Genomic DNA, 457,274 nt, shown 5'->3' on the forward strand with positions numbered 1-457,274 from the left:
TACCGAGACGAGATGGCCCTTGCGCACGTACCCAAGCCGATGGAGCAGATTTGCCATCCTGAGCGCCACCGTCGTCTTGCCGGTGCCTGGATTGCCCGTAAAGCTCATATGCAACGTCGGCGTGTGGGTCGACAGGCCCAGGCGGCTGCGCGCGCGCCCGACCAGCAAGAGCGCCGCCGTCTCGCGGATACGCTGCTTGACCGGCTTGAGACCGGTCAGATCGCGATCAAGCTCCTGCCCTGCCGGGGGAGCCGGCCTCGGAGCTGATGGCTGGGGACTTCAACCCTGTTCGGACTTGCGAGCAGCGGCTGCCAGCATCGCCTGACCGACGCCCGTGTCGCCCCGTGCGACGAGCACTTCGCCAGCATTGCGAATATCGCGCGGCTCTTTGGTCTGGCTCAACTTGGCCTTGCCAACCAGATGCGTAATCTCGATCTCCAGTCCCACGATCTCCTTGACCAGCGTGTCAATAAAGTCTCTCGGCGCATCCCCCATCTTCCATGGGACGGGCTGGATTGACTCATGCCGATGGGTCAGTTTGGCCACGTTCCGACGCACAAAGCGCTCATCGTCGTGAACGGTGATCCGTCCGTGCGCATGTGCGACCAGGTAGTTCCAGGTCGGGACCTGTTTATGGAACTCGTGCTTGCTGGGATACCACTGGGGAGAAATGTAGGCGTCGGCGGCCCGGAACACGACGAGGACCTCATCGCCGCTCGATACGTCCTGCCAGACCGGATTGCTGCGCGCGACGTGACATCGCAGCGTGGCGAATTTTCCTGCCGAGTTGTCGAGCTCGAAGGGGATGTGATTGGCGTCGAGTCCACCTGGTCCATGGGTGATCAGCACACCAAGTGCGGTGTTCTGGATCAGATCAAAAAGAACCTCTCGGCTGGGCTCTTCGTTGTGCAGCGGGACATACATGGTCGGTTCTTTCAATGATCTCGAAGTTCGCGGCTCACGACACGGCAGCTGTTCGCAGACGTGCCAGTGCGTCGGCGACCTGGTGCTTCGCCGCGATGGGAAGCGGCATGATCGGAAGCGGGGGTGCGGCACGGCAGATGTCGAGGACTTCAGCGAGCGTATAGACCACACGAAGGCTCGAATACGTCTTGAAGAGTTCCCATAGCGGGACCAGCGTGGCGTCGATGCGACGCGCTTGCGCGTGGTCGCCCTGTTGGGCGGCCCTGACGATCCCCATGCAAGGTTCGGGCAAGATGCCGCCCAGCACACTGTACCAGGTGTCGGCGCCGGCAATCATGGCTTGTGTGGCGTTCCAGTCGCCGCTGTAACCGATCGAGAATCCTTTTGGCACGATTTGCCTCTGATCCTGCAGATGGCCCAGGATCGCATCGCCCCCGTCGGTCGGGTTCTTGATGGCCACGATCCCAGGCACCTGCGCCAGACGTGCGACGAGCGCGGGTGTAAAGCGAAAATGCGTCGTTCCAGGATTGTCGTAGATGACGATCGGCAGTCCGCTTCTGCGCGCGACCGACGAGAAATGCTCGAACACCTCGTCATCGGTGAGCGGGGCATAAGAGACGGCTGCGAGCAAGCCTGCGGCCGCGCCGAGGGCCTTTGCGTCTCTTGCGTGTTTTATCGCCTCGTCGGTGCGCAATGCGCCGACCCCTACGATGACCGGGATACCTCCGCCAGTCTCGTCCAGCGCCTCGGAAAGGGTCCGGCGTCGCTGCTGTCGCGACAGATACATGTAAGTGCCGGTGCTGCCAAGAAGCCCGATGGAATCCACCTTTGCTGTGCAAAGCCGTGCAATCAGCTGGCGCAGCGCTGCGGTATCGACCCGCCCGTCACTGTCGGTAGGCGTGATCGGGAAGGCGCAAAGGCCGCTCAAGAAGGCCATGTTCAAGCTCCCATCGTCTGATTGGTTGCGGCGCTCGGCATCAGACCGCGTCCAGCCCCTGCCGCAGATCCGCAATCAGGTCGGCGGCGTCTTCGAGCCCCACCGACAGGCGCATCAGGTCTTCGCCGACACCATCGGCCAGATGCGCATCCTTGCGGATTGCCTTGCGCGCGCGGGCCAGGCTCGCAGGATGATAGATGAGGCTGTCGGCGTCGCCGAGGCTGACTGCACGAGTGATCAGCTTGAGCCGGTTCATCATCTGGCGAGCGCCCTCATAGCCTGCGCGCAGGCCGAAAGCCATTATGCCCGAGCCCTGCGACATCTGTCTGCGCGCGATCACCTGATCGGGATGAGAGTCGAGAAATGGATAGCTTACCCAGGCCACGGCCGGATGCGCTTCGAGTGCCTGCGCGACCGCAAGGGCGGAGGCGCTGTGACGGTCCATACGCAGGGTGAGCGTTTTCAGCCCGCGCAAGATCAGGAACGCTGACATCGGCGAGAGCGCTGCACCGGTAATATAGCGCAAGCCCGTTTCGTGCAGGGTGTGAAGTGTTTTCGCATCACCGAGGATCGCCCCGCCCAGAGCATCGCCGTGGCCATTGATATACTTGGTCAGCGAGTGGATCACGATGTCGGCCCCGTGTTCCAAAGGACGCTGTAGCGCGGGCGAGGCAAAGGTGCTGTCGACCGCGACCTTCACGCCGCGCGCATGGGCGTGTTCGGCAATGGCCGCAATGTCGAGGATGCGGCTCAGCGGGTTGACCGGCGTCTCGAAGAAGACAAGCCTGGTCCTGTCAGTTATGGCGCCTTTGAGATTGCTTGGTACGGATAGATCGACCGCAACGACCTTGATGCCAAACCGCGGCACCGCCTGTTCGACCATGGCGAGCGTGTTGGCATAAAGCGTCTTGTGGACGATGAGTTCGTCGCCTTGCGACAGCAGCGACAGGATCAGCGTGCCGAAAGCCGCCATCCCCGAAGCAACGACCAGCCCGGCTTCGGCTCCTTCGAGATTGGCGAGCCGTTTTTCGAGGATTTCGGTCGTCGGGTTGTATTCGCGTGCGTAAAGCCTTCCGCCAAGCGCTGCCGCGGCCTCGTTTGCTTCCACACTTTCGAACCCATAGGTCGAGGTCAGAAACACCGGCGGCTGAACGGCATTGGAAAAGCCCGCCGGATCATAGCCATGGTGGATGGCCCGGGTGGCGAATGCGAAATCGGCATCGTGAGGGGACGGCGTCGGTGCCCCGGTTTCGGATTGGTCTGTGGTGCGGGGCATCGATGTTTTGAAATCCTTTTGGTTCTTAAGAAGATTGCCGGCAAACTGGCTTGGATGTAACGTCCAGTTGGCGATGAAACAAATGGTCCAGTCTTCCAGTGCCGTGTCGACGGGTCACGCGCCGGGTCTGGGCGCGCGCCAGATCTACGAAGCGCTTCGCGAGCAGATCTTGAGCGGTGTCTATGAAACCGGCAGTCAGCTGCCGTCGTCTCGCGGCCTCGCAAATGACCTCGGCGTTTCGCGAACGACCGTCACCGTCGCCTACGAGCAGCTGGCCGCGGAAGGCTTCATTGAGGTCAACCAAGGCGCACGGCCTCGCGTTGCTGCTTCCCTGGTTCCTCGCGAGGCCAGCAGCGCGGCCCCAAAACGGACTGGCCCGGTCCATCTTTCCAGCTACGGCGAGCGACTGCGTGGCAGCCCGCCATGGCCCGATTATCTGCCCAACCGGTTGAAGGTCGATTTCCGTTATGGCGACCTTGCGCCATCTGATTTCCCGGCGCTGACTTGGAAGCGCGCAATGAACGCGGCAATGTCACAACGGCCAGGAAGGCTGGCCTATGACGATCCACGCGGGTCGCCTCGCTTGCGCCAGGCTCTGCAGGGATATTTGTGGCGGGCTCGAACGCTAAGCTGCGAGGTCGAGCAGATCCTCGTCGTAAGCGGATCGCAGCAGGGTCTCGATATGTGCGCCCGCTTGCTGCTTGATCCTTCAGACAACTTCGTCATCGAGGACCCGTGCTACAGAATGGCGCGCCAGGTGTTTGCCAGCACAGGGGCGACACCTGTCTCTGTCGCCGTCGATAGCGACGGCATGAAGACGGAGCTTCTTGAAGGGATCACGGCGCGGCTGGCCTATGTGACACCGTCGCATCAGTTCCCACTGGGCGGTGTGTTGCCGATCTCGCGGCGGTATCAGCTCCTCGAATGGTCCCGGCGCAGCGACGCCTACGTGATCGAAGACGACTACGATGGCGAGTACCGCTACGACATTCGTCCGGTTCCCCCTCTGCACAAGCTGGAAGACCGGAGTTCCGTCATCTATCTCGGCACGATCTCCAAGACGCTGTCGCCGATGCTTCGCATCGGCTACCTCGTGGTTCCGCCGGAATTGCAAGGCGTCTTTGCGACGGCCAAGCAGCTTCTTGACAGGCATTGCCCGGTTGCGGAGCAGGAGGCGCTGGCCTCGCTCATTGAGAGCGGCGGATATGAAAGCCACGTGCGCCGTGTCCGCCGTCTCAACGGCGAGCGAAGAGGAACCTTGCTTGCCGCCCTTCGGCGCGCCTTCGCCGACCGCATCGTGATCGAGGGTGCCGACGCCGGGCTGCATGTCGTCGTCTGGTTCAAGGATCTCACTCGGTCATTGGAAGACGTTTTTGTTGACGAGGCGCGACGGGCCGGCGTGGGCGTCCATCCGATATCGCCGCTCTATGCTCACGAAACCGACGAACGCCGCTGCGACCGTATCGGACTGGTGATGGGCTATTCCGCCTTGACCATCCGGCAGATCGAGAACGGTGTCCGGCTGCTCGCCGGCGTTGTCCAACGGGTAAGCAAGGGCTTGCCCGCTCAGTTGAGCAACAAGCTCGGCAGGGATGACAGCGACAGCGCCTGACCGGCGCTGCCGCCGAACCCAACACGGTATCGTCCACTGGATTAGCAAGACTCGGCAAAACTGGCTCTGTCTGTCGGGCCAGTGTCCGGGCACAGCGTGATGCCGGCAACGCTATCCCTGGAGCGTGGAAGCAAACATGGCAAACGCACATCTCGATCAGATCCTCGCATCCGGCCGGAAGCTGGGCGCCGCGATGGCGGTCTTGGAGGGCGAAGCATGACGTGGAATGGAACGCTGCTCCACATCCACGTCGCGCCGGCGGCCTCCTACGAGATGGAGGAATTGACCCAGGCACAGCTTGTTCCTGGTCGCGGCATCGTGGGAGATCGATATTTTCTGGGAACGGGAACTTACTCCCCGAAATTGGACGTTCGCGAGGTGACGCTGATCGAGGTCGAAGTCCTGGACGCGATCGCCGCAGGTGAGCCAAAGATCCCGGGCTTCAAAGCGAGGCTCGAGCCGGAAGACCATCGACGAAACTTGACCACCCGGGGCGTGCCGCTCGGCCACCTCGTAGGCAAGCGTTTCCGCGTTGGCGAGACCGTGCTGCGGGCCGCGCGGATGAACTTCCCCTGCAAGTACATCGAAGAGCTGCTTGGCATTCCCGGCCTCTACGAGGGTCTGTTGAACCGTTCCGGTCTGAATTGTGCAATCGAGATCGGCGGCGTGATCCGCCCCGGCGATCCGATCCTTCCAATGTATGAGTGAACCTGCATGGCCGCGCCCCGTATCATCATGAAGTTGACCGTAACCGCCATCCGCAAGGAGCCCGGCGACGTCCTCGTCATCGATTTGAAGCACCCGCGCAAACCGTTGCTGCCGCCGTTCGAACCTGGTTCCCATGTGGATGTCCATTTGGCCGACGGGAAGGTGCGCCAGTATTCGCTTTGCGGCGACCCGGGCGATTTGAGCCGCTACACGATTGCGGTGAAGTTCGAGCAGACAGGCCGCGGCGGATCGAGCTGGATCCACCAGACTGTTTGCCCTGGATTCACACTGCCGGTCTCCGCTCCGCGCAATCATTTCCCCCTCGGCAAAAGTGGTGGGCCGGCCCTGCTTTTGGCGGGAGGTATCGGGATCACGCCGATCCTGGCAATGGCGCGGGCGCTGGAGAGGCGGGGCAGACGGTACGAACTGCACTACTTCACGCGTGCCAGAGCGCTTACGCCGCTCTTGTCGGAAATTCAAAGCGCCCTCGACCCAGCCAATGTGCGGCTGCATTTCGACGATGAGCCCGAAACCCGGCAGGATCTTCAAACCTTGCTGTCGACGCGTTCGTCCGACCCACAGCTCTACTATTGCGGGCCACCTGGTTTCAGGGCTGCCGTCGACCGGGCAAGCGCCCACTGGCCGGCAGGCACGGTGCATTTCGAGGCTTTTCAGCCGCCCGAGCACGATGCTGCACCACCCGAACCTTTCACGATCACACTGCGCGATGGGACATCGGTCCCCGTCGCAGCCGATACGACCGCGCTCGCAGCACTGCGAGGGGCGGGCGTGCTGCTCATGGCTTCGTGCGAGAACGGCGTTTGCGGAACCTGTGAATGCGGAATGCTGGAAGGCCAGCCGATCCACCGCGATGCTGTCCTGACTAGGCAGGCCCGGGACAGCCGGTTTATCCCGTGCGTGTCTCGCGCGAAAGGTGTGCTCAGGCTCGATCTTTGAGTGAGCGGCCACATCGATCGGCAGTGCGAACGTTTTGGGATCTCCGTCCGACCTCTTCATAAAATACGCCCAGACGATCTCAAGCAGGCCGGCGCCGAACAGAATTATCCAGTGCATGGTATCCTCCTGGCGGACTGCTGATCCGCCGCGCGGGGCGCGTTGAAGAGAAGCGATGTGAATTGCCCGCGAGGGGCAATTCACCTGAGACGATCCAGAGCTTCGATGACTCTCAGGATGCGCCGAACGTCTCATCAAGCGCGTGTCTGATGTCGGCGATCAGATCCTCGGTGTCCTCGAGGCCGATCGAAAGACGCAGATGCCCATACTTCTGGAAGCTCGCCGGGTAACGATCGGATCCGCCACGGCCGCTGCCGCCGACATGCACGATCAGGGTTTCGTCGTGACCAAGCGAAACGGCGGAAGTGATTACCTTCAGATTGGCAACGAACCGGTTCTGCGTGTCGGGATCGCCTTCGACCGCGAAAGCCATGACCGCGCCGTAGCCCTTGCCGGCGAACTGGCTTTTCCCCAGCGCGTGCTGGTCATGGTTCTCGAGCCCGGGATAGGTGACGTAGGCGACGCGCTTGTCTGTCGACAGATAGTGGGCGACGGCCTCGGCCGATGCGTACTGCTGCTTCAGGCGCAGGGGTAGCGTGACCGAGCCGCGCACGATCAGCCAGGCGTTGAATGGCGATATCGTCCCGCCAAGGTCGACAAGCGCGTCTGCCTTGATGTGATGGACGAGCTCCTTGGAGCCGATCACCACGCCGCCCATCGCGTCGCCATGGCCGTTGATGTACTTGGTCAGCGAATGGATAACGAGGTCTGCGCCCAAGGTTAGCGGCCGGAAGAAGGGGGGAGGGGTGAAGGTCGAGTCGACCGACAACAGCGTGCCAGCTTGCTTGGCGACCGACACCAGCGTTGCGATATCGGCAACCTTTGTAGTCGGGTTTGCAATCGTTTCGGTGTGGATCAGTTTGGTGTTCGGCCGCACGGCGGCTCTGACGGCCTCCATGTCGTCCATGTCGACGAAGGTGGCTTCAATCTTGTAGCGCTGCGGCAGGAGTTCGGAAAAGAGCCGCCAAACCGCCTCGTAGGTGACGTCGCCGACGATCACATGGTCTCCGCTTTTCAGGAAAGTGAAGAATACGGCATGTAGGGCGGCAACGCCGGTCGCGAAGACGGCGGCATCCTGGCCGCCTTCCAGCGCGGCAAGCTTGCGCTGCAGGCAGATCTGATTGTGGCCCGAATTGCGCGTGTAGGACGGTGTCTCGGTATCGGACCAGTCCATCGTGGAAGGGTCTTCAGGAAGGAGATAGGAATTGGCCATGACGATCGGCGTGCGGATCGCTCCGGACGTCTTGTCGATCTCATTGCCGCCATGCACCGACAGCGTATTGAAGGAGAGCGTGGACAGTTCGTGTTTGTCTGGTCTCGACATTGTTGGCCTCTGCTTTTTGGGTTGATTGCTCAAGTGCGGCTAACGTCGAACCGGCACCGCGTTTTCCAGCTTCTGGAAGACCTGCGTGATGACAAAGGTCAGGCCGATGTAAAACACCGTTACCAGGAGGAGGGGCTCGTAGACCGGGAGCATATCCTAGGGCGCCCGCTCCTGCGCAGGCGGCGGAATCATTTCGCGGCTGGTCAGTGGAAGGAGCCGTTCGCACAAACCGCCGCTTGTGCGACATCGAGACATCGCAAGTCACGTCCACTGGCTGATTTTCTGTTTATAGACCTCACACCCTGGCGCCAGCTCGATTAGACCGCTCACGAGCATCTTGCCCGCCTCCTCGAGCGCTTCCTCCGGCATCGTTGCCAAGCTTTCCAAAATGAACCACATCCGGCCGCCCACGGTTTCCAAGCGGGTGCGCGTGCCCTGCCGCCAATTCCAGCGCCGACATGTAGCGCCCACGTCGTCGCGCCAGATGACTTCCCCCTTGGATGGGCTTTCGACGATCGCATCGCCATTCGCAAAAGTGTCGAAAGGCTCCGTTCCGTCGGCAACCGTCAGCCGCGGACTTCCAACATACGCATCGAAGTTTTCACCCCCTACCGGTACTGCGAAACGCAGGCTCACTGCGTTGTAAAGGTCGACGACGGGGTTGATCGATGGAATGCAGCCATCCTTCTCCACACGTCTCTTCAATGCCTGCGCGGAGCACGGCGTCCGGTTTGGCTTTGCTCCGAACCGGCTGTATACGTCACCCCAGCTGGCCAGGTGCGCATCCCTCCACTCCGGACCACCAGAGCACACGTAATCGCAAGCGCTCAACAAGATGTTGGGATCAACTCGTCCCTTCTTTGTGCCGTTGGCATCAACAAGAATGCTGATCGCCCGGAAGTCCGGTGCGATGCCCGCAATTTCTTTGTCGACCACTGGAAAATCCAACACGGCCTCTAGCTCCCATTGACCAATTTAGTCTATGCTAACGACTATGAGTAAGAAAGTCAATATATCGACCGAAGCGGTCGCTGACGTTGAGCGTGTCAGCGCCACTGTGTCTCAAAACCTCAAATCGTTCAGGCGGCAAAACGGTCTGACACTCGATCAGCTGTCCCAAAAATCCGGTGTTAGCAAAGGCATGCTTGTCGAGATTGAAAAAGGGACCGCTAATCCCAGCATCGCGACGCTTTGCCGTGCAGCAACTGCGCTAGGTGTGTCGGTGGCCGACTTCGTCGGAGTGGCCGTCAGCGTGCCGGTACGTATCGTTCCACCGCAGGACGCTTCCACCCTTTGGCGCGGTCCCAAGGGAGGCAGCGCCACGCTCCTGGTTGGAACGCAAGGACCCGACGAGATCGAACTCTGGCGCTGGACACTGTTTCCCGGCGAGACATTCGAATCCCCTGGGCATTCGCCGGGAACACTCGAACTGCTGAATGTGGAGGCTGGCGAACTGACCCTGAAATTGGGCGACAGCGATCATCTCGTTCCAGCGGGTTCATCCGTGCTGGCTCGTACAGAAGACAAACACGCCTACGTGAACAGTGGCAAGCAGGAACTCCGGTTTGTCATGACCGTGGCGGAGTTGCAGCGGCCACGGGTGAGAACGGGTCTCTAGTATTAACATCCTTGGCGCCGTGTCAGGTTCCGCGCAGGTAGAGGTCATTGAACTCGTCGCACAATGTGCCGAGCGACTGTTCCGTGCTCTCTATCCAGGAGGCAAAGCCAAAATCGGCGCGCGTGGCAAAGCCGTAATATGGACTGTTCTATATGACCGCCGGCAGATCGAGGGCGGTGGCCGATGTTTTGCCTGTCGGCAGCAGGGGTTTAGCTCGAATTTGCCACCTGGCGTACCAGCCACGCCGTGAAATTTTGCCCTAGCGGATTTGTACTCTTCGCTTCCGGCATGACGACATAGTAGCTGTTCTCGGTCTGCATCGCCAAATCGAGGACAATACGAAGCTCGCCTGATCTTAGCTCTTGCTCAATGAGGTAGCGCGGAAGAAGTGCAAACCCCATGCCCGCAACCGTCGCCTCGATGATCATTGAAAATTGATCGAAGCGGTGTCCGCGGTAGGCCATTTCGGCCGACACGCCCACCTGCTCGAACCACAGAGCCCAAAGTTTGGGACGCGTTGCGAGATGGAGCAACGGCTTGGTAAGCAGATCTGCGGCGGCGATCTCCTTGCAAGTTGTCAACAGCGCACCGCCTACCACCGGCAGGATCGATTCGCTGCAAAGATAGGTGCATACGCCGCGCGCCCAAACAGGCCGGCCGTAGTGGATGGCTAGGTCGAAATTCTCTTCGTCGAAATCGAACGGCGCCGACCGGGAACCGACGTCGAGGATCGTACCGGGGTAGAGGCGCAGGAAATCAGGCAAGCGCGGACTGAGCCAGCGGCTGCCGAATGTCGGCAAGGTTGCGATGCTCAGGCTCGATTTGGCATCGGCGGACGACATTGCGCGCAGCATCGTCTCTTCGGCTTGCTGCAGCAGCTTCCGCGCCTCCGGCAGGAAGCGCCGCCCGTCTTCGGAAAGCACCACGCGCTGCCGGATACGCTCGAACAGCAGCGCGCCGAGATAGGCTTCCAGATCCTTGACCTGACGGCTGACGGCGCTCTGGGTCAGGTTGAGTTCCCGGCCGGCGCGCGTGAAGCTCGCGTGTCTTGCCGCACATTCGAAGGCCTGGATTGCAACCAGGTCTGGCATCAACTTTCTGCTCAATATCATGCGTATCTCGCATCAACCTAGTTAAAATCGTCGCGATCCGTGCCGGATGAAATCCGATATCACTCTTTTCCGGAATGATCTCATGTTTTCTCAAAAGCGAGACCGCGCCGTGCAAAATGCTGCTTTCGTTGCATCCGATGACGTTCGTTCTGCTTTTTCTGCGGCGATGTCAGCCATGTACCGGACCGAGGTTCCCGCCTACGGCACGCTGATGGAACTGGTCGCCGAGGTGAATACCGAAGTGCTGGATGCCACGCCAGTGCTGCGCCAACGGCTCGAGGCGACGGATTCGCTTGACCGCATCTCGCAAGAGCGGCACGGGGCGATCCGCCTAGGAACGCCGGCCGAACTCTCGATGATGCGGCGCGTGTTCGCGGTGATGGGCATGCATCCGGTCGGCTACTACGACCTCAGCACGGCCGGCGTGCCGGTCCATGCGACTGCGTTTCGTCCGGTTGGTGCCGAAGCGCTCAGCCGCAATCCTTTTCGCGTCTTCACCTCGTTGCTCAGAATCGACCTGATCGGCGACGAGGTTCTGCGGACGGAAGCGGAGGCCATTCTTGCCGGTCGACGGATTTTCACGGACAGCGCCATCCAACTCACCGAAAAGGCCGAGACGCAGGGCGGGCTGGATCAAGCCGATGCGGATCGGTTTGTCGCCGAAATCATCGAGACATTCCGCTGGCACGATCAGGCCTGCGTCAGCATGGAGATGTACCACAGGCTGCACCAGCAGCATCGGCTGGTCGCCGACGTGGTTTCCTTCAAAGGCCCGCATATCAACCACCTGACGCCGCGCACGCTCGATATCGACGCGGTGCAGACGGGCATGCCGTCGCGTGGCATCGAGCCCAAGGCGATCGTCGAGGGTCCGCCCACTCGCCGGTGCCCGATCCTGCTCAGGCAGACATCGTTCAAGGCGCTGGACGAACCGGTCTCGTTCAAGTCAGGCAGCGGCGGTTGGACGGCTGGCTCGCACACGGCGCGTTTCGGCGAGATCGAGCAGCGCGGCGTGGCGCTCACTCCCAAGGGCAGGGCGCTCTACGACAGCCTCCTGGATGCCACGCGCAAAATCATCAGGCCGGCGGCCGACGGGTCAAATGCTACTGATTACGTCGAGGCGTTGTCGCGGACATTCCAGTCGTTTCCCGACACATGGGACAGCATCCGCACTGCTGGCCTTGGCTATTTCACCTATTCGCTGACCGAGCGAGGGCGTCAGGCCGGCAGCGTCCATTTGGAAGGTGTCGATCGGCTGGTGGCGGATGGCTTCGTCCGTTTCGACCCGATCGTCTACGAGGATTTCCTGCCCGTCAGCGCGGCCGGTATCTTCCAGTCCAATCTGGGCGATGAAGCGGGCCAGGATTTCGTCGCCAGTCCCAACCAGAAGCACTTCGAAGCCGCTCTCGGCGCCGGCGTCCTCGATGAATTCGAGCACTATGCGGCGATCGAGCAGGCGTCGATCGACGAGTGCCGACGCGCTCTGCGCGGCGTTCAGGCAGCGGAGAGACAGTCGGCATGATCGGCGAGCGCCACAAGACAGCTTTGGCCGAAATCCTCGGCGCGGACGGGGTTGTTCAGGATTGCGCCAGCCTGGCCGCCTATGAGAATGGCGCGCGCTATGACCGGGGTAGCGCCGCATTGGTGCTGCGCCCTCGCGGCACGGCTGAGGTATCTGCTTGCGTCGCCTACTGCGTTCGTGAGCATATCGAGCTCATCCCGCAGTCGGGCAACACCGGCCTAGTCTCCGGCTCGACGCCGGATACCAGTGGAGCGCAGGTCGTGCTCAGTCTCGACCGGATGACACCGATTTTCGATCTCGATATCGACAACCGCTCGATCCACGTCGACGCTGGAACCAGACTGTCGGACATCAACGGACGGCTCGAGCCCGGCGGCCTTTTCTTCCCGATCGACCTCAGCGCCGATCCGCGGGTGGGTGGCATGCTGGCAACCAACACCGGCGGCTCGCGGTTTCTGAAATATGGCGACGTGCGCAGCAATACACTGGGCTTGAAGGTCGTCCTGGCAGACGAGGCTGGTACCGTGGTCGACCTGCTGTCGGGGCTGCGCAAGAACAATACGGGCGTCGACTGGAAGCAGCTTTTCATCGGGACATCCGGCGCGTTCGGCATTGTCACCGAATGCGTGCTCAATCTGGAGCGTCTGCCGAGGCAGGTCTCGACGGCCTATCTGGTGCCGCGAACCGGCACTGCCGTCATGCCCCTGCTGCGGGCGATGGAAGAGCGTCTCGGATCATATCTGTCGGCTTTCGAAGGCATGTCGGGGAATGCGATTACCGCAACGCTTGCCCATGTTCCGTCGCTGCGCAATCCATTCCAGAATGGCGACGTTCCCAACTATGTCATTCTGGCTGAAGTTTCCCGCAGTTGGCTTCCGCGTGATGACGAGCAGCCGCTCGATGCAGTCCTGGAAACGGTGCTGGCCGAAGTCTGGGGAGCGGAGGACGCGCCGCTCGCCAACGCCTTTGTCGGTCCCGCCCGCGAGATGTGGGCGCTGCGTCACGCCCTGTCGGAAGGCGTCAAACATGCCGGCCGACTGGTCGCTTTCGATCTGTCGTTCCGCAGGGCCGACGTACTGGCGTTCTGCGACTGGATGAAGCTCGAACTGCCCAGCCATTTTCCCGATGTCGCAATCTTCGACTTCGGCCATATCGGCGACGGCGGCGTGCATTTCAATCTGGTCGTCGACGAGGCGCGGGCTGGTCCAGTCGATATCGCCTTCGAACGGCGATTGCGTGATTGGGTCTATTCGATCGCGGTCGATCGTTTCGGCGGCAGCTTCAGCGCCGAGCACGGCGTCGGCCGCAAGAACCAAGCCTATTACGATCTCTATACGCAGAAAAAGCACAAGGACCTTGCCGCTGGCCTGAAGCAACTGACGTCGCCAGGGCGCCTTGGTTCGGTGTGTTTCGGATAAGTCAAAAACAGGAGTTTGCCGGATGAACATTGCAGTCAAATCGATCGATATAGCCAAGGAAACGACCGAACTTCTGGCGAAACTGGGTGTCGCCAAGGAGGCGCTTGTCGGGGGCGACCTCATCGTGCGCAGCCCGGTGACGGGCGAGCAGATCGCGGCGCTGAAGACGATCTCGCCGGCCGACGCGGCAAAGACCATCGATACCGCGCACACGGCGTTCCAGGCCTGGCGGATGGTGCCGGGTCCCCGGCGCGGCGAGCTGGTTCGCCTGCTCGGCGAGGAATTGCGGGCGCACAAGGCCGAGCTTGGCCGGCTGGTATCGATCGAGGTCGGCAAGATCCCGTCAGAGGGATTGGGCGAAGTGCAGGAGATGATCGACATCTGCGATTTCGCCGTCGGTCTGTCCCGGCAATTGTATGGTCTTACCATCGCCACCGAGCGCCCCGGACACCGCATGATGGAGACCTGGCATCCGCTCGGCGTGGTCGGCGTTATTTCCGCCTTCAACTTCCCGGTCGCGGTGTGGTCGTGGAACGCCGCACTGGCGCTGGTCTGCGGTGACGCTTTGGTGTGGAAGCCGTCGGAGAAGACGCCGCTGACTGCACTTGCCTGCGAGGCGATCTTCAAGCGCGCGGTGAAGCGTTTCGGCAATGATGCGCCGCAAGGCCTGGCGCCGGTGCTGATCGGCGACCGCGTCGCCGGCGAGGTGCTGGTCGACCATCCCAAGGTGGCGCTGGTCTCGGCGACCGGCTCGACGCGCATGGGCCGCGAGGTCGGCCCGAGGCTCGCCAAGCGCTTTGCCCGCGCGGTGCTGGAACTCGGCGGCAACAATGCCGGCATCGTGTGCCCCACCGCCGATCTCGACATGGCGCTGCGCGCCATCGCCTTCGGCGCCATGGGCACGGCCGGCCAGCGCTGCACGACGCTGCGGCGCCTGTTCGTGCATGACAGCGTCTATGACGCGCTGTTGCCGCGGCTGAAGAAGGCCTACGAAAGCGTCTCGGTTGGCAATCCGCTGGAGACGTCCTCGCTGGTCGGTCCGCTGATCGACAAGGCGGCGTTCGACGCCATGCAGAAGGCACTGAAGGAAGCCAGCGCCCATGGCGGCAAGGTGACCGGCGGCACGCGGGTCGAGAACGGCCATCCCGACGCTTATTACGTGCACCCGGCGCTGGTCGAAATGCCGAAGCAGGTTGCGCCGGTGACGGAAGAGACCTTCGCGCCGATCCTGTATGTGATGAAATATTCTGACTTCGACGCCGTGCTCGACGAGCACAATGCGGTTGGCGCCGGCCTGTCGTCGTCGATCTTCACCCGCGACCTGCAGGAATCCGAGCGTTTCCTCGGCGTCGACGGTTCGGATTGCGGCATCGCCAACGTCAACATCGGCACGTCGGGCGCCGAGATCGGTGGTGCGTTCGGTGGCGAAAAGGAAACCGGCGGCGGCCGCGAGAGCGGCTCCGATGCGTGGAAGGCCTACATGCGCCGCGCCACCAACACGGTGAACTATTCTAAGGCGCTGCCGCTCGCCCAGGGCGTCTCCTTCGACATCGACTGAGGATCGGGCCATGACCGTCACCACAAGTATCGAAGAGGCCGGCTTCGTGCCGGCGTCGCGCATATCGGCGATCGGGGTTTCGCAGATCCTGAAGATCGGCGCCCGCGCGCAGGCGATGAAGCGCGACGGGGCGCCGGTCATCATCCTGGGGGCGGGCGAGCCGGATTTCGACACGCCCGACACCGTGAAACAGGCAGCCTGGAAAGCCATCCAACGCGGCGACACCAAATACACCGCGCTGGACGGCACGCCAGATCTCAAGCAGGCGATCCGCGAAAAGTTCCGCCGGGAGAACGGCCTCGACTACGCCGCCGACGAGATCACCGTCGCGACCGGCGCCAAACAGGTCCTGTTCAATGCCATGATGGCGACGCTGAATGCCGGCGACGAGGTTATCATTCCAACGCCGGCATGGACGTCCTATTCGGATATCGTCACCATTGCCGAAGGCAAGCCGCTCTGTATCCCGTGCAGCGCGCAAGCCGGTTTCAAGCTGACGGCGAGCCAGCTCGAGGCAGCGATCACGCCGAAGACGAAATGGCTGATCCTCAACTCCCCCTCAAACCCGTCCGGTGCTGCCTATAGCACGACCGATTATCAGCCGCTGATCGAAGTCCTCCTGAGGCATCCGCATGTCCGCTTGCTGGTCGACGACATGTACGAGCACATTGTCTATGACGATTTCCGTTTCGTCACGCCGGCTGCGTTGGAGCCACGCCTGAAGGGACGGACGCTCACCGTCAACGGCGTTTCGAAGGCCTACGCCATGACCGGCTGGCGGATCGGCTACGCTGGCGGATCGCGCGAATTGATCAAGGCAATGGCGGTGGCGCAGAGCCAGTCGACGTCTTGCCCGTCATCGGTCAGCCAGGCCGCAGCGGTCGAGGCGCTGTCCGGTCCTCAGCACTTCCTGAAGGAACGGACCGAGAGCTTTCGGCGCCGTCGCGATCTCGTCGTTGCCGGGTTGAACGCCATCGATGGTATCGACTGTCGCGTGCCGGAAGGGGCCTTCTACACCTTCGCAGGTTGCGCTGGTCTGGTCGGCAAGACAACGCCCGCCGGCAAGCCGATCGAAACCGACACCGACTTCTCCGATTATCTGCTTCAGGAAGCCCACGTCGCGGTTGTCCCGGGCGCGGCTTTCGGCCTTTCGCCCTTCTTTCGTATTTCCTATGCGACATCCGAAACAGAGTTGACGGAAGCGATCCTGCGCATCGCCGCGGCCTGTTCACGGCTTGGGAGCGACAGCGACCGATGCTGAATGATCCCCGCTCACACGGTCTATGGCAAGCGACCGCGCCCGAACCGCCGGCTACGGCCTCATTGGACGCAGTAGTATCGGCCGATGTGGTTGTCGTCGGCTGCGGTTATACGGGCATGTCCTGCGCCCTTCATCTGGCCGAGGCTGGCCGGAGGGTGGTCTTGCTGGAGAGCCGTGAGATCGGCTTTGGCGGCGCGGGCCGCAATGTCGGGCTGATCAACGCCGGCTTGTGGCTGATGCCCGACGACATGATCGCCGCGCTCGGCTCTGTCCATGGCGAGCGCTTGCTGGGGTTGCTCGGCGACGGCCCGGTACTGGTGATGGATATCATCGACAGGCATCGCATCAACTGCGAACTGGAAAGAAACGGCACCCTTCACTGCGCCGTCGGCCCGGCAGGGCTGAAGGAGATCAAAGAGCGCGCGGCGCAATGGCAAAGGCGCGGCGCGCCGGTGCGTGTCCTCGATGCCGAGCAAACGAAAGCAAGGCTGGGTACGCCGGCCTATTGCGGCGCCTTGCTCGACGAGCGCGCCGGCACGCTGCAGCCGCTTGCCTATGCTCGTGGTCTCGCGCAGGCTTGCCTGGCTGCCGGGGTGACTATTTATACGTCCAGCCCGGTTGTTGCGGCCGATAAGAAGGGCGATCGCTGGGTGGTCAGCACAACGGGCGGCACGGTCGACGCCGAGTGGGTCGTGGTTGCCACCGATGCGTACAGCACGGGACCGTGGCAGAGCGTCCGGTCCGAACAGGTGCATCTGCCATACTTCAATCTGGCAACGCAGCCGCTCGGCGTCGATCTGTTGCAAACCATCTTGCCCGGGCGCGAGGGCGCTTGGGACACCAGGACAATCCTGTCTTCCTTCAGACTGGACAGGTCGGGACGGCTGGTCTTCGGCAGTGTCGGTGCGTTGCGCAACACCGGCACGGCGATCCACAAAGCCTGGGCCCGGCGGGCACTGGCGAAGCTCTATCCGCAGCTGGGCGCAGTCGAGTTCGAGCATGAGTGGTATGGGCAGATCGGCATGACTGCGGATGCGTTGCCGCGGCTCCACAAGTTCGGGAGGAATGTCGTCGGCTTCTCCGGCTACAACGGCCGCGGCATCTCGCCCGGCACGGTATTCGGCCGCGAATTGGCGTACCTCATCCTCGGCGAAAAGGCCGAAGCCGATATGTTGCTGCCGCTCACCGAGCTTCAGGAACCTTGGTTTCGTCGTTCCAGGGAAATCTACTACGAAATTGGTGCGCAGGTCGCCCATCTGGCGTCGGAAAGATTCTGAACCGTCGTACACTATGCCGTTGTTTTCATTGCAACAAATCAAAGTTCCATAAGATAGATTACGCGACTTTCAGCAGTAGATGTTAGTATTTCTTGATTATATGACTGCAATAATGGCTCATTTTGCAAATCTTTTTTGGTCATTATAGAATAACACTCTCATTGTTCCAACAGCATGGCTTACCGGCGTCTCAGGTGAGACGGGCCTTCGCTCGCCTCCCCTCCCGGCGCACTCACTTGTGCGGCATGCAATAGACGCCCTCGGATTCCATAAGTACCGCGGCACCCCTTCAACTCGCTCAATGCGCGACCCACGCTTGCGAATAAGTGCTGCAGGCACCCACGGCCGTCAGCCACAGAAGAGGAAGAGCGTAGCACGCCGTCTGATTGCCAGGTTCTGGCTTCACTGTGCCGGTAGCGGCCGGCCCAATGCGGCTTGCTGGTGCCACCGAGTTCGCGGCGCGGCATGGAAGACGAGCTTGCGCGAGGACCGCGACTACCATTCCGTCAAGCTCGATGATTCCAGCTGTCCCGTTCCGACTTATGCGAGTCTGGTCGAGACCGACACCGAGGGCGACTTCTCGCTCATCTGGTCACGCCGCACCGCAGAGTAATCCAACAAGCACGAAGCCCGACCGCAAACACGGGGCTTCGTTATATTCAGCTCCCGGCGCCCACCTCTCGTCAGATGTCCCAGGTCAAGCCTTGGCAGTCGTCTTGCGCACCTTCTTCACCGGCGACTTGATTGCAGCCGCAGTTGTTCTCGCTGCCGCCGAACGCGCGACCGGTTTCCGTTTTTCTGCCGCGGCGGATGTGGGCGCTGGCGCTTTGCGCCCGAGCCCAATTGATTTCGCCAGGGCCGACCGGGTGGCCGCGTAGTTCGGCGCGACCATCGGATAGTCGGACGGCAGGTTCCACTTCTGCCGATATTGGTCGGGGGTCAGACCAAAATGCTGGAGATGCCGCTTGAGCGATTTGAATTTCTTTCCGTCTTCCAGACAGATGATGAAGTCGGGCGTCACCGATTTCTTGATCGAAACTGCCGGCTCCTGTTTTACGACAGGTTCTACCGCCGGCGTGCCGATGCCATTCAGGGCGGCATGGATGTCGCCGATCAGTTTCGGCAACTCGCCAACCGGTACTGGATTGTTCGATACATAGGCCGCGACAATGTCAGCCGTTATCGACACGGTATCTAGTTTGTTGCCTTGCTCGAGAGCAGTGGTCATATGATTTCCCTTTTTTGTATCGGATGAATTGAGCGACGTTTGATTTTTCTGCCCTGCCCACGACGCAAATAGTACGTTTCTTCGTAGAATCCACCTCTCTTGCGCAACATGACAAGAGTAAGTTTCGCGTCTGTCGTACCATCGGCTGGATTGCCCTTGCCGATCTCATTTAAAGCGAGGAGCGTTCCGTCGCTTTTTCGCCAGTTCCGGCTGTGCAGAGCAATGCCGCTGGCCTGGCTATAGAGTATCAACACGCAGTGCGCATGATCGCATGCGCGGGCGTGGGAGGTTTCGAGGGGAACACGATCTGGCATTTGAAATTTGCTCATCGGGTAACGCCTGCTTTGACGGCTTTGCCTATTCAAGCCTTGCGCCTTCATCATCTGAATCAAGGCTCGCGCGACATAAGATTGTCGCTGGTAGCGACGAAGATCGCGAAAGCTTCCTGCGCATGCGCTTGACTGCGGAGTCGGCGCTGGCGCACCGGCGGAAGTCTGCTGTTCGGGCTCGCGCCAGCCGCTGTTCGCGCCAACTGTGGCTAGGTTCGCCGGCCCATCCGCTCTTCACGCCGTTCAGCATCGAACGCATGCCTGCCCTTCGAGGCCCATAGGTCTCGCGGACGTTCGGCTTCATCGCTCTGCAGCTTGGCGGCGATCCAAAGGAGCGCGCCGTAGATGGTAGCGCGATCGTCATTGGTGAGCTCGACAATGCCTGCCTTGAGGACGAGACCGCCAAGTTCGATGAGCTGCCGTGTGCGCTTGCGACGCTCGACCTGCCAGGTCCTCATGTCATTGCGAGCCATTGCCGCTTGCCGGCGATTGTGGGCCGCCCGGTTGCGCCGAAGCGCCGCGTGGGTTGCGCTGAGATGCCGAAGCAGTTCGCCGGGACCTGCTTTCGAAAAACGTCACCCCACGCTTGGCCCAAGCCTCGCGCTTTGCAGTGTCGACCGTTTCGGCGATTGCCACCAATGCACCGGCCAGTTCGTCACTGCTGAGCTGATCGGCGCCGGTGGCGATCACCAGCTCGCCAAGTTGCTGCACCTTTCGCGTTTTGAGTTCTCGCGCTTTGTCTTCCAGGGCGTGAAGTTCTGCGTCGAAGTCCCGTGGTTTGCGCATGGCTATCTCCTTCGGTTGTCGATCTCTGGATGATAGGCGAGCACCTGCCGGAAGGCTTCAGGGTTGCCGAGACAGCCCGGGACGGGCTGGTCCATCCCGAGAATTTTTCGAGGGAGGGCGCGCTTATACGTCGTGCCGACGTACGCTTTGACGTGCAAATGATCCCGTCGCGATGGCGATCTTTCATCTTCACGTCAAGGTCATTGGCCGCAAGGCTGGCAGCAGCGCGTTGGCTTCTGCGGCCTACCGTTCGGCTTCGCGACTACGCGACGAACGGATCGAACGCACTCATGACTTCTCCGCCAAGCGCGGCGTCGTCCATTCCGAGGTGATGTTGCCGGAGCATGCGCCGGAGGCCTGGCGGGACCGCGAGAGGCTGTGGAACGATATCGAGGCGTTCGAGGTACGCAAGGATGCCCAGCTTGCCCGCGAAGTCGAGTTTGCGCTCCCGAGTGAATTGTCCCAGGCGCAAGGCATCGAACTGGCGCGGGACTTTGTACAAGTCGAGTTTGTCGGCAAGGGTATGGTCGCCGATCTCAATGTGCATTGGGACAGGGCCGAGGATGGCAGCCCCAAGCCGCATGCTCATGTCATGCTCACCATGCGGTCCGTGGGCGAGAGTGGCTTTGGCGCCAAGGTTCGAGACTGGAATGCTACCCAGATGGTTGAGCGCTGGCGCGAGCGATGGGCGGAGCTGGCCAATGAGCGTCTGGCCGAACTCGACATCGACGCGCGCATCGATCATCGCAGTCTGGAAGCGCAGGGCATCGCCCTGGAGGCGCAAACCCAGATTGGTGCACCGGCTCAACGCATTGAGGGCAGTGGCCTTGCTGCTGGCGACAGTGAAGCCGATCGCGCCGAACTGCATCGCGAGATATCACGCAACAATGGCGCGCGCATCATTGCCGATCCATCTCTGGCGCTGGATGCCATCACCCATCAGCAATCGACCTTCACCCGAAAGGACATTGCGAAGTTCTCGCATCGCCACAGCGACGGAATGGAGCAGTTCAACGAGGTGGTGGCCGCCATCAGCAACGCGCCTGATCTGGTCGAACTCGGCAAGGACGGACGCGGCGAAGATCGCTTCACCACCCGGCAGATGATCGACACTGAACAGCGCCTTCACCGCGCTGCGCAGCGTATCGATTTGGACGAGCGTCATGCGGTGAGCAACGCACATCGCGAGGCAGCACTGGCGCGGGCTGCGCAACGCGGGCTTATCCTGTCAGGCGAGCAGACCGATGCGCTTGCGCACATCACCGACGGTCGTGGTCTTGGTGTCGTGGTCGGCTTTGCCGGAACGGGTAAGAGCGCCATGCTGGGCGTTGCGCGCCAGGCGTGGGCAGCGGCGGGCTACGAGGTTCGAGGTGCAGCACTCTCGGGCATTGCCGCCGAGAATCTGGAAGGCGGATCAGGCATCCCGTCACGCACCATCGCCAGTATGGAGCATAGCTGGGGACAGGGCAGGGATCTGCTCACCGCGCGCGATGTCCTGGTGATCGATGAGGCCGGCATGGTCGGCACGCGCCAGTTGGAGCGCGTGCTCTCCCATGCGGCGGACGCTGGCGCAAAAGTCGTGCTGGTTGGCGATCCGCAGCAGTTGCAGGCAATCGAGGCCGGCGCTGCATTCCGCTCCATTCACGAGCGTCATGGCGGCGTCGAAATCGGCCAGGTGCGTCGGCAGCGCCAGAACTGGCAACGCGATGCCACGCGCGATCTGGCAACCGGCAGGATCGCCGCTGCGATCAGCGCCTACGAGGCCGAAGGCATGGTGCATCACGCCGCAACGCGCGACGAAGCGCGAGGTGAACTCGTCGAGCGCTGGGATCGCGACAGGCAGGCGCATCCAGAGGCAAGCCGGATCATCCTCACCCACACAAACGACGAAGTGAGCGTACTCAACCAGGCGGCGCGCGAGCGCATGCGCATTGCCGGCGATCTCGGCGACGAGGTTCATGTGAACGTCGAACGCGGTGCAAGGGCCTTCGCCAGCGGCGACCGGGTCATGTTCCTGCGCAACGAGCGCGGGCTTGGCGTCAAGAACGGCACGCTCGGCATCGTGGAGGAAGTCAGCACACAAAGCATGATGGTTCGCGTCGACGATGGGAGGTCGGTTCGCTTCGACCTGAAAGACTTCGCGCACATCGACCACGGCTATGCCGCGACCATCCACAAGGCGCAGGGCATGACCGTCGACCGGGCCCATGTGCTCGCCACGCCGGGCATGGATGCGCATGGCAGTTACGTCGCACTGTCGCGGCATCGAGACGGGATGGATCTGCATTATGGCGGCGACGACTTCAGTACGCGGGAGCGGCTGGTCCGTACGCTGTCACGGGAGCGCGCCAAGGACATGGCGTCGGATTACGAGCGGATCGACCCGGCGCGGAGCTATGCCGAGCGGCGCGGCATCACCTTCCGCGAGCGTGTCGCAGAGATCGTGCGCAAGGTCGTGCCTGAAAGGCTACGCAACATGTTCGACGGCCGGCGCCCTTCGGCAGATGGCGCGCCCGACTTCGACGCCATGCGCAGGCCGGAAAGAGAGGAAGTGCGCCTCGAACCCGCAGCGCCCGCCAGAGAGATCGCCGAGGACGGGCAAGCGGCGTTGCGGAAAGCCCGAACCGATGCGCTCGTGCGTCATGCCCGCGCCATGGACGCGATATTCAGCGACGAGGGCGCAGGAAACAAGGCCAGCCCGATGCGGTTGCGCGAATTGGCTGACGCCCGAAAAGCCTTCGACGAGGTGCGGCCCCATGGCTGGCGCGATGCCGAGGCGGCTTATGTCAAAAGCCCGGAACTTGTCGCCGAGGCCGCCGGCGGACGGATCAACCGCGCCATCCGCGCCCTCCAGCTTGAAACTGAAATCCGCACCGGACTGGACAACGATCCGGGCCGCCGCGCAGACCATTTCGTGGAGCGTTGGCACAAACTCGACCGGACCAGCCAGCACCAGTATCAGGCGGGTGACATGTCCGGCTACAAGGCCACGCGATCGGCGATGGGTGACATGGCCAAAAGCCTCGAGCGCGATCCGCAGCTTGAATCCATCCTCGCGAACCGCAAGCACGACCTTGGCATCAGCGTCGACTCTGGTCGGCGCCTTGGTGCGGAACTCGCATTCACCCACGGCATCGACCTCGGGCGGGGCCGGGGCATTGGACTCTAGACAGTCCTATCTGCCGCCGTCTCTATGCCGGGGTACGATGACGCGGAAAACCCTCTTGCGCGCTCGCAAATGTCTGCCCTCTCTTGATTAGGAGCAGTCAAAAACAACCAGCAGGAGGCAGTGCGTCCATGCGCGAACCAGACCGTATCATCCGCTTGAAAACCGTCGTCTCCCGGACAGGTCTGTCCCGGTCCACCATCTATCGCAAGATCGCCGACGGCACGTTCCCACGCCAGATCCAGATCAGTATCCACGGTGCAGGCTGGCATGAATCCGACATCAGTCGCTGGATCACCAATCCTGTTTCGTGGCGTCCGCAAGACGAGGATGACAAGTTTGGATGAGGGTGATGCACACTGCGCGGAAACCTGGCCCTCATCGAGACGCAGCGGTCACGGCGGCAGGGTTACTGCCATGTCCGTCAGGAGCGCCGCCGAGGCGAGCGAAAACGGCAAACCAGAAACGATGGTCGGCCTCGCGCTCATCAAGATGGCTTGCTCAAGCAGGGCAACTTTGGAGCGAAGCGGCCGTGACGGGCTGCCTCCGATCCGGCTTTCTTCGAAGCAGGCTGCATCCTCACCGCCTATAAGGTCCGTCGGCTAACGATTGCCCGATCGATCGAGATCATCGCCGGATCGATATTTATGGTGGCGGGCGAGGTCATCCAGCACAGATCGGATATGCGGCCAGGGGAAATCGTCTGGATGTTCCCAGTGCTCACCGTCACGCAGGATGACCTTGAGCTTGGCCAAAATGCCTTCTATGGACGTGGCCGCTGTCTGCGGTAGATCATCCAGAAGCGCGCTCTCGGCTGTTTCCGATTGCCGGATAAGTTCGTCTGCTCTCGTATAGCCGATCTCAGCATCAGCAGCGTCCCAGCGCGCCTGGTGTGCCGCGAAATCCGCAAGCGCCCTGCCCCATTCGACTTCGTTCCCAGGAGAGTAGGCAACGTTCAGGCTCTCGATGGAATGGAGCGTCACGTCCCTACCATCGGCAAGCCGCACCTTGGCGCAGGGAAAGCCGATCGTCCTGGCGAGGTGTGTCTCCAACCGCTGCTGTTCGCGGCACAACGACAGTGTCTCATCGTGGATCTTTTGCCAGTTCCCACACAGACGAAGAGCAGGATCGGCCGCGCTGCTACCGTCCGTCAGTTCGGCGGCCCGAGACTTTCCATGGAAGGGCCATGCCGCCGCGGCCGTGGCCGTGCCCGCCAGCAAGCGCCGCCGGGTGACGAAAAACGCACTCATGCTATTGTCGGAATCAGCCATGATCCGAGCTCCTAACAGCTGGGTTGTGGTGAGGCCGCGTCGAGTGTTCGCGCATTCGGTGCGGCCGCTTTCTAAAAACGAAAGGATTATTGGTTTTTAGAAAGAAGATGTCAACGTTTTCCGAAAAGGCTTGCGATTTTCGGGAGTTATCACCAGTTTGCGGAATGGATTCTTCTCAATGTCGCGCCGCACGAGCGCTGTTGAAATGGACGCAAGAGGATCTCGCCGCCCGCTCCGGCGCGAGTGCTGTTACCATTCGCAATTTCGAGAACGACCGTTCTGTTCCTCAAACTGGAACGCGATACCTCCTCCAAAAAACGCTTGAGAATGCCGGCATCGAGTTCATCCCTGAAAATGGCGGTGGTGTCGGTGTGCGCTTGTCACGGCGTTCCGAAAGTACGTAGGAGTACGTTCTTGACCTGTGGACGTGACGCGAGTTCTTCAACTAGATCGCCTAACAGCGCACGTTTGCTATCCGAATGCAGCAAATCAACCAATTCGGCTGCGTCGCCGATTACGGCTTTGCGAACCGCGTTGCCAAAGCTCACGTCATAGAGCTTGGCGTTTTCCCGCCCTGCAAAAATGCGGTCCAATCGCTCATCATGGCGCGGCGCTTCTCAATCATGGTTTCACGCCGATATGCGGCCTCAACGTCGCTGTTGATGGCATGGGCGAGCGCAAATTCCCGCATGTCTCTTGGATAATCTGACAACTCCCCTGCCCAATCCGAAAACGTTGACCGCAGCCCATGGGGCACGGCTGGACGCTTCGAGTTCTTGTCGAGCCAGCCCGTGCGGCCCGCCTCGATCTCGTTTTCGTGCATCCGTCTCATGGTCGCACTCAACGTCATGTCGGAGAGCATGCCGCCGCGGATCGCCGGAAACACATATTTTGTGTCGGCGGTCGCGGCCTCTTTCATGGCAGTTAGGATTGTCATTGCCGCATCGGATAGCGCCACAACGTGCGGGCGCTTCATTTTCATTCGCGACGCCGGCACTGTCCACAATTTGTCGTTCCAATCGATTTCCGACCATTCCAAACCGCGCACTTCACCTGATCGCGCAGCGGTCAGTGTCGCGAATTCCAATGCCCGTGCACCCGTGCCTTCGCGTTGGCGCAATGCTGCGAACCACGTGGGCGCGTCTTTCAACTGAACGGCGGGCTGATTATCGACTGTCGCAACCTTGCTTGGCTTGGACAACATGGCATTGAGATTGCCCTTCCACTGTGCCGGATTGTCGCCCTCGCGGTGTCCGTGTGCCTTTGCCCAATCAAGCACGCGTTCGCAACGTTGCCGCAAACGCGTGGCCGTCTCCGTCTTGGTCGTCCAGATCGGCTTAAGGATTTCGACCATGTGATGTTTGGTGACTTCGGAAACGGCAAGATTGCCGATGACGGGCATTGCATACTTGTCCAGCGTGGATTGCCATTGCTTCCGATGCTTTTCGTTCCTGAATTCCGCCAGCGTGTCGACAAGGAATTTGTCAACGGCATCGCGGAATGTGAGATGGCGCTTTGCGGCTTCGATCGCGGCTTTGCGACGCTCGCGCTTCTCTTGAAGCGGATTGATGCCGTTGCGGATTTTGTCTTTGGTCGCCCTCGCCCGCTCGCGGGCTTCGCCCAATGATACGTCATGCCCGCCAAGACCCATTTCGCAACGCCGGCCATTGACGTTTGTTGTGCGCAATAGCCATGACCGGCCGCTGCCCGGCGTGATTTGGAGCATGAGCCCGGCAACACCGCCGACAGCAAACACAGCGTTGCCCGGTGTGGTCGATCCGGGGTGTTTCAAGTTCTTGACGGCTAGTGCTGAAAGTTCCTTCGCGATCTTCGGCATTTCTCTATCCCATCATCTTACCCGCCAAAAATAATGGCATTGGATGATGCGGAGTGCAACGGCGCGAGACAGCCATTTTAGATTAAAGCATTGATATTGCCTTATGATTTTCATTGATTGAGACGACATGAGACAGCAATATGGCTGTCGCTCTCTCCGCCATTTCCATAGTAAAATCAATAAGTTACTCTTATTTTAGGACTGTCATGCCTTGGCGGAACATGAAAACCCGCACGAGGCGGATTCTATCGTTACCATGTGACGACTGTCAGACTGGTAGCAGCACATCGTCTGGGCCCATCCTGTCTGGCTAGGTCCTTCGGTCGATCGCGCAGGCCGTATACTCGCGGCGTTGTTATGCGAACAAGCCCATAAAGTTTTATTCGCATTTTAACTAATGAAGCTCATCCTACTAGATGGTGTGGTATCGACTCGCGGGGGCAGAGTGGAATGACTGACCTGGATGACGAGGATGACGTCCTAAAACCCAGCCCATCCAAACGCTGGCGAACAATGGCTCTGAAGACAGCACAGTTTGTCCCCCCTGTTATTTCGATAGGGTGTGCTATCACAGTTGGCTACTTTGCCTATATGGCCGCCAACCAAAAACCGCCGGCCGATATAGCAGCACTGGCAGTGTCGATCCTCAAGTCCAGCGATGCGTCCCCGGAAATGCGGGAATGGGCCGCGGACGCCATAGGAATACAGAACGATATTGGAATGCCGGCCAAATCCATTCAGCAATGAAACTGGGGCAAGCGCAGATCGCCAGGCGCATATGCCGCCCGATATCGGCGCTAGACCGGGTATCTGACGCAAGGCCACAGACACTTTCCCGAAGCCGCTCAGCAAAGCCAGCTCCGCGCAAAAGCGCCTTCGAAACAGCCGCTTTGACAGCAGTCGGGCACGCTCAAAAAAACGTACAGGTCCAGCTCGGAACCTCCCGATCCTTCGTGCGTTTCTTGGCGTCCCGTTCGCGGACCCGCCCGGATTTCTCCAAGCGCGCGATAAAATCAGGAGCCCGCTTCATGCACGACAAGCTGTTTCATTCACCGGTCGCACTGTCCGTCGGCCTCGGTTTCAAGCGCGAGATTGCCTCGCTGGCCGAAATGCACGATTTTCTGACCGACTGGACGACCTCCCGCCGCGGCCCGCTTTACCGCAATGCGGTCAAGGCGTGTGACCTCGCCATTCCGGGCTATGTGACCATCGAGCAGGCACGCCGGGCGCTGCTCGAATTCGCGCAGGCTACCGGCATCCTGTGGCCTGACCTCGAGCCGGTCGCGGGCGTGCACGCCGTTGCGCGTGGTTATGGTGGTTATGCCGCCTGAAGATCGATGCCACCCTTCCATCGTGGTGGCCAAAGCCACATAAGCCACAACAGAAAGCCCGGCTTGGCCCTCCCAGCCGGGCTTTCTCTTTTCCTGCGACCCTGCAGCTGAGCCTGACGACGTTGCGCCTTCCGTGACAATTAACTTGTCGAACCTGTGCGTCGCACCGGCTGCAGGAAATCGCCGAGTTCGATCAACCTATATCGGCATGATGCGGGAGCCGCGCTAGATCGTTTAGGCGCGGCCCACCGATCATTCTTTTACGGATCTACGCGGCTTCCGCGGCGACGTTCACGGCCGACTCCGCGAGCTGCGTCAGCGCTTCGTCGGTGGCCTTTTCTTCCTTCAGCGTCGCTTCAAGCAACGTCGCGGCCTCGTTCAGGCCGAGTTCTCCGGCCCAGGTCCTCAGCGTGCCATAGCGTGAGATCTCGTAGTGTTCGACCGCTTGCGCGGCAGCCAGCAGGCCGGCGTCGAGCGCGGGAGATCCCTTGTACTCCTCCATGATCTCGGCGCCTTCCTCGGTGATGCCCATGATGGCCGCACAGGTCTTGCCGGCCGGCTTCTTGCCGATGACGCCAAAGACCTTCTCCAATCTTGCGACATGTCCTTCGGTCTCGGTCCGGTGCTTTTCGAAGGCGGCTTTCAGGTCGGCACTTTGCGCGGCCTTGGCCATTTTCGGCAACGTCGCCAGTATCTTCTTTTCGGCGAAATAGATGTCTTTCAGCGTGTCGTGAAACAGGTCTTCGAGCATCTTCTGCTTTGCCATTGTCATGTCCTTTGGTGCGTGAGCCCTCAGGTCGACAATCTCGCATGGGAGGATTTGTTCCGTCCGCTTCGAACGGAAATCTTTATAAAATTCCTATTTCTTTCCACTCCGCCCCGTCTCGAACCTTTATGGCGATCGGGTCCATATTCCACCTTGAGAAAACACATCCGGTACCGCCGCCTCAATGCGACGGGCCGTTTCAGGGTATTGCGAACCTTTCCATCAAGGGCACAAAGTACAAAAGCAGACACAAGGAACAAACACGATGGATATCGTCGTTCTCGGGATCGGGATTTTGTTTTTCACCCTTTCCTTCGCCTACATCAAAGCCTGTGACATTCTTTAACGCGAGGACCGCAAAATGCTCGTCGACTATATTCTCGGTGGCGGCGTGACGCTGTTCCTGCTCGTCTACCTGACATACGCCCTCGTTCGCCCAGAACGCTTCTGACCGCAACTGGCGCAAGGCACGGAAAGCTACAACCATGACTCTCAACGGATGGCTACAGATCCTCGTCTACTGCGGGATCGTCGTTTTGCTGGTGAAGCCGCTTGGCGGCTATATGTATCGCGTCTTCAACGGCGACCGGACATTTCTTTCGCCGGTTCTAGGCCCGATTGAACGCGGGCTCTATCGCATCGCGGGAACCAGCGAGCGCGAGGAACAACACTGGACCGCCTATGCGGCAGGCATCATGTTCTTCAGCGTTGCCAGCTTCCTGGTGCTTTATTTCCTGCAGCGGCTGCAAGGCGTCTTGCCTTACAATCCGGCCGGCATGACTGCAGTCGAACAGAATCTTGCCTTCAACACCGCTGCCAGCTTCGTGACCAACACCAACTGGCAGAACTATGGCGGCGAAAGCACGATGTCCTACCTCGTACAGATGGCCGGCCTCACCGTGCAGAACTTCATGTCGGCGGCGGTTGGTATCGCTATCGCGGTCGCGCTGATCCGTGGCTTTGCCCGCGCGTCGGTCAAGTCCATCGGCAATTTCTGGGTCGATATGACCCGGTGCACGCTCTACGTGCTGCTGCCGCTCTGCATCATCCTGACCCTTGTCTATGTCTGGCTCGGCATGCCGCAGACGCTCGGTCCGTATGTCAACGCCACGACACTGGAAGGTGCCCAGCAGACGATAGCGGTCGGCCCCGTCGCGTCGCAGATCGCCATCAAGATGCTTGGCACCAATGGCGGCGGCTTCTTCAACGCCAACGCCGCGCATCCGTTCGAGAACCCCGACGCGATCTCCAACCTGATCCAGATGGTGTCGATCTTCGCGCTCGGCGCGGCGCTGACCAATGTCTTCGGCCGCATGGTCGGCAACCAGCGCCAGGGCTGGGCGATCCTGGCCACCATGAGTGTTCTGTTCATCGCCGGTGTCGCCGTCTGTTACTGGGCGGAAGCCGCCGGCAATCCGCTGGTGCACGCGCTTGGCATCGACGGCGGCAATATGGAAGGCAAGGAGAGCCGCTTCGGGGTCGCCATGTCGGCACTGTTCGCGGTCGTCACCACCGCCGCGTCCTGCGGCGCGGTCAACGCCATGCATGACAGCTTCACGGCACTCGGCGGCTTCATCCCGATGATCAACATGCAACTCGGCGAAGTCATCGTCGGCGGCGTCGGCGCCGGTTTCTATGGCATCCTGATGTTCATCGTGGTCGCGGTCTTCGTTGCCGGCCTGATGGTTGGCCGCACACCCGAATATCTTGGCAAGAAGATCGAGGCCAAGGAGGTCAAGATGGCAATGCTGGCAATCCTGTGCCTGCCGCTGGCGATGCTGACATTCACGGCCATTGCGGTGGTTCTGCCAAGCGCTGTGGCGTCGATCGCCAATGGCGGGCCGCATGGCTTCTCCGAGGTACTCTACGCCTACACCTCGGCGGCGGCGAACAACGGCTCGGCCTTTGGCGGCCTCAGCGGCAACACGCCCTGGTACAACATAACGCTCGGCATCACCATGCTGATGGGTCGCTTCCTGGTCATCATTCCGGCGCTGGCCATCGCCGGCTCGCTGGTGGCGAAGAAGACGATTCCGGCCTCCGCCGGCACCTTCCCGACCGATGGCCCGCTGTTCGTCGGTCTGCTGGTTGGTGTCATCCTCATCGTCGTCGGCCTGACCTTCTTCCCGGCATTGGCGATCGGACCGATCGTCGAACATCTGGCGATGATCCATGGGCAGACCTTCTGATACCGCCATGTCCTGGTTCAACACCATGCGTCGCAAGGCTAGGCCCAAGGCCGACAATGAGGGGGAGGCGGATCCCCCTCCCTTCCCGAGCGTATCCACATTCCTGGGCATCGCGGCAGTCATGATCGTGATCTGGCTGCTGGCCTACGGCCCGCCCTTTTCGGCATCCGATCGATCGGTGCCATCCACCAACACCGATACTGGAGCCATCAAATGAGCCAGTCCAAATCCGCCAGCATCATGGATGCTAGCATCTTGTGGCCCGCCATCGGCGGCGCCTTCAAGAAATTGAACCCGCGTACCCTGATCAAGAATCCGGTGATGTTCGTCGTCGCCGTCGTCTCGGCGCTGACGACCGTCCTGTTCGTCAGGGATCTGATCACCGGCGGCGGCGATTTCAAATTCACGCTGCAGATCATCATCTGGCTGTGGTTCACCGTGCTGTTCGCCAACTTCGCCGAAGCCGTCGCCGAAGGGCGCGGCAAGGCGCAGGCCGACTCGCTGCGCAAGGCACGCACCGAGACCCAGGCCAAGCTTTTGACGGGTGAAGACCGCACCAAATACAAACTCGTGCCCGGCACCAGCCTCAAGGTCGGCGACGCCGTGCTGGTCGAAGCCGGCGACATCATTCCGTCCGACGGCGAAGTGATCGAAGGCGTTGCCTCGGTCAACGAAGCGGCTATCACAGGCGAATCCGCGCCGGTCATCCGCGAATCCGGCGGCGACCGTTCGGCGGTCACCGGCGGCACCCAAGTGCTGTCCGACTGGATCCGCGTGCGCATCACCGCGGCTTCCGGCCACACCTTCCTCGACCGCATGATTTCGCTGGTCGAAGGCGCCGAACGCCAGAAGACGCCGAACGAGATCGCGCTCAACATCCTGCTCGTCGGCATGACGCTGATCTTCGTGCTGGCCACCGCAACGATCCCGAGCTTCGCCTCCTATTCGGGTGGCTATATCTCGGTGACTGTGCTGGTCGCCCTGTTCGTGACCCTGATTCCGACGACGATCGGTGCGCTGCTGTCGGCCATCGGCATCGCCGGCATGGACCGCCTGGTGCGCTTCAACGTGCTGGCGATGTCGGGCCGAGCCGTCGAGGCGGCCGGCGACGTCGATACGCTGCTGCTCGACAAGACCGGCACGATCACGCTCGGCAATCGCCAGGCGACGCAGTTTCGCCCGGTCAAGGGTGTCACCGAGCAGGAACTGGCCGACGCCGCCCAGCTAGCCTCGCTGGCCGACGAAACGCCGGAAGGCCGTTCGATCGTCGTTCTGGCCAAGGAGAAATACGCCATCCGCGCCCGCGACATGGCAACGCTGCACGCCACTTTCGTGCCCTTCACCGCGCAAACCCGCATGAGCGGCGTCGATATCGATGGTTCATCGGTGCGCAAGGGCGCCGTCGATTCGGTGCTCGCCCATGTCAACCAGTCAACAACCGCCTCTCATGGCACGCGCCCAAGCAGTGAAGCCGTCCGCGACCTCCAGGCCATCGCCGACGAGATCGCCAAGTCCGGCGGCACGCCGCTGGCGGTCGAACGCGACGGGCGCCTGCTCGGCGTCATCCACCTCAAGGACATCGTCAAGGGCGGCATCAGCGAACGCTTCACCGAACTGCGCCGCATGGGCATCCGCACGGTGATGATCACCGGCGATAACCCGATGACGGCGGCAGCCATTGCCGCGGAGGCCGGCGTTGACGACTTCCTCGCCCAGGCGACGCCGGAGGACAAGCTGAAGCTGATCCGCGACGAGCAGGCCAAGGGTAAGCTGGTCGCCATGTGCGGCGACGGCACCAACGATGCGCCGGCTCTTGCCCAGGCCGATGTCGGTGTCGCCATGAACACCGGCACGGTGGCAGCCCGCGAGGCCGGCAACATGATCGACCTCGACAGCGATCCAACCAAGTTGATCGAGATCGTCGAAATCGGCAAGGCGCTGCTGATGACCCGAGGCTCGCTGACCACTTTCTCCATCGCCAACGACGTGGCCAAGTATTTCGCCATCATCCCGGCGATGTTCGCCGTCTTCTACGTCGCGCCGGGACAGACCACCGGCCCGTTGCAGGCGCTCAACATCATGCATCTGGCGACGCCGCAGAGCGCTATACTGTCAGCCATCATCTTCAACGCACTGATCATCATCGCGCTGATCCCGCTGTCGCTGAAGGGTGTCAAATATCGTGCCATCGGCGCCGGCGCGCTGCTCCGTCGCAACCTGCTCGTCTACGGCCTCGGCGGCATCATCGTCCCCTTCGTCGGCATCAAGGCGATCGACATGATCGTCACCGCCCTCGGCCTCGCTTAACTCTTTGTTTTAACGCAATTCCGGACGGAAAACCGCTTCACACTTTTCCTGGAATTGCTTTGAGGAACACGTCCATGCTCACCCAGATAAGACCCGCGATCATCATGATCGTCTTCTTCACGGTGCTGACCGGCCTGATCTATCCGATCGGCATGACCGGCATCGCCCAGGCCCTGTTCCCGCGTCAGGCCAATGGCAGCTTGATCGAGAAGGACGGCAAGGTCATCGGCTCCGAACTGATCGGCCAGGGCTTTGCCAGCGACCGTTATTTCCATGGTCGCCCCTCGGCTGCCGGCGACGGCTACAACGCCGCCGCCTCGAGCGGCAGCAACCTCGGCCCAACCAATCCCAAGCTGATCGATCGCATCAAGGGCGACGCCGAGAAGTTGAAAGCGGAAAACCCGAACCAGCCTGTTCCGATGGACCTGGTGACGACCTCCGGCAGCGGCCTCGATCCTGATATCAGCCCGGAAGCCGCCTATTTCCAGGTCGCCCGGGTGGCCAAAGCCAGGGGTATCGACGAGGCCAAGATCAAGGCGCTTGTCGATAGCCAGGTCGAGGGCAGGGAGCTCGGCTTCATGGGCGAGCCGGTGGTCAATGTGCTCGGTCTCAACCTTGCGCTGGACGCCGCGAAATAGTGAATGGTACGGGCCGGGGATCGACAGTATCCCCGGCGCCATCCATGATCGATCCCGATGCCGGACGACAGAAGCAACGACACCAGACCTTCTCCCGACGCACTGCTTGATCATGCCGAGCGGGAGGCGCGAGGCCGCCTGCGCATATTCCTGGGCGCAGCACCGGGCGTCGGCAAGACCTACGAGATGCTGATGTCGGGCCGCGCCAGGTTGGCCGACGGCGTGGATGTGGTGATCGGTGTCGTCGAGACGCATGGCCGCAAGGAAACACTGGCTCTGGTCGAGGGATATGAGGTCATTCCCCGCCGCAAGGTCGACTACAAGGGGCGTATCCTCGACGAGATGGATATCGACGCCATCATTGCCCGGCGCCCGGCGCTGGTTCTCGTCGACGAGCTCGCCCATACCAATGCCCCTGGCAGCCGCCACCCCAAGCGCTATCTCGACGTCCAGGAAATCCTGACGCAAGGCATCGACGTCTACACGACGCTCAACATCCAGCATGTCGAAAGCCTGAACGATGTCGTCGCCCAGATCACCAAGGTCAGGGTCCGCGAGACGGTTCCCGATTCCATCATCGACCAGGCCGACGATGTCGAGATCATCGATCTCACCCCCGACGACCTGATCAAGCGGCTCGAGGAAGGCAAGGTCTATTTTCCCAACACCGCCCAGCGCGCGATCGAGAACTATTTCTCGCCGGGCAATCTGACGGCGCTCAGGGAGCTGGCGCTGCGCCGCACCGCGCAGCGCGTCGATGACCAACTGCTGATCCACATGCAGGCGCACGCCATTCCCGGACCGTGGGCAGCGGGGGAAAGGGTTCTGGTCTGCCTGGACGCGCGCCCGGGCGGAGCGGCCCGCGTGCGCTATGCACGCAGGCTGGCCGACCGGCTGCGTGCGCCGTGGATGGCGCTGCACGTCGATAGCACTCGTTCGGCCAGCATGCCCGAGGACGACAAGGACCGGCTGGCGACGAACCTGCGCCTTGCCCAACAGCTTGGTGCCGAGGTGACCACCATTCCGGGTCAGAATGTGGCGCAGGACATCGTGCGTTATGCGACGGCGAACAATTTCACCCATATCGTGGTCGGCAGGCCGACCCGGTCGCGCTGGCGCGAATTGATCGAAGGCTCGCTCACCTATGATCTCATCCGCAATGCCGGCGACATCAGCGTCCATGTCATTTCGGGAACCGAACGCAACACAGAGACGGCGTCGAGGAGCGTCAGGACGGCGGACGAGCAGTGGCAGTTCCAAATCTGGCCTTATCTTCAGGCCACGGCCTATCTCATGGGCTCGCTCGCCTTTGCCGTCCTTCTCGATCAGTTTCTCGACGTTCGCAATCTGGCGATCATCTTTCTCATCGCGGTGCTGGCATCGGCGGTGACTGGCGGGCTCTGGCCGGCTCTTTATGCCTGTTTCGTCAGCGCGCTTGCGTTCAACTATTTCTTCCTGGAGCCGCGCTACACGCTGACCATTCGGGATCCGGAAAGCATTGTTGCGCTTGGCGTGTTCCTCGTCGTTGCGGTGATTGCCAGCAATCTGACGGCGCGCGTGCAGCGGCAGGCTGTCGCTGCCCGCTCACGGGCGCGGGCGACCGAGGACATCTACCTTTTTTCAAAGAAGCTAGCCGGTGCCGGCACGCTCGACGACGTCCTCTGGGCCACCGCCTTCCAGATCGCCTCGATGCTGAAGCTGCGGGTAGTGCTGCTCCTGCCGGAAGACGGAACGATCACCGTCAAGGCCGGCTATCCGCCCGACGACACGCTAGCCGAGGCCGACATCGCCGCCGCCCGCTGGGCCTGGGAACACAACCGTGCCGCGGGTCGCGGCGCCGACACGCTTCCCGGCGCCAAGCGGCTCTATTTGCCCTTGCGGACGGGGCGTACGGCAATCGGTGTCGTCGGCCTCGACAATGACAAGCAGGGGCCGCTGCTGACGCCCGAGCAGCAGCGCCTGCTCGATGCGCTGGCCGACCAGGCAGCGGTCGCCATCGAGCGTATTCAACTGGTCGCCGACGTCGACCGCGCCAAGCTCGCAGCCGAGGCGGACCGGCTGCGCTCGGCGCTGCTTACCTCCATCTCGCATGATTTGAAGACGCCGCTCGCCGCCATCATGGGCGCGGCCGGCACGCTGAGGGAATTCGCACCGGCACTTCCCGAACATGACCGGGCAGAACTGCTGACGACCGTGCTCGATGAATCCGAGCGATTGAACCGCTTCATCGCCAATCTGCTCGACATGACCAAGATAGAGTCCGGCGCAATGGAGCCGAACTACGCCTTCCACTATGTCGGTGACATCGTCGGTTCTGCCTTGCAGAGAGCCAGGAAAATCATTGCCGAGCACAAGACCGAGACCGACATCCCATCAGATTTGCCGATGCTGAAGGTCGACCCCGTCCTGTTCGAGCAGGCGCTGTTCAATCTCCTCGACAATGCGGCGAAATATGCGCCGGCCGGTTCGACGATCCGCGTGCAGGGCTGGACCGACAACGGCTCCGTCCTCCTGCAGATCATGGATGAAGGGCCGGGCATTCCCCCTGGAGATCTGGAGCGGATTTTCGACACCTTTTACCGGGTGCGCAAGCGCGATCAGGTCCGTGCCGGCACCGGGCTCGGGCTGTCGATCTGCCGTGGCTTCATCGAGGCGATGGGTGGCACGATCACGGCGGCAAACCGAACCGATCGTTCGGGCGCGGTCTTCACTATCAAGATGCCGAAGCCGGCGAACCCGCCCAATTTCGACGCCTCGAATACGGACGATCTGGGTGACTTGGCATGACAAACTCGAACGTCAGGATATTGGTCGTCGATGACGAGCCGCCGATCCGCAAGCTGCTTCGCGTCGGGCTCGGCAGCCAGGGCTACGCGATCAGCGAGGCGCCGAACGCCAAGGTGGCGATCGAACTGATGGAGGCGGAGAAGCCGGCCCTCGTCCTGCTCGACCTCGGCCTGCCCGGCATGAGCGGCCATGAGCTGCTGCGCAAATGGCGCGACGACGGTCTCGACATTCCGGTGGTCATCCTGTCCAGCCGCACCGACGAGGCCGGCATCGTCCAGGCTCTGGAACTTGGCGCCGACGACTATGTCACCAAACCCTTCGGTATGAACGAGTTGGTCGCACGCATCCGCGTGGCGTTGCGGCACAAGTTCCAGCAGCAGGGTGAAAAACCGGTGTTCCACACCGGTGACCTTAGCGTCGATCTGGTCAAGCGCATCGTCAAGGTCGAGGGCAAGGACGTAAAACTCTCGCCGAAGGAATATGATATCCTGCGCATCCTGGTGCAGCACGCCGGCAAGGTGCTGACCCACCATTTCCTGTTGAAGCAGGTCTGGGGCGATTCAACCGACGTGCAGTATCTCAGGGTCTATGTCCGGCAGCTCAGGCAAAAGATCGAGAAGAGCCCCGACCAGCCGCGTTACATCACCACCGAGACCGGCGTCGGCTATCGCCTGCGCGAGGTCGAGTGAGCAGGTCAGGTTTTAGCCGATAGCTTCCCGCGGCTGACCAAGGGGCATGGATACTCGCAAGGCCGCCAGGCAGCCGACAATGCCGAGCGGCACAAAGGCAAGAAACAGCCAGGACGCGACATTCGCCGCTGCGTCGTGGTTCAGACCTTGCGAAAAACCGCTGGCATTGGCGACGATGCCGGCAAGTGCGGCACCCACGGCATAGCCGATGCGCTGCATGGTCGGCACCGCCGCCGAGGCGATGGTCTGCTCGCCCTCCGGGGCGGAGGCGACGATGACGCGCGTCAGGAACGGCCAGGCGATGCCGAAGCCGCCGCCTTGCAACAAGGCACAGATCAGGATCAGCGGGATGGAGCCCAGGGGTATCGTATAGGCGAAGCCGGCGATGCCAGCCGCGATCATCACCGCGCCGCCGATGATGATCAGCCGCTCGCGCTGCGGCGGCGCGTTGGCGACCAGGATCGACAGGATCGACCAGGCGATCGATTCGGCGGCAATGATGTAGCCGGTGGTCAGCAGCGGAATGTCGTGCAGGCTGGTCAGCAGCAGCGGCCCGTAGACACCGAAGGAACAGGTCGCCACAGAAAAGGCGGCAACCATGGTCATGCCGGCGCCGACAGGCGTGCGCCATGAGAACAGCCGCGCCGGGAACAGCCGCGAGCGCGGCTTCAGCGCGTCGATGTAAAAGAACAGCACCAGGCCAATGAGGCCGAGGGCCATCAGCAGCGAGGAGCGCAGCAAGGCGATGTCGACGCCGGCCGAGGCGATCAGCACCACGGCGACGGCAAGACAGCCAAGGGCCGCGAACGGGAAGGGCGGCGCCTTGCCGGTGCTCGTCCTGGGTTTCGTCGCTTCCGGCGTGTCGAGCACGATGAAGCTTGCCAGCGCCATGGCGGTGCCGCCGAGGGTGAAGATGCCGAAGGCCCAGCGCCATGACAACAACTCGGTCATGATCGCGCCGAGCAACGGTCCGCTGAAGGCGGCGACGCCCCAGATCGCCGACATGATGCCGAAAAGCTGCGGCCAGATGGCGCGCGAGAACAGCCGCTCGACCGAGACGAAGGCCAGCGACACCAGCGCACCGCCGCCAAGCCCTTCGATCAGGCGGCCGGTAAGGAACAATTGCATCGAAGGCGAGGTGGCGCAGATCAGCGCCCCAGCCGCGTAAAGCAGCGCGGCGACCACCATGTTGGTGCGCAGGGCAACATAGCTCACCAGTCGTCCGGCCGCTGCGCCGGCAACAATGGCACCGAGTTCATAGATGGCCAGCGACCAGCCGACGAGCTGCACGCCCGCCAATTCGCCGACCATGGCCGGCATCACCGTCGCCACCATCGTTTCGTTGGTGGCGTGCAACAGGATGCCGAGGCTGATGAAGCAGAAGCGCGCCAGGTCGCCGCTTGCCCACAATGCGCGCCAGTCGACCCTGTTTGTGCTGATTTTGGTCATTTCCACCCCTGCCTTCCATATCTCGACGCCAGCGCAGGACGCCAGAAGCCAGTGCGGGTTTCCGGCAGGACCATGCACATCGACAGCGCCGGATTGCGCGCCGCATCGAGGCGTTGTTGCGTTCGGGGCAGGCTTGTAAAACCTCAACCGCGATTGAGCTCAAGCGGTTTCTCGAGGATGGTTCGCGCGGCCGTCTTTTCGATCGGCGGCCTTTGTTGCAGCATCAGTTCGCGGTGCTGCGCAACTGGAACTGGCTGACGCCGATCGCGAGGTTCATGCCGGTCTGCGTCTGCAGGCTGAGTGGCTGCAAGGTGAAGGCCTGCGAGGAGCCGCCGACCAGAAGATTGGCGCCGGCGCCGACGGCCGCCGTCACCTCCGCGCTGGCGCCGATATAGTCGCCGGCCAACGCGCCCGGCGCATAGATGTTCTTCAGCGGCGTCAGCACGATCCACTGCATGACCGTCTGCTTCGTCGTGCCGATGTCGAGGCCGTATTTGTTGACGGCGCCGAAATAGGCTTCCGGCGCGAAACTCTTGTCGGCGGGGTTGAAGGTGCAGCTCAAATCCTTGCTCGAGCCGAAAATGAAGCCGGTGCCGCCGCCTATGGCGCAATCGAGCGTGCCGAGCTCTATGCCCTGGTCCTGGGCTTGCGCCGCCCCGGCAAACACGGTGGCGATCACGGCAGCGGCAATGGCTGTCTTCGGCATGGCGGTCCCCTCAAAATCAAACAAACGGCGCGGAACCATCCTATCTGGTTCCGCGCCGCAGGGTGAGGGGTCATGGAGCGCATGGCTCCATGCATTCACTTGAACGAGTGGATCAGCTGGAGCGAGGTCACAGCCACGGCAAGGTTGACGCCGGTCTGCGCCTGGACGCTGAGCGGCTCCAGCATGAAGGCGCTGTCCAGGCCACCAACCAGCAGGTTGGCGCCGCCGCCGGTCACGACGCTCGCCTCGGCGTTGACGCCGTAGTAGCTGCCGGCGAGATCGCCACCGTCGCGATCGCGGGTCGCAGCCAGCACGGCCCAGACCAGCTGGCCCTGATGCGTCTGGCCGACATCGACGCCGATCTTGGAGATGACGCCCGTGTAAATCTCCGACGGTCCGTGATGGTGGGGGCGGAAGACGCAGGAGACGCCCTTGTTGGACGCGACGATGTAGCCGGTGCCGCCATCAATGGTGCAGTCGAGCGTGCCGAGTTGCAGCTTGCCGGCGCTGGCAGGGGCAACGGCGAAGACCGTCGTGGCGAGGGCAGCGGCGCAGGCGAGTTTCTTGATCATGGGAGGTCCTTTCGCAAATCACTTCTTAACAACGGATTGGGTGGGTAGACCGTTCCGCTGAAAACTTGGCGCGATCAAGGCAGGAGCCAACAGCTTGCTGCCGGGGTTAATGCGCGGTTGCCGGATTGACGGGTCAGCGCCACGCCTCCTTTCGGACGCGAAGGACAAGCACCTTGATTGGCGCGAAGCCTGCTGAAATCGATATCAGCTGACGCGGGCGAGGCCATCCTTGGCCGGCTGGTAGGTCGGATCAAGGTGAACGGCTTCGCGATAGGATTTCGCCGCCTTGGCCTTGTCGCCGCGCCGCTCGTAGATCAGCGCCTGGTTGGCCCAGGCCTCGGCATTCTTGCCGTCGAGCTTGATCGCCATGTTGAAGTCCGAAAAGGCATTGTCTTCGTCGTTGGTCGCCAGATAGGAGAGACCGCGACCGTTATAGGGTTCGGCGGCGTCGGGCGCCAGCGAGATGGCCGTCGAGAAGTCCTCGATGGCGAATTTGTGCTGGCCCTGGCTCTGATAGATCAGGCCACGATTATGGTAGGCGCGCGCGTCGGTCGTGTCGAGCTGGATCGCCTTCTGGAAGTCGTTGAAGGCGTCCTGGGTGCGACCCGCCTTGCGATAGAGATTGCCACGGCCGATATAGGCGGCGTCATAATTGCCGTTGATCTGGATCGAACGGTTGTAGTCCTCGAGCGCGGCGGTCTGATTGCCGAGGAAGCGCTGGATGAGCGCGCGGTTCGAATAGGCCTGGAAGAAATTCGGGTTGAGCTGGATGGCCTGGTTGAAATCCTTGAGCGCCGCCTGGTACTGGCCGCCACGGCCATAGGCCGAGCCGCGCACATTGTAGCCTTCGGGATCCTGGGGATTGCGCTGGATGACCGCCGACAGCGAGGAGATGTTCTCGCTCGACCCTTGCGCCTTGTCGATATTGTTGAATTCACCGGTCGGGCCGGCCGTTTGGCAACCGGCAAGCGCCAGTCCGGAGAGCAGGGCCGCTGTCAGGGCGAAACCACGCAATGCGGTCCCGCGCTCCACGCTTGTTGCGTTCATGTCTGCCCTGTCCTCACTTCAAGCCGCGTCGCTTAGGTCCGGTTCCCCCCTCCGGGCCGGGTCGCAATCAAAACAAAAAGGTGGCGGCGATTCCGCATCGCGCCACCTCTGATATCCTTCGAAAAGGACGAAAAATTGGCGTTAGAACCGCGGCGGACGCGGAGCACCACCTGGACCACCGGCGGCGCCAGCAGCAACCGGGCGCGGCGTCATAGGCAGCAGGCCTTCGCGCTGGGCGCGCTTACGGGCCAGCTTGCGGGCGCGGCGGACGGCTTCAGCCTTTTCACGGGCGCGCTTCTCGGACGGCTTCTCGTAGTGACCGCGCATCTTCATTTCGCGGAAAATGCCTTCGCGCTGCATCTTCTTCTTGAGAGCGCGAAGCGCCTGATCAACGTTATTGTCGCGGACGAGTACCTGCACGGGCAATCCTGTCTTTCGGGTTTGATATCAACAGGCAAGCGGCCATAGCCACTAGCCTCCGCGGCGGTTTACACCACGAATTGGGGCGGCTGATAGCAGAATCATGCCGCGCTGTCCACAGCCGAAATGCACTTGGAGGCCAACCGTAGCCGGTTTGCCCCAGGATCAAGGGACCGACTAGGCCGTGGCAAGGTGAAGCCGCTCGAAATCCTCGAAGAACTCGCCGTAGTCGCAGGTGATCTCCTCGCCCGCGGCGATATCGCGGGTCGCGGTGGCTCCGCCATACTGTGAAAAATCCGTGTTTGGATTGCCGGCATGGTTCATGAAGCGCCCATTGTCGACTTCATAGACCATGAAACCCGGCCGGTCCGGGCTCGGATAGGCATAGCGGTCGAGCAATTCCCTGAGATGCGAGGGCGCTGCCTCGTATTTGTCCATCGGAATCAGCCGGTCGAAATCGGGATCGAGCCGCCAGATCGAAGCGCCTTTCCTGATGGGCTCGGCAGCGAAGACGCCGACGCCCTCGATTGCGCTCGCAGCCACATAGGTTCTGATCAGCATCATGTTTGCAGGACCGGTTTTGGCAAGAAGACCCGTTTCGACAGGAAACGGCATCGCCAAATCGCGGCGAAAAAGCAAGACCGCCGTCTGCCTGGCGGCTATGAACATGCCTATTCGCCGCGAAAAACCCATCACGTCCGGTTGATCGACACGCCGCCATCGGCCAGTAACGCCGTTCCTGTGGTGAAGCTCGAGGCGTCGGACGCCAGATAGAGCGCCGAGCGGGCGATCTCCTCCGGCACCGCGACACGCTTCAGTGCATGCAAACCCTCGACGAAGGCCCGCGATTCCGGAGTCTTGAAGGTTGCCGCCGGCGTGTCGGTGCCGCCGGGCAGCAGTGCGTTGACCCGCACGCCTTTCCGCCCGTATTCGGCGGCAAGCACCTGCGTCAGCCCGATCAGGCCGGCCTTGCTGGCGGCATAGCTGGTCATGCCAGGCATGCCGATGGTGTGGCCAACGAAGGTGGAGGTGAAGATCAGCGAACCGCCACCACGCTCGACCATCGCCGGCACCTGGTATTTGGCGCCGAGAAACGCGCTGGTGAGATTGGTGTCGAGCGTCTCGCGCCAGCCTTCCAGCGACAGTTCGGCTATCGGTCCCATCAGACCGACGGCGCCGGCATTGTTGAACGCGATGTCGAGCCCACCGAACTTTTCGACCGCCGCATCGACAAGGGCTTTTGCATAGGCTTCGTCGCGGACATCGCCGGCAAGCGCGACAGCCACGCCATCGGCGTCCGCGATCTCGGCGACAAGTGCATCGAGCTCGGCCGGGCGGCGGGCGGCGACGATGATCTTGGCGCCTTCCTCGGCAAAGAGTTTTGCAGTGGCGCGGCCGATGCCGGAACTGGCGCCGGTGACGATGGCGACCTTGTTGGCGAGTGCGAACATTTTCTGCATCCTTGTCGTCGCGCCGGTCTAGCCGGCAATTGGATGCTTGGTCGCAAATGGGGCGAGTCGGAGCCACCCGATACCTGCAAACGCCGCGTCGCCCTAGCTACTGCCTCAGCAGCCAACCGAGCCGATCGAGCGAGAATGCGTAGCTGATGACGATGAGCAGGGCGACGATGATGCCCGTGATCGTGTAACCGGCGACATAGAATCCGGCAGCACCGCCAAACAGGATGACCAGTTCGAGCACCAGCCGCACCGCGCCGGGCACAGGTACCGGTGCGCGGCCCGACCGGCTTGGGTCGTTGAGTACCGCGAAGGTCCCCCACAGCACAGCCGCAATGAGCGGCAAGGCCAAGGCGAGGACCCAGCGCCACCATCCGTCGGAGAGGCTCCAGCCGGCGATGCCGAGGCCGAGCAAGGCGGCAAGCTCCAGCAGAAAGCGCAACGTCATATTCCACCAGGCGTTGCCCATATTCGTCCTCCCAAGTCTCGCGGCAGGCAGTGTGACTGAACGCAGCGATGGCAGCCAGATCGCATGCGTCTTTTTCGTCGTGGCGCAAAACGGCAAGCGCCGTCGCAAACAGCGCAAGGGTGGAAGCGCTGTTTCGCTAGTGATACACCTCGCGCGCCGGGACCGAATGAATGCCCGGCCGCTATTTGCGAGGCCAGGACGTTGAAGAAATATTCGGTATTCGCCATCGCCCGCGAGGCCATGCGCGGCCACAAGGGCTGGGAGGAACAATGGTCCTCGCCTGAGCCGAAGAAGGAATACGACGTCATCATCGTCGGCGCCGGCGGCCATGGCCTGGCCACCGCCTACTACCTTGCCACGGTGCACGGCATCACCAATGTCGCGGTGCTGGAAAAAGGCTGGCTCGGCGGCGGCAACACCGGCCGCAACACCACCATCATCCGCTCCAACTATCTCTATGACGAGAGCGCCGGCATCTACGACCACGCGCTGAAGCTGTGGGATGGGCTCAGCCAGGAGCTCAATTACAACGTCATGTATTCGGCACGCGGCGTCATGATGCTCGCCCACAATGTGCACGACATCCAGGTGCTGAAGCGCCACGTCCACGCCAACCGCCTGAACGGCATCGACAATGAATGGTTGTCGCCGGAGCAGGCAAAGGAATTCTGCCCGCCGCTCAACACCTCCAAAGACGCGCGCTATCCGGTGGTCGGGGCTGCGCTGCAGCGCCGCGGCGGCACGGCGCGCCACGATGCGGTTGCCTGGGGCTATGCGCGCGGCGCCTCGGCGCGCGGCGTCCACATCATCCAGAATTGCGAGGTCACAGGCGTCAAGCGGGCCGCCAACGGCGCGGTCATGGGCGTCGATACGACGCGCGGCTTCATCGGCGCCAAGAAGGTCGGCGTCGTTGCCGCCGGCCATTCCTCGGTCATCATGAACATGGCCGGCGTGCGCATGCCGCTGGAAAGCTATCCGCTGCAGGCGCTGGTGTCGGAGCCGGTCAAGCCGGTGGTGCCCTGCGTGGTGATGTCGAACACGGTGCACGCCTATATCTCGCAGTCCGACAAGGGCGAGCTGGTGATCGGCGCCGGCACCGACCAGTATGTCTCCTATTCGCAGACCGGCGGCCTGCACATATTGCAGCATACGCTGGACGCCATCTGCGAGATGTTCCCGATCTTCACGCGCATGAAGATGCTGCGCTCGTGGGGGGGCATCGTCGACGTCACGCCGGATCGATCGCCGATCTTGGCCAAGACGCCGGTGCCCGGCCTCTATGTCAATTGCGGCTGGGGCACGGGCGGCTTCAAGGCGACGCCGGGCTCCGGCCATGTCTTTGCCCATACGATTGCCAAAGACGATCCGCACCCGATCAACGCGCCTTTCACCATCGAGCGCTTCCGCACCGGCCGCCTCATCGACGAGGCGGCGGCGGCGGCGGTGGCGCACTGATGATGGCGCAGATGGCTGTGGCGATGCCGCTGATGCTGGCGGGGGAACAAGTGCTGGCGGGGGAACGGGGCATGTTCCATTTTCCGTCGGCGGACGAAGTCCGTACGCAGCCGATCAGCCGTGCCGGGAACGAAGCCAACTGGCCGTTTTCGGTCGACGAGGGCATGCTGGCCTGCGTCTGGAGCGGCGGCCAGCGGGTGGTTGTCTTCTTCGAGAACAGACCTTCCGATTTAGGCGTGGACGAGACATTCCAGCCACGTCAGGTGATCGTCACCACCGATCCGATTCAGCTTACCCTCGGCAATATGGCGTATCGCGACCTTTTTCGCCCAGCCGCAAGCGTGGAGGAGCGCATCCGACTCGTCGCGCCGTTCGCGACGCTGGGACAGAAGCTTTGCGATCAACCGGCGGGCGCCCGCGTCGGCCACGGCGAATTGTAGGAACGAACCAAAATGCTTCTCATCCGCTGCCCCTATTGCGAGGAAGAGCGCCCGGAACTCGAGTTCCGCAACGCCGGCGAGGCGCATATCGCACGCTCGGCCAACATTGCTGGCGAGACCGACGACGATTTCGAAAAATTCTTCTTCATCCGCTCGAATCCCAAGGGCATCATCTATGAGCGCTGGCGGCACATGCACGGCTGCGCGCGCTTCTTCAATGCCGTGCGCGACACCGTCACCGACAAGTTCGTCATGACCTACAAGGCCGGCGAGCCGAAACCGTCGAAGCTCCCGGGAGTTGCCAAATGAGCGGCGCGTTCCGCATTCCCGGCGCCGGCCGCTTCAGCCAAGCCAAGACCGCGCGCTTCAGCTTCGACGGCCAGTCCTATGCCGGTATCGAGGGCGACACGCTAGCCTCGGCGCTGCTTGCCAATGGCGTCCATCTCGTCGGCCGCTCGTTCAAGTATCACCGTCCGCGCGGCATCTTGTCGGCGGGCGCCGAGGAGCCCAACGCGCTGGTCGAGATCAAGCGCGATGCGGCGCGCAAGACGCCAAATGTGCGGGCGACCGTGCAGGAGCTTTATGACGGGCTCGATGCGCAGTCGCAGAACCGCTGGCCGTCGCTGTCCTTCGACGTCGGTGCGGTCAACGACATCGCCTCGCCGCTGTTTTCGGCCGGCTTCTACTACAAGACCTTCATGTGGCCGAAGGCGGCGTGGAAGAGCCTCTACGAACCCAAGATCCGCGCCGCGGCCGGCCTTGGCGTTTCCCCGGACCAGCCGGATTCCGACCATTATTCATCGCGCTATGCGCATTGCGACGTGCTGGTGCTGGGTGGCGGTGCCGCCGGCATTGCGGCAGCATTGGCAGCGGCTGAAACGGGCGTGCGGGTCATCCTCGCCGACGAGCAGGCCGAGTTCGGCGGCAGCCTGCGTTTCGAGACCGGTGCGAAGATCGACGGCCAGGACGGTTTTGCCTGGGCACAGGCGGCAATCGCCCGACTGAGCGCGATGGACAATGTCCGCGTGCTCTCGCGCACGACGGCGTTCGGCTACTACGCGCAGAATTTCGTCGGGCTGGTCGAGCGTGTCAGCGATCATCTCTCGGCTCCCGGCCACGATCTGGCGCGCGAGCGGCTGTGGCAAGTTCGCGCCAAGCGCGTGGTGCTGGCCTCCGGGGCGATCGAGCGCCACATGGTGTTCGCCGACAACGACCGGCCGGGCATCATGCTGGCGGGTGCCGCGCGCACCTATCTGAACCACTATGGCGTCGCGGTCGGCAAAAATGTCGGCATCTACACCGCCAATGATTCCGCTTACGCGGCGGCGATCGACCTGAAGAAGGCCGGCGTCAACGTGGCGGCGATCGTCGATTTGCGTGACAATCCGACCGGTCCGGTGATCGACGAGGCGAGGGCGCTCGGCATCGAGGTCAATTTCGGCCGCGCGGTGATCCGCGCCGGCGGCAAGTTGCGCGTTTCCTCGATGACGGTGCAGCCGAAGAATGGTGGTGGCGAGCGCACCATCCCGGTCGACGCGATCCTGATGTCGGCCGGCTGGACGCCGTCAGTGCATCTGTTCTCGCAGTCGCGCGGCAAGGTTGCCTTCAACGACGAGACCAAGCGCTTCGTGCCGGGCACTTATGCGCAGGACTGCGTCTCGGTTGGCGCCTGCAATGGCACAGACGGGCTGTCTGCGACGGTGGACGAGGCCTATGCGGCTGGCGCCAAGGCGGCCAAGGATGCGGGCGCGAAAACCGCCAAGGGTACCAAGCCGAAGGTCGATGCCTCGGAGAGCTGGTCGCGCGGCATGCTGGGTGCGGCTCCCGGCGCCGGGCCGGACACGACGGTGAAAGCTTTCGTCGATTTCCAGAACGACGTCACTGCCAAGGATATCCGCCAGGCAGTGCACGAGGGCATGCGCTCGATCGAACACGTCAAGCGCTTCACCACCAACGGCATGGCGACCGACCAGGGCAAGACCTCCAACATGCATGGCCTGGCGATCGCCGCCGAGACGCTGGGCAAGCCGATCCCGGAAGTCGGCCTGACCACGTTCCGGGCGCCCTATACGCCGGTGACCTTTGGCGCGATCGTCAGCCATGCGCGCGGTCCATTGTTCGACCCGACACGCAAGACGGCGATCCATCCCTGGGCCGAGGCGCAAGGGGCGGTGTTTGAGGATGTCGGCCAGTGGAAGCGCGCCTGGTATTTCCCCAATGCGGGGGAAGACATGCACGCTGCCGTTGACCGCGAATGCGTCGCGGTGCGCAAGACGGCCGGCCTGTTCGACGCCTCGACGCTGGGCAAGATCGAAGTGGTCGGTCCTGACGCGGCGAAATTCATGGAACTGCTCTACACCAATCCGTGGGAGAAGCTGGAGCCGGGCCGCTGCCGCTATGGCATCATGCTGCGCGAGGACGGTTTCATCTATGATGACGGTGTCGTCGGCAGGCTGGCGCCGGACCGTTTCCATGTGACGACGACGACCGGCGGGGCGCCGCGCGTCATGAACCACATGGAGGACTATCTCCAGACCGAGTTCCCGCATCTCAATGTCTGGCTGACCTCGATCACCGAGCAATGGGCCGTCATTGCCGTGCAAGGCCCCAAGTCGCGTGACATCATCGCGCCGCTGGTTGAAGGCATCGACATGTCGGACGAGGCGCTGCCGCATATGTCGGTGCGCGAAGGCAAGATCTGCGGCGTGCCGACCAGGCTGTTCCGCATGTCGTTCACCGGTGAGCGCGGCTTCGAGGTCAACGTGCCTGCCGACTATGGCCAAGCCGTATGGGAAGCGCTGTGGGCTGAAGGGCAGAAGCACGGTGCGGCCGCCTATGGCACCGAGGCCATGCATGTGCTGCGCGCCGAAAAGGGCTACATCATCGTCGGGCAGGACACCGACGGCACGGTGACGCCGAACGATGCCGGCCTCGACTGGGCGGTCGGCAAGAAGAAGGCCGATTTCGTCGGCATCCGCGGCATGGCGCGGCCGGATCTGGTCGCCAAGGGCCGCAAGCAGCTGGTCGGCCTCAAGACCAAGGACCCCAAGGTGGTGCTGGAAGAAGGCGCGCAGATCGTCGAGGATCCGAAGCAGCCGATCCCGATGAAGATGATCGGCCATGTCACTTCGAGCTACTGGTCTGAAAATTGCGGCCGTTCGATCGCGTTGGCGCTGGTCGCCGGCGGCCGCGACCGCATGGGCGACACGCTCTATGTGCCGATGCCGAACGGGGTGATCGAAGTGGAGGTTGCCGGCATGGTGTTCTTCGACGAGACGGGAGGGCGCCTCAATGGCTAAGGCCGCTGCAAGAAAGACGGCTCCGGCTGCATCGCCTTCGGTAGAACGCCGTCCGGCGCTGGCTGGACGCAGCACTTCGGCGACCAGCGTCAAGGTCGAGGTGCTGCCGCCGGCTGAGCGCATGTCATTGCGTGCGCCGGAGGCTTCGGTTGCAGCGCTTTCGAAAGCGCTCGGCGTGACCTTGCCGAACAAGCCGAAGACGTCTGCCTCGAAGGGTGGGCGAACTGCCTTGTGGCTCGGCCCCGACGAATGGCTTGTTATCGACGAGGCCGGTAGCGATCCGCTCGCCGATTGCGCCAAGGTTTCCGTGCTGCACTCGGCGGTCGGCATCTCGCATCGCAACATTGCTATCGCCGTGACGGGCGCCGGGGCAGCAGCGACGATCAATGCGGGTTGTCCGCAGGATCTATCGCTCGACGTCTTCCCGGTGGGAGCAGCGTCGCGCACCATCCTGGGCAAGACGGAGATCGTGCTGCTGCGCACAGCCGCCGACACCTTCCGGGTTGAATGCTGGCGTTCCTTCTCGGACTATGTTTTTACTTTCCTGTCCGAGGGATCGCGCGACGCAGCGGTCTGAACTCGGAACGTTTTGCAGGGCACGCTCGTTTCTGCATCCGCACGCCGAGGGAGAATGCCGATGCCGTCGAATTCCGCGCCGAAGTCGCCGGTCAAGAAGACATCGGCCGTCCGCTCGCTCGAACATGAGCGGCACGAAGCGCCGAGCGCCGAAGAGGAACTCGAGGAAGGTCTCGAAGACACGTTCCCGGCCAGCGATCCGATATCGATCACCAGCACGTCCATTCCCGGCGCGCCCGCGAAACCCGGCAAGGCCAAGACCGTGCCCGGGCGCAAGAAGCGCAAGACGTAGAGCGGTTCATCGTTTCGCGGAAACGCCGAACCGCTCTATCTCGTCTGTTTTGGCGCAATTCCCAAGGGGAAGCGCAATGGCGCTTTTCCCGGGAAAACCGCTTCACACTTTTCCTGGAATTGCTCAATTTTTCCATCGGGCCAGGCTGCATCGGACCTTCTCAATCCCATTGGACATGCTATTTAAAGCGCTTTGGGAGATGAAAATGCCGACAAAAGCGATCGTTTGGGGCGAGAATGTCCACGAGCAGACCAATGCCGCGGTGCGCGACCTCTATCCCTTGGGGATGCATGGCACCATTGCCGCGGCACTCAACCAGGACAAGGGCATCGAGGCGACCACCGCCACCTTGCAGGAGCCCGAACATGGCCTGAGCGAGAAGCGCCTGGCGGCCACCGACGTGCTTTTGTGGTGGGGCCATGCGGCGCATGGCGACGTCAAGGACGAGATCGTCGAGCGGGTGCAGAAGCGGGTGTGGGAAGGCATGGGCCTGATCGTGCTCCATTCCGGCCACTACTCGAAGATTTTCAAGCGGCTGATGGGCACGCCCTGTTCGCTGAAATGGCGCGAGGCGGGCGAGCGCGAGCGCGTCTGGGCGATCAACCGCGGCCACCCGATCGCGCAAGGCATCGGCGAGTGCCTGGAGATCGGCGAGACCGAAATGTATGGCGAACCCTTCGCCGTGCCGGAGCCGCTCGAGACGGTGTTCGTCTCCTGGTACGAGGGCGGCGAGGTGTTCCGGTCAGGGCTGACCTACCAGCGCGGCGCAGGCAGGATCTTCTACTTCTCGCCCGGCCACGAGACCTATCCGATCTATCACAATGAGGGCGTGCAGCAGGTGCTGCGCAACGCGGTGCACTGGGCGCACAACCCGGCGCCGGCATGGTCCGGCATCACCAATGCGCCGAACGTGCCGACGGATGCGGCCAAGGAGAAGATCGTCCAGAAGGGGCTGCGCCTGCATGCCGATGGCGACAAGGGCCTGAGTTGATTAGGGGCTTGAGTTGATTTGGGCTTGAGTTAAGCGGGGGCTTGGGTTGATGCATCGAATTCTTCTGCTCGGCACCGGCGGCATCGCCGGGCATCATGTCGAGGAGTTTGCCGGAATTCCGGGCTGCAGCATCGGCGCGCTCGCCACGATCGTGGCGAGCCGCTACATGACCGGCCACGCCAACGATCTGTCTCTCGCCCTGCACGGTACCAGGGGCGCCATCAAGGTCGAGACCGACGGCAAGGTATCGAACCTGTCTGCCTGCCTGGGTGGGGATGTCGATCTTCAGCGCTGGCAGACCCTGGCGCTGCCCAGTGTCAAGCGCAATGCCCGGCGCTTTGCCGACGCGCTGGATTCAGGCCGGAACGGCGATCCATCGTTCCGGCGCGCCGCAGACATGCAGAAGCTGATCGACGCGGCCTTCGAGAGTTCAGCGGCGAAGCTGCCGATCTCGATTGCCTGATATCCTGTCGTGGCCTTAACCCGGGCGGTCTGCTGTGAAGCGGTCAGCTGGCATTGCCATCGCGCCAGGCGGTCTGGCCCATCAGCCGGTTCATGGTGGAAAGGTACTCGTCTTCCGAGGTCGACCAGCGCAGCCTTGCCATTTCCTCGGTATCCGGACCGGCGAGATAGCGCAGTCGGTGCGACGGATCGGTCGCTGCCGCAAAGATCGTCGCAACCACCCGCTGTTCGTCCGCATCCGGGAACGGGTAGTTCATCATCGACTGCATCATGTGGTCGAAGTAGGGCTTGTACGTTGCCGGGACCGAAACGGCCTCTGACGCCGTCATGGTGTTGGAGGTGAAGCTGGTGGTGCGCATGGCTCCGGGTTCGACGAGCTTGACGAGGATGTTCTGCGATTCAAGCTCGTAGGACAGCGATTCCGACAGGCCTTCCACGGCATGCTTGGTCGCGGTGTACAGCGCCAGCAGCGGTACGGCGGCCAACCCGACGCCCGAGGTGATGTTGATGATGGTGCCGCCGCCCTGGTCACGCAAATGCGGGATCGCCGCCTGCATGACATTCATCATTCCAAAGACGTTGGTCTCGAAGATGCCGCGGATCGTCTCCTTCGCGGTGGCCTCGAAGATCGAGACGACACTGATGCCGGCATTGTTGACGACGGCGTTGATATGTCCGAAGCGCTCGATGCCAGCGGCAATCGCGGCCTCGATGCTTGCGGGATCGGTGACATCGAGCGGCAGCACAAGCATTTGATCGGCATGGCCGGCGGCGAGACTCTGGTCCGGCTTTCGCATTGTCGCGATAACGTTCCAGCCTTGGGTGGCGAAGTGCCTCGCCGTGGTCTTGCCGAGCCCGGACGAACAGCCGGTGATGAGGACGGTATTGGTCATTCACATAACTCCTTGAGGTTATGCGGCTGATCTATGTAAAGCGCTCTGGCTGATCTATAACGAGGAGTGCCAATTACATTACGGATCGTCTCATTTGGACCCTTTGACCGATATTATCGCCCTGTTGCGCCCAAAGACGCTGCTGCTCGGCAATCTTGCGGCAACCGGTGAGTGGGGCATCCGCTCGCCCTACCAGACCGATCCCACCTTCTATCTGGTGACCGAAGGTGAATGCTGGTTCCAGGCCGAGAATGCCGATGCCGTGCGGCTGTGCGCGGGGGATTACCTGCTGGCGGCGCAGCCGTGTTCCGCGTGTTTCGTCAGCCATATCGGCGCGAAGCTCGTTCTCTCCGACGCCGAGTTCAAGGAACGCAACACGATCGACAACGAAGTCCGGGTCGGCAGCAGGACAGAGGGCCCGACGACGCGCATACTTGGCGGCCTGATCATCTGCGATCCGGTCAATGCCGACCTGCTGTTCGGCCTGCTGCCGCGCTTCACTCATATCCGTGCGGCGGAAGATGTCGGTGAACGGCTCGCAGGCCTGATGCGTATCATCGTCGATGAAACGCATGCTGCCAGGCCGGCCAGGGACATGGTGCTGTCACGGTTGATCGAGGTGATGCTGATCGAAACGCTGCGTCGCGATGGCGCGCAACGCGCATCACAGCCGCAGGGCCTGCTTGGCGGCCTCGCCGATCCGCAATTGGCCAAGGCGCTGACCCACATCCATTCGAATGTCGGCAGGGCGTGGACGATTGCCGAGTTGGCGAAAACCGCCGGAATGTCGCGCTCGCGATTTGCCCGACGCTTCGTCGATGCCGTCGGGGCGGCACCGGTCGAATATCTGCTGGCATGGCGCATGGCGCTGGCCAAAGACGCACTGCTGCACAGTCAGAAGCCGCTCAGCCAGATCGCTGCCGATGTCGGCTATCAATCGCCAAGTGCTTTCAGCACCGCCTTCAGCGGCAAGGTCGGTTGCGCACCAACCCAGTATGCCGCTCGAAGCCGGGGCGAGACCATGCCCGGGGAAACCCGGGCGGGTATGCAATCAAACCTCAGAATGCGCTCGGCACAATCCACGGGTTGATGCTGATGCCGAGGCGCGGGCCCTTGCCTTCGGCGGTGTTTTCCGTGACGCCCTTCTTCTCGACCGAGCCGGTCGAAGCGCAATCGAGCTTCACGTTGGTCTTGGTGTCGATGCAGGTTGCAGTCGGCGCATGCTTGACAGGGTGGGTGGTGTTGGCGGCAAAGGCCGAACCGGACAGTGCCAGCACGGCGGCGAGGGTGAGAAGGGTCTTTTTCATTGTCAGTCTCCGTTTTCGACGGGTGAATTTTTCTCGTACATGTACGATGCACTGTACAGATACGTCCGTCGATCGCGAAGTTCAAGCCAAAACCGTACGCGTACGGTAAATTTTTTGTTAACCAAGAAATTCGCCCTGATGCTGGGAAGGGCGGAGAGGAAATATGGAAACGAACGGAACTGGCGTTCAGCAGTTGACCGGTGTCTCGGTCAGCGGTGGCACGTCTTGCGTGCTGAGCGTGGCAAGCGTGAAATCGCACATCCGCTTCACGAAAGCCTGCGGATCTCCGAAGGGGTAGAACGGAAAGGTGATGAGCAGCGAGATCGTGCCGTGGCCGACCGCCCAAAGCATGGTGGCGATGGCGCGCGGATCGCCTTGCAACTTGCCGGCGGCGACGCAGGCCTCGACCCGGCTGATCAGCGCTTTCATCGCCGGGTTGCCCTCTTCCATGTCCTGGTAGCTTCTGCCTTCCGGCAGCTTGGTCTTTTCGGTCATGAAGACAGTCCGGTATTCGTTGGGATTGCCAAGCCCGAACGCGGCATATTCCGTCATCACTGCCTGCAAGGCCTCGATCGGATCGTCGGACGAATGCTCCTCGATGCGTCGGGCAAGCGTCTCGAACGCATCCTCGGCGAGCGCGAACAGGATGTCCTGCTTGTCGGCGAAATAGGAATAGACCGACATCGGGGCATAGCCGACCCGCTTGGCCAGTTTGCGGATGGTCAGCCCTTCATAGCCTTCTTCCTGGACGAGCTTATGGGCGGCCGCGACCAGCTCGGAGCGCTGTTCTGCCTTTTGTTTCTCGCGGCGTGTCTGGACGCTCGGCGGCAAAATCTCGTGCCTTCGTTGGGATGGTGCGTGGCTAATTATATACGCTGTACGAAAACGAACAAGGGCGCGGGAAGTTCCCAAACGGAAGGTGTCAGATCGCGCCGACGCCGCCGTCGACGGCCAGCGCATGACCGGTCATGAAGGAGTTGGCGGGGTCGGCGGCGAACAGGATCGCCGTAATCACTTCCTCCACTTCGGCCACCCGCTTCATCGGCACGCCGCGCGTCAGCTCGGCCAACGCCTCTTCTTCCGGCACGCCGGAGACGCGCACGAAGCCGTCCACCATCGCCGTCCTGGTGTGGGCGGGGCAGATCGCGTTGATCCGCACACCCTTGGTTGCGTATTCGGCCGCTGCCGATTTTGTCAGCCCGACGACGCCATGCTTGGCCGCCGCATAGACCGAAAGTTTTGGCGCGCCGACCAGCCCGGCGACCGAGGCGATGTTGACGATGGCGCCGCCCTTGCCGTTCGCCTTGAACTGCCGTTCCATCTGCGGAATCTGGTGCTTCATGGCATAGAACACGCCGAGCAGGTCGATCTCCAGGACGCGGCGGGCCTCGTCCGATTCGACCTGCGGCAGACGCACGAAGCTCTGGACGATGCCGGCATTGTTGACGGCGATGTCCAGCCGGCCGAATTTTTCGACCGCCAGCCTGACCAGATCCTCCGACAAGGCTTCGTCCGCTATGTTGCCGGCGAGGATCGCCGTCTCGACCTGCAGCGTGCCTGCAAGATCGGCGAGTGCCTTTTCGTCGATGTCCGATAGCACCAGCTTTGCGCCTTCAGCGGCAAAGCCTTTCGCCGCACCTCGGCCGAGCCCGCCGGCAGCACCCGTGATCAGCACCGTTGCTCCGTCGAAGCGGCCCATCACGCCTCCTTGTCGATCAGTTTGGCGGCAAGATGCGAAAGCAGCTTTACTGCCTCGCCATAGGTCCTGGCTTTTTCCGGATTGGAGGCGTTGCCGTCCAGCGCCCGCTTGAAGACGCCCTGGCAGATCGCAGCCAGCCGGAAGAAGGAAAAGGCGAGGAAGAACGTCCAGTTGCCGATCCCGGTGAGCCCGCGCCGCCGGCAGTAGCTGGCGACGTAGTCCTCCTCGGAAGGCAGGCCGAGTGCGGAACGGTCGACACCACCCAGGCCGCGAAAACCCGACGCGTGCGGCAGCCGCCATTGCATGCACTGATAGGCGATATCTGCGAAGGGGTGGCCAAGCGTCGACAGTTCCCAGTCGAGCACCGCCAGAACCTGGGGCCGATCGGAAGCGAAGATCAGATTGTCCAGCCGGTAGTCGCCATGCACCAACGAGACACGGCCGTCATCTGCGGGCATATGCGTTTCCAGCCAGGCGATCAGCCGGTCCATGTCGGCGACAGTGCCGGTTTCCGAGGCGCGGTACTGGCTGGTCCAGCGCGCCAGCTGGCGCTCGAAATAATTGCCCGGCCGGCCGAAATCGCCGAGCCCGACGGCCTCGACGTCGACATCGTGCAGCGCGGCGAGGGTGTCGTTCATGGCATCGTAGATGGCGGCGCGTTCTTCGTTGCCGTCTGCCTCCGGCAGTGCCGGATCCCAGAAGATGCGGCCGTCGAGGAAATCCATCACGTAGAACATGCGGCCGATCGGCGAGGCTTCGTCGGAAAGATGCAGCATCCGCGGCACAGGTACGGCGGTGCCGGCAAGTGCGCCCATCACTCTGAATTCGCGGTCGACCTGATGCGCCGATTTCAACAACTGCCCCGGCGGCTTGGCGCGCAGCACGTAGCGGCCGCTTGCCGCCGTCATGAGATAGGTCGGGTTCGATTGGCCGGATTTGAATTTTTCGATTGCAGCAAGCCCGGAAAAGCCCGGTATGTTCGCCTCGAGGTAAGGCGCAAGCGCTGCCTGGTCGAGAACGTTCGGATCGCTCATGCCGTCTCGGGCTGGCGTTCGATCAGGGTCAGCGTCAGCCAGCGCGCGGTCAGCGCCGGTTTCTTCGAACCCTCGATCTCGATCGTCACATCATGCGCCGTCTGCACCCAGCCCGACGGCCTGACCTTGACGTCGGCCAGCACGAAACGGGTGCGGATGCGCGCGCCGGTCTTCACCGGCGCCAGGAAGCGCAGCGAATCGAAGCCGTGATTGACGCCCATCTTGCTGTTTTCCAGCGGCGGCATGGTCTCGAACGTCATCGCCGACAACAGCGACAGCGACAGGAAGCCGTGCGCGATGGTGCCGCCGAACGGCGTCTCGCGCATGGCCCGCTCCGGGTCGCAGTGGATGAACTGGTGGTCGTCGGTGGCATCGGCGAACTGGTCGATCATGCGTTGCGTGACCACCCGCCACGGCGACACGCCAACCTCCTTGCCAACATTGGCCAGAAGCACATCGAGACTGATCGGTTCCACGCTCATGTCCTCCAGTTCACCTCCAGCTTCTGTGGCCGGAAAATGTCATTCCTTGAACAGCGTCAGCCCATGCTGCACCGACTGTCCGCCGTCGATCGGCAGGATGGCTCCGGTGACATAGCTGCCTGCACGGCTGCACAAATAGAGCGTTGCGCCGGCAATGTCATCCGGTGCGCCGATACGGCCGATCGGAACATGGCCGCCGACATGTGTGGCCTGTTCTTGCGTGCCGGTGGCAAACGCCGTCATGCGGCTCTGGAAGGGGCCGGGGGCGAAAGCGTTGACGGTGATGCGGCGGGCGGCGAACTCGAGCGCCAGTGTGCGCGTCAGATGATGAACCGCGGCCTTCGAGGCGGTGTAGGAATAGGCGTCGTCGGCCAGCGGCTGCGTGCCCATCACCGAACCCAGGTTGATCACCCTGGCCGGATCGGCGTCACTGGCGGCGGCATCGAGCAGCGGCAGCAATTCGCGCGTCAGATGGAAGACCGCGGTGACGTTGACACCGAGCACCTTGGCCCATGCTGAATAGGGAAAGCTCTCCAATGGCGCGCCCCAGGAGACGCCGGCGTTGTTGATGAGAATATTGAGTTTCCCGGTCCGCGCCTTGACCTCGGCGACGAGTGCGGCAATGCCGGCTTCGCTGGAGACATCGCCGGCAAAGCCTTCCGCCCGGCCCGGTGCACCAAGTTCGTTCAACTCGGCAGCGACCTTGATGCAGTCATCGCCCTTGCGCGACGCGATCATCACACTGGCGCCGGCCTGCACCAACGCGGTCGCCGCCATGCGGCCGATACCGGTCGCGGCACCCGTCACCAGCGCGGTTTTGCCGGCCACCGAAAACAGCTCGTCCAGATAGCTCACCACAATCCTCAGTGCTCGGCATGCGGGCAAAACAGTTCGCGTTGACAAGGCTATCCGAAGTACGGTCATCCTTGCCACTGACAAAATGCCTGGCGTGTATGAAGGGTTAGCGACCGATGACGGAGATGAATCTCGGCATGACCGAGCGGCTGAAGCCGATCCACGCGCGCGTCGCCGCCATGGTGCGCGACGAAATCATGCCGCTCGACAAGGAGTTTCTGGGCGAAGTGGGCAAGGAAGGCGACCGCTGGGTCTATAGTGCGCGCCAGAGCGAGATCCTCGAAGGGCTGAAGAAGACCGCACGAGAGCGCGGCCTGTGGAATTTCTGGCTGACCGGTTCGGAACACGGCTACGGCCTTTCCACCGTCGAATACGCCTATCTGGCCGAGGAGATGGGCAAGGCGCATCTTGGCGCCGAGACCTTCAACTGCTCGGCGCCCGACACCGGCAACATGGAGGTGCTGGAACGCTACGGCTCGGCCGACCACAAGAAAGCATGGCTGGAACCGCTGCTCGACGGCAAGATCCGCTCGGCCTATCTGATGACCGAGCCGGATGTCGCCTCGTCCGACGCCACCAACATTGCCATGCGCTGCGAACGTCAGGGCGACAACTATGTGCTCAACGGCGAGAAATGGTGGGCGTCCGGCGCCGGTGATCCGCGCTGTGCCATCTACATCGTCATGGTCAGGACCGGCGGCGATGAGGAGCCGCAGCACCGCCGCCATTCGATGATCCTGGTGCCATCAGGCACAAAAGGCGTGACCAAGGTGCGAGCGATGCAGGTCTATGGCGACGACGACGCGCCGCACGGCCACATGCATCTTCGCTTCGACAATGTGCGGGTACCGGCATCGAACCTGATTCTGGGCGAGGGCAGGGGTTTCGAGATCGCGCAAGGGCGGCTTGGTCCCGGCCGCATCCATCACTGCATGCGCGCCATCGGCCAGGCCGAGATGGCGCTGGAGATGCTGTGCCAGCGTTCCGTGCGCCGCGAGGCCTTCGGTCAGCCCCTGGCAAAGCTCGGCGCCAATTTCGACATCATCGCCGAATGCCGCATGGAGATCGAGATGGCCCGCCTGCTCTGCCTCAAGGCGGCGTGGATGATCGACCAGGGCGATGCGCGCGCCGCGGCTCCCTGGATCAGCCAGATCAAGGTGATCGCACCGCGTGTTGCGCTCAAGGTCACCGACGAGGCGGTGCAGATGTTCGGCGCGCAAGGCATCAGCCAGGATACGCCGCTGGCGCGGTCATGGACGCACCTGCGGACTTTGCGGCTTGCCGACGGGCCTGACGCCGTGCATCGCCGTCAGGTGGCGCGCACCGAGCTGAAAAAATACACGCAGGAAAAGGTCTGAGCACCGGCATCGTCATCCGGCGACGCCGGCAGGTCCAGGCAAGGAGTGTTCCGATGACCGTCCCCTCCGAAATGAAGGCGCTGTTGCTAGTCGGCGATGGCTACACCAGGACGCCGAGCGGCAGTGTGCTGGAGGCGATGGAGCCCTATCTCGAGCCGGGCAGCATCGCGGTGCCGACACCCGGGCCGACGCAGGTGCTGATCAAGGTCAGCCTCGCCTCGATCAACCCGTCCGATATCGCCTTCATCAAGGGCCAGTACGGCCAGCCGCGCGCCAAGGGCCAGCCGGCCGGCTTCGAGGGTGTCGGCACCGTCGTCGCCAGCGGTGACGAGCCCTATCCCAAAAGCCTGATCGGCAAGCGCGTTGCTTTTGCCACCGGCGTCAGCAACTGGGGCTCATGGGCCGACTATGCCGTCGCCGAAGCTGCTGCCTGCATCCCGTTGCTCGACACGGTCCGCGACGAGGATGGCGCGGCGATGATCGTCAACCCGCTCACCGCGCTCGCCATGTTCGACATCGTCAAACAGGAAGGCGAAAAGGCTTTCGTCATGACCGCCGGCGCCAGCCAGCTCTGCAAGCTGATCATCGGCCTGGCCAGGGAAGAGGGGTTCGGGCCAATCGTCACCGTGCGCCGCGACGATCAGATCGCTCTGCTGAAAGCGCTTGGCGCGGCGCACGTCCTCAACGAAAAGGCGCCGGATTTCAAGACGGCTTTGCGCGAGGTGATGAAGACCGAACAGCCGCGCATCTTCCTTGACGCGGTGACCGGGCCGTTGGCCTCCGCCATCTTCGACGCCATGCCCAAGCGTTCGCGCTGGATCATCTACGGACGGCTCGATCCCGAAGCCACTGTTATCCGCGAGCCCGGCCAACTGATCTTCCAGCACAAGCATATCGAAGGTTTTTGGCTGAGCGAGTGGATGCGCCAGTTCCGCGATCGCCGTGGCCCGGCGATCCTGGAAGCGCAAAAGCGGTTCTCCGACGGGCGCTGGTCGACCGACGTGACAGCGGTGGTGCCGCTTGCCGAAGCCATGGCGCGGCTGCCGGCCGAACTGGCCAAGCCCAACGGCAAGGTGTTCATCCGGCCTTGAACGAGAATGGCTGGGCGAGAGGAAGTCCGGTATCTGCAAAAAAGGGGCTGCTTGTGAGAAAATGGTGGTTTGTCCCGATCGTGCTGATGTCGATGGCCTGTACCATTGGTGCACAAGCCGCCGAAAAGTTCCCGCCGTTTTGGCGCAAGGCGATGACGAACGATCCGAATACGAATTACTTTCTCAAGAAATATTCCACCCCTCTGGATGATCCTGCCGGGACCGCGGTCAGGAACATCATGCTGGCGCGGGTCATCGGCGCCGCATGTCAGTCCTCCAGACTCAACAAGGCCAAGATCAAAGCCTATCGCGACAGGATGATCGGCCCGCTGACGCCTGAGCAACTCAAAGCGGCCGCATTCGAGGGTGGTAGTGCGCTGCGCAGTTTCAACTATCAGGATCTCGCCTACCTTTGTGCCGGCATCGACTATCAATTTGGTCCGAAAGGGGTGCTGATCGCCGGCGCTGTTTCAGTGGGCAAAGGCGAGCCAAAATATCCCTATGATCCACGCAACCCCTATTTTCGTCTGCCTGAATTCACCGGCGATTGATCGGGTCGTCTGCCTCGCGGCGGCGATCGCGAAGGTGGAATCTGGCGTTCGCGGCGAATGAGGTGTGGCCTTTTGCGTTCATCAAGCCCCCTATGCCACGCCGCTTTGTCCGTGATATGCCGCCGCCATCGATTGCCGGGACAGGGTTGGACTGAACTTGTTCCGGGGTGGTGTGGGGTGCCTTGATGACGATTTCCAAGCCGGTTTTCGACCGTTTGGGTTTTGGCCTGTGGATCGGAGCGTTTCTAGTCGTTCTTGTCTTGGTTCTGTGGTCGCCCCACACACGGACGGTATGGAAGGCCTATATAGGCGGCAGCGAGGCGCTTCTGGCCGGTCTGCCCCTCTACGACACCCAATCCGAGATGGGGTATCTGTACGCGCCGGCCTTTGCGGCGCTCTATATTCCAATCGTCAAACTCGGTCCGCATCTGGGCGGCGTGGTGTGGCACACCCTTGGCTTCGCGGTGCTGACCTACGCCGCGATGCGGCAGGTGCGCAAGCTTGGCGGCGGCGAATTGATGTGGCTGCTTTCTTTCGGCCTTTTCCTCGCTTTGCCGATGGCGGCGGGGGCGATCCGCAACGGGCAGGCAACGATCCTTTTGACCGGCGCCTGTTGGCTTCTCACATTGTCGGCGCTGGAAGGGCGGCGAGCGGAGACGTTCTTCTGGGCCTCGCTTGCCATCATCGCCAAGCCGACCGCGATCATAATGGTGTTGTTGGTAGGCGCCCTTCGGCTCCGGTTGATATCGGTGCTGGTGCTGGCGGTGCTGTTCGTGCTCGCGCTGCCTTACGCTTTCGCTCCCGCCGGCTATCTCAACGATCAGTATCGTGTCTTCGCCCAGATGCTGACCTCCATGGCCGTCGACAACACCAGCCATTTCGTGCCCACCGATTTCACGGCGCCGTTCACCAGAGTGGGGCTACCCATTCCGGAATTCGGGGCAACCATCGTGCGCATGGTCATGGCCCTGTTTACGCTTTCGGCGGTGCTCTGGTTCGACCGCAAGCTCGAACGCGGACCGGCAGGGCTGGCGATCTTCGTGACGGCCACTTTCTACATGTGCGTCTTCAACCCGCGCGTCGAGCCCAACACCTATGCGATGATCGCCGTACCCGCCGGTCTCGCCATCGCGCTGTTGTGGCGCGAAGAACGAGGGGGCGCTCTCGCCTCAGTGCTGTCCACGGTGTTGTTCCTGACCGGGCTGAGCGGCGTCGAGCGCCATGTGCACGATTTCCTCTTCCCCTGGTTCCGGCCTATCGCGGTCACTCTCATTGCCGGTTCGCTGATCTGGTGGTTCTGGGCCAAGGCAAGGGACAAGGTGGTGAATGCGGGGATCGCTAATGGCTGATTTGCGGCCGACACTCGACATCGTCGCGCCGTTCTTCAACGAGGCGCCATCGGCATCGGCCTTCGCGCGCCTGCTCGGCGAGCTCGAAGCGGCCGTGGCACAGCGCTTCGGCATGACGGTGCACAAGATCCTGGTCGACGACGGCAGCCGTGACGACGGCGCCGGACGGTTCTCGCAGGCACTGACTGGGTCGTGGGAGATCGTGCGCCTCAGCCGTAATTTCGGCAAGGAAGTCGCTGTACTCGCCGGCCTCGACCAGTCGCGCGGCGACATGGTGCTGATCATGGACGCCGACCTCCAGCATTCCCTGGACATCAGCCTGAAGCTTATCGCCGAGCTGGTGGGCCATCCGGACATCGACGTCGTCTACGCGCAGAACGACCGTCGCGAGGCGAGCTGGCGGCGCAGCCAACTGGCCCGGCTTTTCTACAGCCTCATCAACAGCAGCCAGCGTTTCGACATTCCCGAAAATGCCGGCGACTTTCGCGTCATGCGCGGCGCTGTCGCGCGCGCGCTGACCAGCTTGCGTGACAAGCGGCGCTTCAACAAGGGCCTGTTCGCCTGGGCGGGCTTTCGCCAGAAGGCGTTGCCCTATTCACCGGAAGGCCGTGCCAGCGGCACGTCGAAGTGGAGCCGGCTTAACCTGATCGCCTTCTCGCTGGAGGGTTTCACCTCGTTTTCCGTCATTCCGCTGCGCCTGATCAGCCTTAGCGGGCTGCTCGCGGCGTTGGCCGGCGGGATCTACGGCGCCAAGGTGTTCTTCGAGGTGATCTTCTACGGAATTGCCGTTCCGGGCTACCCCAGCCTGCTGGTCGCCGTCGTCCTGCTCGGCGGCCTCAACCTAACCCTGCTTGGCCTGATCGGCGAATATGTCTGGGTCACGCTTAGCGAGAGCAAGGATCGACCGGTCTATCTCGTGCGCGATGTCGTGCGCAGCGAGGTCTCCGCCGACAGGCCGGAGCCGGGCGCTTCCGACAGATGACGCGGCGTATCCGCCTGATCGCCGACGACTATGGCCTGGCGCCCGGCGTTTCCGCCGGGATTCTCGACCTGCTCGATCGCGGCCGCCTGACCGGCACCAGCTGCATGACCGGCTTTCCGGAGTGGGCGGGAGAGGCGGCGCGCATCAAACCTCTGTGCGGCCGTGTCGCGGTCGGGCTGCATCTCACGTTGACCGACCAGCCGGCGGTCACCGGCCGGTCGAGCCTGGCGCCGGAAGGTCGGCTGCCGCCGCTCCGCGCGCTGGCCTTGCCTGTTCTGCGCGGCCGCATCGACGATCGCGATGTCCATGCCGAGCTCGAAGCCCAGTACAGCCGCTTCGTCGAGGCGCTCGGGCGCCGCCCCGATTTCGTCGACGGGCATCAGCATGTGCATTTCCTTCCCGTCGTGCGCACATGGCTGCGCGCGCGCCTTGGCGAAGGAAGCGACAGGCCGGCGCTGCGCGGCGCCCCGGCACTGGCGGGCCAATTCGCCTCGGTGCCGAAAGTAGCTGCTATTGCTGCGCTCGCCGCCGGCTTCAACCGGTCGATGCGGCGCGCCGGCTTCACCCTTTTCGAGCCGCTCACCGGCATCTATGACTGGCGGCAACCCGAAAATTTCGCTTCCGTGCTGCAGGCCGCAGTCGAGGCATTGCCGGAACGCGGGCTGTTCATGTGCCACCCCGGCCATGTCGACGAGACGCTGCGTGCGCGCGACACGATGAAAAGCGTGCGCGAGGTCGAATTCGCGGTTCTGGCATCGGACGCGTTCGGCGCCAGCCTGGCCCGCGCCGATGTCACAATCATGGATGGCAAGGGATGAGCGACGCCGAGCGGCCCCCGCGTTCGACCGGCAACAAGATCGTCCGCTTTGCCATTGTCGGGCTTGCCAACACAGCCATCGACCTTGCCAGCTTCTTCCTACTGCTCAAGCTCGGGGTTTCGCCGCTGCCCGCCAACATCGCTGCCTGGTTCATCGCCGTCACCTTCTCGTTCGCGGCGAACGGGTTCTGGTCGTTCGAGCGCAATCGAGCCATCCGGCTGCATGACGCGTTCCTTCGCTTCGCCTCGCTTGGGGGGCTGATTTCGCTCGGCGTTTCCAGCCTTTCGATCGCGCTGTTCGCCGGCATCGCCGGGGTGTGGCCGGCAAAGATCGGCGGTGTCGTGGTGGCGGCGGTGCTGAATTTCCTCGCCGCGCGCTGGTCGATCGAAGGCCGATTGCTGAAGTAGCGGCGGAAAACCGCCACACACTTTCCTGGAATGTCTCTATTCCGCGGGCTCTACATTGGTGTAGGCGGCTTCCTCGAGCTCGCGCTTCAGCCGCGCTTCCTCATGGGTTTTCGGCGTGACGAAGCGGCCAAGCAGGAGATAGGCGACCGGCGTCAGGAACAGCGTCGAGACGGTGGCCAGCCCCAATCCGCCAACGATGACCCAGCCAAGTGCGACGCGCGCCTCGGCACCGGCGCCGCTCGCCAGAACCAGTGGCAAGCCGCCGAGCACGGTGCAGATCATCGTCATCATTACCGGCCGCACGCGGATGATCGAGGCCTGCTCGATCGCTTCGCGCACGCCAAGCCCGCGATCGCGCAGCTGGTTGGCGAATTCGACGATGAGGATGCCGTTCTTGGCCATGACGCCGACCAGCAGCACCAGGCCGATCTGGCTGTAGGCGTTGAGACTGGTGCCGCTGAGGAGCAGCGCAAAGATCGCGCAGGCGAGGCCAAGCGGCACCGTCGCCATGATGATGACTGCGCTGACGAAGCTTTCGAACTGGGCGGCCAGCACCAATAGAATGATGACCAGCGCGAAGCCGAAGATGGTGATCATGGCGCTGTTGGTCTCGCCCAGCGTCGCTGCCTCGGCCAATGGCAGGATGCGGCTGCCCGCAGGCAGCAGCGGTGTGGCGATTTCTTCGGCACGGGTCAGCGCATCGCCGAGCGCGAAGTCGCCGTTGAGGTTGGATGTGATGGCCACCGACGGTTGTTGCTGTTCGCGCGACAGCGATGGCGGCACGGCACGTTCGGTCAGCGTGGCGATGGTCGACATCGGCACGAAGCGGCCATCGGCCGTTTTCAAGAAGATGTTTTCCAGATCGGTCGGGTCGTTGATCGGATTGGTGGTCGAGACAAGCTTCACGCCATAGCTGCGGTCGGCGATGTAGACGTCGACGACGTCGTTGCCGTCGAGCATGGCCTGCAAGGTGTTGGCCAGCCCGGTGATGTCGATGCCGAGGTCGGAGGCGCGCTCGCGGTCGATGGCCACCGCCAGCTGCGGCTGCGTCGGGTCGATGGACAGGCGCGGGGTCTGGAAGCGCGGGTCCTTCTGCATCTCGGCGATGATCTTCACCGCCGCGTCGCCGAGCGCCTTGCGGTCGTTGCCGACCAGCGCGAACTGCAGGCCGTTGCCGGCACCGCGGATACCGAGGCTGTTGGGCTGCACCGGGAAGATGCGCACGCTCGGCACCTGCCTGGTCAGCCGGCTGATCTCGGCCATGATCTCCTGCTGGCTGCGGCTGCGCTCGTTCCACGGCGCCAGCGTCATCACCATGAAGCCGGAGTTGTAGGAACCGTTCTGGCCGGCGTTCTCGAAGGTGCTGCGGATTTCGCCGGAATCGCGCATCGGCTGGATCAGCTTCTCGATCTTCTGCATCTGCTGGGTGGTGTAGTCGAGGCTGACGCCTTGCGGGGCGCTGATGCGCAACAGCACGGCGGCGCGGTCCTCGGTCGGCGTCAGTTCCTGGCGGATGGTGCCGAACAGCGTGAAGGCGGTGCCGGCAAACAGCACCGCGACTAGGAGCACGATCCATGGTGCATCGAGGCAGGCGTGCAGGCCGCGCTTGTAGGCCGTATTGAGCACGCCGCCGATGCGGGCGCCGATGCCGTGACCGCCTTCGTGGTGGAGCGACGCGCTGGTCAGCATGCGCGAAGCGAGCATCGGGCAAAGTGTGAGCGCTACCACGCAGGACAAAAGCACCGACATGGCAAGCACGAAGCCGAACTCGCGGAACAGGCCACCGGTCTGGCCGGGCAGGAAGGAGATCGGCACGAAGACGGCGACGAGCGTCAAGGTGGTGGCAATGACGGCGAAAAACACTTCCTGCGCGCCAAGCACGGCGGCGGCGCGAGGCCCCATGCCTTGGTTGCGTCGTCGCACGATGTTTTCGAGCACGACGATGGCGTCGTCGACGACCAGTCCTGTCGCTAGCACCAGAGCAAGCAGCGTCAGGATGTTGACCGAGAAGCCGGCCAGATAGATGGCGGCGATGGTGCCGATCATGGCGACCGGCATCGACAGGCCGGGGATCAGCGTTGCGCGCCAGTCGAGCAGAAACACATAGATGACGATCAGCACCATGGTCACGGACAGGCCAAGCGCGATCTCGACCTCGTGCACCGCGCCCTTGACGAAGACCGCGTCGTCGCTGGTGATCTTGATCGACATACCCTTGGGCAGGTTCTCCTGCAACTTGGCGACGGCCGCCTGGACGCCAGTGGAGATGTCCAGCGTGTTCGATTCCGCCTGGCGGATGATGCCGATGCCAATACCGGTCTTGCCGTCCGAACGCAGCGTGGTCTGGCCGACATCGGGGCCGAGCGTAACAGTGGCGACGTCGCGGATGCGCGTCGTGCCGCCGACGATGATGTTTTCGAATTCTTCCGGTGTGGTCACGTCGGCGGTCGTGCGAACGATCAGATCCTGATTGGTCGTGGTGATCGAACCGGCCGGTGAATCGAAGGCAACAGAGGCAAGCGCCGCCCTGAGATCGGCAACCGTAAAACCAAGGCTGGCCAGCTTGTTCTGGTCGACATCGATGCGGAAGATCTTGTCGCGGTCGCCGTAGACCTGGACGTCGGCAACGCCAGGCACGGCGGCCAGCTCGTCCTCGATCTGGTCCTGTACCACCACGGTCATGTCCTGGATCGACATGTTGTCGGCGGTCACTGCCAATCGCATCACTGCGTCGGAATTGGCATCGGCCTTGACGATGCGCGGCGGATCGGCGGTGTCCGGCATCTGGTTGGCGACGCGGCCGACGGCATCACGCACGTCCGAGGCGGCGACATTGAGGTCGACACCATCGTTGAACTCGATGGTGACTCGGCTCGAGCCGAATGAAGAAGAAGACGAAATCGACTTGACGCCGGAGACCCGGGCGACGGCGCCCTCGATCGTGTCGGTCAGTTCGCGGTCGACGGTTTCGGCAGCCGCTCCTTCGAAGGCGGTGGAAACAGTGACGACCGCACGATCGACGTCAGGCAGTTCGCGGATTTCGACGCCGTAGAAGGCGGCGAGGCCGGCAACGGCAATGAGGGTGTTCAGCACGAAGGCCATCACCGGCCTGCGGATGAACAGCGCGGTGAAGCCGGTATCGCTGGCGGCGTTGATGGTTCCGGTCATGAGCCTTTGGCCGCGCCCGCGGCGCTCTGCTCTTCGCCTGCGAGGCGGACCGCGCCGCCCTCGCTGACGCTCTGGGTGCCTTCGGTGACCACCATGTCGCCGCTGTCGATCTCGGCGTCGATCAGCACCGTCTCGGTGTTGCGCTGGATGATGCGCACCGGGACTCGCCTCGCCTTGCCATTCTCGATCTGCCAGACATAAGCGCCGTCCGAACCCCACAGGATCGCCAGCGGGCTGACGGCCGGATAGGTTTGTCCCGGGAATTTCATCGTGATGCCGAACGACATGCCGGCACGCAGCGAATCGGCCGGATTGGCGATCTTGGCCTTGACCAGAAGGGTGCGGCTCTTTTCATCGATGTGGTTGTCGATGGCCGAAACCGTGCCGGTATAGGCATTGCTGGGGTTGGCGATCGGCGTCGCCGTCAATTGCGCGCCGACCTTGACGGCGGCGGCGAAACGCTCCGGCACCAGGAAATCGACCAGAATGCTAGAGCGATCGTCAAGCGTGGCGATCGCCGACTGGTTGGTGACATAGTTGCCGGCGGAGATCGGCAGGATGCCGACGGTGCCGGCGATCGGCGCCAGAATTGACCGGCGCTGCAGTGCAAGTTCGGCATCCTGAAGCGCCAGCTTGGCGCCCGCCAACACCACTTCGGCGTCGGCAACCGCGACCGGTGTCGCGGCGTTGGAGGCACGCAGCGACTTGACGCGGTCGAGCTTGGATTGCGCATCCTGCAAGGCGAGCTTGGCCCGATCCTGAGAGATCACTTCGGTCTCGGAATCAAGCGTCGCGAGGATCTGTCCCTCGTCGACATGGCTGCCGGATTCGACCAGCAGTTCGGCGAGGCGGCCGGAACTGTAGGGATTGACGGTCACCGAGGCATTGGCACGGCCGGTGCCGATCGCCTGCAGGCGGTCGTTGATAACAGCCGAAGTGGCCGCCAGGGCGACCACGTTCACCCGCTGGTTGCCGCCATTGCGGCCGTTTGCCTGCTTGGCATTGGCGGCGCCGGTCTCAGCCGGGGGCGCTGCCGCATAAACCCAGTCTATTCCCCAGTGTACCAGCACATCCGGCGCGCCTGGATAAAAGCGCAGCCAGGCGGCTGCCGCCACAACCAGCACCACCAGCGCGACAAGTATCTGTTTCCAGGCGGCCATCGGCACTCCGGTTGGTAAAACAATCCTTCCGTCTACCGGTTTCCCGAAAAGAAGCAGACGCAGCGAGGCTATTATAAGGCAAGAAGCCACCCCGATATCGCGTCCTTATGACAACTCTCCAGTAACTGCGCACATTAAATATACGTAACGTTTGAAGCCTAACGCAGACTTTCCATCTCGCGGATGCGTTTGGCGCCCTCTGCTTCCAGCTGGCGAGTAACGGCGCCGATCAGCGTTTCCGCAACGACGAACAGGGCGGCCGAAGAGTCCCATGCCGACGGCACCGCGGTTCGTCCGGCGATGACATGGCGAGCGAAACGCGCGATCGGCGACAGCCACTGGTCGGTGAACAGCACGATCTGAACGCCGCGCTGATGCGCCTTCTCGGCGAAGCGGACGAGGCTGTCCTGGTAGCGCCTGATGTCGAAGATCACCAGCACATCGCGCTTGCCCATGTCGATCAGCCGGTCGCGCCACATGCTTTCCTGGCCGGCGAGGTGAAAGACATCAGGCTGAATGATGGCGAGGTGGGCGGCCATGTAACGCGCCAGCGGATCGGTGAAGCGGCCGCCGATCAGGAAGGTCTTGCCGCGCCGGTCGGCGAGCCGGGCGGCGATGTCGGCAAGCTGCTTGTCGGACAGGTGCCTGAATGTCTCGCGCATATTGTCGAGCGTTGCTTCCAGCATCGGCGACACCGTGCCGCCGCCGGGCGAGGGCGGATTGAGCGTCCTTGTCGCCGGCGATTGCAGTTGCGCCGCCAGTTCGTCCTGCAGGCTCGACTGGAATTCCGGATAGTTCTGGAAGCCCAGCCGGGCAACGAAACGCAGGATCGTCGGCGAGGAAACGCCGGACGCGGCCGAGAATTCGGCCACCGTCTTCAGGCCGATCATTGGATAGGAAGCGATCAGCGTCTGGGCCGCGCGCCGTTCGCTGGCCGGCATCGTGCCGATGCGGTCGGCGATCAGTTCGGCAATGTTGGAAATCATCTTTTCCCCACCCCTGGCTCGGTCGATGGTCTTTTCCGAAATCGCATTTGACAAAGCCGGACAAACTGTATGAAATCATCCACAGGGACGCAATGAGGCAAAATACGTAACATAAGATACAGCGCTCCCCGGGGACGGCAGACTATGGAGAAAGCACGGCCCGCCAGCCTTGCATCGTCTGATACCGTGAGGGTGACGAACCCCGGCGGGTCAAGCCCTTTCATGCTGACCTGCGATCACGCCTCGAACTTCCTGCCCGCCGAATTCGGTACGCTCGGCCTTGCCGCCGAGGATCTGTCCCGTCACATCGCCTGGGATCCAGGCGCGCTGCCGGTTGCCCGCCGCATGGCGCAGGCGCTCGACGCGACGCTGGTCGAGACCTGCGTTTCGCGGCTGGTGATCGACTGCAACCGTCCGCTCGATGCGCCTGACCTCATATTGAGTGTCAGCGTCAGTGAGAGAACCGTTGTCCCGGCGAACCAGGGCCTCTCTGTCGACGAGCGGGAGGCGCGTATCGCGCTTGCATGGCGCCCGTTCCATGACACGATCGAGAAGACCATCGAGGATCGGTTGGCGGCGGGGCTGGAGACACGACTGGTCTCGATTCACTCCTTCACCCCGGTCTTCAAGGGGAAGAACCGGCCCTGGCATATCGGCATCATCCATGACGAGGATCGCCGGTTGGCGGCACCGCTGATATCGGCGCTGAAGCGGCTTGCCGGTGTCACCGTAGGCGTCAACGAGCCCTATTCGCCGGCCGACCGCGTCTATTTCACGCTGGAACGCCATGCGCGCTCGCGCGGGCTGCCCTGCGCGATGATCGAAATCCGCAACGACGAAATCGCCGGCGAGACCGGGCAGCGGAAATGGGCGGATCTGCTCACGGGCGTTTTTTCGAATCTGGAGCCAGAGGAGGCCAAGGGCTCTCGATCAAGCGCAGTCGGAAAGTCAGTTCAATCGGCCAGCTAAGAACCAACAGGGGAATTCTGACATGACAACACCTGATCACTCTGACAAGTCGGAGGACACAAAAATCCTTCACAGTATGGGCTACGCCCAGGAATTGGCTCGCCGCATGAGCGGCTTCTCGAACTTTGCCATTTCCTTCTCGATCATCTGCATTCTGGCGGGCGGCATTACGTCTTTCCCGCTGGCCATGGCCACCGGCAGCGGTTTCGAGGCGACTGTCGGCTGGGTCATCGGGGGCGTCTTCGCCCTTGTCGTCGCCGCTTCGCTCGGCCAGATCGGCTCGGCCTATCCGACCGCCGGCGGCCTCTACCACTGGTCGTCGATTCTGGGCGGACGCGGCTGGGGCTGGGCCACGGCCTGGATCAACTTGCTCGGCCTGATCTTCGTCGTTGCCTCGGTGAATGTAGGCGTCTACCTGCTGTTTCAAGGGCTCGTCGCGGGTCCGATCTTCGGCTGGGACACATCGGCTTGGGGCTTCTGGCAGCAGACGGCGGCAGTCGTCTTGATTACCATCACCCAAGGCCTCTTTAATCATCTCGGCATCAAGACGACGACGATGTTGACCGACTTTTCCGGCTACCTCATCCTCGTTGTTGCGGTCGTCCTGACGCTGACCTTCCTGATCTGGGGGGCGCATGGCTTCGATCTTGCGCGGTTGACGACTTTCGTCAACACGACCGGCGATCTCGGTGGTGGCTATGTTCCGACGGCTCGCACCGCACTCGTGGCCTTCCTGATCGGCCTTCTCTATCCGCTTTACACGATCACCGGCTTCGACGCCTCGGCGCATACCGCCGAGGAAACGCATAATGCCCGCGTTGCGGTGCCCAGAGGCATGATCCACGCGGTCCTGTGGTCTCTCGTCTTCGGTTTCATCATGGCGGTCTCCTTCGTCCTCGCCAGCCCCGATCTCGTGGCGACCGCCAAGGACGGCGGCAATGCCTGGTTCAACCTGTTCAACAATCTGCCAGCGCCAACCTGGCTCAAGGCTCTGCTCGGCATCGCCATCGTGCTGTCGAACTATCTTTGCGCGCTGGCCGGCCTCACTTCGACCTCGCGCATGATCTTTGCCTTTTCGCGTGACGGAGGTCTGCCGGGGTCGTCTTTGTGGAAGCAGGTTTCGCCGACCTGGCGCACGCCCGTCCCGGCTATCTGGCTCGGTGTTGTGCTGTCGATCGCCGCCACGCTCTATTCGCCGGCTTTTGCGGCGCTCGCTGCTGGTTGCGCTCTCTTCCTCTATGTCTCCTACGCCATGCCGATCGCAGCCGGACTTCTGGCGGAAGGAAAGAGCTGGACCGAATTCGGACCGTTCCGGCTCGGCATCTGGTCAAAGCCGTTCGCCGTCATCACCGTGCTTGGTGTTCTGGTGTTGATGTATGCCGGCATCCAACCGCCCTTCGACATCCTGATCAACTATGCGATCGGATTGATCGTTCTGCTCGTCGTTTTGTGGTTCGCCGTTGAAAACCGCCGCTTCCAGGGGCCGCCTATTGGCGATGCGGCAATCGCCAAGCGCAGGGCGACCATCGCAGCGGCCGAAAAGGCCGTTGGCGAATCCGCCTAAACAGCCGATCAAACCGTGGCGGGTCCGCTCGCCACGGTTTTTTATTTCCGTTCAATATGACAAGCCCCAAACGACAAGCGCTGGAGTGCCAAAGGAATGGCCGGAAATTTCTCGTTCGATCAATTGAAGAAAGCGGTCTCCAGCGGCGAGATCGACACGGTGCTCGCTTGCATCGTCGACCTGCAGGGTCGGCTCGCCGGAAAGCGTTTCCTGGCGCAGTATTTCGTCGATTCCGCGCATGACGAGACGCATGGCTGCAACTATCTGCTGGCCGCCGACATCGATATGGAACCGGTGCCCGGCTACAAGGCGGCGAGCTGGTCGAAAGGTTATGGCGACTTCGTCATGAAGCCTGATCTCGCCACGCTGCGGCGCATTCCCTGGCTGGAAAAGACCGCACTCGTGATCTGCGACGTGCTCGACCACCACACCCATGACGACCTGCCGCATTCACCGCGAGCCATCCTCAAGAAGCAGGTCAAGCGGCTGACGGAGCGCGGCTATATCGGCTATTTCGCTTCCGAGCTTGAATTCTATCTGTTCAACGAGACCTACGATTCCGCCCGCAAGAAGCACTGGCAGGGTCTCGATACCGCATCGCCCTATATCGGCGACTACCAGATCGGCATCACCACCAAGGAAGAGGGCGTCATGCGCCGGCTTCGCAACGAGATGGAAGCGGCCGGCATTCCGATCGAGAACTCCAAGGGCGAGTGGGGTCCGGGCCAGGAAGAGATCAATGTGCGCTATGCCGAGGCGCTCGACATGGCCGACCGCCACGTCATCTTGAAGAACGGCGCCAAGGAAATCGCCGAGTCCGAGGGCAAGGCGATTTCCTTCATGTCCAAGTACAATTACGGGCTCGCCGGCAATTCCAGCCACATCCACAATTCGCTGTGGAGCGCCGATGGTAAGACGCCGCTTTTCTTTGACAAAAAAGCCGACTGGACGCTGTCGGCGCTCGGCCAGCAATGGGCCGCCGGCCAGCTCAAATACGCCAAGGAATTCACCTGGTTCCTGGCGCCCTACATCAACTCCTACAAGCGCTTCCAGGCCGGCACCTTCGCGCCGACCAAGATCATGTGGAGCGAGGACAACCGCACCGCCGGCTTCCGCCTGTGCGGCGAGGGCACCAAGGGCATCCGCATGGAATGCCGCATCGGCGGCGCCGACTTGAACCCGTATCTCGCCTTCGCGGCGCTGATCGCCGCCGGCCTTGCCGGCATCGACGAGAAGCTGGAATTGCAGAAGCCGTTTGTCGGCGATGCCTATCAGGCATCTCGTTTGCCGGAGATCCCGAAGACGCTGCGCGATGCCACCGAGACGCTGGCGAAGTCCAAGATGCTCAAGCAGGCGCTCGGCGAGGATGTGCTCGAACACTATGTCCACACCGCAAAATGGGAGCAGTTCGAATACGACCGCCGCATTACGGATTGGGAACTGCATAGAGGGTTCGAGCGGTACTAGGTATCGACCGTTCGTCGGCGCCGCTCCCTCACCCTTACCCTCTCCCCGTGAAGAATGGGGAGAGGGTGTCGGCAGGCGGATGAGGGCAGCGCCAGGCCATACGATTTTTGTTGTAGAATACGAGGACTTACAAAATGACCGAGACGGTCAAACTCATTACCCCCATCGATGGCTCGATCTATGCCGAGCGGCCGATCGCAACAGATCAGGCGGTCAATGCCGCGGTCGAGCGTGCCAAGGCGGCGCAAGAGAAATGGGCGCTGACGCCGATCGTCGAGCGCGGCAAGTACATGCTCGCGATGCTGGAAGCGCTGGTCGCGATGACCGACGAGATCGTGCCGGAAATCGCCTGGCAGATGGGGCGGCCCGTGCGTTATGGCGGCGAATTCGGCGGCGTCAAGGAACGCACCAACTACATGGTCGAGATCGCCGAGCAGGCGCTCAAGTCGGTGCCGGCCTCCAACCCGAAGGACGGGTTCCGCCGCTATGTGAAGAAGGATCCGCTTGGCGTGGTCATGGTGATCGCACCGTGGAATTATCCTTACCTCACCGCCGTCAACACCATCGTGCCGGCGCTGATGGCCGGCAACACTGTCATCCTCAAGCATGCGGCGCAGACGCTGCTGGTCGGCGAGCGCTTCCAGCAGGCTTTCGACGAGGTCGGCCTGCCCAAGGGCGTGTTCCAGAATGTCGTGCTCAACCATGCGCAGACCGAAAGGCTGCTCGGCTCGGGCAAGATCGACCATGTCAATTTTACCGGCTCGGTCGGCGGCGGCCGCGCAATCGAAAAGGCGGCGGCCGGCACCTTCATGACGCTCGGGCTCGAGCTTGGCGGCAAGGATCCGGCATATGTGCTGCCTGACGCCAAGATGGACCATGCCGTCGCCAATCTGGTCGACGGCGCCTTCTACAATTCCGGCCAGTGCTGCTGCGGCATCGAACGCGTCTATGTGCACGAAAAGGTCTATGACGAATTCGTCGAGGGCTTTATCGCCGAGACGAAAAACTATGTCGTCGGCAATCCGCTCGATCAGGCGACGACGATGGGACCGATGGCGCAGGCTCGTTTCGCCGACCTGATCCGCGAACAGAAGGCCGAGGCACTGCGCAAGGGTGCCAAGGCGCACATCAACATGAAGGTGGCTAACGACAAGGCCGGTTCGCCCTATCTGGCACCGGAAGTGCTGACGGATGTCGATCATCAGATGAGCGTCATGCGCGAGGAAAGCTTTGGCCCGATCGTCGGCATCATGAAGGTGCGCAACGACGAAGAGGCGATCGCGCTGATGAACGACAGCCCCTACGGCCTGACCGCCTCGATCTGGACGCGCGATACCGAGCATGCGGTGGCGATCGGCAACCGCGTCGAGACCGGCACGGTGTTCATGAACCGCTGCGACTATCTCGATCCGGCCCTGGTCTGGACCGGCGTCAAGGACACCGGCAAGGGCGCGGGCTTGTCGGCCATCGGCTATGACAATCTGACCAGGCCGAAATCATTCCATCTGCGCGAAGCCATCTGATTTATTGAAAGACAAAAATGTCCAAGCTGATCTCCAAATGGAACTACCCCACCACCGTCCGCTTCGGCGCCGGGCGCATCAAGGAATTGCCTGAGGTGTTGGCGGCCACCGGTATCAAGCGGCCGCTGTTCGTCACCGATCCGGGCTTGGCGAAACTGCCGGTCGTCGCCTCGACACTGAAGATCCTCGACGATGCCAAGGTCCCCTACGGCGTCTTCTCCGAGGTCAGGCCGAACCCGGTCGAGTCCAACCTGACCGCCGGCATCGCCGTGTTCAAGAAGGGCAAGCATGACGGCGTCATCGCCTTCGGCGGCGGCTCGGCGCTCGATCTCGGCAAGCTGATCGCCTTCCAGGCCGGGCAGACGCGGCCGGTGTGGGACTTCGAGGATGTCGACGACTGGTGGACGCGCGCCAATTCCGATGCCATCGCGCCGATCATCGCCGTGCCGACCACTGCCGGCACCGGATCGGAGGTTGGCCGCGCCGGCGTCATCACCAATGAGGCGACGCACACCAAGAAGGTCATCTTCCATCCCAAATTGTTGCCGGCCATCGTCATCGCCGATCCGGAACTGTCGGTCGGCATGCCCGGCTTCATCACCGCCGGCACCGGCATGGATGCGCTCGCCCACTGTCTCGAAGCCTATTGCGCGCTGGGCTACCATCCGATGGCCGACGGCATCGCCGTCGAAGGTGTGAGGCTGGTCTTCGAGAACCTGCCGAAGGCCTATGCCAACGGCAAGGATCTCGTCGCGCGCGCCCATATGATGAGTGCCGCCGCGATGGGCGCCGCCGCCTTCCAGAAGGGGCTCGGCGCGATCCACTCGCTGTCGCATCCGGTCGGTGCGCTCTACGACACCCATCACGGCATGACCAATGCGGTGTTCATGCCTTATGTGCTGGCCTTCAACCGGGACTCCATCGAGGAGCGTATTGGCCGGCTCGCAGCCTATTGCGGCATCAAGGGCGGCTTCGACGGCTTCGCCAAGGCGATCATCAAGCTGCGCAAGGAATTGAAGGTGCCGCATGCGCTGCCGGGCCTGATCAAGGGGCTCGACATGGACAAGAAGCGCAAGGCGCTGATCGCCGACATGGCGGTGGTCGATCCGACCGCCGGCGGCAACCCGGTCAAGCTGACCAAGAAGGCGGCGCTGACCATGCTCGAAAACGCCATCGCCGGCACTGTTTGAGACGGCTTCTTACGGCTTCTTACGGCTTCTTATCGCTGAAAATTGATCTGGAAAATCAAGGCAAACCAAGGGGGGAAGGATGAAAGATATGGCAGAAACTAATTAGCCGGAAAATTAAGTGATGGCTAATTGCTACAGTCGGTTAAAAAGAGTTAACTTTTCATGCTGCCGGCGACTGGTTTCACAAAGCTTTCATCTGGCTGTCACATGAAAACGATACCGCATCGCAGGCGTCCAACGGCGTCAGTTCAACGGAGAGAACACATGTTCAAATTCACGGGGAAAGTGCTTTCCCTTTCGGCCGCGACCCTGATGGTGTCGTCGGTGATTTCGTCCGCGGCTTCGCTGGACGATCTCGTCAAGGCCGCCAAGGCGGAAGGCCAGCTCACCACCATCGCGCTGCCGCATGACTGGTGCGGCTACGGCGACGTTATCGCCGGCTTCAAGGCGAAATATCCGGAAATCACCATCAACGAGCTCAACCCCGATGCCGGCTCCGGCGACGAGGTCGAGGCGATCAAGGCCAACAAGGACAACAAGGGCCCGCAGGCGCCTGACGTCATCGACGTCGGCCTGTCCTTCGGCCCGACCGCCAAGGCCGATGGCCTGTTGATGCCTTACAAGGTTTCTACCTGGGACTCGATCCCGGACAGCGCCAAGGATGCCGATGGCGCCTGGTACGGCGACTATTACGGCGTTCTGTCGTTCATGGTGAACAAGGACCTGATCAAGGAATCGCCGAAGGACTGGGCTGACCTCTTGAAGCCGGAATTCGCCAACACGGTAGCCGTCGCCGGTGACCCGCGCGCTTCGAACCAGGCCATCCAGGCGGTGTATGCCGCCGGTCTGTCGTCGGGCGCCGCCGCTGGCGAAGCCGCCGGCACCGCTGGCCTCGACTTCTTCAAGAAGCTCAACGCCGCCGGCAACTTCGTTCCGGTCGTCGGCAAGCCCGCAACGCTCGCCCAGGGCCAGACCCCGATCCTGATCAACTGGGACTACAATGCGCTTGCTGGCCGCGACACGCTGAAGGGCAACCCGCCCGTCGATGTCGTCGTGCCGAAGACCGGCGTTGTCGCCGGTGTCTATGTGCAGGCGATCAGCGCCTTTGCGCCGCACCCGAATGCAGCCAAGCTCTGGATGGAATACCTCTATTCCGACGAAGGCCAGATCGGCTGGCTGAAGGGCTATTGCCACCCGATCCGCTTCAACGATCTCGCCAAGAACGGCAAGATTCCGGCGGACGTGCTGGCCAAGCTGCCGCCGGCGGAATCCTATGCCTCGGCCGCGTTCCCGACGCTCGACGAGCAGGGCAAGGCCAAGGAAGCCATCTCCAAGAACTGGGATGCCGTTGTCGGCGCCAACGTCAAGTAGATTTGAAATCCACCGGGCGGTCGCGAGGCCGCCCGGCCTTCCCTCGAAGACGGTAGCCGGCGCATGACCGATCTCTCGCTTTCAAATCAGACATTTGCCACCAAGCCCGCGCCGCCCAATGCGGCGACCACTTTTCGCCTGCCGACGCAATGGATCGGCGTGGCGCCCTTCTTCATCTTCGCCCTGATGTTCCTGATCCTGCCCACGATCTATCTCGTGTTCGGAGCTTTTCAGCGCAGTGACGGTCAGTTTACTCTGGACAACATCCTGCAGCTGGTCAGCGATCCGTCGATCAGCAGTTCCTACTGGGTTTCGATCAAGATCAGTTTCTGGTCGGCCATCATCGGCGCCTTTGCCGGGCTTGCCATAGCCATCGCCATTGTGCGCGGCGGGCTTCCAAGCTGGACGCGCTCCGCGACCCTGACTTTTTCGGGCGTCGCTTCGAATTTCGCCGGCTTGCCGCTCGCCTTCGCGTTCCTGGCAACGCTTGGCCGTGTCGGTATCGTCACAACGCTCCTGCGTGACGTTCTCAACATCAACATCTACGCGATGGGCTTCAATTTCCTCACCACATCGGGGCTGATCGCGGTCTATCTGTTCTTCCAGATCCCGCTGATGGTGGTGATCATCGTGCCGGCAATCGACGGCATCAAGAAGGAATGGGGCGAGGCTGCCTCCACGCTCGGAGCCACTCAATGGCAATATTGGCGCATGGTGGTCATACCGGTCCTTTGGCCAAGCTTCCTCGGCACCGTCATCCTTCTGTTTGCCAATGCCTTCGGCGCCATCGCCACCGCCTATGCGTTTGCCGGCCCGGCGCTTAATATCGTTCCGATCAAGCTCTACTCGCAGATCAATGGCGACGTGCTGCACAACCCGCAACTCGGCTATGCCATCGCCTTCGGCATGATCGTCATCACCGGGCTTGCCAATGTCTTCTACATCTGGTTCCGGACTCGCTCGGAGAGGTGGCTGAAATGAAGTCGGGAAAATTCTGGGCCTGGGTCGTCTTCATCGTCGGTGCGGCTTATTTCTTCATTCCGTTGCTCGCAACGGTCGAGTTCTCGCTGCGCATGCGGCGTGGCGTCCATTCCTTCGACGCCTATCAGATCGTGCTGGGCGACGCGCGCTTCCAGTCGACCTTCCTGTATTCGGTGGTGGCGGCCGTCTTCACCATCATCCTCGGTGTGCTGATCGTGGTGCCGGCGGCGTACTGGATCCGGCTGCGTCTGCCGCAGCTCAGGCCAATCGTCGAATTCATCACGCTTTTGCCGCTGGTCATTCCGGCTATCGTCATCGTCTTCGGCTATATCAGAATGTATGGCTCGAATTCGCCGCTGCCGTTCCTGGGCAGCAATCTGGGTGCGAATGCCTTGTTGGTGATCGGCTATGCGACGCTGGCTTTGCCTTACATGTATCGTGCCGTTGATACCGGGCTGCGCACCATCGACGTGCGGACGTTGACGGAAGCGGCGCAGATCCTGGGCGCCGGCTGGGGTACTATCATTGGCCGCGTCATCCTGCCCAATGTGCTGATTGCCGTCCTGTCTGGCGCATTCCTTACCTTTGCCATCGTCATCGGTGAGTTCACCATGGCGAGCCTGCTCAATCGCCCGGCCTTTGGTCCATACCTGCAGAACATCGGTGCCAACCGCGCCTATGAACCGGCAGCCCTTGCCATCATCGCCTTCGCCATTACCTGGGGCTGCATGTCGCTCATCCAGATCTTGTCTCGCTTCGCGCCGAAATCGGCGAACCGTCCAAATTGATCGAAAAGCACTGACCTGAGAGAAAAAGCCATGGCCGAGCCATTCCTGTCCATCCAGCATGTGCGAAAATCCTACGGTTCCAACACCGTGGTCCAGGATTTCAGTCTAGACGTCGAGCCGGGCGAGTTCGTCTCGTTCCTTGGGCCGTCCGGTTGCGGCAAGACAACGGTGCTGCGCATGGTCGCCGGCTTCGAGGAGCCGTCGGCCGGCAAGATCGTCGTCGCCGGCAAGGACATTACGAGGTTGAAGCCCAACCAGCGCAATGTCGGTATGGTGTTCCAGGCCTATGCGCTGTTCCCAAACCTGACCGTGGCACAGAACATTGCCTTCGGGCTGAAGGTGGCCGGCATGTCGAAAGCCGACGCCGACAAGCGCGTCGCCGAGATGCTCGACATGATCAAGCTGCCGCAGATGGCTGATCGTTATCCCTACCAGCTTTCGGGTGGCCAGCAGCAGCGCATCGCGCTGGCGCGCGCCATCGCGCCGAAGCCGAAGCTGCTGCTGCTCGACGAACCGCTGTCGGCGCTCGACGCCAAGGTGCGCGTGTCGCTGCGCGAGGAAATCCGCTCGATCCAGAAGAAGCTCGGCATCACCACCATCTTTGTCACGCACGACCAGGAGGAGGCGCTGTCGATCTCCGACCGCATCGCCGTCATGTATGGCGGCAAGGCCGAGCAGGTCGGCACGCCGTTCGAGATATACAACCGCCCGGCAACCAAGTTCGTCGCCAATTTCGTCGGCACGCTGAACGTGCTCGAAGGCACTGTCACCGACGCTGCGGCAGGCACGGTGCGGGTCAATTCCGAACAGGTTTCGCTCAAGGGCAAGCTCAATGGCTCCAAGTCGGGCGACACGCTGTCGCTGGCGTTGCGTCCGGAAGCGATTTCGCTCGGCCGCCAGCCCGGTCGCGACTCCAGCCTGTCGGGAGAAATCTCCGAAGTGCATTTCCTCGGCTCGGTGATCCGGGTTCGTGTCGGTATCGGTGGCAACACGGTCTCGCTCGACACCTTCAACAGCCCGGCAACGCCGCCGCCTGCGGTCGGTGAGAAGGCCGAGATCTCGTTCTCGTCGAGCGATATGCTGGTGCTGCACTAGGCTGCGCCAGCGCTTGCCTAGGCGGGCGCGATGAACGGTTGTGAGACCGTTTGAAAGACAGGCAGTGCTTCCATTCGCTCGGCATGTGCGCCGAGCGCTGGGAAGTCAGCCGGCGAAACCAGCCCTGGATGCGCCTCGCCGATGAAGCGAAACACCGCGGCAACTGCGATATCGGCGTGACCGATGCGGTCGCCGAACCAGTAGAGCGTCGACCTTTCCTTGAGATCGGCTTCCAGCACGGCAAGGACAGTCTCTATCTGTGTGCGGCAGCGCCCAGCCCAGAGGTCGGAGACCTTCTCGTGCAATCGCATCTCGTAGAACAGGCTGACCGCCTTGTCGCCGAGCCCGGTGGCCAGGGCCGAGACCTTCAACGCCTGATGGCGGGCCGGTTCGGTCGTCGGAAACATCCGTCGGTCGACTGGGACGAGGCTGTCGAGATAGTCGAGCATCAAATGGCTTTCGATCAGCACTTCGCCATTGTCGAGCACCAGCGTCGGCACCCGCGTCAATGGATTGTAAGACCGGATCTTGTCGGCATCGCCGAAGGCCGACCAGGGATGATGCTCGTAGGATATCCCGTAGAGCGTCAGCGCGATGCCGACGCGGCGAACGAAGGGGGAGTCATATTGGCCGATGAGGATCATATCGGTCTTTTACGGCAGGAGGCGGTTAGAGGCCTACAGCCAGAGGGCTTGAGTTTGATGGCCAATCGACCGCATCCTGCTGGTATATCTGCGCCGGCAGTCCCGTCTCACTGAAGTAACAGCCCATGGCTCTTTTCGAACTCACCCTTGTCCTGCTTTTGACTGCCGTTGCATTGACGGCGTTATCGCGACGGTTGGAGATTCCCTATCCGTCCCTACTGGCTTTGGCCGGGGTCGGGATTGCCTTCGTGCCGGGTGCGCCAATGATCGAGATCGATCCGGAACTGGCGCTTGCCCTGTTCATCGCTCCGGTGCTTCTCGACGCCGCCTATGACACCTCATTGCGCGACCTGAAGCGCTACCGGCTATCGCTGGCTCTGCTGGCGCTTGGCGCTGTCGTCTTCACCACCGCGGTCGTTGCCTTCGTCGGCTGGAAGATGGCCGGGCTGCCGATCGCCGCGGCGATCGCGCTCGGCGCCATCGTAGCACCTCCGGATGCGGTGGCGGCATCTGCCGTGCTCGGACAATTCAAGGTGCCGCACCGCATCACCGCAATCCTGCAGGGCGAGAGCCTGCTCAACGATGCCACGGCACTGCTGATCTACCGGCTGGCGGTTTCGGCAGCGCTCGGCTCGATTATGCTGAGCAACGCCATTCCGACGATCTTGCTATCAACGATAGGCAGCCTCGTCGCGGGTTATCTGCTTGGCCGCTTCTCGCTCATGACGCTCACCCGGATCGAGGATGCGGCGAGCAGCACGGTGGTGCAATTCGCCGGAACTTTCGGGGTCTGGATCCTCGCTGACAGGCTCGGTCTTTCGGCCATCATCACCATCGTCGTCTACGCGATGACCATCGCGCGCAGGGCGCCGCGCCGCATGTCGGCGAGACGCCGCGTCAGCACCTATTCTGTCTGGGAGTCGGCGGTGTTTGTGCTCAATGTTCTGGCTTTCGTGCTGATGGGCCTGCAGGCGCGGTCGATCGTCGGCCGGCTCTCCGGCGACGGACAGGGCGAAGCATTTCTCTTCGCCGCAACGGTGCTGGCCGTCGTCATCGTGGCGCGCCTCGTCTGGGTGGCGAGTTATGTTGCGATCATACGATGGTTTGCCCGCTTCCGCAGCGAAGAAACAAGGCGAGATGTGCCGACGTTTGGCGGCGCGGTGCTCGTTGGTTGGTGCGGCATGCGGGGGCTGGTGACGCTGGTGGTGGCGATTGCCCTGCCGGCCAATTTTCCCGGCCGTGATCCGATTGTGCTTGCCGCCTTCGCAGTGGTTCTGGGCACCCTGGTGCTGCAAGGCATGAGCCTGAAGCCTTTGCTGCGGATACTCAACTTCGACCCGGACAGAACCGTCGACAACGAAGTGGCGCAGGCGCGCGTTGCCATCATGCAGGCCGCACTCGACGTGTTGAGCCGCAAGACATCGGCCGCGGCCGCCGTTGTGCGCGAGCAATACGAGGCTCAGCGCCTGATTGCGGAAAACCCGGAGGACGCACAGGCCGCGACCGAATACGATCGGCTGCGCCTTTATGCCATCAACCGCCAGCGCGACACGCTGGAGGAATTGCGCCGTAACGGTACGATCGGTGACGAGGCCTACCATCGGCTTGAAGAGGAAATCGACTGGTCGGAACTGGCGGCATCGCCGGCTGGAAGTTTCCAGCCACTGACGACGACCTGACCGCTGGCCCAGCCCCGTCGCTCGCTCGGCACATTGCAACGCTAGCGCCGAACGGCTACTGCCATCACAAAATTGAGCCGGATAAGCAATGAAGCTGGTCAGCTACAACATCCAGTACGGGTTCGGCAGCGACGGCCGCTATGATCTTTCGCGCGCCGCGCGCATCGTTGCCGGCGCCGATATCATCGCCTTGCAGGAGGTCGAGCGGCACTGGCAGCGCAGCGATCACGACGACCAGCCGGAACTGCTTTCTCGCCTGCTGCCGGACTATCACTGGGTCTATGGCCCGGCCTTCGACATGGATGCCAGCGAGCAGCGCGACGGTCGCCTTGTCAACCGGCGCCGGCAATTCGGCACCATGATGCTGTCTAAGTTGCCGATCGTCTGGTCGCGGCTGCATGCGCTGCCGATGCGCCGCACCTTGCTGCCGCTCAACACGCGCAATGCGGCGCTCGAATGCATGATCCGCACGCCGGCCGGCCCGGTGCGCCTGTTGTCGCTGCATCTCGCTCATATCGCGGTCGAGGAGCGGTTGGAGCAGATCGACTATCTCATGGCCGAGCATCGCCGGGCACCGTCCGATGGCGGGCCGTGGAGCGGCGTCGACGATGAGCCCACGCGCAATTGGACCAGTGGTGAAGCGGAGCCGGAAAACCCGCTGGCGGCGATCTGGATGGGCGATTTCAACATGGAGCCGGGCAGCGCCGAATATAGCCGTATCGTCGGCAGCACACCCTACCATCGCGGGGCTGCTTATCTCGACGGCTTTGTCGACGCCGCCGCTGTCGCCAGCGAGCCGGCTCAGGACTTCCACACCCATGTGAAGACCATCGACGGCAAAGTGGCAAAGCGCCGGCTCGATCATTGCTTCGTCGGCGGCATGTTCGCCGGGCGCGTGCGCTCGGTCAGCGCCGACATCGGCGAGGTTGCATCGGATCATTTCCCGCTGCGGGTCGACATCGACCTGGAAACGCCCGGCATCGCCCCATGAGCCGCGCATGACACTTTTCGTCTTCTTCGCAGTGCTTGCCGCCGCCGCCATGCACGCGATCTGGAACGCGCTGGTCAAGGTCCATCTCGACCGCTTCCTGTCGATCACGCTGATGACGCTCGGCATGGGCGCCGCAGCACTCGTCGTGCTGCCCTTCGTCGAAGTGCCGAAGGCGGAAGTGTGGCCCTACATCATCGCCTCCGTCGTTTTCCACATGGGCTACCGGACCTTCCTGATCGGCGCCTACAAGGCCGGCGATTTCGCCCAGACCTATCCGCTGGCGCGCGGCACCGCACCACTGCTGGCGGCCTTTGGCGGCATGTTCGTCGTTGCCGAGATTCCCGGCCCGTTCGCCATTCTCGGCATCTTTTTGTTGTCGGCCGGTACGCTGGTGATGTCGTTTCGCGGCGGCGCGCATCTGGAGAAACTCAACCTGCGCGCGGTAGGCTTTGCGCTCGGCACCTCGATCTTCATCGCCAGCTACACGCTGTCCGACGGCAGCGGCGCGCGGCTGGCCGCCACGGCGCAGAGCTATGCCGCCTGGCTGTTCATCTGCGATGCTTTTGGCGCCTTGGTGCTTTGCCTCATCTTCCGTGGGCCGAAGGCGCTGCCGGTGCTGGCGCGCGACTGGAAGACGGGGCTGTTCACCGGCGTGCTCAGTGGTGCGGCCTACTGGATCGTGATGTGGGCGATGACCAAGGCGCCGATCGCCTCGGTGGCATCGCTGCGCGAAACTTCGATCCTGTTTGCCATGATGATCTCGGTGTTCGCGCTCGGCGAGAAGATGACGGGCTGGCGCGGTGCCGCCGCGCTCAGCATCGTCGCCGGTGTCGTCGCACTTAGGCTTGGTTGACTGCTGTCAACTCAGCACGGTCATCACCTGGCCACGTCGTTCCGGACTGAAACGGATGACGACGATGATGCAAACGGCGACCACGCCTGCGAACAGCGCCAGCGCATAGCCATAGCTGCCCCCGGCGCTTTCAGCGATTCCAGCCTGATAGGGGCCGCCATAGGATGCCGCGAGATTACCCGCCTGATAGATGAAGCCCGGCAGGGTCGCCCGCACCGCGCCGGGCGAAAGCTCATTGAGGTGCACCGGGATGACGCCCCAGGCGCCCTGCACCGCGACCTGCATGATGAAGGCGCCGATGGCGAGCATGAAGGGCGTGGTCGAGTAGGCCCACAGCGGGATCGACGGCAAGGCGATCAGGCAGGCCAGCGTGATGGCGTTGACGCGGCCGATCTTCTCCGACAGCGCGCCGAATGCCAGGCCACCGACGATGGCGCCGATGTTGGCGACGATGGTGATCCAACTCACCGTATGCGGATCGAAGCCGTGCTGCTTCTTCAGGAAGGTCGGGTAGAGATCCTGCGTGCCATGGCTGAAGAAATTGAAGAACATCATCAGCACGACGGCATAGAGCGCGACGCCCCAGTGTTTCTGTAGCGTTTCCAGAAGGCCTGGTCTCGCGGTCTTCTGCGCTTCGACGAAGGCCGGCGATTCCGGCACATGCGAGCGGATGAACAGGACAATCAGGGCAGGCACGAAGCTGAGCAGGAACATGGCACGCCAGCCGATCGTGTAGCCGCCGATTGTCTGCTGATAGAGCAGGCCATAGACCACCGCCGCCAGGAGATAACCGGCCGGATAGCCGCACTGCAGGATGCCCGAAACCATGCCGCGGGCACTGGGCGGGATGGATTCCATGGCCAGCGAACTGCCAAGCCCCCATTCGCCACCCATGGCGATGCCGAACAGAGCGCGCAGCGCCAGGAAGATACCGAGATTGGGCGAGAAGGCGGCCAGCGCGCCAATCACCGAGTAGCTGACGATGTTGAGCATGAGGATGGGCTTGCGCCCGTATTTGTCGGCAAGCATGCCGAAGAAGAACGCGCCGATGAAGCGCGTTGCCAGCGTCAGGAACAGCGCCTTGGAGACTGCAGGTACGTCGGTCTGGAATTCAGACGCAATATCGGTGAGCAGGAATGTCAGAAGGAAGAAATCAAATGCGTCCAGCGTCCAGCCCAGGAATGAGGCCAGAACAGTCTTTTTCTGCTGCGAATTGAGGGTCAAGACCTTCCTCCTTTGCCATCCCCGTGAGCAACGATATGTCGCCCGATTGGCAAAAGAGAACAGCGATCAGCTGGCTTTCGAAAAGCCGGCGGTCACTTTTTCGTAAGATCGAGATCGAAGACCATCAGTCCGTCCGTGCCGCCTTCGAGAGCCGCGACCAGCCGCGCGCCGGCGCGCTGATGCGCCTCATGCACCAGATAGGCGTCGCGCGCGGCGGCATCGCGGAAATCGATGGTGAAGCCGTGGGTGAAGCCGCGGGCGAACGGCTCGGGGCTGACATTGGCGCTGAACTGGACCGTGTCCATGCCATCGATCACCTGTCGTAGCGCCTCGAGGTCGGCATGGATCGCCTTGCGCTCGCCGTCGCCAACATCATTGCGGAATCTAGCGAAAACACAGTGCCTGATCATTTCTTGCTCCTAAATGGCTAAGCTGCCCGGTTTCCGGAAAACACCGCCGGCGGCAATGGCTCGCGGCCGAGGACAAGGTCGGCGCCTTTTTCACCGACCATGATTGTCGGTGCATTGGTGTTGGAGGACGGCACGCGCGGCATCACCGAGGCGTCGCAGACCCGCAGGCCCTCAATGCCGCGCAGCCGCAGATCCGGCGTCACGACGGCCATATCGTCATGGCCCATGCGGCAGGTGCCGACCGGGTGGTGGTCGGTTTTGGAACTGCGGCAGGCATAGTCGAACAGCTCGTCGTCGCTGACGAGTGACGGGCCGGGCAGCACTTCGCGCATCACATAAGGGGCAAGCGCCTTCTGCCGCATGATCTCGCGCGCCAGTCTCAGCCCCTTGATCGACATGGCGCGGTCATAGGGATCGGACCAGTAGTTCGGATCGATCAGCGGGTGGTCGGCGGGATTGGCACTCTTCAGCCTCACCGTGCCGCGCGAGCGCGGCCGCAGGAAGGCCGAGTTCAAGGTGACGCCGGGGTTTTTCAGCTTCTCGACGCCGGCCTCGATACCGGAGCCTAGGCCGAGATGGAACTGGATGTCGGGCGAGGCGGCGGTCGGGTCGGCGTACCAGAAGCCGCCGGTCTCGAACAGGCTGGAGGCCACTGGCCCCTTCTTTAAAAGCAGATATTGCAGACCGGCCCAGGCCGTGCGGTGCAGCTTGGCGTAGTTGTCGTAGGTGTGGTCGCCGGTGCATTCGGCGATGACGAACAGGTCTAGATGGTCCTGCATGTTGGAGCCGACGCCGGGCAGGTCGTGCACCGGTGTGACGCCGACCGCTTTCAGATGGTCGGCCGGACCGATGCCCGACTGCATCAAGAGTTTCGGCGAGCCGATGGCGCCGGACGAGACGATCACCTCGCGCTCGGCGCGCAGGATCTTCTTCTCGCCGCCTGGCCTGTCGACCACCTCGACGCCGATGGCACGGCCCTTCTCGACGACGATGCGCGTCACCAGCACATCGGTCCTGACGGTCAGGTTCTTGCGGGCGCGGATCGGTCTGAGGTAGGCGACCGAAGCGGAGGAGCGCCGGGCGTCTTTCTGAGTCAGCTGGTAATAGCCGACGCCTTCCTGGCTGGCGCCGTTGAAATCCGGATTGAAGGGGATACCCATCTCCTGGCCGGCGCGGAAATAGGCCTCGCAGATCGGCAGCGGCGAAATCGGGTTGGACACGCCGAGCGGGCCCTGGTCGCCGTGAAAGTCGTTGGCGTAGCGCTGGTTGTTTTCGGCGCGTTTGAAGTAAGGCAGCACGTCGCGATAGCCCCAGCCGGTGAGACCCTCTTCCTTCTCCCAGGCATCATAGTCGCGGGCATTGCCGCGCGTGTAGATCTGGGCGTTGATGGACGAGCCGCCGCCGACCACCTTGGCCTGTGTGTACCAGAAAACGCGATCCTTCATGTGCTTCTGCGGCACGGTCGACCAGCCCCAGGAGGCGATCCCTTTGGTCATCTTGGCGAAGCCCGCGGGCATGTGGATATAGGGATGCCAGTCCTTGCCGCCGGCCTCCAGCAGCAGGACCGAATTGTCCGGATCCTCGCTCAACCGGTTGGCCAGAACGCAGCCGGCCGGACCGGCGCCCACGATGATGTAGTCGGTCATGACATTGTCCACTTACAGTCGCGGCACGGAGAGCGCGCCGTCGACATTGATGATCGAGCCGGTCGAAAAGCCAAGCTTGCCGCCGGCGAGCGTCGCCACCACCGCACCAATGTCTGATGCTTCGCCCCAGCGCTTTGCCGGCACCAGGCCACCGTCGATGAGGGCGTCGTATTTGGCGGTGACGCCTGCCGTCATGTCGGTGCGGATGATGCCGGGCCGCACCTCGAACACGCCGATATTTTCGGGCGCAAGCCGCAGCGCCAGGTTCTTCACCCACATCGAAAGCCCGGCCTTCGAGATGCAGTAGTCCGGCCGCTCCGGTGACGCCATTTCGGCGCTGACCGAGGTGATGGTGATGATTGATCTCTGATCGCCCGATGTGGCCAGCATCGCCTTGGCGACGGCCTGGCTGAGGAAGACGGTGCCGCGCAGGTTGATGTTCAGCGCACGGTCGAAATTTTCCGGCTGAAGGTCCAGTAAGTCACCCCGCACGACGGCGCCGACGCCGGCATTGTTGACCAGGCAGTCGATACGGCCGAAGGCCTGCATCGCCGCATCGACAAGTGCGGTGTGGCTGGCGAGGTCGGCAATGTCGCAACGGACATAAGCGAGTTTCGCGCCGCGCCGGGCGATATCGGTGGCAAGTCCGTCAGCTGCTCTTTGAGCAAGGTCGGCGACCAGAATATCGAAGCCGGCATCGGCCAGCGCCTCGGCGCAGGCAAGGCCAATGCCGCGCGCGCCGCCGGTGACGATGGCCGCCGGACGGGTCATGCCAGTTCGCCCTTGCGGATATGGTCGGCAACGCGCAGCGCCTGTGCGGCGATCGACAGCGCCGGGTTCACGGCGGCCGAGTTGGGTAGGAAGCCGCCGTCGACGACGAACAGGTTCCGGTGGTCGAACGAGCGGCAGAACGGGTCGAGCGGCGCGGTGGCCGGATCGTCGCCCATCTTGACCGTGCCGCACTGGTGCGACGGCGTGCGCTTGTCGAAGGGGCGCGACAGCACTAGGGGATAACCGCAGGCGCGGAAGTTTTCGCGCATCACTTTGGTCAGCCCGTCGAGCGACTGCATGTTGGAGCGCCGCCACTGCATGACGATGTCCTTGCCGTCGACCATGATGCGGCTTTCCGGATCGGGCAGGTCCTCGCACATCAGGTACCAGTCGACAGCGTGGCCGGCCATGAAATCGAGCGCGAATTTCGGCGTGTATTTGACATTGGCCTTGAGCATGTTGCCGTCGATCTTACCGAGCAACTGGACATTGCCGAGCGGTTTGCCGCCCTTGCCGTCGGACAGATAATAGTCGTTCAGCATCAGCGTCTTCTGGTAGACGGAATCGTTGCGGCGACGCGGATCGATCGCCAGCATGGCGCTCGAATTGTGGTTCATGAAATTACGGCCGACCTGGTCGGAGCGGTTGGCGAGGCCTTTGCCATCCGATGTGGGCGAGCGCAGCAGGATAACGGCGGAATTGACCGCGCCGGCCGAGAGGATGACCAGCTTCGGCGATACCTTCTTCAGCGCGCCATTCTGCCGGTAGTGAATGGCTGATATGGTTTTGCCGTCGGGCGATACTTCGAGATATTCGACATAGGCTCCAGTCTCAAGCTTGATGTTCTGGTCGGTCAGGGCAGCCGTCAGCGGTCCCGTCTGCGCGTCGACCTTGCCTTGGCCGGTGTTCGGGAAGGCATCCCAGCCGGTCTTGCCCTCTTTCAGCCAGGTGTCGATATCGACGCCGAGCGGCAGCGAGGCCGGATGCAGGCCGAGGTTTTTCAGCTCGGCGCGGGCGCGGGCGATGGGGGCTTCGTCGGGCACCGGCTTGAAGGCATAGGGGACCGAATGGAACGGCTCGGTCGGGTCCTCGCCCAGTGCACCGCGCACGCGAAACAGCTGTTCGGCTCTGGAATACCAGGGCTCGAATTCCTCATAGGAAAACGGCCAGGCCGGCGAGACGCCGCCGAAATGCTCCATGGCCGCAAAGTCCTCTTTGCGGTAGCGGATCAGCACCGCGCCGTAGAATTTCGAATTCCCGCCGACATAGTAGTAATTGCCGGGATTGAAGGCGGCACCGCCGGCCTCGCGCCACATCTCCTTCGGCCGATAATGGCCGTCGACGAAGATCGAGCGCGTGTCGCGTGCGTGCGGCGTCGCCGGCAGCGGCTCGCCTCGTTCCAGCATCAGGATCGAGGCGCCGCTGCCGGCAAGGCCGGAGGCGATCGTGGCGCCGCCAATGCCGGAGCCGATGATGACGATGTCCGGATTTGTCATAGCCGTCAGCGAATGCGGTTTTCGGTCGCCGGATCGAAGAACACCGCCTTGGTCAGATTGAAGGCGAGTGGCGTGCTGGTGCCCGGCTGGATGTTGGCGTCGGCGCGCAGCCGCGCCACCACGCCCTTGCCGCCGAGATTGGTGACGGCGAAGGTGTCCGAGCCTGCCGGTTCGACGACCTCGATGTGGCAGTCGGCGGTGGCGATGTTCGACGCGTTGCGCTCGGCACCTTCCGGATCGGTCAGCGCTTCAGGGCGGACGCCGAAGATGATCGGCTTGCCCTGGAATGCCGACAGGCCCGCCGGGGCATTGGCCATCGGCAGATTGATCGGCTCGCGCGCCTCGCGCTGCAGCACGACGGACAGCGCGTTGCCGTTGGTGCCGATCGTCGCCGGGATCAGGTTCATCGCCGGCGAGCCCATGAAGTCGGCGACGAAGAGATTGGTCGGGTTGTTGTAGATTTCGGCCGGGGTGCCGAACTGCTGCACCTCGCCGTCGCGCATGACGGCGATCTTGGTCGCCAGCGTCATCGCCTCGATCTGGTCGTGGGTGACATAGACGATGGTGGTGCCGGTGGTGGCGTGCAGGCGCTTGATCTCGATGCGCATGTCGACGCGCAGCTTGGCATCGAGGTTGGAGAGCGGCTCGTCGAACAGGAACAGTTTGGGGTCGCGCACCAGCGCCCGACCCATGGCGACGCGCTGGCGCTGGCCGCCGGAAAGCTGGCTCGGCTTGCGCTGCAGCAGGTGACCGATCTGCAGCACCTTGGCCACCTTGTCGATTGCCTTCTGGCGCTCCGCCGCCGGCACGCCGCGCATCTCCATGCCAAAGGAGATGTTTCCGGCCACCGTCATGTTCGGGTAGAGCGCATAGCTCTGGAACACCATGGCGATGTCTCGCTTGGAGGGATGCAGATCGTTGATGGCGCGGCCGTCGACGCGGATTTCACCCGAGGTGATCGTCTCCAGCCCGGCAATCGTGTTGAGCAAGGTCGACTTACCGCAGCCGGACGGGCCGACCAGCACCAGGAAGCCGCCTTTCTCGAGTTCGACATCGATCCCTTTCAGGATCTCGACCTGGCCGAAGCGCTTTCTCAGACCATCAATTTCCAGAAAAGCCATCAGATTATCCTTTGACGGCGCCAGCCATGAGACCGCGCACGAAGTAGCGGCCGGCGAGCACATAGACGAGAAGGGTGGGCAGTGCCGCGATCATCGCGGCGGCCATGTTGACGTTGTATTCGACGACGCCGGTCGAGGTGTTGACGACGTTATTGAGCGCCACCGTCATCGGCATCGCGTCGCCGGTGCCGGCGTAAGCCGAGGCGAACAGGAAGTCGTTCCAGATGTTGGTGAACTGGTAGATGACGGTGACGACGAAGATCGGCATCGAATTCGGCAGCATGATGCGGCGGAAGATCTGGAAGAAGGAGGCGCCATCGACCTGCGCCGCCTTGACCAGTTCGGTCGGGAACGCCTCGTAGTAATTGCGGAAGAACAAAGTGGTGAAGCCGATGCCGTAGACGACGTGGACGAAGACGAGGTTGACCGTCGGGTTGCCGAGGCCAAAGCTCGTTCCAACCGAGTTCTGCAGCGTGACGCCGAAGCGGCCCAAGCTGCCGAGGATGGTCGCCATCGGCAGCAGCACCGACTGGAACGGGATGAAGCAGGCGAACAGCATCAGCCCGAACACCAGCGTTGCGCCGCGGAAGCGCCATTTGGTCAACACGTAGCCGTTCAGCGCCCCGAGCATCGTCGAGATCAGCACGGCTGGAACCACCATCTTGATGGAGTTCCAGAAATAACCCTTGATGCCGGCGCAGGTGAGACCGACGCAGGTCTCGCCCCAGGCCTTCAGCCATGGGTCGAAGGTCGGCGCCTTGGGCAATGCCAGCATGTTGCCGTTCTGGATCTCGTCCATGGTCTTGAACGAGGTCACCAGCATGACGAACAGCGGCATCAGGTAGAACAGCGCAAACAGCGCCAGCAGCCCATAGATAACGATGCGGTTGATGATCTTGACGTTGACGCCGCCAGAGGCCTGGCGGGCGGGAGTGGTGACAGCGCTCATCGCGGCTTCTCCCGCAGTTCCGAATAGAGATAGGGCACGATGATGGCGACGATGGTCATCAGCATGATCACCGCACTTGCCGAGCCGACGGCCATCTCGTTGCGCTTGAACGTGTATTCATACATGAAGTTGGACGGTAGCCAGGCCGAGCCGCCCGGCCCGCCGCTGGTCAGCGCCACGACCAGATCGTAGGATTTGATGGCGAGGTGCGCGAGCACGATGAAGGCCGACAGGAAGATCGGCCGCAGCAGCGGGATGACGATGCGGCGATAGAGCTGGAAGGTGGTGGCGCCATCGATCTGCGCCGCCTTCATGATCTCGCCGTCGATGCCGCGCAGGCCGGCCAGGAACATCGCCATGATGAAGCCGGAAGCCTGCCAGACGCCGGCGATGACCACCGTGTAGATGACGAAATCCTTGTTCTTGATCCAGTCGAAATGGAAGCTCGTCCAGCCCCATTGATGCAAGGTCTGCTCGAGGCCGAGGCCGGGATCGAGGAACCATTTCCAGGCGACGCCGGTGACGATGAAGGACAGCGCCATCGGGTAGAGGTAGATCGGCCTCAGCACGCCTTCGCCGCGGATCTTCTGGTCGAGCAGGATGGCCAGGAACAGGCCGAGCGCCAGGCAGATGAAGATGTAGAGGAAACCGAAAATGCCCATATTGGTGATCGACGTGTACCAGCTTGACGGCGGGTCGGTGTCGAAGGTCCAGCCCCACAGCCGCTGATAGGCGCGCGAGCCGGTGATGACATAGGACGGGAAGGTCTTGGAATTGGTGAAGGATAGATAGATCGTCCATAGGATGAAGCCGTAGACGAAGACGATGGTGATGGCGAAGCTCGGCGCCAGAACGATCTTCGGCAGGGCGTCCTGCAAGCGCGAGCGCACCGAGGCGCGGTGCCGCTCCGGCGTCAGCTTGATCTGGCTTGTCGCTACCGTGCTCATGGGGCTCCTCCCGTCGACGCGAGGCCAACCAGGTTCGCGGATATTAGTTCGCGGATTTGGGCCTTCCCCGCCGGAGCGGGGAAGGCGTTTTGGGTGTGTGGCGCTTACTTGGCGTCGTCGATCGCCTTGACCAGCTCGGTCACGGCCTCGTCCGAGGTCTTGATCTGACCATGGACGAACTTGGAGACGACATCCTTGTAGGCATTGGCGACCGCCGGAGGCGCGCCATAACCCTGGGCCAGCGAGCCGAACAGCGTGCCGCCGTCATTGGCTGCCTTCAGGTCGGCGATGCCCTTCTTGCCGCAAGCGTCGAAGTCGGTGTCCGGAACGTCGGTACGAGCCGGAACCGAACCCTTGACGACGTTGAAGGCCGACTGGAAGCTCTTCGACAGGGTGGCGGTGGCCAACGCGACCTGGGCGGCCTTGCGGTCGTCCGGAACGTTGAACATGCCGAACATGTCGGAGTTGTAGATCACCGAGCCGTCGGTGCCCGGGAAGCGATAGCACAGGAAGTCCGTGCCCGGGGTTTTCTTGGCGGCGTGGAACTCACCCTTGGCCCAGTCGCCCATGACCTGCACCAGGGCATCGCCCTTGATGACCATGGCGGTGGCAAGGTTCCAGTCGCGGCCCGAGAAGTTCGGGTCGACATAGGTGACGAGCTTGGCCAGGTTGTCGAACGACTTCTTCATCGTGTCGGATTTGAGCGAAGCGTCGTCGAGGTCGTTGAAGGCCTTCTTGTAGAACTCAGGTCCGCCAGTCGACAGCACGACCGAGTCGAACATGGTGGCTTCCTGCCAGTTCTGGCCACCGAGAGCGAGCGGGATCACGCCTGCCGCCTTGGCCTTGTCGAGCAGGGCAACGAAGTCGTCGAAGGTCTTCGGCTCGGTGCCGCCGATCTTGTCCATGACGGCCTTGTTGATCCACAGCCAGTTGACCGAGTGGACGTTGACCGGAGCCGCGACCCACTTGCCTTCATAGACAGAGAACTTCTGCAGGGCTGCCGGAACGGACTTGTCCCAGCCTTCCTTCTTCGCCGTCTCGGTCAGGTCGCCCATGACGCCGGCGGCGGCATAGTCGAGCACGGTGTAGCCGAGCATCTGCGAGGCGGTCGGATAGTTGCCAGCGGCAACCATCGCCTTCAGCGCGGTCATGGCAGCGTCGCCGCCACCGCCGGCGACCGGCACGTCTTTCCAGGCGTAGCCTTCCTTGGCCAGATCACCCTTGAGGACGTTGAGAGCAGCCGCTTCGCCGCCTGACGTCCACCAATGCAGCATCTGGACTTCCTTGACGTCCTCGGCATGGGCCGCGAAAGCCAGACCCGATGCGAGCGCCGTTCCGATAAGCAGTTTGCGCAACATGTACTTCCTCCCTTGTTGCATCTACACGACCGGCGGATGCCCGCCGGGTTCTTCTCAACTCAGCCGACCCACCATCCGGTGCGCTGGCCGCGATGAAACTGGATTGTCTTTTCCTCGGTATAATCCTCGACGGCACGCTTGCCGAGTTCGCGTCCGAGACCGGACTGCTTGTAGCCTCCGAAAGGCAGCTCGGGATAACCTTCCATGAATGTGTTCACCCAGACGGTCCCCGAACGCACCCCACGCGCCACCGACATGCAAGTGTCGATGCTGGCGCCCCACACGCCCGCCGACAAACCATAGGGCGTGTTGTTGGCGATGTGCAACGCCTTTTCAATCGATTCAAAAGTCAACACCGAGAGCACCGGGCCGAATACTTCCTCGCGCGCTATGGCCATATCCTCGGTGACGCCGCGGATGATGGTGGGATCGAGGTATTGGCCGGCATTGGAGGCCAGCTGCTTGCCGCCGCTGTAGACGCTGCTGCCGTCGGTCTCGGCTGACGCCACGTAACCTGCCACCTTGGCCAGGTGGTCTGACGAGATCATCGCCCCAACCTTGGTACGGTCATCGAGCGGATCGCCGACCGTCACCTTGGCTGTGAGCGCCTTGACGGCGCTGAGAAACTCGTCGGCGATCGCCTCATGCACGATCAGCCGGCTGCCGGCGTTGCAGCACTCGCCGGCATTGAAGAAGCCGCCGAACACCGCCGCGTCGGCGGCCGCTTCGAGGTCGGCGTCGGGGAAGACGATCTGGCCGTTCTTGCCGCCGAGCTCCATCGAGACTTTCTTCAGCGATTGCGCAGCCGAGGCCATCGTCATCTTGCCGACCCGGGTGGAGCCGGTGAATGACACCATCTCGACCAGGGGATGGCCGACCATCGGCGCACCGACATCGGCGCCAAGGCCGGCGAGGATGTTGACGACGCCGGCGGGCAGGCCGGCCTGCATCAGGATATCGCCGAGCACGAAGGTCGAGGCTGAGGTCATTTCGCTCGGCTTGACGACGGCCGTGCAGCCGGCGGCAAGCGCGAAGGGCAGTTTCTGGCTGACGATGAGGAACGGGAAATTCCACGGCGTGATGATCGAGACGACGCCGATCGGTTCGCGCAGCACGACGCCCAGCATGGCGTCGCCGAGATTGGCGTAGGATTCTCCATGCAGTGTGCGGGCAAGCGAGGCGGCATAGCGCCAGATGTCGACGGCGCCACCGATCTCGCCGCGTGCCTGGGCGATCGGCTTGCCGGATTCCAGCGCGTCGAGCCGGGCGATGTCTTCCAGCCGAGCCTCGATCAGGTCGGCCGCCTTGAGCAGGATCGCGGCGCGCTCGGCAGCCTTCATGCGCGGCCATGGGCCGGTCTCGAAAGCCCTGTGCGCGGCCTGCATTGCGGCTTCCACTTCGGCCTCGCCGGCCTGCGCATAGTGCGAAACGGTGAAGCCGTGGCCGGGGCTCTGGCGCGCAATCGTACGGCCGTCGCGGGCATCGACATGCTTGCCGTCGATCAGCAGCTTGTACCCCTTCGGCGCCTGGGACGCCTCGGCCGGCATGGAAATCTTGAGGGGTGCGTTCATGTGTTTCCTCTAGGATCTCGAAAAGGCCGGCTTCTGCTTGGCCTTGAAGGCACCGACACCGGCCTTGAGGTCGCCGGTCATGGCGATGAAGCCGCTGGCCAGCGCTTCCGTGGCGGCGGCGCTTTCCTCACCTTCGGCGACCGCGATCATCAGCTTGGCGGCTTCCGTCGCCAGCGGTCCGCGCTCGGCGATCTTTTCGGCCCAGGCCTTGGCTTCGTCATGTGCCTTGCCGGTCTCGACCACCCGATCGACCACGCCCAGGGCCAGCGCTTCAGCCGCGAGAAGGATCTCGCCGCCCAGCGCCATGCGCCGCACCGTCTGCGCGCCGAAACGGCGCACGGCGCGCTGCGTTCCGGACCAGCCCGGCACGACACCGATCGAGGTTTCGGGGAAGCCCAATTTCACCTGTGTCTCCGCCACGCGGAAATCACAAGCCACAGCCAGTTCCAGGCCGCCGCCCAGCGCATGGCCGGACAAAACGGCGATGGTCGGCTGCCGCAACCGCGCCAGCCGGTCGAAGACGCGGTGGCCGTAGCGCACCCATTGCACCTGGAAATCGGCGGCACTCATCTGCGCCCACGCCTCGACATCACCGCCGGCGCAAAAGCCCTTGCCTTCGCCGCGCAGCAGCACGACGCGCACGCCGTCCGCGCCCTCGGCCGCGTCGAGCGCTGTCTCCAGCGCGCGCAGCATCGGGATGTCGAGCGCGTTGAATTTCTCCGGCCGGCGCAACGTGACGATGCCGATGGCGCCATCCTGTTCGAAGGTGACTAGAGACTCAGCCATGCGCCCCTCCGAGCGAGGCGCCGCCATTCAGCGATAGGCCGATCGGCTGGTCCAGGTAGAGAGCTCCCGGTGTCGTCTTGAGGTCCTTGGCAACGCCCAACGGAATTTCCGACTGCGCTAGCACATCGCGCTGCAGATCGATGCCCGGGGCGAGTTCGGTGACGACCAGACCTTCCGGCGTCAGCTTCATCACGCAGCGCTCGGTGACATAGGTGATGTCCTGTCCCTGCGCGACCGCCCGCTTGCCCGAAAACGAGATGTGCTCGACCTCCGCGACGACCTTCTTGACCTTGCCCTCCTGGTCGATGCGGATGCCGCCATCGGCCAATGAGAGTTTTGCCCCGGCGTTGAAGAAGCCGGAGAAGACGATCTTCTTCGCCCGTGCGGTGATGTCAACAAAGCCGCCGGCGCCGGCCGTCACATGCGGCCGTGCCGAAAGTTTCGAGACGTTGACCGAGCCATGGCGGTCGATCTGCAGGAAGGACAACAGCGAGGCGTCGAAACCGCCGGCCTGGAAGTAGATGAACTGGTGTGGCGAGGGCATGAAGGCGTCGGCGTTCGACGAACAGCCGAATTTGAAGTCGAGCAGCGGCACGCCGCCGACCGCGCCCTGTTCGATCACCCAGGTGACCTTGCCGTGCTGGCCTTCCTCGAGAAGGATGCGCGGCACATTGGCCGAGATGCCGAAGCCGATGTTGACGGCCATGCCGTCGCGCAACTCCATGGCGACGCGGCGCGCGATCACCTTCTGGACGTTCATCTCGGCGTTGCGGAAGCTCGACAGCGGCCGGAAGATTTCACCGGAGATCGCCGGGTCGTAGGATGTCAGCGTCGTCTGCAATTGGTCGGGCGCGACGACGATGTGGTCGACCAGGACGCCGGGCACGCGCACGTCATGCGGTTTCAGCGTGCCGTTCTCGACGACGCGCTTGACCTGCGCGATGACGACACCGCCATTGTTGCGGGCGGCGAGCGCCTGTTCGAGGCCGCCGAGATAGGCGCCCTCATGCTCATAGGTGAGGTTGCCGCGCTCGTCAGCCGACGTGGCGCGGATGATCGAGACCTGCGGGACGATGGAACGGAAATAGAGCCATTCCTCGCCGTCGAACTGCTGCACCGAGACGATCGGTTCGCTGGCGGCGGCGTTCATGGCGCAGCCCTGGTGGCGCGGGTCGGCGAAGGTGTCGAGGCCGACCTTGGTCAGCACGCCCGGCCGCTTGGCGGCGGCCTCGCGGTGCATGTCGAACAGGATGCCGGACGGCACGTTGTAGGCGGCGACCGAATTGTCGCCGATCATCTTCCAGATCTGCGGCGGTTCGGAAGAGGAGGGGCCGGACGGGTAGGAGCCGCACAAAGTGCGCTTCAGCAGGCCGGGCTTGGCCAAATGGTCGATACCCCTAATGCCATACATGTCGCCGGCGGCGATCGGGTGCAGCGTGGTGATGTTCTTTGGATGGCCTTCGGCGTCGAAGCGTTCGCCGATCGCGGCCAGCACGGCGTCGGGGCAGCCGAGGCCGCTCGACGACGACACGGATACGACCATGCCGTCCTTGATCAGGCCCGCTGCCTGCGCTGCCGAAACGATCTTGCTCAATTCATGCTCCCGAGTTTCGGGTCGATCTTGACGGCCCTGCCGGAACTGGCCGATTGAAGTGCCGCCTCGGCTGATGCCAGCGACCAGATGCCGTCCTCTCCGGTGGCGGCAGGGTGGCCCTGGCCGCTGATCGCGGCATGGAACTGGTGCACAGATCTTGTGTAGAGATCATCGCGGTCGAAGCTCAGTTGTTCCTCGCCCTTGGCAGTGCGCAACAGCACCAAACCGTCGGGCTTCTGGGTCATCACATTGCTGGCGATCAGCGAGCCTTCCGAACCGTGCACCTCGAAGCCGGTGCCGGCGAATTTGGTGGTGAAGCCCTCATGCGACTGGGCGATGACGCCCGATTTGAAGCGCCAGATGCACACGGCGCCATCCTCCAGGCCGCTGCCGGCCATGCCGGCCGACTGCGTGAAGCAGGACACCTCGACCGGGTCGTCGCCGAGCACGAAGCGCAGCGTGTCGGCGTCATGCACGGTGATGTCGAGCACCACGCCGCCGCCCGCCTCGGGCCTAGTGATGCGCCAGCCCTGCAGATTTTCAGGCAGATAGACGGAATGGAAGACGCGCGCGGCGATCGGCTTGCCGATGCGGCCGGCGGCGATGGCGTCCCGCATGGCGCGGTGCGCGCCGGCGTTGCGCAGATGATGATTGGTGCCGAGCACGATGCCGGCAGCCTTGGCGGCGGTTACCATCTTTCGGGCATCGGCACTGGTCAGCGCCAGCGGCTTTTCGCACAGCACGTGCTTTCCAGCCTTGATGGCAGCGAGCGCCTGCTCGAGGTGCAATTCATTGGTGGTCGAGATGTACACAGCGTCGATGTCGGCGCCGAGCAGGGCATCGAGCGTCGAGACGGCAAGCGGAATGTGGTTTTCCCCGGCATAGGCGGTGGCGCGCTCCGGGCTGGAACTCATCACCGCCGCGATCTCGCCGTCGCCTTGCGCGCGGATGGCGTCGATCATGAACTGTCTGGCGATCGTGCTGGCGCCGATCAACCCCCATCTGACGCTCATGCCGCGCCCCCCGAACCTGCAGGCCTGTTTCGGGTGCGGCGATCCGGGCCACAGCTTTCCCTGACCACGAGATTGACCGCGCCGATATGATCCTCGGCCCGAGTGGTGCGCGACTGGATCATTTTCAGCATGACATGCGCGGCGCGTTCGCCAAGGCCCGCCGAGTCCACCGCGACGCTGGTCAGAGCCGGCATGTAATGCTCGGCCTCGACCACATCGTCGAAGCCGACGACGGCGAAATCGGCTCCCGGCTCAAGCCCGCGCTTGCGCAGGGCCAGCATGGCGCCAAAGGCAACCGCGTCGTTGAAGCACAGGGCCGCGGTCGGCGGTTCAGCCATCGCGAGAGCGGTTTCCAGGCACGCAATGCCGCCTTTGCGGCTGGTCTCGCCCTCGACGATCAGTATGTCGCGGGCGGCGATGCCAAGCGTCTCGCAGGCCTCACGAAAGCCGCCGAGCCGCTCGTGATAGACCACGAGGTCGGACGAGCCGCCGAAGAAGGCCAGCCGGCGATGCCCCTTGCCGACGAGATGGGCGGCGGCAAGATAGGCGCCGCGATGATTGTCGGGCGCGATCACCGGGATGCGGCTTTCCGGCAGTCGGCGCATGGCGAAGACGACCGGCACGCCCGCCGTCTCGATCCGCCGGAAGGCGCCCGGCGTCGTGCCGCGCGCCGGCGACACGATGAGGCCGGCGACGCCTTGCTCCATCAGCGATTTCAGCACCTCTTCCTGGCGTACCGGATTTTCCGCCGTGTTGGCGATGAACGGCACGATGCCAGCCGACTGGAAGACGCGTTCCATGCCGACCGCCAGTTCTGCGAAAAAAGGATTGGTGAGATCGTTGATGACCATGCCGATGACGTTGGAGTGGGCCTTGCGCAGATTGGCGGCGCCGCGGTTGTAGACGTAGCCGACATCCTCGATCGCCTTGCGAACCTTGCTTGTCGTCTCAGGCCGGATCAGCCCGCTGCCCTGGAGCACGAGCGATACCGTCGATTTGGACACGCCTGCTTCGCGGGCGATGTCGAATATCGTTGCCTTGGCCCGGCTGGCCATCCCGATGCATCCTCCCGACTTCATGATCAAAATCTATTGGAACGTTCTAATCACCGGTTCGGTGCCGAGTCAATCAGGATTTTTTCGTCGGCCTGAAAGATCGATTGTCCGTACTCAAATGGCATAGCCCGCAAGGCTTTCCGTGCTGCGCTGCAGCATTTGCCCGTGAATGGGCTCTGAATCCTAAAGGTTCTTGATTTATTGGAACGTTCCATTTATAGGCGCGGCAAAGGGAGAGATCGATGGACATTTCCTTGCCTGGTGAGGGTGGCGGCAGCGACCGCTACACGCTGGTCGGCAAACCCGTGCAGCCGGTGATCGGGGCGCGGTTTTCGCGCATCGCCTATGCCGCCGCACACGTCGTTGCCGATCCGCTTGCGATGACCGATCCGTGGTCAAGACCGGTGGTCGACTGGGACAGGACGATGGCGTTCCGGCACCATCTGTGGCGGCTCGGCTTCCGCATCGCCGAGGCGATGGACACGTCGCAGCGCGGCATGGGTTTCGACTGGGCAAATGCACAGGAGCTGATCCGCCGCTCGATCGCCGAGGCGCGCACCGTTGCCGGCGCCGATCTCGCTTCGGGCGCCGGGACCGACCATCTGGCGCCGAGCGCCGCCAAAACAATCGACGACGTCATCAAGGCCTATGAAGAGCAGTTTGCCTTCATCGAAGGGCTCGGTGGCAAGGCGATCATGATGGCCAGCCGGGCGTTGGCAGCGGTGGCCAAGGGCCCGGATGACTATGTCAGCGTCTACGACCGCATCCTGTCCCAGGCCTCCGGCAAGGTCATCCTGCATTGGCTGGGCGACATGTTCGATCCGGCGCTCAGGGGCTATTGGGGCAGCAGCGATTTCGAGACCGCGCTCGACACAGTGGTTGCCATTATCGAACGCCACGCCGGCAAGGTTGAGGGGATAAAAATCTCGCTGCTCGATGCCGGCAAGGAGGTTGCGCTCAGGAACCGCCTGCCGGACGGCGTCGTCATGTTCACCGGCGACGACTTCAACTATCCCGAACTGATCGCCGGCGACGAGAAAAGACATTCGCATGCGCTGCTCGGCATTTTCGACGCCATCGCGCCAGTCGCCAACGCAGCACTGGCGAAGCTGGCGGAGAGGGACCGAGCCGGCTATGACGCATTGATGGCGCCGACCGTGCCGCTATCGCGAAAAATCTTCGAGGCGCCGACCGAGTACTACAAGGCCGGCATCGTCTTCATGGCCTGGCTGAATGGCCATCAGGACCATTTTGCGATGGTCGGCGGCATGCAGTCGGCGCGCGGCATTGTTCATTATACCGATGTTTTCCGCCTTGCTGACCAGGCAGGATTGCTGGCCGATCCGGAGCTGGCGGTTGCCAGAATGAAGAGTCTTTGCGCCGTGGCGGGCGTTTGAGCCGGGAGGATTCCCTCGCGGATATGACGTCCTGGCTTCTAACGCCGTCGCCACAGCCAAAAAGGCGCGATCGCCTCATCTGGATGAAAAATGGGCTTGGTCGACCTTCCCAGGTCGGCAGGTGGCATCCCCACAGGATCATGGTTCGCCAGGTCGAGAAGCAGCGGCCCAAGCCGATCCGGATCGACAGTTTCGGCCGACATGGTGTGTGGCTTGTTCTCGTGGGCAACAAGCCAGCGCAGCGCCTGAACCAGCCCCAGCCCCTCGGCGGTCTGGTGCTGCCAGAGATTGTCGCCGACCGAAGACAGGATACGGGCCAATGACGTCCAGCCTTGCAGGGTAAACATGGCGTAGTGCCTGGGGCGCGTTCGGGACAGTTCCCTGGGCAATGAACCGTCGGCCGCGACCTGGGCCGCGAGTCTCTCCCGAGCATAAAGGCCGATCTTGGCCAGCATGGCGCTGTCGCCAAGAAATGTGGCGATCGATGCCCGCTGCAAATCGTAGAACGTCCCTTGATTGCTGCTGCTGTAGAAGGCGGTTGCGGCTGTCGGCGCGATGTCCAGCCATTCGCAGTAGGAACCGAGCCAGGCTCTGAACGCCCTGCGATCCTCGTCGCCCAGCACTCCTGTTCGCTCGATCAGGCGCACGGCATCCAGGAAGAAATAGAAATCCTTCAGTTCGATGATGCCGTAGCCGGACCCTTCATTGTTGTCGTGGCCCGACCGCACCTGCGCATAGCGCAAATGCGGGTTCATTCTTGTCCTGGGATCGACAAACCATGCGCGGATCAGCCCCGCGGCATGGGCGGCATAATGATGTCCACCAAGCACGGTTGCGGCCAGCGCAAGCACGGTCGTGTCGTCGAAGACGCGCTGCAAGCGCGTGCGATCGTAGGTTTCGCTTCCTGCTTCATACAATGCCGTGCCAGGCACGCGTTCGCCATCGCGCTGAACATAGGGCAGGCCACCGGGTCTGTCGGGGTCGGGCCACCAATAGGGCGCTGGATGAAAATAGTCCTGGGAATCCCCGCTGGGGGCCAGGCCAGTCTTGTCGAGCACGCTGAACGGACCCCGGGTGAGCGCCTGTCCAGCCGCGGCTTCGAGATGGCGCAGGATGGGCGCGTCCTTCACCGCGTGGGCCAGGGCGTCTTCGTCATAAAAAGTCAGGCGGGAAGCATCAAGCCGAGCGGCGATCGCCCTGGCGTCGCATTGATCGACCATGTCGACGATCGCCCGATCGCGGCTGACCAGGCGCGCGACGAAGCCGGCCTTGCCGATCTCCAGATGCGAGCGTCCTGAATCCAGACGCGCCACCCAGCCCGCTTTCTGGAACAGCCCGGCATCCGCTGCCCGGGCCGGGCGCGGAAAATCCCAGGCGTCGTCGCGGTAGCGATCCCAGGAGCCGGGAACTCCCAACCTCCACAGCATCTCGATTTTTGGCCGCCTTCCGTAGCCATAGTTTTCGTCGAACAGCTGCGTGGTGTCGGCTCGAAATATGATCTGCGGCTCTTCCTCGGCCGGCGGCTGGAAATCCTGGTCCAGCAGAAGCGCGTTGTCGACAATGCGCGCCATGGGCACCACGGCGTAGGGAAGGTGCGGGTTTTTCTCGATCGCGGACCGTATCCGCTGGAACGCAGACCCTGTCAGGTAGCAGTTCCCGTCCCAGGGCATCAGCCATTTTGCCCTATCGCGGGCAATCGCGAGCGCGGCGTTGCGAGCTCCATTGTTGTTCATCACATAGAGGTTCTTGCTGCGGCGAATGTACGTTTCGTAACGCCCGGACTGTGCTCCGCTCGCCCGGCCTTTCTCCGAGAATCTGAGGTCGCCGGCAGCAAGCCGATCGACGTCCCAGGATATCTTCCGGTACGCATCGAGCTCGAAGGGGATTGTGTGAAAATTCTGGAGGCGGCTTTCGAGCAGGCCGATGATCCGGGCTTCCTCGTCGGTGTCGACTATCCGGTTGACGATCCAGAATTTTTCGCATCCCTCGAAGGCCGGTTCGTTTTCCAGGATGAACAGCACGTTGTCGTATGACTGGCCTTTGCGGTGTCGCGGTTCCAGATCGTTGCCGATGATCCGGATGAGCATGAAGGTGTCGGCAATCCGCGAGATCGCCGACGCCGCGTAAGTTTCGCGGGCCGCCTCGATCCGCTTGCCGAGGCCGCGTCGGTATTCAACGTTCTGCCTTGCCGAAATGAGCGCGCTGCTCAATGTCGACCACGGTGATTGCAATTGGGTGCGCACGCGTTTCAGTTCGCGATAGATCTTCGGCCAGGGCGACAGCTTTGCCTTTCCAGGCTGTGAAGTCATGGCAGCATGTCGGGAGCCCAGGTCCCGATCGCCGCCTTGGGGACGCGCGCAATTTCGCCAACCATTCCGATTTCGGTGCTGGACCATTTCTGATGGTGAGGTGACCGAGCCCTGCATAGTCCAACGCGATCAATCATGGAAAATTCTCTCGCATGCAACGTTGCGAATGTCCTGCTTACGGTTTCACGGCATCGATGACGGCAGGTTTGCCAGGCAACGCCGACAAGACAATGCGATAAATCAAATCCGAAAACCACATAGCATGGCAAATGCCGCAGCATCGGCGATGTGCCTTATGGCGAAGGCAAGCTCGCAAAGATTTTCACGGGTGATCGCAATTTTCTTTTGAACCAATTTCTCCCGAGGCGCGACCAAGCGGTGTGTCCAAACATGGTCCATCCAGGAGAACGTCTCATGTTTACTGTTTCAAGAAACGTCCTTTTGGCCGCCATCGCCGTTTCGGTGCTGGCCGGCTGCAAGACAACCGCTCCCAGGGAATGCGACAAGCTGAAGCCTGGAGTGACCTACAACGGCAAATGCTGCGGTATCGGCGAGCCTTGTCGCGAAGGCAAGGGCGGCACGCCGGACAGGCCGGGAAATACACCCGATCCAGAGCCGCAATGATCTGATCGACTGTGGCCTATTCCGGTCAACGCCGGGACGGGCGCGTTGCGCTCGAAAAGCTCGCCAATATCCAGCTTCCCTTGGGGCGAACGAAATCGTCCAACTCTGGCGAGCCGGCCAGGATGTCGATCTAAGTCTAATTGTCTGGATTGGATGGTGGGCGTGACAGGGATTGAACCTGTGACCCCTGCAATGTCAATGCAGTGCTCTCCCGCTGAGCTACACGCCCATCCGAAGCCGCGCATACACCATTTTTGATCCAGCGCGTCAATAGCAGGAAAAAGGAAAGAAGGCGTCGTCTCGCCGCAGCGGCGGACGGGCGCCGATCCTAAAGCGCGCCGCGCTTCAGGTCTTTGTTTCATGCATGTCGTTTTCCCAGAACCGGGACCACTTTTGGGCGACATGTATTGGCTTGGAAAGCGGCTCAGGCCGCCTGCAGCATCTTCTCGACCTCGTTGACGAGGTCGCGCAGATGGAACGGCTTCGACAGCACCTTGGCGTCTTTCGGCGCCTTGGAATCCGGGTTCAGCGCAACGGCGGCGAAGCCGGTGATGAACATGACTTTCAAATCAGGATCGATCTCGGTGGCGCGCCGCGCCAGTTCGATGCCGTCCATCTCCGGCATGACGATGTCGGTCAACAGCAGCGAGAACGGCTCCTCGCGCAGCCGCTCATAGGCGCTGGCGCCATTGTCGAAATCGCTGACCTGGTAACCGGCGCGCTCCAGCGCCTTGACGAGGAACCGACGCATATCGTCGTCGTCTTCCGCCAGAAGAATGCGTGCCATGATATCCCGTCCGAATCACCCGCCCGAGATTGCCGTTGGGCAAGCCCGTTAACCATCCTGTATATGAGGAGGTGAGGGTAAACATCAAGTGAACGAGGACGGCAATGATCCATATTTGCCCGGCGGCGTGGCCGCTGAAATGCTGGACAGGCGGCCAGCAAGGTGGCACTTTCACATCATGATGCACTGGTGTTTTCGGGTTCGCTCAAATTGAAGACGGCAGCCGAGGATTTTTCGGTCTTTCCACCCTTCGAAATCCGGTCGGGCGCCGAGCAACGCGTCCCCTTCCTCTTCAACTCACCGCATAGCGGCCGCTACTATCCCGAACGCTTCCTTGCCATGGCAAGGCTGGACCGCAACGCCATCCGCCGGTCTGAGGACTGTTATGTGGATGAACTGTTCGGCGGCGCCGTGGCGCTCGGCGCGCCGCTGCTGGCGGCGAATTTCCCGAGGGCCTATCTCGACGTCAACCGCGAGCCGTGGGAACTCGATCCGCGCATGTTCGCCGAGCCGGTGCCGTCCTTCTGCAACATTCGCTCGGCGCGGGTGGCGGGCGGGCTTGGCACGGTGCCGAAGCTGGTCGGCGAGGGACTCGACATCTATTCCGGCCGCCTGCCGCTGGCCGAAGCGGTCGCCCGCATCGAGGCCGTCTACAAACCCTATCACGAGACGCTGAAACGGCTTTTGACCAGAACCCATGCGCGTTTCGGCTTTGCCGTGCTGATCGACTGTCATTCGATGCCGGCGAGCATTCGTGTCGGCGACAGCGGCCTGCGGCCCGACTTCATCATCGGCGACCGTTTCGGCATCTCGGCCACCGCCGCCCTGACCGACACCGCGATCGGCCTGCTCACCGCCATGGGCTATACGGTTGCCCACAACAAACCCTATGCCGGCGGCTTCATCACCGAACACTATGGTCGCCCGGCGCGCCATCTGCATGCGCTGCAGATCGAGGTCAATCGAGGGCTCTACATGAACGAGCGGACATTCGAGAAGGCCGCCGGCTTCGACGCGCTGGCCGACGATCTGACGCGATTTTCAGCCGACCTGATGTCGATGCCCGACCACCATTTCATCGATCTGCCGCTGGCGGCGGAGTGAGTTGGGAATCGCGGCGTAAAAAAAGACCGCATCGTTTGCACGATACGGTCGAAGTCTAGGGAGGAAACGCCCAAGGAGGGCATGGACAGGAGAACCTGTCCGAGGTCGAGGGTATTGTGCGCTGCACAAATGTCAAGCGACCTTCAGGCTTTTTTAATTCACTCTGATGTGGAAATTGCGTTTCGATGATGCTGTCGTGTCATTTTGGCAACATCTAACGCAGCGGATAAATCGATAAACACCCTTGTTTTGGGACGGAAGTGGCGGCAAAGCCCGGCTCGGGCATGCTGCAATGCAGGAGAATCAGTTGGACGTCAGCATCGATTTCATGCGCCGCATCGCGCAGGCGGCAGCGGCGGAGACCTTGCCGCGCTTTCGCAGCCAGGGCGCGGTTGCCAACAAGGAGAAGGGCAGTTTCGACCCGGTCACCGAGGCCGATCGCGAGGCCGAGCGCGCTATCCGCGCGCTGATATCGGCCGAGTATCCCGACCATGGCATTCTGGGCGAGGAGCACGGCAGCGAGAACATTTCGAGCCGGCATGTCTGGGTGATCGACCCGATCGACGGCACGCGCGCCTTCATCTCCGGACTGCCGGTGTGGGGAACTCTGGTCGGGCTGACGGTCGATGGCGACGCTGTTGCCGGCATGATGGCGCAGCCCTTCACCGGTGAGCTGTTCTACGCCAACGCCTCGGGTTCCCACTATGAAGGGCCGGGCGGGCCACGCAAGCTTTCGACGCGCAAGACGACCAATCTCGCTGAAGCCACGCTGTTTACCACCACGCCGGCGCTGTTCAAGGGGGCGGCGCGCGAGCGTTACGACCAGTTTGAGAAGCAGGTCCAGCTCGCCCGTTACGGCGCCGATTGTTATGCCTTCGCCATGATCGCCTCAGGAAGTGTCGACATCGTCGCCGATCCCGGATTGAAGCCCTACGACATCGTGGCGCTGATCCCGATCATCGAGAAGGCCGGTGGTATCGTCACCACATTCGATGGCGGGCCGGCGGAGAAGGGCGGCGACGTACTCGCCGCAGCAACGCCGGAGCTTCACGCAGCAGCCATGGCTGCCTTGCGGGGCTGAGATCATCATATTTCAGCGCGGCTTGATCGAACGCTGGAATTCCGCTGGCGTGCGGCCGTAAACCTGTCTGAAGGCGGAACTGAAATGGCTGTGGCTGGAGAAGCCCAGGTCCATGCCAAGCGTGGTCAGATTGTCGTAGCTGCCCAGCAGGTCGAGCGCGCGCGCCAGCCGCAGCCGCAGATGGTAGCGATAGAGCGGCATGGCCTCGACCTGCTGGAACACCTGCGTGAGATAGACCGGCGAGACGCCAACCTCGGTGGCGATTTCGGCCAGCGTCCAGCGTCGTGACAGATCCGAAGACAGCACAAGCTTGGCGCGGTCGACCAGCTTCTGCCGTCCCGGGCTGGCGCCGGCGACATGCGAGGTCCGCTCGCCAAGAGAGCGCCGCACCAGCGTCAGCGCCAGGGTTTCGGCCTCAAGCGTTTCGGCGATTTTGCGGCTCAGGCTGTGGCGCAGCAAAGCCACCAAAGCCTGTGCCCGCGGGTCGATGCGCCGGCGCTGGCGGCGAAAGGCTGGAGCGGCACCGCCGGTGCGCAACTGTTCCTTCGGCGTCAGTTCAAGCAGCTGAGCCTCCTCGACGACGAGATCGAGACAGGAATCGCCGCCTTCGACGGGATGGCTGATTTGATAGGCTTCCGCCTCGTTGAAAAACAGCAACTGGTTGGCCTCGGCAACGGCATCCTGGCGGCCGACGTGGCGCACGAAAACGCCGCGGTAGGGAAACACCAGGTGCGTGGCCGACGTGTACTCTTCTTCGCTCCGGTGCCGGCATTCGCCGCTGCAGACGACGTCCCGCACCCTGACGGTGCCGGTGTCGAGAAGCGGTTGTACAATGAATTGCGACATGGCCGTTGCGATCTTCCCTTTGCGCCGGAACATTGTTCCGGCATTGCAGGGCATTCTACGCAATCGGTCTGCCCATTCCTGTCAGGAGACTTCCCGACAGGCCGTTCCTCAATCCCACAACCGGCGGATGGATTCAGAGTAGGCTTCGCTTCGCGACAGGCCGATGTCCTTGAGCTGGTCGTCGGTCATTTCGAGCAGAGCGCGGCGGCTTCGGCGCCTTTCCATCTGGCGGCTGATCCAGCCAGCGGCCACAATGAAGTGTGCACCCAGGGACTGCTGCATGGTCGCGGTGCGGATTGTCGGCGCCCGTGCCGGGACAGGGCCGGCCAGGCATTGCGCCGCTGCTGTATGGACGGGGCGCATCGCTCAGTCCTCCCTAGTGCCGGCTGCGGAGGCGCCGGCTTCGTTCAGCGCTTGCGCGCATTCCTCGCAGCAGACTTCGACGGTCTTGCCGCCGACCTTGACGCGGATCGGGTTGGCGTCCAGCTGGCAATCGCAGGCGGCGCAGGTGTTCTCGGTCATGATCTCATCTCCATGGCGTTCAGTTCGACGCGGGCAGATGAGCATTCCGCAGCGATGCGGGCTGTCAGAATCTTTAGCACTTTGCGTGCCGCGGGCGCTGGTTGGCTCACGCAACTGACAACAGGGTGTCAGTAGGCACCGGCTATGGAAGGGTCATTGCCAGAGGGAGAACCAGACATGCCGACGCACTCAACAACCAGCCGCGCCCATGACATTCCGGCGGACGGCCGCAGCGATTTCAACTTCTTCTTCGGCAATTGGGATGTCAGCCATCGAAGGCTGCAAAGACGCCTGGCGGGCGACACCAACTGGGACGTATTCGGCGGCACATGCGAGGTGCGCCCGCTGCTCGGCGGCCTCGGCAATGTCGACGACAATGTGATCGAACTGCCGGATGGCGCCTATCGTGCCGCAACGGTGCGGACCTTCGATCCGGCGACACGGCAATGGTCGATCTGGTGGATCGATGGCCGCATCCCCCTGACCATCGACGTGCCGGTGCGCGGCGCGTTCGTCGACGGCGTCGGCACGTTCCTGTGTGAGGACGTCTTCGACGGCCGGCCGATCCAGGTTGGTTTCCTCTGGTCGGAGATCGCGCAAAACACGGCGCGCTGGGAGCAGGCCTTTTCGCAGGATGGCGGCGCGACCTGGGAGACCAACTGGATCATGGAGTTTGCCCGCCGGCCATGAACCGGCGACCGGCGCCTATCAGGCAGTCGGGTCGTCGCTGCCGGGAATGAAGGCGTCGAAGGCGGCGAGCAACTGCTCGCGGTAGATGTCGGCTTCCTGCAGGATTTCATGACGTGCGCCGTCGATCATCAGCAGCGAGCCCAGCCGCAGACGCCTGGCGTAGGCTTCCACGGCCTTGGTCGAGACGACCTGATCGGCGCCGGCGGCGATGATCAGCATGGGAACCTGAATTCTTGCCATGAAGTCGGGATCGCTGACGGCTTCGGAGGCTTTCGCGGCTTCCCGCAGCCAGCGGATCGTCGGACCGCCAAGCGCTAGTTGCGGATGTTCTTCGTAGAGCCGCGTGTTGCGCCGATAGCGTACCGGGTCAGACGTCAGCTTGTTGGTCTCGAAGGGGGCCGTCACCTTCGGCCGCGGACCCCAGGCGGCATAGAGCCGGCCGAGGCCGAGAGCGCAGAACAACGAGCAGACGCGGCGAACCGTCGATATCGAGACCGGCAGATCGGGCAGTGTCAGGAAGGGCGCGATCAGCACCATGCGCCGCACGCGGTTCACCATGGACGGCGCGGCAAGCAGCGTGATCGTGGCGCCGGCAGAGTGGGCGAGGATGTAGTACGGGCCGCGGCAATCGGGCAGCACGATCTCCTCGAAAAATTGTTCGAGGTCTGCCGTATAGTCGCGGAAGCTCCTGACATAGCCGCGCTGGCGATCGCGGATCAGCCGGTCGGAATCGCCCTGGCCGCGCCAGTCGAGGGTGGCGACGCCGAAGCCGCGATCGGCAAGGTTGCGGATGGTTTCGAAATATTTCTCGATGCACTCGTTGCGGCCCGACAGGAGCACCACGGTGCCCTTCATCGGGCGAGCGACCGCGCCGAACAGGCCGTAGCGGATATTCTTGCGGTCACGCGTCGTGAAGAAGCCGCCGGTGGCGTTTTCCGGCCGCGGATTGCCCTCAATTTCGTGAAAAAGGGAGTTCTCGGTGAAAAGATCCGTCATTCGGCGCTTCGTGCTCGGCGTCTCGCATGCCCGCCTGCGCTGGCCGGCTCCGCTAAGGTGATAGACGCCCATGCGCCAAAAGCCAAGGAATTCCCGGTGAATTCCCGGTGACGGGAGGCTGCAACGGGGAAGGCCGGAAGCCGCTTGAAAGCGTGCTTCCGGCCTCTGTCGATCCGGGAGGAAGGGACGTTACACCCGGTTCGGCCTCGTTGCGGCGCTTGTTGTGCAATCGGCGCCGCCAATCCTTGATCCTGGAATGCACTCTAGCGCCGGCTGTCTGAACGCGCGCCGAAGCACCGGTTCATCTGCCGTTCATCAAGGGACCGGCCCCACGCCTTTTACCGCAAGGTGAAATCTTGAAATGCTTTCGAGCGCTCCCCAAATGTCTCATGCGGTCGCCAATGTCGGGGCCGCTGGTCCAGCCGAAACGCCGCTCAAGGGTTTCGCACCGGCCATACGCAAACCATGTTGCTCAACAGGAGAACACCTCATGCGTCACGTTGATTTTTCCCCGCTTTATCGCTCGACCGTCGGCTTCGACCGTCTCTTCACGATGCTGGATTCGCTTGCGCAGCCGGATGGCGCGCAGACCTATCCGCCCTACAACATCGAGCGCACCGGCGAGGATTCCTACCGCATCTCGATGGCGGTTGCCGGCTTCTCGGACGAGGAGATCTCGATCGAAGCCCATCGCAACGTGCTGACCGTGAAAGGTGAGCGCAAGGACGAGGGTACCGGCGAAGGGTCCGAACTGCTCTATCGCGGCATTGCCTCGAGGGCTTTTGAACGTCGCTTCCAGCTTGCCGACCACGTCGAAGTCGTCGGTGCTTCGCTGAAGAACGGCCTGCTCTTCGTCGATCTCAAGCGCAACATCCCTGAGGAACTGAAGCCGCGCAAGATCGCCATTACGGCGTCTTCGGCCAAAGCCAAGCAGATCGAGGCCAAGACCGCCAACTAAACCAATAGCCTCCCAACGCAAGGCGGCGCCGAAAGGCGCCGCCTGACTGGTTCCACCCCTCGATTTTGGCTGCGGTCGAAAACGAGGGGTTTTTGATTCCGGTTTGCCATCCGAACCCGCCGTTGCGTGAATGCCGTCGATACGCAAGGTCCGCTCTGCCTCTGCTGCCCATCAGCGGCTCCTCTATCTTTCTTTAGCTTGTTCTAAATAATCAATTACTTATTAACCATGCTCGAACATATTCCAGTTCGGCTCATTCACGGCTTCGCAGCGTCCAACCCGGCTCGCCTTCTCACTGAAACACTGGAAAAGGACCCTCTTCGAATGTGGCGCAAAACAGCAGCGTGCCTGGCCATCTCAGCGCTTTTCAGCGGTGAGGCAAGCGCTACGACGACGACAACAAACATGACCGTGCAGATGACCATCACCGCATCCTGCACGATCAGCAGCGCTTCGACGCTGAACTTCGGTTCATCGGGCGTCATTGCGGCCAATGTCGACCAGACGTCGACGGTCCAGGTTCAGTGCACGAACACCACCCCGTACAACATTGGTCTGGACGCCGGCACTGGTTCGGGCGCGACGGTTGCGGCGCGCAAGATGACCAATGGCGCCTCGACGATTACCTATTCACTCTACAGCGACAGCGGCAGAACGACCGTTTGGGGCAGCACAATCGGAACCAACACGGTTTCGGCGACGGGCACCGGTTCTGCCCAGAGCTTTACCGTATATGGACGCGTGCCGACGCAGTCCACGCCTGCGCCAGCAGCCTATACGGACACGGTAACGGTCACGGTGACCTATTAGGATTAGGCTGTCACTTGGCGGTCGGCATTTGGGGGAGCGGGAAATGAGCTGGACAAAGCTGGCTTGGATTTTGGCGGGAGCACTGCTTTTCAGCGGTGCGCCGGTATGGGCGGAGTCCCTCCAGGTGCAACCCGCCCTCGTCGACGTCGTGGCTCCCGGTGCATCGTCGACCATCACGCTTCGCAACGAAGGACCGACGCCGACCAATGTGCAGATTCGTGTTTTTCGCTGGACGCAAGTGAATGGCAACGAATCCCTGACGCCGACGGAGGATGTCGTTGCCTCGCCTCCCGCCGTCACGCTCGTGCCTGGCGCCGGCTATGTCGTACGCATCGTGCGCGTGACGAAGCGGCCCATAGCGGCCGAGGAAGCCTATCGTCTTCTGGTGGACGAACTTCCTGATGCCAACCGCACAAGGACCGGCACCGTGAGACTGCTGATTCGCCACTCTATTCCGGTCTTTTTCAGCTCTCCACAAAAAACGCCGCCGGCCGTCGACTGGACTGTCTCGAGGCAGGCCGGGCGGCTGATCGTTTCGGCCCGAAACAAGGGCGGTATGCGCCTGCGCATCTCCGCACTTTCGCTGCGTGACGCAGGTGGACACAAGATCTCATTCGGGGGCGGGCTCGTCGGATATGCGCTCGGCCGGTCGGCAATGCATTGGACGGCACCAGCCGGCGGGCGCAAATTTGCCGCCAAGGGATCGGTCTCGATCTCCGGTCAAGGCAATGATGGCACGATCAACGCCGTTGCGCCGGTTGTCGCTGCACCGTGAATGCGGCTTGCCTGCTGGCAATGTCGACACTGGCCGCCGCGCTGACACTATCCAATCAGGCTTCGGGGGCGGTCCAGCAGCTTCAACTCGAAGTCTTCATCAACGGCGCTCCAACCAATCAGATCGCGGCATTCGTATCTACCGACGGGCGGCATCTGGGCGCAAAGCCGGATGAGTTGCGGGACTTGGGACTGGATCCGGGCAAGGGCCGATCCAACGCCGCAACCATCATGCTCGACAATATCAAGGGGTTGGCTTACCGCTACGAGGTGGCGGAGCAGCGCATTTTCCTGACCATCGGCAATGGCTTGCGCGGGACAATGTCATATGACGCGGCGCCGGATCACGAGGCATCGCCGGATATTCAGGCAGGGTTCGGCGGTGTCCTCAACTACAATCTGTTCGCGGCGTCGCGGCAGGAGCCCGGCGCAAGCGGCTTCTCCTTCAGCGGTGTTTCCACAACCCTCGACGCGAGGGCCTTTTCGCCGGTTGGCACGTTCGGCCAGTCGGCGATCCTGCGGCTGGCGGACAATGGACGCACCGATGCATTGAGGCTCGACACCGCCTATACCTATTCGGACCCGGCGACGCTGACGACATATCAGGCTGGCGATGCGATTTCCGGCGGCTTTGCCTGGACCCGGCCGATACGCATTGGCGGGCTTCAGGCGCGCCGCAATTTCGGGCTTCGAGCGGACCTCATCACGCAGCCGCTTGCCTCGGTGAGCGGCAGCGCGGCAGTGCCGTCGACGGTCGACGTCTATGTCAACGACCTGAAGACCTATTCGCACACGGTTGACACGGGTCCGTTCCAGATCACCGACATTCCAGTCACCACGGGTGGCGGCGAGGCACTTGTCGTGCTGCGCGATGCGGCCGGCCATGAGACGCGCACGAGCGTACCGTTCTACGCCTCGCCCAGCCTGCTAAAGCCAGGCCTCTTCGACTTCTCGCTGGAGGCCGGCCTGCCCAGGCACGGCTATGCGACGACGTCGGATGCCTATGCCGCCAATCAGCCTGTCATATCGGCAAGCCTGAGAAAGGGTATCTACGACTGGCTGACGCTGGAAAGCCACGCGGAGGCCGGCAAGGATCTGGTCAATGGCGGGCTCGGCATGGCGGTGCGCACCGGCTCGCTAGGCATCGCCTCGTTCGCGCTGGCTGGCAGCCGCAGCGAAGCGGGCAATGGCCTGCAGTCCTATGCCTCATTCGAGATCAGGGTCCGGACCCTCAGCATCAATGCCAGTTCGCAGATGACCTTCGGTTCTTATGACGATCTCGCCTCGGTGACCGATCGGCTTCAGGACGGCGGAACGGCCGGTCACGCCTTCCTCAATCTGCTGTCATTCGATCCAGGCGCCGCTGATGCTTCGTCCCGATCCAGGCCGCCGAAGATGGTCAACAGCATTTCCGTCGGAACCCCGTTGTCTTTCGACAGCGGCAGCATCAGCGCAAGCTACATCGATCTGACACCGGCCTGCGGCGAAAGCTCCAGGATACTCACCGCCTCCTATTCGCGAACGCTGCCTTTCGGCTATCTCAATGCCACCGCGTTCGCCGAACTTGGCGGGCGACGCAACGCCGGCCTCTTCGCCGGGCTGTCGATCCCGATCGGCGGCGATACAATGGCATCGACGGCCATTTCCGCCGCCAGGGGCAGGTTCGACGTGATCGCCGACGTGAGCAAGCCGCTCGGCGAGGAACCGGGAAGCCTTGGCTGGCGGGCCAGCGTCACCCAAGGCCGATCCGCGGAGGGCTCCGCGGCGGTCTCTTATCGTTCTTCCCACGGGCGTGCCGACGCCGACGTCGCCCGTTCGAACTCCGGCACCACGGCGACAGCCCAGTTCGACGGGGCGATCGCAACGATGGGATCCGGCATCTTCCTGACAGACCGGATCGACGACAGTTTCGCCGTCATCGAAACAGGCTTGCCGAATGTCGGCGTGCTCTACGAAAACCGACCGTCGGGCGTCACCGATGCAAAGGGCCGGCTGCTGCTGCCGCGCCTGCGCTCCTATCAGAGAAACAAGATCGCCATCGACACGACCAACCTGCCCGTCGACGCCGACGTCGCGACAACGCAGGACGTCATCGCGCCAGCCGACCGGGCTGGAGTTCGGGTCGATTTCCGGGTTCGCACGAATGTGGACGCGGCCGTCCTCATCCTGTCGGGGCCTGATGGACAGCCGCTCGAGGCCGGGTCGCATGGCACGATCAATGGTAATCAGGACTTCGTCATCGGCTATGACGGGCGCGCCTATGTGAAGGGACTGGCACGCGAGAACATCGTCGCCGCCGAAACCGCCAAGGGGTCGTGCCAGGCAGCGTTCGGCTACACGCCGAAAGCAAACGGGCAAGTGGTCATTCCGGTCGCCTGCCGCTGACATAGGGGCCGCCGCCTGTGGCCTGTCAGTAGGTGACCGTGACGACGATTGTATCGGTGTAAGTTCCAGGCGCAGGCGTGGTCTGCGCAGGGGCGCGGGCGTATACGGTGTATGCTTGGTCCAGCCCGGTGCCGGTGCCGCTAGCGGTGTTGGTGCCGATCGTGTTTCCCCAGACGGTGGTCCTACCGGTGTCGCTGTAGAGCGAATAGGTCACAGTCCTGATGCCGCTCGTCATCTTCCTGCTGGCGACCGTGGCGCCGGATCCGGTTCCGGCGCCGAGCCCGATGTTGTAGGGGGTCGCGTCCGTGCATTGAACCGTGACCGAACCCGTCGAATCGGCATTCGATGCCAGCACGCCGACCGAGCCAAAATTCACGTTGGTGGCCGAAACGTTGCAGTTCGCGTTGATTGTCGCGGTCCAGGTGGAGCCGCTGGAGGTGGCTTGCCGGCTGCCTGTCGGGCACGCCGCGGCAGTCCTGTAGTCATAGGCGGCGGCGGGCGCGGTGGTCATGGTCCAGGTATATGATCCAGGTCCCGAGGTGGTCTGGTTGGAGAATACCCTGCCGTAAACCGTCAGCGTAGCATTGGCGCTGCCGGAGGAACCGAGGCCGAGATCGTAGGTCGTCCCGATGGGATAGAGGCCGTAGGCTGTCGTCGCCAGGCCCCACGATCCCCATATCGTCGTTCGCGTCGCATTGCTGTAGAGTTCATGCACCAGCCGCTCCGAGCCGGACGCCAGCCGGCGATTGCCGGCGGCGTTCGTCTGACCGGGTGACAGTTCGACGCACAGGCGCACCGTCTGGTTGGCCGTCCCGGTGCAATTGATCGAGAAGGTTGTCGTCGTATCGTCAGCCGCACCGCTCAGGATGTCCACCACGCCATACGATCCGTTGGCGGCCGTCATCGAACAGGTCTGGGACCAAGCGCCTTGCAGGCTGGAAGCGAGCAGTATCGTGACCAGCACCGCCCGCAACTGAGCCGTCCAGTGAAGCGAACGGCAAAACCGCCGATGTGTCCTCAAACCTGATCCGCTGTGTTCCATTGTCCCGGTCTATCAGGCAATCAGCTGGCCAAAGCGGTCGACATCTTCGGCCGTCGTCGCAAAGCTGGTGACGAAGCGATAGAGCAACTCGTCCTCGCCGATATGACCGTCAAAGCCATGCGGCTTGTGCCAGTCGTAGAAGGCGGCACCGGCTGCCTGCAGCTTTTCGGCTTCGGCCTTCTTGATCACCGCGAACACCTCGTTTGCCTGCGGCAGCCAGGCCAGCTTTGCCGTGGCCGAATCCTCGATCGCCGCGGCAAGGCGCGCGGCCATGGCGTTGGCGTGGCGGGCGGTATCCAGCCACAATCCGTCCTTGAAATAGGCCTCGAACTGCGCCGCGACGAAACGCGATTTCGAAAACAGCTGGGCGGCGCGCTTGCGCAGAAAGGCCAGCTCCTTGGCGCGGTCGAGATCGAACAGCACGATCGCTTCGGCGCACCAGCAGCCGTTCTTGGTGCCGCCGAAGGAGAGGATGTCGACGCCGCGTTTCCAGGTCATTTCGGCCGGTGTGGTCTCAAGCGCGACCAGCGCGTTGGCAAAGCGGGCGCCGTCCATGTGCAGGGGCACCGAATACTTCTTGGCGATCGCCGAAATCGTCTCGATCTCATTCAGCCCGTAGATGGTGCCGACCTCGGTCGACTGGGTTATCGAAACAGCCATCGGCCGTCCCCAATGGACGATTTCGGGCGCGAAACGGCCAATGGTCCTTTTCAGATTGTGCGGGTCGATCTTGCCCAGCGGGCCATCGATGTCATGCAGGCGCGAGCCGCCGGAAAAGTACACCGGCGCGCCGCATTCATCCTCGATGACATGCGATTCGCGGTGGGCGAAGGAAATGCCGCCCGGCTTGTTGTAAGTGGTCAGCGCCAGCGAGTTGGCGGCCGTGCCGGTGGCGACGAAGAACACCGCGACCTCGCGTTCGAAAATCTCGCTGAAGCGCTGATAGACGGCCTGGTCGAGCGCACCGTCGCCATAGGCAGTGGAAAAGCCGCCGGCCGCGGCCGACAGGCCGGCAACGATATCGGGATGGGCGCCTGCCCAGTTGTCGGAAGCGAAGAACATGCATTCTGCCTATGTCTTGGGAAATCGGGGTTCTGGGGAAATCAGCCGGAAGTTGACCGGTTTCACGTGCTGATCGCAAGGGCAGGCGCAGGAAAATCGGTAAAGCCAGCCAGCCGGCAAGGAAGAGGCCTGCGACTGAAGCTTACGTTCTTCCTCAACTTCACGACATTTTCTGTCGCGAAAGGCCCAAGTTTTTTGTGAATCGGTCTTGTGTGCGTCCGGGATTTCTGTCATAAAAATTTAGGACAGTAGTGCTGTCTTATTTTGTCGCACAAAACAAGCCGGATTGGCGTATCATTTGGGCCTCTCCGGCTGTTGCCGCGAGCGACAGGTGGACGGCCAGACTGTTGCCAGTAGGAATACCTCTGGCCTGTACGAATACGAACCATGCGGAAAGTCGCCTGGTTCGGCAAGGATTTCGCAAGACGTGCCGCAAGGATCAGGGTGAGCCAAGTGCTTGCCGAGGCAAACCAGCGCCCGAAGGGCTGGAATGGAGGACAGGAGATGACGGACATGACGCACTCTGCGACGAACGGCCAGGCCGCGCAGACGAAAGCGGCAACCGTCAAAAACACCTTGCGATCCAATATCGGCCGAACCGCCAACGGCTTTTCCGCCCAGGGCCTTTACGATCCGCGCAACGAGCATGACGCCTGCGGCGTCGGCTTCATCGTCAACATGAAGGGCGTGAAGTCGCATCAGATCGTCAAGGACGGGCTGGCCGTGCTCGAAAACCTGACGCATCGCGGCGCCGTCGGCGCCGATCCGCTGGTCGGCGATGGCGCCGGCGTGCTGGTGCAGCTTCCCGACCGTTTCTTCCGCGAAGAGATGGCAGCCCAGGGCATCGACCTGCCGCCGGTGGGTCAGTACGGCGTCGGACACTGGTTCATGCCGCAGGACGCGGCGCTCCGCGCCCATATCGAGGACATCATTGCCGAATCGGCGCAATCCGAGGGGCTTCCGCTCATCGGTTTCCGTGACGTGCCCGTCGACAATTCGTCGCTGTCGAAGGCGCCTGACATCGTGGCATCCGAGCCGTCCCATCGGCAGATATTCATCGGCCGCACGCCAGACATTACCGATGACGAGGAGTATGAGGCCAGGCTCTATCTGCTGCGCAAGGTCATATCGGGTCGCATCTATGCCGAGAACGACAACAAGGACATCGGCGCCTATTGCGTGTCGCTGTCGGCGCGCACCATCGTCTACAAGGGCATGTTCCTGGCCTATCAGGTCGGTGCCTACTACAAGGACCTGATCGATCCGCGCTTCGAAACCGCGCTGATTCTCGTCCACCAGCGCTTCTCGACCAACACGTTTCCGTCGTGGAAGCTGGCGCATCCCTACCGCATGGTCGCCCACAATGGCGAGATCAACACCGTGCGCGGCAACAACAACTGGATGGCGGCGCGGCAGGCTTCGGTCGATTCCGAATTGTTCGGCAACAACATCTCGAAGCTTTGGCCAATTTCCTACGACGGTCAGTCCGACACCGCCTGCTTCGACAATGCGCTCGAGTTCCTGTTCCAGGGCGGGTACAGCCTCAGCCACGCCATGATGATGCTGATCCCGGAAGCCTGGGCCGGCAACAAGCTCATGGATGCCGATCGCAAGGCCTTCTACGAATACCATGCAGCACTTATGGAGCCGTGGGATGGACCGGCGGCGGTGGTCTTCACTGATGGCCGCCAGATCGGCGCCACGCTCGACCGCAACGGACTGCGCCCGGCGCGCTATATCGTCACCGACGACGACCGCGTCATCATGGCCTCGGAGGCCGGCGTGCTGCCGGTGCCGGAGGAGAAGATCGTCAAGAAGTGGCGGCTGCAGCCCGGCCGGATGCTTCTGATCGACCTGGAGAAGGGGCGCATCGTCTCCGACGAGGAGCTCAAGTCGGAGATCGCGACCAAGCATCCCTACAAGACCTGGCTCGCCAACACGCAGCTCATCCTAGAAGATCTGAAGCCGGTCGAACCACGCGCGCTGCGCAAGGATGTCAGCCTGCTCGATCGCCAGCAGGCGTTCGGCTACAGCCAGGAAGACACCAAGCTCTTGATGTCGCCGATGGCGACGACGGGCCAGGAAGCGGTGGGCTCGATGGGCACCGACACGCCGATCTCGGCGATGTCGGACAAGTCGAAGCTGCTCTACACATATTTCAAGCAGAACTTCGCCCAGGTCACCAACCCGCCGATCGATCCGATCCGCGAGGAGCTGGTGATGAGCCTGGTGTCCTTCATCGGGCCGCGGCCAAACATCTTCGACCTGGTCGGCAATTCGCGCCGCAAGCGGCTTGAGGTGCGCCAGCCTATCCTGACCAATGGCGATCTCGAAAAGATCCGTTCCATCGGCCACACCGAGGACCGCTTCGACACCAAGACGATCGACATCACCTATGGCTCCGCCGAAGGGGCCGCAGGCATGCAGGGCGCCATCGACCGCCTGTGCGAGCGGGCGGAGGCGGCGGTCGCCGGCGGTTACAACATCATCATCCTGTCCGACCGCCAGGTTGGGCCGGACCGCATTGCCATCCCGGCGCTGCTCGCGACGGCGGCAGTGCATCATCACCTGATCCGCAAGGGGCTGCGCACCTCGGTCGGCCTCGTCGTCGAATCCGGCGAGCCGCGCGAAGTGCATCATTTCTGCTGTCTTGCCGGCTATGGCGCCGAGGCGATCAACCCTTACCTCGCCTTCGACACGCTGCTCGACATGCACAAGCGCGGCGAACTGCCGAAAGAGGTGGACGCTTACGAAGTCGTCTCGCGCTACATCAAGTCGATCGGCAAGGGCATTCTCAAGGTGATGTCCAAGATGGGCATCTCGACCTACCAGTCCTATTGCGGCGCGCAGATTTTCGATGCGATCGGGCTGAAGACCGATTTCGTGCAGCAATATTTCACCGGCACCGCGACGCTCATCGAAGGCGTCGGGCTGGACGAGATCGCGACGGAGACGCTCAGCCGCCACAATGACGGTTTCGGCAACGACCCCGTGCTGCGCAACAGCCTGGAGGTCGGCGGCGAATACATGTTCCGCATGCGCGGCGAGGCGCATATCTGGTCGCCCGATGCGGTCGCCACCTTGCAGCATGCCGTGCGCCAGGGATCGTGGGAAACGTTCAAGGACTATTCCGCCCAGATCGACAGCGAGACGGCGCGCGCCCAGACCATTCGTGGCCTGTTCAGGCTCAAGCTGGCTGAGGAAACCGGCCGCGAGAAGGTCGCGCTCGACGACGTCATGTCGGCGGCCGACATAGTCAAGCGGTTCTCGACCGGGGCGATGTCGTTCGGCTCGATCTCACGCGAAGCGCACACCACACTGGCGCGCGCGATGAACCAGATTGGCGGCAAGTCGAACACCGGCGAGGGCGGCGAAGAGGCCGACCGCTATCTGCCTCTGCCCGGCGGCGGCAAGAACCCGGAACGCTCGGCGATCAAGCAGATCGCCTCTGGGCGCTTCGGCGTCACGGCCGAATACCTGGTCAATTCCGACATGATGCAGATCAAGGTGGCGCAGGGTGCCAAGCCCGGCGAGGGCGGCCAGCTGCCCGGCCACAAGGTCGACGCGACCATCGCCAAGGTCCGGCATTCGACGCCGGGCGTCGGCCTGATCTCGCCGCCGCCGCACCACGACATCTATTCGATCGAGGATCTGGCGCAGCTGATCTACGATCTGAAGAACGTCAATCCGGCGGCCGACGTGTCGGTCAAGCTGGTGTCGGAAGTCGGTGTCGGCACGGTTGCGGCGGGCGTCGCCAAGGCACGCGCCGACCACATCACCATCTCGGGCTATGATGGCGGCACCGGTGCTTCGCCGCTGACCTCGCTCAAGCATGCCGGCAGCCCGTGGGAAATGGGCCTTGCGGAGACGCACCAGACGCTGGTGCTGAACGGCTTGCGGTCGCGCGTTGCGCTGCAGGTCGATGGCGGCTTGCGCACCGGCCGCGACGTCATCATAGGTGCGCTGCTCGGCGCCGACGAGTTCGGCTTCTCGACCGCGCCGCTGATCGCGGCCGGCTGCATCATGATGCGCAAGTGCCATCTCAACACCTGCCCGGTCGGCGTTGCGACGCAGGATCCGGTGCTGCGCAAGCGCTTCAAGGGTACGCCCGAGCATGTCATCAACTTCTTCTTCTACGTGGCGGAAGAGGTTCGCGGTCTGCTTGCCGAGATGGGTTACACCCATATCGACCAGATCATCGGCGACACTGATCTCTTGGAAAAGCGCGACCTGATCGTGCACTGGAAGGCGCGCGGGCTCGATTTCTCCAAGATGTTCTTCAAGCCGGATGCGCCGCATGAAGCGGTGCACTGGACCGAGCGGCAGAAGCACCCGATCGACGACGTGCTCGACCGCAAGCTGATCGAACTGGCAAAGCCGGCGCTCGAAAGCAAGCAACCGGTCAAGATCGAGGTCGACATCCGCAATGTCGACCGCTCCACCGGCGCCATGCTGTCGGGCGAAGTGGCCAAGCGCTTCAAGCACAAGGGCCTGCGCGAGGATACGATCTCGGTGAAGTTGACCGGCACCGCCGGCCAGTCCTTTGGTGCGTTCCTGGCGCGCGGCATCTCGTTCGAGCTTGTCGGCGCTGGCAACGACTATGTAGGCAAGGGCCTGTCGGGCGGGCGCATCGTCATCCGGCCGCCGGAAGAGGCCAAGATCGTCGCGGCGGAGTCCATCATCGTCGGCAATACGGTGCTCTATGGCGCGACCGAGGGTGAGGCCTACTTCGCCGGCGTCGCCGGCGAACGTTTCGCCGTGCGCAACTCGGGCGTGGCCGCCGTCGTCGAAGGCGTTGGCGATCATGGCTGCGAGTACATGACCGGCGGCATCGTCGTCGTCATCGGCAAGACCGGCCGCAACTTCGCCGCCGGCATGTCGGGCGGCGTGGCCTATGTACTCGACGAGGCGGGCGATTTCGCCGAGCGCTGCAACATGGCGATGGTCGAGCTGGAACCGGTTCCGGAAGAAGACGATTTGATGGAGAGATTGTTGCACCATGGCGGCGACCTCGACCACAAGGGCCGCGTCGACGTCTCCGGCGACATGACCAGCCATGACGAGGAGCGGCTCTACCAGCTGATCTCGAACCATGTGCATTACACCGGATCGGTACGTGGTCGCGAGATTCTCGACGACTGGACGACGTTCCGGCCGAAGTTCCGCAAGATCATGCCGGTCGAATACCGCCGCGCTTTGATCGAGATGGAACGCATGCGCATGGGCGTCGCGGCGGAATAGGCTTTTGCAATTGCCGGGGTGCCCAGGCTTCCCGGCCTATCTTCATCGACAGTTTGACCTCGGGCGCAAGGTTGCCATGGCTGCCTCAAGAGGTTAACGGGTGCGGCGAAAACCGCACCATCTGGACAGCAGGAACTGGACTATGGGCAAGGTAACAGGCTTTCTCGAAATCGACCGGCAGGTGCATAAGTACCAGCCGGCCTCCGATCGCATCCGGCATTTCCGTGAATTCACGCTGCCGATGTCGGACAAGGAGGTTGAGAAACAGGCCGCGCGCTGCATGGATTGCGGCATTCCGTTCTGCCACGGGCCGACGGGATGCCCGATCCACAACCAGATTCCGGACTGGAACGACCTCGTCTACAATGGCGACTGGGACAACGCGATCCGGAACTTGCATTCGACCAACAATTTCCCGGAGTTCACCGGCCGCATCTGCCCCGCACCCTGCGAGGAAGCCTGCACGCTGAACCTCGAGGACATTCCCGTCGCCATCAAGACGGTCGAGCAGGCGATTGCCGACAAGGCCTATGAAACCGGCCACATCAGGCCCTATCCGCCGGAGAAGAAGACCGGCAAGCGGGTCGCCATCATCGGCTCCGGCCCTGCCGGCATGGCGGCTGCCCAGCAGCTTGGCCGCGCTGGCCACGACGTCCATGTCTACGAGCGCGAGAGCCGGCCTGGCGGGCTGATGCGTTACGGCATTCCCGACTTCAAGATCGAGAAGCACTATATCGACCGGCGCATCGAGCAGATGCAGGGCGAGGGCGTGACCTTCCATTGCGGCGTCAATGTCGGCGTCGACAAGCCGGTTGCCGAGCTGCTCGCCGAACATGATGCCGTGCTTTATTGTGGCGGTTCGGAAACACCGCGCGCGGCCGGTATCCCCGGCGATGATCTCGGCGGCGTGCATGACGCGATGCCCTATCTGGTGCAGCAGAACCGCCGGGTCGGCGGCGAACCTATCCAGTCGGTGGCGTGGCCGTCGCATCCAATTATCGCCGGCGGCCAGCATGTCGTCGTCGTCGGTGGCGGCGATACCGCGTCCGATTGTGTCGGCACCGCCTTCCGCCAAGGTGCGGTGCGCGTCACCCAGCTCGACATCCGCCCACAGCCGCCGGAGAAGGAAGACAAGCTTTCGGTCTGGCCCTACTGGGCGACCAAGATGCGCACTTCGTCCTCGCAGGCCGAAGGCGCGGAGCGCGAATTCCAGGTGGCGACACTCGAATTCATCGGCGAGGAAGGCCAGTTGACCGGCGTCAAATGCTGCGAGGTCGACGACAAGCGCAAGCCGATCGCCGGCACCGAATTCGTCATCCGCGCCGATCTCGCCTTCATCGCCATCGGCTTTGCCGGGCCGGCTGCGGCCGGAGTGGCTGGGGAATTGGAGGGTGAGATGAAGATCGCCACCGACAGCCGCCGCTCCAGGAATGTCGAGGCCAATGACCGCGACTACAGGACCAGCGTCGACAGGCTCTATGCGGCCGGCGACGTGCGTCGTGGCCAGTCGCTGGTCGTCTGGGCAATCCGCGAGGGCCGCCAGGCGGCACGCTCGATCGACGAGGCGTTGATGGGGGCGAGCGTTCTCCCGCGCTGAGCGTTTTTAGCGATTGATTGCCGTCGTGGTGTCGGTCGCGGCTGCAGCCTTGGGTGGCCAGGAGAAATCGTCGGCGCGGCCGGGCGAAGCCACGGGTGCCTTGCCCTCCACCACCAGCCTTTCGCCGGGCAGGTCCGGATCGGCCTTCGCCAGTGGTGCCGCGCCAAGCAACTCGGAGCCGCCGTCGAGCGCCGGATCGCTGAGCAGCATTGGCGCGGTGCGGTCGATGACGATGGGGGCTGCGGCCGGCGCCGGCGTCTCCACGGGAGCGCCCGCTGGCGCGGAAGCCGTAACCACGCTTCCCGGCGCGGACAGGCCGAGGATCTTCAACAGTGGTTTTTCGGTATAGAAGGCGAGCTTGCGCTTGCCTGCCTTCGAGACATTGATGCCGTCATCGGCGCGCAGCCGCACCGGTTGGCCGTTCATGTCGGGGCCGCTGGTGATGAAGGCGCCGTTCTCGTCGACGAACCCGTCCCAGACGTCGACGAATTCGCCGCCATGGCTTTCGGCCGCCTTATGGTAGATGTCGTTGAAGGCCAGCATGTCGGAGGTCATCTTCGGCACCCGGAACGCTGGCATGCCGACCCACAGGAAAGGCACTTTCGCAGTGGCGATGACCTTGCCGAGTGCATCGGTGCGACGCTCATATTCCTTGGTCCAATTCTCGGACCAAGGCTGCTCGCGCACATCCCCCACCTTCATCTGCTGACGGTCGTTGGAACCCAGCATGACGACCACGGCGGTCGGGTTTTCGGTCTCGATCAGCGATTTGATCTGTTCGGGCCAGTTGTAGAAATCATCACGCACGAAGCCGGACGAACCATTGGAGCGAGCAACGATCCTGACGCCGGGATTCTCGGCAAAGGCGGTGTCCAGGCCTTCGGCGAGGCCTGCCGCCATGAAGTCGCCGACCACCAGGACGACGCGGGCGTCCGGCGCCTTGTCTACCACCGGGGTTTCCGGCTCGGCTGGCGGGCGAGGGGCGCGGGGTTTCTTGGCCTTGGGTCTCGGTTTCGCCTGCTGGATGTCAAGCGGTGGCTCGATCCGCTCGCTGCGGCGCGGAAACAGAAGGTCGCGCAACGACCAGCCACGATTTTGCTGCTGCTCCTGCGCCATGGCCGGCGCGTGGAAGGCGCCAGCCACACAGACGGCGAGCACGACGATGGCCAGGACAAGCACCGGCACGCGACGAACAAGCCTTGCGATGCGCGCAGCCGAAGCCAACCGTTTCCTCCATCCCTTGGCGCGCTCCCGCGAAAAATCGCAGCGATTTTTTCGCGAAGAACCTTGCGCCAAACCTGATTACTACAGTGTCCTTTGCGCGCCCGGAAGGCTGCGTGACACCGCAGGTGGCTCTATTTCTGCCGGAGCCACTTCAGCACTTCCATGCTCGGATAGCCATCCTGGGTCAAGCCGGCCTTGGCCTGGAAGGCCATGATGGCAGTCTTCGAGCCGTCGCCGATCTTGCCGTCGAACTTGCCGTCATAAAGGCCATGCTGGGAAAGCCGCTTCTGCAGTTCCTGCCTTTCCTCGAAAGTGAGCTTGGTGAAAGGCCGCTTCCAGTCCTGCACGAGACCGCTGGAGCCTGCGATTTCGTCGGCAAGAAGACCGACGGCAAGCGCATATTTGTCGGCGTTGTTGTAGGCTTTGATGACCGTGAAGTTCTTGATCATCAGGAAGGCCGGCCCGCCGCGGCCGTCCGGCACCTTCAACGTCGCCTTGTCGGAGCCGTTCTTGAACGGCTTGCCGTTGGCCCTGACGACGCCGAGCGCCTGCCATTGCGACAGCGTCTTGGAACCGCCGGGAAGTTTGCCGGCAGGCAAGGCGACCTCATAGCCCCAGGTCTTGCCGGCCTGCCAGCCATTCTTCTTCAACAGGTTGGCGGAGGTCGCCAACGCATCGGGGATCGAATTCCAGATGTCGCGCTTGCCGTTGCCGTCCATGTCGACGGCATAATGCAGATAGCTGGTCGGGATGAACTGGGTGTGGCCCATGGCGCCGGCCCAGGATCCGCTCAGATGGCTTTCGTCGATATCGCCGGTCTGCAGGATCTTCAGCGCGGCGATCAGCTGGGTGCGGGCGAATTTCGCGCGCTTCGGATCGGCATAGGCCAAGGTCGCCAGCGAGCGCACGACATTGCGCATGATGTCGTCGCGCTTGAGGATCTCGCCATAGTTCGATTCCATCGACCAGATGGCCAGCAGGATGTAGCGGTCGACGCCGAACCTGGCCTCGATCCGGTCCAGCCACGGCTTCCATTTCCTGGCCATCTGCTGGCCGACGGAGACCGACTGGTCATGGACGCGGTTGTCGAAATAGTCCCAGGCAGGGGCCGTGAATTCAGGCTGCGTGCGCGCCTTTTCCAGCACCACCGGGTCAATATCCCTGATGTCCTTGAAGGCCTGGTCGTAGAGGGCGCCGGAAACACCGCTCTGCACGGCGGTGGCGCGGAAGCCGGCGACCCATTGCCGGAAACCGGCATCGGCGAAAGCGGGGCCAGGCATCAGCAGAGCGAGCGAGAGGCTGGCTGCCGCTACAATGCTGGTAAAACGTTTTGCGGCATTGCGAACGGACATCTTTTCCTCCTTCTCTGTCTCAGGAAAGACCATTCATCGCCGAACCAGGTTAGGAATTAGTTTACCATAGGTGCCACCGGGAACGAAAAGACGCCTCGAAGCTTTACCGGTGAACGTTCCCCTCAGTCGCCCAATAGTCCTCAATTCCGGCGTGAAAATGTCTTGACGGGGATTGCGGAGCTGGCCATCAAACGGATAATTGACAGCATGAAGAGAGTTCGCAAGGCAGTCTTCCCGGTCGCCGGTCTCGGCACACGGTTTCTCCCGGCCACCAAGGCCGTCCCCAAGGAAATGCTGACCGTCGTCGACCGGCCAGTGATCCAGTATGTCGTGGATGAAGCGCGCGAGGCCGGCATCGAGCATTTCATCTTCGTCACCGGCCGCAACAAGGCCGTCATCGAGGATCATTTCGACATCCAGTTCGAGCTCTACGACACGCTGGCCCAGCGCGGCAAGGACGACCAGCTCGCTCGCCTGCAACGGCTGCAGCCGGCGCCGGGGCAGACCAGCTTCACACGCCAGCAGGTGCCGATGGGGCTCGGCCATGCCGTCTGGTGCGCCCGCGAGCTCGTCGGCGACGAGCCCTTCGCGCTTTTGCTGCCCGACATGATCATGCAGTCGGAGAAGAGCTGCATGAAGGCAATGGTCGAGCTCTACGAAGAGACCGGCAACAACATCATCGCCGTGCAGGAATGCGATCCCGCCGAAGCCCACAAATATGGCATCGTCGGCCGCGGCGAGGACACGCATCACGGCTTCCGCATCACCGAGATGGTGGAAAAGCCGAAGACCGGCACCGCGCCATCCAATCTCTACATCAACGGCCGCTACATCCTGCAGCCCGAGATATTCAAGATCCTCGAAGGCCAGGAGAAGGGCGCCGGCAACGAGATCCAGCTCACCGACGCCATGCTGAAGCTGGAGAAGCAGCAGCCCTTCTATGGCTACCATTATCAGGGCCGCACCTTCGATTGCGGATCGCCGGAAGGCTTTGTCGAGGCCAATGTCGCCTTCGCGCTGTGGCGCAGTGACATGAACGAGAACATGGCCAGCGTGATCCGCACGCTTCTCGATGAGATAAAACCATCGGCGCGGCGCGGCGCGGCCTAAGGCAGGCACGCTGGAGACACGGCCTGACATGTCTGCTTGGCTAGATTCCTACCTCTGGACTTTCACGCCCAGGAAGATGCTGTTGGCGGTGTAGTCGCGACCCGGCAAATTGCTGGTCAGCTTTTCGGTCCTCACCCTTGTGGTCAGGCCGGCATAGCGGTTCAGCCACCATGTCAGTCCGGCCTCGGCGCTCAAGGTCATGTCGTGGCCGTCGATGCCAATATAGTCACGCCAGTCGAGGCCCAACGCAGCATTGCCGGTGAGGTTGGCACGAATCAGGCGTTCGCCCGTCAGGCGGCCGGAATAGAGGATGTCGCCGCTTTCGTTAGCGGTGGTCGTGGGCTCGACTGTGGTCTTGCCGGTCAGGCCGATCGTCGTGCCGCGCTCCGGCGACCATTTGAGGTCGGCATTGACGGTCGCACCCGAAATCGCCTCCAGGTTTTTGTCGTCGATCGCTTCCCTGAGCCAGCCAGCCGAGAATTCACCCGACAGCTTCTCACCCATGTCGAGCGCAAGACCGGCGCGGGCGCCGAGCCGCGTCGACGAGCGCTCGAAGCCTTCGTTGTCGATGCGTTGGTCATAGGCCCGGCGGCCGACCTCGATTTCGGTGAAGGGGGTTATGGCGGGGGAGATCTCGTAGCCGGTCCGCAAGGTCGCGGTGTAGAGCGTGGAGTCTTGATCCTTCTGCGACAGCGAGGTGCCGTTTGAAAGCTTGGCGTCGCCATAGAAGTCGTGCGAGACCGCGCCGGTCAACGTGTACTGCATCTTGCCGACGTGTTTTTCGACGGCCAGGCTGCCGTCGACGGTCTGCCGCAGCGGCTGCTTGCTGACACCTGCGATGGCGTCCGGCGCCGACGCCGATTCCGGCACCGCCTCGTAGCCGAGCTTGGCGATGGCGCGCAATTCATTATCGAGGTCGACATTGAGCTGGCCTTCGATGCGCCCTTGCTCGTTGTGAACCGGGTAACCGGAGACGGTCTCGCGAAACAGGCCATAGCCGTCGATCGTGGCGGAGTTCTCGCGCCAGTCGGAGGCGGCGGAAAAACGCAGCGCCGTCTCGGACAACAGTGCCGACTTGCCGGCACTGCTCGAATCGCCGTTCGACGTGGCGGTCAGGCCCTGTTCGATCGTCGGCCGGATGACGAAGGAGCCCCATTTGACGCCGGTGGCGGCGAACGGATCATCCTCCGGCTTCTTTTTCTGGCCTTCGATGGCGTCCGTGCGCTCTGCGCCTGGGTCGAGCTTCTGCTTGTCGGCGCTGTCGATGGTGAGGGCGCGGCGGTTGGCCGTCTCCTGATCGGTATCTGCACCATCGGTGGCGTCCGTCGTGGAGGCGGTCGTTGAAGCAGTGGTGTCGGTGTCTGCCGCCGTCGGCTTCTTCTTCTTTTTCGACTTGTCCGCAGCCTTGTCCTTGGCCTGGTCAGCCGCGTTCTGCCCGGCGGTCGATGAGCGGCGGCGAGGCTTGGGCGGTGCCGGAGTGTCGGCGGAGGTGTCGTCGGTGGCTGCCGGCGGGTCGAAAACGCTGCCGGCGGCAGTTGCGTCGCCGGTGTCCGTGTCGTCAGGCACGGCGCCGGCGCTGGCCGGCAGATAGGTACGGGCCGGCGCATTGTCTTGCGCCGCATTGGTCGGCGCCTGACCTTGCGCTGCCAAAGCGAGTTGTCTCGCCTTGCGCTGCTGGTCGGACAGGATCGCCGATTCCGAAACCTCGCCGCGCAGTTCCGTTTCCTGCGCATGGAGCGCCGTTGGGCGCAGCAGGGCAAACATGCTGGTCGCCAGCAACAAGGCGCAGACCGCCTTGCCCTTTCGTCCACTCGATTTTTCTGGCTGGACCCCGGACATCGCCACCACTGCTTGCGCGGCGCACGCGCGCCATACTTACCGAACCGTAAATGGGGATGGTTAACGGAGGGTTGAGGCGGGGCCCGTCAGCCGCTTGAAGCGCTGATTTCCAAAGGGATTCATGCCGCGCGCGTTAAGCTTTTGTTTTCACGCCTGTCGTTGTCGCAAACCACCGCACACGTTCGGACGACATGCCTGAGGCCATTTCTGTTGGACAGCGCGCCGGCAAAGCGCTAATCGCATCAGCCATGCATGCGGGATCCCTGGATAAGAAGCCTTTGGACAGGCAAGCCTCTATCGCTTCGGCGCTGAGGACGGTGGCAACCGAACAGGCGGGGGTTGCGGCCCTTGCCGAGGCCCTCGAGAATGGATTGGCCGGGCCTTTTGCCCAGGCCGTCGACATGATCTCGAGGATTGAAGGGCGGCTCATCGTCACCGGCGTCGGTAAAAGCGGCCATATCGGTTCGAAGATCGCGGCGACGCTGGCCTCGACCGGCACGCCGGCTTTCTTTGTCCATCCCGCCGAAGCCAATCACGGCGATCTCGGCATGATCGCCAGGGACGACGCCATCATCGCCATGTCGTGGTCGGGCGAGAGCAAGGAACTGATGGGCATCGTTGCCTATTCCAGGCGCTTCTCCATTCCGCTGATCGCCATAACCGCCGGAGAGACATCGGCACTGGCGCGGGCCGCCGACGTCGTGCTGCTGCTGCCGCGCGCGCCGGAGGCCTGTCCGCACGGCCTGGCGCCGACGACATCGACGCTGCTGCAACTGGTGATGGGTGACGCGCTGGCGATTGCGCTGCTCGAAGCGCGCGGTTTCACGCCGGACCATTTCCGCACCTTTCACCCGGGCGGCCAGCTCGGCGCCAACCTGACGCAGATCCGCGAGATCATGCATGTCGGTGACAGGCTGCCGCTGGTGGTCACGGGCACCGGCATGCAGGACGCGATCCTGGAACTGTCGCGCAAGGGATTTGGCTGCGTGGCGATCACCGACGCCGACGGTGCGCTAGTCGGCATCATCACCGATGGTGACATCCGCCGTCACATCGGCAGCAATCTGCTAGCGATGACGGTGGATCAGGTGATGACAAGAGGACCGAAGACGGCGACACCGGACACGCTGGTGGCAACGGCCCTGCAGACGATCAACAATTCAGCCATCACCAGTCTGATGGTGGTGGAGGGCCGGAAACCAGTCGGCCTCATCCATCTGCATGATCTCTTGCGTATCGGCGCCGCCTAAGGTGGGCTGATATTAGGCTGATGCCGGCCTGACCTGAATCTCACACATCCTCAACGGCGTACGCTCAGACCGCCTCAACGGTCAGTTCCAGATCCGTGTCGGCCGCACCCGTCACGCGCACCTGCGTGCCGGCCGGCAGGTCCGGGCCGGAGACACGCCACAGCGTGTCGCCCAGCTTGATGCGGCCACGGCCGTCCCGGATCGGTTCGGCAAGTGTCGCCATGCGGCCGACCATCTGCGCGCCGCGCCGGTTGAGCAGCGGCTGGTCGGTTGGGTCGTTGCGACTGCCGACCAGTTTCTTGCCGACATAGGCCGAGACCAGCGATAGCGCCAGGAAGGCGAGGACCTGAACCTGCCAGGTCCAGAAGCCGGCGTCCCAGATCAGCAGCGACACCGCGCCGATGATCAGGGCGGCGATGCCGATCCACAGCATGAAGATACCCGGCGCGATGATTTCCATCACCAGCAGGACGAAGCCGAGAACCATCCAGTTCCACGGTCCGAGTTCGGAAATGATGCGGTCGATCATGGCTTATGATCTCAGTTCTCGCTCGGGCGCACGACCGGCGGGCGTGCGACCTGCCTCTGCGAGCCGGTGGTGCCTTCGCTGCGGAAGACTTCCTTGGCGATCTCGCCAATGCCGCCGAGCGAGCCGATCAGCGACGATGCCTCGAAGGGCATCAGCACGATCTTGCTGTTGGTGGCCGTGCCGATCCTGCCAAGCGCTTCGGTGTATTTCAGCGCCACGAAGTAGTTCAGCGCCTGCACGTCGCCCTTGGATATTGCTTCCGACACCACCTGGGTGGCGCGGGCTTCCGCCTCAGCCGAACGTTCGCGCGCCTCGGCGTCGCGGAAGGCGGCTTCCTTGCGGCCCTCGGCCTCGAGGATCTGCGACTGCTTGAGGCCTTCGGCGGCGAGGATCTGCGCGCGCTTGTTGCGTTCTGCCGTCATCTGCCGGCCCATCGATTCGATGAGGTTGGCCGGTGGGTTGATGTCCTTGATCTCGACGCGGGTGATCTTGATGCCCCACGGATGCGCCGCCTCATCGACGACACGCAGCAGGCGCTCGTTGATGGCGTCGCGGTTCGACAACAGCTCGTCGAGGTCCATCGAACCCATGACGGTACGGATGTTGGTCATCGTCAGGTTGAGGATGGCGTTCTGCAGGCCGGCGACCTGGTAGGCAGCCTGCGCCGCGTTGAGGATCTGGAAAAAGGCGATGCCGTCGACACCGACAATGGCGTTGTCGCGGGTGATGATTTCCTGGCTCGGAACGTCGAGCACCTGCTCCATCATGTTCATCTTGGCGCCGATGCGGTCGACGAACGGGAAAATGAAATTGAGGCCTGGGCTCAGTGTCTTGGTGTAACGGCCAAAGCGCTCCACCGTATAGTTGTAGCCTTGCGGGATTGTCCTGATGCCTTTGATCAGAAGCACCAATACCAGAAGGGCAAGTGCACCAACCGCAATATCGAAACCACTGAAATCCATTTGGCTCTCCCTCAGACGAAGGCCGCACAAGCCATTCTCGCGCGGCCGACTTCACCAAAGACTTAAGTGTGTTTCAGATGCGTTACAATCAGGTGATGATGGATTGTTTGTGGTTTTGCACTCAGCGGTTGAAGGCAAACAGCCTTGCATCCGTGTCGTCTCGCCCGTCGATCGAGGCCGAGACAATCTCGGAAGCGATCTGCGAGAAGGTGATTCCGTTGCCGCCATAGCCCATCACCGCATGGATGCGCGGGTGGCGGGGAATGGCGCCGATATAGGGCAGCCCGGTGGTCGTGGTGCCGAACGAACCGGTCCAGGCGAATTCAGGCCAGGTGTCGAGATGCGGAAATAGCTGGCCGAGCTTCTCGGCGATGCGCGCGCTCTTGTCGCCGATCAGCGCGTCGCGCTGCGCCTCGTCGACAAAATCCTCGTCCTCGCCGCCGCAGACGACCCTGCCGTCGGCTGTCGCGCGCATATAGAGATAGGGGTCCGACGCCTCCCAAATGAAGGCCGCCTGTGGCCAGATATTTCGCGATTGCGGGCGTGTCGCAATCGCCCATGTCGAGATGATCCGGTGGGCCGCGGCCGGCACGATGTCGACCAACTCGTAGCCGGTGGCCAGAACAACGTGTTGCGCGGTTATGGTCGGTCCATCCCTGGTCGCGACGACAACCTCGTCGGCGCTGTCCTCGATCGCTGTGGCTTCGAGGGGGGCGTAGAAGCGTGCCTTGCGGTCCAGGGTCTTGAGCAATAGCCCGGCCGTCAGCTTGCGTGGGTCGAGTGCGATGTTGCCATGGCTGAGAATGCCGCCGTCGCGGTCGATGCCGAATGTCTCCGCCAGCGGCGCTGGTGTGAGATAGGTCGCGCCGATGCCGGCTAGCCGACGCGCCTCGACCTCGTCGCGCAGTTCCGACGGACCGAGCATCGTGCCGGCCAGATAGAGCGACGGCGTGCGGCTCGGGCCACATTTTATGCCGAGTTCGGCAATGCGGGCGGCGAGGTTGGAGACGGCGAGCCGCGAGCGCCGCCAGGCCTGTTCTGCCGCGACTTTGCCGATCATCTTCGAGAGCGTCGAAAGCGGCTGGTCGATTTCGAATTGCACCAGCGCGGTGGTGGCCGACGTGGATCCTTCCAGCGGGCCGCGGCGGTCGATGCAGATCACCGCATGGCCGTTCGCCGTCAGCGCCTCGGCCATCATGGCGCCGCTGATGCCCATGCCGATGATGAGCACATCCGTCTTGACGTCCCACGTCAGATTGTCCGTCGGCACCGCGGGCGCGCGATAGGCGGACCAGACGGGCCGGCCAGTTCTGAGGTCGAGTTTGCGTGGCATCGAATTCTCCGGAGGGCGCGCCTCAACGCCCCGGAGCGGGCGTTGTTCCGGTTCAGAGCGGCTCACCGCCTCACGGAAGCGGCGAGCCGCTCTGACTCTTGTTTGAAGCAATTCCGGACGGAAAACCGTTTCACACTTTTCCTGGAATTACTCTAGACCCAGCCGGACAGTTCGCGCCGCACCATCGCCTCGATCACCGCCATGCCCTCGGCGCTGTCGTTGAGGCAAGGGATGTGGGCGAAGTTCTTGCCGCCGGCATGATGGAAGGTTTCGGCCGCCTCGCGGCCGATCTCGTCCAGCGTCTCGATGCAGTCTACGGAAAAACCGGGATTAACGATGGCGATCGATTTCACGCCGTCCTGCGCGAGTTTCTCGACCGTCTTGTCGGTATAGGGCTGCAGCCATTCCTGCGCGCCGAAGCGCGACTGGAAGGTGATGATTAGTTTCTTGTCATCCCAGCCGAGCCGTTCGCGCAACAGCCGCGTCGTCTTCTGGCAGTGGCAATGATAGGGATCGCCCTTCTCGAAATAGGGCTTTGGAATGCCGTGATAGGAGGTGATGACAACCTCTGGCTCGAAATCCAGTGTCGTCAGATGTTGTTCGATCGAACGCGCCAGCGCTTCGATGTAGACCGGTTCGTCATAGTAGGGCGGCACGCTGCGGATAGCCGGCGCTCGGCGCATCTTCATCAAGGCGCGAAAAAGCTGATCGTTGGCGGTGGCGGTGGTGGTCGCCGAATATTGCGGATAGAGCGGGAACGAAAGAATGCGGTCGCAACCCTGTTCGACCAGTTTCTTGGTCACGCTCTCGGTCGAAGGATTGCCATAGCGCATCGCCCAGTCGACGACGACATCGGGCAGGTCGCGCAGGGCTTCGGCCAGCTTCTCGCCCTGGGCGCGGGTGTAGGTACGCAAAGGCGACTCGTTCTTCTCTCGGTTCCAGATCCGGGCATAATTGGCGCCCGACTTCTTGGGCCGTGTGGTGAGCACTAGGCCGTAGAGGATCGGATACCAGATCGCCCTGTTGAGCTCGATGACGCGTGGATCGGACAGGAATTCACGCAGATAGCGCCACATCGGCTTGAAGTCGGTACCATCCGGCGTGCCGAGGTTGACCAGCATGACGCCGATCTTGCCCGCCTTGACCGGCGGATGTCCTGCCGGCAGAGGGCCGAGCGCCTTTGCGGTTTTGGCATCGACAGGGGTGGAAAGCGTCATAAGGGTTCTCCGGGAGACGCGAACCTAAACTTCTTGCGCGCGCTTTCAATGCAGCGTCTGGCCGCACCTTAGCTCGAAAACAGGAAACCCGCCCGGTTTCCCGGGCGGGTGTCATTCTTGAAAAGGTGAAGCGACCTTACTTCGCCGGGATGGTCAGCGTGGCGCCAAGCTTAAGCTGGTGGGGCCTTTGACGCTTGTTGGCCTCATAGATTAGTTTCCACTTCGTCGCGTCCCCATAAGCCTTCTTGGCCAGATCCCAATAGGTATCGCCGGCAACGATGACATGGCTGGCTTCGGCTGGGGCGGCCTCCGCAGGCTTTGCCGGTTCGGCAGGTGCGGGCGCCGGAGCCGGGGCTGCTTCGGCTGGTTTTGCAGGTTCAGCCGGTGCCGGTGCGGCCGGCGGGGCTGGCGCTGTCTCTGTCGATATGGCCGGCGGTGTGTTGGCGATATCACCCGAGTTGGCAGGCAGTTCAGGCATTGCCGGCGCCGCATCGGCTGGCTTGGCGGCTTCAGCGGGTGCGGGCGCCGGGGTCGCCGGAGCGGCTTCCGCCGGCTTGGCCGGTTCGGCCGCGGGCGCCGCCGCGACGGTCGCTGCGATTTCAGTGATGCGGCCGTCGAGCTTCGGCGCGTAGGGCCGGTGGGCGCCGAGATAGTCGGCAACCACCTGTTCGAGGCCCGGACCGTAGTCGTAGGCATTCTTGGCCTTGTCGGCGAAGACCTTGTAGCCGTCGCCGCCCTGGCGGACATAATTGTTGGTGGCGACCAGATAGTCCTTGTCCGGGTTGAGCGGCGTCCAGGCGCCGCCTTCCATGACCTCCACCGACTTGACGCGGCCGGCATTGGGCGCGACGGATTTGTCGAAGGAATATTTCAGGCCGGCGACCTGCGGGAAACGTCCGGCGCCGTCCTCGATCTGGCTGAGGCCATTCTCGAGGCCGGCCATCAGGTCCTTGCCGGAAATCTGGAAGGTTGCCAGCGTGTTCTGGAACGGCAGCACGGTCAGCACCTCGCCCATGGTCACGGTGCCCTTGTCGATCGAGGCGCGCAGGCCGCCGCCATTGGAGATGACGATCTCGACGCCCTGTCCCTTGACGCGGTCGAGGATGGCGTCGGAGACTAGGTTGCCCATCGCGCATTCGCGGGCGCGGCAGCTCTCGCGGCTGCCGTCGATCACGTCGGAGGTCTCCGCCACTTCCTTGTTCTTCAGCGCCTCGATCGGCGCGCCAAGCTCCTTGATGCGGGCGAGCACGGCTGGGTCGGGCGCGATCGACTTGTCGAGATAGATCGGGTCGCCGCTGGCCGATTTGACGACGCCATTGTCGTCGAACACCACCTTGAACTCGCCGAGATATTTCGAATAGGACGCCGCCTGCACGACCGGCACCTTGTAACCGTCCGGGTTGTCGACCATCGTCGGATAGGGGCCTTCCGCCTTGGGGTCGGTGTTCGACAGCAGCGAATGGCTGTGGCCGCCGACGACGACGTCGATGCCCGGGATCTTGGCAATGACGTCGCGCTCGCGCTTGTAGCCGATATGGGTCACGGCGATGATCTTGTTGACGCCCTCTCCCTTCAGCTTCTCGACCTCGGCGGTGATCGACTTGACGTCGTCCTCGATAGTGACGTTGGGGCCGGGGGAGGCGAGTTCCGGCGTGTCGTTGGTGATCGCGCCGATGATGCCGATCTTCTGGCCGCCGACCTCGACGACAACAGACGGCTTGACGCGGTCGCCGAGCTTGGATTGCGCGTTGGCCTTCACATTGGCGCCCAGCACGGGGAACTTGATCATGTCGAGGAACGGCGCCAAGGCCACTTCGCCATCGTCGAATTCATGGTTGCCGAGCGCCATGGCGTCGAACTTCATCTCGTTGAGGAATTCGCCTTCGACCTTGCCCTTGTAGGTCGTGTAGAACAGCGATCCCTGGAAATTGTCTCCGGCGCTGAGCAGCAGCACGTTCTGGCCTTCCAGCTTCTTGCGCTCCTGGGCGATCGCGGTGATCAGCCGGCCCGCGCCGCCGATGCATTCGCCCTTGGTCTCCTCATCAGCCGAGCAGGTCGATTCATATTTGTTGTTGCCTTCGATGCGGCTGTGCCAGTCGTTGATGTGCAGGATGTTCAGCGTGTAGTCGGCAAAGGATGCGCCGGCCGACAGGCCGAGCGCTGAGGCGGACAGGGCGGCAATGGCAGCAAGCTTCTTCATCTTCGTCTCCCGGAAAGCTGATCAGAGGCCTTTAACGCTCTTGCTTGACTGGAACATAACAGTCGGCGCTTTGGCCATGTTCCCATCGCGTTCCGGATGACGCAAGCGGAAATCCGGGAACCTTTGCCGGCATAAAAAAGGACGACGGCCAATCGGCCGCCGTCCTTGGGGGAGCGAATGCTCGCTGGTTCAGGCGCGCCGTGTCAACACGAAATTCTGGCCGCTGGAGCTGGTGCAGTTGAGCTGGCTTGTCGAAACCATCAGGCAGTTGAAGCTGACCGCGGTCTGGCGGATCAGCGACGTGCCGTTGATCTGCACCGATGTGGCGCCGGTCATCGTGTAGCTGCCATCGGCAAGCTTCTGACCGGTGTCGGTGGCGACGGTCGTGAAGGTGCCGCTGGCGAAGGTCGACAGGCCGGTTCCCTTGGCGTCGATCCAGGAGCCCTCGACGCCTTTCGGCGCCGCTGCCATCGGCGGCTCATTGGGGCCACTGGTCGTACAAGCAGCAAGCCCGGCCAAGGCTGCCGCCGCTACGCTCATCGAAAGAACTTTGCGCGCAATGTTGTTCATATGAAAATCCTCTCCTCAGTCCGCATCCCTTCAATCGCCCGATTTCCGGGCGATTGCAAGGCAATGGAGTATCCCGGGCAGGCCGCTATCGAACGAGGATGTTGCGGAACTGCCACGGGTCGTTGCGGTCGAGGTCTTCCGGGAACAGGCCAGGGCGGTTATCGAGCGGTGTCCAGTCGGTGTAGTAGCCCTTGACCGGTCCGAGATACTGGGACTGCACTTCCAGGCAGCGCCTGTAATCCATCTCGTCGGCCTCGACGATACCGGCCTCGGGATTCTCCAGCGCCCAGACCATGCCCGAGAGCACCGCCGAGGTGACCTGCATGCCGGTGGCGTTCTGGTAGGGCGCCAGCTTGCGCGCCTCGGCGAGCGACAGCTGCGAGCCGTACCAGTAGGCATTCTTGTCATGGCCGTAGAGCAGCACGCCGAGTTCGTCGACGCCGTCGACCAGCTCGTTCTCGTCGAGCACGTGGTGCTCCGGCTGAGGCTTGCCGGCGGCGCCGAACATCTCGTCCAGCGACAGCAGCGCGTCGTTGCAGGGATGATAGGCATAGTGGCAGGTCGGGCGGTAGTGCACCTTGCCCTTCTTGGAGCGTACGGTAAAGAAATCGGCGATCGAGATCGCCTCGTTGTGCGTCACCAGGAAGCCGTACTGGGCGCCGGGCGTCGGGCACCATGAGCGCACGCGCGTGTTGGCGCCGGGCTGCTCCAGATAGATGGCGGCCTTCGAGCCGTGCTTGTGCTTCTTGGCGTTCTTCGGCATCCACGTCTCATGCGTGCCCCAGCCGAGCTCGGCGGGCTGCAGACCCTCGGAGATGAAGCCCTCGACCGACCAGGTGTTCCAGAACACGTCCATCGGCTTCGGCTTCTTGGCGCGCTGGGTGTCGCGCTCGGCGATGTGGATGCCCTTGACGCCGGCCTTCTTCATCAGCTTGGCCCAGCCCTCGCGGTCGTCCTGCGCGGGCTCTGAAAACTCGAGGCCAAGGTCGGTTGCGAGATTGACCAGCGCCTGCTTGACGAACCACGAGACCATGCCGGGGTTGGCGCCGCAGGTGGAGACCGCCGTCGCGCCGCCGGGCTTGTCGTGCTTTTCCTTGAGCAGCGACTCGCGCAGTGCATAGTTGGTGCGGCTGGCGTTGTCGGCCTTGGCGTCGAAATAGAAGCCGAGCCATGGCTCGACGACGGTGTCGATGTAGAGCACGCCGAGCTTGCGGCAGAGCCGCATCAGGTCCACCGAGCCGGTATCGACCGACAGGTTGATGCAAAAGCCCTGGCCGCCGCCGTTGGTCAGAAGCGGCGTCAAGAGCTTCTTGTAGTTCTTCTCGGTCACCGCTTCCTGGACGAAGGCGATGCCGCGCTCGTCGAGCAGCTTGCGGTCGGTGTCGCGCGGGTCGATGACCGTCATGCGCGACTTGTCGAACTTGAAATGGCGCTCGATCAGCGGCAGCGTTCCCCGGCCGATCGAGCCGAAGCCGATCATCACGACAGGGCCGGTGATTTCACCGTAAACGGGCCAGTTTTCATTCGCCATTTTATCGAGCACTCCTTCAAAACCCAGGAAACTGGGAAAACACGCGCAAAACCGGGGATTTTTGCCCGGCGGCCATGCGCTACATCACAGATCATTGTCATAAACCAGCGAAAAGCGCCAACCAGCGGTCAGCCGTCATTGGCCATGTGGTTAAGGACCGACATCAGCCGGTCGCGGTCCGCGGTCAGCCCCTTGTAGTCGAGCTGGGCGAGATCGAGCGCTTCGAGTTGGGCGGCGAAAGACACCGCCAGCGTTGCCCGATCCGGGTGCCGGGCGAGCACGGCGAGAGGGTCGAGATGGATGCGGATGGTGAACAGGATATCGCGTGCAACAGGCAGTTTGCGCAGGGTTTGCCGCTCGACGCGGATGAAGGCATGGGCGTCGATGTCGCCATCGGGAAAGCGCGACGGCCGGTTGGTGGCGCGGTCGATGCGCTGCAGGTCGGAGAGCGGATGGTAGAGCGCGTTGTCAGACTGGATCGACCAGTTGTAGCGCTCGACGGCTTGCCCTTGGAGGCCATCGAACATCCGGTTGATCAGCTCGGCCGGACGCGTGCCCGGGCCGAAACCCGGCACCGGCGCGTGGATGTCCTGCAGCGGCTTGCCGAACTTTTCCAGAAGCGACCAGGACGAGGGAAAGCAAAGCGAGCCGGCAACCAGCCGCCAGCCGCTGTCGCTGCGGCGCATCAGGATCAGGTCTTCCTGAATGAGCTGTGAGGCCTTGGCCAGCGGCGCATCGGCGAGGGAAGCAGGCAGACGGTTCGCGGCGCCCGCCACCTCGACGCCTGATCCGCCGAGCCGATAGGTTTCGGGGAAGCTCTCCAGCAGATGCGCACCGAGCAAGTCGAGCACTTCCTGCTGGGCGTCCCGCGTGCCGTCTTCCTCGACGAAAACCCGCTCTGGGATTTCGGCATAGAGCCGATGCTTCTCGGCGAGATACGGCAGCAAATGGTCGTCGACCTCGATCCAGTCCGCCGGATCGAGCGGCTTCAGCCCGATGCTGAAGAGTTTCGAAGAGCCGTCATAGGGCGTGTGGGTGGGCAGCGCCTCGGCCAAGCTCATGCTTCCTTGAAATCGTCGAGTTCGCCGGTGGTCATCCTCGCCACGAATTCGGTGACGTCATAGTCTGCCGCGCCTGCCTTGGCGAAAGGGTCGGCGGCCAGCCTGGCGTCGAGCACGTCGCGCGGGCATCGCGCGATGATGATGCCGCCGGTTCGCGGTTTCTTCGGCCCGGAGACGACAAAGATGCCTTCCGCATAGCAGGCCTTCAGCCACTCGACATGCGCCGCCTGGAGTTGGTCGATCTCGGTCAGCGGCACCTTGTAGTTCAGCGAAACGACGAACATTGGTTTCTCTCAGGCAAGTTTGGCCGGGATCAGTCCGCGCAGCGAATTGCCGACGAACAGGGCCCTGGCGGATTTCAAATCGTCCAAGCTGTAGATTGCTTCACGGGCGCGGCCTTCATCCAGAAGCTCGGCGCGCAATACGCCAGGCAGCAGGCCGCAGTCGAGCCGGGGCGTCGCCAGCATGCCGTCGCCGAGATCGGCGAAGATGTTGGTGATCGTGCCTTCACAGATCTCGCCGCGCTCATTGGCCAGGATCACCTCGTCGGCCTGGGTGATGAGATATTCGGCACGGGCATGCGTATAGACCTGTCGCCGGCTGGTCTTGTGGCGCAGCAGCGTGTTGCTCGAATCGAGCCTCGTCCGTGCCAGCCGCAGCGTCCAGACCTTGTCGGCGGCGAGCGGTTCATAGGGTTGCGCAGCGGCGGTCACCTCGCCGTCATGCGACAGGACGAGGCGCGCGCGCATGGCGATGCCGGAACCGCTGACCGCGCTGCTCAGCGCCTCGCCGACCTTGCCCGGATCACAGCGGAAGCCGAGCTCCGCCGCCGAGCCATAGAGGCGCGCGAGATGGCGATCGAAGCGCAGGAAGCCCGAGCCAGGTTCCCAGCGCATGGTCTCGATCAGCTGGAAATCGGCGGTGTTCCCGTCGCGAAGCGCGCTTTCAGCAGACACTCCTGATACTCCTCCTGCGCCGTCGAATCGAAGACGACGCCGCCACCGACATTGTAGACGGCCTCGCCGCCGGAAAAGAGCGAGATGGTGCGGATCGCCACGGAAAAGCGCATCGTGCCGCCGGGCGCGATCCAGCCGATGGCCCCGCAATAGGCGTCGCGCGGCGTGCCTTCCAGATCGCGCAGGATTTCCATGGCGCGGATTTTTGGCGCACCGGTGATCGAGCCGCACGGAAACAGCGCCGCGAAGATCTGGCGGATCGAAAGCCCCGGCAGCAGTTTTGCCCTGACGTCGCTCACCATCTGGTGGACCGTCGGATAGGTCTCGATGCGGAACAGCGCGGGCACGTCCAGCGTGCCGACCTCGCTGATCAGCGAGATGTCGTTGCGCAGGAGATCGACGATCATGCGGTTTTCGGCCTGGTTCTTCTCGTCGTTGCGCAGGAAGATCTTCTGCCGTTCGTCCTCGGCCTTGGTCGCGCCGCGCGGTGCCGTACCCTTCATCGGATGCGTCTCGATCATGCCCTCGGCGTCGATCTCGAAGAACAGTTCGGGCGAGCGCGAGAGCACGATGGGTTCGCCGAGCGCGATCAGTGCGCCATATTTCACCGGCTGGCGTTCGGTCAGCGCGTCGAAGGCGGCCAGCGGGTCGCCGGACCATTGCGCATGCACCGGAAAGGTCAGATTGCCCTGGTAGCAATCGCCCTGCCTGATGTGCTGGTGCAGCCGCGAGAACCGCTTCTCGTAGTCCTTTGGCGACCACGTCGCGCGGGCGTCGAAGATCGGACCATTGGTCGCCGCTGTGGTGCGGGGCGGCACCGCCTCTTCGGCCGGCGCATCGAAAACCCCAAGGCAGACGAGCGGGGCGCGGCGCCCGTCCGGCAGCAAGGGGACGAGCTTCGGTTCGAGCAGATAACCCGCCTCATAGGAGAAATAGCCGGCAAGCCATTTGCCGGCATCGTGCGCGGCTTGCGCCGCCTCCAGCGCCGGCAGGAAATCCTTTGCCTCATGCGCCACGATGATTTCGGCCGGCCGGTCGAAAACGAGCTGGCGCGCGCTTTCGTCGTTGCGGAAAATGGCGGCGGGCAGGGACATGGGCACCGGATGCTGCGGTCAATGAAGCCGTTGACCGCTCTATATGGGGGGCCGCTCGCGCGCAATCGAGGGAACGGCACGCTGCCACTCAAAGCCGACCTTGGGCCGACCTTTAGGTCGACTCCGGACCAACCCAGGGGCCAAAGGCAAACGGCGGCGCCATATTGGCGCCGCCGTTTGCAATCTTCAGCTCTTGCCTGTCGATCAGGTGTTGCTGGCGGTTCCCGCCGTCGGAAACTGCTTGGCGAATTCCTTCTCGTTGCCGGCGGCGAGCAGCTTGGCCTGCTCGATCCAGCGCTCGCGTGCGATGCGGCCGTCGAAATTCATCACGTCCTCGATCCGCTTGATATCGGCGGCTGTCCAGCCGGCGATCTGGGCGAAGCTGGTGACACCTTGCGCCTTGAGCAGCTTCTCGTTGACCGGACCAATGCCGATCAGCCGGCGCAGATTGTCGGGCTTGCCGGATACGGGCTTCGCCGGTGGCGGTGCAGATTTCTTGGCTGGTGCGGGCTTACTCGTCGCGGATTTGGCTGGAGCCGAGGCTTTGGCGGCGGCCGGTTTCGCCGCCGGCTTGGCAGGAACCGCTTTCGCAGCGGCCGGTTTAGCCGGCGCGGGTTTTGTGGCGGCAGATTTGGCCGCCGCGGGAGTCGACATCAGGGCTGCAGACGCCTGGCCTGCCGGCTTTGCCGCGCTGCTCCCGGCGGCGGGTGCGGCCTGCGCCTCGCGCAGCCGGCGCTCGAGGTCGGCGCGGGTCTTGCCGCATGCATCGAGTTCACTGGTCAGCCGGTCGCTGTCGGCGCGCAACCTGTCGCGCTCGCTGCGCGTACGGTCGAGGTCGCCGCGCAAGCTGTCGAGTTCACCGCGCAGACGGCTCCAGAGGAACCAGCCCACCAACACGCCTACCAGGAACGCCAGGAGCATGTAGAAAAAAGTGCCCATTGTCTCTCTCCAGTCAGATCCGTCTGCCGTGGGGTCATGACCTTCGGCGAAGGACTACTCGATGGTGATTCCGCGGTTCGCAGAACAGCCGGCTTCGGTTCGAGCTGTCGGCTCGGCTTTGCTTGCCCATGGCCAACGGCCGTTGTCGCGTTCGCCTGAGCGCCACGGCCGGCCGAGATTTTTCCTCGCCGATCCGCATGCGCTCCGGCTGAGCTTGGAGCGAAGGCTATCATAGAGCTTGTGGAAAGCTATCGGAAAACTTCGGTGGAGAGTACTTCAAGAACAGATATTTAGGCCAATAATAAAGCCATCCCAACATGCATTCCGGCTAAACTGTTCTACGAGCGGGCGACGCTTGCAGGACGTGTTTCAAACGTCGAGCGCTTCCAGCTCGTCGATCAGGCCACTGATGACGCCAAGCCCTATCTGCCAGAAGGCGGGATCGGTGGCGTCGAGGCCGAAGGGCGCCAGAAGCTCGGAGTGATGCTTGGTGCCGCCGGCGCGCAGCATCTCGAAATACTTGTCCTGGAAGCCGCGCTCGGCGTTCTGGTAGACCGCGTAGAGCGAATTCACCAGGCAGTCGCCGAAAGCATAGGCATAGACGTAGAAGGGCGAATGGATGAAGTGCGGAATGTAGGTCCAGAACACCTCGTAGCCTTCGCGCAACTTGATCGCCGGCCCGAGGCTTTCGGCCTGCACTTCGAGCCAGAACTGGCCGAGCCTGTCGGAGGTCAGTTCGCCGTTCTTGCGTTCGGCATGCACCTTGCGTTCGAATTCGTAGAAGGCGATCTGTCGCACGACCGTGTTGATCATGTCCTCGACCTTCTGGGCGAGCATGGCCTTGCGCTCGCGCCTGTCGGTGGTCTGGTCGAGCAGCGAGCGGAAGGTCAGCATCTCGCCGAAGACCGACGCCGTCTCAGCCAGCGTCAGCGGCGTCGAAGCCATCAGCGCACCCTGGCCGCTGGCCAGCACCTGATGCACGCCATGGCCAAGCTCATGCGCCAGCGTCATCACATCGCGCGGCTTGCCCATGTAGTTGAGCAGGACATAGGGATGCGCCGACGGCACGGTCGGATGCGCGAAGGCGCCGGGTGACTTGCCAGGCCGCACCGGCGCGTCGATCCAGTTGCGGTCGAAGAAGGTTCGCGCGATCTCCGCCATATCGGGCGAAAAGCGCTGATAGGCCGACAGCACGGTGTTCCTGGCTTCGTCCCAACCGATGATCGCCTGGGGCGTATCCGGCAACGGCGCGTTGCGGTCCCAGTGATTCATCACTTCCATACCCAGCCAGCGCGCCTTCATCGCGTAGTAGCGGTGCGACAGGCGTGGATAGGCATCGCGCACGGCGGAGGCCAGGGCATCCACCACGCTGCGCTCGACGCGGTTGGCGAGATGGCGTGAATCGGCGATGTCCTCGAAGCCGCGCCAGCGGTCGGATATTTCCTTGTCCTTGGCCAGCGTGTTGGTGATTAACGTGAAGGTGCGCAAATTTTTGCGGAAGGTCGTGGCCAGCGCCTCGGACGCCCGGCGGCGCACCTCGCCATCGGCGTCCTGCAAGCGGTTCAGCGCCGGCTCCAGCGTCAGTTCCTCGCCGTCGATGTCGAAGCGAAGGTCTGTCATCGTCTCGTCGAACAAGCGGTTCCAGGCGCCGCGCCCGGTGATCGATTTTTCGTGGAAGAGCTGCTCGACGCGATCCTCGAGCTGGTAGGGTTTGTCCTTGCGCAGATCGAGCACCCATGGCCGGTAGTGGCCGAACGCGGGATCGCCGGCGAGCGCGCCTTCGATGGCGGCATCGTCGATCAGGTTGAGTTCGAGCGCGAAGAACAGAAGGTGCGCGCTGGCGTCGGTCATCTTCTCCTGGATGTCGCCATAGAGTTTGGCGCGCTGCGGGTCGGCGGTGTTGCCGGCATAGACCAGACCCGCATAGGAGACGATGCGGCCGATCAGTTCCTCCAGCGCCTCGTAGGCGACCAGCGCCTCGCCCAGCCTGCCGGCGCTGCCGCGAGCGGCCTCGGCGGCCAGCGTGCCTTTCCAGCGGCCCTCGAAGCTGATCGCATCAATGGCGGCCTTGGCGATGTCGCGCTTCAGCTCCGGCGCGTCCATGCCGGCATAGAGATCGGCAAGGTTCCATTCCGGCAGGTCGCCAAGCTCGGCCGAGCCCTGACCGGACGCTGGCGCCGCAAGCTGCCGAGCAGAAACCATGTGCCCAGAGACCATGTGCATTGCCGACACCTTCCGTGGCCGAGGTTCAAGGGGAAACGAGAAGCCGGTCAAATCCTAAGGAATTCATTCACCGGGTTTTTTGAAACCTTATTTAGAACCCTGTGCCAAGATGGTCCACAGGGCAGAATTCCTCGGGCGGGCAGTCACACCAGTCATGACAGGTTCCATACTCATAGTCGATGACGATCCCGTGCAGCGCCGGCTGCTCGAGGCGGCGGTGACGCGGTTCGGCTACACGGCAATTGTCGTGGATGGCGGCGCGGCCGCTCTCGATATTCTCGACGGGCCTAGCGCCCGCGAGGTTTCGGTGGTGATCCTCGATCTGGTCATGCCCGGTCTCGACGGTATCGGCGTGCTGAAGGCGATGCGTGAGCGCGACATAAATATCCCGGCCATCGTGCAGACTTCGCAGGGCGGCATCGAGACCGTGGTTTCGGCGATGCGCCATGGCGCCTTCGATTTCGTCGTCAAGCCGGCGTCTCCCGACAGGCTGCAAGCGTCGATCGGCAATGCGCTCAAGGTCGAGGCCGTCGAGGGCGAGGTCAAGCGCACGTCGCGCCGGCGTGGCGGCCTTCTGACCTTCAAGGACATGATCACGCACAGCCCCGCCATGGACAGGGTGATCCGCCTTGGCCAGAAGGCTGCGGTATCCAACATCCCGATCCTGATCGAGGGCGAGTCCGGCGTCGGCAAGGAGCTGGTGGCGCGCGCCATCCAGGGCAGCGGCGACCGCCGCTCGAAACCCTTCGTGACCGTCAATTGCGGCGCCATTCCAGACAATCTGGTCGAATCGATCCTGTTCGGCCACGAGAAGGGCTCGTTCACCGGCGCCACCGACAAGCACACTGGAAAATTCGTCGAAGCGCATTCGGGCACGCTGTTTCTCGACGAGATCGGCGACTTGCCGCTCGACGTCCAGGTCAAGCTGTTGCGCGCCGTGCAGGACGGTGAGGTCGATCCGGTCGGCGGACGCTCAACCGTCAGGGTCGACATCAGGTTGATTTCGGCGACGCACCGCAACCTCCTGCAGCAGGTCAAGGACGGCAAGTTCCGCGAGGATCTGTTCTACCGGCTGAACGTCTACCCGATCTTCGTGCCGCCGCTGCGCGACCGCCGCGACGACATCCCCTATCTGGTCACCCATTTCATGGACAAGGTAGCGCCGGCCGATCCGCGTCATCGCCTGCAAGGCATTTCGGCGGCAGCACTTGCCGTGCTGCAGGCCTATGACTGGCCCGGAAACATCCGGCAGCTCGAAAATGCCGTCTTCCGGGCCTCGGTGCTTTGCGAAGGCGATGTGCTGACCACGGGCGACTTCCCGCAGATTCGGGCGCAGGTGGAAGGCACCGTCAACCTCGATGCGCACGGCGATGCGCCGTCGTCCCTGCCTCTGGAGGAGCGCGACGAGGAAGCCTTGCCCGGTGAGGGTGGCCCGGCGACCGCGTCCGATCCGCCGGCCAGGCTGCAGCCTCGCTTCGGCACGTTGCGGGCACTCGACGAACGCGGCAATGTGCGTGCGCTGGCCGATGTCGAACTCGAAATGATCAAGCTCGCCATTGATCACTACAACGGCCAGATGAGCGAAGTCGCCCGCCGACTCGGTATCGGCCGCTCGACGCTTTACCGCAAGCTCAAGGAATACGGCATCGACCCGGAGACCGGCCGTGTCGACCGGCTCGCTTCCTAAGGTGTGCCGATATTCAGGTGATGCCGGCCTGCGAACGATAGTTTCCTGCGCTTCCGGTGCTCACGTACCCAAATGTACGCTCCGCTCCGGTTCTCGGAACCCATCGTTCTCGACTCGGCCAGACCTGAATCTCAACACACCTTGAAGCGCAGGATCTTTCCGAAAACCGTTCCCGCTCCCTGCTGCGCTGCCTTCGGTCCGGGATCTGCTTCGGCCACAAGGCCGGCGCCAGCTTGCAATGCCACAACAGGCCCTGTATCGGCCTTTCGGCGGGATTGTGGCAGTCCTATGGACAGCTCTGTTCACGCATTAAGGCTAACGGTAACAGATCGTGTTTGGGACGAAGGCGGAAATCTGATCTAAACCAGCGGTTTACCAAGAAATCCTGTGAACGATTTTTGACGGGATATCGCCACGGTGTTACCGCATTTCGGCTTCAATAAGCGATGATTAACCATTAGGATCGATATTCGGATGTGAGGATGACACATCCGTTTGGACAAATCCGGGGACAAACGGCAGCCTGCAGGGCCTTTTGATTTGAACAGAATCGAACGACACACAAACGGGCGGCACCATCATTTGAGCGTCTGGCCGAAATGGCTGGCGGTGTTGATTGTCGCTTTTGGTTTTGTTGCCGCGGCTGCGACCGGAGCCAGCGCCGAAACACGTTCGCTGAAGCTCTATCATCTCCACACCCACGAGAAGGCCGAGATCGTCTACAAGCGCAACGGCCGCTACGTTCCCGAGGGTCTCAGGAAGATCAACATCATTCTGCGCGACTGGCGCCGCAACGAGCCGACCAAGATGGATCCGCGTCTGCTGGATCTGGTCTGGGAGGCGTATCGGGAAAGCGGCGCCACGGACTACATCCAGGTCGTCTGCGGCTATCGCTCGCCGTCGACGAACTCGATGCTGCGCAGCCGCAGCAGGGGCGTCGCCGAGAAGAGCCAGCACATGCTCGGCAAGGCGATGGATTTCTACATTCCCGGCGTACCGCTGAAGAAGCTGCGCAACATCGGTCTCAAGATGCAGGGCGGTGGCGTCGGCTACTATCCGTCATCCGGTTCGCCGTTCGTCCATATGGATGTCGGCAATGTGCGTCATTGGCCCGGTATCAGCCGCCAGGAACTGGTCAGCCTGTTCCCCAATGGCAAGACGCTGCATGTGCCGAGCGACGGCAGGCCGCTGCCCGGCTTTGAGCAGGCGCTCGCCTCCTACAAGGCGCGCAAGGGTTCGGGCGCTCCGGCCATCGAGCTGGCCAGCGCCGGTGGCAGCAGCAAGAAATCAGGTGGGTTCCTGTCGGCCTTCTTTGGCGGCGGCGACGACGAGGCCGACGACAGCGCCGATGTCGAGACCGCTTCGGCTGCACCCCCACCCAAGGCCAGAAACGTGAAGCCGGCTGCGGCAGCCAAGACCAGCAACCTCCCGGGCATCGCCATCGTGGCGCCGGAGAATGCGCAGCGCGCCGAAATTCCGCAGGTGACCGAGGAGCAGGCTCCGGAGCCGGAACAGGATACGCCGGAGACGATCATCGCGGCGCTGCCGGCACGCAGCATTCCGCTGCCTGATTTTGCACCGCGGCCGAAGGCCGATGTCGGCGCCCAGCCGCCTGAGAACGTGCCTTTTGCCATGGCCGATGCGACAGCCACCACAGAGCAAGCCGTGGCGACCGCACACGCGCCGGCGAACGTTCCTTTCGGCATGGCCGATGTAACTGCTGCCGATGCAAGGGCTTCGGCTGATCCGGCCCAGGTCGCGGTCAACAACATACCGTTGCCGACATGGCGTCCCGACACTTCGCTGCCGGCCGCTCTGGCTTCGCCGCCCAGCAAGGACGTGCTAATGGCGCTGGCCGAGACGGCTGATCACGGCAAGACCGCGACCGATGCGTTCTCGGTGCTGCCGACGGCGCGCCCCGAGATGGCCAGGCCGGATGCGGTCAAGGCCGTGCTCGACGAGGCCAATGCCCAGGTCGGCGCGGCCGACGCATACCAGGTTGCTTCCTTGTCCGAGCCGCGTTCGGCCTTCAACGATCCGTCGGGCACTGACGCCGCAACGCCGCGCGAGGCTGTCGTTGCCCGCCCGGCCGGCTCCGATCCGGCCGCCGCGATCGGTGCCGGCGTCAAGACGACCCGCAAGGAATCGAGAGCCACGGTCCGCGACCTGAAGCCAGGTCCCAAGGCCATGGTGGTTGCCGCCGCGCCGCAGGCCGCCCGCTGGGCGCTGACCAGCGGCGAGCATGTCGCCGCCGTTTCAAGCTCGACGACGGCGCCCGGCTACGCCTACAGCATCGTGCACACGCCGCCGAGCGAGGTCTATACTGCCGGCTTCCAGCCGAGCAACCAGGTGGCCGATGCCAACCGCTTCACCGGCAACGCCGTCAAGTTCATGTCGGTCGCCCGCTTCCAGACCAGGTGACTACCAATCAATCGACAAAGCCGCGCCGGGCAACCTGCGCGGCTTTTTGTTGCGCGGCCGCGCCGCTCGCCGCGGGTCCAATCACGCCGGTCTGACATTGCTGTGATCATGGAACTGCCTGGCTCTTCAAGGGTTTCCCCGGTGTTCGTTCAAACCGGGGATATCCATGAAGAACATTCTACTAGCATCGGTCATTGCGTTGGCGACCGCTTCGGCGGCCATCGCTCCCACGCAGGCCGCGACCATTGTCGTCAAGACCAACGACCATATGCATATGAAGAAGCATTGCCGGACCAAGCTGGTCACGGCCTGGAAGCACCACCACAAGGTGGTCAGGGAAGTCAGGGTCTGCAACTGATCCCAGCTCAAGGCCGGTCTGGCAAAACCCGGTCGACGTAAGTCAGCCGGGTTTTTTCATGCCGTGATGAGAGCCTTATTTTGCGAGCTTGCTCGCCGCGCGCGCCAGGGCTTCGATCTCGTCCCACTTGCCGGCCTTGACCAAGTCATCGGGCGCCACCCAGGAGCCGCCGACGCAGACCACGTTGGGCAGGCTGAGATAGTCGGCCGCGTTCTTGCCGGTGATGCCGCCGGTCGGGCAGAATTTCACATCGGCGAGCGGCGAGGCGAAGGCCTTCAGCGAAGCGATGCCGCCCGACTGCTCGGCCGGGAAGAATTTGAGAAAGCGCAAGCCGGCTTCCCGCGCCGCCATGATCTCGCCAGGCGTGATGGCACCAGGCAGCAACGGAACATCGCTGTCGGCGGCTGCCGCCAGAAGCTCGCGGGTGATGCCGGGGCTGACGATGAACCGAGAGCCTGCGCTCGCTGCCTCTTCGAACTGCCTGCTATCGAGAATGGTGCCGGCGCCGACGATGGCTTCCTCGACCTCACCAGCCACCCGCCGGATCGCTTCCAGTGCGTCGGCGGTCCTCAGCGTGATCTCGATTGCCGGCAGGCCGCCGCGTGCCAGAGCGCGGGCCAGCGGCACGGCATTGGCGACATCAGAAATCTTCAGCACCGGGATGACCGGCTGGCCGTTGAGGAGCGACAGGAGTTTTTCGGTCTTGCTGGGCATCTGTCTCTCCGTATCCTAGGGAATTTCAACCGATTAGCAGACAGGTGTTTGCCTGTCCATGAAACCGGTCGCGTCGCGTTGTCACGCGCCGTCGTCGGACAGCTTACGGGCTCTTCCCCGACAGGGCCATGACAGGATCCGGAGCCGTTTTGCCTTGAATCGGCTTTTACGAGCGTCTAGTTGCTCTGGCAATGACACCGTCCAATCCATCCCAGCCCCTTCGCGTCGCCGCGCTCTACCGGTTTGCCCGGCTCGACGCCTTTGAGGCGCTGCGGGCGCCGCTTGCTGCCTTCTGTTGCGGGCGCGGCATCAAGGGCACGCTGCTTCTGGCGCATGAAGGCATAAACGGCACCGTCGCTGGCGGCGAAACGGCGATCGCCGAACTGATCGGCTATCTCGAAGCCATCGAAGGGCTCGCCGGCCTCGAGGTCAAGTACAGCGTTGCTACGGAAATGCCGTTCCACCGCATGAAGGTGCGGCTGAAGCGCGAGATCGTCACCATGGGTGTCGATGATATCGACCCTTCCAAAAGCGCCGGCACCTATGTCGCGCCGGCCGACTGGAACGCGCTGATTTCGCAGCCCGATACTGTCATCATCGACACGCGCAACGCCTACGAGGTGTCGATCGGCACTTTCAGGGGTGCGATCGACCCAGCCACCGCAAGCTTTCGCGAGTTCCCGGCCTGGGTGGAGGCGCACCGGGCGGAGCTCGAAGGCCGCAAGGTGGCGATGTTCTGCACCGGCGGTATTCGATGCGAAAAGGCGACCGCCTATGTCAGGTCGCTCGGCTTCGAGGATGTGTTCCACCTCAAGGGCGGCATCCTCAAATACCTTGAAGAGGTTCCGGCCGAACAGAGCCTCTGGCAAGGCGAGTGCTTCGTCTTCGACGAGCGGGTTTCCGTGTCGCACGGCCTCGCCGAAGGCGAGGCGGAACTCTGCCGCGCCTGCCGCCATCCGCTGACCGAAAGCGAGCGATCGTCGCCGAAATTTACCGCCGGTGTTTCGTGCCCGCATTGCTTCGATGCGCGTTCGGACGAGGACCGTCAGCGTTATGCCGAGCGCCAGCGGCAGGTCGAACTCGCCGCGGCACGGGGCAGGGGCCGGCATATCGGATCTTAGGTCCGAGGGTCGCGGCAAGGCGACGGTTTGTCATTGTAATGCTGGGGTACGGGACTTACCTCTGCGACGTTCGAAACCTGCCCGTTCGGCTGGGCAAATCCTGGAGGCATTGAATGTTCGATCCCAAGAAGCTTCTCGACGATCTGCTCGGTTCGCAAATCCCCGGCACCAGCGGCACGGTCCGCGACAAGGCGGGGCAGGCCGTGCAGATGGCCAAGGACAATCCGCTGGCCGCCGGCGCACTGGCCGCCGTGCTGCTCGGAACCGGCGCCGGCCGCGAGGTGACGGGCGCTGCGGTGAAGCTTGGTGGACTGGCCGCGATCGGCGGCCTCGCCTACAAGGCCTACCAGAACTACAAGGCCGGCAACGCACCTGCCGATGCGCCGGCGGCCGGCGAACCGGAATTGCTGCCGCCGCCCAAGGACACCGCCTTCCACCCGTCGCAGGCGCCACAGGGCGAGGACGAATTCACCCTGACCCTGGTGCGGGCGATGATCTCGGCGGCGAAAGCCGACGGCCATATCGACGATGACGAGCGCCAGAAGATCGCCGGCAAGCTCAGCGTGGCCGGCATAGGCCCCGATGCCGAAAAGTTCCTGATGGCGGAGCTGGCAAGTCCGCTCGAGCTCGACACGCTGGTGGCCGGCGCCAAGACCGATGCGCAGAAGCTCGAACTCTATACAGCGTCGCGCCTGACCATCGATCCCGACACACGCGCCGAGCGCGGCTATCTCGACCTCCTTGCCGGCCGGCTTGGCCTGCCGGACGCGCTGGTCGACCATGTCGAGGCGACGGTTTCGGCGGCCAAGGTGCCAGCCAAGGCGGGGACCTCACCCAATCCGCGCTGGTAGGCCAAAACGGCACAGGCCGCCTTTGTCGAGTTAACCTTTCGTTAACTCAGCAAGCGCATCATTCTACACAGTCGGATCGGCTTTCCTCCTCCCAAGCCCGGTTCAGATCAGGGCGGTCGCCAATGACCGCCCTTTTTGTCGAGACCTAGGTGGACTCGCTTGCCATCGCCGCTGTCATTTGCGATGCCTTCTTTTCTCGAGCCAAACCCCGAAAATCAGTCGAGCAAGCGCAGCGCTGCCGGAGGACAACAGCCATGACCGAGCAAAGAACCGCCATCGTCACCGGCGCCGGCACGGGCATCGGCAAGAGCGTCGCCACGGCACTGCTCAAGGCCGGCTGGAACACGGTGTTCTGCGGACGCCGCAAATCCGTGCTGGATGCAGCGGTGGCCGAGGCCGGCCGTACCGATGCCAAGGCATTGGCGGTTGCCTGCGACATCTCCAAGGCTGAACAGGTCGACGATCTGTTCGAGACGGTGGCTGAGGCCTTTGGTCGTGTCGACCTGCTCTTCAACAATGCCGGCATGGGCTACAAATCGACGCCGATCGACGAGATCCCTGTCGAGGTGTGGAACGATATCGTCGGGGTCAACCTCACCGGTTCGTTCCTGTGCGCCCGCGCCGCCTTCGGCGCCATGCGCAAGCAGAGGCCGATGGGTGGCCGCATCATCAACAACGGTTCGGTGTCGGCCTATGCGCCACGTCCGGGTTCGGTCCCCTACACAGCGACCAAGCATGCCATCACCGGACTGACCAAGACGCTGGCGCTCGATGGCCGGCCCTATGACATTGCCTGCGGCCAGATCGACATCGGCAATGCGCTGACCGACATGGCGCAGCCAATGACGGTCGGCGTTCCGCAGGCCAACGGCTCGATATCAGCCGAAGCGGTTATGGATGTTCAGCGCGTGGCCGACGCCGTCGTCCACATGGCCAGCCTGCCGCTCGACGCCAATGTGCTGTTCATGACGGTGATGGCGACCAAGATGCCGTTTGTAGGGCGTGGATAGTTATTTCCCTGCCAGCGGCACGCCGGGCTTGAAGAGCAGAATGGGCCTGATCTCGTAAACGGCGGTAGGATTGACGCGGCGAAGGTCGCGGGCGATCGCGATGGCGTCGTCTCTCGTGGTGCAGTCGACCACATAGAGGCCGAGCAACTGTTCCTTGGTTTCTGCGAAAGGGCCGTCGATGATTATGCCGTCGCCCGCGCCGCGCAGCGTGCAAGCATCGTTTGTCGCCCCCAGACGCGCGGACGGTCCAAGCGTGCGTGCCTCATGAAGCCGGGTGTTGATCTTCAGCAGGTCGGCCATCAGCGCCGCGTCTTCCTGCGGCGTCAGCGCCTTGATCGCATCTTCCACGTGATAGGCAAGGATTGCATAGAACATCTGAGGCACCTGCTTCGATCCTGATCCAGGGAGCGTAGCTGTTCCCAACACACACGCCCAGCCCCTGGCCGTGCGTCTCCGGACGGATCATGACACCATCATTGTCGCCAGTCGCGACCGCCCGGAAAGAGGCCAGCGGCCCGCTTTGAAGCTCACTTCGCCAGGAACGTTCCGATCCTGTCCAGCGCGCGCAAGATGTTCTCCTCGGAGTTGGCGTAGGAGAGCCTGATATAGCCTTCGCCGAGAATGCCGAAATCGGGGCCGCCGATCAGCGCCACGCCGGCCTCGTCAAGCAGCGCCGAAGCGAGCTTCTTTGCTTTCCAGCCGGTCTTCGACACGTTGGGGAAGGCATAGAACGCGCCCTTGGGCGTGATGCACGAAATGTTGGGCAAGGCATTCAGCCCCTCGACAACGATCTTCCGGCGGCGGTCGAAGGCACGCATCATCTTGTCGACGTCGTCCTGCGGGCCGTCGATGGCCGCGATGCCGGCAAACTGGCTCGGCGCGTTGACGCAAGACCAGCAATTGACCGCCAGCTTGCGCACCTTGTCGTAGAGATGGGCGCCCTTGTCGCCATTCGGCCAGATCGACCAGCCCATGCGCCAGCCGGTCATCGCCCAGGTCTTCGACCAGCCATTGAGCACGATCAGCCGGTCGCGGATCTCGGGAAAGCCAAGCAGCGAGCAATGCGTCTCGCCGTCATAGGTCATGACGTCGTAGATCTCGTCGGAAAGGATGGCGACCTGCGGATGCGCCTCCAGCCCCTTGACCAGTTTCTCGATCTCGGCACGGGGCGTGACGCCGCCGGTCGGATTGGCCGGCGAGTTGAGGATCAACAGCCTGGTCTTCGAGGTGATCAGCGCCAGCGTCTCCTCGGCGGAGAAGGCAAAGCCGTTCTCCTCGCGCATCGGCACGGGAATAGGCGCGGCGCCAGTGAACTCGATCATCGAGCGGTAGATGGGGAAGCCCGGATCGGGATAGAGGATCTCGGCGCCAGGCTCGCCGAACATCAGGATCGCGGCGAACATGGTCGGCTTGCCGCCGGGCAGGATCATCACCGTTTCGGGCGATATTTCGACACCGGTGGTGGTCAGCGTGCGCCGCACCACCGCCTCGCGCGTTGCCAGCAGGCCATTGGCCGGCGTGTAGCCGTGGTGGCCGTCGCGCAGCGCCTTGATCGCCGCCTCGACGATGTGCTGCGGCGTCTTGAAGTCGGGCTGGCCGATGCCGAGATTGACGATGTCGCGGCCTTGTTGGGCCAGCGCCGTGGCCCTCGCGAGCACGGCAAAGGCGTTTTCCTCGCCGAGACGGTCGAAGGCCGAAATCGTGTGGAGCATTTTTCCCGTCCGTGTGGTTCTTGCTGTTGGGTCGCGTTTTTGTGAGCCTCGGGCCGCAAAAGTCAAACGGATTGGAGCTTTCGGTGTCGGAAAATCTCAAGGATTGGCAACCGCGTCCGCGGCCCGAGCGCAAGGCCATCGACGGAAGCTATGTCCGGCTGGAGCCGCTGAGCGCTGCAAAACACGGCGACGGCCTCTACGAAGCGTCCTCCGTGTCCGATGTGGATGGTCGCTTCGCCTGGCTGCCCGACTATCCGCCGGAGACGCGCGCCGCCTTCCAGCCGTGGCTGGACAAGGTCGAGGCCAGCGAGGATCCGCTGTTCTTCACCGTCATCGACAAGGCCAGCGGCAAGGTCGCCGGACGCCAGACGCTGATGCGCATCGATCCAGCCTACGGCGTCATCGAGATCGGCAACATCTATTGGGGACCGCTCATCTCGCGCAAGCCGGGAGCGACCGAAGCGCAGTTCCTGTTCATGAAATACATCTTCGATGAGCTCGGCTATCGCCGCTACGAATGGAAGTGCAACAACCGCAACGAACCATCGAAGCGGGCGGCCGAACGGTTCGGCTTCAAATTCGAGGGCATTTTCCGCCAGCATCTCATCGTCAAGGGTGAAAACCGCGATACGGCATGGTATTCGATCATCGACAAGGAATGGCCGGCCTTACGCAAAGCCTATGAAGCGTGGCTCGATCCGGCCAATTTCGATGGCGACGGCCAGCAGAAGCGACGGCTCGAGGATTTTCGCGTGCAGTTCGGGGCGTGAGATCAGGCGCGTAACGGGAGTTGCCATTGGCCCACACCCACGATCATAGCGGGCACAGCTCCAGTCATGTGCATGGCTCGACCGACAAGAAGCGCGTTCTGATTGCGGCCTGCCTGACCGGCGGCTTCATGGTTGCCGAAGCGCTGGGCGGCATCCTCACCGGGTCGCTGGCGCTGCTGGCCGATGCCGGCCACATGCTCGCAGACTCGATCGCGCTCGGCCTTGCCTGGTATGCGTTTCATCTTGCGGGGCGACCGGCGACCGGTCGTCTCACCTACGGCTTCGGCCGGGTCAAGACGCTGGTGGCCTATACCAACGGCATTGCCATTTTCGTCATCGCGCTGTGGATCGTCTACGAAGCCTGGGGGCGCCTGCAGGCGCCGGCACCGGTGCTTGGCGGGCCGATGCTGGCGGTGGCGATCCTTGGTCTGCTGGTCAATATCGGCTCGTTCTTCGTGCTGCATGGCGGCGACCGCGAGAGCCTCAACATGCGCGGCGCCATCCTGCATGTGCTTGGCGACCTGCTGGGCTCGGCCGCGGCCATCGTTGCGGCGCTGGTCATCCTGGCGACCGGCTGGACGCCGATCGACCCGATCCTGTCGGTCCTAGTCTCGCTGCTGATCCTGTACACGGCGTGGTCGCTGATGCGTGAAGCCGCTCATGTCCTGCTAGAGGGCGTGCCGCCAAGCCTCGACCGCGATCTGATCGCTAGGGACATCGAGGCGACGGTCGTGGGGGTGCGCGAAGTGCACCATATGCATGTCTGGTCGCTTGACGGTACCAGCAACATGGCGACGCTGCATGCCTGCCTCGAGGAGAGCGTCGATGCCTATCAGGCGGTCAGCGCCGTCAAGAAGCGACTTGCCAGCGAGCACGGCATCAGCCATGCCACCGTGGAATCGGAATTCGGACAGTGCGCCGACGATGGCGACGACCACGGGCACGAGCATGACGCGGCCGCGCGTCACGACCACCATCACTAGGACCGATCGATTGATGTCGATTGGTCCTGCCGCAGGAGTTGCAAGACCTTGAAAACCAGCTTGATGAACACCCGCTGCCCTGGTGCGGCGTGATGGACCGCGACACCAGGAATGCTGTTATCGCCGCAGTATGGATCATGCTTCTGTTCGGTATCGGCGCCTACTATCTGCCGACCGTAATGTTGGCTCTCGGCAGCCTTTCGACCGTGCTGGCCGGCGCCTTTGGCATCGTCTTCGTGCTGGCGTTTTTCTCGGTGTTCTGGCTGCGGGCCCGCAACCAGCGTAAAAACCAGGGCAAGTAGGCAAGGAATTTTCGACATGCGCATTCTGATCACTGGCGCCGCGGGCATGGTCGGCCGCAAGCTCATCGCCCGGTTGGCCAAGGACGGCACGCTGCGCGGCGGCAAGATCACCGCGCTCGACCTGCACGACATCGTGCCGCCGCAGGCACCTGGCATGGACGGCGTCAGCGTCACCCTCCACACCGGGGACCTCGCCGAGGCGGGTGCTGCCGAGCGCCTGGTCGCGTCGCGTCCCGATGTTGTCTTCCATCTCGCCGGCATCGTGTCGGGCGAGGCGGAAGCCAATTTCGATCTAGGCTACCGCGTCAATCTCGACGGCACGCGAGCGCTGTTCGACGCCATCCGGCTGGCCGGCTTTGCGCCGCGTGTCGTTTTCACCTCGTCGATCGCGGTGTTCGGCGCGCCGTTCCCGGATGTCATACCGGACGAATTCCATCCGACGCCGCTGACCTCCTACGGCACGCAGAAGCAGATGAGCGAAGCGCTCTTGGCTGATTACACGCGGCGCGGCTTCTTCGACGGCATCGGCATCAGGCTGCCGACCATCTGCGTGCGACCCGGCAAGCCGAACAAGGCGGCCTCGGGCTTCTTCTCCGGCATCATCCGCGAGCCCTTGAGCGGCCACGAGGCGATCCTGCCGGTGCCGCGCTCGGTCGTGCACACCCACGCCAGTCCGCGTTCGGCGGTCAATTTCCTGATCCATGCGGCAGGAATCGACGGCAGCGCCGTCGGGCCGCGCCGCAACCTGACGATGCCTGGCGTCGCCGTTAGTGTTGGCGAGCAGATCGAGGCGCTGGAACGCATCGCCGGCCCAAAGGTGGTGAAACTGATCCGCGAGGAGCCGGACGCGACGATCTGGGCGATCGTCAAGGGCTGGCCGACGCGGTTCGAGGCGCGGCGCTCGAGGGAACTTGGGTTCAGCGCCGAAAAGAGTTTTGACGAGATCATCCGCGCGCATATCGAGGATGAGCTCGGCGGCAAGGTCGCGGGTTAAACTCCGAGCCTCGCGGCGCTGGGCATCATCCGCCGGTCGCCAGGCTTGCCGACAGCAGCAACAGTCCGAACAGGAACACGAAGGCCGCGCCGCCGATCTCGACGATCGAGTGGATGCGGTTGCCCATGCGGCCGTCGCCGGCGAAATACACCGCCCAGTTCTTGGCGGTCACCGCAAGTGTGGCCAGGGCTGAAACGGTGATCGCGGTTCCCAGCGACATTGCCAGCACTGACAGCAGGCCACCCAGCCAAAGTCCGTTGAGCAAGGCGAAGCTGAGCACGATCAGCGCACCGGAGCAGGGGCGGATGCCGACCGCCGCCACCGCCGACCAGGCCGTGCGCCAGTCGAAGCGGTCGCCCGACAGCAGTGCCGGGTCGGGTGCGTGCGAATGACCGCAGGTGTCGCAGACCTCACCCACCGCGTGATCGTGATGAGCATGATCGTGTGTGGCGTGATCATGGTCGTGATGATCGTGGGAATGGCTATGCGCGTGGTCGTGATCGTCATGCACCTGCAGCGCATGCGAATGGGCATGCGCCGAATGGCTGTGAGCGGCATGCGAATGACCTGCATGCGAGTGACCATGCGAATGGCCACCATGAGAATGACCGGCATGAGCCGCCGACAGGCTGTAGGCCGGGCCTCTTCCGAACAGACGCAGGACGGCGGGGCCGAGCTTGCGCCACAGCAGCCAGGCGCCGAACAGGGTGACGAAGACAAAGCTCATGATCTCCATGAACCAGGCCGCGTCGGTCATCGAGACGGAGGTGCCGCGCAGGACGAAATAGGCCACCCCCATCACCGCGATCGCGGTCAGGCCCTGCAGCAGTGCCGAGACGAAGGACAGCAGGATACCGCGGCGCAGGGCCACTTCGTTGGCCACCATGTAGGACGAGATCACCGCCTTGCCGTGGCCGGGGCCGGCGGCATGGAAAATGCCGTAGGCGAAGGACAGGCCGACGAGTATCCAGATCTTGCTGCCGTCCTGGCGCATCGCCTTCATCGCCGTTGCCAGCGCTCGATAGAATTCCTGCTGCCTGAGATTGATCCACATCAGGATGTGGGCAAACGGGCCGGTGGTGGGCGCCATACCGTCATTGACGCCGATGCCGAGCGAACTCTGGGCATGGGCGCCGTTGGCAAAATGCATCATGACAACGGTGACGGCCAACAGGCCGAATGCCAAACGCAGGGACGGTTTCGTCACCGGCTTCATCCTTCTGGCTGACAGGTCAGTTCGAGCTTGGTGGCGAAGATCTTGCTCATGTCGGTGCCGGTCGGATCGTTGAAGAAGGCATCGGTGAGGGTCTTCTGGTTTTCCTTGATCGCCTCGTCCGGGTCCGGACGGATCACCTTGCTGGTGCAATTCGACGGCAGGCCTTCAACCGTGATGTTGGAATCCTCGGTGAAGTCGATCGCGGTGTAGAATGTCGGGTCGTAGACACCGATGTCGATCTTGCCGTTGAGCTTGATCGGCACCTTCGGCTCGGATTCGAACAGGATGATCAACTGGTCGTTGTCGAAATTGGCCATCAGATGCGGCGGCGGCGTCATCGCCACGTCCTTGCCGTCAACGGTGACGAGCTGGAAGTAATTGAACTCGGCCAGCGAGGCATGGACGGTGTCGGCGACCTCCTTCAGCTCCTTGTCGTCGAGCTTCAGGTCGGAGTTCTTGTCGAACTCCATCATCACCGTCGAGGAAAACAGATCGTCGAAGCGCCAGAGGTGACGCAGCGCTTTCACACTTTGGTGATCCGGGGAGAGGATCACGTCAAGGCGGGCCTCGGCGAAGACGTGCGGGTGCACCTCAGCTGGTCCAGTGGCGGCGAAGGTCGCCGCCAAGGCCGAAGCCAGCATGATAGCGTGCCGTTTCAGGTGCATTCTCGGTCGCGATTCCATCGGCCTCGGAGAGATGTCGAGAGTTACCAGAAAGGGGGCGAAATTGGGACCGCTGCTGCGTGTCGCCCAAAAGTGCGCAGCGGTTTTGGGACGACGACACGCACAACAAAAACTCAAGGCGCGTTCGTGGCGCAACGCGCTTTGACGGCTGAAACCAGTCAAGCGGCTTCGCGCGTCCTGAACCACTGCACCAGGAAGTCGACGAAAACGCGGACCTTGGCCGGCAAATAGCGGCGATGCGGGTAGACGGCGAAGATGCCGCCGCCCGACAGGATGCGGTCATCCATCACCGACACCAGTTGGCCGCTCGCGAGGTCGGGAGCGGCAATGAAATCCGGCAGGACGGAAAATCCGAGCCCCGCCACGGCCGCGGCTCTCGCCGTCATCGGGCTGTTGACCTCGATCGGGCCCGACACCGAAACGCTCACCGGATCGCCATTGTCGCCCTTGAACGGCCAGTTGTTCAGCCCGCGGCCATTGGTGTCGACGATGCAGGGCATTCGGCTGAGATCCTGCGGCCGTGTCGGCGTGCCATGCTTGGCGATCAGTTCGGGAGAGGCGCAGAGCTTTATCGAAAATGGCGCCAGGCGCCTGGCGATCAGCGACGAGTTCTCCAGCCGCGAGATGCGCACCGCAAGATCGAAGCCTTCCTCGACCAAATCGACGAAGCGGTCGTCGAGCTGGATGTCGAGCACAATGTCGGGATGCTGCTTGGCGAAATCGATCAGCGACTGGCCGATCGGCGCGTCGGCGAAGGTGCGCGGCGCCGACAGCTTGATCCGGCCGCGCACGTCGCCGGAGGATTCGCGCACGGCGTCGGCCAGGCTGTCGACCTCGCGCACGATTTCCGAGGCGCGCCGGTAATAGGTGTGGCCGGCCTCGGTCATCGAGAACTGGCGCGTGGTGCGGTTGAGGAGCAGCGCGCCGAGTTCGTCCTCCAGCTCGCGCACATATTTCGACAAAAGGGCCTTGGAACGGCCGATCTTGCGCGCCGCCGCCGAAAAGCCCTCGGCTTCGACCACGTCGATGAAGGCACGCATGCGGGTCAGTGTGTCCATGGTCAGGCCTTTCGTGCCGCGTCGAGGAGTTTCCGGCCGAGCCGTATCAGGGCAATGTCGCTGCCGGAAGGCCCAAGCAGCGATAGGCCGAACGGGGCGCCGGCGACCGAGCCGATGGGCAGGGTGATTTGCGGGAAGCCGGACAGGCCGGCCAGGCACAGAAGCTGGAGCGCCCGTTCGCGATAGGCCTGGAACTGCTCCGGCGTGCTGTCGACGTAGGGCGCTGGGCCCGGCACCGTCGGCAGGACAAGGAAGCCGTCCTTGCCGAGCAGGGTGCTCAGTTCGCCGCGAAAGGTCAGCCGGCGCACCTTTTCAGCCTGGGCTGTCTTGTCGTCGACGGCACGGCCAAAGCCGAAGCGCTCTTCAACGCCGGGGCCGAGGTCGCGCTCACCGCTGGTGATCCATTCGCCATGCACCGCCCAAGCCTCCCTGGCCTGCAGCCGGCGAAAGCACCAGTAGAGTTCATCCGCAGATGAGGTGAAGCGGATCGCCGGCGTCACAGGCGGGCCGAAGACCGCGCTCGCCAGCGCCTTCATTCCTGCATATTCGGCAATCGCCGGGCGGGCGACCATCCCATCCAGCCATTCCAGCGCCAGCGGCCGGTCGAGCGTGTGCTGGTGCGGGTCGCGGCCGAGCAGCAGCTTGCCGACGGTCTCATAGGTCTCGATATCGTCGGCGAACCAGCCGAACGTGTCGAAGCTCGGGGCCAGCTTCATCGTGCCATCGAGCGAAATGCGGCCATGTGTGGTGCGCAGCCCGATCAATCCGCAGAAGCTCGCCGGCGCGCGGATCGAGCCGCCGGTGTCGGAGCCGGTGGCGATATCGGCCAGCCTGCCCGCCACTGCCGCCGCCGATCCCGATGACGAGCCGCCGGTGACGCGGTCGGGCGCTGCCGGGTTCACCGGAAACGAGAAATGCGCATTCTGGCCGAACAGCGCGAAGGCAAGCTCGTCGGTCTGCGTCTTGCCGACGAAGCGTGCGCCGGCATCGAGAATCATCTGCACGGCGGGTGCCGTGCGCGAAGCGGCGGGGCTTTCGGCGAATTTCCTGGAATTGCCGCAGCCGGTGCGGTAGCCGGCGACGTCGTAGATGTCCTTGACGGCCAGCCGCAGGCCGGCCAGGGGCCCGAGTTCGGCATGTGCCACCGGCATCTGGCGAAGATCGAGAAAGGCGTTGAGAGGGCCGTGCGTGCCTGTCATCGTTCGATATCCGGATACGGTTGCCGCAACATCGTTCGATGCCAGAAATTTTACAACCTGGGATACGATTTTTATTGATTGTGACGGCAACCAGCCATATATCGCGCTTGCCCAAAGTCGCACGTGCCTGTGGGTGTCCGCCGATCCTCGAATGGTGAGGGAAATCGGTAAGGTAACTGGAGCCAACCCCTCCAGTCGGTCTAGCGGCCAACCGCCAGCCCGAGGACACCTTGAAGCAACGACGGTGCGGGCCTTTCTGGTGTTCTGCCGGTTGTCCAAAAACCGGGGTTACTGAAGAGGCACACCTTCATTGCCGGCAGTGCGGACGGGTCTCCCATCCAAGCCAAGGCAGACAAAGCGAACCGAGGCCGGGCAAGGCCAAGGTTCACCGCCGCGAGACGGCGCTTCATGGTTCCGGGGTCTCCACCGGCTGGTTCCATGGATTTCCGTCCCGCCTTTGTCCACCGCGTGTTCGCGAGGCTGACAGCCCGCGTTCCGCAGCCTTATTGCGCGCCGAAAGGCGCTGATGGAGAGACCCCGATGGCTACCCAGCGCATCCTTGACTTCCTCGCCACCCGACGTCCGACCGGCCCCTGCCTCGTCGTCGACCTCGACGTCGTGCGCGACAATTTCTGCGCCTTTGAGAAGGCGCTACCCGATTCGAAGATCTACTATGCGGTGAAAGCAAACCCGGCGCCGGAAATCCTGCGCCTGCTTGCTGCGATGGGCTCGTCCTTCGACACCGCTTCCGTTGCCGAAGTCGAGATGGCGATGGACGCCGGTGCGCCGGCGGACCGTATCTCCTTCGGCAACACCATCAAGAAGGAGCGTGACATTGCACGCGCATACCAGCTCGGCATCCGCCTGTTCGCCGTCGATTGCGTCGAAGAGGTCGAGAAGATCGCCCGTGTCGCTCCAGGCTCCCGCGTGTTCTGCCGTGTGCTGACCGATGGCGAGGGCGCCGAGTGGCCGCTGTCGCGGAAGTTCGGCTGCGTGCCGGCGATGGCCGTCGACGTGCTGCGCCATGCCAAGGGGCTCGGCCTCGACGCCTATGGCGTGTCGTTCCATGTCGGCTCGCAGCAGACCGACCTGACCGCCTGGGACCGTGCGCTGGCCGACGCCAAGGTGGTGTTCGCGACGCTCGCCGAGGAAGGCATCGTCTTGAAGATGGTCAACATGGGCGGTGGTTTCCCGACGCGCTATCTGCGTGACGTGCCGGCGGCCCAGGCCTATGGCCAGGCGATCTTCTCGGCGCTGCGCAAGCATTTCGGCAATGCGCTTCCCGAGACCATCATCGAGCCGGGCCGCGGCATGGTCGGCAATGCCGGCGTCATCAAGTCGGAAGTCGTGCTGATCTCGAAGAAGGCCGCCAACGACAATGTGCGCTGGGTGTTCCTCGACATCGGCAAGTTCGGCGGCCTGGCCGAGACGATGGACGAGGCGATCCGCTACCCGATCGTCACCGCGCATGACGGCACGGAGACAGCACCCTGCGTGCTCGCCGGCCCGACCTGCGATTCGGCCGACGTGATGTACGAGAAGACGCCCTATCCGCTGCCTTTGTCGCTGACCATCGGCGACGAGGTGCTGATCGAAGGTACCGGGGCATACACGACCACCTATTCGGCGGTCGCCTTCAACGGCTTCGAGCCTCTCCGATCCTACGTGATCTGACGGTTCGAAAGAACCGATCAGATCATCCGGCGCGGGCGAACAGATCGCCCGCCTGGGCTCGCCTGTGGAACAGTCTCCGCTCGTGAAGGATTGCGGAAATGGAAATGTCAGTTGAAATCGTGGGCCACGCGCCGGCCTTTGTGATGGTCGCCGAAACCGCCGCCGACGTTGCGGTGCGCGAGGCGTTGCTCGATCGGGCCATGGGGCCGAAGCGGCGGAAAAAGTCGTCTGAGAAGCTGCGTCGCGGCCGCCGGCCGTCGGAGGGCCTGGCCTTCGTCGCCCGCGATGCGTCGGGCACCGTGGCTGGCACGGTGCGGCTGTGGGATGTCACGCTGGGCGAGGGCGGCAAGGCAGCGCTGCTGCTTGGCCCGCTCGCCGTCGATCCGTCGCTCAAGAGTGCCGGCATCGGCTCGGCGTTGATGCGTCATGCCATCGCCGAGGCGGCGCGCCTTGGCCACGCCGCGATCCTGCTGGTCGGCGATGCGCCCTACTATGGACGCTTCGGCTTCTCGGCCGCCAGGACCGGTTCGCTGGCCATGCCGGGACCCTATGAGCGGCACCGCCTGCTGGCGCTGGAGCTGGTGGAAGGCGCGCTTGACGGCGTGCACGGCACGCTGAAGGCTGCCGGTCGCAAGCTGAAGGCGCAGGAATTGACATCGGCGGCCTGAGACACGAAGCCGCCGGCAGCTCATGCAAAAACGCCGCCCGAAAAGGCGGCGTTTTTTCGCGATTGGGGGCGCCGCCTTGGGCGGCTGGATGCCTTCAGCCGATCAACTGGCTGAGCGCCATGGCGACGGTCATGTCGCCTTCGACCTTTATCTTGCCGGTCATGAACGCCATAGTCGGGTTCAGGTCACCAGCGATCAGCGAATCCAAATCGTCGAGCGAGAGCTTGATGGTGCAATCGGCGGGCGCGTCTGATGTCGAGACGGTCGCGCCGTCGATGACGATGACGCCGTCGCTGCCGGTGTCGAATTTCACGGAACGATCGAACCCGCTGCTTGCCACGCGCGACTTGATCTTCTCGGCAATCTCCTGAACGCTCACGCTGTTCTCCTTGTCTGGTTGCATCTGTCTCGCAACGGCGCTTCGATCCAGCCGAAGCCCATGCCGCGGTTTCGCGATCACGGTCGCTGCCGCATATAGCTTTGGGTTGACGTTTACGTCAACGCGAATTCCGGTGGTTGGTTCCCGCCGACGCGGCAGGCGAGGCCCGATGGGATCGAGGCCTGTGAGCAAGGCAACTCAGTGTTCCTTGAACGCCTTGGTCATTTCGCTCGCCGTCTCGCTTTTCTTGCGGCGCAGCCAGTTGTCGCGGATTTCGTCCTTCGACAGGAAATTGACCTGATCGATCAGAACCTCATGCACCAAAGGGGCGCCGACACGCGCGTTGACGGTATCGCGGATCGCGGCACGGAAGGCATCGAGATCGATGGTCGCCTTGTTGGTGAAGTCGATCTGCGGATTGGAATAGAGGTAGGAATAGACCTGGTCGGTGATCAGCGCTTCCGCCGGAATGGACAGCTTCTTTATCTGCTCGGGTTCGACCGTGTAGACGAGCTTGGTCAGGAAATAGCCGCCGATCTGGGAATCGCGGATCAGCGGCACCGAAATGATGTCGGTCTTGACGTAGTCGAGGCCGCCCAGCATCGGCTTCGGCTTTTCGCCGACACCCTTTTCGCCCGCAGCCTGGAACGAATAGAACACGGCGCCGAGCGTGGCGGCGCAGATCCAGACGGCGATGGCGATGACCTTGATCATCGGGCCCTGCTATCCCCTTGGTCATTCCCTTGCGATGGCAACGCGGCACTGCGCTGTTGCCTGGGCAGGATCGCCGATCTGTCCCTTGCGTTCGGCATCATGCCTTCGCCCAGCCGAACTCGCCGGCGGAATAGGTGCCGTCGGTTTCGGCGCGCTGGATGGCGTGCCGCAACAGGCTGGCGACTTCGTTGACCGCGCTGAGGTGCGCCAGGATCGCCGCCTCGTTCTTCGCCAGCTTCTGGCGCAGTCGGGTCAGGCCCTCGCGATGCTGTTCGAGGAACTCGGCTTCGCTGCCGCCTTTCATGGCGCGAGTCAGCTCGTAGAGGTAGCGGCTCTTGCGGGCGTTCGACGCCTTGAGATCGTAGTTGGTGGCGGTGCGGATGCCGGCCGTCTCTTCCTCGACCACTTCCTCGATGCGGCCGATGATGGCGGCGAGGTTGCCAGGCCGCGCGAACGGGATCGGCGCTTCCGACGCGGTCGTGCGGGCTGGCAGGTTGGGGGTGAATTCCGAAAAGTCGGCCATGAAAATCCCGGTCTGGTTAGATTGAAACTCGGATACGCACTATCTGCTTGGTTGGAGCATGATCTTCCCAAAACCGGTTCCCGGTTCCGGGACATGCCCTAGATCTTGATGTCTGTCTTGATGGTGGTCTCGTCACCGGTGATCGACCGCGCCGCCCTGCGCTGCAATTCATGCACCAGCGAGGTCGACAGGCTGTTCTGTTGATCGATCTCGGTCTTTTCCGGCCCGCCCGAAACCGGCCCGACCGGCACGACGCGCTTGCCTTCGAGATAGTGGTCGGCAAGCATCGACTTGGCGATGCCGATGCCGCCGCGTTCGGCCATGACGTCGGCCACCCGCTCGGCAAGCTGCGATTTCCACATGTCGCCGGCTAGGCCCTTGCCATAGACGCCTTCGGTGTCCTTGGGCAGCATGTTCTGGATGAAGGTCTGCAGCACCATCGCCTCGAACTTCTTGAATTTTTTGGCGGGATCGGTTGAGGCGGCAGCCTTGTCGGCGGTGGCGCGCGACAGGATCGAGCCGGCATCGACCGAAGCGGCGGTATCGACCGAAAAAGCGCCCGCAGCACCGCCGGCACGCTTTGTCAGCGCGGCGCGGGCGGCCTCGATGTCCGTCGGATCGACGGCTCGGGCCACATCCATAACGATGTCGCTGGGTGGAGAAATCGCCAAGAAAGTCCGCCTTTTGTCGGTTTTCCTTAGCCAGACAATGCCTCAACAAGCTTGTGGCAGGCTTGCGGGGGAGAGGGGAGGCGGAATGTGGGTGTGGGTCGGGTGTCTGCTTCGCCCTACGAGCGGCCATTGCGACGCCAGTTTCTCGAATGACGGCAGTGGGGTGACGGCAGTGGGGCCGGAAGCAGACAGTCCGCCTCCACCAGGTCCTCAAGCCATCGATCCGGCCGCAATTCAGATATGCCGATGTTGCTTTTCGACCGATCCCGTGACCACCGTGGCCTCCGCCAAATCGCCAGGCAAGCAAGGGAAGACAGCGTCAAGTTCGAGCCGGAGATGAAGAAGAACGGAGCCATCGCCGCATCGGCGTCTGCCCCGTGGGTATGGACGAATTCAGTCATGCGCAATAAAGATCGGGATGTGGTCTGCCGTGGCGCTCCTTTTTCGCCGCGTCGCCAAGGCAGGTGACGTTCGTTCAATGACGCTGCGCAGGGCGGGTTGGCCTTCTGGCCTAACGCCGCCCGCTGAAGTGTCGATATCAGGGGATCTTGTCAATGACCGACAACAAGCCAGACGTTACCAGGGATTGGCAAGCAACGCAGGGCCAGAAGTCCTCCGCCACGCGTCTTCGCCTTTTCGCCGCACTCTCGTGGATCGTCGCCATTGGCGGCGAGATCTACGGGATTATTCTGCTTCGCCAGAACAAGTTCGACCAGGGACACCTGCCGCTGATCATCGGCCTTCTGGTCGGCATCGCGGTTTTCGCAATCGCCGGCAATTTGCTGTGGAAGGCGGCCAACAGGCACGATCCGGCCCGTGCATCCGACGCGGCCAGGTTCTTCTTCCAAAACCAGCTCGGCGCAATCATCACGCTGATTGCCTTCCTCCCGCTGGTTTTCCTGATCCTCACCGACAAGAACATGGACCCGCAGACCAAGAAGGTTGCCGGCGGCCTCGGCGCTGCGCTGGCGGTGCTCGCGACGGTCATGGGGATCAGCTTCAAACCCCCGTCGGTCGAGCAGTACACCCAGGACATGAACGCGTGCGCGACCCAGATCAAGGCGGGGCAGCCGACCACAGCCTGTTCGCCCGACGTCGCCGCTCAGGCGCAGGCAATCGCCACGGACTCCGCCGCCGTGGCTGCGGCGACGAAGGACACGGCACATCCCGCAGGTCAGGACATCGTGTACTGGATCGCACCGGAAAACGGCGCCAAGAAATCCTCGGAGCCGCATGTTTTCCATCTCTGCGCAGGCGTGAGTCCGCTGAAGGACAAGACCGTGAATAGTGGCTCCGTGACGGAGGCCTACGCGCAGAACGCCGTCCGCATCACGAAGCAGATCGATATGGAACAGAAGCAGTGCGGGTTCACCGCCACAACCAGCACCAACTGAACCCGCCTGCTGCGCTCGATCGCGTCCAGCCGTTTGGTCTTGTCGAGAGGGATGGCGCGCAAGCGCAGGCTCAGTATTGACTCGCCGAAGCAACGCCAAATGCCAGGATTGCCCGGCTGGCCATTATTGTCCAACTGCAAACCTATACGCGGCGGGCAATGACTGGGCGTCTTACGCACGGCAGCTTCCGGCCTGAGCGCTTCGAATGGAGAATGACGTTGATGCGGCGCGAAGCGGCCGTTCACGTCGCGCCGTCCGCAAGTCAAATTCGGATCACGAGGAGAATCCCCGCCGCTACTCCTCGTTCCGCTTCTGCGCGATGATATCGAGCCGCTCGCGGTCGGAGCGTTCGCGCTCGTCGCGGTTGCGCACGTCCTTGTAGGCGCGTTCGACCATGTTGGTGCGTGCGGTCGCGGCGGCGATGAGGCTGGCTTCCTGCTTCGCGCTTGCCAGGTTCGCCTCCTGGCGGACGACGGCCTGGGCAATGCGGCGGTGGTAGAGATCGGGAAACAGGGCGGAAAGCGAATCGGCTTGGTCGAAATGGCCGACCAGCTCCCTGGCTTCGGCCTCGGCGGCACTGGCTGCGGCGACGAACGTGGCGTGGCGGGTTTCGTGCAGCGCCTTCAGCTGTTCCTGCACCTTGACCAATTTCTTCAGGCGGTCCCTGCGGATGCTCATCGTCATCTCGCCAATGTCAGGTCGACAAAGCCGTCGACGAACAGCGACAGCATGGTGCCGACGGCGAAATAGAAGATGATCATGCCGCCGGCGATGATGAAGGGCTGGGAGATGAAATAGATCGGGATCTGCGGCGTTAGCTTGTTGACGAAGCCGATCGTCAGGTTGACGAGGATGGCATAGGCGACGAACGGGCTGCCGAGGCGGATGACCAGGAAGAACGTGTCCGACACCGTGTCGGTGACATCGACGAGAGCGGCCTGCGGGTTGAAGAAGATGTTGACCGGCGCGACCGTGTAGGACGACACCAGCGCGCGTATTATCTCGTGGTCGAAATCGAAGACGAACAGCATCAACAGCGCCGAAAACGAGATGATGGCGGCAAGGGCTGCTTGGGGTTCGGGCTCCTCGATCGCCGGTCCGCCGGTGCCGCCATAGCCGATCAGCATGGCGATGGCCGAGCCCATGAAGCGCAGGGCTTCCATGTAGAGCCTGGTCATGGCGCCGATCAGGCCGCCGACCAGAAGTTCCGAGATGATCATCGGCACCAGGATCTGCGGACGCGGATCGACGAAGGGAAAGATCTTGTCCCACAGGAAGGCGAGCAGGCCGCCGGTGGCGGCGACCGCGACGAACAGCCTGACCTGGACCGGAACGCGGGCGCTGGACAGGCCGGGCATCAGCATGAAGCAGGCGCCGATGCGGCAGAAGGCGAGGAACGCCGCGATGACGACGCCTTGCGAAAGCACGCTCACGATATGGTTCCGAGCACCCTGATCTCGACGCCCTTGGCGATCTCGACGTGGCTGAGCACCGGCAGCGTGGTGAACAGCCGCTCGATGATCATGCGCACATAGGGGCGGGCGTCGGGTGCGGTGACGAGCACGAAACGCTCGCCGGCTTCCAGATATTTCTTGATCGCCTTGGTGGCGTCCTGGCCGAACTCTTCGAGCTGGCGTGGGTCGATGTCGAACTCGCGCACCTCGCCCTTGGCGTCGCGCTTGAGGCTCTGGTGGAAGGCGAGGTCCCAGCGGTTGCCGAGGCGCAGCACCTTCAGCACACCGCCCTCGGAGAGGTCGCCGCAGATCTGCTGGGCCATGCGGATGCGGACATGCTCGACGATCTGCTCGGTGCGGCGCACATGCGGCGCGATCTCGGCGATCGCCTCGATGATCAGATGCAGATTGCGGATCGAGACGCGCTCGGCGAGCAACAGCTTCAGCACCGCCTGCAGGCCGGGGTAGGAGATGTGCGTGGTGCAGATCTCGTCGGCGAGCTTGCGGTACTCCTGGTCCTGGCGTTCGAGCAGCGCCTTCATGTCCTTGTAGGACAGAAGCTGCGGCAGGTTGTTGCGGATGACCTCGGAGAGATGGGTGAGCAGCACCGACATGTTGTCGGCGAAGGTGTAGTTCTCGCGCTTCAAATCCTCGGCGAAGGCTTCGACCACCGAATAGGCGCGCATGCCGAAAGCCGGCTCGCGGATTTCCTCGCCCGGTATTTCGGGGATGTCGCGGTTGCCGAGCAGCACCATGATCTCGCCGACGCGCATCTGGTATTCGGCCACCACGGTGCCGTGCACCTTGATCTGGTAGCTCTTCGGCGGGATGGCGAAATCGTCGGCGACACGCACTTCCGGCACCACGAAACCGTATTGCGTGGCGAATTTCTTGCGCATCTTGCCCATGCGGAAAACCAGTTCCTGATGCGACGTCAGCAGCCTTGTCGACAGCTGCTTGCCGATCAAAAGCTCGATCTCGGCGGTGGCGAGCGAGGCCTTGACCGAATTCTTCTCCTCCTCGACCTTGGTCGCCTTTTCCTGATCCTTGATCGCCTCGGCTTCGGCGATGGCGCGGTTGGCGCGCATCGGGATGATATAGCCGAGGCCGGCCATGCCGGCAGCGAGCGCGAAGAACGGGAACAGCGGCAGGCCGGGCATCAGGCCGAGCAGCACCAGCAGCGATGCCGCGACGTAGAGGGCGCGCGGATGAGCGCCGAGCTGGCCGAACACCGCCTGGTTGGTCGAGCCGCGGGTGCCGCCCTTGGAGACGAGCAGGCCGGCGGCGAGCGACACGATCAACGCCGGGATCTGGGTGACGAGGCCGTCGCCGACCGACAGCTTGATGAACACGTCGGCGGCTTCGCCCATGCCCATGCCGTGCCTGATATAGCCGATGGCGATGCCGCCGACGATGTTGATGGCGGTGATGATGAGGCCGGCGATGGCGTCGCCGCGGACGAATTTCGAGGCACCGTCCATCGAGCCGAAGAAGGAGGATTCCTCTTCCAGTTCGCGACGCCGAAGCTGTGCGGTCTTGTCGTCGATCATGCCGGCGGAGAGGTCGGCGTCGATCGACATCTGCTTGCCGGGGATGGCGTCCAAGGTGAAGCGCGCGCCGACTTCGGCGATACGCGTGGCGCCCTTGGTGATGACGATGAAGTTCACCACGATCAGGATCATGAAGACGATGAGGCCGATGACGAAATCGCTGGCCATCACCAGCTTGGAGAAGCCGGCAATGACGTAGCCGGCCGCGTGCGTGCCCTCATTGCCGTGCGACAGGATCATGCGCGTGGTGGCGATGTTGAGCGACAGCCTGAGCATGGTGGCGATGAGCAGCACGGTCGGGAACGACGAGAAATCGAGCGGCCGCTGGATCCACAGCGCCACCATCAGGATCAGCACCGAAAGCGCGATCGAGAAGGCGAGGCCGATGTCGATGAGAAAGGCCGGGATCGGCAGGAACAGCACGGCCAGGATGATGACGATGCCAATGGCAAAGAAGACGTCGCGGCCATTCTTGGCCACCGCGCCGGGCTGAATGCTTTCGCTGATCGCCATGTCGTCCCCAAATTCGAAGCCTGCCGAGCGCGCGACAGCCCTGTGAGGGTAGCCCGCCAAGCTTGCGCGAGGGTGGGAGACTGGCTAGTTCGAACGATCATGCGCAGATGGCCGTGCGGCCTGCTTCGCAAGGAAGGGAAAACCCATGCTTCTGATCATCGGCACCATCCGCTTGCCGCCAGACAAATTGGAGGAAGCCAAGCCCGCCATGGAACGCATGGTTTCAGCCAGCCGCGCGGAGCCCGGTTGTCTCCAGTATTCCTATGCGCAGGATGTTTTCGATGCCGGGCTCATTCGGGTCACGGAAGTCTGGAGCGACAGAGCAGCGCTCGACGCGCATTTTGCCTCGCCGCACCTTGCCGACTGGCGCGCGAGCTGGCCAGCACTTGGCATAGGCGAGCGCAATCTCGTGCTCTATGAAGCCGGCGAGCCCATGTCGACCTGATCGACCCGCCAGCGAGCGCCGTTGCGTTCCAACCGAGGGCAGCAACGGCCGCAAGCTGCCGGTCAATGCCACAATGGCGCCTTGTCTGTCGCCATTGTGGTTGCCATGCCGTGTCGCCGGGCGTATCAGGCGGGCTTTCCACTGCCTTTTGTGATGTCGGCGAGCCGCCCCGGTGCTTTCCAGAAACCAACCGCAAGTTTATGCACGCCGGCTGCGCGCGGTGCTGATCAGGTCGTTGCCGCTGCTTGAGGCGCGCGGCATCGCAGTGGTCATTCTGGCCGGCGTCGTAGGCGTCATGGCGGGCATATTGGTCACGGCGATGAGCCAGATCGTGCAGGACCTGCACGGGCTGTTGTTCGGCGTCCAGCCCGGCGGCCGGCTTTCCGGCATGTTCTCGCTCGCCAATCCGATGCAAGCGCTGGTACCGGCGATCGGCGGCATCCTGCTTGGGCTGACGGTGGTCTGGCTCAGGATACGGAAATTCCGCACGCCGATCGACCCGATCGAAGCCAATGCGCTCTATGGCGGGCGCATGTCGCTGACCGACACCTTCATCATTGCCGGCCAGACGATGATCTCCAGCGGTTTTGGCGCCTCGGTCGGGCTGGAAGCCGGCTACACGCAGGTCGGCTCCGGCCTGGCCTCGCGGCTGGCGGGTATCTTCCGGCTGCGCCGCAACGATGTCCGTATCCTGGTCGGCTGTGGTGCCGCCGGCGCCATCGCCGCCGCCTTCGATGCACCGCTGACCGGCGCCTTCTACGGCTTCGAACTGGTTATCGGCATCTACTCGGTCGCCAATGTCGCGCCTGTCATGACCGCCGCGATCTCAGCCTCGCTGACCGCCGAAATGTTCGGCGGCGTGCCGTTTCCGCTTGAGCTTTCGGGCCTGCCGGCGCTCACCGCCAGCCAGTATGTGCCGTTCCTGCTGCTCGGGCTGCTCGGCGGTGCCGCCTCGATCGCCATCATGCATCTGGTGACGCTGATCGAGCGCGGCTTCGCCAGGCTGTCGATCGATGCGTCGCTGCGCCCCGTCATTGGCGGCGTCATCGTTGGCTTGTTGGGGCTGATCACGCCGCAGGTCCTGTCCAGCGGCCATGGTGCGCTGCATCGCGAATTCTCGATGAATTACGGGCTGGCCGTGGTGGCCAGCGTCTTCGTGCTCAAGCTGGCGGCATCGGCGGTTTCTCTGGGATCGGGCTTTCGCGGCGGATTGTTCTTCGCCTCGCTGTTCCTCGGCGCGTTGCTCGGCAAGGCGTTTGCGGATGTGATGGTTGTCGTCTCGCCGGCAACCGGCATCGACCCTGCGGTTGCCGCCGTCGTCGGCATGACGTCGCTTGCCGTCGGTGTCGTCGGCGGTCCGCTGACGATGACCTTCCTGGCGCTGGAATCGACCCGCGACCTGACGCTGACCGGCGTCGTGCTTGCGGCCTCGATCATGTCGGCGATCCTGGTGCGCGAGACCTTCGGCTACTCGTTCTCGACATGGCGCTTTCATCTGCGCGGCGAGACCATTCGCAGCGCCCACGATGTCGGCTGGATGCGTAGCCTCACCGTCGGCTCGATGATGCGCAAGGACATCAAGACCATCTATGCTTCGACGACGCTGGCGGCCTTCCGCAAGGAGGTGCCGCTCGGTTCAGCCCAGCGCGTCATCGCTGTCGATGCGGGCGATCACTATGTCGGCGTGCTGATCGTGGCCGAACTGCACAGCGATCCCTCCGATGGCGAGGTGCCGGTGCGCGATCTTGCCAAGTACAAGGACGCGGTGCTGGTGCCGAGCATGAACGTACAGGCCGCCGCCGAGACGTTCCAGCGCGCCGGCGCCGAAGAACTCGCCGTGGTCGAGGATTTCACCGACCACATCGTGCTGGGGCTGTTGACCGAAGGTCATTTGATGCGGCGCTACGCCGAGGAACTCGACAAGGCGCGCCGGGACCTGTCGGGCGAGGGTTAGCGGGCAAGGGGTCCCGGACTCAGTGCTCAATAGGTCCCTTGGCCATCACAAGCGCCGTGCCGGCGGTTGTCGGGCGTTCGATCATGCGCCGCACGCGAGGCGGCTCGTCGCCGCTGTGCAGCGCCCGCACACGTTCGCCGATGACGGCGTCGGCATGGGTGATGCGTCCGTTGTGGCGCACATATTCGATCCAGGTCGGCGTGTGGTAGTGCTCGATCCATATGGTGGGATTCTCGAGATCGCGCGCCAGCGTCCAGTTGCGTGCGCCGTCACGACGGCGGATGCGGCCGCGTTCTGCCATGATGGCGAGGAATTCCGGTTCGTCCTCGTGCCGGATCACATACTCGATCATGATGGCGATGGGACCACTGCGCGGCTTCAGGTCGAGCGCCAAATGCGGTTCCTTGAAGCGATTGAGTGGGTCGAGGTTGAGCACCTGCTGTTGCGGTAGCGGGAGCAAAAGACCGATGGCGCCGCCGGCCAGCATGGCGATGCTGGCGGCGATCAGCGCGGTTTCGGCGCCATGCGCATCGGCGACGACGCCCCAGATCCAGCTGCCGAGCGCGATGCCGCCGAAGGTCGCCGTCTGGTAGACCGACAGCACCCGGCCGACCACCCAGCGCGGTGTCGCCATCTGCACCGTGACGTTGAAATGCGAAAGCGCGATCACCCAGCAAGCGCCGCCGACAAGCAGGCCGAGCGACGTCTGCCAGGCATGATGGCTGATGGCGGCATTGAAGGCGCAGAAGGCGAAGCCGGCGAAAGCACAGCGCACCATCGTCTCGCTGGACAGTAACTGCCGCAGCCTGACGCTGATCAAGGCGCCGCCGACAGCGCCGATGCCGAAGGAGCCGAGCATGATGCCGTAGGTCAGCGCATCGCCCTTGACGACGTCGCGCGCCACCAGCGGCAGCAGTGCCAGGACCGCGCCGGCACTGAAGCCGAAAGCGGCGCCCCTGACCAGCACCTTGCCGATGTTGGGCGACATGGCGACATAGCGCAGGCCTGCGCCCATGGCGGCACCCAGCGACTCGCGCGGCAAGGTCGATACCGGCACGTCCGGCTTCCAGCGCGCCAGCACGACGATCAGGCCGATATAGCTCACCGCGTTCGCCGCGAAGGCGGCCGCCGCACCGGCAGCGGCGACGATGATGCCGCCGATCGCCGGGCCGACGCTGCGGGTCAGGTTGAAGCCCAGGGAATTGAGCGCGACGGCGGCCGGCACCTTGTTGCGAGGGACGATGTCGCCGACGGAGGCCTGCCATGACGGGTTGTTGAGCGCCGTGCCGCTGTCGATCAGGAAGGTGAAGGCAAGCAGCGTCCACGGCGTCATCAGGCCGGAATAGGTGAATAGGGTCAGAAGCACCGACACGACCAGCATGAAGGTCTGGGCGACCAGCATCACCTTGCGCCGGTCGAAACTGTCGGCGATGGCGCCGGCGACGAGCGCAAACAGCATGATCGGCAAGGTGGTCGATGCCTGGACCAGGGCCACCTGATAGGGCGAGGTGGCGATCGTGGTCATCATCCACGCGGCGCCGACGCCCTGGATCAGGCCGCCGAAATTCGAGACGAGACTTGCACCCCACACGGCGCGGAAAATGCCGTGCCGGAAGGGCGCCAGCGCCGAGACGCTCTCGCTTTCCGGCTTTTCGTCAATCATCGGGGGTTCCCTGTCATGTCGTGCCGATTCGTCAGACGATCCGTTTGCTCAGACCGTTTGCCGAAAGTAGGGCACGGCGCCGCAAAGGGCGAATGTCTTTCGAAAAAGCTCATGGTCCAACAATGGGATAGGTGAGGTCCACGCCCTATCTGCCGCCAAATCCGAGGGCATGCGTCGATCAACGTGCGTCACGGACCGCGGCATGCAGGGCTTCGGTGAGCTGGCTCGTGGTGTCGCCGCCAACATGCAGGCGAAGGAAAAGCTCCATGCCCACCAGCCGCAGCCGCGATGGCTGGTCGCGCCTCGCCAGGTCGATGAGGTCGTCGACCGAGGATGAAGACCACTTCATGGCGTCGCGCAGAAGACCACCGCGCAGCAGGCCCTGCGTGCCGGCGGTGAAGGTGCCAGACACCTCGAAACCGATCTTTCGGGCTTGGACATTCTGCGGCGGAATGTGTTTTTCCGCGACTCTCTTCAACAGCCACTTTCCTTGCTTCTGGCGGTATTTGTGCCGCCTCGGCAGGTGGATGGCGAAGTCGATCAGCCGGTTTTCGAGAAACGGCACCCTGAGTTCGACGGACGCTGCCATGCTTAGCCGGTCATGCCTGTTCAGCAGGTCCTGCAGGTGCGAATACATGTCCTGGAGGCAACAGCCGAGGAAGGCACGGTCGCCGGGCGATGCCACCGGTTCCAGCCGGTCGAAGATCCTCGTTTGCAGAAAGTTCAGTTCCGGCGACAGCGCCCTGAGCACGACGTTGCGATCCCAGCTATGGGCGGAGCCGATCGATGTCCGGAAGGGCGCCTGGCGCTGGCGCTCGAACCTCAGGGCAAGCCGGCGCTTCGACCGAAACAGCCGCCCGGGCCACGACCAGGGCCGCCACAATCTCATGCTGGCCACCTGCCAGCCATAGCCGCCAAACAGTTCGTCGGCACCTTCGCCGGTAAGCAGCACCTTGACGCCGTCGGTCCGGCATTGCTCGGCAAGTGCCAGCAGGCCAACATGGCTCGCATGCCAGCCATCGCTTTCCAGGTGCCAGACGGCTCTTGGCCACAGTTCGAGAAAGCGGTCCTTGTCGACCGGCACCCTGTGCAGGGTCACGCCGGCGTGACGGGCGGTGCGTTCGGCATCGTCGGCTTCGCTGTGGCCGACGCGCGGGTCGACGACATAGGCCGATATCTCGGGCCTGAACCGTTTCGCCAGCGTGGTGACGAGGCCGGAATCGACGCCACCGCTGCAAGCCGCCGCGAGGCTGGTGTCGGCGATGCAGTGGAGTTCGACACTGTCCCGTATCAACGACTCCAGCGTTGCCATGTGCTCGGCGTCGGTGGCCCTGTCGCCCGCGATGCGGGCCGCGTCGAGGACGTCGAGGACGTGCCAGAAGCAGCGTTTCTCGATGCCGGCATCGCTGATCTTCCACAGGCCTGCCGGCGGCAGCCGCTCAATTCCCTGGAACAGGCTGAAGCTCGAGTCGCGGCTCTGCCAGGCGAGGCGCAAGGTGATCTCGCGGGCATCGACGTCGCGCGCAACGCCATCGCAGGTCAGGATCGCCTTGTCCTCGGAGGCGAACAGGATCCGGTCGCCCGTCTCGGCCACCGACATCGGCTTGATGCCGAGGCGGTCGCGCGCAAGCCACAAGGCGCCGGTCCGCGCGTCGAAATAGGCCAGGGAAAACATGCCGTCGAACAGCAGAATGGCCTTGTCCGGGCCCCAGTGGTGCAAGGCCTCGAGAACCACCTCGGTGTCGGAGACTGTTCGAAAGACCCGGCCTTCCGCTTGCAGCGCGTCGCGCAGGAACCGGTAATTGTAGACCTCGCCATTGTAGACCAGCACGCCCTGGCCGCAGGCGGTGAGCATCGGCTCGCGCGCCGCGGCCGAGAGATCGATGATCGAGAGCCGCCGGTGCCCCAGGGCGAGCCTTCTGTCGTTCCATGTGGCATGGTCGTCGGGACCACGGTGCACGAGCGCCTGCATCATGCGGCCAACGTCGGCGAGGTCGCCGCCGGCGATCGGGTTCCGCTTGCGCCAGACCCCGGCTATGCCGCACATGGTCCGGTCGATCTGGCCTGGTTCATGGGCTTCCGCGAAGACATCGATGCAAATGCGGTGACATCAGACCAGCGACTGCCTTGCCGGATGGCACGATGGCAATCTAACCGGAAGCCAGCAGCCTGCAAGCGGTGCCAGCGTTTTCGCAAGCGCGCTTCAGAACCCGTTCTGGATGCGCTCGAAGATGACGTTGGTGAAGGCCGATATCTGGCTGCCGATGAAGGGGCCGGTCAGCGCCACCACCAGCATGATGGCGACGATCTTCGGCACGAAGGTCAAGGTGATCTCCTGGACCTGCGTCAGCGCCTGGATGAGGGCGATGCCGATGCCGACCACCATGGCGACCAGCACCACCGGTGCGGACGCGGTGAGCACCGTCCACACCGCGTACTGGACGATGTCGAGAGCGTCGGCCTCGTTCATGGGACTGGCTCTCTGTCGAAAGCGTCAGCTCGCTGCCTTGACCGAGACGCCCGGGCCGACCGCGACTTCGGTGCCGTTCTGCAGCACGGCGATCAGGCCGCTACTGGCGAGGCGCACCGACGCCACCGTGCCCGTCGTCTTGCCGTCGGCGGAAGTTATCGAGCGCCCGATCAGTGCGTCGGCCTGCGACAGTGCCGAGGACTGCATGATCTGGCCGAGCTTGGTGTTGGTCTGCACCGATTGCTCGACCTGCGAGAAGGTGGCGAGCTGGGCGACATACTGCGTCGAATCCATCGGCTTGGTCGGATCCTGGTTCTTCATCTCGGCGATCAGAAGCTTCAGGAAGGACTGGTAGTCGACCGCTGTCTTCGAAGTCGACGCGGTGGCCTGGTTGGCGCCGTTCGGTATCGTCGTCGTCATGTCCACGTTCATCAGTATCGTGCTCCCACAGCCAGCGGGCGCTCGGCACCCGGAACGTCGTCATTGCCACCCAACGCGCGGCGTTCGAGCGGATAAAGCGCGCGAATTGCCTTCAGCGCCTCGTAGATATGGTCCTCGCCGACCATGCGGTCGATCTGTTTCAGCGCAGCGCAGATCTGGGTGTCCTCGAAGCTTGCCAGCAGCAGCGGCAGCGAACGGCGGAACATGTCGCGCGCCCCAGCCGCGCCGGCCGGGTTCATCAGCATGACCTGCAGGATGAAATACAGCTGTTTGAGCGGTGTCGAGGCGTCGTCGGCCTGGATCACGTGGCTTTCGAGCAGGAACTGAACGTCGTTCATCAATTCGACGGTGACTTTTCGGTCGACCCGGATGACGGCGCCGTTGATGTAGATCTTCTCGTTCGGCTTCAGCGATATCTTCAGCGTGTTAGTCATTGAATGCCGTCCCTAATAATCTGGGACACCTCGATCAGCCCTTCGAAGTTGTTGGTGCGACCCTGGCGAATGTCTTCCGCCTCGCGCAGCAACCACAGGCCGATGGAAATGAGGTTGGCGCGCAGCTCCTTGGGCAGGGCGTTGTCGCTGGAACCGAGATCCTCGACGAAGGCGGTCCAGACGCGGTTGGTGAAATGAAGCGCCTCGATCGCCTCCATCGAACCGTGGCCGGCCGCCGCCGCCGCCGCCAGCATGTCGATCGAGCGGGTCAGGAGTTCCCGCTCGCGGTCCTTCGCGTCGGCAACGGAGGTGCTCTGGATGTCGGCGTAGGAGAATTGGTACATCGTTGGGGCTCTACCGTTCCGTTAAGCGTTGTCAGGTCAGGTAATTCAACAGGCTGAGCTGCTGAAGGCGTGCGGTCAGCGCAAAAGACGTTTCGATGTGTTGGGTCAGGTCGGCGACGCGGGTCGCGGCTTCGGCCGGATCGACGCCTTCCAGATCGAGAATGTGCCTTTCGAAGAGGTCGACCTGCGTTTTCATCCGGTCGTTTGCATCGGAAACCCGCTTCTGGACGATACCGGTCTCGGATTGAATCTGGGCAATGCCGCTCAGCGCTTCGCCGACCAGCAACGTGGAGCGGCTGACGACAGTGTTCTTCGCGGCCTGGCTGATGTTGCTGGACATCAGGCTGGCGACCATGGCTGCCGCCATTGCGAGCTTCTGGATGCCATCGCTGTTGGCGCTGGTCGAGGTCGGGGTGGTCTCGTTGAGGGCGATGCGGCTGACGATCTGTTGGTCGGTGGCGTTCGACCAGTTGCCTTGCCAGCCCGCGCCCGTGAACTGCGGCGCGACATCATTCGTGATGAAATCGTCCATCTGGGCAGCCGTGATGTTGGCCGCGGCCGGGTCGTCCTGGGTGAAGCCGAAATTGGCGACGAAAGCGGCGTCGAATGCCGCCTTGGCCGGAGAGCCGGCAGCCATGAAGTCGTTGATCGGCTTGACGTCGGTGTTGGTGCCGGCGAACAGATATTCGCCGTTGACGCTGGTGTTGAGGATCGATGTCAGCTGCTGGATGGTTGCCTTGCCGGAGTCCCGGGTGAGACTGTTGGAAGAATCGCTTGATGAGGCGGTGGTCAGGCTGGACAGCAAGGTCTGCGCGGCGCCGGAGAGCTGTCCAAGCGAGGTCTGCGTCGAGGAGAGCCGGGCGCCGACCAGGCCGTTGGAATCGATGATGACGTTGAGCCGGTCAAGATCGCGCTGGAAGGTGACGGCCTGGGTGGTGCGCCCACCGAGAGCCAGACCGACGTCGGCGACCCGGCCCGTCGAGGATTCTTTCGTGGCTTTGACGAGTTCGGCCTGCATGCGCATCTGCTGGGAGCGCATGGCATTCGAGATGGCGGCCGACGAGACTGAAGTCATGGAATTATCCCACCGCGTTGAGCAAGGCCGTCATCATGTCGTCGACGGTTTTCATCATCCGGGCCGATGCCTGATAGGTGTGTTCGAGGTCGAGCAGCAGCGACATTTCCTGGTCGACATTGACGCCGGTCGCGTTGGACAGCGCCTCGGCGCTGCGCGATGCCAGTGCTTCCTTGGCGTCGGAGGCGGTCGAAGCCTGCTGGCGCACGCCCTCGAGCCAGCCGATCGAATTGGCCGCGTAGTCGGAAACGCTGGACGTCGCCGAAACCCCGGCGGCGGGGTCGAAAGTCATCGGCTGGTCGAGCCGGTCGCCATAGGCAACCAGAAGGATGGAATAGGATGCGCCGCCGCCGGTGTTGGCGACATAGGCGGCACCATTGGCGCCGCCGTCGCGCAGCAGCGTCGGATTGCCGCCGCTGCTCGGGTCCATCGCCGCATTGACGCTGATGGACGCGGCAAGGCCGTTGACCAGCGTGCCCGCGGCCGGGATGGCCGGCGCCCCCGACCAGGTGAACAGGCCGGCGGCATTGGGCATCGAAGGTGCGGTCTCGGCAAAGGCGGTGATCAGGCCGCGCGCGGTCTCGTCGAGCTGGCTCTGCATCGTCGAGGCGACGCCGTCGCGCAATTGCAGCAGGCCGGCAAGCGTGCCGCTGGCGCTGGTGTTGCCGCCGGCTCCCGCCGAGATCGGCACATTGTCGATGTAGACGGCATTGCCGGCCGCACCCGCGGTGTAGCCGGCGGATGCCGCGAAGGTGACCGTGCGCGGTATCGTCTCGAACAATGTCGTGCCGTCGCCGGTGGTGATGACCATGTCATTGTCGCCACGCGTGAAGGTCGACACCGGGACATAGTTCGAAATCTTCTTCAAAAGCGCGTCGCGCTGGTCGAGCGCGTCGGAAACGTCGGTGCCGGAACGGGTTCCGGACATGACCGCCGTGTTGGCATCCTGGAATTGGCTGAGCAGCGAGTTCAGGTCGTCGACGGCCGTGGCGATCTGGCCGTCGGTCTGGGTGCGGAAATCCTGGACGGCCTTGGAGCCCTCATTCAGCGAGCGCACGACCTGCTTGGCCGCGTCTATGACGGAGGCGCCGAGGTTCTGGTTGGACGGCGAGGTGGCGTAGAGCTGCAGAGCCTTCTGCAGGTCGGCAATCGCGGTCGAGGGCGAGGACGCATTGTCGACGCCATTGACCGCAACGCCCAGCTGATCCATGCCCCTGTAGAGGGCGTTCTGGCCGCTCCAGGCCGACAGCGCGCCGAGGTTCTGGCGGAACAGTAGGTCGTTGGTGGCGCGCTGGATATCAACCGAACGCGCGCCCGGCGCCGTGCTGGTGACGACGGCCTGACGGCGCGAATAGTCCGGGTTGGAGGCGTCGGCGACGTTGCGCGAGACGACGCTGGTCTGTCGCGCGGTGTTCATAAGCGCCGACTGGGCGATACTCAATGCGGTAGACAGTGACATGCGGGTCTTTCGCGGGCGGCGCCCGTTTTATCGCTTCAGGTTGACAAGGACGTCCATCAGATCGGAACCGGTCTGGAAGACTTTCGAATTGGCGGTGTAGCTGCGCTGCGCCGCGATCATGTTGGTCAGTTCTTCGGCGATATCGACGTTGGAATTCTCGAGCGCGCCGGAGATGATGGAGCCGAGCTTGCCTTCATTGGCAAAGCCGACGCGGACCGCGCCGGATTCGGTGCCCTGCGAGTAGACGTTGCCGGGCAGCGCAGTGAGCTGGTCCGGGCTCTGCACGTCGGCCAGCGGAATCTTGTAGAGCGGCTTGGTGGAACCGTCCTTGTACTGCGCGTAGATGGTGCCGTCCTTGCTGATCTGGACCTTGTCGATGGTGCTCGGCGCGTTGCCGTTGACCTGGGCGTCGGAAACGGTGAAGCCGGCGCCGAGCTGGGTCAGCGCCGACAGATCGAGCGTAAAGGCGGCGCCATTGGGCACGGTCAGGCCGACGCTGTCGACGGCGCCGGTGAGCTTGCCAGTGGTGGTGTCGAAAGTCAGGTTGGCCGAGCCCAGCGCGCCGCCGGTGTAGGGGAACGCTGTTCCGGGCGTGGCCTGCGACTGGTCGAAGACCGCGACCTGCCAGGTGCCGGCGCCTGTGTTGGTGAAATAGACGTCGAGCAGCTTCTTGTTGCCGAGGTTGTCATAGGCAACCATCGAGGATTTCGAGGTGTACTGTGCGCCGACAGCATTGGTGGTGGGCAGATTAGCGGCAGCGACCGGTGTCGCGCCTGCCGGCAGGTTGCCGGCATAGCTACCCTCGGTGCTCGGTGTTGCGGTCATGCCCTGATCGGAGATGACAACCGGGACCAATCCTTCGAAGCCGTTGACCGTCGCCGCCGGCACGCCATTGTCGTAGCTATAGGCCATCAGCTGGAAGCCGGCCGAGTTGACCAGCCTGCCCTGTCCATCGGGAACGAAGGCGCCGGCGCGGGTCAGGTAGGGCGTGCCGCTTGGATCCTGAACGACAAAGAAGCCATCGCCGCTGACGGCAAGATCGGAGACCGAGGTCGTGTACTGAAGGACGCCCGGATCGCTGACCGCCTGACGGATCGTCGTGGTGACGCCGCCGGAATTGTAGGCACCACCCGTCGACGGCATGACCAGCGTCGAGAATTCGGCGGAGGATCGCTTGTAACCGGTGGTGTCGGAATTGGCGATGTTGTCGGCGACCGTCGATAGGCGGTTTGCCTGCGCGTTCATGCCGGAAACGCCGGTCCGCATCATTCCATAGAGGCTCATCGAAACGTCTCCGCTGTGTCCATGCCACTGGCAACGAGGCTACGCGTGTTTTCTTGCGCGAGGCTGGCGCGGCGCTGCATCAGAAGACGAGCCGGTAGCCGAGGAAACGCTTGGAATCGATCGGGTCGGTACCCAGCTTTTCGCGCAGCTTCTTGCGCAGTTTGCTGATGTGGCTTTCCACCACGTTCTCCTCGACCTCTTCGTCGAAGATGCCGTAGATGGCGTTGAAAACCTGGGTCTTGGTGACGCGACGCCCGCGATTGCTTGCCAGATATTCGAGGATGCGGCGCTCCCGGCGCGGCAAGGGCAAAGGCTGACCGTCGATCTCGGGGTCGCGGCCGTCCATGAAGATGCGCATGGCGCCGATCTCGGTGTAGGCGACATCTTCCTGGGCGCGGCGGCGGATAGCGGTGATGCGGGCCAGGATCTCTCTGATATGGACGGGCTTGCGAATGACGTCATCGACGCCACTCTCGAACAACCGCAGCGTGTTCTCCAGGGAGTGCTGTTCGCTGAGCGCAATGACCGGAGCGCCGGTGCGGTCGCGGATCTGGCGGGGAGAGATGGAGCCTTCGCGGCAGTCGCCGATGAGGAAGGCCCGGACCGAGCGCAGATCGGTGTCGGCGGCCGAGTTCACCCACTCACCGAATTCGCCGGACGCAAAGCCTGCACAGGCGATGCCCTCACGATCGAAAAGTGAATTGTATCCCTCTGTTACGAGCTCGCGCTCGTCAACGATTACAATCATCGGCCCGCCTCCGAATCAAATCATTTGCCCCGTGAAGAGAGGCGTATCCGCTGGCGAGAATCCTGAACAACCGTCATTTCTTGTAGCTAGTTTCTTGGGAGTCTGGAATCGCACCGGTTGCATTAGCGTGCAACCAGATATGCTTTCGGCGGCAAGATCTGACCAAGTCAAAAGGACAAATCAAGGTTGCACGCTTGGCTTATTAGAAGCGGAAAATACGCTTATGGGTTGCAGAAACCGCGCGCGTTCGCGGTCCATTTTCCAAAGCCGGTGGCGACCATGTTGGCAATGACGCGGCAGACATAGATCTTCTGCGCCGGGTCGTTGTCGGGGCCGGCATGATAGCGGGCGACGGCCATCGACCAGGTCTCGTGGCGGGCATGGAGGCTGGCCAGGAAGCGCGCCGCGTAGTCGACGTTCTGGCGTGGGTCGAGCATGTCCTCAACGCTGCGAAAATGCGATGCGTGGTAGTGGTGGTTGATCTGCATGCAGCCCAGATCGATCAGCGTCTTGCCCTCGCGCCGGGCATTGGCGAAGGCGGCAAGGGCCTCGGCCCGGCTCCTCGGAAATACCGCTTTTCCTTCTATATTCAAGGCGTTGGGTTGAAGACTGCCCTTGTTGCCGGTCTCGGTCAAGCCAACGGCATAGAGGATGCCGGCGGGCACGCCATAGCGATCGGCGGCGCGCAGGATTTCCGGCTCGCAAGGGTTGGTCGCGGTCGCGCCAGCGCTTGCCGCGCTAGATAAAGATATCGCCGCCAGCGCGCTCGCGAGAAGGCGAAGTGCCGCGGCCGTAGTCCTGCGCGTCATCGTTGCGGTTCCCTGCGGATTGCTGACCCGGTTGCTGCCCGCCGGCTCCGCCGTTGCCGCCGCCCGAATTCCCCGGTTGAAAGGATGACGGGTCGCGGCCTGACGCCGTCGGCAAGGGGGCGGTTGCATCGGTGCGGGTTGTAGTGGCAACTGCTACCGAAGGTTGCAAGATTGTGACCTTGTCAACCTCGAAGCCGAGCCCCCGCAGCGACTTGACGATGGCCTCGCTGTCGGCGGACAGCCGACGATAGGCGTCGTGTGTTTCGGGCTTCAGCTCAATCGAAAGTTGTTCTCCGGAGAGGCGAAGATGGGCCGTCACCATGCCGAGTTCGGCGGGGTGAAGTTCGATCTTCAACACATGTGTCGGAACGGCAACAGGGCTGGCCAGCTGGGCGGCCGCGGATGAGGCTGAAAGCGCCTTTTGCGGGCCGCTGTCGGCGGCTATGGCGTTGATCACATTGAGGGCTGCCTGGCTGATGGGACTCTGCGGCGGTGCGGGGAAGCTCTGTTCGGACACCACGTCGATGCGTGCGGCGGACAGGGACTGTTTTCCCGCTTCGGGCCGTATCAAGGACTGGACATCCTCGATACTCTTCATCGCCGACGCGGCGTGCTTCGACTGCACGCCGGGCACGTCGGCAGCTGGCGCGTCCGGCAGCTTCAGAGCCGCCACAGTGTTGTCGCGTTTCGGGGCGCTGGAGGCAGAGCTCGGTGGCTGGGCGTTAAGCTCCGTCAAAGGCCCGTCGACGATCGACACTTGCTCCGGCTTCGACATGGTTTCGACGGCCTCGCGTCCGGCCGTGGATTTTGATCGATAGGTCTTCGGCAGCGGAGCTTGTCCGTCGAGCGCCGGGTCCGATGGGCTCTCGGCGGCTGCCGCGTCGCGCCCGGCCGCCTTGGTCGACGTCGAGAAATGGCGCAAGTCATGAAACGCGATCAGTAGCGACAGGTCGTCCTGAAGCGGCACGGCATCGCCGTCCGGCGCCGTCTCTTCGGCGTCGGCATCGTCCTTGTGCGCCTTTGTTTCCAGATTGTCCTTGCCGATTTTCACGGTCGGCACCTTGGCCGAGGCTGTCTTTCCGGGAGCAGCCGATGCCGGTTCGGTCTTGCCGGTATGCCCGGCAAGGCCGGCAGCGAGCTTGCCCCAGCGCTGGTCGTGCGATCCCGCCTCGGTCGTCGGCTGCCGTTCCGGGCGGGTAGGGACTGTGTCGCCGCGCAGCATCTTGCCGAAGCCGGCGTCGTCATTCCTGCCATTCGCAGCCGGCTGCTCCGTCGCACGCGTCGAGGCAAATCCTGGCAGGGCCGAGCCGAGGCTGGTGGTCATTTGGGGGCGGCTCCAAGCATTTGGTCGATCAGGTCGAGCTGTCGACGTGTTCTGGTCATGGCGGCGTCGGTCGGATCGGTGGGCTCGGGACCGGCTGCAGGCGACGGTGCCGAGACCGGCGTGACAGTCGCTGCTTCGGCGGATGTGGCTGCAACCGCCGCCGTGTCCGGCGCATTGGCGGTTGGCCCGCCGGAGGCCGCGGTGGCGGCAGGCTGCTCCGCGATCGCGCCTTCGACCGGTGGCAGCCCGCTGTCATCGGCGCCTTGCGCCGTGGTGATTTTGGGCGCCAGTGGTTGCACGGCCGCACCAGGGGCAAGCTTTTCCTCGGGAAGGGCGGCGGGCGGCGCGACCACCTCGCCGGCAATGGCCTGAGCAGCGTCGAGCAAGGCGCGGTCGCCTTCCGACAGCCTGGTGCGGTCGATCTTGCCAAGCTTGGCGCGAACGTCCTCGATGGTGCCCGAGGTGACCGTGGAAAGGCTGGCATAGAGCAGGGCGCGTGGATCGTCCTGGTTGGTGTTGCCGCCACGACCCTGCTCGGCCCGCGCCGAAGCAAAAGCCGACAGCTCGTTCAAGCCGTCGATCGCGGCGCGGCGGGCGATGCGCAGATAGATCACCTTCTCGCGCTCGGGATCCATCATCGACGTGATGTCGCCCAGCTTGTCCTGGCTGATCGACATATGCAGCGCGATGACACCGGAGACGAAGGAGTCGGCGAACTGGCTGGCATAGGGCGAATAGAGGTAGCGTTCGACATACTGGGTGGAGGCAAGCGCAAAGCGCGCCGCGTCGCCTTGCGCGACTGCAATGCCGACCGAACGGCGAAGTGCGGCTTCCTCGACCAGCGTGCCGGGGCTGAGCAATCTTGCCTCGTCGAGCAGACCGAGTGCGGCCGCCGGCTGATCGCCGGCAAGCAGCGAGCCTTTGACCAGGGCAAGGAAAGCGCCGAGATCGGGAGGCAGCGCCATGGGATCGATCGGCCCCAAGACTTCGATCGCCTCGCCGGGCCGGCCGTTGAGGTAGTCGATAACGCCTTTGGCTATGGCAAGGCTTTGCGGGTCCGTCGTGGCGCGCGACGTGGCGGCTTCGACGGTGATCGGGTTTCCGCCGCTCATGCCGTAGACAAGCAGGGCGCGAAAGTTCTTGGGATCCTTGTAATCCTCGGCATCCGCCGCGCGCAGGCGCGCATCCGCCATCTCCAGCAGCTTGGCCTGCATCGGCAGGGCGGCATGATCGCCGGCGGCTATGCGATCCTGGATCAGCTGCAGCGAGCGCACCAGTTGATACGGCTGCAGCGCATCCTGGGCAAAGCCGGCCGAAGGGTATCCGCCGGTCAGCAGCAACAGGCCAATCAACCGGCTGGTGACGGCCGCTCGCCTCATCCGCCAGTCGCCATCAGGATTTCGATGCGGCGGTTCACGGCCGACAATGGATCTGCGGGATCCTTCGGCTGGCGATCGGCGAAGCCGGCGACCTCGGTGATGCGGCGTTCGTCGACGCCACCGCGCACGAGCATGTAGTAAGCGGAATGCGCGCGCGCCGTCGACAGTCGCCAATTGTCGTAGCTGTCGCTGCGGAACGGCCGGGCGTCAGTGTGGCCGTTGATGCTGATGGTGCCCTTCTGGCTGTTGACGATGCGGCCGATCTTCTCCATCGCCAGTACCAGTTCGCGGCTCGGCAGCGCCGAGCCAACCTCGAACATGCCGAAGTCGAGCTGGTCGGTGATCGAGATGACGACGCCCTTGTCTGTGGCTTCGACGGAGACGCCGTCGTGCAGCTTGTCGCCGGGCTTGAAGGCATCGGCCAACTGCCGCTTGACGTCGGCTGCGGCCTTGACGGCAGCCGCGGTCGGCGCCTTCTCGTCGGTGTCGGGCTTGGCAGGCTTTTGCGCATCGGCCTCGACCTTGGCCGCATTCGCGTCCTTGGTGTCGCCCGGCTTGGTCTCGCCCGGTTTGATCTCGCTTGGCTTCGTGTCGCCGGCCTTGGCCATTGCCGTGGCAGGGTTCGCGGCCTGCTTGCCTGTCGCGTCCTTGGCTAGCGGCTCGAGCGGCGCGGCCGCGACAGGCGGTACGGCTTTGACTTTGGGCACTTGCGTTTCGGCGGTCTTGTCACCGGGCTTGATCGGATCGCCCTCGATCCTGGTGCGCTCGGCACTGGCCTCGGCGGCGGGTGCCGCCACCTGCTGCGACCAGAAATCCGGCTCGAAGGGATCGCGATAGGAGGCACCGCCGGAGGCGCCCGTCGCCGGGCCGGCGGCTTGTGCGCCGCCGTCACCCTTCTGGCTGACATTCTGCATGACGCCGGTATCTGTGGCGATTTCCGAAAGCACCGCGTAGGGATCGGCGAACAGATGCTCGTCGGAGTGTTCCGCCTGCGGGAGTTCTTGCTTGTCCTGTTTGCGTTCCGCCGAGCCATCGCCGTCCTGGCCGGCCTTGCTGGTCGCCTTCTTCGGATTGTCGGCCGTTGTCCCGATCGCGCGCGGACCGTCGCCGAGGTCCTCCAGGCCCTTGCGGCTCGAATTGCGGTCGACCAGCTTGACCGGGTTGAAGTAGCTGGCGACGGCTGCCTTGGTCTGCTCGTTGGCGGCGTTGATCAGCCACATGACCAGGAAGAAACACATCATGGCCGTCATGAAGTCGGCGAAGGCGATCTTCCAGACGCCGCCATGGTGGGCCTCGTCATGATCGTCATGACCACGCCGCACGATGATGATTTCGTGGGGCGTGTGTCCGGCTTCGGCCACGCTCATGCCAGAACCTCTGAGAGGGTCGTCGACCATTCGGCCATGCGTGTCTCGAACACCGCTTCGTCTATGGCGACGGTGAGGTCGAAGCCTGCTGCCTCGACGAAGTCGAGATTGGCCGCGCGCGGCCCGAGCGATGCCTTCAGTGTTTCGAACAGCGAGAGCGGACCGCGCACGACGATGCGCACCGCTTCGGCATCGCCGACCGCTTCGTGTATCGCGCTGGCGAGCACCTCGATCGAGCGTTTCTGCAGATCGTCGCTGACGATGCCGCCGATGATGCGGGCGACCGTGGCGGCGACAAGCCCGGTCACGCGTGCCTCCATGGCATCGATGCGTGACGAGACCGCCTTGCCGACATCGTCGCCGAGGCTTTCGAGAAATACCCTTGCTTCGTCTGCATTGGCCTGGCGTTCGGCTTCGAGCGCGGCATCATGCGCAGCCGACAGGCGCGCCTCGAGCGCCGCTTCAGCCTGGGCAACCGCTTCCGCGATCAGCGTGCCGATATCGGCTTGCGGCGCTGGCGTCTCGGGCTTGTGTTCGGGATCGACTGCTGCCCGGGGCTGGCCGGCGCGTTGCGCGCGGGTGCCGAAATCAGGCAGAAGGTCGAAGAGGGCTGCGGAGGGCATGGCTTACACCGCAACTTCCTGGGCAGCCCATTTGCGCAGGATCTGCGCCGTGCGCTCCTCGTTGAGGTCGACCATCCGGGCAAGCCGATCCTGCGGCGCCGGCCTGATCTTCTGGCGAAGATCGTCGAGCGGCGTCGGACCTGGGCGCGAGCCGGGCAAGGCGGCAACCGCGGCATTGTCGGCGGCGGCAGTTGCTTCCGGCGTCGGCAGCGAGCGCTGGACGTCATCGAAGCTGGGGCCTGACAGGGCCGGTGTTGCCTTTGCCGTCAGCGCCGACGCCATCGGCCTCAGGCCGAAGAAGGCGACCAGGAACACCACGACGATGAAGGCGCCGGCGTTGATCAGGGTGCCGGCATGCTGGCCGATGGAATCGAGCATTCCAGCCTGCGGGATCGCCTCACCGTCCAGCCCGTCGATGAACTCGACGGCCGACACGTCGATGACGTCGCCGCGCTTTTCGTCCAGGCCGGTGGCGGAGGTCACCATTTTCTGGATGTCGGCGACGCGCTTGGCAATCTGCTCCGGCGTGGCGTCCTTGCCGAGTATGGTCATCAGCCGCTGCTGGTTGACGACGACGGCAATCGACATCTTGGTGACGCTGTAGCCGTTGGAGACGGTGGCGATCTTCTTCGAATTGATCTCGTAATTGGTAATCTCTTCCCTGCGGTCGTTCTGCGACGAGGATTGCGGTCCATCGGTGGCGGTTGCCTGGGTTTCGGGCAGGTTCTGCTCAACGCTGGCCGGGGTGGAAGCCTGCTTCTGGTTGTTGTTTTCGTTGGCACGCACCGACTGCACCGAGCGCTCGACGCGCGAGTTCGGATCGAAGATGGTTTCTTCCGTCTGGCGGGTGTCGGTGTTGACCTCGGCCTTGACGCTGGCGCGGAAATTGTCGGGGCCGAGATAGGCCGTCAGCGCGCGGCGGATGTTGTCGCCGATCTGCGCCTCGACAGTCTGCTCGACGCCGAGCGTGCGCGCGGCGCTGGTGTTGGAAGGATCATCGCCCGCGGCCAGCAGATTGCCGCTGGAATCGAGCACCGTCACCTTGTCGGCCGACAGGCCGGGGACGGCGGCGGCGACGAGATGGCGGATCGACATGGCGCTCTTCTCGGCGTCGATGCCGGCGTAGCGGATGACCACAGAGGCAGAGGGCTGCTGCTCGTCGCGGCGGAAATTGGCGCGCTCGGACATGACGATGTGCACGCGCGCCGCCTTGATACCCGATATCGACTGGATGGTGCGCGCGATCTCGCCTTCCAGCGCGCGCACACGGGTGATCTGCTGCATGAAGGAGGTGAGGCCGAGCGAGCCGACATTGTCGAACAGTTCGTAGCCGGCGTTGGCGCTGGTCGGCAGGCCCTTTTCGGCAAGCAGCATGCGCGCCTGCGCGGTGGTGCCGGCCGGCACCAGCACCGAAGTTCCGTCGGCGCCGACGTCGAAGCCGATGCCGGCTTCGCCCAGCACCAGGCCGATCTGGTTCACGTCGGCGCGGTCGAGCCCGACATAGAGCGTGTCGTAGGCAGGGCGGTTGAGGTAGACCGAGGCGATGCCGATGACGCCCATCACCAGAACGGCGATACCCGCCAGCATGGCGAGGCGCTTCACGCCAAACCCGCGGAGATTCGAGATGATGCTCTGGATCTGTTCCGGCACGGTTCAACGACTCCCAGCATGATTGTCCGCCGGAACAGTAGTCCTCGAAGCTTGTGCGAAAATGAAATCGGGCCGCGCTTGCGGCGCGGCCCGTCAATCGGAGTGCGAAAAGGAGGGCGGGATGCGAAAGGAGGGCGCCGGTGGCGCCCGCGATTAGTTCTTGAACAGCGACAGGATCGACTGCGAGGCGCTGTTGGCGATCGACAGCGACTGGATGCCGAGCTGCTGCTGCACCTGCAGCGCCTGCAGGCGGGTCGATTCCTTGTTCATGTCGGCATCGACAAGCTGGCCGACGCCGCGGTCGATGGAGTCCATCAAGCTCTGGGTGAAGGTCTTTTGCAGGTCGATGCTGCTCTTGGCCGAACCGAGGATGGTGGCGGAGTCGGTCAGCTGGGCCATGACCTTGTCGATCCTGGTCACCATCTGCGTGATGATGTCGTCGGTTACCCCGGCCGCCGTGATGTCGAGGTTGTAGGCGGAAATATTGTCGACCCTGGCCACCACCGCTCCCGCCGCCGTCTGGCCATCGCTGTTTGCGGCGATGTCCGTTTTTCCGAGCGCGAGCGCGGCCGCATAGGCGTTGTCATACAGGGTCTGGGCGGCCCCAGTGGCATAGATGGAGGTCTGGCGATCGAGGGTGCCGTAGTTCTTGACGTCGGTGGCCAGGCCGTAGTCGAAAAGCTTGGTGCCCTCGACATCGATGTTGATCGTTCCGATCGAGATGGCGCCGGATGAGGAGCGATTGAATGAGGACACGATCTGCGAGTCGGGCTGGACGCCGTCATTGGCGGCCGCGACCTGCTTGGAGGTCACCGCAAGGAAATTCGAGCCCGAGAAGGTGGCCGCATCGGCAAAGGACTTCATCTGCGCCTGAAGCGCCTTGATCTCGGTCTGGGTTTTTGCCTTGGCTGCGTCCGTCTGGCCGACGGTCGAAAGCAGCTTGGTCTTGATCTGGCCGATCGTTGTCAGCACATTGTTCATGCCGGTGTAGGCGGTATCGACTTTCGAGGCGCCGAGGCCGAGTGCATCCTGCACCGTCGACAGGGCCTGGTTGTCTGAGCGCATCGTGGTGGCGATCGACCAATAGGCGGCGTTGTCCGAAGCCTGCGAGACGCGGTAGCCTGTCGATATGCGAGCTTGCGTCTGCTCGAGTGACTTGTTGGTGGCGCTGAGGCTTTGAAGTGCGGTTAACGCCGAAGCGTTGGTCATGATGCTCGCCAAGAAAGTCGCTCCTTCTCAAAACCGACATGCTCAGACATGCCGGATAGGCCTGTTCAACGGTGGTATCGTGCCGGTAGGGCCGATTCGCCAACTGTTGTAAGCTATTGGTTAACCATAACTAGCGCGACATGGTTAACAGCCTGTTAAACGCTGGCCTTCGAGAGTTAAGGACCGAGGGTTGCGTGGGGCTGGAGCAAACGCAAATCGGGCCGCGCTTTTGGCGCGGCCCGATTTTTTAGTGCGAATTGTGGTTGAGCGGAGGCGATTAGCCGCGGAAGAGCGACAGGATCGACTGCGAGGAACCGTTGGCGATCGACAGCGCCTGGACGCCAAGCTGCTGCTGGACCTGCAGCGCCTGCAGACGGGTCGATTCCTTGTTCATGTCGGCATCGACGAGCTGGCCGACACCGCGATCGATGGAGTCCATCAGGTCCGAGGTGAAGGTCTTCTGCAGGTCGATACTGCTCTTGGCGGCGCCAAGCGTGGTGGCGGAGTTGGTCATGTCGGCGAGCGCGGAGTCGATGACGGTCAGCATCTGCTGGATCTGATCGTCGCCTGCAGCTTTGCCCGTTGCGGTGTCGAAGATCTTCAGGCTGGCGGCCGAATAGGTGTCGGTGGCCGTTGCAGTAGCGCCCAGGGTCACGGCCACGGCCGTGAGGGTGGCCACACCGGTGGAGCCGGTGCGTTGCGAGTCAAGGATGCCCTTTGCGAGTGTCGCGGTGGTGCCAGCTTCATACAGCTTGATGTTTTCCACCTTGACGTCGATGGTCGAGATCGAAGATGCGCCGGCCGCGTCACGGTTGAACGCCGAAAGGATCTTCACATCGGCAGCCGTCGTGGCTGTGGCGCCGCTGTTTACGGACAGCATGTTGGTGCCGGAGAAGGTGGCGCCGTCGGCGTAGGACTTCATCTGCGCCTGAAGAGCGGTGATTTCGACCTGGGTCTTTTCCTTCGAGGCATCCGTCTGGCCGTAGGAAGCCAGCAGCTTGGTCTTGATCTGGTTGATGGTGGAGATCGCGCTGTTCATGCCGGTGTAGGCGGTGTCGACCTTCGAGGCACCGAGGCCGAGAGCGTCCGAAACGGTGGACATGGCCTGGTTGTCGGAGCGCATCGTGGTGGCGATCGACCAGTAGGCGGCATTGTCCGAGGCCTGCGAAACGCGGTAACCGGTCGAGATGCGGGCCTGGGTGTCGGTGAGGGATTTGCTGGTGGCGTTAAGGCTCTGCAGAGCCGTCAACGCAGCGGAGTTCGTCATGATGCTGGACATGGTACTCGTACCTTGATTTTACAGGTGTTTTTTAGACATACCGGGTCTCCCGGTATGACGGTGCGGCATCATGCCAATGATCTCTGAAATCGATCACCCGCCATCTGCGAGCGAATATGCGGGCAAGTCCCTACCAAAGGGCTAAACCGGACGGTTAATCGAAAATATTTTGCTTGAAATTCTGTGCCTGCGCGGCACGGCAGCGACCAGTTGCCAGGGATCAGTCGCCAGCTGTCAATTGAAGGAGCGCACCAGGCTGCCGACAAGAAGATTCCAGCCGTCGATCAGGACGAAGAACAGGATCTTGAACGGCAGCGACACCACTGTCGGCGGCAGCATCATCATGCCCATCGCCATGGTGATGGTGGCGACGATCAGGTCGATGACCAGGAATGGGAGCACGATCAGGAAGCCGATCTCGAAGCCGCGCCGGATCTCCGAGATCATGAAGGCGGGCACCAGGATGCGCAGGTCGACAGTGTCGCGCGAAACAGTTTGCCCGCGCTCGCGGGCGAGGTCGGCGAAGAGGTCGAAGTCCTTGTCGCGCACATTGCGCAGCATGAAGGTGCGGAACGGATCAGAAATCTTGTCGAAGGCTTCGGTCTGGGTGATCTGATTGTCCATCAGCGGCTTGACGCCGGTGTTCCAGGCCTGGTCGAAGGTCGGCGCCATGACATAGAAGGTCATGAACAGCGACAGCGAAATGAGAATGAGGTTTGCCGGCGTCGACTGCAGACCGATGCCGGCGCGCAGGATCGAGAAGGCGATGACGAAGCGGGTGAAGCTCGTCACCATGATCAGCAGGCCCGGCGCCACCGACAGCACGGTCAGCAGGCCGAACATCTGGATGATGTAGCCGACGGTGGTGCCATCGGCCTTGCCAATGCCGCCGAGATCGAGTTGCTGCGCCGCCGCGATCGACGTGGCGGCGGCGATCATCGCCGTAGCGAGAAGGAACTTTCTCATTCGAGCAGCAATGTCCTGATGAGGATCTGTTTGGCGTGACCCTGGCTGCGGATCGAGGCGCGTTCCTCGAGATCGGCCTTCAGGTGCTGGTAGCCGCTGGCGCCCTCGATCTGATGCATCTTCAAGGTGCGCACCAGGGCCAGAAGGTCCTGGTGGATGTCATCCGACATTGCCTGTGGCTGCGGCCCGTCATAGACGACGGACACCTCCATCCTGATCCAGGTATCGGCAGGCGAGGCGATGTTGGTGGTGATCGGCGCCAGCACGACGAGCGTCGGCCCCACGCCTGGCTGCTCGGCCGCAGCCGGCTGCTCGGCCTTGCCTTCGTTCTCAGGCGCCACCGGTACCGACGCAGGGGCATCGACGCCCTTCAGGTAGCCGCCGGACATCCAGCCCATGCCGATGGCCGCCGCCGTCACAACCAGCAGCATGGCGGCCTGGATGGCAAGGGAGGGACCCTTGCGCGGTTGAACCTGTTCGACATTTGCCACGGCGCCGTGTCCCCCGATCCTAGAACGGAAGAACCTGGTCGAGAACCTGCTGGCCGTAGGCAGGTTGCTGGACCTCGGTGATGCGGCCGCGTCCGCCATAGGAGATGCGCGCTTCGGCGATGCGTTCGTAAGGAATAGTGTTCTCGGCGCCGATGTCGGCCGGCCGCACGATGCCGGCAATGGTCAGCACCCTGAGCTCGGCGTTGACGCGCACTTCCTGCGATCCCTTGATCATCAGATTGCCGTTCGGCAAGACGTCGATGACGATGGCGGCGACATTGAGCTCCAGTGTTTCCGATCGCTTGATCTCGCCATCGGCCGTCGTGTCCGTGGTGGAGTTGAGAGCGCCAGCACCCTTGCCGGCGGTGCTGCCAACCTTGTCCCATTGCGCGCTGATATCGAAACCGAGCTTGCGGTTGGCGGTGCGGCTCCTGTCGTTCTGGTTCTTGAAGTTGGCCCGGTCGTTGATCTTGATCTTGACGGTCAGGATGTCGCCTTGGGACAGCGCCCGCGGGTCGGTGAACAGCCGGCTCTGGCGGTCATCCCACAACGAGAATTTCCTGGGCGGTGCCGGCGGCGTCTCCGGATAGCGATAGAGCGATCCGGTGCTGCCGTCGTCGATGCCGGAGCCGACCGGCGACAGAGCCGGATCCCTGCCGACCTCCTTGAGGTTGGTTCCGCAGCCGGACAGCACGGCAACCGCGCACAGGACGAGCATTTTGCGGATCATGACGGATCTACCCTTCGGGCTGCGCTGGCCATGATGCCGGTGAGCGTTGCCGCCGCCTTCTGGTCCATTTCGTTGAGGATGACGCTCGCCTTGCGTGAATCGAGCTTCATCAATATGGCCGCCGCCAGATCGGCGTTGACGATGGCCAGCCGCTCGGCGGCGGCGTCGGGTTTCATGCCGGCGTAGATCTGGACGACGCCGTCTTCGGCCCGGGCCAGGAAAACCTCGCGCCGCTTCAGCCAGGTCTCGTACTCGGCTTTCTTTGCATCCAGAGCTTTCATGCGCTCGTCAATGCCGGCCTGAAGCTGCTTCAGTTCCTCCGCCTGCAAAGCATAACGGCGGTCGCGGGCGGCGTCGGCGATGTTGGAGCAGAAGCGCTCGATCTCGCTTTGGTCGGGTGCCTTTTCCCGCGCCAATTGCGGCGCCGCCGCTGCGACCGGTGCTCCCGGCAGGACCTGGCGGACCGTCTCCTCGCCGCGTGCCGTGCCGCCAGCAAGGGTCATGGTGGCAACAGAGGCGGCCGCGAGCAGGATTGCGACGGGGCGGCGTCTTTCGTGGCGTGAGAGGGAGCGGATCATCGGCATCGCCTATTGCAGAACCAGGTCGGCCTGCAGGGCGCCGGCCGACTTGATGCCCTGCAGAATGGCAATGATGCCGTCCGGCTTGACGCCGAGACGGTTGAGGCCGGAAACGAGGGTCTGGAGATCGGGACCGTCAAGCACCGCGACGCGGGCGTCGGGTCGGCTGGCGTCGATGGCGGTGAACGGTTCGACGGCGGTCTCGCCCTTGGAGAAGGGCTCGGGCTGGACGACGCGCGGTGCTTCAGTGATGCGCACGGTGAGCGTGCCGTGGCTGATGGCGACCCGCGAGATCTTGACGTCGTTGCCGATGACGATGGTGCCGGTGCGCTCGTCGATGACGACACGGGCTGGCGTATCGGATTCGACCACCAGGTTCTCGATCTCGGCATAGAAGCGGGCGGCTGAAACACCCTTCGGCCTTCTGATCTGCACGGTGCGGGAATCGCGCTCGGCCGCCACCCGCATGCCGAAGCGCTGGCTGGTATAGTCGTTGATGGCGTCCGCAATGCGGATAGCGGTCGAGAAATCGGGATTGCGCAGTTGCAGCGTCAGCGTCGCCTGATCGTCGAACTCGGCCTGGACAGCACGCTCGACGATGGCGCCGTTCGGCACGCGGCCGGCGGTCGGCACGCCTTGCGTCAGCTGCTCGGCTTGCCCCTTGGCGGTGAAGCCGGACACGATGACCGAGCCCTGACCGACGGCATAAATCTCGCCGTCCGCCGCCTTCAGCGGCGTCATGATCAGCGTGCCGCCGGAAAGCGAGGTCGCGTCGCCCATCGAGGAGACGTCGATGTCGATGCGGGCGCCCGACTGCACGTAGGGCGGCATGTTGGCGGTGACGATGACGGCGGCAACATTCTTGGCGCGCGCGCTGCCGCCTTCGGTGGCGATGCCGAGATTTTCGAGCATGGCGCGGATCGACTGTTCGGTGAACGGCGAGTTGCGCAGGCTGTCGCCCGATCCGGCGAGGCCGATGACCAGGCCGTAGCCGACCAGTTGGTTGTCGCGCGAACTCTGCAACTGGGCGATGTCCTTGATGCGCGAGGCGACCTGGCCCGGCGGCAGCGAACTCGGCCCGGACGAAACCCGGAACATGCGGCTGGTGGTGGCCGGATCATATTCAGGATCGTTGTAGACGCCGCCGTTCTTGGCAGCGAGCTCGCGCTTGGCCTTCGGCGTCAGGCCGTCGGCCAGTGCCGGCTGCAGGCTAAGCACGGCAGCCAGTATCAGGGAAAGGCCGCGTATCATGAGGCGCTGACCTGGATGGTTCCATCCGCCATCACCGTGCCGGACAGGATCTTGCCGCTGTCGATGTTGCGAACCTTGACGAGGTCGCCCGCTGCACCTGGCTGCAGCGTCACGGCGGTCGCCGAGATCGTCAGTCCGCCGGCGATGAAGAAGACCTGCACGGAGGCGCCCTGTTCGACCAGCCAGGCCTCGCGGATGGCAATGGAAGGGATGTAGCGGCCGGGCAGCAGCGTGCGCTTGGCGACCTTGCCGTCGAGTTCCTCGGCCCGTGTGGCGACCGCTTCCGGCTTGTGCTTGCCGACGATCAGGGTCACCTTTTTCAGGGCAGCGAGATTGATGGTCTCGCCGGGATAGATGACCCGGCTGGGAATCAGCACCACCTCGCCGACAGCTTGATTGCCGGCGATCTGAGTGGCTGACTGGTCGGCCGATTGGTCTGTCGACTGGTTTGTCGATTCCTGGGCAGAAGCCGGCATGCCGCCGGTCACCAGCGCAAAGGCGAGCGCGGTGCGGCGGAAAACGGACAGGAGACCTGGCGTCGACATCATGCGTTACCTGATGTTCTTGGAGACGACGGAGGCCATGTCGTCGGCGGCCTGGATGACCTTGGAGTTCATCTCATAGGCGCGCTGCGCCGAGATCAGCTCGGTGATTTCCTTGACCGGGTCGACGTTGGAGGCTTCGAGGTAGCCCTGCTGGATCGTGGCGAAGCCGGGATCGCCCGGGACGCCGACATTCGCCGGCCCCGAAGCCGTGGTTTCCTGGAACAGATTGTCGCCGAGCGGCGCCAGGCCCGCCTCGTTGGCGAAATTGGCGATCTGAAGCTGGCCAAGGTTCTGCAGGGCGGTCTGGCCGTCGATGCGGGCGAAGACCTGGCCGGTCTTGTTGACGATGACCTCGACGGCATCGACGGGGACGTTGATTGCCGGAATGACGGCAGCGCCGTCGACTGTCACCAGCTGGCCGGTGGCGTTGGTGTTGAGGGCGCCGGCGCGGCTGTAGAGCGTGCCGCCGTCGGCACCCTCGATCTGGAACCAGCCCCTGCCGGTGAGCGCCAGGTCGAAACTGTTGCCGGTGCTGGTCAGTTCGCCCTGTGTGTGCACGTTGCGCACGGCCGTCGTCTTGACGCCGAGGCCGATCGACACACCCTCCGGCACCAGCGAGGCGTTGGAGCGGTTGGGCACGCCCTGCGTGCGATCGACCTGATAGAGCAGGTCGGAGAATTCAGCACGGGCGCGCTTGTAGCCAGTGGTGTTGATGTTGGCGATGTTGTTGGCGATGACTTCCAGATTTGTCTGCTGGGCATTCATGCCGGTGGCGGCGATGGCGAGTGCTTTCATGGCGGAATTCCTCAGATGCCCATTCGACTGACTTCGAGATAGGCGGAAACCACCTTGTCGCGAATGGCGACGGCGGTCTGAAGCGCCTGCTGCGCACTCATCACGGCGTCGACCACCTGACGGGTGTCGACGTCGCCCTTGAGCGCCTGTACCGACACCTGCTCGGCATTCTGCAGCGTGTTGACGGTCTTGGAGGCTGCCTGGCTCAGCGCCTCGGCGAAGGAGCTGCCGATGTTGCCGCCAGCCGAAGGTGTCGCGCCGCCCTGGAGCAGGCTTGTCACCGCGTCGTCGCCACCGATCGACGGCTTGAACTGAAGGGCTCCGATACCGCTGATCATTACTGGTTCCTCATCAGGTCGATGGTCATGGAAATCAGGTCGCGCGCCTGCTTGACGACCTGAAGGTTGGCCTCGTAGGAGCGGTTGGCCTCGGTCATGTCGGCCATCTCGATCAGCACGTTGACGTTGGGCATCTTTACGTAGCCCTTTTCGTCGGCGGCCTCGTTGCCGGGCTGGAATTCGACAGGAAAGTCACTGGGATCACGATCGATCGAGTTCACGGCAACCGTCGCGCTGCCGGAGGCCCGGTCGAGCTCGGAGACGAAGCTGATGGTCTTGCGGCGATAGGGGTCGGAGCCGGGCGCGGTGCCGGTCGACTGGGCGTTGGCGAGGTTTTCGGAAACCACGCGCAGGCGCTCCGACTGGGCGCCGAGGCCGGATGCTGCGACTTTGAGAGCTGCGGTCAGCGCGTCCATGGTCAGCTCTTCACCGCCATCATCATCATCGAATGGAACGCCTTGACGATCGCCGTGTTGAGTTCGAAGGAGCGGCGCACCTCGCCGGCCTTCAGCAACTGGTCTTCCAGCACGACCGAGTTCTTGGACGGCATGACGACGCCGTCATCTTCCTGCGGCTTGATGGTGAAGCCGGCATTGGTCGCTGCGTTGCCGAGATGGCCGGCCTGCGTGGCCTGCAGCGATACGGCTGTGCGGTCGAGCACCTTTTCGAACGGCTCGACATCGTTTGCCGTGTAGCCCGGCGTGTTGGCGTTGGCGATGTTGCCGGCGACGGCGGACTGGCGCACGGCCAGCCACTGGGCTTGCTTGGCGGCGAGGTCGAAAAGGGAAACGGGCTCCATGAGAATCTCCGGGCGTGTTCCCGAAGACTAGGCCGCCAGTCTTGCGCGGACCTTGCGGATGGCCGGAGGCCTGAGATGGGGCGTTTACTTGGAGAGTTCGATCACCTGGTCGGCACTGGTGACCATGACCCATTTGCCGTTGCGCTGCTCGATGGAGGATACCTGGCTGGAGTCGGGCAGTATCGAGCCACGCTGGACGATCCAGAGGCCAGCGTCGTCCTCGATCATGGCGCGGCCGTTGGCGACATGAACCATGCGGAATTTCGCCGCGTCGGCGGGAAAGGGTTGCTCACCGGGCGCAGGTGCTGGATTGGTGTCATCCTGCACGGTTCCCGTGGCAAGCAGGTCGAGATTGGCCGCCGGGACGTCCTTTGCCGTCAGCGGCGCGCTGCGTTGGGCGACCACGCCGCCGCCCGCCCGTCCCGAATTGGTGCCGGTGCCGCCGAACTTCATCGCCTGGACGCCGAACTGGTCCTGGTTGAAGAAGATGTACCAGGGAAACAAAGCGCAGATCAGCCCGAGCGTGATGCCGAGCGCGGCAATGACGAGATCGCTGCGCCGATCGGACTTCTTGTTCAGCCGGGGAAACTGCGCCTTTGGTGGCTGCGGCCATTCGGTGAGCGGGAACAGACCGTCGATCAGCGAGTCGCGGCTGGCCTGTGTCATCTCGGCGGCCTCCGCCTGGGGAGCCCTGGGCAGAGCTGGCTCGGCGGCCCTTCCTGGAACAGGATCGGCTTTGGCAGCCCGTGGCAGGATTGGCTTTACGGCTCTGGCCAGAACGGCCTCGGCTTTGGCAGCTATGGCACGGGCAGCCTTTGCCTTGGCAGCCCGGGCTTCGTCAGCCCGGGCTTCCGCGGCGGCATTGGCCTCGGCGATCATGTCGCGCAGGATGCGCTCGGTATATTCGCGTTCAGTCTCCGGCATCGGCGTTCAGCTTGCTCTTGAGGTGGCGGGCGAGATCGGAGAACGGGTCGATCGACGGACGATCCTTCGGCGCTTGCGTCAGTGCCTCGTAGATCAGCGGCACCTGGCGCACGGCAATATCGAGCTCGGCATCGACGCCGCCCTGATAGGCGCCCAGCAAGCGGATATCGCGCGTGTCCTCGAAGCGCGAGATCATCGACTTCAGCCTTGTCACCAGCGCGCGCTGTTCGACGCTCCAGGCCTTTCCGGCCAGCCGCGATATGGACGAGAGCGGATTGACCGGCGGATAGCGGCCCTGTTCGGCGATCGTGCGGTCGAGCACGACATGACCGTCGAGGATGCCCCGCACGGAATCGGCAACCGGATCGTTGTGGTCGTCGCCGTCGACCAGCACGGAGATGATGGCGGTGATCGACCCCTTGCCTTCCGCGCCTGGCCCGGCGCGCTCGAGCAGCTTGGGCAGCTCGGTGAACACCGAGGCCGGATAGCCGCGGGCGACCGGCGGCTCGCCGGTCCCCGTCGCCACCTCGCGCAAGGCGTGAGCGAAGCGGGTGATCGAGTCCAGCACCAGGAGCACGCGGTGCCCCTGGTCGCGAAAATGCTCGGCGACGCGCATGGCTGAGTCCGGCGCCCGCCGGCGCATCATGGCGCTTTCATCGCTGGTGGCGACGACGGCGACGGTCTTGGCCATGCTGTCGCCGATCGTATCCTCGAGGAATTCACGCACTTCGCGGCCGCGTTCGCCGATGAGCGCCACGACGACGGTGTCGAATGCGTCGGCGCCGGCAAGCATGGCAAGCAGGGTCGACTTGCCGACGCCGGAGCCGGCGAAGATGCCAAGGCGCTGGCCGAAGCAGAGCGGCGTGAAGATGTCTATGACCTTGACGCCGGTCATGAAAGCGGTGCCGACACGCTGCCGTGCCATGGCACCGGGCGTCGTCTGGGCGCTCGATGCGTCGTCTCCCCTGACCAGGGGCGGGCCGCCATCGATTGCCCTGGTGAGCGCGTCGATGGTGCGGCCACGCCACGAGGCATGCGGCGCCACCGCGAGCGGACCGCGGCGGAACACGGCATCGCCGATGCCGGCATCGGCGCTGCGTTCGAAGGGTGCCACGACGACCTCGTCACGGCTGATCTTGACGATCTCGCCGCGGCGCGCACCGGCATGGCCGCGCTGCTCGACGATGTCGCCCAGCCGGGCGAAATCGGAGAGGCCGTGCACCTTGTAGTGCGTGGGCGTGACTTCGGTGACGCGGCCGCCGCGCTTGAGCAGCGCCTCGGTGTCGGCGAAACGCCGCCAGACCCGTTCCAGCGCGGCAAGCCGGTCTTCCGGCGCTGGCTGGAGCTGTCTTTCGGGTGCGCGCAGGGATGGCTGGTCGAGCAACATGGACTATTTCGAGCCGAGCGTCTTGATCGCCTCGTCGGTGGAGGAGTCGGTCTGCCGCATCAGGGCGGCGGTGTTCTCGAAGGCACGCTGGACCATGATCAGCCGGGTGATTTCCAGCACCGGATTGACGTTGGACTCTTCGAGGAAACCCTGGGCAACGCCGATATCGGAGCGATCGGTGACAGGCTCAGGCGTGCGCGCCGGAACGATGCCGGAATTGCCGTAGCGGACGAAATTTTCGCCCGGATCGAAATTGTAGACACCGATGGAGCCGACAAGCTGATCGTTCTGGCGCAGCGAACCGTCGGCCCCGGCCTTGGGTGGACCGTTGCGCGGGTCGAGCTGGATCGGCGAGCCGCCGGCATCGAGCACCGGGTGGCCCTCGATCGACATCAGTTCGCCGTTCTCGTTCATCGAAAAGCGCCCGTCGCGGGTCATGACGGTGCCGACAGGCGTATCGATGGCGAACCAGGCATCGCCCTGAATGGCGAAATCGAAGGGATTGCCGGTCTCGCTCAAAGCACCGTGGGCGCCGGAAAGATAGGTCTTGCCAGAGGAGGCGAAGGACACCGATTTCGGTCCGGTGCCGGACACGACGTCCTCGAACTTCACGCCAGTGGCGCGAAAGCCGATCGTCGAGGCGTTGGCGACGTTGTCGGCGATCGTGTCGAGGCGACGCTCGAGCGCGATCTGCGAGGAAAGGGCGACGTACAGGCTGTCCCGCATGATGATCTCAGAACCTTAGTTTCTGCATGGCCATCATCAGGTCGGTGGAGATGCCGACCGTGATCGGCTGGGCAAACAGCACGCTGACCGAGGTGACGGCGGATGAGGTCGGGTTGTTGATCTCGTACATGCTGGTGAAGCGCGTCAGGAACTTGCCGAGCTTCTCGGGATCGGAGAAATCCGAGATGTCGAGTTTCTGTTCGAACAGCTGCGCCTGCTTGTCGACATCGGCGGTGGCGAAGGAATCGGGCAGCCCGAGCACGGTGCGCACGACGCTGGCAAGGGCGGTGTCGGCCAGCACGTCGTACCAGCTGGTGATGGTCGGCGCCTTGCGATCGAAATAGAGCGCCAGCCGCACGCCCTGGTTGGTCTGGCCGGCATCCTCTTCGAGGGTCTGGCGCATGTATTTGTCGACGGTCGGCTGCTGCGCCGGATTGATGGTGGTGGTGTTCTCACCATAGGCCTCGAAATTGAAGGCGGAGGCAAGCGCGGCGTAGGTCTTGTCCGTCATCTTGTTGGCGACGCTGTCGGGGTCGCGAACGCCACCTTGCAGAACACGCTTGATGAGGTCCTTGTCCTCGGTCGTCGAATCGAGGCCGAATGACGCCAGCGCGTATGTGTAGAGCCGGGTGTTCGACATCAGATCGTCGATCGACTTCACCTTGGTGATGTTGGCGAGATAGTATGTCGTCTCGCCCTTCACGTAGTCCGAATCCGGATCGAGGCCGGCGATTTTCGCCTGCGTGGCGTAGTTCTTGGTCACCATCTGCTGCGTCTTGTTGTAGATGGTCGCATCGGCGCCGTTGGCGGCGAAATTGAAGGCGCTGACGAATTCGGCGTAGCGCTTGTCGGTCAGCTTGTTGGCGAAGCTGTTAGGATCGGAGACGCCTTCCTTAAGTGCCTTGACCATGAAGGCCTTGGCGTAGTCCATGTCCTCGAGCCCGTATGCCTTCATGGCATATTTGAACAAACGGTCATTCTTGACGAAATCGTCGATCGATTTCACCTTGGTGATGTTGTCCAGATAATATTTGGTATCGCGATCGACCACGGGCTGCTGCTCGATCCTGTCGAGCGACTTCGAGATGTCCTTGGTGATGAGCTGGTAGCTGGTAAAGGTATTAAGCAAAGACGTGCCTCCGGCCGAAGCTATGCCAGCACAATACCCCCACTTCCTTGCGCGAAACTGAATCGTCTCCGACGCTTTCGATTCAAGCCTCACACAAGGCACGGGAGCTATCCCTTACGCCTGATGTGAAATGCGGAAGGACCTTTCGTGGGCATTCTGATTGGACTGGTGGTTACGCTCGGCTGCGTCCTTGGCGGCTTCATGGCCATGGGCGGCCATCTTCACGTGCTGGTCCAGCCGTGGGAAGCCGTGGTCATCTGCGGCGCCGCGTTCGGCACGTTTCTTGTCGCCAATCCGATGAAGACGGTCAAGGATACCGGCAAGGCCATCCTCGAGGCGTTCAAGCAGGCGGTGCCGAAGGAACAGAACTACCTGGAAACACTGGGCGTGCTGCACAGCCTGATGCGCGAACTGCGCTCGAAGTCGCGCAGCGAGGTCGAGGCGCATATCGACAATCCCGAGGAATCGGCGATCTTCCAGGCCTTTCCGACCGTACTCAAGAATCACGATCTGACGAATTTCATCTGCGATTACTGTCGCATCATCATTATCGGCAATGCCCGCTCGCACGAGATCGAGGCGCTGATGGACGAGGAAATCCAGACCATCAAGTCCGACAAGATGAAGGCCTATCACGCAATGGTGGCGGTCGGGGACGGCTTGCCAGCGCTCGGCATCGTCGCCGCCGTGCTCGGCGTGGTCAAGGCGATGGGTGCGCTCGACCAGTCGCCGGAAATCCTCGGCGGCCTGATCGGCGCGGCCCTGGTCGGCACCTTCCTCGGCATCTTCCTGTCCTACGCGGTGGTCGGACCCGTCGCCACCAAGATCAAGACGGTGCGCGAGAAGAACAACCGCCTCTACATCATCGTCAAGCAGACGCTGCTGGCCTACATGAACGGCGCGCTGCCGCAGGTGGCGATCGAGTTCGGCCGCAAGACGATCTCGTCCTATGAACGGCCGACGATCGACGCCGTCGAGCAGAGCACGATGAACACCGGCTCCGTCGAAAAGAAGGCCGCCTGAACGATGCGCGACAGATCGGTCCCAGCACTGTCATGACCAGTCCGGGCAGCCCAGCGGAAGCGCGCTCGCTGATCATCGAGCGCCTGGTCGGCGACAGCGGCGAAGCCGCCCAGGTCATCGACGCTGGGCGGGCCATGGCCGAGCGCGCCGTGCCGCTGCTGCAGAAAGGCCTGACCGGTGAGCTTGGCGTTCCGGTCATTGTCGATCTCAAAGCGATACAGGTTAGCCGCGTTCCCGAGGCGCGTTCGCGCGCCGGCGACACGTTTGCCCTGACCGTCGTCGGCTCGTCCGTGTCCTCCGATGCGATGACCCTGGTGATCGATGCACCGGCGATCGCGATCATGGTCTGCACGCTGTTCGGCGGCGATCCGGATCTGCCGGTGTCGCCAATCGAGCGCGATCTGTCACAGATCGAAATCGATGTCTCGACCATGGTGTTCCAGCAGGTCGCGCAGGCCCTCAATGGATCGGGAAAGCGCTCGCTCGACCTGCGCCTGCCGGCGCCGCGGGCAATGTCGGGCACCGAGGCGAAGCGGCACGTGCTGCGCGACGGCGCGGCGATCCGCATCGTCCTTGGCATCTCGACGCCGGCCGACAGCGGCACCGTCACCGTGACGATGCCGCAGCGTGTCGTGCTGGCCAGCCGGGACAGTGCCGTCGCCGCCGGCGAGAACGATCAGGGAGCCAGCTGGCGCGCGCGCTTTTCGGAAGAAGTGATGCGCTCCACGGTGGCACTCGAGGCCACCATGCCGCTGGCGCGGCTGACACTCGGCGACCTTGCCGGTTTTGAAATTGGCCAGGTCATCGAGTTCGAGGAAACGGCGCAGTCGCAGGCACGCCTCAGCGCGCGCGGCAAGACGCTATTCGTGTGCGAGTTCGGCAAACTGGGACAGAATTACACCGTCCGAATCAGGCATCCCTACGATGCCGGGCAGGATTTTATCGAAGCGCTGATGCCGGCTTCTGCCGGCCGCGCCTGACATTTGGAGACGACGCATGGCCAAGACCAAGGTGGAAGCCGACCTCGACCAGCCGGACGAGCAGCTCGACCGTGCCATTGAAGAGTTGCGCGGCGTCCTGCATGAAGAGGAGCAACGCCCCGATGCGGCGTTCAGGGCCGCTTCAGGTGCCAATTCGAGCGTCATCATGAATATCCCCGTCGATGTCCAGATCATCCTCGGCAGCACCGAGATGCCAGTCTCCGACCTGATGGCGCTGCAGAAGGGGTCGACCGTGGCGCTCAATCGCCGCATCGGCGAACCTGTCGACGTCGTGGTCAACGGCCGCAAGATCGCGCGCGGCGAGATCACCGTGTTGGAAAGCGATCCGTCGCGCTTCGGCATCAGGCTGACCGAAATCATCGCCGGCACGAAGGGCGCCTAGGACATGGGTTGCGGAGCTTGCCGGTGGCAGCAGAGGCGAGTGGCATGACGACGCCGGTGACCTTGACCCGCGCGCAGAAGGCGGCCGCCATATTGGTGGCGATGGGCAAGCCGTCGGCCAGCCGCCTGCTGAAATTCTTCAAGCAGGAAGAACTGAAGGCGCTGATCGAGGGCGCCCGTCTGCTGCGGACGATTCCGCAAAGCGATCTCGAGCGCATCGTCGCCGAGTTCGAGGCCGAGTTCACCGAAGGGGCGGGATTGCTCGATTCCGCCGACAGGATGGACACCATCCTCAATGAGTCGCTGTCGCCCGAAGAGATGAGCGCGATCATGGGCGACAAGAGATTCGAGGTCGCACCGGAAGGCCCGCCGCCGATCTGGCCCGAGCTCGAAAAGCTCGAGCCGGCGCGGCTTGGCGCCTTCCTGGCCGGTGAGCATCCACAGACCGCGGCCATGGTGCTGTCGAAGCTGGCGCCGCAAGTGGCGGCGAGCGTATTGTTGACGTTGACCAAGTCGACGCGCGGCGAAATCATCAAGCGCATGGTGACGATGGCCAATGTTCCGGAAGCCGCCAGCAGGATCGTCGAAAACCGGTTGCGCAGCAGTGTGCTGACGGAAACCTCGACCAAGGACACGTCGGCCGGGCAGGCGCGCGTCGCCAGCGTTCTCAACGAACTGGACAAGCCGCTGCTCGAGGAGGTCATGCAGGACCTGGAAGCCGCCGGCACGCCCGATCTCGATGGCGTCCGGGCTCGCCTGTTTGCCTTCGACGACCTGCCGCTGCTCACCCAGAAGGCGCGGGTGCTGCTGTTCGACGGGCTGTCGACCGAATTGGTCACGCTGGCCCTGCGCGGCGCGCAGGCGGGACTTGCGGAATCAGTGCTGTCGGCGATCGGCGCGCGGTCGCGGCGCATGATCGAAGCCGAACTCGGACAGGGATCGGAAGGAGTTCCTCTCGCTGACATTACGGCGGCGCGCAAGACAATCGTGACGACGACGATCCGGTTGTCACGCGAAGGCGCCTTCGAGCTCCCCTCGACCCAGAACGCCGCCTAAGACCGCGCCATGGCTGACGCGGTCGACAAGGATTCGAAAACCGAAGAGGCGACGGAAAAGAAGATCCGCGACACCATCGAACAGGGAAAACTGCCCCATTCGCGGGAAACGGCGCTCCTTGCGTCCTTCGTCGCCATACTGGTGTTCACCGTCTTCTACGCCAAGGATGCCGTCATCGACCTCGGCATGTTCCTGTCGATGTTCCTGGAGAAGCCGGAAGCCTGGCCGATGGACACCGAGACCGATGTCATCGCGCTCTACAAGATCGTCCTCCTCGAAGTCGGCCGCGCCGTCTTGAGCCTGTTCGTGCTGCTGACCGTAGCCGGCGTCGGCGCCTCGGTGTTCCAGAACATGCCGCAATTCGTCGGCGAGCGGGTCCGGCCGCAATTTTCGCGCATCTCGATCGTCAAGGGCTGGAACAGGCTGTTCGGCATCCAGGGCTTCGTCGAGTTCGCGAAGTCCATCGGCAAGGTCGGCTTTGCCATCCTCGTGCTGATCTTCACGCTGTCGGAAGACCACCGCAAGCTGCTTGCCGGGATGATCACCAATCCGGTTGCCTTCGGTCTCGTCATCCGTGGCATCGCCGTCGACATCCTGGTGGCGATCGTCTTCGTCATGGGGCTGATCGCGGCAATCGACATCGTCTGGTCGCGCTTCCACTGGAAGCAGGACCTGCGCATGAGCAAGCAGGAGGTCAAGGATGAGTTCAAACAGTCCGAGGGCGACCCGATCGTCAAATCGCGGCTGCGCTCGCTGGCGCGCGACCGGGCGCGCAAGCGGATGATGACGGCGGTGCCGCGCGCGACGCTGATCATCGCCAACCCGACGCACTTCTCGATCGCGCTGAAATATGTGCGCGACGAGGACTCGGCACCGATGGTGCTGGCCAAGGGGCAAGATCTGGTGGCGCTGAAAATCCGCGAGATTGCCCGCGAACACAACATCCCGATCTTCGAGGACGTGGCGCTCGCCCGCTCCATGTACAAGCAAGTTTCGGTCGATAATGTTATCCCGTCACAATTCTACCAGGCCGTGGCCGAACTGGTGCGGATCGTCTACTCGAAAAAGGCTGAGCGGAGACAAATTTCATGAACCGCCAACCGCACGCAAAATCCCGCGAGATCATCGTCGCCAGCGCCATCGAGCAGGTGGTGGGGGAACTGAGGCTGATCGATGTCGCCGACTACATCGCCTTCATCCGGCTTGAGCATTTCGCGTGCCTGTCGGATCTGGTCGATTCAGCGGTGGAGCTGTTCTTCATGCCTGGCACGCTGCGGCTTGGCCATGGCGGTGAGGCGCATGTCGACTGGAGCGGCAGCCCGCGCATCGTGCTTGACCTGGAGCTGAGGCCGCCCGGCGTCACCGTCTATTTCCAGCTGACGCTGGACGAGCTCGGTGCCTCGGTGGTGGTCAACTACGTGTCGTTCGAGAAGCCGGGCGAAGACCCCGAGCACAACACGGCGCTGCTCGAGGCTGTGATCGAAGAGGCGCGTATCCGAAAGGTCGAACCACTCGCTTATCGCTGACGTCGATCGCGAGCCGACGCCGGCCGATCCTCGAATTATCCTATTCGATCAGGCCCAGCCGCAGCGCCTTGGCCACGGCCTGGTTGCGGTTGACGGCGTTCAGCTTCTGGGTCGACTGGGTCAGATACTGGTTGGCGGTGTGCACCGACAGCTTCAGGAGCCGCGCGATCTCTTCGCTAGTGTTGCCGTTGGCGGTCAGCTTCAGGCATTCGAGTTCACGCTTGGAAATGGCGCGCATGCGGCCGGCATCGCCCGGACGGATGCGGGCGACGGCGGCGAACAGCGAAAAGCAGCGGGCGTGGATCTCGTAGAGGGCGTCCTGCGGCAAGGCGATCTCGGAGCCAAGGAAAACGACGAGGCCGCATTGGCCGCGATCGGCATGGACCGGGAAGGCGATGCCGCTGGTGCCGGGCGCCAGCGCCGCCATCTGCTCGGTCCAGGCGAGATTGCCGAACATCTCCGCCATGGCGGCGACACCGTCATCGGTCCACCAGCGCGGTTCGGTCGAGATGCGGGTGTGGCGCACGATCTCCTCGCCATTGGCACCTGAAATGAACTTTGTCGCCACGGCGATCCCGGGATAGTCGGAATCGAAGCAAGGAACTAGCCGTGCCCGTTCGGGCGAGGGGCTGACAAAGAACAAGCCGAAGGCCGAGGCGTTGATGTCGACTGATATCCAGCGGCAGCGGCGCACGGCATCGGGAATGGTGACGGCGTGATGGGTTTCGGAGCCAAGCGTGAAGGCGCCGAACGGGTTGCGCTGCTCGTTGAAGAGGGCTTCGGCAGCCTCCTTGATATCGGCGTGTTTCAAATGATGCCGCTCCTGATCGCCGTGGCGATGGCCATCGCGCGGTTGCTGGCCGCGAATTTCTGGATGGCGTGGGTGATGTAGCTGTTGACGGTGTTGGAGGAGACGCCAAGGATGACGGCGACCTCGTCGGTGGTCTTGCCTTCGGAAACCCAGAACAGGCATTCACGCTCGCGATCCGACAGCGGATCCTGCATGGCGGCGGCGGCGATCAATTGCGGGATGTGCGAAAGCGCGTAGCAGCATTTTAGTTGCGCCCGCATCAGCGCCGGCTGGTCGATGCCGCCGACAGTCGCCGCCGAGAACAGGGCGAACAGGCGCTGGCGGCCGACATTGAGGCGCAGCGAATAGATTTCGGCATGGCCGAGCACGTCGAGAAGGCGCGCCTCTTCGCCGGTGATCAATCCGTCTGCTGCGGGTGCCTGAGATGCTACCAGCGGCTGCGGACGGATGCCGGGCGCGACGGTGAGCGCGCCTTGCGCAAGCCCGGCGATCAGCCGCTTGCCGATCAGCTCGATGGCATCGAAAATCCAGTTGGACGAGACGATGCGCGCATCGTTGCGGTCCTGGTCGTGGACGATGGCGACAAGCATGTAGCTGTCGGCGCCGATCTCGGCGGTCAGTTGCATGAAAAAGCTGGTCAGATCGCCGCGCGACGTCAGGCGCGAGCCCAATGTGTCGGATTGAAGTGGCGCGGCGGGACTGCTCATTCTTGTTGCTTTTGGCCGGAATCGTTTCTGCTGTCCGGCTGCTGGAAGCCAGCCGCCGAACCCGAATACGCATTACTTTGACGAAGACACACGCGTGGCGCAGGGCTGCGCCAACCAGATCCGAATCCATTCAGGGAACGCGAAGCCGTCCGCGTCTGGTGCCGGAAAAACTCCGGAACAAGAGACTTTGGGTGGTCGCCGCGCCCCCCAAGGACCGGCTGATTCGGGTCTAATCTACCCGCAGTTGAATCCGACATCAAACGCGATTTGACAAAATCGAATCTGGTGGACTCAGGTGCGACTCAGAGGTCTATTTTCGCGCCTTGGACAGAAGACAGAGACGCGAAAAGTCCTCACTGATTGCAAACCGGCCATATCGGCGGCTAGTCGATTCCGGTAGGTTCGGGAACGTTGAAGAGGCGGGCGCCCCGGCGGCACGCAGTGGGGTGGCAATTTGGTTTCGGGGGGAACAATGAGCGATTCATTTCAGGAAGTTACATCCGTCTCGTGGTTCGGGCGCATCAAGCGGGCGGTCGGCGGGGTCATCTTCGGCCTGCTTCTGGTGGTGCTGATGGTGATCGGGCTGTTCTGGAACGAGGGCCGCGCGGTGCAGACGGCGCGCTCTTTGGCCGAAGGGGCCGGCGCCGTCGTCTCGGCCAATGCCGACAGCGTCGATGCCGCCAATGACGGTAAATTGGTGCATGTCAGCGGGCCGGTGACGGCGGACAGCGGTCTCGCCGATCCGGATTTCGGCATCGCGGCGCAAGGGCTGCGGCTGTCGCGCAGCGCCGAGATGTATCAGTGGAAGGAAGAGTCCAAATCCGAGACCACCAAAAAGCTTGGCGGCGGCGAGGAAACGGTGACCACCTACAGCTATTCGAAGGTGTGGGACGACAGCCAGATCGATTCGTCAGATTTCAAGAAGCCGGACGGCCACCAGAATCCGCCGATGGCGATCCGCAGCCGGACCTTCCAGATTCCGCAAGGCAAGCTCGTCGCCTTCGATCTCGACACGCCGGTGCTTGATCGCATCGAGGGCGACAAGGCGTATTCGCTGTCGCCCGACCAGTCGGCCGCGATCAAGGCCGCCTATACCGGCACCAGGCCGCTCAGCATCGTCGACGGCAAGATCTATCTCGGCGCCGACACCACAACGCCGGCGCTGGGTGACTATCGCATCGGCTACGAACTGGCGCCGCTCGGTGTGATCAGCATCGTCGCGCGGCAGGCCGGCAGCCGGTTCGAGCCTTACCAGACCGAGGCGGGCGATGCGTTGCTGATGGTCGACACCGGCACTGTCCCGGCCGACAAGATGTTCGCCGAGGCGGTCAGTGCAAACACGCTGATCACCTGGCTGCTGCGCGCCGCCGGCCTGCTGTTGCTGACCATCGGCTTTGCCCTGTTCCTCAGCCCGATCGGCGTGATCCTAGACGTCATCCCGTTCCTCGGCAGCATGGCGCGGATGGGAACCGGCATCATCGCCTTCTTCCTGGCGATCTTGGTCGGCACGACGACGATCGCGATTGCCTGGTTCTGGTATCGGCCGGTTCTGGCGGTGGGCATCCTTGCGGCCGGCGTCATCGCGGCAGCGGCGGTCTACTATCTCGGCCGCTCGCGCAAACCGGCCGAGCCAACCGTCACGCCCAGCGTTGGCACCGCCACCTGATCGCGAGAGCCGGGCGGCGCTGCCGCCCGGTCGTGACCGTCTTTGCTTATGCCTGTCGTTGTCCCAAAACCGCTACACACTTTTGGGCGACAGGCATTTACCGATCCTCGAATCCGGTGAGCACGCCGACGGCGTTGACGCCGATCTCCTCGACGGCATAGCCGCCTTCCATCACGAACAGCGTCGGCAGACCGAGTTTTGCGATGCGGCGGCCGATCTTCGGATAGTCCGGGCTCTTCAGCTTGAACTGGCTGATCGGGTCCTTCTCGAACGTGTCGACACCAAGCGAGACGATGACGACATCGGGCGCATAAGCGGCAAGCTTAGCGCAGGCATCCTCCAGCGAGGCGTTCCAGGCGTCCCAGTCGGTGCCGAAGGGCATGGGATAATTGATGTTGAAGCCTTCGCCTGCACCGGCGCCGCGTTCGTCGGCATGGCCGAGGAAGAACGGGTACTCGACCATCGGATCGCCATGCAGGTTGAGCACCTGCACGTCGGCACGGTCATAGAATATCTCCTGCGTGCCGTTGCCGTGGTGGTAGTCGACATCCAGGATCGAGATGCGTTTGGCGCCCTGGTCGCGGAACCATTGCGCAGCAACGGCGGCGTTGTTGATGTAGCAGTAACCGCCCATGAAGCCGGCACCGGCATGGTGGCCGGGCGGCCGGCAGAGCGCGAAGGCGGATGTCTCGCCGCCCTTGACCATGCTGGCGGCGGTCAGCGCCACGTCATAGGACGACTTGATCGCGGCCCATGTGCCTTCGACGAAGGTGGCGCCGGCATCGAAGGAATAATAGCCGAGCAGCGCGTCGACGCGCTTTGGCGGTACGTCGCCGCGCAGGCCGCGCGTCGGCCAGGTGAAGGGCATCGCCGTGCCCGTGAGGCCAGCTTCCACCCACTGCGGCCAGACCGTTGGCAGGAAGTCGATGTAGTCAGATTTGTGGATGCGCTTGGCGGCGGCGAGATCATGCTCGAGCGGCAGGACGATCGGCCCTAACTTCTCGCTTTCGACCCGCGCCTTGATGAATTCGGCCCGCGAGGGCTTCTCGAAACCCGGCACGATCGCGCTCGTGACCAGTTCCATCTGGCCGGCATGGCCAGCATGAAGCGGCGAATAGACAGTCTTCATAGAATTCCTCTCGAAATGCGAAATCAGTCAAGGTTGAGATAGGGTGTCACCAGAGCGAGCCACATGGTTTCCACATCGTCCTCGATCAGGTCGTATGTCCTGCGATCCTTTTTCAGCCCCACAAGCCGGCAGACATGCCCGACCTCCATCATCAGCACACCGAGCCGGCTGGCGATCTTGTCTTCAAGAGCCGGGTTCGCATGCTGCAGCCATGCGGCGTAGAGGGCGATGATCTGGTCGTCATATTCGTTCTGGATCGGCCTAAGGTCGGCGTTGCCTGAAATAGCCTCGATCACCGGCATCAAGCTGGCGTTTTCGAGGTAGAGCCTGGATGTGTCGATGAAGAGCTTGCGCACTTCCTGCCGAAACTCTTCGCGGTTGGTGGGCGGGGAGACCTTGATGCGCTTGGCGATTACCTCGGGAAAAGATGACAGCCAGCGCCGGGCGAGGTCCAGAAGAATGGCTTCCTTGTTGGGGAAGTACTGGTAGACCGAACCGACCGACAAGCCTGCGCGCTGCGCAATAGCGAGCGTCGTCGGCGTCCTGGTTCCTTGCTCCCGCGTCAAGATCAGCGCCGCGTCGAGAATCCTGTCGACCACCTTGCTCGACCGTTGTTGCCGCGGCTGCTTGCGCGGTTCGAGCGCTATCCTGGTTTTGCGGTCGAGACTGCGCTTCACTGCTTGATGTCCTCGTTCCCCGCCAGGTCTCAACACAGGTGCAGGGTGCTGTCCACAATACATTCCATATTCCGCATGTTGACAAACGCGAATAATCAGTCGCATTCTTTATCCACGCTGCCTTTCGGGATGACAAGGGGAATTTCGAAGACAGCGCACTGGCATCCTTTTCGTCCCATGGCGCCGCTCCGGTGGAGTGGCAGGTCGTTGGACAAGAGGGTTGTCGGTGTCAGTCAGTCGTCAAAAGCGCGGAGTCGCGATGTCTGTCACGGGTGCGGGTCATAATGCGGATCTGATCGTCATCAACGGTCGTGTTCAGACCATGGACGATGACAATCCCGCTGCCGAGGCCGTTGCCGTCAAGGACGGCGCCATCATCGCCATTGGCAGCCGCGCCTCCATCGAAGAGCTCAAGGGACCGGCCACCAAGGTGATCGACGCCAAGGGCGGTTCTGTCGTGCCGGGCTTCATCGAAGCCCACATGCACCTGTTTTCGGGTGGGGCTGAACTTGCCCACCTTCAGCTCACGGGTATTCACGGCTTTGAGGCGCTGCAAAAGGCGATCCGCGATTATGCGCCGACGCGGCCCGATGCGAAGATGCTGGTCGGGCAGGGCGTCGACTACACCGTGCTCGGCAGCGAGCGGGTGACGCGCCACCATCTCGATGCCATTTTGCCCGATCGCCCGTTCTGCATGGCCGCGCCCGACCATCACACCATGTGGGCCAATACCAAGGCGCTCGAAATGGCGGGCATCCTGCAGGGGCGCACGCTTGGTCCGGGCAATGAGATCGTCATGGGTGACGATGGTCTGGCCGCAGGCGAATTGCGCGAAGGCGAGGCCTTCGGCCCTGTGCTCGACCTTGCCGGCGAAAGCCGGGTGCGGCTGGGTCTGTCGACGGGCGGCGAGCCGGACCCGATGCCGACGGCGGCGGAGCGGGACGCCGACCGCGACATCATGCGGCGCGGGCTCGCCTGGTGCGCTCGCCACGGCATCACTTCGATCCAGAACATGGACGGCAACCTGTATCAGCTCGAGCTGCTGGCCGAGATCGAGGCCGAGGAAGGCTTGCCTTGCCGCGTCCAGATCCCGTTCCACTACAAGAATTTCATGACGCTCGACATGCTCGACAAGGCATCAACGATGAGCGAACACTACAACAGCGAATGGCTGTCGTCGGGCATGGTCAAGGTGTTTTACGATGGCGTGCTCGATTCCTGGACGGCTGTCATGGTCGAGCCCTATGCCGACCGGCCCGACTGGGTGGGCGAGCCTCTGTTCACGCCGCAACAATTCATCGATCTGGCCGTCGCGGTCGACAAGCGTGGGCTGCAGATCGCCGTGCATTCGATCGGCGACGGCGCCGTACGCGCGGTGCTCGACGGTTACGAGGCGGCGCAGAAGGCGAACGGCAAGCGCGACAGCCGTCACCGGGTCGAGCACATCGAGGTCACCACCACCGCTGATGTGCCGCGTTTCGCCGAACTCGGCGTCATCGCCTCCATGCAACCGCCGCATCCGCCCGGGGCCATGGATTTTCCGCTGGAGCCGACGGTGTCGCGCATCGGGCCGGCGCGCTGGCCGCTGAGCTATGCCTGGCGGACCCTGAAGGATGCCGGCGCGCATGTCGTCTTCGCGTCGGACTGGCCGGTGTCGCCGATCGATCCGATCCTGGGCATTCGGGCGGCAGTGTTGCGCAAACCGTGGGCAGAGAGCGACCCGGACCAGAGCTTTTCGCTGCGTGATGCGCTCGCCGCATACACGGTCGAGGGCGCCTATGCCGAATTCGCCGAGCACCGCAAGGGCACGCTGAAACCCGGTTACATGGCCGATCTGGTCGTTTTGTCGGCGGATATCGAGAAAACGCCCCCGGCCGATCTGCACAAGGTGCGGCCAGTGACGACGATCTGTGGCGGCAAGATCACCTACCAGGCCTGACAATGGCATGCCGCTTGCTAGCCGAAAATAACTGACTGAACTGTGATTCAATGCCGGGCTTGCCAACCTACCGGCCATGTGGTCACATCGAACAGGGGAAGAGCTCCGCCAGCAAGAGCGGGGTCAACAGTGAGGCGTAATCGTGCCGGACAAACCGGATCGGAATGCGATTGAAGTAGTAAACGTCAGCAAAATTTTCGGGTCAGGTGAGGGGCAAGTCGCTGCCCTCGACACGGTCTCGGTATCCATCCGCGAGAACGAGTTTTTCACGCTGCTGGGGCCATCCGGCTGCGGCAAGACGACGTTGCTAAGGCTGATTGCGGGCTTCGACTTCCCAACCGCCGGTGAAATCCTGCTCTATGGCCAGGACATCGCGCCGCTGCCGCCCTTCAAACGGCCGGTCAACACAGTCTTCCAGTCCTACGCGCTCTTCCCGCACATGACGGTCGCCGACAATATCGGCTTTGGCCTGGAAATGCTGGGCAAGCCGAAGGCGGAGATCAAGGCGCGCGTCGCCGAGATGCTGAAGCTGGTCAAGATGGAGGCACTCGCCGGTCGTCGCACCAGCCAGATTTCCGGCGGCCAGCAGCAGCGCGTGGCGCTGGCGCGGGCGCTCGCACCGCAGCCGAAAGTGCTGCTGCTCGACGAACCCTTGTCGGCGCTCGACTACAAGCTGCGCAAGGAGATGCAGATCGAGCTGAAGCGGCTGCAGCACGAGACCGGCATCACCTTCATCTTCGTCACCCACGACCAGGAAGAGGCGCTGACCATGTCGGACCGCATCGCGGTGATGTCGTCGGGCAAGATCCTGCAGGTCGGCTCGCCCTGGGATATTTACGACAAGCCGGCGGAACGCTTCGTCGCCGACTTCATCGGCGAAACCAACTTCCTCACCGCCGCCATATCAGGCATCGGCAACGGCAAGGCGCGCGCGACGCTCAAATCCGGCACGACCATCGAGGCGACCGTTGCCGAAGGCTTCCAGCCCAAGGACAACGCCACCGTGGTGGTGAGGCCCGAGCATGCCAAGCTGACCAACAGCAAGGGCGACTTGTCGGGCACGGTCGAGAACGTCGTCTATTTCGGCACCGATACGCATATCCATGTCCAGCTCGACAGCGGCGAGGACTTCACCGTTCGCCAGCAGAACACACGCAGCGCCGGCTGCGGTTTCGAGCGTGGCGACAAGGTCGGTATCCTGATCGGCAACGATGCCGCGCAAGTGCTGAAGGACTGATCATGGCGACCGCGGAAGAAGTCGCCAAGGCAGCGGAGCGGCGCGATGTGCGTGACCGCTGGCTTCTGTCAGCACCAGCGCTGCTGGTCATTTTCCTCGCCGCGACCGGCCCCCTGCTGATCGTGCTGGTCTACTCGTTCCTGACGCCGGGCTCCTATGGCGACGTGAAGTGGCAGTTCTCGCCGGAAGCCTGGATCGCGGTGTTTCTGGAACGCGATATCTTCGACGATACGCTTTCGGTTGCCGCCGCCCACGTCACCATCTTCCTGCGTTCGATCAAGCTTTCGGTGGTGACAACCATCGCCACCTTGGCGCTTGGCTTCCCGACCGCCTATTTCATGGCGACGCGCAGTGAAAAGACGCGCGATCTCTGGCTGTTCCTGATCACCATTCCGTTCTGGACCAACCTCCTGATCCGCACCTTCGCGGTGCTGCAGATCATCCGCAACGAAGGCATCATCAACACGATCCTGCTCAAGCTCGGCATCATCTCGGCGCCGATCCAGATCCTCTACACCGACACGGCGATCCTGATCGGCATGGCCTATGTCTACCTGCCGCTGATGGTGCTGCCGATCTATGCCAGCATGGAGAAGCTCGATTTCCGGCTGGTCGAGGCGGGCTATGATCTCTACGCGACACGCTTCCAGGTGCTGCGGCGGATCATCTTTCCGATGGTCAAGCCCGGCGTGATAGCCGGCTCCATCCTGGTCTTCATTCCGGCACTTGGTGCCTATGTGACGCCGAGCGTGCTGGGCGGCGGCAAGAACATGATGTTGTCCAACCTGATCGAATTGCAGTTCGGGCAGGGCCGCAACTGGCCGCTCGGCTCGGCGCTGTCGATCGCCGTTATGATCATCGTCATGGTGGCGCTGCTTGCCTATGTGCGCAATGCCGGCAAGTCGGGGGTGCGGCATGGCTAAAAACTTTTCCATCAAGCATCAGCCAGGATTCACGGCCATCGCCGCGACCTGCTTTATCGTGCTCTATCTGCCGATCATCGTGCTGGTCATCTATGCCTTCAACGCGGCGAGTTCGACTTCCGAATGGGGCGGGTTTTCGCTCAGATGGTTCCAGTCGGCATGGCAGAACACGCAGGTCGTCGATGCTACGCTGCGTTCGTTCCAGATAGGCTCGATCGCGGCAGTGTTTTCCACCATCTTTGCCACCATGGCAGCGCTCGCCACCACGCGCACCGCGCCCTATCCCGGGCTCACCTTCAAATATGCGGCAATCAACCAGCCGCTGATGGTGCCCGAGATCGTCACCGGCGTGGCGCTGCTGATCTTCTTCTCGCGCATCAAGATCTTCACCGGCTATTCCGGCATCGGTTATCTGGTCGCCGCGCATACGGCGTTCTGTATTCCCTTCGCCTACCTGCCGATCCGGGCGCGGCTTGAGAATATGGACCTGACGCTGGAGCGTGCCGCAGCCGACCTTTACGCGACGCCCTGGAAAACCTTCCGCCGCATCACGCTGCCGCTTCTGTGGCCGGGCATCCTTGCCGGGCTGATGCTGGCCTTCGTCATCTCGCTCGACGATGTCGTCATCACCGAGTTCGTCAAATCGGGCGGCCAGGACACGCTGCCCACCTACATGCTCGGCCAGATCCGCCGCGGCATCACACCCGAGATCAACGCGATATCGACCGCCTTCCTGCTGCTTTCGGTCGCGATCGTCACGTTGTTTTTCTTCGTCAGCAGGAAACGAGACTGAACCGAAAAATGGGAGTTAAAACCATGAACTGGAAGACAACAGCAGCCGCCATGGGGTTGGCGTTGCTCGCATCGACGAGCCTGGCGCGCGCCGACGGCGAACTGAACATCTACAATTGGGGCAACTACACCAGCCCCGACGTGATCAAGAAGTTCGAGGCCAAATACAACGTCAAGGTGACCATCACCGACTACGATTCCAATGACACCGCGCTGGCCAAGGTTCGCCAGGGCGGCACCGGTTTCGACATCGCCGTGCCGTCGCAGACCTACGTGCCGATCTGGATCAAGGAAGGCCTCGTTCTGGAGACCGATCCGGGCAAGATGGAGAACTTCAAGAATGTGGCGCCGGAATGGGCCAATCCCGATTTCGACCCGGGCCGCAAATATTCGGTGCCGTGGGCTCTGGGCACGGTCGGTGTGGTCGTCAACACCGACGTCTACAAGGGACCGGCTGACAGCTGGGGCATCATCTTCAACACGCCGGATGAGCTGAAGGGCAAGGTCAATGTCGTTCCCGAGATGAATGACGTCATCTTCGCCGCGATCAAATATGTCGGCGGTCAGCAGTGCACCGACGACAAGGCGGTGCTGAAGAAGGTGCGTGACACGCTCGTCGCGGCCAAACCGAACTGGATCGCCATGGAATACAACACCATCGAGAAGATGGGCGCCGGCGACTTCAAGGCAACCAGCGACTGGAATGGTTCGGCGCTGCGCCAGCGGCTGGCCAATCCGGCCATCCACTACAATTATCCGAAGGAAGGATACGGCCTGTGGAGCGACAATGTCGTCGTCCTGAAGGAAGCCAAGAACGTCGAGAACGCCAAGCTGTTCCAGAACTTCATCATGGATCCGGAAAACGCGGCCGGCCTTTCGGCTTTCCATCGCTATGCCAACGCCATCACCGGATCGGACAAGTACATGCCGGCCGACATGAAGGATGCGCCGGAGGTCGTCATTCCGGCCGCCGCGAAGCCACAGGGCGAGTTTCAGAAGATGTGCGCGCCTGAAATCCAGGACATCTACACCAAGATCTGGACCGAACTGCAGAAGTAGTCGCTGCATGACGGGCCCGGCGGCATATGCTGCCGGGCCTTTTCTTATCCGGGAATGGCCTTTCATGGACTCCTACCGCAACTCCGATCCGCGGCCGTCGATCATGCAGGGCTCGCCGCCGGCCATGGTGCCGCCGAAGCTCGACTGGGATCGGCCGCCGTGGAACCGCTGGGCGTTCCAGCACATCCGCGAAATTCTGCCGACCGCCGAAGTCTGGCGCGGCAATGGCCATCGCCACCGGTTCGAACGCGCCGAGGTCGATCTCGACGGGCTGGCGGTCGAAGACAGCGAGGGCAAGTCGACAACGCTCGCCGGGCTGCTCGACGAAACCTATACGGACGGCTTCCTGGTGCTCAAGGACGGCAAGATTGCCTATGAGCGCTATTTCAACGGCATGAATGACCGCACGCTGCACCTGTCGCAGTCAATGGCGAAGTCCGTCACCGGTTCGGTGTTCGGCATACTGGTCGGGCGCGGCCTGATCGATCCAGCCAGGCCGGTGACTGACTATCTGCCGGAGCTCGGCGCGACGGGCTGGGCCGGCGCCAGTGTGCAGCATGTGCTGGACATGACCAGCGGCGTCCGCTTCTCGGAGGAATATACCGACCGCTATTCGGACATTGGCCAGGTCGATGTCGCCACCGGCTGGAAGCCGGTGCCGCCGGACAGCGATCCGGCCTTTCGCTGGCCCTCGAACATGTTCGAGCTGATCCTGGGCTTGAAGGAAACGATCCGCCCGCATGGTGCTGCCTTCGAATACCGCTCGATCGAGACCGACGTGCTTGCCTTCATCATGGAACGGGTGACCGGCAAACGGCTGCCGCAACTGGTTTCGGAAGAACTCTGGCAAAAGCTTGGCACTGATGAAAGCGCCTGCTTCACCGTCGACAGCGCCGGCTATGCGGTGGCCGATGGCGGCTTCAACGCGACGCTTCGCGACTACGGCCGTTTTGGCCAGCTGATCCTCGACAATGGTGGCGGTGTCGTGCCGGCCGACTGGATCGAGGCCACGCGCAACGGCAGGCACGGGCCGGACTTCAGCCCCAGCCTGCCGGAGGGCAGTTATCGCAACCAGTTCTGGATCGAGGACCCGCGCTCACGCGCGCTGATGTGCCGGGGCGTGTTCGGGCAGATGATCCATATCGACTGGAACACAGGAATGGTCATGGTGAAGCTTTCGACCTATCCGGATTTCAGCAATCTCGCCTATTCCACAGCGATGCTGAAGGCCGTGCATGCCATAGCCGCCGCGCTGAGCTGAACCCCACAAGAAACGACCCGGAAGGAAACGCCATGACCGGCAAGACCGCGTTCGAGACCCGGTACGGCTTCCGCCGCAACGAGGTGCTGCTCGCCAACTGGCGCGAGAACCCGTTCAACCGGTGGTCGTTCCAGAATCTCGGCGAACTCGTGCCGACCGCCCGCGTGGCGGCAGCGTCGGGCGTTGTCGAAGTCCCCGTGCGGGACATGGGCGGGCTGCTAGGCGAAAAGGTTTCGGTCGGCGGTGCGCCGGAGACGGTGGCTGAATTTCTCGTACGTTCGAGCGCCGACGCGCTGACGGTGATGAAAGGCGGCAAATTCATCGGCGACTGGTTCGCGCCGCACATGGATTTCGGCGCCCGCCACATCATCTTTTCGATCAGCAAGTCGCTGACCGCCATTGTCGCCGGCATCTTGGAAGGCGAGGGGGTGTTCGACCCGGAAGCGCCGGTGACGGCCTACATCCCTGAAGCCGCCGGCTCGGCCTATGGCGACGCGAGCGTGCGGCATGTGCTCGACATGAGCGTCAGCCTCGATTTCGAGGAGGCCTATCTCGATCCAGAGAGCACCTTCGCCCGCTATCGCCGCGCCACGCTGTGGAATCCAGGCGGCGGCACGGAGAGCCTGCGCGAATTCATCCTGACCTTGCAGCGCCTTGCCGAGCCGCACGGCCAGACCTTCCGCTACCGCTCGCCCAATTCCGACCTGCTCGGCCTGTTGCTCGAACGCGCTTCCGGCCAGCGCTTCGCCGACCTGATGCGCGAGAAACTGTGGCTGCCGCTCGGCGCGCTCAGCGAGGCCTCGATCGGCGTCGACATGGAAGGCACGGCCCGCACCGCCGGCGGCATCTCGGTGACGCCGCGCGATCTGGCGCGTGTCGGCGAGATGATGCGGCAAGGCGGTACGGCCAATGGCCGCCGCATCGTGCCCGAGGCTTGGGTGCGCGACACGACCAGCACCGGCGGCAGTGCGGACGCCTGGCAGCGCGGCGCGATGCTGCCGCTGTTTCCCAAGGGCCGTTACCGCAACAAATGGTACCAGACCGGTTTGCCGAGCGGCGCCTATTGCGGCATCGGTATCCATGGCCAATGGCTGTATGTCGATCCCAAGACCGAAGTTGTGATCGCCAAGATGTCGTCGCAGCCGGAGCCGGTGGACGATCCGCTCGATGTCGAGATCGTCGCTTTCTTCGAGGCGCTGAGCCGGATGGTCTGATCCTAGCCAGGCCACCACATTAGCGTACGCTTTCCTGTGGACCCGCCGGGCTGATCAAAGCGCGGCGGTTGGCGGACCGGACGTCTGCGCTTAGGGTCGCCGCTCTTTGGAAAAGAGCAGGAACGACATGGCATCCGATATCAAGCGCATCGCAGCCATCATCGCGGCCGAGATCAGCGCGCGGCCCGAACAGGCGGCGGCGGCGATCGGATTGCTGGATGAAGGCGCGACGGTGCCGTTCGTGGCGCGTTATCGCAAGGAGGTGACCGGCGGGCTGGACGACACGCAATTGCGCGACCTTGCCGAACGGCTTTCCTATCTGCGCGAACTCGATGCGCGCCGCGACACTATCCTTGGCTCCATCCGCGAGCAGGGCAAGCTGACTGCGGAACTCGAGGGCAAGATCGTCGCCGCCACCACCAAGGCGGAGCTGGAAGACATCTATCTGCCCTACAAGCCCAAGCGCCGCACCAAGGCCGAAATCGCCAGGGAGCGCGGGCTGGGGCCGCTGGCCGAAGCCATCTTGGCGAACCGCTCATTGGTGCCTGCTGAACTGGCGCTGGCCTATCTGACCGAAGAGGTGGTCGATGCCAAGGCAGCACTTGAGGGCGCGCGCGATATCCTGTCGGAACAATTCGCCGAGAATGCCGATCTGGTCGGCAAATTGCGGACCTACATGAAGGAACGCGCCTTCATGCGGGCCAGGGTGGTCGACGGCAAGCAGGAGGCCGGCGCGAAATTCTCCGATTATTTCGACCATGTCGAGCGCTGGGCGAATGTGCCGAGCCATCGCGCGCTGGCGATGCTGCGCGGCCGCAACGAGGAAGTGCTGTCGCTCGACATCGAGGTCGATGCCGACGACACCTCGCCGGTGAAGCCGGTCGAGCGGATGATCGCCAATGCCTATGCCATCGGCGGCAGCCTGCCGGGCGACCGCTGGCTGATGGAGGTCGCCGGCTGGACCTGGCGCATAAAACTGTCGCTGCACCTGACGCTCGATTTGATGCGCGACCTGCGCGAGCGGGCCGAAGAAGAGGCGATCCATGTCTTTGCCCGCAATCTGAAGGATTTGCTGCTGGCGGCCCCCGCCGGGTCGCGTGCCACGATGGGGCTCGATCCCGGCATCCGCACCGGCGTCAAGGTGGCGGTGGTCGACGGCACCGGAAAGGTGCTGACAACGACGACGGTCTATCCGTTTCCGCCCAGGAACGATGTGCGCGGCACGCAGGCGGAACTCGCCAAGCTCATCCGCCTGCACAAGGTCGAGCTGATTTCGATCGGCAACGGCACCGGCAGCCGCGAGACGGAAAAGCTGGTGGCGGACATGCTGTCCGACATGCCGGCGGACGGTGGCCCGAAGCCGCTCAAGGTGATCGTCAGCGAGGCGGGCGCCTCGGTCTATTCGGCATCTGCGACGGCGGCGGCGGAATTCCCGGGTCTCGACGTGTCGCTGCGCGGCGCCGTGTCGATCGCCCGGCGCCTGCAGGATCCGCTGGCCGAACTGGTCAAGATCGAACCCAAATCGATCGGCGTCGGCCAGTATCAGCATGATGTCGACCAGTACCGGCTCGGCCGCTCGCTGGAAGCGGTGGTCGAGGATGCGGTCAACGCCGTCGGCGTCGACCTCAACACCGCCTCGGCGCCACTGCTGGCGCGCGTCTCCGGCCTTGGCGCATCGCTCGCCGACGCCATCGTTGCGCATCGTGATGCGACCGGTCCCTTCGCCAGCCGGAAGGATTTGCTCAAGGTGCCGCGGCTCGGGCCGCGCGCGTTCGAGCAAAGTGCCGGCTTCCTGCGCATTGCCAATGGCAGCGAGCCGCTCGATGCCTCGTCGGTGCATCCGGAAGCCTATGGCGTGGCGAAGAAGATCGTCGCCGCCTGCGGGCGCGATGTGCGCTCGTTGATGGGCGACAGTGCCGCGCTCAAGGCGCTCGATCCGCGCGTCTTCGTCGATGAGCGGTTCGGCCTGCCGACGGTGCGCGACATCCTGGCGGAGCTGGAAAAGCCTGGCCGCGACCCGCGTCCCGGCTTCAAGACGGCGACCTTCGCCGACGGCATCGACGACATCAAGGATCTGAAGCCCGGCATGCTGCTCGAAGGCACTGTCACCAATGTCGCCGCCTTCGGCGCCTTCGTCGATATCGGAGTGCACCAGGACGGTTTGGTGCATGTCTCGCAATTGGCCGATCGCTTCATCAAGGATGCGCATGAGGTGGTCAAAGCCGGCGACGTGGTCAAGGTGCGCGTCGTCGACGTCGACATCAAGCGCAAGCGCATAGCGCTTTCCATGCGCAAGGATGGCGGCGAAGGCGGCGCATCGAAGGGCGGCGGGCCTCGCGACAATGGTGGCGGCAGGCCAGCGCCACGCTCGTCGGCGCCACAGCGCCAGCCGGAACGGCCGGCGCAGCAAGGCGCGTTCGGTGCTGCCTTGGCGGATGCCTTGAAGCGGAAGTAGCTACCACGCCAGAACAGCCGGCTCCCTCTCAACCTGGCCCAGCAGCCAGTCGCGAAAGCTGGCGACCGGCGGATGGCCGCGCTTGTCGTGCGGGACGACGAGATAGTAGGCGCTGCGGCTTTGCATGGGGTGGCCGGGCGCCGGCACCAGTTGGCCGCGCTGCAATTCGCCGGCGATGAGGAGCAGCGGCAGCAGCGCCACGCCAAGCCCCGCCATGCAAGCCTGGGCAGCGGTGCCGAACTGTTCGAACTGCATGCCCGGTCCGGTCGGCGCGCTGAGGCCCTGATGCTCGAACCATTCAGTCCAGGCGCCCGGCCGCGTCGCCATGTGCAGCAGCGGCAAGCGGCCGATGTCGGCCGGTGAGGCGATGGCGCGGCCGGCGAGGAATTCGGGCGACACGACCGGCGCCACCGTTTCGCGCACCAGCAGTGTCGAGTCGGCCTCCGGCCAGTCCGGCAGGCCATAGTGGATGGCGGCGTCCAGCCGCTCCCTGGTGAAGTCGAAGCGGCCGACACGGGTGACGAAGTTGATGGTGATGTCAGGATTGTTTTCGACGAAATCGGGGATCATCGGCATCAGCCAGCGCGTGCCGAAGGTCGGCAATATGGCAAGGTTCAGGATGCCGCTATGCCGATTGCTCATCAATCCAAGGGCTGCGTCACGCAGTTGGCCAAGCGCTGACCGCACCGCTTCGGCATAGATTTCGCCTGATGTCGACAGCCTGACATTGCGGCTGTCGCGTTCGAACAGCCGGCGGCCGAACTGATCTTCCAGCAATCTGATCTGCCGGCTAACGGCGCCCTGGGTCAGATCCAGCTCCTGGGCGGCGGCGGTGAAACTGCCGAGGCGAGCCACCGCCTCGAAGGCGGCAAGGGCGCTGATGTTGGGCAAAAGGCGGCGCTGGACACTCATGATCCATTCCTAACGCTCATTGATCGGTGAAGCAATTTCGTTTGATTTTTTCAGGGCGCAGGCCGATAAGCCGGGCCAAGATTTTGCTTCATGCATGTCATCCCAAACCGCTGACACTTTTGGGCGACATACACTGGTTGGGAGAACACCATGGCCGCCGACAAGAATGCATTCGTCTGGGAAGACCCGTTCCTGATCGAGGACCAGCTTTCGGAAGACGAGCGCATGGTTCGCGACGGCGCGGCGGCCTTTGCCGCCGACAAGCTGGCGCCGCGGATCGAGGACGCCTATCTCAACGAGACCTTCGACACCGCGATCTTCCGCGAAATGGGCGAGGCCGGTCTGCTCGGCATCAACATCCCCGAGGAATTCGGCGGGCTCGGCGCCAATTATGTGACCTATGGGCTGGTCGCGCGGGAAGTCGAACGTGTCGACTCGGGCTATCGCTCGATGATGTCAGTGCAGTCGTCGCTGGTGATGTATCCGATCTACGCTTATGGCTCGGACGAGCAGCGCAAGAAGTACCTGCCCAAGCTCGCCAGTGGCGAGTGGATCGGCTGTTTCGGCCTGACCGAGCCGGATGCCGGCTCCGACCCGGGTGGCATGAAGACGCGCGCCGAGAAGACCGCCAACGGCTACAGGCTCTCCGGCTCGAAGATGTGGATTTCCAACGCGCCGGTCGCCGATGTGTTCGTCGTCTGGGCGAAATTGAAGGGCGAAAACGGCAAGGACGAGATCCGTGGCTTCGTGCTGGAAAAGGGCATGAAAGGGCTTTCGGCGCCGAAGATCGGTGGCAAGCTGTCGCTGCGGGCTTCCATCACCGGCGAAGTGGTGATGGAAGGCGTCGAGGTCGGCGAGGATGCGCTGCTGCCCAACGCCAAGGGCCTCGGCGGACCGTTCGGCTGCCTCAACCGGGCCCGCTACGGCATTTCCTGGGGCTCGATGGGTGCGGCGGAAGATTGCTGGCATCGTGCCCGCCAGTATGGCCTCGACCGCAAACAGTTCGGCAAGCCGCTGGCCGGCACGCAGCTTTACCAGAAGAAGCTCGCCGACATGCAGACCGAGATTGCGCTCGCGCTGCAGGCATCCTTGCGCGTCGGGCGGTTGCTGGATGAAGGCAAGATGGCGCCGGAAATGATCTCGATCGTCAAGCGCAACAATTGCGGCAAGGCGCTCGACATCGCCCGCCAGGCCCGCGACATGCATGGCGGCAACGGCATCCAGATCGGCTACCACGTGATGCGCCATGCGCAGAACCTGGAGACGGTCAACACCTATGAGGGCACGCATGACGTGCACGCGCTGATCCTGGGACGGGCGCAGACTGGCATCCAGGCGTTCTTCTAAGCTGTGTCGATATTCAGGTGAGGCCGGCCTGCAAACGGTGGCTTCCTGCGCTTCCGGTGCTCACGTACGAAAAGTACGCTCCGCTCCGGTTCTCGGAAGCCACCATTTTCGACTCGGCCTGAGCTGAATCTCAACACACCTTAAGCCGGCAACCGTTGCTTAATTAGGTGCACCGCAACATCTCTGCTTGGAGAATGGCCGCCAGATGTGTCAGGGTTCGGCGGATTGAAACGCCGACTTCCGGGGCACCATGGCAATTCTGGCAGCCGTCTATCACCTGACCCACTACAAATACGATCGGCCGGTGGTTCTCGGCCCCCAGATCATCAGGCTGCAGCCGGCGCCGCATTCCCGCACCAAGGTGCTGAGCCATTCGCTCAAGGTCGAGCCGGCGAACCATTTCGTCAATCTGCAGCAGGACCCCTACGGCAACTTCCTTGCCCGTTTTGTCTTTCCGGAGCCGGTGACCGAGCTGAAGATCGAGGTCGACCTCGTTGCCGACATGACGGTCTACAATCCGTTCGATTTCTTCGTCGAGCCGTCGGCCGAGGCGTTTCCGTTCGAGTATCCGGAAGAAATACGCGACGATCTCGCCATCTATCGCACCCCGGAACCGGCCGGACCGCTGCTGTCGACCCTGCTGAAGACCATTGACCGCAGCGCTGCCAATACCGTCAATTTCCTGGTCGACCTCAATGCCCGGCTGCAGCGCGAGATCGCCTATATCGTGCGCATGGAAACCGGTGTGTTCTCGCCGGAGGAAACACTGGCTGCCGCCAAGGGATCGTGCCGGGATTCGAGCTGGCTGCTGGTGCAGATCCTGCGCAATCTCGGTATCGCCGCGCGCTTCGTCTCCGGCTACCTGATCCAGCTCAAGCCCGACCTCGCCGCGCTCGACGGCCCGCCGGGAACCGCGGTGGATTTCACCGACCTGCACGCCTGGTGCGAGGTCTATCTTCCCGGAGCCGGCTGGATCGGCTTCGATCCGACATCGGGTCTGCTCACCGGCGAAAGCCATGTGCCGCTGGCAGCGACGCCGCATTTTCGCAATGCTGCTCCGATTTCCGGCATGGCGAGCTTCGCCAATGTCGAATTCGGCTTCGAGATGCGAGTCGATCGCATCGCCGAACATCCGCGCATCACCAAGCCATTCTCGGATGAAAGTTGGCAGGCGCTCGACGCGCTCGGCAACAAGGTGGATGCCGCGCTTGCCGCCGGCGATGTGCGGCTGACCATGGGCGGCGAGCCGACCTTCGTGTCGATCGACGATTTCGAGTCGGCCGAATGGAACACCGCCGCCGTCGGCCCGACCAAGCGCGAAAAGGCTGATGAACTGATCCGAAAACTGCGTGAGCGCTTTGCGCCGGGAGGCTTTCTCCACTACGGCCAGGGCAAATGGTATCCGGGCGAAAGCCTGCCGCGCTGGACCTTCTCGCTCTACTGGCGCGCCGATGGCCAGCCGGTGTGGAGCGACCCGTCGCTGATCGCCCGCGAAAAGAGCGAGGCTGATATCGGCCCGAAACAGGCCGAAAGCCTGCTGACCGCGATTGCCGGTGAACTCGGCATCGACAAGACCATGGTCAGCGAAGCCTATGAGGATCCGGCCGAGTGGCTGCTCAAGGAAGGCAAGCTGCCGGACAATGTTGATCCCTCTAACTCCAAGCTGGAGGACCCCGAAGAACGCAGCCGCATGGCAAAAGTCTTCGAACGCGGGCTGACCAAACCGTCCGGCTATGTGCTTCCCGTCCAGCGCTGGAACAGCCAGGCGTCGGGGCCGCGCTGGCGCTCGGAAAAATGGAAGACGCGGCGCGGCCGGCTGTTCCTGGTGCCCGGGGATTCACCGGTCGGCTACCGCTTGCCCCTCGGCACGTTGCCCTATGTACCGCCGGAGCAGTTTCCTTACATCGTGCCGGTCGATCCGTCGCTGCCACGCGGCCCGCTGCCCGCGCGCGAAGCCATACTGCCCTCCGCTGCTCCGGCCGAACTGGAAGGCGCCGATGAGATGGCGCGCCGCCAGCAGGCGGTGTCCTTCACGGCGGCGACCGGCCAACAGGACCGGGTCGAGCAGGAGATCACCGAGATCGGCGGCGCGGTGCGCACCGCACTTTCGGTCGAGCCGCGTGATGGGCGGCTGTGCGTGTTCATGCCGCCGGTCGAGGCGCTGGAAGACTATTTGGAATTGGTTGCGGCGGCCGAGAACGCGGCAAAGGCGATCGGTCTTCCCGTGCATATCGAGGGCTATGGCCCGCCGCACGATCCACGTCTCAACGTCATCCGCGTGGCGCCCGACCCCGGCGTCATCGAGGTCAACATCCATCCGGCGTCCAATTGGCAGGATTGCGTTGCGACGACGACGGCGATCTACGAGGAGGCGCGGCAGACGCGGCTTGGCGCCGACAAGTTCATGATCGATGGCCGTCACACCGGCACCGGCGGCGGCAACCATGTCGTGGTCGGCGGCGCGACGCCCAATGACAGTCCGTTCCTGCGCCGGCCGGACCTGTTGAAGAGCCTGGTGCTGCATTGGCAGCGGCGTCCCTCGCTGTCCTACCTGTTCTCGGGCCTGTTCATCGGCCCAACCAGCCAGGCGCCGCGCTTCGACGAGGCGCGTCACGATTCGCTCTACGAACTCGAGATCGCGATGGCGCAGGTGCCGCATCCGGACCAGGGCGCGGCACCCTTGCCCTGGTTGGTCGACCGGCTGTTCCGCAATTTGTTGACCGACGTCACCGGGAATACGCACCGTTCGGAAATCTGCATCGACAAGCTGTTCTCGCCGGACGGACCGACCGGCCGGCTGGGGTTGGTCGAGTTCCGCGGCTTCGAGATGCCGCCCAACGCCCGCATGAGCCTCGCGCAGCAACTGCTTGTTAGGGCGATCATTGCCCGCGCGTGGAAGAGCCCGCTCGACGGCCGCTTCGTGCGCTGGGGCACGTCGCTGCACGACCGCTTCATGCTGCCGCATTACGTATGGGCCGATTTCCTCGACGTGCTCGACGACCTCAAGCTCAACAGCTTCGAATTCAGGCCCGAATGGTTCGATGCCCAGCTCGAATTCCGCTTCCCGTTCTGCGGCGAGGTTCAACACGCTGGCATCAAGCTGGAACTGCGGCAGGCGCTCGAACCCTGGCATGTCATGGGCGAGCAAGGCGCGATCGGCGGCACCGTGCGCTTCGTCGATTCCTCGGTCGAACGGCTGCAGGTCAAGACTGAAGGGCTGAACCCGGAGCGCCATGCGGTCGTCTGCAACGGCCGTGTCGTGCCGATGAAGGTGACGGACAACCGCGAAGTGGCGGTGGCGGGCGTCCGCTTCAAGGCCTGGCAACCGGCATCGGGCCTGCATCCGGCGCTGCCGGTCAACACGCCGCTGGTGTTCGATATCTATGACCGCTGGTCGGGCCGTGCGGTCGGCGGCTGCGTCTACCATGTCGCTCATCCCGGCGGGCGCAATTACGATACCTTTCCGGTCAATGGCAACGAGGCGGAAGCTCGGCGGCTCGCCCGCTTCGAACCGCGCGGCCATACGCCATCCGCCTATGTGATCCATGAGGAACAACCGGCGGAAGATTTCCCGATGACCCTTGACCTTCGGCGGCCGGCAAGACTCTGATCAGTGATGGCAAAGGGGAATCACAAGAGGGTACGCGGCAAGCCGCAGATCCACAGCCTGCTGGAGCACTACCAGCCGATCGACGGCGTCGTCGACGAGATGGTCGATGCGTCAGGCAATCCCCGCCCGGTCTGGAAGCACTTCATCGAAGCGCTCGACGAGCTGGGGCCTGAGAAACTCGGCCAGCGTTTCGCCCGCGCCGACCAGTATCTGCGCGACGCCGGCGTCTACTACCGCGTCTACGACAAGGCCGGCGCCAATGAGCGCGAATGGCCGCTGGCGCATGTCCCGGTTCTCATCGAGGAGAGCGAGTGGGCTGCGATCAGCGCCGGCCTCGTGCAGCGCGCCGAGTTGTTCGAGGAAACCATCGCCGATATCTACGGACCCAACCGGCTGGTCGAAAAAGGTATCCTGCCGGCGGGGTTGATCGCGGCCAGTCCGGAATATTTGCGGCCCGTCGTTGGCACCAGGCCGGCCGGCGGCCATTTCCTGCATTTCTGCGCCTTCGAGCTCGGCCGCGGGCCTGATGGCCAGTGGTGGGTGCTGGGCGATCGCACCCAGGCGCCGTCCGGCGCCGGTTTCGCGCTGGAGAACCGCGTCGCCACCACACGTGCGCTGTCCGATATCTATGGCGAGATGCATGTGCATCGCCTTGCCGGCTTTTTCCGCCGTTTTCGCGATGCGCTGATCGGCATGGCCAAGGAAACCGATGGCCGCGTCGCCATCCTGACGCCGGGGCCGCTCAACGAGACCTACTACGAACATGCCTACATCGCCCGTTATCTCGGCATCATGCTGCTCGAAGGCGAGGATTTGACCGTTTCCGGCGGCCGGCTGATGGTGCGCACGGTTTCCGGCCTGATGCCGATCAGCGTGTTGTGGCGGCGGCTCGATGCCGCCTTTGCCGATCCGCTCGAACTGCGCCCGGATTCGCAGATCGGCACGCCGGGCCTGGTCGAGGCGATCCGCCAAGGTGCGGTTGCGACCGTCAATGCGCTGGGCTCCGGTCTGATGGAGACGCGCGCGCTGCTCGCCTTCCTGCCCAAGATTTCACGTGCTTTGCGGGGCGAGGAATTGCTGCTGCCAAGCGTCGCGACATGGTGGTGCGGGCAAGCAACCGAACGCGCGCATGTGCTGGCCAATATCGATCGCATGGTTATCGGGCCGGCGCTGTCGACGAGACTTGCCTTCGAGGATGACGAACAGACGAAGCTCGGCTCGGCGCTGTCCGCCGGCGAGCGGGCGGAGCTGGTGGCGCGCATTGAACGCTATGGCGGCGACTTCGTCGGCCAGGAAGCGGTGACGCTTTCGACGACGCCCGTCTATGTCGGCGGCTGGCTGGAGCCGCGGCCGGCGAGCCTGCGCGTCTATCTGGCGCGCACGCCGGACGGCTGGACGGTGATGCCGGGCGGTTTTGCCCGCGTCGGCCTGTCACTCGACCCGACGGCGATCGCCATGCAGCGTGGCGGCCAGGCAGCGGATGTCTGGGTTGTCAGCGACAAACCGGTAGAGCGCGAGACGCTGTTACCGCAAGAAGGCGACAGCTTTACCCGCACTAGGCCCGGCAGCCTGCCCAGCCGTGCGGCGGAAAACCTGACCTGGCTCGGCCGTTACATCGAGCGCTCCGAAGACACGGTGCGCATCCTGCGCGCCTACCATGTGCGGCTGGCCGAGACCTCCGACCCGGACATGCCGCTGCTCGCCGACATCAGGGATTATCTCGAACCTTTCGGCATCGACGTCGAGACGGCGATCCCGTCAGGATTGATCGGTACGCTGGATAGTGCGGTCTACAGCGCCGGGCAGATCCGCGACCGCTTCTCGCCCGATGGCTGGCTGGCGCTGAAGGACCTGTCGAAGACCATCCATCAGTTCGCAACGACGGTGGCGCCTGGCGACGACGCGACCCGGGCGATGACGGTCATTCTGCGCAAGCTTGCCGGCTTTTCCGGCCTGCTGCACGAGAACATGTACCGCTTCGCCGGCTGGCGCTTCCTCGAGATCGGCCGCCGGCTGGAGCGCGGCATCCAGATCGCCCGCACACTGTCGCGGCTGACCAGCGCCAAGGCGCCGGACGGGGCGCTCGACATGATGCTGGAGATCGGCGACAGCGTGATGACCCACCGCCGGCAATATCCGGTGCAGGCCGGCCGGCACACGGTGATCGATCTCCTGGCGCTCGACCCGCTCAATCCGCGCTCCATCCTGTTCCAGCTCGAAAGGCTGAAGGCCGAGATCGGCCTGTTGCCGCCGCTCGGCGGGGAGGGGCACATGTCGCCGGCGGCGAAAGAGATCCTGCAGCTCAACACCCAGATCGCCATCAAGGAGCCTTCGGATATGACGGCAAAGGCGCTGGACGAGCTCGCCTACGAAATCGGCGGCCTCTACAACAGCCTTGCCAAAGCCTATTTCGGATAACGCATGCTCTACGATATCAGGCTTCATCTCCACTACGACTACGCTGCTGCTGCTGGCGGCGGTCGTCATCAAGTGCGGGTACTGCCGTCGACGATATCGGGCGTGCAGCGTGTCATCGCCGCATCCTTGTCCTTTGCGCCGGCGCCCAGCGAGCGTTCCGACTTTTCCGATTTCTTCGGCAACAACGTCACCTCGATCGCCTTTCGCGGCGCGCATGACGCGCTCGACATAAGGATGAGCGCACGCGTCTCGGTGTCGCGGCCCGAGCCCGGGCTCGACGTGTCGCCCGATATTGGCCGGCTCAGGCAGGAGCTCGCCGCGGTGCGGTCGCTGGCGCCTGATACACCGCACCATTTCCTGACGGCCAGCACCCATGCCGGTATCGATGGTGCGATCACCACCTACGCGCGGGACAGCATAGCCGGCTCTGCCGCCGGCACGGCCATGAACCTGTGCAATCGGATCCATCGCGATTTTACCTATGACGGCGAGGCAACCACGGTGCGGACCCGGGCCAGCGATGCCTTCAAGCTGAAGCGCGGCGTCTGCCAGGACTTTTCGCACATCATGATCGCCGGCCTGCGCGGGCTCGGCATTCCGGCTGGTTATGTCAGCGGATTCCTGCGCACCATCCCGCCGAAAGGCAAACCCCGGCTGGAAGGCGCCGATGCCATGCATGCCTGGGTCAAGGTCTGGTGCGGACGCGATGCCGGCTGGCAGGAATTCGATCCGACCAACGGCATGCGGGCCAGCAATGACCACATCACGGTCGGTTACGGCCGCGACTATTCGGACGTGGCGCCGATCGTTGGCGTGCTCAAGACCACTGGGGGACAGGTCGGCGAGCAAGCTGTCGATGTCATTCCGGTCGTGCTCGAAAAGGCCTGAAAGCAGGCCGCACCCGTAGCGGTTTCTTCGCAGCAACTCCGGATGGACAAGACTGCTTCTCAAACACCGATGTGGCCGCTAATCTGCATTCGTTTCGAAGTGGACGATAATTGTATTCTTAAGCGCGTGGCGCGGGGTTTCTGTATTGAGAGCGATCAGTGTCGTCATTCCTGCCTGCAACGCGGCGGCGACCATCGCGGCGACGCTGGCGTCGCTTCGCAGCGAGGCCGAGATCATCGGCGAGATCCTGCTGGTTGACGATGCATCGACCGACGGCACGGCAACTGTCGCGCAGGAGGCCGCGGCGGGACTGTCGTTGCCGTTGCGTGTGCTGCCGGCCAGTTGCCGCGATGCCGGCGATGCCCGCAATGCGGCGCTGGTGGAGGCGGCCCATCCCTGGGTATACCTGATCGATGCCGACGACCTGCATCTGCAAGGCGGATTGCGCTCGCTGCTCCGGAAGGCGGAGGAGCAGCCGAAAGCCGATATGATCGTGGGCGCCTACCGGCGACGGGTGAACGGCCAGGATCGACAGATCAAGGTGCCAAACGGCTATCGGGCTGCGTGCCTGGCAAACGCTTCGGCCTATGTGAAAGGCGACATACGGTCGGTCGCCGTGGGCAGCGTCCTGGCATCCCGATCGCTGATCGGCGAGACGAGATTCCCGGTCGGATTGGCTTATGACGAGGATACGCTGTTCTGGGCGCGGCTGATGAGCAAGGCATCGCTGGCCATGGTTTCGCAACCCGTCATGGTCTATGAGGTTTCGCCGGTGCGTTCCGACGATCGCTTTGCGATCAACCCGGTACGGCGCTTCCTGGATTGGCGCCGACAATTGCGCACGCTTACCGACTGCAACATCCCGATGTCGGCGCTCAAGACCAGGGAAGGGCTTGTCGCCCTCAAGATCGCCCGGGTCCACTATGCGCGCGGCGATCTGGACACCGCGGCACGCTTCCTGGCGGTGGCAGCGGCCGCGCCGAAGCGGCGCTCGGAAGCCTGGCGCTGCCTGCGCTACAGGTTCAAGCTTGCGGCGCGGCGGCGTTTGTCCGCGCAGTCGATCCAGCTGCAAGGCGCTCTGTAGGCGCCAGCCCCCCCGGGACCAACACTACTTCGCCGCCACAGGCTTTTCGGACGGCGTGTGGAACCAGCAATCTACCAACAGCTTATCTACGGATATTTGTGTGGAGCTGACATGCTGCAAAAATCCGGATTGTCGCCCGGCCGGCCGGCTGACGAAGACGTTGGGCCGAAAAATGGCGCGCCGAAGAACGAGGCGCAAAGCTCGGCCGATCATGCGTCGCTCACCTATGTCAGCGATGCCGAGCCCGGTATCCGGCGGCTAAAGACGGGCAAGGGTTTTTTCTACAAGGGTCCGGACGGGCGGGCGGTTCCAGGCGCCACCAGGGCGCGCATCGAGGCGATCGTCATTCCGCCGGCCTGGACGGATGTGTGGATTTCGCCCGACGCCGACGGCCATATCCAGGCAACCGGGAGGGACCAGCGCGGACGCAAGCAATACCGCTACCATCCCCAATGGGCCGAAGAACGCGACGGCGCCAAATATTCGAGCCTTGTCACCTTTGCCGAAAGCCTGCCGGACCTGCGGCGCAGGATCGACAGCGATCTGCGCCGTCGCGGCCTGCCGCTCGAGCGTGTCGTCGCCGCGGTCGTCTGGCTGCTTGACAACACGATGATCCGGGTCGGCAATTCCGCCTACGCTCGCGACAACAAGAGTTTCGGGCTGACCACATTGCGCGACCGCCACGTCGATATCGTCGGCTCAAGCCTTCGGTTTGCCTTCAAGGGAAAGTCCGGCAAGGAGTGGAAGCTGAAGCTGATCGACCGCCGCATCGCTGGAATCGTGCGTGGCGCGCAGGACCTGCCTGGCCAGAAGCTGTTCCAGTATCTCGATGAGGACGGCGACAGGCGGCCGGTCCGCTCCGAGGACGTCAACCGCTATATCCGCGATGCTACCGGCGATGCGTTCAGTTCGAAGCATTTCCGCACTTGGGGCGGCACCATCCATGCAGCCTCGCTATTTGCACAGACGGAATTGCCGCAAAGCCAGGCGCAGCGAAAGCGGCTGATGAACAGCGTCATAGACAAGGTTGCCGAGCGGCTGGGCAACACGCGTGCCGTCTGCCGCAAATGCTACATCCATCCGCAGGTCTTCGACGCCTGGTCAGAGGGGCGATTGCTGGACGAAATGGCGCAGGCCAACAAGCGCAAGCGCTCCATCGATGGTCTCGATGACGAGGAAGCTCTCGTGCTGCGATGGCTGAAGATGCGCGGAAGCTGACTGGTGGCGACCGGCGGTCGCCAAATCCGCCGCATCGGGATTTTTTTATCGACGTCGTGTCGGGATCGGTCTTACTGTTTCGTCCTTTGACAGAGAAAAGGACCAGCCATGCTCTACGCAATCCTCTGCTATGCTTCCGAAGATGTCGTCTGCTCCTGGAGCAAGGCACAGGACGACGAGGTCATGGCCAATCTCCTCGACGTTCAGGACAAATATGCCAAGGCCGGCCGGCTTGGCCCGGTGGCGCGGCTTTTGCCGACGACCGCCGCGACGACCCTGAGGAAGGTCAAGGGCGAAGCGGTCGTCATCGACGGACCGTTTGCCGAGACAAAAGAACAATTCCTCGGCTTCTACACGCTCGAATGCGCCGATCTCGATGAGGCTGTCGAGTTCGCTCGCGAGCTTTCCGAGGTCAATCCGAGCGGCGGCTCCTACGAGATCCGGCCGGTCTCGATCTTCAATCCCGCCAAGGTTTCCGCATGACCGAACTCGCCTGGATCAGCTCGGCGATCAGCGCCGCCCGCCCGCAGGCGATGGGCGCGCTGCTGCGTTATTTCCGCGATCTCGATACGGCGGAGGAAGCTTTCCAGGATGCGTGCCTCAGGGCCATCAAGAACTGGCCGCAGAACGGGCCGCCGCGTGATCCCGCGGCCTGGCTGATCTTTGTCGGCCGCAACAGCGGCATCGATGCCGTGCGCAAGCGCGCCAAGCAGGCGCCGATGCCGGAGGAAGACCAGATTTCCGACCTGGAAGACGCTGAGAGCGATATCGCCGAGCGGCTGGACGGGGCGCATTACCGTGATGACATTCTGCGGCTGCTGTTCATCTGCTGCCATCCCGATCTGCCGGCAACGCAGCAGATCGCGGTGGCGCTGCGGATTGTCTCGGGCCTCACCGTCAAGCAGATCGCACGCGCCTTCCTGGTCGGCGAAAGCGCCATGGAGCAGCGCATCACCCGCGCCAAGGCGCGCATTGCGGACGCCGGCGTGCCGTTCGAGACTCCGGGTGCCGTCGAGCGCTCCGAGCGGCTCGCCGCTGTCGCCGCCATGGTCTACCTGATCTTCAACGAGGGCTATTCGACCAACAGCGGCGAGGCGCCGGCTCGCGCGCCGCTGTGCGAAGAGGCGATCCGGCTGGCACGGCTGTTGTTGCGGCTGTTCCAGACCGAGCCGGAGATCATGGGGCTGACGGCACTGCTGCTTCTGCAGCATGCGCGCGCACCGGCTCGATTTGACCAGAGCGGCGAGATCGTACTGCTCGAAGATCAGGATCGCAGCCTGTGGAGCCGCAAGATGATCGATGAGGGGCTGGCGCTGGTCGACAAAGCGCTGCGGCATCGCAAGCCCGGCCCCTATCAGGTGCAGGCGGCTATTGCCGCGCTGCATGCGCGGGCCGAAAGGGCCGAGGACACCGACTGGAACGAGATCGACCTGCTCTACCGCTTGCTCGAGCAGATGCAGCCATCACCGGTGGTCACGCTCAACCGGGCCGTCGCGGTCTCCAAGGTGCGTGGACCGGCAGAGGCGCTCGCCATGATCGAGCCGCTGGAAGACCGGCTTTCCGGCTATTTCCATTTCTTCGGCCTCAAGGGTGGCCTTTTGATGCAGCTTGACCGGGGCGAGGAGGCGCGCGTCGCCTTCGACCGCGCCATTGCGCTTGCCAACACGGCGGCGGAAGCGGCCCATATCCGCATGCATATCGACCGGCTGATGAAGGACGGTGCCGTGCACGCGCCGGCGAAAAAGGCGAACTGAGCGTCATCTGCCCATCTGGCTCAATCGTGTAGCTTGGGCTTGGACCATGCCGGGGTGGCGATTTTCCCCTGAAACGAGTAATGCCACGCCATGACTGTGCCTGAAGTGCCTTTCGGTACGCGGGCGACACGGCGAAGGCTTAACCCAGCGCCATATAATGGCGACGGGATCTGAAAGGGACAAAAATGACGATAGCGAAGGAAACGGCCGAGCTTCTGGCTAATCTGGGTGTGGCCAAGGAGGCGCTTGTCAGCGGCGACCTGATCGTGCGGAGCCCTGTGACGGGCGAGCAGATCGCGGCGCTGAAGACGATCTCGCCGGCTGACGCGGCCAAGGTGATCGATGCCGCGCACAAGGCCTTCCAGGCGTGGCGGATGGTGCCGGGACCGAGACGTGGCGAGCTGGTGCGGCTGCTCGGCGAGGAGCTGCGTGCGCACAAGGCCGAGCTTGGCCGGCTGGTCTCGATCGAGGTCGGCAAGATCCCGTCCGAGGGGCTCGGCGAAGTGCAGGAGATGATCGACATCTGCGATTTCGCCGTCGGCCTCTCCCGGCAATTGTACGGTCTGACCATTGCCACCGAGCGCCCCGGCCATCGGATGATGGAAACCTGGCATCCGCTCGGCGTCGTCGGCGTCATTTCCGCCTTCAACTTCCCGGTCGCGGTGTGGTCGTGGAACGCAGCGCTGGCGCTGGTCTGCGGCGACGCGGTGGTGTGGAAGCCTTCGGAGAAGACGCCGCTGACGGCACTTGCCTGCGAGGCGATCTTCAAGCGTGCGGTCACGCGCTTCGGCGCGGACGCACCGCAAGGCCTGGCGCCGGTGCTGATCGGCGACCGCGCCGTCGGCGAGATCCTGGTCGATCACCCCAAGGTGCCGCTGGTTTCGGCCACCGGCTCGACACGCATGGGCCGCGACGTCGGCCCGCGCCTGGCCAAGCGCTTTGCGCGCGCCGTGCTGGAGCTTGGCGGCAACAATGCCGGCATCGTCTGCCCGACAGCCGATCTCGACATGGCGCTGCGCGCCATCGCCTTCGGCGCCATGGGCACGGCGGGACAGCGCTGCACGACGCTGCGTCGCCTGTTCGTGCATGACAGCGTCTATGACGCCCTGGTTCCACGCCTCAAGAAGGCTTACGAAAGCGTGTCGGTCGGCAATCCGCTGGAGACCTCCTCGCTGGTCGGGCCGCTGATCGACAAGGCGGCCTTCGACGCCATGCAGAAGGCACTAAAAGAAGCTGCCACCCATGGCGGCAAGGTGACCGGCGGCACACGGGTCGAGAACGGTCACCCGGATGCCTATTACGTGCATCCAGCGTTGGTCGAAATGCCCAAGCAGGTGGCCCCTGTCACGGAAGAGACCTTCGCGCCGATCCTCTATGTGATGAAATATTCGGATTTCGACGCCGTGCTCGACGAGCACAATGCGGTGGGAGCCGGCCTGTCGTCATCGATATTCACCCGTGACCTGCAGGAATCCGAGCGCTTCCTCGGTGTCGACGGGTCGGACTGCGGCATTGCCAATGTCAACATCGGCACTTCGGGCGCCGAGATCGGCGGTGCCTTTGGCGGCGAAAAAGAAACCGGCGGCGGCCGCGAGAGCGGCTCCGATGCGTGGAAGGCCTATATGCGGCGCGCCACCAACACGGTGAACTATTCCAAGGCGCTGCCGCTCGCCCAGGGCGTCTCGTTCGATATCGACTGAGAACGCCGGAGGTCTGATCGCCCGGCGATCAGGTCGCGCAAGTCGACGGCGCGCAAACCGCCGTGACGCTGGACAGTCTTTCGCGCTTGTCCAGCGTCGGCTTCTCATAGACTTTCTTCATGCAGGTTCCTCTCCGAACAGGTGCCGCGCAAGCAGCGGCAAACCTGTGGGAAACCATATCACGTTTTCGTATCGCCCGCGCGGGGGTGCGAACAGACCCGGCGGCGGTCAATCGCCGGCAGCGGCCGGTGGAAAACAGGCGTTGAAGGCGGCATCGACAATGGCCAGCTTGGCGGCCTGGACGGTCATGTACTCCTGATAGAAGGTGTTCGACACCCACATCACCGAATGACCGCGCGGGCCGAGCCAGCCGATGCTGCCGAGTTCCTCGGCGGCGCGCAGCTTGCGGGCCAGGTGTGTCCGCGAGAGCTTGAGCCATTTGGCGAAATCTCCGATCGAAACCACGCTCGTTGGAATCTGCTCCAGACCGGCATGATCGGGGTCGATGCCCGACATCAGCCAGTCCATGACGATGCCGCCATTGTTGAGCCAGATGAACAGGGAGAATGTCTGGTTGGGCTCGCGCACCGGCTTGGAGGCAAGCAGGCCGTCCGCCACCAGAGGCTGCAGCCTGGCAACCATCTCGGGGTGTTCCAGGAACCTGGCCAAGCGGTCAGCGCCGTCGAGATGGTCCAGCGTCTGCAGATGGGCAAGGACCCAACCGGTAAAAGTCTGCACGGTTGCCGCCGTCGGCTGCAAGGGGTGCGTACGGCCGTCCCCGCCCGACACATACTCGGCAATGTGGTAGTGCAGCATCTCCTTGATGAAGGCGTCCGCCGTGTTGCGGCTGGCCACAGCGTGCCGGTGCACGAACTCGATGAAACGCGATACCGTCAACTCCTTGCGCCGGTCGTTCGGGTCGCGCCTGAAATGCATGGCAAGGCCGACATGGCCCATCAGCCAACGCTGCTGCGTGGCGAAAATGGAAGCCAGCCGCGGGCTCTCTTCATAGATACGGATCAGCGCCAGCGACTGTGCCTGAACATGGCGATGCAGGGCCGGATGGCCGGCAATGTCTTCCAGATTCAGCGCCATCCTCCTCATGTTCCGATTCAACTCCAAACGCGGAGTTGCGTTCCACATTTTTCAGCCTTCCACAGCCGTGTCCAGAGGGTACCAAAGTTGGAGAAGAGGCCTGTCCGATAGCGGCCAGTTCATGGCGCAGCGTGCGAACTGATTGCTACGGCCAGAGCATAGGAGACGTCGCGTCCGCTGTCGCGTCGGCTCAGTAGGTTTTGCCTTCTTCTATATGCTGTCGGAAAACCGGCGCCCCCGGAAATCGCCGGAGGCGCCGTGCGATCATTGTCGGCCTGCGTCAGCCGTTTGGATAATAGCCGCCATCGGCACCGTCGCCGATGTAGAAGCCGCCGCCTGAATCATCCTGCAGTCGCTGATCCAGATTCTCGATCTGGCTGAGCAAACCTTGGTACGCGCCGCCGCCCGTGGCCGAGCGATGGATGCTGTCGGCCCTCATCATCAGATCGTGCTCCTGCTCAGGGGTGATCGCCTTGGCATCCCTTGCCTCGATAATCCCCTGCTTCACGCCCTGCAACTGGTCGAGGACCGCTCTTGGCTCGACAGACATGCCCTGCGGTTCGACCCTGTGGCGGTGTACCGCGTAAGCACTCGATAGCGGCACCGCCGCCAGTAGCGATGCGATTGCTATGATCCTTGGTGTGAAATTGCGCATGGTCGCGCCTCCCTTCAACGGGAAAAGCGGTATGGATATCGCTTTCCGGACACGGGCCGTCCGCTCCGTCGCGTCGCGATGATCCTTGCCATCGCCGGCGGTTCGTGGCCCGCAATTTCCATATAGGGGTGTTCCAATCCGTTAGACGGCAAGGAACGGAAAGTTGACAGATTGTGATCGCTGAGAGACCCGGCATGTCATGCCGTCTCATTCTCCCTGTTGCAGGCTTTGCGACCATGCGTGCCGCGGCGATGACCGCAGCTATGGTCTTGGCGCCGGTGCCGCCACAGCCCGGCAGCGGGCGTGCTGGCTACATGCGCATCAGCAGGCCGCCGTCGACGGCGAGTTCGATGCCGGTGATGTAACTCGCCGCGTCGGAAAGCAGGAACAGGGCCGCGTTAGCCATGTCCTGCGGCGTGCCGATGCGGCCGAGCGGCGCGTAGCTCGCAACGGCCGAGCGCTTCTCCTCGGTGTCCCAGCGCGCCTGCAACGGGGTTAGCGCCATGCCGGGGCAGATGGCGTTGGAGCGGATGCGCTCACCGGCCAGCTGCATGGCGAGCGATTTCGAGAGCGCGCAGACCCCGGCCTTGGATGCCTGATAGGCGTCCTGCGGGTTGGCGTCGCCGCGATACCACTGGATGGTCGAGAAATGCACCATGGCGCCGCCGCGTCCGCCCGAGCGCATATGCGGGACGACCGAGCGCGCCGTGTGTACGAAGGATTTCAAATTGATCCTGAACACCTCGTCCCAGACGTCGAGATCCATCTCGAGGGCGGACTTGTCGCGACCGAACCACAGCACGCCGGCGACATTGGCGAGATAGTCGATGCCGCCGCGCTCGCGGCCCGCCGTACCGATCGTCTGTTCGACAAAGGCGGCGTCGGTGAGGTCGCCCTGCGCGAAGGTGAGCCTGTCGTCGTAAGAAGCGAGGGAGGCCGGCCGGGCCTTCACGTCGATGGCGGTGACGGAGGCGCCGGCATCGAGCAGCGCCAGCGTGATCGCCTCGCCCATGCCGCCGCCTGCGCCGGCGACGACCGCATGCCTGCCGGTGAAATCGTAAGCGATCATCTGAACCCCTCGTCTGCTTCTGCCGAAATGCCGATCGAAAGGACAATAGGGGCGGACTAAAAATCCATCAAGCGGTATTAGAAAAAATTTGCCAAAATGGAAAATCGCGATATCGTACCCAAAGTGCCCCCTCAGCTCGGATGGATTTCAACAGCATGAACCTGCATTCCGGCGCGCGGACCTTTTCCGTGACTTCTCCCGTCGACGACTCGATCTATACGACGCGCTCTTATGCGGACGGTTCCACCATCGAGGCAGCGCTGACCCGGGCGCGTGCAGCCCTGCCGTCCTGGCGGCGGACGAAGCTGGCCGAGAGGCTGGCGATCCTGCTGCGCTTCGGCGAGGAGATGAAGGCGCGGGCAATGCCGCTGGCCGAGATGGTGGCGTGGCAGATCGGCCGGCCGCTGTGGCAGGCCGACGAGACGCCGCGCCTGGCGCTGGTGGGACAATTGCTTGCCGACATCGCACCGGAAGCGCTGGCCGATGTGCCATATCCTTCGGATGAGACCATCCGCCGCTATGCCAAGCCGGTGGCGGGCGGCTTGCATCTGTCGATCTGCGCCTGGAACTATCCGACCGCCATGCTCGGCTATCTTGTGACCGCGCCGCTCGCCGCCGGTAATGTGGTGATCTTCAAGCATTCGCCGCAGACGCCACTGATTGCCGAACTCGCGGAAGAGGCCTTCCGTGCCGCCGGCGGCCCCGAGGGCGTGTTCCAGAGCTTGCATCTCGATCATGCCGATGCCGAGCGCTTGATCTCGTCAGGCGCCTTCAACGCGGTGAATTTCATCGGTTCGGTCAATGGCGGCCGGCGCGTCCATGCCGCCGCCGCGGGCACCTTCACGCAGGTTCATCTCGAACTCGGCGGCAAGGATCCGACCTATGTCCGCGCCGATGCCGACCTCGAGGCAACGATCCCGCAGATCGCCGAGGGCACCTATTCCAATGCCGGCCAGTCCTGCTGCTCGGTCGAGCGCATCTATGTCGACAAGGCGATCCATGACCGCTTCGTCGAAGCGCTGGTCGCCGAGACGGCGAAATGGACTATTGGACATCCCTTTGACGAGAAGCCGATGGTTGGCCCGGTGGTGCGGGCGAGTGCCGCCGACACGATCCGCGATCTCACCGAGCAGGCGGTGCGGGCAGGGGCCCGGCGCCTGATGCCGCGAGACGGCACGCTCAAGGCCTCTGGCCTCGGCGCCGCCTATGTCGCGCCAGAAGTGCTGGTCGGTGTCGACCACAGCATGCAGATCATGCGCGACGAGCTGTTCGGGCCGGTGGCCTGCATCCAGTCCGTCGGCAGCGATGACGAGGCGATCCGTCTGATGAACGACAGCGATTTCGGCCTCAGCGCCTCGATCTGGACCCGGGATATCGATCGCGGCGTGGCGCTGCTTGACGAGGTCGAGGCCGGCACGGTGTATCTCAACCGCTGCGACCACGCCGACCTGCATCTGCCCTGGGGCGGCATCAAGAATTCCGGCCTCGGCCGCACCAATGGCCGCGCCGGCCTGGCGGAGGCGACAGCGGCGAAGGCCTACCATGTCCGCTCCGTCATCGGCTGATCTAGAGGTGGCCCGGTGAACGCCGCGAGCCTTGCAGGGCTTGATGATGGAGCAATCGCCGCGCTGGCCGCCGCCAGCGTCGAGCGGCTGCGGATCGAGGCGGCAAGCCCCTATATGCTGATCGCCGAACATGCGGGCAATCTGGTGCCCGCGCCATGGCATGACCTTGGCCTCGCAGCGCCCTATCTCGGCACACATTTCGCTGTCGATATCGGTATCGATGCCTTGACGCGCCGGCTGTCGCGGACATTGCGAGCGCCGGCCGTGGTTGCTCATTATTCGCGGCTGTTCCTCGACTACAACAGGCCCGCCGGCGAATGGGATTTCATGCGCCCGGACCTCGGCGGCATTCCGGTGCCCGGTAATCTCGCACCCGATGCAGTCGATGTCAGGCTGCGCAAGATGATCGCCTGGGCACCGGTCGAACAGGCTGTTATCGAGGCCGCTGCGGGCCGGCAGGCGCTGATCTCTGTGCATTCCTTCACCCCGGTGATGGGCGGTGTCAGGCGCAATGTCGACATCGGCGTGCTGTGGCGGGAGCCATCTCCCTTCGTCACCTCGGTGTTGAAAACGCTTGGCGCGCGGGGTGCCGAGGCCGGGTTGAGGATCGGCGACAACGAGCCGTATGACTGGCGCCAGGCCGTTGGCTACACGCTGAACCGGCACGGGCTGGAGCAGGGCAGGCCTTGCCTCTATCTCGAAGTCCGTAACGACTTGCTTTCCGATCCGGAAACATTCGAGCTCGTCAGCCGCACCTTGGAGGATGTCTTTGCCACCGTCGCGATGTCGCTATGGCCGAAGCCAGCCGTAGCCGTCTAAGGCGATTCGCCGAACGGCGAACCGCTTTATCTCTTTGTTTTGACGCAATTCCCCAGGGAAAGCGCGATGGGCTTTTCCCGGGAAAACCGCCGCACACTTTTCCTGGAATTGTTCTAGAGGCTGGACGCCCCAAGGCCGCCCGGCTAGAGCTTGTCAAATTGGAAACACGACAGCCAAGGGCGCGGACGATGCAGGGCAATGTGGGCAGCAAGATCCGCGATGCGCGCAAGGAGCAGAACATCACGCTGCGCGATCTCAGCGAACGCTCCGGTCTTTCGGTTTCACAATTGTCGAAACTGGAGAACGGCAAGGCCCGGCTGACGGTCGACGTCGCGCTGATGATCGCCGGGGTGCTGCATGTGCCGGTGGCCTCCTTCCTGTTCAGTCCGAAGCCGGGCATGCAGGCGCGGCGCTCGATCACGCGCGCCGGCAGCGGCATCCTGCACCAGGGCAACGCGATGGAATTCGAGGTCCTGTGCAGCGATTTTCGCGACAAGACCAACATTTTCTGGCGTGTCACGCTGCGCGCGAGGAGCTTCGAGGAGAACGGCGGCTGGCGCAGCCATTCGGGCGAGGAATTCATCCACGTGCTGAGCGGCAGCCTGGAACTGCACACGATCCATTATGATCCCACAGTGCTGCAGCCGGGCGATAGCATCCTTTTCGACGGCGAAATGCAGCATGCCTATATCGCGCTGGGCGACGAGCCGGTGATCATGCTGATGTCGAACACCGTGCCGCGCGACGGGCTCCCGGCCGGAGCCGGGGTCTGATCCCGGCCCGACCGGAATCCGGGCTCGAAAGTTCGAGCCCTCTAAGAATATTTTCTAAAATGGAAAAAAATACTTGTTATGGAAAAGTCCGGGGTCTAGCATCCTGTTGACCGGCCGACAGGAGAAATAGCCATCGGCCGGATGGGAGATGTGACCGATGCTGTCGGTTGAGGCAGTCAGCAAGACTTTTGGCGGCGTGCAGGCGTTGCGCAGTGCCTCGCTGGCCTGCAAGGCCGGCGAGATCCTCGGCCTGATCGGCCCCAATGGCGCCGGAAAATCGACCCTGGTCAACGCCATCTCCGGCGTGCTCAAGCCGGACACCGGCAGTGTCAGGCTGGCGGGCAAGGAGATCACCGGCCACGGCGCCGAGTACTGCGCCCGGGCGGGCGTCGCGCGTACGTTCCAGACCATCCGGCTGTTCAAGGATTTGACCGTTAGGCAGAATGTCGAGGTCGCCCATATCACCTGCCAGGCGGTGCGGCCGGAAGCGGCGGCACGCATCGGCGTCGATCAACTGCTTGCCCAATATCAGTTGGACGGCTTCGCCGACGTTCCGGCCGGCACGCTGTCCTATGGCAGCCAGCGCCGGCTCGAAATCGCCCGCGCGCTGGCGCTGGGGCCGTCGCTGCTGCTGCTCGACGAGCCGGCGGCCGGTCTCAATGAAGGTGAGTCCGAAACGCTCGCGGTGGCGATCGAGGGCATTCGCAGGGATGTCGGCTGCGCGACCATCGTCATCGATCACGATTTGCGCTTCATCAACCGGCTTTGCGACCGGCTCTGTGTCATGGACCAGGGCCAGGTGATCGCGTCCGGGCAGACCGAAGCTGTGTGGCGCGATCCGCGCGTCATCGAGGTTTATGTCGGGCAGTCCGAGACATCGTGACGGCGCCCCGCAACGTCAACAACAAGGGAGAAGGAGGGGTTCAATGGACAAGATGATTTTGGGGGCCGCGGTCGTGGCGGCGGGGCTTTTGCAGGTGACGCATGCCGGGGCCGCCGATTTGAAGATCGGTCTCGCGGTGGCGATGACCGGCACCTACGCACCCTACAGCGAGGCCGAAGGGGCACGCTGCATGGCCGACAAATTGAACAAGGCTGCCGGCGCCGGCGATCCCAAGGTCGAGCTGATGATCGAGGACAACCGCTCCGATCCGCAGCTTTCAGTGTCGCTCGGCCAGAAATTCCTCGATGCCGGCGCCCAGATCATTACCGGCGTGCCGTTCCCCGATGCGCTGATCCCGACGGCGCAGATCGCGGCGCCCTATGGCGCCACCGTGTTCTCGGCGCCGAACACGCAGCTCGAGATGCAGCAGGCCGGCCTCGACAATTTCATCGCCGGCGCGGTTCCCGATCCGATCAATGCGGCAGCGACCGCCAATGCGCTCTACGGCAAGGGCGCGCGCACCGTGGCGCTGATGGTCTCGCCCGATGCCGGTTCCTACTCGGAAAAGCTGCCGGAATGGTTCGGCGAGGTGTTCGAGCATCTCGGCGGCAAGGTCGTCTCCAAGCTCAACTATTCCTGGGGCACATCAGACTGGTCGCCGCAGATCGCCAGCATCAAGGCGTTGCCGCAGAAGCCGGACGCCATCCACATCTGCGGCGTGCTGCCGGATGTCGGCATTTTTATCCGCCAGCTGCGCGCCAATGGCTATGATGGCTGGGTCGCCGGCTGCGACGCCTTCGACGACAAGTCGCTGGAAGGCACCGTCGGTGATCCGGCCTCGCTGGAAAAGGTGATGTTCGCCACCCATGGCGCGACCGGCGTAGACAGCCCGATCGACAAGTTCCTGGCCCAGTGCAAGGCCGACGGCTACAAGATCAACGGCATCTTCGACGCGCTTGGCGCAGACATGGTGCAGATCAGCTACGAGGCGGCGAAGAAGTCCGGCACGGTCGAGCCCGCCGCCTTGCGCGAGGCGATCCGTGCGCCGGGCGGCTATCCCGGGACCACGGCGCCGATCATCTCCTTTGCCGAAAAGAAGGGTTATCCGGTCAAGGCGGTGCCGGTGATGGGATTTGCGAACGGCAAGCGGGTGCTGATCACCGACACGCCGCCGACCTTCGTTCCGGCACTGAACTGAGGCAGGTAGGTCAGGTGATGATGGATCGAGCCTTCGCAGCGCAGGCGCTGTCGTGCTGAGCGTCGACAATCTGGTTGTCCGCTACGGCGCGGTGAGCGCGGTGCGCGACCTCAGCCTGAAGGTCGGGCGGGGCGAACTCGTCGCCCTGCTCGGCCCCAACGGCGCCGGCAAGAGCTCGACCATCAATGCGCTGACGGGTCTGGTCACACCGGCTTCCGGCCGCATCGTTCTCGACGGCCAGGACATTTCGCGTGTCCGCACCGAGGATCGCATTCGCGCCGGCCTGACCTCGACGCCGGAAGGCCGGCACATCTTCGCCAATCTGACGGTCGGCGAGAACCTGCGGCTTGGTGCGGCGATACGGCGCGATCCCAAGGGCGTGCGCCAGGACATCGAGCGCTTCCTGGCGTTGTTTCCGGTGCTTTCCGAACGCTACGGGCAGGCGGCCGGTACGCTTTCCGGTGGCGAGCAGCAGATGCTGGCCATTGCCAGGTCGCTGATGTCGCGGCCGAAGCTGCTGTTGCTCGACGAGCCGTCGCTGGGGCTGGCGCCGAAGATCGTCGTGCAGATCTTCGATTTCATCGGCGAGCTTAAGGCGGAAGGGCTGACGCTGCTGGTGGTCGAGCAGAACGCCAGGCAGGCGCTGCGCTTCGCCGACCGCGTCTATGTCGTCAGTGCCGGCACGCTTCGCCACAGCGGGCCGCCGTCCAGCCTTGCGGACGAACACGGTCTCTTCAACCTTTATATCGGCGGGTAGGCGGCGACATGGATTATGCCTTGCAGCAGCTTCTCAATGCGCTGGCCTTCGGTGCGGAATATTCGCTGGTGGCGCTTGGCCTGGCGGTGGTGTTCTCGATCATGGGCCTGGTCAATTTCGCGCATGGCGAAATCATCGGCGTCTCGGCCTACAGCGTATTCCTGGCGGCCGCTCTCGGACTGACCTCGCCTATCGTCGCCGTGCTGCTTGCGGTTGCTGCCGCCGCCCTTGCGGCCGTCGCCTTCGAGCGTGTGGCGTTCCGGCCTGTGCGCTATGCGCCGACGACGACAGGACTGCTGACCGCCTTCGGCGTCTCGATCGTCGTGCAGAACCTGTTCATGCTGCTGATCTCGCCAAAGCCGCAATCGGTTTCGATCCTCAATGGGCTGAACCAGATGTGGTTCTTCGGCCCCTTCGCGGTGTCGTCGCTGCAGGTGATGGAGCTCATCGTCTCCGGCCTGACCATCCTGGCCCTGGTGCTCTTCCTCAACCGTTCGACGTTGGGCTTAGCCATCCGCGCGGCGTCGCGCGATTTCGCCACGGTGCGGCTGATGGGGATCAAGGCGAACCGGGTGATCGCCACCGCCTTCGCCATCTCCGGCGCGCTGGCCGGCATCGCCGCCGTCTTCATCATCGCGCGGCGCGGCAGCGTCTCGCCCGATCTCGGCTTCAGCCTGGTGCTGAAGGCGTTCGTCGCCTGCGTGATCGGCGGCTTCGGCTCGCTGGCGGGCGCTGCGGCCGGCGGCATGCTGCTCGGCTTCATCGAGGTCGGCCTGCTGGTTGCGTTGCCGCAGGAATATGGGGGCTTCAAGGACGCGCTCACCTACGTGATCATCGTCGCACTGCTTGTCTACCGGCCGGAAGGCCTGCTCGGCCAGCGGGTCGAACTCGGCGACAAGGAGATTTGAAGGTGGCGAGATTTGAGGTGTCGCAGGCAATCGAAGAGACCGCATCTCCGCCTGCTGCTGTCGCACAGCCCCGTGCTGCGCTGACGCGCTCGCTCATCGGTGGCCTGGTGACGTCGCTACCGGTGCTGGTGGTCGGGCTGCTGATCCTGAATTTCGCACCGACCTACTACACCTATCTGGCGCTCGGCGCCTTCGTGAACCTGATCGTCGTCGTCGGCCTTCAGGTGTTCATGGGCAACAGCAACATCGCCAATCTCGGCCACAGCGCCTTTGTCGGCCTCGGCGCCTATGGCGTCGCCATCCTGTCGACGCCGCTGGCCATGAAGAAACTGTCGATCCCCAATGCGCCGTTCGGCTTCGCCACGCTGCAACTCGATCCGGTGTCATCGGCGCTCATCGCGCTCATCATGGTCGGCATCGTCGCCGCCGTCAGCGGTAAGGTGATCAGCCGCCTGTCGGGTGTCGCCGCGACCATCGTCAGCCTGGCGCTGCTGATCATCGTCCATTCGGTGTTTCTCAACTGGACCAACCTGTTCAAGGGCAACCAGGCCTTCTTCGGCATCCCGAAGGTGGTCGGCCTGCCCTGGATGATGGTGTTTTCGGTGGTGGTGATCGTGCTGGCGCGACTGTTCAAGGACAGCCGCTGGGGCCTGCAGCTCCGCGCCAGCGCCCAGAGCCCGCAAGCCGCTGCAGCGCTCGGCATCGACGCCCGGCGCCTGCGGCTGATGTCATGGGTGCTGTCGGCGCTGATCTGCGGCCTGGCCGGCGTGCTCTACGCCTATTTCGCCGGCACGATCAGCCCCAAGCTGTTCTACTTCCAGATGATTTTCAACACGCTGGCGATGCTGATCCTGGGCGGCATGGCGACGGTGACAGGTGCCGTGACCGGCGTCATCGTGCTTTCGGTCGGGCTCGAATTCATCCGCAGCATCGAATCGGGCGTGACGATCGCCGGCATCCAGCTGCCGCAATTGCTCGGGCTGTCCGGTGTGGCGCTTGGCGTCGTCATCGTGCTTTGCATGGCCTTTCGTCCGAGCGGCATCAGCGGCCGCTACGAGCTCGATGAACTGTTGTCGCGCCTTTTCAGGCGCAACGCGAAATAGCGTAGCGTCTATCTCTTTCTTCTAACGCAATTCCGGACGGAAAACCGTCTCACGCTTTTCCTGGAATTGCTCCGAGTTTTCCTGGTGGAGGTCTGAACGTGGAATTTGAGGACAAGGCTGCAGAGTATGCGCCGAAGCTGGAGGCGCTACAGCGCGAACTGGCGACGCGCGGCGTCGAATTCATCGAGGTGCATACAGTCGACACATCAGGCGCGTTCCGCTCCAAGATCACGCCGCTGAAGCTTTCGACCTATGGCGAATCCATCAACGCCATCCTTTATTGCGTCACCCATGGCGACGGCCAGCCGATGGGCGATGTCGCCTTCGCCTCGCCGAGTGCCAATGAGGAGAATGGCTTCCCCAACATCAAGGGGATCATCGATCCGGCGACGGTGGTCCAGCACGGCTGGAAACCGAAATTCGCCTCGGCCATCACCAGCTCCTACATGCTCGACGGCGCGGTCTGTCCGTTCGATCCGCGCGGTGTGCTCGCCCGCGTCGAGGAACGCGCCAGGGCGCTCGGCTACGAGCCGATGATCGCGCTCGAGTATGAGTTCGGCATCTTCCACGCCGACCACGATCTGATGCGCGCCGGGCGCTACCGCGAGCTGAAGCCCTGGGGCCATTCGCTGATCAATTATGATCTGGTGCGCAGCGGTGAGTATCAGGATTTTGCCGCCGAATTCATCACCCGCATGAAGAGCATCGGCATCGGCGTCGCCTCGCTGGTCACCGAATATGGCTACGGCATGTACGAATATGCGCTGACGCCGAAATCGGCGCTGCAGGCAGCCGACGACGCCATGCGCGCCAAGCTGCATCTGCGTGAACTGTGCGCCGAGCGTGGCCTGGTCGCCACTTTCATGACGCGCTTCCAGCCGCCAGGCAAGGAAAGCGCCTGTGGCGCGCATCACCATGTCAGCCTGTGGCGCGACGGCAAGCCGGCCTTCGCCGCCGGTCCGAACCGGCTGACGCCGGTCGCCGAAAAATTCCTTGCCGGCCTGCTTAACCGGATGCAGGAAACGCATCTGCTGTTTCGGCCGACGGTCAATTCCTATCGCCGCTTCGATCGTGGCGCCTGGTCGCCGGAGGACGTCGCCTGGGGGTTCGAGAACCGTACAGCACCCATCCGCGCCATCACCACGCCGAATGACGGCGCCTGCCGGCTGGAGCATCGCGCGCCTGGCGCCGACATCAATCCCTATCTGTCGATTGCCGCGATCTTGGCGGCGGGCTGCGAGGGGATTGAGAAGGATCTGCCGCTCGAAGCGCCGGTGACGTCGAACCTGGCCAATCTCGACAAGCCGAAGCTGCCGCGCACGCTCAATGCTTCGATCGAGGCGTTCGCCGCCTCGGATTTCTGCGCTGATGCCTTCGGCGATGCCTTCCGCGACAATTATGCCGAGAGCCGGCGGGCCGAGCAGGTGGCGTTCGACGCCTGGCAGGCGTCGCACATCACCGACTTCGAATGGCAGCGCTATTTCGTCAGCTAATCATGCCAGAGCGAAACCGGCCGGCTTTCGCTGGCCGGTTTAGGCATCAGCCGCAGACGCGGACCTCCTCGATCACCCTGTGGTGGTGGCGCCAGTGCTTGACCAGTTCGATATGGCAGCGGTGATGCCGGTGGTGGCGGCGATACTCGCCATCGTTGTAGTCACCGTACTGCACGCTGCCGTTCTGATCGTCACCATACTGGTTGTCGTTGTTATACCGGTGATGGCGACGAACGACAATTTCGCCGTTGTCGGACTGATCGTCCTGTGAATACTGGTTGTTGTCGTCGGACTGGATAATCACGCTTGCGGCTTGCGTGGGTGCAATGACCGCAGCTGTCGCGGCAAATGCCAACATGGAAGCTAAAATCAGTTTTTTCATTTCATCCTCCTGCGAGTCAAAGACATATCAACTCGACATATCAACTCGCGGAAGAACCGGGCGGTTCCACTGGAAATCTACACGCTTTGCGACGCCGGAGATATCAAGGCGTTATCGGAGACACGCTCCAGGCGCACGAAGGCCGTCAGCGGCAGGTGGTCGGAGGCAACGCGCGAAAGCGGCGTGTCATGCGCGTCGACAGCGGCAATCATGCCATGCCTGTTGGCCATGATCCGGTCGAGCGCCAGCAGCGGCAGGTTTGAGGGGAAGGTGGGGACCGCCGGCGGCTGCGGGCCGAACGTCGCATGCAGCGTGTTGAGCGCGGAGCGGTTGCCGAGCCGCCATTCGTTGAGGTCGCCGAGCAGCAAGGTCGGCTTTTCGTCCGGGCTGTTCATCAGTTCAAGCACGACACGTGCTTGCTGGGAGCGCGAACGGCGCAGCAGGCCAAGATGGGCGGCGATAATGCGCAGCGTCTGACTTCCATCGAGGTCGATCTCCGCCACCACCGCGCCGCGCGGCTCCAGACCCGGAAGCTTGATCTGATGCACGTCACGAACGACGCCCTTCTTGAACAGCAGGACATTGCCATGCCAGCCATGGCCCTTGCCGGTCGCGGAAATCGGCACCGGAACCAGGCCGGTTTCCCGCTCGAGCCGCGGCAGGTCGAGAAGCCCGTCGCGGTCGCCGAAGCGGTTGTCGGCTTCCTGCAGCGCAATGACATCCGGATCGATTTCGCGGATGACGCGGATGGTCCGCTCCGGGTCGAACTTCCTGTCGACGCCGATGCATTTGTGGACATTGTAGGAGGCAACCAGCGTGCCGGTGATGGCTGTCGTCTTGTGTGCAGCGGCGTTTGCCTTCTGCATCCGGCGGTCACGAATGGATAGAAGCATGCTTGCCGGGAGGCTGCGTCCGTTCATTCGCATCGTGTGCCTGCCATTTCAGCTGCTTTCACCATGCACCTCAAATAGAGTCTTTGGGCTTATGTTCCATGATCGACACCAAACTATCCGGCAAACACGTCGTTTTGTTAAAGATAGGGTGAACCCATCTAGGGCTAAGCCCATCTAGAGATAGGGTGAACCCAGCCAAAGCACCCGGTCGAACAGCCTGATAAGGAATGGCCGGGCCCGCAACGCGTCCAGCGTCACCGGCACGGCGGAGGCGATTGCCGACCCGATCCGCGCCTCGATCTCGCTGGCAAAGCCGGCGTCGAGCACCTCGAGGTCGATCTCGAAATTCAGCCGCAGCGACCGGGCGTCAAGATTGGAAGAGCCGACATAGGCCCACACACCGTCGATCGAAAGCAGCTTCGAATGGTCGAACGGTCCCTCGGTACGCCAGACGCGGCAATAATGTTTCAGCACCTGGTCGAACTGCGCCGTCATCGCACGGTCGACTAGGAAGAGGTTGTTCACGGCCGGCACGACGATGTCGATTTCGACACCGCGTCTGCCGGCGGTGATCAGCGCACTGATCAGTTCCCGATCCGGCAGGAAATAGGGCGACATCAGGCGGATCGACTTGCGGGCGACTGAGAAGGCACCGATCAGCAGCTTGTGGTTGGTCTCGTTGCTGGCGTCCGGGCCGGACGCGACCGCCCGTACCAGCATCGGCACGCCGGGCGACGGTGACAGCGGGGCAATTCGCCAGGCATCCCCCTTTAGAGCCTCATTGGTGGCGAAGCGCCAGTCCTCGGCGGCGACCGAAAAGAGGTCGGCTACGACCGGACCGGTCACCCGGAAATGTGTGTCCCTGGCGCTGTTGGAGCCGGCGAATTCGGCGGAGAAGCCCTTGCGGATGTTCATGCCGCCGGTGAAGGCGGCCATGCCGTCGACCACCAGGATCTTCCGGTGGGTCCTGAGATTGGCGTAGGGCAGGCGCAGGCCCATGACGATGTTGCCGTTGAAGACATCGGCGGGGATGTTGGCCTCGCGCAAATGCCCAAGGATGCTCGGCACGGAGTAGCGGGCGCCGACGGCATCGATCAGCACGCGGACGGTGACGCCGCGCCGGACAGCTCCAGCCAGCGCTTCGACGAAGAGCAGGCCGACGGCATCATTGTCGAAAATATAGGTCTCGAGCAGGATGCTGCGCTCGGCGCCGTCGATGGCCGCGCACATGGCGGCATAGGCCTCGTCACCTGTCTCCAGCACATCGATTGCATTTCCCGGGTTGAGCGCGCGCCGTGCCACCCTGTCGCCCAGTGTTCTCAAGCCCGTGAAGCGCTGGCCGTACCGCTCGACGATCAGGGCCTCTTCGGCGGCGAGGTCGCGTTCATACTTGGCGGACACCGCGTCGCCGGCCAGCGGACGCTGTGCGGTGATCGTGGCACGACGAATGCGGTTGATGCCGGCGACGGCATAGATCAGCACGCCGAGGATCGGCGACAGCACCATGACGCCGACCCAGCCGGTGGCGGCGCGGACATCCTCCTTGGTCATGACGGCGTGGGCGATGCCAGCGGTCGCCATCACCACCGAGATGATGGCGAGAATTTGTGGCCAGTGAGTCGCCAGGGTCTCCAACATGGCCGAGACTATCCAGCGAGCGATTGCAGAAGGCAATGCGGCCTATCATGTCGCCGGATTGCGCGGGTCGCGCGTCCGCAGATAGCCGCTAGAGACCCAGAGAGGCCTTGAAAGCAGAAAGCTGCTCGTCGGCGACCGCAACCACGTGCTGCGGCTCGGGATAGGCGCCGGTCTGCACGTCGGATATGAACTCACGATAGGCGGCGATGCGCTCGCGCTGCAGCCGCTCATATTCGGCGGCGAAGTTGCGGTAGGTCTTGGCGTGGCGCGGCCTGTGGCCAGCAGTGTGGCCAAGCACGTCCTCGCTGAACAGATACTGTGCGTCGGCATGCGGCCCGGCGCCCATGCCGAGCATGATCAAGGGTGTATTCCGGGTGATCAGTTCGGCAACCCGGTCGGGCACCACTTCCAGCTCGGCGCCGAAGCAGCCGATGGCCTCCAGGCGCTTGACGTGATCCCACACCGCCCGCGCACTCTCGGCCGTCCTGCCGACGGCCTTGAAGCCGCCGGTCCAGGTGCATTGCGAGGGGATCAGGCCGACATGGGCGACGACCGGCACCGCATTGTCGCAGAGCGCCTTCTGGATATCGAGCGAGGCGGCGCAGTAGAAGCAATCGCCGCCGATGCGCATGAAGTGGTAGGCGGTTTTCAGATAATCCTCCGACGTGACCAGATCGCCGGCGGGGCCATAGGGCAGACCGACCTGCACGAAGCAGCGGCCGGTCGCCTCGCGCATCTCTGGCGTGAAGAAGCGGCCCTCGATCGACAGCATGTCGACGCCGGCCGCATCCGCTGCCGCCGCCTCTTCGACAGAGGTGACGTACAGCATGGAAATCTTTTGTCCGCGGCCCTTCATGGCGCGGATGTCGGCGACGGTGGGGCGGCTGCTCTTGGTGACCATTTCGTTCCTCAGACGGTGAAAGCTTCGCGGAAGGCCTGCAGGGCAAATTCGGGATCACCGGAGGCAAACGCCTCCATGCCCACCGGCCCACGGTAGCCCATGTCCTTCAGTGCGCGGGCGATGCCGCGATAGTTTATCTCGCCGGTGCCGGGCTCCATGCGTCCGGGCACATCGGCCACCTGGACCTCGCCGAGCCACGGCAGGCAGGCGCGGCACAGCTCGATCAGGTTCCCTTCGCCGATTTGCGCATGGTAGAGATCGAGATTGAGGCGCAGGCCCGGCCGGTTGATATCAGACACCAGTGCAAGCGTGTCCTCGGCGCGCCCAAACGGCACGCCGGGATGGTCGACCGGCAGGTTCAAATTCTCCAGCGTGAACGTCACGCCCTCGGCTTCGGCGAGGTCGGCAATGCGGTTCAGCGTGTCGCGCGCCTTGAGCCACATCGCGCCGGTGACGATCTCGCAGGGCGTGACCGGCAGGCCGCCATCGCCCAGTCCGGTACCATGCAGATTGAGCCGCGCGACGCCGAGGCGCTTGCCGACCGCCGCCGTCTCCTTAGCCGTCTTCAGCAATTCGGCGGCACCCTCGTCATCGGCCAGCCGGCCGTGCAAATATCCATTCATGATCGAGAAGGTCGCGCCGGATCTTTCCAGCATTGCGAGATCGTGCTCGGGCCAGTTCCAGAGGCCGACCTGGAAGCCCATTTCGGTGAGGCGCTTGACGCGCCATTCCATCGGCCGGTCGCGCCACAGCATTTCGACGCAAGCCGCAAGCGTAAACGTATCGGACATGTCAGACCTCGATGTACACGCGGCCGTCCTCGACCTTCGTGGTGTAGGTTTTCAGGTTCACGCAGACCGGTGCGCGCAGCGCTTCGCCGGTCCGGTAATCGAACACGCCGTTGTGCTTCGGGCATTCGATCCTGTGTTCCATAACCAACCCGCCGCTCAGATGCACCTTCTCATGCGTGCACAGCCCGTCGGTGCAGAAGAATGCATCGTCGGGGCTACGGTAGATGGCGAATGTCCGGCCCTCGTGATCGAAGCGGATGACGTCCTCTTCCTCGATGTCATCGGTCGCACACGCATCAATCCACTTTGCCATTGCTGGTTCCTGCAAGCCTGTCTTTGGTTGGTTGAAAAAGGCGGCCGGCGGACCACGCATTCCGCCGGCCGTACAGGAAGATGCCCGGGAGGAGGAGATGGGCGTCTTCACTGGTCACGCATGGCTCGCGCCCTGCGGCGCATGCCCGTTATCAGCCGCCGAGAAGCTCTCGATCTCGGCTTCAAGCTCGGCCATCTGCTCGCCGCCGGCCATCAGGTCGGTGATCGCCTCGCGGCTCTTCTCGCCCTTGCGAAAGTCGGCGGCCTTTGAGCCTCTGATGAGGACGGCGAAGTGGTCGCCGACGGTCAGGGCATGGACGACATTGTGGGTGATGAAGATCACCGCAATGCCCTTGCGGCGCGCCTGCAGCACAATGCGCAGCACGTGCGCCGCCTCCTTGACGCCAAGCGCCGCGGTCGGCTCGTCGAGGATCAGCACGCTGGCGCCGAAATGCACGGCGCGCGCGATCGCCAGCGCCTGGCGTTCACCACCGGACAGCCCACCGACGAGGCGGTCGCCGTCATCGATGCGGGTGATGCCGAGCTGGCGCATCTCGGTGACGGCGATCTCGTTGGCCCGTTTGCGGTCGTAGATGGTCAGCGGCCCCCAGCGTCGCGTCGGCTCGGCGCCGACGAAGAAGGAGCGGCCGATGCTCATCAGCGGGAACGTCCCGCCGAACTGGTGGACGGTGGCGATGCCATGGTCGCTGGCGTCGCGCGGGCTGTCGAAGGCGACTGATTTGCTGTCCATATCCATCGTGCCCGATGTCGGCTTGTGGACACCGGAGAGGATCTTGATCAGCGTCGACTTGCCAGCGCCATTGTCGCCGAGCAGGCACAGCACCTCGCCTCTGTTGACCTCGAGCGAGATGTCGTGGAGCACATCGATCGGACCGAACGACTTGTTGATTCCAGTCAGCCTGAGCAGGGGCGATGTCATCAGCGAGTCCTCGATTTGGCACGTGGTGCGTAGGTCAGCGCCATGGTGCGGAAGGTGTTGTTCATCAGCACGGCCGCCAACAGCAGGACGCCGATGATCAGGCTTGCCCAGTTGGCGTCGAAGCCGGTGTAGAAGATACCTTGGTTGACGATGGCGAAGGTCAGCGTGCCGAGCACGATGCCGACGACCGAACCGTAGCCGCCGGTGAGCAGCACGCCGCCGATGACCACCGCGATGATCGAGTTGAAGATGAAGGATTGGCCTGCGGCCACTTGCGCGCTGTTGTAGAGGATCGCCTGTGACATGCCGACAAAGGAGGCGCACAGGCCGCTGCTCATGAACAGGGCGATGGTCACCCGGTCGGTCGGGATGCCGGCGTTGCGGGCGCTGACGGCATCGCCGCCCATGGCCAGGATCCAGTTGCCGAAGCGCGAGAAATTCAGGATGAAGCCGACGATCAGGATGGCGGCGATCCACCAGAACAGCGTCACCTCGAACTTGCCGCCGAGATAGTCGCCGAACAGAAGCTTGGCGGTCGGTCCGCTCTTCAGCGCGACGCTGGTGCTGCCGGAGAGGATGACCGAGAGGCCGAGCGTCAGGCCGGCGAGCGCAAACAGCGTGGCCAGGGTGACGACGAAGGACGGCACCTTGGTGCGGATCACCAGCACGCCGTTGATGAAGCCGACGGCGAGCCCAAGGCCGAGCGCGGCGAGGATGCCGACGATGATCGGCAGGCCGTAATGGCCCGACAGGATGGCGATGGTCATCGAACTGGCGGGGACCATCGAGCCGACGGAGAGATCGAGATGCCCGGCGATCATCAGCAGCCCGATCGGAAGCGCGATGATGCCGAGTTCCGAGGCGACGTTGAGCCAGCTCGCGGCGCCGCCGGCCGACATGAAATTGGCGCCGCCGAAGATCGAGAAAAACACCAGAACGGCGACCATGCCGATCAGCGAGCCAACTTCGGGGCGGCGCACGAGGCTGCCGATCGAGGGCATCGAAGAGTGCGGGGCGGGCGGCGCGGTGGCTGCCACGGCGGATTGGTGATGGGCTTGGGATGTCATCGAAATGTCCCTGGCTTGAACAATGGGAGCCTGCCGCGGCCAATCGTCGGCGGCGCGTGGCAGATGATGTCCGGCCCGCGAATGGGCCGGACACTCTGTCTGCAGAAGCTAACGGGCGCCGGCCGCGGCACCGGCCATCGTCGCGTCGACATTGGCGGCGTCGACGATTCCCGGTCCGGTCAGCACCGGCTTGGTCGGCAGGTCGAGCCCATAGTTGACGAGGCCGTTCAGTAGCGACACCGCAAGAAAGCCCTGCAGATAGGGCTGCTGGTCGACCGCGAACATTTGCGTACCAGCCTTGATGCGCTGCAGGCCGGTCTCGTCCATGTCAAACGAAGCGAGCTTGACCTTGTCGCCGGCATTGGCCTGGCTGATAGCGTTGGCGGCGCTGTTGGCGTCGCCGGCGCTGATGGTGATGACACCGTCGATGGTGTTGTCCTTCAGCACGGCGGCCTTGATCGCCTCGGCAACCGCGGTCGGGTTGCCGAAGCTGGACGAGGGCAGCGGCAACTGGCTGGATTTGCCGCCGCTCTTGGCGATGGCGTCGGCAATGCCCTTGCAGCGATCTTCGGTGTTGGTGGCACCGGGCAGTGTGTTGACGCACAGCACGTTCTTGGAGCCATGGCTGCCGTAATAGGCGCCGCCGCCCAGGCCAGCCGCGTATTCTTCATTGCCGACATAGTTCATGGCGCCGAGCCGCTTGGCCGCGTCCATGCCGCCGGAGTTGTAGATGATCAGCGGCACGCCGGCTGCAACGACTTCCTTGAAGGCATCGTCCATGGCCTCCGGGACCCAGTCGGGGCCGACAATGGCGCTCGGCTTCTGGCTGAGCGCGGTGCGGATCAGCTTGGCCGCGTCCGGACCGAGATTGTCGTAGTTCTGCGGGCCGAGCCAGGTGACCGAGCCGCCGGTCAGCTCGGCGACCTTGCCGGCATCGTCGGCGCCCTTCTTGACCTTCGACCAGAACGGGTCATCCGCCTTGCCGCCGATGACGAAGATCTTCGCCCCGTCAGCCATTGCCGAAGTGGCCGATGTCGCCGCCACGCCCGCAAGCATGATCGCTGTCAGCAGTTTCGTGATAGTTTTCATTTCATTTCCTCCCGGTTGCCGTCGTCAGACGGGTTTAGAAAAAATAATTCATCCGCAGGCGCGCACCTCTCCCGATTGCGCGCCGCGTCATGTGATCAATGGTTCGCCTCGGCTTTGGCGTTCATGCGTTCCTTCTTTTTCTGGAAGCGGGCGTCCATCATGGCTTCGCCCTCCCTGGTGCCGTCGTGCCAGGTGCCGAACCACCGATCGAGCGGGATCAGCCCGTCGCCGCCATAGTTCACCTCGAAATATTTGTGGTGCAGGTAATGCGCGTAGGCGTGGCTATCGACGGCCTTGTCGTCGGTCACTTCCAGCTTGTCGAAGCCGAGATGGCCATTGACGGCACCGAAGCCGGCAACATGCAGCTGGAACAGCGCGACGATCGGATTGGACGGGATGACCAGGTGCCAGAAGGCGACAGCGTGATAGAGGAAGCCTTCCACCGGATGCATCGACAGCGACGACCAGGGCGAGGGGTTGATCGAGTTGTGGTGGACCGAATGGATCCAGCGATAGAGCGGGCCCCAGTGGATCAGGCGGTGGATGAAGAAGAAGTGCACCTCGTGGATGGCCGGCGCGACCAGCACCAGTGCGGCGAGGTAGACCGGATGATCCGCCCAGCCGACCCACGGCACGTAGCCATTGGCAAAACACCAGAGGAAGACGACTTCGACCACGGTCCACAGCGGGATCGTGATGAAGAACGAGCGCAGGAAGTTGTCGAGGTTCTGGCTCTGGAACCAGAACACGTCGGAGGGCGCATCGCCGGGGAATTTGTGGTTGTATTTGAACCGCGTCGCCTGGGTGCGCTTGATGTAATAGCGCAGCTCGAAGATGCCGTAGAAGACGAGGATCGTGGCGGCATTGACGGCATAGAGCCACAGCGCCCAGCCCCAGCTGATCGTCTTCATCGTCTCGACGCCAGGCACGATATAGAACCAGTAGATCAGCGCCGTGGCCATGTGGAAGGCATTCCACGGCCAGATATAGCCGGGTAGCCATGCCAGGATCTTCGGCAGCCTGGGCGGCCAGTTCCATAACGGCGCCCCCTCGATGCGTCCGTTCGGCTTCCAGTCGCCGCGCTTGTCGCGCACGCCGTATTTGAGATCGTCCATGCAATCCTCCATCCGCAATGCCGCACCCGCAACGTCTTGGGATGGGCCGCACGCGCACGCTGCCTCACACCGCCTGAGAGCGGTGGGCGAAAACCCGTCTGCGCTGTGCTGCTGCTATCCCTGGGCTGGCGGTGCGTCCGCCTTGCTTGCTTTTGACGAGATAAACATCTTGATCCAAAATGAATCAAGAATAGAATGTTTGTTCCAAATGGATTGTGTCATTCATATCAATCTGACGCGATGAATGATATTTTCGTATCAATTGCTACAGGCGGATGAGACGAAATGGATCAGAACAAGCGCCCGACGATCAGGGATGTAGCTGCCGAGGCGAATGTTTCGGTGGCCACCGTCAACCGGGTGCTGAGCGGCGCTGGTGCCGTCCGCCAGGGCACGCGCGAGCGCGTCAGGCTGGCCGCCGAGCAGATTGGCTTCTACGGCATGGGCGCGCTGCGCAGCCGCATAGCGGCCGCACGGCCGCACTACCGCTTTGGCTTCCTGCTGCACCAGCCGGGTCGCGCCTTCTACCGCAACATCGCCGAGGCGCTGCGCGCGGTGGCGCCGGCCATGCCCGACTGCGAGATAGAACTGCGCATCGAGTTTCTCGACGATCTGTCGCCGCAAAACGTCGGAGCGCGCCTGCTGGCGCTCGGTGCCGAATGCGACGCCGTCGGCGTTGTCGCCGCCGTCCATCCGCTGGTCACCCAGGCGGTCGACGCGCTGCAGGCGCGCAACGTGCCGGTGTTTGCGCTGATCTCGCAGATCTCGGCGACGGGTCAGGTTCACTACATCGGACTGGACAACTGGAAGGTCGGGCGCACCGCCGCCTGGGTGTTTGAGCATGTCTGCCGGGCGCCCGGCAAATTGGGCATCCTCGTCGGCAATCATCGCTACCGCTGCCAGGAAATGAACGAAAGCGGCTTCCGTTCCTTTTTCCGCGAGCACGCGCCTGGCTTCACCCTGCTGGAGCCGCTGCTGACCTTCGAATCGAGCGCCATCGCGCAGGAGATGACCGAGAAGCTGCTGAACGAAAATCCGGATCTGTCCGGCCTCTATGTCGCCGGTGGCGGCATCACCGGCACCATCGCGGCGCTGCGCTCCACCGGGCGGGCCGGCAGCCTCGTCGTCGTCGGCTATGAGCTGATGGACTCGACGCGCCCAGCCCTGCTCGACGGCACGCTGACTTTTGTCATTTCGCATCCGCTCGCCCGCATCGCGCAAGAAGCGCTGGCCGGCATGGTCCGCGCCGTCTCCGCCCCGAACGAAGGCGGCAACTTCACGACGATCCTGCCCTTTGAGATCTACACCCGCGAGAACATCTAGTCGGCGCCGACAGGCTGCCGAGAGCGTGTTTTGGCGGGAATTGCTATCCTCGATGGCACGCGGCACCTAGCGTGGCGCTGTCCGAAACAGCGATCCAACTCCGGATTTAGTCGTCAAGAACGGCTGTTCGCGCCTGCTACGATTCAGCCCGCGTTGGCCGGCGGCCCTCATGCTTTTGCGGTTTCCCACACGTGACAGCGTCCGGGTGCAACCGCAGCGGGTCGATGTTTATGTGCTATTTTTGCTACATCCCGCAGCCTTGTAGCGCGAATCAGCCCTTTTAGTGTTCTCTAAATTAATAATCACTCACATATTTCGTGAATCTGTTGGATAGTTCTCCAACGGCAGCCCCTGGGCTTGGTTGTAGCGCTGTGAAAAGGCGCTGGGGAAACGTTAGGGTGGGTTGAATGAATACGACAAGCGTGTCGACCATAGGCAAGCGCCTTGGTCTCTTGATGGCGGCCACCATGCTGACCTGCGCGAGCGCTCATGCGCTCACGCTCAAGGAGGCGATGGCTGTTGCGGTGGAATCCAATCCCGAGATTGGACAGGCAATCGAAAACCGCGAAGCAATCGAGTTCGAGCTGCGGCAAGCCAAAGGCCTTTATCTTCCCAGTGTCGATGTCGAGGCATCGGCTGGCGTTCGCCGGCTGGACAATCCATCCAGGCGCTCGCTTTCCATACAAGACGATGCGCTCTATCCAGCTGAAACGGATCTTACCGTTTCGCAGACGCTTTATGACAGCGGCGCAAGGCGGGCCGAATTGAACCGCCAGGCATCGCGCGTCGATGGAGCTTCATTCCGGGTGCTGGAACGGTCCGAATTCATCGGGCTGTCCGTTGTCCAGGACTACCTGGAGTACATGCTGCAGGCGTCGATTGTCGCCGAAGCGAAGAAAAATCTCGGCTTCCATCAGGCAATTCTCGGCGACATCCGGCAAGGCATCTCGGGCGGCGCGCTGAACGAGGCCGACCGGCAACAGGCCGAGGAACGGCTGTTCGCCGCCAAGGCGCGCATGCAGGAGGCGACCGAGGAACTGGAAGCGGCCAAGATCCGCTTCTTCAAGACCGTCGGAAAGCCGCTGATCAGCCCTTCGAGACCGGGCGACGTCTCGGCCGCACTCCCGCGCTCGCTTGACGAGGCAATAGGGTTGGCGCGCGAAAGCAATCCGCGCGTGCACATGGCCAACAGCGACATCGACGCGGCGGCCTCCCTCGTGGACGCTGCGCGGGCAAAATTTGGCCCCTCCATCATCGCTGAAGGTGTCGCCCGGGCGGGAACTGACATTGACGGTGACAATGGCGACACTTCCGACCTGCAAGCGCGCGTGGTCCTGCGCTGGAACCTCTACCGCGGTGGCATCGACAAGGCCAATGAGCAGGAGCAGATCCGCCGCACCAGTGAACAGCGTCTCGCGCTGCATCAGGTCCAGCGCGAAATCGAGGAAGCTGTTCGCACCTCATGGGATCGCCGGTTCCGGCAAGCCGATCTGGCAAAGACCCTGAGGCAACAGGCCGCCGCCAATGAGAAGCTGGTCGCTTCCTATCGCGAGCAGTTCAAAGTCGGACAGCGCTCGCTGCTCGACGTGCTCGATGCGCAGAATACGCGGTTCAACACGGCAACGCTGGCGGACACCGCTTCCTATGCATCGCTGTTTGCCCAGTACCGGCTTCTGGCCGCGACTGGACAGCTGCTGAAAACGATGAACCTTCAGCCGGCAAAGCAAGCGACGGCCTATGCACGAGCCGAGTTTGCAGCACCGGAAACCGCAGATACGGAAACCTATGCGCGGACGCCATCGGAGCAGAAGAACGACCTGCCTTTCGATATCCTCGCCCCGGTGAGGAAGAAATAAGACGGCACAAGGTCCAGCGAGAGTCCTGACGGGCAGATCGTGAACCAGCAACCCAACATCCTCTCCCCCAAGGAGGCGTTCAAGGCCTGCTTCTCAGCCGTTGCCGGATATCTCGGCAGGCCGAGCGCGGAGACCGTGCTGTTCGCCGGCGTGCCGCTCTCGGACACGCGAATTGAAGTCGACGACATCAGGCACCTTGCCGAGCGCATCGGCCTGGAAGTGACCGAGTTCAGCCACCGCGACTTTCTCAGGGGACGCGTAGACCTTCCCGCCATCGTCTTTCGCGTCAGCCAGTTGCCGGTCGCCCTGCTCGCCCAAACCGAAGCCGGTGCATACATCACCGCGCCGCAGGAAGACGGCCGCACCGCAATCGACAGATCGGAACTCGCCGCCAGCTATATCAGCGGTGGCGTATCCTTCTCGATAACCTACGCCAACGCCGCCGAAGGCATGACGGTCGGCTCGGCAGCCAAGATCGAGAGAAGACACTGGCTGACCGGAACGATGGGCGCTTTCTGGCGGACCTATTCGAAGGTCGTTCTGGCGGCGGTGTTCATCAATGTGCTGGCCATAGCCTCGCCCATCTTCACCATGAACGTCTACGACAGGATCCTGCCCAATAAGGCAGTGTCGACGCTGTGGGTTCTGGCGATCGGCATTGGCGCTGTCATCCTGTTCGACCTGCTCTTGAAGACGGCCAGGGCTTCACTCATCGACTATGCAGGGCGCAAAGCGGATCTTCGGATATCCTATCTCCTGTTCGAGAAAGTGCTGAACTCGTCGCTGTCGGCGCGTCCCGGCTCGACCGGTGAATACGCAAACAGGGTCACGCAATATGAGTTCGTCAGAGAGTTCTTCACCTCGAACACCATCAGCGTGTTCATCGACACGGCCTTCGTCTTCATCTTTCTTCTTGTCATCTACGCGATAGGCGGCTGGCTGGTGATCATACCGGCGCTGGCCTTCGTGATGTCCGTCATCGTCGGTTTGATCACCCAGCGCCGCATCGGCAAGCGCGTCGCTGCGTCGATGAACGAAGCTTCGCAACGCCAGGCCCTGTTGGTTGAATCCATCTCCACGCTGGAGACCATCAAGTCGCTGCGCGCCGAGGCGTATCTGCTGCGAAAATGGGGGGAGCACTCCAAGAACGCCGCCAACACGTCCGAGAAGATCAAGCAGCTTTCGGCGGCCGCGGGCAACATAACCCAGTCCATACAGCAACTGGTGACCGTCGCTCTGGTCGTGGCCGGCGCTTATGCCTTCTCGGAAGGGCATGTCTCGACGGGAGCAATCATAGGAACGGTGATGCTGGCGAGCAGGGCCGTAGCGCCGCTCGGCCAGATCGCCATCACCCTGTCCCGGTTTCGCCAGGCCATGCTCTCGTTGAGAATGGTGAACTCGATCATGGCTCAACCGGAAGACCGACCGGAAACGGTGGGTTTCGTCAACCGCCCCATTCGCAAGGGGGCGATGGTGTTCAGGAATGTCGGGTTTGTCTATCCGGGCTCCGAAAACGAGGTTTTGACCGGTCTGAATTTCTCGGTCAAGCCGGGTGAGCGGATCGGCATCATCGGCCGCATAGGATCGGGAAAGACGACGATGGGCCGGCTGATCGGTAGGCTTTTCCTGCCGACCTCCGGCGAGCTGCTGCTGGACGGGATCGATATTCGCCAGTATCACCCGTCCGAGGTTCGCGCCGCGGTCGGCATCGTTGCGCAGGCTGGCGATCTGTTCTCGGGCACCATCAAGGAGAACCTCCTGATGGCATGCCCCGAGGCTACCGATGAGCAGATCATCGAGGCGGCAAAGGCGGCTGGCGTCGACGATTTCGTCTCACGTCACCCGCGCGGCTACGACATGAATGTCGGCGAGCGCGGCACCAATCTTTCAGGCGGCCAGAGGCAGACGGTGGCGATCGCACGCCTGCTGCTGACCAAACCGAAAATCGTCTTTCTGGATGAGCCGTCGGGCTCGATGGATCTCGCATCGGAACGCCAGTTGATCAAGCAGCTCAAAGTCGCTTTTGACCGCGACACCACGCTGATCGTCTCGACACATCGCTTCAGCATGCTTGAACTGGCCGACCGCCTGATCGTTATCGAACAGGGCAAGATCGTTGCTGACGGACCGAAAGACCAAGTCATACAGGCGTTGCAGAAAACAAGCGCCTGACAAGACAAATATTGCATCCAATGCGTTGGGGCGTGGGAAATGCTTGCCAGAGAAGATCGACCGCCGCTGTTTGCGTCGGCGTCCATATTCATCATCGGAGCGCTCTTCGTCGTTTTTGTCGCCTGGGCGTCCTTTGCCGAAGTCGATGAGATCGCACGCGGCGACGGCAAGGTCATACCCGCTTCCAAGACCCAGATCATTCAGGCGAGCGAAGCCGGTGTCGTTCAGGAAATCGCCGTGACGATTGGCCAGATCGTCAAGAAGAACGATCTCATCATTCGCCTGGACAACACGCTCAACACCTCCAGTCTTGGCGAGCAGCAGGCCAAGGCGCGCGCGCTGGAAGTGCGCATAGCAAGGCTGAAATACGAACAGGCCGGCAATCTCTCGGGCCCATTTCCGTGCCCGCCGGACATTCAGTCAGTCGCTCCGCAAATCTGCGACAATGAACAGAAGCTGCTCATCGCCCGACGCGAGAACTTCGACAACAAGCTGTCCGTGCTCAAGTCACGCCTTGACCAGCGCGAGAGGGAACTGGCCGAGGCGGTGGCCAATTCCGACCGTCTGACCAAAAACCTGGTGGTCAGCGACCAGGAGGCAAAACTGGTCGACGCGATGGTCAAGAAAGGCCTGATGGCACGGACCGAGCAACTCCGGGTAGAGCGCGAACAGACCGAACTCAACGGCCAGTTGAACCTGGCCGGCGAAACAATAAAGAAGATCAAATCGTCGATTACGGAAGCTCAGCTTCAGGTCGAAGAACTCGGCCTGCAACTGCAGCAGGAGGCATTGGACGACCTTACCCAGGCGCTGGCGGACCTTTCGGTGGTGGACGAAACCATAAGGGGGGCCACCGACAAGGTCGCGCGCACCGATATCCGGTCTCCGGTGGACGGCATCGTCAACACGCTGGAGCTGAACACGGTCGGGGCCTTCGTCCAGCCTGGTGCTGTCGTGGCGGGCATCGTGCCAACCTCCGAGACCTTGCTTGTGGAGGCACGGGTCTCGCCACGAGATGTCGCGTTCATCCGTCCCGACCAGGAAGCACTTATCAAGGTCACCGCCTATGATTTCTCGATCTTCGGCGGCATCGAAGGCAAGGTCTCTAACATTACGGCAGACAGCTTGGTCGATCAGAAGACAGGGGAACCCTATTACCAGGTGCGCGTGTCGACGGACAAATCGACACTTGAGAGAGACGGCAAGGCTTACTCGATCATCCCCGGAATGATCTGTTCAGTCGACATCAAGACCGGGCGCAAGACGATCCTGCACTACCTCTTGAAGCCGATCAACAAGGCACGTGAGGAGGCGATGAGTGAGCGGTAGCGCCAGCTTTCACCATCCTGATGGCGAGCGGCTGCTTCCTGCGGTCACGGCCCAGGATTTTGGGCTGGAATTTCGGGTCGTGGCACGTGGCGGCATACGACGCGGCATCCGTCTGGAGCGGGCATTCTGGATGTCGCTGAAGCAGATGGCTGAAAGCAGGAAGTGCACGATCGGCATGCTCATCGATGAGATCGCCGAAAGCCAGGCACAGACGGGTAACCTGACATCCGCGATCAGGGTGGCTTGCATGCGTGGATTGGCGGACGAAAACCTGACTTTGCGAAGGCTTGCATCGATCAATACCATCAGCGCTATACTGCTCGCTTGCCCGTCACCGGCCTTTGCCCTGGCTTCATCGAAGAAGATCCTGACGTTCAACGCGCCGTTCCAGCAACTGGTCAAGCGTCAATTGCCGATCGTTCCAAACGATGATGCCCGGCACGACCTCAAGCTGGCGCTGGACCTCAATGTGGCCGACATCTTCGCGCGGCTCGACGCCAATGGCGAAGCGCCCGTGGCTACCGGTTTTGTCATCGGTGCCGGTGACCGTCGATACCGAGGGCAGTTGAATGTGGTGAGGGCTCCGGTGGTCGAGCCGGAGTTGCTGATGGCGTTCGTCTTCGGCGGTTAGACCACAGATAGACTGTCCCCCCGCGCCGGAATGCATCGCACAATCTTGCCGAAACCTATGGCTGAAAACCTTCGCCAGGTGCGACGGTTGCGAAACCGCCTTTGATGTCAGCCATCTGGGCTCCGCCCGGTCTCGAGCCGTGGATCCAGGCCCGGTCCGTGCTGAACGAATAGAGCGGAACGTAATCCGGGAGATCGCTATCGCGCACAACAGTGTTGCTGAGGCTGTCGAGAATGAAGGTGCCGCTGCCTGTGCTCACCGAGAGTACAGCGTGAAAGAATCCTCGCTTGCGGTCCTGGAGAACAACGAGCGCCATGCTTTGCGTTGGAATGCCGGCTCTCAGCAGGGCCGTCATCTTGAGGATGGCAAAATCCTCGCAGTCGCCGGCGCGCCGCTCGAGAATCTCCGAAGGCTTCGCCCAATAGTCGAGTTTGCCGTAGACGACGCTGTCTTTCCGGTAGGCGATCAGGCGATTTACGCTGCTGTTGACGAAAGATAGTTTCTCGCTGAATCCCTTGCCCTGAGCGGCGGAGACCATGTCGGCAAAAGCCGCGCTCTTGCGCTCGCAGGCGCTGCCTGCCGAGCAGGCGGTGATGGCCCGGTAGACGGGTGTCCAGCGCGCCGCGACGGGAAAATTGCGCATCGACAAGGCAACCGATCCGAACACGCCCGGAATGATCGACGCCGTCTGCACCGGATCTATCCCGGCCTCGCCTTGTGCCACTGACGAGCCATCCCCGCGGTCGCCAACCGCCGCGCCATAGCTGCCGAAAACCATGCCGATCCGGTAAGGGGCCACAGGCTGCCAAGGCTGAGGCTTCGCCAGCGAAACACCGCCGAGACAGGGCGGCGTCTGGACCTTTTCCAGAGCCGTGCCGGATGCGGCGACCTTGCTGGAAACGGCCTTCGCGAAGGATGGCCCCGCCAGGCCGACAAGCCCGATTGCCAGCAAGAGCACCTTGAGCCTGGTTTTTGCCAGGGAGTTTTCTTTTTTCATAACGCCCACCTTTGACTGTGGACGCTACCAATCTTGTCTCAAATTATTGGAAAGGAAGGTGGATAACTTTCCCGCAAATCACTACGTCTATTTTCTATAAAATTTTATTCAATTTTATACTTTCATTTACCAGAAAACTCCGGCCTGCCATCGGTCAAGCAAGTCACATGGAAGCAAACATATATCAGGTTATATGTTTGAGGTTTACCACGTGTAAAAAATGCCGAACACTGCATATCAGAATATATGAAATAGATTTCGAGACTGTTGCAAAGTAGAAGCGGCCGCTGTCTCTATCCGGGAAATATCGGAGGGGTTTCAGCCATGACGACCAATATCGAGTTGGACAGCTTTTCGGGTTCCTTGAACGAGCATTCCGCGTCCAATGAACACGGCGATCAGACATCGCCGGCCGAGATCCGGGTCGCACAAGCAAATTCGACGCAGCAGCCTGCGGCAGCGTCCGAACCGGTGCCGGTCGATGTCGGCGGCGGAGCTTCTGCCAAACCAGAAGCCCCCGCGGAAGCAAAGGCACCGCCGGCAGCTGCGCCGCACGAATATGTGGCTGACGCCAGCCACGTGGTAAGGCTTCCGGCCAACGTCTCGATCGACAACATCAAGGTCGACGGCCACAACCTTGTGCTCGAACAGGCTGACGGCTCGGTGATCGTGATCAAGGATGGTGCCCTGAACGTGCCGACCTTCATCATCGGCGACGTCGAGGTGCCGCGCGTGGCGCTGCTGGCAGCGCTGGAAGCCAGCCATGTCGATGTCGCCTTCGGCGCCGACGGTTCCATGTCGGCCGGCCCGGGCGGTTCGAATTCAAGTGCAGGCGGAGACTTCTCGGTCCCCCCCGGCGGCATCGGCGACGGGTTCGACCTGTCGGCACTGCTGCCCCCGACTGCCTTGCAGTTTGGGCTTCTGGATCACCGCGAACTGTTCCCGTCCATCGTCGACAGGCCGGTTTCAGTGACGGCCACGTCATTGCTTGCTCCCAGCGAAGCGGCCAGCGAAACCGGCCTTGATGGCGGTGGGGCGCAATCGCCAGGCAGCGACGCGCCGAGCCATTCGGAAACCTCCGGCAATGGAACGATCAGCATCACCGCACCGGATGGAATTGGGTCGATCGTCATCAACGGCGTCACCGTCACCGGCGTCGGCCAGGAGATCCCGGGGCAGTTCGGCTTCCTGACGATCGTCTCCTACAATCCGAGCACGGGTGCCATCGAATACAATTACACGGTGACCGAATCGGTCACCCATCCGAATCCGACGAACGGATTCGACCCCACCGACACGGTTCCGGACAATTTCAGCATCACTGTCACGGATGTCGATGGCGACACGGCCAGCACGACCTTTGCGGTCGCCATCGTCGACGACGTGCCGACGGCGCATAATGACAGCGGCACGCAGGCGAGCGAGAACGCGGCGGTGACGGTGAACGTGTTCGCCAACGACGTGCCCGGCGCGGACGGGGTGGCCATCACCGATCCGACCAAGGTGAGCTATGTGGCGAACTCGCTGAGCGGCGCCGGCACGCTTACCTACCACAATGACGGCACCTTCACCTACGCGCCGGTTGCCGGCGAGGAAGGGACGGTGACGTTCCAGTATCAGATCATCGACGGTGATGGCGACTCGTCGATAGCGACAGTGACGATCAACCTGTTGAAGGACTCGACGCCGACGATCGATGTGACGCCGGAAGGCGGAACGCCGTCGGTCGACGCGACCGCGGTTGTTGACGAGAGGGGCCTGCCGGCTGGGACCGGCGAGCTTGCCGACCCGGCCTTGAACTCGGATCACTCGGAAACCACGGTAGGCACGTTCAACATCAGCACGGGCGGCGACACGCTGCAGAAGCTCGAGGTGATGGACAAGAACAGCACCCTGGTGGATGTCACTTCTGGCGGTACGGTCCAGGGCGTCAACGGCGTGCTGACGGTGACCTTGAGCGGTGGCGTCTACAGCTACAGTTATACGCTCTCGAACAACGTGGCGAATGCCAATCCCAACCAGATCGGGGCCGCCGACCAGGCGACCGGAGAGAATTTCGCGGTAAAGGTCACCGACAGCGACAACGACACGGCAAATGCGTCTCTGACCGTCAAGGTTAACGACGATGGGCCGACGGCTGCGACAGAGTCCTCGCAGAATGTCGCTGAAGGCGCGACGGTGACCGGCACGCTGGACTTCGTCGCCGGCGCCGACGGCGCCACGGTGACGCATATTGGCGCCACGGCGCTGGTCTTCGGCGGCGACGGCTACTCACAGCCGATCGACATCGGCGACGGCTTAATCAAGGTCACCGTTGACGGCCACTACTCGTTCACCGCCGACAATCCGGTCATCGGTGCCGGTGCGGCTTCGGCAACTTACACGGTGACCGACGGTGACGGCGACACGGCGACGGCCGGCATCAGCTTTGCGGTGACGGACGCCAATGTTCCGACGACTGGCACGGCTGCGGCCACGGTTGACGATGACGGCCTTGCCGGCGGCAATCCGGCGAGCACGACGGGCGACATCGACGCCAATCTCGGCGAGGTTCCGTTCAGCGCCAGCGAAGCAACCTACAACGGCACGCTCGGCGGCAGCGTCGGCGGCGACGGCGCCGGCGCCAACGGCTTCTCGTTCGCGACGCTGAACGGCAGCGTCGGGACGGTCGGCCAGGAGAGCGTGACCTACAGCTGGGACGCGGGTAATAACACACTGACGGCGACAGGGCCGCGCGGGGATCTGTTCACGGTCCATGTGACGGACCCGGCTACGGGCGCCTATACCGTGACGCTTCTCGAAAACGTCCTTCAGGCTCAAGGTCCTAATGACGAGAACAATGCGACGGTCAACCTCGGCTATGTGATCACCGACGCCGACGGCTCGACGGCACCGGGCACGCTGACCATCACCTTCAACGATGATGCGCCGACGGTTACACTGGCCGACGTGAAGGTGCCGACGCTATCGGTGGACGAGAGCTTCATTCCGGTGATTGGCTCGGTTGGCGTCGGGGGCGGCAACGTCTCGACGGGCGACTTCGGGACGCACTTCACGGTGACGCCGGGGGCGGACGGACAGTCTGGCTCGACGGCCTATTCGCTGACGATCACCAACCCGGACACGGGCCTGATCGACTCGAAGACGGGCCTTGCGGTTGTCCTGGTTCTGAACGGCAGCACGGTCGAGGCCCATGCCGGTGCTGGCGGCCCGCTGGTGTTCACGATCGCGGTGGACGCCACCGGCCACGTGACGATGACGGAACTGCGCGGCGTGCATGAGGGCTCGGGCGAGACCCCGGACGGCAGCGAGGGCATCACGCTGAGCGCTGGGCTGGTGTCGCTGACGGCGACGGTGACCGACAACGACAGCGACAAGGCGACGGCGAGCATCGACCTTGGCCCGCAGATCACCATCCATGACGACGGCCCGCTGGTGACGGCGCCGGGCGCCAGTGCATCGCTGACGGTCGATGAGACCGATCTGACGGCGAATGCGACGGCAAGCTTTGCGGCCGCCTTCATGCTAAACTTCGGCGCCGACGGCCCGCTAGATGCCGACCATAACGGTGTGGCCGATGCCGGCGCGGTGACCTACGCGCTCAACATCAGCGCCAGCGGTGCCGATTCCGGTCTGGTCGACACGGCCAGCGGCAACCATGTGTTCCTGTTCCTGGTGGGCGGCCAGGTGGTCGGCCGCGAGGGCACCAGTGCCGGCGCGGCGGTGGGCGGCCCGATCGTGTTCACGGTCTCGGTCAGCGGCTCCAACGTGACGCTCGACCAGGTGCGCGCCGTGATGCACGCCGATCCCAACAATCCCGACGACAACACGACGCTGTCGACGGCCAACCTGGTGACGCTGACGGCAACGGCGACGGACGGCGACGGTGACAAGGCCTCGCAGTCGCTCAACATCGGCACCTCGCTCAACTTCCATGACGACGCACCCTCGGTCATATCTCCCGAGACAGCAGTCCTCGTCAACGTCGCCGGCAGCATTGCGACATTCGATCTGGATGGAGATGCCAATATTGACAACAATGTCGGCGCTGACCAGCTTGGCTCGATCAGTTTTGCCAATATCATCAACGGCCAGCTGGCCACTGGCATCATAAATGGGAGTTCGGTCAACCTGACATCGGCAGGTCAGTCTATCCAGCTGTTCCTTGTCGACCATGATTCCAACCCTGCTACCCCGCTACAACTGCAAGGGTGGATAGGCGGTCAAGGCACCGGAACCGAGATATTCCAGATAACGCTGCAGCCAGACGGAAGCCTACCGTCCAGCGCCGACCACTATCAGGTTCAAGTGTTCGCCGCGATTGGCGCGACGCAGCAGACGCACATCGACAATTTTTCGACGCTTGGCTCGAACACCCAGCAATTCAAGGCGCTGGATGTGGCTGGAACCACTCACGATGTGCTGTTCTCCGGCTATGAGCGGCTGGCTAACGGCACAAGCAATGCCACATCGGGATCGTCGGTCTCTGCAAGTACGACTGGCATCGGCGTCGCCAACAACTCGATGAATGACGGCGACAACCTGCGGATTGATTTCGTCAATGATTTGACTGCTTCCGGCGGCAACAACAATACCTACAATTACTCCACCCATTATGACGTCAATAGCTTCCAGTTCGCCATCGTACAGGTGAACGGTAGCCCGCCCGCAGACTCGATCGAAACCTGGGTGCGTATCTACAACGCGGCCGATGACAATCCAAATAGCACCTCGGCGGCAGACTCTGCCGCCCTTGCGAACGACCCGCAACTCAGCACGATCACCGATATCAAGGTGAACGGCGTAAGCGTCAATCTTGCTTCGCTGACGACGGATGGACATGGCGGATACCTGGTCACAGGTCTCGACCTCCATGACACCGTTCTCGTGACCGCCTCTGGGACTGGATATGACAGGATTGAAATCGAGAATGCTATCGCTACCGCACCCTCGAGCCTTAATGGCGAGTCGTTCGATATTGGCGCATTTGCATTTGTGACCACCGTCACAAACGTCCCGTCAGTCGAACTCAACTTCGACGTCGCATTGAAGGATGCGGACGGCGATACTTCCACCAGTCCTCTGGTCGTCGATCTGCTTTCTTCAGGTAGCGCGACCACGGATCATTCAAGTTCCGGCTCTTTGGTGAATGAGACGGCTGGTGCCGGAGTGGACAACATCATCGGCTCGAATTTTGGGGATTCACTCACCGGGAATGGCTCGGCGAACGTACTGGCCGGGTTGGACGGGAACGACACCCTGAACGGCCTCGGCGGAAACGATCTGCTCATTGGCGGCTCGGGTGATGACACCCTCAATGGCGGCGCTGGCAATGACATTCTTTTTGGCGGCGCTGGCCATGACACGATGACCGGCGGCACCGGCGCCGACACGTTCAAGCTCGACAATCTCGACCTGAACATCAAAGATCTCATCATCGACTACAACAAAGGCGAAGGAGATCAGATCGACCTGACTGCGTTGTTCGACAAGGCTGCAGGGACCATCGACGACTACGTGCATTACGACACCAGCACCAAGACGTTGAGCGTCGACACCGATGGCTCGGGCAATGCGGCCAATTTCGTGGCCGTTGCCGATTTGCAGAACGGACCGACTACTGCCGGCGCCATCACGATACTCTACGACGACACGGCGCACGTACAACACACTGTCACGATCTAACGCCATAGCGCGCGGCCACGCGACTATGTTATACGTCGCTAATATTTAGGGGAGCTCAACATGAAACGTTCTGCAAGACTGCTGGTTTCCGCTGCGACGCTGTTGCTGGCAGTCGGGTCGACGGGTTACGCCGCCGACATCATCGAAGGTCCGACGGCCGACTATTGCCGCACCGTCGGCACGTCCAACTTGGTGCTGAACGACAACATCGTCGACCTCAAGGAGCAGGTGGTGAAACTGATGGACGAGTCGGTCGCCGCCGCCAACAGCTCGGAGTGGATCAACTCGTCCCGGCCTGTCTTCGTCTGGGCGTCGGAAGCCAAGGTCGCCTGCGGCATGGCTTACGGCTATCTGAAGACGAACTATAAGGACGAAGACACCCTCAACAAGTGCGAGTGTTTCCACGATCGCATGGTCGAGTACATGCACTGACCGGATAGGCGAACCCGCCTGTTGGCCATCATGACAGCCGACGGATCATTCTTGAAGGCGATCGCAGGCGCGATCGTGTTCGTCGGCTTTGGCCTAACTGTCACGCTGGCCCGCGCCAACTGGCTGGAACGACCGTCCGTGGAACAGCGTCAGTCGTCCAATCTGCCGCGACCGGCTCGTTGTGACGCAGCCACGGAGTGGACCCGGCAGACATTCAAGGCGTTTGCGAGCTGCCAGGCATCGATCTATGGCCTGGAGCCGATGCTGGTGCATGCCGTGATGGAGATCGAAAGCGGGTTCGATCCCGGCGTGCAGGGCGCCGATGGCGAAGTCGGCCTGATGCAGGTTATGCCGGCTACGGCCAGAATGCTTGGCTTTCGAGGCTCCGTGGACGATCTGAGCGCACCGGCGACCAACATCGCCCTTGGGGTCAAATATCTTGCGCAGGCCAACAGGCTCGCCGCGGGCGATCTGTGCACCACCGTCATGAAGTATCGCGCCGGGCACAATGAAAGCCGATTCTCGGCCCTTTCGGTCCGCTACTGTCAGCGTGCGCGGGCAATCCTGGCAAGGGAAGGGATTGAAGTGACCGGGCCGTTGCCGGTGGCGACGTCAGGCTTTTCCGCATTTTCGCCAGGAGGAGAGGGTGGAGCCTCTGCCCAGGGAAAAGGTGTGTGCGTGCGCCGCCTGTTCGTGCCGGGGCCACGATACATGAAATGCGCCGACTATCGGACTGCCGGGCAGGCACGACAGATCAAGACGCTCAGAGCCAGGCTCTTCGGGGGTTAAAGAAAAACAGACGGCGCAGCAAGTCCGCCGTAACATGACTTGAAGACCAGACCGGGAAGAATATCCGGCGGCACATAGGGGTGGAGCATTCATGGGAGCTGGCCGACACGTCCACTGTCCGCGGACATGGGCAATCGCCGTTGCGCTCGCCATGATAGTGTCGGGCTGCCAGTCGAAAAACGGCGTTTCCGAAGCGCTCGATCCTGCGGCGATCGCTGCGCCTGCCGGGCAGAATGGTGCCGGTCCGGCCCAGGCGACCCAGTCGTTGGGCACTGGTTCGACAAAAATCACGATGTTGCTGCCGTTGTCCGCTGCGGGGCCGGCAGGGGAAAACGGCAGGAAGATGCTCGATGCCGCCAAGCTGGCGATGACGGATATCGGCAATGGATTGCTTACGCTGACGGTAGAAGACACCAAAGGCGATAGCGCACTGGCCAGCAAAATGGCGATAACGGCCATAACGACGGGCTCGAAGGTCGTGATCGGCCCGACCGAACTGCCGGCAGCCCAGCATATTGCCACGCTGTCGGGATCGAAGCGGCCACCGGTCCTGGCGCTTGCCGATAATTTCGCCGGCGGCGCCGGGGTTTATGCCGTGCTCCTTGGCGAAGCGGACAGCGCCGCTGCGGGCGCCGCGGGACTGGCGGCGAAAGGCAGCAAGAAGTTCGTATTGTTTGTCGCGGAGGGCCCAAACGCCAGCGCCATGGAGAAGCGGGTCGCGAACAGCCTCAGCATCTATGGTGCGACCCTCGCGGTCACTCTCCCGTATTCGGCCGGTGACGGTGGCGCGAAGGTGGTCGACGAAATGGGCTCACTCGTGGACGCCCCCGACGCCGTCATCGTTGCCAGCGGCAATGACAGCCCGGCGACTATTCTCGCCGCCCTCAAAGCAAAGGGCATTCCGGGGAAGACAATCTCCGTCGTCGGAACGAACCGTTGGCTGGAACACCCCATGGATCCGCTGTTTGGGGGGGCATATATCGCCACGCTCGATCCAAGTGAAACCGGGCCGATCGCCGACCGCTTCAGGACGGCATACAACTATCCGGCCGACGTCAATGTGGCCTACGCCTATGATATGGTTGCCCTGACTGCAGGGATTGCCAGCGCGGTCGGGCCTGATGGTTTCAGCAAAAAGGTTCTCGAGAATCCAAATGGGTTTCGTGGGTCGACCGGCCTGTTCCGGTTTCGGGCCGACGGATCCAGCGAACGATCGATGCCGTTCTATCGGATTGAAAAAGGTGCTCTCAAGCTGGTTGCCAAATCGACGTCGGGTTTCTGACCGGCGAGACTCCTTGAGATCCTGTTCGCGCTGATGGGCCGGCCGGGCCGCAGCAGCTTGGCGATCGCGCTCGGAAGCCTCCTGCTTCTGGCCGGAGTCCTGCTGATCATTCAGGCCCGGGCTTTGCTTTCGGTCGATCGGCCTGTCCTTATCCCTTCGCAGGATATTGACGATACGCAGCCAATCCGGCCAGTTGCCCCCGTTACCGGCGCACAACGCCGAGAACCAGCCCGCAAGGTTGCTCAGGACCTGATCGCTCCGCCGCGGCTTGATCCCGCGGAGATCGAACGGGCCGAGCCCCGTCCACCACTCAGCGAGCTCGGTCTCGCCGTGCCCCTGAAAACGCCGCTGCCCGGGGACTGGCGGGAGGTCTTGCTCTACCGCCCTGTTGCCACGTCGTCGGCGATGTTCGAATCCATGGGCCGGAAGGTGGTCATCAGCGGGGTGCAAGACATCGACCTCGACAGATCCTGCTCGTTTCACGAGGCCACCTGGCCCTGCGGAGAGCGTGCACGCGCCGCTTTCAATTCCTGGCTGAGGGGACGCGCGCTGAAATGTTTCGTGCCGCCGGACGTCGAGCGTTTTGCCATCGCCGCACCGTGCAGCCTGGGCAAGCAGGATGTCGGCGCCTGGCTTGTCTCCAACGGCTGGGCCATGGCGCTGCCGAGCGGTATCTACGGCAAAGCGGAGGCGACAGCCAGGGATGCGGAGATGGGCATATTCGGGCCTGCACAATAGCTGGTTGCTCAGCTCCTGATATTTTGTTTGTCAACCGTCACGGGCGCAGCTTTCCCTGGGACAGACCGATTCCGTCCGCGACCTCGACGAGATCATTCCGCCGATGCATCAAATTGGAAGGTTCCTCGAAACCGAATTGCAGCACGCCGGCTCTATACCAGCCCATCCACAGGAGATCGGCCAGTGACAAAGACAATGGCGACCACCACCGCCCAGGCATGGAAAGGCGTCGCTTGGCTGACCTTTCTGGGAACCGCGGGAATCCTGGCCCTTTCCATCGGTCTCAACTATCTGCTCCTGTTCTCGGAGGGGCTGACGCCGTTTGGGCGCAGCATGGTGACGGCAATCCTGTTGCCTGTTGTCCTTGGTGTTCCGCTCTTTCTGTTCATTGGATTGAAGCAGATCGAGCTTCGTCGCTATCGCCGGGAACTCGACAAGTCAGCAACCTTCGACACCATGACAGGCTGCCTGAACGGAGCGGTCTTCACGTCGATGGTCGAAAGAAGAACAGCAAGGCCAGCGGCGCCGGGTCCGGGATCGGGCGCCTTCTTGGTCATCCATTCGGAACATTTGCGGTCCATCAACCTGCGCTTTGGTCTTGAATGGGGCGATGAGGCTTTGCGGCTCGTCGCCTCAACCATACAATCATCGGTGCGCGCGGAAGATCTGGTTGGACGCATAGGCACTTCGATGTTCGGGGTTTTCCTCTCAGGCGCCACCGAAGCAGAAGCCAGGGAAATCGGCGAGCGTATCCGGGCGCGTATCGCGCAAGTTTATTTCGCACCAAAAGGAACCGAGGATGCCCTGACCGTCAAAGTCGGCGGCGTGGTGTTCGAAAACGAGGTGGAGTTCGCGGACATGTTCCGGTCAGCCGAGCAGCGCATGGCTGGCATCCCGGACGGAGCCGCGTTTGAATTGACGCATCTCCACAGCTGACTACCCGCCGGGGGGCGCCAGCGCCATTCAAACACCAGGGGAATTGTCAGACGCCGCCGCCGCCGTTCACGCTGCGGACTCGGTAATCCCTGTAGACGCTGCCCAGGTTTCCGCGATGGCGACGATTGCGGCGTTGATCGGTCCGCTCGGGATCGCCGGCATCACCGAAGCGTCGACGATAGAGATGTTGTCAAAACCGTTCAGCCGCAGGTCAGCGTCGACGATGGCGTCGGCGTCACGACCCATCCGGCATGTGCCGGCCGGATGATGATGGGTGGAAGCAGCCCTGGCGATGAAGGCATCGAGCTCGTCATCGGACTGAACCGGAGCGCCCGGCAGGATCTCCGCATCGCGCCATTCGTCCAGAGCCGCATGATGGCCGACCATGCGCGCCCGCTTCAAGGCCATCCTGAAGACCGTGCGGTCATGTTCGGTTTCGAGATAATGCGGATCGATGATCGGCGCATCGTTGCGGCCCGGCCCGCTTGGGGCGATGCGCCCGCGGCTTGTCGGATGGGTGACGCCGCACAGGATCGTGAAGGCGGAGCCATAGGGCGGGGCGTCCAGGCCCTCGGCCGCTGACGGGGCGACGACGCAGGCGAGCACGATGTCGGGACTTCCCGTGGAACGGGTAGGGTCGTCGCCATGCAGGTACATCAGCGATTCGGAATGCTGCAGGCGGGACGGCGGCACCGGCTTTTTCGTGCTGTAGACATTCCCAAGCGCCAGCAGATGGTCCTGCAGGTTGCGGCCGACATCGTGTCGATCGGCAAGGCAGCGTATCCCCGCCAGCTTGAGGGTATCGGGACAACCAATGCCTGACCGCATGAGGATGAGCGGGGTGGACACGGCGCCGGCGCAAAGGACAATCCGGTCGGCGCAGAGCGTTCTGGTCTCACCCTCGCACACCACGCTCACGCCCGTGACCTTGTGGCCGTTCAACGCCAGATGCTCGACCTCGTGGCCGACGAGCAAGGTCAGGTTCGGCCGCGCCATGACCTGCGGCGGCAGATAGGCGTCGGCGACGCTCAGGCGCCTGCCGTCGCGTATGTTGAGCGAATTGGTGCTGGTGCCGACCAGTTCGCCGCTGTTGTGGTCAGTCAGGCTGGGAGCCCCCATGGCTTGCCCGGCGGCGATGTAAGCACGCACGATCGGACTGACCTCGGCGTCTGGCAGATAGACGTCCAGCGGGCCGCCCTTGCCGCGTGCCGGCCCGTCGAAGGCGGTGAAGGCTTCGCTGCGGATGAAGCCCGGCAACAATCCCAGATAGGACCAGCGCTCGCCGCCGGCTTGTGCCCAGGATTCGAAATCAACGGGATGGCCGCGCACATAGGCCATTGCATGCAGGCAGCTCGAGCCGCCGACGATCTTGCCGCGTGGCCATTCATGGACGCGGTTGGCGGTGAAAGGCTGGGGCACGGTCCGGTAGCTCCAGTCGTAGGCGCGGCCCTGAAGCATCGTCCATTTCAGCGGGTCGGCGATATCGGGATCGGCCGGCATCGCCCCGGCCTCGATGAGGCCGACCTGGCACGACCGGTCTTCACTGAGCCGGCTGGCAACAACCGAGCCGGCGGATCCTGCGCCGATGACCAGCACGTCGAAATGACGTTTCAATTTGAAACTCCCCGCACAGGCTCGACGTCAGAGGCTGATACGATCACGCGGCAAAGGCGCCGGCATTCGACCGTTCCATGATCTGTCTCTGCACGGACAAAAGGTGCGCGCGCATTGCGGCCTCCGCCGCTTCGGGATCGCGCTGCGAGATCGCTTCGGCGATCAGCCGATGCTCGCCGTCGCGCTGGGCGATCCGCTTGGGGCAGGTGGGCGCCGCGGTGCGCGCTACCTTCACCCGCGCATCGACCCCGACCTGACGCAGCATCTTGTAGAATTCCGCGGCGAGATGGTTGCGGGCGGCGGCGACGATCGCGAGATGGAAGGCGAAGTCGACCTCACCCGACGGGGCATTCTCCGGCGTGGTTGCCGCATCGAGGATCCGCGCCGTCTCGAAGGAAGAAGCGCGCAGCGACGCCAACCGGGCAAGGCCCGGCTCCATGATGAGGCGCAATTCCAGGACCTCGATCGGGTTGGTTACCCTGACCAGTTCCTCGCCATATCTTGGAAGGGCGGTCGGCGCCCGCCTGGCGCGCGCCGGTTTGAGGTCGCCTGAATGGCGTAGCGCTTCGAGCGCCTTGCGAAGCTGATGGCGCTTTACGCTCAGATGTTCCGCAAGATCGCGCTCGGACGGAAGCTTGCCGCCGCCCTGCTGCAACTGGCGGACCGCGGCAATGATGTCGTCGAGATCCGATGGTCCGACCTGCGGCTCGAATGCGTTCAAAACCAAATCTCCTGTCCGATCGGCAGACCGCCGACTCAACGTCCTGACATCATATTGTGACACGAAAACCTGTTCGACGGCACTCAACCAATTCAACCAATCTACAACTGTACGCAATGGTTGACAACACCAGTTGCGCGATGGTTGACTGCCTTCGTCGACGGTTGCCATCGCGGCGGGCCGTCTTTCTCCCGAGGATCACGCATGCCGGCTGGCGAAACCTTTGACTACGTCATTGTCGGTGCGGGATCGGCCGGCTGCGTGCTGGCGAACCGGTTGAGCGAAGACCCCGCGGTGTCGGTGCTTCTGCTGGAGGCGGGGGATTGGGACCGCGATCCGATGATCCACATCCCGCTTGGCTGGGGCAAGATACTGACCGAGCGCCGCCACGACTGGATGTATTTCTGCGAGCCCGAGGCCAATGTCGGCGGACGCAAGGTCGAATGCGCGCGCGGCAAGGTCATCGGCGGCTCTTCCTCCACCAATGCCATGGCGTATGTACGCGGCAATCGCGGCGATTACGATCGCTGGGCGGCAAGCGGCCTGACGGACTGGTCGTTCGACAAGGTGCTGCCCTACTTCAAGAAGCAGGAGCGCTGGGAGGCGGGCGAAAGCCGGTATCGTGGCGGCAGCGGGCCGCTGAACACCCAGTTCTGCCGCTACAAGGATGAACTGATCGATGCCTTCGCCACGGCCAGCCGTGATGCCGGATACCCGCAGACCGACGACTACAACGGCGCCATACAGGAAGGCTTCGGCCGCCTGCAGATGACAATTGCGAACGGCCGGCGCTGCTCGACCGCGACCGCCTATCTGCGGCCCGCCATGCGCCGCGGCAATGTCAAGGTGCTGACCGGCGCGATGGCGACGAAGATCCTGCTGAAGGATGGGCGCGCAACGGGCGTTGCCTATGCCAGAGGCGGGACGAGCCATGAAGTTCTGGCGCGACGCGAGGTTCTGCTTGCCGGCGGCGTCATCAACACGCCGCAACTGATGATGCTGTCGGGTATAGGCGATAGCGGCGAACTCGCGGCGCATGGCATCGAGACGAAGGTCGATCGTGCGCAGGTCGGCAAGAATTTGCAGGACCATGTTTCGGTCATCCTGATGTATCGACGCAAACAGCCGGGACCGTTTCTCAAGATGATGCGGGCCGATCGTATCGGGCTGGATTTCGTCAAGACCTATCTCACCGGAAAGGGCTTTTCGGGAGATGTGCCTGGCGGCGTCGTGGCATTCCTGAAAAGCGATGCAAGCCGGCCGCTGCCGGACGTACAGTTGCTTTTCACCGCCGCACCGCTTGGGGCATGGCCTTACATGTCGCCCTTCAAGGCGCCGTTCGCCGACGGCTTTGCGACCCGTATCGTTGCCGTGCAGCCGGAGAGCCGCGGCAGCGTCAAGCTGGCATCGAGCGATCCGGTCGCCGCGCCGCTGATCCACCAGAACTTCCTGTCCTCGCAGCGCGACTGGCAGTCGCTTCGCGCCGGTTTTCGTGTTGCGCGCAACCTTGCCAGCCAGCCGTCCATGGCCCCGTTCGTTGGCGTGGAATTCTTCCCCGGCCCGAAATGCGAGAGCGACGAAGAGATCGACGAGCATATCCGCAAGACCTCGATCACCGTGCATCATCCGGCCGGCACGTGCCGTATGGGTGTCGATGCGGAGTCGGTGGTCGATCCGGAATTGCGGGTGCGGGGCGTTGCCGGACTTCGTGTCGTGGACGCCTCCGTGATGCCGGATCTCGTCTGCGGCAACATCAATGCGGCGGTCATCATGATCGCCGAAAAGGCCGTGGATCTGATCCGCAGCCGCGCTCAACAGAGCGTGGCGGCCTGATAGCGGTCGCCGGTATGCAACCAAAATCTTTTGGTTGAGATAAAAATCTGTGTTGGTTGGACTGCCGCGTGAGCCTGCGCGGCCGTGGCGGGTAGGCTTCATTACGCCTTTCTGAGTGCATTTTGTGCGAATTTTGACCATCTATGCCCATTTTTAGGCATTTGCCTGCCGAAAATGCATCTCAACCAAAAACTTATAAATTTCGCAATTTGGGGATTGTCGAGCAAAACCAATGCGAATACGGTTGAGTTGGTTAGAAGCATTTTCTTCGTGACGAGAGGTCCGATATGTCCCTGGCGCAACCAGCTAACGATGTGCTCACCAACAAGAAGGCAGCACTCAAGGGCCTCTATGACGCCCTCTATGCGAAAAACATGTTTCCGTTCTGGGCGACGTCGGAAGGCGTCGACCATGACGAGATCAAGCAGCTGATGGCGACGTCGAAGGCCGTTCCCTTCGTGTGGTCCTATTCGGACATCGAGCCGCTGCTGCAGCGCGCCGCCGAACTGGTGACCATGGACGACAGCGAGCGCCGTTCGCTGATCCTGGTCAATCCTGGACTTGCACCCAAGCGTGCATCGGTCAGCACCATGTACACCGCCTACCGCCTGAATGATCCCGACGAGATCATGCCGCCGCACAAGCACTCGCCGAGCGCCATCCGCTTCGGCCTGACCGGCAAGGGCAACTTCACCGGCGTCGAGGGCGAAGACGTGGTCTTCGGCCCGGGCGACATGGTGCTGACGCCCAACGACGCCTGGCACAATCATGGCACCGTGGGCGGCGAGCAGGCAGTCAACCTGTCGGTGCTCGACCTGCCGCTGGTCGAAACGCTGCATGCCGTCCATTTCGACCACAAATACACCGAGATGGTCGACGGCAAGGAAGTCGAGAAGAAGGTGCAGACCGCCCGCTATCCGAGCGACTACTCACAGCGCATCTATGGTGAGGGCGGCCTGATGCCGCGTTTCGTCGACCACAAGCGCGGCGGCGGCCTGTCGTCGCCCATGTATGTCTATCGCTGGGAGAAGATGGAAGCGGTCCTCGATGCCCACAAGGATTGGGATGGCGACCCTCATGAAGGCATCGTCATCGACTATGTCGATCCGACCACTGGCGGCCCGGTCTTCCACACCATCAATTTCTACGTGCAGATGCTGCGCCCCGGTGAGAAGACCTTGCCGCAGCGCGAGACGGCCAGCCTGCTTTTGGCGCCGTTCCGCGGCAACGGCCATTCAATCATCGACGGCAAACGCTATGACTGGAACCAGTTCGACACCATCGCCATACCCGGCGGTTCCTGGGTCGAACATGTCAACGGCTCGTCGAGCGAGCCGGTGATCTTCTTCGGCGCCACCGATGCGCCGACGCAGAAGGCGCTGCTCCTCTACAAGCGCTGGGGCCGCAACCAGGCCGGCGATCTGCTCCGCCTCGTCTAGTCCAGTCCTTCGGCAAGCACTGTCCCGCCGCCAATGGCGGCGGGACATCGAATGACGTTTCAGCAGCAAGGGCGTATGCATTTGGTTTCGGCGTTCAACACCAAGCAGATCGGCCACGTCGACTGCCCAGGCGGCGGCCAGGTCTGGGTCGACGGCAACATCCTTTATATCGGCCACATGCGGCCGCCGAGCGGCACGACGCTGGTCGACATTTCCGACCCGCGCAATCCGCGCAAGATAGCCACGATCGATGTTCCGCCAGGCTGGCACTCGCACAAGGTGCGCGCCAAGGACGGGCTGATGATCATTAACCACGAGCGCTTTGGTGATGCCGGCCCGGCCGATTTCGGCGGCGGACTGGCGCTCTACGACACCACCAAGCCGGCACAGCCCAAGCTCATCTCGAAGTGGATAACCGGCGGCAAGGGCGTCCACCGCTACGACTTCGACGGCCGTTACGTCTACATCTCGCCGACCGCCGACGGTTATGTCGGCAATATCGTGATGATCCTCGACCTGATCGATCCCACGAAGCCGGTCGAGGTCGGACGCTGGTGGATACCCGGCCAGTGGACCGGCGGCGGCGAAGAATACCCCTGGCATGACTATGTCACGCCGCGTTGCCACCATCCGCTGCGCATGGGCGACCGGCTCTTTGTCAGCTACTGGCATCACGGCCTGTTCATCCTCGACATTTCGGACATCACCAAGCCGAAGCTGATCTCGCACGTCAATTCGAGCCCAAGCTTTCCGCATCCCACCCACACCTGCCTGCCGATTCCACAGCCGCTCAAGGGCCGCAACATCATGGTGGTGGCGGACGAGGACGTCGCCAAACTCCGCCCTTCGCCGCCGGCCTTTACCTGGATCTACGACATCACCGACGAGACCAACCCGTTGCCGATCTCGACCTTCCAGGTGCCGGGCCTTGACCCGGACGGCGCGCCGCAACCGCCGATGACGGGCTGCCATCAGCCTTCCGAACGGTTCAAGGGCACGATCATTCCGTTTGCGTGGTTCGCGCAGGGGCTGCGGCTGGTCGACATCGCCGACCCGTTCGCGCCAAAGGAAGTCGGCCATTTCATGCCCGACGCGCCGGAGGGGGCGGAGCGTTCCTCGTCCAACGACGTGACCATCGACGACCGCGGCATCGTCTATCTGATCGATCGCATTCGCGGCGTCGACATCATCGAAACCAGTGTTCTCTAGGAGCAGGCATTGAGCGACAGCACGCGAAAATCCGCCAGCCACTACGCAATCGGCAACAAGAACCCGAACCTGCCGTTTCATCCGGCGGTGCGTGCCGGCGATTTCATCTTCGTCTCGGGCCAGGTGCCGAAGGACGAGAACAACAACATGATCAGCGGCACGATCGAGGAAGAGACGCTGGCCACGCTGAAGACCATCGCGCGCGTCATCGCGCATGAAGGCGCGACGCTGTCGGATGTCGTGCGGATCACCACCTATCTCGAGGATACGCGCGATTTCGGCCGCTACAACAAAGCGTTCCTCGAAGGGATCGGCGACGCCGTCCTGGCGCGCACGACCGTCGAGGCAAAGGCGGTCATCAACACCAAGATCGAAATGGACGCCATCGTCTACAAGCCGCTGCCGGCGGGCAAGTAGGCCTTGGACACAATCGAGGAGACGACATGTACAAGCTGTTAGGCCGCCAGACATCAGGCAACGTCCAGAAGGTGCTCTTCATGCTCGAGGAGCTTGGCGCTGCATATACGCGCGAGGACTACGGCCGCCAGTTCGAGAACACGCAGACGGCGGAATACAAGGCGCTCAACCCGACCTCCAAGGTGCCGACGCTGGTCGACGGCGACACCGTGATCTGGGAGTCCAACACCATATTGCGCTATCTCGCGGCATCCGGCGGCGAACAGTTGATTGGCGCCACACCCGCGGAAAAGACCGAGGTCGAGCGCTGGATGGACTTCCTGCTGGCGGCGGTCAATCCGGGCTACCTGGCGGCCTTCAAAGGCGCCAAGCTGACACCCGAGGAGCAGACCGCCGAATACAAGGAACAAGTGAAGGATCTTGTCGCGCAGCTCAAGATCGTCGACGGCCACCTGGCCGGCAAGGACTTCCTGGCGCTCGGCAAGCTGACGCTTGCCGACATCGCCTGCGCGCCGATCCTGAAGCGCTGCGTCGACTTCAAGATCGACCGGCCGTCGATGCCCGATCTGGAGCGCTGGGTGGCCGCGATCGCCGCTCGGCCGGCCTTCAAGGCGGCAACCACTGCTGCTCCCGCAAAGGCGGCATGATGATCAAGCGCGCCGCTCTCATCGGACTGGGAACGATGGGTCCAGGCATCGCCGCGCGGCTTTCGCGCGGCGGGCTCGATGTCACGGCGTATGATGTTTCGCAGGCATCGGTCGAGCGTGCCCGCGGCATGCTTGATCTCGCCGGCGGCGTGCTCGACCGTCTCGACATCAAGGCGCCGGGGACGGGCGCCGGCAGCGTGCGTTTCGTCGAGACGCTCGCCGAGGCCGTCGACGGCGCCGAACTGGTGATCGAGAATGTGCCCGAGAATATCGACATCAAGGCGCAGACCTATCGTGACATCGATCCGCTGATCGGCCCGTCCGTCATCGTCGCTTCCGACACGTCGGGCATCCCGATCACCAAGCTGCAGGCGCATATCTCGCACCCCGAGCGGATGGTCGGAATGCACTGGTCGAACCCGCCGCACATCATCCCGATGATCGAGGTGATCGGCGGCGAAAAGACCGCGCCAGAAACGGTGGCGACGATCCGCGACCTCATTCGCTCGATCGGCCTGCTGCCGGTGGTGGTGAAGAAGGACGTTCCGGGCTTCGTCGAGAACCGCGTGCTCTATGCGCTGTTGCGCGAAGCGGTCGACCTTGTCGAGCGCGGCGTCATCGAACCGGAAGATCTCGACACCTGCGTGTCCTGGGGCATCGGCTACAAGATCGCCGTCATCGGCCCGATGGCGCTGCTCGATATGGCGGGGCTGGATATCTACAAATCCGTCTCGTCCTTCCTGAATGCCGATCTCTCCAACCGCGACGATGTCGCGCCGATGGTGCTGGAGAAGACGGCTGCGTCGAAGTTCGGCATCAAGACGGGCGAGGGCATGTTTGCCTACACGCCCGAGCAGACAAAGGCGCTGCAAGGCGAACGGGCGCGCAAGCTCGTCGCGGTGCGGCGCATCCTGGAAGGCCGGGAGTAGCCAATGTCACATGGTGCGCAGAGGGCAGGCCGGTTTGAGGAGTTCCACCGGTCGGCTGTTTGTGTGAAGGGCGCCTTCGCAATGGCGCGGGTGCGGCCGACGACAGCGCGCGAGGTGACAAGCCATGCGCATTGAAACCATTCGAGCTGCCGGCGACAGGCCGGCCCATATCCGCCATGACGACCTGATCTCCGCCAAGGGCATTTCGGTGGTCATCGCCCGGCAGCTGATCCTCCAAAACATCGATCTTTCCGTGCCAAAGGGGTCGTTTGTCTCCCTTATCGGTCCTTCCGGTTGCGGCAAGAGCACCTTGCTCAAGGTGCTGGCCGGCCTGGTGCAGCCGACCCAGGGCAGCGTTTCGATCGCCGGGCTCGCGCCGGTCGAGGCGGCGCGCAAGCGCATGATCGGCCTCGTCTTTCAGGACGCCAATTTGCTCCCCTGGAAGAACGCCGTCGACAATGCCTCGATGCTGCTCGGCATCGCCGACAAGTCGCTGTCGCGCTCGGATCTGCGCGCGCGCGGCCAGGAGATGCTGGAACTGGTGGGGCTCGGCGATAGCGCCCACAAGCGCCCAAACGAGCTGTCGGGCGGCATGCGGCAGCGGGTCGCCATCGCACGGGCCCTGGCGCTCGACCCGGCGGTGCTGCTGATGGACGAACCGTTCGGCGCGCTCGACGCAATCACCCGCGATTCCATGGGCCAGTCGCTGCTGGAGATCTGGCAGCGTACCGGCAAGACGATCGTGCTCGTCACCCATTCCATCGACGAGGCCATCCATCTGTCGCGCCATGTTCACGTTCTGGGGATCAAGCCAGGGCGGATCACCGAGAGCCTCGACATTGCGCTGCCTTATCCGCGCGACCTGTCGGTCACCGAAGATCCGGAGTTCGTCAGGCTGGTGGTTCAGTTGCGGACGATGCTGCGCTCCAGCCATCAACCGGGAGGCGCGTCTTGAGCGACCAACCCATCACGGATCTTTCCGAGCCGCGGCTCGCCTCCAGCTGGAGCGCTGCGACCGGCAGCTGGCTTCCGGCGGTCATCCTGCTGCTGGTGACAATCGTGCTGTGGGAAGCCGCCGTGCGGATCTTTGCCATATCCGCTTTCATCATTCCGGCCCCATCCGAGATCGCGAAATCGCTGGCCGCGCAATGGGGCACGCTGATGCAGGCGACGCTGGTGACGGCGGGCGAGATCCTGTTCGGTTTCCTGGTCTCGGTTGTGGTCGGCATTGCCATTGCGCTGGTCATCGTGCGCTTCGATTGGCTGGGACGCGCGCTGTATCCACTGGTGGTGCTGTTCCAGAACGTGCCGAAAGTCGCGCTCGCGCCGATCTTCATCCTCTGGTTCGGCTATGGGCTGGCGCCCAAGATCGGCCTGATCCTGGTCATCGCCTTCTTTCCGGTGACGCTCTCCATGCTGGCGGGCATGCAATCGGTCGACCGCTCGCTGCTGGCGCTGATGAATTCGGTCGGGGCCAGTCCGACGCAGATTCTGTTCAGGATCCGCGTTCCGCACTCGCTGCCGAACCTGATGGCCGGAACCAAGATCGCCGCCACGTTGAGTGTGATCGGCGCCATCGTCGGCGAGTTTGCCGGCGCTTCCGACGGTCTCGGCTACGTCATCCAGTTCGCTTCGACCCAGCTCGATACAGCGCTGGTCTTCGCAGCGCTGCTGCTCGTCTCCGTGCTTGGCATCGCCTTCTACTACGCCGCCGAAATTCTCGAACGCATCGTGGTGCCGTGGGCGCCGAAATTCAGCCAGTCCTAGGCCCGCTCGATCAATCAAATTCATAAAAGGGAACAAAAAATGCTGAGACGCTCACTTATCAAGGCCGCTACCTTCGCGGCGTTTGTCGCAGCACTCGGTTTCTCCAACGCGGCTCTGGCGGCTGACAAGGTTAACGTCCAGCTCGACTGGGTGGTGCGCGGCAATCACGCCATGTTCTTTGTCGGCAAGGAAAAGGGCTTCTTCGCCAAGAACGACATCGATGTGGCCGAGATCCGCAAGGGATCCGGCTCGCCGGACGCAATGCGGCTGGTGGGCAATGAGAACGCGGATTTCGGGTTCGGCGATCTTCCCACGCTTGCCGTCGCACGGTCGCAGAATGTTCCGGTCGTGGCGCTGGTGGCCGTCAATCAGCAGTCGCCGCTGGGCATCATTTCGCTGGCCAAGACATTGAAGCTCACCAAGCCGTCCGATCTCAAGGGACTGACCATCGGCATTCATCCGGCCGGCTCCACCTACATCTTCTTCAAGGGCTTCCTGGCCGCCAACGGCCTGACCGAAAAGGACATGACGCTGAACAGCGTCTCGCCGCCCTATGAAAGCTATCTGCTTCTAGGCCGGGTTCAGACGGTCGTCGGCTATGTCGACGCCGAGGTTCCCGAACTTGAGGCCAAGGCCGGAGGCCCAGGCTCGCTCAGCATCATGATGGGGGCGGACTACGGCTGGAAGGCCTATGGCTCGGGCCTGTTCACCTCGCAGGCGATGATCAAGGACAAGCCTGATGTCGTGCGCCGCTTCGTCAAGGCCTACAGGGAGGCCTTCGACTATGTCGTCGCGCATCCGGAAGAGGCTGCCGAGATCACCGCCAAGGCAGCACCCGGCTATGCGGACAAGAAGGGTGTGCTGCTGGCGCAGATCAACGCCGACATCGCATCGACGTTCAGCAGCCCCGACACCAAGGAACACGGTCTCGGCTGGATGACGAAGACACAGTGGGAGGAGACCTTGAAGACGCTGACGGATCAGGGCGTGCTCAAGGCGGCTCTGTCGGCGGACGATGTCTTCACCGACACATTCCTGGCGAAGGAATAAGGGCGCGCAATGTTCGAACGGAAAGCTCGATGAGCGGCTACCGGCAGACCAGACTGTCCTGCGCCATGGCGCAGGACACCGCACGCTCGCCTTTCGCCGCATCGGTGCGGTCGAGCGTGACCTGCACGCGGGTGGCATATGCGCGGCCCGCCAGGCCGCACCAGAGCCGCTCGACAGGCAGGTTCTCGCGTTTGTCGTTGAGGATCGTGAATGTGCCGGTCTTCGCATCGAACCAGAGTTCGATGCGAGCGCTCTTGCCCGGTTCGACCGTTGCGATCCCGGCCGAATACCAGTGGGCGAAGTCGGCGTTGCAAGACAGGCCTTCGCTGCCCGCATTCGAAATCGTCAACGGAACCATGTCGAGCCCGTCAGTGCCGGTGCGGACGGTGACATGGTGCAACTCAACCGCGTTGGCGAAGGACGATAACGCCAACATCACCGGAAGGGCATAACGGATCTTCACTTTGCCTGAGCTCCATATGTAATTTTTCCCTAGGCAGTCTATCTCGCTTTCGCGCAATAACAATAAGAATATTGATTGGTAAAACAACAGAGAGGGTAAAATGTTAAAGCTTCTTAAGAGCAGTGTAAGTGCAGTTATATTGACTGGTGTCTTGATGAGCGGCGCGCTTGCCGGCGAGGTCAAGTCGATTGCCATCCTGACGCCCGAAGAAGGCACGGACTATGGCTGGAACCAGCAAGGCATCGACGCCGCCAAGGCGGCGGGCAAGGCCGCCGGCGTCGAAGTGGTCGTGGCCCAGGGCCTCGGCTATGGCGACGTTCGTCCGACCTTGCGGGAACTTGCCTCCGACGGCGCCAGCCTGCTGATCGCCCATGCCAGCGGCTACAACACCTCGGCTCCTGAAATCGCCAAGGAACTGAAAGTTCCGGTGGCAATCGTCGACACGCCGAACGGCCTGGAGAAGGGCCTCGTCGCCGACTACACGCTGAGCGGCCACGAGGGCGCCTATCTCGCCGGTCGCCTCGCCGCCAAGGTGTCGCGCTCCAAGTCGGTCGGCATCGTCGTCTCGGGCGAACCACCATCATGGAATTCGCAGTCAGCGGCGTTCGCGCAAGGCGTGAAGGCGGAGAACCCGGACGTCAAGATCACCTATGCGGTGATCGGACCGGCTGCCTACAGCGATGCCGCCGGCGGCAAGCGCGTCACCGAAAGCGTGATCGCGTCGGGCGCCGACATCATCTTCGGCCAGGGCAACGGTTCGAGCTTCGGCATGCTGCAGGCGGTCGAGACGACCAAGGCAGCTGATGGCGGCAAGGTCTATTTCATCGACGTCATCGGCGACAAGTCGCCGATCGACAAGGGCTTCCTGCTGTCGTCGGTGGTGTGGAACATCGAGCCGGTCTATGCGGCGATGATTGCCGACCTGAAGGCCGACACGTTCGGCACCAAACACTATACGATCGGGCTCAAGGACGACTCGGTCAAGCTGCTGAAAACCGCCGCGATCCCGGATAATGTCTGGGCAGAAATCCAGGCGCTGCGCGAAGACGTCATTTCCGGCAAGATCAAGGTCGATCCGGTCTATGACGCGGCCGCTGTCAGGGCGCTGATGACCAGCGTCGCCCAGTAAGGCGATCACGGTCAGCTGCCGGAGGGGTGATCCGTTCACCCCTCCGGTCGATTCCCGTTTTTTAGTGCTGGGCTTTCATGAGCAGTCTTTCTTCATCGTCCGTTGCCGGGCGCGACATCGTCGCGCTTGAAGGCGTGACCAAACGGTTCCCCGGCATCGTTGCCAATGACAGCGTCGACCTGTCGATCCGCCCGGGCGAAGTGCATGTGCTGCTGGGCGAGAACGGCGCTGGAAAATCGACATTGATCGGCATGCTGTCCGGCCTGCAGCAGCCGGATGAAGGACGCATATTGGTCGACGGCAAACCGACCCCGATCACCTCGCCGCGCCATGCGCTGGCACTCGGAATCGGCACCGTATTCCAGCATATGATGCTGGTGCCGACGCTGACGGTGGCGGAAAACCTCCTGCTTGGCGGGCCGTGGTGGCAGCGTCCCAGGACCGAGGAACTGGCGGCGCGCGTCGCCGAGATCACCAGCACGCTCGGCATCACCGTCAAGCTGCATGCCAAGGTATCGGAGCTGTCGCTCGGCGAGCAGCAGCAGGTCGAGATCCTGCGCGCGATGGTGCGCAACAGCAGGTTGCTCATCCTTGACGAGTCCACCTCCATGCTGACGCCGAAAGGCATCGACGAACTGGGCGCGCTGATGCGCCGCCTCGTCGAGCAGGGCCTGGCGATCGTCTTCATCACCCACAAACTCAAGGAGGCGGCTGCCTTCGGCGACCGCATCTCGGTGCTGAAGCTCGGCCGCAAGGTCGGCGAGATCCCGCCCGAGCGGTTTCGTGCGCTGGGCGAACAGGAGATCGTCTCGGAGATCGTGGAATTGATGTTCGGCAAGCAGAAGGATGACCCGGAGGCTGTCGAGCGTCCTGTCCGCACTGCCCGCGCCGGAACGGCCCCGCTGCTTCAGGTCGCGGATCTGACGGTTGCACCGACGGACAATGCGCCAGGCCTGTCGTCGATCTCCTTCGACATCCGCCCGGGTGAGATCCTGGGCATCGCCGGCATCGACGGCAACGGCCAGAAGCAGCTGGCGGAAGCGCTGGCCGGCCAGCGCGCAGCCACCAGCGGCTCGGTGCGGCTGGACGGCGCCGCGATCGAGACGCTGAGCGTCGGCGATCGCCGCCGGCGTGGCCTTCGCTACCTGACCGACGACCGGCTCGGCGAGGGCACTGTCGGAACCTTTCCGGTCTCGATCAACTTCTTTCTCAAGCAGGTCGGCGCGGCGCCGTTCTGGCGCAACGGCGTCGAGCAGCGCGCGGAGATCGACAAGCGCGCCGCCCAGCTCGTGCGCGAATACGATGTGCGCACGCCAAGCCTGAAGACGCCGGTCGCGCGGCTGTCCGGCGGCAACATCCAGAAGGTGCTTCTGGCGAGAGAACTGGCAGAAGGCGCCAAGGTGGTCATTTTCAACAAGCCGACCTATGGGCTCGATCTCGCCAACACATTGGCGTCGCGCCAGCGCATCCGCGACACGGCCGCGCGTGGCCTTGCCGTGCTGCTGATCTCCACCGACCTCGAGGAATTGCTTGGCATGTGCGACCGTATCGCCGTCATCGCGAACGGAGCTTTGGTCGGCACCGTCGAGAATGCCGACGACGCCCGCACCAAGGTCGGTCGCCTGATGATCGGACTTGCCGCATGAGCATCGACACCGCCCCCACGGTCAGTGCCACCGCACTCGATGCCACGAGCGGGACAGTGACGCGCCGCGACATCCTGCATCGGATGCTGATGACGCTCGGCCCGATCCTTGCCGCTCTCGTCATAGCCGGCTGTATCCTGCTTGCCGTAGGCGTCGACCCGCTCGCCTATTATGGCTTCGTGCTGGAGAAAGGACTGTTCTCGCCGCTCGGCATCCAGCAGACGCTGACGCGCATGGCGCCGCTGCTGTTTCTTGCCGCCGGCCTGATCGTGGCCTTTCGCGCGGGCATGTGGAATCTCGGCGGCGACGGGCAGTTCCTGCTTGGCGCGGTGACGGCGGCGGCCAGCGCTCCCGTGTTCGTGCAGATCATGCCAGCCTGGCTGGCGCTGTTCTGCTCATTCCTCATCGCCATGGTGGTGGCGATGATCTGGTCGCTGGTGCCGGCCCTGCTGCGTGCCTATCAGGGCGTCAACGAGATCATCACCACGCTGATGATGACGTTCCTCGGCACGTCGCTCGCCAATGTGCTGGTCAAGCTGGCGTTTCGCGACCCGAACACGACCGTGCCGCAGACGCGCACGCTGCCGGTGGAAGACCGGTTGCCGCGACTGTTCGAAACGACCATCACCAGTGGCCTGCTGCTTGGGCTGGCAGCGATCCTCATCGTGCATCTGGTGATGACGCGCACGGCGTTCGGGCTGAAGCTGAGGATCGTCGGCGCCAATCCACGCGCGGCGGTTCACTCTGGGCTCGGCGTCCCCGGCCTGACCGTTGCCGTCTTCGCCATTTCGGCCGGGCTGGCCGGGCTTGCTGGCGCCGTCGACATCATCGGCGTCCAGGGCAATGTCCGCGCCGACTGGAATCCCGCCTATGGGCTTGCCGTGATTCCCGCCGTATTTCTCGCCCGCATGAACGGTTTTGCGGCCATCGGCTTCGTGTTCCTGCTCTCGGTGCTTTCGATCGGCGGCGAGAGCGCGGCGCGGCGGCTCGGCGTGCCCAATCATTTCACGCTGGTGCTGGTTTCGATCGTGCTGATCGTGCTCGCGCTCGCGGAATATTTCGATCACCGATACAACCAGTCGCGGAGGGCCTAGGGCATGACCGGGCTCTTCAGTGAAGTCTTTCTCAGCGCGCTGCTGTTCGGCGCCGTCACCGCGGCGATCCCGCTGCTGCTTGCCGGGCTCGGCGAGCAGATTTCCGAGAAGGCGGGTGTTCTGAATATCGGCATCGAAGGCATGATGCTGGCCGGCGCCTATCTCGGCTTTGTCGGTGCTTTCTATTCCGGGTCGCTGTGGCTGGGCTTTCTCACCGGTGCCGCCGGCGGCGTTTCAGTGGCAGTTGTGATGGCGCTGCTTTGCGTGCGCATCGGGCTGAACCAGATCGTCATCGGCATAGCGCTGACCTTGGGACTGGAAGGCCTGACGGCACTGCTCCACCATTTCCAGTTCTCGCGCAGCTACCCCCGCCTGCCGGCGGCGGATGCGACCGTCATTCCGCTGCTTTCGGACATTCCGGTCATCGGGCCTGCATTCTTCAAACATCATCTGATCGTCTATCTGGCGGTCGCACTGGTTTTCGGCATGGGTTACATCTACCGGCGCACGCAACTGGGCCTCAACCTGCAGGCGGCAGGCGACAAGCCGGCGGCGCTCGATGTCGCCGGCATCGATGTCGTGCAAACCCGCACAATAGCCGTGTTGACGACCGGAGCGCTGGCCGGGCTCGGCGGCGCCTATCTCGCCAATGTCGGGGCCGGCCTGTTCATTCCGTTCATCACCAATGGCGCGGGCTTTCTCGGCATCGTGCTGGCCATGCTGGCGCGCGGTCGCCCGGTCTGGGTGCTGTTCGGCGCGTTGCTGTTCGGCGTCTGCCTGTCGCTGACGACAGCAATGCAGGTGGCCGGCATCAACATACCGACCGACATCATCCAGATGCTGCCGTTCCTGGCGGTGATGATCATGCTGGTGCTGTTCGGCCGGCGCGCCAGCCTGCCGGCGGCGCTCGGCATTCCATACGAGCGCGGCGCGCGCTGAACACAATTCATGCGCGGACGGGACCCGCGCCAATAAAGGAGGCAAGAATGTCGGATACCAAGGTCTACCTGCTCGACGGCGGCTCGCTCGTTCTCGACGGATACCACGTGTTCTGGAACCGAGGCCCTGGCGGCGAAGTGCGCTTCCCCGTCTATTCGATCCTGATCGAACATGCCGAGGGCCGGTTCCTCATCGACACCGGCTACGACTACGATCACGTGATGAAGGTGCTGCCATTCGAAAAGCCGATCCAGGAAAAGCACCAGACCATCCCCGGCGCCCTGGCGCTGCTCGGCCTCGAGCCGAAGGACATCGACGTTGTCGTCAATTCGCATTTCCATTTCGACCATTGCGGCGGCAACAAGTATTTTCCGCATGCCAAGAAGATCTGTCACCGAACCGAGGTGCCGCAGGCCTGCAATCCGCAGCCTTTCGAGCATCTCGGCTATTCCGATCTGAGCTTTTCGGCGGAGGCTGCCGAAGCGCGTGGCGCGACCGGGCAATTGCTCGCGGGAACGACACGGGCGAATTCGACCTTCGAGGGCATCGAGGGCGACGTCGATCTCGCCAAGGGCGTAAAGCTGATCTCGACGCCCGGTCATTCGATCGGCCATTACAGCCTGCTGGTCGAGTTTCCCAAGCGCAAGCCGATCATGTTCACGATCGACGCGGCCTATACGCAGAAGAGCCTTGAAACGCTGTGCCAGGCTGCCTTCCACATCGATCCTGTGGCAGGCGTCAATTCGATGCGCAAGGTCAAGACGCTCGCCGAGGACCATGGCGCCGAGCTGATGTACTCGCACGACATGGAAAACTTCAAGACCTACAGGACCGGCACGCAATTCTACGGCTGACCGCCGCCAATCGGGAGACAAGACGATGCGCTATCTCGAACACGCCGATCCGGTCATCACCCTGACCGCGGGGCCGGTGAACGCCTATCCTGAAGTGCTGCGCGGCCTCGGTCGCACGGTGCTCTACGACTACGACCCGGCGTTCCTGCTCTTCTACGAGGGTGTGGTCGACAAGGCGCAAAAGGCGATGCGGCTGTCGAACAAGCCGGTCATCCTGCATGGCGAGCCGGTGCTCGGCCTGGAGGCCGCCGCAGCCTCGCTGATCGCGCCTGACGATGTCGTGCTCAACCTTGCCTCTGGAGTCTACGGCAAGGGCTTTGGCTACTGGGCGAAGCGCTATTCGCCACATCTGCTCGAGATCGAGGTGCCCTACAATGAGGCGATCGACCCGCAGGCGGTCGAGGCAATGCTGAAAGCGCATCCGGAGATCACCGTCGTTTCCGTCTGCCACCATGACACGCCGTCCGGCACCATCAATCCGATCGACGCCATCGGGGCGCTGGTGTCGGCGCATGGTGGCTATCTCATCGTCGATGCCGTCTCGTCCTTTGGCGGCATGAAGACGCATCCGCAGGATTGCAAGGCCGATATCTATGTCACCGGCCCGAACAAATGCCTGGGCGCGCCTCCCGGCCTGACGATGATGGGTGTCAGCGAGCGGGCCTGGGCCAAGATGAAGGGCAACGAGGCGGCCCCCCGCGCGTCGATGCTGAGCATCGTCGACTGGGAGCATGCGTGGTCGCGGGACAAGCCGTTTCCGTTCACGCCGTCGGTCTCGGAGATCAACGGGCTCGACGTCGCGCTCGACCTCTACCTCAATGAGGGGCCGGAGGCGGTATGGGCGCGCCACGCGCTCACCGCCAAGGCCATGCGTGCGGGCGTTGCCGCGATGGGCCTGTCGATCTGGGCCGCCAGCGACAAGATCGCGTCGCCGACCACGACCGCCGTCCGCACGCCCGACGGTGTCGACGAGAAGGCGCTTCGCCAGGCCGCGCGCGCCCGCTACGGCGTGGTGTTTTCGTCGGGTCGCGGCGAAACCTTGGGGAAACTGACGCGCATCGGCCATATGGGTCCGACCGCCCAGCCGATCTATGCGATCGCGGCACTCACGGCACTTGGCGGCGCCATGAACGCGGCCGGCCAGAAACTGGCGATCGGCAAGGGTATCGACGCGGCGCTGGCCGTGATCGACGCCGACGCCTGAACAGACATCACCAGATCACGGATTGAGGGAGCATTTTCATGACTGAACGGCTTGCGGGAAAGACGGCCCTGGTTACGGGCGCCGCGCAGGGTATCGGCAAGGCGATCGCCGCACGGCTTGCCGCCGACGGGGCAACCGTCATCGTCAGCGACATCAATGCCGAAGGTGCCAGGGCGGCGGCCGCGGCGATAGGCGGAAAGGCGAAGGCGATCGCCGCCGACATTTCCGATCCGGCCTCCGTCAAGGCACTCTTCGCCGAAATCCAGGCCCTGACCGGGGGCATCGATATTCTGGTCAACAATGCCAGCATCGTGCCGTTCGTCGCCTGGGACGATGTCGATCTCGACCATTGGCGCAAGATCATCGACGTTAACCTGACAGGCACCTTCATTGTCAGCCGCGCCGGTACGGACCAGATGCGTGCGGCAGGCAAGGCCGGGCGGGTGATCAGCATCGCATCCAACACCTTCTTTGCCGGCACGCCGAACATGGCGGCCTATGTCGCGGCCAAGGGCGGCGTCATCGGCTTCACCAGGGCGCTCGCCACGGAACTCGGAAAATACAACATCACCGCCAACGCGGTGACGCCTGGCCTGATCGAGAGCGACGGCGTCAAGGCGAGCCCGCATAACGAGGCGTTCGGCTTCGTCGAGATGCTTCAGGCGATGAAAGGCAAAGGGCAGCCGGAACATATCGCCGATGTGGTTTCGTTCCTGGCCTCCGACGATGCGCGCTGGATCACCGGCCAGACGCTCAATGTCGACGCCGGGATGGTGCGCCACTAACCAAAAGCGCATCCCAAAAACGCTACGACACTTCTGGGCGACCTGCATTTTGGGTCGCAACAGCGGATGAGCGCGGCCGCGTCCGCAAGGCCGTGCCGCAAATGGCCAATCAAAGGGAAATCATAGTGGACTTCGGATTCGACACGTCGATGTTCGACGGGCTGACGATTGCAATGCTGGTCGCCGGTCTGGCCATAACCGGCGTGGCGTCCGGCGTGCTGGCCGGCTTGCTGGGCGTCGGCGGCGGTATCGTCATCGTCCCGGTTTTGTTCTGGGTGCTCAGCCTGTTTCACTTTTCGCCTGCTGTGACCAGCCATCTGGCGGTCGCGACATCGCTTGCGGTTATCATTCCCACCTCGATCTCATCGATGCGGTCGCACAACAAGCGCGGCAATGTCGATCGGCCTCTGCTCAATCTGTGGGGACCGGCGATTTTCGTCAGTGCCCTGATCGGCGGCATCATGTCGAAATTCATCCCGGGTGCCGGCTTGCGGCTGGTCTTCGGCGTCGTCGGCCTGCTGGTGGCCGTCAACATGGCGTTGCCGAAGCACCTCGTGATCTCCGATCACCTGCCGCAAAGCGGCTGGATCAACCGTGCTATCGCCTCGGTCATCGGCTTTGTCTCTTCGCTCATGGGAATCGGCGGCGGCACGCTCTCGGTGCCGACACTTTCCAGCTTCTCCTTTCCGGTGCACCGGGCCGTCGGCACATCATCGGCGCTTGGCCTGCTTATCGCGCTTCCGGCGGTGGCGGGCTTCATCTGGTCGGGTCTCGAGATTGCCGGCCGGCCTCCGCTCAGCCTGGGCTACGTCAGCCTGCCGGCTGTTGCCATCATAGCGCCCGTGAGCTTCCTGTTCGCACCCTTGGGCGCAAGGCTCGCCCACGCGCTCAACCCGCGTTACCTGAAACTTGCCTTTGCGTTTTTCCTGGCAATCACGGCCGGGCGAATGTTGCTTTCCTGATTTTCGGTGGCCCGAATCCCGTTAGGCGGCCTACGGCTATTTTTCCCGCATGGCTCGGCGGAAGTTCTGCGTGATCGGCTCGGCGAGGTAAGAGAGCACGGTGCGAGCACCCGTCCGGATCATCGCCTCGCTCGACATGCCGGGCAGCAGCTTGCGGCCCTCCAGCTTGGCGAGTTCGCTCTTGTCGATCAACACGGTCGCGGCGAAATACGGTGCCCCGCTGCGTTCGTCCACCATGCGGTCAGCCGATACGATCTCCACAACGCCGTCGAGCGGCGGCAGGTTGTAGCGGGCGAAGGCCGGGAAGCTGACGTGCGCCGGCTGTCCGGGGGCGATCGTCTCGACATCTTCTGGCTTGACCATAGCCTCGACCACGAGTTGTTGTCCGAGCGGCACGATTGTCATCAATGTCTCACCGGGTTTCACGACACCGCCCGGCGTGTGGACCTTCAGGTCCATGACGATACCGTCAACCGGTGCGACAACATCGGTACGGGTAAGCACGTCCTTGGCGGAACGCTCCTCCTGTCCGAGGTCAAACAACTCCGCCTCGACCTTGCTCAACTCGTCGACGGCTTCGTTCAGCCGCACTGTGCTCAGGTTCAAGATTTGCATGTCAATCTCGGCCATGGCGCTTCTGGCACGAGCGATTGCCGCGAGGTTGGTAGCGCGCTCCCCCTCGATCTCCTGCTGTTGTCGTCTGAGCAACAGGTTCCGCTCGCGGGTGGTCAGCCCCTTATCGAGCAGAGTCTGAAGGTCCTTGTTTTCACCCTCGATCGCCTCGATCTGCTTGTCCTTGGTGACGATAAGCTGCTCTAACCCCGTTATCTCTTCCTCGGTCTGGTGACGGCGCTGGCTGAGAATTTCCTGCTCGTCCGTCAAGTTGTGGTGCTTCGCCGCGAACACGTCACGCTGCGAGGCAACCGCGTCCTTTGCGGCGGCGGCGGGGTTTGCGAGCAACGCCGAATCAAACTCGATCTCGGCCTTGCCGTCACGCTCAGCCCTGAGACGCGCGGCCAGCGCCTCACGCGTTGCTATCCGGTTCTGGATCAGGTCGAGCTGCGCCTTTGCCTGCGTGTTGTCGAGTCGGATGAGCACTTCTCCCGCCTTGACGATATCACCGTCGGCGGCGTTCAATTCCGCGATGATGCCGCCCTCGAGGTGCTGGATGAGTTTGCGGTCGCCGGCGACCTTGATAACACCCGGCGCCACTGCGGCGCTGTCCAACGGTGCCAGCGCCGCCCAACCCCCGGCCACGCCGAAGAACAGGAACATGATCGCGAACCCGGCGCACGTCACGCCCATGAGACGCAGGGGTACCGGTTCCAGCAGGGAGGGCGGCGGGACGGGTAACGGCACGACGTTCATATCTGTTCCCATTTCATGCCTGGTTCGCCACGATGGTCGTGCCCAATGCGCTTGGACGCGGCGTACGTTTTGAAGAGGGACGTGGCCCGTTGCTGACGCCGAGCACGGCGGCGGAGATTTCCGGCGTCGAATCAGCCGGCATCTGAGTTACCTGGTGAGTTATCGGGCGGATGCGCGCGGCGAGTTCGTTGAAGACATAGTCACGTGAACCGAAGAGGTCTTGTTGGCCCCGATTGAGGACCAATATCTTGTCGACCTTCTCCATGATGTTCGCTCGGTGTGCGATCAGGATAATGGTCGCGCCCGCCATCTTGACCGCGCCGAGGGCTGCGATCAATGCGTCCTCACCCTCGCGGTCGAGGTTGGAATTGGGCTCGTCCAGGATAATGAGCGGCGGGTCGCCGTAGAGTGCCCGCGCCAGCCCGATGCGTTGGCGCTGCCCACCCGACAGCACCGCGCCGGATTCGCCGATCTCGGTGGCGTAACCCTTCGGCAGTCCTTTGATCAGTTCGTGAACTCCCGCCAACTGCGCGGCCTTGACCACGTTGTTGAAGACCGCTGGGTTGATATTCGCGAAGCGGCAGATGTTTTCCGAGACCGTACCGGCGAAGAGCTCGATGTCCTGCGGCAAATAACCGACATAATGACCACGGTCCTCCGCCGCCCATTGGGCAACGTCCATCCCGTCCAGCAACGCACGCCCCCCGGATGGGCGCCAGGCACCGGCCAGTATCCGCGCCAGACTGGTCTTGCCGGCCCCGCTCGGGCCGATCAATGCCATTGCCTCACCCGGATTGAGCCGGAAGCTGACCCCCTTCAGGATATGCTCGCCGCCCTGTCGGGCAAGCACGAGATTGTCGGCCTCGAACCTGCCTTTCGGTCGTGGCAGCGGCATAACCGGCGTGGCCTCCCGGTGTTGTCCGGCGACTGCGGTGAGACGCCGGTAAGCGGCACGCGCTCCGACCGTCGCCTTCCATGTGCCGATCGCTTGCTCGACCGGCGACAACGCGCGCCCCATCAGAATCGAGGCGGAGATCATGATGCCGGGTGAAGCCTCGTTTCGAAGCACCAGATACGCACCAAGGCCCAGTATGGCCATTTGCAGGGCCAGCCGGTGACAACGCGCGATGGCCGCGATGACGCTGCCACGGTTGGCGGCAAGAACTTGTCCTTTGTTGGCCTCGTCTTGCTGTGCCTTCCAGCCCTCCAGCAGTGGCTTCAACATGCCCATCGCCTGTACGACCTCGGCGTTGCGGATCGCCGCCTCGGCTTGCACATATGCCCGTGACTGTGCGCTTGCGGCCTCGTTCAACGGCTTGCGTGTGAGGTATTCGTTGAGCAACGCCAACGCAAACAGGACGATCCCGCCGCACAGCGCCAACCAGCCCAGCCAAGGATGCATGACGAATATGGCGGCGAAAAACAGCGGTGCCCAGGGCGCGTCAAGGATTGGGAAGATGCTCGGGCTGGTGAAGAAATTTCGTACTTGATCCAGGTCGCGCAGCGGACGGGCGTTGGCATGACCGGGCGCCGAGGCGGCATACTCTACCGATGCTGTCAGGAGAACCGGTGCCAACCGTGCGTTCATCCACGATCCGACGGTGGCCAGGAGACGCCCGCGGACCACCTCCAGCCCCGCCATTGTCACGAGTGCCCCTGCCGCCATCAGCGACAGCATCACCAACGTCTCCAGACTGTGGCTGGACAGCACGCGGTGGTAGACTTGGAGCATATAAAGCGCCCCGGTCAACATCAGCACGTTGATGCCGCCGCTGAACCAGATAAGCGGCCGGATGGCGCGTCTGGCCTCTTTCATCACCACCTGCAGGGCAGGGGGCTGTTGGCTGGTTTTCATCATCTGGATGACATCTCCGTGCGACAGATGCGGAACGGGGGCAGCATTGGCCGCCCCCGTTGGTCAAGCGTCAGGCGACGTCAACAAGTATGTGCTGCATCGCTGTCTGGTCCGCGTCCGCGTCCGCCACCTGGAAGGCGAAGTCGAGGTGGGCATCCGGCGTCTGGGTCGAGGTCGAGGTGAAGCCGATGTCCGTGATCTTCAGCACGTCGTTGTCGGTGGGGTCGAAGTTCACCAGGTTGGTGGTCGCATTGCTGCCGCCGCTAGCGCCGGTCGTCGGGTTCAGGTTGATCGCCGTGCTGTTGCCGGTGATGCCGTTGCCCGACTGCATGATCTGGACACCCTGCAACACGAAGTGCTCGCCGGCAGCGTTGTAGTCGTTCTGCTCGATGATGACGAGGCCGTCATTGTTGTCGAGCGTGAACTCGCCGCTGTACGGGGCCGGGACGTGACCCATCTTGAAGATGTCGGCGTTCTGCACGTACATGGCCCGCGTGATCGAGACATCGTCGGCTGTGGACGCCGTGCCCTTGTCGTCGATCAGGTTGAGGATCAGCATCAGGTCCTCGCTGTTGCCGATGCCGTCGAACTTGATGGCCATGGTGCCGGCGGTCGCTGTCGGGGTGATGGCCTCGTTCGCTATACCGACGTTGCTGTCGAAGAACCGCAATGTGAGCAGTTCGCCTTTCTGGATCGTGTCACCGGCGACACCGTTGGTGCTCTGCGTCGCGGACACCCAGGTTTCATTGGCGTTGCTCACCATCTCGTGACCACCGAGGGTGAAGGTGGCGTCGCCGGATGCCCCCTCGCCATTGGCGGTCAAGCTGAACGGGTTGGCTTTGTTGATCAAGTTGCCCGTGAACTGCACGTAGAAGTTTTCGTTAGCCGGCGTATTCGGATCATCAGCCTGCAATTTTTCCAGCACGATCGGCGGGTGGCCCGTGTTGCCGAGGGGCTCCTTGGACAAGAGTTGACTGGTGTGGATAACGTCGAAGCTGAAGCCCTCGAGAGGGTCGGTCAGGTGGATGGTATAAGTATCGGCAATCTTGTCGAAGACGAGGGTGCCGCCCGCCGTGCCCGTCTGGACGCCAGCCGCCGGATCCTTGTCGTAGGTGAACGTGAAGTTGAACGTCGCGGAGGTAAGGCTCTCCGATGCCAGCGTCACCTCCGAGGTGAGGATGTTACCACCGCCGCCGCCGGTGATCGTGCCGGTGAGCCCGATCTGGACGCCGGCAAGCGCGCCGTTCTGGTCGACAAAGTCGGAACCGCCGCCCGCATAGAACGCGGCCGGATGAGCATCCGCGCCGATGTCGTAGCCGAAGGCTCCGGTGGCCGACGCGTTGAGCGTGTTGGCCAGAGTCTCGGGGGTCCCAGGAACGCCGGTCTGGTCACCGTCGAACGGCACCGTGATCGTCGGCGCATCATCCTTGAAGACAAGGCTTGTACCGATGTTGACACTGTCCGAGGCCTGGTCGCCGTCACCGTCGGTGATGATCGCCGTCAAGGTGACGAGATCGTCGGACGCCAGCGATGTTTGCTGATCCGGCCCGGTGTCGGGCGAGTGTATGATAGCCCGTGCCTGATCGAGTGTCACGGTTCCGTCCGCAGCCACGCTCACCGTGAACACGATATCGCCAGCGGCTGAACCGGCACGACCGACGACCTCGCCTCCTTCGACGAAAAGCAGGACGGACAGGCCGGTCAAGGTGTCGGTTAGGCCGCTAACGTTCGTGACCTGATTGATGCCGAGCGCATAGCTGATGGCGTCACCATCTGCGCCGGCATTCGGGGTGAAAACAGTCGCGAAATCCGCGCTGTTGGCACCCAAGTTGGACTCGTCAACGGTCAGCGTCGGTTCGGTGCCGGTGGTGGAGATGCTCGGGCCGTCGTCCTTGAAGTTGAGGTTCTGGCCGATGTCGAGGCTGGCCGACAGGTGGTCACCGTCCTTGTCGGTGACGGTCGCGGTGAGCGTGACCAGATTGTCGGCGGTCAGGCTGGTGCTGTCGTCGGGGTTGCTGGTGTTCGCATGGACCACCGCGCGGAGCTGATCGAGGGTAACGTCGCCGGTGGCGCTGACGGAGACCGTGAAGACGAGGTCGTTGGAGCCGGAGGTGTGGCCTTCAACGACGCCGCCATTGAGCGAGAGGATGACCGCCTGGCCGGTCGCCGTGTCGACCAGACCCGAAGGGCCTGCCACGACGCCCAGCGCATAGGTCAGCGTGCCAGCGCCGTCGGCGCCGAAGGCCGAAGTGAAGTTGCCTGCAAAGCTCTTCGTGTCATTGGTCGTAAGAACCGACTCGTCAACGGTCAGCGTCGGCTCGGTGCCGGTGGTGGAGATGCTCGGGCCGTCGTCCTTGAAGTTGAGGTTCTGGCCGATGTCAAGGCTGGCCGACAGGTGGTCACCGTCCTTGTCGGTGACGGTCGCGGTGAGCTGGATCAGATTGTCGGCGGCCAGGCTGGTGCTGTCGTTCGGGTCAGTGGTGTCCGAATGGACCACCGCCCGCGATTGGTCGAGTGTCACGTTGCCGGCGGCGTCGACCGAGACACGGAATACTTCGAGCCCGCCCGACGCCGTGGTGCCGATCACCACACCGCTGGCATTCAGATTGAGGACCACCGCCTCGCCGCTTTGAGTGTCGACAAGACCGCTGACGACATTCGTGCCGCCGCCAAGGACGCCAAGCGCATAGGTCAGCGTGCCGGCGCCGTCGACGCCGAAGGCCGAACTGAAGTTGCCTGCAAAGCTCTTCGTGTCGTTGGTGGCAAGAGCCGACTCGTCGACGGTCAGCGTCGGCTCCGCACCGGTGATGGAGATGCTCGGCCCGTCATCGTCGAAGTTGATGTGGGAGCCGACCTCTTCGCTGTAGGCGTTGGTGCTTGTCGAGGAGAAATGGAACTCGCTGATGTCGCATCCTTCGTTCGAATCGACCCCCTTGACCTGCAACCGATCCATTGGGCTGCTGGTGGTGATGTCGACGGTGGTGGTGTTATCGAGCCCGGTGATGGTCACGGCGTTCCCGGTCCCGCTGAGCCCGGTGACGGTGACGTTGCCGCTTGCCGTGGCATAGGTGCCATCGACGGTGATGACGGATGCAAACCCCGATGTACCCGTCAATTTGATGCCGGTGATGTCCACGGGGCTGGTCGCAGTGCCGTCAAAGAAGTCCGTGCTTTGCTCGTTGCCCGTATTGTTGAAGGCACTGATGCTGACGTCCACACGCGCAGTCGGAGTGGAAGGCGTGATCTGGCTGATCGTGAACCCGGCCTGCGTGACAGTCTCGAGATGGCTGCCGTACTGGATTTGCGACGCACTACCTGCGTTCAGATTGCCACCGGTCACAAAATCGACCTGCAGCGTTTCGTTTGGATTGATGCTCTGGTTGTTGATGCCGAAGCCCTGTTCGCTCACGTTGGCGGTGCCACCGTTCAGACCTATCACCAGAAGCTGCTTGGACGCGTCATTGGACGAATTGATCAGGTAGAAATCATGATTGCCGGGCGCGGCGGCCGTGCCTGCGAAACTAGCCACGCTGGTGCCCGTGACCGAGGCGAACACCTTGTCGGTCAGATCGATACGGTCGTCCGGGTCCGTCGCGTCCGGATGGAGCAACGGCACGTACTCGACAGTGTAGAGGTCCGCATTGGTGGTGCTGGTGGGGATCAGCGCAAACGAGAAGGCCAGCGGCCCGGTCTCGGCGGGCTCGGCGGTCGCGTCAGAGGTACCAATGACGCCAATCACGACGTTTGGATGCGTTGGATCCTGGAACAGCCAGACATAATTGCCATCGACCGTCTGAATGCCGCTGTTCACGCCGACGGTGGTGGAAAACGGGGTGCCGGACAAGTTCTGGGAGAGAGCGACCGAGGTGATGGTTTCGCCCGCGCTCGCCGAGGCCACCACGAAGTTGGTCTGGAAGGCGACCTCCGGTGAGGGCAGCCCGCCAGCCGCGTCGAGACCCAGGAGATATGTCAGCGTGGTGTCGGTGTTGTACGGCGCAATGGACGGGTTAATATCATCGTCCTGAAGGCCGATGGTTTCGTCGATGATGATGTCTTGGGTTGTGATATCGAGTGCCATGGAGATTCTCCCCCTGTTCAAAACGCATCAAGAAAAGGGGGTCATCCCCTCCAGATGCTGGATGCCCCTACCCGAGTGCACCCGCTGACCCGCTGAATTGCGGCCTTTAATCCTCCATTGTGTCGCCGACGCAGAGGGCGCGTCCATTCCCGGTTCGATAGTGTTAGGGTGAATGGCCGTACCTGATCGAACGATATATATCCTTCGATAGATCAGGCTGGCGCGGGCGGTGGTGCGGGCCTTACGGCCGATGGCGTCAGGCGGCTTTCCGGCCTGTTGCCGTCATCATGTCGATGTCAGCTGAAGGCGATGGTCAGATCAGGTCGGTGCGGCGCGTTGCTGGAACGTCCGCGCCTTTGCCATGCGCCACCCAGGCCAGTTCCGCTCGGCTGCCGAGGTGTAGCTTCTCGTAGACGTGATGCAGGTGCATCTTCACCGTGCCTTCGGATACGTGCAGCCGTTGCGCGATGGTCTTGTTGCGCAACCCGCGCGAGACGAGATCGGCGATCTCGGTCTCCCGCCCGGTCAACCTGGACGTCGGCTGCGGCTGCGATCGGGGCATCAGCAGTTGCTGGACGATGTTGTTGTCGATCCACTTCTTGCCTGTCGCCACCGCATTCACGCATTCGATGAGATAGCGGTGGCTGATGCCGTCCAGAAGCAGGCCGTCGACGTCGAGCGTCTGTATTTCCTTGATATCGAGCCTGCCGGTTGGCTGCACGATGAAGATGATGCCGAGAGCGCTGTTGCAGGCCTTCAGCCGGGAGGAAAGAGCTGATGTCTGGGGGTCCGCGATATCCAGGCCGACGATGACGATATCAGGCCGTTGGCGCTCCACATGAGGGAGAACGTCGACAGGGCGGCGGCACTGGGCGACAACATCGTGTCCAGCCCTCTGCAACACCCACTCCAGACCGGCGAGATACACCCCCCGCGGGTCCGCGACAACCAAAGTCGACATACGAACACCGTCCGGTAAAAACGCAACTAACTTGGTTAAGTACCCGTTAAATCAGGAAACCAGAGCTTAGACTGTTTGTCAAGGAATAGCTAATATAGTGACTGCTATAAAAATAATCTGAGGCTGTCAGGTCGGCCGGCCCGGGATTTCGCCGCCGTACGATGTTGCTCGGCGGATTGCCTTTTGATGGCGCAAGGCGCGTTTTCTCCACGCTGACTGCGAAGTCAAACCTCGCCTAAGATTGCGACAACTTCTGACCAAAAAAAGTGCTGCCAGCCCAACCTGGATACATTCGAGGCAATGGCGGCGGCCCGGAGCGGCTGCGTGCTAAGTTCTTGGTAACTCTCACCAGTCGAACACTACTCGAAGGTCAAAAAAGGCATTGGCTTCTCGTGTCGTCCATAGATGCTGGGGCTGACATCGAGGCGAGTCCAAGGAGCTGAGACCAGCATGGCCACTGTCCTGAACGCCAAGGGCGTTCCACTTCCCTACAGCGGGTCCTCGACCAAGTGGTACTCGGCGACGAATTCCGGCCCGGCGCTCTATGGCAGCATCTACAACGACTCGCTCCATGGCGACAGTAATGTCAGCGTCACGATGTATGGCGGCAAGGGCGATGACATCTACTATCTGTATTCCACGAAGAACAAGGCGGTCGAGCTGGCCAACGAGGGTGTCGACACCATCTCGACCTGGATGAGCTACAGGCTCCCGGCGCATTTCGAGAACCTGACGGTCACGAACGACAAACACTATGCTTTCGGAAACGAGCTGAACAACATCATTGCCGGCGGCTCCGGCCAACAGACGATCGATGGCTTAAAGGGCGACGACGTTCTCAGGGGTGGATCGGGGGCGGACATTTTCGTCGTGGCCCCCGGCAACGGCAGTGACCTGATCCTGGACTTTAGCGTCGAGGATACAGTGCGCATCGGGAGCTACGGCTTCACCTCCTTCGAACAGGTGCATGCCAACATGGCCGGCCTTCTGGCTTTTGCCGGCGGACGGCTCCTGGCCACCGGAACTGGACATCATAGAGATGACCGGTCAGGATCCAAATAAGCTCCTCATGACAAGCCACTCGAACGAGACGGGAACGCATACGACAGCGGCATCGATGCCCTTTGTCTCGGATACCGCAGGGTTCCACAAATACGGTGTGCTGTGGACGGAAGACGAACTCGTCTGGTATTTCGACGACGTCGAAGTTGCCCGTGCCGCAACACCTGCCGACATGCACGAGCCGATGTATATGCTGGTCGATCTGGCAGTGGGCGGCATCGCGGGGGCGCCCGCCGACGGGCTTGTGACGCCCGCGCAAATGCATATCGACTACATCCATGCCTATTCGTTGAACGATTGGGTTATCTAGGCGCAACACCTGACGCTGGGGTCGGCACGGACACATTCGTCATCAAACCATGTCGGGCACCTCCCGTAGGACGTCCAATCGTTCGACGGACCATTGCCGAAAACATGGCGTTTCAAAACCTCAGATGGCCCCGGACGAGATATTGACGGGGCGGGCGCTGCCCGGCGGGCACGATCTCATCGTCCATCTGCCGGAAGGCTACGACGCGCGGATCGGCCCTCGCTCGGGACCGCCGGGAGCACTGCTCAGCCACCCATGGCTATCGCGAAATCACTCCATCTGCTACCGTCCACGCCATTCCAGACTTCATCTGGGAGTATCGGCTTAGACAGCCTATGAGGGGCACCAGGCGATGACCCGCGACCAGATGCTCGCCCACCTGCGCGCCGCCGATGCGGTAGCGCGCGAAACCGCCACGCACGGGCATCATCCTTTCGGCTGTGTGCTCGTCGGCCCTGACGATCGCATCCTCATGCGGCAAGGCAACATCAACACCGTGCGCCACGCCGAAACCGAACTCAGCCGACGTGCCGCGGACGCCTATCCGCCGGATTTTCTCTGGTCCTGTACGCTGGTCTCAACCGGCGAGCCCTGCGCCATGTGCACCGGGACGCTCTACTGGGCGAATATCGGCCGGCTGGTCTACGGCTTCGAGGAGACCAAGCTTCTCGCGCTGACTGGCGACCACGCCGAGAATCCGACGATGGACCTTTCCTCGCGCACGGTGCTCGGCTCGGGGCAGAAGCAGATCGCTGTCCACGGCCCCTTCCCCGAGATGGAGGAGGAGCTCCTCGCCCCGCATCTCAGTTTTTGGCGGCGCTAGGGGCGGCAGAACTTTTGCCCGGGAGGCCGGCTGCCACTCTGTCGATTGGAACGATGGTAGCGGGAGAGCGCTACCGCCTTTCCCCACACTCGTCGGATCGGCGGTTCCTGCTCCGTTGTCTTGGATGAGCATTCATTTTTGAACTGCCCCTCTACTCAATGTACGAGTTGGTCATCTAGTCCCAGCATTTGGATTCGAAGACCTCGTTTTGTCTGCAGCCGAAATCGTCAGACTGGCAGCCCTAGTTGTTTTCTCAGGCTCTTGTCGAATGCGGACGCGGGGACGAAGCGTCGCAGGAAACTTACCTGACGCGCCATTTTTCCCGCCGCATAGCGTTTCTTCGGAGTGGGATCGATCGCAGCGGCCAAAATGGTCTTGGCTACCACTTCGGGCGCGTCGCCTTTTTCCATCGATTTCCGAACGGACATAGTCATGCCAGCGCGCGCGGAATCATAGATATCAAGCAACTGATCGGGGGCGGCGAGATTGTCCTCGAATGCCGTACGGGTATAGGCGGGCTCCACCAACGACACGCGAATGCCGAACGGGCGCAATTCGTGATCGAGCGACTCGGAATAACCCTCGATGGCATGTTTGGTCGACGCGTAAAGTGCGAAATAGGGAGCGGGGATGAACCCCTGTACCGAACTCAAATTAACGATTCTGCCCTTTCCTTGGCGTCGCATTGTCGGCAACACCGCGTTGGTCACGCGGAAAACGCCGAAGACGTTCACGTCGAACAGCGCCTGAGCCTGGGCGATCGAGGACTCCTCCGCGCCACCAAACAGACCCATGCCGGCATTGTTGACAAGCAGGTCGATGCGTCCGGCCTTGGCCAGAACGTCATCGACCATTTTCGCAACGGACGCGTCGTCGGTCACGTCGCACGTCAGCATGGTAACGCCGTCGGATTGGTTGGAAGCAGTGCGACGACTGGTTCCGAATACGCGATAGCCCGCGCTTAGCAAGGCATCGGCGGTAGCCCGCCCGATGCCGGAAGATGCCCCTGTGACGAGAGCGACGCCAGGATTGGTCTTGTTCATTGGAATCATTTCTTTCTTTGTGTTGGACCGGAGATGGGGAAGCATGAAAGGTCCGAGCGAATGGGGGCGATTATGAGCGCCCCCGGTGCTCGCGTCGGGTCGCCGGGGCGCTCCAGCGCCTGAACAAGGCGCTGGCATTCACGCCGCCAAAGCCGAAGCCATTGGAGATCGCATACTCCATCTCCATTGGCCGGGGCTCGTTTGCGACGAAGTCGATGCCGTCGGCGGCCGGATCGGGAGCGCTCAGATTGAGCGTCGGCGGTGCCACCTGGTCCCTGATCGCCAGGATCGCGAAGATGGCACCAAGCCCGCCGGCCGCGCCCAGCAGGTGTCCGGTCGCCGATTTCGTTGCGCTGACGGCTATCGCGAAATCGCGACCGAATAGGCTCTTGATCGCTTCGATCTCGCCCAGGTCGCCGACTGGCGTGGAGGTCGCATGCGCGTTGAGATGACGAACCTCGTGCGGCGAAATCCCCGCTTGCGCAATCGCGATCTCCATGGCCCGGCGCGCACCGCCGCCGTCCTCAGGCCCAGAGGTGACGTGATGAGCATCCGCCGTCGTGCCGTAGCCGACGAGTTCGGCGAGCGGTTTTGCGCCGCGCGCCAGCGCGTGGCTCAACGCCTCGATGACCAGCACGCCGGCTCCTTCGCCCATGACGAAGCCGTCCCTCGATACGTCGAAGGGACGCGAGGCTTGCGCCGGCGCCCAATTGAAGCCGGTTGAAAGAGAGCGTGCGGCAGCAAACCCACCGAGACTGACGATGTTCATGCATGCTTCCGTGCCGCCGCACACGGCAATATCAGCTTCGTTCGCGCGGATGAGACGGGCCGCGTCGCCGATCGCCTGGATGCCGGCCGCGCACGCCGTCACCGGTGCGCCCAACGGACCTTTGAAGCCATGACGGATTGAGATCTGGCCCGCTGCGAGGTTCACCAGGAAGGATGGCACCGTAAAGGGCGACAGGCGGCGGGCGCCACGCAGGTCGACCGTGCGCACCGCCTCGGTGATGGCGGGGAAGCCGCCGACTCCTGAAGCGATGATCGTTGCTGTGCGCAGGCGATCCGTTTCCGAGGCAGGCTTCCATTTCGCCTGCGCAAGCGCCTCTTCCGCCGCGGCCAGCGCAAAGAGAATGAACCGATCTACCTTGCGCTGATCCTTCACGGACAGGACGCCATCAGGATCGAAGCCAGCGTCGGGGTCTTCTTTCAAGGAGGGAACCACGCCGCCAATCTTCGCCGGCAGGTCTCCCACCACATCGTCCGGAAGCCTACGGACGCCCGAACGACCGGCCAGCAGGCGCGACCATGACGCTTCGACATTGGCAGCAAGGGGCGTGACCGCCCCCATGCCCGTAACAACAATCCGTCGCATCTATTCTCCTATCACTTGGGTGCGCCGACAGCACTGCCCACGCCGTTCAAGCGGCGACTGCTTCGCGAACCTGATCGGACGCCGCATCCAGAAAAGCCTGCGCAAGGTCGGCGTCGTTGACGACCCGTGAGAGCAGCACCGCCCCGACCATTGTCGACAGAATGGCCATGGCCTTGCCGCCGGTCTCCTCGCCGTCGGCCTTGCCAACCCAACTAGCGAGCATCTCAAGGTATTCCTTGATCCCGGCTTCGAATGACGCCTTCACCTCGGCGCCCTGCCTGGCAGCATCCGAGCCGAGCGCAACGACCGGGCAGCCGTCCATCCTTTCTCCGCGATGGTCCATGCTGAGATAGAATGAGATCACTGCCTCGAGTGGATTCTCAGGGTTTGCCGCAGTTGCGTCCGACCACCTGTGGGTGGCGCTCTCCATCGCCCGCCTGGACGCCTGCGCCGCCAGGTCCTCCTTTGACGCGAATTGCTTGTAAAAGGCGCCCTGGGTCAGCCCCGCGCCCTTCATCAAATCCTTGAGGCCGATGCCGTCAAAGCCGCGCTCCCGAAAAAGGCGGCTTGCCACATTGATCACGGTTTCGCGGTTTTCTGCGGCTTGAATTCGGCTCACGCGCATCGTCGATCTCCTTTTTGATTGCGTTCGTAATCTATAATCGATATAGAAATCGAACGCAATCTAATTTGAGATGAGGCGACGAGCGTGAAAAAGAGAACCGTTATCGTATTGGGATCGACCCTGACGGCGATGTCATGGGTGGCGGCATTCGCCACATTTGCTACTCCCGCGCAGGAAGCTCCTTTGGTGACCGACCCAAGGCAGGAGGCACCATTCGTTAGACTTGTGTCGGCAGCGCCGGTCACCGAATCAGAACGTGGCTTCACCGGCGTCATCGGGGCGAGGGTGCAGAGCAATCTCGGCTTTCGGGTTCCCGGCAAGATCGTGGAACGGTTGGTGGACGTTGGTCAGCAGGTCAAAGCCGGTCAGCCGCTGATGCGGATTGATGATACCGATCTGCGCCTTGCGCTTTCGGCGAAGCGCAATGCCGTTGCGGCAGCGCTGGCAACAGTCGCTCAGACACAGCCGGATGAACGGCGATACGCCAGTTTGCTTGGCAGTGGGTGGGTTACACCGCAGCGCTACGAGCAGGCGAAGGCTGCGATGGATACAGCCCAGGCGCAACTTGCCGCCGCCGAAGCCGAAGCACGGGTCGCCGAGAACGAGGCGGCCTATACAGTCCTGTTGGCGGACGCGGATGGAACGGTGGTCGAAACGCTTGGCGAGCCGGGGCAGGTCGTCGCAGCCGGCCAGCCAGTGATCCGGACCGCCAAGGCAGGCCCGCGCGAAGCGGTTGTCGCCCTTCCCGAAACGATCCGGCCGGCGATCGGCTCGGCGGCTGAGGCGAGCGTGTATGGTGGCGATGAGCGTCGTTATACAGCGCATCTGCGGCAACTGTCGGACTCCGCCGATGCCCAGACCCGCACGTATGAGGCGCGCTATGTGCTCGACGGCGAAGCTGCCGCTGCACCACTTGGCGCGACGGTTACCGTTCGGCTCGCAAGCCAGGCGCAACAGCCGGAGGTTCAGGTGCCACTGGGAGCCGTGCTCGATGACGGCCGCAAGACTGGCGTTTGGGTGTTGGACGGCGCCACCTCAACCGTACACTTTCAGCCCGTGCAACTCGTTCGTGTAACCAGCGAAACCGCTGTGATCTCCGGATTGAACTCGAACGTTCCCATTGTGTCGCTCGGCGCCCACCTCCTGCAGGAGGGCGCTCGCGTCCGGACCGAGTCCGAAAGCGGGAGCAACTGATGAGCTTCAATCTTTCCGCGATCGCCGTTCGCGAACGCGCCGTCACCCTATTCTTCATCCTCTTGCTGGTGGCTGCCGGAGCCTACGCCTTCCTCATGCTCGGCCGGGCCGAGGACCCTAGCTTCACCATCAAGACCATGACGGTTACGACGGCATGGCCGGGCGCGACGGCGCGCGAGATGCAGGATCTCGTCGCCGAACCGTTGGAGAAGCGGCTTCAGGAGCTGACCTGGTACGACAGGGTGGAGACGACCACACGGCCAGGTTATGCGTATATGACGGTCACGCTGAAGGACAGCACACCGTCATCCGCGGTGCAGGAGGAGTTCTACCAGGCTCGCAAGAAACTCGGTGATGAAGCCCGCAACCTGCCGCCCGGCGTCTTCGGCCCCTTCGTGAACGACGAATATTCGGATGTGAGCTTCGCCCTTTATGCGCTGAAGGCCAAAGGCATGCCGATGCGGGAGCTGGCGAGGCAGGCCGAGGTGATCCGCCAGGACCTCCTGCACGTGCCCGGCGTCAAGAAGATCAACATCCTTGGTGAACGTCCCGAACAGATATTCGTCGAGTTTTCCTACGCCAAACTGGCAAACCTCGGCGTGTCGACACAGGACATCGTCGGTGCCTTGCAGCGGCAGAACACCGTCACGCCAGCAGGTTCGATCGACACCCTAGGGCCGCGCCTCTTCATTCGGGTCGACGGCGCCTATGACAGCGTTCAGGCGATCGCCGACACCCCGATTGTCGCTGGGGGGCGGACGCTGAAGCTATCCGACATCGCCGAGGTCAGCCGCGGCTATGAGGACCCTCCCACATACCTCATCCGACGCCAGGGCGAGCCCACCATCATGCTCGCGGCCGTTATGCAGGAGGGCTGGGATGGTCGCGCGCTCGGCAAGGCCCTGGAGGACAGGACTGCCGCGATCACACAGACACTGCCGCTCGGCATGACGCTCGACAAGGTGTCCGACCAGGCTGTCAACATCACCTCGGCGGTCGACGAATTCATGTTGAAGTTCGCGATGGCGCTCGGCGTCGTGCTGCTGATCAGTCTGCTTAGCATGGGCTGGCGCGTCGGGATCGTCGTGGCGGCTGCCGTCCCTCTGACGCTCGCCGTGGTCTTCCTCATCATGCTGGAAACCGGCCGGTTCTTCGATCGCATCACGCTCGGCGCCCTCATCCTGGCGCTTGGTCTTCTCGTGGACGACGCCATTATTGCTATCGAGGTGATGGTGGTGAAGATGGAAGAGGGGATGGACCGCATTAAGGCGGCGGCCTATGCATGGAGCCACACTGCGGCGCCGATGCTATCGGGAACTCTGGTGACGATCGCCGGCTTTGTGCCGGTGGGTTTTGCGCGCTCGACGGCTGGCGAATACGCCGGCAACATCTTCTGGGTCGTGGGGTTCGCCCTCATCGTCTCCTGGATCGTCGCGGTGGTCTTTACGCCCTATCTCGGTGTCAAGATGCTGCCCGCGATCAAACCGGTCGAAGGCGGTCACCACGCTATTTACGACACGCGTAACTATCGACGTTTGCGGCGGGTCATCACGTTTGCTGTGCGCCATAAGTTCGTAACCTGCGGTATCGTTGGCATAGCCTTCGCGCTTTCCGTCGTCGGTATGGCCGGCATCAAACAGCAGTTCTTCCCGACATCCGACCGCCCTGAAGTGTTGGTGGAGGTTCGCCTGCCGGAAGGTGGTAGCATCGAGACAACGACCGCTGCGGTCGAAAAGCTCGAAAATTGGCTGGACAGCCAGCCCGAGGCCAAGATTGTCACGAGCTACGTCGGCCAGGGCGCTCCGCGCTTCTTCTTTGCGATGGCTCCGGAACTGCCTGATCCTGCTTTCGCCAAGATCGTCGTGCTGACCCCCGACGCGGAGGCGCGTGAGGCGTTGAAGCACCGGCTCCGAGAGGCAGTGGCGCAAGGGCTTGCGCCCGAGGCGAATGTCCGCGTTACGCAGCTCGTGTTCGGCCCCTACACGCCGTTCCCCGTCGAGTTCCGGGTCATGGGCCCCGATGCGACGCAGCTCTACAGCATTTCCGAAAAGGCTCTCGACATCATGCGGAGCGTCCCGGATGTGCGGCAGGCCAACCGCGACTGGGGCAACCGCACGCCCGTGCTTCGCTTTGTCCCCGATCAGGATCGACTGAACCTCATCGGCCTCTCGCCGGCGGAGGTGGCTCAGCAACTGCAATTCCTTCTCACCGGCATCCCCGTTACGCAGGTTCGCGAGGACATCCGCAACGTCCCCATCGTGGCACGCAGCGCCGGCGGCGAGCGGCTGGATCCGGCGCGTCTGGCGGATTTCTCGCTGATAAGCCGGGACGGCCGCTCGATTCCGCTCGACCAGATCGGGCATTCGGAAATCCGTCAGGAGGAGCCAATCCTGAAGCGCCGTGACCGCACGCCCGTTGTCACGATCCGCGCGGACATCAATGAAGCTACCCAGCCTCCGGAGGTCTCCAAGCAGATCATGCAGGCCCTTCAGCCGCTGATTGCGTCCCTTCCGGTCGGCTATCGCATCGAAATGGGCGGATCGATCGAAGAGGCGGAAAAGGCCAACACCGCGCTGGCTAAAGTCTTCCCGGCCATGATAGCCGCCATGTTGATCGTCATCATGCTCCAGGTGCGATCTTTCTCCACGATGTTCATGGTCATGCTGACAGCACCGCTTGGCCTTGTCGGAGTCGTGCCGATGCTGCTCACCTTCCACCAGCCCTTCGGCTTCAACGCCATTCTGGGTATGATAGGACTGGCTGGCATCCTGATGCGCAACACGCTGATCCTGACTGAACAGATCAAGGAAAACCGCGCTGCCGGCATTGACGACTATCACGCCGTCATCGAGGCCACGGTGCAACGCACCCGGCCCGTCATTTTGACCGCACTTGCCGCCGTGCTGGCCTTCATCCCCCTCACGCACTCCGTCTTCTGGGGTTCAATGGCCTATACACTGATCGGCGGCACGGCGGCCGGCACGGTATTGATCCTGCTCTTCCTCCCCGCGCTCTACACTGCGTGGTTCCGAATCAAGCCGACTGCGGATGAGGTCCCGACTGCGGATGAAATCCATGAGGTTTCGACGGAGGAACTGGAAATGCGACCAGTTATGGCTGCTGAGTAGGGCACCGTTGCCGAGCCTCGTTTGTCTGCACGGGGCGCTGGCGGGTTCGTGTGTCGATGCTAGTGAGAGCAATCAGTATGGCCAACGGTAGCGGATGCCCACGTAACCGATTGATCTTATTGACCAAATGGTAGCGGGAGAGGGACTTGAACCCCCGACCCCAGGATTATGATTCCCGTGCTCTAACCAACTGAGCTACCCCGCCAGGGCGGCGAAAGGCCCGAAATCCGCCTCAAATCGAAAGGCACGTCGGGGGCGTTCGCCAAGGTCGCGCGGATATAAGGTTGGGAGGGTGAGCCTGTCAAGCTTCGAAGCAACCGGCTTGCCGGCTTATCGTCATTATCGAAAAGCTTTGCCGCGCAGACATTTGGTTGCTGCCGCCGGGGTTGAGTTCGACGGGGCACGTCGCTATGTCTCGGCCACGAGTTTTTAGAGTTTGAAACAGATGAAGCCGCGCATTGCAGTCCTCGGTTGCGGATACTGGGGCAGCAACCACATCCGCACCCTCAAGGCGCTCGGCGCGCTGCACGCGGTCTCCGACACCAACCGGGCCCGTGCCGAAGGCTTCGCCAGCGAACAGGACTGCCTGGCGATCGAGCCGGACCAGTTGTTCGTCCGTGACGATATCGACGCCATCGTCATGGCACTGCCGCCGCAATTCCATGCCGACCTTGCCGTGCGTGCCGTCGAGGCTGGCAAGGACGTGCTGGTGGAAAAGCCGATCGCGCTGACGGTTGCCGACGCCGAGCGTGCGGTGCAGGCGGCCAAGGACAATGGCCGCGTCTTCATGGTCGGCCACGTCCTGCGTTTCCATCCCGCCTTCGAGACGCTGAAAGGGCTGATCGACAAGGGCGAACTCGGCGAAGTCCGCTACATCCACTCGCACCGGCTCGGCCTCGGCAAGTTCCACACCGAGAACGACGCGCTGTGGGACCTGGCGCCGCATGATCTGTCGATGATCCTGGCGATCACCGGCACTGAGCCGATCGAGGTGCGCGGCGAGGGGGCCGCCCTGCTCGACAATCTCAGCGACTTCGCGCATCTGCACATGCGTTTTCCCAACGGCCTGCGCAGCCATCTCTTCACGTCGCGTCTTAATCCCTATCGCGAGCGGCGGCTGACCGTGGTCGGCACCAAGGCGATGGCGGTGTTCGACGACGTCGAGCCATGGGAACGCAAGCTTGCCGTCTACCGCCATGCGGTGTGGCAGGACAGCGGCCAATGGGCCTTCACCACCAATGAGCCGTCCTATGTCGCGGTTGCCCAGGGCATGCCGCTGACGCGCGAGCTGGAGCATTTCATCCAGTGCATCGAGACGCGTGCCGAGCCGCGCACCAGCGGCGAGGAAGCCATCAGGGTGCTGCGCATCCTGACCGCGGGCACGGTCACGCACACCAAATCCTGAGACCGTTTGGAAATTCCACTCCGGCGGCCATCTAGTGGCGTTTTCTGCGCTTCCCAGTTCTACTGCGTCGACGCAGTAGAACTGTGCTCACGGACCCAAATGTCCGCTCATGACTCGCCAGAGCGAATTTCGAAACGGTCTCCGAGAGGACGGAGCCCCTACTCCGCGGGAATCTGCGTCGGCCTGGCGGCCAGCCGGGTCAGCATGGCCTCGGCCTCGGCGCCACGCTCCGAACGCTCGATGAAGCCGCCGCCGAACACGCGGGCCTCGTTGCCGTCATCGGAATAGAGCACGCAGGCTTGCCCGGGCGCGATGCCGGACTCGCCGTCGACCAGTTCCACCCATGTGGCGCCTTTGCCGTGATGCAGCACGGCCGGGCGCGGCGGTCGCGTCGAGCGAACCTTGGCGAACAGTTCCAGGCCGCCAGCGGGGACATCTGTGAGCGGTCCGTCGCCCAGCCAGTTCATATTGCGCAGATAGATCTTGTGCGTCTCCAGCGCCTCGCGCGGGCCGACCACGACACGGGCGCGGTCGGCATCGAGATGGACGACGTAGAGCGGCTCGCCGGAAGCTATGCCGATGCCACGGCGCTGGCCGATCGTGTAGCGCAGGATGCCCTCATGGCGGCCGAGCACGCGGCCGTCGATGTGGACGATGTCGCCCGGATTGGCGGCAGTCGGCTTCAGCTTGGCGATGATGTCGGAATATTTGCCCTGCGGCACGAAGCAGATGTCCTGGCTGTCCTGCTTGGCGGCAACCGTCAACCCCATCTCCTCGGCAATGGCGCGAACCTGTGGCTTCGACAGGCCGCCAAGCGGAAAGCGCAGATAATCGATCTGTGCCTGCGTGGTGGCGAACAGGAAATAACTCTGGTCACGGTCGGCGTCGACCGGCCGGTAGAGCGCGCGGTGGGCGCCATTGGCACCGGAGCGGATGTAATGGCCGGTGGCCAGGGCGTCGGCGCCAAGCTCCTTGGCGGTGGCCAGGAGGTCGGCGAACTTCACCGTCTGATTGCAGGAAACGCATGGGATCGGCGTCTCGCCGGCGACGTAGCTCTCGGCGAAGGGATCGATCACCGCCTTGCGGAAGCGCTCCTCGTAGTCGAGCACATAATGCGGGATGCCGAGCGTCTCGGAGACACGGCGGGCATCGTCGATGTCCTGCCCGGCGCAGCATGAGCCGGCCCGGTGCGTCGCCGCGCCATGGTCGTAGAGCTGCAAGGTGACGCCGACGACATCATAGCCCTCGCGCTTCAGCAGGCCGGCGACGACCGATGAATCGACACCGCCCGACATGGCGACGACGATACGGGTGTTTTCGGGACGTCCAGGAAGATCGAGGCTGTTCATGGTTCTTTCGTTCTGCACGGCGTCTGAATGCCAATGACGCGAATATAGGTCAAGCTTTGCGGCTACGCCAGCTTGCAGGGCGGACCGACAGGCGGCGACCGGTTCCGGTGAACGGGTGGATTTTTCGCGCACTGCCGCCGCTTCCAGGCGGATGTTTCAAATGCCAGCGAAAAGACTAACGCGGCGTTCATGATCCTTACCTAGTCATTAGGGTCTGCTTAGGCAATTTTTAAAGCTGTGGCGGTAACGTGGCGGGGATTGGGTCTTTGAGTTTTTTGTAGAGAGTACGATGACCGATCTGGTTAGACCGAGAGTCAAATATGTTATCGGGCCTGACGGCAGCCCACTTACGATTGCCGATCTGCCGCCGACGAATACACGTCGCTGGGTTATCCGGCGCAAGGCGGAAGTGGTTGCGGCCGTGCGCGGCGGGCTTTTGAGCCTGGACGAGGCTTGCCAACGCTACAAGCTCACCACCGAGGAATTCCTGTCCTGGCAGGCGTCGATCGACGAATATGGCCTTGCCGGGCTGCGCACGACACGCATCCAGCAATACCGGCACTAGCAAGATTTGCTTCTGGAACGGCGGTCGTGAATCGAGGGGCGGCGCAACCGTCCTTTTTTCGCTCGCGGGCCGGTGAGCGCGGCCCCCCTCGATCGCCACAACGCAAGCTCGCTCGCAGACCCGCGGGGGTGAGCCATGGGTCGTCCCTCCTTCGGGGTTCCACAGGGCGAGGAGAAGATCGCGCTTCCCCGATCAGGTATGAAAGAAATCTATTCCACAAATGAGCCGAGGAAGTCGTTGACCAAATCCTCGTTCGTCTTCGAAAAAAGACTTTCGATGGTTAGGTCCATCTCTTTCTGGGCAATAATCGCGTCGATATGTGCGGTTGGGAGCGGATTGCTGAATCGGCAACTTAGCGCGTGTTGTGTCCTTTGAACCAGGTAGCAGCTCACGAGTTCGGATTTTTCGTCACCAAATTGCAGGTAAAAGTGATCCGGACTGCCTGAAAAGCTGCCGATATACAGCGCCGCTCCGCCCTCAGACAGGTCCAGCATACGGAAATTGGCGCTCAGTACCTCTCGCAGGCCATGTGACGGGAAGATGAGTCGAACAAGGAAGTTGACGTCTCTTCGAACCCATCTGCGTTTTTCCTCGGTACTCCCGGAATATACCACACGCTTTGTCCCAAAACTTGAGATTCCAAGTATTTCTTGTTAACTACTTCGGTAACATGGGTTAAAAGGCTTAAAGATCGATAGGAGGTTCCGTTCGAATTGGTTCTACCCATATGGATTCTCGAGCGCGCACCCGTTTCTCAACGTCGCCGATCTCGCATATAACCGGGCAGAGGCGAGACGATCCAGCGCGCCGCGCTAGGTTCGTCCGCGCCCGCGCGCTCGAAATAAGGGCGCGACAAGCCGCGCCTTCGTTTTCGAAACGAGTCTTTTGGCGCTCAAACCGTCAGCGCAACCTTGCCGATCGGCTTGGTGGCGAGGAAGGCGTGAGCAGCCCCCGCCCGGTCGAGCGGGAAGCTTTTCGCCACATGGACGGCGAGCTTTTTCGCATCGATCAACTGAGCCAGTTCCTGCAGGCCCTTCCTGTCGGGCACGACGGACATGCGCTCGACCCGGATGCCCTGCGCACTGGCCTGCGCCCTGGTGGCGTCGCTGACATTGAGCAATGACACCAGCACGCCACCGCGCTTGAGCACCTTCAGTGAGCGTTCGGCATGCTCGCCGCCCAGTGGCTCCAGCACCAGATCGATGTCGCGAACCTGGTCGGTGAAATCGCCCTTGGTGTAGTCGATGACCTCATCGGCGCCGAGTTTGCGGACGAAATCGAGCTTTTGCGGTCTGGCGGTGGCGATAACATAGGCGCCGCGCGCCTTGGCGATCTGCACCGCCAGATGGCCGACGCCGCCGGCCCCCGCATGGACCAATACGCGCTGGCCCGATTTCAGCCCGCCATGGCGGACGAGGCCTTGCCAGGCGGTCAGGCCGGCCAAAGGCAAGGCGCCTGCCTGGAGGTGGTCGGCGCCCTTCGGTTTCAGTGCGATTTCATCGGCCGGCACAGCCGCCAGTTCGGCATAGGCCGCCGCCTGCTTGGGAAAGCGCGGCATGCCGAACACCTCGTCGCCGATCTTGAAGCCGGTGACGCCAGCGCCGAGCGCCTCGATTGTTCCCGAGATATCCCAGCCCAGGATGAAGGGCGGCTCGCCGAGCAGCTGATAGTGGCCGGCGCGAACGGAGCCATCGACCGGATTGATGCCGGCGGCTTTGACGCGGACCAGCACCTCGCCGGCCTTTGGTGTGGGGTCGGGCTGATTGGCAATGACAAGGACGTCGGGTCCGCCGACGGAGTTCTGGATAACGGCACGCATTGAGATATCTCCTGCTTGGTTGCTGCCACTATCATTTGGATAGTAATAGTCCCTTGTCCAGTATGTACCTTTCTGATATATACGCACCTCATGGATAGTGAGAACGACTGCGGTTTCGGCTATGACGCGTTCCGGCGAACGTGTCCTTCGCACACCGTGCTGGAGATGCTGGCCAGCAAATGGGTCTATCTGGTGGTTTGCGCGCTGCGCAAAGGCCGGCTGCGCAATGGCGAGCTTGCCCGCAAGCTCGAAGGCATTACGCCGAAGATGCTGACGCAGACGCTGCGCGTGCTTGAGCGTGACGGACTGGTGCGGCGCGATATCTTCCCGGTCATCCCGCCGCGTGTCGAATATGAGTTGACCGAACTCGGCCAGAACCTGGCGGGGCTCCTTACCGAGATCAGATCATGGGCGGAGCAGCATGCACCGGACATCAAGGACGCCCGTGCGAGGGCAATTGCCGATGGTGAAGGGGATTGGGCCGCCTAATGTATGTCGCCCAAAAGTGACCTCGGTTTTGGGAAAACGACATGCATAAAAACTTAGGGCGGCTCTCAGTTTTCTTGGCGGCCTTCCACCAGGGCCGGCCGAGATCATGCACTTGCCAGATGGCAAGCGCCAATGTCGTGGACAGGCCGGTTTCAGCCGATCATGGCGCTGCGGCCGCCGATTTCGGCTTCGCGGATCTTGGTGTCACGCGATTCCAGCATTTCCGCCTTGGAAAGCTCCGCTTCAGCTTCGCCGAGTAATGATTCGGCAGTGCTTCGCTGCTGCGCGAGGTCGCTTTGCGAATTTCTGAGGTTGTCGCGGCGCAAACGCGCCGCCTTGGCGAAGGTCGGATAGGCGAAATGGTTGATGTCGGTGATGCCGGCCTTCTTTTCTTCAGCGGTGATCTGAAGCTCCAGCTCGACGGCCATGCGTTCGAACTCGGCGATCATCATGTCGAGCTGCAGCAGCTGCCGCCGCTTCTCATTCACCTGAAACTGTTTCAGCCGAACGAGGTTTTCACGTGACTTCATGATTCGTACTCCCGGAAACGCACACCCGCACTTATCGTCCAAACCACCTGGAAGAGCCCAGGCCGCACCCGTGTCCACCGGCTTTCCCCGAACTATGGGAAACAAAACCCTAAAGTTTTTTGCCAGCGGTAACCATTCGTTTACGGGCATTGTTAATCATACGGGTCAGGACTTAAGGCCGGGTAAAAATTCCGGCCGCCGATGCGGAAGCGACGTCGATGAGTCCCTGGAGTCACTTAGTCCAGATTGTTGATGTGTTGCATTAGGATTTGGTTCTGAGATTCGTTATTAGATTCAAGAGGGTGTAGAAAGAGGTTAAAAAATCTGGTACCGTCATGGGCGGGAAATTAGGTTTTGTTAACCATTTGATGGCAGCCTCTGCACAAGGCAACCACTGCTCCGGGTCCGGACGGGTCGTGAAATGGTCCGGCAGCAGAAAAGGGGAATGAAATGCGTGTTCTGCTGATAGAAGATGACAGTGCAACCGCACAAAGCATCGAGCTGATGCTGAAATCGGAAAGTTTCAACGTCTACACGACCGATCTCGGTGAAGAGGGCGTCGATCTAGGCAAGCTCTACGATTACGACATCATCCTTCTCGATCTCAACCTGCCTGATATGTCGGGCTACGAGGTCTTGAGAACGCTTCGCCTTTCCAAGGTAAAGACGCCAATCCTTATCCTCTCCGGCATGGCCGGCATCGAGGACAAGGTGCGTGGCCTCGGCTTCGGCGCTGACGACTACATGACCAAGCCGTTCCACAAGGATGAGCTGGTTGCCCGCATTCACGCCATCGTGCGGCGCTCCAAGGGGCACGCCCAGTCGGTCATCACCACCGGCGACCTGGTGGTCAACCTCGATGCTAAGACCGTCGAAGTCGGCGGCCAGCGCGTGCACCTGACCGGCAAGGAATACCAGATGCTGGAGCTGCTCTCGCTGCGCAAGGGCACGACGCTGACCAAGGAAATGTTCCTCAACCATCTTTATGGCGGCATGGACGAGCCTGAGCTCAAGATCATCGACGTCTTCATCTGCAAGCTGCGCAAGAAGCTCGACGCGGCATCTGGCGGCCAGAATTACATCGAGACGGTCTGGGGTCGCGGCTATGTGCTGCGCGAACCGGAAGACATCCGCGTCAGCGCCTGATCGACGGGCATCGTTCGGACTTTCTTCAATAAAAAACCCGGCTCTGGCCGGGTTTTTTGCGTGATGGGCTGGTAATTATCTCTTTTTACGCAATTCCTGACAGCAGGCGCGTCACGCGCTTTTCCTGGAATTGCTCAACACCACCGAATCAGGTGCGATCTTCAAGGTGCGAAAACGCTCGAGCAGTTGCGGCCTGTTGAATGGCTTCAAGAGGTAGCCCTGGGCGCCGGCGCGCTTGGCCCGCATGATCGAAGCGATATCGAGCTCGACCAGTGAAATCAGGATCTGCGGCCTTATCGGGCTCTCCATGGCGCGCACGCGACGGATGAGATCGACCGCCGGCACATCAGGCAAGGCGCCATCGACGACGATGATGTCGGGCATGTCGGCGGCGCACATCTCCAGCGCATCAAGTCCGCTGGCTGCCTCGATGACAATCATTTCGGAGCCGCCCAGGATGCGTTTTGCAACCTTCCTGATGACACTTGAATCGTCGACGAACATGCAGCGTTTCATTTCCGGGTCCTCTTTGCCGTCTGGCAATCCGGTAGCGTCGGGGGTATCCAGACGCACCATAGGCCAATCTGGTAAAGAAGCCGAAAAGGCGTTAGGTAAAATTTTTACAAAGACTGCGGCTGTTCGCTTTTATTCGCGAATGCTTCAACGCTGCCCAGGCGATCAAACGCATTTCATGTCGATGGGCCGGAATTACAGATTTCGATGGAAAAATACTTCGGCTTCCCGGCTGCGCTATCAGGCAGCCGAAAGCACGATTTCTTCCGGCGTCGCGTGGATCGATATCGTCATGCCGGCTTCGCGCGCCAGAAGCAGCGTGTAATAGGGCTGCACGGAATGCGCGTCGATCGGCTCCTCCGGCTTGTGGCCGGAATGCAGTTCGAGGAATTTCGGCGGCACACGCAGCATCGGGCCAGCCGCCGCAAGCGCGAAACGCGGCTCGGTCTCGAGGTTTTCCAGCGTTACCGAAAGCTTGCCGCCGCGCGGAATGGCGGCGTTGGCGACGAGGATCAGGTTGAGCAGCAGCTTGACCTTGTTCTTGGGCAGCAGTGCGCGGGTCCCGTTCCAGGTCAGTTCCGGCTTTTCGTTCTTGAGGAAGGCGATTGCGACCGCTTCGGCATCGCCGGTATCGATCAGCATGCCGGCCGAGCCGGCGGCGCCGAAGGCGATGCGGGCGAACTGCAGGCGGGCCGAAGCATTGCGGGCGCTCTGACGGATCAGCTTCATGGCGTCTTCGTCAGCGCCGCCTTCATCGAGCAGCTCGAGCCCATTGTTGATCGCGCCGACCGGCGAGATGATGTCGTGGCAGACCCGGCTGCATAATAGCGCTGCCAGATCGGGTGCAGAAAGGGTGAACAGATCGGCCATCGGCGAAAATCCCTGCAAAATCTAATAACTCACGGTCGAGCGATCGATCGTCGCCTGCCCACACGAATCACGCACTCTCTCCTCGGGCTTTCTGAATACACAGCACCCGTGCGTGCAGCAACAAATCCAAAATTGTGGATGTGGCAAATGGCGTGTTCACGCAGGCCGCCGACCCACTTAAGCGACCCCAAAACAGCCTTCGAACCGCCATGTTCATGTGGGAGCTTAATGGTTGAAAAAGGATTACGGCATAGTTTGCCCGTAACAGTTACCCTTAACGGCCGGCTAAAAGAGCCGTACGGGGTGCGAGGCGTCGGCGAAGGTGCTCCCTGACGGAGATTGGAAGCATGTTTTCCCGATACTACGACCGGAGCTTTCTCCGTGTCTTCTCAATGGCGGTCACGCTCCTGGGCGTTCTCGTCTTCTCGACTTCAGCCCTGCGGGCCCAGGAATATACCGCTCAGGAGATTGTCGATTCCGGGCACAAGTTCTTCGGTGCGACATCGGGCGGGCTCGCCACGGTCGTCGAGAAGATTTTTGCTTCCTACGGCCTGCCCAACGGCTATCTGCTGGGGGAAGAGGGCTCGGGCGCGCTGATCGGCGGCCTGACCTATGGTGAAGGCACGCTCTACACCAAGAATGCCGGCGATCACAAAGTGTTCTGGCAAGGCCCGTCACTCGGCTGGGATTTTGGCGGCGAGGGGTCACGGGTGATGATGCTGGTCTACAATCTCGACGATGTGGGCAGCCTCTACAACCGCTATGGCGGCGTCGCCGGTTCGGCCTATGTGGTGGCTGGTGTCGGCTTCAACGTGCTGAAGAACAACAACGTGATTTTGGTGCCGATCCGCACCGGTGTCGGTGCCCGGCTTGGCGTCAATCTCGGCTATCTGAAGCTTACCGAGCGCGCCACCTGGAATCCGTTCTGAGCTGAAGATCTTTGGCTTATGCATGTCGTTCTCCCAAAACCGGGACCACTTTTGGGCGGCATGCATTAAACCCGTCCCGTTACGGCAAACCCTTGCCGCAACGCTGGATTTCAGCCATGTCAACGTGGCACAGTCAAAAGTGCTCGACGCGCTTTTGGTTTTATCTTGTTGCATGTCGTTGTCCCAAAACCGGTTCCCACTTTTTGGGCGACATGCATTGGTTTGATGGTTGCCGTCCACAACGGGTAGTCACTTGGTCCAGTCGGTCCTGTTCTTCGTCCTCGGCTTTCTCTGCGCCGGTTTTCTGGCGCTTATGGTGGCTCCGGCCATATGGCGTCGCGCCGTCGCCCTGACGCGCAAACGTATCGAAGGCTCGATCCCTCTGACGCAAACCGAGATCCAGGCGGACAAGGACCGCATCCGCGCCGAGTACGCCATGTCGACGCGCCGCCTCGAAATCAGCGTCAAGGCGTTGCGCGAGAAGGCGGCCGAACAACTCGTCGAGATCAATCGCGGTCGCGAGGCCCTGAAGGGGCTGGCGGTCGAGCGCATGGACAAGAACCATGCGCTGACCGAACTCGGCGCCAAGAACGAAGCGTTGCGTCAGCGCGAGGGCGAGTTGCAGCAGCTTTCGGAGCGACTGAAGGAAACCGAACGCAAGCTGGAAAAGCGCGCGCTCGAGCTGGAAAAGCTGGAGCACATGTATGACGACGCCAGTTTTTCCTCCAGCAGCCGGCAGATCGAGCTCGTGGCGCGCGAATCCGAAATGCAGAAACTCGCCAGTGACATTGCGCTGCTGCGCGGCCAGCGCAAGGAAGCGGACAGGCGCAGCCAGGAGATCGCGGCCGAAAGCAAGGCCACGCGCGACGCCCTAAAAGCCGAGAAGAAAAGGACCGCCGAGCTCGACAAGAAGGTCGAACGGCTGCTGGCCACGCTTGCCGATCGCGAGGACAAGCTCGACCGCCGCGAAAAGGAACTGGCGCGCATGCGCGAAAAATCGAAAGCCGAAGATAGCGCACCGGCCTTGCGGCTGGTCGGCAAGGGCGGCGACGTTGCCAGGAGCGATGACCTCGACAAGGCGATCGCCAAGCTCGACAGCGACCGTGAGCGGCTCGAGGCGAGGCTGACGGCGCTGGCGCGCGAGAACAAGCGGCTGAAGGCGGATCTCACCGCGCTGGCCGCGTCCAATCCCACGGACGGCAGCTCCGCCCTGCGCGAGCAGATGAACGAACTGGCGGCGGAGGTCGTCCATCTGACGGCCAAGCTCGAGGGGCCGGGTTCGCCGATAGCCAAGGCGCTGGCGGCACCTTCGGATGCACGCTCCGGCAACCGCAGTCTTGCCGACCGCGTGCGGGATTTGCAGAAGGCTGACGCGACAAGCTGAAATCAGCTCTCTTTTGCCGAAAAATGATGCAGCGCGATGGCTGAGGCGGCTGCGACGTTCAGGCTGTCGAAACCTTCCGACATGGTGATCCGCATGCCATGCAGGCGTGCGAGCAGGCTGTCCGGCAAGCCTTCACCCTCGGTACCGAGATAGAGCGCCATGCGTTCACTCCGCTGCGCATCGCGGATGTCGGTCCGCCCGCGTGGTGAGAGCGCGAATTGTTCGAAGCCGCGCCTGGCGAGCATTGCCGTGAAGCCGGCGGTGTCGGCGAACGATGCGAACGGGATCTTGAGCGCGGCGCCGACGGAAACGCGGATCGCCTTGCGGTAGAGCGGATCGCAACATGTCACATCCAATAGAACTGCGTCGGCGCCAAAGGCGGCGGCGTTGCGGAAGATCGAACCCATATTGTCATGGTTGGCGATGCCGACGAGCACCACGACCAGCGCCTGGGCTGGCAAGGCATCGAGAAGAGCCTCAGCCGACTGCGGCGCCCCCTTGCGTCCCATGGCCAGGATGCCGCGATGCATGTGAAACCCGGCGATTGCGTCCATCACCGCGCTGGTGGCGACATAGACGGGGAGGTCGGCCGGCGCCTTGCGCAGGATCTCCTCAAGACCGGCCAGCCGATTTTCCAGGACCAGCGCCGATTCGGCGGCAAAGCGCCCAGCCGAGAGCAGCAGGTCCAACACCACCTTGCCTTCGGCGACGAAGCGGCCTTGCCGGCCGGCGAGGTCACGCTCGCGGATGTCGAGATAGGCAGCGACGCGCGGATCTTGCGGGTCGTCGATGCGAATGGGATCCATGCATTCCTCGCGGCCGTCGCATCGGCCCGAATATCCGGAACGATCCCCGGCGCTTACCTTTGGCCATGAAAGCACGATGCGACAATTCGCGACGATCAGCTACCTCTGTGCGCCCGGATGGGCGCATGTCGCTCTGACAACGATCAGCTACCTCTGTGCGCCCGGATGGGCGCATGTCGCTTTGAAATCGCCGGTGAGGTCAGCGGGCTACAGTGTGGTCAGGTTCCGGCACGGCGCAAACGGTGCGCCATCTGGGACAGGTCGTCCTTGCCGCTGCCGAAAATACCGTCCAGCATGTGGAGCAGTTCGCGTACGGCGTCGGATTTACAGGAATAGTAAATCATCTGCCGGTCGCGGCGTGTGTCGACGAGGTCGAGCGCCCGCAACTTGGCGAGATGCTGGGACAGGGCGGATTGGCTGAGCATCACCTTCTCGGCGATGGCGCCGACCGACATTTCACCCTCGGCGAGATAGCTCATGATCAACAGGCGCTTCTCATTGCCCATCAGCATGAGAAACTCTGCCGCCGCTTCGGCGTTGACGATTAGCTTTGTCGAGACCATCGATCCCCCATGCTTCCTGTTCATCCTGACGCCATGGGGGCAATGGCATCTGATTCCATAAACTCACTCGTGAATCGGCACATGCGATTCAACGTCACCAACAAAAGGTAGAGCATTTCATTTAAATCTCAAGTGTTGCTTTTGATCAATCATAATTAAGTCCAGTGCCGACGTCGACCGAGGCCCGTCCGACCCTGGCCATTTCGACCAGAACGTGTCGCAATTCGCGTGCTGCTGCCAAGGGTTGTGGGAAGAAGACCCGGCAAACATCGTCGCCCGACACCAGATCCATACCATCGGCATCGAATCCGGCAATTATCCAGCCGTTGCCGGACACTTTCGTGAAATGCTTTGCATAAACGGCGATCGCGTCGAGATGGTCGGCGTTCATGTGGTCGATGGCGGATTGTTCGCTCGTCGCCAGTTCCTCGACGATCGGTCCGCTTGTGAGCACATCCGATTGATCGAGATGATAGGCCTTGCCGAAGCCGCCGTTGAGGCTGGCGCGTTGCGGCTCGAGGCGAAAGATCGAAAAGTCGCCGAGACCGGCGTAAAGTTTCGCCTTGGGATTGCGGTTGAGATAACGGCGCTCGGTGCGGGCGTGTTCGCTTGATCCGCGCTCAAGCCGTGCCGCCTGGCAGACCAGTGTCAGGCGCGGGTGCGCCAGCGGGTCACCTTTGCCGGGTTCGCCAAGCAACAGGGAGCAGCGCGGATCGGCAAGCAGGGCGCCGGTGTGCGCCGAGAGCATCGAAACCAGGATCAGCGGCGCGCCATCAATGTCGGAGGCCACGCCGACCCTGCTGGCCAGCGGCGAGCCGGTTTGCGGTTCGATCACCGCCAGAGCGCCAAAGCGGGCGTTGCGCAGAAGCGTCTTGCCCAGCCGGATCGCTTCGGCGTCTGTCTCGCGGATCACGTCCTTCTTCGGTTCGTCCAAGGCGTCACCGCAATAAGTTGATTTATCTTCTCTAGTTATCGGTCAGCAAGCCGGATTTGACAAGGCCGTCGATCTCGGCTTTCGCAAGGCCGAAACGTGCCAGTATTGTCGCCGGCGACAAATCGTCATCGCCGGGCATGGTGGCCAGTGTTGGTTGCGAGCTCGAGAAACGCGGCGCCGGGGCAGGGCGCTCGAATGCACCCGCCGTCACAAAGGCGTTGCGTGCCCGATTGTGCGGATGGTGCTTCGCCTCTTGCAGCGACAGGACGGGGGCAACGCAGGCATCGGTTTGGGCAAACAGCAGGTCCCAGTCGTCGCGCGATTTCTGCCGGACCCGATCGGCAATGGCCGCGCGCATCGGCGACCACAATGCCCTGTCGTACTGGCCGGATATAAAGCGCTCGTCTAGCGGCAGCAGCTTGGCGAATTCGGCGAAGAACTGCGGCTCGAGGCAGCCGATGGCGATATGGCGGCCGTCTGACGTCTCATAAGTGTCGTAGAAGGGGGCGCCGGAATCGAGCAGGTTCGCGCCGCGCTTTTCGCTCCACAACCCGGCCGCCATGAAGGCGTGCAGCGGCGTCGCCAGCATCGAGGCGCCTTCGACCATCGCCGCGTCGATGACCTCCCCCTTGCCGGTGCGTGAGCGCTGGAACAGGGCGGCCAGCACGCCGGCAATCAGCATCATGGCACCGCCACCGTAGTCGGCGACGAGGTTGAGTGGCGGGACGGGACGGCCGTCAGTGTGACCGATGGCGTGCAGCACGCCGCAATAGGCGAGGTAGGTGATGTCGTGGCCGGCGCGGCCGGCGAGCGGGCCGTCCTGGCCGAAGCCGGTCATGCTGCCGTAGATCAGCGCCGGGTTGCGCGCCAGCACCGCTTCAGGGCCGAGGCCAAGCCGTTCCATGACACCGGGACGAAAGCCTTCGAGCAAGATGTCCGCCTTTTCGGCCAGGCGCAGCAGCAGATCGGTGCCTTCCCGGCGCTTGAGGTCGATGCGCAGCAGTGCGCGGCCGTGGCGGTCGATGTTGTACTCATCCGGCAGCGACAGGAACTGGCTCGCCCCCGCCCGTTCGATGCGCAGCACTTCGGCGCCCATCTCCGACAGCAACAGGCCGGCCAGCGGCACGGGGCCGAGCCCGGCCATCTCGATCACCTTCAAACCGGCAAGCGGACCGGTCTTCCCGGCAGCTGGCAAGCCGGCGCTCATGACCGTCTACTTCGGCGCCATGCGGATGGCGCCGTCGAGACGAATGGTCTCGCCGTTCAACATCTGGTTCTCGATGATGTGAAGGGCGAGAGCGGCATATTCGGACGGCTCGCCCAGACGCGATGGGAAGGGCACTGCGGCACCCAGCGAATCCTGCACCTCTTGCGGCATGCCGGCCATCATCGGCGTCTTGAAGATGCCGGGCGCGATGGTGCAGACGCGGATGCCGGAACGGGCAAGGTCGCGCGCCACCGGCAGCGTCATGCCGACGACACCGCCCTTGGACGCCGCATAGGCGGCCTGGCCGATCTGGCCATCATAGGCGGCAACCGAAGCGGTGTTGACGATGACGCCGCGCTCGCCACCTTGCAGCGGCTCGAGCTTCGACGCGCGCTCGGCGACGAGGCGGATCATGTTGAACGTGCCGATCAGATTGACTTCGATCACCTTGCGGTACTGATCGAGGGGATGAGGACCATCTTTGCCGATCGTCTTCACGCCAATGGCGATGCCGGCGCAATTGACCAGGATACGCGGCTCGCCAAGCTTGGCGGCGACGTCGGCGAGTGCAGCGGTTCCGCTGTCGGCGCTGCTGACGTCGCACTGGACGGCAATGCCGCCGATCTCGGCCGCGACCTTGGCCGCGCGATCAATACCGACATCGAAGATGGCGACGCGGGCGCCCTTGGCGGCCAGCGCGCGCGCCGTTGCCTCGCCAAGACCGGAGCCGCCGCCGGTGACGATCGCGATCTGGCCGTTCGGGTTCATGGCGTCATCCTTTGATCTCAGGAACAGTGGGACGGATCAGGCGCCAGATCGACGGGAAAGGTCAAGCCATCGCCGCGATGGGATCGGCCACCCTGGCCTGATCGGCGTGGCAGACCTCGCCCGAGAGCCTGGCGACCGCGCCCGGCGCGATCTCGTGCGACAGCAGCCGGTCGAGATCGACAGGGCGCGGCATCGAAATCTGGCCGCGCGGAATCCGCTTGAAACCGAGCGGACCGTAATAGGGTTCGTCACCGACCAACATGACCGCGGGCGCGCCGGCCTTGGCGGCGGCCTCCAGCGCGATCGCCACCAGTCGGCGGCCGATGCCGAGATTCTTGAAGGCCGGCCGCACCGCAAGCGGCCCGAGCATCAGCGCGCGACCGGCGCCGGCGGCGACGCGGGTCATGCGCACCGAGGCGACGACAAGGTCACCATCGACGGCGACAAAGGACAGCGAGCGTTCGTGCCCTCCGGCTTCGCGGATCTTGTAGGCGGCCAGCACAAAGCGGCCGGGCCCGAAGGCTTCGTCGTTGATGGCTTCGATCTGGAGGTCATGCACCGGGGTTTCCGGCAGGTATTTCACGTCGGCAAGGCTCATGGTCTTTGCGTTCCGGTAAGGAGGAAAGGTTTGCTGCAAACGGCAGCATTCGCCAGTCAGCGCTTCATCAAGCGCGGGCGCCCTTTCGTCGTCGGTCAAACCGGATCAAAGCAAAGTCGAACATGCGGATTGTCCGCTAGCATCAATTTCCTGCCGCTGCAATCGGCCGTTTTTGTCCGTCGTTTCTGCCAAGTGACGGTCTGTTCAGCACCTGACGTCTTCGACAGGACAGCCTTGCGCCTACATAAACCAATAGGACGCAAGGAGATTTGCATGGGATTGCTGGTTGAAGGCAGGTGGCAGGATCGCTGGTATGACACGGCGGACAACGGCGGCAGGTTCGTGCGGACGCACTCGCAATGGCGCGATTGGATCACCGTTGACGGAGCGCCGGCCGAAGGCCGGACGCGCGGCTTCAAGGCCGAGCCCGGCCGCTATCATCTCTATGTCTCGCTTGCCTGTCCGTGGGCGCACCGGACGTTGATCTTTCGCGCGCTGAAGAAGCTGGAAGGCATCATATCGGTGTCGGTGGTGCATCATTTCATGGGCGCCAACGGCTGGACGTTTTTGGCTGAGGACGGCGCTACCGGCGATACACTTTACGGCCTCGACTTCCTGCACCAGATCTATGCCAAAGCCGATCCCGCCTATTCGGGCCGGGTGACGGTGCCGGTGCTGTGGGACAAAAAGGAGCAGACCATCGTTTCCAACGAGTCTTCCGAGATCATCCGCATGCTGAATTCGGCTTTCGACGAATGGGGCGATGCCAGGCTCGACTTCTATCCCGAGGACCTGCGCCGCGAGATCGACCGCATCAATGCGCTGGTCTATCCCGCGGTCAACAATGGCGTCTACCGCGCCGGCTTCGCCACCACGCAACGCGCCTATGAAGAGGCGTTCGGCGAACTGTTCGCGGCGTTGGATACGCTGGAGGAGCGGCTGTCAAAACAGCGCTATCTCGTCGGCAGCCGCATCACCGAGGCCGACTGGCGGCTGTTCACCACGCTGGTGCGCTTCGACCCGGTCTATGTCGGCCATTTCAAATGCAATCTGCGCCGCATCGTCGACTATCCGAACCTGTCCAATTATCTGCGGGATCTCTATCAGGTGCCTGGCGTGGCCGGGACCGTGAACCTGCATCATATCAAGGCGCATTATTACGCCAGCCATCAGACGATCAATCCGACGCGGATCGTTCCGGTAGGGCCGGAACTGGATTACGGCGCACGGCATGACCGGGCGCGGTTCGAGCAAGCGGCGGCCTGATCTACCAGTAGGGCGAGGGCTGCTCGCCGCCGAAAATCTCGGCGATCCGGCGCAGCGTCGCCGGCGTCGTGCCCTCAGGCAGGCGGTCGAGCGGGAAGAAGCCGGCTTCGGCGATCTCGTGGTCCGGCAGCTTCGGCGCCGTCTGGCTGAAATGCTCGATCAGGTAGAAGCCGACATGGTCGCGGCGGCTGGCGCGACGATTGAAATGCATCGACTTCAGCACCGGCGGGGCGGTCAACGCGATGTTGCCTTCCTCGGCCAGTTCGCGTGCCAGTGCCTCGGCAAGCGTCTCACCGACTTCGACGCCGCCGCCGGGAAGCTGCCAGCCCGGCACATAAGTGTGTCGAATGAGGAAGACGGAATTGGACGCCGTGTCGTGGATCAGGCCGCGCACGCCAAGCGTCATCGGCCGCCGCAGCACGAAATAGAGATGGAACAGCCTGGCCCTGAGTCCAGCCCAGCCGGTCTGGCGGAAGGCATCTTCAGGTTTCGCCATCAGCTGCGAAACCGTGGGTGGAAAGGAAACCTTGTGTGGAAAGCCGCGCGCCCGTCGCCTATGAAAGAGAAATGTTCAGGCTCGCGCATATTTCCGATGTCCATCTGGGGCCGCTCCCCGATGTATCCTATCGCGATCTCGCCTCCAAGCGTGTGCTCGGCTATGTCAACTGGCAGCGCAACCGCCGCCGCCATATGCATGACGCCGTCATCGACACGATCGTGGCCGACATCAAGGCGAACGCGCCTGACCACCTCGCCGTCACCGGCGACCTGGTCAATCTGGCGCTCGACGGCGAGATCGAGATGGCCAAGCACTGGCTGGAGACGCTGGGATCGCCGCACGATGTTTCGGTCGTTCCGGGCAACCATGACGCCTATGTGCCCGGCGCCTTCGACAAGGTCTGCCGATCCTGGGCGGCGTGGATGAGCGGCGACGGCGTCAACACGCCGGTCGACCGCAACGCCTTCCCCTATCTGCGCGTGCGCGGCAATGTCGCGCTGATCGGTGTCTCGACGGCACGCGCCACAGCACCCTTCATGGCCAATGGTTTCTTCATGGAAGGCCAGGCGGAGCGGCTTGGTAAAATCCTCGGGGATACCGCCGGGCAGGGGCTGTTCCGCGCCATCATGATCCACCATCCGCCGGTGCGCGGCGCGGTCCCGCAGCACAAGCGGCTGTTCGGCATCGCCCGCTTTCACAAGATCATTCGCCGCCATGGCGCCGAACTTGTGCTGCACGGCCATTCGCATCTGCCGTCGCTGTTCTTCATCGGCGGTCGAGGCGTCAGGATCCCGGCGGTCGGCGTCGCTGCCGCCGGCCAGGCGCCGGGCGGCAAGCACCCGGCGGCGCAGTACAATCTGTTCGACATCGACGGTGAAAAGGGAAACTGGCGAATCCGACTGACACGGCGCGGCCTGACCGGGCCGTCCATACCGCCATCCGATCTGCAGACGCTGGAGCTTGGCGTCGAGGCCGCTATGGCCGCAAGTTGACAACCATGGCCACAATGCGGTCCCAGAACAGGACGACCGACACCACAAGGCCGACCAGTGCGCCGGCAGCGACCAGGCCAAGCCCGGACAGAAAGGCCGACCAGCGTTTGCTGCGCGTCGTCGCACGCAGTGGCGGTTCGGCTTCCGGGACATCGGCGCGTTTCATGCCGGCGATAGCCGGTTCGACCCCGCCTTCCATCATCCTCTGACGCTCGACGATGCGCTCGGCGACATAGCGTGTCACGGAATCGGCAACCGGCTTCATCTCGGTGGATTCGGCAAGCACCACCCGGCCGATGCGGGTGTCCTTGAGGAAGCGATAGGTGCGGCGGTCGCGTCCCATGGCGACATGGCTGACGGCGTCGATCCACAGGCGCGGCTGCAAGCCGGACGAGACGACAAAGTCGAAATTGTCCATGTCGGCGGGAACATCGGCAAAAACCGGCGCTAGCTCGGCGGCAAGCAGATCGAGGCGCATGCGATGCGCCTCGCGCATATCGACGACGACGTCGTCGCGGTCGGCGAAGGCATTTTTCACATCACGGATGGCATCGGACAGCTTCTTCGACTGGTCGATGGTCTTCTCGCCTGCTTCCTTCATCGGCGTTTGCCTCGCGGGTTTGGTTAACATGGGGTTAACACAGCCGCCGGCAAAATGCACTGGCGAGATCGATGGGATCGAGGCTCAGGAAAATGTTGTGCGCGAAAAGGTCAGCTGGCCGCGGCGGCAAATTTCTGGCGATGTGGCCTGGCGCGGCGCCTGGTGTTGCGGCGAATGATCTCGGCAACGAGCTCGGGCGCTTCCTCGGTCAGCATATGGCCGGCCTCCAGCACATGGTGCACGTGAAAATGCGCCGGCAGATCATCCGCCTGGGTAAAGGGCAGCACCGCGTCGTCGGTTCCCCACACCACCATCACCGGCATGTTCAGGCTGTCGAGACGATCATGCGGGATGACGCCTTGCCGATCGTCCATGGTCATGGCGACTGCGATCTCGACGAGTTTTTCCAGTTGGCCGGGTCGCCGGCGCATTTCCCAGAGAGCGTCCACGGTGCGATCGAAGGGCCGGGTCCCTGGCCCCGACATAGCGACGAGGCAGGCCCTGATCTCGGACCGATCGGCTGCGCCAGCATAGCGACGCAACAGTGGTCCGTTGATCTCGGGGCCAAGGCCGCCCGGCGCCAGAAGCGTCAGCGAGGCTATTCTTTCGGGCGCAGCCAACGCCATCAGCGCCGCCACCGCACCGCCCATCGAATGACCCACGAGATGAACGCGCTTCAGGCGACGCTCCGAGAGATCGGCGAGCACGGCCCTTGCCGCCACCTTGGCCGGACCGGCGGCGGGAAAATCGAGCGACAACCCATGCCCCGGCAGATCATAGGCCAGCGTGTGCGTGGAAGGCGCCAGTGAGGAAATCACCTCGCGCCAGACATCGTGGCAGCCGCCGTAACCATGCAGCAGGACGATGGCCTTTGAGCCAACACCCTGTTCGGCGGCAAAAAGCGATGCGGTCATGAAAGCTGAGTTTTTTGCTATTGTCAGGATGCGGAACACCAATTGTGGCTGGATTGCTCCTAGTCCACAGCGATGGCCAGTAAAATTTTCGCGATTTGTACGGTTGCGGACAGAACTCGGCGCTGACCGGCATCATGCGAAAGAGCGCAGGAAATCCATTGAACGCGGCGCGCTCGATCCGGACGTCGATTGGTGTCAGCTTGGGTTGCCGAGCCCGGCTGCGCGCAGCGCCTGGACCAGCCGCTCGGTCAGGTCGGCCGGATATTTCCGCTCGACGAAGGTCGCGCGCGGATCGGCGGCAAATTTAGGGAATTCGGTGGTCAGTTGGGTCAGCAGTGTGCTCACCAGATGGTCCTGTCCGGCAGCCTTGGCGCCGATTAGCCGCGCTGCCAGATAGTGCGATTTCGTTGCCGTCGTTCTCAGTGCCATGCTGGCCGCGATGGCCTTGTTCATGTCGCCCTGCATGAACTCACCGACGAACAGCCCGTAATCCCACCATGTCGAGTGCCCGCTGAAGGTCTCCGCCGCATGGTCGAGGATCGGCGTTCCCTCAGCATAGCGACCGGCGAATATCAGCCCGTAGCCGTAAGCGGCAGCCATGCCGAGATCATAGGGATTGAGTTCATAGGCCTTGCGCATCCAGCGGATCGCTTCGTCGGTGTTGCCGAGGCGCGAACTGACGTAGCCGTAGGAGCGATGCGCATAAGGGCTTGTCGGCCCCATCTGCACGCCGCGATGGGCAAACTCCACGGCTTTTTCAATCGTCGCATTGGGCGGATAGGCGTAATGATCGGAGACCGCCTCGAGATGCAGGGAGGCAAGTTCCGAATAAACGAGCGAGGATTTCGTGCCGCCATTGGCCAGCTTCTCGAGGCAGCGATAGGCAGCCTCATGGGTCCTGGCGTTCTGGTCGAGATAATATTTGTCGTTGAGCAGCAGGCATTGCGTCAGACCGTTCGGCGCGCCGGTCTGCTCGATGTAGTTGTAGATCGTGCCCGAGGCGGGAAGCGCCGAGCTCAGCATGTCGGCGATACGGTCTTCGACCGCGGCAGGTGCGCTGTCGGCAGGGGTCAGATTGCGCGAAAGAAGCACCCGTCCGGACGCCATGCTTTGCAGCTCGATGGTGATGTCGCCGGCGTCCGGTCCGGGCAAGATGTCGAATATGAAGCTCGTGGTTTCGTCGGCCGGATCGGTGGCGGTGTCGCGGCCGATGAAGTCGATCGTATCGAAGCCGCTCAGGCCGGCGCGCAGCGACGCGGCGACACGGCTGGCGTAGGTGCCTTCAGCCTTGAGGCCGATATAGACTTGCGGCAGGGCGTCAGCCATTGCCGATGGCACGATGCTTCCGGTTGCGCCGGCGGTCTCGAGCGTTGCCGACATGTCGCCGCCTGCCAACAAGGCACTGCTGCCCTGACGAAGGATCAGCACCCCCAGCATGGCGATGACCAGGGCGATCGCGATCCAGAAAAAGCGGAGATGGCGCGCCACCGAGGGGGCGGGCGAAGACGGTATGGAAGCCAGCGATGCCGCGTGCAGCATGCCCGTGCTGGCGTCGTTGGGCGGATCGGCGGATACAGCGCCGTCGAGCTTGAGTTCGGGGACATCCGGCAGCCGGATTGCATTCAATTCATAGGCAGGAACATAGCCGCCGCGCGGAATGGCGATGCGGACGGGTTCGGCGATGCCCTCATTGGCAAAATAATGCTGCAGAAGCTCGCGCAGCCTGCCTGCCTGCACGCGCACCACGGCATCGGTCGACGGATCGAAATCGCCGTCCTTGCCGAACACATCCATGGCAATGGAGAAGCCCTTGAGCCTGTCGCCTTCGCCGGCCTGTTCACGTTCGACAAGATAACGCAGCAGCTTGCGCGCACGCTCGGACCGGCCGAACGTTTGGCTGGCAAGCAGTCGCTCCAGTGTCTCGCGCACTGCGGGGGCGGCAGGCGTGGCATGCTGCAAGTGTCGATCCTCTCGAAGTCGGCACAGGTTGAGGCGCGATCATATAGGTCCCGCACCACCACACAAGTATACACCCCATTATGCGATCGCGTACCCCACCGGATAATTCGACGGTGGTTAATGGCCGAAAGATCGGAACCGATCACCCGGTTGGGACGGTCCCGATCCTTGTTCTGGCCGTGCGTCAGCCGGCTTTCTTGCCGACGATACGGTTGGCGGCGGACATCACCGCTTCCAGCGAGGCGGCGACGATGTTGGTGTTGATGCCGGCACCGAACAGCTTGCCACCAGGATATTCCATCTCGACATAGGAGATGGCCGACGCGTTCGAGCCGCGCTGCAACGAGTGCTCGGAATAGTCGAGCACCGACATCTCGACACCGAGATGACGCGACAGCGCATCGACGAAGCCGTCGATCGGACCGGTGCCTGTGCCCGTAATCGTCACTTCCTTACCCTGGTCGAGGATGACCGCCTCGACCACGCGCCGGCCCTTGATTTCGGTGCTGGGATAGGTCTGGTGATCGAGGAATTTCAGCCGCGCGGCAGGCTGATCGACATAGGTCTCGAGAAAGCGCTCGTAGATGCGCCGGGCCGGCACTTCCTTGCCCTCGGCATCGGTGATCGCCTGGATTTCCTGGCTGAATTCGATCTGCAGATTGCGCGGCAAATTGAGGCCGTAATCGGCCTGCAGCACATAGGCGATACCGCCCTTGCCGGACTGCGAGTTGATGCGGATGATGGCTTCGTAGCTGCGTCCGACATCGGCCGGATCGATCGGCAGATAGGGCACCTCCCATACGCTCGTGTTGGCCTTCTTCAGCGCCTTCATGCCTTTGTTGATGGCATCCTGGTGCGAGCCGGAAAAGGCGGTGTAGACGAGTTCACCGACATAGGGGTGGCGTTCGGGGATCTTCAACTGGTTCGAATATTCGTAGACGTCCTTCATCCGGTTGATGTCGGAGCAGTCGATCAAGGGATCGACACCTTGCGTGTACATGTTGAGCGCCAGCGTGACGATGTCGACATTGCCGGTGCGCTCGCCATTGCCGAACAGCGTGCCTTCGACGCGATCGGCGCCGGCCATCAGGCCGAGTTCGGTGGTGGCGATGCCGGTGCCGCGGTCATTGTGCGGATGCAACGAGACCAGCAGGTTCTCCCTGTTGTCGAGGTTGCGGCACATCCATTCGATGCGGTCGGCATAGATGTTGGGCGTCGACATCTCGACCGTCGACGGCAGGTTGACGATCAGCTTGTTGTCCGCCGTCGGCCTGACGATCTCGGTGACGGCGTTGCAGATCTCCAGCGCCACTTCGAGCTCGGTGCCGGTAAAGCTCTCCGGCGAATATTCGAAGCGAAAGCCGCCGCCGGCCTTGGCCGCCATGTCGGTGATCATCTTGGCCGCGTCGGTGGCGATGCGCTTGATGCCGCCGACGTCCTTTTCGAAGACGACGCGGCGCTGCAATTCGCTGGTCGAATTGTAGAAATGGACGATCGGGTTGGTGGCGCCCTTGAGCGCCTCGAAGGTGCGGGTGATCAGCTCCGGCCGGCACTGCACCAGAACCTGGAGCGAGACATCGGCGGGTACGTTACCTTCCTCGATGCACCAGCGGGCAAAGTCGAAATCGGTCTGCGAGGCCGAGGGGAAGCCGATCTCGATCTCCTTGAAGCCCATGTCGAGCAGCAGGCCGAACATGCGCGCCTTGCGCTCGTGGCCCATCGGATCGATCAGCGCCTGGTTGCCGTCGCGCAGGTCGACCGAGCACCAGATCGGCGCCTTGTCGATGACCTTCGAGGGCCAGGTGCGGTCGGTGAGGCCAACGGTGGGATAGGGCTGATATTTGCGGGCCGCGTCGGGCATGCCCCGGGCTGCATCCTTGCCGGCTACCGCGGCATCGGAGCGGATCTCTTCTCGTGCGTTCATCGTCGTTTCTCCCGGCGGCTCATGGATCCACCTTCAGGTGGATTGATGGCGAGCGGCGCCTTTACCAGAATTTCGTTCGCGTGATGTGACTTGGCAAGGAGCATGCGCTTGCGCGGCGGTTCGACCGCCGGGCGCTCCTTCAGCGAACCCGGCGATCGCCGATAAGGCCGAGAAGAAGCAGGGTGGAAGCCAGCGCGCGCACGGTCTCGCCGGAAAAACCGGTCGGACGGGAAGCGTTGGTGGCGCGCGTGTTCATGGCGGTTCTCATACAGGAGCGGCTTGTGAGAGGCAAGTGGGGGCCACAGGGCGGGCCGTGATCCGTCGGATATTATCCGAACGTGGGTGCTCTTCCCCAGGCGCTGCAAATGCGCCAGACTTGGGCATCGACGGGGTTGCGATGTCCCGTCGCCGGGAGGGAGTCGTCCATGAATTTCGTGTTCTTCTCGCCGCATTTTCCCGCCAATGGCGCGGATTTCTGCGATCGTTTGAAGAAGGCCGGGGCCAGGGTGCTGGGTATCGGCGACGCACCCTATGAGGCGCTCGACGCCAAGCTGAAAGCAGCCCTTTCGGAATATTATCGCGTCGCCGACATGGAGGACTACGATCCGGTGTTCCGGGCGATGGGGCATTTCATCCACAAATGGGGCCGCATCGACCGCTTTGAATCGCTCAACGAGCACTGGCTGGAGCTGGAAGCCAACATCCGCACCGACTTCAACATCTATGGCACCAAGCTCGATTTCGTGAAGAATCTGAAGCGCAAGAGCCGCATGCGCGCCTTCTTCCGCAGGAGCGGCGTCGACACCATCGCACAGCGCAAATGCTCCGACCGCGCCGGGGCCATGACCTTCATCCGCCGCGTCGGCTATCCCGTCGTGGTCAAGCCCGACAGCGGTTCGGGCGCCTCGAATACTTTCAAGATCTCCAACGCCACAGAGCTGGACCAGTTCTTCCGGGACAAACCCGAGGACGTGACCTTCGTCATGGAGCAGTTCATCGAGGGGCTGGTGGTGACCTTTGACGGGCTGGTCAACCGCGACGGCGAGGTGGTGCTGGCGGCCAGCCACCGCTACGACCAGAGCGTCATGGAGGTGGTCAACAAGGACCGCCACATGAGCTACACCTGCTTTCCCAGGATCAGCCCGGCGGTCGAGGAGGCCGGCCGCAAGATCCTGAAGGCGTTCGACGTGCGCGAGCGCTTCTTCCACATCGAATTGTTCGAGACCAAGGACGACCGCGTCATCGCGCTGGAGGTCAACATGCGCCCGCCAGGCGCCTGGATGACCGATGCGATCAACTACACGTTCGACATCGATGTCTACGCGGCATGGGCCGACATGGTGGTCAGGGATGCCGCCGGCGGCCCCTACGAGGGCAAATATTTCACCGCCTATGCCAGCCGCAAGCGGCGCCTCCACTATTTGCACAGCCATGAGGACGTGCTAGCGGCGCACCGCGACAAGATCGTCCACCATCAGGCCATCGAAGAGGTTTTCAGCCGCGCCATGGGAAATTACGCCTACCAGATGCGCTCGAAGGACGAAGCAGCGCTGCGCGAAGCGGTCGCCTATATCCACGCGGAAAAGGCGTGAGGCGATGGACATTTCCTATCACAAGAATTTCTCGGGCAAGCTCGGCCGCGACATGGAATACAAGCGCTACGGCCATGCCGGCCGGCCGGTGGTGGTGTTCCCGACCTCGCAGGGGCGGTTCTACCAGTTCGAGGATTCTGGCGGGGTGGGCGCACTCGCCGAATTCATCGACACCGGCCGCATCCAGCTGTTCACGGTCGACGGCATCGATTCGGAATCCTTCTTCGACAAGCATGCCAACGCCGCCCACCGCATCGCCCGTCACGAGGCCTATTTCCGCTATGTGCGCGAGGAGGCTCTGCCGGAGTTCCTGTCCACGGCAGCAGCAGCCAATGGCGGGCGCCAGCTGAAGCCGCTGTTCTCGGGCTGCTCGATGGGCGGCTACCACTCGTCGAATTTCGTCTTCCGCTTTCCCGAACTCGCCTGCGGCGTCATCGCGCTATCGGGCGTCTATTCGGCCCGCGACTTTTTCGGCAAGGCGCTTGAAGGCGACATTTTCTACAACTCGCCGCTCGATTATCTGCCGGGCATCGTCGATCCCAAACTGCTGGCCCGGCTGAAGACGCTCAGGCTGATCTTCTGCTGCGGGCAGGGCGCCTGGGAGGAGCGGATGCTGGTCGAGACGCGAAAACTGGAACAGATCCTGCGTGACAAGTCCATTCCCGCCTGGGTCGATTATTGGGGCGGCGACGTCAGCCATGACTGGCCGTGGTGGCACAAGCAACTGGTCTATTTCTTCGGCCGCTGGCTGGATGAGGATCTGATGCACAGGCTAGACTGAGGTGCATTGATATTCAGGTGAGGCTGGCCTGCAAATGGCTGATACCTGCGCTTCCGGTGCTCACGTACTCAAGTACGCTCCGCTCCGGTTCTCGGTATCAACCATTTTCGACTCAGCCTGACCTGAATCTCAACGCACCTTGGGGCACAGAGGAATGACCACACCCAACCCGATCCGCCGTTTCGTCGAGGCCACCAATGCCGGCGACACGGACGCCTTTCTCGACACGTTTACCGCCGACGCATCCCTGACCGACTGGGGACGGTCCTTCCACGACCGCGAGCAGATCGCGCGCTGGAACCAGTCGGACAATATCGGCGTGAAATCCCAGCTTCGCATCGTCCGCATCACGTCGGCGGGAGGCAGCTACCGCGTCCGTATCGCCGTCACAGGCAACGGCTTCAACGGGGAGGGCGACATGAGCTTCACGCTGGACGGCGATCGCATAGCGAGTCTCGTCATCGCCTGACTATCCTTCCTGGCATGCCGGCAGAGCATTGGCCTCATGTTCCGAAGCCGCTCCGCGACGCAGGCCAAGGAAGACGACGATGGCGGTCATGACGGTGATTGCCGCCAACACGATCAGCAGCCTGTCGAACGCCGTCTCGTAAGCCTGGACAAGAACAGCGGCTCCGGCTTGCGGCAAATGTTGCGCCGTTGCACCGAGATTACCGGTCACCAGCAACTGCGCGGCAGCCGTTGAAGACGCCGTTCCCTGCGCGGCGAGTTGCGCGGCGGTGAAGCCCGACAGGGTCGCCATGACGATCGCGAGCGCCACGCCCTCGCACGCGACGCGGGTGGTGTTGAAGATGCCGACCGCCATGCCGGCGCGCTCCCTCGGCACGACGCTGACGGCAAGCCCGTCCATCAATCCCCAGGGCAGGGCGATGCCGACGCCGATCAGCATCAGCGGCGCCACCAGCGCACTGTCGACCGGCGGTGTCAGGCTCAGCCAGACAAGCCCGGCGGCAGCGACGAGCAGGCCGACGCCGCAGATCGTGGCCGGCGCGATCCAGCGCGCCAGCTGGCCGGCGAGCATCGGCAGGATCAGCAGCGGGCCCGAGAGGCAGATCATCAATTGCCCGGCCTTGATCTCGTTCATGCCCTCGATGCCGATGAAGCGGATCGGCAACAGCACGAGCAGGACGACGAAGCCATAGGCGGGTGCCGCCGCCAGAAACTGGACGCCGACGAAGCGAGGGTAGGCAAACAGCGTGAGATCCAGCATCGGCCGCCTCACGCGCCGCTCAACGACGACGAAGGCAACAAAGAAGAGCGCCGCCGCTGCGAGAAGCGTGACGACAAGGGGATTGGCCCAACCGCTCTGCGGGGCCTGGAGCACGCCATAGGTCAGCGACGCGAGCGCGATCGTGAAGGTGCCGGCTCCCGCCCAGTCGACGCCCGTCGCATCCGGATCGCGCGAGTCCCTGATGGTGCGCTGGCCGAGGGCTGCCGAGGCAACCGCGAGTGCCGCGACAAGCAGAAAGATCGACCGCCAGCCGAATGCAGAGATGAGCAGGCCGGAGGCGATCGGGCCGAAGGCGAGGCCGATGCCGAAACTGGTGCCGAGGAAGCTGAAGGCACGCAGCCGCAATGGCCCTTCGAATTCCTGGGCGAGCGCCGACGCACCACCGGCAAAGGCGGCGGCGCTGCCGATCCCTTGCACGGCCCTGAGGATGTCGAACCAGACGATGTCAGGCGCGAGCATCGCGCCGAGTGAGGCGAGGACATAGAGGCAGAGGCCGGCGAGGAAGATGCGCTTGCGGCCGTGGTTGTCGGCCAATGCGCCTGATGCCATCAGGGTAGCGCCGAAGGTCAGCATGAAGGCATTGGTCACCCAGTTGAGTTCAACCGGGCTGCCGCCAAGATCGGCCGCGATGCGGGAGAGTGCGACGGCCGGGCCGGTGAAGGTCAAGGGCATCGTCATCGCGGCAAGGCATACCGACAAGAGCACGAGCCATCTCTCGGCAGAGCCGGTTGTGGACTTCAAGGTCATGGATTTTCCTATCTGAAGCAGCATTCGCGGTAGGCCGCGCGGTTGCGGAGCCGGTCGCAATGACGAGATAGGTCGGCGGCGTTTCAGGAAAAATGGTACTATATCTCCTGATATACCGGACTGAAACGCTTGAATGGAAAGATGCGATGGATCGCCTTAGCGGCCTCATAGCCTTTGCCCGTACCGCCGAACTCGGCAGTTTCATCGCTGCCGGCCGGGCGCTCGGCATCTCGGCTTCCGCCGTCGGCAAGAGCGTCGCAAGGCTCGAACAGGAGCTCGGTGTGCGGCTCCTGCAGCGCAGCACGCGGCGCATCGGCCTGACGGAAGAGGGCAGACTGTTCAACGAGCGGGTGCGGCGCATCCTCGACGACATCGACGATGCCGAGGCGATGCTGTCGCGGACACGGGAGACCCCGCATGGCCGGCTGCGCGTTTCGACCCCGATCGTCACCTATCATCTGTTGTTGCCGGTGCTGTCGGAGTTCATGGCCCGCTATCCCGAGATCGAGCTCGACATCGATTTCAACGATCGGATCGTCGACGTGATCGACGAGGGCATCGATGTCGCGATCCGAAGCGGCGAGCTGCCCGATTCACGCCTGGTGTCGAGACCCGTTGCGCCCTTTCGCATGCTGCTGTGCGCGGCGCCCTCCTACCTAGACCGCCATGGCACACCCGGCGAGCCGGCGGATCTCATCAGGCATTTCGGCGTAAACTTCCGCTTCCTCAACAGCGGCAGGCTGCTGGAGTGGCCGTTCATAACCGGAAGCGCTGAGCCGCAGATACGCTCGATGCTGACCTGCAACAATATGGAAGCGTTGAAAGGCGCCACGCTCGCCGGCCTCGGCATCGCCTGCATGCCGGATTTCCTGGTGCGCGAGGCGCTGCACGAAGACAGGCTGCGCACCGTCCTCGACGATCATGTCGACGGCCGTGGCCAGTTCCGGATGCTGTGGCCCTCCAATCGCCATTTGTCGCCGAAGGTGCGCGTGTTCGTCGATTTCCTTCCCGAACGTCTTGCCGCGGGGGCCAGCCAGCGCGTCACGGCCTTGTGATTTCACAACCGGGTCGTGAGGTTGGCGCAGGCGGCTTTGTCTATTGCTTGACGCTTCTTGCCACCAGGCGCGCCACGCTCGGGCCAACCAGCAGCACGATCAGGAAGCGGGCCGACTGCAGCGCCATGACGAAGGAGATGTCGACGTTCTGTGCCGCGGCGGCGATGATGGCGATGCTGTCCATGCCGCCGGGGCTGGTCGCCAGATAGGCGGTCAGCGGATCGATGCCCAAGAGATGACTGATCATGAAGGCAAGGCCGCCGCAAAAAGCGATCAACGCCACAATCGAGGCGATGATCTGCGGCAGCGCGCGTGCCGCATGGCGCAAGATCGCCCTCGTGAAATTCAATCCGATCGACCAGCCGACCATGGCGTAGCTGACTGCCAGCAGCCATTGCGGCAATTGCATCTCCACGCCCAAGCCGAGATGGACGACGGTGCCGAAGATGAAGGTGCCAAGGAAGAAGGGCGAGGGCAGCCTCAGCAGCTTCCCCAGGAGGCCGCCGACAAGCGCGATGCCGATGGTGGCGGCGAAGGCTTGGGCATCGATCGGCGGAAACCAGATGATGGCGGGGACTTTGACGCCCGACGTGTCGACCCACATCTTGGCAACGAGTGCTGCCGTCATCGAGACGAAGATGACGCGCAGATATTGCATGAAGGCGACGAGGCGCTGGTCGGCGCCGAACGCGCCGGCCATTAGCACCATCGCGGTGGCCGCACCTGGCGACGAGCCCCAGACGGCGGTGGTGCCGGGCAGGATGCGCCAGCGGCTGATCAGCCAGCCGAGCAGGCTGGAGGCCGTGACGGTGGCCACCACGACGCCGAGAAACAGCGGCCATTCCTGGGTGAAGACCGGAAAGATGTCGGCTGAGATCGAGCTGGCGACGAGGCAGCCGACGATCGCCTGTGCGGCGCCGAACAGAAGCCGCGGCACGCGCACTGTGGCGCCATTGGTGCCGGCGACGATGGCCGCCAGCATCGGCCCGATCAGCAGCGCCGCCGGCAGGGCCGCGAGTTCCAGCGCACCGGCAAACAGCAGGGAGACGATCAGCAGGGCCAGCCATTGCCAGAGCTTGCGCATTCGCGCCATGCGTTCGATGGCGGGCTGGTCTGGGGGCTGCTCTGCCGAGGAATCCATGTTTTGGTCTTAGACGCGAAGCGAGGTGATGCGAACCCCGCTGCGTCGAAAAAGGATGCTTGCGCGCCTCAGTCGCTTTTGCCGTCGGCCAGGCCGAAGCCGCCGACGGGGTGGGTCTCGACCTGGAATTCAAAGCCGGCAATGAACGGCCGCGCCTTGGCGATCACCGCCTGGACTTCGGGAAGCTGCAGCGAGGCTTTGTGGCTTTCGGCGTCGGTCCATACTTCGGTGACCCAGATCGCATCGGCGTCCGCGGGGTCGCGGGCGATGATGTAGCTCAGGCAGCCCGGCAGGGCGCCTGTACTGGCGCGCAGGACGTCCATGACCGCGTCGCGCTGGCCGCGCGCCGCCCGCATCTTGCCGATCAGTCCATACATTCCGTTGTCTCCCTTTGAGGTTTTCGACAAGAACATGCAGATCACCAGTATGCCGACAGCCGCTCAAGGCATCAACTGGCCGCCATTCACCTCGATCACCTGGCCGGTGATGTAGCCGCTCAGAAGATCGGAAGAGAGGAACAGATAGGCGCCGACGCAATCCTGCGCCGTGCCGGCGCGTCCCTGCGGAATGGTGGCGACCATGCCCTTCATCTGCTCGTCGGTCGAATAGCGCTCGTGGAACGGGGTGAGAATGGTGCCGGGCGCCACCGCGTTGACGCGGATGCCGAAGCCGATCAGCTCCTTGGCCATGCCGCGCGTCACGTTGGAGACGAAGGCCTTGGCCGAGCCGTAAAGCCCGGCTCCGCCGCCCGCACCATTGCGCGCAGCGATCGACGAGGTGTTGACGATGAAGCCGCCCTGTTTCTTCAGCCACGGGATCGCCTTGCGCGAGGCGGTCAGCACCGAACGGGCGTTGAGATCCATCACCGCGTCGTAATGTGCTTCGGTCTGCTCGGCATAGGGGATGCGGCCAAGCATGCCGCCGGCATTGTTGACCAGCCCGTCGAGGCGGCCGAAATACTGCGCGCTGTCCTCGACGACGCGTTCGACATCGGCGGCAACGGAGAAATCGCCCTGGACCAGAAACACCTCGCCGCCCTTGTCGGCGATCGTCATGCCGAGTTTCTCGGCGGCGCCTTGACTCGAATTGTAGTGCAGCGCCACCTTGCATTTCTGCGCTGCATAGGCCAGCGCGAGCGCCGCCCCGATGCCGGTCGACGCACCGGTGACCAGCACTGCCTTGCCGGCAAGATCGGGTATGCTGAGTGTGGTGGCTGGCACGGGTTCTTCCTCCGGGATTTCAGCCTGTCCTTCGTAGGCCCTTGCCGCCCCGGTGTTCAAGTCTCAGGGGCGCAGATAGGCGTAGCCCTGGCCTTGCAGTTCGGCGAGCTTGACGACGCCGCCCTTGTCGGCGGCATGGAAACCGGCGAGCAGGTCGGCGAGCGTAATGTCCATGCCTTGCATGGTGTTGGCGCAAGCATGGGACTCCAGCCCCTGCTGCACCAGGCCGGCGAAGCGCCCGGAAATCGCGGCCGATATGCCTTTCGACTTGAAGGCGGCCAAGGCCGGACCATGCACGACCAGCACGATGTCGACATTGCCGCCGGTGCCTTCATAGTGGTTCTTGATGTTGCCGAGCACGAAATTGACCTTGTCGACGTCGCTCAAGTGATAGGCGACCTTTTGCCTGGCGGGCTCTGGGGCGGCTGCCTGCACTACCCGCAGGCCAAGAAGCGTTCCGGTTCCGGCAAGAACCGCGCGGAACATATCGCGCCGGCGCATGGCATCCTCCCCCGCTTGGCGGCTCGCCGCGAATTGCGTGACTCCAGCCGCAATACTAGCATAAATTGACGTTACGTCCTGTCGATGCGGAGGAGAGGTCACATGGCGTTCAGGGTAGGGGAATGGAAGACAGTCGCCGGCGCCGGGTTTGGCGTTGCGCTGCTTGGCGCGCTTGCCGGTTCGGCCTTCGCCGACGATGCGCTCAAGCTCACCGAACTCAGCCCGAACGGGGCTGATGCCTGCTTCGGCCGGATCTATGACGCCGCGCACCTCAAGGCGCATCCGAAGCAGAAGGTGGCGCGGATCTTCTTCCTCTATGGGCACGACCCGGTCAGCCGCCCGAACGAGGAGCCACCGACAAACTCCGACTCGTCCTATAACGGCTTTATCGCCACCACGGTGCGCGGCGCCAAGGCGCCGGAATGGGCCAGCGGCTGGTGCAATCACGAGTCCGAGGACGGAAAGAGCGGTTCGATCCGTTGCGGCATGGACTGCGACCGCACCATGGCCTCGCTGAAGCTCGATGACAAAGGGCGTCTGATCCTCACCGATGTCTCGGCCGATCTTTATCTCGACGCAGGATCGGAAGATGAACTCGGTGAAGCCGAATATGACAGGCAGGCGCTGGGCAGCGAGGACGACAATTTCCGCCTCGACCCGATGCCGGCCGCAACATGCCAGGCCGAATTCGCGCGCATCGATCCGATCGATCCGGCTCTTGGAACTCCCTTGCGTGAGCGGCTGAAGCCGGACCAGGCCTTCTGCTACGGGCGCGACTATGATGCAGCCCATCTCGGTTCGCATCCCGACCAGCTGACCCAGTCGATCCGGGTTTTCCGCGGACCGGTGGAACTGGCGTCCTTCGCCTCGGGCGGCGATGCGGCCAACTGGCCAGACGGCGCCGACATTGCCGTTACTGTCACCACACGGCAGAAATCGGCCAAGGTGACACAGACCTATTCCTGCCAGGGCGAGGCCGACCAGTGGCGCTGCGCGGCGAGCTCGAAGATGAGCGATTTCTCCTGCGACATCGCGCAGAAGGAGATTTTCCTCAAGCGTGGCGTCGACGGCACCATGATGCTGGCCAATCCCAACAGCGCACTCGCCATCGTCGATCTGTGTTCGAAGGCCGCCGACGGCAAGACGAAATCCGACGACAAGGTCTATCGGCTGCAGCCAATGTCGCAATCGGCCTGCGCGCCTTGAGCTCGGACTTGTCTGCGTCGCCATGAAGGGATATATCTTTGCTATATCTCATTTGAGGATAGCATGATGGACAAGGCAAAAGTGTTCTGGTCGGGCCGGTCACAAGCTGTACGTCTGCCCAAGGAGTTCCGTTTCGAAACAGACGAGGTTTCGATCCGCCGTCACGGGCAAACCGTCATCTTGGAACCGCTAGCGCAGGATTGGGCGTGGCTTGACCAAGTGATCGGACCGCTTGACAACGATTTCGCCGAGGCAGCGCTGGAACGTCAAGACGGGCAGGATCGGCCTGCTTTGGATGACGTTTTCAAGTGATCTACCTGCTCGACACCAATGCCGTCATCGCAGTCATCAAGGGCGACGCCGGGCTGTTGGCGCTGCTGAAACGGCACAAGCCGCAGGACTTTGCCCTCTCTGCGATCGTCGCACACGAACTATACTATGGTGCTGAAAAGAGCCAACGAAGGGCTGAAAATTTGGCGCGCATCGAAGCTCTGCAGTTCCCGGTGCTCGAATTCGATCGAGAAGACGCAAGACATGCTGGAGAGATTCGGGCAACGCTCGCGACGTTGGGAACTCCGATCGGTCCCTACGATGCGTTGATCGGCGGGCAGGCTCGCGCTCGGAACCTTACGCTGATGACCCGCAATGTCCGGGAATTCGAGCGGATCAAAGATCTCTCAATCGAGACCTGGTGAACCCCGCCTCACGCGAACGGCACGGCCGTCGTGCCCTTGGGCAGCTTGGCCTCGTCGTCGGGTTCGACATGGATGGTGACGCGCACCGAGGGGATTTCGGCTTTCAGCGCGTCCTCGATGCGGTCGCAGATGACATGGCTGGCGCCGACCGACATGTCGGCGTCGACGACCAGATGGAATTCGATGAAGGTGGCGCGGCCGGCGATGCGCGTCTTGAGGTCGTGAACCTCGAGCGCGCCCTTGCAATTGGCCGAGATGACGTCGCGGATGCGCATGTGTTCTGCCGTATCGACGGCGCGGTCCATCAGGCCATTCATTGACGAACCGATGACGTGCCAGCCCTGCCACAGGATGTTCAGCGCCACGATGACGGCAAGCGCCGGATCGAGGATCTGCCAGCCGGTCAGGATCGCTCCGACAAGGCCGCCGAAGACGCCGATCGAGGTCACCACGTCGGTCATGATGTGGTTGCCGTCGGCGACCAGTGCCGGCGATTTCTCGGTCCTGCCGGCGCGGATCAGCGTCCAGGCCCAGAAGGCGTTGATGACCGTGGCAACGCCGTTGACGGCAAGGCCGCTCCAGGGCTGTTCGAGCGGTGCCGGCGTCTGCCAGGAGCGCCAGACCTCGTTGAGGATCAAAAGGGCGGCGAGCACGATCAGCACGCCTTCCAGCACTGCCGAGAAATACTCGGCTTTGTGATGGCCGAACGGGTGATCCTGGTCGGCCGGCTTGTAGCTGACCTGGATCGCCCAGAAGGCGGCGACCGAGGCGATGACGTTGACGATCGATTCCAGCGCGTCCGAATAGAGCGCGACAGAGCCGGTGACGTACCAGGCAGCAAGTTTCAGAGCGAGCACGACAAAGGCGACAGCGATCGACCAGAAGGCGAGGTTGGCAACCTTGCGCTTCGCGGCCGCCTTGGCCGTGATCGCCATCGTGTTCTCGGCTTCAGCCATGATCGTCAGGCGGCCTTTTCCCTGGCCTTGCGCGGCAGGTGGGCGACGATGTTCTCGATGATGCGCATGCCGGCATTGTGGCCGAGCGTCATGATCGATTCCGGGTGGAACTGCACCGCGGCGATCGGCTCCTTGCGGTGCTCGAAGGCCATGATGATGCCGTCCTCGGTTTCGGCAGTGACGATGAAATCGTCGGGCAGGCGCACCGGGTCGGCAAAGATCGAGTGGTAGCGGCCGACGGTGACTTCCTTAGGCAGGCCGGAGAAGATGATGCCGGGCTTGGAGACGCGGATGCGCGACGGCTTGCCGTGCATCGGTATGTGTAGCTGCCTGAGTTCGCCGCCATAGGCTTCGGCCAGCGCCTGCAGGCCAAGGCAGACACCGAAGATCGGCAGGTCGCGGGCACGCGCTCGTCTGATGGTGGCGGCGCAATCAAAGTCCTTCGGCGTGCCGGGGCCGGGCGACAGCACGACAAGGTCGGGCTTCAGCCGGTCGAACACCTCCTCGGGAACCGGCGTGCGCACGGTCGAGACATTGGCGCCGGTCTGGCGGAAATAATTGGCCAGCGTGTGGACGAACGAGTCTTCGTGGTCGACCAGCAGGATGTTGACGCCGTCGCCGACGCGCGCGGTGGTGCGCTCGGTGCTGGCGGAATTGCCGGTCTTGGCGTCGCGAATGGCGGAGAGCATGGCGGATGCCTTCAGTTCGGTTTCGGCTTCTTCTTCCTCGGGAATGCTGTCGAAGAGCAACGTGGCGCCGGCGCGCACTTCGGCAATGCCGTCCTTGATGCGGATGGTGCGCAAGGTGAGGCCGGTGTTCATGTCGCCGTTGAAATTGACCATGCCGATCGCGCCGCCATACCAGGCGCGCGGGCTCTTCTCGTTCTGTTCGATGAAGCGCATGGCCCACAGTTTCGGCGCGCCGGTGACGGTGACCGCCCAGGCGTGCGACAGGAAGGCGTCGAAGGCGTCCATGCCTTCGCGCAGCCGGCCTTCGATGTGGTCGACGGTGTGGATCAGGCGTGAATACATCTCGATCTGGCGGCGGCCGATGACGCGCACCGAACCTGGCTCGCAGACCCTGGACTTGTCGTTGCGGTCGACGTCCGAGCACATGGTCAGCTCGGATTCGTCTTTCTTCGAGTTGAGCAGTTTCAGGATTTGCTCTGAGTCGGAAATGGCATCGTCGCCGCGTTTGATGGTGCCGGAGATCGGGCAGGTCTCGACGCGGCGGCCGTTGACGCGCACGAACATTTCCGGCGAGGCGCCGATCAGATATTCGCCTTCGCCCAGATTGATGAAGAAGGAATAGGGGGAGGGATTGATGGCCTTCAGCTTGCGCGAAATCTCGGATGGCTGTGTTTCGCAGCGCTCGTAGAACATCTGGCCGGGCACCACCTCGAACAGGTCGCCGCGCTTGAACGAATCCATCGCCTTGCGCACCAGATTGGCGTATTCGCCCGGTTCATGGTCGCCGCGGGGCGGGATTCGGTCGGGGCTCTTGAACGGCTCGGTGATTTCGTCGCGCGGCAGCCCCTCGGTCGAAAACCCGTCGCCGGCGTAGTCGTAGCGATCGGTCCAGGCTTTGGCCGAATAATGGTCGACGACCAGGATCTCGTCGGGCAGGAACAGCACCAGGTCGCGCTGGTTTGGCTTGCGCTCGAGCTTGTAGTCGACCGGGTCGAACTGGAAGGCGAGGTCGTAGCCGAAAGCGCCATAGAGACCAAGATTGGCGTCTTCCTCGGTCTTGAACAGAGCGGTGATGGCGCGCAGCACGGTAAACACCGAAGGGACGCGGCTGCGCTCTTCTTCGGTGAAGACACGGCCTGGCTTGGCGACGTCGAGGCGGATGAGTTTCTTCGATGTCTCGGCGATGGCGACATCGGCCAGGCTGGCGAGCGCCTTGCCGATGACCGGCAACAGCGCCTCGCCACGGCCGTTCAGCGCCTCGATGCGCATGGCGCGGCCACGTGCTGAGATGACCAACGGTGGGTCGATGATGGCGGTGTCCCAGCGCGTGTAGCGGCCGGGATATTCATAATTGGAGGAAAACACCGCACCGCGGCGCGAATTCAAGCCGTCGACGTAAGCGTCGATCGCGCCCGCATAGGGCCGGTCGTGGCGCTCGCGGGTGATGGTGATGCCACCCGCGGTCACGAAACTTTCCGCCCCGTTTTCCAGAACCTTCATCGTCATTGCCGTCTCCATCAGCTTCTTGGGGCAACGGACCCGGGAATGGCTTGGAAAAAACAAATGGCCGCCCGGACTTTCCGTTGCGGCCACCCTCTCTTTTCACGCGCACGTGTTCGAACAGGCCGCTGTCAGCAGGCCCACCACCAAATGGTCTTGGTCGAACGCATGTTCATGGCGAAATCCATAGCTGCGAAAAGGAGGATGCGCAACAGGTTTGAAAGTCTCTTCGTTGGCTGCCGCTTCCCAGGCTCATGGCACATCGCCAGAGCCGACAGTGCTGCCTAGATTGTATATCCAACAGCAGGAAGATGGGTAAAAGCCAATGACCGAGCAGATCGAGCGCGCGCGGACGTTCCATTCCCTCCACGTCAAGGGAAACCCGATCGTCCTCTACAATGCCTGGGACCCGGGCTCGGCCAAGATCGTCGAGAAGGCGGGCGCCAAGGCGATCGCCACCGGAAGCTGGCCGGTGGCTGCCGCGTTCGGCTACGCCGATGGCGAGAAAATCCCGCTGGAGCTGGCGCTCGACAACATCAAGCGCATCGTCGGGTCGGTCGACCTGCCGGTGACCATGGACCTCGAGGGCGGTTACGGCGTCGATCCGGAAATCGTTGCTCGCACGGTAACGTTGGCGCTGCGGGCCGGCGCTGTTGGTTTCAATTTCGAAGACCAGATTGTTGGCGGCAGCGGCCTGCATGACATTGCTGTCCAGGTAAAACGCATCGAAGCCGCGGCGGCGGCCGTCAAGGCTTCCGGCATACCGGCGTTCATCAACGCCCGAACCGACATCTTCCTCAAGGCGAAACCGGATGCGCATGATGACGTCCTGCTCGACCAGGCCATCGAGCGCGCACAGGCCTTCGAGAAAGCCGGTGCGCACGGCTTCTTTGCGCCGGGTCTTGGCGATGAGGGCCTGATCGAGACGCTCTGCAAGGCAATTGCGTTGCCGGTCAACATCATTGCGCTGGCGCATGTGCCGCCGCGCCAGCGGCTGGCGGAACTGGGTGTCGCCCGCATCAGTCACGGCCCGGTGCCTTACCGGCAGATGGCGGAATGGTTGGAGGCGAAGGCGCGGCAGGCTATTTCGGGTTAGGTCAGTCCTCCAGCGTCCCCGACCGGGCATCGGTGCTCTTCTTGTCGCCGACCAGCTTCAACAGATCCTCGCCGGCGCGGATGATGCGGCGGGAGCGGCGGGTCAGGATGATGCCGTCCTGCGGTGCGAAGACTTCGGTGCGGCCATCGGCTTCGCCCGGCGCATGGACGATGGTGGCGAGGCGCGCGCCCTTGGCGACGCGGTCGCCGGGTTTCACGTCGTAGAGCACGGCACCCGCCCGAGGCGACGGCATCATGTCGATGTTTTCCAACGGGGCCACAAAGCCGGCGAAAGGACCGGGGGTGTGCAGGGTGGTATCGGTGATCACGCCACGCGCCACCAGCAGCCTGTAGAGGCCTTCGGCGTCGGCGGCGGCCAGGGCGCCGTCGACATCGAGGATGCCGCGATATTCGACCGTGGTGGCGACGCGGCGGTCGAGTTTGGCCACATCATCGGGAACGTTCTGGTAGGGCATGATCGAGGCGCCCTCGAACGTGCCGGCGGTGTCCTCGCTCCACAGCACGACCGCATCGACGCCCATGGCGGTGGCACAATCGGCCATGGCCGGCCACAGGCTGGTGTGGACGTAGAGATAGGCGAGACCCTCGTCGTCGCAGTGCAGGTCGAGCACGATGTCATGGCCGAGCGACAACTGCACCAGCCGGGTCTTCAGACGCTGGTCGACGCTGCCAAGGGTGGTGTCGGGCAAGAGTGCTGTGTCGGGCGCGGCGAGCAGCGGGAAGCCGCGGTTGAAATTGGTGCGCGTGCCCAGATGAAAACGGCCCTGATGCTCGCCGAAATGATATTGCGCCCGGCCGATCGGGTTGGCCCAGGGCACGATGGTGAGATTGCCCTTGATGCGGCCTTCGGCTTCGGCCTTGGCCAGCATCGGCATCAGCGCGTCGATGGCGACGACGCCCGGCAATTCGCCGGCATGGAGCGCTGCCTGCAGATAGGCCGAAGGGGCGACCTTGTCAGTGCCCGCGAAGCGGAACAGCGGGAATTCGTAGGAAACGCCTTCGCTTTCGCCGGCGATGCGTTCGATCGATTTCTGCATGACTTCCTCCATCTAGAGCAGTTCGCCGTTTCATGGAAACGCCGAACTGCTCTATCTCTTTGTTTTGACGCAATCCCGGACGGAAAACCGCTTCACACTCTTCCTGGGATTGCTCTAGAGCCAGAAGACATGCCCATTTGAACGCGCCGATGTCGATTGGTCCAGCCTGCCGCGCTATGGGCGCAAGCGGTTACTCTGCGGGAGCCTGAAGCGGGATGACGGGCGCTCGCCGGTCCAGCGCCTGCGACAGCACAGCGACGGCGACCGCCAACAAGGCGATCACCGCACCGACCAGCGGTAGATTGGCATAGGAAATACCGGCGGAAAGGGCCACTCCGCCGATCCAGGCGCCGCTAGCATTGCCGACATTGAAGGCGCCCTGATTCAGCGTGGCGGCGAGGTTCGGCCCCTCGGAGGCCGCCTCGACGACGCGGATCTGCAGCGGCGGTACGACGACGAAGATCAGCAGGCCCCACAGGAAGACGATGCCGATGGCAACGCTGGCGATAGTGCCGAACTGCATGAAGCCGACCAGCAGCAGCGCCATCGCGAGCAGCGTGCCGATCACCGTCGGCATCAGCTTCCAGTCGGCCAGCCTGCCGCCGATGATGTTGCCGATGGTCATGCCGGCGCCGAACAGCAGCAGCACCCAGGTGACCGCAGAGGTGGACAGACCGGAGACGTCGGTGAGGTAGGGCTTGATGTAGGTGAAGACGGTGAACAGGCTTGCGGAGGTTAGCGCCGCGATCAACATCGCCAGCCAGACCTGCAGCTTGCCCAGCACGCGCAGCTCGCCGCGCAGGCCGCCACCGCTCGGCTCGGCAACGTCGGACGGCACCAGCCAGGCAATGGCTGCCACCGAGATCAGGCCGATGCCGACGACGGCGAGGAAGGTGGCGCGCCAGCCGAGGGCTTCGCCTAGTGCCGTGCCGGCGGGAACACCAAGGATGTTGGCCAGCGTCAGCCCGGCGAACATCAGCGCGATGGCACTGGCGCGCTTGTTGCGCGGCACCAGGCTGGCGGCAACGACCGAGCCGATGCCGAAGAAGGCGCCATGGCCGAAGGCGGTGAAGACACGTGCGGCCATCAGCGTCCAGTAGTTGGGCGAGATGGCACAAAACAGATTGCCGACGACGAACAGCACGGCCAGCCCGACCAGCACCGGCTTGCGCGGCAAATGCGCGGTGGCCATCGCGACGATCGGGGCGCCGAAGACGACGCCCAGCGCATAGCCGGTGACCAGCAGGCCCGCCGAAGGGATGGACACGCCGAGATCGGCGGCGACCTCCGGCAGCAGGCCCATGATGACGAATTCGGTGGTGCCGATGCAGAAGGACGCAATGGCACGCGCAAGGATCGGCAAAGGCATGGGGCGTCCAGACTGAATCGGTTCAAATTGAGACTGCGCGACGGTATGCCCGGTTCACAAGCACCATTGCTGCAATGCAGCAATGCAGAAAGCGAGGAGCAGACAAGAAACGGGGCGCTGGCGCGCCCCGTTTGATGACCCCGATCGGATCGGGAGTGAGATCCCCCTGGTTTCCGGGATCACGGCGCCTTCGGCAAGGCATAGGCGACAATGTAGTCGCCGCGATCAGGTGACTGGCGCGCGCCGCCCGCCGAGACGACGACGAACTGACGGCCGCTTTCAGGCGAAGTGTAGGTCATCGGCGTCGCTTGTGCCCCCACCGGCAGGCGGCCCTTCCAGAGTTCCTCGCCGGTGGCGACGTCGAAGGCACGCAGATAATAGTCCTGCGTGCCGGCGTAGAAGACGAGGCCGCCCGCCGTGGTCACCGGACCGCCGAGCGACGGCATGCCGACCGGGATCTGCAGGCCGGTCTTCATGCCGAGCGGGCCTGTATCCTGCAGCGTGCCGGCGGGAACCTGCCAGACGAGCTGGCGCGACTTCAGGTCGATGGCGCTGATGGTGCCATAGGGCGGCTGATGGCAGGGAACCCCCAAAGGCGACATGAAGCCGTTCTTGAGCGCGCCATAGGGTGTGCCGAGCTGGGTGCCGAGACCATCATGCGCGGCCGACGGGCCATAATTGTCGGCCACGGCGCGCGGCAGCAGCACGACGAATTGCGGCATGCGGATATCGTTGACGATCAGATAGCCATTGGCCTCGTCGATGGAGGCGCTGCCCCAGTTCATGCCGCCATAATAGCCGGGAAACTGCAGCGAGCGCGTCAGGCCCGGAGGCGTGAATTCGCCCTCGTAGCGCAGCCTCTTGAAGCCGATGCGGCAATAGAGCTGGTCGAGCGGTGTGGCGCCCCACATGCTTGCCTCGGTGAACGGCTTGTCGCCGATCGAAGGCATGCCGACCGAATAGGGCTGGGTCGGCGACAGGAAATCCTCCTTGGCGCCGCCATCCTGCGGCACCGGCTTTTCCTGCACCTCGGCGATCGGCTTGCCGTCGCGGCGATCGAGCATGAAGATCTGGCCGCGCTTGGTCACCTGGATCAGCGCCGGCACCTTGCTGCCCTTGCCGTCGGGCACGTCATAAAGCGCAGGCTGCGAGGGGAGGTCGTAGTCCCAGAGGTCGTGATGCACGGTCTGGAATTTCCAGCGCTCGCGGCCGGTGGCGACGTCGAGCGCGACGACCGAAGCGGTGTAGTCTTCCGCCGCCTTGCTGCGCTCGGCGCCGAAGAAGTCGGGCGTGGCGTTGCCGGTCGGCAGATAGACGAGGCCGAGCGCGTCGTCATAGCTCGGCGTCGACCAGACGTTGGGCGTGCCGCGCGTGTAGCTCTGGCCTTCCGGCGGCAGCTTGGTAATGGCCGGATTGCCGAGATCCCAGGCCCAGACCAATTCGCCTGTCTTGGCGCTGAACGCTCTGACGGCGCCGGAAGGCTCGCCGGTCTCGACATTGTCCCAGACCCAGCCGCCGATCATGATCAGATCGCGCATGACGGTCGGCGCCGAGGTCTGGATGTAGAAGCCGGGCTTGACCTCGCCCATGCCTTGCTTGAGGTCGACGGTGCCGCCCTGGCCGAAATCCGCGCAAGGCTGGCCGGTCTTCGCATCGATCTCGATCAGCCGCGCGTCGATGGTGGTCATGACGATACGCCCAGCGCAGGCAACCGCGGTGGCCGCTGGCGCGGCGGCGTCGGCCGTGGGCTCGTAGTAGCTGACGCCACGGCAGCGTTGCCACAGCGGCGCCGAGGCCTTCGGATCGAATTTCCAGCGCGGCTCGCCGGTCTCGGCGTTGAGTGCGTTGACGATGTTTTTCGAGGAGCAGGTGTAGACCGTGTCGCCGACCTGCAGCGGCGTGTTCTGGTCTTCGGCGCCCTTGGCAGGGACATCGCCGGTGCGGAAGGTCCAGGCGACCTTCAGGTCCCTGACATTGTCCTTGGTGATCCCGGCGATCGGCGCATAGCGCGTACCGGCCGGCGTGCGGCCGTAGTGGCGCCAGTCGGTGGTGGAGGCTGCCGCGGCCGGCGTCGGTGCTTCGGTGGCGGCGACCGTGTTGCGGATCACGCCATGCGGCTGGAAGGCATAGGCCGCGGTGGCGACCAGGCCGAGCACGAGAACACCGGCAAGGGCGAAGGGGCCGCGCTTGCCGCAGTGCGATGACGGAAACAAGGGCGCCAGCAGAAGGGCGATCACGGCGAGAACGGCAGGTGCCACCAGTCGCGGCACCAGAGGCCAGAAATTCAGCCCGGCCTCCCAGAACGCCCAGGCAACCGTGGCGAGGAAGATGACGATGTAGAGCCAGAAGCCGGCTCGCCGGCGCAAGGCGAAGAGAAAACCGGAGACGATGATGCCGGCACCGGCCAGTGCGTAATACCAGGAGCCGCCGAGGCCGATGAGCTGGACGCCGCCATAGAGCAGCGGCAGGCCGATAATCATCAGCACGAGGCCGAAAAGGACGAGCAGCCAGACGCCGCCGGAGGTGTTGGTATCTTGGTCTGACATGTTGATCCTCACGCTTGCCCGGATGGCGAGGTCTCGCGGTCGCGGCGGCCGAGAAAAGGCCGTAGGGCGATCAATGGAGGCCGGCTTCCGGTTTCGGCGACGGGGGCTTCGCCAAGGAAAAGAATTTATCGCATCCTAATAGATAGCATGTTATCTTTTCCGCCATGCCCAAGCAAGACCCGGATCGTGCCAGGTTTGGCCAACTCGTTATATCAGTCGCCAGGCTGTGGCGGCGCGCGGCCGACAAGGCGCTTGACGATTGCGGCCTATCGCATGCCACCGCCATGCCGCTGGTGATGCTGTCGCGGCTCGGCGACAATCTCCGCCAGGGCGTGCTTGCCGATCATCTCGGCTTCGAGGGACCGTCGCTGGTGCGCATCGTCGACCTGCTGGTCGAGGAAGGGCTGGTGACGCGCACCGAGGACGCGTTCGACCGGCGGGCCAAGATCCTGTCGCTGACCGATGCCGGCCGCAGCCGAGTGACCGAGATCGAGCGCTTGCTGTCGGTGCTGCGGGCCGATCTGCTCAAGGACGTTGGCGATAGCGAACTGAATGGCGCCGTGCTTCTGCTGGGCCGGCTGGAGGCGATGTTGAGCGAACTGGGCTGACCGGCCAGAAGCCCGGGCCTCAGACCAGCGGCTTGAGTTCCTGGGCAATGGTCGGCAACAGCTCCGAGACATTCGGGTGGATGTGCACGGCGCGCGCCAGCGTGTCGACCGGGGCCTTGGCGTACATCAGGTCGAGCACGCAATGCACCGCCTCGTCGCCGCCGGGGCCGAGGACCGAGCAGCCGAGGATCTCTCTGGTGTCGGCGTCGACCAGGATCTTCATGAAGCCCTGCGTCTCGCCCTTTTCGACGGCGCGGCCGACGCGGGTCATCGGCCTCTGGCCGACCAGCGCGCGACGGCCGGATTTCTTCACCGCGGCCTCGGTCATGCCGCAACGGCCGAGCGGCGGGTCGATGTAGAGCGCATAGGCTTCGATACGGTCGCTGACCTTGCGCGGATCGTTGTCGAGCAAATTGGCGGCGACGATCTCGTAGTCGTTGTAGGAAGTATGGGTAAAGGCGCCCTTGCCGTTGCAGTCGCCCATCGCCCAGATGCCGGGTGCGCTGGTCCGCAGCTGGTCGTCGACGGTGACGAAACCGCGCTTGTCGACCTCGACGCCGGCCTTGTCGAGGCCGAGATCGTCGGTGTTGGGCGTCCGTCCCAGAGCCAGCAGCACATGCGAGCCAACCGCCGGTGGTTTGCCGGCCGAGAAGGTCACGGCAATGTCCTTGCCCTGTTTGGCGAAAGCGATGTCGTCGGCGCCGGTATGAACCGATATGCCTTCGTTTTCGAGGATGGACAGGATGGCGGCGGAGACATCCTCGTCCTCGCGGCCGGTCAGGCGCGGGCTCTTCTCGATGACGGTAACTTCGCTACCGAAGCGGCGGAACATCTGTGCGAATTCGAGCGAGATGTAGCTGCCGCCGACGACGATGAGATGGCGCGGCAGCACGTCGAGATCCATCATCGAGGAATTGGTCAGATAGTCGATGTCGTGGATACCGGGCAGGGCGGGCACCGAGGCGCGGCCGCCGGTGTTGAGGAAGATTTTCTCGGCGGTCAGAAGGTCGTCGCCGACGCGCACCGTGTTGGCAGATTCGAAACGCGCATGACCGTGATAGAGCGTGCATTTGTCCATGCCGGCGATCCAGGTCTCGAGCCCGGTGCGCGCGTCGATCGTCACCTTGTCCTTGCGTGCCTTGATCGCCTTGAAATTGACGCCGACTGGACCCCCGAGCGTCACGCCGTAGTCGGCGGCGCGGCGCGCCAGATGCGCGGCATAGGCGCTGGCGACCATGGTCTTGGTCGGCATGCAGCCGGTGTTGACGCAGGTGCCGCCGATCAGCTTGCGCTCGATCAGCGCCACGCTCATGCCGGCGGCATTCAGCCGGCCGGCCAGCGAAGGGCCGGCCTGTCCGGCGCCGATGATGATGGCGTCGAAGGTCTTGGCCGTCATACCACCGCCGCTACGATCAGCAGGCCGCCGATAATCGCCACCGCGTCCTCGATGAAGGCGGCGGGCTGATCCTTGCCGAAGGCGGCCGCGAGCCGGCCGCGTGCTTCGGCGCCGCCCAGCGTGCCGATGACAGCGCCGATGGCGCCGGCAATCAGGCCGCCGATGGTGGCGCCACCGGTGGCGCCGATCACCGCACCGGTGAAGGCGCCCATGACAATGCGGGCGCCGAATTGCTGCGGTACCTTACGGCTCGGCGTCGATGGCAACTGGTCGGTGACCAGTTCGACGATGGCCAGGATGGTGAAGATGCCGACAGCCACCCAATGGCTCATGAAGCTCGCCCAGGTGCCGGCAACCGGCAGCCAGCCGAGATAAGCACCCCAGGCAATTGCGGCCGGCGCGGTCATGGCGCGAAGACCGGCAATGACCCCGATCAGAAGTGCAAGAATGTACAGCATGGTTGATCCCCCTCGATCACCGGGCCAGGACGGCCCGGCAACAGCAGGCTAGCATAGGACCGGCATTTGACCAGCGCATGACTCCGAAAAATCAGAATGGATTTTCGCGCACGGTGCTGCCGGATGCTGGCACTTTCCCGTTCACTGCAATTGTGCTTTGGCAGTGACGTCACAGGGAGACATCGTCATGGCTGGAGGCGAGCGCGCAAAGATGGCGGCCGGCGAATGGTACACGTGCCTCGATGACGAACTGGAGGCATTGCGGGTAATAGCGCGTGACGCGGTGTTCGAACACAATTCGCTGCCACCCCGTCAGCGCGGAAACCTCGGGCCTGGCCTGAAGGCTCTGCTCGGCAAAGCCGGCGAGGGGGCTCGCATCGAAGCGCCGTTCCACTGCGCCTATGGTTTCAACATCTTCCTCGGAGATGGCGTCTTCCTCAATGCCGGATGCACCATTCTCGACACGGCAAACGTGCGTATTGGCAAGGCAACGCTGCTTGGCCCCAATGTGCAGATCTACTGCGCCGAGCACCACAAGGCGGCCAGTGGGCGGCAGGCCGGACTGGAGATCGCCAGGCCGGTCGAGATCGGCGCCGATGCCTGGATCGGCGGCTCAGCCGTCATCCTTGGCGGCGTCAGCATCGGTGAAGGTGCCATCGTCGGCGCCGGCGCGGTGGTGACGCGCGACGTGGCCGCGAACACCACCGTGGTCGGCAATCCGGCACGAGCGGTCAAGCGGAACTGAACAGATCAGGACGACAGGACGTACGTCATGCGCTCGTCCTGATCAGCCCGCCTGGAGAACTCACGCCGGTATTGTGCCGGCGATGTCTTGAGCCTTGCGGCGAAATGCTGGCGCAGCGACGTGGCGCTGCCGAAGCCGGCTTCGAAGGCCACCATGTCCATCGATTTCTCCGTTGCCTCCAGCAGGCGCTGCGCCAGTTCGATCCGCTGGCTGGCCAGCCATTCGCCGAAACTGGTGCCGATCGATTTCTGGAATCGGCGGGTGAAGGTGCGACGGGCGAGGCCGGCGGCCTCGGCGACGCTGTCGAGGCTGTGCGTCTCGCTAAGCGTCGCTCGAACCGCGTCGAGGGCCTGGGCGAAACGGTCGGCGTCCGCGCTTCTTGCCACCGGATGCTCGATGAATTGCGCCTGCCCGCCCTGCCGATGCGGGGAAAGGACGATCTGGCGGGCGAGCCGGAGTGCTGCTTCCGCGCCATAGCGGGCGCGCACGAGATGGAGACAGCAGTCGAGGCCGGCCGCGACGCCGGCGGAGGTCACGACGTCGCCATTGTCGACATAGAGCACCGTGGCATCGACGGCGATGTCGGGATGGAGTGTTTGCAACTGCTCGGAATAGGCCCAGTGCGTCGCGGCTCGGCGGCCCGAAAGCAGCCCGGCCGCGGCAATGGCGAAGGTTCCGAGGCACAGGCCGACGATCAAGGCGCCGCGCCCGTGCGCTCTGCGTAGTGTCTCCATCAACAGCGGCGACACCGGTTCGCCCAGATGATGCCAGCTTGGGATGATGACGATGTCGGCGCCGTCGAGCCCGTCGAGCCCATGCGGCGCCGCAACGGTCAGTCCGGCCTCGGTGTGGATCGGGCCGGCCTTGGCCGCGCAGATGCGGAAGTCGAAGCGCGGCAGGCCAAGCGCCGTCCTGTCCTCGCCGAAGACCAAGCACGGCACGGAAAGATGGAACGGGCTGATGCCGTCGAAGGCGAGGACGGCAATGGTCGGGTTGGTCATGTTTGCTTCCGGCAGTTGAAAGCGGATTGTCCCAATTCTTTCGAATGATGTCAATCGGGCCACTTTCGACTGTCTGGGAACCCGCCTATTTTTGATCCATCGCATTCAAGCCGGAAAGGAAAACACCATGTCTGACCCAGCCAACACCACGCCGCGCCGGGCGCTGATCGTCGTCGATGTGCAGAACGACTATGACGGCGGCAATCTCGCCATCCAGCATCCGCCATTCCGCGACAGCGTCGTCAATGTGGCGCGCGCCATGGATGCAGCGACTGCTGCCGGTATCAAGGTGGTGGTCGTCAAGCAGATGGCGCCCGAGACATCGCCGATCTTCGCCAAGGGCAGCCATGGCGGCGAACTCCATCCCGAAATCGCCAGGCGTGAGCGCGATCATTATGTCGAAAAGAACCTGCCCTCCGCCTTCACCGGCACTGACCTCGAGGACTGGCTGCGTGCCAACGCCATCGATACGATCACCGTGGTCGGTTACATGACGCACAATTGCGACCTGTCGACCATCATCCACGCCGTGCATATGGGCTTTGCCGTCGAGTTCCTGTCGGATGCGACCGGCTCGGTGCCTTACGCCAACAGCGCCGGCTACGCCTCGGCCGAGGAGATCCACCGCGTGGTGACGATCATCCTGCAGTCGCGCTTCGCCGCCGTGCTCAAGACCGCCGAATGGGTCGAGTGCCTGAAGACAGGCGCGCTGCCGGAACGTGACACGATCTTCGGCTCCAACCAGCGGCGCTGTCACGCAGCGCTGCCTAGGGCGATCCGAAAACGAAAAGGGCGCCGCATCGCTGCGGCGCCCTTTTCGTCGAAACTGCAAAGTCTCAGAACAGGCCTTCGATCTGGCCGGCCTCGTTGAGGAAGATCTTTTCCGAGGACGGAGCCTTGGGTAGGCCGGGCATGGTCATGACCTCGCCGCAGATGATGACGACGAAGCCGGCACCGGCCGAAAGCCTGACCTCGCGAACCGGCACGGTGTGACCGGTCGGCGCGCCGCGCAGGTTCGGGTCGGTCGAGAAGGAATACTGGGTCTTGGCCATGCAGACCGGCAGGTGGCCGTAGCCGGCGTCTTCCCAGGCCTTGAGCTGGTCGCGCACCGACTTGTCGGCAATCGCTTCCGAGCCGCGATAGATGCGCTGGACGATGGTGTTGATTTTCTCGAACAGCGGCATGGCATCGGGATAGAGCGGCGCGAACTGCGAGGCGCCGGATTCGGCCAGCGCCACCACCTTGTTGGCAAGCTCCTCGATGCCGGCCGAGCCGTGGGCCCAATGCTTGCACAGGATCGCTTCTTCGCCCATCGAGGCGACATAGTCCTTCATCGCCTGGATCTCGGCGTCGGTGTCGGAATAGAAGTGGTTGATGGCAACCACCGCCGGCACGCCGAACTGGCGGATATTCTCGATGTGGCGGCCGAGGTTGGCGCAGCCCTTCTTCACCGCTTCGACGTTTTCCTTGCCGAGGTCTTCCTTCTTGACGCCGCCATTCATCTTCATGGCGCGCACGGTGGCGACGATGACCGCCGCCGCCGGCTTCAGTCCAGCCTTGCGGCACTTGATGTCGAAGAATTTTTCAGCACCAAGGTCGGCGCCGAAGCCAGCTTCGGTGACGACATAGTCGGCAAGCTTGAGCGCCGTCGTGGTGGCGACGACCGAATTGCAGCCATGTGCGATGTTGGCGAACGGGCCGCCATGGACGAAGGCCGGGTTGTTCTCCAGCGTCTGCACCAGATTGGGCTGCATGGCGTCCTTGAGCAGCACGGCCATGGCGCCGTCGGCCTTGAGGTCGCGGGCATAAACCGCCGACTTGTCGCGACGGTAGGCGACGATGATGTCGCCGAGGCGCTTTTCAAGGTCCTTCAGGTCGGTGGACAGGCACAGAATGGCCATCACTTCGGAGGCGACGGTGATGTCGAAGCCGCCTTCGCGCGGGAAGCCGTTGGCGACGCCGCCGAGCGAGCAGATGATCTCGCGAAGCGCGCGGTCGTTCATGTCCATGACACGGCGCCAGACGACGCGGCGGGTGTCGATGCCGAGCTCATTGCCCCAGTAGATGTGGTTGTCGATCAGCGCCGAAAGCAGATTGTGCGCCGTGGTGATGGCGTGGAAGTCACCGGTGAAATGGAGGTTCATGTCCTCCATCGGCACGACCTGGGCATAGCCGCCGCCGGCGGCACCGCCCTTGACGCCAAAATTCGGGCCGAGCGACGCCTCGCGGATGCAGACGATCGCCTTCTTGCCGATGCGGTTCAGTCCGTCACCAAGGCCGACCGTGGTCGTGGTCTTGCCTTCGCCGGCCGGCGTCGGGTTGATGGCGGTGACGAGGATCAGCTTGCCGTCCTTGTTGCCCTTCACCGACTTGATGAATTCGGCTGAGATCTTGGCCTTGTCGTGGCCGTAGGGCAGCAGATGTTCGGTCGGGATGCCGATCTTCTGGCCGATCTCCTGGATCTGCTTTTTCTTGGCGCCGCGCGCGATCTCGATGTCGGACTTCACTTCGGCCATGACGGCTTTCCTCTGGATTGGACTGTGGAGGGGACGGGTTTGATCTTACTGGCAAGCAGGTTGGAACCGGGCGCGGGCATGTTCTAACCCTGTCGCGGCCGCGGCGTCAACTTGCATGCAACTATGTTTCCTATGAAGAAAATTCCTCTGCGGACCGGCCGACCTGTCATCGGTTCTTCCTGGCTCCGTTGCCGCGCCGTATAGAAGCCAGAGGACGCGTCGCTCCGCCGTCTCAAAACAGCCGCACAATGCACGGAATGCGACAGAGGCGACGGCGCAAATTCGCCATCGCATGCCTAAAGCGCACCGCGCTTTAGGCTTTTATTTTTATGCATCTCGTTCTCCCAAAACCGGGACCACTTTTGGACGACATGCATTGGGCTGAACAGCCTTACTGCGTTAGAACGTTGCTGATTTCGACCATGTTGGAGCGCACCCTGAGCACATAGAAGCCCATCGTCGTCAGATGCGTCGGCAAGATCCAGCCGTCCTCGCGGCCATTGGCGATGATGAAGGGCTGGATGCGCAGCGCCGAGACGAACTGCGAGTCCATCGTGTCCCACAGGTTCTGCAGATGCTTTTCCTTGATGACGTCCTCGAAGTCGGCCTGGGCGCCCTTCATCAGGCCGTAATAGCCATAGAGCTGGCCATAGGCGAACCAGAAGCGGTCGTCGGCGCGGAAATCGAACCAGCCATTGTTGTGGTTCTCGGCGCGTTCCTTGAGGATGGCCGAGGTCGAGCCGATGTCGGACGAGATGCGGTCGATATATTGTTTCAGATTGTCGGCGCGGGCGTCGAACGTCGCCTGGCAGGTGGCGAGGCGAGCGTTGAAGGAACGCAGCATGCGCACGGCGTCGCGATAGTAGCTTGGCGTCGGCGTCTTGGGGCCGAACGGATTCAGGCCGAAATACCAGGTCTCCTCGTCGAACTGCAGGTTGCCACGGGCATTCTGCAGATCGCTGTCGATCTGCGAGGTGGTGCGCACACGGCCGAGATTGTCGGCAAGTTCCGTCGCGGTGCGCCGCACCGCCTGGTTGATGCCGCGCTGGAACGAAGCCTTGTTGTCCATCCACGGCGTGTTGTCCCAGTCGATGCCGAACAAGCCGAGCTTGTAGAGGATCATCGACGAGATCCAGGCATTCTGGTTGACGTTGAAGTCGGTCAGGTCGGCGGCTACCTGGGCGATGCCGGAATTGCCGCAGGTCTTGGCGGTGTCGGTGCCGGCGCCCGCCGAGACCTGTTCGCCGGCGGAGACATTGCGCTTCTCGAACGTGTAGGTGTCGGGATAGTTCGGGTTGAAATTGTTCCACCACTGGGTGGCGTAGAAGAAGTTGGCATAGAGGCCGATCAGCACCAGCACAGCGACGCCGACCGCCGCCTTGAGGATCCAGCCGCGCTGCGTGTACCAGCGCCCGGCCCACAGGAACGGCCACAGGATCACGCCGATGAGCAGGCCGATGCCGCGGCCGATCCACTGGAAAATCCGGGTGAAGAAGTTCACGATCGGATCAAGCATGGCGATGTCACCCCCTCAAAGCATAATGCCAAAAAGTTGCAGACTTTTTGGATAACATCATGCGCCAAAACAACAAGTTAGAACGAAATAACGGGTCATTTCGTTCTAGAGCAATTCCAGGAAAAGTGTGAAACGGTTTTCCGTCCGGAATTGCGTCAAATCAACGGGATAGAGCGGTTCGGCGTTTCCGTTAGACGGTGAACCGCTCTAGTCAGTCAGGCCGTAGAGGCGTGTGCGAAACGCCACCTTGTCCTTCAAATATGTGGTTTTGAGAACGTCCACAACATGCGATCGCCAGGCGTCGCTGAAGCCGTCATAGTCCTTGTAGAAGCCCTGCTTGTTGAAGATGTAGCGCGAGACGAAGTCCGACAGCACGAAATCCGAGATCAGCCGGTTGGTCAGCCAGGCGTCAGGATGATCCGGCTTGGCGCGGATCACCAGGAAGCGCTGCTGCGGGAAGACATCCTCGATCTTGAGGTGGCCGAGCTGGGCGATCTCGCGCTTGGCAGCGTTGAGGAAGGGAAAGTTGCCGTCTTTGGTGATCAGGTCGGCATGGCTCTGGATCCAGGTCTGCAGCCAGACCTTGTCGACATCGGTCAGGTTGCGGTTCGGCTCGGCATCGCGGATCAGCGCGCGCACCACCATCTCGGCGCGGTGCTCGAGATAGCCTGAGGCCTCGATCCAGGAGGCGCGCGGCAACTCGATGCGGCCGGTGGTGGCGAGGAACTTGAACACCTTGTCGGCGTCGTTGATCGAGAGATAGCTGACCTGCCACGGCCGCGAACGGCGAAAGCCAGGTGCAGCCGGATCGCTGATCACCGTCGTCATGTCCGGGTCGACGAACACGTAAAGGCCGCCGAAATGGCTGGTCCAGCAGGCGTTGTGGCGGAAGATCACCTGGTCCGGCACCAGCGCGTTCTCGCGGATGTCGCCGCAGATCTTGGCGAGCTCGACCATGCGGGTCAGCATGGCGTTGTCACGCCAGGCGTCAGGCTCCTGCTTCAGCCGGTCGACGAGCTTGCCGAGTTCGGCGGCCTTGCCCAACACATCCTCGGCTGACAGCACCTTGAACTCGACCTGGCTGATCGACAGCAGGTCCTCGATGTCGTTGACCTTGGGAACGGAATCCTCGATCTCGCCGTAGATGACGTCCTTGATGGTCAGCGCGTCGATGGCGCGCTGGTTCTTGGACATGAACTCGAACATCAGCTGCGAGGTGTTGGAGAAGGCGGTGTGCACCACCGGCAGGTCGATCTGCGACGGCGTCAGGATGATGAAGCGGCGGTTGACCTCGTTGGGATCGAGATAATCATAGTCACCGCATTCCTCGGCCACTTCGGGCGAGAAGCCGGTGCGGTCGATCTGGAAGCTCTTCAGCTTGGTCGGCTTCAGGCCGAATGCAGCCAGCGCCTTGTTATAGCGCTGGATCAGATGCGGCTCGTCGACCGTCAGCAGCCGGCCATAGATCAGCTCATTGTCGCGCAGAAGATCGGGTTTCTTGGCGTGGGTCATTGCCTACCTTTAGGCATTCCATAGCCCCTTCTTCTTCATCTCCTCCATCTCGCGCGCGGCCCGTTCGCGCAGGCGGGCGTCGCGCAGCAGCTTTTGCACAGCGGAGTCGTCGGACTTGTCGGAATAGCGGAACTCGCTATCGGCGTAGCGGTTGATCTCCTGCATGACCATGTCCATCGAGAACGGTCCGCGCAGTTCCTCGATCATCGCTTTCTTCTCGTCGTAGCCCTTGTGCATGAAGACTTCCGGCTTCTCGAACCAGTCGTCGGGAAGCTCGATGTCCATGGCGCGCATCTTGATGGCGTCGGTGACGTTCTTGATGGCGCGGCCGGTGAAGCGCGGCTCGGCATCCTTGATCAGGTGCAGATAGGTGCCGATGTCGGCCATCGACTTCGGCGCGCCGTTCTCCTTCATGTAGCGTTCGTAGACCTTGATCAGCCCGTCCTCTTGCGGCTTCTCGTGTTCCTCATAGGCTTCGGTCACGGCGCGCTGGATTTCCTGCGCGGCGTAGAGATCGTGGTCGCCGAGCGGGATCTTGTGGTTCTTGCCGGCGAGCAGCACGAAGATGTCGATGTAGTCGTCGCGCGACTGCGGCCCGTCGACCAGCCAGCGGGCGCCGGCGCGCTGGCGCAGCGCGTCGTCGACGTTCTCGGGATAGTTGGAGAACATGCCGAACGAGCAGTTGCCGCGCACCACGGTGGCGGCGCCGGCGAAGGCATCCATCAAGACGCCTGTGATCTCCTGCTGGCCGGCCGAGGCGCGGTCGTCGGAGCGGCGCGCCGCCACCTGATCGATGTCGTCGATGGTGCCGAAGCCGATGACGCGCGGGTTCAGCACATTGTTGATGAACTGGCGGCAGTTCTGGCCCGACTTGCCCTGGTAGGACGAGATCTGGTCGACGCCGAAATTCTCATAGGCGAAGGGATAGCCGGCGACCTGGCAATAGCCGTTGACGAGGCCGGCGATCATCTGGATCAGCGTCGTCTTGCCGGTGCCGGGCGCGCCGTCGCCGATGAAAGTGAACAGGAAGCCGCCGAGCTCGACGAACGGATTGAGTTCGCGCTCGAAGTCGTAGGCCATCAGCATCTTAGCGAGCTTGACCGACTGGTATTTGGCGATGTGGTTGCCGACGACCTCTTCCGGCTTCTTGAAGGTCATCACCAGCGGCTTGGAGCGCTTGCCCGGCGCGACGTCGAAACCATCGAGGGTGAAATCGTCGGCATCGATGCGGATATGGGCGTTCTCGAACGGGCCGATGCCGTCGAAGCGACCCTTGCGCGCCAGAAGCCCGTCGATGGCGACGCGGGCAAAGGCGCGTGCCCTTGTCATCAGGTCGGCGTCGTCGGACGATCCCGAGATTGCCTTGTCAAGGCCGGCGAGGATCGACTTCACCGCATCCTGCGGCGTGTCGAACAGGAAGTCCGGTTCGGGACTATCGTTGGGCGCCTCGCCGTCGCTGTCGATCAGCTGGAACAGATAGGAGGCGAGGCTGAAGGCTGAGATGTAAGCCGAGGCCGACAGAAGCTTCTTGAAGGTGGACGCCTCGTCGCCTTCGAGCGGTGCGCGCGTGTTCCTGGCCTGCAGGCTTTCGAGGTCCGAGCCTTCGGCAAAGACGTCCGATATGGCCAGCGCGATCGCCGTGCCGCGCCGGGCGCGAAACAAGAGCGTGTGCTGCGGAATGGTCAGCAGCTGGTCGTCGGGATGGACGGCGCCGACTGTCTTCGACAGCTCGACCTCGCGCGTGCGGCGCACCGAACCGACCGAGACGGTGGAGACGAAGCGGCGGTTGGTGCCGGCAAGTGCTGTGCCGGACTCGCGTGACGGATCCTCCAGCACGACAATGCGGGTGATGAAGCTCTGCGCGGTGGCGCGATGCTTCTCTATGGCGGCTTCCGGGATGGTGGTCAGGCCGGTATCCATGAAGGGTGCTCCGTGGTGTGACGGTCAGACGTCTGAGATGACCTGTCCGTTGGACAGGATGTGAACCTTGTAGCCGGCAAAAATCTTCTGCGCCTCGCCGGCTGCGTAGAGCGCCTGGTAGGCTTCGTGCGGGATCAGCGCATGGTTTTCGTAGCTCGACACGCCCTGGCGCGCGGCTTCCAGATCGTCGGTGTTGATGAAGAATTCCTGCGTCGTCTTCTCGCTCGAAAACAGCCCCTTGCGGCCGGGTTTCTCGCCCTTGGAGTAGACCTCCTGGATGGTCCAGGTCAGCAGCCAGGCATTTTCCGGCTTGCGCACCTTGGCCAGAACCTCGGTCACCGTCGAATTGTTGTCGGTGATGCCGGCCGAATAGAACGGGCCGAGCACGACGCGACGCAACTGCTTGGGGTGCAGCGGCTCGAAATCCTTGTCGAGGTTGACGGCGATGGTCGCCGGCGACAGCGTATAGGCGGAATTCTTCTCTGTGAAATCGTCGAAACGGTGGGCAAGCTCGGGATTGAGCAGGCCGTCGACCGGCAGCGGAATGTCGATCGTCTCGTTCAGCTTGCCGTTTCTGTCGACGAGCTGGCGGATCATCGCTTCGGAAGAATCCTCCACCGTCACCATGTAGACCAGCGGCAGGTTGGCACTGCCGTCGAACGTCGCCCAGTGGACGAGATAATAAGGTCGCGCCGTCTTCGGATTGACCGAGACGTTAGCCGTTTGCGCCAGTGTGAACGGGCCGAACGTGTTCTCGCTTTTCACGTCCTCGAGATAGAGCCGCTCGGCCATCGACTTCTGCAGCGCCTCGGGGAATTCCTTGTGGCGCAGGATGAAGTCGGCCATTTCCTCGCGCAACTCGCCGGCCAGCGGAATGTTGGCAAGCCGCGCATCGGCCTGGCGGCGGTCGTTTTCCAGTTCGAGCAGGTTCTGGAAGACCGGGAAGCCACTTTCGGCGCGCGAAATGCGGAACGTGTCCATGAAGCCTAGCCGGTTGCGCCAGCAGGCAAACGACTTGTCGAGCCGGGCAATGTATTCGGCGACGATCTTGGCGACGATGCCATGCCGGTAGAGCGGCGAGCGATCGTCGCGCATGAACACTTCAAGGCCGCTGAGCGCGGCCGTGATGGCGGAGAAATACCGTGCAGCCGCTTCGTTTTCGGGGGTCATGCCTGTGCGCTCGCGGGCAGTCCTGTCACCCCTAAGACTGCACGTAGTTTGCCGAATTGTGCTTCTTCAACACCTCGTCGAAGCGGCGGGCGAAGGCATCGTCGGCCAGCTTCTTGCGGCGCTGGATGTCGGCGCTGGCGACCATGTTCTTCTCGTGCATCTCGAGCAGGTCGCCGATGTGCTTCTGCGATGCAGCACCGATGCCGGCCATGGTTTCCTCGGCCGTGTTGTCGACCTGGCTGCCCAGCGTGTTGATCTTGTGGGCGACGTCCTGCTGGGCGGCGGTCTTCAGCGAATCTTCCAGCGCCTTGTAGAGCACGATGCGCTGCTCGGTATCGATGGTCAGCTTGTTGATCAGCGTCGATTGCGCGGCGATCTGGTTGTTGAGCGAATCAACGAAGGTCTGGAACATCGAGGTGTAGCGCTCGAGCGTCTGGCTTTCGGCCAGCAGTTCCTGCTCCTTGGCCTGCTTTTCGTTGTATTCCGTCGCCAGCTTGGAGCGGTCGCCTTCGAGCTGCGTGCGGTCCTTCTGGCTGGTCGAGGCTGCGATCTTGTTTTCGATGTCGAGCAGCATCGGATTGAGTTCCTCGATGCGCTTCTGCACGGCTTCGAGGTTGGTCATCGTGGTCTTGCGGCGCTCGATGACCTGCGACAGGCTGGTCTCGGAGGTCTTGTAGCGCTGATCGAGGACTTCTTTTTGCGCCTTCAGGATGCCGACGATGGTGTCTGACTTGACCAGCAGTTCCTGCAGATTGCCGGCCAGCGACATGTTGCGGACGCGGTCGGTGCGCATGCGCTGCTTGCTCTGGCTGGAGAAGACGCCGATGAATTTTTCCCAGCCGGTGTAGTTCTTCATGCTCTCGAACTCGGCGCCGAAGACGTTGGTGGCGTCCTCCAGCCCGATGATCAGGTCGGCGATGTTGCCTTCCATCACCTTCTGCTGCTTCAGCACGTCCTCGATGCGGGCGTTCTCGATGTCGAAATTGGCGTCGCCGATCTTCTTGTCGGCGGTGGCGAGCGTATCAAGCACGGTGCCGGACTGCTCGATCTTGGTGCGCATGTCCTGCACGACCTGCTTGGTCTTGGCAATTTCGGCGTCGAAATTCTGCAATGTCGCCATTGGGGCCTCCCGCTTCGGCATCACGTCGCTGGTAGCGAACAGCGGCGAATATATGTGGGGCATCCGGGGATTGAAAGACGCAAGACAACACCCGCCTCGAAAACAAAAGAATCCGTCGCGGTCTTGAAAGTTAGTGAAGGTGGGGTCATGGCGTGATTAGCTTGCCGGTTAGGCATAGTTCAGCTGTCATTGAACTTTCATGCGGCAAAGCGATGGCGCATGGATGCCTTTGTATTCGGCAAACCACTGAAGCAATCGTGGCCGCGATATGCGACGCGAAAGCCGGCTTTACAGAGGCGGACGAACAGCGGATCAGGGCTTGGGATCGGCCTTCAGATAGGCGATGACATTGGCGATGTCGTCGTCCTTGGTCAGGCCGGCAAACGCCATCTTGTTGCCGGGCACTTTCAGCTTGGGGGCCTTGATATACTCGGCGAGATTGGCTTCATCCCACACCAGGGCGGCAGCACCGGCACTCTTCATCGCCTCGGAGTAGTGACCAAGAAAACTCTCGGCGCTACCGGCGGTGCGGCCGACGACGCCCATCAAATGCGGGCCGACCTTGTCGCGGTCGGTGGCCGCTTCATGGCAGGCGATGCATCGGTTGAAGACCTTCTTGCCCAGGGCCGGGTCACCGCCGGCATGGGCGGCAAGGGAGGTGGCAAGGACAAGGGAGGTGGCAAGGAGAAGAAAGCTGGCGGACGAAGCGGCTCGAAACATGGCTGACCCCGGAGAGCTCTGGCTGTCGGCCTTATAGGGCCGAGGCCTTAACAAACGCTGCATCGTGGCGGGATTGCGGAAGACAGGCCCTGACAATGGTATTGCAAGTCAGGCCTGCTGTGCCAAGTCGCGGCGCAGGAAGTCATTCAGCCGTTCGACCGCCGGCGTCATCGACAGAGGGTTGCGCAGGATGCCGATTTCGAGGTCCGGCAGCACCGGAAGCCCTTCATTGCCGCCGATGATGCGCAGCGATGGCGGTACGCTGCGCAGGGCGAGGCCAGCCACCGCGAGTCCTGCTTGGACGACCGCGATCAGGCCAAGCAAAGAGGCGCTGGAATAGGTGCAGCGATAGGAGCGGTCGGCATCGCCAAGCGCCTGCAGGACATTCATCCTCGCGGCGCAGCCTGGTTCGAACAAGGCGACCGGAAGCGGGGCGGTCTCCCATGCCACATGGTTTGGCGAGGCGACCCAGACGAAACGTTCCAGCCGGATCACGTCGAGCGGCTGCTCCGGCAAGCGGGTGACGATGGCGAGATCCAGCCGTCCCTCGGCCAGCGTCTTCACCAGCGCGGTCGATTGTTCGCAGATCAGTTCCACCGTCACCAGGGGATGCTCCGCAGCAAAGCGCGACAGCACCGGCGGCAAGAGGAAGGCCGCGTAGTCGTCCGGCACACCCAGACGGACGCTGCCGATCTCCTTCGGCCGGGTGACGCTCGCCCATGCCTCATCCGACAGCTTCAGCAACCGGCGCGCATAGATCAGGAAATCCTCGCCGACGGCATTGGGGATGACGGTTCTGGGGCCACGCACCAGGAGCTGGTTGCCGACCATCTCCTCCAGCCGCTGCATCTGCATGCTGACGGCCGACTGGCTGCGGCCGACCCTGGGTGCTGCATTGGAAAGGCTGCCGCTCTCGACGACGGCGACGAAGGTTTTCAGCAAGTTGAGATCGAGTGGCGCGGCCATGGTGCTATCAGCATATCGAATAGATCATTCCAAATCTATTCGCTTGTTTGAAGGCCGTGCCGGTGACCAGATGGCTGGGAGTACCGGCTGGACGAAACACCCATGACAGACGCCTCGACAGCCCGCTTTCCGGCCGCGAGCCTTGCTCTGGCAATGGTTATCGCCGGCACGGTCGGCGCCTTCGCCACGGAATCGGGGCTGCATCCCGTCGCCGTCGTCTTCTGGCGATGTGTGTTCGGCGCGCTGTTCCTTTTCGTATGGTGCCTGTTGCGCGGCTATCTGCCGGACCGGACGCTGTCGCCATCCCGGCTTGCCCTTGCAGCACTTGCCGGCGTCTGCATGGTGCTGAGCTGGACGGCCTTCTTCGCCGGCTTCGCCATGACGTCGATCGCCACGACGACGATCGTCTATCATGTCCAGCCGTTCTTCGTGGTCCTGATCGGCGTCATCTTCCTCAAGGAACGCATCTCGCTCGACCAACTGTTGTGGATGCTCGGTGCGTTTCTCGGCGTCGTGCTGGCCAGCGGCCTCGTCTTCGCGCACGGCCATGCCGATGCCAACTGGGCGCCGGGCATTGCGCTGACGCTGGGCGGCGCAATGCTCTATGCCGTTACAACGATCCTGGCCAAAGGCCTTGGCCAGCAGCGCGCCGAAATCACGGTACTCTGCCAGACGGTGGTGGGGGTCGTCATGCTCGCCCCGTTCGCTGACGTCGGCCAACATATTGCGCCTGCGTCATGGGGCTGGCTGCTCGGCATCGGCGTGCTGCACACCGGCGTTGCCTACGTGCTGATGAATTCGGCCTTTCCGCGCCTGACGACACCGGTGATCGGCGTCATCACCTTCATCTACCCCGTCGTCGCCATCATCGTCGACTGGGCGATCTATGGGCATCCGCTCGGGCTGGCGCAGGCTGCCGGCATGGCGCTGATCGCACTGGCAACACTTGGCGTGCGGCTTGGTTGGCGGTTTCCGAGATCGCGTGTTTCGACCGTATGAACCTGGTCAGCCCTTGATAAAGCCGATGAAGTCGTCGGGCGCGGCGCGGCCCATCTCTTCCTCCCAGTGGCGGCGGCAGAGTGAGACATAGACGTCCTTGCCGATCGCCACCTGTTCGCCTTGCCTGGCCACCTTGCCGTCGGGGCCGAGGCGCACGACCATCGTCGCCTTGCGGCCGCAGCGGCAGATGGTGCGCACCTCGCGTAAATCGTCGGCGATGGCCAGCAGCGCGCGCGAGCCGGAAAACAGCTTGCCCTGGAAGTCGGTGCGCAGGCCGTAGCACATGACCGGAATGTTCAGGCGGTCGGCGATGCGGGCGAGCTGCCAGACCTGTTCTTCCTCGAGGAATTGCGCCTCGTCGACGAAGACGCAATGCACCGATGTATGCGCGTGGTGATCGGCGACGCGGGCGAACAGATCGTCACCGTCGCGGAACATCTCGGCTCCCGTCTCCAGGCCGATGCGCGACGAGATCAGGCCGGTATCGCCCTTGCGGTAGTGGCCGGCGACGAACAGCATCGTGCCCATGCCGCGCTCGCGATAATTATACGACGCCTGCAACAGCATCGTCGTCTTGCCGGCATTCATCGTTGCATAGTGGAAGTAAAGTTTGGCCATGCCATCCTACGGTCTGTTGATATTCAGGTGATGCCGGCCTGCAAATGGCGGCTCCTGCGCTTCCCCGTTCTACCGCGTCGCGGTAGAACTGAGCTCACGTACCCAAAAGTACGCTCCGCTCCGGTTCTCGGAGCCCACCATTTTCGTCTCGGCCTGACCTGAATCTAAACAGACCTTATGCCGAGTTGGCCTGATACGGGGAGGGGCCGCCGCCGGCATTCCCCTGAAAAAGCCGACCTGTCTCTGAAAAAGCTGTCTGGCACGACAAAAGCGTCGGTCGTGTCGCTGATTGGCCAGCCCGCGCCGTTGATCGTGATTGCCTTAGCGCTTGAATCCACACCAGAATGGTGTTTGGCTGACGAAACAAGGCGGGCAGAGAAACCGTGACTACGCTTCGCCAAAGAATCACAATGGGAGAATATCTATGTCGCGCATGAATTCCTTCGTCGCCGGCCTCGGCCTGGCGGCTTTTTTGTCCACGAGCGCTGCCTTTGCCGGTGATCCGGCAAGCTGCAAGGCGGTGCGCCTTTCCGATGTCGGCTGGACCGACATCCAGGCGACGACCGGCATCGCTTCGGTGCTGCTGACCGCGCTCGGCTACGAGCCGCAGACGATCCAGCTGTCGGTGCCGGTGACCATGGCGTCGCTGAAGAACAAGGATCTCGACGTGTTCCTCGGCAACTGGATGCCGTCGATGACCAACGACATCAAGGACTACACCGCCGACGGCTCGGTCGAGACGATCAGCACGAACCTGACCGGCGCCGGCTACGGCATTGTCGTGCCGACCTATGTCGCGGATGCCGGTGTCAAGTCGCTGACCGATATCGGCAAGTTCAAGGACAAGTTCAACGGCAAGATCTACGGCATCGAGGCCGGCAATGACGGCAACCGCATCATCCTCGACATGATCAAGAACCCGAAGGACAATCTCGAAGGCTTCGAGTTGGTCGAATCCTCGGAGGCCGGCATGCTCACGCAGGCCGAGCAGTCGATGAAGAACAATGAGTGGATCGCCTTCCTCGGCTGGACGCCGCATCCGGTGATGGGCGCCATGAAGATCACCTATCTCGACGGCATGGGCGACAGCGGCTTCGGCGCCGCCACCGTCTTTACCAATGTGCGCAAGGGCTACACCACCGAGTGTCCGAATGCCGGCAAGTTCATCGCCAACCTCAAGTTCAACCTGGACATGGAAGGCCAGATGATGGACGCGATCCTCAAGGGCGGCGACGCCAACACGGTGGCGGCCGACTGGCTGAAGAAGCACCCGGACGCGGTTGCCCCGTGGATCGCCGGCGTAACCACCTTCGACGGTGGCGACGCGGCCGCTGCCGTCAAGACCGCGCTCGGAAGCTGAGCCGACTGAATTCGGCAAAGCCGAACCAGGAAGGGCAGCCATCTTAGAAAAGGCTGCCCTTTTTCATATCCTGTGACAAGATGACGTTGCTACCGTTGAGGCCGAGGGCAGGGCGGTCTCCTGCACGAGAGGGGCGATATGGATCCGATTTCGAAATTCATGGTCGATCACAAGATTCCGATCGGCGCCTGGGGAAAGGCGTTTTTCGGTTTCCTCACCGACAATTTCGACACTGTGTTCAGGGCCTTTTCGAATGGCCTCAATTTCCTGCTCGACGGGCTGGTCAACATCCTGCTGATGGTGCCGCCGGTGCTGCTGGCGCTGATCATCGCCATCATCGCCTGGCTGCTGCAGCGCTCGCGGCCGCTCGCCATCGGCGTCTTTCTCGGCCTGATCTTCATCATCAACCAGAACCTATGGAAGCAGACGGTGCAGACGCTGGTGCTGGTCGTCGCGGCCGCTGCCATGGCCATGGCCATCGGTGTGCCGCTCGGCATCTGGGCGGCGCACAAGCCGAAGGTCTATCGCGTGATGCTGCCGGTGCTCGACCTGATGCAGACGCTGCCGACCTTCGTCTACCTGATCCCGGTGCTGACGCTGTTCGGTCTCGGCAACGCGCCCGGCCTCATCGTCACCATCATCTTCGTCATTCCGACCGCGGTCAGGCTCACCCATCTCGGCGTCGTCTCGGTGCCGAAGTCGATCGTCGAGGCCGGCGAGGCTTTCGGCGCTACCAAGAGCCAGCTGTTGTGGAAGGTGGAACTGCCCTCGGCGCTGCCCACCATCATGGCCGGCCTGACGCAGTCGATCATGCTGTCGCTGTCGATGGTGGTGTTCGCCGCACTCATCGGCGCCGGCGGCCTCGGCACCGAGATCAACCGGGCGCTTGGCTCTCGCCGCATCGATCTCGGGCTTGAGGCTGGCCTGGCAATCGTCGTGCTCGCCATCGTGCTCGACCGGATGACCCGAATTGCGGTTGGAGGCAAGAAATGACCGTCGCCGTCGATTTCAGGAACGTCGATATCGTCTTCGGCGCCGACCAGGCCGGATCGCTGGCGATGATCGATGCCGGCGCCAGCCGCGCCGAGATCCTCGAAAAGACCGGCAATGTCCTCGGCTGCGCAGGCGCCAGCCTGACCGTGAACGAGGGTGAGATCTCCGTGCTGATGGGCCTCTCCGGTTCGGGCAAGTCGACATTGTTGCGGGCGGTCAACCGGCTCAACGTGGTGTCGCGCGGCCAGGTGCTGGTCAAGGATGGGGACAAGACCGTCGATGTCGTCACTTGCGACCAGGCGACCTTGCGGCGGCTGCGGCAGAAACAGGTGGCGATGGTGTTCCAGCAGTTCGGCCTGCTGCCCTGGCGCACGGTGGAGGAAAATGTCGGCCTCGGCCTCGAACTCGCCGGCGTGCCGGAAGCCGAGCGCAAGGAGCGCGTGCAACGCCAGCTCAAGCTGGTCAATCTCGACCAGTGGTCGAAGAAATACGCGCATGAGCTGTCGGGCGGCATGCAGCAGCGCGTCGGCCTGGCCCGCGCCTTCGCAACCGAGGCGCCGATCCTGTTGATGGACGAGCCGTTCTCGGCGCTCGACCCGCTGATCCGAACCAAGCTGCAGGATGAGTTGCTGCAGCTGCAGGCCGAATTGAAGAAGACCATCATCTTTGTCAGCCACGACCTCGAGGAGGCGCTGAAGATCGGCAGCCACATCACCATCATGGAGGGCGGCCGCATCGTGCAGACCGGCGCGCCGGAAGATATCGTGCTGCGCCCGGCCAACGACTATGTCCGCGACTTCATCGCCAATGTGAACCCGCTATCGGTGCTGACCGCCTGGAACGTGATGCGCGACCGTCGCGATCTGGAGCATGGCGACAATGGCTGGGTGTGGCTCGACCGGCGCAAGACGACGCGCTTCAAGATCGACGATCACGGGCTGGTGGCGGCGGCCGAACGCGACGGCAAGCCGGCGGTCTGGGTGTCATGCGCCGACGTCGAGGGCCAGCCGGAGGAACTGGCGCAGGTGTTCTGGGCCAATCCCGGCACCTCGCTGAAAACCGTGATGCTGGCCATGCACCGTTCGCAGACTGCACCGGTGGCAATCGCGATTTGTCGGCGCCATCGGCATCCGCGATGTGTTGAGCGCGGTGCTGCGGCGATAGGAGCCGCGAGACTCCAGGACCATCGGCGATCAGGGAAGGCGCTTTGGAGAGGATTTGGGGTTGGTTGTCTAAACCGGGGACCGCGCAGACGGCACTCGGAATACTGCTGGTGGTTGCGATGCGATCGATCCTGGAGTTTTTCAGGATTGGCGGTGCGACCGGCACGCAGCTGAGTGCACATCAGCTCTTTTATATTGAAGGGACGCTGGCAGCGATCACCGCCGCGTTGGTGGTTCTTGTCCTGCATGCATTCGGGCGGCACGGTTGGGCGACCCTCTTCAGCCTGGCAACAATAGTTGCCCTGTTGGCATGGAAGATCGCCGTCATCCGTTGAAAACGGCAAAACATCCCTGGTTCGTGCCGGTCTTGATATCTTGCTGCCGGTTTCCTGGGTTTCGGGAATGCTGCTAAAGCGCTGCGTTGCAGGGCCGGCACTTTAGGCCCGGCATTAAGCCGCCAGCGGCAGGCGCAGTTGCGTCAGCAGGCCACCGCCCGGGTTGTTGGACAGGCTGATCTCGCCGCCGGCGGCGCGCGCGATGTTGCGGGCGATGGTCAGGCCGAGCCCAAGACCACCGGTCTGGCGGTTACGCGATTGTTCGAGGCGCACGAAAGAGCCGAACACGGCGTCGATCTGGGCTTGGGGTATCCCAGGCCCTTCGTCGCGGATGGTGAGCAGGATCATGTTTTCCGACCGGCGCAGGCTGAGATGCGCCTTCTTGCCGTAAGTGACCGCGTTCTGCACCAGATTGGTGACGCAGCGCTTGAGCGCGACCGGCCGCGCCATGCAGATGAGGCCGCGCGAACGGGTATCGTCGTCGAAGGAAACGTCGTCATAGCTGTCGGCGATCGATTCCACGAGCGACCAGAAGTCGATGCGTTCGTTCTTCTCCTCCGTCACCTCGAAGGTGGCGAAGTCGATCACCGAGCTGGCGATGCTTTCGACATCGGCGAGGTCGTGCGCCAGCGCCTCGCGAACCGCCGACTTGCGCAACAGTTCCAGGCGCAGGCGCATCCTGGTCATCGGCGTGCGCAGGTCATGCGCCAGTGCCGCCGCCAGATGCTCGCGGTCCTCGACATATTCGCGCAACCGGGTCTGCATGGCGTTGATCGCCTTGGCCGCGGCACGGACCTCGCGGCTGCCGCCTTCAGCGATTGGCGGGCTCTTCAGGTCCTTGCCGATCCGGTTCACGGCGGTTTCCATCATCCGGTAGGGCGCTGTAAGCCGGCGCAGCGACCAGATCGACATGATCACCACCAGGCCGGCGATCAGCGAGTAGAGCGGCAGGCTGTCGAAGCTCAGGATCGGACCGACCGGCGTGATCGGCTCGGTGAAGTTCAGCCATTGGCCGTCGGCGAAGCGTAGCGACGCCGTCAATTTATCGCTCTGGGCGAAGTCGGCTGCCAGCACCAGAAGGTCGCGCTCTACCTGGCCGATATCGGGTCCCGGCGCCATGCCGTTGGCGTCGTCGGCCTCGCGCGTCGCCGGATCGCGCCGCACGCGTGCATCGGTGATGCCGAACTTCGACAGCCGGCCAACGAGAATGTCTTCGAGCTCGGCCAGTTGGTCGTCGCTTGCGATCGACGAGGTGACCGCGGGCGTGTCCGAGACGGTGAGCGCGTAAGTCGAGTTGAACAGGCCGGTCGCCGTTGCCTTGCGTTGGTCCGGACTGGCGTCATGCATCAGCTGCACCAGCGAGAAGGCACGGTCGTTGAGGCGATAGAGGTCGACGACGTCGTTGGCGGCGGCACGGTCGCGCGACACAATGTAAAGGGTCGCGACCTGGCTGATCAACAGGCCGGCGATGACGATCAGCAGCACCCAGACAGGCAGGGTCTGCGGCAGGAAACGTCTCATTCGGAAGTCGTCTCGGGCAAAAACTGATAGCCGCCGCTACGCACGGTCAGGATCAGCTTGGGCGTTTTCGGGTCGTCTTCCATCTTGCGCCGCAACCGGCTGACCAGGATGTCGATGCTGCGGTCGAAGGAGTAGTCGCTGTCGCCGCCGGAGAGTTCGATGAGCTGGTCGCGGGTCAGCACACGCTGCGCGCTCTTGACGAAGGTCTGCAGCAGGTTGAATTCGGCCATGGTTAGCTCGACCCTGACATCGTCGGGTGCGATCAGCCGGCGGCGCGAACAGTCCATCGTCCAGCCGGCGAAGCGGTAGATCTGCTTGGTGGTGGCGCGCTTGGGCTCGGCGGCGCCATTGCGCCGCAGCACGGCGCGGATGCGCGCCAAAAGCTCGCGCGGGTCGAAGGGTTTGGGCACATAATCGTCGGCGCCCATCTCCAGACCGACGACGCGGTCGGTCGTCTCGGTGACGGCGGTCAGCATGATGATCGGCGTCGAATACTGGGCGCGCAGGTCGCGGCACAGCTCCAGCCCGCTCTTGCCGGGCAGCATCACGTCGAGGACGATGAGATCCACCTGCGTGCGGCGCAGGATGGTCTCCATCTCGATGCCGTCGGCGGCAACCGAGGTGTGCAGGCCCCGCTTCTGGAAGAATTCCTGCAGCAGGTCGCGGATGCCCTTGTCGTCGTCGACGATCAGTATGTGTGCGTCGGATTTCACAGCAGCCCTGTCATTGTTGATTGCCAAGCCGTTCTGTCGCAACCCACACGATAGAATTCAGGCCATATGTTGGCCAGTGGTGATGATGGGTTCACACCGGCTTTCTCAGACACAATCCAGAAACAAAATTCTACAGTTCAGAAAAACTCCTGAAAAATTTCAAAGGCATAACTGATCTCGTGGCGGTCAGGTCATCGGCTGCGACGCTAGTCTCCGGGTTTACGGATAAACCGATGCCAAGGTTGTCGATCAGTTTGTTGGGTGCGTTGCTGGGCCTTGGCCTGGTCACTGCCGCTGTCGGACAATCGGACGCAAAGGTGACGCCCACAACCCGGAGCGAACGGTGCGCCAATCTCAGCCACCAATTCGATGAAGCCCTCGAAACCCATGCCACGGCAACGCAGGTCACCGCGGCAAAGGCACTTCAGAGAAAGGGCAACCGGTACTGCGCCGCCAAGAAACAGGCACAGGGCATCCGGATGCTCGCCAACGCTTTGAAGCTGCTTGGAGTGACACCGAACGACCCGGTTCAGTGACATCAGAAATTCGACCCGCATAAAAAGGAAATGAAGCCATGAAAAAGTCCCTCCTGTCCGCCCTCGGCCTCTCCGTTGCTCTCGCCTTCTCGATGCCGGTTCTCGGCAACGCAGCCGCCACCACGACCGCTGCCCCGGCTGCTGCCACCACGACCACCGCCCCGGCTGCTGCCGCGACGACCACCGCTCCGGCCAAGGCTGCTCCGAAGAAGGTCGCCAAGAAGACCGTCTGCAAGGTGACCAAGAAGCACAAGTGCCCGGTCAAGAAGGCGCCCGCGAAGGCGGCCCCGAAGGCTGCTCCGAAGAAGCCCTGATCAGCTTCGAGGTCAGTTCTAGCAAGGCCGTTCCAGCCGTAAATCGGCTGGGGCGGCCTTCTGCCAAGTGCATGGTCGATGAGCTGAACACCGGCGGCTTCCAACCACGCAACTAGATTGTGCTTAACCCGTTTGCAACGCCGGCCGTGTAGGGCAATCCGCATGAAGAAGCGGCTTTCGTCCATTTTGCGTTCGATGGTGCTCGGCGGCCTGGTGGCCACCGGCGTCGCCAGGGTGCTGATCCTGTTCACAGCCAGCCCGGTGCCCGATCCGGCCAGCGGGCGCACCGAACCTTCGCTGTTTGCGCCTGCGATTTCCACCAATTGGGACTACATCACGCCGGCACAGACCTGGCTGCTGATCGTGCTGACCGGAGCGACGCTGGTCTGCGTTGCCGCGTGGCCGATCGCGGCATGGCTGGAACGCCGGGCCGATGCGGGCGCAAATCGCCGCATCTTTGGCCGCGAGGGCCGTTGAACGGCAACCGACACTTTCCCACATGACGGTGAATGGCCGCGCCTGCCGGATATCGGCTTTGTGCGTCTATCAAAATGGACGACTGCTGTCGCTGGTGCCAGAATGGCGGCAAGGTCGCTTACGCAAAATTGTCGGTTCCGATGCCTGAAATCACCACAAAACCGCGCGTCCAGGTCAAGCCGCAGGTCGAACGGCCGAAGCTCTACAAGGTCATCCTCATCAATGACGATTTCACACCGCGCGAATTCGTGGTGACGGTGCTGAAGGGCGAGTTCAAGCTCAGCGAAGACCAGGCGCACCGGGTGATGATCACCGCGCACCGGCGAGGCGTCTGCGTCGTCGCCGTCTTCACCAAGGATGTCGCCGAGACCAAGGCGACGCGCGCCACCGATGCCGGCAAGGCCAAGGGCTATCCGCTGATGTTCACGACCGAGCCGGAGGAGTAGCCTACCGTCCCTCGCGGTACCACATCGAACCCATTGCCAAAAGCAGCAGGCCGAGACCGAGGAAGCCGCCGAACAGCGGCACGCGCGAGACGGCCTTGAGCACGCTGTCGTCCGTCGTGCGCAGGCCGATCCAGTCGCTGCCGGACGCAGCACCAGCCGAGCGCACGGGCACGATGGAAGGCAGCGTCACGTCGCTGCCAAGGGCCGTGGATGGCGCCAGCCGGCGCACGCTGCCGCCGGTGGCTTCCGCTGGCGCCTTCAGCCGGTTTTCGGTGGAAATGACATCGGCGAATTCCGGTGCGTTGACCGGGCCGACATGGGCGAGCGCCGTCAGGTCGCCATTGGCGACCTGGTAGAGGCCGATCTCGCTGGTCTCGACGCTGCCGAGGAAGACGCCGGGTTCGGATTTCTCGAGCTTGACGGTCAGTGTCTTGCCGGATGGGGTGATGATCTGCGCGGGGCCAGGATCGTCGGCCATCGTCTGGCGGCGGATTTCCAGCACCATGCCGCGGCCGTCGGCGGTCAGCCGCTCCTCCTCGAGCTCGGGCTCCTTCATCAGCCAGTGCGCAATGCGCCGGTAGAGCTGGACATGCGGGCCGCCGCCCTCGAAGCCGCGCGCCCACAGCCAGCCCTGGTCCGACAGAAGCATGCCGACGCGGCCTTCGCCCTTGCGGTCGAGCAGGAGCAGGGGCCGGTTGTCGGCGCCCTTCATCACCACTTCGCCTTCGGGATTCTGCACGCCGATGGTGCGGTACCAGCGGCTCCAGTGCGGCGGCTCGCTGGCCGAACCATCCAGCCCGCGCGTCACCGGGTGGCGCTGGCCAAGATCGGTGAGGCGCGGATAGAAGGCTTTGTCGACAACCTCGCCGGTCGGCATCGCCGGCAGGGCCGCCATCAGCGGTGTGCGTGCGATCGAGCTTTCGCCAGCATATTCGGGGCCGGCCGCGATCAGCAGTGCGCCGCCCTTTTCGACATATTCGGAGATGTAGTCGTAATAGAGGATCGGCAGCACGTCACGGTGCTGGTAGCGGTCGAAGATGATGAGGTCGAAATCCTTGATCTTCTCGACGAACAGCTCGCGGGTCGGGAAGGCGATCAGCGACAATTCGTTGATCGGCGTGCCATCCTGCTTTTCCGGCGGCCGCAGGATGGTGAAATGGACGAGATCGACCGAGGCGTCGGATTTCAACAGATTGCGCCAGGTGCGCTCGCCGGCATGCGGTTCGCCGGAGACGAGCAGCACACGCAAGTTCTCGCGGATACCGTCGATCAGCGCGATGGCGCGGTTGTTGGTGTCGGTCAATTCGCCCGGCTCGCGATCGATGGCGAGTTCGACGATGTTGCGGCCGGCGCCCGGAATGGTCACCTGCAGCGGCATAGCCTGGCCGACGGTGGCGTGCTCGACCGCCACCTGCTCGCCATTGACCGAAACGCGCACATCGACCGGGCCAGTCTCGTTTTCGGTCGAGATGACGCGGTAGGTCATGTCGAGCGGCTTGCCGACAAGGCCGAAGCGCGGCGCGTTCTCGAAGCGGATGCGGCGATCCTTCTCGTGGTCGTTGCCGGTGATCAAGGCATGCAGCGGAGCGTTGAAATCGGGCGCGCCCGGGGGCGCGTCATGCACCTCGCCATCGGTGACCATGATGGCGCCGCCGATGCGTGACGGCGGCACGTCGCGGAAAGCGCCTTCGAGCGCGCCGAACAGCCGTGTCTCGGTGCGCTCCTCGGCGGCCTCGGATTTGCCGGCCTCGACGACGCGCACGTCGAACTGCTTGAAGCGGCCAAGACGCTGCTGCAGCCCGGCCAGCGCCTCGTCGGTCTGCTTGGTGCGATCGCCGATATCCTGGCTCTGGCTGCGGTCGACAATCAGCGCGACGACGCTTTTCAGCGGCTCCCGCTCCTCGTTGAGGAACACCGGGTTGAACAAGGCGGCGGCGAGCGCCAAAAGGGCGATGAAGCGGAAGACCGAGCCGCGCTGGCGAAACCACAGGCCGACCAGTGCCAGCAGCGCCAACGGCACCAGCGCCAAGGCCAGCAAGGGCCAGGAGATCAGCGGTTCGAAGGAGATCGACCAGTTCATCTCTTACCCTCCCCTTTGTGGGGAGGGTTTATCCGCGACCGGAGGGCACCAAACAAACTCATCTTACTGCCCCAGCCGTTCGAGCAGGATGGGCACGTGCACCTGGTCGGATTTGTAGTTGCCGGTCAGCATGTACATCATGATGTTGACGCCGGCGCGCAGTGCGTAGATGCGCTGCATCGGGTCCGCCGGCACGGTCGGCAGCAGCGGGTCGCCATTCTCGTCGACCGCCCAGGCGCCGGCGAAATCATTGGCGGTGATCATGATCGGCGAAACGCCGTCGCCGGTGCGCACCGGCCGGTTCTCGGCATTGCTGGCGTCGAGCGACGCCTCGACCCACAGCGGGCTGCCGGCGAAGCGGCCGGGGAATTCGGGCAGGATGAAGAAGGATTTGGTCAGCACGTGGTCGGACGGCACCGGCTCCAGCGGCGGCACATTGAGGTTGCCGAGGATGTCACGCAGCCGCTCGGTCGCCGGGCTGGTCGAATCGGCGCCGATGCCATTGGCGAACTGGTCGCGGGTGTCGAACAGCACCGTGCCGCCCTGCTGCATGTAGGCGTCGATGCGTGCGATCGCGGCCTGGCTCGGCATCGGTGCGGCCGGATCGATCGGCCAGTAGATCAGCGGATAGAATGACAGCTCGTCCTTCGAAATGTCGACGCCGGCCGGCGCGCCCGGTTCAAGTGCCGTCTTCTCGACCAGGAAGCGGGTCAGGCCCTCGAGCCCGGCGCGGCTGATCGAATCGTCGCCCGGCACGCCGGTCAGCACATAGGCGATGCGGGTCTTCGAAATCGCCTCTATGGCAACCTCGTCGCCCGGCTTGGCATCGTCGGCGCGGGCAAGATCGGCGTGGCCGAACAAGGCACCGAGCGCAATCAGGACCGCGGCGGTGGTTGCCACCGCACCGGCACGGCGCGGCCGGCGCGAAAACAGGCCGCCCATCCAGAACACCGCCAGCGTATCGAGCAGCATCAGCACCAGAGCAGCCGCGACCAGCGCGCCCTTCAAATTGCGCGATTCGTCAAAGGCATATTGGATCGATGTGACCGGGACAGTGATTTGCGGGCGTGCCAGCGGGGCCAGCGTGCTGTCGGCTTCAAGCAAATTGTGGGCAAACACGCCCGTCTCGGAACCATAGAGTCCGGGCGGGTTTTCAAAAGTCACCGGCAGGGCACCGGCGCCCGGCACCAGCGGCCGCGCGTCCGGCGTCGGCGGCACCAGGGTGCCGTCGGCTGATATCATGCGGTAGGGCGCCAGCGAGGTGGCGGCGGCTTCGGCATTGGCGATCGCCGCGCCCTGGTTGCGTGACAGCTGCACGATACGGCGCAGCATCTCGACGAAGCTGCCCGAGATCGGCAGGTTCGACCAGGTCGCCTCGGGGGTGACGTGGAACAGCGCCAGCGTGCCCTTGCCTTTCTTCAGTCCGGTGACCAGCGGCGTGCCGTCGGCAAGAGCCGCCCAGGTGCGTTCGACGATGTCGGGCGTCGGCTCGGCCAAGACCTGCCTGGTGACGGTGACTTCGGTCGGCGGAGCGAGATCGGCAAACGGGCCGGCCTTGGGGAATTCGGTGACCGGCTGCGGCGACGTCCATGACAGCGCGCCGCCGAGCGAACGCTCGCCGGTGCGCAGGCGGACCGGCAGCAGGTCGTCGTCATTGCCGGCGGCGGCCAGTCGCGAACCGGCGAAACGCACCAGCGTGCCACCATTGTCGACCCAGTCGACCAGCCTCTGCCGGACCTGTGCGGGAATGGTGCCGATGTCGGCCATGATGATCATCGCCGGCTTCTGATCGAGGATCTGCGGGATGGCGTCGGCGAGGTCGGCGCTGGCGGGTTCGACGAGATCGGCGAAGGGCTGCAGCGCGCGCCTGATGTAGTAGAGCGGCGACAAAAGCGGCTGCGCCTGGTCGGCCTCGGCCTGCGACAACAGCCCGACGCGGCGGCGCTTGGAGCTTTCGTCGAGGACGCGGACGGCACCTGCCTGGCGCTCGCCGTCGAGCGCGATCGAAGCGAAGTCGTTGCGCAGCTCGAACGGCACCGCCATGGTGCCGGTGGCGGTGGTTTTGCCAGGCGAAAAGGTCAGCGTCGCATCGGCGATGCGGCGGCCCTTGTCGTCGAAGGCGCCGGCGGTGACCTGCGCCGGGGCAGGGTCACCCGGCGCGCGAATGGCGGTCAGCGCAAAGCCGTCGACCTGGTTGTCGGCGGCGGTCAGGCCGGTCAGCGACAGCCTGTCGGCGGTTGCCCAAACGACGCGGGCGGCATTCTTCGACAACAGCGTGTTGAAGGCGGCCTCGTCGCCCTTTGCCGCCAGGCCGTCGGCAAGCACGGCGACGCTGGCGCCGGGCAAGGTCTCCAGCACGCCGGCGACGCGGGCATAGACGGCGGGCCGGTCGGTCGGGATCGGCCGCGGCTTGGCGGCGCGCAGCCGGTCAAGAGCGGCGGCGGCATCGAACGGGCCGATCTCCGCATTGGCCTTTTCGGCGGTGAAGGCGATGACGACAGGCACGCCGTTAGAGCCGGCATCGTTGATCAGCCGCTCGGCGGTGGCGACGCGCTTGCCCCAGTCGGCGGCACTGGCCCAGTCATTGTCGATGACCAAGGCCAGGGCAGCACCCTCGGCCGGCAGTTTTTCGCGCGGGTTGAAGACCGGGTCGGCCAATGCGGCGACGATGAGCGCCGCCATCAGCAGCCTGAGCAGCGTCAGCCACCACGGGCTCTGCTGCGGCGTCTCCTCGCGCTTCAGCACGCGGGCGAGGATCTTCAGCGGCGGGAAGATTTCGGTCTGCGGCTTGGGCGGCGTCAGCCTGAGCAGCCACCAGATCACCGGCAGCGCCAGCAGGCCCCATAACACCATGGGGGCGCCAAAAGAGAGCGGCAGCCAGCTCATGCGACAGCCGCCTTTCCGATGGAGGGGCCATCGGCGGTCATCGCCATGTGCAGGCGCACCAGCGCATCGGAGGCCAGCCGGTCGGTGTGGTTGACGGTAAAGCTCCAGCCGAGCCGCTTGCACCAGGCGGCCAGTTCCTGGCGGCGGGCGGTGTAGAGCAGGCGATACTCGTCACCCAGCATTTCGGCGCGGCCGGCGGTCAGCTTGTCGCCGGTCTCGGGATCGGTGAATTCGGTGCGGCCGGCATAGGGAAAGGTCTCCTCGGCCGGGTCGGCAACCTCGATCAGATGCGCGCGCACGCCGTGGCGGGCGAGCACGTCGAGCCAGGCCATCGTCTCCTCGATGGGATCGAGGAAATCGCTGACGACAACGATGTCGCAGAAGCGCCTGATATCGGACAGGTCGGGTTTTGCCGGCAAGTCGCCGGCATGCATCAGCTGGGCGGCGATGCGCTCGGCGCCGTTGCGGGCGGTGAACGGATCGGTGAGGCCGGGCCAGGCTATGCGCTCGCCGCTGCGCGACAACAGTTCGGCCATGGCCAGCGCCAGCACCAGCGCGCGCGATTGCTTGGAAACGCTGGCGCCGGTCGACTTGTAAAGCATCGACGGCGAGGGGTCGGCCCATAGCCAGACCGTATGGGCGGCTTCCCATTCGCGGTCGCGCACATAGGTGTGGTCGTCGCGCGCTGAGCGGCGCCAGTCGATGCGTGAGGCGTCGCCTTCGACATAGGGCCGGAACTGCCAGAAATTCTCGCCGATGCCGCGCTTGCGGCGGCCATGCCAGCCCGCGATCACCGTGTTGACGATGCGTCGTGCCTCGACCAGCAGGTCTGGCACAAGCGAGGCCCGCAACCGGCCACGGGCGAGCGCGTCGCGCGTCGCAACCGGTGCTTGGAGCTCGCCAATACGCGCCATCAGATACCTTTGGCCAGTTTCGCCACCACGTCGCGCACGCTGGTGCCTTCGGCGCGGGCGGCGAAGGTCAGCGCCATGCGATGCTGCAGCACCGGCTCGGCCAGCGCACGCACATCGTCGATCGAGGGCGCCAGCCGTCCGTCGTAAAGCGCGCGCGCCCTTGTGCACAGCATCAGCGCCTGGCTGGCGCGCGGGCCGGGGCCCCAGGCGACATGCTTGTCGGTCTCGGCATTGCCCTGGCCGGGACGCGCCGAGCGCACCAGCGTGAGGATCGCCTCGACGACGCTTTCGGGCACCGGCATGCGGCGGATCAGCGTCTGTATCTCCTTCAGCCGCGCCGGCTGCAGTACGTTCTGGGCCTTGGCGTCCTCGATGCCGGTGGTCTCCAGCAGGATGCGGCGCTCGGCCTCGATTTCGGGATAGAGGATGTCGACCTGCATCAGGAAGCGATCGAGCTGGGCTTCAGGCAGCGGATAGGTGCCTTCCTGCTCCAGCGGGTTCTGCGTTGCCAGCACATGGAAGGGCGCCGGCAGGTCGTAGCGGGCGCCTGCAATGGTGACATGGTATTCCTGCATCGCCTGCAGCAGCGCCGACTGGGTGCGCGGCGAGGCGCGGTTGATCTCGTCGGCCATCAGAAGTTGGGCGAAGATCGGCCCGGAGATGAAGCGGAAGGAACGCTTGCCGATCTCGTCCTGCTCCATCACTTCGGAGCCGAGGATATCCGACGGCATCAGGTCCGGCGTGAACTGGATGCGGCGCGAATCGAGGCCGAGCACGATGCCCAGCGTTTCGACCAGCTTGGTCTTGGCGAGGCCCGGCACGCCGACCAGCAGCGCATGGCCGCCGGCCAGCAGCGCCACCAGCGTGCGCTCGACGACGCTCTCCTGGCCGAAGATGACCCGGCCGACCCCGTCGCGGATTCTGGAAATATCCGCCAGCGCCTTCTCGGCCTCGGCGATCATGTCCTTCTCGCTGATCGGGCTTTCCTTGACCATCACGCTCATGCCGCATCGATCCTCGTGGTTGGAAATACCAGCCTGCAGCTTACCATGACTGCCGCGATTCGGCCTCGCCTAGCGTCTGCATTTGAACTTAAATCACAGACTTAGGCTGACAAGCGGAACAACAGTGACTATTTCGTGACCATGACGGGACCCTTGGAACATCGTGAAGAAAGCCTGACTGATGCCACCGAGGCGCGGGGGCTCGAGGCGCTGATCTCGCGCGCGGCCCGCGCCGGCAAGGGCGCAGCACCCGTCGAGCGCTGGAATCCGGACTTTTGCGGCGATCTCGACATGGAGATCAAAGCCGACGGCACCTGGTTCTATTTGGGCACGCCGATCGGCCGCATGCCATTGGTGCAGCTTTTCTCCTCGGTGCTGCGCAAGGACGAGGACGGCAAGACCTATCTGGTGACGCCGGTGGAGCGAGTCGGCATCCGCGTCGCCGATGCGCCCTTCATCGCCGTCGAGATGGATGTTTCGGGTGACGGCGACGCGCGGATCATCACCTTCCGCACCAATGTCGGCGATGTCGTCGAGGCCGGGCCGGAGCGGCCGCTGCGCTTTGTCGATGAGCACGAGACCGGTGGCCTGAAGCCCTATGTGCTGGTGCGCGGCCGGCTGGAGGCGCTGGTGGCGCGGCCGGTGATGTATGAGCTGGTCGGGTATGGCGAGGAGATCGAGATCGGCGGCAAGACGATGTTTGCCGTGCGCTCGAAAGGCGCGGTGTTCCCGATCATGCCGGCGGACCAGTTGAAGCGGCTGAGCGCGTGATGGACCAGATGTCGCCGGCGCCGTTTTCATCAGCGGATTTTCGCGCGCGCTTTGCCGCGCAGCCGGATGCGCATGCCGGTGACGATTATGGCGACCATCGCTTCAATCCGGGTCATCCGCGCCTTCACCAGGGCAAGGCGTTGCGCGATGCGGCCGTGCTGATCCCGGTGGTCGATCATGAGGGCGATGCGACGGTTCTTTTGACCAAGCGAGCTGAAAAGCTGCGCAACCATTCGGGGCAGGTGGCCTTTCCCGGCGGCACCATAGACCCGACCGATGCCAGTCCGGAAGCGGCGGCGTTGCGCGAGACCTTCGAGGAGATCGGCCTTGCCCCGGATCGCATCGAGATCATCGGCCGCATGCCCGACTATGTCGCCGGCAGCGGCTACCGCATCGCACCGGTGCTGGGCATCGTGCGGCCGGGTTTTGAGCTGGTGCTCAACGCCGACGAGGTCGACGCCGCCTTCGAAGTGCCGCTGCGCTTTCTGATGGACCCGGTCAACCACAAGCGCGACAGCCGCATGTGGAACGATCTCGAATGGTTCTTCTACGACATGCCTTATGGCGACCGACGCATCTGGGGTGTCACCGCCGGCATCATCCGTACGCTGTATGAAAGGCTCTATGCGTGAGTGTCTCGATCGCGGGCAGGGCCGACTGGCTTACCGACAAGCATCTGCAGCGCCTGCTGGCCGCACTGGCCGAGGGCGGTGAAGAGGCGCGTGTCGCGGGCGGTGCGGTGCGCAATACGCTGATGGGCCAGCCGGTCGCCGACATCGACATCGCCACCACGTGTTTGCCGCAGGAAACCATCCGCCGCGCCGAGGCGGAGGGCTTCAAGGCGGTGCCGACCGGCATCGAGCATGGCACGATCACGGTTGTCGCCGGTGGCAAGCCTTATGAGATCACCACCTTGCGCGCCGATATCGAGACCGATGGGCGGCGGGCCAAGGTGTCGTTTGGGCGCGACTGGAAGCTCGACGCCGAGCGGCGCGACTTCACCATCAACGCGCTTTATGCCGAGGCCGATGGCAGGATTGTCGACCTAGTCGGCGGCATCGCCGATATCGAGGCGCGCCGGCTGCGCTTCATCGGCGATGCGGAAGCGCGCATCCGCGAGGATTACTTGCGCATCCTGCGCTTCTTCCGCTTCTTCGCCTGGTATGGCGATGGCCGGCCGGATGCCGAGGGACTGAAGGCCTGCGCCCGGCTGAAGGAAGGGCTGGCCCAGCTTTCGGCCGAGCGTATCTGGTCGGAACTGAAGAAGCTTCTGTCGGCACCTGATCCGTCGCGGGCGCTGCTGTGGATGCGGCAGGCCAGTGTTTTGACCGCCGTACTGCCGGAAAGCGAGAAATGGGGCATCGACGCGATCCACGGGCTGACCAAGGCTGAGAAGGATCTGGGCTGGACGGCTGATCCGTTGTTAAGGCTGGAGGCGATCGTGCCGCCGGATGCGGCGCGTATGAAGGTGCTCGCCGAGCGGCTCAAATTTTCGACGGCTGAAGCGGATCGCCTGCGCCACTGGGCGCTTGCCACCGCCGTCGAGCCGAAGATGACCGAGGGCGAACTGGCGAAAAGGCTCTATCGCGGCGACCGGCAGGGATTTGTCGATCGGCTGCGGCTGTCGCTTGCCTCAGCCAGGGTGCGCGCTGTCGAGGACAATGCGGCGCTGCTCGAAGCCGGTGGCTTTTCGCGCCTGCTTGCCTTCGCTACCAAATGGGAAAAGCCGTTGTTTCCGCTGAAAGGTGCCGATCTGACGGCGCTCGGCGCAACTCCAGGGCCGAAACTGGGCGAAGTCCTCAGGAATCTGGAAGCGGAATGGGTTGAAGCGGGATTTACGTCTGATCGCGGCGCGCTGCTTGAACGCGCCGCGGAAGCACTTCGCCCTTAATGGCGGTACCGTTCATTTGATCGATACGGGAGCCAGGGCGCGCGAAAGGCTTGCCTCGCCCTTGCCATAGACCGAGGGGCTATAGCCAATCAGCGTGTCGGTCCGGGCCGTATTGAGCAACTGGTTGGTGATCTGGGTCGGCGTTGCCTTGGTGAATTTGCTGCCCACGATCGCCGCGTAACCGGAAATGATCGGTGCGGCGAAGGAGGTGCCGTAAAGGCCTGTCTTGTCCCCCGCGACCCCTACGACCAGGAAATGGCTCTGCACAAGCGGATTGGAGCCGGCAGTGTTGGAGTACCAGGCCATCCCGGTCGGGTTTGACGTTGTGCCGTTCGCGTTGAGCGCGCCGACGAAAATCGCGGACGTCTTTCCGATCAAAGCGAGGTCGAGATAGTCCTGCTGACCGCCCGTGATACCGCCCACGGCAACCGAGTCATTGCCCGCGGCCTTCGAAACCACCGCCGTTCCTTTGGTGGCGTAGGAGATGATGGAAGCTTCCTCGGCGCTCCATCCGATCTGGTTCGCGCTGTAGCCCGCCTTGGCGTACATGCCATAGCTCAGATTGAGCACGTTCAGGCCCGGCGCCAGCGTGACGGACGAAGCTGTGGAGAAGTCTTTCGACCTTATGGTTGCCAGGGGCGCAATCATGCTGGCTTCCTCGCGCGTCCATTCGCCGTGCCGCTGGGTTTGAACTCCGACGCCGAAATTACCTGAGAAGCGCGATGTGCTGGAGAAGTCGTCGACGATCGTGATCGTGACGCCTTTTCCCTTGTAGCCAGCACGCCAGGCGGCACCGACATCGGGGCTCATCCAGTTTTGCACAGTCTGCGATGGGGTTGTAGGCAGGGTAGCGCTCAGACAGATGGAAGCGCTCGATTGATCGCTGACGCAAAGCGCCGACAGCGGATCGGGACCAACAGCGTCTTGCGCCGCCGCCATCGATGCCGGCAGAAGGGCGAGCGCCGTGGCGACACCGAACTTCCAACGATTATTTGACATGTTCTTACCCCGGTTCAAACAAGAGCTAGGACGCACCATCGCGACTTTCCGGCAGCTGGGTGACATTTCATGCACGCCCCCTCGCGATTAGAAGGTAACACGGTAGTTCAGCCAGAGATGCTGCCTCTCCGGTTTAGCGTTAACCAGATATTTCAAGGTTTCCTCCGGCGCCATCTCGCTGGCAGCGAGCCGGCAATTGACGCCGTAGGTGCCCAAAACACCATAGTCGGCTTGGCAGGACTTTTCGGTGAGATTGCCGCCGACGGTCGTGGTGAGCGACAAGGAAAGAGTGCTGTTGGCACTCGGATGCATCTGAGTGAGGAAACCAAGCTTGAGGCTGGGCTCGATCCGATACTTCTCGCCCGCTTCTCCGGTCCCAAATCCCCAAAGGATGCCGGTATCCTCCGTGATCTGTGTCAGCAGGTCCACGTGCATGTCGACCCAGCTTGCCCGGTACCATTGGTTGAACGATATCCGGTTTCCATTCTGCAGTTCATAACCCCCGTCGCCGAGCCCTCTGGCGCGGTCACTGAGCGGCGAGCCCTGATGGATGTCGACCAGCGATGTCGTCATTTCCTGGGCAATCACCGGAGATGCGGCAAGGAGCGCGCACAACAGGAGCGCGGTCGTGCGGAAACTCACCCGATTGCCGGACTTTTCGCGCATGCGCGAAACACCTCGCCCCACCGATTCCGGACCAGTGCCTGGTGGCGACGGGCTTCTCTTGCAGCCCACTGTAGCCCGGATTGTCAGCCTGACAGTCGCACGGGTTCAGTTACCGCAGGGTTTATTTTAGCTGAGGCAAATGTAATTTTTTAACCCCGCAGGGTCTGAATCGCGACGCGTGGAAACGGATATATGTGACGCGCTTTACGGCCTTGCCTTCATGCATGTCGCTGTCCCAATACGGGGGCTACTTTGGGGTGACATGCATCAGACCGCCCGCGAAGGCGTCTACGCCAAGCGCGGGCGTCACGCCCAATGCTGTTTATCTGCTTACACTTAATCTTGAGCTGACAGACCCGAGGCCGCGCAAATGCTATGCCGCGTCGCGGGCCTTCTCGATGCGCGAGCGGATCGCCTCGATCATCGTCTCGCGGATCACCGTTTCGCCATGCGTCTCGCGCATGTGCTCGACGGCACGGCGCATGACCTCGGCCTCCTCGTCGGCACGCGTGTGCCAGTCACAGCCGGGAACAAGCGACCCGCAGTGAAATTCCTTCATGGGATTTCTCCTTTTCCTCCGTGGAGCCTGAGGCTCCGACACTTTTTTGGCTCACGGTCCAAATCCGAGATCGGATCCTGGGGCCGCGAGCGGGAGAACAGCATAACACAAATGGGGTGGCATTGGTTGCAGTCAACGGCGAAAAGGCGGAGCAGCGCTGCTCCGCCCTCTTACGCTACCCCGAAACAGGACCGGATATCGTCTCATCCTGCTCTGGCAGGCAAGCCGTCATTTTGCGACCTTGACGGCCTCGGCGACCTTGTTCTTGCCCTTCATATCCCATGAGACGCGGACCTTTTCACCAACCGTCAGGCCAGGATCCTTGAAGGTCTTGGGAAGCGTAAAAGACGATCCATCATCGAGGACCAGGCTCATGGCCGTCGTGTCGAAGGTCTTGATCGTCCCGGTGGTGTGCTTGACGGCGGCGAATGCCACCGAACCGGAAGCGAGAAGGGCAGCGGCGGCAGCCGAAACAATGATCTTGCGCATTGCGAAGTACTCCTGGAAAGGCGGGTATCTTTTTGACGAAGATGTCCCGCATCGTCTTGGGTCGTCCGGTCGCGTCGGGTCGCGGCTCGCTTTGCCTTGACGCAATTCCGGTCGAAAAGCCGTTTCGCACTTTCCTGGAATTGCGCGCAGGCGAACCGCCGGCGCTTCCCGACCCGGCGCCACAAATAGACCAGTCTTTTCAATAGCCTATTAGACGAAAAAGAAATTTTTCGCCGCACCGTGTGCCACATTCCGTGCCCATTTCGAACGAATGGGACATCAATGCGGCTCACGCCGCGCTCACCATTTTGTTACGGCCAGCGAACCTCGGGTGGCAGGCTGGAGAGGATGGCCGCGACATTGCCGCCGGTCTTCAGCCCGAAGATGGTACCACGATCGTGAAGCAGGTTGAATTCGACATAGCGGCCGCGGCGAATGAGCTGTTCGTCGCGGTCGCCGTCGGTCCAGTTCTCGTTGAAGTTAGCGCGCACGAGGTGGCCGTAGACGACGAGAAAAGAGCGGCCGACATCCTGGACGAAGTTGAAATCGGCATTCCAGCCGCCTTTGTCCTCACCCGAATGCAGCCAGTCGAAGAAGATGCCGCCGGTGCCGCGCGGCTCGTTGCGGTGCGACAGATAGAAGTACTCGTCGCACCAGGCCTTGTATTTCGGGTAGTCGGCAACGGCGGCGTTCTTCTCGCAAGCGAATTGCATGGCGCGGTGGAAGGCGACCGTGTCGGGATCGTCCTGGGTGCGGCGGCGGTCGAGCACCGGCGTCAAATCGGCGCCGCCGCCGAACCATTGGCTAGATGTGACGACCATGCGCGTGTTCATGTGCACGGCCGGAACGTTGGGGTTCCAGGGATGCGCTATCAGCGAAATGCCGGATGCCCAGAAGCGCGGATCTTCCTCGGCGCCGGGCATCTGCTTCCTGAATTCGGGTGAGAACTCGCCATGGACGGTCGAGGTGTGGACGCCGACCTTCTCGAAGACGCGGCCGTGCATCATCGACATGGTGCCGCCGCCGCCGCGGCCCTCGTCACGTTCCCATGGTGTCTTTTCGAAACGACCAGGTGACCACGAGGCCAGCGGCCCGCCAAGATCCTGCTCGATCTGCTCGAAGGTGGCGCAGATGCGTTCGCGCAGCGCCTCGAACCATAGGCGCGCCTTCATCTTCTTCTGTTCGATGTCGGCGGGCAGGCCTGCCGGTATTTCAGGTCGTTCCAAGTGCCGTCTCCGGTTGGGGCGGCGAGTCCTACAAATGACTCGTCTTTTGCCGGCGCGATCCCTAATCTGTTAGGGAACAGGGTCAAGTGTCATTACGGTGCAAGGAGTTGTTTCGTGCGCACCCCGGCAAGACCGCCGCTGGATGGCCTGAAGAAAAGGCTCGACCAAAGCCGGGCTGAGCGCGCGCGCATGCCGCGCGACGGTTTCCTGCGCGAGACCTTCGTGCTGCCGCGCTCCGATGCGCGACTCAAGGCCAAGGAATGGTTCGAGCGTTTTCCCAAGCAGGCCTACTGGACCGAGATCGAAAGCTGGTTCGAGCGGCCGGGCGATCTGATCGAGTTCACCATCAGGCGGTTGCCGGTGGCGGATTAGGACTCTACCAACAGCCGCCTCGCCCCCGTGCCTTCCCTTGCCAGCCTGTCCCCCTTGTTGCGCAGCGGGCATTTGTCGATCGACATGCAACCGCAGCCGATGCAGTCGGTCAGCCCGTCGCGCAGTTTCTTCAGCTGGGCGATCTTGTGGTCGAGCCCGTCGCGCCAGGCGGTCGACAGCAGGTTCCAATCCTCGCGTGTCGGCGTGCGGCCCTCGGGCAGCGATGCCAGGGCTGTGCCGATCTCGGCCAGCGAGATGCCGACCTCCTGCGCGACCTTGATGATCGCCACGCGCCTCAGCACGTCGCGGCCGTAGCGGCGCTGGTTGCCTGACGTGCGGTGGCTGCGGATCAGGCCACGGGCCTCGTAGAAATGCAGCGCCGACACCGCCACCCCGCTGCGCATGGCCACCTGGCCGACTGTCAACTCCGTAACTGGTGCCATTCCTGATTTTTCTGCCCTTATTTTTCCGCTTGACCTCAAGTTAAGTTGAGCTTGTAGCGAAGAAATGTCGATTGGGCAAATGCAGGAGAAGGCGATGTGCGCCTGGGTGAGAATGAGTGGAGAAACCACCGTCGTCGGCGACGGCAAGCACGGTGTTATGGATGGGACGTGGATCCTATCCGAGCTGCCGGATGGCTTCGCCCGCCACCATGGCGACGGAAAGCGCGACGTTGATGCTGCGCGCCGCGCCTTGCATGGGGATGGTCAGCCGCGCATCCGCCGCCTGATGGACAGCATCCGGAACGCCTGCCGATTCGCGGCCGAACAGAAGTATGTCGCCATCGGCGAAGGTGAAGCCGGTGTAAGGGGTCGTGGCTTTGGTCGACAGCAGCACCAGCCGGCGCGCGCCAGTTTTGCGCCAGTCCTCGAAGGCGTGCCAATCGACATGCCGGGTCAGGGTAGCCATTTCGAGGTAATCCATGCCGGCTCGCTTGAGCGCTTTGTCGGAGAGCGGAAAGCCGGCCGGTTCGATGATGTCGACGCCGAGCCCGAGGCAAGCGGCGAAGCGCAGGATTGTCCCGGTGTTGCCGGCAATGTCAGGCTGGTAGAGCGCGATGCGGAGACAAGTGTTCATTTCCGCGTCCTTCAAATAAGTGGCAGATCGGCCACAGCGGGCTCGCGGTTTTGGAATTTGCTGGACCTGCGGGTGGCCATTTTCTGCGAAGTCGGGTATACGCCCAGCATTGTCAACCCGAACCGATGGAGGGGAAATTCATGATGGCCATGTACATCCAGCGCCCCTCTCGTGGGCTTACCTGCCTACCGGCGGTTTCGGTACGACGATTCTCCTGACTCTCTAAGACTTGATCGCACCGATTCCCGCCGAAACGATTTTTCGGCTCTCGAAGGAATCCTGCGATGTTTTTCAAAAAGTCAAAAGGGCTGAGCGCCCCACCTGAACCTGTCCAGACCGATGCTTATCGTGTCCAGACTGACGCAATGCGTGCCTCCGGCCGAATGCCGGCGGACGAAATTGCTTCGCCTTTTTATCTCGATTTTCACACGGAGGACGGACCGATGTTCGATCCCTACAGAATACCCGGCTCAAGGAGCCTGCATATCCACCGACTGCCGACCTGGGCGCTGCTGATCGGCGACACCTATTCGTCGGCGGTTCACGCCGAAGTCCGCCGCCGGCCGCATCGCGGCATGCTGCCGGACGTCGATTTCTCGCGCGCGGTTCCCGACCCGAGCCGGCCGTCGCTGGTGCGCCGGATCATTCGTTTGATCAGGCCGGGCGCGAAAAACCGGGTTGGCAGCACCGTGTCGTCAGGATCGTCAGGCGCGCCTGTCGGCGAAAAGCCTGCGAACCCCTATATTGCGCGAAGCAGGGCCGACGGTCCGGATGATTCCGGACCGTCGGCCCTCGACGCCAAGGGTTCCGGGGACTTCGTACGCTCCCGTGCCGCATAAGCGGAAAACAGATTTGTGAGCATGACCTATGTTGTTGTTTAGCTGGTTTGAAAGACGGCTCGATCCGTTCCCCGCGGCGGAACCGGTCGAGCCGCCCAGGACGCTGGTTGCCTTCTGCGTGCATTATACGCGCGGCGCGTGGCCCTATATCCTTCTCGACGCGGTGCTGGTGACGGCCATCGCGATTGCGGAAGTGTGGATGTTCGGCTTCCTCGGCCGCATCGTCGACTGGCTGTCGGGGCAGAATCGCGAAACCTTCCTGCAGACGGAAGCCTGGAAGCTCGCCGGCATGGCCTTCATCGTGCTGTTTGCGCTGCCGGGCACGGTGTGGCTGCATTCGCTGCTCAACCAGCAAACGCTTATGGGCAACTATCCCATGCGCATCCGCTGGCAGGTGCACCGCTATTTGCTCAAGCAGTCGATGAGCTTCTACCAGGACGAGTTCGCCGGCCGCATCGCCACCAAGCTGATGCAGACGGCGCTCGCCGTGCGCGAATGCGTCATCAAGCTGATCGATGTCCTGAACTACGTCATCGTCTATTTCCTTGGCATGCTGGTCATCGTCGGTTCGGCTGACTGGCGGCTGGCCGCGCCGCTTGGCGTCTGGCTGGTCGGCTACATCCTGCTGCTGCGCTATTTCATCCCGAAGCTGGGCAAGGTCGGCGAGGAGCAGGCCAATGCGCGCTCGACCATGACCGGCCGCGTCGTCGACAGCTACTCCAACATCCAGACGGTCAAGCTGTTCAGCCATGCACGCCGCGAAGCGTCGTTTGCGCGGGAAGGCATGGCCGGCTTCCTGCAGACGGTCTACCGGTCGATGCGGCTGGTGACGGTGCTTTTCGGCCTGCTCTACATCATGAATTCGCTGCTGCTGTTTTCGGTCACGGCGATGGCGCTGTGGCTGTGGCTCGGCCAGTCGGTGACGATCGGCGCGGTCGCCGTGGTCATCGGGCTGGTGCTCAGGCTGTGGGGCATGTCGCAATGGATAATGTGGGAAATGTCGGGCCTGTTCGAGAATATCGGCACGGTGCAGGACGGCATCGCCTCGATCTCGTTGCCACGCCTGGTCGAGGACAAGCCGGGCGCGAAGGACATCGCCGTTTCCAGGGGTGAGATACGGTTCGAGGACATCCGCTTCCACTATGGCAAGCAGAAGGGGGTGATAGAGAACCTGTCGCTGGCGGTGAAGCCGGGCGAGAAGGTCGGCATCGTCGGCCGCTCCGGCGCCGGCAAGTCGACGCTGGTCAACCTCCTGCTGCGTTTCTACGACCTCGAGAGCGGAAAGATTCTGATCGACGGCCAGGAGATCGCCGATGTGACGCAAGATTCGCTGCGCGCCCAGATCGGCATGGTCACGCAGGACACCTCGCTGCTGCATCGTTCGGTGCGCGAGAACATCCTTTATGGCCGGCCCGACGCCTCGGAAGAGCTGCTTGTCGAGGCAGCGGGGCGCGCCGAGGCGCTGGACTTCATATCGGGGCTTTCGGATGCCAAAGAGCGCAAGGGCTTCGATGCCCATGTCGGCGATCGCGGCGTCAAATTGTCCGGCGGCCAGCGGCAACGCATCGCCATTGCTCGCGTTATGTTGAAGGACGCACCTATACTTATCCTTGACGAAGCGACCTCGGCGCTTGATTCCGAAGCCGAGGCGGCGATCCAGGAGAATCTCTACAAGCTCATGCAAGGCAAGACCGTCATCGCCATCGCGCACCGGCTGTCGACCATCGCGGCGATGGACAGGCTGGTGGTGATGGACAAGGGCCGTGTCATCGAGGAAGGTTCGCATGAGGAACTCGTCGCCAAGGGCGGGCTCTACGCGCAGCTCTGGCAGCGCCAGTCGGGCGGGTTCCTGCTTGAGGACGGTCCCGCCGACGCCGCCAATGATGCACTTGCAAAGGGCCAAGCTGCCGAATGATGACTGCTGTCTATCGCTGGTTCGAGAACTGGGTCTATCCGTTCAGGGAGCCAGCGAATCTTCGGCCACCGACCAGCGTCGGCGGCTTTCTCTGGCACTATGTCGGCCAGGCGAAGTTCGCCTTCTTCGCCATGCTGGTCATCGGCGGCATCGCGCCGCTGGTCGAGGCCGGGCTGTTCTACTTCGTCGGGCGGCTGGTCGATATTCTCGACCAGCTTCCCGCCGAGCGCAGCTGGCACGCTTTGTGGAACGCCGCAGGCCCTGAACTGGTGTTCATGATCGCGGTGGTGCTGGTCATCCGCACCATCGTCGTCGGCCTATCGGCGCTGGTCGACGAACAGACGATCACGCCCGGTTTCTACAACCTGGTGCGCTGGCAGGCGCACCGGCATGTGTCGCGCCAGTCCTACGCCTTCTTCCAGAACGATTTTGCCGGCCGCATCGCGACAAAAGTCTGGCAGGCGGGCCAGGCGACCGGCGACCTGATGGAAAGCTTCATCGAGGTCGTCTGGTTCATGATCGTCTACACGGTGACGACGCTGGCGCTGGTCGCCGGGCTGGATCTCAGGCTGGCGGTGCTGGTGGTGATCTGGATTTCCGCCTTCGGCTGGCTGGCCAAGCTCTATCTGCCGGCAATCCGCAAGCATGCCGAGGAGACCGCCGAGGCCGGCTCGATGATCACCGGCCGCATTGTCGATTCCTATTCCAACGTGCAGACGCTGAAACTGTTCTCGGCCGATGGCGACGACCGCTACATCAAGAACGGCTTCGATATCTATCTCGACGCGCTGCGCCCGTTCACCCGTCGGCTGACCGGCGTGCGCATGGCGCTGACGACGCTGTCGGGCATCATGATCACGGCGATCGGCTGTTTTGCCGTCTATCTCTGGGTCGAGGGCTCGATCACCGTCGGCGCTGTCGCCTTCACGCTGTCGCTGGTGCTGCGGCTCAACATGCTGCTCGGCCGGCTGATGATGCAGCTCAACAGCATCTTGCGGAATCTCGGCGTGCTGGAAAATTCCAAGGCGCTGATCTCGCAGCCGCTCGGCCTGGTCGATGCACCCGACGCCAAGGAGCTCGTGGTGGCCGGCGGACGCATCGCGGTGAAAAACGTCGAGTTCCACTACGGCAAAGGGTTCGGCGTGCTCAACGGCATCGACCTTGTCGTGCGGCCGGGCGAGAAGGTCGGACTGGTCGGACCGTCGGGCGCCGGCAAGACGACGCTCGCCAATCTGATTCTGCGGCTCTACCATCTCGAGAGCGGGTCGATCACCATCGATGGCCAGGATGTCGCCAAAGTTACGCAGAATTCGTTGCGCGCCAATATCGGCGTGGTCAGCCAGGATACGGCTCTGTTCCATCGTTCGCTGCGCGACAACATCAAGCTCGGCATGCCGGACGCGAGCGACGCCGAGGTGATCGCGGCGGCGAAAAAGGCCGAGGCGCACGAGTTCATCCTGACCTTGCGCGACAGCAGGGACCGCGCCGGCTACGAGGCCTTTGTCGGCGAACGCGGCGTCAAGCTGTCGGGCGGCCAGCGCCAACGCGTGGCGATTGCCCGCGTCTTCCTCAAGGACGCGCCGATCCTGATTCTCGACGAAGCGACCTCGGCGCTCGATTCCGATATCGAGGCGGCGATCCAGGAGAATCTGACGCGGCTGATGGAAAACAAAACGGTCATCGCCATCGCCCACCGGCTGTCGACGATCGCAGCACTCGACCGGCTGGTGGTGCTCGACGGTGGCCGCATCGTCGAGCAAGGCACGCATGACCAGCTGGTGGCGCTCGACGGGCTCTATGCGCGGCTGTGGAAGCGGCAGTCCGGCGGTTTTCTCTATCACGAGGACAGCGTGCTCGAAGAGACACGCCCGGCGGAGTAGGCCATGGCTGGGTCAGCGGAGGTCAATCCAAAGGTCAGCCCAGAGGTCAGCCCAGAGGTCAGCTATGTGCTCAAGCGGCTGCGGCCGACCATGCCGGCCTTCGACGCGCTGAAGCAGGAAAGCCGGCTGGAAGGCTACTGGATGCTGGTGCGCCTGGCGGATGGCTGGGCAAGCGGCCGCAACAAGTTCCTGAAGCGCGGCGAAGCGCTGTACGGAGCCTGGCATGGAAGGGAACTCGCCGGCGTATGCGGGCTGAACATCGATCCTTATTTCGAGGGCAGGGACCACGGCAGGGTCCGGCACCTGTTCGTCAGCGTGCGCCACCGTCGCACGGGCCTTGGCCGGATGCTGGTCGAGACCGTTGTCGAGAGGGCGCGTCACCATTTCGCCGTGCTGAACACGCGCGCGCCGCAAGAAGCCTTCGGTTTTTATGAACGGCTTGGCTTTCAGCGCGTGGCAGGCGAAGACTTCGTCACACACCGCATGATTTTCGGGAAAGGGGGCTGAAATGTCCTTGCGTCCGCCATCTCATCTTGCCGGCGCCTCGGCTGCCGAAGCCGCCTTCGACGCACTCGGCCATGAAATCCTGGCGGAGAAGGCGGCAGCACTCGGCCGCGCCGGCCAGCGGGTCGAGGAAACGCTGGCCAGGCTGCGCGACAATAGCGACGAACAGCTGCGCCCCCGGTTTCTGAAGGACGCCGCCGAGGCGGTGCACGGTTATTTCATCCAGCGTGAACTCTGCGGCTTGCGCAAGCACGATGCCGTCATTCGCGAATACAACATCCCGAAGGCGGTTCTGGTCAGGCTAGGCGCGAAATAGATCTATCCTTGACCATGATCTCTGGACAAACGGAAACCGTTTGTCCGAGAAAACCGGTTCCCACTTTTCGGGATCATGGTCTACTCAAGCCATTCGGTGATGAAGCTGCCGTTCTCGTGAATGTCGGTCGTTTCCAGTGGGCCCGGACCGAGATTGGTGAATTTGTGCGGCGTGTTGGGTGGCACGATCAGGATCTGGCCGGCCGAGGCCTCGATCTCCTGGTCGCCGACCGTGAACAGGCCGGTGCCCTGGCGGATGATGAAGATTTCTGCGTAGGGATGCGTGTGCAGCCGGGGACCGCCGCCGACATCAGGCAGGTAGTTGAAGATCAGGCAGGAGTTGGAGCCGTAGGCGCCGCATTGCAACTCGCCCTTCCAGCGGTCGGAGCGAACAGCCCAAGTGTCGCGGTCTATGACATGTGCCATGGCGGCAAGGATAGACCCGGCTGACGCCCTGTGTCGAGACGAAGGAGGACGTCGGATTTGCGGTTGTTTCCCTGTTGTTTAGCGACGTTTGGCGGCTATCTGGCGCCGCGTTGCCCGGCTGTGGATTTTGTCCCCGCGACAATCTGCCCTTGTGCCTTCACCCGTCTGGACAAAAACGGGCTTCACGCATAAACCGAAGTCCAAATGCCGGAGGAATTCGCAAGCCTGTTCGCCATGCGCTGTCGGGTTGGCGTAATTGAGCGGGGAACAAGGCTCAACCACCGGCACGGAAGAGGCGAAAGGATCAGGCACCCGTGAGCGCAACCGACACCCAGGATCCCAACCGTCGTGATTTTCTCTACGTCGCCACCGGCATGGCCGCAGTGGTCGGCGCGGGTGCCTTCGCGTGGCCGTTCATCGACCAGATGCGCCCCGACGCCTCGACGCTGGCGCTCGCCTCCGTCGAGGTCGACGTCGCCTCGCTGACGCCGGGCATGTCGCTGATCGTCAAGTGGCGCGGCAAGCCGGTCGTGGTGCGCAATCGCACCGAACAGGAAATGAAGGACGGCGAGGCGGTCAAGCTGGCCGATCTCAAGGATCCGATCGCGCGCAACGCCAATCTGCCGGCCGACGCACCGGCGACCGACGCCAACCGCACCACGCCCGGCAAGGAAGCCTGGATGGTGATGGTTCAGGTCTGCACGCATCTCGGCTGCATTCCGCTCGGTCAGGAAGGCGATTTCGGCGGCTGGTTCTGCCCGTGCCACGGTTCGCAATACGACACCGCCGGCCGCATCCGCAAAGGCCCGGCGCCCGAGAATATGGCGGTTCCGGTATTCAAGTTCATTTCCGATACCAAGATCCTTATCGGTTGAGGCAGGGGATATTTCGATGAGCGAGGGACACTCGACCTATACGCCCAAGACCGGTATCGAACGCTGGTTCGACGCCCGCATGCCGCTGCCGCGGCTGGTCTATGACAGTTTCGTCGCTTATCCAGTGCCGCGCAACCTCAACTATGCGTGGACCTTCGGCGGTATCCTGTCGATCATGCTGGTGGCGCAGATCCTGACCGGCATCGTGCTGGCCATGCACTATACCGCCGACACCAATCTCGCCTTCGGCTCGGTCGAGAAGATCATGCGCGACGTGAATTCGGGCTGGCTGCTGCGCTACCTGCATTCGAACGGCGCCTCGTTCTTCTTCGTCGCCGTCTACATCCACATCTTCCGTGGCCTCTATTACGGCTCCTACAAGGCGCCGCGCGAGCTGCTCTGGATCCTCGGCTGCATCATCTACCTGCTGATGATGGCGACCGGCTTCATGGGCTACGTGCTGCCGTGGGGCCAGATGAGCTTCTGGGGCGCCACCGTCATCACCGGCTTTTTCAGCGCCATTCCGCTGGTTGGCGACTGGATCCAGCAGCTGCTGCTCGGCGGCTTCGCCGTCGACAATCCGACGCTCAACCGCTTCTTCTCGCTGCACTATCTGCTGCCGTTCATGATCGCCGGCGTCGTCGTGCTGCACGTCTGGGCGCTGCATGTCGTCGGCCAATCGAACCCGACCGGCATCGAGGTCAAGTCGAAGACCGACACCGTCGCCTTCACTCCCTACGCGACCATCAAGGACGCGTTCGGCATGATCGTGTTCCTGTTCGTCTTCGCCTATTTCGTCTTCTACCTGCCAAACTATCTCGGCCACCCGGACAACTATACGGTCGCCAATCCGCTGAAGACCCCGGCCCACATCGTGCCAGAATGGTACTTCCTGCCGTTCTACGCGATCCTGCGCGCCATCACCTTCAACGTCGGGCCGATCAACTCCAAGCTCGGCGGCGTGCTGTGCATGTTCGGCGCCATCGCCATGCTGTTCCTGGTGCCGTGGCTCGACACCTCGAAGGTGCGCTCGGCGGTCTACCGTCCCTGGTACAAGCTGTTCTTCTGGCTGTTCGTGGTCGACGCCATCCTGCTTGGCTGGCTCGGCTCGCAGCCGGCGGAGGGCAGCTATGTGTTCATGGCGCAGATGGCAACGCTGTTCTACTTCGCCTTCTTCCTGATCGTGCTGCCGGTGCTCGGCCTGATCGAGACGCCGCGAAGGCTGCCGAACTCGATCACGGAGGCGGTGCTCGAGAAGAACAAGGGCGGCGGCGGACATCCGGCAGGCGCCACGGCCGCGCCAGAGACCAAGGGCTGAGCGGTAGAGAATCTAAGGGGATTTGGCATGAAAAAGATTCTCACCTCGCTGGCGCTGGTCGGCCTTGTGGCCGCTGGCATTGGGGCGGCAGGCACTTGGGCGAGCGCCGCCGAAGAGGCACACAATGCGGCCGCGCCGACGCATTTCCCGATCGACGAGCCGAAGGAAATGAGCTGGAGCTTCGCCGGCCCGTTCGGCACCTATGACAAGGCACAGCTGCAGCGCGGCCTGAAGGTCTACAAGGAAGTCTGCTCGGCCTGCCATTCGATGAACCTAGTGGCGTTCCGTACGCTGTCGGACCTCGGCTATTCCGATGCCCAGATCAAGACGCTGTCGGCCGAGTACACCATCCATGACGGCCCCAACGACGCCGGCGACATGTTCGACCGTCCCGGCAAGCCGTCCGACCATTTCCCGGCACCCTTCGCCAATGAGGAAGCCGCTGCTGCCTCCAACGGTGGCGCCGCTCCGCCCGACATGTCGCTGCTGGCCAAGGCGCGCGGTGTTGAACGCGGCTTTCCGCAATTCGTCTTCGACATCTTCAGCCAATACGACGCGGGTGGCCCCGACTACATCCATTCGCTGCTGACCGGCTACGACCAGACGCCGCCGGCCGGCATGGTGATCCCGGAAGGCACCCACTACAATCCGTACTTCATGTCCGGCGTGTCGCTGAAAATGCCCAAACCGCTTTCGGACGGCCAGGTGACCTATGATGACGGCGCGCCGCAGACAGTCGACCAGTATTCCCGCGACGTTTCCGCCTTCCTGGCGTGGGCGGCCGAGCCGCATATGGAAGACCGCAAGAAGACCGGGTTCCGAGTGCTTGTGTTCCTGCTTTTGTTCGGCGCGCTGGTCTATCTCACCAAGCGCAAGGTGTGGGAAGGCGTGGCGCATTAAGCCACACAGCCAAGTGATCACAAAAAAGGGCGCCGAGAGGCGCCTTTTTTCATTTTGAGAGGACGGTCGTGTCACATGGCCGTCACCGCATCTGGCGATCCTGTGCTGCTCTCATCAAAGGATCGCACCCATGAAAAGATACGCATCGCTCGCGGCAGGCCTGCTGCTGCTCATCGTCGGTTCGGCCGCGCAAGCGGAAGACGCCCAGCCCTTCGTCACCAACAAGGATGTCGACCTGACGATGATCCTGCCGCCGCCGCCGGCAAACGATTCGGTGCAGACCAAGGCCGAACTCGGTGAGGTGCTGACCCTGCAGGTGACACGCACGCCGGAGATGGTAGCCAGCGCCGTCGCTGACGCCGAGGAGAATGTCTGGCGCTTTGCCAACGTCATGGGGCCGAAATTCAACAAGGAAACGCTGCCGAAATTCAGCGCCTTCTTCGATCGCGTCGTGGCCACCGAAGGCGCCGTCGTCGATCCGGCCAAGGATGTCTGGAAGCGCCCGCGCCCGCATCAGCTCAGCGATCTCGTCAAGCCGGCGGTCAAGCTGTCAAGCTCCGGTTCCTGGCCGTCCGGACATGCCACCGTTGGCACCATGATGGGCATCATCCTGTCCGATATGGTTCCGGAAAAGCGTGCCGAGATCATGGCGCGTGCGGCTGAATACGCCCACAATCGAGAGGTCGGCGGTATCCACTATGCGTCCGATATCGAGATGGGCAGGATTTCCGGCAGCGTCATTGCCGCGGTCCTGCTCAACCGGGACGACTTCAAGGCCGAATATGAGGTGGCCAGGGCCGAGCTTCGGTCCGATCTCGGCATGTAAATTTTCGTCAGTCGGGTTTCGACGGAAAGGGGCGCTTCAGGCGCTCCTTTTTTGTTCATGCCCTTGCTTAGGCGGAAGTTCGGCAATTAGTCCGTTGGCATAGCGGCATCAGGTTGATATTCGCATCAAACGGCGCGAGAGGCTTGTCGTGCCATAGCCTTTGGAATCGGATGATGCGGCTCAGCGACTGTCACAATTTTTCGGACTTCCGCCGCATGGCGCAGCAGCGGCTGCCGGGGCCGATCTTCAATTACATCGACGGCGCGGCGGACGATGAGGTCACCTATCGTCGCAACACCGAAAGCTTCGAGACCTGCGACCTGGTTCCCAACGTGCTGCGCGGAGTGAGCGAGGTCGACATGTCGGTGACGGTCATGGGCCAGAAGCTGGCGATGCCGTTCTATTGCTCGCCGACCGCCTTGCAACGCCTGTTCCACCATCAGGGCGAGCGCGCGGTCGCTAAAGCCGCGGCCAAATACGGCACCATGTTCGGCGTCTCCTCGCTTGGTACCGTCAGCCTTGAGGAAGCGCGCAAGATCAGCAGCAGCCCGCAGGTCTATCAGTTCTATTTCCATCGGGATCGCGGCCTCAACCGGGCGATGATGCAGCGGGCAAAGGCGGTTGGCGTCGAGGTGATGATGCTGACCGTCGACAGCATCACCGGGGGAAACCGCGAACGCGACAAACGCACCGGCTTCGCCATTCCCTTCAAGCTCAATCTGACCGGAATGCTGCAGTTTGCGCTCAAGCCGGCCTGGGCGATCAACTATTTCACCCATGAGGGGTTCAAGTTGCCCCAGCTCGACGAGCATGTCGACATGGGCGGCGGCACGATGTCGATCAGCCGCTACTTCACCGAGATGCTCGACCCGTCGATGACGTGGGACGACGTCGCCGAGATGGTCAAGCTTTGGGCGGGTCCGTTCTGCCTCAAGGGCGTCATGTCGGTGGAGGATGCCAAACGCGCGGTTGACATCGGCTGCAGCGGCATTGTGCTGTCGAACCATGGCGGCCGGCAACTGGATGGCTCGCGGGCGGCGTTCGACCAGCTTGCCGAGATCGTCGATGCGGTCGGTGACAGGATAGACGTCATCATGGATGGCGGCGTGCAGCGCGGCACCCACGTGCTGAAGGCGCTGTCGCTCGGTGCCAAGGCCGTCGGCGTCGGCCGCTACTATCTGTTCCCGCTCGCGGCGGCCGGCCAGCCCGGCGTCGAACGAGCGCTTGAGCAGATGCGGGTCGAGATCGAACGTGGCATGAAGCTGATGGGCTGCAGTTCGATCGAACAATTGTCGCGCAACAACCTCCGTTTCAGGTAATCTCGAACCATGAAATCCTCGCTCGAAGACACGCTGCTTGCCGCGATTCGCACCATTCCGGACTATCCCAAGCCCGGCATCCTGTTTCGCGACATCACCACGCTGCTCGGCAATGCGCGCGCGTTTCGCCGCGCCATCGACGAGCTTGTGCATCCCTATGCCGGCCAGAAGATCGACAAAATCGCCGGCATCGAGGCGCGCGGCTTCATCCTTGGCGGCGCCGTCGCCCATCAGCTCTCGGCCGGTTTCGTGCCGATCCGCAAGAAGGGCAAGCTGCCTTTCGAAACGGTGCGAGTCGCCTACAGCCTGGAATACGGGTTGGACGAGATGGAGATGCACAAGGACGGCGTTGCTCCGGGAGAGAAGGTGATCCTGGTCGACGATTTGATTGCCACCGGCGGCACCGCGGAAGCCGCGGTCAAGCTGCTGCGCCAGATCGGCGCCGATATCCTCGCCGCCTGCTTCGTCATCGACCTGCCGGACCTCGGCGGCCGCGCCAAGCTCGAAGCGCTCGGCGTACCGGTGCGGACCCTGATTGGCTTTGAGGGGCATTGAGGAGCGGTTTTTCCTTCTCCCACAGGGGGAGAAGGTAAGAAGCGCCGGCGCTACTCAGCCTTCACCAGCACGGCGCTCTCGAACTCCAGCACCTTGTCGCCGGTCGAATCGAAAGCATCGGCGCGCAGCGCCAGCAGCCGCCAGCCGGGGCGCGAGGCGATCGGGCGGTGCGACAGTGCGGTGCGGGTGAAGGTGATGGTTTGCCCGGCATGGACCGGCTTCAGCCATTTCAGGTTCTTGAAACCGGGCGAGGGGCCGAATTCCGGCACCGGCCCGGGGCCGCTCCACGCAGCAATCTCGGCGTCCATGCGGTTTTCGAGATTGAGTTTCATCCAGGTTGCAGCGGTGTGCCAACCGGATGCGCAGAGGCCGCCGAGCACGCTCTTCTTTGCGGCCTCCTCGTCGACATGGAAGATTTGCGGGTCGTATTTGCGGGCGAAGGCCTTGATCGCCTCGGGCTCGAATGTGTGCGAGCCGAGCGTGACGGTGATGCCGATGCGGAAGAACTCGTCCAGGGTCATGCTTGGCTCTTCGCGGCATCACGCGTGAGGAACATGACGGAGTTCTCGAGCTCGAAGACGCTTTCGCCACGCTGGTTGAACAGCTCGCTGCGCATGGTGACGAAGCCGAGCTGCGGTTTCGATTTGGACAGGCGCTTGGCAACAATCACCAGGGTGCCGGCAAGCTGGTCGCCGGCCAGGACCGGCTTCTTCCATTTGACCTGATCGACACCGGGCGCGCCCTGGCAGGTGGAGTCCAGCAGGAACGCATCGCACAGCATGCGCATGAACATGGCGCAGGTGTGCCAGCCCGAAGCGGCCAGTCCGCCCAGAATGCTGGCCTTGCCGGCTTCCTCGTCGAGATGCATCGGCTGCGGATCGAATTCCCCGGCAAACTCGACGATCTCGGCGGCGCTCACCAGCTTCGAGCCGAGGTCGATCGACGCGCCCTCGACGAAATCCTCATAGGCCCATATCTTTATCTTTGCAGTCATGGTCTGAAATCCGGCTCACGAACCTGCGATCCCTCAGGATCAGGGTTTCCGGATGCAGGCCGCAGCGCATTTGGTCAAGAGATTTCTATAGCGCCACGTCGTGGCTCCGTGGCCTCCGGTGGGCAGATCAGAGCCAGCCGCGGCGGCGGAAATACCAGAAGGGCAGGATCGCCGACAGCACCATCATGGCGATGGCGAAGGGATAGCCCCACTCCCATTTGAGCTCGGGGATGACGTCGAAATTCATGCCGTAGATCGAGGCGACCAATGTTGGCGGCAGGAAGATAACGGCGGCGACCGAGAATATCTTGATGATGGCGTTCTGCTCGATCGAGATCATGCCAAGCGTGGCGTCGAGCAGGAAGGAAATCTTCTGCGACAGGAAGGTGGCGTGGTCGGCGAGCGACAGCACGTCGCGCGACAGCGTCTTGATGCGCGCCTTGGTGTCCTTGCTCATCTTGGTGCGGGTCGAGGCATGGGCGAAAAACCCGGCCAGGCGCTGCAGCGAGATCAGGCTGTCGCGGATCGAGGAGGCGATGTCCTCCTTGCGGCCGATGGCCTTCAGCAGTTCCTGGAAGTCGCGATTGCGCTTGGAAACCTTGGTCGATCTCGCCTCGAAGATATCGCGCGAAATCGCCTCGATGTCGCGGCCGGCGCGCTCGAGGATATCGGCGAGACGGTCGACGATCGCCTCCAGCAAGCCGATCAGGATGGTGTCGCCGCTGGTGCAGCCGGTCGCCACCTTCTCGGCGCGCTGCGGAAAGGTCTTGAAGGCCTTCGGCTCGTGATAGCGCACGGTGATCAGCCTGGTGCCGGCGAGCACGAAGGTGACCGGCGACATCAGGGGATCGTCGACCTCGGTCTGGGCGGGCAGGGTGGCGGTCATGAAATAGGCGCCGTCCTCGACATAGAGGCGGCTCGAAATCTCGATCTCCTCCATCTCCTCGCGTGTCGGAATGGCAACGCCGAGCCAGCTCTCGATCGTCGCTTCCTCTTCCTTTGTTGGGTTGAGCAGGTCGGCCCAGACGATGGTCTCGCTGTTTGCCAGGAGATCGTCGACGGCGCGCAGGCGGTCATTGTCCACGACGAAGGCCTTGATCATCGCCGGGTCTCCCTTGCTGGGGCCAAAGGGTGCGTTCGGATTGACGCGTTGTGTCGGATGGCGCGGTTCCCGGCGTTAGCGCCGACCGTGCGCCTGCCGCTTAGACCTGTGGCGTGACAAAATCAAGACAAGGGGCGGTCCGGCGGATGGCCACCGGCCGCTCAGAAAGCTCGTCGAGAAAGCTTCGCAGACAGCTCGCCGGGATGTTTGGATACCCGGCCGCCGAGACGTCAGGTGTTGAACTTGAACAGCAGGATGTCGCCGTCCTGGACGACATATTCCTTGCCTTCGTCGCGGGCCTTGCCGGCTTCCTTGGCCGCCACTTCGCCACCCAGCGTGATGAAGTCGTTGTAGGCGATGGTCTGGGCGCGGATGAAGCCGCGCTCGAAATCGGTGTGGATTACTCCGGCCGCCTGCGGTGCCTTATCGCCCTTGTGCACGGTCCAGGCGCGCGTCTCCTTCGGCCCGACGGTGAAGTAGGTGATGAGGTGCAACAGCTCGTAGCCGGCGCGGATGACCTTGTTCAGGCCGGGCTCATCGAGGCCGAGCGAGGACAGGAATTCCATCTCTTCCTCATCGGAGAGCTGGGCGACTTCGGCCTCGATCGCGGCCGAGATGACGACGGTGCTGGCGCCTTGCGCCGCAGCCATCTTCTCCACGGCCTTGGTGTGCTCGTTGCCGGTGGCGGCGTCGGCTTCGGCGACGTTGCAGACGTAGAGGACCGGGTGCGAGGTCAAAAGGTTGAGCCCCTGCAGGATGCGCAGGTCTTCCGCCGAAATGCCCTTGAGCAGGACGCGGGTCGGCTTGCCGGCTTGCAGCAGTTCGAGCGCTGCCTCCATCATCGGCAGCACGGTGGTCGCTTCCTTGTCCTTGCTGCCGGCGCGCTTGCGGAATTGCACGATGCGGCGCTCGAGGCTGTCGAGATCGGCGAGCATCAGCTCGGTTTCGACCGTCTCGGCATCGGCCACCGGGTCGATGCGGCCCTCGACATGGGTGATGTCGTCATCCTCGAAGCAGCGCAGCACATGCACGATGGCATCGACCTCGCGGATGTTGGCAAGGAACTGGTTGCCCAAGCCTTCACCCTTTGAGGCGCCGCGCACCAGGCCGGCAATGTCGACGAAGGAGATGCGGGTCGGGATGATCTCCTTCGACTTGCCGATCGCCGCGATCTTCTGCAGGCGCGGATCGGGCACCGCCACTTCGCCGGTGTTCGGTTCGATGGTGCAGAACGGATAGTTGGCGGCCTGCGCCGCCGCCGTCCTGGTCAACGCGTTGAAAAGCGTCGACTTGCCGACGTTGGGCAAGCCAACGATGCCGCATTTGAAACCCATTTTTGTCCGGTCCTATCGGGAAAATAGAAATTTGATCAGGGCTATGGGCGATAGGGGTGATCAACGTCAAGCCCTGTGGCGCCGATCCCGCTCAGTCCTTGCCGCCGAACAGCTTCTTCAGCATGGCGGCCATCGGGCCGGATTCCGGCAGCTTGGTGGGTGCCTGCTGCGGCCGTGCCTGGCGGATGTGACTTTGGGCTTTCTGGCTCTGCACCTTTGGCGCCTTGGGGGGCGGGCGGTCGTCATCGCCGGTCGGCACCAACTTGTCGCGCAAGGCCAGCGTCACGCGGTTCATGAAGGAATTGTCGTCGCCCTTGGCCAGCAATCCGGCATCGCCGGCGATGGCGTCGAGCAGGACATCCAGCCATTCGCGGTCAGCCTTGGCAAAATCGCCAAGCACATGGCCATGCACCATTTCCTTGACGCCGGGATGGCCAACGCCGATGCGCACGCGGCGATAGGCGTTGCCGACATGCTGGTCGAGCGAGCGAATGCCATTGTGGCCGCCGGAGCCGCCACCGACCTTCACCCGCAGCTTGCCGGCGGCAAGGTCGATCTCGTCATAGAAGACGGTGAGCGCCTCGGGGCCGAGCTTGTAGAAGCGCAGTGCTTCGCCGACCGACTGGCCGGACAGGTTCATGAAGGTCTGCGGCTTGATCAGGACGATCTTTTCGCCATCGAGCGTGCCCTCGGCGATCAGGCCCTGGAATTTCTTCGACCAGGGCGAAAAGGAATGGCGGCGGGCGATTGCGTCCGCCGCCATGAAACCGACATTGTGTCGATTGTCAGCATATTTCGCGCCCGGATTGCCGAGGCCTGCAAAGACAAGCATCGTCTGCTCCGGGCGGAAAGAGTTACTTCTCTTCGGCGGCAGGAGCCGCTTCAGGTGCAGCCGCTTCAACCGTCTCTTCCGTCTCCGGCTTCATCGCCGACGAACCGGCAATGGTCGCGATGGTGAAGTCGCGGTCGGAGATCACAGGCTTCACACCAGCCGGCAGCGTAACCGCCGAGATGTGGATCGAGTCGCCAATGTTGGCGCCGGTGAGATCGACGGTGATGAATTCCGGGATCGCATTGGCCGGGCAGTGGAACTCGACTTCGTGACGCACGATGTTGAGCACGCCGCCGCGCTTGATGCCGGGCGACTTGTCTTCGTTGATGAAGTGGACAGGCACGTCGACATTGACCTGGGTGTCCTTGCCGATGCGCAGGAAGTCGACATGGACAGGGAAATCCTTGACCGGGTCGAGCTGGAAGTCCTTTGGCAGGACCTGAATCTTCTTGCCGTCGACATCGATCGTGGCGATCGTGGTCAGGAACCCGCCGCCATGGATCTTGTAGTAGATGTCCTTGTAGGTGAGCGCGATAGCCAGGGGAGGCTGCTTGTCACCATAGATTACTGCAGGCACTTTACCGTTGCGGCGAACTGCACGGGCGGACCCCTTACCGACCTGTTCGCGTGCTTCGGCCTTGAGCTCGTAAGTGTCGTGGCTCATGGCATTTCCTTTCGGTTTGTTCTGGAGCGCTCACGGTTGGCAGAGTGCCTGGACCGTAAACGTCGAAAGCCGCCGGGTGAGGCGGCCTTCCGCCGCGTTGCCTCCAAGGGTGTCTACGCGGGTGGCGGCTCTATAGCGGAAGGCGGCCGGACGTGCAAGCCAAAGGCATGTCCGCCGGCGCGCAGCCCAGGCGGGTGCTATCCGCGCTTTTCGATGACGGCATAGAGGACGTTGTGGTTCTCGCCAAAGAACACTTGCGCCTCGACGGTGTTGCGGTCGACGCTGGCATTGACGATGTTCCACATGTCGACCTCCGACCGCAGCAGCAACACCCAGTCCATGAACGTCTCCCGGTACCCGGCGTCAGGGGTGCCCTCGGCGTAGTTCGCGAACAGGAATGTTCCGTTCGGCTTCAACATCTGCAGGCACGTTTTCGTGAGTTTCACGGCGACGTTGTGCTGGAGGTAGTCGTAAAGGCCGGAGGCGTAGATAAAGTCGAACTTGCCGAGCTTGTGGCCCCTCGTGAGCACGGTTCGCACCGAGCCGTCGATGGCCTCGACCGCGGTGCCCTGGAAGTCGCGCGCGATCAACCCAACGCTCTGGGGATCCTGATCGAGCGCAACCCAACGCTTGAGGCGCCCCTCCGCCAGGGCGACCGAGCGGTTGGCCTCCCGCAAGTGGCCGGCCGCGATCGCCAGAACCTCGGTTTGCGATCCGTTCTTGGCCGCAATCTCATCGACATATCGGGTCAGGAGGTCGCGCCGTTCCCGTGCAGCGACGCATGACGGTACGTTCTGGGTATGGCTATAGAGTGCCTTGCCGATCTCCGAGGCGTTCGCCACGCTCTCTGCCACATGCGGATCGCAATAGATGTAGTCGAGCAGTTGCGCGTCGCCGGAATAGCCCCTGGGCTTGCTGAAGGACCAGTGCGTCAGCGGATCCTCGAGGAAATACTCCAGGATCGGGTGGTTCTGCGCCACCGGTATCAATGCATGCCAAACGTCGGGATGAACCTTGGAACGCAGCGCGTTGAGGTACGACAGAAGGCGACGAACGATCTCGGCGGGATCCTTGCTTTGTTCGACCTGCTGGTGTGTCGCGTGGAGAATGATCGCGAGCTCCGCGCGAGCGGTTTCGAAGGCTTCGCCATGATGCTCGAGCTTTCCTCGAGGGAGATTGCCGGCGATCATCTCAGCGGTGATCAGGCTTTGGCCATCGAATACAGTTTGCACACCGGAACTCCATAGTTAACAGTCGGTTAACTTATTGCGTAGAATGCTCCATTTGCCAATGATGGCGCGAGTGCATTTTAGCGGTATGATTAATTTCCCGCTAACTATCTTTATTCATTGCACATCTTCCGGGCCGGATTCCGGGTTCGAGTTAACGGAAACTTGTCTTGCGTGATTGCATTTGTGTGCGAGGCGTCGCAATCGCTGTCGCGTCCCAGGGAGTCGGCCTGCGTGGGGGCAGAAACTAGAAATGAGTTCGGAGCCGAAAATCCCCTTCAAACGGGGTTTGCTGTGATGAGCGATCACGCGTCATCCGCATTGGCTGATACGGCTCATGGGGAGCCTTACGAACCGCGCTACGAACTGGGGGCCGACAAGCTCCGCGCCCTTTACCGCACGGAAGCCCATGCGACGCGAAGAGGGGAAGCCCGGCCAGGGCTTTGGATCGCCGTTGCCATCTATCTCTTGTTTTCGGCAACGGATCTTCTGCTGATACCAGATGTGGCCGTCTATACGATCACGGCGCGCTTCGCGGTCGGACTGACCGCGCTTTTGATCCTGGAAGCACAGCTTCGCCGGAGGGTTGCAACGCAATGGCTTGACGTGACTTGCGCTGGAGCTATCATTTTTGGCTATGTCGGTTGGCTCTGCCCTGCGGTTTTCGGTGCGGACAAGGAAAGCGTCTCCTACTATATGGTCTTCGGCACCATCTTCATGATGAGCGCCAATCTTTTCTTTACGTTCAATTTTAAACTTTCAATAGTAACTTCTGCAATAATTTTATGTATACTTTATATCGTAAATTACTTCGTACCTTCTACTCTAACATACAAAATGGTATTCGGGGCTTTCTACGTTTCTTGTTTCACGTTCACCTCGTATGTGAACTGGAAACTGAATGAGGAACGCTACAACGTCTTCCTGAACGCCCTGGAAGCCAGGATCCAGCACAACGAGGCGACCGAACGCGGCAAGGCCCTGCTGAGACTGTCGCGGACCGATCCACTTACGGGTTTGGAGAACCGGCGGGCGATCGACGAGAAGCTGCGAGACTACTGGAGCGACTGGCAAAGGGTTGGCACCAGTTTTGGGGCGATCCTTATCGACGTGGACTTCTTCAAGAAGTTCAATGACTGCTACGGCCATCAGGAAGGCGACCGCTGCCTGATCCATGTCGCCAATGCGCTTAGCGATATGATCAAGCAGTACAATGGCTCCATCGGCCGCTATGGCGGTGAAGAGTTCATCGTCCTGGCTCGCATGGAGAAAAAAGAGCAGATCCTGGACATAGCGGAAGCCATTTGCAGCACGGTGGAGAACTTGGCGCTTACCCATGAGCTGCGGCGCGACGGCGTCTCGATTGTGACAGTGAGCGTTGGCGCCGCGTTCACCAGGACGCAGACCGGCGCCAAGCTGGAGAAGATCATCCATGAGGCCGATCGCGCGCTCTATCTGGCAAAAGCCGGTGGCCGAAACTGTGCCCGGCTGTTCGACCCAACCGATCCTCAGAGCAGCGACGAGAGTGAGAACATTGCGGCTTTGCTGAAGATCGCGATCGGCCAGAATCTCGTTTCACTCGTTTATCAGCCTATCCAGGATGTCAAAACGGACCGGGTTGAAGCCGTAGAGGCTCTGATGCGCCTCAAAATGCTGGACGGCACATCGGTTCCGCCGAGCCTGTTCATTCCCGTCGCCGAACGAACCGGCGCGATCCTGGAACTCGGGCGCTGGGCCATAAGGACAGTGTGCGCCGAGCTCCTGGCGGACGACCACGTCCGTGTCGTCAGTGTCAACGTCTCTCCAATCCAGCTCAAGACACCGGGCTTCGCAACGTCCGTCGCGACCATTCTGGGCGAGACCGGCGTCGCCGGCAGCAGGCTGGCCTTCGAGATCACCGAAGGACTGGAGATGGAGATGCATTCGGACATCCTGCGCTGCATCAGTGATCTGAAGCTGCTCGGGATCAAGATCTGGCTTGATGATTTCGGGACGGGCTTTGCCGGCCTTTCGTGGCTTCGTCTGATCGATTTCGATACGGTGAAAATCGACCGCTCGTTTCTGCACGACTGCAGCTCCCCGAGCGGCAAGGCAATGCTGCAGGACATCATCACCCTGGTTCGAAATCGCGGCCACAAGATCCTGGTCGAAGGGGTGGAAACCGACGAGCAGATGGCCCTCATGCGCGAATTCGGCATCGACAAGATCCAGGGCTTCCATGTCGGCCGCCCCGCTCCCGCGGCTAGTTTCCAGGCAAAGCGGACCATGCGCAAACGGTCATTTGCTGTGCTCAAGTCCGCGTGATTGCGGTGCGGCGGTAGCGTCGCGATTTTGGGTTGAGCCGCTATTGGGCTTTCATGGTCACAAGGGTCTGGTCCAACCGACTTCATCCGATCACCGCGTCAGCCTTCGGTTTTCCGGTATCCATCTTGCCCAGAGTGGATGCGGCGGGACGCAATTCCCAAGGGCGCCATGCGCTTACCTGGGAAAACCGTTATCCATTTTCCCCGGAATTGCTTTAGGCTTCGGCGTCGCCACAGCGGGGAACCAAGATTCCGAAGCCTACCTTCCTTGAGATCGCCCGCCGCGCCGGGGTCGGCACGGCGACTGTCGAGCGCGTGCTTAACGGCAGGGGCGGGGTCAGGCCCGCGACCGTCGAGAAAGTTGTCGCTGCCGCGCGCTCGCTCGACTATCCGCGTCGCCTGCCGGAAGCTCATCGCGGCGTGATCAGGATCGAGGTGATCCTGGTTCGTCCTGACGCCACCTTCTTTGCCCGTCTGGCGCGCGCCTTCGAGCGCATCGCCGCAACGCTAGACAGGACCATTGCCGTCCATCGGACGTTTCTCGACGAGACAGATCCGGCTGCTATCGCCCGGCGGATACTCGACCCCGACATGCGTCGGGCGGCCTTGATCCTGGCGGTTCCCGACCACCCACTGGTCGGCGCTGCGCTGAGGCAACTGGACCTGCAAAACATTCCGACAGTGCAGATCGTAACGCAGATTTCCGCGACCTCCGGCTCGTATGTCGGCATCGACAATTATGCGGCCGGTCGCATGGCTGGTCTGCTGATGTCGCGTATGCAGAGGCGACCGGGCAAGGTGGTCGCCCTTTGCCACAGCCAGATCTACCGCGTGCACCGCGACCGCGTGCGCGGTTTTTTCGACTATCTGATGGAGGCCGGTGGCGGAGACTTCGAGCTAGTGGCAGCTCTTTTCGGCCATGACGAAAGTGATCGCAATGCAGGGCAATTGATCGAAGCGCTGACGCGGTGGCCGGACCTTGTGGGGCTATACAATGCCGGTGGCGCCAACGCGGCACTCAACGACGTGCTGCGACGCCACCCGCTGGGGCGCGAGATTTTCTTCGTCGGCCACGAACTCACCGAGCGCAGCACTCGTGCCCTGCGAGAAGGTACCATGGATGTCGTGCTCGACCAGGCGCCGGAGGCACAGGCGAGGCGCGCCATGGATCTGGTGCTGGCGATGCTCAACCTGCACGACCTGCCGGTGGAAAATCCCCCGATCCGTTTCGTTACCTTCACCGCCGAGAACCTTTGATCTGATTTGATCAAGGAACATGCGGCCTCGCGCCGGCCGCGATGGTATCTCCTCTCGCAAAGAGGAGGTGACGGTGACCAGACGGCTGACGGCTTACGATCTCAGCAGTGCCAAAGGCAGCCGCAAATGGCTGCAGTTGCACGTAGACACGCCGGCCGAGGCGGCCGCTGCCGTGGCCTGCGACATCGTCATCCTGTCCTGCGAGCCTGACCACAATCTCGAATTGATCCGCCAGGCGGCGCCTTTCGCCTTCCTCTCGGTCGGTATGCCGCATGGCGCCGTCGCCACGCCCGACGAAGCCGTGCGGCTCGGCTTTGCGATGATGCGGCGCGGCGCCGATGCGATTTACTGCTCGCATTCCCCGCGCTTCATCGAGGCGATGGCTGCCGAAGGCATTCCTGTCACCGGCCATGTCGGCCTGGTGCCGAACCGCTCCACCTGGACCAATTTTCGCGCCATCGGCCGCACGGCGGAGGAAGCCCTCAAGGTGCTGCGCGTGGCCAAGGACCTGGAGAATGCGGGTGCCGCCTGCATCGAGGTCGAAGTCGTGCCGGTGCGGCTGGCCGAGCACATCACCCGCTCGACGCCGCTGATCACCATGGGCATGGGCTGCGGTTCGGCCTGCGACACGCAGTATTTGTTTTCCAGCGACGTGCTGGGCACGCATGCCGGCCACTATCCGCGCCATGCCAAGCGCTACGCCGATTTCGTCACGCTCGAGGCGGAGTTGCAGGAAAAGCGCATCGCCGCCTTCCGCGCCTTCGGGCGCGACGTGGCCGCGGGCAGCTACCCCGAAGCTAAGCACCAGGTCGGTATGGACGATGCCGCCTACGACCGCTTTTTGACCATTTCCCAATCCCTGTGAGATCAGAATGGACGACCTGAAATACGGCAAACGCAACAAGCGCGGCGACTGGGCACCGGACGAACCGGCCGGCAACGCGCCGTTGTTCACCTTTCCGCCGCGCCCGCTGGCGCTGCTGAAATGGCTGCCGAGCTATTTCCTGCCCTACAATCTGCTCTTCGCGCTTTCGGCGGTCGCGTGGTGGCACTACGTGCTGCCTGACGTCGAGGTCATGAAGACGCTCGCCTTCGGCTGGATCGCAAAACTGTTCCTCGTCAACTGCGCCGCGCTGCTTTTGTTCTTCGGCGCTTTCGAGCTCCGACTCTACATCTTGAGAGCCCAGGGCAACCGCTTCAAATACAACGGCAAATGGCCGTCGGAGCAGAAGAGCAAGGCGTTCTTCTTCGAGAACCAGAATCTCGACAACATGCTGCGCACCTTCGGCACCGGCATGCCGATCTGGACGGCGATCGAGGTGGCGATCCTCTATGCCTACGCCAATGGCTACGTGCCGTGGCTGACGGTCGCCGAGCACCCCGTCTACCTGTTCTGCCTCGCGCTGGTGGTGCCGATCATCCACGAGACGCACTTCTTCCTGCTGCACCGGGCGATCCACTGGCCGCCGCTCTACAAGTGGGTGCATTCGGTGCACCACAATTCGGTGAACCCGTCGCCGTGGTCGTCGCTGTCGATGCACCCTGTCGAGCAGTTCGGCTACCTCGGCGTTGCATTCTGGCACCTGATCATCCCGTCGAATCCGCTGCTCGCGCTCTACCAACTCCACTATGCCGGCTTCGGCGCCATTCCCGGCCATGTCGGCTTCGACAAGGTCGAACTCGGCGAGGACACCAGCATCGATAGCCACGCCTACATTCACTACCTCCATCACAAATATTTCGAGGTGAACTACGGCGACGGCCTCATCCCGTTCGACCGATGGTTGGGCACTTTCCACGACGGCAGCAAGGAAGGCGAGGCCCGCATGCAGGCCCGCTACGAGAAGAAGAAGGCGCGCGCCAACGCCGCCCAGTGACAGTCCGATCAGACAGCCACGCGAGGCGGTTCCGGCCGCCACCGCAAGCCATCCCGCAAGGGCCGGAAGTCAAAGGAGGAGTGAACCGGCACTCCATCCGCAAGGGAGGAAAACCGTGAAGAAACTTTTCATTTCGACCGCGTTGGCGGCCTTGATGTCGACCAATGCGATGGCTGCAAAAATCGGCGTCAGCATCGTCAACTTCGACAACAATTTTCAGACGTTGCTGAGGGACGGCATGCAGGCCCGCGCCAAGGAGAAGGGCGCCGGCATCCAGGTCGAGGACGCGCAGAACGACGTCGCCAAGCAGCTCGACCAGGTGAAGAATTTCATCGCCACCGGCGTCGACGCCATCATCGTCACACTGGTCGACACCAATGCGTCAAGGACGCTCAGCGAGGAAGCTGCCAAGGCCGGCATCCCACTGGTCTTCGTCAACCTCGAACCGTCAGACATGGCGAACCTGCCGGAGAAACAGGTCTATGTCGGCTCCAACGAGGTGGAGTCAGGCACGCTGGAAGCGTTCGAGGTGTGCAAGATACTGCGCGCCCGGGGCAAGTCGGCAGGTGCCAAGGCCTATGTCGTCATGGGCAGCCTGGTTCACCAGGCGGCCCTGCAGCGGACCAAGGATGTCGAGCAGATCTTCGCCACCGACATGTGCAACTTCATCAAGGTCGTCGACAAGCAGTCGTCCGAATGGTCGCGCGACAATGCGCAAAACCTGATGACCAACTGGCTGACCGCCGGCGGCGCGCCGGACGCCGTCATCGCCAACAATGACGAATCCGCTATCGGCGCCATCCTGGCGCTGAAGGCCAACGGCATCGACATGAAGAACGTCGTCGTCGGCGGCATCGACGCCACGCAGGACGGGTTGCAGTCGATGAAAGCGGGCGATCTCTCGGTTACCGTATTCCAGAACGCCAAAGGACAGGGGGGCGGCGGCGTCGACGCGGCCCTTGCGCTCGCCAAGGGCGAGAAAGTCGAACGCGTCGTCTATGTACCATTCGAGCTGGTGACGCCGGCCAACGCGGCCGACTACCTCAACAAGAATTAATCCCAGGGCTGGGGCCTCCGGGCGGCAATCATTGCCGTTCCGGAGGCTCGACCACAACTCACAGAGGAAAAAATGTCCAGCTGGATCACGGTCTGCGGCCTCGACGACATCGAACAGGAAGGTGCCCGCCGTTTCGACCATGAAGGCCGGACCTACGCTGTCTTCCGCTCACCCGACGACGAGGTCTTTTGCACGGACGGCCTGTGCACGCATGAGGCCGTCCATCTCGCCGACGGGCTGGTGATGGACTACGAGGTGGAATGCCCCAAACATGCTGGCGCCTTCGATTATCGGACCGGCGCGGCAAAGCGGTTGCCGCCTTGCGTGAATCTCAAAACCTATCCAGCAAAAGTCGAATCCGGTGCGGTGCTGATCGCCATCAGCCAATAACGAGATCGGCAACCGGCTGACTACCGGTCCCCGGTCAACGCGTCGCGTAGCGCCTGGATCTGCCGGTTCAGGGCATCGAGCTCAGCCAGCGTCATGCCCGAGCGCTCGATCAAGGTCTCGTTCAGACAGTTGCACTGGACAAGCAGCGCGCGCCCGGCTGATGTCAGGTCGACCTGCACCTGGCGCTCATCGGTCTGGCTGCGCTGGCGGGTCACCAGCGCGGCCTGCTCCATTCGCTTCACCAGCGGCGTGACGGTGCTCGATTCCAAAGCGAGCCTGTGGGCGATGGTGCCGACCGACATGCCGTCGGCCTCTCCAAGTGCGTTCAGCACCAGGTATTGCGGATAGGTGATCCCCATCTCGTCCAGCATCGGCTTGTAGGTGCGGTTGATCGCCATGCTGGTGGTGTAGAGCGTGAAACAGAGCTGGTTGTCCAACGGAAGAGGCACGGCGCGTTCCTTCTTGCCGACACAGGCGTCAATTCGATACCACGAAAAATGATATCGCGATACATATTTTCGTGGACAAGGGTATCGAGCTACGTTAGGCATATTGATATCGCGATATTGTTTATCGTGACAACAACTGAAAGGAGATTGAGATGACCTCGCAAACCAAGCCCAACTCCGGCAGCGGCACGATCACCACCAAGGACGGAACACAAATCTACTACAAGGACTGGGGGACCGGGCAACCGATCGTCTTCCATCACGGCTGGCCATTGAGCAGCGACGACTGGGACGCCCAGATGCTGTTCTTCCTGGCACAAGGCTACCGGGTCATCGCCCACGATCGCCGTGGTCATGGCCGCTCGACCCAGACGGATATCGGCAACGAGATGGACACCTATGCCGCCGATGTCGCGGAACTCGCCGACCATCTGGACCTCAAGAACGCCATCCATGTTGGTCATTCGACCGGCGGCGGCGAAGTGGCGCGCTATGTCGCCCAATATGGCGCCGAGGGCCGCGTCGCCAAGGCGGTGCTGATCGGCGCGGTGCCGCCAATCATGCTCAAGACTGCCGCCAATCCCGGCGGCCTGCCGATCGAAGTGTTCGATGGCTTCCGCTCCGGCGTAGCGGCCAATCGCGCCCAGCTTTACAGGGATGTCCCAGCCGGCCCATTCTATGGCTTCAATCGTCCCGGCGCGGCAGTGTCGGAAGGCGTCATCGACAATTGGTGGCGCCAGGGCATGATGGGCGGCACCAAGGCGCACTACGATTGCATCAAGGCCTTCTCGGAAACTGACTTCACCGAGGATTTGAAGGCGATCGACGTGCCAGTGCTGGTCATGCATGGCGACGACGACCAGATCGTTCCGATCGCCGACTCGGCGCTGTTGACGATCAAGCTGCTCAAGAAGGGCGAGCTCAAGATCTACAAGGGCTACCCGCACGGCATGGCCACGACCCATGCCGACATCATCAACGCCGACCTGCTGGCCTTCTTCAAGGCCTAGGACATTTTCGAAGAAAAAAGGCGCCCGCCATCAAGCGGGCGCCTTTCTCGTCCGGTTTCAAGTCTAGCGGATTGCAGCGACCGCCTGTGCCTTTCTGGCTTCCTTCATGTTCGGCAGGAACACCGTCAGCAGCCCGAGCAGCGGCAGATACGAGCAGATCTGGAAGACATAATCGATGCCCTTCATGTCGGCGACGACGCCGAGCACGGCAGCAGCGATGCCGCCCATGCCGAAGGCGAAGCCGAAGAAGATGCCGGCGATCATGCCGACACGTCCCGGTACCAATTCCTGCGCAAAGACGACGATGTTGGAGAAGGCAGACGACAGGATCAGGCCGATCAGCACCGTCAGCACCATCGTCCATTCCAGATTGGCGTAGGGCAGGGCCAGCGTGAAGGGCAGCACGCCGACGATGGAGAACCAGATCATCGACTTCTGTCCATAGCGGTCGCCGAACGGGCCGCCGAGCAGGATGCCCAGCGCCGAGGCGCCGAGGAACAGGAACAGCATGACCTGCGACATCTGCACCGAAACCCCGAACTTATGCATGGAATAGAAGGTATAATAGCTGGCGAGGCTGGCGATGTAGGCATTCTTGCTCAGCACCAGCAGCGTCAGCACGATCAATGCATTCATGACCTTGCGGCGCGGGAAGGGCGAGACGAAGCTTGCCGTCTTGCGGCTGCCCTGTGCGGCGCGCAGCCGGCTGTACCAGCCGCCGACCTGCCACAAAACGATGATGCCGATCAGTGAGCCGACGGCGAACCAGGAGATGCTGGTCTGGCCGAACGGCACAACGATGAAGGCCGCCAGCAGCGGCCCCATGGACTGGCCGAAATTGCCGCCGACCTGGAACAGCGACTGCGCCAGGCCGAAGCGGCCGCCGGAGGCGAAGCGGGCGATGCGCGAGGATTCCGGATGGAAGATCGCCGAGCCGATGCCGATCAGCGAGGCGCCGATCAGGAGCAGCGAATAGTGGCCGGCATAGGCGAGCACGACCAGGCCGATCAGCGACGACGCCATGCCGTAGGGCAGCGAATAGGGCATCGGCCGCTTGTCGGTGATCATGCCGATCACCGGCTGCAGCAGCGATGCGGTCACCTGGAAGGTGAAAGTCAGGAGGCCGATCTGCCAGAAATCGAGGCCGTAATTCTCTTTCAGCAAGGGATAGATGGCCGATAGCAGCGACTGCATGATGTCGTTGATGCAGTGGCAGAAGCTCACTGCCAGGATGACGGTGAAGGCCGTCGCCTGGGCTGAAGCATGACTGGCGCTCGCCGGTGGGGCGACGCTGGCGGCTGTCGTATCGGTCAAGGTAGGCTCCGTGGTCTTTTTGGCGGGCACACCCGCAGGCAGTTGACGGACGCTCCTGCGGCCGCCTTGAGGACGGTGCCTTATAAGCCGCTTGCGGCACGACTTCTTTCGTGGTTTGGTCCAATAGTTTCGCAAGTGGGCCATACAGGATGCCGCACGGCAAAGAAGTCTTTCACGCCGGCAATGCCAATCTCGGTCAGCTGCACGAGAGCCGCTGGCAGTGGCTGGAGCAAGTGGCCGGGCCGGCGGTGGCGCTGCCGACGGAATATCCCGATGGCTACCGTGTGCCGCAACACCGCCACAGCCGCAGCCAGCTGCTGCATGCGTTGGTCGGGGTGGTGCTGGTGACGACGCGCTACGGGCGCTGGATGGTGCCGCCCGACCACGCGATGTGGATTCCAGCCGGCACCGAGCATTCCGTCGAAATGCTGGGCGATGTCTCGATGCGTTCAGTCTATGTCATGCCGCAGGCGATCCCCGGGCTGCCCGAAGGCTTGCGCGTCGTCGGCGTCACCGACCTGATGCACAGCCTGATCGTAGAATCGGAGAAGCTGCCGCAGGGCGGCGAACTGGAAGGGCGCGGCGGGCTGATCATGAACCTGTTGCTGCATGAAATCCCGACCTTGCCGGAACGGCCGCTCGGCCTGCCATTCCCGTCCGATCCCAGGCTGTCGGCGCTGTGCCGGCGTTTCGTCGCTGCGCCGTCGCCGCACGCGACGATCGACGAGTGGGCCGATGCCGCCGGCATGAGCCGCCGCTCCTTCACCCGCGCCTTTCAGCGCCAGACCGGCCTGTCGCTGTCGACATGGCGCCAGCAGGCCTGCCTGTTCGCGGCGCTACCGCGGCTGGCCGACGGCGAGCCGATCACCAGGGTGGCGCTCGATCTCGGCTATGACAGCGTGCCGGCCTTCATCACCATGTTCAAGCGCATGCTGGGCGCGTCGCCGCGCGGTTATATGCGCGGCGCCCGCGAAAGCGTCGAAGTCGCCCGTCGCCTGATCGGCCCGGTTCGGCTGGAAAGCCCTGCGCCGTAACGGCAGGCCGGTCTAGTCGAAGAGACTGGACACCGATTCCTCGGTCGCCGTGCGCGAAATGGCCTCGCCCATCAGGTCGGCGATCGAGATGACGCGGATGTTGGGAGCGTCGAGCACGCCCTGCGTCGGCTGGATGGAATCGGTGATCACCAGCTCCTGCAGTTTCGAGCCGCTGATGCGGGCAACCGCGCCGCCCGACAGCACGCCGTGGGTGATGTAGGCGGTGACGCTGGTGGCGCCGTTGGCCAGCAGCGCATCGGCGGCATTGCACAGCGTGCCGCCGGAATCGACGATGTCGTCGATCAGCAGGCAATCCTTGCCGGCGACCGCGCCGATGATGTTCATGACTTCCGATTCGCCGGGCCGCTCACGGCGCTTGTCGACGATGGCCAGTTGCGCATCGAAGCGCTTGGCCAGCGCACGGGCGCGGACCACGCCGCCGATGTCGGGCGAGACCACCACGACGTTGCCGAGTTGCTTGTATTTGGCCTTCACGTCGCGGGCCATGACCGGCACGGAAAACAGATTGTCGGTCGGGATGTCGAAGAAGCCCTGGATCTGGCCGGCATGCAGGTCGAGCGTCAAAACGCGGTCGACGCCGGCGCGGGTGATCATGTTGGCGACCAGCTTGGCCGAGATCGGCGTGCGGCCGGAGGCGCGGCGGTCCTGCCTGGCGTAGCCGAAATAGGGGATGACCGCCGTGATGCGCTTGGCCGACGAGCGCATGAAGGCATCGATCATGATGAGCAGTTCCATCAGGTGATCGTTGGTCGGGAACGATGTCGACTGCAGGATGAAGACATCCTCGCCGCGAACGTTTTCCTGGATCTCGACGAAGATTTCCTGGTCGGCGAAGCGCCTGACACTGGCCTTGCCCAGCGGGATGTTGAGGTACCGGGCGACCGCTTCGGCCAGCACCCTGTTGGAATTGCCCGCGAAGAGTTTCATGCACCGTTCCTGGTGGAGGATGGAAAGACCTGACGGACTCGCCTGCGCCCTTTAACCGGGCTTTTAGCGGCCCGCGCCGGTATTGCAAGCGCCGAGATCGGGAATCCGCCGGCTAAACTCAAGAAAGCTCCGCGCCATCACCAGGCTGCAACATTTCAGCCCGCCTTGCCGCCGAGCCAGGCCGCGAATTGGTCGATGGTCTGGTCGGCGATCGACTGCATGGTGGCCGGCGAGACCCCCTTCCAGCTGTCGCCGCCCCCGCTGTCGCCGGATTTGACCGACGGCGCCTTCTGCTGGCCGTTGATGCGGTGCAGGCGGTTGCCGGCCGGGTCGTAGACGTCCCAGACATAAATGACGGTGGTGTCCGTGCCTTCCGACATTGTCGAGAAGTAGCCCTTCAGCACATGGGTCGCGGTCTGGTCGGCGCTGCCGGCGAGCGTGATACCGCGCTGCCTGGCGCGCGTCTGCAACTCCGCCGTCAGCGGTGTCGCCGCTTCCACCGACGCGCCGACGATCGGCGCGATCTGTAGGCGGGTCTTCGACAGGATCGCAGCGCTTTGGGCAGATGTGACCGGGGTGGTGGCGGTTGCAGGAGCGCCCGCCGTGGTGCCGGCCGGTGCCGGAACCGTGGCTGCCGTGTTGCCTGACGTGGCGGGCAGCGTCTGTGCCGACGTCGCCGGCGGGGTGATGGCCGACGGTTCAAGCACGTCCTTTGCGTTGGTGCAGGCGGCAAGAGCCAATGCCACAAGCAATGACACGGTCGTCACATGCGATCGTCTCATTTGCCTTCTAACTCCTTGGCGAAGAACGCCTCCCATTATGGATTCACTGTACGATCAAGTCGAGATCATGGCGGGACAGCGGCTTGGGCTGGGATTCGGTGGTCAGGTAGGTGCGGCCAAGCGTCATCGCCGTCTCGGTGTCGGAATCCATGATGATCATGTGGGCGAACAGCGTCATGTTCGGCGCGATCGGTTCGGGGTTGCCCTGGTAGAACATCGGCATGTCCATCCAGGACGGCGTGAAGCGGGCGCCGACCGAGTAGCCGCAGGCGTTCAGCCGGTGCTTGGTCAGGCCGTGCGCTTCCATGGTGCGGGCATGCGCATCGAACACGTCGCCGAAGCTGTTGCCCGGCATCATCACCTTTTCGACGGCCAGAAGTGCTGCGCGCGCGGCGTCGAACAGCTCCTGATGGCGCTTCGACACCTTGCCGGTCAGCACCGTGCGCATCATCGGCGCATGGTAGTGGTTGAAGACGCCGGCCCATTCGAGCGTCAGCTGGTCGTTCTTGGTGAGCTTGCGGCGGCCGGCCTTGTAGCGGCACAGCAGCGCGTCGACGCCGGAGCCGATGATGAACTCGTTAGCCGGATAGTCGCCGCCGCCGGCAAAGACCGCGCCTTGCATGGCGGCCAGGATCAGGGCTTCGTCGCCGCCCTGCTTGATCAGCGGCAGGGCCGCGTCGAGCGCATCGTCGGAGAGGTTGGCGGCCCTCTCGGCCTTGGCGATTTCGGCCGGGCTCTTGAACAGGCGCAGCCGGCCGACAATGCCGGACGCATCGGCGATCTGGCCGAAGGTCTGCAACTGTTCGTCGAGCCGTCGGCCATTGAAGGCGGTCAGGCCGTGGGTGTCGTATTCGACGCCGATGCGGGCGCCGAGCAGGTCGAGCTCGTTGAGCAGATTGCGCAGGTCGACCGCCGGATTGGCACCGTTGCGGTCGGTCCACAAGACGATGTTGTCGATGATGGAGGTTTGGCGCGCCTGGCGCAGATCGGCCGAGCGGGTCAGAAGCACCATCGAACCGTCGGCCTTCACCACCAGGCACTGGAAGAAGCAGAAGCCGAATGTGTCGTAGCCAGTCAGCCAGTACATGCTTTCCTGCGCGAACAGCAGGATGGCGTCGAGCTTCTTCTCGGCCATCTCGATCATGAGCCGGTCGCGCCGCGCGTCAAATTCCGATCGTTCAAAATGCAACGCCATTATTCCCTCTCCAAAACGATTGCCGAAACCTGCCGGCCGTAATCGGGTTCCTTGCGGTGCGTGGTGCGCCGGTAGGAGTAAAACAGATCTTCCTCGGCATAGGTGCAGCGGCCGAGGCCCTCGGCCGTCACCCCGGCCTTGGCCAGCCGGTCGACCGTGTAGCGGTTGAGGTCGAACATCGCATGGCCGGGGGTTGCCGAGGGTGCGAAATAGAGGATGTTTTCAGCGTCGGCCTCGACGAAGCGGGCGATGAATTCCGGCCCGACCTCATAGTTGCCAGGGCCGATCGAGGGGCCGAGCACGGCGACGATGTTGTCGCGCCGGGCGCCAAGGGTTTCCATGGCGAGGATGGTGTTCTCGAGCACACCGGTGAAGGCGCCTTTCCAGCCGGCATGTGCGGCGCCGATGACGCGCGCCTCGGCATCCGCGAACAGTACCGGACCGCAATCGGCGGTCGAGGCGCCGATGGCGATGCCGGGCCTGTCGGTGACGATGGCGTCGGCCTTGGGCCGTTCGCCGGCAAAGGGTTCGCTGACGATGATGACGTCGGGCGAATGGATCTGCCAGGCGGTCAACAGATGGCTCGCCGGCACGCCCATCCAGGCGGCGACGCGGCCGCGGTTCTCGGCCACCAGCGCCCGGTCGTCGTCCGATCCGGTGCCGATGTTGAGGCCCTGATAGATGCCGCTGGAGACACCGCCGATGCGGGTGAAATAGCCGTGCCGGATGCCTTGTGCCTGCGCCTTGTCCAGCAGCGGCGACCGAACGGGATCCGGTTTGGTCTGATTCAACATGCGGGCGTTGTTGTCCGTGTGGGCGGTTTCGTCAAGAAAAAGGTGCTTCGTCAAAAAGAAGGCGGAGCAGGCGGGTTGGCCGCTCTTTCGCCGGACGGGAGATTGGGAGGGACGGCGGTGAAAAGTCAATCCGCCGTGGCAAATGGCGTCGTTGCTGAGAGTGGGGCGGCCACGCCGCGCGGCAGCATGGCAAGCACCTTGAACAGATCGCCCATCGCTTGCGGCCCGGCGAGGCGCTCGACGGCTTCAGCGATCTTGTCGCGTGCCGCCTGGTCGGCATCGGCGCCGAGCCGGCCGGCGCGTTCGAGAATGCCCATGCCGAGCAGAAAGTCGCCCTGCGTCGACAGATGGGCGTCGAGGCCATGCGCGCGCACGGTTGCGGCAAGGGCGGCGAAATCGACATGGGTGGTGAGGTCGGCCTCACCGGGATTGGCCAGCACATCTTCGTGATTGTGGCTGCGCAAGGCCTGCAGCGTGTCGCCTACACCCGGCTGGAGATGGCCATAGTCGAGGAACAGGCCGGCGCCGCCATCCTGGGATATACGCTCGGCGATGGCTGCCATCAGTGCGGTGCGGGCAGGCGCTATTTCGACGATCGCACCTTGCGTCGCCTCAGTGGCATCGGCGGGCAACAATGCCGGGTCGACCGAGCCGGCGCCGGCGAAGAAGCAAAGGTCATTGGTGTCATCGAGGCCAACCATGCGCTCGCGCCAGCCGGCACCGGCGCGGACGAATTGGCGGACGGGCACGGCGTCGAACAACTCGTTGCCGACGATGAACAGCGGCTGTTGCGGCAAGGTCTCGATGGTTTCGTGCCAGCGAACCGCGAAAGGTGTGACGCCAAGCGTCTGTTGCTGGACCTCTGTCAGGCGCGGGCTGGTCTCGATCATGGCGAAGATGACGCCGTTGGCCAGATCGGGATCAAGCCGCGATAGCGTGCGCAGCATGTCCTTCATCAGCGTGCCGCGACCGGGGCCGATCTCGGCGATGGTGGCCGGCAGCGGCCGGCCGCTCGCTGCCCAAGCCTGGTACATCCACACAGCGACCAGTTCACCGAACATCTGGCTGATCTCGGGTGCGGTGATGAAATCACCGGCCGCACCAAAGGGCTCGCGCGTCGTGTAGTAGCCGTCCGCCGGGTCGAACAGGCACAGCGCCATGTACTCGTTGACGGGAAGCGGCCCCAGTGCCTCGATCAAGTCGACGATGCGGGTCTTCAGCCGTGTCATGCCGGCTGCGGCTGTGTCACCGGCTTGGCGGTCAGCATCGCCCAGATACCGGCCAGCACCATCGGGGTAGAAAGGATCATGCCCATGGTCAGCCAGTTGGTGCCGAGGAGATAGCCGAGCTGCTGGTCGGGCTCGCGGAAGAACTCGACGAAGATGCGCGACAGGCCATAGCCGCAGATGAAGGCGCCGCCGACGAAGCGCGGCGTCTTCAGCTTGAGGCGCGAATGGGTAAGGATGCGCAGCACGAGGAACAGCACCACGCCCTCGAGCAGCGCCTCGTAGAGCTGGCTCGGATGACGGGCAAACGGCCCGCCATTGGGGAATTCGAACGCCCAGGGCACGTCGGTTGGCCGGCCCCAGAGCTCGGAATTGATGAAATTGGCGACGCGCACCAGGCCAAGGCCGACCGGCACGCCGGCCGCCACGACGTCAAACAGCGACCAGGTGCGGATGCCGCGCTTGATGGAGAACAGCGTCATGGCAAGGATGACGCCGAGCAGGCCGCCATGGAACGACATGCCGCCCTGCCAGACGGCGAAGATGTCGAGCGGGTGGGCGATGTAACGCTGCAGGTCGTAGAACAGCACATAGCCGGTGCGGCCGCCGAGCACGACGCCGATGGCCGCCCAGACGATGAAATCGTCGAGGTCCTCCGGCTTCATCGGCAGGACGCCGTTCGGCCACAGCCTGGCATTGGCGGCGAGCCGCTTGGCGTACCACCAGGCGAACAGGATGCCGACGATGTAGCCGACACCGTACCAGTGCACCGCCAGCGGTCCGACCTGGATGAGGATCGGGTTGATGTTGGGGAAGGGCAAGGAAGCCAGGGGCAGCAGGAAATATTCGTTCAACGGGGAACTCTCGGTTGCAATCGCGCTTGGGCGCGGACCATGCGGCAGGGTTTTGGCAGGGTCAAGGCAAGGTAGATGCTCCCGACTTGATGCCGCAGCTGCCTTCAACGTTCTTGCATTCCGCGCGCAGCGCCACTAACTCAATTCAAGCAAGCGCGAGGATTTGCCATGTCGACCGGACCGAACCGCATTCTCGATGAATTCGCCAAGCTGATGACCGACGCCGCCGGCGCCGCCCAGGGCGTGCGCCGTGAGGTGGAGACCGCGTTCAAGGGGCAGGCCGAACGCATTCTCAACACCATGGACGTGGTGCAGCGCGAAGAGTTCGAAGCCGCGCGCGAGATGGCCGCCAAGGCTCGGGAAGAAAACACCCGCCTTGCCGCCCGCATCGAGGCGCTCGAGGCGAAGCTTGCCGAGCTGGCCGGTGACGCCGCACCAGCGGCGGCGGCCAAGCCCCGCGCAAAAAAATAATCGTTAAACTTTTCCACATAGCCCGATCCTGAAAAGCGCTTTGCCGTGAATCGCTTAACGGCATTGCATGAATCTTTGTGACAGCGGCTTTCCACATGCGAATGACGCAGTGCGAAAAATTGGGCTGTTCACGCGACTCCCGATCAATAGACTGAATTTGTTGCATGATTCGGAGCAGGGTCATGCGGCCGGGCGGTGGGGTCCGGTCCGGGGTCTTTGTGTCGAGAAGTAGTCTTTTGCGCGAAGAAAGTCCTGACCGTCCGAGTTCTAGACAAAATTGTTCGTTGTGTGTGCCCTCCCGCGGAGCGTGTGGCGGCGCTCGTACAGAACGACAGGAAGCATTCCATGGAACTTCTCGAACTCGAATTCTCCCGCGAAATCCATCCGGTGGATGTTATCGAGCAGGTGGCCCACAACAACGACTGGTCCTTTGAGCGGGCCGGCGACGACGAGATTTCGATCTCGGTTGCCGGAAGCTGGACCGACTATCACGTCTCCTTCTCGTGGATGGAGGATTTCGAGGCGCTGCACCTGGCCTGCGCCTTCGACATCAAGGTGCCGGAGACCCGCGCGCTGGAAGTGATGCGGCTCTTGTCGCTGATCAACGAGCAGATGCTGTTCGGCCATTTCGACCTCTGGGAGCAGGAGGGCGCGATCATGTTCCGCCAGTCGCTGCTTCTGGCCGGCGGGGTCGAGCCGTCGAGCCAGCAGGTTGAAGTGTTGCTGTCGTCGGCGCTGGAAGCCTGCGAATGCTATTTCCAGGCCTTCCAGTTTGTTGTCTGGTCCGGAACCTCGGCCAAGGACGCACTGGCCGGCGTGCTGTTCGAGACCTACGGCAACGCCTGAGTCAAAGACCAAGATGAGTTCGAGCAGCGAGCGCAAGCCCGAGATCAGTTTTGCCGATTTCGATCGTGTCGATATCCGCGCCGGCACGATCGTGGAGGCCGAACCGTTTCCGCAGGCGCGTAAGCCCGCATTCAAGCTGAAGATCGATTTCGGCACCGACATCGGCATCAAGAAATCGTCGGCGCAGATCACGAAATACTATGCGCCGGAGACGCTGATCGGCCGGCAGGTGTTCGCGGTGGTCAATTTCCCGCCGCGCCAGATCGGCCCGTTCATGTCGGAAGTGCTGACGCTCGGCTTTCCCGATGAGGAGGGCGCGGTGGTGCTTGGAGCCATCGAGCGCAAGGTGCCGGATGGCGGCAGGTTGTTTTAGGATCCCAACTGGGGATCAGAACTCACGCCTTCAGGCGAGCCGAGATAGATTGATAATCCTTTCGGCTGATGCTTCAGCATCGATTTGATGCCAATGACGTGACAGGAGGGGGCGCGTGAACATCATCCGCTTTTCCTGTCAGCGTCGACCAATTTCCTTATCCGGTATAATTTGAACTGCTTGCCTTCGGCGATTAATTCAAGATTGCCGTGTCGTGGCGGGCCACTCTCCGGCGCAATTACCAGCAGATAGTCAAAGTCACAGGTCCAATGCGCTGCATACGCCGCCTCGACCGGTGGGGATGCACCAGCGGCGTAGGCCTCCAGCTCAGACATCGGGATAGGCCCGCCTTGCGGTATGGTCAGGTTTGCTACTTCCGGCCGGGGCCTCACCGGCTGTTTTCCCGGATAGGTGAATAGCGTTGGCATCAGTGCATCGCGTGTGACTACGGCCAACGCGGCAGCATTGTACATTGGATAAAGGAGCAGATTTGTTGGTGGGTCGTCTGGAGGGCCATTCTGGCCGGTAAGGATTCGCGAGCCCATTGGAATGGCGTCGAACGCGGTCATAAGCGTACGATATTCGCTGCGGCACGACAGTTGCGCCCAGATCGTGATGCCACTGTTTGCAAGCCCGGCGCCAAACGCTAGCGCGACGAAAAGTGTTCCGCGCGGGCCTTGCGGACACTTGATCGTGACGAAAGCTGGCAGGATCAGAATAAGTGCCAGAAGAACGCGCCCGTCGACAAAGGCCGTGTCTGCAACGCGGAACGGCATGACAATGAACAGGCACAGGAGCCCAAAGCCTATCCAGCAGCCGACGCGAGAGACCGCCACCATCCTGTGCTTCACCGCAAGGTAAGTGAGAATGATCAGCACCACGGTCACGGCTGAGGAAGTGTATCTGCTGAAGCCGTTGACTTGAACCAGCGCTAACAATTTCGCCGACAGGGCCCATTCGGTTCCTTCGCCACCCACTTTGCCGCCGAAGGCGAGCGCCAGGGCGCCAACTGCGACGGCCGGAGCAGCCATTCCGGCAACCAGCAAGATCGTGCGTTTCCAGTTCTCAATGTGGTCGGGCCAGCGGGAGAGTTCGTACAGCCCCACCACAATGCCATACAGGCCGAGGGCAAATAAGTGAGAGATATACAGAACCACGACGAAGACGGCGTGGATGGCAAGGCGCAGCGGCAAAGGTCTTTCCACGAGCCAAATCCAGACCGCGACGGCCCAAAGAGCGATCCCTAACGCAAATTCGAAATTCACGAATCCGAAAGCGAAGGGCATGGCGTAGAGGAAGAGCGAAGCAACGAAGCCGCTGAGGATCACACGCCCCCGTGCGGCCGCTCCGACGGCCATTGCTCCGCTAACGACCAGCATTTGCGCGATCAGATAGAAGAGCCTTGATGCCAACTCGATCCCGATCAAGCGTCCAGCGAACGGGACAATAAGGTCCATCGCTAGATTAGGGTAGGGTGCCCACGCGGCTTCATAGTAGGGATGGGCCTCGGGCGTGCCGGCGCGCATCAGGATCGACATTCTTGCGAGATGATTTGGATAGTCTGCCATAGCCGGTATGTCGACGAGCAGCACGGGCAAGAAAGCCACCACCAGCAGAACTATCAGCAAGATACCTTCGGGCCTGATGAAATGGCTCGTGTAACTGTTGATTTTGTTGGAGGATGTTGCTTCGAACATGCCGCAATGTAGGTAGAAATGGTAAATTTTGAGTCGCCGACAAAGACTATGGATTCTCCATGTCTTTGGGATGGTGAGATGGCGGCGCGCTTTATATTAGCTGTCGATGATTATACAGTCTTGGACTGCATTATCATTTGAATCATTTGATCTGACGCACGCTTAGGCCGCCAGCTTGCGCGTCGTGCCCAGCGCTTCCTCGACCGTGTCGAGGAACATTTCCGCGCAAGCTTTCCAGCTGTAGCGCATGGCGCGTTCGCGTGCCTGCGCGCGGTCGACGTTGAGCGCGGCGAGCGAGGCCTCGCGCAGGTCGTTGGAGACCGCGCCGCCAAAGCCATCGCCGACGATGTCGATCGGCCCGGTCACCGGATAGGCGGCGACCGGCGTGCCGCTCGCCAGCGCCTCGATGATGACGTTGCCGAAGGTGTCGGTGCGGCTGGGGAAGACGAAGACGTCGGCCGAGGCATAGATCTCGGCCAGTTCGTCATTGGGACGATGGCCGAGGAAATGCGCCTGCGGGTACTTCGCCTTCAGCCTGGCAAGCTCGGGGCCTTCGCCGACGATAACCTTGCTGCCCGGCAGGTCGAGGTCGAGGAAGGCGGAGAGGTTCTTTTCGATGGCGACGCGACCGACGCAGAGGAAGATCGGGCCGGGGAAGCCGAGATCCTTCTTCTTGTCCGGGCGGAAATGATCGGTGTCGACGCCGCGCGTCCACGGCCGCAGCTTGGTGAAGCCGCGCGCCGAAAGGTCGTCGGCGAGCGACTGGGTGGCGACCAGCGTGCCCTGGCCGGAATTGTGGAAATCGCGCAGCCAGCGATAAGCCCAGCTTTCCGGCACCGGCAGGCGGGCGCTGAGATATTCGGGAAAGCGCGTGTGGTAGCTGGTGGTGAACGGCCGGCCGGCATTGCGGCAATAGCGCCGCGCCATGATGCCGAGCGGACCCTCGGTGACGATGTGGATGTGGTCCGCCTTGCCGGCTTCGATCAGGCGAGCGACATGGCCGGGCGTGGTCAGCGCCAGCCTTATGTCGGGATAGGTCGGCAGGGGCAAGGTGCGAAAGATGTTGGGCGTCAGGAAATCCACCGCGACATCGAAGGATTTCAGCGTTTCGGTGAGCCGCTCCAGCGTGTGGACGACGCCGTTGACCTGCGGGCGCCAGGCGTCGGTGACCATCAGTATGCGCATGGCGGCCCTTTGCAGGAAAGGTCGACGGTTGCCTTGAGACGATGCCGGAACGGCGACCAGCCTGCGGCTCTCGCTTCGCTCCAGCGCACCCGGGCGGGCACGGGGTCGAAGTGAGGCGGCAGGGCCGAATCAATTGAGGTCGCGCGCTTCATGCGCGCTCTTGACCATGGTTTCATGACGGGCGGATGAAGCCCGTCCTCCGCCGACTATGCCGGAACCTGGATGACGGCGCGAAGTCCGCCGAGCGGGCTGTCGTCGAGGGTGATGTCGCCGCCATGGCTGCGGGCGATGTCGCGGGCAATCGACAGGCCGAGCCCGGTGCCGCTGGCATCGAGGTTGCGGGCCTCGTCGAGCCGCACGAACGGTTTGAACACGTCTTCGCGCCGGTCTGCGGGAATGCCCGGACCATCGTCGTCGATGGTGACCAGAAGCGAGCCGCGGCCATGGGTGGCGTTGACCTCCACCGTCTTGGCATAGCGGAAGGCGTTGCCGATGACGTTGGACATCAGCCGGGCAAAGGCGTTCGGCCGCACATGCACATCGGGGTCGCCGGCAAGCGTCGTCGACAGCTTGCGCTTGCGCAGCCTGGCTTCCTCGCCGAGCTTCTCGAAATAGGCCTCGAGATCGAACCGTCCGGCGTCTTCCGAAGCCTCGCCACGGGCAAAAGCGAGATAGCCTTCGAGCATCGACTGCATGTCGTCGATGTCCTGGTCGAGCGCCGCCTTGGTCTCGGCCTTGCCGCCGGAAAGCGCAAGCTGCAGCTTGAAGCGGGTGAGGATGGTTCGCAGGTCATGGCTGACGCCGGTGAGCATGGCGGTGCGTTGCTCGATCTGGCGCTCGATGCGCTCGCGCATTTGCATGAAGGCAAAGCCGGCGCGGCGGACCTCCTCGGCGCCGCGCGGCCGGAAATCGCGCGGCATCGGCCGGCCCTTGCCGAAGCTTTCGGCGGCTTCGGCAAGCGTCAGGATCGGCCGGATCTGGTTGCGCAGGAAGGGAATGGCGATCATCAGGAGCACCAGCGAGGTGCCGACCATCCAGATCAGGAAGATGTGGGTGTTCGAGGCATAGGCCTGGCTGCGGCGCACGAAGACGCGCAGCACCTTGTTCTCGAGCTGGACGCGCACCTCGACGATGTTGGAATTGCCGACCGTGTCGATCCAGAACGGTCGATTGATCTGGCGCGTGATCTCGGACGACAGAACATCATCCAAAATCGAGAAGAACGGCTTTGGGCCGGGCGCGGGCAGCGGGTCGGGCGGCAAGAGGTCGACCTTCAGCTGCATGCGGTCCTGGGCGATGCGGATGATGTTGGTGTAGTCGGCGTCGCGCGGATAGGTTTCGATCAGGTCGATGATGGCGGCGATGTCGCGCACGGTGGCCTGCGACAGGCGCTGCGTCACGGTTGCCCAATGGCGTTCCATGAAGACAAAGGCGACGACCGATTGCAGAAGGATCATCGGCGCGATGACGATGATCAGCGAGCGGGCATAGAGCCGCTTTGGCATGTAGAGCGAGACGAGGCGCCAGAAGCGGTTCCAAGCGCGCGGCACCGCCTTCAGCGTCCGCGTGGCGCGTGCGCTCAAGCCGCCATTGCCCGGCTGTTCCAGTTCCGTGGTTGCCATTCGCTCTTTTCGCTTGCCCGCAGCCGTTCAGCCAGCCGCAGGCGGCATTCTATTCCACGCTGAGCCGATACCCAATACCGCGTACGGTCTGCAGCCAGACCGGATTGGACGGATCGCGCTCGATCTTGCGGCGCAGCCGGTTGATCTGGACGTCGATGGTGCGCTCGCCGACTTCCGAATCGTCGCCGACAAGCTCGTGGCGGGGTATCGTCTCGCCTGCCCGCGCGGCGAAGATCGCCAGGATCTCCTGCTCGCGGTCGGTCAGCTTCAGCGCCTCGCCGCCACGCTTCAATTCGCGCCTGGCGATCTGGAAGGTGTAGGGGCCGAAGACCAGCTGCTCGACCTTGGGCGTGGTGGCAGGGCCACCACGGCGCAGGATGTTGTTGATGCGCAGGATCAGCTCGCGCGGATCGAAGGGCTTTGGCAGATAGTCGTCGGCGCCGGCCTCCAGCCCTGAGATGCGGCTGTCGGTCTCCGACAGCGCCGTCAGCATCAGGATCGGTACGTTCTTTTCGGCCCGCAGCGACTTGGTCAAGTCGACGCCCGTCTCGCCAGGCATCATGACGTCCAGCACCAGAAGGTCGAAGTCGAGGCCGGCAAGCTTGCGCCTGGCTTCGCCGGCATTGCCGGCGACGGTGACGCGAAAGCCGTTTTCGGTCAGATACTGCTTGAGAAGATTGCGGATGCGGGTGTCGTCGTCGACCACAAGCAGATGTGGCGCGTCGTCGTCCGGTGCGGCCGCGTGATCGACCCGTTCAGTGCTCTCCATGGCTTTTCCCTGACATTTTTGCGGATCCAACGTCGATCTGCGCCCTCAGTTCCGGATTGACCATCGCTTCGAGGAACCGTTCCACCAGGATCCGTTCGGTTATTCCGGAATCTCCCAATGCAGCATGGATGCGGCGCGACTGTGGCCGCGCTAGCGCCAGCGCCAGCGCACGGCCCTTGGCCGTCGGATAAAGCTCGCGCTGGCGGCGGTCGCGCGGCCCTTGCAATTGCACGACATGGTCGGTGTCGATCAATTGCTTGAGCACGCGGGCCAGGCTCTGCTTGGTGATCTTCAGCACGTCGAGCAGTTCGGCGACCGTCAGGCCGGGCCTGCGGTTGACGAAATGCAGCACCCGGTGGTGAGCCCGGCCGAAACCGTAATCGGCCAGAATCTGGTCCGGATCGGAGGTGAAGTCACGATAGGCGAAGAAGAGCAGCTCGATGATGGCGAAGTCGATGCCGTCCTCGTCGGTGATCGCGGTCCTGATCGGTTTTCCGGCTGCGTGGCTTCGATCCGTCATCATTTCTCCGTGGGAAAGAGAGATTATGTCAGTACTATTGACGTAATTTCCCTGCAATGGTAATTTTTGACAAGCTTTTGGGCGGATTGCGAACGAAAAGGCAAGGGAAGCCGGTTTTTCCGGAACTTCCTGAGTTTGCCAGAGCGCAATTATCCGCCTACGCTCCAGCATAAAAGCCGCTTTGGGCGGCCGACACGAAACACCAACGATACAACACTATGCGGGCTGCCGCCCGCGGGAGGTTACCATGGCATCCGTTCCCTTCGACCAACTGGATGGTTTCATCTGGATGAACGGCGAATTCGTCCAATGGGGTGACGCCAAGATCCATGTGCTGACCCATGGCCTGCATTACGCCAGCGCCGTCTTCGAGGGCGAGCGCGCCTATGGCGGCGAGATCTTCAAGCTCAACGAACACACCGAGCGCCTGCATGAATCGGCGCGCCTGCTCGGCTTCAAGATTCCCTATTCGGTGGCGGAGCTCAACGACGCCTCCACCACGCTTCTGAAGAAGCAGGGTTTCCAGGATGCCTATGTCCGGCCGATCGCCTGGCGCGGCAGTGAACAGATGGGCGTTTCGGCGCAGAACAACCGCATCAACTGCGCCATCGCCATCTGGCAATGGCCGAGCTATTTCGATCCCGCGCAGAAGCTGAAAGGCATCCGCCTCGATGTGGCGGAATGGCGCCGGCCAGACCCGCGCACCGCACCTTCCAAGTCGAAGGCCGCCGGCCTCTACATGATCTGCACCATGTCCAAGCATGCTGCCGAAGCCAAGGGCTATGCCGACGCCATGATGCTCGACTGGCGTGGCCAGGTCGCCGAAGCGACCGGCGCCAACATTTTCTTCGTCAAGGACGGCAAGATCCACACGCCCAAGCCCGATTGCTTCCTTGACGGCATCACCCGCCGCACGGTCATTGGCTTGGCCAAGGATCGCGGCCTGGAGGTGATCGAACGCGCCATCCTGCCGGAAGAACTCGAGGGCTTCGAGCAATGCTTCCTGACCGGGACGGCAGCGGAAGTAACGCCGGTTTCGGAGATCGGACCTTACCGATTCGAGGTCGGTGAAATCGCCAAAAACCTTATGAATGACTATTCTGCCGCCGTTCAGCCCAAGCACGCGATCGCCGCAGAATAACGAAAGTCACAGCTTTTTTAGCAAGCAGGGGCGGTTTTAGGGCCGCCCCTTTTATTTAAGCGTTCCTGCATTTGACTTTCGTCCAATTCGGCGTCTCATGATGCTGTCGGCCCGGGAGGCTGGCAGCTATGGAGGGACTAATCATATGGACATGAACACGCTTCTTCCGATCATAATACAGGTGATTACGGGTATCATCGGTGGTCAGGCGGTCGGTGCGGCGCTCAAGACGGCGGCGATGGGTCAGCTTCCCAAAATCCTGGGTGGAGCCATTGGCGGTGTCGGCGGTGCGGCGATCCTCGGCAGCCTGCTGGGTGGCGGCGCGGTCGATCCGGCGGCTGCGGCAGCAGCAACGAGCGGTCTCGGCAGCGCGCTGAACCTCAACAACATCGTCGGCGGCGCCGGCGGTGGCGCGATCCTGACCGGCATTCTCGGCGCGGTCATGGGCGCCATGAAGAAGTAAGCGGCCATTCGGTCTTTTCAAATGGGCGGCTTCGGCCGCCCATTTCCGTTTTGGGACTACTGACTGTTCGTCTTTCGAGGGTGGACGCCCTTCGCCCGCGCCTCTACATCACCGCTGGCATAGCGAAAGGACGATCATGGGTCAGCTCAATGCCGGCATCGTGCCGGTCACACCGTTTCAGCAGAATTGCACCATCCTGTTCGACATGGACGACAAGCACGGTGTCGTCGTCGATCCGGGCGGCGACATCGACAAGGTGCTGGCGGCGCTGAAGGATAATGCGATATCAGCCGGGGCGATCTGGATAACGCATGGCCATATCGACCATGCCGGCGGCGCCATGGAGCTGAAGGAGGCGCTCGGCGTCGAGATCATCGGCCCGCACGAGGCCGACAAGTCGCTGCTCGACAATCTGGAAAACCAGGGCAGGCGTTACGGCATCGCCGGCGCGCGCAACTGTGTGCCCGACCGGTTCCTGACCGAAGGCGAGACCGTGTCGTTCGGCGGCCATGTGTTCGAGGTGTTGCACTGCCCCGGCCATGCGCCCGGCCACGTCGTCTACTACAACCGCGCAGCCAAGTTCGCCCATGTCGGCGACGTGCTGTTTCGCGGTTCGGTGGGCCGCACCGACCTGCCGGGCGGCGACCACGCGGCGCTGATCGCTTCGATCAAGGACAAGCTCCTGCCGCTCGGCGACGACATCGGCTTCATCTGTGGCCACGGTCCCGGCGGCCGCTTCGGCGAGGAGAGGCGGACCAATCCTTTTCTCGTTTAGGGCGTGCCGATATTCGCCGATCCCAAATCCTGCGGTGTTCCAAACAAAAAAGCGCTGGCCTTGCGGTCAGCGCTTTTTGTTTTCGGGCAGGGAAGCCTCAGTTGGCAGTGCAGAAATGCTGTTCGCCGTCATTGCCGGTGAACGTGCCGGTACGGGAATTGAAGCTGCGGTAGCGGTCCGAGCAGTATTCGTACCAGTCACGCGTCCACGGCTCGGCATAACGATCGGCGTAGACAACCCTCGGTTCCGCATAGTAGCGGCGGACCGGTGCCGGGCGCACCACAACGTCACGATCGTAGTAACCGTCATCGTAGTAGCGGTCAGCGTAGGGCGGGGGCTGGTCATTGGCCAACGCGCCACCGATCAGCGCGCCGGCCGCGAGGCCGAGGACGCCGGCGGCGATCGCATCGCCATTGCCGTGATGGCCGTGATGGCGCCAGTCACGCGCATTGGCGGCGGGCAAGGTTGCGAGCGTGGTGGCGGCCACGGCAGCGGCCAGGACGGCGGTTTTGAAAATTCGGTTCATGTCGGTCTCCTTCGTACCGGCCCGTGCAGTTTCGGGGGATGCGGTCCGGCTTTACCAAAGACTAATATGCGACCGTGGCTGAACGGGGGCTGAACGGATTTCGACGTGTTTATTCAAAACAGACGTCAAAGATCACACGCTCTCAAGGGGCGAAACCGCCCGCCGCAGCCGGTCTGAAGCCGGCTCAGCCGACCGACAGGTTGACGGCTTTCGGTCCCTTGCCACGCTTGTCCGGCTCGGTGTCGAATGACACTTTCTGGCCATCTTCCAGACCGGGAAGACCGGACGCCTGCACGGCCGAAATATGGACGAAAACATCCTTCGCGCCATCATCGGGCGTGATGAAGCCGAAGCCCTTGGCATGGTTGAAGAATTTGACGGTGCCGGTCTGCGGCATGGGAAGCTCCTTTGTCCCATAAATTCCAGTCTCGGGCCGGCAAATGCCCGAGTGGAAATTTGTCCTTTATTTTAGCGTCATCGGCAAGAGAAAGTTTTGCGGGCACCTGAAGCGCCTCGCAACTCGCTTTAAGTCTTTGTTTTCATGCGTATCGTTCCCCCAAAACCGAGACCACCTTTGAGCGACATGCATTAAGGTCTGTCGATATTCAGGTGAGGCCGGCCTGCAAATGGCCGTTTCCTGCGCTTCCGGTGCTCACGTACCCAAACGTACGCTCCGCTCCGGTTCTCGGTATCAGCCATTTTCGGCTCGGCCTCGCCTGAATCTCAACAGACCTTGGTCTGCTTTTTCGGTACGAAAAAGGCGCGACGAAGATCGCCGCGCCTTTCAAAATTCAAATCCCTCTCCAAGCCAGGTTCAGGCATTGGAGCCTCCGTCGCGCGTCCGAGAGACGTGCGGCGTGCCGATGGCTCAGGCAGCGCGGAGGTTGACGGCCTTGGGGCCTTTGCCCATGCGGTCCGGCTCGACGTCGAAGGTGACCTTCTGGCCGTCGACGAGCGTGCGCAGGCCCGAAGCCTCGATCGCGGAAATATGGACGAACACGTCCTTGGCGCCACCATCGGGCGTGATGAAACCGAAGCCTTTGGTCGCGTTGAAGAATTTAACGGTGCCGGTCTGGGCCATTGGGGAAACTCCTTCACCCGTTCAGTCTTTGGTGGTCCTGCCCGCCGCCTGGCGCAAAGGGCAGTTCCCGGTGGTTGCTTCGGCAGTCATGCATTGGCGCATGGTCAAACCCCCCGCCGAAAACGGGGCCGTCAGAGATTCACAGTATCGGGGAAAGGTCGTCCAAAACGTTCCGCTCTCCGGGTCGCAAATGCCCGAACACGGAATTTATCGCACGGAAACGTGATGGTTGCAAGATAGCGCCGCGGGCCGCCGCACTGGCGCATCCCGACGCATGAATCGACTGACCTGAGCATCGATCGGCCCGGCATAGGCTTGCTTGCCGACCGGGTCATCGGCCAGAGCCGGGCCACGAATGGGCCAGATGTCGAGGTGGCCGAGGAAGCTGATGCCGCCCACGGCCCAGGCGCCGTTTCCGGCTGTAATGGCTGCAAACGGGGGTTGCATTTGGCAAGGGAATGGCGAGGATCGGCAACCGGGACGCGATCGTGGGAGATCATCATGAAATTTCTGGCGACAATCTTTTCGCGACAGGGTTTTGCCATCCTGTTGCTGTCGGCAATTCTTACCGCCTGCACCGTCGTGGTCGATGAGGGACCAGGGCCGCGCCCGCGTCCGCCACGGCCCGAACCGCAATATTGCAGCAAGCAGTACGAGCCGGTCTGTGCCCGCCGCGGCGGCGACCGCCAGACCTTTGCCAATGCCTGCCTTGCCGACCGGGCCGGCTATCGCATCGTGCGCGACGGTCCGTGCCGCGACGGTGGTGGTGGTGGCGATGGTGGCGGCGAAGAGCAGACGTTCTGCACCCGCGAATATGCGCCGGTGTGCGCTCGCCGGCACGGCGAGATGCGTACCTTTCCCAACTCCTGCGAAGCCCGCGCCGCGGACTATCGCGTCGTTGAAGACGGGCCGTGCTGAGGGGCAGGGCGATATTCGCAGGACATGATCAGATCGGCAAAGGCAGCGCATGAAGATTGAAGCTCGCGCTGCTGGTCACGGTGCCGGATACGCCCCGTCGGCCGGGCCGGCGTAAAGCTCGCTGCCATCGTCGTCGCAAATGCGCAGGCGATCGGGGGTTTGCGGCATGGCGAGCGTGTGGAACAGCGCGGTAGCACCCTGCAGCGCGGCGCGCAGGTTCGGCGCTTCCAGCGATACCTTGTCGAGCGTGGCTTCGTCGGCGTCGCGCGACCGGTAGAACTCGATGACGAAGTTCAAGCGCGCCTCCGTGGCAGAGCATTGCGCGGGCCTGTTCAATCAATTCGCCGCCTCACATAGGGACGGAGAGGGCGCACGAGGCGCGCCCTCCAGTTTGTCAGCCCTTCGACTTCGGCTTAAGGCTGCTCTCCGCCTGTTTGACCGACGAGCCGAACGGGGAGGCGGGCTTGGCCACGACCTTGTCCTTCTTCGGCTTGCGTGTCTCGCGGTTGCTTCGCTGTTGACCCTTGGACATGTCGTGCTCCTGCTGCGTGTTGGCTTGGCGGTGGGGTCTCAGACGACCGGGTTGCTGGCAACAACCGGATTGTCAGTAACAACCGGGTCGTTTGCCGGTTCGAGATTGTCTTCGGTGGTGACCCGCTCATGGGTCTCCTGCTCGCTGCGGATGCGGTATTGCGGCGAGCCGTCCTTGACCGGCAGCCTGCTCTTGATCTGGAACAGTTCGGCGGTCTTCTGGACGAGGCCGGTGCGGCTCTTCATGCGCACGGTCTGACCGATCGCAAACTGGTGCGCGGGCGTGTCGGTGCGCGGGCGCGCATTCTGCTGGAAACGGATCATGCTGCATTCTCCCTGTCGCGCTTCAGCGCTGTTTCGAGTTCGAGGTAATCGATGGCGACAAGCTGGCTGGTGGGCGGGTTTTTCACTGCCCTTGCCGGCAGATGGATGAAGGTGGCGACGCGGCGCCAGGCAAGCCGCGACATGCCCTCGATCAGCTCTTCGTCGTGATCGATGTCGTAGTCGCCGGCCGGCAGCTGCCCTTCCAGTCCGCCGAGCACGAAAGGTGCCGCGAAATGCGCGATGGAGTGGGTGGTGCGGTCCGGCATTGTCTTACCTGTGCAAAGCAGCGGTCCTGAAAGCAAAAAAGCGGGGACGAGCCCCGCTTTCCTATTTCCGGCAGTCGCTGGAAATAAGCCGCTTTCGAGAGCTGCCAGTACATCCGTGGTCAGCGTTCATCGAATTCGGCCGGATCAGATCAATTGCAAATTGGCGGCCGACTCGCGGCCCTTGGTGTCACGCTCCAACTCGAACTGCAGCTTCTGGCCTTCGGCAAGTCCGGGGAAGCCGGCGCGCTCCAGTGCGCTGACATGGACGAAAACGTCCTTGCCGCCATCGGTCGGCTGAATGAAGCCGAAGCCCTTCTGGCCATTGTAGAACTTAACGGTTCCGGTGTTCATGTGGATCTTTCGAAGAATGAGACATGGCCGCGGAGCGAATATGCCGCGCGCCCGGTATCGAAGATTTGGAATGAGATTGGCGGGTCGAGAACCTCTGACGCCGCGAGATGCCAATTCTGGCCCAAAGCCATCCCGTCTATATAGGCTGATAGGGCTGATTGTTCAAGAAGATTCATGAAAAACTCGGACGGCGGCAAAAAAATAGATCGCTGTAATTATTTGAAAAATCCTGATATGGCTCAGTGGCTTTCAAAAAATTGCTTAAATTTACGCTGGCCGATTTTCCCGGCACTTGCATTTTATTTATTCCTGGAAGGAAAAAGCCATGGTTTCCGTCAGAACTCCGAGAGGCATGACCGTAGCGATCAACCCGATCATCAAGCCAACCATCATACACGCCCTTGCCGCCGGCCCGAACGGCAAGCCGATGATCGTCAAGTCGGCGCGGCTGACCATCAGAAGCGATGAGGCGGCAAGGCGAACGATCGCCGATACCGATGGCACCGTGAGGCGGGCCAGGCAGGTCGCCGAGACCAACCGCCTGATTTGATCGCTTTCACGGCGACGGAAAGGGCGCGGAACCACGCGAAGACTTGAACCTGGCGCGCCAATGGCCTAGATCGCGGCAGGCGGACAAACACGGCAGGTTTCCCATTAACAGAGATCAGAGACGAGCGGCGGGTGCGGGAGCCAGGTCTGGCGCGGGAGGACAGCCGCCGCTGGGCCTCGACCAGTATGTGCAGCAGGCGCTGCAACTGCATCAGGCCGGGCGCCGGCAAGAGGCCGAGACGATTTACCGGCAGGTGCTGGCGCGTCAGCCCAAGCACGCGGCCGCCGCGCATTTCCTGGGACTGCTGCTGCACCAGACCGGGCGCAGCGAAGAAGGGCTGGATCTCATCGAACGGTCGGTGAGCATGCAGCCGACGAATCCCGATTTCCTCAACAATTTCGGTACGGTGATGCGCGACCTCGGCCGCCCTGCTGCGGCCATCGATTTCTTCCGAGGCGCGGTGGATCTGCGGCCGGACCAGCTCGCGGCGCGCGACAATCTCGGCTCGTCGCTGAAGCAGGTCGGCCAGTTCGAAGAGGCCGAAGAGATTTATCGCGGCACGGTTGCTCGCAACCCATTTCATGTGCGCGCCCGCATCGGGCTTGCCGAAACCCTGCAGGAAGCCGGGCGGCTGGACGAGGCGCTGGCTGCCTTCCGCGAAGCGCTGGCGATACGCCCCAAGGATGCCGACCTGCTGCACGGGCTCGGCGTCGGGTTGATGGAAAAGGGCAAGCTCGACGAGGCGGCGGATCTGTTCCGGCAGGCGTTGGCGATCAACCCCGCCATGGCCACAGCCTGGCTGATGCTGACGCAGGTCAAGCGCCAGAAGGAGCGCGACAGCGAATTGACCGGGATGGAGGCTCAGCATGCCAAGGCGCCGCAGGACAGCCTGTCGCGCATGCAGTTGTCCTTCGGTCTCGGCAAGGCCAATGACGATCTGAAGGATTATGGCCGGGCCTTCGACTATTTCGCCGAGGGCAATGCGATCCGCCGCAAGGGCATCGATTACGACAAGGCCAAGACGCGGGCCGAGTTCGAGGCGATGAAGGCAACCTTCGATGCCGGCTTCTTCGAGAAACACAGGCCCAGCTCAATCGGCGACGACACGCCGATCTTCGTCGTCGGCATGCCGCGTTCGGGCACGACGCTGGTCGAGCAGATCATTGCCAGCCATCCGCAGGTCTATGGCGCAGGCGAGCTCAGCCTCTTGAAGAAGGCGGTCGGCAAGCAGTTCCCGGCGACCATGCCGGGTGGCTTCCCTTGGGGCGTATCGGATACCGGCGATTCGGATTTTGCCGAGGCAGGCCAAGCCTATCTCGACATGCTGCATGCCCGCTATCCGAACATGCGCCACGTCACCGACAAAATGCCGGGCAACTTCCTGCTTGTCGGCTTCATCCACATGATGATGCCGAAGGCCAGGATCATCCACTGCACGCGCGATGCGGCGGCGACCTGCCTGTCGATCTACAAGGTGCATTTCCGCGGCGACAGCCACCGTTACGGCTACGATCTCGGCGAACTCGCCGACTTCCACAATCTGTACACCGACATCATGGCGCATTGGCACACGGTGCTGCCAGGCGTCGTGCACGATGTGCGCTATGAGGATTTCGTCGCCGACCAGGAAGGCCAGACGCGGGCGCTGATCGCCCATCTCGGCCTGCCCTGGGACGATGCGGCGCTGTCCTTCCACGAGACCGACCGGCCGGTGCGCACCGCATCCGCCGCGCAGGTGCGCCAGCCGATGTATCAGGGCTCGGTCGATCTGTGGAAGCGCTATGGTGACCGGCTCAAGCCGCTGCTGGACAAGCTGGATTAGCACCCTGGCTGCAGTTTAGCCGAAGTCCCCAAGCTTCGTCATCCACGGGCGGAGCAGCCGCGAAGCGGCGTCGCGGGGACCCGAGGATCCATTCCCTGACTTCGATCGAAGGATGCAAGGGGGCAGAATTCGTCACCGTTGCAACGCCTTTGCGTCACGGCATGGATCCTATGGTCTGCGCCGCGTCGCTTCGCTCCTTGCTCCGCCATAGGATGACGAAGCGGTGGGGGCTCAGTTGCTCAAAGCTCCATGAATGGCTTGAAGCCGCCGAAGATCATGCGCTTGCCGTCGAACGGCATAGGGCCCCAATCGGGTGTCAAGCGCGGGTCGGCCATCACCTTGGCCATGACGGCATCGCGGTTCTCCCGCGATTCATAGACGGCCCAGGAGAAGACGACGATCTCGTCGTCTTTTGCCTGCACGGCACGCGGAAACGAGGTCAACTCGCCATAGGGCACGTCGTCGCCGATACATTCGACATAGGCGAGCGCGCCGTGTTCCATCCATATAGGGCCTGTGAGGTTGGCCAGCCTCTTGTAGTCATCGAGATTTGCCTTGGGCACGGCAAGCACGAAGCCATCGACATAGGACATTGTGGGTTTCCTCCTGGAAGTTCACAGGGCCTCACCGACGCCAGCTGGTGAGGGACTTCGCCATTGGCGATAGATCAGGCTTTCTTCGCCGGCGCGTTCATCGCCCACTCGACGCCGAACGGGTCGCGCATATTGCCCCACTGGTCACCCCAGAACATGATTTGGAGTGGCACGGCGACTTCGCAGCCGGCATCGACGGCGCGCTTCCACCAGGCATCGATTTCATCGGCGCCGAGATGGAGCTGCATGGTGTAGCCCTGCGGCTTGACGGCGGGCATCCCGTTTTCGGGATAGAAATCGGAGAGCATCAGCGTCGAGCCGTTGATGTGGAGATGGATGTGCATGGTGCGGCCTTTTTCGTCCGCCGGATAGGCAAAGACCTGCTCGGCGCCAAAGGCCTTCTTGTAGAATTCAGCGGCCTTGAAGGCGCCGTCAATTTGCAGGTAAGGGGTCAATCCGCCGAGCACTTTGGCTGCGGGCTGAACGGGGATCTGATCAGTCATGTCTTGCTCCTCTTTGGGTTTGGCCTTGCCAGTCATAGGACGCATGAGGTGACGGCGATCCTACATGGTCGCGAAATTTTTTTTGGTGACCGGCCCTGGATAGGCCGGGCAGCCGGCGGGCTTGAACGAGAGGCGTGAAACGAACTTGCGTCGGTGGCCCCCAATCAGAGCGCTGACCAGCAGCGTAGCGGCCGGCGTCGATGGCCTGGTTCCGCGGCTGCATGGGTCAGGGAGCCCTGCAGATCCGGGGGCCATTTTGCGCGTCGGTCACGATTTCCGGCCAGCCGATGTCCTTGCGCAATTCGATCGGCAGCGAAAGCAGGGCGCGCTCGCTGCGATGGCGGGCGCGCGCTTGCATGTAACGGGTGGTGATGCGGCCTATGGATGACAGGGTGAACATGATGCTTTGTCCTCGGTTGAAGCCGGCATCATCGTGTCGGCATCCCAAGGACGGGGCGGGCTGAGGCTATCCGACAGACCGTCGGAAATTTTTTGCGGGCAGCGTTTGATTCTATTCAGGCGCCGCCGAACGGCGCCTACGCAACCTTGAGCGTCGGGATAGCTGAAACATCAACTTCACGCTCTGCGTGCCAGGTATCGAAAGCCGCCTGCATTCGAAGCCAGATCGCGGCGCCGTCGCCGAACAGCTTTCCGAGGCGAGCGGCCACAGCCGGCGAAACCGGCTTCTTTTCGCGGATGATGTCATAGAGCTGCTGCCGGGAGATCCCGAGCAGATTTGCAATTTCCACCTTGGTCTTTCCGGTTGCCGGGATAATGTCCTCAAGCAGCGCTCCCGGGTGGGAGGGACAACGCTCGATAGGACGCGTCGGCTCGTGCATGGTCATAAGTCGAACTTCTCCAATCTGGCCGCCTCAGTGATATGCTCGAAATCGACGCGGACCTGTAAGTAAATAGCTTACAGGCGTAGCGCCTTAAAAAGCGAACCGAGAACCCGAGTTCTGTCGTTTCCGTCGCCATCAACCCGCCGCTTCGGCCACCGACCAGAAGAAATCCTCCGGGTCCTCGACTTCGATCAGCCGCCGCTTGTCGATCAGCCAGAAGCGGTTGCCGATGGCGCGAATGAAGGAGCGGTCGTGCGAGGCGAGCACGCAGCTTGCCTGATGCGCCAGCAGTTCGGCTTCCAGCGCTTCCTGGCCGTCAATGTCGAGATGGTTGGTCGGCTCGTCGAGCAGATAGAAGTTGGGATTGGCGAGCCTGAGCGCCAGCATCATCAGCCGCGCCTTCTGGCCGCCGGACAGCACGCCGATCTTCCGCTCCTGCATGTCGATGCCGACACCGGCACCGGCCAGCAGCGAACGGGCGCGCTGCTCGCCGACATCGTAGCGTCGTGAGACCATCGCCAGCGGCGTGTCGTCGCCGCTAATGCCGGACAGCGCCTGGTCGCTATAGCCGAGCACCGTCGACGGCGTCACCTTCACATTCTGCACCGTGTCCGGTTCGACAATGGCATTGCGGATCAGGGTGACGAAGCGGGACTTGCCGACGCCATTGCGGCCGAGCAGGACGATGCGATCGCCCTGGCAGATGTGGCGCTTGCCGGTCCTGAACAACAGCGTGCCGTCGGGTGTTTCGACAGCCGCGTCGTCGAGCGTGATCAGCACCTTTGGGTGGGTGCCGCGATTGGCCAGTTTTATGGCACCCGCCGACCTTTCGCGGTGCGCCGGTGCGGCCGCTTCTTCCAGTCGCTCCGCGCGCTGGTTGAGCTGCTTGGTCTTGACCGTCAGCAGATCGCTGCCTGAATTGATGCCGATGTTGTTGAGTTTGGCCGCCTGCCGGCGCAATTGCTGCGCCACCTTCATGTCGCGCTGGAACTTGCGCTCCGTCGAGGCATCGACGTCGTCGAGCGCCTGCCTGGCGCGGGAGTAGGGCAAGGCAAACACCGGCGACTGCTCCGGGCGCAGGAACAGCGTCCGGTTGGTGGTGGCGTCGAGGAAGGCGCGGTCGTGGCTGGCGATGACGACAGGCACCTCGCGTGGCAGCGTGTTCAGCCAGGACTCAAGCTGGCTGATGCGGGCAAGGTCGAGATGGTTGGTCGGCTCGTCGAGCAGCAGCACGTCCGGATCGGTGACCCAGACGCGGGCGATCAACGCCAGCCTCTGCCAGCCGCCGCTCAGCGCCTTCATTGGCCGCTCGCGCATCGGCTCCGGCACATCGAGCGAATCCAGCACTACGTCGACACGCCACATCTCGCTGTCGGCCTGCTCGGCCGGCAAGGCATCCGCCACCACCTGGTGGAACGTAAGGCTGAGAAGAGCCGGGGCAACGGATTGCTCGACATGGCCGATGCGCAGGCCGCGCGTGCGGGTGATGTGACCGGAGGTCGGCTCCATCTCGCCGGTCAGGCATTTGAGCAAGGTCGACTTGCCACGGCCATTGGCGGCAACGATGCCGAGCCGGTCGCCGCTGCCGATGGTGAGGTCGAGATTGGAAAACAGCGGCGCACTCATGGTGACGCCGAGAGATTTGAGGCTGATCAAGGCCATTTTGATTTCTCTGGTCTGTCCGGAGGAAAAGTCCGGTTCAATGCACTTTGACGGTGCGCAGGCTGGCCATCAGGCTCGGCGTTGCAACACCACGAAGGGCAGACCAAAAAATCGAAGCGGGAAAAAACCCGGACCGTCCCTGGTCAGCCCTGCAAGCAAGCTCGCAGGGCAGAAATCGGGCCACGCTGACGATGGTGACGAAAAAACGTAAACACGTGAGCCCTCCTTTCAAGACAAGACGTTGAGTGTGCGGAGTGGTTACACCAGAGGCGGGGGTGGTGGCAAGTGGGCGGTCCAGGAGGGAGCGATGCGGTGAAGCTGCCAATCTCCCCCCTCGTGGGGGAGATGTCCGGCAGGACAGAGAGGGGGGCGCAGTCCCGCCGGCGTTTCGAATAATTTGAACCTACTTCCCCGGCCTGCCCGTCTTGCCCGGCCTGCGCTTTTCGCGGCGGGCGTCGCCCGGATCCTCGTAGGAGCCGATGCCGGCGCGCTGACGAACAACCGGCTTGGCGGAATCGTCGCGTTCCGTCGCGCCCGCCTCTGCCCTGCCGGGCATCTCCCCCACTTGGGGGGAGATTGACTGGGGCTTGGTTGGCACTTTTCCTTCGACCGGTTTTTCGGTTCGCCGCACGGTCATCTCGTCCAGCGAGTTCTTCTTGAACAGCGGCTTGGGGGCGTCGCCGGGAATGCCGAAGTCGGAACCGTGCGCCTCTTCTGCCGACTGTTTCTTGAACAGCGAGCGCGACATCGCCCCTGCCGGCGTCGGCATGTCGGTGCCCGGACCCATGGCGTCGAGCGAGGGTTTGGCGAACAGCGGCTTCTTGACCGGCACGGCGCCGTCGGCGCCCATCTCGTCGAGAACAGGCTTGCGGAAGAGGTTGGGCCGGGCTGCCTCTTCGGCGGCACGTGCCTCGTCGAGCTTGCGGAAACGCTCCTGTTCCTCTGATGTACGATGTTTGGCCACGCCCTTGTTGTGCTTGCCCTTTTCGCGACCCGAGACCGGGCTTTCCATGTCGGCATATTTGGCCAGCGGGTCTTCGGAGATGGACAGTTCCATCTCGCGCAGCCGCTTGATCTCGTCGCGAATG

General features: G+C 62.9%; 433 protein-coding genes, 2 tRNA genes and 3 pseudogenes (1 of these 438 cut by a window edge). 203 read left to right on the plus strand and 235 right to left on the minus strand.

Annotation, left to right across the window (positions count from 1 at the left end; all coding sequences use genetic code 11):
* Positions 1–96: 96 nt before the first annotated feature.
* The 4 genes and pseudogenes from C8D77_RS39055 to C8D77_RS02755 form a co-directional block, all read right to left on the minus strand.
* Positions 97–234, minus strand: a pseudogene (locus C8D77_RS39055) (CbbX protein); the annotation flags it as partial.
* Positions 235–279: 45 nt separating this feature from the next.
* Positions 280–924 (minus strand): FMN-binding negative transcriptional regulator, encoded by a 645-nt coding sequence (locus C8D77_RS02745; protein ID WP_109659086.1) that lies wholly within the window; start codon positions 922–924, stop codon positions 280–282.
* 34 nt (positions 925–958) lie between these two features.
* Complete coding sequence (locus tag C8D77_RS02750; protein WP_109659088.1) at positions 959–1,861, minus strand: dihydrodipicolinate synthase family protein; 903 nt, start codon at positions 1,859–1,861, stop codon at positions 959–961.
* Positions 1,862–1,901: 40 nt separating this feature from the next.
* The gene (locus C8D77_RS02755; protein WP_109659090.1) at positions 1,902–3,137 is read right to left on the minus strand and encodes a trans-sulfuration enzyme family protein; all 1,236 of its coding nucleotides are present in this window, start codon (positions 3,135–3,137) and stop codon (positions 1,902–1,904) included.
* A gap of 73 nt (positions 3,138–3,210) precedes the next feature.
* Between C8D77_RS02755 and pdxR the strand changes: the two genes are divergently transcribed.
* The 3 genes from pdxR (at position 3,211) to C8D77_RS02770 (ending at position 6,414) form a co-directional block, all read left to right on the plus strand.
* Positions 3,211–4,749 carry a MocR-like pyridoxine biosynthesis transcription factor PdxR gene (gene pdxR / locus C8D77_RS02760; RefSeq protein WP_109661192.1) on the plus strand — a complete coding sequence of 513 codons (1,539 nt, stop codon included), beginning with the start codon at positions 3,211–3,213 and terminating at the stop codon, positions 4,747–4,749.
* Between the two features lie 216 nt (positions 4,750–4,965).
* The gene (locus tag C8D77_RS02765) at positions 4,966–5,457 is read left to right on the plus strand and encodes an MOSC domain-containing protein (protein ID WP_109659091.1); all 492 of its coding nucleotides are present in this window, start codon (positions 4,966–4,968) and stop codon (positions 5,455–5,457) included.
* Between the two features lie 6 nt (positions 5,458–5,463).
* Positions 5,464–6,414 carry a PDR/VanB family oxidoreductase gene (locus tag C8D77_RS02770; RefSeq protein WP_109659093.1) on the plus strand — a complete coding sequence of 317 codons (951 nt, stop codon included), beginning with the start codon at positions 5,464–5,466 and terminating at the stop codon, positions 6,412–6,414.
* Between the two features lie 229 nt (positions 6,415–6,643).
* Here the strand turns inward: C8D77_RS02770 and C8D77_RS02775 are convergent, their stop codons facing one another.
* Positions 6,644–7,855 (minus strand): trans-sulfuration enzyme family protein, encoded by a 1,212-nt coding sequence (locus C8D77_RS02775; protein WP_109659095.1) that lies wholly within the window; start codon positions 7,853–7,855, stop codon positions 6,644–6,646.
* A 261-nt stretch (positions 7,856–8,116) separates the two neighbouring features.
* Positions 8,117–8,806: a B3/B4 domain-containing protein gene (locus tag C8D77_RS02785; RefSeq protein WP_172225072.1), complete on the minus strand. Its 690-nt coding sequence runs from the start codon at positions 8,804–8,806 to the stop codon at positions 8,117–8,119.
* Positions 8,807–8,849: 43 nt separating this feature from the next.
* Between C8D77_RS02785 and C8D77_RS02790 the strand changes: the two genes are divergently transcribed.
* Entirely contained in the window at positions 8,850–9,473 is a 624-nt protein-coding gene (locus C8D77_RS02790; protein WP_109661197.1) for a helix-turn-helix domain-containing protein, read from the plus strand.
* Between the two features lie 209 nt (positions 9,474–9,682).
* On the opposite strand, the gene C8D77_RS02795 is transcribed toward C8D77_RS02790, so the two are convergent.
* Positions 9,683–10,585, minus strand: coding sequence for a LysR family transcriptional regulator (locus tag C8D77_RS02795; RefSeq protein ID WP_109659097.1), 903 nt, complete (start codon positions 10,583–10,585; stop codon positions 9,683–9,685).
* A 109-nt stretch (positions 10,586–10,694) separates the two neighbouring features.
* On the opposite strand from C8D77_RS02795, the gene hglS reads away from it, so the two are divergent.
* From hglS to C8D77_RS02825, 6 genes are all read left to right on the plus strand, one after another.
* Complete coding sequence (hglS, locus tag C8D77_RS02800; RefSeq protein WP_109661200.1) at positions 10,695–12,107, plus strand: 2-oxoadipate dioxygenase/decarboxylase HglS; 1,413 nt, start codon at positions 10,695–10,697, stop codon at positions 12,105–12,107.
* Positions 12,104–13,525 carry an FAD-binding oxidoreductase gene (locus tag C8D77_RS02805; RefSeq protein ID WP_109659099.1) on the plus strand — a complete coding sequence of 474 codons (1,422 nt, stop codon included), beginning with the start codon at positions 12,104–12,106 and terminating at the stop codon, positions 13,523–13,525. The genes hglS and C8D77_RS02805 overlap by 4 nt, the downstream gene beginning before the upstream one ends.
* Before the next feature lie 22 nt (positions 13,526–13,547).
* Positions 13,548–15,083, plus strand: a complete 1,536-nt coding sequence (gene amaB / locus C8D77_RS02810; RefSeq protein WP_109659101.1) for an L-piperidine-6-carboxylate dehydrogenase — start codon at positions 13,548–13,550, stop codon at positions 15,081–15,083.
* 10 nt (positions 15,084–15,093) lie between these two features.
* Complete coding sequence (locus tag C8D77_RS02815; RefSeq protein WP_109659103.1) at positions 15,094–16,344, plus strand: pyridoxal phosphate-dependent aminotransferase; 1,251 nt, start codon at positions 15,094–15,096, stop codon at positions 16,342–16,344.
* On the plus strand, positions 16,338–17,621 hold the full coding sequence (locus C8D77_RS02820) for an NAD(P)/FAD-dependent oxidoreductase (protein ID WP_109659105.1): 1,284 nt from the start codon (positions 16,338–16,340) through the stop codon (positions 17,619–17,621). The genes C8D77_RS02815 and C8D77_RS02820 overlap by 7 nt, the downstream gene beginning before the upstream one ends.
* 301 nt (positions 17,622–17,922) lie before the next feature.
* Positions 17,923–18,234 carry a DUF736 family protein gene (locus C8D77_RS02825; protein WP_109659107.1) on the plus strand — a complete coding sequence of 104 codons (312 nt, stop codon included), beginning with the start codon at positions 17,923–17,925 and terminating at the stop codon, positions 18,232–18,234.
* A gap of 84 nt (positions 18,235–18,318) precedes the next feature.
* Here the strand turns inward: C8D77_RS02825 and C8D77_RS02830 are convergent, their stop codons facing one another.
* From C8D77_RS02830 to C8D77_RS02845, 4 genes are all read right to left on the minus strand, one after another.
* Positions 18,319–18,849 (minus strand): Ros/MucR family transcriptional regulator, encoded by a 531-nt coding sequence (locus C8D77_RS02830; RefSeq protein WP_109659109.1) that lies wholly within the window; start codon positions 18,847–18,849, stop codon positions 18,319–18,321.
* Positions 18,846–19,178 carry a hypothetical protein gene (locus C8D77_RS02835; protein ID WP_126070412.1) on the minus strand — a complete coding sequence of 111 codons (333 nt, stop codon included), beginning with the start codon at positions 19,176–19,178 and terminating at the stop codon, positions 18,846–18,848. The genes C8D77_RS02830 and C8D77_RS02835 overlap by 4 nt, the downstream gene beginning before the upstream one ends.
* A gap of 209 nt (positions 19,179–19,387) precedes the next feature.
* The gene (locus C8D77_RS02840; RefSeq protein WP_245462920.1) at positions 19,388–19,651 is read right to left on the minus strand and encodes a conjugal transfer protein TraD; all 264 of its coding nucleotides are present in this window, start codon (positions 19,649–19,651) and stop codon (positions 19,388–19,390) included.
* Positions 19,638–19,964 (minus strand): conjugal transfer protein TraD, encoded by a 327-nt coding sequence (locus C8D77_RS02845; protein WP_109659117.1) that lies wholly within the window; start codon positions 19,962–19,964, stop codon positions 19,638–19,640. The genes C8D77_RS02840 and C8D77_RS02845 overlap by 14 nt, the downstream gene beginning before the upstream one ends.
* Before the next feature lie 172 nt (positions 19,965–20,136).
* On the opposite strand from C8D77_RS02845, the gene traA reads away from it, so the two are divergent.
* The gene (gene traA / locus C8D77_RS02850; protein WP_109659119.1) at positions 20,137–23,133 is read left to right on the plus strand and encodes a Ti-type conjugative transfer relaxase TraA; all 2,997 of its coding nucleotides are present in this window, start codon (positions 20,137–20,139) and stop codon (positions 23,131–23,133) included.
* A gap of 128 nt (positions 23,134–23,261) precedes the next feature.
* Positions 23,262–23,477: a helix-turn-helix transcriptional regulator gene (locus tag C8D77_RS02855; protein WP_109659122.1), complete on the plus strand. Its 216-nt coding sequence runs from the start codon at positions 23,262–23,264 to the stop codon at positions 23,475–23,477.
* A 255-nt stretch (positions 23,478–23,732) separates the two neighbouring features.
* Here the strand turns inward: C8D77_RS02855 and C8D77_RS02860 are convergent, their stop codons facing one another.
* Entirely contained in the window at positions 23,733–24,401 is a 669-nt protein-coding gene (locus tag C8D77_RS02860; RefSeq protein ID WP_109659124.1) for a hypothetical protein, read from the minus strand.
* Between the two features lie 107 nt (positions 24,402–24,508).
* On the opposite strand from C8D77_RS02860, the gene C8D77_RS02865 reads away from it, so the two are divergent.
* Positions 24,509–24,805 (plus strand): helix-turn-helix domain-containing protein, encoded by a 297-nt coding sequence (locus tag C8D77_RS02865; RefSeq protein ID WP_224689369.1) that lies wholly within the window; start codon positions 24,509–24,511, stop codon positions 24,803–24,805.
* A gap of 140 nt (positions 24,806–24,945) precedes the next feature.
* On the opposite strand, the gene C8D77_RS02870 is transcribed toward C8D77_RS02865, so the two are convergent.
* Positions 24,946–26,238: a tyrosine-type recombinase/integrase gene (locus C8D77_RS02870; protein WP_109659126.1), complete on the minus strand. Its 1,293-nt coding sequence runs from the start codon at positions 26,236–26,238 to the stop codon at positions 24,946–24,948.
* A gap of 450 nt (positions 26,239–26,688) precedes the next feature.
* Here C8D77_RS02870 and C8D77_RS02875 point away from each other — a divergent pair, with 450 nt between their 5' ends.
* Positions 26,689–26,985 carry a hypothetical protein gene (locus C8D77_RS02875; RefSeq protein ID WP_109659129.1) on the plus strand — a complete coding sequence of 99 codons (297 nt, stop codon included), beginning with the start codon at positions 26,689–26,691 and terminating at the stop codon, positions 26,983–26,985.
* Positions 26,986–27,266: 281 nt separating this feature from the next.
* Positions 27,267–27,569 (plus strand): DUF982 domain-containing protein, encoded by a 303-nt coding sequence (locus C8D77_RS02880; RefSeq protein ID WP_109659131.1) that lies wholly within the window; start codon positions 27,267–27,269, stop codon positions 27,567–27,569.
* A 268-nt stretch (positions 27,570–27,837) separates the two neighbouring features.
* On the opposite strand, the gene C8D77_RS02885 is transcribed toward C8D77_RS02880, so the two are convergent.
* Positions 27,838–28,335 (minus strand): YciE/YciF ferroxidase family protein, encoded by a 498-nt coding sequence (locus C8D77_RS02885; protein ID WP_170136660.1) that lies wholly within the window; start codon positions 28,333–28,335, stop codon positions 27,838–27,840.
* Between the two features lie 361 nt (positions 28,336–28,696).
* Here C8D77_RS02885 and C8D77_RS02890 point away from each other — a divergent pair, with 361 nt between their 5' ends.
* The 7 genes from C8D77_RS02890 (at position 28,697) to C8D77_RS02920 (ending at position 36,945) form a co-directional block, all read left to right on the plus strand.
* Positions 28,697–28,786 carry a K(+)-transporting ATPase subunit F gene (locus C8D77_RS02890; RefSeq protein ID WP_023669708.1) on the plus strand — a complete coding sequence of 30 codons (90 nt, stop codon included), beginning with the start codon at positions 28,697–28,699 and terminating at the stop codon, positions 28,784–28,786.
* Positions 28,787–28,820: 34 nt separating this feature from the next.
* Positions 28,821–30,524 (plus strand): potassium-transporting ATPase subunit KdpA, encoded by a 1,704-nt coding sequence (gene kdpA, locus C8D77_RS02895; protein WP_109659135.1) that lies wholly within the window; start codon positions 28,821–28,823, stop codon positions 30,522–30,524.
* 7 nt (positions 30,525–30,531) lie between these two features.
* Positions 30,532–30,741 carry a hypothetical protein gene (locus C8D77_RS02900; RefSeq protein WP_109659137.1) on the plus strand — a complete coding sequence of 70 codons (210 nt, stop codon included), beginning with the start codon at positions 30,532–30,534 and terminating at the stop codon, positions 30,739–30,741.
* Complete coding sequence (gene kdpB, locus C8D77_RS02905; protein WP_109659139.1) at positions 30,738–32,831, plus strand: potassium-transporting ATPase subunit KdpB; 2,094 nt, start codon at positions 30,738–30,740, stop codon at positions 32,829–32,831. The genes C8D77_RS02900 and kdpB overlap by 4 nt, the downstream gene beginning before the upstream one ends.
* Before the next feature lie 74 nt (positions 32,832–32,905).
* Positions 32,906–33,469 carry a potassium-transporting ATPase subunit KdpC gene (gene kdpC / locus C8D77_RS02910; RefSeq protein WP_109659141.1) on the plus strand — a complete coding sequence of 188 codons (564 nt, stop codon included), beginning with the start codon at positions 32,906–32,908 and terminating at the stop codon, positions 33,467–33,469.
* 57 nt (positions 33,470–33,526) lie between these two features.
* Entirely contained in the window at positions 33,527–36,256 is a 2,730-nt protein-coding gene (locus C8D77_RS02915; RefSeq protein WP_109659143.1) for a sensor histidine kinase, read from the plus strand.
* On the plus strand, positions 36,253–36,945 hold the full coding sequence (locus tag C8D77_RS02920; RefSeq protein WP_109659145.1) for a response regulator transcription factor: 693 nt from the start codon (positions 36,253–36,255) through the stop codon (positions 36,943–36,945). Before C8D77_RS02915 ends, C8D77_RS02920 begins: the two co-directional genes overlap by 4 nt.
* 12 nt (positions 36,946–36,957) lie before the next feature.
* Here C8D77_RS02920 and C8D77_RS02925 read toward each other — a convergent pair whose 3' ends face one another.
* The 8 genes from C8D77_RS02925 to C8D77_RS02960 form a co-directional block, all read right to left on the minus strand.
* Positions 36,958–38,394, minus strand: a complete 1,437-nt coding sequence (locus C8D77_RS02925; RefSeq protein ID WP_109659147.1) for an MFS transporter — start codon at positions 38,392–38,394, stop codon at positions 36,958–36,960.
* 223 nt (positions 38,395–38,617) lie between these two features.
* Entirely contained in the window at positions 38,618–39,100 is a 483-nt protein-coding gene (locus C8D77_RS02930) for a DUF992 domain-containing protein (RefSeq protein ID WP_109659149.1), read from the minus strand.
* A gap of 95 nt (positions 39,101–39,195) precedes the next feature.
* Complete coding sequence (locus C8D77_RS02935) at positions 39,196–39,672, minus strand: DUF992 domain-containing protein (RefSeq protein WP_109659151.1); 477 nt, start codon at positions 39,670–39,672, stop codon at positions 39,196–39,198.
* A gap of 204 nt (positions 39,673–39,876) precedes the next feature.
* Positions 39,877–40,719 (minus strand): tetratricopeptide repeat protein, encoded by an 843-nt coding sequence (locus tag C8D77_RS02940; RefSeq protein WP_109659153.1) that lies wholly within the window; start codon positions 40,717–40,719, stop codon positions 39,877–39,879.
* Positions 40,720–40,860: 141 nt separating this feature from the next.
* Positions 40,861–41,139, minus strand: coding sequence for a 30S ribosomal protein S21 (gene rpsU, locus C8D77_RS02945; RefSeq protein ID WP_023671138.1), 279 nt, complete (start codon positions 41,137–41,139; stop codon positions 40,861–40,863).
* A 177-nt stretch (positions 41,140–41,316) separates the two neighbouring features.
* Positions 41,317–41,703: an SET domain-containing protein gene (locus C8D77_RS02950; RefSeq protein WP_109661202.1), complete on the minus strand. Its 387-nt coding sequence runs from the start codon at positions 41,701–41,703 to the stop codon at positions 41,317–41,319.
* A 128-nt stretch (positions 41,704–41,831) separates the two neighbouring features.
* Complete coding sequence (locus tag C8D77_RS02955; RefSeq protein ID WP_109661204.1) at positions 41,832–42,590, minus strand: SDR family oxidoreductase; 759 nt, start codon at positions 42,588–42,590, stop codon at positions 41,832–41,834.
* Between the two features lie 106 nt (positions 42,591–42,696).
* Positions 42,697–43,065, minus strand: a complete 369-nt coding sequence (locus C8D77_RS02960; RefSeq protein WP_109659155.1) for a DUF2568 domain-containing protein — start codon at positions 43,063–43,065, stop codon at positions 42,697–42,699.
* A 201-nt stretch (positions 43,066–43,266) separates the two neighbouring features.
* On the opposite strand from C8D77_RS02960, the gene C8D77_RS02965 reads away from it, so the two are divergent.
* From C8D77_RS02965 to C8D77_RS03000, 8 genes are all read left to right on the plus strand, one after another.
* Entirely contained in the window at positions 43,267–44,520 is a 1,254-nt protein-coding gene (locus tag C8D77_RS02965; protein ID WP_109659157.1) for a sarcosine oxidase subunit beta, read from the plus strand.
* Positions 44,520–44,960: a hypothetical protein gene (locus tag C8D77_RS02970; protein ID WP_109659159.1), complete on the plus strand. Its 441-nt coding sequence runs from the start codon at positions 44,520–44,522 to the stop codon at positions 44,958–44,960. The genes C8D77_RS02965 and C8D77_RS02970 overlap by 1 nt, the downstream gene beginning before the upstream one ends.
* 12 nt (positions 44,961–44,972) lie before the next feature.
* The gene (locus C8D77_RS02975; RefSeq protein ID WP_109659161.1) at positions 44,973–45,269 is read left to right on the plus strand and encodes a sarcosine oxidase subunit delta; all 297 of its coding nucleotides are present in this window, start codon (positions 44,973–44,975) and stop codon (positions 45,267–45,269) included.
* A complete protein-coding gene (locus tag C8D77_RS02980; protein ID WP_109659162.1) occupies positions 45,266–48,259 on the plus strand; it encodes a sarcosine oxidase subunit alpha in 2,994 nt (997 codons plus the stop codon). Before C8D77_RS02975 ends, C8D77_RS02980 begins: the two co-directional genes overlap by 4 nt.
* Positions 48,252–48,836 carry a sarcosine oxidase subunit gamma gene (locus C8D77_RS02985; RefSeq protein WP_109659164.1) on the plus strand — a complete coding sequence of 195 codons (585 nt, stop codon included), beginning with the start codon at positions 48,252–48,254 and terminating at the stop codon, positions 48,834–48,836. Before C8D77_RS02980 ends, C8D77_RS02985 begins: the two co-directional genes overlap by 8 nt.
* A 60-nt stretch (positions 48,837–48,896) precedes the next feature.
* A complete protein-coding gene (locus C8D77_RS02990; protein WP_109661205.1) occupies positions 48,897–49,127 on the plus strand; it encodes a hypothetical protein in 231 nt (76 codons plus the stop codon).
* Positions 49,128–49,332: 205 nt separating this feature from the next.
* Positions 49,333–50,118, plus strand: coding sequence for a ThuA domain-containing protein (locus C8D77_RS02995; RefSeq protein ID WP_109661207.1), 786 nt, complete (start codon positions 49,333–49,335; stop codon positions 50,116–50,118).
* A gap of 49 nt (positions 50,119–50,167) precedes the next feature.
* Entirely contained in the window at positions 50,168–50,581 is a 414-nt protein-coding gene (locus tag C8D77_RS03000; protein ID WP_245468940.1) for a hypothetical protein, read from the plus strand.
* A 43-nt stretch (positions 50,582–50,624) separates the two neighbouring features.
* Here C8D77_RS03000 and C8D77_RS03005 read toward each other — a convergent pair whose 3' ends face one another.
* Positions 50,625–51,473 (minus strand): SDR family oxidoreductase, encoded by an 849-nt coding sequence (locus tag C8D77_RS03005; RefSeq protein ID WP_109659166.1) that lies wholly within the window; start codon positions 51,471–51,473, stop codon positions 50,625–50,627.
* Between the two features lie 94 nt (positions 51,474–51,567).
* Between C8D77_RS03005 and C8D77_RS03010 the strand changes: the two genes are divergently transcribed.
* Positions 51,568–52,563, plus strand: a complete 996-nt coding sequence (locus C8D77_RS03010) for an AraC family transcriptional regulator (protein WP_245951625.1) — start codon at positions 51,568–51,570, stop codon at positions 52,561–52,563.
* Here C8D77_RS03010 and C8D77_RS03015 read toward each other — a convergent pair.
* The 6 genes from C8D77_RS03015 to C8D77_RS03040 all read right to left on the minus strand — a co-directional run bounded on the left by C8D77_RS03015 (position 52,532) and on the right by C8D77_RS03040 (position 56,850).
* Positions 52,532–52,780 (minus strand): DUF680 domain-containing protein, encoded by a 249-nt coding sequence (locus C8D77_RS03015; RefSeq protein WP_109659170.1) that lies wholly within the window; start codon positions 52,778–52,780, stop codon positions 52,532–52,534. The genes C8D77_RS03010 and C8D77_RS03015 overlap by 32 nt on opposite strands.
* Positions 52,781–52,966: 186 nt before the next feature.
* Positions 52,967–53,611 (minus strand): TetR/AcrR family transcriptional regulator, encoded by a 645-nt coding sequence (locus C8D77_RS03020; protein WP_109659172.1) that lies wholly within the window; start codon positions 53,609–53,611, stop codon positions 52,967–52,969.
* Positions 53,612–53,702: 91 nt separating this feature from the next.
* A complete protein-coding gene (locus C8D77_RS03025; protein WP_109659174.1) occupies positions 53,703–54,479 on the minus strand; it encodes an SDR family NAD(P)-dependent oxidoreductase in 777 nt (258 codons plus the stop codon).
* The gene (locus C8D77_RS03030) at positions 54,479–55,513 is read right to left on the minus strand and encodes a phosphotransferase (RefSeq protein ID WP_109659176.1); all 1,035 of its coding nucleotides are present in this window, start codon (positions 55,511–55,513) and stop codon (positions 54,479–54,481) included. Before C8D77_RS03030 ends, C8D77_RS03025 begins: the two co-directional genes overlap by 1 nt.
* Positions 55,510–55,995: a MaoC family dehydratase gene (locus C8D77_RS03035; RefSeq protein ID WP_263495443.1), complete on the minus strand. Its 486-nt coding sequence runs from the start codon at positions 55,993–55,995 to the stop codon at positions 55,510–55,512. The genes C8D77_RS03030 and C8D77_RS03035 overlap by 4 nt, the downstream gene beginning before the upstream one ends.
* A 39-nt stretch (positions 55,996–56,034) precedes the next feature.
* Positions 56,035–56,850, minus strand: coding sequence for an SDR family oxidoreductase (locus tag C8D77_RS03040; protein ID WP_109659178.1), 816 nt, complete (start codon positions 56,848–56,850; stop codon positions 56,035–56,037).
* Positions 56,851–56,966: 116 nt separating this feature from the next.
* Here C8D77_RS03040 and C8D77_RS03045 point away from each other — a divergent pair, with 116 nt between their 5' ends.
* From C8D77_RS03045 to C8D77_RS03075, 7 genes are all read left to right on the plus strand, one after another.
* The gene (locus C8D77_RS03045; RefSeq protein WP_109659180.1) at positions 56,967–58,208 is read left to right on the plus strand and encodes an acyl-CoA dehydrogenase family protein; all 1,242 of its coding nucleotides are present in this window, start codon (positions 56,967–56,969) and stop codon (positions 58,206–58,208) included.
* A 53-nt stretch (positions 58,209–58,261) separates the two neighbouring features.
* Complete coding sequence (locus tag C8D77_RS03050; protein ID WP_109659182.1) at positions 58,262–59,299, plus strand: zinc-binding dehydrogenase; 1,038 nt, start codon at positions 58,262–58,264, stop codon at positions 59,297–59,299.
* Positions 59,296–59,850, plus strand: coding sequence for a hypothetical protein (locus C8D77_RS03055; protein WP_170136661.1), 555 nt, complete (start codon positions 59,296–59,298; stop codon positions 59,848–59,850). Before C8D77_RS03050 ends, C8D77_RS03055 begins: the two co-directional genes overlap by 4 nt.
* Before the next feature lie 185 nt (positions 59,851–60,035).
* Complete coding sequence (locus tag C8D77_RS03060) at positions 60,036–61,199, plus strand: glycosyltransferase family 87 protein (RefSeq protein ID WP_109659184.1); 1,164 nt, start codon at positions 60,036–60,038, stop codon at positions 61,197–61,199.
* A complete protein-coding gene (locus C8D77_RS03065) occupies positions 61,192–62,181 on the plus strand; it encodes a glycosyltransferase family 2 protein (protein WP_109659187.1) in 990 nt (329 codons plus the stop codon). Before C8D77_RS03060 ends, C8D77_RS03065 begins: the two co-directional genes overlap by 8 nt.
* Positions 62,178–62,999 carry a ChbG/HpnK family deacetylase gene (locus C8D77_RS03070; protein WP_109659189.1) on the plus strand — a complete coding sequence of 274 codons (822 nt, stop codon included), beginning with the start codon at positions 62,178–62,180 and terminating at the stop codon, positions 62,997–62,999. Before C8D77_RS03065 ends, C8D77_RS03070 begins: the two co-directional genes overlap by 4 nt.
* Positions 62,996–63,406 (plus strand): GtrA family protein, encoded by a 411-nt coding sequence (locus C8D77_RS03075; RefSeq protein ID WP_109659191.1) that lies wholly within the window; start codon positions 62,996–62,998, stop codon positions 63,404–63,406. Before C8D77_RS03070 ends, C8D77_RS03075 begins: the two co-directional genes overlap by 4 nt.
* A 36-nt stretch (positions 63,407–63,442) precedes the next feature.
* Here C8D77_RS03075 and C8D77_RS03080 read toward each other — a convergent pair whose 3' ends face one another.
* The 3 genes from C8D77_RS03080 to C8D77_RS03090 all read right to left on the minus strand — a co-directional run bounded on the left by C8D77_RS03080 (position 63,443) and on the right by C8D77_RS03090 (position 68,720).
* Positions 63,443–66,574, minus strand: coding sequence for an efflux RND transporter permease subunit (locus C8D77_RS03080; RefSeq protein WP_109659193.1), 3,132 nt, complete (start codon positions 66,572–66,574; stop codon positions 63,443–63,445).
* Positions 66,571–67,734 carry an efflux RND transporter periplasmic adaptor subunit gene (locus C8D77_RS03085; RefSeq protein WP_109659195.1) on the minus strand — a complete coding sequence of 388 codons (1,164 nt, stop codon included), beginning with the start codon at positions 67,732–67,734 and terminating at the stop codon, positions 66,571–66,573. Before C8D77_RS03085 ends, C8D77_RS03080 begins: the two co-directional genes overlap by 4 nt.
* Before the next feature lie 158 nt (positions 67,735–67,892).
* The gene (locus tag C8D77_RS03090) at positions 67,893–68,720 is read right to left on the minus strand and encodes a MurR/RpiR family transcriptional regulator (RefSeq protein ID WP_109661214.1); all 828 of its coding nucleotides are present in this window, start codon (positions 68,718–68,720) and stop codon (positions 67,893–67,895) included.
* A gap of 144 nt (positions 68,721–68,864) precedes the next feature.
* On the opposite strand from C8D77_RS03090, the gene C8D77_RS03095 reads away from it, so the two are divergent.
* The 9 genes from C8D77_RS03095 to C8D77_RS03135 all read left to right on the plus strand — a co-directional run bounded on the left by C8D77_RS03095 (position 68,865) and on the right by C8D77_RS03135 (position 79,668).
* Positions 68,865–69,689, plus strand: coding sequence for an N-formylglutamate amidohydrolase (locus C8D77_RS03095; protein ID WP_109659197.1), 825 nt, complete (start codon positions 68,865–68,867; stop codon positions 69,687–69,689).
* 22 nt (positions 69,690–69,711) lie between these two features.
* Positions 69,712–71,253: an amino acid permease gene (locus C8D77_RS03100; RefSeq protein WP_109659199.1), complete on the plus strand. Its 1,542-nt coding sequence runs from the start codon at positions 69,712–69,714 to the stop codon at positions 71,251–71,253.
* Positions 71,254–71,349: 96 nt separating this feature from the next.
* Entirely contained in the window at positions 71,350–72,720 is a 1,371-nt protein-coding gene (locus C8D77_RS03105) for a glutamine synthetase family protein (RefSeq protein ID WP_109659201.1), read from the plus strand.
* 134 nt (positions 72,721–72,854) lie between these two features.
* Positions 72,855–74,243 carry an aldehyde dehydrogenase family protein gene (locus C8D77_RS03110; protein ID WP_109659203.1) on the plus strand — a complete coding sequence of 463 codons (1,389 nt, stop codon included), beginning with the start codon at positions 72,855–72,857 and terminating at the stop codon, positions 74,241–74,243.
* A gap of 17 nt (positions 74,244–74,260) precedes the next feature.
* Positions 74,261–75,433: an iron-containing alcohol dehydrogenase gene (locus tag C8D77_RS03115; protein WP_109659206.1), complete on the plus strand. Its 1,173-nt coding sequence runs from the start codon at positions 74,261–74,263 to the stop codon at positions 75,431–75,433.
* Between the two features lie 264 nt (positions 75,434–75,697).
* Positions 75,698–76,804 (plus strand): ABC transporter substrate-binding protein, encoded by a 1,107-nt coding sequence (locus C8D77_RS03120; protein WP_109659208.1) that lies wholly within the window; start codon positions 75,698–75,700, stop codon positions 76,802–76,804.
* 63 nt (positions 76,805–76,867) lie between these two features.
* Positions 76,868–77,785, plus strand: a complete 918-nt coding sequence (locus C8D77_RS03125) for an ABC transporter permease (protein WP_109659210.1) — start codon at positions 76,868–76,870, stop codon at positions 77,783–77,785.
* Positions 77,782–78,573: an ABC transporter permease gene (locus C8D77_RS03130; protein ID WP_109659212.1), complete on the plus strand. Its 792-nt coding sequence runs from the start codon at positions 77,782–77,784 to the stop codon at positions 78,571–78,573. Before C8D77_RS03125 ends, C8D77_RS03130 begins: the two co-directional genes overlap by 4 nt.
* Before the next feature lie 30 nt (positions 78,574–78,603).
* On the plus strand, positions 78,604–79,668 hold the full coding sequence (locus tag C8D77_RS03135; protein ID WP_109659214.1) for an ABC transporter ATP-binding protein: 1,065 nt from the start codon (positions 78,604–78,606) through the stop codon (positions 79,666–79,668).
* A gap of 17 nt (positions 79,669–79,685) precedes the next feature.
* Here the strand turns inward: C8D77_RS03135 and C8D77_RS03140 are convergent, their stop codons facing one another.
* Positions 79,686–80,312: a glutathione S-transferase family protein gene (locus C8D77_RS03140; protein WP_109659215.1), complete on the minus strand. Its 627-nt coding sequence runs from the start codon at positions 80,310–80,312 to the stop codon at positions 79,686–79,688.
* A gap of 125 nt (positions 80,313–80,437) precedes the next feature.
* Between C8D77_RS03140 and C8D77_RS03145 the strand changes: the two genes are divergently transcribed.
* From C8D77_RS03145 to C8D77_RS03155, 3 genes are all read left to right on the plus strand, one after another.
* A complete protein-coding gene (locus C8D77_RS03145) occupies positions 80,438–81,991 on the plus strand; it encodes a cation:proton antiporter (protein WP_109659218.1) in 1,554 nt (517 codons plus the stop codon).
* An 88-nt stretch (positions 81,992–82,079) separates the two neighbouring features.
* Positions 82,080–82,982: an endonuclease/exonuclease/phosphatase family protein gene (locus C8D77_RS03150; RefSeq protein WP_109659220.1), complete on the plus strand. Its 903-nt coding sequence runs from the start codon at positions 82,080–82,082 to the stop codon at positions 82,980–82,982.
* Positions 82,983–82,989: 7 nt separating this feature from the next.
* Positions 82,990–83,835 carry an EamA family transporter gene (locus C8D77_RS03155; protein ID WP_109659222.1) on the plus strand — a complete coding sequence of 282 codons (846 nt, stop codon included), beginning with the start codon at positions 82,990–82,992 and terminating at the stop codon, positions 83,833–83,835.
* Positions 83,836–83,841: 6 nt separating this feature from the next.
* Here C8D77_RS03155 and C8D77_RS03160 read toward each other — a convergent pair whose 3' ends face one another.
* The 14 genes from C8D77_RS03160 to C8D77_RS03225 all read right to left on the minus strand — a co-directional run bounded on the left by C8D77_RS03160 (position 83,842) and on the right by C8D77_RS03225 (position 99,776).
* Positions 83,842–85,059 (minus strand): MFS transporter, encoded by a 1,218-nt coding sequence (locus C8D77_RS03160; RefSeq protein ID WP_109659224.1) that lies wholly within the window; start codon positions 85,057–85,059, stop codon positions 83,842–83,844.
* A 92-nt stretch (positions 85,060–85,151) separates the two neighbouring features.
* The gene (locus tag C8D77_RS03165; RefSeq protein ID WP_109659226.1) at positions 85,152–85,469 is read right to left on the minus strand and encodes a Dabb family protein; all 318 of its coding nucleotides are present in this window, start codon (positions 85,467–85,469) and stop codon (positions 85,152–85,154) included.
* A 17-nt stretch (positions 85,470–85,486) separates the two neighbouring features.
* Positions 85,487–87,115 (minus strand): GMC family oxidoreductase, encoded by a 1,629-nt coding sequence (locus C8D77_RS03170; protein WP_109661216.1) that lies wholly within the window; start codon positions 87,113–87,115, stop codon positions 85,487–85,489.
* A 12-nt stretch (positions 87,116–87,127) separates the two neighbouring features.
* A complete protein-coding gene (locus C8D77_RS03175) occupies positions 87,128–87,886 on the minus strand; it encodes a 3-ketoacyl-ACP reductase (RefSeq protein ID WP_109659228.1) in 759 nt (252 codons plus the stop codon).
* A complete protein-coding gene (locus C8D77_RS03180) occupies positions 87,883–89,382 on the minus strand; it encodes a GMC oxidoreductase (RefSeq protein ID WP_109659230.1) in 1,500 nt (499 codons plus the stop codon). Before C8D77_RS03180 ends, C8D77_RS03175 begins: the two co-directional genes overlap by 4 nt.
* A 5-nt stretch (positions 89,383–89,387) precedes the next feature.
* Positions 89,388–90,503 (minus strand): ABC transporter ATP-binding protein, encoded by a 1,116-nt coding sequence (locus C8D77_RS03185; RefSeq protein WP_109659232.1) that lies wholly within the window; start codon positions 90,501–90,503, stop codon positions 89,388–89,390.
* Between the two features lie 4 nt (positions 90,504–90,507).
* Positions 90,508–91,452, minus strand: coding sequence for a carbohydrate ABC transporter permease (locus C8D77_RS03190; protein ID WP_109659234.1), 945 nt, complete (start codon positions 91,450–91,452; stop codon positions 90,508–90,510).
* On the minus strand, positions 91,449–92,399 hold the full coding sequence (locus tag C8D77_RS03195; RefSeq protein ID WP_109659236.1) for a carbohydrate ABC transporter permease: 951 nt from the start codon (positions 92,397–92,399) through the stop codon (positions 91,449–91,451). Before C8D77_RS03195 ends, C8D77_RS03190 begins: the two co-directional genes overlap by 4 nt.
* Positions 92,400–92,503: 104 nt before the next feature.
* Positions 92,504–93,757 carry an ABC transporter substrate-binding protein gene (locus tag C8D77_RS03200; protein ID WP_056595179.1) on the minus strand — a complete coding sequence of 418 codons (1,254 nt, stop codon included), beginning with the start codon at positions 93,755–93,757 and terminating at the stop codon, positions 92,504–92,506.
* Positions 93,758–93,816: 59 nt separating this feature from the next.
* Positions 93,817–95,328 carry an aldehyde dehydrogenase family protein gene (locus C8D77_RS03205; RefSeq protein WP_109659238.1) on the minus strand — a complete coding sequence of 504 codons (1,512 nt, stop codon included), beginning with the start codon at positions 95,326–95,328 and terminating at the stop codon, positions 93,817–93,819.
* A 9-nt stretch (positions 95,329–95,337) separates the two neighbouring features.
* Positions 95,338–96,114 carry an enoyl-CoA hydratase/isomerase family protein gene (locus C8D77_RS03210; protein ID WP_109659240.1) on the minus strand — a complete coding sequence of 259 codons (777 nt, stop codon included), beginning with the start codon at positions 96,112–96,114 and terminating at the stop codon, positions 95,338–95,340.
* Positions 96,107–97,708 (minus strand): acyl CoA:acetate/3-ketoacid CoA transferase, encoded by a 1,602-nt coding sequence (locus C8D77_RS03215; RefSeq protein ID WP_109659242.1) that lies wholly within the window; start codon positions 97,706–97,708, stop codon positions 96,107–96,109. The genes C8D77_RS03210 and C8D77_RS03215 overlap by 8 nt, the downstream gene beginning before the upstream one ends.
* A complete protein-coding gene (locus C8D77_RS03220) occupies positions 97,705–98,721 on the minus strand; it encodes a Gfo/Idh/MocA family protein (protein WP_109659244.1) in 1,017 nt (338 codons plus the stop codon). The genes C8D77_RS03215 and C8D77_RS03220 overlap by 4 nt, the downstream gene beginning before the upstream one ends.
* Positions 98,718–99,776 (minus strand): LacI family DNA-binding transcriptional regulator, encoded by a 1,059-nt coding sequence (locus C8D77_RS03225; RefSeq protein ID WP_109659246.1) that lies wholly within the window; start codon positions 99,774–99,776, stop codon positions 98,718–98,720. The genes C8D77_RS03220 and C8D77_RS03225 overlap by 4 nt, the downstream gene beginning before the upstream one ends.
* 242 nt (positions 99,777–100,018) lie before the next feature.
* On the opposite strand from C8D77_RS03225, the gene C8D77_RS03230 reads away from it, so the two are divergent.
* Positions 100,019–101,173, plus strand: a complete 1,155-nt coding sequence (locus C8D77_RS03230; protein ID WP_109659248.1) for a dihydrodipicolinate synthase family protein — start codon at positions 100,019–100,021, stop codon at positions 101,171–101,173.
* Positions 101,174–101,211: 38 nt separating this feature from the next.
* Here the strand turns inward: C8D77_RS03230 and C8D77_RS03235 are convergent, their stop codons facing one another.
* A complete protein-coding gene (locus C8D77_RS03235; protein ID WP_109659250.1) occupies positions 101,212–103,482 on the minus strand; it encodes an alginate lyase family protein in 2,271 nt (756 codons plus the stop codon).
* Between the two features lie 414 nt (positions 103,483–103,896).
* On the opposite strand from C8D77_RS03235, the gene C8D77_RS03240 reads away from it, so the two are divergent.
* Complete coding sequence (locus C8D77_RS03240; RefSeq protein WP_109661218.1) at positions 103,897–104,106, plus strand: hypothetical protein; 210 nt, start codon at positions 103,897–103,899, stop codon at positions 104,104–104,106.
* 154 nt (positions 104,107–104,260) lie between these two features.
* Here C8D77_RS03240 and C8D77_RS03245 read toward each other — a convergent pair.
* Together C8D77_RS03245 and cpdR are read right to left on the minus strand one after the other, a co-directional pair.
* Positions 104,261–104,335, minus strand: a tRNA-Val gene (locus C8D77_RS03245).
* Between the two features lie 195 nt (positions 104,336–104,530).
* Positions 104,531–104,893: a cell cycle two-component system response regulator CpdR gene (gene cpdR, locus C8D77_RS03250; protein WP_006199474.1), complete on the minus strand. Its 363-nt coding sequence runs from the start codon at positions 104,891–104,893 to the stop codon at positions 104,531–104,533.
* Between the two features lie 162 nt (positions 104,894–105,055).
* Here cpdR and C8D77_RS03255 point away from each other — a divergent pair, with 162 nt between their 5' ends.
* Together C8D77_RS03255 and hisN are read left to right on the plus strand one after the other, a co-directional pair.
* Positions 105,056–105,997, plus strand: coding sequence for an N-formylglutamate amidohydrolase (locus C8D77_RS03255; RefSeq protein WP_109659253.1), 942 nt, complete (start codon positions 105,056–105,058; stop codon positions 105,995–105,997).
* A 307-nt stretch (positions 105,998–106,304) separates the two neighbouring features.
* Positions 106,305–107,078 (plus strand): histidinol-phosphatase, encoded by a 774-nt coding sequence (gene hisN, locus C8D77_RS03260; protein ID WP_109661220.1) that lies wholly within the window; start codon positions 106,305–106,307, stop codon positions 107,076–107,078.
* Between the two features lie 12 nt (positions 107,079–107,090).
* Here the strand turns inward: hisN and C8D77_RS03265 are convergent, their stop codons facing one another.
* The 3 genes from C8D77_RS03265 to C8D77_RS37465 all read right to left on the minus strand — a co-directional run bounded on the left by C8D77_RS03265 (position 107,091) and on the right by C8D77_RS37465 (position 108,446).
* Positions 107,091–107,924, minus strand: coding sequence for an AraC family transcriptional regulator (locus C8D77_RS03265; protein WP_109661223.1), 834 nt, complete (start codon positions 107,922–107,924; stop codon positions 107,091–107,093).
* A 108-nt stretch (positions 107,925–108,032) separates the two neighbouring features.
* Positions 108,033–108,287, minus strand: a complete 255-nt coding sequence (locus tag C8D77_RS03270; RefSeq protein ID WP_109659255.1) for a DUF1127 domain-containing protein — start codon at positions 108,285–108,287, stop codon at positions 108,033–108,035.
* A gap of 3 nt (positions 108,288–108,290) precedes the next feature.
* On the minus strand, positions 108,291–108,446 hold the full coding sequence (locus C8D77_RS37465; protein ID WP_164548773.1) for a hypothetical protein: 156 nt from the start codon (positions 108,444–108,446) through the stop codon (positions 108,291–108,293).
* Positions 108,447–108,623: 177 nt separating this feature from the next.
* Here C8D77_RS37465 and C8D77_RS03275 point away from each other — a divergent pair, with 177 nt between their 5' ends.
* Positions 108,624–109,136, plus strand: coding sequence for a DUF1579 domain-containing protein (locus C8D77_RS03275; RefSeq protein ID WP_109659257.1), 513 nt, complete (start codon positions 108,624–108,626; stop codon positions 109,134–109,136).
* Positions 109,137–109,154: 18 nt separating this feature from the next.
* Here C8D77_RS03275 and C8D77_RS03280 read toward each other — a convergent pair whose 3' ends face one another.
* On the minus strand, positions 109,155–110,132 hold the full coding sequence (locus C8D77_RS03280; protein ID WP_109661225.1) for an alpha/beta fold hydrolase: 978 nt from the start codon (positions 110,130–110,132) through the stop codon (positions 109,155–109,157).
* Between the two features lie 490 nt (positions 110,133–110,622).
* Between C8D77_RS03280 and C8D77_RS03285 the strand changes: the two genes are divergently transcribed.
* The 4 genes from C8D77_RS03285 (at position 110,623) to C8D77_RS03300 (ending at position 115,059) form a co-directional block, all read left to right on the plus strand.
* On the plus strand, positions 110,623–111,090 hold the full coding sequence (locus tag C8D77_RS03285; RefSeq protein WP_109659260.1) for an Hsp20 family protein: 468 nt from the start codon (positions 110,623–110,625) through the stop codon (positions 111,088–111,090).
* Positions 111,091–111,414: 324 nt separating this feature from the next.
* Entirely contained in the window at positions 111,415–111,900 is a 486-nt protein-coding gene (locus C8D77_RS03290; RefSeq protein ID WP_109659262.1) for a Csu type fimbrial protein, read from the plus strand.
* Between the two features lie 43 nt (positions 111,901–111,943).
* Positions 111,944–112,675, plus strand: coding sequence for a fimbrial biogenesis chaperone (locus C8D77_RS03295; RefSeq protein WP_215732036.1), 732 nt, complete (start codon positions 111,944–111,946; stop codon positions 112,673–112,675).
* A gap of 20 nt (positions 112,676–112,695) precedes the next feature.
* Complete coding sequence (locus tag C8D77_RS03300) at positions 112,696–115,059, plus strand: fimbria/pilus outer membrane usher protein (protein WP_127262986.1); 2,364 nt, start codon at positions 112,696–112,698, stop codon at positions 115,057–115,059.
* A 25-nt stretch (positions 115,060–115,084) separates the two neighbouring features.
* Here C8D77_RS03300 and C8D77_RS03305 read toward each other — a convergent pair whose 3' ends face one another.
* Positions 115,085–116,101, minus strand: coding sequence for a Csu type fimbrial protein (locus C8D77_RS03305; RefSeq protein WP_109659266.1), 1,017 nt, complete (start codon positions 116,099–116,101; stop codon positions 115,085–115,087).
* 12 nt (positions 116,102–116,113) lie between these two features.
* On the minus strand, positions 116,114–117,163 hold the full coding sequence (locus C8D77_RS03310; protein ID WP_109659268.1) for a threonine aldolase family protein: 1,050 nt from the start codon (positions 117,161–117,163) through the stop codon (positions 116,114–116,116).
* A 504-nt stretch (positions 117,164–117,667) separates the two neighbouring features.
* Between C8D77_RS03310 and gltB the strand changes: the two genes are divergently transcribed.
* Together gltB and C8D77_RS03320 are read left to right on the plus strand one after the other, a co-directional pair.
* On the plus strand, positions 117,668–122,404 hold the full coding sequence (gene gltB / locus C8D77_RS03315; protein ID WP_109661229.1) for a glutamate synthase large subunit: 4,737 nt from the start codon (positions 117,668–117,670) through the stop codon (positions 122,402–122,404).
* A 142-nt stretch (positions 122,405–122,546) separates the two neighbouring features.
* Positions 122,547–124,001 (plus strand): glutamate synthase subunit beta, encoded by a 1,455-nt coding sequence (locus tag C8D77_RS03320; protein ID WP_109659270.1) that lies wholly within the window; start codon positions 122,547–122,549, stop codon positions 123,999–124,001.
* Between the two features lie 6 nt (positions 124,002–124,007).
* Here the strand turns inward: C8D77_RS03320 and C8D77_RS03325 are convergent, their stop codons facing one another.
* Together C8D77_RS03325 and C8D77_RS03330 are read right to left on the minus strand one after the other, a co-directional pair.
* On the minus strand, positions 124,008–125,225 hold the full coding sequence (locus C8D77_RS03325; protein WP_109659272.1) for an SGNH/GDSL hydrolase family protein: 1,218 nt from the start codon (positions 125,223–125,225) through the stop codon (positions 124,008–124,010).
* A gap of 131 nt (positions 125,226–125,356) precedes the next feature.
* Positions 125,357–126,577: a lytic murein transglycosylase gene (locus tag C8D77_RS03330; protein WP_109661231.1), complete on the minus strand. Its 1,221-nt coding sequence runs from the start codon at positions 126,575–126,577 to the stop codon at positions 125,357–125,359.
* Positions 126,578–126,784: 207 nt separating this feature from the next.
* Here C8D77_RS03330 and galU point away from each other — a divergent pair, with 207 nt between their 5' ends.
* Positions 126,785–127,687: a UTP--glucose-1-phosphate uridylyltransferase GalU gene (gene galU / locus C8D77_RS03335; protein WP_109659274.1), complete on the plus strand. Its 903-nt coding sequence runs from the start codon at positions 126,785–126,787 to the stop codon at positions 127,685–127,687.
* A 48-nt stretch (positions 127,688–127,735) separates the two neighbouring features.
* On the opposite strand, the gene C8D77_RS03340 is transcribed toward galU, so the two are convergent.
* Positions 127,736–129,526 carry an outer membrane beta-barrel protein gene (locus tag C8D77_RS03340; RefSeq protein WP_170136662.1) on the minus strand — a complete coding sequence of 597 codons (1,791 nt, stop codon included), beginning with the start codon at positions 129,524–129,526 and terminating at the stop codon, positions 127,736–127,738.
* A gap of 248 nt (positions 129,527–129,774) precedes the next feature.
* Between C8D77_RS03340 and C8D77_RS03345 the strand changes: the two genes are divergently transcribed.
* Complete coding sequence (locus tag C8D77_RS03345; protein ID WP_109661233.1) at positions 129,775–130,776, plus strand: KpsF/GutQ family sugar-phosphate isomerase; 1,002 nt, start codon at positions 129,775–129,777, stop codon at positions 130,774–130,776.
* A gap of 64 nt (positions 130,777–130,840) precedes the next feature.
* Here the strand turns inward: C8D77_RS03345 and C8D77_RS03350 are convergent, their stop codons facing one another.
* The 13 genes from C8D77_RS03350 to C8D77_RS03410 all read right to left on the minus strand — a co-directional run bounded on the left by C8D77_RS03350 (position 130,841) and on the right by C8D77_RS03410 (position 145,370).
* A complete protein-coding gene (locus C8D77_RS03350) occupies positions 130,841–131,305 on the minus strand; it encodes an NfeD family protein (RefSeq protein ID WP_109659278.1) in 465 nt (154 codons plus the stop codon).
* Positions 131,306–131,316: 11 nt separating this feature from the next.
* Positions 131,317–132,267 (minus strand): SPFH domain-containing protein, encoded by a 951-nt coding sequence (locus C8D77_RS03355; RefSeq protein WP_109659280.1) that lies wholly within the window; start codon positions 132,265–132,267, stop codon positions 131,317–131,319.
* Positions 132,268–132,388: 121 nt separating this feature from the next.
* Positions 132,389–133,600, minus strand: a complete 1,212-nt coding sequence (locus tag C8D77_RS03360) for an NAD(P)/FAD-dependent oxidoreductase (RefSeq protein WP_109659282.1) — start codon at positions 133,598–133,600, stop codon at positions 132,389–132,391.
* Positions 133,601–133,752: 152 nt separating this feature from the next.
* Complete coding sequence (hemH, locus tag C8D77_RS03365) at positions 133,753–134,817, minus strand: ferrochelatase (protein WP_109659284.1); 1,065 nt, start codon at positions 134,815–134,817, stop codon at positions 133,753–133,755.
* Positions 134,818–134,953: 136 nt separating this feature from the next.
* Positions 134,954–137,017, minus strand: coding sequence for a bifunctional metallophosphatase/5'-nucleotidase (locus tag C8D77_RS03370; RefSeq protein ID WP_109659286.1), 2,064 nt, complete (start codon positions 137,015–137,017; stop codon positions 134,954–134,956).
* Between the two features lie 189 nt (positions 137,018–137,206).
* Positions 137,207–137,587 carry an outer membrane lipoprotein Omp10 gene (gene omp10, locus C8D77_RS03375; protein ID WP_109659288.1) on the minus strand — a complete coding sequence of 127 codons (381 nt, stop codon included), beginning with the start codon at positions 137,585–137,587 and terminating at the stop codon, positions 137,207–137,209.
* Between the two features lie 85 nt (positions 137,588–137,672).
* Positions 137,673–139,118, minus strand: coding sequence for a homospermidine synthase (locus C8D77_RS03380; RefSeq protein ID WP_109659290.1), 1,446 nt, complete (start codon positions 139,116–139,118; stop codon positions 137,673–137,675).
* Between the two features lie 128 nt (positions 139,119–139,246).
* Positions 139,247–140,179: a heme-dependent oxidative N-demethylase family protein gene (locus tag C8D77_RS03385; protein ID WP_109659292.1), complete on the minus strand. Its 933-nt coding sequence runs from the start codon at positions 140,177–140,179 to the stop codon at positions 139,247–139,249.
* Positions 140,176–140,463 (minus strand): YciI family protein, encoded by a 288-nt coding sequence (locus C8D77_RS03390; RefSeq protein ID WP_109659294.1) that lies wholly within the window; start codon positions 140,461–140,463, stop codon positions 140,176–140,178. Before C8D77_RS03390 ends, C8D77_RS03385 begins: the two co-directional genes overlap by 4 nt.
* A 9-nt stretch (positions 140,464–140,472) precedes the next feature.
* The gene (locus tag C8D77_RS03395) at positions 140,473–141,135 is read right to left on the minus strand and encodes an aminotransferase class IV family protein (RefSeq protein ID WP_109659296.1); all 663 of its coding nucleotides are present in this window, start codon (positions 141,133–141,135) and stop codon (positions 140,473–140,475) included.
* Positions 141,084–142,229 (minus strand): aminodeoxychorismate synthase component I, encoded by a 1,146-nt coding sequence (locus tag C8D77_RS03400; protein ID WP_109659298.1) that lies wholly within the window; start codon positions 142,227–142,229, stop codon positions 141,084–141,086. The genes C8D77_RS03395 and C8D77_RS03400 overlap by 52 nt, the downstream gene beginning before the upstream one ends.
* A 204-nt stretch (positions 142,230–142,433) precedes the next feature.
* Entirely contained in the window at positions 142,434–143,168 is a 735-nt protein-coding gene (locus C8D77_RS03405) for a proton-conducting membrane transporter (RefSeq protein WP_109659300.1), read from the minus strand.
* Between the two features lie 369 nt (positions 143,169–143,537).
* On the minus strand, positions 143,538–145,370 hold the full coding sequence (locus tag C8D77_RS03410) for a M3 family oligoendopeptidase (protein ID WP_109659302.1): 1,833 nt from the start codon (positions 145,368–145,370) through the stop codon (positions 143,538–143,540).
* A gap of 175 nt (positions 145,371–145,545) precedes the next feature.
* Between C8D77_RS03410 and C8D77_RS03415 the strand changes: the two genes are divergently transcribed.
* The 3 genes from C8D77_RS03415 to C8D77_RS03425 all read left to right on the plus strand — a co-directional run bounded on the left by C8D77_RS03415 (position 145,546) and on the right by C8D77_RS03425 (position 149,857).
* Positions 145,546–147,078: a sigma-54-dependent transcriptional regulator gene (locus C8D77_RS03415; RefSeq protein WP_109659304.1), complete on the plus strand. Its 1,533-nt coding sequence runs from the start codon at positions 145,546–145,548 to the stop codon at positions 147,076–147,078.
* Positions 147,079–147,660: 582 nt separating this feature from the next.
* Positions 147,661–149,499: a peptidoglycan L,D-endopeptidase MepK gene (locus tag C8D77_RS03420; protein ID WP_109659306.1), complete on the plus strand. Its 1,839-nt coding sequence runs from the start codon at positions 147,661–147,663 to the stop codon at positions 149,497–149,499.
* Positions 149,500–149,665: 166 nt separating this feature from the next.
* Positions 149,666–149,857 (plus strand): hypothetical protein, encoded by a 192-nt coding sequence (locus C8D77_RS03425; protein WP_109659308.1) that lies wholly within the window; start codon positions 149,666–149,668, stop codon positions 149,855–149,857.
* Between the two features lie 75 nt (positions 149,858–149,932).
* Here C8D77_RS03425 and C8D77_RS03430 read toward each other — a convergent pair whose 3' ends face one another.
* Positions 149,933–150,571 carry a 2-dehydro-3-deoxy-phosphogluconate aldolase gene (locus tag C8D77_RS03430; protein ID WP_109659310.1) on the minus strand — a complete coding sequence of 213 codons (639 nt, stop codon included), beginning with the start codon at positions 150,569–150,571 and terminating at the stop codon, positions 149,933–149,935.
* Positions 150,572–150,762: 191 nt separating this feature from the next.
* Between C8D77_RS03430 and trhO the strand changes: the two genes are divergently transcribed.
* From trhO to C8D77_RS03445, 3 genes are all read left to right on the plus strand, one after another.
* A complete protein-coding gene (trhO, locus tag C8D77_RS03435) occupies positions 150,763–151,692 on the plus strand; it encodes an oxygen-dependent tRNA uridine(34) hydroxylase TrhO (RefSeq protein WP_109659312.1) in 930 nt (309 codons plus the stop codon).
* Positions 151,693–151,805: 113 nt separating this feature from the next.
* The gene (locus C8D77_RS03440) at positions 151,806–152,543 is read left to right on the plus strand and encodes a tellurite resistance TerB family protein (RefSeq protein ID WP_109659313.1); all 738 of its coding nucleotides are present in this window, start codon (positions 151,806–151,808) and stop codon (positions 152,541–152,543) included.
* Between the two features lie 254 nt (positions 152,544–152,797).
* Positions 152,798–153,553, plus strand: coding sequence for an SDR family oxidoreductase (locus tag C8D77_RS03445; RefSeq protein WP_109659315.1), 756 nt, complete (start codon positions 152,798–152,800; stop codon positions 153,551–153,553).
* Here C8D77_RS03445 and C8D77_RS03450 read toward each other — a convergent pair whose 3' ends face one another.
* Positions 153,554–153,928, minus strand: a complete 375-nt coding sequence (locus C8D77_RS03450; RefSeq protein ID WP_109659317.1) for a YciI family protein — start codon at positions 153,926–153,928, stop codon at positions 153,554–153,556.
* 152 nt (positions 153,929–154,080) lie between these two features.
* On the minus strand, positions 154,081–155,265 hold the full coding sequence (locus C8D77_RS03455) for a pyridoxal phosphate-dependent aminotransferase (RefSeq protein ID WP_109659319.1): 1,185 nt from the start codon (positions 155,263–155,265) through the stop codon (positions 154,081–154,083).
* Positions 155,266–155,348: 83 nt separating this feature from the next.
* On the opposite strand from C8D77_RS03455, the gene C8D77_RS03460 reads away from it, so the two are divergent.
* The 4 genes from C8D77_RS03460 to denD all read left to right on the plus strand — a co-directional run bounded on the left by C8D77_RS03460 (position 155,349) and on the right by denD (position 158,314).
* Positions 155,349–156,035 (plus strand): GNAT family N-acetyltransferase, encoded by a 687-nt coding sequence (locus tag C8D77_RS03460; protein WP_109661235.1) that lies wholly within the window; start codon positions 155,349–155,351, stop codon positions 156,033–156,035.
* A gap of 26 nt (positions 156,036–156,061) precedes the next feature.
* Positions 156,062–157,018, plus strand: a complete 957-nt coding sequence (locus C8D77_RS03465) for a cation diffusion facilitator family transporter (protein ID WP_109659321.1) — start codon at positions 156,062–156,064, stop codon at positions 157,016–157,018.
* A gap of 89 nt (positions 157,019–157,107) precedes the next feature.
* Positions 157,108–157,320, plus strand: a complete 213-nt coding sequence (locus C8D77_RS03470; RefSeq protein WP_082583170.1) for a hypothetical protein — start codon at positions 157,108–157,110, stop codon at positions 157,318–157,320.
* 16 nt (positions 157,321–157,336) lie between these two features.
* Positions 157,337–158,314, plus strand: a complete 978-nt coding sequence (denD, locus tag C8D77_RS03475) for a D-erythronate dehydrogenase (RefSeq protein WP_109659323.1) — start codon at positions 157,337–157,339, stop codon at positions 158,312–158,314.
* Positions 158,315–158,339: 25 nt separating this feature from the next.
* Here denD and C8D77_RS03480 read toward each other — a convergent pair whose 3' ends face one another.
* The 4 genes from C8D77_RS03480 to C8D77_RS03495 form a co-directional block, all read right to left on the minus strand.
* Complete coding sequence (locus C8D77_RS03480) at positions 158,340–159,530, minus strand: nickel/cobalt transporter (protein ID WP_109659325.1); 1,191 nt, start codon at positions 159,528–159,530, stop codon at positions 158,340–158,342.
* A complete protein-coding gene (locus C8D77_RS03485) occupies positions 159,527–160,195 on the minus strand; it encodes a DUF1007 family protein (protein WP_109659327.1) in 669 nt (222 codons plus the stop codon). The genes C8D77_RS03480 and C8D77_RS03485 overlap by 4 nt, the downstream gene beginning before the upstream one ends.
* A gap of 176 nt (positions 160,196–160,371) precedes the next feature.
* Positions 160,372–161,271 carry a LysR family transcriptional regulator gene (locus C8D77_RS03490; protein ID WP_109659329.1) on the minus strand — a complete coding sequence of 300 codons (900 nt, stop codon included), beginning with the start codon at positions 161,269–161,271 and terminating at the stop codon, positions 160,372–160,374.
* Between the two features lie 2 nt (positions 161,272–161,273).
* On the minus strand, positions 161,274–162,470 hold the full coding sequence (locus C8D77_RS03495) for an amidase (RefSeq protein ID WP_109659331.1): 1,197 nt from the start codon (positions 162,468–162,470) through the stop codon (positions 161,274–161,276).
* A 540-nt stretch (positions 162,471–163,010) separates the two neighbouring features.
* On the opposite strand from C8D77_RS03495, the gene odc2 reads away from it, so the two are divergent.
* Both odc2 and C8D77_RS03505 read left to right on the plus strand, forming a co-directional pair.
* The gene (gene odc2 / locus C8D77_RS03500) at positions 163,011–164,144 is read left to right on the plus strand and encodes an ornithine/lysine decarboxylase (protein ID WP_109661237.1); all 1,134 of its coding nucleotides are present in this window, start codon (positions 163,011–163,013) and stop codon (positions 164,142–164,144) included.
* Positions 164,145–164,242: 98 nt separating this feature from the next.
* A complete protein-coding gene (locus tag C8D77_RS03505; protein ID WP_109659333.1) occupies positions 164,243–164,812 on the plus strand; it encodes a GNAT family N-acetyltransferase in 570 nt (189 codons plus the stop codon).
* A gap of 94 nt (positions 164,813–164,906) precedes the next feature.
* Here C8D77_RS03505 and C8D77_RS03510 read toward each other — a convergent pair whose 3' ends face one another.
* The 4 genes from C8D77_RS03510 to C8D77_RS03525 all read right to left on the minus strand — a co-directional run bounded on the left by C8D77_RS03510 (position 164,907) and on the right by C8D77_RS03525 (position 167,138).
* A complete protein-coding gene (locus tag C8D77_RS03510; RefSeq protein ID WP_056582750.1) occupies positions 164,907–165,191 on the minus strand; it encodes an SCP2 sterol-binding domain-containing protein in 285 nt (94 codons plus the stop codon).
* 198 nt (positions 165,192–165,389) lie between these two features.
* Positions 165,390–165,905: a hypothetical protein gene (locus C8D77_RS03515; protein ID WP_109659335.1), complete on the minus strand. Its 516-nt coding sequence runs from the start codon at positions 165,903–165,905 to the stop codon at positions 165,390–165,392.
* A 97-nt stretch (positions 165,906–166,002) separates the two neighbouring features.
* Complete coding sequence (locus C8D77_RS03520) at positions 166,003–166,428, minus strand: hypothetical protein (protein ID WP_109659337.1); 426 nt, start codon at positions 166,426–166,428, stop codon at positions 166,003–166,005.
* A 98-nt stretch (positions 166,429–166,526) separates the two neighbouring features.
* Positions 166,527–167,138 carry a rod-binding protein gene (locus C8D77_RS03525; protein ID WP_164548912.1) on the minus strand — a complete coding sequence of 204 codons (612 nt, stop codon included), beginning with the start codon at positions 167,136–167,138 and terminating at the stop codon, positions 166,527–166,529.
* Positions 167,139–167,653: 515 nt separating this feature from the next.
* On the opposite strand from C8D77_RS03525, the gene C8D77_RS03530 reads away from it, so the two are divergent.
* On the plus strand, positions 167,654–168,493 hold the full coding sequence (locus C8D77_RS03530; protein WP_109659342.1) for a hypothetical protein: 840 nt from the start codon (positions 167,654–167,656) through the stop codon (positions 168,491–168,493).
* A 294-nt stretch (positions 168,494–168,787) separates the two neighbouring features.
* Here C8D77_RS03530 and C8D77_RS03535 read toward each other — a convergent pair whose 3' ends face one another.
* Genes C8D77_RS03535 through flhA form a run of 3 tightly spaced genes read right to left on the minus strand, consistent with a single transcriptional unit; the run spans position 168,788 to position 172,010 of the window.
* Positions 168,788–169,171, minus strand: coding sequence for a hypothetical protein (locus C8D77_RS03535; RefSeq protein ID WP_109659344.1), 384 nt, complete (start codon positions 169,169–169,171; stop codon positions 168,788–168,790).
* A 2-nt stretch (positions 169,172–169,173) separates the two neighbouring features.
* Positions 169,174–169,926 (minus strand): flagellar biosynthetic protein FliR, encoded by a 753-nt coding sequence (gene fliR / locus C8D77_RS03540; protein WP_109659346.1) that lies wholly within the window; start codon positions 169,924–169,926, stop codon positions 169,174–169,176.
* On the minus strand, positions 169,923–172,010 hold the full coding sequence (gene flhA / locus C8D77_RS03545) for a flagellar biosynthesis protein FlhA (RefSeq protein WP_109659348.1): 2,088 nt from the start codon (positions 172,008–172,010) through the stop codon (positions 169,923–169,925). The genes fliR and flhA overlap by 4 nt, the downstream gene beginning before the upstream one ends.
* A gap of 145 nt (positions 172,011–172,155) precedes the next feature.
* Here flhA and C8D77_RS03550 point away from each other — a divergent pair, with 145 nt between their 5' ends.
* A complete protein-coding gene (locus tag C8D77_RS03550) occupies positions 172,156–172,455 on the plus strand; it encodes a putative quinol monooxygenase (protein ID WP_109659350.1) in 300 nt (99 codons plus the stop codon).
* A 172-nt stretch (positions 172,456–172,627) separates the two neighbouring features.
* Positions 172,628–174,409, plus strand: a complete 1,782-nt coding sequence (locus C8D77_RS03555; RefSeq protein ID WP_109659352.1) for a chloride channel protein — start codon at positions 172,628–172,630, stop codon at positions 174,407–174,409.
* A 19-nt stretch (positions 174,410–174,428) separates the two neighbouring features.
* Here C8D77_RS03555 and C8D77_RS03560 read toward each other — a convergent pair whose 3' ends face one another.
* The 32 genes from C8D77_RS03560 to C8D77_RS03715 form a co-directional block, all read right to left on the minus strand.
* Complete coding sequence (locus C8D77_RS03560) at positions 174,429–176,072, minus strand: MFS transporter (protein ID WP_109659354.1); 1,644 nt, start codon at positions 176,070–176,072, stop codon at positions 174,429–174,431.
* A gap of 178 nt (positions 176,073–176,250) precedes the next feature.
* Positions 176,251–178,119, minus strand: coding sequence for an asparagine synthase (glutamine-hydrolyzing) (gene asnB / locus C8D77_RS03565; RefSeq protein ID WP_109659356.1), 1,869 nt, complete (start codon positions 178,117–178,119; stop codon positions 176,251–176,253).
* Between the two features lie 156 nt (positions 178,120–178,275).
* On the minus strand, positions 178,276–178,542 hold the full coding sequence (fliQ, locus tag C8D77_RS03570) for a flagellar biosynthesis protein FliQ (RefSeq protein ID WP_023761707.1): 267 nt from the start codon (positions 178,540–178,542) through the stop codon (positions 178,276–178,278).
* Between the two features lie 24 nt (positions 178,543–178,566).
* Entirely contained in the window at positions 178,567–178,974 is a 408-nt protein-coding gene (gene flgD, locus C8D77_RS03575) for a flagellar hook assembly protein FlgD (RefSeq protein ID WP_109659357.1), read from the minus strand.
* Complete coding sequence (gene flbT, locus C8D77_RS03580) at positions 178,974–179,417, minus strand: flagellar biosynthesis repressor FlbT (protein WP_109659360.1); 444 nt, start codon at positions 179,415–179,417, stop codon at positions 178,974–178,976. Before flbT ends, flgD begins: the two co-directional genes overlap by 1 nt.
* Positions 179,414–179,761, minus strand: a complete 348-nt coding sequence (gene flaF, locus C8D77_RS03585) for a flagellar biosynthesis regulator FlaF (RefSeq protein ID WP_109659362.1) — start codon at positions 179,759–179,761, stop codon at positions 179,414–179,416. The genes flbT and flaF overlap by 4 nt, the downstream gene beginning before the upstream one ends.
* A 31-nt stretch (positions 179,762–179,792) precedes the next feature.
* The gene (locus C8D77_RS03590) at positions 179,793–180,836 is read right to left on the minus strand and encodes a flagellar hook-associated family protein (protein ID WP_109659364.1); all 1,044 of its coding nucleotides are present in this window, start codon (positions 180,834–180,836) and stop codon (positions 179,793–179,795) included.
* Positions 180,837–180,840: 4 nt separating this feature from the next.
* The gene (gene flgK, locus C8D77_RS03595; protein ID WP_109659367.1) at positions 180,841–182,295 is read right to left on the minus strand and encodes a flagellar hook-associated protein FlgK; all 1,455 of its coding nucleotides are present in this window, start codon (positions 182,293–182,295) and stop codon (positions 180,841–180,843) included.
* A gap of 27 nt (positions 182,296–182,322) precedes the next feature.
* Entirely contained in the window at positions 182,323–183,579 is a 1,257-nt protein-coding gene (locus C8D77_RS03600) for a flagellar hook protein FlgE (RefSeq protein WP_109659369.1), read from the minus strand.
* A 79-nt stretch (positions 183,580–183,658) separates the two neighbouring features.
* On the minus strand, positions 183,659–184,327 hold the full coding sequence (locus C8D77_RS03605) for a response regulator transcription factor (RefSeq protein WP_013529780.1): 669 nt from the start codon (positions 184,325–184,327) through the stop codon (positions 183,659–183,661).
* A gap of 221 nt (positions 184,328–184,548) precedes the next feature.
* Positions 184,549–185,136, minus strand: coding sequence for a transglycosylase SLT domain-containing protein (locus C8D77_RS03610; RefSeq protein ID WP_164757750.1), 588 nt, complete (start codon positions 185,134–185,136; stop codon positions 184,549–184,551).
* Positions 185,066–186,460 (minus strand): flagellar hook-length control protein FliK, encoded by a 1,395-nt coding sequence (gene fliK / locus C8D77_RS03615; protein WP_109659371.1) that lies wholly within the window; start codon positions 186,458–186,460, stop codon positions 185,066–185,068. The genes C8D77_RS03610 and fliK overlap by 71 nt, the downstream gene beginning before the upstream one ends.
* A complete protein-coding gene (locus C8D77_RS03620; protein ID WP_109659373.1) occupies positions 186,457–187,839 on the minus strand; it encodes a chemotaxis protein MotC in 1,383 nt (460 codons plus the stop codon). Before C8D77_RS03620 ends, fliK begins: the two co-directional genes overlap by 4 nt.
* Complete coding sequence (locus C8D77_RS03625) at positions 187,836–189,206, minus strand: MotB family protein (RefSeq protein WP_109659376.1); 1,371 nt, start codon at positions 189,204–189,206, stop codon at positions 187,836–187,838. Before C8D77_RS03625 ends, C8D77_RS03620 begins: the two co-directional genes overlap by 4 nt.
* Positions 189,203–189,829, minus strand: a complete 627-nt coding sequence (locus C8D77_RS03630; RefSeq protein ID WP_109659378.1) for a hypothetical protein — start codon at positions 189,827–189,829, stop codon at positions 189,203–189,205. The genes C8D77_RS03625 and C8D77_RS03630 overlap by 4 nt, the downstream gene beginning before the upstream one ends.
* A 3-nt stretch (positions 189,830–189,832) precedes the next feature.
* Complete coding sequence (gene fliF, locus C8D77_RS03635) at positions 189,833–191,479, minus strand: flagellar basal-body MS-ring/collar protein FliF (protein WP_109659380.1); 1,647 nt, start codon at positions 191,477–191,479, stop codon at positions 189,833–189,835.
* 153 nt (positions 191,480–191,632) lie between these two features.
* Positions 191,633–192,700 carry a flagellin N-terminal helical domain-containing protein gene (locus C8D77_RS03640; protein ID WP_109659382.1) on the minus strand — a complete coding sequence of 356 codons (1,068 nt, stop codon included), beginning with the start codon at positions 192,698–192,700 and terminating at the stop codon, positions 191,633–191,635.
* Between the two features lie 265 nt (positions 192,701–192,965).
* Positions 192,966–193,967 carry a flagellin N-terminal helical domain-containing protein gene (locus C8D77_RS03645; protein WP_109659384.1) on the minus strand — a complete coding sequence of 334 codons (1,002 nt, stop codon included), beginning with the start codon at positions 193,965–193,967 and terminating at the stop codon, positions 192,966–192,968.
* A gap of 234 nt (positions 193,968–194,201) precedes the next feature.
* Positions 194,202–194,933 (minus strand): flagellar type III secretion system pore protein FliP, encoded by a 732-nt coding sequence (gene fliP / locus C8D77_RS03650; RefSeq protein WP_109659386.1) that lies wholly within the window; start codon positions 194,931–194,933, stop codon positions 194,202–194,204.
* Positions 194,930–195,424, minus strand: a complete 495-nt coding sequence (locus tag C8D77_RS03655) for a flagellar basal body-associated FliL family protein (RefSeq protein ID WP_109659388.1) — start codon at positions 195,422–195,424, stop codon at positions 194,930–194,932. The genes fliP and C8D77_RS03655 overlap by 4 nt, the downstream gene beginning before the upstream one ends.
* 19 nt (positions 195,425–195,443) lie before the next feature.
* Positions 195,444–196,154: a flagellar basal body L-ring protein FlgH gene (gene flgH, locus C8D77_RS03660; protein ID WP_109659390.1), complete on the minus strand. Its 711-nt coding sequence runs from the start codon at positions 196,152–196,154 to the stop codon at positions 195,444–195,446.
* Positions 196,151–196,738: a MotE family protein gene (locus tag C8D77_RS03665; protein ID WP_164548769.1), complete on the minus strand. Its 588-nt coding sequence runs from the start codon at positions 196,736–196,738 to the stop codon at positions 196,151–196,153. Before C8D77_RS03665 ends, flgH begins: the two co-directional genes overlap by 4 nt.
* A gap of 3 nt (positions 196,739–196,741) precedes the next feature.
* Positions 196,742–197,983, minus strand: a complete 1,242-nt coding sequence (locus C8D77_RS03670; protein ID WP_109659395.1) for a flagellar basal body P-ring protein FlgI — start codon at positions 197,981–197,983, stop codon at positions 196,742–196,744.
* Positions 197,980–198,531 carry a flagellar basal body P-ring formation chaperone FlgA gene (flgA, locus tag C8D77_RS03675; RefSeq protein ID WP_109659396.1) on the minus strand — a complete coding sequence of 184 codons (552 nt, stop codon included), beginning with the start codon at positions 198,529–198,531 and terminating at the stop codon, positions 197,980–197,982. The genes C8D77_RS03670 and flgA overlap by 4 nt, the downstream gene beginning before the upstream one ends.
* 3 nt (positions 198,532–198,534) lie before the next feature.
* Positions 198,535–199,323 carry a flagellar basal-body rod protein FlgG gene (gene flgG / locus C8D77_RS03680; RefSeq protein WP_109659398.1) on the minus strand — a complete coding sequence of 263 codons (789 nt, stop codon included), beginning with the start codon at positions 199,321–199,323 and terminating at the stop codon, positions 198,535–198,537.
* A gap of 11 nt (positions 199,324–199,334) precedes the next feature.
* The gene (gene fliE / locus C8D77_RS03685) at positions 199,335–199,661 is read right to left on the minus strand and encodes a flagellar hook-basal body complex protein FliE (RefSeq protein WP_109659400.1); all 327 of its coding nucleotides are present in this window, start codon (positions 199,659–199,661) and stop codon (positions 199,335–199,337) included.
* A complete protein-coding gene (flgC, locus tag C8D77_RS03690; RefSeq protein WP_109659402.1) occupies positions 199,661–200,077 on the minus strand; it encodes a flagellar basal body rod protein FlgC in 417 nt (138 codons plus the stop codon). Before flgC ends, fliE begins: the two co-directional genes overlap by 1 nt.
* 2 nt (positions 200,078–200,079) lie before the next feature.
* Positions 200,080–200,460, minus strand: a complete 381-nt coding sequence (gene flgB / locus C8D77_RS03695) for a flagellar basal body rod protein FlgB (RefSeq protein ID WP_109659404.1) — start codon at positions 200,458–200,460, stop codon at positions 200,080–200,082.
* Positions 200,461–200,544: 84 nt separating this feature from the next.
* Positions 200,545–201,384, minus strand: a complete 840-nt coding sequence (locus C8D77_RS03700; RefSeq protein WP_109659406.1) for a hypothetical protein — start codon at positions 201,382–201,384, stop codon at positions 200,545–200,547.
* A complete protein-coding gene (fliI, locus tag C8D77_RS03705; protein ID WP_109659408.1) occupies positions 201,371–202,771 on the minus strand; it encodes a flagellar protein export ATPase FliI in 1,401 nt (466 codons plus the stop codon). Before fliI ends, C8D77_RS03700 begins: the two co-directional genes overlap by 14 nt.
* Before the next feature lie 3 nt (positions 202,772–202,774).
* Complete coding sequence (gene flgF / locus C8D77_RS03710) at positions 202,775–203,497, minus strand: flagellar basal-body rod protein FlgF (protein ID WP_109659410.1); 723 nt, start codon at positions 203,495–203,497, stop codon at positions 202,775–202,777.
* A gap of 7 nt (positions 203,498–203,504) precedes the next feature.
* Entirely contained in the window at positions 203,505–204,626 is a 1,122-nt protein-coding gene (locus C8D77_RS03715; RefSeq protein WP_109659412.1) for a DUF1217 domain-containing protein, read from the minus strand.
* Positions 204,627–204,773: 147 nt separating this feature from the next.
* Between C8D77_RS03715 and motA the strand changes: the two genes are divergently transcribed.
* The 6 genes from motA to C8D77_RS03745 are packed head-to-tail and all read left to right on the plus strand — an operon-like array spanning position 204,774 to position 209,613.
* A complete protein-coding gene (gene motA / locus C8D77_RS03720) occupies positions 204,774–205,649 on the plus strand; it encodes a flagellar motor stator protein MotA (RefSeq protein WP_109659414.1) in 876 nt (291 codons plus the stop codon).
* A gap of 32 nt (positions 205,650–205,681) precedes the next feature.
* A complete protein-coding gene (locus tag C8D77_RS03725; protein WP_109659416.1) occupies positions 205,682–206,629 on the plus strand; it encodes a FliM/FliN family flagellar motor switch protein in 948 nt (315 codons plus the stop codon).
* 16 nt (positions 206,630–206,645) lie between these two features.
* The gene (gene fliN, locus C8D77_RS03730) at positions 206,646–207,032 is read left to right on the plus strand and encodes a flagellar motor switch protein FliN (protein WP_023761675.1); all 387 of its coding nucleotides are present in this window, start codon (positions 206,646–206,648) and stop codon (positions 207,030–207,032) included.
* A gap of 44 nt (positions 207,033–207,076) precedes the next feature.
* The gene (locus C8D77_RS03735) at positions 207,077–208,087 is read left to right on the plus strand and encodes a flagellar motor switch protein FliG (protein ID WP_109659418.1); all 1,011 of its coding nucleotides are present in this window, start codon (positions 207,077–207,079) and stop codon (positions 208,085–208,087) included.
* A gap of 9 nt (positions 208,088–208,096) precedes the next feature.
* Complete coding sequence (flhB, locus tag C8D77_RS03740) at positions 208,097–209,179, plus strand: flagellar biosynthesis protein FlhB (protein WP_056582589.1); 1,083 nt, start codon at positions 208,097–208,099, stop codon at positions 209,177–209,179.
* Positions 209,176–209,613, plus strand: a complete 438-nt coding sequence (locus tag C8D77_RS03745) for a hypothetical protein (protein WP_109659420.1) — start codon at positions 209,176–209,178, stop codon at positions 209,611–209,613. The genes flhB and C8D77_RS03745 overlap by 4 nt, the downstream gene beginning before the upstream one ends.
* 40 nt (positions 209,614–209,653) lie before the next feature.
* Here the strand turns inward: C8D77_RS03745 and C8D77_RS03750 are convergent, their stop codons facing one another.
* A complete protein-coding gene (locus C8D77_RS03750) occupies positions 209,654–210,424 on the minus strand; it encodes a helix-turn-helix transcriptional regulator (RefSeq protein WP_109659422.1) in 771 nt (256 codons plus the stop codon).
* Complete coding sequence (locus C8D77_RS03755; RefSeq protein WP_109659424.1) at positions 210,421–211,131, minus strand: helix-turn-helix transcriptional regulator; 711 nt, start codon at positions 211,129–211,131, stop codon at positions 210,421–210,423. Before C8D77_RS03755 ends, C8D77_RS03750 begins: the two co-directional genes overlap by 4 nt.
* A 472-nt stretch (positions 211,132–211,603) precedes the next feature.
* Between C8D77_RS03755 and C8D77_RS03760 the strand changes: the two genes are divergently transcribed.
* Positions 211,604–212,797 (plus strand): TMEM43 family protein, encoded by a 1,194-nt coding sequence (locus tag C8D77_RS03760; protein ID WP_109659426.1) that lies wholly within the window; start codon positions 211,604–211,606, stop codon positions 212,795–212,797.
* 97 nt (positions 212,798–212,894) lie between these two features.
* Here the strand turns inward: C8D77_RS03760 and C8D77_RS03765 are convergent, their stop codons facing one another.
* Together C8D77_RS03765 and C8D77_RS03770 are read right to left on the minus strand one after the other, a co-directional pair.
* The gene (locus tag C8D77_RS03765; protein WP_109659429.1) at positions 212,895–213,926 is read right to left on the minus strand and encodes a histone deacetylase family protein; all 1,032 of its coding nucleotides are present in this window, start codon (positions 213,924–213,926) and stop codon (positions 212,895–212,897) included.
* A gap of 23 nt (positions 213,927–213,949) precedes the next feature.
* Positions 213,950–214,603 (minus strand): TetR/AcrR family transcriptional regulator, encoded by a 654-nt coding sequence (locus C8D77_RS03770; protein ID WP_109659431.1) that lies wholly within the window; start codon positions 214,601–214,603, stop codon positions 213,950–213,952.
* 259 nt (positions 214,604–214,862) lie between these two features.
* On the opposite strand from C8D77_RS03770, the gene C8D77_RS03775 reads away from it, so the two are divergent.
* The 8 genes from C8D77_RS03775 (at position 214,863) to C8D77_RS03810 (ending at position 225,483) form a co-directional block, all read left to right on the plus strand.
* Positions 214,863–216,542: an amidohydrolase gene (locus tag C8D77_RS03775; RefSeq protein ID WP_109659433.1), complete on the plus strand. Its 1,680-nt coding sequence runs from the start codon at positions 214,863–214,865 to the stop codon at positions 216,540–216,542.
* A gap of 142 nt (positions 216,543–216,684) precedes the next feature.
* Positions 216,685–217,779, plus strand: a complete 1,095-nt coding sequence (locus C8D77_RS03780; protein ID WP_109659436.1) for an ABC transporter ATP-binding protein — start codon at positions 216,685–216,687, stop codon at positions 217,777–217,779.
* A gap of 2 nt (positions 217,780–217,781) precedes the next feature.
* Positions 217,782–218,702 carry an ABC transporter permease gene (locus C8D77_RS03785; protein WP_109659438.1) on the plus strand — a complete coding sequence of 307 codons (921 nt, stop codon included), beginning with the start codon at positions 217,782–217,784 and terminating at the stop codon, positions 218,700–218,702.
* Positions 218,695–219,495: an ABC transporter permease gene (locus C8D77_RS03790; RefSeq protein ID WP_109659440.1), complete on the plus strand. Its 801-nt coding sequence runs from the start codon at positions 218,695–218,697 to the stop codon at positions 219,493–219,495. Before C8D77_RS03785 ends, C8D77_RS03790 begins: the two co-directional genes overlap by 8 nt.
* A gap of 23 nt (positions 219,496–219,518) precedes the next feature.
* On the plus strand, positions 219,519–220,553 hold the full coding sequence (locus C8D77_RS03795; RefSeq protein ID WP_109659442.1) for an ABC transporter substrate-binding protein: 1,035 nt from the start codon (positions 219,519–219,521) through the stop codon (positions 220,551–220,553).
* Positions 220,554–220,617: 64 nt separating this feature from the next.
* On the plus strand, positions 220,618–221,814 hold the full coding sequence (locus tag C8D77_RS03800; protein WP_109661241.1) for a serine hydrolase domain-containing protein: 1,197 nt from the start codon (positions 220,618–220,620) through the stop codon (positions 221,812–221,814).
* A gap of 32 nt (positions 221,815–221,846) precedes the next feature.
* Positions 221,847–223,028 carry a serine hydrolase domain-containing protein gene (locus tag C8D77_RS03805; RefSeq protein ID WP_109659444.1) on the plus strand — a complete coding sequence of 394 codons (1,182 nt, stop codon included), beginning with the start codon at positions 221,847–221,849 and terminating at the stop codon, positions 223,026–223,028.
* 127 nt (positions 223,029–223,155) lie between these two features.
* On the plus strand, positions 223,156–225,483 hold the full coding sequence (locus C8D77_RS03810; protein ID WP_109659446.1) for a Tex family protein: 2,328 nt from the start codon (positions 223,156–223,158) through the stop codon (positions 225,481–225,483).
* On the opposite strand, the gene C8D77_RS03815 is transcribed toward C8D77_RS03810, so the two are convergent.
* Complete coding sequence (locus C8D77_RS03815; protein WP_109659448.1) at positions 225,484–226,395, minus strand: LysR family transcriptional regulator; 912 nt, start codon at positions 226,393–226,395, stop codon at positions 225,484–225,486.
* Positions 226,396–226,545: 150 nt separating this feature from the next.
* Here C8D77_RS03815 and C8D77_RS03820 point away from each other — a divergent pair, with 150 nt between their 5' ends.
* The 9 genes from C8D77_RS03820 (at position 226,546) to amaB (C8D77_RS03860) (ending at position 240,414) form a co-directional block, all read left to right on the plus strand.
* On the plus strand, positions 226,546–227,742 hold the full coding sequence (locus tag C8D77_RS03820) for an acyl-CoA dehydrogenase (protein ID WP_109659451.1): 1,197 nt from the start codon (positions 226,546–226,548) through the stop codon (positions 227,740–227,742).
* Between the two features lie 250 nt (positions 227,743–227,992).
* Positions 227,993–231,352, plus strand: coding sequence for a transglutaminase family protein (locus C8D77_RS03825; protein ID WP_109659453.1), 3,360 nt, complete (start codon positions 227,993–227,995; stop codon positions 231,350–231,352).
* Positions 231,353–231,358: 6 nt separating this feature from the next.
* Positions 231,359–233,770, plus strand: coding sequence for a circularly permuted type 2 ATP-grasp protein (locus C8D77_RS03830; RefSeq protein WP_109659455.1), 2,412 nt, complete (start codon positions 231,359–231,361; stop codon positions 233,768–233,770).
* A 3-nt stretch (positions 233,771–233,773) separates the two neighbouring features.
* Entirely contained in the window at positions 233,774–234,658 is an 885-nt protein-coding gene (locus C8D77_RS03835) for a transglutaminase family protein (RefSeq protein WP_109659457.1), read from the plus strand.
* Positions 234,659–234,803: 145 nt separating this feature from the next.
* Positions 234,804–235,742 (plus strand): glycosyltransferase family 2 protein, encoded by a 939-nt coding sequence (locus C8D77_RS03840; protein ID WP_109659459.1) that lies wholly within the window; start codon positions 234,804–234,806, stop codon positions 235,740–235,742.
* Between the two features lie 111 nt (positions 235,743–235,853).
* Positions 235,854–236,960, plus strand: a complete 1,107-nt coding sequence (locus tag C8D77_RS03845) for a DNA topoisomerase IB (RefSeq protein ID WP_109659461.1) — start codon at positions 235,854–235,856, stop codon at positions 236,958–236,960.
* A gap of 108 nt (positions 236,961–237,068) precedes the next feature.
* Positions 237,069–237,443 (plus strand): YciI family protein, encoded by a 375-nt coding sequence (locus C8D77_RS03850; RefSeq protein WP_109659463.1) that lies wholly within the window; start codon positions 237,069–237,071, stop codon positions 237,441–237,443.
* Positions 237,440–238,714: an RNA polymerase sigma factor gene (locus C8D77_RS03855; RefSeq protein WP_109659465.1), complete on the plus strand. Its 1,275-nt coding sequence runs from the start codon at positions 237,440–237,442 to the stop codon at positions 238,712–238,714. The genes C8D77_RS03850 and C8D77_RS03855 overlap by 4 nt, the downstream gene beginning before the upstream one ends.
* A gap of 185 nt (positions 238,715–238,899) precedes the next feature.
* Positions 238,900–240,414, plus strand: a complete 1,515-nt coding sequence (amaB, locus tag C8D77_RS03860) for an L-piperidine-6-carboxylate dehydrogenase (RefSeq protein ID WP_109659467.1) — start codon at positions 238,900–238,902, stop codon at positions 240,412–240,414.
* A gap of 228 nt (positions 240,415–240,642) precedes the next feature.
* Here the strand turns inward: amaB (C8D77_RS03860) and C8D77_RS03865 are convergent, their stop codons facing one another.
* The 3 genes from C8D77_RS03865 to C8D77_RS03875 all read right to left on the minus strand — a co-directional run bounded on the left by C8D77_RS03865 (position 240,643) and on the right by C8D77_RS03875 (position 243,233).
* On the minus strand, positions 240,643–241,509 hold the full coding sequence (locus C8D77_RS03865; protein ID WP_164771368.1) for a hypothetical protein: 867 nt from the start codon (positions 241,507–241,509) through the stop codon (positions 240,643–240,645).
* Between the two features lie 280 nt (positions 241,510–241,789).
* Positions 241,790–242,164, minus strand: coding sequence for a hypothetical protein (locus C8D77_RS03870; RefSeq protein WP_109659471.1), 375 nt, complete (start codon positions 242,162–242,164; stop codon positions 241,790–241,792).
* A gap of 310 nt (positions 242,165–242,474) precedes the next feature.
* The gene (locus C8D77_RS03875) at positions 242,475–243,233 is read right to left on the minus strand and encodes an SDR family NAD(P)-dependent oxidoreductase (RefSeq protein WP_109659473.1); all 759 of its coding nucleotides are present in this window, start codon (positions 243,231–243,233) and stop codon (positions 242,475–242,477) included.
* Positions 243,234–243,388: 155 nt separating this feature from the next.
* On the opposite strand from C8D77_RS03875, the gene C8D77_RS03880 reads away from it, so the two are divergent.
* The 9 genes from C8D77_RS03880 to C8D77_RS03920 all read left to right on the plus strand — a co-directional run bounded on the left by C8D77_RS03880 (position 243,389) and on the right by C8D77_RS03920 (position 252,732).
* On the plus strand, positions 243,389–244,798 hold the full coding sequence (locus C8D77_RS03880; RefSeq protein WP_109661243.1) for an aldehyde dehydrogenase family protein: 1,410 nt from the start codon (positions 243,389–243,391) through the stop codon (positions 244,796–244,798).
* Between the two features lie 15 nt (positions 244,799–244,813).
* Positions 244,814–245,617 carry an N-formylglutamate amidohydrolase gene (locus C8D77_RS03885; protein WP_109659475.1) on the plus strand — a complete coding sequence of 268 codons (804 nt, stop codon included), beginning with the start codon at positions 244,814–244,816 and terminating at the stop codon, positions 245,615–245,617.
* Between the two features lie 188 nt (positions 245,618–245,805).
* Positions 245,806–246,390 (plus strand): helix-turn-helix domain-containing protein, encoded by a 585-nt coding sequence (locus tag C8D77_RS03890; RefSeq protein WP_109659477.1) that lies wholly within the window; start codon positions 245,806–245,808, stop codon positions 246,388–246,390.
* 157 nt (positions 246,391–246,547) lie between these two features.
* Positions 246,548–247,273 carry an ABC transporter ATP-binding protein gene (locus tag C8D77_RS03895; RefSeq protein WP_109659479.1) on the plus strand — a complete coding sequence of 242 codons (726 nt, stop codon included), beginning with the start codon at positions 246,548–246,550 and terminating at the stop codon, positions 247,271–247,273.
* 43 nt (positions 247,274–247,316) lie between these two features.
* The gene (locus C8D77_RS03900) at positions 247,317–248,471 is read left to right on the plus strand and encodes an ABC transporter substrate-binding protein (protein WP_164757578.1); all 1,155 of its coding nucleotides are present in this window, start codon (positions 247,317–247,319) and stop codon (positions 248,469–248,471) included.
* A 52-nt stretch (positions 248,472–248,523) separates the two neighbouring features.
* A complete protein-coding gene (locus C8D77_RS03905) occupies positions 248,524–249,228 on the plus strand; it encodes an ABC transporter ATP-binding protein (RefSeq protein WP_109659483.1) in 705 nt (234 codons plus the stop codon).
* Between the two features lie 8 nt (positions 249,229–249,236).
* Positions 249,237–250,136 carry a branched-chain amino acid ABC transporter permease gene (locus tag C8D77_RS03910; RefSeq protein ID WP_109659485.1) on the plus strand — a complete coding sequence of 300 codons (900 nt, stop codon included), beginning with the start codon at positions 249,237–249,239 and terminating at the stop codon, positions 250,134–250,136.
* A gap of 2 nt (positions 250,137–250,138) precedes the next feature.
* A complete protein-coding gene (locus tag C8D77_RS03915; protein WP_245462916.1) occupies positions 250,139–251,239 on the plus strand; it encodes a branched-chain amino acid ABC transporter permease in 1,101 nt (366 codons plus the stop codon).
* Positions 251,240–251,337: 98 nt separating this feature from the next.
* Positions 251,338–252,732 carry a glutamine synthetase family protein gene (locus C8D77_RS03920; protein WP_109659487.1) on the plus strand — a complete coding sequence of 465 codons (1,395 nt, stop codon included), beginning with the start codon at positions 251,338–251,340 and terminating at the stop codon, positions 252,730–252,732.
* Between the two features lie 46 nt (positions 252,733–252,778).
* Here the strand turns inward: C8D77_RS03920 and C8D77_RS03925 are convergent, their stop codons facing one another.
* The 10 genes from C8D77_RS03925 to C8D77_RS03970 all read right to left on the minus strand — a co-directional run bounded on the left by C8D77_RS03925 (position 252,779) and on the right by C8D77_RS03970 (position 261,860).
* Positions 252,779–253,114, minus strand: coding sequence for a hypothetical protein (locus C8D77_RS03925; protein WP_109659489.1), 336 nt, complete (start codon positions 253,112–253,114; stop codon positions 252,779–252,781).
* 77 nt (positions 253,115–253,191) lie between these two features.
* Complete coding sequence (locus C8D77_RS03930) at positions 253,192–254,040, minus strand: endonuclease/exonuclease/phosphatase family protein (RefSeq protein ID WP_109659491.1); 849 nt, start codon at positions 254,038–254,040, stop codon at positions 253,192–253,194.
* A gap of 141 nt (positions 254,041–254,181) precedes the next feature.
* Positions 254,182–255,645 (minus strand): phospholipase D-like domain-containing protein, encoded by a 1,464-nt coding sequence (locus C8D77_RS03935; RefSeq protein ID WP_109659494.1) that lies wholly within the window; start codon positions 255,643–255,645, stop codon positions 254,182–254,184.
* Between the two features lie 88 nt (positions 255,646–255,733).
* The gene (locus C8D77_RS03940; RefSeq protein WP_109659496.1) at positions 255,734–256,546 is read right to left on the minus strand and encodes a 3-methyl-2-oxobutanoate hydroxymethyltransferase; all 813 of its coding nucleotides are present in this window, start codon (positions 256,544–256,546) and stop codon (positions 255,734–255,736) included.
* An 8-nt stretch (positions 256,547–256,554) separates the two neighbouring features.
* Positions 256,555–257,337, minus strand: coding sequence for a hydroxypyruvate isomerase family protein (locus C8D77_RS03945; RefSeq protein ID WP_109659498.1), 783 nt, complete (start codon positions 257,335–257,337; stop codon positions 256,555–256,557).
* 1 nt (position 257,338) lies between these two features.
* Positions 257,339–257,650, minus strand: coding sequence for a MocE family 2Fe-2S type ferredoxin (locus C8D77_RS03950; RefSeq protein ID WP_109661247.1), 312 nt, complete (start codon positions 257,648–257,650; stop codon positions 257,339–257,341).
* Between the two features lie 114 nt (positions 257,651–257,764).
* A complete protein-coding gene (locus C8D77_RS03955) occupies positions 257,765–258,589 on the minus strand; it encodes an ATP-binding cassette domain-containing protein (protein ID WP_109659500.1) in 825 nt (274 codons plus the stop codon).
* The gene (locus tag C8D77_RS03960; RefSeq protein WP_109661249.1) at positions 258,589–259,590 is read right to left on the minus strand and encodes an ABC transporter permease; all 1,002 of its coding nucleotides are present in this window, start codon (positions 259,588–259,590) and stop codon (positions 258,589–258,591) included. The genes C8D77_RS03955 and C8D77_RS03960 overlap by 1 nt, the downstream gene beginning before the upstream one ends.
* A 174-nt stretch (positions 259,591–259,764) precedes the next feature.
* Positions 259,765–260,745: a sugar ABC transporter substrate-binding protein gene (locus C8D77_RS03965; protein ID WP_109659502.1), complete on the minus strand. Its 981-nt coding sequence runs from the start codon at positions 260,743–260,745 to the stop codon at positions 259,765–259,767.
* Between the two features lie 95 nt (positions 260,746–260,840).
* Entirely contained in the window at positions 260,841–261,860 is a 1,020-nt protein-coding gene (locus C8D77_RS03970; RefSeq protein ID WP_109661251.1) for a sterol desaturase family protein, read from the minus strand.
* Positions 261,861–262,145: 285 nt separating this feature from the next.
* Here C8D77_RS03970 and C8D77_RS03975 point away from each other — a divergent pair, with 285 nt between their 5' ends.
* The 5 genes from C8D77_RS03975 to C8D77_RS03995 all read left to right on the plus strand — a co-directional run bounded on the left by C8D77_RS03975 (position 262,146) and on the right by C8D77_RS03995 (position 269,171).
* Entirely contained in the window at positions 262,146–263,183 is a 1,038-nt protein-coding gene (locus tag C8D77_RS03975; RefSeq protein ID WP_109659504.1) for a LacI family DNA-binding transcriptional regulator, read from the plus strand.
* A gap of 407 nt (positions 263,184–263,590) precedes the next feature.
* Positions 263,591–265,039, plus strand: a complete 1,449-nt coding sequence (locus C8D77_RS03980; RefSeq protein ID WP_109659506.1) for a TolC family outer membrane protein — start codon at positions 263,591–263,593, stop codon at positions 265,037–265,039.
* Between the two features lie 39 nt (positions 265,040–265,078).
* Positions 265,079–267,211 (plus strand): type I secretion system permease/ATPase, encoded by a 2,133-nt coding sequence (locus C8D77_RS03985; RefSeq protein WP_109659508.1) that lies wholly within the window; start codon positions 265,079–265,081, stop codon positions 267,209–267,211.
* 39 nt (positions 267,212–267,250) lie between these two features.
* Positions 267,251–268,540 (plus strand): HlyD family type I secretion periplasmic adaptor subunit, encoded by a 1,290-nt coding sequence (locus C8D77_RS03990; RefSeq protein WP_109659510.1) that lies wholly within the window; start codon positions 267,251–267,253, stop codon positions 268,538–268,540.
* Complete coding sequence (locus C8D77_RS03995; RefSeq protein ID WP_109659512.1) at positions 268,530–269,171, plus strand: ribbon-helix-helix domain-containing protein; 642 nt, start codon at positions 268,530–268,532, stop codon at positions 269,169–269,171. Before C8D77_RS03990 ends, C8D77_RS03995 begins: the two co-directional genes overlap by 11 nt.
* Before the next feature lie 55 nt (positions 269,172–269,226).
* Here C8D77_RS03995 and C8D77_RS04000 read toward each other — a convergent pair whose 3' ends face one another.
* A complete protein-coding gene (locus C8D77_RS04000) occupies positions 269,227–270,168 on the minus strand; it encodes a transglutaminase-like cysteine peptidase (RefSeq protein WP_109659514.1) in 942 nt (313 codons plus the stop codon).
* Positions 270,169–270,492: 324 nt separating this feature from the next.
* On the opposite strand from C8D77_RS04000, the gene C8D77_RS04005 reads away from it, so the two are divergent.
* The 6 genes from C8D77_RS04005 to C8D77_RS04030 all read left to right on the plus strand — a co-directional run bounded on the left by C8D77_RS04005 (position 270,493) and on the right by C8D77_RS04030 (position 280,030).
* Positions 270,493–275,853, plus strand: a complete 5,361-nt coding sequence (locus C8D77_RS04005; RefSeq protein WP_109659516.1) for a DUF5801 repeats-in-toxin domain-containing protein — start codon at positions 270,493–270,495, stop codon at positions 275,851–275,853.
* Between the two features lie 60 nt (positions 275,854–275,913).
* Positions 275,914–276,285: a hypothetical protein gene (locus C8D77_RS04010; RefSeq protein WP_109659519.1), complete on the plus strand. Its 372-nt coding sequence runs from the start codon at positions 275,914–275,916 to the stop codon at positions 276,283–276,285.
* A 51-nt stretch (positions 276,286–276,336) separates the two neighbouring features.
* Positions 276,337–277,074, plus strand: a complete 738-nt coding sequence (locus C8D77_RS04015; protein ID WP_425453690.1) for a lytic transglycosylase domain-containing protein — start codon at positions 276,337–276,339, stop codon at positions 277,072–277,074.
* A 91-nt stretch (positions 277,075–277,165) separates the two neighbouring features.
* A complete protein-coding gene (locus C8D77_RS04020) occupies positions 277,166–278,356 on the plus strand; it encodes an ABC transporter substrate-binding protein (RefSeq protein WP_109659523.1) in 1,191 nt (396 codons plus the stop codon).
* 57 nt (positions 278,357–278,413) lie between these two features.
* Positions 278,414–279,094 (plus strand): thermonuclease family protein, encoded by a 681-nt coding sequence (locus tag C8D77_RS04025; RefSeq protein ID WP_245468997.1) that lies wholly within the window; start codon positions 278,414–278,416, stop codon positions 279,092–279,094.
* A 195-nt stretch (positions 279,095–279,289) separates the two neighbouring features.
* Positions 279,290–280,030: a GGDEF domain-containing protein gene (locus C8D77_RS04030; RefSeq protein ID WP_170136663.1), complete on the plus strand. Its 741-nt coding sequence runs from the start codon at positions 279,290–279,292 to the stop codon at positions 280,028–280,030.
* A 66-nt stretch (positions 280,031–280,096) separates the two neighbouring features.
* Here C8D77_RS04030 and C8D77_RS04035 read toward each other — a convergent pair whose 3' ends face one another.
* Together C8D77_RS04035 and C8D77_RS04040 are read right to left on the minus strand one after the other, a co-directional pair.
* Positions 280,097–281,644: a GMC family oxidoreductase gene (locus tag C8D77_RS04035; RefSeq protein ID WP_170136664.1), complete on the minus strand. Its 1,548-nt coding sequence runs from the start codon at positions 281,642–281,644 to the stop codon at positions 280,097–280,099.
* A 43-nt stretch (positions 281,645–281,687) separates the two neighbouring features.
* Positions 281,688–282,365 (minus strand): FadR/GntR family transcriptional regulator, encoded by a 678-nt coding sequence (locus C8D77_RS04040; RefSeq protein WP_109659530.1) that lies wholly within the window; start codon positions 282,363–282,365, stop codon positions 281,688–281,690.
* Positions 282,366–282,569: 204 nt separating this feature from the next.
* Here C8D77_RS04040 and C8D77_RS04045 point away from each other — a divergent pair, with 204 nt between their 5' ends.
* The 9 genes from C8D77_RS04045 (at position 282,570) to C8D77_RS04085 (ending at position 291,656) form a co-directional block, all read left to right on the plus strand.
* On the plus strand, positions 282,570–284,198 hold the full coding sequence (locus tag C8D77_RS04045) for a GMC family oxidoreductase (RefSeq protein WP_109659532.1): 1,629 nt from the start codon (positions 282,570–282,572) through the stop codon (positions 284,196–284,198).
* Positions 284,199–284,485: 287 nt separating this feature from the next.
* A complete protein-coding gene (locus tag C8D77_RS04050; RefSeq protein ID WP_024505127.1) occupies positions 284,486–285,637 on the plus strand; it encodes a cupin domain-containing protein in 1,152 nt (383 codons plus the stop codon).
* A gap of 51 nt (positions 285,638–285,688) precedes the next feature.
* On the plus strand, positions 285,689–286,846 hold the full coding sequence (locus C8D77_RS04055) for an LVIVD repeat-containing protein (protein ID WP_109659534.1): 1,158 nt from the start codon (positions 285,689–285,691) through the stop codon (positions 286,844–286,846).
* Between the two features lie 9 nt (positions 286,847–286,855).
* Positions 286,856–287,263, plus strand: a complete 408-nt coding sequence (locus C8D77_RS04060; RefSeq protein WP_056582478.1) for a RidA family protein — start codon at positions 286,856–286,858, stop codon at positions 287,261–287,263.
* A 26-nt stretch (positions 287,264–287,289) separates the two neighbouring features.
* Complete coding sequence (locus tag C8D77_RS04065) at positions 287,290–287,910, plus strand: glutathione S-transferase family protein (RefSeq protein ID WP_109659536.1); 621 nt, start codon at positions 287,290–287,292, stop codon at positions 287,908–287,910.
* On the plus strand, positions 287,910–288,839 hold the full coding sequence (fhmpcd1, locus tag C8D77_RS04070) for a 5-formyl-3-hydroxy-2-methylpyridine 4-carboxylate 5-dehydrogenase (RefSeq protein ID WP_109659539.1): 930 nt from the start codon (positions 287,910–287,912) through the stop codon (positions 288,837–288,839). Before C8D77_RS04065 ends, fhmpcd1 begins: the two co-directional genes overlap by 1 nt.
* 124 nt (positions 288,840–288,963) lie before the next feature.
* Positions 288,964–289,794 (plus strand): ABC transporter ATP-binding protein, encoded by an 831-nt coding sequence (locus tag C8D77_RS04075; RefSeq protein ID WP_109659541.1) that lies wholly within the window; start codon positions 288,964–288,966, stop codon positions 289,792–289,794.
* Positions 289,791–290,606 (plus strand): ABC transporter permease, encoded by an 816-nt coding sequence (locus C8D77_RS04080; RefSeq protein WP_109659543.1) that lies wholly within the window; start codon positions 289,791–289,793, stop codon positions 290,604–290,606. Before C8D77_RS04075 ends, C8D77_RS04080 begins: the two co-directional genes overlap by 4 nt.
* A 39-nt stretch (positions 290,607–290,645) precedes the next feature.
* Positions 290,646–291,656, plus strand: coding sequence for an ABC transporter substrate-binding protein (locus C8D77_RS04085; RefSeq protein ID WP_109659545.1), 1,011 nt, complete (start codon positions 290,646–290,648; stop codon positions 291,654–291,656).
* Between the two features lie 37 nt (positions 291,657–291,693).
* Here the strand turns inward: C8D77_RS04085 and C8D77_RS04090 are convergent, their stop codons facing one another.
* Positions 291,694–292,119, minus strand: a complete 426-nt coding sequence (locus C8D77_RS04090; RefSeq protein WP_109659547.1) for a hypothetical protein — start codon at positions 292,117–292,119, stop codon at positions 291,694–291,696.
* A gap of 100 nt (positions 292,120–292,219) precedes the next feature.
* On the opposite strand from C8D77_RS04090, the gene C8D77_RS04095 reads away from it, so the two are divergent.
* The 8 genes from C8D77_RS04095 to C8D77_RS04130 all read left to right on the plus strand — a co-directional run bounded on the left by C8D77_RS04095 (position 292,220) and on the right by C8D77_RS04130 (position 300,732).
* Positions 292,220–293,248, plus strand: a complete 1,029-nt coding sequence (locus tag C8D77_RS04095) for a putative B6 ABC transporter substrate-binding protein (protein WP_109659550.1) — start codon at positions 292,220–292,222, stop codon at positions 293,246–293,248.
* Positions 293,249–293,325: 77 nt separating this feature from the next.
* Positions 293,326–294,894 (plus strand): putative B6 ABC transporter ATP-binding protein, encoded by a 1,569-nt coding sequence (locus tag C8D77_RS04100; RefSeq protein WP_109659552.1) that lies wholly within the window; start codon positions 293,326–293,328, stop codon positions 294,892–294,894.
* Positions 294,891–295,988 carry a putative B6 ABC transporter permease subunit 2 gene (locus C8D77_RS04105; protein ID WP_109659554.1) on the plus strand — a complete coding sequence of 366 codons (1,098 nt, stop codon included), beginning with the start codon at positions 294,891–294,893 and terminating at the stop codon, positions 295,986–295,988. Before C8D77_RS04100 ends, C8D77_RS04105 begins: the two co-directional genes overlap by 4 nt.
* A 3-nt stretch (positions 295,989–295,991) precedes the next feature.
* Positions 295,992–296,927, plus strand: a complete 936-nt coding sequence (locus C8D77_RS04110) for a putative B6 ABC transporter permease subunit 1 (RefSeq protein WP_109659556.1) — start codon at positions 295,992–295,994, stop codon at positions 296,925–296,927.
* A 47-nt stretch (positions 296,928–296,974) separates the two neighbouring features.
* Positions 296,975–297,781, plus strand: a complete 807-nt coding sequence (pldA, locus tag C8D77_RS04115) for a 4-pyridoxolactonase (RefSeq protein ID WP_109659559.1) — start codon at positions 296,975–296,977, stop codon at positions 297,779–297,781.
* Between the two features lie 25 nt (positions 297,782–297,806).
* Positions 297,807–298,985 (plus strand): pyridoxamine--pyruvate transaminase, encoded by a 1,179-nt coding sequence (gene ppaT, locus C8D77_RS04120; protein ID WP_109659561.1) that lies wholly within the window; start codon positions 297,807–297,809, stop codon positions 298,983–298,985.
* 38 nt (positions 298,986–299,023) lie between these two features.
* A complete protein-coding gene (gene pldH / locus C8D77_RS04125; protein ID WP_109659563.1) occupies positions 299,024–299,770 on the plus strand; it encodes a pyridoxal 4-dehydrogenase, SDR-type in 747 nt (248 codons plus the stop codon).
* A gap of 125 nt (positions 299,771–299,895) precedes the next feature.
* Positions 299,896–300,732: a sulfite exporter TauE/SafE family protein gene (locus tag C8D77_RS04130; RefSeq protein WP_109659565.1), complete on the plus strand. Its 837-nt coding sequence runs from the start codon at positions 299,896–299,898 to the stop codon at positions 300,730–300,732.
* A 36-nt stretch (positions 300,733–300,768) separates the two neighbouring features.
* Here the strand turns inward: C8D77_RS04130 and C8D77_RS04135 are convergent, their stop codons facing one another.
* From C8D77_RS04135 to C8D77_RS04150, 4 genes are all read right to left on the minus strand, one after another.
* On the minus strand, positions 300,769–302,100 hold the full coding sequence (locus C8D77_RS04135) for an HlyD family type I secretion periplasmic adaptor subunit (protein WP_215732037.1): 1,332 nt from the start codon (positions 302,098–302,100) through the stop codon (positions 300,769–300,771).
* Positions 302,101–302,113: 13 nt separating this feature from the next.
* Positions 302,114–303,955: a type I secretion system permease/ATPase gene (locus tag C8D77_RS04140; RefSeq protein WP_245951691.1), complete on the minus strand. Its 1,842-nt coding sequence runs from the start codon at positions 303,953–303,955 to the stop codon at positions 302,114–302,116.
* 70 nt (positions 303,956–304,025) lie between these two features.
* Positions 304,026–308,033, minus strand: a complete 4,008-nt coding sequence (locus tag C8D77_RS04145) for a DUF5801 repeats-in-toxin domain-containing protein (RefSeq protein WP_109659570.1) — start codon at positions 308,031–308,033, stop codon at positions 304,026–304,028.
* Between the two features lie 313 nt (positions 308,034–308,346).
* Positions 308,347–308,937 (minus strand): response regulator transcription factor, encoded by a 591-nt coding sequence (locus tag C8D77_RS04150; RefSeq protein WP_245951693.1) that lies wholly within the window; start codon positions 308,935–308,937, stop codon positions 308,347–308,349.
* A 507-nt stretch (positions 308,938–309,444) separates the two neighbouring features.
* On the opposite strand from C8D77_RS04150, the pseudogene C8D77_RS04155 reads away from it, so the two are divergent.
* A pseudogene (locus C8D77_RS04155) lies at positions 309,445–310,366 on the plus strand (glycoside hydrolase family 16 protein).
* Positions 310,367–310,718: 352 nt separating this feature from the next.
* The gene (locus tag C8D77_RS04160; protein ID WP_109659575.1) at positions 310,719–311,189 is read left to right on the plus strand and encodes a nucleoside deaminase; all 471 of its coding nucleotides are present in this window, start codon (positions 310,719–310,721) and stop codon (positions 311,187–311,189) included.
* Positions 311,190–311,416: 227 nt separating this feature from the next.
* Here the strand turns inward: C8D77_RS04160 and C8D77_RS04165 are convergent, their stop codons facing one another.
* The 3 genes from C8D77_RS04165 to C8D77_RS04175 all read right to left on the minus strand — a co-directional run bounded on the left by C8D77_RS04165 (position 311,417) and on the right by C8D77_RS04175 (position 314,229).
* Positions 311,417–312,232 (minus strand): oxidoreductase, encoded by an 816-nt coding sequence (locus C8D77_RS04165; RefSeq protein ID WP_109659578.1) that lies wholly within the window; start codon positions 312,230–312,232, stop codon positions 311,417–311,419.
* Between the two features lie 70 nt (positions 312,233–312,302).
* A complete protein-coding gene (gene fabF / locus C8D77_RS04170) occupies positions 312,303–313,604 on the minus strand; it encodes a beta-ketoacyl-ACP synthase II (protein ID WP_109659580.1) in 1,302 nt (433 codons plus the stop codon).
* Between the two features lie 46 nt (positions 313,605–313,650).
* Entirely contained in the window at positions 313,651–314,229 is a 579-nt protein-coding gene (locus C8D77_RS04175; protein WP_109659582.1) for a TetR/AcrR family transcriptional regulator, read from the minus strand.
* Between the two features lie 129 nt (positions 314,230–314,358).
* Here C8D77_RS04175 and C8D77_RS04180 point away from each other — a divergent pair, with 129 nt between their 5' ends.
* Positions 314,359–315,423 carry an efflux RND transporter periplasmic adaptor subunit gene (locus C8D77_RS04180; RefSeq protein WP_109659585.1) on the plus strand — a complete coding sequence of 355 codons (1,065 nt, stop codon included), beginning with the start codon at positions 314,359–314,361 and terminating at the stop codon, positions 315,421–315,423.
* Positions 315,423–318,551, plus strand: a complete 3,129-nt coding sequence (locus C8D77_RS04185; protein ID WP_109659587.1) for an efflux RND transporter permease subunit — start codon at positions 315,423–315,425, stop codon at positions 318,549–318,551. Before C8D77_RS04180 ends, C8D77_RS04185 begins: the two co-directional genes overlap by 1 nt.
* A gap of 128 nt (positions 318,552–318,679) precedes the next feature.
* Here the strand turns inward: C8D77_RS04185 and C8D77_RS04190 are convergent.
* Positions 318,680–318,756 (minus strand) — tRNA-Met (locus C8D77_RS04190).
* A gap of 240 nt (positions 318,757–318,996) precedes the next feature.
* Here C8D77_RS04190 and C8D77_RS04195 point away from each other — a divergent pair.
* The gene (locus tag C8D77_RS04195) at positions 318,997–319,956 is read left to right on the plus strand and encodes a Gfo/Idh/MocA family protein (RefSeq protein ID WP_109659590.1); all 960 of its coding nucleotides are present in this window, start codon (positions 318,997–318,999) and stop codon (positions 319,954–319,956) included.
* 158 nt (positions 319,957–320,114) lie between these two features.
* On the opposite strand, the gene mnmA is transcribed toward C8D77_RS04195, so the two are convergent.
* Entirely contained in the window at positions 320,115–321,305 is a 1,191-nt protein-coding gene (gene mnmA, locus C8D77_RS04200; RefSeq protein ID WP_109659592.1) for a tRNA 2-thiouridine(34) synthase MnmA, read from the minus strand.
* Positions 321,306–321,594: 289 nt separating this feature from the next.
* Here mnmA and sciP point away from each other — a divergent pair, with 289 nt between their 5' ends.
* Entirely contained in the window at positions 321,595–321,870 is a 276-nt protein-coding gene (gene sciP, locus C8D77_RS04205) for a CtrA inhibitor SciP (RefSeq protein ID WP_013529904.1), read from the plus strand.
* 209 nt (positions 321,871–322,079) lie between these two features.
* Here the strand turns inward: sciP and C8D77_RS04210 are convergent, their stop codons facing one another.
* Together C8D77_RS04210 and C8D77_RS04215 are read right to left on the minus strand one after the other, a co-directional pair.
* Positions 322,080–322,364: a hypothetical protein gene (locus tag C8D77_RS04210; RefSeq protein ID WP_109659595.1), complete on the minus strand. Its 285-nt coding sequence runs from the start codon at positions 322,362–322,364 to the stop codon at positions 322,080–322,082.
* A gap of 398 nt (positions 322,365–322,762) precedes the next feature.
* Positions 322,763–323,689, minus strand: coding sequence for an NADP-dependent oxidoreductase (locus C8D77_RS04215; protein WP_109659597.1), 927 nt, complete (start codon positions 323,687–323,689; stop codon positions 322,763–322,765).
* 90 nt (positions 323,690–323,779) lie between these two features.
* On the opposite strand from C8D77_RS04215, the gene C8D77_RS04220 reads away from it, so the two are divergent.
* Positions 323,780–324,178, plus strand: a complete 399-nt coding sequence (locus C8D77_RS04220; RefSeq protein ID WP_109659599.1) for a winged helix-turn-helix transcriptional regulator — start codon at positions 323,780–323,782, stop codon at positions 324,176–324,178.
* A 152-nt stretch (positions 324,179–324,330) separates the two neighbouring features.
* Here the strand turns inward: C8D77_RS04220 and C8D77_RS04225 are convergent, their stop codons facing one another.
* Positions 324,331–324,708, minus strand: a complete 378-nt coding sequence (locus tag C8D77_RS04225) for a flagellar export protein FliJ (protein ID WP_109659601.1) — start codon at positions 324,706–324,708, stop codon at positions 324,331–324,333.
* A gap of 450 nt (positions 324,709–325,158) precedes the next feature.
* Between C8D77_RS04225 and ctrA the strand changes: the two genes are divergently transcribed.
* Positions 325,159–325,854, plus strand: a complete 696-nt coding sequence (ctrA, locus tag C8D77_RS04230) for a response regulator transcription factor CtrA (protein ID WP_006203583.1) — start codon at positions 325,159–325,161, stop codon at positions 325,852–325,854.
* A gap of 111 nt (positions 325,855–325,965) precedes the next feature.
* Here ctrA and C8D77_RS04235 read toward each other — a convergent pair whose 3' ends face one another.
* Together C8D77_RS04235 and chpT are read right to left on the minus strand one after the other, a co-directional pair.
* Entirely contained in the window at positions 325,966–326,370 is a 405-nt protein-coding gene (locus tag C8D77_RS04235) for a response regulator (RefSeq protein ID WP_109659603.1), read from the minus strand.
* 237 nt (positions 326,371–326,607) lie between these two features.
* Complete coding sequence (chpT, locus tag C8D77_RS04240; protein WP_109659605.1) at positions 326,608–327,237, minus strand: histidine phosphotransferase ChpT; 630 nt, start codon at positions 327,235–327,237, stop codon at positions 326,608–326,610.
* A gap of 392 nt (positions 327,238–327,629) precedes the next feature.
* Here chpT and C8D77_RS04245 point away from each other — a divergent pair, with 392 nt between their 5' ends.
* Both C8D77_RS04245 and C8D77_RS04250 read left to right on the plus strand, forming a co-directional pair.
* A complete protein-coding gene (locus tag C8D77_RS04245) occupies positions 327,630–328,166 on the plus strand; it encodes a DUF1134 domain-containing protein (RefSeq protein WP_245270509.1) in 537 nt (178 codons plus the stop codon).
* Between the two features lie 253 nt (positions 328,167–328,419).
* Entirely contained in the window at positions 328,420–329,550 is a 1,131-nt protein-coding gene (locus C8D77_RS04250; protein ID WP_109659607.1) for a coiled-coil domain-containing protein, read from the plus strand.
* 2 nt (positions 329,551–329,552) lie between these two features.
* Here the strand turns inward: C8D77_RS04250 and C8D77_RS04255 are convergent, their stop codons facing one another.
* The 6 genes from C8D77_RS04255 to C8D77_RS04280 form a co-directional block, all read right to left on the minus strand.
* Positions 329,553–330,356: a TrmH family RNA methyltransferase gene (locus tag C8D77_RS04255; RefSeq protein WP_109659609.1), complete on the minus strand. Its 804-nt coding sequence runs from the start codon at positions 330,354–330,356 to the stop codon at positions 329,553–329,555.
* A 218-nt stretch (positions 330,357–330,574) separates the two neighbouring features.
* A complete protein-coding gene (locus C8D77_RS04260) occupies positions 330,575–330,919 on the minus strand; it encodes an ArsR/SmtB family transcription factor (protein ID WP_109659611.1) in 345 nt (114 codons plus the stop codon).
* A gap of 145 nt (positions 330,920–331,064) precedes the next feature.
* On the minus strand, positions 331,065–331,853 hold the full coding sequence (locus tag C8D77_RS04265; RefSeq protein ID WP_109659613.1) for a HugZ family pyridoxamine 5'-phosphate oxidase: 789 nt from the start codon (positions 331,851–331,853) through the stop codon (positions 331,065–331,067).
* 31 nt (positions 331,854–331,884) lie between these two features.
* Positions 331,885–333,060: a CaiB/BaiF CoA transferase family protein gene (locus C8D77_RS04270; RefSeq protein ID WP_109659615.1), complete on the minus strand. Its 1,176-nt coding sequence runs from the start codon at positions 333,058–333,060 to the stop codon at positions 331,885–331,887.
* A gap of 6 nt (positions 333,061–333,066) precedes the next feature.
* On the minus strand, positions 333,067–333,828 hold the full coding sequence (locus C8D77_RS04275) for a 3-hydroxyacyl-CoA dehydrogenase (protein ID WP_109659617.1): 762 nt from the start codon (positions 333,826–333,828) through the stop codon (positions 333,067–333,069).
* A 61-nt stretch (positions 333,829–333,889) separates the two neighbouring features.
* The gene (locus tag C8D77_RS04280; protein ID WP_109661255.1) at positions 333,890–334,426 is read right to left on the minus strand and encodes a GNAT family N-acetyltransferase; all 537 of its coding nucleotides are present in this window, start codon (positions 334,424–334,426) and stop codon (positions 333,890–333,892) included.
* Positions 334,427–334,699: 273 nt separating this feature from the next.
* Between C8D77_RS04280 and C8D77_RS04285 the strand changes: the two genes are divergently transcribed.
* Positions 334,700–335,692, plus strand: a complete 993-nt coding sequence (locus C8D77_RS04285) for a glutathione S-transferase family protein (protein ID WP_109659619.1) — start codon at positions 334,700–334,702, stop codon at positions 335,690–335,692.
* 1 nt (position 335,693) lies between these two features.
* Here the strand turns inward: C8D77_RS04285 and C8D77_RS04290 are convergent, their stop codons facing one another.
* Positions 335,694–336,188 (minus strand): NUDIX domain-containing protein, encoded by a 495-nt coding sequence (locus C8D77_RS04290; RefSeq protein ID WP_109659621.1) that lies wholly within the window; start codon positions 336,186–336,188, stop codon positions 335,694–335,696.
* 71 nt (positions 336,189–336,259) lie between these two features.
* On the opposite strand from C8D77_RS04290, the gene C8D77_RS04295 reads away from it, so the two are divergent.
* Positions 336,260–337,183, plus strand: a complete 924-nt coding sequence (locus C8D77_RS04295) for a metallophosphoesterase family protein (protein ID WP_109661257.1) — start codon at positions 336,260–336,262, stop codon at positions 337,181–337,183.
* On the opposite strand, the gene C8D77_RS04300 is transcribed toward C8D77_RS04295, so the two are convergent.
* The 4 genes from C8D77_RS04300 to leuA all read right to left on the minus strand — a co-directional run bounded on the left by C8D77_RS04300 (position 337,167) and on the right by leuA (position 342,581).
* Positions 337,167–337,784, minus strand: coding sequence for a hypothetical protein (locus C8D77_RS04300; protein ID WP_109659623.1), 618 nt, complete (start codon positions 337,782–337,784; stop codon positions 337,167–337,169). The genes C8D77_RS04295 and C8D77_RS04300 overlap by 17 nt on opposite strands.
* 110 nt (positions 337,785–337,894) lie before the next feature.
* The gene (locus C8D77_RS04305; protein ID WP_109659625.1) at positions 337,895–338,698 is read right to left on the minus strand and encodes an alpha/beta fold hydrolase; all 804 of its coding nucleotides are present in this window, start codon (positions 338,696–338,698) and stop codon (positions 337,895–337,897) included.
* Between the two features lie 195 nt (positions 338,699–338,893).
* On the minus strand, positions 338,894–340,657 hold the full coding sequence (locus tag C8D77_RS04310) for a tetratricopeptide repeat protein (RefSeq protein WP_109659627.1): 1,764 nt from the start codon (positions 340,655–340,657) through the stop codon (positions 338,894–338,896).
* A gap of 184 nt (positions 340,658–340,841) precedes the next feature.
* Positions 340,842–342,581 (minus strand): 2-isopropylmalate synthase, encoded by a 1,740-nt coding sequence (gene leuA, locus C8D77_RS04315; RefSeq protein ID WP_109659629.1) that lies wholly within the window; start codon positions 342,579–342,581, stop codon positions 340,842–340,844.
* Between the two features lie 425 nt (positions 342,582–343,006).
* Between leuA and C8D77_RS04325 the strand changes: the two genes are divergently transcribed.
* The 3 genes from C8D77_RS04325 to C8D77_RS04335 all read left to right on the plus strand — a co-directional run bounded on the left by C8D77_RS04325 (position 343,007) and on the right by C8D77_RS04335 (position 345,423).
* On the plus strand, positions 343,007–344,173 hold the full coding sequence (locus C8D77_RS04325; protein WP_109659631.1) for an ATP-grasp domain-containing protein: 1,167 nt from the start codon (positions 343,007–343,009) through the stop codon (positions 344,171–344,173).
* A 4-nt stretch (positions 344,174–344,177) separates the two neighbouring features.
* Positions 344,178–344,954 carry an esterase family protein gene (locus C8D77_RS04330; protein ID WP_109659633.1) on the plus strand — a complete coding sequence of 259 codons (777 nt, stop codon included), beginning with the start codon at positions 344,178–344,180 and terminating at the stop codon, positions 344,952–344,954.
* A gap of 154 nt (positions 344,955–345,108) precedes the next feature.
* Positions 345,109–345,423: a nuclear transport factor 2 family protein gene (locus tag C8D77_RS04335; protein WP_109659635.1), complete on the plus strand. Its 315-nt coding sequence runs from the start codon at positions 345,109–345,111 to the stop codon at positions 345,421–345,423.
* On the opposite strand, the gene C8D77_RS04340 is transcribed toward C8D77_RS04335, so the two are convergent.
* On the minus strand, positions 345,424–346,950 hold the full coding sequence (locus tag C8D77_RS04340) for an MFS transporter (protein ID WP_109659637.1): 1,527 nt from the start codon (positions 346,948–346,950) through the stop codon (positions 345,424–345,426).
* A gap of 146 nt (positions 346,951–347,096) precedes the next feature.
* On the opposite strand from C8D77_RS04340, the gene C8D77_RS04345 reads away from it, so the two are divergent.
* Positions 347,097–348,005 carry a LysR family transcriptional regulator gene (locus tag C8D77_RS04345; RefSeq protein WP_109659639.1) on the plus strand — a complete coding sequence of 303 codons (909 nt, stop codon included), beginning with the start codon at positions 347,097–347,099 and terminating at the stop codon, positions 348,003–348,005.
* 40 nt (positions 348,006–348,045) lie between these two features.
* Here C8D77_RS04345 and C8D77_RS04350 read toward each other — a convergent pair whose 3' ends face one another.
* The 4 genes from C8D77_RS04350 to C8D77_RS04365 form a co-directional block, all read right to left on the minus strand.
* Positions 348,046–349,146, minus strand: coding sequence for an AbrB family transcriptional regulator (locus tag C8D77_RS04350; RefSeq protein WP_109659641.1), 1,101 nt, complete (start codon positions 349,144–349,146; stop codon positions 348,046–348,048).
* Positions 349,147–349,214: 68 nt separating this feature from the next.
* Complete coding sequence (locus C8D77_RS04355; protein WP_109659643.1) at positions 349,215–349,523, minus strand: putative quinol monooxygenase; 309 nt, start codon at positions 349,521–349,523, stop codon at positions 349,215–349,217.
* A 63-nt stretch (positions 349,524–349,586) separates the two neighbouring features.
* Entirely contained in the window at positions 349,587–350,366 is a 780-nt protein-coding gene (locus tag C8D77_RS04360; protein ID WP_109661259.1) for an SDR family NAD(P)-dependent oxidoreductase, read from the minus strand.
* Positions 350,367–350,429: 63 nt separating this feature from the next.
* The gene (locus C8D77_RS04365) at positions 350,430–350,867 is read right to left on the minus strand and encodes a DsrE family protein (RefSeq protein ID WP_109659645.1); all 438 of its coding nucleotides are present in this window, start codon (positions 350,865–350,867) and stop codon (positions 350,430–350,432) included.
* Positions 350,868–350,969: 102 nt separating this feature from the next.
* Here C8D77_RS04365 and C8D77_RS04370 point away from each other — a divergent pair, with 102 nt between their 5' ends.
* The 3 genes from C8D77_RS04370 to C8D77_RS04380 all read left to right on the plus strand — a co-directional run bounded on the left by C8D77_RS04370 (position 350,970) and on the right by C8D77_RS04380 (position 352,768).
* Entirely contained in the window at positions 350,970–352,073 is a 1,104-nt protein-coding gene (locus C8D77_RS04370) for a hypothetical protein (protein WP_109659647.1), read from the plus strand.
* A 66-nt stretch (positions 352,074–352,139) separates the two neighbouring features.
* Positions 352,140–352,385 (plus strand): antitoxin, encoded by a 246-nt coding sequence (locus tag C8D77_RS04375; protein ID WP_023760667.1) that lies wholly within the window; start codon positions 352,140–352,142, stop codon positions 352,383–352,385.
* On the plus strand, positions 352,382–352,768 hold the full coding sequence (locus C8D77_RS04380) for a type II toxin-antitoxin system VapC family toxin (protein ID WP_109659649.1): 387 nt from the start codon (positions 352,382–352,384) through the stop codon (positions 352,766–352,768). The genes C8D77_RS04375 and C8D77_RS04380 overlap by 4 nt, the downstream gene beginning before the upstream one ends.
* Before the next feature lie 8 nt (positions 352,769–352,776).
* Here C8D77_RS04380 and C8D77_RS04385 read toward each other — a convergent pair whose 3' ends face one another.
* Together C8D77_RS04385 and C8D77_RS04390 are read right to left on the minus strand one after the other, a co-directional pair.
* Positions 352,777–353,724 (minus strand): cation diffusion facilitator family transporter, encoded by a 948-nt coding sequence (locus C8D77_RS04385; protein WP_109659651.1) that lies wholly within the window; start codon positions 353,722–353,724, stop codon positions 352,777–352,779.
* A gap of 5 nt (positions 353,725–353,729) precedes the next feature.
* The gene (locus C8D77_RS04390) at positions 353,730–355,919 is read right to left on the minus strand and encodes an anthranilate synthase (RefSeq protein ID WP_109661261.1); all 2,190 of its coding nucleotides are present in this window, start codon (positions 355,917–355,919) and stop codon (positions 353,730–353,732) included.
* 319 nt (positions 355,920–356,238) lie between these two features.
* Between C8D77_RS04390 and C8D77_RS04395 the strand changes: the two genes are divergently transcribed.
* Complete coding sequence (locus tag C8D77_RS04395) at positions 356,239–357,009, plus strand: isocitrate lyase/PEP mutase family protein (RefSeq protein ID WP_109659653.1); 771 nt, start codon at positions 356,239–356,241, stop codon at positions 357,007–357,009.
* 1 nt (position 357,010) lies between these two features.
* On the opposite strand, the gene C8D77_RS04400 is transcribed toward C8D77_RS04395, so the two are convergent.
* The 3 genes from C8D77_RS04400 to C8D77_RS04410 all read right to left on the minus strand — a co-directional run bounded on the left by C8D77_RS04400 (position 357,011) and on the right by C8D77_RS04410 (position 361,981).
* Positions 357,011–358,066, minus strand: a complete 1,056-nt coding sequence (locus tag C8D77_RS04400; RefSeq protein ID WP_109661263.1) for a M14 family metallopeptidase — start codon at positions 358,064–358,066, stop codon at positions 357,011–357,013.
* Positions 358,067–358,256: 190 nt separating this feature from the next.
* On the minus strand, positions 358,257–359,435 hold the full coding sequence (locus C8D77_RS04405; RefSeq protein ID WP_109659655.1) for an MFS transporter: 1,179 nt from the start codon (positions 359,433–359,435) through the stop codon (positions 358,257–358,259).
* 179 nt (positions 359,436–359,614) lie between these two features.
* Positions 359,615–361,981: a membrane-bound PQQ-dependent dehydrogenase, glucose/quinate/shikimate family gene (locus tag C8D77_RS04410; RefSeq protein WP_109659657.1), complete on the minus strand. Its 2,367-nt coding sequence runs from the start codon at positions 361,979–361,981 to the stop codon at positions 359,615–359,617.
* Positions 361,982–362,145: 164 nt separating this feature from the next.
* Between C8D77_RS04410 and C8D77_RS04415 the strand changes: the two genes are divergently transcribed.
* A complete protein-coding gene (locus tag C8D77_RS04415; RefSeq protein WP_109659659.1) occupies positions 362,146–362,589 on the plus strand; it encodes a MarR family winged helix-turn-helix transcriptional regulator in 444 nt (147 codons plus the stop codon).
* A 19-nt stretch (positions 362,590–362,608) separates the two neighbouring features.
* Here C8D77_RS04415 and C8D77_RS04420 read toward each other — a convergent pair whose 3' ends face one another.
* Positions 362,609–363,985: an FAD-containing oxidoreductase gene (locus tag C8D77_RS04420; protein ID WP_109659661.1), complete on the minus strand. Its 1,377-nt coding sequence runs from the start codon at positions 363,983–363,985 to the stop codon at positions 362,609–362,611.
* A complete protein-coding gene (locus C8D77_RS04425; protein ID WP_109659663.1) occupies positions 363,982–364,443 on the minus strand; it encodes a DUF4126 domain-containing protein in 462 nt (153 codons plus the stop codon). Before C8D77_RS04425 ends, C8D77_RS04420 begins: the two co-directional genes overlap by 4 nt.
* 187 nt (positions 364,444–364,630) lie before the next feature.
* On the opposite strand from C8D77_RS04425, the gene C8D77_RS04430 reads away from it, so the two are divergent.
* On the plus strand, positions 364,631–365,188 hold the full coding sequence (locus C8D77_RS04430) for a sugar O-acetyltransferase (protein WP_109659665.1): 558 nt from the start codon (positions 364,631–364,633) through the stop codon (positions 365,186–365,188).
* Positions 365,189–365,193: 5 nt separating this feature from the next.
* Here C8D77_RS04430 and C8D77_RS04435 read toward each other — a convergent pair whose 3' ends face one another.
* Entirely contained in the window at positions 365,194–366,189 is a 996-nt protein-coding gene (locus C8D77_RS04435; protein ID WP_109659667.1) for a GlxA family transcriptional regulator, read from the minus strand.
* 127 nt (positions 366,190–366,316) lie between these two features.
* Between C8D77_RS04435 and C8D77_RS04440 the strand changes: the two genes are divergently transcribed.
* Complete coding sequence (locus C8D77_RS04440; RefSeq protein ID WP_245951631.1) at positions 366,317–367,060, plus strand: cysteine hydrolase family protein; 744 nt, start codon at positions 366,317–366,319, stop codon at positions 367,058–367,060.
* On the opposite strand, the gene C8D77_RS04445 is transcribed toward C8D77_RS04440, so the two are convergent.
* The 8 genes from C8D77_RS04445 to C8D77_RS04480 form a co-directional block, all read right to left on the minus strand.
* Positions 367,026–368,705, minus strand: a complete 1,680-nt coding sequence (locus C8D77_RS04445; RefSeq protein ID WP_109659669.1) for a formate--tetrahydrofolate ligase — start codon at positions 368,703–368,705, stop codon at positions 367,026–367,028. The two genes, C8D77_RS04440 and C8D77_RS04445, sit on opposite strands and share 35 nt — an antisense overlap.
* Positions 368,706–369,096: 391 nt before the next feature.
* Positions 369,097–370,221 carry a DUF2333 family protein gene (locus tag C8D77_RS04450; RefSeq protein WP_109659672.1) on the minus strand — a complete coding sequence of 375 codons (1,125 nt, stop codon included), beginning with the start codon at positions 370,219–370,221 and terminating at the stop codon, positions 369,097–369,099.
* A 207-nt stretch (positions 370,222–370,428) separates the two neighbouring features.
* On the minus strand, positions 370,429–371,733 hold the full coding sequence (locus tag C8D77_RS04455; RefSeq protein WP_109659675.1) for a DUF6638 family protein: 1,305 nt from the start codon (positions 371,731–371,733) through the stop codon (positions 370,429–370,431).
* 9 nt (positions 371,734–371,742) lie between these two features.
* The gene (locus C8D77_RS04460) at positions 371,743–373,653 is read right to left on the minus strand and encodes an AAA family ATPase (RefSeq protein WP_109659677.1); all 1,911 of its coding nucleotides are present in this window, start codon (positions 373,651–373,653) and stop codon (positions 371,743–371,745) included.
* Positions 373,654–373,677: 24 nt separating this feature from the next.
* Positions 373,678–374,823 (minus strand): hypothetical protein, encoded by a 1,146-nt coding sequence (locus C8D77_RS04465; protein ID WP_109659679.1) that lies wholly within the window; start codon positions 374,821–374,823, stop codon positions 373,678–373,680.
* A gap of 31 nt (positions 374,824–374,854) precedes the next feature.
* On the minus strand, positions 374,855–375,943 hold the full coding sequence (locus C8D77_RS04470) for a hypothetical protein (RefSeq protein ID WP_109661265.1): 1,089 nt from the start codon (positions 375,941–375,943) through the stop codon (positions 374,855–374,857).
* 312 nt (positions 375,944–376,255) lie between these two features.
* Positions 376,256–376,663 (minus strand): c-type cytochrome, encoded by a 408-nt coding sequence (locus tag C8D77_RS04475; RefSeq protein WP_109659681.1) that lies wholly within the window; start codon positions 376,661–376,663, stop codon positions 376,256–376,258.
* 108 nt (positions 376,664–376,771) lie between these two features.
* Complete coding sequence (locus tag C8D77_RS04480) at positions 376,772–377,629, minus strand: LysR substrate-binding domain-containing protein (RefSeq protein WP_109659683.1); 858 nt, start codon at positions 377,627–377,629, stop codon at positions 376,772–376,774.
* Between the two features lie 102 nt (positions 377,630–377,731).
* Between C8D77_RS04480 and C8D77_RS04485 the strand changes: the two genes are divergently transcribed.
* On the plus strand, positions 377,732–378,628 hold the full coding sequence (locus C8D77_RS04485) for a DMT family transporter (RefSeq protein ID WP_109659685.1): 897 nt from the start codon (positions 377,732–377,734) through the stop codon (positions 378,626–378,628).
* Positions 378,629–378,634: 6 nt separating this feature from the next.
* Here C8D77_RS04485 and C8D77_RS04490 read toward each other — a convergent pair whose 3' ends face one another.
* A complete protein-coding gene (locus C8D77_RS04490; protein ID WP_109659687.1) occupies positions 378,635–379,246 on the minus strand; it encodes a thymidine kinase in 612 nt (203 codons plus the stop codon).
* Positions 379,247–379,670: 424 nt separating this feature from the next.
* On the opposite strand from C8D77_RS04490, the gene C8D77_RS04495 reads away from it, so the two are divergent.
* The 4 genes and pseudogenes from C8D77_RS04495 to C8D77_RS04510 all read left to right on the plus strand — a co-directional run bounded on the left by C8D77_RS04495 (position 379,671) and on the right by C8D77_RS04510 (position 383,097).
* Entirely contained in the window at positions 379,671–380,606 is a 936-nt protein-coding gene (locus C8D77_RS04495; RefSeq protein WP_109659689.1) for a choline ABC transporter substrate-binding protein, read from the plus strand.
* Positions 380,607–380,744: 138 nt separating this feature from the next.
* Positions 380,745–381,599, plus strand: coding sequence for a choline ABC transporter permease subunit (gene choW, locus C8D77_RS04500; RefSeq protein WP_109659691.1), 855 nt, complete (start codon positions 380,745–380,747; stop codon positions 381,597–381,599).
* A pseudogene (choV, locus tag C8D77_RS04505) lies at positions 381,596–382,763 on the plus strand (choline ABC transporter ATP-binding protein). The gene choW and the pseudogene choV overlap by 4 nt, the downstream one beginning before the upstream one ends.
* 118 nt (positions 382,764–382,881) lie before the next feature.
* Positions 382,882–383,097 (plus strand): hypothetical protein, encoded by a 216-nt coding sequence (locus tag C8D77_RS04510; RefSeq protein WP_146211763.1) that lies wholly within the window; start codon positions 382,882–382,884, stop codon positions 383,095–383,097.
* Positions 383,098–383,211: 114 nt separating this feature from the next.
* Here C8D77_RS04510 and C8D77_RS04515 read toward each other — a convergent pair whose 3' ends face one another.
* Together C8D77_RS04515 and C8D77_RS04520 are read right to left on the minus strand one after the other, a co-directional pair.
* On the minus strand, positions 383,212–384,618 hold the full coding sequence (locus C8D77_RS04515) for an ATP-binding protein (RefSeq protein WP_109659696.1): 1,407 nt from the start codon (positions 384,616–384,618) through the stop codon (positions 383,212–383,214).
* Positions 384,615–385,331, minus strand: a complete 717-nt coding sequence (locus C8D77_RS04520) for a response regulator (protein WP_109661267.1) — start codon at positions 385,329–385,331, stop codon at positions 384,615–384,617. The genes C8D77_RS04515 and C8D77_RS04520 overlap by 4 nt, the downstream gene beginning before the upstream one ends.
* Before the next feature lie 233 nt (positions 385,332–385,564).
* On the opposite strand from C8D77_RS04520, the gene C8D77_RS04525 reads away from it, so the two are divergent.
* The 4 genes from C8D77_RS04525 (at position 385,565) to clpS (ending at position 387,104) form a co-directional block, all read left to right on the plus strand.
* Positions 385,565–385,867 (plus strand): hypothetical protein, encoded by a 303-nt coding sequence (locus C8D77_RS04525; RefSeq protein WP_109659698.1) that lies wholly within the window; start codon positions 385,565–385,567, stop codon positions 385,865–385,867.
* A 38-nt stretch (positions 385,868–385,905) separates the two neighbouring features.
* A complete protein-coding gene (locus C8D77_RS04530; RefSeq protein ID WP_109659700.1) occupies positions 385,906–386,181 on the plus strand; it encodes a hypothetical protein in 276 nt (91 codons plus the stop codon).
* Between the two features lie 162 nt (positions 386,182–386,343).
* On the plus strand, positions 386,344–386,658 hold the full coding sequence (locus C8D77_RS04535) for a hypothetical protein (RefSeq protein ID WP_109659702.1): 315 nt from the start codon (positions 386,344–386,346) through the stop codon (positions 386,656–386,658).
* 140 nt (positions 386,659–386,798) lie between these two features.
* Positions 386,799–387,104, plus strand: coding sequence for an ATP-dependent Clp protease adapter ClpS (gene clpS, locus C8D77_RS04540; protein ID WP_027039419.1), 306 nt, complete (start codon positions 386,799–386,801; stop codon positions 387,102–387,104).
* A gap of 1 nt (position 387,105) precedes the next feature.
* On the opposite strand, the gene C8D77_RS04545 is transcribed toward clpS, so the two are convergent.
* The 4 genes from C8D77_RS04545 to C8D77_RS04560 form a co-directional block, all read right to left on the minus strand.
* Entirely contained in the window at positions 387,106–389,184 is a 2,079-nt protein-coding gene (locus tag C8D77_RS04545; RefSeq protein WP_109659704.1) for a hypothetical protein, read from the minus strand.
* 63 nt (positions 389,185–389,247) lie between these two features.
* Positions 389,248–392,070 (minus strand): DUF4159 domain-containing protein, encoded by a 2,823-nt coding sequence (locus tag C8D77_RS04550; RefSeq protein ID WP_109659706.1) that lies wholly within the window; start codon positions 392,068–392,070, stop codon positions 389,248–389,250.
* Positions 392,067–392,984 carry a DUF58 domain-containing protein gene (locus tag C8D77_RS04555; protein ID WP_109659708.1) on the minus strand — a complete coding sequence of 306 codons (918 nt, stop codon included), beginning with the start codon at positions 392,982–392,984 and terminating at the stop codon, positions 392,067–392,069. Before C8D77_RS04555 ends, C8D77_RS04550 begins: the two co-directional genes overlap by 4 nt.
* On the minus strand, positions 392,984–393,988 hold the full coding sequence (locus C8D77_RS04560; RefSeq protein WP_109659710.1) for an AAA family ATPase: 1,005 nt from the start codon (positions 393,986–393,988) through the stop codon (positions 392,984–392,986). Before C8D77_RS04560 ends, C8D77_RS04555 begins: the two co-directional genes overlap by 1 nt.
* Positions 393,989–394,129: 141 nt before the next feature.
* Between C8D77_RS04560 and C8D77_RS04565 the strand changes: the two genes are divergently transcribed.
* From C8D77_RS04565 to C8D77_RS04575, 3 genes are read left to right on the plus strand one after another with little or no spacing between them, the layout of a single operon-like run.
* Positions 394,130–394,759 (plus strand): DUF1285 domain-containing protein, encoded by a 630-nt coding sequence (locus tag C8D77_RS04565; RefSeq protein ID WP_109659711.1) that lies wholly within the window; start codon positions 394,130–394,132, stop codon positions 394,757–394,759.
* Positions 394,759–395,391 carry a CoA pyrophosphatase gene (locus C8D77_RS04570; RefSeq protein WP_109659713.1) on the plus strand — a complete coding sequence of 211 codons (633 nt, stop codon included), beginning with the start codon at positions 394,759–394,761 and terminating at the stop codon, positions 395,389–395,391. Before C8D77_RS04565 ends, C8D77_RS04570 begins: the two co-directional genes overlap by 1 nt.
* Positions 395,388–396,650 (plus strand): CCA tRNA nucleotidyltransferase, encoded by a 1,263-nt coding sequence (locus C8D77_RS04575; protein WP_109659715.1) that lies wholly within the window; start codon positions 395,388–395,390, stop codon positions 396,648–396,650. The genes C8D77_RS04570 and C8D77_RS04575 overlap by 4 nt, the downstream gene beginning before the upstream one ends.
* Before the next feature lie 12 nt (positions 396,651–396,662).
* Here the strand turns inward: C8D77_RS04575 and C8D77_RS38025 are convergent, their stop codons facing one another.
* The 5 genes from C8D77_RS38025 to hemF all read right to left on the minus strand — a co-directional run bounded on the left by C8D77_RS38025 (position 396,663) and on the right by hemF (position 400,589).
* A complete protein-coding gene (locus C8D77_RS38025) occupies positions 396,663–397,688 on the minus strand; it encodes a S8 family serine peptidase (RefSeq protein WP_245462909.1) in 1,026 nt (341 codons plus the stop codon).
* 48 nt (positions 397,689–397,736) lie between these two features.
* The gene (locus C8D77_RS04585; protein ID WP_109659720.1) at positions 397,737–398,315 is read right to left on the minus strand and encodes a hypothetical protein; all 579 of its coding nucleotides are present in this window, start codon (positions 398,313–398,315) and stop codon (positions 397,737–397,739) included.
* Between the two features lie 373 nt (positions 398,316–398,688).
* Entirely contained in the window at positions 398,689–398,874 is a 186-nt protein-coding gene (locus C8D77_RS04590) for a DUF1059 domain-containing protein (RefSeq protein WP_109659722.1), read from the minus strand.
* Between the two features lie 228 nt (positions 398,875–399,102).
* The gene (locus C8D77_RS04595) at positions 399,103–399,363 is read right to left on the minus strand and encodes a DUF1344 domain-containing protein (protein ID WP_023809849.1); all 261 of its coding nucleotides are present in this window, start codon (positions 399,361–399,363) and stop codon (positions 399,103–399,105) included.
* Between the two features lie 311 nt (positions 399,364–399,674).
* Entirely contained in the window at positions 399,675–400,589 is a 915-nt protein-coding gene (gene hemF / locus C8D77_RS04600) for an oxygen-dependent coproporphyrinogen oxidase (protein WP_109659724.1), read from the minus strand.
* A gap of 114 nt (positions 400,590–400,703) precedes the next feature.
* On the opposite strand from hemF, the gene C8D77_RS04605 reads away from it, so the two are divergent.
* Positions 400,704–400,961, plus strand: coding sequence for a hypothetical protein (locus C8D77_RS04605; RefSeq protein WP_027030665.1), 258 nt, complete (start codon positions 400,704–400,706; stop codon positions 400,959–400,961).
* Here the strand turns inward: C8D77_RS04605 and soxR are convergent.
* The gene (soxR, locus tag C8D77_RS04610; protein ID WP_109659726.1) at positions 400,958–401,404 is read right to left on the minus strand and encodes a redox-sensitive transcriptional activator SoxR; all 447 of its coding nucleotides are present in this window, start codon (positions 401,402–401,404) and stop codon (positions 400,958–400,960) included. The two genes, C8D77_RS04605 and soxR, sit on opposite strands and share 4 nt — an antisense overlap.
* A 175-nt stretch (positions 401,405–401,579) precedes the next feature.
* On the minus strand, positions 401,580–402,038 hold the full coding sequence (locus C8D77_RS04615; RefSeq protein ID WP_109659728.1) for a tRNA (cytidine(34)-2'-O)-methyltransferase: 459 nt from the start codon (positions 402,036–402,038) through the stop codon (positions 401,580–401,582).
* A gap of 443 nt (positions 402,039–402,481) precedes the next feature.
* Between C8D77_RS04615 and C8D77_RS04620 the strand changes: the two genes are divergently transcribed.
* From C8D77_RS04620 to C8D77_RS04640, 5 genes are read left to right on the plus strand one after another with little or no spacing between them, the layout of a single operon-like run.
* Positions 402,482–402,877: a hypothetical protein gene (locus C8D77_RS04620; RefSeq protein ID WP_109661269.1), complete on the plus strand. Its 396-nt coding sequence runs from the start codon at positions 402,482–402,484 to the stop codon at positions 402,875–402,877.
* Positions 402,878–402,905: 28 nt separating this feature from the next.
* Positions 402,906–404,792 (plus strand): ABC transporter ATP-binding protein, encoded by a 1,887-nt coding sequence (locus C8D77_RS04625; protein ID WP_109659731.1) that lies wholly within the window; start codon positions 402,906–402,908, stop codon positions 404,790–404,792.
* Positions 404,789–406,672 (plus strand): ABC transporter ATP-binding protein, encoded by a 1,884-nt coding sequence (locus C8D77_RS04630; protein WP_109659733.1) that lies wholly within the window; start codon positions 404,789–404,791, stop codon positions 406,670–406,672. Before C8D77_RS04625 ends, C8D77_RS04630 begins: the two co-directional genes overlap by 4 nt.
* Positions 406,673–406,675: 3 nt before the next feature.
* The gene (locus C8D77_RS04635) at positions 406,676–407,179 is read left to right on the plus strand and encodes a GNAT family N-acetyltransferase (RefSeq protein ID WP_109659736.1); all 504 of its coding nucleotides are present in this window, start codon (positions 406,676–406,678) and stop codon (positions 407,177–407,179) included.
* A gap of 1 nt (position 407,180) precedes the next feature.
* Entirely contained in the window at positions 407,181–407,492 is a 312-nt protein-coding gene (locus tag C8D77_RS04640) for a DUF6665 family protein (RefSeq protein WP_109659738.1), read from the plus strand.
* An 80-nt stretch (positions 407,493–407,572) separates the two neighbouring features.
* Here C8D77_RS04640 and C8D77_RS04645 read toward each other — a convergent pair whose 3' ends face one another.
* Positions 407,573–407,917 (minus strand): cupin domain-containing protein, encoded by a 345-nt coding sequence (locus tag C8D77_RS04645; RefSeq protein ID WP_109659739.1) that lies wholly within the window; start codon positions 407,915–407,917, stop codon positions 407,573–407,575.
* Positions 407,918–408,231: 314 nt separating this feature from the next.
* Between C8D77_RS04645 and petA the strand changes: the two genes are divergently transcribed.
* From petA to C8D77_RS04675, 6 genes are all read left to right on the plus strand, one after another.
* Positions 408,232–408,792, plus strand: coding sequence for a ubiquinol-cytochrome c reductase iron-sulfur subunit (gene petA / locus C8D77_RS04650; protein WP_013529984.1), 561 nt, complete (start codon positions 408,232–408,234; stop codon positions 408,790–408,792).
* 16 nt (positions 408,793–408,808) lie between these two features.
* Positions 408,809–410,110: a cytochrome b gene (locus tag C8D77_RS04655; protein ID WP_109659741.1), complete on the plus strand. Its 1,302-nt coding sequence runs from the start codon at positions 408,809–408,811 to the stop codon at positions 410,108–410,110.
* A 27-nt stretch (positions 410,111–410,137) separates the two neighbouring features.
* Positions 410,138–411,010 carry a cytochrome c1 gene (locus tag C8D77_RS04660; RefSeq protein ID WP_109659743.1) on the plus strand — a complete coding sequence of 291 codons (873 nt, stop codon included), beginning with the start codon at positions 410,138–410,140 and terminating at the stop codon, positions 411,008–411,010.
* A 130-nt stretch (positions 411,011–411,140) separates the two neighbouring features.
* The gene (locus tag C8D77_RS04665; RefSeq protein WP_109659745.1) at positions 411,141–411,836 is read left to right on the plus strand and encodes an acid phosphatase; all 696 of its coding nucleotides are present in this window, start codon (positions 411,141–411,143) and stop codon (positions 411,834–411,836) included.
* 173 nt (positions 411,837–412,009) lie between these two features.
* Positions 412,010–413,155, plus strand: a complete 1,146-nt coding sequence (locus C8D77_RS04670) for an alpha-hydroxy acid oxidase (RefSeq protein ID WP_164548906.1) — start codon at positions 412,010–412,012, stop codon at positions 413,153–413,155.
* A gap of 9 nt (positions 413,156–413,164) precedes the next feature.
* Positions 413,165–413,710 carry an adenine phosphoribosyltransferase gene (locus C8D77_RS04675; RefSeq protein ID WP_109659749.1) on the plus strand — a complete coding sequence of 182 codons (546 nt, stop codon included), beginning with the start codon at positions 413,165–413,167 and terminating at the stop codon, positions 413,708–413,710.
* A 50-nt stretch (positions 413,711–413,760) separates the two neighbouring features.
* On the opposite strand, the gene C8D77_RS04680 is transcribed toward C8D77_RS04675, so the two are convergent.
* The 7 genes from C8D77_RS04680 to C8D77_RS04710 form a co-directional block, all read right to left on the minus strand.
* Positions 413,761–414,231, minus strand: coding sequence for a MaoC family dehydratase (locus C8D77_RS04680; RefSeq protein ID WP_109659751.1), 471 nt, complete (start codon positions 414,229–414,231; stop codon positions 413,761–413,763).
* Entirely contained in the window at positions 414,228–414,704 is a 477-nt protein-coding gene (locus C8D77_RS04685) for a MaoC family dehydratase (protein ID WP_109659753.1), read from the minus strand. The genes C8D77_RS04680 and C8D77_RS04685 overlap by 4 nt, the downstream gene beginning before the upstream one ends.
* A 127-nt stretch (positions 414,705–414,831) precedes the next feature.
* Positions 414,832–415,806, minus strand: coding sequence for a magnesium/cobalt transporter CorA (corA, locus tag C8D77_RS04690; protein WP_109659755.1), 975 nt, complete (start codon positions 415,804–415,806; stop codon positions 414,832–414,834).
* 230 nt (positions 415,807–416,036) lie between these two features.
* The gene (gene ychF, locus C8D77_RS04695; RefSeq protein ID WP_109659757.1) at positions 416,037–417,140 is read right to left on the minus strand and encodes a redox-regulated ATPase YchF; all 1,104 of its coding nucleotides are present in this window, start codon (positions 417,138–417,140) and stop codon (positions 416,037–416,039) included.
* Between the two features lie 91 nt (positions 417,141–417,231).
* A complete protein-coding gene (gene pth, locus C8D77_RS04700; protein ID WP_109659759.1) occupies positions 417,232–417,972 on the minus strand; it encodes an aminoacyl-tRNA hydrolase in 741 nt (246 codons plus the stop codon).
* 22 nt (positions 417,973–417,994) lie between these two features.
* Complete coding sequence (locus C8D77_RS04705) at positions 417,995–418,636, minus strand: 50S ribosomal protein L25/general stress protein Ctc (RefSeq protein WP_109659761.1); 642 nt, start codon at positions 418,634–418,636, stop codon at positions 417,995–417,997.
* A 197-nt stretch (positions 418,637–418,833) separates the two neighbouring features.
* Entirely contained in the window at positions 418,834–419,826 is a 993-nt protein-coding gene (locus C8D77_RS04710; protein WP_425453694.1) for a class I SAM-dependent methyltransferase, read from the minus strand.
* Positions 419,827–420,162: 336 nt separating this feature from the next.
* Between C8D77_RS04710 and C8D77_RS04715 the strand changes: the two genes are divergently transcribed.
* From C8D77_RS04715 to C8D77_RS04740, 6 genes are all read left to right on the plus strand, one after another.
* On the plus strand, positions 420,163–422,169 hold the full coding sequence (locus tag C8D77_RS04715; protein ID WP_109659766.1) for a putative bifunctional diguanylate cyclase/phosphodiesterase: 2,007 nt from the start codon (positions 420,163–420,165) through the stop codon (positions 422,167–422,169).
* Between the two features lie 248 nt (positions 422,170–422,417).
* Entirely contained in the window at positions 422,418–423,425 is a 1,008-nt protein-coding gene (locus C8D77_RS04720) for a LacI family DNA-binding transcriptional regulator (protein ID WP_109659768.1), read from the plus strand.
* 19 nt (positions 423,426–423,444) lie between these two features.
* Positions 423,445–424,290 (plus strand): 3-methyl-2-oxobutanoate hydroxymethyltransferase, encoded by an 846-nt coding sequence (locus C8D77_RS04725; protein ID WP_281277005.1) that lies wholly within the window; start codon positions 423,445–423,447, stop codon positions 424,288–424,290.
* Between the two features lie 7 nt (positions 424,291–424,297).
* Complete coding sequence (locus C8D77_RS04730; protein WP_109659770.1) at positions 424,298–425,302, plus strand: sterol desaturase family protein; 1,005 nt, start codon at positions 424,298–424,300, stop codon at positions 425,300–425,302.
* A 115-nt stretch (positions 425,303–425,417) separates the two neighbouring features.
* Positions 425,418–426,359: a substrate-binding domain-containing protein gene (locus C8D77_RS04735; RefSeq protein WP_109659772.1), complete on the plus strand. Its 942-nt coding sequence runs from the start codon at positions 425,418–425,420 to the stop codon at positions 426,357–426,359.
* Positions 426,360–426,431: 72 nt separating this feature from the next.
* Positions 426,432–426,749 carry a MocE family 2Fe-2S type ferredoxin gene (locus tag C8D77_RS04740; protein WP_109659774.1) on the plus strand — a complete coding sequence of 106 codons (318 nt, stop codon included), beginning with the start codon at positions 426,432–426,434 and terminating at the stop codon, positions 426,747–426,749.
* 20 nt (positions 426,750–426,769) lie between these two features.
* Here the strand turns inward: C8D77_RS04740 and C8D77_RS04745 are convergent, their stop codons facing one another.
* Positions 426,770–427,198: a MarR family winged helix-turn-helix transcriptional regulator gene (locus C8D77_RS04745; RefSeq protein ID WP_109659776.1), complete on the minus strand. Its 429-nt coding sequence runs from the start codon at positions 427,196–427,198 to the stop codon at positions 426,770–426,772.
* 152 nt (positions 427,199–427,350) lie between these two features.
* On the opposite strand from C8D77_RS04745, the gene C8D77_RS04750 reads away from it, so the two are divergent.
* On the plus strand, positions 427,351–428,208 hold the full coding sequence (locus tag C8D77_RS04750; RefSeq protein ID WP_109659779.1) for an alpha/beta fold hydrolase: 858 nt from the start codon (positions 427,351–427,353) through the stop codon (positions 428,206–428,208).
* Between the two features lie 63 nt (positions 428,209–428,271).
* On the opposite strand, the gene C8D77_RS04755 is transcribed toward C8D77_RS04750, so the two are convergent.
* On the minus strand, positions 428,272–429,522 hold the full coding sequence (locus C8D77_RS04755) for an MFS transporter (RefSeq protein ID WP_170136668.1): 1,251 nt from the start codon (positions 429,520–429,522) through the stop codon (positions 428,272–428,274).
* Positions 429,523–429,671: 149 nt separating this feature from the next.
* Between C8D77_RS04755 and C8D77_RS04760 the strand changes: the two genes are divergently transcribed.
* Complete coding sequence (locus tag C8D77_RS04760) at positions 429,672–430,556, plus strand: AraC family transcriptional regulator (protein ID WP_109659781.1); 885 nt, start codon at positions 429,672–429,674, stop codon at positions 430,554–430,556.
* Between the two features lie 12 nt (positions 430,557–430,568).
* Here C8D77_RS04760 and C8D77_RS04765 read toward each other — a convergent pair whose 3' ends face one another.
* The 6 genes from C8D77_RS04765 to lgt all read right to left on the minus strand — a co-directional run bounded on the left by C8D77_RS04765 (position 430,569) and on the right by lgt (position 436,355).
* Positions 430,569–431,504 carry a ribose-phosphate pyrophosphokinase gene (locus C8D77_RS04765; RefSeq protein WP_019860650.1) on the minus strand — a complete coding sequence of 312 codons (936 nt, stop codon included), beginning with the start codon at positions 431,502–431,504 and terminating at the stop codon, positions 430,569–430,571.
* 155 nt (positions 431,505–431,659) lie between these two features.
* Complete coding sequence (locus C8D77_RS04770) at positions 431,660–432,286, minus strand: hypothetical protein (RefSeq protein WP_109659783.1); 627 nt, start codon at positions 432,284–432,286, stop codon at positions 431,660–431,662.
* Positions 432,287–432,329: 43 nt separating this feature from the next.
* Positions 432,330–433,481, minus strand: coding sequence for a M24 family metallopeptidase (locus tag C8D77_RS04775; RefSeq protein ID WP_109659785.1), 1,152 nt, complete (start codon positions 433,479–433,481; stop codon positions 432,330–432,332).
* A complete protein-coding gene (gene pgeF / locus C8D77_RS04780) occupies positions 433,481–434,275 on the minus strand; it encodes a peptidoglycan editing factor PgeF (protein ID WP_109661275.1) in 795 nt (264 codons plus the stop codon). Before pgeF ends, C8D77_RS04775 begins: the two co-directional genes overlap by 1 nt.
* 125 nt (positions 434,276–434,400) lie before the next feature.
* Positions 434,401–435,504 (minus strand): class I SAM-dependent methyltransferase, encoded by a 1,104-nt coding sequence (locus C8D77_RS04785; protein WP_109659787.1) that lies wholly within the window; start codon positions 435,502–435,504, stop codon positions 434,401–434,403.
* Entirely contained in the window at positions 435,501–436,355 is an 855-nt protein-coding gene (gene lgt, locus C8D77_RS04790; protein WP_109659789.1) for a prolipoprotein diacylglyceryl transferase, read from the minus strand. Before lgt ends, C8D77_RS04785 begins: the two co-directional genes overlap by 4 nt.
* Positions 436,356–436,523: 168 nt before the next feature.
* On the opposite strand from lgt, the gene C8D77_RS04795 reads away from it, so the two are divergent.
* From C8D77_RS04795 to C8D77_RS04805, 3 genes are all read left to right on the plus strand, one after another.
* A complete protein-coding gene (locus tag C8D77_RS04795; RefSeq protein WP_109659791.1) occupies positions 436,524–436,826 on the plus strand; it encodes an accessory factor UbiK family protein in 303 nt (100 codons plus the stop codon).
* A 345-nt stretch (positions 436,827–437,171) separates the two neighbouring features.
* The gene (locus C8D77_RS04800; protein ID WP_013893499.1) at positions 437,172–437,672 is read left to right on the plus strand and encodes a type III secretion system chaperone family protein; all 501 of its coding nucleotides are present in this window, start codon (positions 437,172–437,174) and stop codon (positions 437,670–437,672) included.
* A gap of 13 nt (positions 437,673–437,685) precedes the next feature.
* On the plus strand, positions 437,686–438,045 hold the full coding sequence (locus C8D77_RS04805) for a tRNA-binding protein (protein WP_109659793.1): 360 nt from the start codon (positions 437,686–437,688) through the stop codon (positions 438,043–438,045).
* 122 nt (positions 438,046–438,167) lie between these two features.
* Here C8D77_RS04805 and C8D77_RS04810 read toward each other — a convergent pair whose 3' ends face one another.
* The 5 genes from C8D77_RS04810 to C8D77_RS04830 form a co-directional block, all read right to left on the minus strand.
* Positions 438,168–439,742 (minus strand): hypothetical protein, encoded by a 1,575-nt coding sequence (locus C8D77_RS04810; protein ID WP_109659795.1) that lies wholly within the window; start codon positions 439,740–439,742, stop codon positions 438,168–438,170.
* A 162-nt stretch (positions 439,743–439,904) separates the two neighbouring features.
* Positions 439,905–440,927 carry a glycosyltransferase family 4 protein gene (locus tag C8D77_RS04815; RefSeq protein ID WP_109659797.1) on the minus strand — a complete coding sequence of 341 codons (1,023 nt, stop codon included), beginning with the start codon at positions 440,925–440,927 and terminating at the stop codon, positions 439,905–439,907.
* Between the two features lie 206 nt (positions 440,928–441,133).
* Positions 441,134–442,549: an ATP-binding protein gene (locus tag C8D77_RS04820; protein ID WP_109659799.1), complete on the minus strand. Its 1,416-nt coding sequence runs from the start codon at positions 442,547–442,549 to the stop codon at positions 441,134–441,136.
* Between the two features lie 49 nt (positions 442,550–442,598).
* Positions 442,599–443,318 (minus strand): response regulator, encoded by a 720-nt coding sequence (locus tag C8D77_RS04825; RefSeq protein ID WP_013530014.1) that lies wholly within the window; start codon positions 443,316–443,318, stop codon positions 442,599–442,601.
* Positions 443,305–443,838: a MarR family winged helix-turn-helix transcriptional regulator gene (locus C8D77_RS04830; protein WP_164758034.1), complete on the minus strand. Its 534-nt coding sequence runs from the start codon at positions 443,836–443,838 to the stop codon at positions 443,305–443,307. The genes C8D77_RS04825 and C8D77_RS04830 overlap by 14 nt, the downstream gene beginning before the upstream one ends.
* A 247-nt stretch (positions 443,839–444,085) precedes the next feature.
* Here C8D77_RS04830 and C8D77_RS04835 point away from each other — a divergent pair, with 247 nt between their 5' ends.
* The 3 genes from C8D77_RS04835 (at position 444,086) to C8D77_RS04845 (ending at position 446,217) form a co-directional block, all read left to right on the plus strand.
* Entirely contained in the window at positions 444,086–444,979 is an 894-nt protein-coding gene (locus tag C8D77_RS04835) for a branched-chain amino acid aminotransferase (protein ID WP_109659803.1), read from the plus strand.
* 145 nt (positions 444,980–445,124) lie between these two features.
* A complete protein-coding gene (locus C8D77_RS04840) occupies positions 445,125–445,442 on the plus strand; it encodes a hypothetical protein (protein ID WP_109659805.1) in 318 nt (105 codons plus the stop codon).
* Positions 445,443–445,578: 136 nt separating this feature from the next.
* The gene (locus C8D77_RS04845) at positions 445,579–446,217 is read left to right on the plus strand and encodes an MBL fold metallo-hydrolase (RefSeq protein ID WP_109659807.1); all 639 of its coding nucleotides are present in this window, start codon (positions 445,579–445,581) and stop codon (positions 446,215–446,217) included.
* 97 nt (positions 446,218–446,314) lie between these two features.
* Here the strand turns inward: C8D77_RS04845 and C8D77_RS04850 are convergent, their stop codons facing one another.
* From C8D77_RS04850 to C8D77_RS04860, 3 genes are all read right to left on the minus strand, one after another.
* Positions 446,315–446,743 carry a BA14K family protein gene (locus C8D77_RS04850; protein WP_109659809.1) on the minus strand — a complete coding sequence of 143 codons (429 nt, stop codon included), beginning with the start codon at positions 446,741–446,743 and terminating at the stop codon, positions 446,315–446,317.
* Positions 446,744–446,927: 184 nt separating this feature from the next.
* Complete coding sequence (locus C8D77_RS04855) at positions 446,928–447,140, minus strand: cold-shock protein (protein ID WP_013530020.1); 213 nt, start codon at positions 447,138–447,140, stop codon at positions 446,928–446,930.
* A gap of 471 nt (positions 447,141–447,611) precedes the next feature.
* Positions 447,612–447,824 carry a cold-shock protein gene (locus C8D77_RS04860; protein ID WP_006202520.1) on the minus strand — a complete coding sequence of 71 codons (213 nt, stop codon included), beginning with the start codon at positions 447,822–447,824 and terminating at the stop codon, positions 447,612–447,614.
* A gap of 501 nt (positions 447,825–448,325) precedes the next feature.
* On the opposite strand from C8D77_RS04860, the gene C8D77_RS04870 reads away from it, so the two are divergent.
* On the plus strand, positions 448,326–448,742 hold the full coding sequence (locus tag C8D77_RS04870; protein WP_109659813.1) for a Kazal-type serine protease inhibitor family protein: 417 nt from the start codon (positions 448,326–448,328) through the stop codon (positions 448,740–448,742).
* Between the two features lie 75 nt (positions 448,743–448,817).
* On the opposite strand, the gene C8D77_RS04875 is transcribed toward C8D77_RS04870, so the two are convergent.
* The 5 genes from C8D77_RS04875 to C8D77_RS04890 form a co-directional block, all read right to left on the minus strand.
* On the minus strand, positions 448,818–449,039 hold the full coding sequence (locus C8D77_RS04875) for a hypothetical protein (RefSeq protein WP_109659816.1): 222 nt from the start codon (positions 449,037–449,039) through the stop codon (positions 448,818–448,820).
* 97 nt (positions 449,040–449,136) lie between these two features.
* Entirely contained in the window at positions 449,137–449,274 is a 138-nt protein-coding gene (locus C8D77_RS37475) for a hypothetical protein (protein WP_164482279.1), read from the minus strand.
* Between the two features lie 38 nt (positions 449,275–449,312).
* A complete protein-coding gene (locus tag C8D77_RS04880; protein WP_109659818.1) occupies positions 449,313–449,597 on the minus strand; it encodes a hypothetical protein in 285 nt (94 codons plus the stop codon).
* Positions 449,594–449,863: a hypothetical protein gene (locus C8D77_RS04885; RefSeq protein ID WP_109659820.1), complete on the minus strand. Its 270-nt coding sequence runs from the start codon at positions 449,861–449,863 to the stop codon at positions 449,594–449,596. The genes C8D77_RS04880 and C8D77_RS04885 overlap by 4 nt, the downstream gene beginning before the upstream one ends.
* Positions 449,864–450,007: 144 nt before the next feature.
* A complete protein-coding gene (locus C8D77_RS04890) occupies positions 450,008–450,214 on the minus strand; it encodes a cold-shock protein (protein WP_023809797.1) in 207 nt (68 codons plus the stop codon).
* Positions 450,215–450,539: 325 nt separating this feature from the next.
* Between C8D77_RS04890 and C8D77_RS04895 the strand changes: the two genes are divergently transcribed.
* Positions 450,540–450,764, plus strand: coding sequence for a hypothetical protein (locus tag C8D77_RS04895; RefSeq protein ID WP_109661276.1), 225 nt, complete (start codon positions 450,540–450,542; stop codon positions 450,762–450,764).
* A 187-nt stretch (positions 450,765–450,951) separates the two neighbouring features.
* Positions 450,952–452,586 (plus strand): tetratricopeptide repeat-containing sulfotransferase family protein, encoded by a 1,635-nt coding sequence (locus tag C8D77_RS04900; RefSeq protein ID WP_109659823.1) that lies wholly within the window; start codon positions 450,952–450,954, stop codon positions 452,584–452,586.
* 239 nt (positions 452,587–452,825) lie between these two features.
* Here C8D77_RS04900 and C8D77_RS04905 read toward each other — a convergent pair whose 3' ends face one another.
* The 6 genes from C8D77_RS04905 to uvrB form a co-directional block, all read right to left on the minus strand.
* Positions 452,826–453,179, minus strand: a complete 354-nt coding sequence (locus C8D77_RS04905) for a DUF1428 domain-containing protein (protein ID WP_109659825.1) — start codon at positions 453,177–453,179, stop codon at positions 452,826–452,828.
* A 74-nt stretch (positions 453,180–453,253) separates the two neighbouring features.
* Positions 453,254–453,682: a VOC family protein gene (locus tag C8D77_RS04910; RefSeq protein WP_109661279.1), complete on the minus strand. Its 429-nt coding sequence runs from the start codon at positions 453,680–453,682 to the stop codon at positions 453,254–453,256.
* Positions 453,683–453,908: 226 nt separating this feature from the next.
* Complete coding sequence (locus C8D77_RS37480; RefSeq protein WP_164757872.1) at positions 453,909–454,082, minus strand: hypothetical protein; 174 nt, start codon at positions 454,080–454,082, stop codon at positions 453,909–453,911.
* Between the two features lie 136 nt (positions 454,083–454,218).
* Positions 454,219–454,527 (minus strand): HigA family addiction module antitoxin, encoded by a 309-nt coding sequence (locus C8D77_RS04915; protein ID WP_109659828.1) that lies wholly within the window; start codon positions 454,525–454,527, stop codon positions 454,219–454,221.
* A gap of 132 nt (positions 454,528–454,659) precedes the next feature.
* Positions 454,660–456,186, minus strand: a complete 1,527-nt coding sequence (locus C8D77_RS04920) for an ABC-F family ATP-binding cassette domain-containing protein (protein WP_109659830.1) — start codon at positions 456,184–456,186, stop codon at positions 454,660–454,662.
* A 403-nt stretch (positions 456,187–456,589) separates the two neighbouring features.
* Positions 456,590–457,274 carry the 3' portion of an excinuclease ABC subunit UvrB gene (uvrB, locus tag C8D77_RS04925; protein WP_109659832.1) on the minus strand. It continues 2,483 nt past the right edge of the window, so only the last 685 of its 3,168 coding nucleotides appear in the window; its start codon lies beyond the right edge, outside the window; it ends in the stop codon at positions 456,590–456,592.

This window comes from Mesorhizobium loti, assembly GCF_003148495.1.
GTDB lineage: Bacteria > Pseudomonadota > Alphaproteobacteria > Rhizobiales > Rhizobiaceae > Mesorhizobium > Mesorhizobium loti.

Coding starts and splice junctions, on each gene's coding strand:
- C8D77_RS02745 (WP_109659086.1), bottom strand. CDS start 924: ATGTATGTCCCGCTGCACAACGAAGAGCCCAGCCGAGAGGTTCTTTTT.
- C8D77_RS02750 (WP_109659088.1), bottom strand. CDS start 1,861: ATGGCCTTCTTGAGCGGCCTTTGCGCCTTCCCGATCACGCCTACCGAC.
- C8D77_RS02755 (WP_109659090.1), bottom strand. CDS start 3,137: ATGCCCCGCACCACAGACCAATCCGAAACCGGGGCACCGACGCCGTCC.
- pdxR (WP_109661192.1), top strand. CDS start 3,211: ATGAAACAAATGGTCCAGTCTTCCAGTGCCGTGTCGACGGGTCACGCG.
- C8D77_RS02765 (WP_109659091.1), top strand. CDS start 4,966: ATGACGTGGAATGGAACGCTGCTCCACATCCACGTCGCGCCGGCGGCC.
- C8D77_RS02770 (WP_109659093.1), top strand. CDS start 5,464: ATGGCCGCGCCCCGTATCATCATGAAGTTGACCGTAACCGCCATCCGC.
- C8D77_RS02775 (WP_109659095.1), bottom strand. CDS start 7,855: ATGTCGAGACCAGACAAACACGAACTGTCCACGCTCTCCTTCAATACG.
- C8D77_RS02790 (WP_109661197.1), top strand. CDS start 8,850: ATGAGTAAGAAAGTCAATATATCGACCGAAGCGGTCGCTGACGTTGAG.
- C8D77_RS02795 (WP_109659097.1), bottom strand. CDS start 10,585: ATGATATTGAGCAGAAAGTTGATGCCAGACCTGGTTGCAATCCAGGCC.
- C8D77_RS02805 (WP_109659099.1), top strand. CDS start 12,104: ATGATCGGCGAGCGCCACAAGACAGCTTTGGCCGAAATCCTCGGCGCG.
- amaB (WP_109659101.1), top strand. CDS start 13,548: ATGAACATTGCAGTCAAATCGATCGATATAGCCAAGGAAACGACCGAA.
- C8D77_RS02815 (WP_109659103.1), top strand. CDS start 15,094: ATGACCGTCACCACAAGTATCGAAGAGGCCGGCTTCGTGCCGGCGTCG.
- C8D77_RS02820 (WP_109659105.1), top strand. CDS start 16,338: ATGCTGAATGATCCCCGCTCACACGGTCTATGGCAAGCGACCGCGCCC.
- C8D77_RS02825 (WP_109659107.1), top strand. CDS start 17,923: ATGCGCGACCCACGCTTGCGAATAAGTGCTGCAGGCACCCACGGCCGT.
- C8D77_RS02830 (WP_109659109.1), bottom strand. CDS start 18,849: ATGACCACTGCTCTCGAGCAAGGCAACAAACTAGATACCGTGTCGATA.
- C8D77_RS02835 (WP_126070412.1), bottom strand. CDS start 19,178: ATGAGCAAATTTCAAATGCCAGATCGTGTTCCCCTCGAAACCTCCCAC.
- C8D77_RS02840 (WP_245462920.1), bottom strand. CDS start 19,651: ATGGCTCGCAATGACATGAGGACCTGGCAGGTCGAGCGTCGCAAGCGC.
- C8D77_RS02845 (WP_109659117.1), bottom strand. CDS start 19,964: ATGCGCAAACCACGGGACTTCGACGCAGAACTTCACGCCCTGGAAGAC.
- traA (WP_109659119.1), top strand. CDS start 20,137: ATGGCGATCTTTCATCTTCACGTCAAGGTCATTGGCCGCAAGGCTGGC.
- C8D77_RS02855 (WP_109659122.1), top strand. CDS start 23,262: ATGCGCGAACCAGACCGTATCATCCGCTTGAAAACCGTCGTCTCCCGG.
- C8D77_RS02860 (WP_109659124.1), bottom strand. CDS start 24,401: ATGGCTGATTCCGACAATAGCATGAGTGCGTTTTTCGTCACCCGGCGG.
- C8D77_RS02865 (WP_224689369.1), top strand. CDS start 24,509: ATGTCAACGTTTTCCGAAAAGGCTTGCGATTTTCGGGAGTTATCACCA.
- C8D77_RS02870 (WP_109659126.1), bottom strand. CDS start 26,238: ATGCCGAAGATCGCGAAGGAACTTTCAGCACTAGCCGTCAAGAACTTG.
- C8D77_RS02875 (WP_109659129.1), top strand. CDS start 26,689: ATGACTGACCTGGATGACGAGGATGACGTCCTAAAACCCAGCCCATCC.
- C8D77_RS02880 (WP_109659131.1), top strand. CDS start 27,267: ATGCACGACAAGCTGTTTCATTCACCGGTCGCACTGTCCGTCGGCCTC.
- C8D77_RS02885 (WP_170136660.1), bottom strand. CDS start 28,335: ATGGCAAAGCAGAAGATGCTCGAAGACCTGTTTCACGACACGCTGAAA.
- C8D77_RS02890 (WP_023669708.1), top strand. CDS start 28,697: ATGCTCGTCGACTATATTCTCGGTGGCGGCGTGACGCTGTTCCTGCTC.
- kdpA (WP_109659135.1), top strand. CDS start 28,821: ATGACTCTCAACGGATGGCTACAGATCCTCGTCTACTGCGGGATCGTC.
- C8D77_RS02900 (WP_109659137.1), top strand. CDS start 30,532: ATGTCCTGGTTCAACACCATGCGTCGCAAGGCTAGGCCCAAGGCCGAC.
- kdpB (WP_109659139.1), top strand. CDS start 30,738: ATGAGCCAGTCCAAATCCGCCAGCATCATGGATGCTAGCATCTTGTGG.
- kdpC (WP_109659141.1), top strand. CDS start 32,906: ATGCTCACCCAGATAAGACCCGCGATCATCATGATCGTCTTCTTCACG.
- C8D77_RS02915 (WP_109659143.1), top strand. CDS start 33,527: ATGCCGGACGACAGAAGCAACGACACCAGACCTTCTCCCGACGCACTG.
- C8D77_RS02920 (WP_109659145.1), top strand. CDS start 36,253: ATGACAAACTCGAACGTCAGGATATTGGTCGTCGATGACGAGCCGCCG.
- C8D77_RS02925 (WP_109659147.1), bottom strand. CDS start 38,394: ATGACCAAAATCAGCACAAACAGGGTCGACTGGCGCGCATTGTGGGCA.
- C8D77_RS02930 (WP_109659149.1), bottom strand. CDS start 39,100: ATGCCGAAGACAGCCATTGCCGCTGCCGTGATCGCCACCGTGTTTGCC.
- C8D77_RS02935 (WP_109659151.1), bottom strand. CDS start 39,672: ATGATCAAGAAACTCGCCTGCGCCGCTGCCCTCGCCACGACGGTCTTC.
- C8D77_RS02940 (WP_109659153.1), bottom strand. CDS start 40,719: ATGAACGCAACAAGCGTGGAGCGCGGGACCGCATTGCGTGGTTTCGCC.
- C8D77_RS02950 (WP_109661202.1), bottom strand. CDS start 41,703: ATGATGCTGATCAGAACCTATGTGGCTGCGAGCGCAATCGAGGGCGTC.
- C8D77_RS02955 (WP_109661204.1), bottom strand. CDS start 42,590: ATGTTCGCACTCGCCAACAAGGTCGCCATCGTCACCGGCGCCAGTTCC.
- C8D77_RS02960 (WP_109659155.1), bottom strand. CDS start 43,065: ATGGGCAACGCCTGGTGGAATATGACGTTGCGCTTTCTGCTGGAGCTT.
- C8D77_RS02970 (WP_109659159.1), top strand. CDS start 44,520: ATGATGGCGCAGATGGCTGTGGCGATGCCGCTGATGCTGGCGGGGGAA.
- C8D77_RS02975 (WP_109659161.1), top strand. CDS start 44,973: ATGCTTCTCATCCGCTGCCCCTATTGCGAGGAAGAGCGCCCGGAACTC.
- C8D77_RS02980 (WP_109659162.1), top strand. CDS start 45,266: ATGAGCGGCGCGTTCCGCATTCCCGGCGCCGGCCGCTTCAGCCAAGCC.
- C8D77_RS02985 (WP_109659164.1), top strand. CDS start 48,252: ATGGCTAAGGCCGCTGCAAGAAAGACGGCTCCGGCTGCATCGCCTTCG.
- C8D77_RS02990 (WP_109661205.1), top strand. CDS start 48,897: ATGCCGTCGAATTCCGCGCCGAAGTCGCCGGTCAAGAAGACATCGGCC.
- C8D77_RS02995 (WP_109661207.1), top strand. CDS start 49,333: ATGCCGACAAAAGCGATCGTTTGGGGCGAGAATGTCCACGAGCAGACC.
- C8D77_RS03000 (WP_245468940.1), top strand. CDS start 50,168: ATGCATCGAATTCTTCTGCTCGGCACCGGCGGCATCGCCGGGCATCAT.
- C8D77_RS03005 (WP_109659166.1), bottom strand. CDS start 51,473: ATGACCAATACCGTCCTCATCACCGGCTGTTCGTCCGGGCTCGGCAAG.
- C8D77_RS03015 (WP_109659170.1), bottom strand. CDS start 52,780: ATGAAAAAGACCCTTCTCACCCTCGCCGCCGTGCTGGCACTGTCCGGT.
- C8D77_RS03025 (WP_109659174.1), bottom strand. CDS start 54,479: ATGGGCCGCTTCGACGGAGCAACGGTGCTGATCACGGGTGCTGCCGGC.
- C8D77_RS03030 (WP_109659176.1), bottom strand. CDS start 55,513: ATGAGCGATCCGAACGTTCTCGACCAGGCAGCGCTTGCGCCTTACCTC.
- C8D77_RS03035 (WP_263495443.1), bottom strand. CDS start 55,995: ATGAGCGTGGAACCGATCAGTCTCGATGTGCTTCTGGCCAATGTTGGC.
- C8D77_RS03045 (WP_109659180.1), top strand. CDS start 56,967: ATGACGGAGATGAATCTCGGCATGACCGAGCGGCTGAAGCCGATCCAC.
- C8D77_RS03050 (WP_109659182.1), top strand. CDS start 58,262: ATGACCGTCCCCTCCGAAATGAAGGCGCTGTTGCTAGTCGGCGATGGC.
- C8D77_RS03060 (WP_109659184.1), top strand. CDS start 60,036: ATGACGATTTCCAAGCCGGTTTTCGACCGTTTGGGTTTTGGCCTGTGG.
- C8D77_RS03065 (WP_109659187.1), top strand. CDS start 61,192: ATGGCTGATTTGCGGCCGACACTCGACATCGTCGCGCCGTTCTTCAAC.
- C8D77_RS03070 (WP_109659189.1), top strand. CDS start 62,178: ATGACGCGGCGTATCCGCCTGATCGCCGACGACTATGGCCTGGCGCCC.
- C8D77_RS03075 (WP_109659191.1), top strand. CDS start 62,996: ATGAGCGACGCCGAGCGGCCCCCGCGTTCGACCGGCAACAAGATCGTC.
- C8D77_RS03080 (WP_109659193.1), bottom strand. CDS start 66,574: ATGACCGGAACCATCAACGCCGCCAGCGATACCGGCTTCACCGCGCTG.
- C8D77_RS03085 (WP_109659195.1), bottom strand. CDS start 67,734: ATGGCCGCCTGGAAACAGATACTTGTCGCGCTGGTGGTGCTGGTTGTG.
- C8D77_RS03090 (WP_109661214.1), bottom strand. CDS start 68,720: ATGATTTCCAACATTGCCGAACTGATCGCCGACCGCATCGGCACGATG.
- C8D77_RS03095 (WP_109659197.1), top strand. CDS start 68,865: ATGGAGAAAGCACGGCCCGCCAGCCTTGCATCGTCTGATACCGTGAGG.
- C8D77_RS03100 (WP_109659199.1), top strand. CDS start 69,712: ATGACAACACCTGATCACTCTGACAAGTCGGAGGACACAAAAATCCTT.
- C8D77_RS03105 (WP_109659201.1), top strand. CDS start 71,350: ATGGCCGGAAATTTCTCGTTCGATCAATTGAAGAAAGCGGTCTCCAGC.
- C8D77_RS03110 (WP_109659203.1), top strand. CDS start 72,855: ATGACCGAGACGGTCAAACTCATTACCCCCATCGATGGCTCGATCTAT.
- C8D77_RS03115 (WP_109659206.1), top strand. CDS start 74,261: ATGTCCAAGCTGATCTCCAAATGGAACTACCCCACCACCGTCCGCTTC.
- C8D77_RS03120 (WP_109659208.1), top strand. CDS start 75,698: ATGTTCAAATTCACGGGGAAAGTGCTTTCCCTTTCGGCCGCGACCCTG.
- C8D77_RS03125 (WP_109659210.1), top strand. CDS start 76,868: ATGACCGATCTCTCGCTTTCAAATCAGACATTTGCCACCAAGCCCGCG.
- C8D77_RS03130 (WP_109659212.1), top strand. CDS start 77,782: ATGAAGTCGGGAAAATTCTGGGCCTGGGTCGTCTTCATCGTCGGTGCG.
- C8D77_RS03135 (WP_109659214.1), top strand. CDS start 78,604: ATGGCCGAGCCATTCCTGTCCATCCAGCATGTGCGAAAATCCTACGGT.
- C8D77_RS03140 (WP_109659215.1), bottom strand. CDS start 80,312: ATGATCCTCATCGGCCAATATGACTCCCCCTTCGTTCGCCGCGTCGGC.
- C8D77_RS03145 (WP_109659218.1), top strand. CDS start 80,438: ATGGCTCTTTTCGAACTCACCCTTGTCCTGCTTTTGACTGCCGTTGCA.
- C8D77_RS03150 (WP_109659220.1), top strand. CDS start 82,080: ATGAAGCTGGTCAGCTACAACATCCAGTACGGGTTCGGCAGCGACGGC.
- C8D77_RS03155 (WP_109659222.1), top strand. CDS start 82,990: ATGACACTTTTCGTCTTCTTCGCAGTGCTTGCCGCCGCCGCCATGCAC.
- C8D77_RS03165 (WP_109659226.1), bottom strand. CDS start 85,469: ATGATCAGGCACTGTGTTTTCGCTAGATTCCGCAATGATGTTGGCGAC.
- C8D77_RS03170 (WP_109661216.1), bottom strand. CDS start 87,115: ATGACCGACTACATCATCGTGGGCGCCGGTCCGGCCGGCTGCGTTCTG.
- C8D77_RS03175 (WP_109659228.1), bottom strand. CDS start 87,886: ATGACCCGTCCGGCGGCCATCGTCACCGGCGGCGCGCGCGGCATTGGC.
- C8D77_RS03180 (WP_109659230.1), bottom strand. CDS start 89,382: ATGACAAATCCGGACATCGTCATCATCGGCTCCGGCATTGGCGGCGCC.
- C8D77_RS03185 (WP_109659232.1), bottom strand. CDS start 90,503: ATGGCTTTTCTGGAAATTGATGGTCTGAGAAAGCGCTTCGGCCAGGTC.
- C8D77_RS03190 (WP_109659234.1), bottom strand. CDS start 91,452: ATGAGCGCTGTCACCACTCCCGCCCGCCAGGCCTCTGGCGGCGTCAAC.
- C8D77_RS03195 (WP_109659236.1), bottom strand. CDS start 92,399: ATGAGCACGGTAGCGACAAGCCAGATCAAGCTGACGCCGGAGCGGCAC.
- C8D77_RS03200 (WP_056595179.1), bottom strand. CDS start 93,757: ATGTTGCGCAAACTGCTTATCGGAACGGCGCTCGCATCGGGTCTGGCT.
- C8D77_RS03205 (WP_109659238.1), bottom strand. CDS start 95,328: ATGAACGCACCCCTCAAGATTTCCATGCCGGCCGAGGCGTCCCAGGCG.
- C8D77_RS03210 (WP_109659240.1), bottom strand. CDS start 96,114: ATGGCTGAGTCTCTAGTCACCTTCGAACAGGATGGCGCCATCGGCATC.
- C8D77_RS03220 (WP_109659244.1), bottom strand. CDS start 98,721: ATGAGCGTCAGATGGGGGTTGATCGGCGCCAGCACGATCGCCAGACAG.
- C8D77_RS03225 (WP_109659246.1), bottom strand. CDS start 99,776: ATGGCCAGCCGGGCCAAGGCAACGATATTCGACATCGCCCGCGAAGCA.
- C8D77_RS03230 (WP_109659248.1), top strand. CDS start 100,019: ATGGACATTTCCTTGCCTGGTGAGGGTGGCGGCAGCGACCGCTACACG.
- C8D77_RS03235 (WP_109659250.1), bottom strand. CDS start 103,482: ATGACTTCACAGCCTGGAAAGGCAAAGCTGTCGCCCTGGCCGAAGATC.
- C8D77_RS03240 (WP_109661218.1), top strand. CDS start 103,897: ATGTTTACTGTTTCAAGAAACGTCCTTTTGGCCGCCATCGCCGTTTCG.
- cpdR (WP_006199474.1), bottom strand. CDS start 104,893: ATGGCACGCATTCTTCTGGCGGAAGACGACGACGATATGCGTCGGTTC.
- C8D77_RS03265 (WP_109661223.1), bottom strand. CDS start 107,924: ATGTCGCAATTCATTGTACAACCGCTTCTCGACACCGGCACCGTCAGG.
- C8D77_RS03270 (WP_109659255.1), bottom strand. CDS start 108,287: ATGCGCCCCGTCCATACAGCAGCGGCGCAATGCCTGGCCGGCCCTGTC.
- C8D77_RS37465 (WP_164548773.1), bottom strand. CDS start 108,446: ATGACCGAGAACACCTGCGCCGCCTGCGATTGCCAGCTGGACGCCAAC.
- C8D77_RS03275 (WP_109659257.1), top strand. CDS start 108,624: ATGCCGACGCACTCAACAACCAGCCGCGCCCATGACATTCCGGCGGAC.
- C8D77_RS03280 (WP_109661225.1), bottom strand. CDS start 110,132: ATGACGGATCTTTTCACCGAGAACTCCCTTTTTCACGAAATTGAGGGC.
- C8D77_RS03285 (WP_109659260.1), top strand. CDS start 110,623: ATGCGTCACGTTGATTTTTCCCCGCTTTATCGCTCGACCGTCGGCTTC.
- C8D77_RS03290 (WP_109659262.1), top strand. CDS start 111,415: ATGTGGCGCAAAACAGCAGCGTGCCTGGCCATCTCAGCGCTTTTCAGC.
- C8D77_RS03295 (WP_215732036.1), top strand. CDS start 111,944: ATGAGCTGGACAAAGCTGGCTTGGATTTTGGCGGGAGCACTGCTTTTC.
- C8D77_RS03300 (WP_127262986.1), top strand. CDS start 112,696: ATGTCGACACTGGCCGCCGCGCTGACACTATCCAATCAGGCTTCGGGG.
- C8D77_RS03305 (WP_109659266.1), bottom strand. CDS start 116,101: ATGGAACACAGCGGATCAGGTTTGAGGACACATCGGCGGTTTTGCCGT.
- C8D77_RS03310 (WP_109659268.1), bottom strand. CDS start 117,163: ATGTTCTTCGCTTCCGACAACTGGGCAGGCGCCCATCCCGATATCGTT.
- gltB (WP_109661229.1), top strand. CDS start 117,668: ATGACGGACATGACGCACTCTGCGACGAACGGCCAGGCCGCGCAGACG.
- C8D77_RS03320 (WP_109659270.1), top strand. CDS start 122,547: ATGGGCAAGGTAACAGGCTTTCTCGAAATCGACCGGCAGGTGCATAAG.
- C8D77_RS03330 (WP_109661231.1), bottom strand. CDS start 126,577: ATGTCCGTTCGCAATGCCGCAAAACGTTTTACCAGCATTGTAGCGGCA.
- galU (WP_109659274.1), top strand. CDS start 126,785: ATGAAGAGAGTTCGCAAGGCAGTCTTCCCGGTCGCCGGTCTCGGCACA.
- C8D77_RS03340 (WP_170136662.1), bottom strand. CDS start 129,526: ATGTCCGGGGTCCAGCCAGAAAAATCGAGTGGACGAAAGGGCAAGGCG.
- C8D77_RS03345 (WP_109661233.1), top strand. CDS start 129,775: ATGCATGCGGGATCCCTGGATAAGAAGCCTTTGGACAGGCAAGCCTCT.
- C8D77_RS03350 (WP_109659278.1), bottom strand. CDS start 131,305: ATGATCGACCGCATCATTTCCGAACTCGGACCGTGGAACTGGATGGTT.
- C8D77_RS03355 (WP_109659280.1), bottom strand. CDS start 132,267: ATGGATTTCAGTGGTTTCGATATTGCGGTTGGTGCACTTGCCCTTCTG.
- C8D77_RS03360 (WP_109659282.1), bottom strand. CDS start 133,600: ATGCCACGCAAACTCGACCTCAGAACTGGCCGGCCCGTCTGGTCCGCC.
- hemH (WP_109659284.1), bottom strand. CDS start 134,817: ATGACGCTTTCCACCCCTGTCGATGCCAAAACCGCAAAGGCGCTCGGC.
- C8D77_RS03370 (WP_109659286.1), bottom strand. CDS start 137,017: ATGAAGAAGCTTGCTGCCATTGCCGCCCTGTCCGCCTCAGCGCTCGGC.
- omp10 (WP_109659288.1), bottom strand. CDS start 137,587: ATGAACAACATTGCGCGCAAAGTTCTTTCGATGAGCGTAGCGGCGGCA.
- C8D77_RS03380 (WP_109659290.1), bottom strand. CDS start 139,118: ATGGCGAATGAAAACTGGCCCGTTTACGGTGAAATCACCGGCCCTGTC.
- C8D77_RS03385 (WP_109659292.1), bottom strand. CDS start 140,179: ATGAGCTTGGCCGAGGCGCTGCCCACCCACACGCCCTATGACGGCTCT.
- C8D77_RS03390 (WP_109659294.1), bottom strand. CDS start 140,463: ATGTTCGTCGTTTCGCTGAACTACAAGGTGCCGCTGACCGAGATCGAC.
- C8D77_RS03400 (WP_109659298.1), bottom strand. CDS start 142,229: ATGTCCCTGCCCGCCGCCATTTTCCGCAACGACGAAAGCGCGCGCCAG.
- C8D77_RS03405 (WP_109659300.1), bottom strand. CDS start 143,168: ATGGGCACTTTTTTCTACATGCTCCTGGCGTTCCTGGTAGGCGTGTTG.
- C8D77_RS03410 (WP_109659302.1), bottom strand. CDS start 145,370: ATGGTTTCTGCTCGGCAGCTTGCGGCGCCAGCGTCCGGTCAGGGCTCG.
- C8D77_RS03415 (WP_109659304.1), top strand. CDS start 145,546: ATGACAGGTTCCATACTCATAGTCGATGACGATCCCGTGCAGCGCCGG.
- C8D77_RS03425 (WP_109659308.1), top strand. CDS start 149,666: ATGAAGAACATTCTACTAGCATCGGTCATTGCGTTGGCGACCGCTTCG.
- C8D77_RS03430 (WP_109659310.1), bottom strand. CDS start 150,571: ATGCCCAGCAAGACCGAAAAACTCCTGTCGCTCCTCAACGGCCAGCCG.
- trhO (WP_109659312.1), top strand. CDS start 150,763: ATGACACCGTCCAATCCATCCCAGCCCCTTCGCGTCGCCGCGCTCTAC.
- C8D77_RS03440 (WP_109659313.1), top strand. CDS start 151,806: ATGTTCGATCCCAAGAAGCTTCTCGACGATCTGCTCGGTTCGCAAATC.
- C8D77_RS03445 (WP_109659315.1), top strand. CDS start 152,798: ATGACCGAGCAAAGAACCGCCATCGTCACCGGCGCCGGCACGGGCATC.
- C8D77_RS03450 (WP_109659317.1), bottom strand. CDS start 153,928: ATGTTCTATGCAATCCTTGCCTATCACGTGGAAGATGCGATCAAGGCG.
- C8D77_RS03455 (WP_109659319.1), bottom strand. CDS start 155,265: ATGCTCCACACGATTTCGGCCTTCGACCGTCTCGGCGAGGAAAACGCC.
- denD (WP_109659323.1), top strand. CDS start 157,337: ATGCGCATTCTGATCACTGGCGCCGCGGGCATGGTCGGCCGCAAGCTC.
- C8D77_RS03480 (WP_109659325.1), bottom strand. CDS start 159,530: ATGAAGCCGGTGACGAAACCGTCCCTGCGTTTGGCATTCGGCCTGTTG.
- C8D77_RS03485 (WP_109659327.1), bottom strand. CDS start 160,195: ATGCACCTGAAACGGCACGCTATCATGCTGGCTTCGGCCTTGGCGGCG.
- C8D77_RS03490 (WP_109659329.1), bottom strand. CDS start 161,271: ATGGACACACTGACCCGCATGCGTGCCTTCATCGACGTGGTCGAAGCC.
- C8D77_RS03495 (WP_109659331.1), bottom strand. CDS start 162,470: ATGACAGGCACGCACGGCCCTCTCAACGCCTTTCTCGATCTTCGCCAG.
- odc2 (WP_109661237.1), top strand. CDS start 163,011: ATGGCTACCCAGCGCATCCTTGACTTCCTCGCCACCCGACGTCCGACC.
- C8D77_RS03505 (WP_109659333.1), top strand. CDS start 164,243: ATGGAAATGTCAGTTGAAATCGTGGGCCACGCGCCGGCCTTTGTGATG.
- C8D77_RS03515 (WP_109659335.1), bottom strand. CDS start 165,905: ATGATCAAGGTCATCGCCATCGCCGTCTGGATCTGCGCCGCCACGCTC.
- C8D77_RS03520 (WP_109659337.1), bottom strand. CDS start 166,428: ATGGCCGACTTTTCGGAATTCACCCCCAACCTGCCAGCCCGCACGACC.
- C8D77_RS03530 (WP_109659342.1), top strand. CDS start 167,654: ATGACCGACAACAAGCCAGACGTTACCAGGGATTGGCAAGCAACGCAG.
- C8D77_RS03535 (WP_109659344.1), bottom strand. CDS start 169,171: ATGAGCATCCGCAGGGACCGCCTGAAGAAATTGGTCAAGGTGCAGGAA.
- flhA (WP_109659348.1), bottom strand. CDS start 172,010: ATGGCGATCAGCGAAAGCATTCAGCCCGGCGCGGTGGCCAAGAATGGC.
- C8D77_RS03550 (WP_109659350.1), top strand. CDS start 172,156: ATGCTTCTGATCATCGGCACCATCCGCTTGCCGCCAGACAAATTGGAG.
- C8D77_RS03560 (WP_109659354.1), bottom strand. CDS start 176,072: ATGATTGACGAAAAGCCGGAAAGCGAGAGCGTCTCGGCGCTGGCGCCC.
- asnB (WP_109659356.1), bottom strand. CDS start 178,119: ATGTGCGGCATAGCCGGGGTCTGGCGCAAGCGGAACCCGATCGCCGGC.
- fliQ (WP_023761707.1), bottom strand. CDS start 178,542: ATGAACGAGGCCGACGCTCTCGACATCGTCCAGTACGCGGTGTGGACG.
- flgD (WP_109659357.1), bottom strand. CDS start 178,974: ATGAACGTGGACATGACGACGACGATACCGAACGGCGCCAACCAGGCC.
- flbT (WP_109659360.1), bottom strand. CDS start 179,417: ATGACTAACACGCTGAAGATATCGCTGAAGCCGAACGAGAAGATCTAC.
- flaF (WP_109659362.1), bottom strand. CDS start 179,761: ATGTACCAATTCTCCTACGCCGACATCCAGAGCACCTCCGTTGCCGAC.
- C8D77_RS03590 (WP_109659364.1), bottom strand. CDS start 180,836: ATGACTTCAGTCTCGTCGGCCGCCATCTCGAATGCCATGCGCTCCCAG.
- flgK (WP_109659367.1), bottom strand. CDS start 182,295: ATGTCACTGTCTACCGCATTGAGTATCGCCCAGTCGGCGCTTATGAAC.
- C8D77_RS03600 (WP_109659369.1), bottom strand. CDS start 183,579: ATGAGCCTCTATGGAATGATGCGGACCGGCGTTTCCGGCATGAACGCG.
- C8D77_RS03605 (WP_013529780.1), bottom strand. CDS start 184,327: ATGATTGTAATCGTTGACGAGCGCGAGCTCGTAACAGAGGGATACAAT.
- C8D77_RS03610 (WP_164757750.1), bottom strand. CDS start 185,136: ATGACGCGCAGGACTACGGCCGCGGCACTTCGCCTTCTCGCGAGCGCG.
- fliK (WP_109659371.1), bottom strand. CDS start 186,460: ATGACCACCAGCCTCGGCTCGGCCCTGCCAGGATTTGCCTCGACGCGT.
- C8D77_RS03620 (WP_109659373.1), bottom strand. CDS start 187,839: ATGAGGCGAGCGGCCGTCACCAGCCGGTTGATTGGCCTGTTGCTGCTG.
- C8D77_RS03625 (WP_109659376.1), bottom strand. CDS start 189,206: ATGAGCGTGGCCGAAGCCGGACACACGCCCCACGAAATCATCATCGTG.
- C8D77_RS03630 (WP_109659378.1), bottom strand. CDS start 189,829: ATGCCCTCCGCAGCCCTCTTCGACCTTCTGCCTGATTTCGGCACCCGC.
- C8D77_RS03645 (WP_109659384.1), bottom strand. CDS start 193,967: ATGTCCAGCATCATGACGAACTCCGCTGCGTTGACGGCTCTGCAGAGC.
- fliP (WP_109659386.1), bottom strand. CDS start 194,933: ATGAGAAAGTTCCTTCTCGCTACGGCGATGATCGCCGCCGCCACGTCG.
- flgH (WP_109659390.1), bottom strand. CDS start 196,154: ATGATCCGCAAAATGCTCGTCCTGTGCGCGGTTGCCGTGCTGTCCGGC.
- C8D77_RS03665 (WP_164548769.1), bottom strand. CDS start 196,738: ATGCCGATGATCCGCTCCCTCTCACGCCACGAAAGACGCCGCCCCGTC.
- C8D77_RS03670 (WP_109659395.1), bottom strand. CDS start 197,983: ATGATACGCGGCCTTTCCCTGATACTGGCTGCCGTGCTTAGCCTGCAG.
- flgA (WP_109659396.1), bottom strand. CDS start 198,531: ATGATGTCGACGCCAGGTCTCCTGTCCGTTTTCCGCCGCACCGCGCTC.
- flgG (WP_109659398.1), bottom strand. CDS start 199,323: ATGAAAGCACTCGCCATCGCCGCCACCGGCATGAATGCCCAGCAGACA.
- fliE (WP_109659400.1), bottom strand. CDS start 199,661: ATGATCAGCGGTATCGGAGCCCTTCAGTTCAAGCCGTCGATCGGTGGC.
- flgC (WP_109659402.1), bottom strand. CDS start 200,077: ATGGACGCGCTGACCGCAGCTCTCAAAGTCGCAGCATCCGGCCTCGGC.
- flgB (WP_109659404.1), bottom strand. CDS start 200,460: ATGGAGCCCGTTTCCCTTTTCGACCTCGCCGCCAAGCAAGCCCAGTGG.
- C8D77_RS03700 (WP_109659406.1), bottom strand. CDS start 201,384: ATGCCGGAGACTGAACGCGAATATACCGAGCGCATCCTGCGCGACATG.
- fliI (WP_109659408.1), bottom strand. CDS start 202,771: ATGTTGCTCGACCAGCCATCCCTGCGCGCACCCGAAAGACAGCTCCAG.
- flgF (WP_109659410.1), bottom strand. CDS start 203,497: ATGCGGGACAGCCTGTACGTCGCCCTTTCCTCGCAGATCGCGCTCGAG.
- C8D77_RS03725 (WP_109659416.1), top strand. CDS start 205,682: ATGACCAGTCCGGGCAGCCCAGCGGAAGCGCGCTCGCTGATCATCGAG.
- fliN (WP_023761675.1), top strand. CDS start 206,646: ATGGCCAAGACCAAGGTGGAAGCCGACCTCGACCAGCCGGACGAGCAG.
- C8D77_RS03735 (WP_109659418.1), top strand. CDS start 207,077: ATGACGACGCCGGTGACCTTGACCCGCGCGCAGAAGGCGGCCGCCATA.
- flhB (WP_056582589.1), top strand. CDS start 208,097: ATGGCTGACGCGGTCGACAAGGATTCGAAAACCGAAGAGGCGACGGAA.
- C8D77_RS03745 (WP_109659420.1), top strand. CDS start 209,176: ATGAACCGCCAACCGCACGCAAAATCCCGCGAGATCATCGTCGCCAGC.
- C8D77_RS03755 (WP_109659424.1), bottom strand. CDS start 211,131: ATGAGCAGTCCCGCCGCGCCACTTCAATCCGACACATTGGGCTCGCGC.
- C8D77_RS03760 (WP_109659426.1), top strand. CDS start 211,604: ATGAGCGATTCATTTCAGGAAGTTACATCCGTCTCGTGGTTCGGGCGC.
- C8D77_RS03765 (WP_109659429.1), bottom strand. CDS start 213,926: ATGAAGACTGTCTATTCGCCGCTTCATGCTGGCCATGCCGGCCAGATG.
- C8D77_RS03775 (WP_109659433.1), top strand. CDS start 214,863: ATGTCTGTCACGGGTGCGGGTCATAATGCGGATCTGATCGTCATCAAC.
- C8D77_RS03785 (WP_109659438.1), top strand. CDS start 217,782: ATGGCGACCGCGGAAGAAGTCGCCAAGGCAGCGGAGCGGCGCGATGTG.
- C8D77_RS03790 (WP_109659440.1), top strand. CDS start 218,695: ATGGCTAAAAACTTTTCCATCAAGCATCAGCCAGGATTCACGGCCATC.
- C8D77_RS03795 (WP_109659442.1), top strand. CDS start 219,519: ATGAACTGGAAGACAACAGCAGCCGCCATGGGGTTGGCGTTGCTCGCA.
- C8D77_RS03800 (WP_109661241.1), top strand. CDS start 220,618: ATGGACTCCTACCGCAACTCCGATCCGCGGCCGTCGATCATGCAGGGC.
- C8D77_RS03805 (WP_109659444.1), top strand. CDS start 221,847: ATGACCGGCAAGACCGCGTTCGAGACCCGGTACGGCTTCCGCCGCAAC.
- C8D77_RS03810 (WP_109659446.1), top strand. CDS start 223,156: ATGGCATCCGATATCAAGCGCATCGCAGCCATCATCGCGGCCGAGATC.
- C8D77_RS03815 (WP_109659448.1), bottom strand. CDS start 226,395: ATGAGTGTCCAGCGCCGCCTTTTGCCCAACATCAGCGCCCTTGCCGCC.
- C8D77_RS03820 (WP_109659451.1), top strand. CDS start 226,546: ATGGCCGCCGACAAGAATGCATTCGTCTGGGAAGACCCGTTCCTGATC.
- C8D77_RS03825 (WP_109659453.1), top strand. CDS start 227,993: ATGGCAATTCTGGCAGCCGTCTATCACCTGACCCACTACAAATACGAT.
- C8D77_RS03830 (WP_109659455.1), top strand. CDS start 231,359: ATGGCAAAGGGGAATCACAAGAGGGTACGCGGCAAGCCGCAGATCCAC.
- C8D77_RS03835 (WP_109659457.1), top strand. CDS start 233,774: ATGCTCTACGATATCAGGCTTCATCTCCACTACGACTACGCTGCTGCT.
- C8D77_RS03845 (WP_109659461.1), top strand. CDS start 235,854: ATGCTGCAAAAATCCGGATTGTCGCCCGGCCGGCCGGCTGACGAAGAC.
- C8D77_RS03850 (WP_109659463.1), top strand. CDS start 237,069: ATGCTCTACGCAATCCTCTGCTATGCTTCCGAAGATGTCGTCTGCTCC.
- C8D77_RS03855 (WP_109659465.1), top strand. CDS start 237,440: ATGACCGAACTCGCCTGGATCAGCTCGGCGATCAGCGCCGCCCGCCCG.
- amaB (WP_109659467.1), top strand. CDS start 238,900: ATGACGATAGCGAAGGAAACGGCCGAGCTTCTGGCTAATCTGGGTGTG.
- C8D77_RS03865 (WP_164771368.1), bottom strand. CDS start 241,509: ATGGCGCTGAATCTGGAAGACATTGCCGGCCATCCGGCCCTGCATCGC.
- C8D77_RS03870 (WP_109659471.1), bottom strand. CDS start 242,164: ATGCGCAATTTCACACCAAGGATCATAGCAATCGCATCGCTACTGGCG.
- C8D77_RS03875 (WP_109659473.1), bottom strand. CDS start 243,233: ATGATCGCTTACGATTTCACCGGCAGGCATGCGGTCGTCGCCGGCGCA.
- C8D77_RS03880 (WP_109661243.1), top strand. CDS start 243,389: ATGAACCTGCATTCCGGCGCGCGGACCTTTTCCGTGACTTCTCCCGTC.
- C8D77_RS03890 (WP_109659477.1), top strand. CDS start 245,806: ATGCAGGGCAATGTGGGCAGCAAGATCCGCGATGCGCGCAAGGAGCAG.
- C8D77_RS03895 (WP_109659479.1), top strand. CDS start 246,548: ATGCTGTCGGTTGAGGCAGTCAGCAAGACTTTTGGCGGCGTGCAGGCG.
- C8D77_RS03900 (WP_164757578.1), top strand. CDS start 247,317: ATGGACAAGATGATTTTGGGGGCCGCGGTCGTGGCGGCGGGGCTTTTG.
- C8D77_RS03910 (WP_109659485.1), top strand. CDS start 249,237: ATGGATTATGCCTTGCAGCAGCTTCTCAATGCGCTGGCCTTCGGTGCG.
- C8D77_RS03925 (WP_109659489.1), bottom strand. CDS start 253,114: ATGAAAAAACTGATTTTAGCTTCCATGTTGGCATTTGCCGCGACAGCT.
- C8D77_RS03930 (WP_109659491.1), bottom strand. CDS start 254,040: ATGCGAATGAACGGACGCAGCCTCCCGGCAAGCATGCTTCTATCCATT.
- C8D77_RS03935 (WP_109659494.1), bottom strand. CDS start 255,645: ATGTTGGAGACCCTGGCGACTCACTGGCCACAAATTCTCGCCATCATC.
- C8D77_RS03940 (WP_109659496.1), bottom strand. CDS start 256,546: ATGGTCACCAAGAGCAGCCGCCCCACCGTCGCCGACATCCGCGCCATG.
- C8D77_RS03945 (WP_109659498.1), bottom strand. CDS start 257,337: ATGTCCGATACGTTTACGCTTGCGGCTTGCGTCGAAATGCTGTGGCGC.
- C8D77_RS03950 (WP_109661247.1), bottom strand. CDS start 257,650: ATGGCAAAGTGGATTGATGCGTGTGCGACCGATGACATCGAGGAAGAG.
- C8D77_RS03955 (WP_109659500.1), bottom strand. CDS start 258,589: ATGACATCGCCCCTGCTCAGGCTGACTGGAATCAACAAGTCGTTCGGT.
- C8D77_RS03960 (WP_109661249.1), bottom strand. CDS start 259,590: ATGCCCTCGATCGGCAGCCTCGTGCGCCGCCCCGAAGTTGGCTCGCTG.
- C8D77_RS03965 (WP_109659502.1), bottom strand. CDS start 260,745: ATGAAAACTATCACGAAACTGCTGACAGCGATCATGCTTGCGGGCGTG.
- C8D77_RS03970 (WP_109661251.1), bottom strand. CDS start 261,860: ATGGACGATCTCAAATACGGCGTGCGCGACAAGCGCGGCGACTGGAAG.
- C8D77_RS03975 (WP_109659504.1), top strand. CDS start 262,146: ATGGATCAGAACAAGCGCCCGACGATCAGGGATGTAGCTGCCGAGGCG.
- C8D77_RS03980 (WP_109659506.1), top strand. CDS start 263,591: ATGAATACGACAAGCGTGTCGACCATAGGCAAGCGCCTTGGTCTCTTG.
- C8D77_RS03990 (WP_109659510.1), top strand. CDS start 267,251: ATGCTTGCCAGAGAAGATCGACCGCCGCTGTTTGCGTCGGCGTCCATA.
- C8D77_RS04000 (WP_109659514.1), bottom strand. CDS start 270,168: ATGAAAAAAGAAAACTCCCTGGCAAAAACCAGGCTCAAGGTGCTCTTG.
- C8D77_RS04005 (WP_109659516.1), top strand. CDS start 270,493: ATGACGACCAATATCGAGTTGGACAGCTTTTCGGGTTCCTTGAACGAG.
- C8D77_RS04010 (WP_109659519.1), top strand. CDS start 275,914: ATGAAACGTTCTGCAAGACTGCTGGTTTCCGCTGCGACGCTGTTGCTG.
- C8D77_RS04020 (WP_109659523.1), top strand. CDS start 277,166: ATGGGAGCTGGCCGACACGTCCACTGTCCGCGGACATGGGCAATCGCC.
- C8D77_RS04030 (WP_170136663.1), top strand. CDS start 279,290: ATGGCGACCACCACCGCCCAGGCATGGAAAGGCGTCGCTTGGCTGACC.
- C8D77_RS04045 (WP_109659532.1), top strand. CDS start 282,570: ATGCCGGCTGGCGAAACCTTTGACTACGTCATTGTCGGTGCGGGATCG.
- C8D77_RS04050 (WP_024505127.1), top strand. CDS start 284,486: ATGTCCCTGGCGCAACCAGCTAACGATGTGCTCACCAACAAGAAGGCA.
- C8D77_RS04055 (WP_109659534.1), top strand. CDS start 285,689: ATGACGTTTCAGCAGCAAGGGCGTATGCATTTGGTTTCGGCGTTCAAC.
- C8D77_RS04065 (WP_109659536.1), top strand. CDS start 287,290: ATGTACAAGCTGTTAGGCCGCCAGACATCAGGCAACGTCCAGAAGGTG.
- fhmpcd1 (WP_109659539.1), top strand. CDS start 287,910: ATGATCAAGCGCGCCGCTCTCATCGGACTGGGAACGATGGGTCCAGGC.
- C8D77_RS04075 (WP_109659541.1), top strand. CDS start 288,964: ATGCGCATTGAAACCATTCGAGCTGCCGGCGACAGGCCGGCCCATATC.
- C8D77_RS04085 (WP_109659545.1), top strand. CDS start 290,646: ATGCTGAGACGCTCACTTATCAAGGCCGCTACCTTCGCGGCGTTTGTC.
- C8D77_RS04095 (WP_109659550.1), top strand. CDS start 292,220: ATGTTAAAGCTTCTTAAGAGCAGTGTAAGTGCAGTTATATTGACTGGT.
- C8D77_RS04100 (WP_109659552.1), top strand. CDS start 293,326: ATGAGCAGTCTTTCTTCATCGTCCGTTGCCGGGCGCGACATCGTCGCG.
- C8D77_RS04105 (WP_109659554.1), top strand. CDS start 294,891: ATGAGCATCGACACCGCCCCCACGGTCAGTGCCACCGCACTCGATGCC.
- C8D77_RS04110 (WP_109659556.1), top strand. CDS start 295,992: ATGACCGGGCTCTTCAGTGAAGTCTTTCTCAGCGCGCTGCTGTTCGGC.
- pldA (WP_109659559.1), top strand. CDS start 296,975: ATGTCGGATACCAAGGTCTACCTGCTCGACGGCGGCTCGCTCGTTCTC.
- ppaT (WP_109659561.1), top strand. CDS start 297,807: ATGCGCTATCTCGAACACGCCGATCCGGTCATCACCCTGACCGCGGGG.
- pldH (WP_109659563.1), top strand. CDS start 299,024: ATGACTGAACGGCTTGCGGGAAAGACGGCCCTGGTTACGGGCGCCGCG.
- C8D77_RS04135 (WP_215732037.1), bottom strand. CDS start 302,100: ATGAACGTCGTGCCGTTACCCGTCCCGCCGCCCTCCCTGCTGGAACCG.
- C8D77_RS04140 (WP_245951691.1), bottom strand. CDS start 303,955: ATGAAAACCAGCCAACAGCCCCCTGCCCTGCAGGTGGTGATGAAAGAG.
- C8D77_RS04145 (WP_109659570.1), bottom strand. CDS start 308,033: ATGGCACTCGATATCACAACCCAAGACATCATCATCGACGAAACCATC.
- C8D77_RS04160 (WP_109659575.1), top strand. CDS start 310,719: ATGACCCGCGACCAGATGCTCGCCCACCTGCGCGCCGCCGATGCGGTA.
- C8D77_RS04165 (WP_109659578.1), bottom strand. CDS start 312,232: ATGAACAAGACCAATCCTGGCGTCGCTCTCGTCACAGGGGCATCTTCC.
- fabF (WP_109659580.1), bottom strand. CDS start 313,604: ATGCGACGGATTGTTGTTACGGGCATGGGGGCGGTCACGCCCCTTGCT.
- C8D77_RS04175 (WP_109659582.1), bottom strand. CDS start 314,229: ATGCGCGTGAGCCGAATTCAAGCCGCAGAAAACCGCGAAACCGTGATC.
- C8D77_RS04180 (WP_109659585.1), top strand. CDS start 314,359: ATGTCATGGGTGGCGGCATTCGCCACATTTGCTACTCCCGCGCAGGAA.
- C8D77_RS04185 (WP_109659587.1), top strand. CDS start 315,423: ATGAGCTTCAATCTTTCCGCGATCGCCGTTCGCGAACGCGCCGTCACC.
- C8D77_RS04195 (WP_109659590.1), top strand. CDS start 318,997: ATGAAGCCGCGCATTGCAGTCCTCGGTTGCGGATACTGGGGCAGCAAC.
- mnmA (WP_109659592.1), bottom strand. CDS start 321,305: ATGAACAGCCTCGATCTTCCTGGACGTCCCGAAAACACCCGTATCGTC.
- sciP (WP_013529904.1), top strand. CDS start 321,595: ATGACCGATCTGGTTAGACCGAGAGTCAAATATGTTATCGGGCCTGAC.
- C8D77_RS04210 (WP_109659595.1), bottom strand. CDS start 322,364: ATGCTGGACCTGTCTGAGGGCGGAGCGGCGCTGTATATCGGCAGCTTT.
- C8D77_RS04215 (WP_109659597.1), bottom strand. CDS start 323,689: ATGCGTGCCGTTATCCAGAACTCCGTCGGCGGACCCGACGTCCTTGTC.
- C8D77_RS04220 (WP_109659599.1), top strand. CDS start 323,780: ATGGATAGTGAGAACGACTGCGGTTTCGGCTATGACGCGTTCCGGCGA.
- C8D77_RS04225 (WP_109659601.1), bottom strand. CDS start 324,708: ATGAAGTCACGTGAAAACCTCGTTCGGCTGAAACAGTTTCAGGTGAAT.
- ctrA (WP_006203583.1), top strand. CDS start 325,159: ATGCGTGTTCTGCTGATAGAAGATGACAGTGCAACCGCACAAAGCATC.
- C8D77_RS04235 (WP_109659603.1), bottom strand. CDS start 326,370: ATGAAACGCTGCATGTTCGTCGACGATTCAAGTGTCATCAGGAAGGTT.
- chpT (WP_109659605.1), bottom strand. CDS start 327,237: ATGGCCGATCTGTTCACCCTTTCTGCACCCGATCTGGCAGCGCTATTA.
- C8D77_RS04245 (WP_245270509.1), top strand. CDS start 327,630: ATGGCGGTCACGCTCCTGGGCGTTCTCGTCTTCTCGACTTCAGCCCTG.
- C8D77_RS04255 (WP_109659609.1), bottom strand. CDS start 330,356: ATGGATCCCATTCGCATCGACGACCCGCAAGATCCGCGCGTCGCTGCC.
- C8D77_RS04260 (WP_109659611.1), bottom strand. CDS start 330,919: ATGGTCTCGACAAAGCTAATCGTCAACGCCGAAGCGGCGGCAGAGTTT.
- C8D77_RS04270 (WP_109659615.1), bottom strand. CDS start 333,060: ATGAGCGCCGGCTTGCCAGCTGCCGGGAAGACCGGTCCGCTTGCCGGT.
- C8D77_RS04275 (WP_109659617.1), bottom strand. CDS start 333,828: ATGAACCCGAACGGCCAGATCGCGATCGTCACCGGCGGCGGCTCCGGT.
- C8D77_RS04280 (WP_109661255.1), bottom strand. CDS start 334,426: ATGAGCCTTGCCGACGTGAAATACCTGCCGGAAACCCCGGTGCATGAC.
- C8D77_RS04285 (WP_109659619.1), top strand. CDS start 334,700: ATGGGATTGCTGGTTGAAGGCAGGTGGCAGGATCGCTGGTATGACACG.
- C8D77_RS04290 (WP_109659621.1), bottom strand. CDS start 336,188: ATGGCGAAACCTGAAGATGCCTTCCGCCAGACCGGCTGGGCTGGACTC.
- C8D77_RS04295 (WP_109661257.1), top strand. CDS start 336,260: ATGTTCAGGCTCGCGCATATTTCCGATGTCCATCTGGGGCCGCTCCCC.
- C8D77_RS04300 (WP_109659623.1), bottom strand. CDS start 337,784: ATGAAGGAAGCAGGCGAGAAGACCATCGACCAGTCGAAGAAGCTGTCC.
- C8D77_RS04305 (WP_109659625.1), bottom strand. CDS start 338,698: ATGACCGCATCGCTTTTTGCCGCCGAACAGGGTGTTGGCTCAAAGGCC.
- leuA (WP_109659629.1), bottom strand. CDS start 342,581: ATGAACGCACGAGAAGAGATCCGCTCCGATGCCGCGGTAGCCGGCAAG.
- C8D77_RS04325 (WP_109659631.1), top strand. CDS start 343,007: ATGAATTTCGTGTTCTTCTCGCCGCATTTTCCCGCCAATGGCGCGGAT.
- C8D77_RS04330 (WP_109659633.1), top strand. CDS start 344,178: ATGGACATTTCCTATCACAAGAATTTCTCGGGCAAGCTCGGCCGCGAC.
- C8D77_RS04335 (WP_109659635.1), top strand. CDS start 345,109: ATGACCACACCCAACCCGATCCGCCGTTTCGTCGAGGCCACCAATGCC.
- C8D77_RS04340 (WP_109659637.1), bottom strand. CDS start 346,950: ATGACCTTGAAGTCCACAACCGGCTCTGCCGAGAGATGGCTCGTGCTC.
- C8D77_RS04345 (WP_109659639.1), top strand. CDS start 347,097: ATGGATCGCCTTAGCGGCCTCATAGCCTTTGCCCGTACCGCCGAACTC.
- C8D77_RS04350 (WP_109659641.1), bottom strand. CDS start 349,146: ATGGATTCCTCGGCAGAGCAGCCCCCAGACCAGCCCGCCATCGAACGC.
- C8D77_RS04355 (WP_109659643.1), bottom strand. CDS start 349,523: ATGTATGGACTGATCGGCAAGATGCGGGCGGCGCGCGGCCAGCGCGAC.
- C8D77_RS04365 (WP_109659645.1), bottom strand. CDS start 350,867: ATGCGCCGGCGCGATATGTTCCGCGCGGTTCTTGCCGGAACCGGAACG.
- C8D77_RS04370 (WP_109659647.1), top strand. CDS start 350,970: ATGGCGTTCAGGGTAGGGGAATGGAAGACAGTCGCCGGCGCCGGGTTT.
- C8D77_RS04375 (WP_023760667.1), top strand. CDS start 352,140: ATGGACAAGGCAAAAGTGTTCTGGTCGGGCCGGTCACAAGCTGTACGT.
- C8D77_RS04385 (WP_109659651.1), bottom strand. CDS start 353,724: ATGGCTGAAGCCGAGAACACGATGGCGATCACGGCCAAGGCGGCCGCG.
- C8D77_RS04390 (WP_109661261.1), bottom strand. CDS start 355,919: ATGACGATGAAGGTTCTGGAAAACGGGGCGGAAAGTTTCGTGACCGCG.
- C8D77_RS04395 (WP_109659653.1), top strand. CDS start 356,239: ATGACCGAGCAGATCGAGCGCGCGCGGACGTTCCATTCCCTCCACGTC.
- C8D77_RS04400 (WP_109661263.1), bottom strand. CDS start 358,066: ATGCAGAAATCGATCGAACGCATCGCCGGCGAAAGCGAAGGCGTTTCC.
- C8D77_RS04405 (WP_109659655.1), bottom strand. CDS start 359,435: ATGCCTTTGCCGATCCTTGCGCGTGCCATTGCGTCCTTCTGCATCGGC.
- C8D77_RS04410 (WP_109659657.1), bottom strand. CDS start 361,981: ATGTCAGACCAAGATACCAACACCTCCGGCGGCGTCTGGCTGCTCGTC.
- C8D77_RS04415 (WP_109659659.1), top strand. CDS start 362,146: ATGCCCAAGCAAGACCCGGATCGTGCCAGGTTTGGCCAACTCGTTATA.
- C8D77_RS04420 (WP_109659661.1), bottom strand. CDS start 363,985: ATGACGGCCAAGACCTTCGACGCCATCATCATCGGCGCCGGACAGGCC.
- C8D77_RS04425 (WP_109659663.1), bottom strand. CDS start 364,443: ATGCTGTACATTCTTGCACTTCTGATCGGGGTCATTGCCGGTCTTCGC.
- C8D77_RS04430 (WP_109659665.1), top strand. CDS start 364,631: ATGGCTGGAGGCGAGCGCGCAAAGATGGCGGCCGGCGAATGGTACACG.
- C8D77_RS04435 (WP_109659667.1), bottom strand. CDS start 366,189: ATGACCAACCCGACCATTGCCGTCCTCGCCTTCGACGGCATCAGCCCG.
- C8D77_RS04440 (WP_245951631.1), top strand. CDS start 366,317: ATGTCTGACCCAGCCAACACCACGCCGCGCCGGGCGCTGATCGTCGTC.
- C8D77_RS04445 (WP_109659669.1), bottom strand. CDS start 368,705: ATGGCCGAAGTGAAGTCCGACATCGAGATCGCGCGCGGCGCCAAGAAA.
- C8D77_RS04450 (WP_109659672.1), bottom strand. CDS start 370,221: ATGCTTGATCCGATCGTGAACTTCTTCACCCGGATTTTCCAGTGGATC.
- C8D77_RS04455 (WP_109659675.1), bottom strand. CDS start 371,733: ATGACCCACGCCAAGAAACCCGATCTTCTGCGCGACAATGAGCTGATC.
- C8D77_RS04460 (WP_109659677.1), bottom strand. CDS start 373,653: ATGGATACCGGCCTGACCACCATCCCGGAAGCCGCCATAGAGAAGCAT.
- C8D77_RS04465 (WP_109659679.1), bottom strand. CDS start 374,823: ATGACCCCCGAAAACGAAGCGGCTGCACGGTATTTCTCCGCCATCACG.
- C8D77_RS04470 (WP_109661265.1), bottom strand. CDS start 375,943: ATGGCGACATTGCAGAATTTCGACGCCGAAATTGCCAAGACCAAGCAG.
- C8D77_RS04475 (WP_109659681.1), bottom strand. CDS start 376,663: ATGTTTCGAGCCGCTTCGTCCGCCAGCTTTCTTCTCCTTGCCACCTCC.
- C8D77_RS04480 (WP_109659683.1), bottom strand. CDS start 377,629: ATGGCCGCGCCACTCGATCTCAACTTGCTGAAAACCTTCGTCGCCGTC.
- C8D77_RS04485 (WP_109659685.1), top strand. CDS start 377,732: ATGACAGACGCCTCGACAGCCCGCTTTCCGGCCGCGAGCCTTGCTCTG.
- C8D77_RS04490 (WP_109659687.1), bottom strand. CDS start 379,246: ATGGCCAAACTTTACTTCCACTATGCAACGATGAATGCCGGCAAGACG.
- C8D77_RS04495 (WP_109659689.1), top strand. CDS start 379,671: ATGTCGCGCATGAATTCCTTCGTCGCCGGCCTCGGCCTGGCGGCTTTT.
- choW (WP_109659691.1), top strand. CDS start 380,745: ATGGATCCGATTTCGAAATTCATGGTCGATCACAAGATTCCGATCGGC.
- C8D77_RS04510 (WP_146211763.1), top strand. CDS start 382,882: ATGCGATCGATCCTGGAGTTTTTCAGGATTGGCGGTGCGACCGGCACG.
- C8D77_RS04515 (WP_109659696.1), bottom strand. CDS start 384,618: ATGAGACGTTTCCTGCCGCAGACCCTGCCTGTCTGGGTGCTGCTGATC.
- C8D77_RS04525 (WP_109659698.1), top strand. CDS start 385,565: ATGCCAAGGTTGTCGATCAGTTTGTTGGGTGCGTTGCTGGGCCTTGGC.
- C8D77_RS04530 (WP_109659700.1), top strand. CDS start 385,906: ATGAAAAAGTCCCTCCTGTCCGCCCTCGGCCTCTCCGTTGCTCTCGCC.
- C8D77_RS04535 (WP_109659702.1), top strand. CDS start 386,344: ATGAAGAAGCGGCTTTCGTCCATTTTGCGTTCGATGGTGCTCGGCGGC.
- clpS (WP_027039419.1), top strand. CDS start 386,799: ATGCCTGAAATCACCACAAAACCGCGCGTCCAGGTCAAGCCGCAGGTC.
- C8D77_RS04545 (WP_109659704.1), bottom strand. CDS start 389,184: ATGAACTGGTCGATCTCCTTCGAACCGCTGATCTCCTGGCCCTTGCTG.
- C8D77_RS04550 (WP_109659706.1), bottom strand. CDS start 392,070: ATGAGCTGGCTGCCGCTCTCTTTTGGCGCCCCCATGGTGTTATGGGGC.
- C8D77_RS04555 (WP_109659708.1), bottom strand. CDS start 392,984: ATGGCGCGTATTGGCGAGCTCCAAGCACCGGTTGCGACGCGCGACGCG.
- C8D77_RS04560 (WP_109659710.1), bottom strand. CDS start 393,988: ATGAGCGTGATGGTCAAGGAAAGCCCGATCAGCGAGAAGGACATGATC.
- C8D77_RS04565 (WP_109659711.1), top strand. CDS start 394,130: ATGACGGGACCCTTGGAACATCGTGAAGAAAGCCTGACTGATGCCACC.
- C8D77_RS04570 (WP_109659713.1), top strand. CDS start 394,759: ATGGACCAGATGTCGCCGGCGCCGTTTTCATCAGCGGATTTTCGCGCG.
- C8D77_RS38025 (WP_245462909.1), bottom strand. CDS start 397,688: ATGGTGCGTCCTAGCTCTTGTTTGAACCGGGGTAAGAACATGTCAAAT.
- C8D77_RS04585 (WP_109659720.1), bottom strand. CDS start 398,315: ATGCGCGAAAAGTCCGGCAATCGGGTGAGTTTCCGCACGACCGCGCTC.
- C8D77_RS04590 (WP_109659722.1), bottom strand. CDS start 398,874: ATGAAGGAATTTCACTGCGGGTCGCTTGTTCCCGGCTGTGACTGGCAC.
- C8D77_RS04595 (WP_023809849.1), bottom strand. CDS start 399,363: ATGCGCAAGATCATTGTTTCGGCTGCCGCCGCTGCCCTTCTCGCTTCC.
- soxR (WP_109659726.1), bottom strand. CDS start 401,404: ATGGCACCAGTTACGGAGTTGACAGTCGGCCAGGTGGCCATGCGCAGC.
- C8D77_RS04615 (WP_109659728.1), bottom strand. CDS start 402,038: ATGAACACTTGTCTCCGCATCGCGCTCTACCAGCCTGACATTGCCGGC.
- C8D77_RS04620 (WP_109661269.1), top strand. CDS start 402,482: ATGTTCGATCCCTACAGAATACCCGGCTCAAGGAGCCTGCATATCCAC.
- C8D77_RS04625 (WP_109659731.1), top strand. CDS start 402,906: ATGTTGTTGTTTAGCTGGTTTGAAAGACGGCTCGATCCGTTCCCCGCG.
- C8D77_RS04630 (WP_109659733.1), top strand. CDS start 404,789: ATGATGACTGCTGTCTATCGCTGGTTCGAGAACTGGGTCTATCCGTTC.
- C8D77_RS04635 (WP_109659736.1), top strand. CDS start 406,676: ATGGCTGGGTCAGCGGAGGTCAATCCAAAGGTCAGCCCAGAGGTCAGC.
- C8D77_RS04640 (WP_109659738.1), top strand. CDS start 407,181: ATGTCCTTGCGTCCGCCATCTCATCTTGCCGGCGCCTCGGCTGCCGAA.
- C8D77_RS04645 (WP_109659739.1), bottom strand. CDS start 407,917: ATGGCACATGTCATAGACCGCGACACTTGGGCTGTTCGCTCCGACCGC.
- C8D77_RS04655 (WP_109659741.1), top strand. CDS start 408,809: ATGAGCGAGGGACACTCGACCTATACGCCCAAGACCGGTATCGAACGC.
- C8D77_RS04660 (WP_109659743.1), top strand. CDS start 410,138: ATGAAAAAGATTCTCACCTCGCTGGCGCTGGTCGGCCTTGTGGCCGCT.
- C8D77_RS04665 (WP_109659745.1), top strand. CDS start 411,141: ATGAAAAGATACGCATCGCTCGCGGCAGGCCTGCTGCTGCTCATCGTC.
- C8D77_RS04670 (WP_164548906.1), top strand. CDS start 412,010: ATGCGGCTCAGCGACTGTCACAATTTTTCGGACTTCCGCCGCATGGCG.
- C8D77_RS04675 (WP_109659749.1), top strand. CDS start 413,165: ATGAAATCCTCGCTCGAAGACACGCTGCTTGCCGCGATTCGCACCATT.
- C8D77_RS04680 (WP_109659751.1), bottom strand. CDS start 414,231: ATGACCCTGGACGAGTTCTTCCGCATCGGCATCACCGTCACGCTCGGC.
- C8D77_RS04685 (WP_109659753.1), bottom strand. CDS start 414,704: ATGACTGCAAAGATAAAGATATGGGCCTATGAGGATTTCGTCGAGGGC.
- corA (WP_109659755.1), bottom strand. CDS start 415,806: ATGATCAAGGCCTTCGTCGTGGACAATGACCGCCTGCGCGCCGTCGAC.
- ychF (WP_109659757.1), bottom strand. CDS start 417,140: ATGGGTTTCAAATGCGGCATCGTTGGCTTGCCCAACGTCGGCAAGTCG.
- pth (WP_109659759.1), bottom strand. CDS start 417,972: ATGCTTGTCTTTGCAGGCCTCGGCAATCCGGGCGCGAAATATGCTGAC.
- C8D77_RS04705 (WP_109659761.1), bottom strand. CDS start 418,636: ATGAGCCACGACACTTACGAGCTCAAGGCCGAAGCACGCGAACAGGTC.
- C8D77_RS04710 (WP_425453694.1), bottom strand. CDS start 419,826: ATGATCGCCGGCAATCTCCCTCGAGGAAAGCTCGAGCATCATGGCGAA.
- C8D77_RS04715 (WP_109659766.1), top strand. CDS start 420,163: ATGAGCGATCACGCGTCATCCGCATTGGCTGATACGGCTCATGGGGAG.
- C8D77_RS04725 (WP_281277005.1), top strand. CDS start 423,445: ATGCGGCCTCGCGCCGGCCGCGATGGTATCTCCTCTCGCAAAGAGGAG.
- C8D77_RS04730 (WP_109659770.1), top strand. CDS start 424,298: ATGGACGACCTGAAATACGGCAAACGCAACAAGCGCGGCGACTGGGCA.
- C8D77_RS04740 (WP_109659774.1), top strand. CDS start 426,432: ATGTCCAGCTGGATCACGGTCTGCGGCCTCGACGACATCGAACAGGAA.
- C8D77_RS04750 (WP_109659779.1), top strand. CDS start 427,351: ATGACCTCGCAAACCAAGCCCAACTCCGGCAGCGGCACGATCACCACC.
- C8D77_RS04760 (WP_109659781.1), top strand. CDS start 429,672: ATGCCGCACGGCAAAGAAGTCTTTCACGCCGGCAATGCCAATCTCGGT.
- C8D77_RS04765 (WP_019860650.1), bottom strand. CDS start 431,504: ATGAAACTCTTCGCGGGCAATTCCAACAGGGTGCTGGCCGAAGCGGTC.
- C8D77_RS04770 (WP_109659783.1), bottom strand. CDS start 432,286: ATGAGACGATCGCATGTGACGACCGTGTCATTGCTTGTGGCATTGGCT.
- C8D77_RS04775 (WP_109659785.1), bottom strand. CDS start 433,481: ATGGCGTTGCATTTTGAACGATCGGAATTTGACGCGCGGCGCGACCGG.
- pgeF (WP_109661275.1), bottom strand. CDS start 434,275: ATGTTGAATCAGACCAAACCGGATCCCGTTCGGTCGCCGCTGCTGGAC.
- C8D77_RS04785 (WP_109659787.1), bottom strand. CDS start 435,504: ATGACACGGCTGAAGACCCGCATCGTCGACTTGATCGAGGCACTGGGG.
- C8D77_RS04795 (WP_109659791.1), top strand. CDS start 436,524: ATGTCGACCGGACCGAACCGCATTCTCGATGAATTCGCCAAGCTGATG.
- C8D77_RS04800 (WP_013893499.1), top strand. CDS start 437,172: ATGGAACTTCTCGAACTCGAATTCTCCCGCGAAATCCATCCGGTGGAT.
- C8D77_RS04805 (WP_109659793.1), top strand. CDS start 437,686: ATGAGTTCGAGCAGCGAGCGCAAGCCCGAGATCAGTTTTGCCGATTTC.
- C8D77_RS04810 (WP_109659795.1), bottom strand. CDS start 439,742: ATGTTCGAAGCAACATCCTCCAACAAAATCAACAGTTACACGAGCCAT.
- C8D77_RS04815 (WP_109659797.1), bottom strand. CDS start 440,927: ATGCGCATACTGATGGTCACCGACGCCTGGCGCCCGCAGGTCAACGGC.
- C8D77_RS04820 (WP_109659799.1), bottom strand. CDS start 442,549: ATGGCAACCACGGAACTGGAACAGCCGGGCAATGGCGGCTTGAGCGCA.
- C8D77_RS04825 (WP_013530014.1), bottom strand. CDS start 443,318: ATGGAGAGCACTGAACGGGTCGATCACGCGGCCGCACCGGACGACGAC.
- C8D77_RS04830 (WP_164758034.1), bottom strand. CDS start 443,838: ATGACGGATCGAAGCCACGCAGCCGGAAAACCGATCAGGACCGCGATC.
- C8D77_RS04835 (WP_109659803.1), top strand. CDS start 444,086: ATGGCATCCGTTCCCTTCGACCAACTGGATGGTTTCATCTGGATGAAC.
- C8D77_RS04840 (WP_109659805.1), top strand. CDS start 445,125: ATGGACATGAACACGCTTCTTCCGATCATAATACAGGTGATTACGGGT.
- C8D77_RS04845 (WP_109659807.1), top strand. CDS start 445,579: ATGGGTCAGCTCAATGCCGGCATCGTGCCGGTCACACCGTTTCAGCAG.
- C8D77_RS04850 (WP_109659809.1), bottom strand. CDS start 446,743: ATGAACCGAATTTTCAAAACCGCCGTCCTGGCCGCTGCCGTGGCCGCC.
- C8D77_RS04855 (WP_013530020.1), bottom strand. CDS start 447,140: ATGCCGCAGACCGGCACCGTCAAATTCTTCAACCATGCCAAGGGCTTC.
- C8D77_RS04860 (WP_006202520.1), bottom strand. CDS start 447,824: ATGGCCCAGACCGGCACCGTTAAATTCTTCAACGCGACCAAAGGCTTC.
- C8D77_RS04870 (WP_109659813.1), top strand. CDS start 448,326: ATGAAATTTCTGGCGACAATCTTTTCGCGACAGGGTTTTGCCATCCTG.
- C8D77_RS37475 (WP_164482279.1), bottom strand. CDS start 449,274: ATGTCCAAGGGTCAACAGCGAAGCAACCGCGAGACACGCAAGCCGAAG.
- C8D77_RS04880 (WP_109659818.1), bottom strand. CDS start 449,597: ATGATCCGTTTCCAGCAGAATGCGCGCCCGCGCACCGACACGCCCGCG.
- C8D77_RS04885 (WP_109659820.1), bottom strand. CDS start 449,863: ATGCCGGACCGCACCACCCACTCCATCGCGCATTTCGCGGCACCTTTC.
- C8D77_RS04890 (WP_023809797.1), bottom strand. CDS start 450,214: ATGAACACCGGAACCGTTAAGTTCTACAATGGCCAGAAGGGCTTCGGC.
- C8D77_RS04895 (WP_109661276.1), top strand. CDS start 450,540: ATGGTTTCCGTCAGAACTCCGAGAGGCATGACCGTAGCGATCAACCCG.
- C8D77_RS04905 (WP_109659825.1), bottom strand. CDS start 453,179: ATGTCCTATGTCGATGGCTTCGTGCTTGCCGTGCCCAAGGCAAATCTC.
- C8D77_RS04910 (WP_109661279.1), bottom strand. CDS start 453,682: ATGACTGATCAGATCCCCGTTCAGCCCGCAGCCAAAGTGCTCGGCGGA.
- C8D77_RS37480 (WP_164757872.1), bottom strand. CDS start 454,082: ATGTTCACCCTGTCATCCATAGGCCGCATCACCACCCGTTACATGCAA.
- C8D77_RS04915 (WP_109659828.1), bottom strand. CDS start 454,527: ATGACCATGCACGAGCCGACGCGTCCTATCGAGCGTTGTCCCTCCCAC.
- C8D77_RS04920 (WP_109659830.1), bottom strand. CDS start 456,186: ATGGCCTTGATCAGCCTCAAATCTCTCGGCGTCACCATGAGTGCGCCG.